This is a genomic window from Bradyrhizobium sp. 35 (genome assembly GCF_023073215.1).
GTDB lineage: Bacteria > Pseudomonadota > Alphaproteobacteria > Rhizobiales > Xanthobacteraceae > Bradyrhizobium > Bradyrhizobium canariense_D.
On the sequence record NZ_JADPJC010000050.1, the window covers coordinates 1 to 421306 of the forward strand.

A 421306-nucleotide genomic window follows, 5' to 3' on the forward strand; every position below is an offset into this window, starting at 1 on the left:
CATCGACGGCCATCCCCATAGCCGCATCGAAGACCTCATGCCGTGGCGATTCCGCAAAACGTCAAGCCAGCCTCAATAGGGTTGCGGCTAAGCGCTTACGCTGCTTTTCCCGATAGTGTTTTTGCATAGGGGAGAACATTCATGCGAAGCTCTCGCGCAATCCTTTATGCCCAACGACTTAGCGAACTCACCTCTCAGCTCTCAGAATTGGAATATATTCGAGGTCTAGTCGAAGAAGCAGAGCGAAGCGCCCGCAGTGTGCCTCCATTACGCTTGACACATCCTGCTTCGCGCCGCCTTCGAACTCGTGAACCAGGCGCCCTGTCTGTCCGCTTCCGTCGCCGCGCGCCACCAAGCTGGAATGCAGGCGCTATCAGCCCCTGACAACGACAACCAAGTCAATCGGACTTTGCTGGAGCCATTCCCCGACGGATGGTGGGCTTCCTCCTAAAACCTCTCCAAGCGCTGACTTACCGCGCCTTGGACGAGAGCCAGGGAACCGCCAGCAATGTGAGGCGGCTCCGCACGTTGATACGCATCGCCGGCCGAGGGTCTAACCGTAGGCGCCGGTGGCTGAGAGACAATTCCGCGCTCCCGCCTGCATGTTAGGAGCGCAAAATGGCCGAAGAATTCAGCACCGAGACACGCCGCCGGCTCGAGCGAGCCAACGAAACCATCGCTCAAAGTCGTCACTTAGCCACGGAACATGGCGCACTCGTCCCTGAGTGCGAACTAAATCTCCGACATAGGCTGCTCAACATAGCCACCCTGCCTACTGATGACCTGGAGCGCCGGGTCCGCGCACCTGAGGGGAGTGGACTGCACCCCCTTGTGGCCCATCAAGTTGCGCCTCGTTCGGAGGAGGTCCGCTCATCGCGCCACAGCAGACTAGGTTGTTCAACTTGAGTTCTTCGCATTTTGACCCATTGCAAAAGCTTCGAGCGTTCGTCTTTACGAACACGTGCTGGGGACCTACTCCATGCCACAGCACGGGATAACCGTTGTGCTCGACATCGCCGGGAATGTCCTCCTTTTAGCCATGAATTGCTTCGGGGTGATTGCGGTGACCCACAGCAGTCGTCAAGCTAATGGCTAGTTTTCTTGATGCAAACTGGCTCACTGTTGGGGACGCTCTTGCAATCCCAATCTGGGCCGAAGCCAGATGCCTGATGAACGGACGGATATCGAACAAGAACGACAGCACAGACACATATCAGAACAACGGCAAAGAGGACGACGAAGACGTCACTGCGCGCGAGCTGCCACCTGAGCCATCTCATCGTTCGCTCCCGGGTTGACTACCATTCTCGCAATTAGCCTCGCCTCGCTAAAGATTCATTCGACCAATTCGGAGAAATTGAGCAATTGGCGCGAGGCCAGCTTTTGGCCCATCGCTTCCTTACGCGGTGTCGCTGCATGTCGGTTCACAAGGGCAGACCGGAAGTTTGCAGCCAGGGGCCAGCGTCGGCGGCTTGTGACCCGTTGCTAACGTGAGCTAGTGAGCCTTCATTGCGCGCAATAGAAAACGAAGGCCCGGGCGTTCGTCATGCTTAAGACAGCGGATCCGTTTGCGGGTCGGTTATCTCGGACTACGCAGCGTGGAGCGCTGCTCATTCCACGCCGCCAGCAGAGGTTTCAGCAGCTCGTCAAGCTGAAGCGTGCTGGGTTGGCGGCCGGACGGGACGGCATTGAAGGATCCATCGGGATTGGACTGCCGTGACGATGAAGATGCCCTGGCCAAAGCCAGGACCACCGCCAGCGAGATTGCGTCTGCCCCCCGCGTGCACGACCCGCGCCGCATCGCAATTGAGGACGAGGCCAGCCGGCAAGTTACCATCATTCCAGTGATCAATCACCACACCAACATAGGAGGATGACTCCGTGGCTGCCGACAAACCGGTCGGCGACAACGCGCAAAGGCGCGGTGAAGAAGCGGTCGCAGACCAAGACCAGGATGGGCGGCGCGACGACCTGGACCAAGCGTGACAGGTCGAGCAGCGAGTTCATGGCCTTGAAGTAGACCAGCAAGAAAACTAGCGCCAGAAAAAGTGATCTCGTTCAGGCTTACCGGAAAACGAGTCCGGCTGCGAGAAAAGCCTTCGGCGACATAGAATGGGCCCCTCCGCCCGACATGGACCCATTCCACAGGAAAAACACGGGGCGATCTTAGCGGCCAGGACATGCCCCGCGTAGTTTCCGGATTACGAACGCGCGTTGTAGTCAGTGGATGCCACGAAAGTTCGGTAATCGCTGTCGAGCTGCTGGGCGCGTTTCGAGATATGCGCATAACCAAACGCGATCCCAAGCTTGTCATCGGGACGTTTTGTCGCTGATGAACTCCAGGCCGGCGTCGGCATAAAGGTCGATCAGGTTGCGGTCGGCAGGGGCGCCGGAAACTCTGCCGAATATGTCGATGCGCGGTCGTCGCTGCCTCATATTTCTTGAGGACGGTGGAGTCGTGCGACTACAGTTCTCGCGAAAGCTGCTCAAAGCTGCTAACGTTTCTTCAAACGTAGACGCTGGTTTATGATTTACGGTAACCTCTTTCGCTCATCGCCATTGCTCTCTCCGGAGATCCAGGTGGCCTGCTGTGCTTTGAGTCCAAAGCCCGTTGCTCTTGCTTGCGTGTAGAATCGGTGGTGGGCGGCCTCACTCTTCCGCCACTCTCAGCTTGAAAGCACCCTAGCCAACGTCCGTTGACACCTTTGCGACTGTTGCAACATTCGCGTGGGCCGGTGCTGACCGAACTCGGTGGCAGCTGTCCGTGAAATCCACCATCAATGTGCTGTCCGTTTCGAGTCCAGTAAGGCGCGCGGAACATCGCCGACATCGTCAAGGTCAGGCGCCTGGCCGTATCCCATGCGTTTCATCTGCTCATGTACCTGCGCCATTTCAGCGTCGCTGAGGCGCGGCGGCTCGCCGATAGCCAACGCATGGACATACATCTTCGCCAGCGTCTCCACCTCCAAGGCGAGCCAAAGCGCCTTTTCAAAGGTCTGGGCCGTCACGATCAAGCCATGATGGCCAAGGAGGCAAGCGTCGCGATCTTCGAGGGCCTTGAGGGCGTAGTCCGATAGTGCCTGCGTGCCGAAACAAGCATATGGCGTACACCGGACATCGTTGCCACCCGCAACTGCGACCATATAGTGGAAGCAGGGAATATCACGTTCGTGAACGGCGAGAATCGTGCTGAAGGTGGAATGCGTATGCAGCACGACGTTGACGTCTTCGCGTGCTCGCAGAATATCGCGATGAAAGCGCCATTCGGATGAAGGCCGATGGTTGCCCTGGTAGTTCGCGGCAAAATCCATCGCGACAATGTCCTCTGGCTGCATCCGATCATAGGGCAGACTGGTAGGCGTGATTAGCATGCCGTTTGGAATCCGGTGCGAAAGATTGCCGGATGTGCCCTGATTGAGACCGTTTCGATTCATCTCCCTGCAGGTATCGACAATGCCTTGGCGGAGATCGGCATGATTACGGTCTGTCATGAAGCGGGCTCCGAGAAAGCGATCCAGGACTGGTAAGCGGTGGAAAGGTCGCGCGGTTCGAACCTATCGTTGCTGAGTGATGTGACGGCTTCAAGGATCACGCTTGAAACCGGCAGCGTACGCGAGAATCGCCGCCACAGCAGCGCAGCGCCAAGCGCCGTTCCGTCGGGAGATCGACTCACCCAGACACTCTGCGAGGATCGCAAAGTCGCAAGACAACGGGCGAAGGGCAGGTTTGCGGCAAAGCCACCATCGATGACTATGCGTTTTGAGCTCTCGAGCGCATCAAGGCAGCGGTTTGCGCTGAACGCTGCGAAGAGCACCGCCAATGCTTGCCATTCGGCAGGCGTTTCGGGGGGCGGCCCGATGACCCGTCCGCGGCGAGCAGCGCCCGGAAACAATCCATCATCGCCGACGAATGAGGGGAGCGCCAGGGTTCCTCTCGACAGCAGGGTGGGCAATGCGGCAAGGACGGCTGCATCAGAAGTAAAATGTTCCCCGCGGATGAGGTCGTATTCGCGGCCGGCCGCGATCAACGTCGAAGGTGCATTCTCCCCATCGACATCGATATTGAGAACCATCGCGCGCGCGCAATCGAGTTTGTCCAGGGGGAGGCCGCGCTGAAAGCCGATCATCCAAGTACCGGTCGATAGGATCGAGGCATCGGCCATGCCGGCGGCCTTGTAGCGAAACAGGTTGGCGTTGGAATCATGCACGCCGCAGAGGATCTCGGTCGATTGCGCCAGGCCAGTGCGCCTGGTTACAGATTCCGAAACCGTCCCTAGCACCTCACCGGCGGGTACGCATTCGGGCAACAGATGGCTCCAACCGCGCTTACGCATAAGAGAAGAAGGCTGACGGTGGATGAGGTCCCAGATATGGCTCTGAGCCGCGAGCTGCGAGATTTCGCTGGCCGCACGTCCACCAAGCCGCAGGGCGAAAAACTGCGCGGTGGTCAGATAGGCTTTTGCGCGAGCGAATTCGACGGGATACGCGCTTTCCTGCCAAAGCAGCTGTTTTCCGAGCCGCATCGCCCCTCCGATTCCGCAAAACACCTCATCGTAACCAGGCGCGATCCGGGCATATGCTTCATCGATTGCGGGCGGAGAGACGGCATCATAGTCCATCATCGGCAGCACTGGCGTATCACCGTCGACGAGAACCGCGCCGCATCCATGCGCAGCCACGATCACGGCGCCAATGGCATGGCGTTGAGACACGTCGGCAAGGGTATCGAGAAACCACTCTTCTAACCCGGCAAGGTCATAGGCGAGGTACGACCCCTGAGCCATAGGCACATTTGGAAGCCCATGTGTTTCGAGCGGCCAGCCGTCGTCGCTCGCCACGACCAGTTTGAGATTGGTCTTGCCGATGTCGAGAACTGCAATAGGGTTCGAGACGATCGAGCGCATCATCGCCGGCTACCGCGGCGCTTTGCCGGCGACATGAGGAACCGCCGCGACGGCAATCAAGATTCCACCCCAGATCGCTAGCGTGAGGAATTGGCTGAGGTTCAGAAGGTTGAATGCCGAGGAGATCACCTGAAGGATGATCAACGCAAGCAATAGCCCGCCGACTTTGCCGAAGCCGCCAAACGGATCGATGCCGCCGAGCACGGCCGCGAGAATGGTGACCAGCAGATAGCTCTCGCCGTATGCCGCGTTGGCCGAATTGAAACGTGCCAACATGACGACCGCCGCCACGCCCGCGAGCAAGCTGGAAAATACATAGAGTTTGAGGAGGACGGCGCGGGTATTGACGCCGGAGTAACGGGTCGCCTTCTCGTTCGAGCCGATCATGTAAACCTTTGCACCGAACGGCGTCGCGTTCAGCATGAGCGCGACGGGCAAGGCGCAGAACGCAAGTACGATCAGAGCAAAGGGTACCCCGAAAACCGTTCCGTTGCCGATAAACACAATCGGCTCCGGGAATCCGGAGATGACGTTACCGCGCGACAGGCCGATCGCGAGACCCTTGCAGAGCGTCATCGTGCCGAGCGTGGCCAGGATCGGCGAAACGCCGAGATAGGCGATGACAAAACCATTGAGGAGGCCGACCAATGCAGCCACTGCAAATCCTGCAGCGATCGCAAAGACCTGAATGCCGACCCAGGCAAGGCCCTGGCTCCCCGGGATGTAGCGCGTCAGCAGGAAGGCGATGGTCAGTCCGGACAGATTGGCGGTTGCGATGATGGAAAGGTTGAGTCCACCAGATAGCAGGGCCAGCATCATCGCCAGTGAGAGGATGCCAAGTTCGGGCATCTGGAAAGCCATGGATTGCAGCGTGTTGACCGAGAAGAACCGATCGCCGATCGTGATCGCGAACACGACCCAGAGTGCGAACAACAGCAGGATGAGGGTGGCGACTGTGCCGCTGCTGGCGAGACCGACCATGCGCCGGCGAAGCGAGAGGGCAGGGGCGTTGCTCATCGGGGCGCGCTCCGGGTTCGCCGCTCGCGCTGCGACCAGGCGGTCGCAGAGACCGAAATGAGAATAACCAAGCCGACGAAGAACGGCGACCAGTAGGACGAAACGCCCAGCAAAATGATTCCATTTTGGAGTACCGCGAGCAGTGTCAGGCCCAAAAACGTGCCGAAGACCGTGCCGACGCCGCCCATCAGGCTGGCGCCGCCGAGCACGACGGCAGCGACCACATCGAGTTCCTTGCCCACCAGCACCGTCGGGGCAACGGACTGCGCGAGTTGTGCCTGAATCAGGGAGGCGATTCCGGCCATGACACCCATGTAGCAATAGACCAGTATATTGAGGCCGAAAATGTGGAAGCCGAGCCGCTGTGCGGCGTCGGTATTGCCTCCCATGGCATAGATTTGCCGGCCGATATTGGTTCGGTTAAGCAGGAGCCAGGTGACGAGAAATGCCAGCACGAGCGCGAGGATCTGCAGATTGACACCGTACGAGCTATCCTTGCCCCATTCGAACTCGAACCAGAATATTCCGGTCGCAAACCAGTCGGGCAACGAATAGATGTATTTGCCGCCGGTGAAGAAGATCAGAAGCCCATAGAAGATGTTCAGCGTCGCGACCGAAACGATGATCGATGGTATTCGAAGTTTCTGGATGAAAATCGCGTTGAGGGCACCGAGCGCACCGCCAATTCCAATCGCGATGGCGAAGACGCCGATCCAGTTCGCCCCGTAAGCATTGGCAAGCGAAAGTGTGACATATTGCGCCACCGACGCGGTCGCGGTGAATGAGATGTCGATTCCGCCGGCGATCAGGACGACCAGCAGCCCGAGCGCTAGGATGCCGACAAATGCATAGGAGGTCAGCAGATCAAACAGATTCTGCATGGTCAGGAATTGGGCGTTCGCGAAGCCCAAGCTGGCGCAGAGCCCAAGGATCACTATCAGCAGCCAGAACTCATGGCTGCGACGAAACCTGCCGAATGATGCCATGTGCGATTCAGGCATTGACGGCCTGCCGAAGCGCATCTTCGGAAGTGGCTGCGGCAGGCACGTCGGTTGTCAAACGACCTTCCCGCATCACCAAGACGCGATGACTATGATAAAGGACCTCGGGGATTTCGTCCGATATCATCAAGACCGCGACGCCGTCGCGGGCCAACCGCCGGATGATTTCGTAAATGCCGTCCTTGGCGCTGATGTCGACGCCCACCGTGGGGCTATCGAGGATAAGCACCCGCGGATTGGTCGCCATCCATTTGGCGAGCACGACCCGCTGCTGGTTGCCCCCGGAGAGCGTCTTCACCGGGTTGGCGGGATTGGAGACCTTGATCCCGAGTTCAGCAACCCACCGAGCGACATGGGTCTGTCGCGCGCGTGCGGCAATCAGGCCGAACGCGCCAGCCAGACGATCCAGCACCGTAAGCGTGACGTTCGCCGTGACGGACTGATTCAGGATGAGACCAAGCGTAAGCCTATCTTCGGATACGTAGGCGATCCCTCGATCGATCGCCTCTGCATTTGTACGGAGGGCGATGGGCCGCCCGTCAAGTGCGATAGTGCCGCGATCGGGCGGCTTCATGCCGAACAGGGATAGCGCCAATTCGGTTCGCCCTGAGCCGAGCAGACCGGTGAGACCCACTACTTCGCCCGCGCGCAACTGCAAGCTTACATCCTCATACTCGCCCTCGCGGCCCAGGCCCTTAACTTCCAGCACAACCGGGCCAGCGGCAAGCTCAGGCGCCTGTATCTGATACTCGAAGGACTTGCCAGTCATCAGCTGGCTGAGTTTCCGCCCATCGATTGTGTCTGCGGCAAAAGTACCGACTTTGGCGCCATCCCGCAGCACCGTTACGCGCTGGGCGATTTCAAGCACCTCATCGAGACGGTGGCTGACGAAAACGACGCAGATGCCGGCACGCTTCAGCTCGCTTACGAGCGCGATCAGGGCGTTCACCTCGTGGCGGGTCAACGATGCCGTCGGCTCATCCATAATCAGGAGTTTGGCATCCGCAGCCAAGGCGCGGCAGATCGCGACCAGCTGGCGTCCGGCAATGCTGAGCTCTGACACTTTCGCGTCCGGGTCGAACGCAACGCCGATCTTTGCCATTGTGGCCTTCGCGGTGGCGCGCATTGAGGCCCAGTTCACCGAATGGAGGCCGCCAAGATGGTGCGCCATCGCGATATTCTCGGCGACGGTGAGGTTGGGGAATAGCGAAAGATCCTGGTAGATGACCTGAATGCCGCAATGCGTGGAGTAGACCGGGTTCAGTTTAGGATATTCCTTGCCGGAAATTGCGATACGGCCGCCAGGCTCCGCTGCCTCGACGCCCGAAATGATCTTGATCAGGGTGGACTTGCCGGAGCCGTTTTCACCGACCAGGCAATGCACCTCGCCGACTTCCAGAGTGAGATCGACGTCGCGGAGCGCGTGCACGCCGCCGAAGCGCTTCGATATGCCGGACATTTCCAGGAAAGTCACCAAAGGTTCGCCTGCAATGGAGTCGTGCGATCACTCGAGTGGTCCCGCATTCCCGACCGGAAGGGCCGGGAATGCAGCGCGACGAGGCGACTAAACCGGTCCGGCCTAGAGCCCTCCGGCGATCAGACCGTCGATGGTTTCCTTGTTGATGCGCATGATCTTGTCCACCTTGATCTGCTTTCCTGCAACGTCGACGGCTGCCTTGCCAAGGCCGGGTACATCGACGCCATCCGTGATCGGCTTGCCATCGAGCACGAGTTTGGCCACCGCGACCATCGCGTAACCCGCATCGGTGGGATTCCACAGAAAACCCTCGCGGATCGTATCATCCGCGATAAGCGACTTCGCCTGGCTTGGCAGCACGGTGCCGACAACGGCGATCTTCTTGCCAAGACGTTGCTGACGCACAGCATTTCCGGCCCCGATTGGTCCGTTCGAACCGAAGCCGAGAATACCACGCAGGTTGGGATAGGCCTTGATCACGTCAAGCGTCGTGCGCTGGCTGGTGTCGATCTCGTCGGCGCCAGGGAAGCGGTCGGCGACGAGCTTCATTTTTGGAAAATTTTTCTGCTGGTAGGCAATCGCGGCATCGGCCCATTTGTTGTGAAGTGGCGTCGTAAGAGTCCCGACATAAACCACATAATCACCTTCGCCGCCCATGTCCTTGGCGAGACGTTCCATCTGCACCTCGCCGAACCGAACGGAGTCGATCAATTCCACATTCCAGTCACGGCCTTCCTGTTCCGGACCCTCATGCGTGATGACCTTGATTCCGGCGGCCTGGGCGCGCTTCAGTACGGGCTCGCAGACTTTTACATCAAGCGGCACCAAGCCGATCACGTTGACCTTCTTGGCAATCAGATCCTCAAGCAGCTTTACTTGCTGTGCCGGATCGACGTTCGCCGGGCCAACCATAGTGGCATTAATGCTGAAATCCTTCGCACCCTTCTGGATTCCCTTTTCAAGTGCGTTGAACCACGGAATTCCCGCGATCTTCACGACCGTGACCATTTCCTTTTGGGCTTGCGCAAAGGCAAAGCCCGGAAAACCGGCACCGGCCAACGCGGCCGTACCACCGATCAGCTTGAGCGTCTGGCGTCTGTCCATTGTTCCCTCCCAGGAAACGATCTTGGATTCCGCACCCTTGACCTGACAGTCGCTGGGTGGGGCAGTCGAGCCTGTTCTTGCTTGGGGGCAGAAAGTGTTGCCTGTCCAACCGCAGGACCTTGAAGGACATTAGAGACCGGCGCTTCAGAACGTGTCAAGCAAGTGACATGTTCGCCAGCCACCGTCGCGGTGCGATACCTGATCTCGCCGTCGAGCTGCTGAGTGAGGAGCTGCGAGCGATCGGCGTTGCTACAGCCATTATCTTAGCGGAGGAGCGCCAGGCCGCCGGACGAAAGCAAGTAGTCCCAGCCTCTGGTTTTCAAAACCCGGCTTCCGCAAGCGGGCTTCGTTCGGCTTCGCGTAGCGATTCACACTTTTCCCTGAGTGTCATTTTTTTCGTCACGCGCGTGGATGCCACCATGAAAGCCCGGCCATCGCCAGCTTCGCCGTTGCACAATCCCTTGCCGCCCACGAACACCCGACTGTCATTGTTACGTTTTCTGCTTCCACAATTGCCGTCGGTTTGGCCGTGCGTTCAGATCGTGTCTCGCGCCGGAGCGTCCGCCCTCGGCTTGTCAGCATCGCAAGCTGCGTGCCATCCTAGCCCGACACGCGCATGGGAAAGTCAATTCCCGGCATGGCTACGCGCCGCGTTAGGGTGGAACACAAACGCTCAGGGAGACACGACATGGTGTGGACGCTTCGTCTGGCGGGGCTGGCTTGCGCCGGCTTGCTGTTGTCATCGGTGAGTGCTCTGGCAGGTCCAAAGGTCGTCTCCGGTCCCGGCGCCGACCCCGCCTGCTTCAAGCCGTGGTCGTCCGAGACCAAATTCTTTCAGTGGCCCAAGAAGGCGGGCCCCTACAGAATCGCGCTGGTCAACGGTTTTGTCGGCAACACCTGGCGCATCCAGATGGTGAAGACTGCCAAGGCTTTCGCCGATCAGCCGGGTATCAAGGAGAACATCAAGGAGTTCAAGGTTGTTTCCACCGGGACCGATGTCGCGGCGCAACTTGGCGCGATGGAGGATTTCATCAACCAAGGCTTCGACGCAATCGTTACCATTGCGGTAGCTCCCGACGGTTTTGATCGCATCATCCGTCTTGCCGACAAGAACAACGTCGTGGTGGTGCCGTTCGACAACGTCCTCGACACCGACAAGGTGATGATGGTCAACGAGGACCAGAAGGAAATGGGCCGCATGTCGGCCAAATGGCTGATCGACGAGAGCGGCAAGAAATCCGGCGACATCCTCGAAGTCCGTGGCCTCCCGGGAAACTCCGTTGACCGCGACCGTCATCTCGGTTTCCGCGAGGTAATAGAATCGCCCGGCAACAGCTTCAAAATCACCGAGGTGGTTGGTAATTGGGACACCGGCACCTCGCAGAAGGTGACTGCAGATGCGTTAGCTGTGCATGGTCATTTCGACGGAGTATTCACCCAAGGCGGATCCGACGGCACCGTGCAGGCACTGATGGCTGCCAAGCATCCCTTTGTGCCGATGTCGGGCGAGGGCGAAAACGAGTACCGCAAACAGATTGCCGATCACGCCAAGGACGGACTAAAGGGAATGTCCTACGGCCAGTCGCCGGCGCTGGTGGCGATCGCGACCAAGGCGGCGATCTCGGCGCTGCAGGGCAACATTATGCCGCAGCTGATCTCGATCCCGATTCCAGTGGCGACCTACAAGGATCTCAAGCCGGGCACGAATTACTGGCCCGAGCTCAATGCCAACTTCTTTGCGCCGAACCAGTTCACACCGTGCGGCGTGAACTTCACTGCACCGGAGATCATGTCGCAGAGCGAGAAGAACACCCAGTGACGGCTCCAGCGATGTCTCTGTCACGGCCCGGCATTCGCCGGGCCGTCGTTGCGTGAAGGCCCGGCCATGCCGGCTGCCGATCCGACGCAATCCGCCTTCCTGGAGCTTGCCGGCATCTCCAAGCGCTATGCCGGCGTTCGCGCGCTTGAAGGCGTCGACTTCGCCTGCGAACGTGGCAAGATTCATGCCGTGCTGGGCGAGAACGGCGCCGGCAAGTCGACCCTGATCAAGATCATTGCCGGTGTGGTGCAGCCCGACAGCGGTCGCATGCGCCTCGCGGGGAGCGAGGTCAGCTTCGCCACGCCGTCGGCGGCGAATGCGGCCGGTGTCGTCTGCATCTTTCAGGAACTATCGCTGATGCCCGACCTCTCGGTCGCGGACAACATCTCCATTGCATCCCCGCCGCGGCGGTTCGGCCTGATCGATGCGAAGGCGCAGCGCCGCCGCGCCGAAGAGCTTTTGTCCGAGATCGGCTGTGAGGACGTCAACCCCCTGAGGCGCGTGCGCGATCTGCCCCTATCGAGGCGCCAGGTGGTCGAGATCGCGAAGGCGCTCGGCAAGCGGCCGCAGTTGCTGATCCTCGACGAGGCGACATCGGCACTGACGAGCGCCGATGTGGAGAAGGTTTATGCGATGCTGGCGCGGCTCAAGGCCGAGGGCGTCGCAATCCTGTACATCTCGCACCGCATGCACGAGGTCGAGGCGCTCGCCGACCGGGCCTCGGTGTTTCGCAACGGCCGCCATATCGAGACCTTCGACAAGGGGAGGCGTTCGACCGCCGATATCATCCAGCTCATGATTGGGCGTGACATCGCGGCCCAGTATCCGCCCAAGCCGGCGCGAAATGCCGCGAAGCCGGTGCTGGCGCTCGAGAACCTGTGCTGGGAGAGGCAGCTCGATCGCATTTCACTGAGCATCGGCGCCGGCGAGATCGTCGGGCTCGGCGGTCTCGACGGGCAGGGCCAGAAATCCCTGTTGCTTGCGCTGTTCGGTGTTTTGCGCGGTGTCACTGGTCGCCTCACGGTGGCAGATCGCGAGGTACGTCCCGGCTCCCCGGCGGCGGCAAAATCGGTCGGCATCGCACTCGTGCCTGAGGACCGCAAGACCGAAGGACTGATGCTGCCGATGTCGATCGCAGACAATCTTGCGATCGCATCGCTCGACGCGCTTTCGACTGGCCCATTCATCGATACCGGGAAGGAACGCACCGCGATCCAGCGAGCCATCGCGAGGCTGCAGATCAAGTTGGACGCCGCGAGTGATGCGGTCTCGACGCTGTCGGGCGGAAACCAGCAGAAGGTCGTGCTCGCCAAATGGCTGATGACCGATCCGCGCATCATCCTGCTCAACGATCCCACGCGCGGAATCGACGTAGGCACCAAGCAGGAGCTCTACCGGCTGATGCGCGAACTCGCCGACCAGGGCGCCGCAATCCTGTTCTACTCAACCGACTATGACGAGCTGATCGGCTGCTGCGACCGCGTCGTCATCATGTATGACGGCCGCATCGTGCGCGAGCTCGAGGGCGACGACCTCACCGAGACCAACATTGTCGCAAGCTCCCTGAATGTCGACACCGATACCGCAGCGAGGGCGGCGCATGCTTGACGATCTCGCGATCAGGATCCGCCAGAACATTGGTCTGGTCACCGCCATCCTGTTGTTCTGTGCTCTCTACATTTTCTACAACGCCGCGCATCCCCGCGGCTTCTCCTCCGCCGTGCTGGTGCAGAATGGCGACGAAATCGTTGCGCTCGCCATGCTGGCGATGGCGCAGACAGTGCCGGTCTTAATGTCGGGCCTTGATCTCTCCGTCGGAGCGGTCATGACCATGGTCGGCTGCTTTGCAAGCTACCTCCTGACCGGCGCGGCAGGTGGTGCGCCGCTGCATCTCGACCTGTTCGGCGTGCATCTCGGCCTCGGCACCTTTCCGGGCGGCGTGAGCGGCATTCTGCTCGGGATCGCCGTGTGCCTTGTGATCGGCGCGGCTGCCGGCTTTATCAATGGTTGCGTCGTCGTCTATGGGCGCATCCAGCCGATCATCGCGACGCTTGCGACCGGCGCGGTCTACATCGGCATCGCGCTTTTCCTGCGTCCGACCCCGGGCGGCAAGATCGATGTTGATCTGAACTGGGCGCTGACTAACTCGCTCGGCGATTTCGCCTCGACCGTGCACATCTTCGACGATGGCGCGGCTGCCTGGTTTGCGCCGTTCGCCTGGATCCCGGTCCCCTTCGTGCTTCTCGTTCTCATTCCGCTGCTGGTATGGGTGCCGTTCCGCCGCTCCGTTCTCGGCCGCGCCGTCTATGCGATCGGCTCCGCCGAGGGCGCAGCTTATATGTCCGGCCTTCCGATCGAGCGCGCCAAGATCGCCGCCTTCACGCTCGCGGGCTTCTTCGCCGGCTGCGGCGGTCTCTTCCTTGCTATCCAGACTTCGTCTGGGAATGCGGACATTCCGCAGGCCGGCGCCTATACGCTCAACTCGATCGCCTCCGTGGTGATCGGCGGCACTTCGCTGCTTGGCGGAACCGGCAGTGCGATCGGGTCGATCTTCGGCGCTATGGTCTTGCGCGTGATTTCCTTCTTCTTCCGCATCTTCGACATTGCCCCTCTTCTGCAGCCGCTGTTCGAGGGCGTGATCCTGCTCGCTGCCGTCAGCATCGGCGCGTTGGGTATGCTGCGCGTCAAGAACACGTTGGAGCTGTTTCGATGACGGCGGCCTCATTCAGCCTCTCGCGCGACGATCGCCCGATCCTGATTGCGGCGGTGTTCATCGTCGTCATTCTCGTCGCGGGTACGGTTTACACATTCGCCCGTTTCGGCAGCGCTCCCCTGTTGTCTCCGGCCTATCTTCTGCAGCAATTGCAGATCGGTGCGTTCCTCGGGATCGTCTCGGCCGGCATGATGATCGTGATCCTGATAGCGCAGATTGATCTGTCGGTGCCCTGGACGCTCGCGGCCGCGGCCATGATGGCGACCTCGGTCGGCGGTCCTCTCGCAATTCCGGTCGGGCTCGGGGTCGGCGTTCTGGTCGGGCTCGTCAACGGCGTCGGGGTCGCGTATCTGCGGGTCCCCTCGATGATCTTTACGCTGGGCGTGAATGCCGTGATGCGCGGCCTGATGGTCGCGCATACTGGCGGCTACGCACCTCAGACCGGGGCGACCGACCTGATGCGGATGCTGGCGGGCGATCGTACGCTCGGCATTCCCAACGCGCTGTTCGTCTGGGCCGGGGTGTCCGTGCTGGTGGTCGTGATCCTGCAGCGCATGTCGCTCGGCCGCTACATCTACGCCATCGGCAACAAGGAGGCGGCGGCCTATCTCGCCGGCGTCAACACGCGCCGCGTCACGGTGGTCTGCTTCGTCCTCTGCGGCCTTGCTGCCGCGCTCGCGGGCGTGCTGCTCGCCGGCTATTCCACCAAGGCCTACCAAGGCATGGGAGACGCCTATCTGCTGCCCTCGATCGCCGCCGTCGTGATTGGAGGCACCAACATCCTCGGCGGCCGCGGCCGCTATCTCGGCACGCTGATCGGCGTCGTCCTGATCGTGCTCCTGAACAGTGTATTGTCGATCATGGAGATGCCGGAGGCGGGCCGCCAAGTGATCTATGGTCTCGTTATCATCTTCATGCTGCTCGTCTACGGGCGGGGCGAACGCGTCACGAGCTAGATGGCCAGCCTAAGGTGGCCCGCCTTCTTTACAAATTGGAAATCATCGTAAATCAAAATTTTAGCGAAACGAACTGCCTTGCTCGACACAGTATCCGCGAGCTCAGAGACCGGCAAGTTCGGATCGCGCGCTATCGAGGAACTTGAATCCGATCTGCAGGGCGACGAGGGCACCGACGGCCGGCGAAAGCGCGGTCAGAACGGCTGAGGATGGCGCCGCACGCCGCCCCGCGCCGCCTTTTCCCTTACACGACCGCGCGCGTATTGAGGAAGATCGAATACAGCGATGTCTGTCCGCAAATGTAGAGACGGTTGCGCTGCGGACCGCCGAAACAGACATTCGCCACGATCTCGCCGATGGGAATGGTGCCGATATGTGTCCCGTCGGCTGCGTAGCAGAACAAGCTCCGTCCCGCCGACGTCCAAACGTTGCCATGGATGTCGCAGCGAAATCCGTCGTAGAGGCCGTCGGGGCAGGTGGAAAACAGCGAGGGCTCAGCGACCTTGTTTCCCTGGACCTTGTAGGACCAGATCGTCGCGGGCAGCCCGTCGACGTGGGTCGCGCCGGTATCGGCGACATAAAGCAGCTTCTCGTCTGGCGAGAACGCCAGCCCGTTCGGCTGCATGCGGTCAGAGACGACGAGGCTGATCTCGCCGCCCGCTGGATCGATCCGATACACGTGGGAGGCGCCAATCTCGGATTTGGTCTGCTGGCCCTCGTAATCGCTGTCGATGCCGTATGTCGGATCCGAAAACCAGATCGAGCCGTCCGATTTCACCACGACATCGTTGGGCGAGTTCAGCCGACGCCCTTCGAACTGCTCGGCAAGCACCGTGATGGAGCCGTCATGCTCGGTCCGGGTGACGCGGCGCATGAAGTGCTCGCAAGTGACGAGCCGCCCCTCGTGATCGGTCGTGTTGCCGTTCGAGTTGAAGCTCGGCGAGCGGAACACCGACACCGATGAATCCGTCTCGTCGAAGCGCATCATCCGGTTGTTCGGAATGTCGGACCAGATCAAATAGCGGCCGGCCGGAAAGTAAGCGGGTCCTTCGGCCCAGCGGCAGCCGCTGGTGAGTTTTTCGAGATTGGCGTGACCAAAGACCAGGCGAGCAAAGCGTGCGTCGTGCGTAACATAGGGGAGCATCGTTCCTCCTCGTTGCCGCAGGCCGTGAAGTGCCCGCGTGCCGGTTCCGCTTTTCTTAGCAACCCGAATGTATGAGCGGAATAGTCTTGTACGAGACCCGTAATCCTCGCGTTGACACCTGACGGCAAATACATACGCTGCGCGTCGCTGCAATGAGACTAGCGCGGATCGAGGCGCGGAGAAGGAAGAGCAATCCACCATGGTTTCGCAATCGGCTTTGCCGCGCCGCACACTTGGCCGGACCGGTCTCGAAGTTTCCATCCTCGGGTTCGGAACCGCACCGTTCGGCGATCTCTTTCTCGAGCTCGACGACCACACTGCAATTGCCGCAGCGAGCCGTGCCTTCGAGCTCGGCATCAATCTGCTCGATACATCGCCGCACTATGGCAACGGCCTGTCGGAGCATCGCTGCGGAACGGCGCTCCGGCGCGTGCCGCGCAAGGATGTGGTGCTTTGCACAAAAACTGGTCGCTGGATGGATCCGTTTCACCAGCCGGAGACTCGGTCCGGATTTATTGGTGGACAGCCGCACCGAGCCGTCGTCGACTATTCCTATGATGGCACCATGCGCTCGGTCGAGCAGTCGCTGTTGCGGCTTGGCACCGACCGGATCGACCTGTTGCTGATCCATGATGTCGAGGTGTGGACCCACGGTAAGGACGCGATCGAGGATCGGTTTCGCGAAGCGATGTCCGGGGCCTATGTAGCGCTGGACAAACTTCGTTCCGAAGGTGTGGTCGCGGGCATCGGGATCGGCGTCAACGAGGCGGAGATGTGCGTGCGCTTTGCGCAGGCCGGGTCCTTCGAGGTGATGCTGCTCGCCGGGCGTTATTCGCTGCTGGAGCAGCCAGCACTCGAGGAGTTCATGCCGCTGGCGCTGAAGCAGGGCATCGCGGTGCTGCTTGGCGGCGTGTTCAATTCGGGGATTCTGGCGACGGGCGCCATCAAGGGCGCCAAGTACAATTATCAAGACGCACCGCCGCAGATCCTTTCGAAGGTTGCTGAGATCCAGCGTATCTGCGCAGCTCATGACGTAGCGCTGCCGACGGCCGCTCTACATTTTGCGCTGGGTCATCCCGCGGTCGCGAGCGTGGTTCTCGGGGCGCATAATGCGCAGGAGGTCGAGCGCAATGTGGCAGCGCTGACCACCACAGTGCCGGGCGCGCTCTGGAGCGATCTCAAGGCCGCGTCCCTGCTGGAATCGGAAGCGCCTGTTCCGAGGTAGACCGGATGAACACGCTTGAATTGGTTCAAGCCGAGGGCTCGGATCACCGGGAAAACAGCTCCCCACCGCTCGAGCTCGCCCCCGTAGGTGCGCGGCACGTGGGACTGGCTCAGTGCCGATTGCGGCGCGGATTGTCGGCCGTGCGTTGAAGTCCGCGATCGATCTGAGCAAGGGAGTCTATGTTGTCCGCTAGGTATGGCCAAGGCGTTCGAAATCTGCGCGGGCGTCGCGGGCCGTGTGGATCAGACCGCCATACCTGTCCGCGATTGGCTTAAACGATCCAGGCAATCGATCATCGATGACGAGATGGTGGCAGTCGTCGAGATGGCCGCCCCGGACCGTCGCATTGCGACCGAACTTGGTGATGTCGGCCACTAGCACGGACGTTCGCGAATTGGCCACAATGGATTGACGCGCCTTGACTTCATCGGCATGGAAATCGAGCAGCGTGCCGTCCTCATCAATCCCCCCGACACCGAATATACCAAAGTCGGCGCGGAAACCCGCGAAGAAGCGCGCAGCCGACTCGCCAATGATATCGCGATCGAGTTGCCGCAGCGTGCCGCCCGCGATGCTGATCTCCACGTCCGGATTGTGCGCGAATGCTGCGGCCACGTTCAGGCTGTTGGTGATCACCCGCAGATCCCGACGGCGGGAGAGCGCCTGCGCGACGTATTCGGGCGTCGTGCCAAGTCCGATCATCAGTGACGTCCCGTCAGGGATGAGGTTGGCGGTCGCGTGCGCGATCCGCCGTTTCGCGCTGGCGTTTAACCTGTGCCTGCTGCCATAGGCGAGGTTCTGGTTCTGGACCGGGAGGCCGACCCCGCCATGCACCCGCCGGAGCAGGCCCTGGTCGCAGAGTGCATTCACGAGGCGGCGAATGGTCTGCTGAGTGACATCGAAACGCACCGCGAGCTGCTCGATGGAGGCGAAGCCTTGCTCGCGCACGATCTCTAGTATGTGGGTCTGACGGGTCGTGGCGGTCCTGAGCATAGGCCCTCCGTTCTCAACGAAAGTATCATTTGAACTCCAAGGACGCAATTTTCTGGTTTCATATGGCGTTACGCTATGTTCAAATGAACATCGTGGTGGCTACGCCGACGAATGCGCGTGGCACGAGGGAGGGCGCATGGACCGGTCTGTCTGCGGTGAGCGGCCTTGCATGGGTCCGTTGCAGCGAGCCGTCGCCAGCGGCGTAGCCGCATCACGGTGAGAGCGAACAGGCCATGTCAGCGATCACGCTGAGTCATGTCTCCAAGTTCTGGGGCGCGATGCGCGCCGTCGATGACGTCAGTCTGACAGCGAACGAGGGCTCGCTACTTGTGCTGCTGGGACCGTCCGGCTGCGGTAAGTCGACCACGCTGCGGCTGATCGCCGGGCTTGAGGATGCTGATGCCGGTACGATCGCCATCGGCGGCGTCGACGTGACCCATCTGACCCCGGCGCAGCGGAATATCTCCATGGTCTTCCAGTCCTATGCGCTGTTTCCGCATTTGAGCGTAGCCGAGAACATCGTCTTCGGACTGCGTGTGCGTCGCGTGTCGCGCGCGGAACGAGACGAGCGGCTCCGGCGTGTGGCCGAGATTGTTGGCCTTGCGCATCTGCTTGAACGCAAGCCGTCGCAGCTATCTGGCGGCCAGCGCCAGCGGGTTGCACTGGGACGAGCCATCATTGCGGAAGCGCGGGTCTGCCTCATGGACGAGCCGCTTTCAAATCTGGACGCCAAGCTGCGGCATGAGATGCGGACGGAGATCCGCGCCCTGCAACAGCGGCTCGGAATGACGATGGTCTACGTGACCCACGATCAGACCGAAGCCATGACGATGGCGGATCGCGTCGTGCTGATGCGCGATGGTCGTATCGAGCAGAATGGCACACCAGAGGAGCTATATAACCGGCCGGCGACGGCATTCACGGCGCGGTTCATCGGCACGCCGCCGATGAACCTGTTGCGCCAGGGTGATCATCTCATCGGCATCCGGCCGGAGCATATCCGCATCGTGTCGGGCGGGGACCGTTTTGCGCGCGTCAGGGCGATCGAGCATCTTGGGGCCGACAGCATCGTTCTGTGCGAGGTCGATGGTCAGCCCATCTCGGTGCGGCTCGAAGGTTTCAGCAAGGTTCGGCCAGGCGAGGATGTCCGGATCGCGTGGGAACCCGGGCTCGAGCATCGGTTCGATTCAAGTTCGGAAACTCGCTTGGAGACCATCGTCACAGAGGGCCAGCGGGCGATATCCGGTCGATAGCAGCGGCTGTTTCAAACGCAGTAACGAAGGAGATTGTCCCATGTTTGCGCGACGAACGATGTTGATGGCAGCGGCGTTTGCCGTACTCTCGATGGCTGCACGCCCGGCCGCCGCGGTGGATCTGACCATGTACTATCCGGTCGCGGTCGGCGGTCCCGTCACCAAGATCATCGACGACATGGTCTCGCGCTTCGAGAAGGACAATCCCGACATCAAGATGATGGCGGTCTATGCCGGCAACTACACGGATACGATGACCAAGGCGATGACCGCCATGAAGGGCGGGCAGCCGCCGCAACTGTCGGTGTTGCTGTCGACCGACGTGTTCACGCTGATGGACGAGAACGCGATCGTGCCGTTTGACGATCTCGTCGGCGACAAGGCCTGGTTCAAGGAGTTCTATCCGGCGTTCATGGCGAACGGGCAGATCGACGGCAAGACCTGGAGCGTGCCGTTCCAGCGTTCGACCATCGTGCTGTACTGGAACAAGGACGCCTTCAAGGAGGCGGGCCTTGATCCCGAGAAGGCGCCGGCGTCCTGGGACGAAATGGTCGAGATGTCGAAGAAGCTGGTCAAGAAGGATGGCGGCAACACGACGCGCTGGGGCATCGAAATTCCCTCGACCGGATATGCCTACTGGATGCTGCAGGCGCTGGCGATCGAGAACGGGCAGAAGATGATGAACGAGCCCGGCAACGAGGTCTATCTGACCGCTCCGAAGACGGTCGCTGCCCTCGAGTACTGGGTCGACCTGTCGCGCAAGCACAACGTCGCCCCGGCCGGCAGCATCGATTGGGCGACGCTGCGCAACGATTTCCTCGAAGGCAAGACGGCGATGATGTGGCACACCACCGGCAATCTGACGGCGGTCAAGGACGCCGCGAAATTCCAGTTCGGTGTGGCCATGCTGCCGGCCAGGGAGCGGCGCGGATCACCGACCGGCGGCGGCAATTTCTACATCTTCAAGAGTGCGTCTCCCGAACAGCAGAAGGCGGCCGTCAAGTTCATTCAATGGATCACGGCTCCGGATCGCGCGGCCGAATGGAGCATGAAGACCGGCTACGTGGCAGTGTCGCCGGCCGCCTACAAGACGCCGACGATGGAGGCCTACGCAAAGGCCTTCCCGCAGGCCACAGTTGCGCGCGATCAGCTGGAGCATGCGGTGCCGGAGCTCTCCGTTCATGAGAACGGCCGCATCTACAAGTTCGTCGGAGATGCCGTGCAGGCCGCAATCACGGGCGCGCAGAAGCCGCAGGAGGCGCTGGCCGCCGCGCAACAGCAGTCCGACCGCGTCTTGCGCGCCTACAAATAGGGACGTGGCGGGATGGCGCGCCACCGCCATCCCGCCGGCTCACAGATGTCCGACTCCATGGTCTCATCGCCAATAGCCCCGCGCCGTGCCCGATCGCAAGCGTGGTGGAACACCGTGAATGCCTGGCTGCTGCTGCTGCCGGCGGCCGTCCTGCTACTCGCATTCACGCACTTTCCGATTCTGGCGACGATCCGGCATTCGCTGTTCGTCACGCGCCGCAATGGCACGGAGGCCTTCGTCGGGCTTGACAGCTATCGGTCCATGGCGGCCGATCCGATCTTCTGGAAGGCGCTGGTCAATAATTTCTGGTTCGCGCTCGGCACGATCCCGACCTCGATTGCCCTGGCCCTGGTGATGGCGATCTGGGTCAATCGCAACATACGCGGCCGCGGCTTTCTGCGACTGGCCTATTTCACGCCGACCGTGCTGCCGTTGATCGCCGTCGCCAATATCTGGCTGTTCTTCTACACGCCGGATTATGGGTTGCTGGATCAGTTGCGCGGCCTTTTCGGTCTCGGTGGCTGGAACTGGCTGGGCGATCCCTCGACGGTGATGAGCTGTCTGATCGTGATGGTGATCTGGAAGGAGGCCGGCTTCTTCATGATCTTCTACCTGGCGGCGCTGCAGCAGCTCTCGCCGGACCTCGAAGAGGCCGCGTCCATCGAAGGCGCGAGCCGGTGGTACACGTTCCGCCGGATCACGTTCCCATTGCTGATGCCGACCACGTTGTTCGTGGCGATCAACGCAGTCATCAACTCCTTCAAGTTGGTGGACCATCTGGTCATCATGACCAAGGGCGGTCCGAACAACGCCAGCACGCTGCTGCTCTACTACATTTATGAAGTTGCCTTCACCTTCCAAGATTCCTCTTACGCGGCAACGCTGACGGTTGTGCTTCTGATGCTGCTAAGCTCGGTTGCGCTGATCAAGTTCGGTTATCTCGATCGCAGGATCCACTATCAATGAGAGGCCGGACACGCCCCATTGAGGCCGTCGCAGCATGGCTCCTGGCTTTGATCTGGCTTGCCCCATTGGCCTATGCCTTTTGGAGCGCGCTGCATCCGGCCGCTTACGCCACGTCGTTCAGCCTGTCCGCGCCCTGGACGCTGGAGAATTTTGCCCGGGCCTGGAACCAGGCGCCGTTCGCTCGGTACTATCTCAACACGGTGGTGCTGGTGACGCTGATCCTGGTTGGTCAGCTCATCCTGTCGACGCTGGCCGCCTATGCCTTTGCGCGCTTCAGGTTCAGGGGCAGCGGCATCGCTTTCGCCCTCGTTCTGCTCCAGCTGATGATCATGCCCGACGTCCTGATCGTCGAGAACTACCGCGCGATCGCCAAGCTGGGACTGCTCGATACGATCCCTGCGATCGCGCTGCCCTATCTCGCGAGCGCCTTCGGCATCTTCCTGCTGCGGCAGACCTTCAAGGGGGTGCCCCAGGAGTTGGTCGAAGCCGCGCGGGTCGAGGGAGCGGGTCCGCTCGGAATCCTGTGGCGGGTCTATGTCCCGCTGGCTCGCCCGACCTATGTCGCCTTTGGCCTCGTCTCCGTCAGCTATCACTGGAACAATTTCCTGTGGCCGTTGATCGTCACGAATTCGGTGGAAGCGCGGCCGCTCACCGTGGGGCTTGCCGTGTTCGGCGCGCCTGAGACCGGCGTGGATTGGTCAGTGATCACGGCGGCAACCGTGATGACGATGGCGCCGCTGCTGATCGCGTTTCTGCTGTTCCAGCGTCAGTTCGTCCAGTCATTCATGCGTGCAGGCATCCGTTAATGAGACTTCTCACCTGGAACATACAGTGCGGAAAGGGCTGCGACGGCGTGACCGATCTGGCAAGGATCGTTGCCGTCGCTCGACAGACGCTCGATGCGGACGTGTTCTGCTTCCAGGAGGTGAGCGCGAACTTCTCGAGATTTGGTGATGGAGCGGATCAGAGCGAACAGCTGGCAGCCCTTTTGCCCGGCTACTCCGCAATATTCCGGCCCGCGATCGAAACTGTCGATCCTGATGGCAACCTCCATCGCTTCGGTAACATGACGCTGTCGAGGTTGCCGGTGCTGCAGATTGCAAACCATCTGCTGCCATGGCCCGCCGCAGCCGCGGTGCGGAGCATGCGCCGTCACGCCCTGGAGGTGACGGTTCAGGCCTCGTTTGGCGTGGTCCGCGTCGTCAACACGCATCTCGAGTTCCATTCGGCCGGCCAGCGCGAGGCACAGATCGCTCGCCTGCTGGATTTGCAGGAGGACGCGTCAATGAGTCCGAAGCAGGCCGGCTCCCGGCACGATGAGCCGTATGAAAGTCAGACCGTCGCGGCGTCGAGCCTGCTGTGTGGTGATTTCAATTTTGACGTTGCCGACCCTCAGCACGCATTGATTGCCCGATCTGGCCGGCCTGGTCTGGCGTATCGGGATGCATGGACCGCCGATCGTCCCGGCCGCGCGCGTGCGCCGACTTGCGGAATCTACGACCGCGCGCAGTGGGCCGAGGGGCCCGACTGCCGCGACTTCATTTTCGTGACGGAAGATTTGACCGGCTACGTTCGCAGCATCGAGGTCAACGAAGCGACGGATGCATCCGATCACCAACCCATTGCAATCGAACTTTCGGAATAGAGGAATAGAGGAATAGAGGAGCTACTAAAAAGCTGTCGTTGCAAGGGGGGCTTCCTCGGTCTACGTCGCGATACGTCTGAACTCGGTCAAACAAGAAAGAATGGCACGCCACGATGAACGCGACGGCGGCTGACCTCAAAGCCGCGCCTGAATTTATGCACTCTGGCAGGTGGGCCAACACGTGATTGATTCAGAAGGCGTCCAATGCCCTTTTACGTTTGGCCGAGATTAGAAAGCGCGAAGGCGGCAAGCAAGCCGACAATAACAAGCACGCCGGCCAGCTTCTGTTCGCCTTCGACAGCTTCCGGCACCTGCCGAGGCGTGCGCGCAGGCATCGAGGAGGACGCGGGCGTCCGGAGACTGGTACGCGAGGCTAGGCGGGCGCCTTCAGAGAATTGAGACGCTTGCGGAGAAATGCCAGCACCACGATCTCGTCGGGAGTGAGCTTGGCGTACTGGCGCTTGAACTTCTGCGCGATCTTGGCATCAATCATCTTCACGAGGTCACCAGACATGTAGGCGTTCAGGACTTCCGGGTGCACGTAGCACTTGCGGCAGATCGCCGGTGTGTTGCCGAGCTGCTTCGAGACGCTTTCGATGGCGGCGACGACGTTGCGCTTCGCCTCGGCCTGGCTATCGTACTTCTTGAATTCGGTCAGGGCCAACGCCGCCAGAACCGTTCCCGCCCAAGTCCGAAAATCCTTGGCACTGAAGTCCTCGCCCGTGATATCCTTGATGTAGGCGTTGACGTCGCCGGAATCGACGGTGCGGGGCTGTCCGTCGTCGTCCAGGTACTTGAAGAGCTCGTGTCCGGGGATCTCCGCGCAGCGCTTCACGATCGCGGCTATCCGCTTGTCCTCGACGCGAAGCTTCCACTGTTTGCCCGATTTGCCCGTAAAGTCGAACCGAAGGACGCCGCGCCCGACCGCGACGTGCTTGCGGCGCATAGTGGTGAGCCCGTAGGACTTGTTTTTCTCGGCATACTCGGCGTTGCCGACCCGGATCAACGTCTTCTCCAGAAGACTGGCGATCGTGGCCAGCACCTTCTCGCGGGGCAGTCCGTCCCGCCTCATGTCGGCGGCGACCCGCTCCCGCAGCGCTGGCAGCGCGGCCGCGAACTGGATGATGTGCTCGTACTTGTTCTGGTCGCGCAACTCGCGCCATTTTGCGTGGTAGCGGTACTGCTTGCGGCCCCGCGCATCGAGCCCGGTTGCCTGGATGTGGCCGTTCGAAGACGGGCAGATCCACACGGATTCGTAGGCCGGCGGGATGCCGATTGATTTGATGCGTCGGATGACGGCGGCATCGGTGATGCGCTTGCCGTCCTTGTCGTAGTAGCTGAAAGTGGTTCCAGTCCGCTTGCGCGTGTACCCCGGCGCGGAGTCGCTGACATACCGGAGGCCTTCTTCCGCGATGGTGGCCGCGACCCCGGCGGTGCGGTCCAGAACCTCTTCTTCGTTGCTGGTTTGTCGGAGCATGGGCCGGTCCCCTCGGAAGCACCCTGGGATCGAGGCTCCACTCATTCTAAAGGGATGAAGACACCGGTTGGTTCCGCTCGGAGGTCGGTGGACGCGAGGTGTGGATCAGTGGCCTCCAGAACAGCGGGACCTCAGATGGAGAGCCGGTCCGGTTCTTTCGACAAGGCGCTGCCGATGACGGCATGGTCTAGCTTCAGACAATCGCCACAAATTTCACCGACACGCTTCCCGCAGTCAATCTTCAGGAAGGCCGCCATGTCCCAGTATTCACTCGATGAATTGCGGCGGCGCTATGTCGTCGAGAAAAGACCCCTCGAGGCCAGCGTCGAGCAGGTCTTACGGGCCGACGCCCGCGCGGGAGCCCGTGCCATCCTGGCTTCCATCGATAAACGGCGCTCCGAAAACAGGTCCGAAGGGCAGCGCCTGCGAAAGATGCTCCGCTTCGAGACCTCTCTCTGGACAAGCGGCCATCATATTGTGGCAGGCGTGGACGAGGCGGGAATGAGCCCTCTCGCCGGGCCAGTCTCCGCCGGCGCCGTGATCCTGAAACCCGGCACGCGGATAATCGGAATTGACGACTCGAAAAAACTCGATGCCGCCGCTCGCGAAGAACTCGCGAAGGAGATCAAGGAAAAGGCAGAGAGTTGGTGCGTGGCATTCGTCGAGGTCGAGGAGATCGACGCGATCAACATCTATTGGGCAGGCATCCAAGCGATGCAGCGTGCGGTCCGGGGGCTAGGGTTGGCGCCGCAGCACTTGCTGATCGACGCGAAGCGGTTGAAGGAAATCGAGATCCCTCAGCAGTCCATCATTAAAGGCGACGCCAAGTCCGCCAGCATCGCCGCCGCCTCCATCCTCGCGAAAGTCGAGCGCGACAGCATAATGCGGACGCTCGATGTGCGTCACCCCGGCTACGGATTCGCGGATCACAAGGGCTACCCGGTGCCGGCTCATTATCAGGCGCTCGCCAGGCTTGGTGCATGCGCAGCTCACCGGAGGTCGTTCGGACCAGTACGCAAGGCCCTCGGACTGCCGCCCCTGCCGCCGTGGCCTTCGGCATCCGAGCGCACCGCTGGTTGAACTCCTGGGGTCCACGTTTCGTCTCGGCGTACTATTTTCGCGGCCATTTCTTTTCGCGAACCACGTCCTTGGCCAATTTGTCCGACCTCAGGCCATAGACTGGCTGGCGCAGCTCGCCCTTGCTGGTCCATTCCGCTAATTTCACTTCCGCGACCAACGAAGGATGCACCCAGGTCGTGACCCGCTCATCCTTTACTTTGGCCGGGGAAGGGCGACTTGGCTGTCTTGAGCCTCACGAGCTTGTTGTGAAGCTCTTCGAGAACTTGGTGGCTGAAGCCGGTGCCGACGTGGCCGTGTACCGCCATGCATCGTCGTCGCGTACCGCCAGCACGAGGGCGCCGAAGAAGGGCCGGGTTCGCCTCGGCGCCGTGAAGCCGGCGATCACTACCTCCTGCCGCTGTGCGGTCTTTACCTCAGCCAATCGGCGGTCCGGCGTCCGGACGCGTACAGGCTGTCGGCGCGCTTGGCCATGACGCCTTCGAGATGTCTCAGATCGGCTTCTCTGCAAAGAATTTTGTGCCGCTGCCCTTGGGGTGCTTGCTGAACGCGGTCAGCTTGTGGCGCGGCAGGAGGGCCTTGAGCCGCTTCTTGCGCTCGAGAAGCGGCAGCGCCCATTCTCGCCTACAGTTCGGCCGACATCGTCAGCCCGCAGGTCCGTCAGGGCGACATTGATGCGTGCACCTATAATCGTCAGCAGGCCAAAGGTCAGCGCGGGGCGAGAACAATAAAGGCAGGGGCGATGAAAGCGCAGCTGCAACATTCGTTTGCGGATGCGCCTGTTCGAAACGTTCAGACGTCACGTTTTCGGACTTGGCTGAAGCATAGGTGCGGCTTGAGGAGTTTGGGGAGGTGTCGGATTGCTCTGCTGCTGAAGCGCCGCGGGGTCGCCGCCCGCATGAGGAACGCACGTACCGATGTTGCTGAGCAGGCGTTTGGCCTGGAGGTCGCGCACCTTCGTGTATTCGCGTCTTCGCTCGATATTCGCGGCGGCCCATCGGTCCCAGACCTCGAAGGCGTCGGTATAATGTTTCCGCATCTGCTCCTCGGCGGCAAGGCAATCGGCGAACTTGTCGAACACCAGGTCGGTGTTGACCGGGGTCATGCCTCCTACCAGGACAACGAGCATCCATTTCATCTTGCCGATCGCCTTTCACACCGGGCGAATTCTCCGCTGACGCGCAGAATTCCGTGCACTGTGGTTAGATGGCCCGACGGCTGCGACCGGCTACAAAACCGTAGACGAAAAGCACGATGATGGCGCCTACCACTGCCCCCACTAGTCCTGCGCCTTCTCCTGGCCGGTACCAGCCGAGAGATTGGCCAAGATAGGTCGCAACGAACGCGCCCACTATTCCCAGGATGGTGGTCAGGATGAAACCCGAGGGCTCGTTGTCGCCGGGCATGATGAACTTCGCGATGACGCCTGCGATGAAACCGATGATGATCGTCCAGATGATGCTCATGTCTCTCCCTCGATCGCTGTGGTGTTATCCCGCCGATGAAGCCGGAAGACGTCCATCAGGCGTGTATTTGTCCACGGCAGTCGGAAGCTCTCGGGACAAACGGTCGAGAATCTCCTGCTGCGACAAGCCGGTCTGCTGCTCCAGTTTTTGAAGGACGTCCGGACCGATAGCCTGCTGGAGTTCGGGCGGGGTGACTTCGCGGTTCGGCCCCTGATTGATCCAGGATTGAGCCACATCGCCTTGCCCGTTCTGCCTGAAGTGCTCGAGCAATTCGCCGATCCCGCCGTTCAGCAGCGAACCCACGCCTCCGGTGCCCGCTAGGCCGCCAAGGCTGCCGAGCATGCCGCTCAGGGAATCCTTGGCACCCGCCGGCTGGCCGGAGGTCGCATTGCGAAACATGTCCGCCAGCTTGTCCCGATTTTGATACCCCGCGATTGCGAGCATACCCAAGAGGGCGGTCATCGATGGCATTCCGCGGCTCATTTTCGGCTCCTGAGTTCAACGATCGGCAACCAACCTACGCTGGGCTGAGAAGTTCCAAGTTTTCCCGAGCCGTGGGTTTTGGAAAGGAGGATCTAGAGAAGCATCTGCAAGAAAACGGGAGCGGGCTCCGGGCGAAAGTCCGGAGCAAACCAGCTCGCGCGACGTGCGCCAAACGGCCGCTTTGCTCATGCGGCGCGACGAAGCCTTCGTGCAGGCGGTCGAGGAAATGAAAATGGAAAAGCCCACCAAGTTGGAGCCGCGATGCTGCGTCGCTCGCGTTCGTTCGGCCTCACGCTCGCAACAGCTTCTTTGAAGGAACTCGCGATTCCTTGAAGCGTCGCACCGCGATGAGTTTCGCGGACGGAGGAGCAGATGGCAGCGAAGAAGAAGACCGCAGGGGGACGCAAACAAGATCGCGCCCGCGTGGCTAACGGCCAAGACTACGAAGTGCGATACGATTCCTCCTGACTTGAACGCGCCAGCTGCCCGACTGGAGCTTCTTAAAGGTCGGCACCGCGTGTGCGCTCCACCCGGATTTCATGTGCGCTAGTGTGCACCGGGAGATCAAACGCGGTACAAACGTGTGCAATTTTGGCTAGTTTGGAGTGCACACGTGTGCAGTTGTTCCTGCTCTAGTCCATTGTAAGGATAGGATAACTACTTGGAATATCGAGAATATCGCTTTTCCGTGGCGCCCATGATGGATTGGACCGACCGGCATTGCCGGGTGTTCCACCGTCACCTGACGAGGCGGGCGCTGCTCTATACGGAGATGCTGACCACTGGCGCCATCATTCATGGTGACCGGAAGCGGCTGCTTGGGTTCGATCTGGTCGAGCACCCGGTCGCGCTTCAACTCGGCGGGTCGGACCCACGCGAGCTGGCGCTGGCGGCGCGGATCGGCGAGGAGTTCGGTTATGACGAAATCAACCTCAACGTCGGCTGCCCCTCCGACCGCGTGAAGGACGGCCGTTTCGGCGCTTGCCTGATGGCAGAGCCTGATCTCGTGGCGAGGTGCGTCGAGGCGATGAAGGGTGCGGTGGCCGTGCCCGTGACCGTGAAGTGCCGCATCGGGATTGACGACCAGGATCCGGAAGTCGCGCTCGACAACCTTGCGCACGCAGTCGTTGACTCCGGCTGCGAGGCGCTGATCGTACATGCCCGGAAAGCATGGCTCAGCGGTTTGTCACCGAAGGAGAATCGCGACATCCCGCCGCTCGACTATGATCGCGTCTATCGCCTCAAGCGCGCGATGCCGGATGTGCCTGTCATCATCAACGGCGGCATCCCCGGTGTCGACGAGGCAAGGGCACATCTCAATCACGTTGACGGCGCGATGCTTGGACGAGCCGCCTATCAGGAGCCTTGGCGGCTGCTCTCGGTCGATACCGACATTTTCGGCCAGGCGGCGCCGCATGCCTCGATGCAGGATGCGCTCGAAGCGATGATGCCCTACATCGAACAGCAGCTCGCGCGCGGCACGAGGCTGCACTCTATGACGAGGCATTTCGTCGGCGCATTCCACGCCGTCCCCGGCGCGCGCGCCTTCCGCCGCCATCTTGCCGAGCAGGGGGTGAAGCCGAGCGCTGGCCTCGAGGTGCTACGCGAAGCGATTGCGCGTGTCGGTGCGCGCGCACCGGCGGAGGCGGCGGCCTAGCCGTAATCGCATGACGAGCCGGATTGCAAGAGTCTAGTCGACTGCCAGGCGCGAGCGGCGGCGACTGGTCTGGAGCTCCGGATACCCGGTGAGCATCAGCCTGTCGGCGCGCACGCCCCAGCTCTCCAGGCGATCGAGGAAGCTCATGCCGAGCAGATTGGTCTTCATCTGCCCGCGCTGCACGACGAGGGCTGGCACCGATTTCTCGACGAGGTGACCGACGGAGAGGCGGTCGATCGTGAGGCGGGCCGCCTTGGTGTGACCGCCCGCGGTTTCGAGATCGACGTCGTATTCGAGCATCTCGAGCGGCAGCCCGATCGCCTTCGCGGTTTCCCAGGTCAGCACCACCGAGGTCGCGCCGGTGTCAATGACCATCGGTGCGGCCACGCCGTTGATCTTCGCGCGCAGCGCGAATTCGCCGCCCTGGCCGCGCGGAATCTGCACGGCGGGCGCGGGCGCTGCGGTCTGCGTGCGAAAGATATGCGAGACCTTGCTGCTCGCGCGCGCGATCTGGTCGGAATCGCCATAGGCGACGACGGCACCGGCCGTGCAGGCGAGCATGATGAGAACGAGCAGGGACCGGATCATTGCGCATCTCCAGATGCGCGCCGACCGATCAGGTGTGTTTCGGCGATCCCGCGATGGGCGGAAGTCCAGCCTGATTCATGCGCGCCGGCAACAGCGCCATGACCGTGAGGCGTTCCGCGCTCTCCATGGCGTGCCAGCGCGCGATCTCCGGCAATGTGCGTCCGCAGCCGAAGCACAGCCTGGTCTTGGGATCGATCATGCAGACGGCCACGCAAGGCGTTTCTTTGCTCATTGGGGCATAGTGGCGGATGGTCGGGCATGTCTGCAAGCACCTCGTTACGAGCCCGTACCTGCGCTCATGATCGGCTTGCGGCGGGGCCGGCGCTTCTCGTCCGCCACCGCGGAACTCTCGGGTTGGAGCGGCGGAGAATCATCCGACATCGGCGCCAGCGCGCTCATCACGCGCTCGGGCGGGAAGGTGACGATCACTTCGGTGCCGATGCGCAGCTTCGATTTCAGCGTGAACGTACCGCCATGCAGGTCGACCAGATTCTTGGCGATCGGCAGGCCGAGACCGGCGCCCTGTTCGGCCGACTTGATGGAATTGGAGCCTTGGCCGAACGAGGCGAGCACGACCGGGATCTCGTCCTCGGGAATCCCGGAGCCGGTGTCCTTCACCGAGAGATATTGTCCGCCTGAGGCCGTCCAGCCGGCCTTGAGCCAGATCTCGCCGCCCTGCGGAGTGAACTTGATCGAGTTGGAGAGCAGATTGAGCACGACCTGGCGGATCGCGCGCTCGTCGGCCCACAGCCGCGGCATTGCCTGCTCGAACACCTCGTGGATGGTGATGCCACGGCTCGAGGCGCGCAGCTTCATCAAATGATGGCAGTCGGCGACGATGCCGACCAGCGAGACCGCTTCCTCGTTGAGCTCGTAGCGGCCAGCCTCGATCCGCGACAGATCGAGGATCTCGTTGATGAGGTTGAGCAGGTGGACGCCGGAATTGTGGATGTCGGCCGAGTACTCCTTGTAGACCGGCACGGCATGCGCGCCGAAAATCTCGCTCTTCATCACTTCCGAGAAGCCGAGGATTGCATTGAGCGGCGTCCGCAGTTCGTGGCTCATCTGCGCCAGAAAGCGCGACTTGGCCACATTGGCGGATTCGGCGCGGTGGCGCGCTTCGTCCGAGATCGCCTTGGCTTGTTCGAGCTCGCCGATCAGCGCGTCCTTCTCGGCCCGCGCCTCGAGCGTGGCGAAGGTCGAAGAGTGCAGGCGGTGAGCCAGCAACACGAAATAGCCTTCGGCGGCGACGGCGAGCGCGGCCAGGATGTAATTATCCAGCGAGCCGGTCATCACGAAGCTCAGCGCCATCGCGACCGCGACCGGTGCGGTGGCGGCGAGGGCGGCGATCGGCAGATTGGCGGCCAGCATGCTTGATACTGCGATCACCAGCAGCATCAGGAACATCATCAGCGTTTCCGTGATCATGTCGAGCACGGGATGGATCAGGATCGCCATCCAGCAAAGGCCATAGAGCAGGTCGAGCACGACGAAACGCGTCTGCCATGCGCGCGTTGCCGCGGGCGAGGCGGGCTCGGCCAGGAAGCGGTGGCAGCTGCGGATCATTGCGGCATGAATGCAAAGCATGCCGGCGGTCCAGGCCGCGGCCGGGATCGGCTGCATCCACAGCCCAAACAGCACGCCTGTCGCGACCACAAGCAGCATCACGACATAGGAGGCCGACAGCCGCGTCTGGGCGTACTGGCGCAGCATTTCGGCATCGAAAGCCGGCCGGGTTCCACTGGTCGACGTCAACTTATCGCGCGCCTCGCGCACCCGCTGTGCCGCAGCCCGGCGATGGCTCGCCGACGGCACGCTCACCGGCTCGGCCGGAAGCTGCACAACCTCGGGCTTTTCAGCGGGTTTACTCATCGCACAACAACAATTCCTGCCCGCGCGGGACGGGCCTTCTGCATTGTCTATCTCTGGCAAGAAATCCTTAAGAGGTGACTTAAGGAGCTAAAGAATTACGTTAACCCGGCGTTAATTTTGGATCCGGCGTGAGCCGCTCAATGCAGCGCCGCGTGCTGCGCGATGTACACCACGGCGCCCGCCAGATAGCCGGCGAGCGCGGGAACGGCGATGCGGCGGGCGTACCAGAGGAACTCGATGCGCTCGAGCCCCATGGCGGCGACGCCTGCGGCCGAGCCGATGATCAGGATCGAGCCGCCGGTTCCGGCGCAATAGGCGATGAACTCCCAGATGAAGCTGTCGGGTGGATAATGCGCGAGGTCGTACATGCCCATCGTCGCGGCGACCAGCGGCACGTTGTCGATGACAGCACTGAGCAGGCCGAGCACGATGACGATGATGTCCTGTCGGCCGATCGCGGTGTCCAGCCATTTGGCCACCATGGAGAGCAGGCCGGCATGTTCGAGGCAGGCGACCGCGAGCAAGATGCCGAGGAAGAATACGATCGAGCCCATGTCGATCCGCGTCAGCGCATTCGCAAGCGTGAGGGGACCGCGGACATGCTCATCCTTTTTGCGATGAACGATCTCGCCGACCAACCACACGATGCCAAGCCCGAGCAGGACGCCCATGAAGGGCGGCAGGTGCGTGACCGTCTTGAAGGCGGGCACCGCGATCAGTACGCCGAGTCCGAGATAGAACATCACGTTCCGCTCGAACGGATCGACGCCCTGCAATCCGTCCTCTTTCGGCGGTGGTGCGATGGTCTTGCCCTTGAGTGAAAAGCTGATGAATGCGAGCGGCACCAGCAGGTTGAGCAAGGAGGGCAGGAACACCGCGCTCATGATTTTCAGGGGCGAAATCTGTCCGCCGATCCACAGCATGGTCGTGGTGACGTCGCCGATCACGGTCCATGCGCCGCCGGCATTTGCGGCGATGACGATGAGGGAGGCGAACAGCAAGCGGTCGTCGCGCTTGGCGATCAGCCGCTGGATCAGCGAGACCATGACGATGGTGGTGGTCAGATTGTCGAGGATTGCACTGAGGAAGAAGGTAACGAAGCCAATCAGCCATATCAGACGGACCTGGCTGGTCGTGCTGATGCGGGAGGTGATGACCTCGAAACCGTCATGGGCGTCGATGACCTCGACGATGGTCATCGCGCCAACCAGGAAGAACACGATCTGCGCGGTGGCAGCGACGGACTCGTCAAGCTGACGGCCGACCAGCGTGTGGTCGCCGGTCGCGAGCGCGTAGATTGTCCAGAGCACGCCCGCGCCGAGTAGCGCAGACGCGCTCTTGTTCACCCCGATAGGATGCTCGAGCGCGATCGCCGCATAGGCGAGGATGAAGATTGCGGCGAGTGCGGTCAGCAAGGCAGGATCACTTCGTGAGGTGTCAGCGATTCAGGCGCGCGAGCAGGCTCGATGTATCCCAGCGCTTGCCGCCCATCTTCTCGACCTCGGCGTAGAACTGGTCGACGAGCGCGGTCACCGGCAGATTGGCGCCATTGCGACGGGCTTCGGCCAGCGAGATCGAGAGATCCTTGCGCATCCATTCGACCGCGAAGCCGAAATCGTATTTGTCCTCGTTCATGGTCTTGTAGCGGTTCTCCATCTGCCAGGACTGCGCGGCGCCCTTGGAGATGGTTTCGATCACGGCGGCGACGTCAAGGCCACTTTTCTTGGCGAAGTGAATACCCTCGGAGAGGCCCTGGACGAGGCCGGCGATGCAGATCTGGTTGACCATTTTGGTCAGCTGGCCGGAGCCGGCGGGCCCCAGCAATTTGCACATCCGCGCATAGGCGCCTGTGATGATCGGCTCGGCGCCGGCATAGGCGTCCTGCGCGCCGCCGCACATCACCGTCAGCACGCCGTTCTCGGCGCCGGCCTGGCCGCCGGACACGGGTGCGTCGATGAACTTGAAGCCGGCCTTGGTCGCGGCCGCATCGAGCTCACGCGCGACCTCGGCGGATGCGGTGGTGTGGTCGACGAAGGTTGCACCCTTCTTCATGCCGGCAAACGCGCCGTCGGCACCGATCGTGACCGCGCGCAGATCGTTATCGTTGCCGACGCAGCACATCACGAAATCCTGGCCCTCGGCCGCGGCCTTCGGGGTCGCCGCGGTCTTGCCGCCGAACTTGTCCGCCCACTCCTTCGCCTTGGCCGCGGTGCGGTTATAGACGGTGACCTCATGGCCCCCTTTTTTCACGAGGTGTCCGGCCATGGGGAAGCCCATCACGCCGAGACCGAGGAAAGCGACTTTAGCCATCTGTAGTACCTTGTCCGTAGTTTGGGTTTTACGGTTCTTGCCGGGCGAGGGCCGTCCGGTTCCGCCATTGCGGCAGATCGGGCGCACCATAAACCCTTGAGGCCGGAGGGCAACGGGTTCGTTTGGCCCCCGCCTGTGTTAGGATGGCGGACCTAAGGACTTCAAAAAAAGGGAGCGAAGGCATGGGCGGCGTAAGCGTGGGCGTGCTCGATCATTTCAATATCCGGACCCGGAATCTGGCCGAAACCGTCCGCTTCTACGAGGACGTGCTGGGCCTGGAAAAAGGCGCCCGGCCGAATTTCGCCTTCCCCGGCGCCTGGATGTACAGCGAGGGAAAGCCGGTGGTGCACCTCGTCGATATTTCTCCGACTGCCGAGCCACAAAAGCCGGATTCCGGCGTTGTCCACCACGTCGCCTTCGCCAGCCGCGGGTTTGACGGCATGAAGCAGCGGCTGGCCTCAAAGGGGATGAAGTTCGACTCCCGCCAAGTGCCCGGCGGTGAGCTCTGGCAGATCTTCGTCCACGACCCCAACGGGGTCATGATCGAGCTCAACTACGAGGCGGCCCTGGAGCAGGGGGCCGCGCCCGCCGAGATGGCTGACGATATCGGCAGGCAGTAGCCTTTTGGGCGTTTCCGCTCTAATGGGGCATCTTGAATTCTAGGAGATGCGCTTTGAGCGTGACGCAGCAACAGGTTCTCGACAGCCTCGCCAGGATCAAGTCGCCCCGCGGGGTCGCGCTCACCAATGCCAATGTGCTGAGCGCGATCAGCGCGGCCGACGGCAAGGTGTTCTTCTCGATCAATGTCGAAGCCGCCGAAGCGCGAGCCTGGGAATCCGTCCGGGCCGAGGCCGAGGCCGCGGTGCGCGCCATTCCCGGCGTCACCACCGTCATGGTGGCGCTGACCGCCGAGCGGAAGGCCGGCGCGGCGCCGCCACCGCCGCCAACTCCCAGCCGCGGCACGCCGGGCGTGCAGCCCGTCCACGCCCACAAGCCGCCGCCGCAGGGCGGCGCCCAATCGCCGATGGCGCGGCAGTCCGAGATTCCGGGCGTCGCGGCCGTGATCGCGGTCGCCTCGGGCAAGGGCGGTGTCGGCAAATCCACCACCGCGCTCAACCTGGCACTCGGTCTGCGCGATCTCGGCCTCAAGGTCGGGCTGCTCGATGCCGACATCTACGGCCCATCGGTGCCGCGGCTGACGGGCCTGCATGAGAAGCCGGAGCTGAACGACGAGCGCAAGATGATTCCGCTCAAGCGCTTTGGCCTGGCCATCATGTCGATCGGCTTCCTGGTGGAGGAAGAGACCGCGATGATCTGGCGCGGGCCGATGGTGATGTCGGCAGTGACGCAGATGCTGCGCGACGTCGTATGGGGCCAGCTCGATGTGCTCGTCGTCGACATGCCGCCAGGCACCGGCGATGCCCAGCTCACGCTGGCGCAGAACGTCCCTTTGAAGGGCGCCGTGATCGTCTCGACCCCGCAGGACCTGTCGCTGATCGACGCAAGGCGGGGGCTTGCGATGTTCAAGAAGGTCAACGTGCCCGTGCTCGGCATCGTCGAGAACATGAGCTATTTCCAGTGCCCGCAATGCGGCACGAAATCCGACATTTTCGGCCATGGCGGCGCGCGCCGCGAGGCCGAGAAGCTCGGGGTACCATTCCTGGGCGAGATCCCCCTGCACATGGCGATTCGCGCCACCTCGGATGCGGGCACGCCCGTGGTGGACAGCGAGCCGGATGGTCCCCATGCGGCGATCTACCGCGCCATTGCGGGACAGGTGCGGGACCAGCTCAAGGGCGTCATCGCCGCGGCCTAAGCGGATCCAAGCCGATCCCTTGAAACCAATACCTTGGGGACATGCGACTTTCGTAGAGCCCTGTCATGCCAATGTCGCGTTTCGAAAGCGGGGCTTCCGTGTTAAAGGCCCACGGCAGTCAAGCCCCTTCGGTTCGACGCGGCCCAAGAACGCGTCGCCGGAATGAGCGGCAGCAAAGAGGAAGTTAGGGGAAACGCCCCAACAAGGAGAGACTGAAGATGAAGCGTCGTGATTTCCTGAAAGTGTCGGCAGCCGGCGCGGCGGCGACCGCCGCGGTGGCCTCGCCGGCGATCGCGCAGTCCTCGCCCGAGATCAAGTGGCGCCTGACGTCGAGCTTCCCGAAGTCGCTCGACACCATCTATGGCGGTGCCGAGCAGATGGCGAAGTACGTCGCCGAGATGACCGACAACAAGTTTCAGATTCAGGTCTTCCAGGCGGGTGAAATCGTCCCGGGCCTGCAGGCGCTGGATGCGACCCAGAAGGGCACCGTCGAGATGTGCCACACGGTGTCGTACTATTACGTCGGCAAAGACCCGACCTTCGCGATTTTCGCGTCGGTGCCTTTCGGGCTGAATGCACGCCAGCAGAATTCCTGGCTGTACCAAGGCGGCGGGAACGAGCTCGCCAACGAGTTCTTCAAGAAGACGAACGTGGTGGGCTTCCCCTGCGGCAACACCGGCACCCAGATGGGCGGCTGGTTCCGCAAGGAGATCAAGACCGTTGCCGACCTGTCGGGCCTGAAGATGCGCATCGGCGGCATTGCCGGCCAGGTGCTTCAGAAGGTCGGCGTGGTGCCGCAGCAGCTCGCCGGCGGCGACATCTATCCGTCGCTCGAGAAGGGCACCATCGACGCGGCCGAATGGGTCGGTCCCTACGATGACGAGAAGCTCGGCTTCGCCAAGGTCGCTAAGTACTACTACTACCCGGGCTTCTGGGAAGGCGGTCCGACCGTTCACGCCTTCGCCAACATCGACAAGTGGAACGAGCTGCCGAAGAACTATCAGGCGATCCTCACCAACGCGACCGTCAACACCAACACCTGGATGGCCGCGCGCTACGACATGGTGAACCCCGGCGCGCTGAAGCGTCTGGTCGCCGGCGGAACGCAGCTTCGCCCGTTCACCAATGAGGTTCTGGAAGCCTGCCTCAAGGCGACCAACGAATTGTGGGGCGAGATCTCGGCCAAGAATCCCGACTTCAAGAAGTCGATCGACGCCATGCAGGCCTACCGCTCCGACGAATATCTGTGGTGGCAGGTCGCCGAATACACCTACGACAGCTTCATGATCCGCTCGCGCACCCGCGGCTGATCTTCGAGCAAGTCGCAAGACGACACGCCCGGTCTCGTTCGCGAGGCCGGGCTTTTCTTTGGGGCGACGCGATCGGAATAGGCGAGCGGATATCGGCGAGCGGCGGTGTCGCCGGGGGACGGGCGGGGCCTCCAACAAAAAATCTGAAAAACAACCCCATGCACAGTAGACGAGGGGTGAGAGGACAAGGCGTTGCGAGTGTAGCCAACAGCTTGATGCGATGGGCTAATTGGCAGGCACGCCCGAGCATCGCGCGGTCGAGGGCAACTTCGTATTTTTGGGCGTCAAAGCGGGCAGGCGCGCGTGCTTCAGCGAGATCGTTTGACTCGTCGGGCAAAACAGTGGCATAAAGGCATTATCGCAAAATCCGAAATGAGCGCCTCGGCGGCTGGCCTGGGGTTGATGATGAGCTTCGATCCCGATGAGGTTCAAAGCGCGCTGCGCAAGGCCTGGTCGTTGGCAACCGCCAGTCAATGGACGGCGAGCAATCCGGCGGCGGGGCAATGCAACGTCACCTCGCTGCTGATCCACGAGCTCTTCGGCGGCGAGTTGCTGAGGACGCCGCTGCCGGCCGGCGACCATTTTTACAATCGCATCGGTGGTCGGCGGTACGACTTTACGGCCAGCCAGTTCGATCAGCCGATTGCTTACAGGGATTTACCTGCAAGCCGTGCCGATGTGGAATTGGGAGCGACAAGCGATGAACTGGCCGAACTCAGAGAGGCTTTTCAGGAGCGTCGTACGAAGTAAAGCCAAGGGCCAATCGCAGACGGGTGACAGGAGTGGGCGCGGGAAATCAGCTCAACATCAATTCGCAAGACGGTCTTTGCTCATGCGCAGGATGACCACCACACCCTCTTCCGACCAGTCAAAAGTTATAGTCCCGCCAAGCTGGGCGGCCATACTTCGGTGCACCAACTGGCTTCCAAAGCCTTCGAGCTTTGTTGGAGCGACAACGGGGGGACCACCCCGCTCCGTCCACTTGACCACGACCTCGTCCTCGTGAGCGTTGCACGATACGTCCAGGGTGCCACTTGAAAGGGACAGCGCACCGTATTTCGCAGAGTTGGTTGCCAGTTCATGCATCACCAAGGCGAGTGCTGTGCTGGAAGCCTCTCCCACGTTCATCTTGGGGACCGAGACACGAATACGAACGCTGGCTCCTTCCTCATCGTACGGCGCAAGCAGAACAGAGATGAGGTCTCCGAGAAGCGTCCCTTCTCTATTTCGTCCCGGTACCGGGCGCACAAGGTCCTGAGCACGTCCAAGAGCCATCAGGCGACTGGTCAGCTCCTGGGCCATATCCCCTTTTGATGCTGCCGAGCGTGAGCTCATTTGCGTCAGCGCCGTTGCGACGGTGAGAAGGTTTTTCAGCCGGTGGCTCATCTCGCCCGCCAGGAGCTCGTTGGCTTCCTCGGCTTGCTTGCGTTGGGTGACGTCCAGGAAAATACCGAACATCGTTCGATCCGCGATGTCGGCATCGTCGCCCTGGCCCCGCGCGGAAATCCAACGGATATCGCTGCCGGTCAGAATACGAAAATCTATCTCGTAAGAGCCTACGACTGCGCGAGTAGCGGCAAATGCCGATCTCACCCTCTCAAGATCGGCGGGGTGGATGTTCTTGGACAGTATCTCGAACGTAATTTTCTGCTCGCCCTTGGGCACCTCCCAAAGGTCGTACGCGGGTTCATCCATGGTGATGGCGTCGGTATCAACGTTCCAGGACCATAGAGCGACACCGGCGGCGCGAGTGGCAGCCCGGAGGTGCTTTTCGTGCCACAAGGGCATCGTCACCTGGCTAGGAACCATTGTGCTTCGTTTTCCCGCTTTATCTGACCAATCGGCACCTCGGCCAACGGGCGATCGACAGATACCATACCCGGTCGAAAAGGTCTCCGTTCGACCGAGAGGGCGGGTTGAAGTGTGGTCCCGCGCCCGAGTTGGCTCAGAAGCGATCCTCCGCAAACGAGCCGTGAGGTTCGCCGACGGCGATCAGCGGCGTTGTTCGTGAGCGATTACGCGTTGCTTCGCGAAACGCCTGGGCCTTCCCGTCCATGGGTCAACACGGCCTCGGCAGCAGCTTCGTCGATGGCCGCCATCACATCAGCGGTTGCGGAATGATGAATCATGTGTCCCGCTCCGTCGATCCGGTGCAATTTGCTCTGCTTGACCTCGCCATGCAGCCTGACCGACTGCTTGATATCGATCAGACGATCGTTCTGGCCCGCGATAATGATCGTCGGCATCTTGAGTTCTGCATAAGTCTTCGAACCTGAGAATGCGGCGGAGATCAACATCGTCGCTTCGGCCGCTGTGGCCCGCATCTGTGATGGGCGCAACGCCATTTCTTTCGGAAAGCCGGCGAACTTGTTCGGGACCGGCCGGGGGCCAAACAGCTTGCGCAACATCGCGGGCCACATCATCCGACCGGCTAGCGGCGAAATCGTGGAGCTGATGACGTCCCCGACCACCGGTAGGGCGGACAGCACCGACGCCGCGCTGTCCGCGCGGGGAGTCGGGAAATAATAGCCCGAGGCCAATACGAGAGCCTGCACGAACGAAGGATGTCTTGTCGCCAGCGCAACCGCAACCGACGCTCCCCATGAATGGCCAAGGACAATCGCTTGAGAGACGCCCAACTGATCGAGGGCCTTCTTGAACAGGTCCGCCTGGGCATCCGGAGTCCAGACGACGTGCCTTGGCCGCGAGCTATGCCCAAAACCGGGACGATCGAACACTATGACCCTGTAGTTCTCGGCTGCGAGATCGATCAATCCACTCGAGACGAAATCCTGGACCATGCTGCCATTGCCGTGAAACAAGACTAGCGGCTTGCCTCTGCCGCGTTCCAAATAGTGCAGGCGAACCCCCTCGACGTCGATGAACCGACCCTGCGGAGGATTATCGCGTTGCGCTTTGTTCGCGAGCCGCCGGTTTATGATTGCGGTAGCCGCAACGAGGGTACCTGCGGCAGCAAACGCGGCGGCGCCTGGATGTCGCGTGATGGCGCCCAAGCAATCGGATAGAAGGGAGCTGGAACGTGTTCGTCGTGCAAGGCGCATGTGCATTACCTTAGGTGGTCTGCACGACGCCCCATCAAATGAGAAATGTTGCAGCTGAGTTGAACGGTTCGCGGGGGTGTTCGTTCCTCGGCAGGGCCGACGGCGGCGGGGCCCAAGGAGGTAAATTTCCGGGCCATCCGCGACCTCATCCGCTCGTGCCCGGACTGGCTTACAGGAACCTGACGGAAGGGAGCGGCCGGCCCGCCGGGTGCTTTTTCGCTGGCCGAGATGCCCCGGATGATGGAAGACAGCGAAGATGCGGCGGAAGCCGTGCGGTGACACCGGAACATCCCGCGGGAAAATGCGATGCGCCTTCTGATCGTCGAGGACAATGCCGAGCTGTCGCGGCTCGTTGCCGGCGGGCTGTCGGCGGCCGGTTATGAGAGCGACATCGTCGGCAGCGTCGCTGAAGCGCGCGAGGCGGTCAGCAGCGTCAGCTATGCCGCGATGATCCTGGACCTCGGACTGCCCGACGGCGATGGCCTGTCGGTGCTGCGCGAGCTGCGCCGGCAGATGGAGCCGTTGCCGGTGCTGGTGCTGACCGCGCGCGGCGGCTTGCAGGATCGCGTCAGCGGCCTGCGCAGCGGCGCCGACGACTATCTCGCCAAACCGTTCGCGATGGAGGAGCTGGTGGCGCGACTGGAGGCGATCCTGCGCCGTCCGGGCCAGTTGCTCGGCCGCTCGCTGCGCCTTGCCAACCTCGTCTATGACACCGAAAGCCGCCAGATCTTCGTCGACGACCAGCCGCGCATCATCTCCGCGCGCGAGACCTCGGTGCTTGAGATCCTGCTGCGTCGGCAGGGGCGGGTGGTACCGAAGAAGAACGTCGAGGACCACATCTTCGGCCTCGACGGCGAGGTCGCCTCCAACGCGGTCGAGGTCTACGTCTCGCGGCTGCGCAAGCAGCTCGCCGAGCATGGCGCCAAGGTCGTGATCCACACCATCCGTGGCGTCGGCTATCTCATGGCCGAGGAGAAATAGCGTGGCCCGGATCGGATCTCACGCCGGATTCCGCGCCGGGATCCATGGGAGGTCGCCGACGTTCAAATCGCTGATCTGGCGCATCGTGTTCCTGCACATCGTGGCGGTCGCGGTGGTCGCGATCTTCCTGCCGCTGGTGCTGTTCTGGCTGCTCAATTCAGAGATCGACCAGCTGCATCGCGATGCCATGCGCGCGCAGGCCGAGGTGTTGGCCGAGCGCATCGTCGCCCAGCCCGACGGGCTGCTGACGTTCAACCTGCCGGACAGTCTCAAGGGCCTTTATTCAGAAGCCTATGGCCGCTACCAGTACGACATTCGCGATGCCGGGGGGAATCTGCTGTTTTCGTCGCGGCGCAAGACCGGCACTGCGGCGGCCGCGCCACCGCCGCTCTCCGAAACGATTTCCGGGGCCGGAGTCACCCGCACCATCGACGGCAAGGTGATACGCATTCGCGTCGCGGAGGACCTCGCGCACCGCGACGTCATCATCGACGACATCGTATCGAACTTCTTCCGGCGGGTCGGATGGATCACCATTCCGATCCTGCTGGTCCTGCTCGGCATCGACATCATCATCTTTCGCCGCGCTGTTGCGCCGCTATGGAAGGCCTCCGAGGAGGCGAGCAATATCGGCCCGGCGCGCACGGACATCCGCCTGCCGACGGAGCAGATTCCGCGCGAGATCATGCCGCTCGTCACCGCCGTCAATCAGGCGCTCGACCGGCTCGAGGACGGCTTTCGGGTGCAGCGGCAGTTCACCGCCGACGCCGCGCACCAATTGCGCACGCCGCTCGCGATCCTGCGCACGCGGATTGAGACGCTCGGCGATGGCGCCGCAAGGCAGGCGCTGCATGCCGACATCGAGGGCATGAGCCGCATCGTCGCGCAGCTGCTGGAGATCGCCGAGCTCGACACGCTGGTGCTCGATCCCGGCGAGACCGCGGATTTGCGCGCGGTCTGCGCCGAGGTGGTCGGTTCGATCGCGCCGCTCGCGATCGCACAGCACAAGGATATCGCGCTGAGGGGCACCGAGGCGCCGGTGCTGATCCACGGCAATTCGGTGATGCTCCAGCGCGCGATCTTCAATCTCGCCGAAAACGCCATCAAGTTCACGGCAATGGACACGTCGGTCGATGTCGATGTGAGCGAGGATGGCGCGGTGCGCGTGCGCGATTGCGGGCCGGGAATCGCGGAAGCCGAGCGCGAATTGATCTTCCACCGCTTCTGGCGCGCCGACCGCCAGCGCAGCGACGGCGCCGGCCTCGGGCTGTCGATCGTGCGCGCCGTGGCGGATGATCACGCTGCGACGGTTGCGGTGGAGAATCTTCCGGGCGGCGGCGCGCAGTTCACGCTGCGGTTCAGGCTGGCGGAGAGTCGGGCGACGTTGATTTGAACGCGGCGCGGCGCTGACGCGCCACTTTCTCCCACATCCGCCTTTGCCAAGGCTTCGGCGGAGCGAGGAGAGAAAGAAGATCGGGCTATTTCAGCTTGCCGGTGGACAGATCCATGATCATGCGTGTGGTCAAATAGAGCCGCGGCACGATGCTGTTGAGCTGCACGTATTCGGCATCGTTGGAATGCGCGCCGAAGCCCGACAGGCCCATGCCTTCGACCACGGCTCCGCTGGTCTTGAGTGCGGCAAACGCCGCGTCGGTGCCGCCGCCGGTCGCCTTCTCGTCGACCTTGAGAGGCAGTCCGATCTCCCCATAGACCGTCTTGCCGTGGGCCGCGACTCGACGTGAGGCGTCGTTGGCCTCCAGCGGCGGACGGCGCACCTCGAATTTCAGCTCGACCTTGGACTCGGGCAGCAGGTGATTCTTGATCTTCGCCTGCAGTGTCTTCTCGAGCTCGTCGAAATCGGCGACCTTAAGTGCACGTGCGTCGGCCTGGGCCGTGGCCTCCGCGGGGATCACGTTGCGGTTGGTGCCGGCCTTGGAGACCGTCCAGTTCAGTTTCAGGCCCTGCTCTGGTTTGGACAGGTCCTTCATCTGCAGCAGCTGGTAGGAGAGTTCGTACAGCGCGTTGACACCGCCCTCGGGCCGTGAGCCTGCATGTGACGACTTGCCCTGCACCGTGAGATAGGCCGAGCCGATGCCGCTGGTGGCCAGCCGCAGCGTGCCGTCGGTACCGCCGCCTTCAAAGGAGAACACCACATCCTGATCCGCAGCGAACCTGGTGATGGTGCTGCGCCAGCCCGGTGAGGAGATCTCCTCGTCGCCATTGGTGAGCACCGTGAGCGTGCCGTAGTCCCGGAAGCTCAGCTTCTGCAGCAACGCCACGGTATGAAGAATGAGCGCGACGCCCTGCTTGTCGTCGGCAATGCCGAGGCCGTAGGCCTTGTCGCCGTCGATGCGGAACGGTTGATCCTTCAGCATGCCCTTCAGGTACACGGTGTCCATGTGGGCGATCAGCATGATCTTCTTGCTGCCGGTGCCCTTGAATACGGCGTGTACGGCCGGGCCGATCTTCTCGGGTGTGTCGTCGAGGCGATAGACGTCGGTGGGTTCGAGGATCTCCACCGTGCCGCCGAGCTGCTTGAGCTGGCCGGCAACGCGCTGGGCGATCTGGTTCAGACCTTCGACATCCTTGCTGCCGGATTCGATGCTGACGAGATCGCGCAGCGTGTCGAGCAGCGGCTGCTGCTCCTTTTGCGCCAGCGCATGGATGTCGGCCACGACATTCGCACTGGGCTCCGCATGCGCCGGCATTGCCGCACATGCCAGCCAGAGCGACGCGATCAACGAACCAACGAGCGATGGAGCAGGGTAGGATCGCGACATGCGTGGCGGCCTTAGGTTGGGGGAATGGCGCGGTATGCCCGTGTTTCCGGCGCTTGTCACGTGCCCGGCGCGCCCGTCATGCCCGGCCGAGGCGGGCGTGATGGGAACGGCCAGGGCCGCGGGCCGTCTAAGCCTAAAGTCGTAGGACCGGATGGCGCGGGAGCTGGGCATTTTCGTCCCTCACATCGTGAGGGATGGAAATCGGACGACACATGTTCCATGCTGGCCTCCAAGCCTCGGCAAGAAGGCCCATCGTCACAATCCATCAGGGTAGGACATCATGAAAAGACGAGATTTCATCAAGGTCACCGGGCTTGGTGCGGCGGGTGTCGCCACGCTCGCCGCTCCAGCGATCGCGCAGACGACGCCCGAGATCAAATGGCGCATGCCGACGAGCTGGCCGAAATCGCTCGACACGCTCTATGGCGGCGCCGAGATGATGGCCAAGATGGTCGCGGAAGCGACCGACAACAAATTCCAGATTCAGACATTTGCCGGCGGCGAGATCGTGCCGGGCCTTCAGGTGCTCGATGCCGTGCAGAACGGCACCTGCGAAATCGGCCACACCGCGTCTTATTATTATTTCGGCAAGGACCCGACCTTCACCTTCGGCTCGGCCGTGCCGTTCGGACCGAACATGCGCATCAACCAGGCTTGGTACATGCTGGGCGGCGGCAGGGAGATTCTCAACGAGTTCTACAAGAAGTACAACGTCGTCTCGCTGCTTGCTGGCAACACCGGCTGTCAGATGGGTGGCTGGTTCCGCAAGGAGGTCAAGACGCCCCAGGACTTCAGCGGGTTGAAATTCCGCATCGGCGGCTTCGCCGGAAAAGTGATGGCCAAACTCGGCGCGGTGCCGCAGCAGATCGCCGGTGGCGACATCTATCCGGCGCTGGAGAAGGGCACCATCGACGCAGCGGAATGGGTCGGGCCCTATGACGACGAGAAGCTCGGCTTCGTGAAAGTCGCGCCGCATTATTACTTCCCGGGCTGGTGGGAAGGCGGGCCGATGCTGCTCGCCTTCGTCAACCAGGACAAGTGGAATGCTCTGCCGAAGCACTATCAGAGCATCCTCGAGCAGGCGGGGCACTACGCCAACAACTGGATGATGGCGAAGTACGACCAGGCCAATCCACCGGCGTTGCGGCGCCTGCTCGCGGCCGGCGCCAAGCTGCATCCGTTCTCGCCCGAGGTCATGCAAGCCTGCTTCAAGGCGGCAAAGGAGCTGCACACCGAAGTCTCGGCTACCAACGCGGACTTCAAGAAGGTCTACGAATCGCTGACCGCGTTCTCGAACAACGGATATCAGTGGTTCCAGGTCGCCGAAGTCGGCTATGACAACTTCATGGCGCGCAACTCGCAGAGCTGATCGCAGAGCGCACGATCGGCCCAAACGAAAAAACCCGGAGCTTTCGCTCCGGGTTCTTTTTTGCAGGCGGGCCGGGCGCTATTGCTTCGGCTGGCCGAAGTCGAGCGGCGGCAGATCGATCTGGGGAATATCGATCTTGATGCTGTTGGGATCGACGGTGGACTGCACGCCCTTGTAGTGCATCACCATCGACGGGAACATGATCACGAGCAGCACCATGATCATCTGGATGACGACGAACGGCACCGCACCCCAATAGATCTGTCCCGTCGTGACCGGCTCCATGCGTTTGCCGGTGACGCGATCGGTATAACGTTCCTTCGGCGCGACCGAGCGCAAATAGAACAGCGCAAATCCGAACGGCGGATGCATGAACGACGTCTGCATGTTGACGCCCAGGATGACGCCGAACCAGATCAGGTCGATGCCGAGATGCTCGGCAGCCGGCCCGAGCAGCGGGATCACGATGAAGGCGAGTTCGAAGAAGTCGAGGAAGAACGCCAGCACGAAGACGAAGGCGTTGACGAAGATCAGGAAGCCGATCTGGCCGCCGGGCAGGGAGGTCAGCAGGTGCTCGACCCAGACGTGGCCGCTGACGCCGTAGAAGGTGAGCGAGAACACGCGTGCCCCGACCAGGATGAAGACGACGAACGCGGACAGCTTCGCCGTCGATTCGGTAGCCTGACGGATCAGGTCCCAGGTCAGCCGCCGCTTCGCGGCTCCGAGAATGAGGGCCCCGGCTGCACCCATCGCACCGCCTTCGGTGGGCGTCGCGACGCCGATGAAGATCGTGCCCAGCACCAGGAAGATCAGGAATAGCGGGGGCACCATGACGAAGGTGGTCTGTTGCGCCATCTTCGAGAGGAAGCGGTAGCCCGTCAGCTTGTCGAGCACCCAGTTCGCGATGGCGACGAAGAACGCGAAGAGAATGCCGAAGAACATGCTGAGCACGACGAAGTCGGCGCCGTGTGTCTCCGAATTCCGCATCATGAACCAGCCGAAGACGCAGCTCGCCAGGAACAGCACGCCGAGCGACTTGAGGCCGCGGTCGCCGCTCTCCTCGCGGAAGCCGATCGCCTCCTTGGGAAGACCAGGCGCCGCCTTCGGGAAAATCATGGTCACGAGGAACGCGTAACCTGCATAGAGGCCGGCGAGCACCAGGCCCGGAATGAATGCGCCCTCGTACATGTCGCCGACCGACTTGCCGAGCTGGTCGGCCATCACGATCAGGACGAGTGAGGGCGGAATGATCTGCGCCAGCGTGCCGGAGGCCGCGATGATGCCGGTCGCCACGCGGCGGTCGTAGCCGTAACGCAGCATGATCGGCAGCGAGATCAGGCCCATCGAGATCACCGAGGCCGCCACGACGCCGGTCGTCGCCGCAAGCAGGGCGCCGACGAAAACCACCGCGTAGGCGAGGCCGCCACGGATGGTGCCGAACAACTGGCCGATGGTGTCGAGCAGATCCTCGGCCATGCCGGAGCGCTCGAGCACCAGTCCCATGAAGGTGAAGAAGGGAATGGCGAGCAGCGTGTCGTTGTTCATGACCCCGTAGACGCGCTCCGGCAGGGCCTGGAGAAAGTCCGGGTGGAATTGGCCGAGCTGAACGCCGATGATGGCGAAGAACAGGCCGACGGCGCCGAGCGAAAATGCTGCCGGGTAGCCGAGCAGCAGCACGATCACGAGCGTCGCGAACATGATGGGCGCCAGATTGGCGATAATAAACGCGGTCATGACTTCCCCCTAAACCGTCGCCAACGGCTACTTCTTTTCGATCGCTTCGACGAGGTGCTCGACCTCGGCCTCCAGTGCGGACACCTGCGACTCGTGTGGGTCCGGGATCATGCCGCGCATGATCGCGATTCGCTTGATCAGCTCGGATATGCCTTGAACGAGCAGGAGGGCGAAGCCGATCATGATCAGCGCTTTTGCCGGCCATTGTGGCAGGCCGCCCGCATTGCCGGATTGCTCGTTGATCTGGAGCGAGCGCAGGAAGAACGGTATTCCGGTCACGATCATGACAACGGTCAGCGGGATCAGGAAGAAGATGTGCCCGATGATGTCGATGATGTTGCGAGCCCGTTTCGGCATCATGCTATTGAAGATGTCGATCCGGATGTGCTCGTTGTCGAGCAGCGTCCAGGACGCGCATAGCAGGAACACGATGCTGAAAAGCACCCATTGCAGCTCGAGCCACGAGTTGGAGGACGTGTCCAATGTCTTTCGGATGATCGCATTCAGCGCCGAGATGACGACGGCGAGCAGGATCAGCCAAGCCAGACGCTTGCCCGTCCAACGTGTGAACGCGTCAATTCCATTGCTCAGCTTCAGGAGCGCTTGCAAGATTGGTCCTCCCCGATTTGCCCCGGCCGTCTTGACTGCGCCGAGTGGGCGCGTTGGCTTGTCTCGCCGCGCAGGCATGAGGCTGCCGCACCAAACCAGCGAGCGTGCCGCCAGTCAATCGGAAGTTTGTTGATAGTTAAGGGGAATAAGCCGCGGCCGGCCAGCCGATGTTAGCCGCCGGTGACGCTCATGTGCCTGGAGACGCTGGGGCGGTCGTGGCGGCGGTCGATAATGAAATCGTGGCCCTTGGGCTTCAGCCCAATGGCGCGGTCGATCGCATCCGCAAGCAGCGAATCGTCGTCCGATGCACGCAGAGGTTTGCGCAAATCGGAGGCATCCTCGTGGCCGAGGCAGGTGTGCAACGTTCCCGTGCAAGTGACGCGCACGCGATTGCAGGATTCGCAGAAATTATGGGTCATCGGGGTGATGAAGCCGAGCTTGCCGCCGGTCTCGGCGACGCTGACATAGCGCGCCGGCCCCCCGGTGCTCTCGGCCAGATCGGTCAGCGTGAACTGCTGGGCAAGGCGCGCGCGCACCAGCGACAGCGGCAGATATTGGTCGATTCGTCCCGATCCGATCTCGCCCATCGGCATGACCTCGATCAGCGTCAGCCCCATGCCCTTGCCGTGGGCCCAGCGCATCAGGTCGGGAAGTTCGTCCTCGTTGAGGTTCTTCAGCGCAACGGCGTTGATCTTGACTGCGAGGCCCGCGGCGCGTGCCGCCTCGACGCCTTCCAGCACCTTGTCGATCTCGCCCCAGCGGGTGATCTCGCGAAACTTCTGCGGGTCGAGCGTGTCGAGCGAAACGTTGATGCGGCGGACGCCGCAATCGGCGAGTTCGCTGGCATGTTTCGCAAGCTGGGTGCCGTTGGTGGTCAGCGTCAGCTCGCTCAGCGCGCCGCTCTTGAGGTGCCGCGACAGCGAGCGCACCAGCGTCATCACGTTACGGCGGACCAGCGGTTCGCCGCCGGTGAGCCGCAGCTTCTTCACACCCTTGGCAATGAAGGCCGAGCAGAGCCGATCGAGTTCCTCCAGCGTCAGCAGGTCCGCCTTGGGCAGGAACGTCATGTCTTCCGACATGCAGTAGAAGCAGCGCAGGTCGCAGCGGTCGGTGACGGAGACGCGCAAATACGAGATGGTCCGTCCGAACGGATCGGTCATCGTGCTCGACAGGGGGCTCGCGGAAAGTCCGTTCATACCAAATGCCTTGTCACTTGCGGCAACGCGAGCAGTTTTGCTTCAGCGGTGTCCTGGAAGCAATCTAAGCATCGAATGCGTCAGAGACAATTGGGGGATGACGGAGGTCAGCGCATGCCCGCGTTAGGATCGGGGAAAGGCGAGCCCGCAGCCGGTGCGGCAGCAGCCGGGGCGACCGCGGCCGCCGCCGGTTTCGGTTTCTTCGGGCGGTGCGGCTTGCGGACCGGTTTTGGCGGAACGGCCGGCTGGAGCTCCGCGAAAATCGGGTTGGGGTCGGTGGTGATCGAGGCGGGCGTGGTGAAGTCGCCGGGATTTCTGATGACATTCACCGGTACGCTCACCGGCTGGTATTTTGGCAGCGCGAAAGCGACCGTGAAGGGGGCGTCGGGAGCGGGAACCGCGACGGAGCAGGGGGTCTTGCAGCCGGCACCCAGTGAGGTCGTGGCGTCAGCACCCGGGGGATTGGATTCGAGCCGGACCTGCACGGTCGGCGGGGCCGATTTGAACATGTCCCAGGACGTCGAAGACATCGAGGAGCAGCCGGCAAGGGTCGCTGCTCCCAAGAGACTGACCCCAGCTAGCGCAATCGCAATGACACGACGCATGACCATCCACTTCTACTGCGACGAACCGCCACATCCCCGGACAAACTTAGGAGTGTCGTTCCGAACGAGCAACCGGCCGGCCGCACATCGTTAGTAGATGGTTAAAGCGGGATTCCGTGGAATAACTAAGCTATCTCAGCTACTTGAGACCTGCCTGCGCGGTCATCAGGCTGCTGGCGGCTGCCGGCAGGTCGCGCATGTGATGGATCAGCCGGTCCGGCTTCAACTCGGCAATCGGGACGTCCGTATAGCCGAAGCTGACCCCGATCACGGGAACTCCGGCGCGCCGGGCCACGCCGACATCGGGTCCGGCGTCGCCGACCATGATGCTGGCTTTCACCTCGCCGCCGGCCCGCGCCACCGTTTCGCGGAAAATGGTCGGATCGGGCTTCTGCACGCCAAAAGTGTCGGCGCCGCAAATCGCAGCGAAGCGCCGGCTCAGGTCGAGCTGGTCCAGCAGGCGCTTCGATAGCCATTCCAGCTTGTTGGTGCAGACCGCGAGGCGATGGCCCTGGGCTGCAAAATGGTCGAGCGCGGCCTCCAGCCCCTCGAAGGGCCGGGATTCGACGGCGATATTGTCGGCGTAATAGGCGATGAAATCGGCCGTCATCCGGTCCATGTCGGCAACCGTGACGCTGCGGCCCTCGGCCTCCAGCCCCCGCTCGATCAGCTTGCGGGCGCCGGCGCCGATCATGTTGCGGGCCGAGGCCATCGGCACGGGCGGCAGCCCTTCGCGGTCGAGCACGTAATTGAGCGCGGTGATCAGGTCGGGCGCCGTATCCACAAGCGTGCCGTCGAGATCGAAGACGATGGTGTGGGAGGGGGTCATGGTCCAGCGCTACCGGCCCGGCCCCGCCCGCGCAAGGGCCGAAGCCATAAGATCACCTTATAAGGTGGGTCCGGAGGCCGGTTCCCCCAGACCCTGTTCTCCGAGGGAAAACGAGGCTACACAGGCCGCCGCGAGCCTATGAGGCAGCACACTCGTAATTCAGGGACGGCGCAACGTGAACATGGACCAGTTGAAGCGGCAGGCAGCGGCGCGCGCCCTCGAGGACGTCCGAGACGGCATGCAGCTCGGGCTTGGGACCGGCTCGACTGCCAAACATTTCGTCGAGCTGCTCGGCGAGCGGGTCCGCGCCGGACTGAAAGTGATCGGCGTGCCGACCTCCGAGACGACGCGCCTCGATGCGCTGCGATGCCGCGTGCCGCTGACCACGCTGGACGAGATCGACCATCTCGACATCACCGTCGACGGCGCCGACGAGATCGATCCCGAACTCAATCTGATCAAGGGCGGCGGCGGTGCGCTGTTGCGCGAGAAGATCGTCGCGGCCGCCTCGGATCGCATGATCGTGATTGCCGACGACACCAAATGGGTCCCGACACTCGGCCGCTTTCCGCTGCCGGTCGAGGTCATCCCGTTCGGGCTCGGCGCAACGCGTCGCGCGATCGAGAAGGCGTTTGCGGAATGCGGCGTTTCCGGGCAGATGGCGGTCCGCAACGGCAAGGACGGCCACGTTTTCGTCACCGATGGCGGCCACTGGATCCTCGATGCCCAGCTCGAAAAGATTGAGGATCCCGCCCGCCTCGCCACGGCGTTGAGCGCGATCCCCGGCGTCGTCGAGCATGGTTTGTTCATCGGCTTGGCCAGCTCGGCTGTCTTGGCGGGTGGCGAGGGAATTCGCGTGATTGAACGGCGAAAGCCGAAAGGAGACTAGGAATGAAGAGCGTTTTGAAATTGTTGCCGGTCGCGACCCTCGCTGTGGGACTGGCCCTCTCGGTCGCCCCGGCCGGGGCCCAGCAGGCGGCTTCGCCGAAATCGTCGCCGACGGCCATCGCGGCCGCCAAGGAGATCCTCGCGATCAAGAACGCCAGTGCGATGTATGCCAACGCCGTGCCCGGCCTGGTCGATAAGACCAGGATCGCGCTGATCCAGCAGAACCTCAACTATCAGAAGGATCTCACCGAGGTCGCCGGGGTCGTCAACCAGCAGCTGGCAGGCCGCGAAAAGGAGATCGGAGAAGGCATGGCGCAGGTCTATGCCAGCGAGTTCACCGAGCAGGAGCTGAAGGATCTCGTCACCTTCTACAAGTCGCCGCTGGGCAAGAAGCTGATCGAAGCCGAGCCGCGCGCGATCGGGCTGAGCATGGCCTTCATGAACTCCTGGGCTCAGAACTTCTCCGAGACCGTGATGGGTGCCTTCCGCGCCGAGATGCGCAAGCGTGGCAAGGAGATCTGACAGTCCCTATCTGATCGGAATCCGGATCATGTTCTGAAAGAGGTCGGAGTGGACAATGGCTGAATTCGACGTCGACCTCTTTGTCATCGGTGGCGGTTCGGGCGGCGTGCGCGCCGCCCGCATCGCGGCCGGCTACGGCGCCCGCGTCATGATCGCGGAAGAGTACCGCATGGGCGGGACCTGCGTGATCCGCGGCTGTGTGCCGAAGAAGCTGTTCGTCATCGGCTCGCATTTCCGCCATGAGATCGAGGACGCCGCCGGCTTTGGCTGGACCGTTCCGTCTGCGACCTTCGACTGGCCGACGCTGATCGCCAACAAGGACAAGGAGATCGCGCGTCTGGAGGCGGCTTACACCGCCAATGTCGAGAAGTCGGGCGCGCAAATCGTCAAGAGCCGCGCGGTGATCGAGGACAAGCACACCGTCCGCCTGCTCGAGAACGACCGGAAGATCACTGCAAAATACATTTTGATCGCCACCGGCGGCGCGCCCAATCACGGCGCTCCGATTCCCGGCATCGAGCACGTGATCTCCTCCAACGAGGCGTTTCACCTGGCCAAGCTGCCGAAGCGGATCGTGATCCAGGGCGGCGGCTACATCGCGCTGGAGTTCGCCGGCATCTTCGCCGGCTTCGGCTCCGACGTCACAGTCATCTATCGCGGCGACAACATTCTTCGCGGCTTCGACGAGGATGTTCGCGCCCATGTCCGCGCCGAGATGGAGAAGCAGGGCATCACCATCCTGACCGGCTGCACGGTGACGAAGGTCAATAGGCACGGCGAGGAATTCACCACGCATCTGTCGAACGGATCGAGCCTTGCCTCCGACCAGGTGATGTTCGCGATCGGCCGCCATCCCGCGGTCGCCAATCTCGGCCTGGAGAAGGCCGGCGTCGCCATCAACCCGCGGAACGGCGGCATCGCGGTCGACCATTTCTCCAAGAGCTCGGTCGACAGCATCTACGCGATCGGCGACGTCACCCATCGCTTCAACCTGACGCCGGTCGCGATCCGCGAGGGCCATGCTTTCGCCGACAGCGTGTTCGGCAAGCGCGAGGTGCAGGTCGATCACGCCAACATCCCGACCGCCGTGTTCTCGCAGCCGGAGGTCGGCACCGTCGGCCTGACCGAGACGGAAGCCCGCGCGCAATTCAGCCATATCGACATTTACAAGACCACGTTCCGGCCCATCAAGGCGACGATGTCGGGCCGCGATACCCGCGTGCTGATGAAGCTCGTCGTCGATGGTTCAACCGACCGTGTGCTCGGCTGTCACATCGTCGGCGATGCCGCAGCCGAGATCACGCAGGCAGTCGCGATTGCGGTGAAGATGAAGGCGACCAAGGCCGATTTCGACGCGACGATCGCGCTGCATCCGACCGCGTCCGAAGAGCTCGTCACCATGCGCACCCCGACCGCCCGCCACGTCCGCCAAGCGGCGGAGTAACTCCGCTCAGCCGTACAGGTATCCGACCGGCTTGCCCTCGGTGCGCAGCGGACGGATGTCCTTCTGCGTGATGATCTGACCGGCGAGGCCGTCGATCTCGTCGCGTTGCGTCGGCGTCCAGCTGCGGAGGTCGTTCATGCCCTTGAGAAGGCCGAGCCGAAGGACCTGCGTGTTCTCACCAACACCGACGAGGCTTGTGGCGTTCTTGCCCGCCGTCACCACATCGCCGGCCGCGAGCTCAAAGGTCTCGCCAGTCTTGTTCCTGAATTCGGCCGTGCCGCGGATCACGCGGTAGATCACGACCTCGCCCTTGGCGAAACATGTGGTGTCCGCCGCTGACGACGTGCTCTTGGACAAGAGCGATTGGCCGCGCGGATCGGTTGCGATGATGTGGCCGGCGACGAGGTGACCGCTCGGAGCCTCGATCCCGATATCGCGCACGTAAACCGGCATGGCCGATTTGATCGGGCTGTCGGTGAGCGGCTTGAACAGCGCATCCAGCGCCAAGGGGTCCTGGAGCCAGAAGCCTGCATCGACCGGGCGATCATGCAGAGAGTGGCTCCATGCCACCCGCGGCGTCTCGGCTTCGTTGATCTGGTCCGGACCGACGATGGTCGGGTTTGGAAACGTCGTCGGGTCAGTGATGAAGGCTTCGAGGAATTTGCCCGAATAGCCCATCGAGATTGGATCCGGCACCACCGTCTGCGGCGTCTTCAGATTCTCTTCGGTCGACAGTCCCGACCAGGTGTAGAACAGCTGTCGGTGCACGATCGCGCTTTGCAGCATCACCGCGCCGGGGCCGACATTATAGAAGCGCCCGTCATAGTCGAACGTGAACGCGCCCGACGTGACCAGCACGAGCTGAAAGCCGCCCGGCGGCAGATGAAGATGGAAGTCGGTAGGGCCGGTGTCGGGCAGATAGATCGGCAGATTGGTCGCGACCTCGTGCAGCAGGAAGGTTTCGTTGTTGGCGTGGAAACCCTCGTTGGCGCGATTGTAGAGGGCCTGCGGCCGGTACGTTGCCTCGAACTTCGCATTCCGGTCGCGATCGATCGCCACGAACTCCTGATCGTTGAGGCGAAGGGGCGCGCCGTCCGGGCGGGTGAGGCCGGTGAATTTGAGATCGCCGGTGGCATGCACGTTCATGGAATTCTCCGATCTGGCCCGCTCACCCTGTCTCGGCGCACGCATCTTGCTGAGAGCAGGGGATCAGGCCTGATGCTGCCTTGCGAATTTTAGGCCAGTCGAGGCGGTGCGCGGCACGCAAGGCTTTGCGACTCGCCGCCACGCGATGAAAAATCGAGGTTGCACTTGAGGTTAGATGACGCGCTTGACCAGCCTGCATGGCCATGTTCGCCCAGTCTGCAATCCTGGTGACGAGACGTGTCTTGTCTAATTTGGCGGCATTCTGGCGCGGATGCGCAGCTGCGCCGATCAGGAGAAGTCGGCGGCCGGGTGGCTGAAGCCGTTCATTCGAAAGCTCGACGGACGGTCCGCTCGGGCTTGCCGTACGGGCTGTCAGCCCACTTCGCCATGTCCACTGCACGCGCCTCGATGAGCTCGCACCAGAGGCAGCTGAGCTCCGCGCGCCCTTTGGCCGAGAGCATCGGAATGAGGCCATGGCCACAGCCAGCGCAACATTTGACGTGATTCATCGTTCTCTCCGCGACCTTACGCATTCAGGACCGACATTGTTGCTCCCGAAGCTTGCGCGGGCGCTATGAAGGCGCGGGAACGCCTGCGGCGGGGGTGCTCGTGCCCGAGATCGTCGCGTCTGCGATCCAGCGCGACACGGCGGCGATGTCTTCCGCATTGTCGCGGAAGGCGCGAAGCTGGAATTCGGCCGAGCTGCCGCGTTCGACGATGGTGCGACAGTGTTCGACCTCGGCCATGCAGTTCAGCGCGGCGGCGTCTTCGGCGATGTGCTCGATCACACGGGAGAGCAGCTCGGAGATCTCGACCGGCCCGTCCTTGGAGGCAAAGATGCAATCGGTGCCGTAGCGCTGGGCGCGCCATTTGTTTTCCACCGCAATTGCGCGTTCGACCGCGGTGACCTCTTTCGAGAGATGAGGTCGCAGGTAGAGATAGCGGGTCAGGCAGCGATAGAGCGAGGCAATGGCAACGGCGTCGTCGACGAAGGTGCAGGTATCGGGCGCACGCAGCTCGAGGGTCGGGTGCTTCATCGAGGGGCGCATGGCCCACCAGATGTGACTTTCATCGGGGATGACGCCCGAGCGCTGCAACGCGCCGACATATTCGTCGTAATCCTGCCGGCTCTCGAATAATTCGGGCAGGCCAGTGCGCGGCAGCTCGGAATAGGCGGCGAGCCGATAGCCCTTCAGTCCGGTCTTGTGTGAATTCCAGAACGGGGAGGAGGCCGACAGGGCGATGAACAAGGGCAGATGCGGCTGCATCGCTCGCATCACCGCCATGCGCTTTTCGGGATCGGGCAACTGGACGTGCACGTGCATGCCGCACATCAGGTTGCGGTGGCCGATGCTGCGCAGATCCTCAATCATCTCCTCGTAGCGTGGCTTCGGGCTCGGCTGCGACATGCGCCAGACCGCGGTCGGGTGCGTGCCGCAGGCCATGATCACGAAGCCGTATTGTGCCGCGACGTTTGCGACTTCGCGACGCAGGAAGCGAAGCTCTTCGCGCGCGTCGGCGACGTCGACATGCACGTTGGTGGCGACCTCGAGCTGCGACTGTAACATCTCCCGCATCGCCTGGCCGCCTGTCGACCAATTCGCAGATTCGAATAGCTCATTGGGGGTCTGGATCGCGACCTCCAGGCTGCGGCGATCGGCGAGGAAGTATTCCTCCTCGATACCGAACGAGTATTCCGCAGCCTTGCCGCGTCCGCCGGCCGAGCGAATGACGAGGTGCTGCCTGTCTTCGGAGGAATCGAGCCGCAGCAGTTTCAAGACGTCTGACGCCAATGTCATCGTGCCACCCGGCCAAGGTATTTACCCGCGGGCGATAATCCTTCTGGCAGGAGCGGGTTCCGCGTCGACCTCACTGGAAATTGCAAGATCGAACGGAACAATTTTCGCGCTCTCGGACGCACGTGCGACCAGCGCGTGATTCGCGGGCACTTCCGTCCAGTCTGTTTCCTTGTCGAACGGCTCGGAGACGACGATGACTTGGCCGCCAGCCTCGCGGAAATAGAGCGTGTTGGCGGCATCGTTGACCGCAACCCGGAAGGCATAGAGATCCCGGCCGTTAGCGAGGGCGCTGGTGAAGCGTAGCCGCTCACGAAGCTCGCCTTCGTTGACGAGGCCGACGAGGGCTCGCAGCACGCGATGCGTTGCGCCGAGCGGATCGGCGTCGAGACCCGCGCCCATCATGGCGAGAAACACGGCTTCCGAATCGGTCGTGCCTGTCCGCGAGGGGTAGTAGGCATCGGGGATCAGCGCCTCGACCTTGCGCCGTAGGCGATTCCAGCTGCCGACGAAACCATTGTGCATGAACATCCACTGGCCGCAGGCAAAGGGATGGCAGTTCTGCCGCGTCACTGCCGTGCCGGTGGCGGCGCGCACATGGGCGAAGAACAGATGCGAGCGCAAATGGCGGCAGAGGTAGCGGAGATTTTCGTCCGACCAAGCGGGGCGTGTTTCACGATAAAGACCAGGCTCCGGATGCTCACCGTACCAGCCGAGACCAAAGCCGTCGCCATTCGAGCCCGCCGTCGACTGGAGCGAGCGGATGCTTTGCGCGATGAGCGAATGCTCGGGCTCGGTGACATAGGGCTCGAAGGACGTGGTCTCGCCCCGGTATGCGATCCAGCGGCACATAGGAATTCCGTCAGGAGATGCTTGCTGAAATGTATCAACCAACCTGACAGGACGATGGTTCCCGACAGCGAGTGTCGGGAACCAAGTGGCTACTAAACCGGAACCGGAATCAATGGCGCAACCTCGCGATCACCAGCGTTCTCGCTCGCTGCGAGACCTTGCGCGACGCCGACACGGTCAGCCTCGGGACGGTTCTGGCTCATCTTGCGCTTGCCTTCGAACCGCACGACGGGAATCCGCACGCCGACGATTCCGCGCAGCTGAGTTGCGATGAAATCTTCGGGGGCATCGGTAACGGCCCACGGCTTTGCACGCGATCCTTCATGCCTATTCGTGAGCCGCGTCACGGCGTCGAGCAGGCGCTCGGGCTCCTGGAAGAATTCGACCGGGCCGTAGGCATGCACCGCGACGTAGTTCCAGGTCGGCACGACCTTTTCGGTTTCCTGCTTGGTCGCGTACCAGGACGGCGTCACATAGGCGTCGGGACCGCTGAAGATCGCCAGCGCATCTCCGATCGGCGGCAGTTTCCATTGCGGGTTGGCTTTCGCCACATGTCCGTACAGCACGCCATGTTCGCCTTCGCTCTCGTCGAGAAGCAGCGGCAGCGGCGTGGCGACGGGGCCTTCGCTGGTGGCCGTGACCAGGCTGGCGAGGCGGGCGCCGCGAATGGTCGCTCGGATGCTCTCGATGTCGTCCTTGAAGGCGGGAGGGATGTACATGTCTATCTCCGGTGTTGCTCTGGAGATAGCCGGAATCTGGCCTGTAAGAAACTGCCAGTTATCGTCTATTTGATCAGTCCAGTTCGGCGACGGCTTGTGCGAGAAGCCTGCAGCCGCGCTCGATCTGTGCCACCTCCAATGCCGAATAGCCCATGACGAGGCCGACCGTCTTCCGCGGTCGGCGAGGTCCGACGAACAGCGCAGAGACGGAATAGATGCCGACGCCCTTTGCACGGGCCGCCTTGATCAACGCGTCCTCTCGCTTCTGCGGCAGGTCGTCGAACCACGCCACGATGTGCAGGCCGGCGGCCGTGCCCTCGATCCGGACGCGGTCCCCCAACCTGCGGCGAAGCGCGTCGAGCAGCGCCCGCTGGCGTTCGGCGTTGCGCCGGCGCACGCGCCTGATGTGGCCGTCATAGGCGCCGCTTTCCAGCATCGACGCGAGAGCGTCCTGTTCGATCAGCGGCGTGTGCCGGTCCATGATCTGCTTGGCGGCGGCGATCAGGGATCGCAGGGCGGAGGGCACCACCAGAAAGCCGATCCGCAAGGTCGGCGAGAGCGTCTTGGAGACGGTGCCGAGATAGATCACATTGCCGCCGCCTTCCAGCGCGTGCAGCGGCGGGATCGGCTTGGTATCGTAGCGATACTCGCTGTCGTAATCGTCCTCGATCACGTAGGCGTCGTTTGCCCTGGCCCAGGCGAGCAATTGGTGCCGGCGGCCGATCGGCATGACGCCGCCGAGCGGATATTGGTGCGACGGCGTGACATAGGCGAGGCGGGCTTCGACGCCATCGAGCCGCGCTGTCTCCAGTCCATCCACGTCGACGGGAATCGGGATCGTCTCGGCGCCCGTCGCTGCGAAAGTATGCCGCGCCATCTGGTAGCCGGGATCCTCCATCACGAAGCGGTCGCCGGCATCGAGCAGCAGGCGCGCGCAGATGTCGAGGCCCTGCTGCGAGCCGTTGACGACGACGATCTGATCGACCTCGCAGCGGACGCTACGCGACCGCCAGAGATAGCCTTGAAGCGCGGTCCGCAGCCGCAGCGCCCCGCAGGGATCGTCATAGGCCAGCCGCTCGGGCTTGCGCGCCATCGCAGCGGTCACGGCCTTTTTCCATGCCAGTACCGGGAAATCCGACGGCGCGAGCTCGCCATAGCGGAAGTTCGCGACCAGCCCGCGCGGCGGCTCGGACCAGCGCGGCGGGTCTTGAAGCAACCGGTTCCCGAAGGCCGACAGCCGCACCTTCCGCGCCGACGGCCGCGACACTACGCGCGTGCGTCCTCGCTCGACGACGGCGCGAGCCACGCGCGGTCGCGCGCCATGGCGTGTTTCGATGAAGCCTTCGGCGGCGAGCTGTTCGTAGGCGATCGTGACGGTCGAGCGCGCCACGCCCATCTCACCGGCCAGCGCGCGGGAGGACGGCAGCACCCCGTCGATCCCGTACACCCGTGCCATGATCTGATCCCGCAGGACTTCGTAGATCTGGCGCGCGCCCATGCGGTCGGCACGGGGCGCGGGATTGGTCTTCATCTGGATCATCCACATTCCGAACCGGCATTCGCCCGAGCGGACGATGTCGGAATGTGGTTCTAATCCCGTTCGCCGAGAGTTTCGTCATAAGCCTTGCCGTAGGGATGAAAATGCTCCCTGCGGCCCTGGTCCCACAGTGCCCTGAGGCCGGGCGCCGCGATGTCCCAATCCGGCCGGCACTTCATGCCGACTGCCCTGAGGTCCTGGCGGAGCTCTTCGACGGTTGGACGGCCGAAGAACCAGTAGCCGTTGTAGATCTTGTGAATGACGAGGCCGGGCTCGAGCACGATCACGTGCGGAATCATCGGATTGTGGACGGGGTCGGTGTATTCGGCGATGTCGAGATCCTTCTGAACGAGGCGCCGCGAATCCGAGAGAAAGGGCCAGTGCGCTCCGACGCCGCTGCGATATTCGCTGGTCTGGGTGATGTTGTCGGTCGTGATCGTGACCATCCGGCAATAGCCCACCTCCATCTCGCGATGGAGTTGCAGCAAGCCTTCGGCCTGGCGACGATCCTTGGGACAAAATCCGCCGCGGCCGAGCACGAGCACCATTGGATCGCCCGCCTGCAGTTCGGAGAGCTTCCGGTGCTTGCCGGTGTGGTCGCTGAGTTCGTAATCCGGGAAGGTTACTCCCGGCATCATGTCAGGTCGCATTGCGCTCTCCCATTTTACAGATCAACCACGACGTCGTTTCGGGGTCGTGAGCAGCAGATCAGGACATTGCCGTCCGCCGGCGGATCGAGCGGATCCGGCGCATAGTCAACCGTCCCCGCGATCAACCCGCTCTCGCAATTGTGGCAGACGCCGGTCCGGCACGACCAGCGCACGGGGACGTCGCACGCCTCGGCCAATTCCAGCAGGCTGGCATAGGATGGTCCCCAGCGGACATTGAGGCCACTCCGGGCGAACGAAACCATCGGGCCGGGGCCGGGGGCACCGATCGGCGGGTGCGCCCGCTTCTGCGGGGAGGACGCTATGCCGGGCGTCAAGGACGGTCCGGCGCCGAACAATTCGGTGTGGATGCGATCCGGTGCGACGCCCAACGTGGTGAGGCCAGCTTTCAGATCGTTCATGAAACCTGCCGGTCCGCACAGATAGAAATCGCCGTCACGCGGCACGCTCAGGGTCTGGAGCAGGCGTGCGTCGAGATGTCCGGCTGTGTCGAACGCCACATTGAGACGATCGTCCGGGTCAGGCGCGCTGTAGCAGACGTGGCTATGGTGACGAGAGAGCCCACCTAGCAATTCGCGCGCCTCGGCGGCGAACGCATGTTCGCGGCCATTGCGAGCGCCGTGCAGCCACCACACGTCCCGCGTCGTCGCTTCGGCGGCGAGCGCGTGAAGCATTGCGAGCAAAGGGGTGACGCCGATGCCGGCGCTCAACAGGATGACGGGGCGTGCATCTTGCCGGAGCGTGAAACTGCCGCGTGGCGCGCCTAGTTGCACGGCAGCGCCGGCCAGCAGCTCGTCGGCAATGTAACGGCTGGCGGCGCCGTGAACTTCGCGCTTGATGCTGACGCGATAGGACGCGGCATCGGCGCCGCTCGACAGCGAATAGCTGCGTGTCATCGCCTGCGCACCGGAGGGCTCGAGCTTGATGACGACGAATTGACCGGGCAGGGCGGCCGCCACGGGATGTCCGTCGGCGGGTTCGAGGATCAGCGACGTCACGTTGCCGCTTTCGGCGATCTTTCGCGCCACGCGAAAGGAGCGGAATCCGCGCCAGGCCGGAGCTGGGCTCGCCGCCGGCCCAAGCCCGGCGTTTCCCGCGGTCTTGTTGTCCTTCTGCTGCTCGAGCAGCGCCTCGAAAGAACGGCGCCAGCCGCGGCTCAGCGCGGGAATCCGCAGCGCGCGCTCCAGGCGTTCGCGCGGATGAGGCGGCAGGTAAAGCAGCGCATTGATCTCGAACACGCTCATGCGCTCGGGTCCCACAGCGATCTGTGTGATCTCGTCACCGGCTTCGACGTCGCCTTCCTCGATCACACGGAAATAGAATCCGGGCCGCCCGTGCCTGACGAGCAGCGCGGCCATGTCCGGCTCGTCCATGCGAATGCCGAGACGGTAGCAGGTGACGCGCGGCTGCGTCACTTCGAACACCGCGGAGCCGATCCTGTAGCGGTCTCCGATGCACACGTTGGTGTCGGCGAGGCCCTCGACCGTAAAGTTCTCGCCGAACTGGCCATGAACGAGGTTCGATCGACCCAGATGCTCCTGCCAGTACCGATAGGATTCATCCTGATAGACGAATACGGCACGATGTTCGCCGCCATGACCGGCCGTATCGCCCTGGCCGTCGCCATCGATGTTGAGCCGGCGCACCCTGCGCGGGCCTGTGACCTGTGCCTTCCAGATGCCGGTGTGGACGGTCCGACCCTGCCAAGCGACGTCGCGCGGCAGGCCGACATTGACCGAAAGCAGACGTGCCATTGCGTGTTCCCGATCTGGCTGCGCGGTTCTGCCGTCATCATTGCATCGGATGGGGTTTTTGGCTCGTTAGTCGTTGTTAGACGTTGCGAGCAAGCCTTGCCACCGGCGACGCTGAGGCCAATTTGAAATGCGTAACGTAAACGCAGTCGGTACAACGGGAGATCACGATGGATGATCAGGGCAAGCTGGCCGCGCTCCAGCGCCATTGGGATGCTTCGGATGCGAACGATTTCGAGGCCGAGCACGACATCTATCGCGAGGACGCGGTGCTCGACTATCCGCAGTCCGGCGAGCGCATCCGCGGTCGCAGGAAGATTCAAGAGAGCCGGTTCGTGCAGCCGAACAAGAAGCGCTTCACGGTTCGGCGGATCGTCGGCAGTAACGATCTCTGGGTGAGCGAATTCGTGCTGACCTATGACGGGGTGCCGTCTTACGTCGTGAGCATCATGGAATTCCGCGACGGCCTCGTGGCGCACGAGACTCAATATTTCGGCGACAGGTTCGAGCCGTCGCCCTCGCGGGCGCATCTTGTCGAGCGGGTGGGGTAGGCTGAGTGCTCCGCACTCCGCTGTCATTCCCCGCGCAGGCGGGGAATCCAGTACGCTGCGGCTTCTCGACAAACTACGGGCGTCTCGGAGTACTGGATCGCCCGCCTGCGCGGGCGATGACAGTAAAAGACATGATCGCAGGTGCGGAGCGCGCAGAACTGCTTAGCCAATGTGGCAACACGGAACCCGATGCGGCGGCTGGTCGCAGTCGCGTCGTCTTGATTCCGACAGCCCCATCTTTATGTGTGAAACGAACAAGAATCCGGGCCCCTCTGGCGAGGAAGTCGACGCTGTCGGCAAAACCTCGTGATGTCGGATGACCTGTCCCGCGCGAATGCGATGGATCGGCCGATCGTCGGGCCTTCTTGAGAGTCTCTCCGACCGAATCGTCCCCATCGCAGCTCCGTGCGGTCTTTCGCAAGATAAGGGAGCAACGATGTCCGACGCCAAGCATTCAAATCCGATCGAAATCGAGATCACCGAGCCATCCAGCCTGAACGAGCAGGCTGCGGTGGCACTGGTGATCGTCGGCGCGCTGGTTGCCGTCGCCGACCGGCAAGTTTCGCCGGTCGAACGCGACGAGGTCGTCCGGTTCATCCGGGATCGCAAGCTGGCGCCGCATATCTCGGACGACCGGCTCTACGCGATGTTCGACGACCTTGCTGAACGACTCGAGGAGCCGGATTTCGCCAATGTGGTGATCGAGAATTTGCGTCCGGTTTCAGACCTGCCGCTGTCGGCTCATTTGATGGAACTGTCGGAGCGCGTCGCGGCCGCGGACGAGGACGTGCATCCCCACGAAGTGCAGGCGATCAAGCTGTTGCGCCTGCTGACGCTGGTGCTGCCGCGCGCAAAGCAGGTGACGCCGGGTGCAGTGCGCGCCGAACACCGCATCGCCGCCGAGGAGTAAGCATGAGCGTAGTTTCGGACGAGGATAAGACAGGGACTGCGGGCGCTAGCGGCCAGATGGCTGGCGGCGACCCGCGCCTCGACAAGCTTGTCCGTCGCCTGCCGCCGCGCATGGGCGACACCGTCACCTATCTGCTCAAGCCATCCAGCCGCTGGGTGAGAATCCCTTCGGGTGCGCTGCTGATTGTCGGCGGCGTGCTCTCCTTCCTGCCGGTGCTCGGTGTCTGGATGCTACCGCTCGGCCTCGCTTTGCTCGCAGAAGACGTGCCCGCGCTGCGCTCCGCGCGCGCCAAGGTTCTGGATTGGGTCGAGCGGAAGAAGCCGCACTGGCTCGATCCGTCCGCACCGAAAAATGACCAATCATGACTGAATTCATCACCACCGAAGCGCTGACCGCGCTGCTTCAGGTCGTCCTGATCGACCTCGTGCTCGCCGGCGACAACGCCGTCGTCATCGGCCTTGCCGCAGCCGGCCTCCCGGCCGAGCAGCGCCGGCGCGCCATCGTCGTCGGCATCATCGCCGCCACCGCCCTGCGCATCGTCTTTGCCGGCGTCGCGACCCAGCTTCTGCAAGTGATCGGGCTATTGCTCGCCGGCGGCGTGCTGCTGCTCTGGGTGTGCTGGAAGATGTGGCGGGAGCTGCGCGAGCAGTCCGCGCATGCGAACGAGCTCGCGTTCAGCCATGGCGGCAGCAGCGCTGCGCCTGCGTCCCGAAAGACCTTCAGGCAGGCGGCGGTGCAGATCGTCGCCGCCGACGTCTCGATGTCGCTCGACAACGTGCTCGCGGTCGCGGGCGCTGCGCGCGAGCATCCCTACATCCTCGCTTTCGGCCTGCTATTGTCGGTCGCGTTGATGGGCGTTGCCGCCGATTTGCTCGGCCGCGTGCTCCAGAAGCAGCGCTGGATCGGCTATGTCGGCCTCGCCATCATCGTTTACGTCGCCTTCGAGATGATCTATCGCGGATCGCTCGAGCTCGCGCCTGTGATCGCGAGTCTCTGAGGCAACGCGCCTGTCCATCATCCGGAGTGATCAATGACGTCCGAACCCAAAGCACCTTCGGCGGATTCCGTGCCGGCGCCGCAAATCGGCCCGTTTGCCCAACTCATCTTTGGCTCGCGCTGGCTGCAGGTCCCGCTTTATGTCGGCCTCATCGTCGCGCAGGCCGTCTATGTGCTGCTGTTCCTGAAGGAGCTCTGGCACCTGGTCGTGCACTCGTTCGACGCCAGCGAGCAGCAGATCATGCTGGTCGTGCTCGGGCTGATCGACGTCGTGATGATCTCGAACCTGCTGGTGATGGTGATCGTCGGCGGTTACGAGACCTTCGTCTCGCGCCTGAACCTCAGCGGTCATCCGGACGAGCCGGAATGGCTCAGCCACGTCAATGCCAGCGTGCTCAAGATCAAGCTTGCGATGGCGATCATCGGCATCTCCTCGATCTCGCTGCTCAGGACCTTCATCGAGGCGGGCAATCTCGGCACGACGCGGAGCAATTTCACCGAGAGCGGCGTGATGTGGCAGGTGCTGATCCACCTGACCTTCATCATCTCCGCGATCGGCATCGCCTGGGTCGACCGCCTCGGCGATAGCGGCCAGCGCAAGGGGGTCGGCCACGGCTGAACGTCAGACCGTCGGCGTTTGATCAGGCGATCTGCGGATGCGCCGCGTTTTCCCGCCGCTCGCGCTCGCCCAGTTCGCGCACCAGCTCCTGGAGGAAGGATTCCGTGTAAGCGGGGAGGGTGCGCTCGGCGCGAACGTAGATGCCGAGATCTGACCACACCGGGCTGCCGGCATTGTCGAGCGGCAGGAAGACGAGCCGGCTGTCGCGCGACAGCCTGCTGATGCCGAGCTGGGTCTGGAAGGCGACGCCGACGCCGCGCGCCGCGAGCTCGCGCATCAGGTCGATCGAGTTGGCCTGGATGGCCGGCTCCGGGGTCTCGGAGAGCTGCGCGATCAGCGGCTGGAGCAGATGATAGATCGACAGCTCCGGCAGCGCGTGGATGACGGGAAAGGCGAGACATTGGGGCAGCGTGACCGTCTTGCCGCGCGCCAGTGGATGCTCGCGCGCGACGACCGCGCCCAGGCGAAACCGTTTCAAGGCGACCTGGCGCAGGTCCGGCGGATGCCGCAGCGCCATGGCGATGCCGATGTCGGCCTCGCCGCGGCTCAGGGCCTCCAGCACGTCCGACGATCCCTTCACCTCGGTGGTGAAGCTGACGCGCCGGGCGCGGCCGCGATGGGAGGCTATCAGGTCGGGCAGCACCGACTCCGTGAGCGACTCGATGCAGGCAATGCTGACGGTGCCGTGCCAAGTCCCCGCCAGGGATGCGACGTCCGAGCGGAAGCGGTCGAGGTCCTGGAGCACGTTCATGACGTGCCGGGCCAACATCTCGCCGACCGTCGTCAGCGTCAGGCCGCGCGCATTGCGCTCGAACAAGGGTGACCCAACCTCCTGTTCAAGCTTGAGAATCTGGCGGCTTACGGCCGACGAGGCAACGTTCAGCATGCGCGCAGCGGCCCGGATCGAGCCGGTGCGGCGGACGGCGTGGAAGTACTGGATGGCTGGTGAGTGAAATCGCATGGGACCCCCGGCCGGACTATAGCCGTTGCCGAAACGGCATCAACGTGTACGAAATTCTGTGCTTTTCGAGCGCGCTCCTCCCACCTAGGTTCGCCGCCGGCTTGGCCGGTCCTGTCGGGCCGCCATGCCATGCGCAACGAGGCGCCAGGGGATCCCGGGTGGACGAGAACATTGTTTGCGAGGTCGCGCCGGACACGCGTCTGGTCGATCGCCGTCGCGCGGCGGCCTATGTCGGCGTGACCGCCGGAACGCTTCGAGCAGCTGGTGCGCGACAGCGTCGTGCCACCGCCGGTCATGGTGGACAACAAGCGGCGCTGGCCGCTCGCGTTGCTCGACGTTGCGAAGGACGCGGTTGTCGCCAGCAGCATGCCGTGCCTGCCGCAGGTGATGGTCGAGATTGCGCAGGACGCGCGTCCCTGCGAACGGGCCCCCGCACCAGCCTCGCACGAACTGCCGGATAAAAACTGGTTCGAGCAGCGCGCGCGGTTCGTTCAGCGCGTGCGCCGGTCGCTGCTGTCGGGCAACGAGATACGGCTCTTGCGCGAGTTCAAGCTGCTCAGGCAGAACCAGATCAGCATGTTCGGCTATTACGGCAGTTTCGAAGCCCTGATGGTGCGCGGCTACATCGTCGAGCTCGCGCGAAAGCCGCCGTCGAGCCGTCCGCTGGTGACGTACCGGCTGACCGCGCAGGGCGAGCGGGTCATGTCGGCGCTCAAGGGCGAGCCGGCGATCTGACCGGCGCGGACAAGGCGATGGCATCCTCCGGCATCATCGCACGGCGTGCATCTCCAGAAATGCCTTCACGCCGGTGACGGTGCCCGTATCCGACGGCACATAACCGGGCAGGGTGGCGATGGCTGCGCGAAAATCGGCGCTGCGGATGATCTCCAGGATGCGCTGCATCGGCCCGGTGTCCAGGAACGCGCGCTTGCAGACGAAGAAATAATCCTCGGTCAGGAGCCGGATGAAATCGAGGCCGAAATGCCGGGCGGCGGCTTCGACGCCGAAGCTCGCATCAGCCATGCCGCTCGCGACATAGGCTGCGACCGCGGCGTGGGTGAATTCGATCTGCTGCGCGCCCTTGATCCTGCTCTCGTCGATGCCGTTTGCCGCAAGCAGTTGGTCGAACAGAAGCCGCGTGCCGGAATCGTGGTCGCGGTTGACGAAGCGGACTTTTGGTCCGGTGAGATCATCGAGCGAAGCGATGCGCAGCGGATTGCCGCGCGCGACCATCAATCCCATTTCGCGTGTGACGAAGCTGATGATGCGATCCTCGCGCGGATCGAGCCATTCGCGCGCAGCCTTGATGCCCTGAGCCCGTAGCGCGCCGTGCGGCAGATGCAGGCCGGAGAGATCGCAGGCGCCCTGCGCCAGCGAGACCAGCGAATGCTGGTTGCTGACATAGCGCAGATCGACGCCGATGCCGGGCTCGCGGTCGAGGAATTCGCGCAGTTTTGCGACCGCAAAACCGTGGCTGGCATGCACGCGGATCACCGACGGGCGCTGCTCGAGGAACGGCTTGATCTCGCTCGCCAGCTCCTGTGCCAGATTCTCAAGCTGAGGTCCGAGCCGAGCCTGCATGCGCTCGCCCGCCCACACCAGCCGCTCGCCGAACGGCGTGAGTTTCGAGCCCTTGCCGCGCTGGGTCTGCACCAGCGGCGTGCCGAAGAACTCCGACCATTGCTCGATCAGATTCCAGACATGGCGATAGGAGAGGTGCGCATCCTTGGCCGCGCTGGTGATCTTCCCGGTTCTCCTGATCTCGTTGAGGACGCCAAGCATGATGACGGCGGTGCGCGGATTGCCCTCCCGGCGAAACCGCCAGACGGCCTCGATCTCGATCTGAAGCATTGGTCCTCCCTATGAACTACATTTCATATGACCGCGGTCCATTTGCAATCCATATCATATTTACTCCCGTCCACAGGCGCCTAGTCTGGTATACCAGAACTGGAGGAATATGATGTCTGTTGCATATGACTTTGCACACTCGCCGGCCACCGAGTTCATGTCCCGGCCACAGCATCTGCTGATCGACGGTCGCCGCGTCCCGGCGAGCTCCGGTCGCACATTCAAGTCGCTCAATCCGGCTACCGGGCAGGTCATCGCCATCGTCGCCGAAGGCAACGAGGCCGATGTCGATCATGCAGTAGCGGCCGCGCGCCGGGCCTTCGAAGGCCCCTGGCGCACGATGCGGGCGTCCGAGCGCGGCCAGATCCTGCTGCGCTGGGCAGACCTGCTCAAGGCTCACGCCGAGGAGATCATCGAACTCGAGTCGATCGATGCGGGCAAGCCGATCGCCGCGACATCGCGGCAGGATTTTCCGGCCGCCGTCGACACGCTGATTTACTACGCCGGTTGGGCCGACAAGATCAGCGGCGACGTCGTGCCCGTGCGCGATGATGCCCTGACCTACACCGTGCGCGAGCCGGTCGGCGTGGTCGCGGCGATCGTGCCCTGGAATTTCCCGCTGATGATCGGGATGTGGAAGCTCGCGCCGGCGCTGGCCTCCGGGTGCACCATCGTGATGAAGCCGGCCGAGCTGACCTCGCTGTCGGCGCTACGCATCGCCGAGCTCGCGCTTGAAGCCGGCCTGCCGGCGGGCGTCTTCAACGTCGTCACTGGCCCCGGCCGCGTCGTCGGCGACGCGCTGGTCAATCACCCTGACGTCGACAAGGTCACCTTCACCGGCTCTCCCGGTGTCGGGCGGGGAATCATGAAGGGCGCCGCAAGCAACTTCAAGCGCGTCTCGCTCGAGCTGGGCGGCAAGTCGGCCAACGTCATTTTCGACGATGCCGATCTCGAAGCTGCATCGAAAGCTGCGGCTTCCGGCATCTTCTTCAATGCCGGCCAGGTCTGCTCGGCCGGCTCCCGCGTGCTGGTGCAGGAGAAGGCCTATGACGAGGTCGTCGAGCGGCTGGCGGCGCGCGCAAAGTCGCTCAGGATCGGCGACCCGCTCGACCGCAAGACGGTGCTCGGTCCCGTCATCTCCGAGAAGCAGATGAAGTCGGTCCTCGATTATGTCGACATCGGCCGGAAGGAGGGCGCGACCCTCGTCACCGGTGGCGAGAAGGTCGGCGATCGCGGCTACTTCATCAGCCCCGCGGTGTTCGCGAATGTCGCGCACGAGATGCGGATCTCGCAGGAAGAGATCTTTGGCCCGGTCGTCAGTGTCATCAGGTTCAAGGACGAGGCCGACGCTTTGCGGATTGCCAACGGCACGGCTTACAGTCTCGCCGCCGGCGTCTGGAGCCGCGACATCGGCAAGCTGCAGCGCTTCGCCAAGCGAGCGCGCGCGGGCACAGTCTGGATGAACACCTATGGCTATACCGACGTGCGGCTGCCCTGGGGCGGCGAGCGCGACTCCGGCCTCGGCCGCGAGCACGGCACCGCCGCGCTCGACAATTTCACCGAGCCCAAGGCGGTCTGGATGAATCTGGCCGTTTGATACCTCCCGAGCGGCCAAGCCTGGAGCCCGCCTGACCACCCGTGCAGGCGGGCTCTTTTTCGAGATCGATAAAATTGTCTGCATTCCGCTCAGCTGCGGCAAACCGTGCGGACAAGAACCGCGCGGCCTTAAACCCCGGCTTTGGAACCGGCGTGCATCCTGCCTGCAACAGGGTGGGGCATCAGCATGTCAGTTCTCAGGGAGGTCGTCGTCGCAATCGCGGGAGTCTACGCACTTCTGTTTGCGTGCGACGCAATGTTCGGGATCGGCGAGGCGCGCTTCGACGACGCCTATTACAGCGCCAGCTTCTATGCGCCGCGGCCGAAGGAGTTTCGTTTCGCCGGCGATACGCCGCCGGCGGTCCGCGTCAGCGAGGCGTTTGCGCAATTCGCGCCGGGCGAAGCCAAGCCGAACAAGCGCTACTCGTCGCTGACCACGATCCTCCGGTAAGCACTGTCTATTCTCCCTGGATCCATTCCGCGACGCCACGCCACAACGTGTCGCGATGTTCGGGGCGGAAGAAGCCGAAATGGCCAATCGCCTTGGCGCCGACGTCGGACGGCTTCACGTTGATTACCTCCGGCTTGATTGCGGTGAATCCGCTCGCAAGCAGCTCGACCGCGGGCCGCGTCGCCCAGGGATCGTCGGAGAAGCAGAGGGTGCGCAACTCGCCCTTGAACCTGGCGAAATTCTCCAGCGCCGGCAGCTTTGAATCGAAGAGATAACGGGGGCTCGAGACCCACTCGGCCCATTGCAGGAAGACGCCCTTGGGCAGATCCTCGCCGATGCCGGCCCAGCCCGGCGCGTAACCGAGCGCGTGGACGAGCGGCACGCCGACAAAATTCATGAAGGCGAAGACGCGGTATTTTTCCGGCGACGTCATCAGCCGCCAGGTCGCCGCCTGCGAGGCCACGAACGCGGCGCGCGAGATGTCCGCGTTGTTCGCGATCAGCCCGAGCGCTGGCCGCCAAAGGAGTGCCCGACATAGGCCAAGGGCAGAGTGTGGTAGCGCTCGCGCATCTAGTGCACTGCGGCGGTGACGTCGAGCGCGGCCCAGTCCGACATCGAGGCCTTGAAGCCGACCAGCGATTTCGGCTGGTTGTAGCCAACCATCGCCGGCAGCCGGGAGTCGCCGATGCCGCGATAGTCGTAGGTCAGGACTGCGCAGCCGCGATGGGCGAGATAGGAGGCAAAGCCGCGATAGATTTTTCGCGGGACGGCCGTCGCCGAATTGACCAACACGGCATGACGTTTGGTGCCGCGGGGCAGGAATAGCGTGCTGGTCAGCGCATACCCGTCGGTCGCCGGGAAGCTGATCTCGTCGATGAAAACGTCGTCCAGTGCCGCGTCCATGGACCGAAGGTATCTGCCAGTTTCCAAGCTGTTTCCCAGCAAATGCGAATTTGGCTTTCCCCGCAAGGCTTTGCAGTGCCAGACGGATTTACAACTGGCGGCCGGTGGCCAGCCTGTGTATAAGGCGACCCTCGCAACCCACAGATCAGGTTGTGCTTTTTGCTTCACGGAGAGATTGCGATGTCCGAGCGGTGGACGCCCGAATCCTGGCGCAGCAAGCCGGTGCTACAGGTGCCCGATTATCCCGACGCCAAGGCCCTGGCCGACGTCGAGGCGCAGCTTGCGACCTTTCCGCCGCTGGTGTTCGCGGGCGAGGCACGCAATCTGAAGAAGGCGCTGGCGCGGGTCGCGGCCGGAGAGGCCTTCCTGCTGCAGGGCGGCGACTGCGCCGAGAGCTTCGCCGAGCACGGTGCTAACAACATTCGCGACTTCTTTCGCGTGCTGCTCCAGATGGCGGTGGTACTGACCTATGCCGGCGCCGTCCCGGTGGTGAAGGTCGGGCGCGTCGCCGGCCAGTTCGCAAAACCCCGGTCCTCGCCGATGGAGAAGATCGACGGTGTCGAGCTGCCGAGCTATCGCGGCGACATCGTCAACGACATCGCCTTCACCAAGCAAGCACGCGTCCCCGATCCGCAGCGCCAACTGATGGCCTATCGCCAGTCGGCCGCGACGCTGAACCTGCTGCGTGCCTTCGCCACCGGCGGTTACGCCAATCTCGGCAGCGTGCATCAGTGGATGCTCGGTTTCCTCAAGGACAGTCCGCAGTCCCGCCGCTACAAGGAATTGGCCGACCGCATCTCCGACGCGCTCAATTTCATGCGCGCCTGCGGCCTCGATCTCGAGGCCCATCCCGAGCTGCGCGCCACCGATTTCTACACCAGCCACGAGGCCCTGCTGCTCGGCTACGAGCAGGCCATGACCCGCGTCGATTCCACCACTGGCGACTGGTACGCGACCTCGGGTCACATGATCTGGATCGGCGACCGCACCCGCCAACTCGACCACGGCCATATCGAATATTTCCGCGGCATCAAGAATCCGATCGGGCTCAAATGCGGCCCGTCGCTCAAGCCCGACGAGCTGCTGAAACTGATCGACGTGCTCAATCCCGACAACGAGCCGGGCCGGTTGACGCTGATCGGCCGCTTCGGCTCCGACAAGATCGGCGAGCACCTGCCGAACATGATCCGCGCCGTGAAGCGCGAGGGCAAAGTGGTGATCTGGTCGTGCGATCCCATGCACGGCAACACCATCACCTCGACGTCGGGTTACAAGACGCGGCCCTTCGATCGCATCCTGTCCGAGGTGAAGTCGTTCTTCGCGATCCACGCCGCGGAAGGCACCCATGCCGGCGGCGTGCATCTGGAGATGACCGGCCAGGACGTCACCGAGTGTCTCGGGGGCGCCCGCGCGATCACCGACGAGGATCTCAACGACCGCTATCACACGGTCTGTGATCCCCGGCTCAATGCCGAGCAATCCATCGACATGGCTTTCCTGGTCGCAGAACTGCTGAAGCAGGAACGCGCCGGCAAGATCAGGCCGATGCCCGCCGCAGCGGGGCTCTAGAACCTTGCTGCGGATCTGGAAGGCCACGATCAATTCCCGTAACGGTCTGGCCTTTGCGTTCCGCTCGGAGCAGGCCGTCCGCGAGGAAATCGTTGCGCTCCTCTTGTCGCTGCCGCTCGCGTGGTTCGTCGGCGCGACCGCGATGCGGGCGGTCGAGCTGATCTGCGCGGTCGCGTTCGTGCTGGTGGTCGAGCTGCTCAATACGGCGATCGAGAAGCTTGCCGACCGGCTGACCATGGATCACGACAAGCAGATCGGACGGGTCAAGGACATGGGCTCGGCCGCGGTCGGTGTCGCGCTGCTGATGGCCGGCGCGTTCTGGATCATCGCCATCATCGAGCGATTGGGATTTCTTTAAAGCGCGTATCGCGCTTTAAACTGTTTTTTCAGCATGATCTTTTCGGAAAACCGCTTCACTCTTTTCCGGATCATGCTCTGATCGGAGCTCCATGACCGAACGTCTCAACGCATTCGCGGTCACGCTCGCCCAGCTCAATCCGACCATGGGCGACATCGAGGGCAATGCCGCGAAAGCGCGCGCGGCGCGCGTGCAGGCAGCCGCCGACGGTGCCGATCTCGTGCTGTTTCCGGAATTGTTCATCGCCGGCTACCCGCCGGAAGATCTCGTGCAGAAGCCTTCCTTTCAGGCCGCCTGCCGCGCTGCGATCGAAGCGCTGGCGCGCGAGACCGCCGATGGCGGGCCGGCGATGCTGATCGGCACGCCCTGGGTCGAGGAGGGCAGGCTCTATAATGCCTGCGCGCTGCTCGATGGCGGCCGTATCGCTGGCCTGCGCTTCAAATGCAATCTACCGAATTACGGCGTGTTCGACGAGAAGCGGCTGTTTTCGCGCGGGCCTGCCGCCGGCCCCGTCACCGTGCGCGGCGTGCGCGTCGGTGTGCCGATCTGCGAGGACATCTGGCTTGAGGAGTCCGAGGACTACGAGAACGTGGTCGAGACGCTGGCCGAGACCGGCGCCGAGATCATCCTCGTGCCGAACGGCTCGCCTTACGCCCGCGACAAGGCCGACGTGCGCTTGTCGGTCGCGGTCGCGCGCGTCACCGAGAGCGGTCTGCCGCTGGTCTATCTCAACCAGGTTTGCGGCCAGGACGAGTTGGTGTTCGACGGCGCCTCCTTTGCGCTCAACGGCGACCTTTCGCTCGCAGCGCAATTGCCGGCGTTCGCGGAGAGCATCACCACACTGCACTTCACGAGAAGCGGCGACGATTGGCGTTGCACCGGGCCGATCGCCGCGCAGCCCGAGGCAGACTACGCCGACTACGCGGCCTGCGTGCTGGGCTTGCGCGACTACGTCGCCAAGAATGGCTTTCCCGGCGTGCTGCTCGGCATTTCCGGCGGCATCGACTCCGCGCTGTGCGCGGCGATCGCGGTCGATGCACTCGGTTCCGATCAGGTGCACGGCGTGATGCTGCCTTATCGCTACACCGCGGCAAGCTCGATTGCGGACGCCGGCGAGCTCGCCGGCCATCTCGGCATCCGTTACGAGGTGCTGCCGATCGCCGAAGCGGTAACCGGGTTCGAGACCATCCTGTCCGGCGTCTTCAAGAATCTGCCGCCCGATGTCACCGAGGAGAATCTCCAGGCCCGCACCCGCGGCACGCTGCTGATGGCGATCTCGAACAAGACCGGCCTGATGGTGGTGACCACAGGCAACAAATCGGAGATGTCGGTCGGCTACGCCACGCTCTATGGCGACATGAACGGCGGCTTCAATCCGATCAAGGACATCTACAAGACGCAGGTGTTTCGGCTGGCAAGCTTGCGTAATTCGTGGAAGCCCGAGGGGGCGCTGGGGCCGGCCGGTGAGGTGATCCCGCCCGACATCATCACGCGTCCGCCGACCGCGGAGCTGCGCGAGAACCAGACCGCCCAGGATTCGTTGCCGGCTTACGACGCGCTTGATGCCATCCTGGAGCGTCTCATCGAGCGCGAAGAGCCGCTCGATATAATCATCGCCGCGGGCTTTGACCGCGAGACGGTCACCCGCATCGACCATCTCCTCAACGTCGCCGAATACAAGCGCCGCCAGGCCGCGCCCGGCGTCAAGGTCACAGCCAGGAATTTCGGCCGCGACCGCCGCTATCCCATCACCAACCGCTTTCGCGACAAAGGCGAGCAGCTCGCCGCTCCGGATGAGACGCTGGTCTCGCGTGGGAGCAAAGCCTCGATCGACGCGTTTGAGGGGTAGGGGGTGCCAGTTCGGGTAGCTTGGAGATTGCATTCCGCTGTCGTCATCCAATGAGGTGATCCATATCTTCTGGCATCCTGCTTGGGCGATCGAATTCGACCATAGAGCATTCATAGGTGTGCTCCGGAGCTGGTGGTGGGCGAAAGCATGGCAGACGAAATCTCCCTTGACATGGATGATCTCCGAGAGGTTGCAGCCTATGCGGCGGCAAATGCCGCGGACGTGCTGGAAATATTCGAGCGGGCGCATCCAGTGGATTTCCGGCCCCGTGACGCAGTCGAAGCAGCGCGGACCTTCGCGAAGGGAGGCAAGCGGGTAAAGACCCTGCGCGATGCAGCCTGGGCAGCGCTGAAGGCAGCAAACGAATCCAAAGGTGCGGCAGCCAGCCAAGCCGCACGCGCGGCGATGAGTGCCTCATCCGCGGCGTATCTTCATCCCCTGGCTCGATCGACCCAGGTCAGGCACATTCTTGGCGCGGCGGCCCACGCCGCACGGGCCCTCGAACTCGAAACGGCTGCGAATCCCGGTGTCGGTGTAGACTATATTGAGCACGCCGCCCGGCGCGCGACGCCTAGATTTGTTCGTGTCTTGGGGCGCTACCCGACAGCGCCGCTTGGCGGCGGCCGGGTCGGGGAACTCTTGCGCGCAATTGATTGGATGATTCGCGAGGCAAACGGTCTCGCCACCCATTTCGCTGTTATCAGCCGCGAAAGCAGATGATCCAGTACGCTGCGCCGGTCGTCGTGAAAACCAGCTGATGCCAGCGTACAGGATGGCCCCCGCTTTCGCGGGGGCATGACAGCGGAGGACGTGACCTACTTCTGCTGCTGCGGCAAGAAGCTTGGTCCGACCGAACGGATCGGCTTGTTCTCGGACGAGGTCGTAGCGGTGCCGGTATCGGCAGGCGGAGTCGCGACAGGTGCAGCCGCCGTGGTCGGCGTCGCACCCTTCTTGCCATTGGCGGCAGGCGTGCCCTTGTTGAGCTGCCGCTGCTGCATTTTCTTGGCGCTCTCCTCGGTGACGATGATGTCACCTTGCTGTTCGGCCGACGCCTTGTCGTCGGCCGATTTGAGCGCGTCCGCCCAGGTCTGGCCCGCGGCCTTGCAGGAGCAGGACGGGTTGAACTCGCTGCGGAATTTGAACGCGGTCGGCAGCGCCGTGTAGGGCTGGCCGCTGGTGGAGACCGCGGAGTTCATGTCTTCACCGGGATTGCGATGGGTGTAGAGCACGGCCTCGGCGGCCGGGCACAGCGCCTTGCAGGTCTTCTCGTCGTCGGGGAAGCGCGCCGGCACGGTCGCAAACGAGACCGGGAAGTAGGCGCCGTCGCAGGTGCGCACGCACACAGTGCGATAGGTGCCTGATTGCGGGCCGAGATCGGACGGCGGCACGCCTTGCGGATTATTGGGGTTGTTGCCGCCGAACAGATTGCTCAGGAAATTGCCGCCGCCTTGCGACTGCGCCGCATTGGCATATTGCGGGCCGCAATTGTTCTGCGCCAGCGCTGCCAGCACCGAGCGGCGCTGGTTGTCACGCTCGGGGCTAAAGCCGCCGGGGCCGCCGCCGCGCAGGCGTTCGAGATTGCCGGTGATCTGGTCCAGATTGGCGCGCATCTGCTGGATCTGGGTGTTGACCGGACCGCATTGCGCCGACTGGCCGCTGAACAGCGAGAAGAAGCCGGAGGAATCGCAACCCATGCGCTTGGCCTGCATGGTGACACGATCGAGCTCGGCCTGCTGCTTGGTCTGAGATTCCTGATAGCGGCGGATCTGGTCTTCGCGCGCGGGATCACCGCCGCCGCCACGATCGAGACCGGCGAGCTGACCTTCCAGGCGCGCGCACATCGGGTTGGGTCCGAGCCCGTTCTGGCCGGGCTGAGGCGGCGGTCCCGGCGGGCCGGCCTGTGCGAACGCGTTATTGGCGAGCGCAACCGTGCTGAAGAGCACGGCACAGGCAAGGATCGAGCGAGCACGGGAGAGAGACAAAAATTCAGGCATATCCGCCATTCTAGCGAGGTCACGGCCACGCGTGATGTGGGGAGGCCGGAGCGCGCCCTCCCATAGCCGCTTCCTGCGGCATCGTCACGTCGTTTCAGAGGCCAGCGATTGGGCCTAAGGTACGCCAGTTCCGAGCGAATTCAGCGCTGGCAGGTGATTGCGACATATTCGTCGCAATGGCCATGGGAGCAGTTTGCGCCGGATTTGGGGACAGAGCCGGTAATTTCGTCGGGATCGACCCGGCGATAGGCCGAAGCCTGGGCAAAATCGCGTGACTGGCAGTAGGTGCGGGCGACCTGCGCGCCGCATTTGTCGCTCTTGGCCAGGCACTGATCGACGCCGTAGCCGTCCGCCTGGTTTGGGATGATGAAGACGCGGGTCTCCGCGAGAGCGCTGGACGCCGCAAGGATGGAGGCGCAGGACATGAGCGCGAGCAATGATCGCATGAAAACACCGGGGCAAAAAATGTGAACTGCCAGTTCCAGAATGGGCTCAAATGGTTAAGGAGATGAACCATCTGCGCGCGGCGGCTGCGCATTGCGGAGATAAGACGGCGTTTTCGCGGCTCTCTTGACGCGGGGCCGCCTCATAGCCCATATGTTCCGTCATGAACGGTCTCCTCGTCATTTGCGCCATTTGCCGCGAGATTACGAGCTAGCGATTCGCTGGCTGGAGCCGTCTTTTCTCAAAACCATTGAGAGCACTGGACGCCCGGCCAACAGCCGACGGGTATCCTTATGGAATTGCGCCTTTACGATACGCTGAGCCGGGAAAAGCGCACCTTCGTGCCGCTCGATGCCAAGAACGTCCGCATGTATGTCTGCGGACCGACGGTCTATGACTTCGCCCATATCGGCAATGCCCGGCCGGTGATCGTGTTCGACGTGCTGTTTCGGCTGCTGCGCCATCTCTACGGTGAGGCGCACGTCAAATATGTCCGCAACATCACCGACGTGGACGACAAGATCAACGACCGCGCCGCGCGGGATTTCCCCGGCCTGCCGCTGAACGAGGCGATCCGGAAAGTCACCGAGCAAACCGGCAAACAGTTTCACGCTGACGTCGACGCGCTCGGCGCGCTGCGGCCGAGCGTCGAGCCGCGCGCCACCGAGCATATCGGCGAGATGCGCGAGATCATCGAACGGCTGGTTGCCGGCGGCTTTGCCTATGTTGCCGAGGATCACGTGCTGTTCTCGCCGCAGGCGATGAACGCGGCCGATGCCGGGTTGCCGCGCTATGGCGCGCTGTCCAATCGTTCGCTGGACGAGATGGTTGCCGGCGCCCGCGTCGATGTCGCGCCCTACAAGAAAGGCAACACCGACTTCGTGCTGTGGAAGCCGTCCAAGCCCGGCGAGCCGTCATGGCCGTCACCCGCCGGCGTCGCCGCGCAGGGGCGCCCGGGCTGGCATGTCGAGTGCTCGGCCATGGCCTGGAAGCATCTCGGCGAGCACTTCGACATCCATGGCGGCGGCATCGATCTCGTGTTTCCGCATCACGAGAACGAGGTCGCGCAGACCTGCTGCGCCTTCCACCGGGAGCGCATGGCGAACTACTGGATGCACAACGGCTTCCTGCAGGTCGAGAGCGAGAAGATGTCGAAATCGCTAGGCAACTTCGTCACGATTCACGAACTGCTCGCGGACTGGCCGGGCGAAGTGCTGCGCCTGAATATGCTCAAGACGCATTACCGCTCGCCGATCGACTGGACGATGAAGTCGCTGGAGGAGAGCGCCAGGACGCTCGACGATTGGTATCGGGGTGCGGCTGACGTCGCATCCGGCAAGCCCGCCCCCTCAGTGGTCGAGCCGCTGCTCGACGACCTCAACACGCCGCTGGCGATCGCGGCGCTGCATGGGCTGCGCGGCAGCGATGTTGGTGCCCTCGCGGGTTCGTTGCGTCTGCTCGGCTTTCTCTCCGAGAGTGCCGCGCAGTGGGAAGGACGCAAGCAGCAGGCGAGCGGCGTCGATGCCAAGGAAGTCGAGCGCCTGATCTCGGAGCGGACGGCGGCGCGTGCGCGCAAGGACTTTGCGGAGTCCGATCGTATCCGCGATCTGCTTGCCGCGATGGGCGTTGCGATCAAGGATTCCAAGGAAGGGACGACGTGGGAGGTCGCACGATGAAGCGACCCGATACGCCTTTTCCGCGGCACTGGTTCTATTACATCGCGCTGAAAATCCTGCTGCTCGGCGCTGCCGTGGCGCTGGCGCTGAAACTCTATGGGATGTGGTGAAGACGATGGCACAAGCACTCCCAAAGCCTGGCTTGCGGCCCTTTCTGCCGGAGGACGTGCCGGTTCTCGCCGCGATCTTCACCGCCAGCATCGAAGAGCTGACCGGCGAGGACTATAGCGAGGCCCAACAACAGGCCTGGATGGCGTCGGCGGAAGACGAAGAGTTCGGCAAGGGGCTCGCCTCCGACCTGACGCTGATCGCAACGCTGGAGGGGTCACCGGTGGGTTTTGCCTCGCTGCAGGGCAAGGATCATATCCGCATGCTCTATGTGCATCCGGCCGTGGCCGGGCAGGGCCTCGCGACCATGCTCGTCGATGCGCTGGAAAAGCTTGCGGGCGGCCGCGGCGCCGACAAGCTGACGGTCGATGCCAGCGACAACGCGCAGGGCTTTTTCGCCAAGCGCGGCTATGTCGCCATGCAGCGCAACAGCATCACTGTCAACGACGAATGGCTGGCCAACACCACCATGCAGAAGACGCTCGGCAGTGGACCCGCGTCGGGAGCGCTGCAATGAGCAAGGAGCGCCTCTATCTGTTCGACACCACGCTGCGCGACGGCGCGCAGACCAACGGCGTCGATTTCACGCTGACCGACAAGCAAATCATCGCCCAGATGCTCGATGAACTCGGCATCGACTATGTCGAGGGCGGCTATCCCGGCGCCAATCCGACCGACACCGAGTTCTTCGGCACCAAGCCGAAGTTTTCGCATGCGCGCTTCACCGCCTTCGGCATGACGCGGCGAGCGGGGCGCTCGGTTTCCAACGATCCCGGTGTGGCCGGGCTGCTGGAGGCCAAGGCCGACGTGATCTGCTTCGTGGCGAAGTCGTCGGCCTATCAGGTGCGCGTTGCCCTGGAGACGACGAAGGAGGAGAACCTCGCCTCGATCCGCGACAGCGTCGCAGCGGCGAAGGCTGCCGGCCGCGAGGTGATGCTCGACTGCGAACACTTCTTCGACGGTTACAAGGAGGATTCCGGTTTCGCGCTCGCCTGCGCGAAAGCTGCTTATGAAGCCGGCGCGCGCTGGGTGGTGCTGTGCGACACCAACGGCGGCACCATGCCCAACGAGGTCGAAGCGATCGTCGCCGAGGTGGCGAAGCACATCCCCGGCGATCATCTCGGCATTCACGCCCATAACGACACCGAGCAGGCGGTGGCGAATTCGCTCGCCGCGGTGCGCGCCGGCGCGCGGCAGATCCAGGGCACGCTGAACGGCCTCGGCGAGCGCTGCGGCAACGCCAATCTCTGCTCGCTGATTCCGACCTTGAAGCTGAAGGCCGAGTTTGCCGACGCCTTCGAGATCGGCGTCACGGCGGAGAAGCTCGCGACCCTGGTCAAGGTGTCGCGCACGCTCGACGACATGCTCAATCGCGTGCCCAACCGGCATGCGGCCTATGTCGGCGAGAGCGCGTTCGTCACCAAGACCGGCATCCATGCCTCCGCCGTGCTGAAGGATCCGCAGACCTACGAGCACGTGTTGCCGGAGCTGGTCGGCAATCATCGCAAGGTGCTGGTGTCCGATCAGGCCGGCCGCTCCAATGTCATCGCCGAGCTCGACCGCGCCGGCATCGCCTACGAGAAGAGCGATCCGAAACTGTCGCGGCTGGTCGAGGAATTGAAGGAGCGCGAGGCGCAGGGCTACGCCTATGAATCCGCCAACGCCTCGTTCGAGCTGCTGGCGCGGCGCACGCTCGGCAAGGTGCCGCATTATTTCGAGGTCGAGCAGTTCGACGTCAATGTCGAGCAGCGTTACAATTCGCATGGCGAACGCGTCACCGTGGCGCTGGCGGTGGTCAAGGTCGACGTCGCCGGCGAGCATCTGATCTCGGCGGCCGAAGGCAACGGTCCCGTCAACGCGCTCGACGTCGCGCTGCGTAAGGACCTCGGCAAGTACCAGAAATATATCGAAGGCCTGACGCTGATCGACTACCGCGTTCGTATCCTCAACGGCGGCACCGGCGCGGTCACGCGCGTCCTGATCGAGAGCGAGGACGAGAACGGCGACAGCTGGACCACGGTCGGGGTGTCCCCCAACATCATCGACGCCTCGTTCCAGGCGCTGATGGATTCGGTGATCTACAAGCTGGTGAAGTCGGGCGCGCCGGCGTAGGGCGGCGGTGCCACAAACGGGATGACGAGCAGGAGAGGGGGCGCGACCCATGATCGATCACATCTCTGTCGGCGTCAGCGATCTCCAACGCTCGGCGACATTTTACGAGGCAACACTCGCCGCGCTCGGTCTCGCTCGCCTCGTCACGCGGCCGCGGACGATCGGCTTCGGCAAGGCCTATCCCGAATTCTGGATCAATCTGCGCGAGGGCATGCCGCACGTGCCGCCGGAGAGCGGCGTCCATATCTGCCTGCGGGCAAAGACGACCGTCGAGGTCGATGCATTTCACGCCGCAGCGCTGTCGGCCGGCGGCGCATCCGACGGCGCGCCGGGTATCCGCCCGCACGATCGCGTGCGTTATTACGCAGCCTTCGTTGTCGACCCCGATGGTAACCGGATCGAGGCGGTGACGTTTCCTGCGGACTAGAGCTTGCGCGCCATTTCCGGTGCGAGCTGCTTTTCCGCATCTTCGATCTGCGCTGCAGCCGATTTCAGCTTCGGCAAAATCTCTTCGATCCGATCGGCCTTGAGGATGTCAACCGAAAGGCCGGCGCGGATGAACTCGGTCTGGCGCATGTGCGACAGCAGCGAGAACAGCGGCTCCCAGAAATTATCGATGTTGGCAAGCAGCACCGGCTTGGCGTGACGTCCCAGCTGCTTCCAGGTCAATTGCTCGACCAACTCCTCCAGCGTGCCGACGCCGCCCGGCAGCGCCACGAAGGCGTCGGAGCGTTCGAACATCAGTCGCTTGCGCTCGTGCATGTCGGGGGTGACGATCATCTCCTGCACGCGCGTCAGCGCGTTTTCCCGCATCCGCAGGAAATCGGGGATGATGCCGGTGACAGTGCCGCCGTGATCGAGGACGGAGGTCGCCACCGAGCCCATCAGGCCGAGCGAGCCGCCGCCATAGACGAGGCGGATGTTGTTCTCGGCGAGCGCCTTGCCGAACGCCTTGGCGCCTTCGGTGAAACGGGGATTGGTTCCTGGGCCGGAGCCGCAATAGACACAGACGGTTTTGATCGTGCTCATTGGTGCCATGATGCATTGCAGCGAAGGGGCGTCAAGCCCAATCGGTGATTCGGGGCTTCCGGAAATCTACCGGTAAACCACGACGAACAATCCAAGATTCGCCATCTGGCGGGGTGCATGGGCATCGGTAAGGCTCTATATGACAAACGAAAATCCTTAATGGCAACGCAGCCCGCATTCGACGGGCTTTTCAGGCTTCTTGATGGACCAAGCTCAATCGCCCGCCGGCGCCAACGTTCCTGATCCCGCCGGGGGGCCGCTGGAGCGGGCCACGCTGATGGGCACGCTGGCGCATCTGTGGCCCTATATCTGGCCGGGCGACCGTTTCGACCTGAAGATGCGCGTGGTCTGGTCGATGGTGCTGCTGCTCGCCGCCAAGCTGATCACGCTGACGGTTCCTTTCAGCTTCAAATGGGCGACCGACGCGCTGACCGGCGCCAACAGTGCGCCAGTTCAGGCCGACAATTGGCACCTCTGGGTGATCGCCTCGCCGCTGCTGCTGACCGCCAGCTACGGCGTGATGCGCATCGTGATGGCGGTGCTGACGCAATGGCGCGACGGCATTTTCGCGCGCGTTGCCATGCACGCGGTGCGCAAGCTCGCCACCATCACTTTCATCCACATGCACGAGTTGTCACTGCGCTTCCACCTGGAGCGCAAGACCGGCGGCCTGACGCGCGTGCTCGAGCGCGGCCGCGAGGGCATCGAGGTCATCGTGCGCATGGTGATCCTGCAGCTGATCCCGACCATCGTCGAGGTCTCGCTGCTGATGGCCGTGCTGCTGTGGCAGTTCGATTGGCGCTACGTGCTTGCGACCCTCGTCACTGTCGCGGTCTACATGTACTACACCTACATCGCGACCGAGTGGCGGATCGGCATCCGCCGCAAGATGAACGATGCCGACACCGAGGCGAACACCAAGGCGATCGACTCGCTGCTCAACTACGAGACCGTCAAATATTTCAGCGCCGAGGCCCGTGAGTCACAGCGCTACGACCGGTCGGTCGCGCGTTACGAGGAGTCGAGCGTCCAGGCCTATACTTCGCTGGCCGTGCTCAACACCGGGCAGGCCGTGATCTTCACGCTGGGGCTGACCGCGACCATGCTGATGTGCGCGATCGGCGTGCGCAACGGCACCAACACGGTCGGCGATTTCGTGCTGGTCAACGCGATGATGATCCAGCTCTACCAGCCCTTGAACTTCATGGGCATGGTTTATCGCGAGATCAAGCAGGCGATCATCGACATCGAGAAGATGTTCAACGTGCTGGGGCGCGAGGCTGAGATCAAGGATGCGCCGGGCGCGAAGCCACTGGTGGTCTCCGCGGGCAATGTGCGTTTCGAGGATGTGCGCTTTGCCTATGAGCCGTCCCGTCCGATCCTCAAGGGCATCAGCTTCGAGGTGCCGGCCGGCAAGACGGTCGCGATCGTCGGCCCGTCAGGTGCGGGCAAGTCGACCATCTCGCGGCTTCTGTTTCGCCTCTACGACATCTCGGGCGGCAAGATCCTGATCGACGGCCAGGACATTCGCGAAGTCACGCAGGCGAGCTTGCGCGCGTCCATCGGCATGGTGCCGCAGGACACCGTGCTGTTCAACGACACCATCCGCTACAACATCCGCTACGGGCGTTGGGACGCCAGCGATGCCGAGGTCGAGCAGGCAGCGCAGCTGGCGCAGATCGATCATTTCATCCGCATGGCGCCGAAAGGCTACGAGACCCAGGTCGGCGAGCGCGGCCTGAAACTGTCCGGCGGCGAAAAACAACGGGTTGCGATCGCGCGCACCGTGTTGAAGGCGCCGCCGATCCTGGTGCTGGACGAGGCGACCTCCGCGCTTGACACCCACACTGAGCACGAAATCCAGGGTGCGCTCGAGCGCGTGGCGAAGAACCGCACTTCGCTGGTGATCGCCCATCGGCTCTCGACCATCGTCGGCGCCGACGAGATCATCGTGCTGGACCAGGGCCGCATCGCCGAGCGCGGCACCCACGCGAAACTGCTTGGGGAGGGGGGACTTTACGCCAGCATGTGGAACAGGCAGCGCGAGGCCGAGGCGGCGCGCGAGAAACTGGCGAGGATGGCCGATTCCGGCGAGGCGCCCAACCGGGAGCCACCGCCGGTCGCCGATGTCCTGACGGCGCCTGCGGTGGCGGAGTGACCTTGTCTCCGGTCCCAACTCTGGCCTAAACAACACCACCGCGCGGGACGACCTGCGCCATCAACCCTGAGCGGCAGATAGCGATGTCCATTCTCGATTCGATCCAGCGTCAGATCCCGCCGATCCACAAGGAGGGATATCCCTTCATCGGCGGCTTTGCGCTGGCAAGCCTCCTCCTGTTCTGGCTGTGGTCGCCGTTGGGGTGGATCGGCACCATCCTGACCGTATGGTGCGCGCTGTTCTTCCGCGACCCCGTGCGCGTGACCCCCGTGCGCGAGGGGCTCGTGGTGTCGCCCGCCGACGGCCGCGTCTCGATGATCACTATGGCGCTGCCGCCGGCCGAGCTCGGCCTCGGCGATCGGCCGCTGCCGCGCGTCTCGGTGTTCATGAGTGTGTTCAACTGCCATGTGAACCGCAGCCCGATCGCGGGCCGGGTGGACCGTATCGCCTACCGGCCCGGCCTGTTCATCAATGCCGAGCTGGACAAGGCGAGCGAGGACAATGAGCGCAACTCGCTGGTGATCACGACGCCGACGGCGCGGATCGGCGTGATCCAGATCGCGGGTCTGGTCGCCAAGCGCATCGTCTGCTTCGTCAAAGAGGGGCAGGCAATCGGCGCCGGTGAGCGCTTCGGTCTGATCCGATTCGGCTCGCGGCTCGACGTCTATCTGCCGCTGGGCACGAAGGCGCTGGTCTCGGAAGGCCAGACCGCGATCGCCGGCGAGACGATTCTGGCGGATCTTGCCGGAGACGACCCGAGCCGCGCCTACCGTGCCAATTAACCAATAAGTCGGTCCTGAGGGGCCTTCCGCCGCAATGGCGGAGGGGAACGCGGCTTGCTATATCTCGCCCCAAGGTGAGGACGAGCCATGACGCCTTATGACTTCAAAGATCCTGATGTGCGCCGCCGGCGGTTCCGCCCGATCCCGGTGCGCATGCTGGTGCCCAACGTCATCACGCTGCTGGCGATCTGCGCCGGCCTGACCTCGATCCGGCTCTCGATCGAGGGGCGGATGTCGCTCGCGGTCTACGCCATCGTGTTCGCGGCGGCACTCGACGGCATCGACGGCCGCATCGCGCGCATGATCAAGGGGCAGTCCAAGTTCGGCGCCGAGCTCGACAGCCTCGCCGACTTCGTCAATTTCGGCGTGGCGCCCGGCCTGATGCTGTATTTCTGGCAGCTGCACGAGCTCGGCAATGCCGGCTGGATCGCCGCCATGGTGTTTGCGATCTCCGGTGGCCTCCGCCTGGCGCGCTTTAATGCCACCATGGACGATCCCAACAAGCCGGCCTTTGCCGCCAACTTCTTCACCGGCGTGCCGGCGCCGGCCGGCGCGATCACGGTGCTGCTGCCGATCTATGTCGCGTTCCTCGATCTCGGCCGGCTGCCTGCGGCGGTGACGGCTGCGTATACGCTGCTGATCGCCTTCCTGATGGTGTCGCGCCTGCCGGTGTTCTCCGGCAAGACCAAGCGCATGCGCGTGCCGCCCGAGCTGGTGCTGCCGGCGTTCGTCGCGGTGGTCGTGTTCATCGCGATCCTGATCGCCTATCCCTGGCACGTGCTGTCCATCGGAACGGTGCTGTATCTGCTCGCTTTGCCGCTCGGCTACAAATCCTATCGCGACCAGGCGCGCGCGATGGAAGCCACCGCGCCGGCTGGAGGCGAGGTCTCCTCGCCGCCTTCGGCGCCGACGCTGGCAAACCTGTCGGAGCCGCCGCGCGAAGACGACCGGCCCGACCGGCTGCACTGAACGGCAAGCGCCAAGCAGCCAAGGCACTGAACAGCGAGACTTGGATATCTGCCATGAGGCGCCCTGAGTTGGGTTGAGGCCCGATCTCGGCTATATCGCCCGGTGCAGGCGGCACCGCACCAACAGCGGCCGCCAATCTGGGAGAGAACGCTGTGACGAATACTGCGACCGGGCCGCTGCCCGCTTCCGTCCTCGAAGCGCTGGGCCGCTATGACACGCCGACGATCTGCAATGCCATGGAGATCGTGGCGCCCGAGCGCCGGCTGATCGGCTACACCACCAAACCACTGGTCTGCCCATTTCCCGATCTGCCCCCGATCGTCGGCTATGCCCGCACGGTCGCGATCCGCTCGGTGCTGAAAAATTCACTACCGCCGGAAGAGCAGTCCAAGCGCCGCATCGCATATTACGAATATGTCGGTACCGGCCACGGTCCGCGCATCTCGGTGATCCAGGACATCGACGGTCCCGACGTCGGCTACGGTGCGTTTTGGGGCGAGGTGCAGAGCAACGTGCACAAGGCGCTCGGCTGCCTCGGCGTCATCACCGACGGTTCGATCCGCGACATTCCGCAATGGGCGCCGGGCTTCCAGGCACTGGCCGGCTCGATCGGCCCGTCGCATGCCTGGGTGCACGCCGAGAGCTTTGGCGGCGAAGTGCGCGTCGCCGGCATGACCGTAAAGTCGGACGATCTGATCCATGCCGACCAGCACGGCGCTGTCGTAATTCCGCACGATATTGCCGCAAAGCTGCCCGAGGCCGCCGAACTCTGCGGCCGCCGCGAGACGCCGATCCTCGAGATCGCCCGCAGCCCCGACTTCTCGTTGGAGAAGTTGAAGGCTGCGCTGAAGCGCTCGGCGGAGATTCACTAACGGCGGGACCGCGATGATCTACGGTTGCGACGCCGCTCGCAGGCTGCCCTGTTCCGTCAGGAACAAGGCGGCCTGATCCGGCTCGCCGAGCACCGCGGCAGCGCATCCGATCAAGGTGAAGCCGCCGGCAAAATCCCACAGGGTGATATCTTCCGCATTGTCCGGCATGTGGATCAGGTGCGCTGCGATCCCGGCGAGGGCCGCCTCGGCAAAGAGCAGCACGCTGAACGCCGGCAGGACGAGCCCGGGTTCGAGCATGTGAAGCGCCAGCACTGCGGGAAGCGCGGTGAGAAGACTGAACAGCGTCACCATTGCGATGCCTTCCGCCATGAGGTGCCGGCCGGGTCCAGAATACCAATTGATCGGTCGCCCCCGATGTGGCGCAGGGCCGCAGCCGAAGGGATCGCGTGCACGGGTGACGGGTGCGCGCGACACCGTATGGTTAGCAAAATGTTGAGATCCGTGTCGGCAGTCGGCAAAAGCCGGCGCCTTTCAGCGCGCTGCGGCCGCCAGGCGCGCCGGCTCAACTTAACCTTTACGCGTCTTTAATCGCGGCTCACTAGGGTTTCCGATGCGGTTCGGGGTTGGGCCGCGCCATCGGCCAGGACGGCCGTTGTTGCGTTCGCGTTGGAGTCTCCCATGGATATCATGACGAGCATCGGGCTCGTGGCGGGCATTGTCGTCATCGCGACGATGATGCTGCTGGGCGGCGATCTCCACATGTTCGTTTCCGAGCATGCGATGATCATCATCTTCGGCGGCTCGACGGCCGCGACCATGATCCGCTTTCCGCTCTCGACGCTGATCCACGGCCTACCGCTCGGCGCCAAGTTTGCCTTCACTATGAGCCGTCTGTCGGCGCACGATCTGGTCGACGAACTCGCCCGCATCGCCGAGATCGCCCGCAAGCAAGGGCCCGTGGGTTTGGAAAAGGTCGAGACCGACGAGCCGTTCCTCGCCAAGGGCATCCGCTACGTCGCCGACGGCTACGACCTGGACTTCATTCGCGACAATCTCGAGCGCGACCGCGATAATTTTTTGATGCATCTGGATGAAGGCAGCAAGATCTACCGCGCCATCGGCGACTGCGCCCCGGCCTTCGGCATGGTCGGCACGCTGATCGGCATGGTGCAGATGTTCGCCAACATGACCGACCCGTCAAAGCTCGGCCCGTTCATGGCGACCGCGCTGCTCGCGACTCTCTACGGCGCGCTGGTCGCCAACCTGTTTTGTACCCCGATCGCCGACAAGCTGCATGGAAAGCTCCTGGACGAAGAGACCAACCGCACGCTGATCATCGACGGCATCCTGATGATCCGCGACTCCAAGAGCCCCACGCTGGTCCGCGAAATGCTGCTGGCCTATCTGCCCGAGAAGCACCGCCACGCTGAAGGCGAGCCGGTGCCGGCCTGAGGCCGCGCGCCGGGATTTGAGATATGGCCAAGAAGAAGCGCGGCGATTCACACGGAGGCGGTCACGGCTGGTTCGTGACCTTCGCCGATCTGATGGGCCTGATGATGAGCTTCTTCGTGATGCTCGTCGCGTTCTCGACCCAGGATGCCAACAAGCTGAAGGTCGTCGCAGGCTCCATGCGCGACGCCTTCGGTGTCCAGACCGAAGCGCGCTATTCCGGCATCGTCGAGTCCGACGGGCTGCCGACCCGCCCTCGGCTGAAGAACGTCGATCACATTCAGCCCGAGGACTCCTCCAACACGCCGACGCCGGACCAGGAGGATCGTGACCGCACGTCGGGCGCCAAGATCAAGGTCGACCGCAATTTTGCGCTGGCGGCGGCCTCGCTGCGCCAAGCGTTGCAGGACATGCCGGAATTGACCGAGATGTCGAAGCACATCATGTTCGAGGAGACCAAGCAGGGCCTCAACCTCGAGATCGTGGACCAGGACGGTCGCTCGATGTTCGCCGACGGCTCCAAAGTCCCCTATGACCGCACCCGCCGCCTGATCGAGAAGCTCGCTGTCCCGCTCAAGGCGACGCCGCTGCGCGTCTCCATCGCCGGCCACACCGCGGCTGGATTCGTGCCGACCCGCAGCGACTACGGCGCCTTCGATCTGTCGGCCGACCGCGCCAATGCCGTGCGTCAGATCCTCGAACGCGAGGGCCTGCCGGCCGCCCATGTCTTCGCCGTCGCCGGCAAGGCGGATACCCAGCCGCTGTTTCCGGACGATCCCTCGCTCGCGGCCAACCGGCGGGTGACCATCACCCTGATGCGCGAAGATCCGCCGCTGCCGCCGAATCTGAAGCCGTAGGGCGCATTCGAGCGAAGTGGACCCTGTTTCGCGCGAAGAAGCGCGACAAAACAAGGATGTAGAGCCAATTCCCCTTCAATCGGGGACTGAAGGCTCAGGGCTCTTGTGCCACCATCTTACCTGAGGCATGTCGTCGCGTGGGCAACGACCGTTGCTGCGCCGTCACAGCATCTGGCCCGGTGCCTGCTATGGTGATGTGCCGATTGACAGGGGCGCCGGAACCGTCAAAAGGCGCCGGATCAATTCTCGGGCAGAAGCGTTCCAGTTTCATATGACGGCGAGCATCACATCGACCGAAGCTCCGGACGGGCCGGTCACCTCGGGTTTCTGGGGCCTGACGCTCGGGAGCATCGGCGTCGTCTTCGGCGACATCGGCACGTCGCCGCTCTACGCATTCCACGAGGCCGTCAGGGGCGCGGCCCATGGCCAGCCGGTCTCGCGGGTCATGGTGCTCGGCGTGCTCTCGCTGATCCTTTGGGCGCTGCTGATCGTCGTCACCGCCAAATACGTGCTGCTGCTGCTGCGCGCCGACAACAACGGGGAGGGCGGCACGCTTTCCCTCATGGCGCTCGGCCAGCGCGCGCTCGGGCGGCGGAGCTGGTTCCTGATGGCGCTCGGCGTCGTCGGCGCCTCCATGTTCATCGGCGATTCCATGATCACGCCGGCGATCTCGGTGTTGTCGGCGGTCGAGGGTCTGAAGCTCGCAACGCCCGCCTTCGAGCACTATGTCGTTCCCCTGACCGTTCTCATCCTGACGCTGCTGTTCGCGGTCCAGAGCAAGGGGACGGCACTGGTCGCCTCAGCCTTCGGGCCGGTGATGGTCGTCTGGTTCACCGTTCTTGCCGTGCTGGGTGCCGTTCACATCGCCGACGATCCGTCGGTGCTGGCAGCGATCAATCCCTATTACGCCCTGCAATTCCTGCTGTCGCACGGCACGATCGGCCTGGTGACACTGGGCGCGGTGTTCCTCGCGGTGACCGGCGGCGAGGCGCTCTACGCAGACCTCGGCCATTTCGGCCGCAAGCCGATCCAGTCGGCCTGGATGTTCTTCGTGCTGCCTGCGCTCCTGATCAACTATTTCGGGCAGGGCGCACTGGTGCTGTCGGATCCCAGCGCGATCGAACACTCCTTCTATCGCATGGTGCCCGAGCATTTCGTGCTGCCGCTGGTCGGACTTGCGACCGCGGCGACCGTGATCGCGAGCCAGGCGGTAATCACGGGGGCCTATTCCCTGGTCTATCAGGCAGTGCAGCTCGGCCTCCTGCCGCGCTTCGAGGTGCGCTTCACCTCGGAAACTCATGCCGGCCAGATCTATCTGCCGCGTGTAAACCGGCTGCTGCTGATCGGTGTGATGCTGCTGGTGCTGTTGTTCCACACCCCCAGCAATCTGGCTTCGGCCTACGGTATTGCGGTCTCCACCACCATGGTTGCTGACGGCATCATGGGCTTCATCGTGATCTGGAAATTGTGGAACTGGCGCGCGGCGACGGCCGCAGCGGTGATCCTGCCCTTCGTCGTGGTCGACATCAGCTTCTTCAGCGCGAATCTTCTGAAGCTGCTCGAAGGCGCCTGGGTGCCGCTGCTGTTCGGCGTGATCATGGCCGGGACAATCTGGACCTGGCGGCGAGGGTCCGGGATCCTGATCCAGAAAACGCGCCGCATCGAGGTGCCGCTGGACGATCTGATCCGGAGCCTGGAAAAGCGGCCGCCGCACATCGTCAAGGGCACCGCGGTGTTCCTGACCAGCGATCCCTCCTTCGTGCCGACCGCGCTGCTGCACAATCTCAAGCACAACAAGGTGCTACACGAGCACAACGTGGTCCTGACCATCGAGACCGCGCATACGCCGCGGGTCGATCTGTCGGAGCGGTTCCGGATGGAGAGGATCAGCGACAAGTTCTTCAAGGTCCGCCTGCGCTTCGGCTACATGGAGCAGCCGAACGTGCCCAAGGCACTCGCGATCGCGCGCAAGCAGGGCTGGCAATTCGACATCATGTCGACCTCATTCTTCGTGTCGCGGCGCTCGCTGAAGGCGTCGGCGCAGTCCGGCATGCCGCTTTGGCAGGACCATTTGTTCATCGCGCTGAGCCGGTCCGCCAACGACGCCACCGACTATTTCCAGATTCCCACCGGACGCGTGGTTGAAGTCGGAACCCAGGTCACCATCTAAACGGCGGCCGGCCAAGCCATGCAAATGTGCATGGCTAAGGTCCAAAATCTGGCTAGGCTATGCCGGCAGCGCAGGCCTATAAGCCCCGCGCCCTTCTGCCGTTGTGCAGTGAAGCATTTTTAGAGGCCACCAGGCTCTCCCATGACAAGTGATATCGCGATTCCCGCCCCGGAAACGGCGGCGGCCAATGGGCATGGCGACGCCCACACCACCGCCGGCTTCGGTGCGCTGACACTCGGCAGCATCGGCGTCGTCTACGGTGATATCGGCACCAGCCCGCTCTACGCGTTCCGCGAGGCGGTGATGGCGGCTTCTGGCGCGGAGGGGGTGCCGACGCCGGCGGCCGTGCTCGGCGTGCTGTCCCTGATCCTGTGGGCGCTCATCGTCGTGGTGACGCTCAAATATGTCGTGATCCTGCTCCGTGCCGACAACAACGGCGAGGGCGGCACGTTGGCGCTGATGGCGCTGGCCCAGCGCGCAGTCGGCACCCGCGGAACAACCATCGTCCTGCTCGGCATCATTTCCGGAGCCCTGTTCTACGGCGACGCCGTGATCACGCCGGCGCTCTCGGTGCTGTCGGCGCTCGAAGGCATGAAGGACGTCACCCTGCACTTCGAGCCCTACATCGTGCCGCTGACCGTGATCATCCTGGTCGGTCTGTTTGCCGTGCAGTCCCGTGGCACCGCTCGCGTCGCCGCCTTCTTCGGCCCGATCATGTGCGTCTGGTTCGCGGTGATCGCGATCGCGGCGATCCACCCGATCATCCAGCAACCGCAGGTGCTGTTCGCGCTGAACCCGCTCTACGCCGTGTCCTTCATGATCCACCACGGCATCATCGGCTTCGTGACGCTCGGCGCGGTGTTCCTGGCGGTCACCGGTGCCGAGGCGCTCTATGCCGACCTCGGCCATTTCGGCAAGCGGCCGATCCAGACTGCCTGGCTGTTCATCGTGGTGCCGTCGCTGGCATTGAACTATCTGGGGCAGGGCGCCCTCGTGCTCGGCGACCCCGGCGCGATCGTGAGCCCGTTCTTCCAGCTCTTTCCGCAAGGTTTTTTCCGCGGCTGCATGGTGGTGCTGGCGACCGCCGCAACGGTTATCGCGAGCCAGGCGGTCATCACCGGTGCCTATTCGCTGACGCGTCAGGCGATCCAGCTCGGTCTGTTGCCGCGGTTTGAAATTCGCCATACGTCCGAAGCCCATTCCGGCCAGATCTTCATCCCGCGCATCAACCAGCTCCTGCTCGTCGCAGTGGTCCTGCTGGTGCTCTTATTCCGCTCCTCCAGCGCGCTGGCCTCGGCCTACGGCATCTCCGTCACCGGGACCATGGTGGTTACGGCGATGATGGGCTTCGTGGTGATCTGGAAGGTATGGCGGTGGTCGCCGTTCACGGCTGCCGCCCTGATCGCGCCGTTCTTGTTTCTCGACCTCACCTTCCTGGCCGCCAATCTGCTCAAGGTGTTCGAGGGCGGCTGGGTGCCGCTGGCGCTCGGCGCGCTCATGATCATCCTGATGTACACGTGGCGGCGCGGCAGCCGGCTGCTGTTCGAGAAGTCGCGCAAGCTCGAATTCCCGCTCGCCGACCTGGTGGCGATGCTGGAGAAGCGGCCGCCGCAGCGCGTGCCCGGCACCGCCGTGTTCCTGACCAGCGACCCCCTGAGCGCGCCGACCGCGCTGATGCATAGTCTGAAGCACTACAAGGTGCTGCACGAGAAGAACGTCATTCTCACCATCGAGACCGCGCAGACCCCGCGCATCGATCCGGCCGAGCGGGTGAAGCTGGAACAGATCTCGCCGACCTTCTCCAAGGTGACGCTGAAGTTCGGCTTCATGGAATCGCCCAACGTGCCGAAGGCGCTGGCGATCGCCCGCAAGCTCGGCTGGCAGTTCGACATCATGTCGACCTCGTTCTTCCTGTCGCGGAGGGCGCTCAAGCCGGCCGCCCATTCGGGCATGCCGCGCTGGCAGGACCGGCTGTTCATCTCGCTCAGCCGTTCCGCCAACGACGCCACCGACTATTTCCAGATCCCCTCCGGCCGCGTCGTCGAGGTCGGCACCCAGGTGACCATCTAAGTGACGTTCTGATCCTCCGTTGGAAGGTCGCGCTTCAAGTCGCTGCGATTTAGCTTTAACTTGCGCAAGGCAGCTCAAGCCTTTGTAGCGCTTGATTTTCGCGGGCCAAGAGGCGAGGTTGCCGGCCGCCGGGATCGCCCCGGCAGCGGCCCGCGACGTTGGAGGATGATGTGGCAAATCAAGTACAGGATCTGACCCCGGACGAGGTCTCCAAGGGTGTTGCGGAAGGGCGCTATCTCCTCGTCGACGTGCGCGAGCCGAACGAGGTCGAGGCCGAGGCTTATCCCTACGGCGTGGTCGTGCCGCTCGCGACCTTCGATCCCAAAGCGATCCCCGATCCGGAGGGTAAGGAGGTCGTGTTCGCCTGCCGCTCGGGCAAGCGTTCGGTGACGGCCTCACTGGCGGCGCAGGCCGCGGGCCTGCCTTACGACAAACATCTGGCCGGCGGCATGCTGGGCTGGAAGGCGGCGGGTCTTCCCAGCAAGGTCGGCGGCTGACCCCGCCGATGTCCAAGAGCTCGTCCCTCAACAAGGTCTTCGCAGACCTTCCCGTCACCATCTTCGAGGCGATGTCGCAGGCTGCGCGCGACAATGCCGCCATCAATCTTGGGCAGGGCTTTCCCGACGATCCCGGGCCCGAGGACATCCGCCGCGCCGCGGCCGAGGCCTCGCTGAACGGCTACAACCAGTACCCGTCGATGATGGGCCTGCCGGAACTCCGTCAGGCGATCGCGACCCATTACGGCCACTGGCACGGCCTCGAGCTCGATCCGATGAGCGAGGTGATGGTGACCTCCGGCGGCACCGAGGCCCTGACCTCGGCCATCCTCGCCGTGGTCCAGCCCGGTGACGAGGTGGTGTGCTTCCAGCCGGTGTACGATTCCTATCTGCCGATTATCCGCCAGGCCGGCGGCATTCCGCGCCTGGTCCGGCTGGAGCCGCCGCATTGGCGGCTGAATGAGGACATGCTGAAAAGTGTCTTCAATTCAAAGACCAAGGCGGTGCTTTTCAACAACCCCCTGAATCCGTCCGCGGTGGTGTTTCCGCGGGAGGACCTCGAGCTGCTGGCGCGCTACTGCCAGGAGTTCGACGTCATCGCGATCTGCGACGAGGTCTGGGAGCACGTCACTTTCGACGAGCACAAGCACATCCCGCTGATCACCATCCCCGGCATGCGCGACCGCACCATCAAGGTCGGCTCGGCCGGCAAGATCTTCTCGTTGACAGGCTGGAAGATCGGCTTCGTGTGCGCCGCGCCGCCGTTGCTGCGCGTTGCCGCCAAGGTGCACCAGTTCCTGACCTTCACCACCGCGCCGAACCTCCAGGCCGCCGTCGCCTACGGCCTCGGCAAGCCCGACGAGTATTTCCTGTCGATGCGCAAGGACCTGACGCGGAGCAGGGACCGCCTCGCCAAGGGCCTGGAGAGCCTCGGCTTCCCCGTGCTGAAGTCGCAGGGCACCTACTTCCTCACCGTCGACCTGTCCCCGCTCGGGCTGAACGAGAGCGACACCGAGTTCTGCTGGCGGATCGTGAAGGACTACAAGGTCGCGGCTATCCCGGTCTCGGCCTTCTACGAGCAGGACCCTGTGACCTCGGTGGTGCGCTTCTGCTTTGCCAAGAAGGACGAGACGCTCGACACCGCACTGGAGCGACTGTCGGACGCGGTGCGCGGGCGCAAGAGGTAGGGAGATGACCAACGTCAGCCGCTGTGGTTTTGGCCTTGCGATCGCCGCCGCGCTGACGTTGCTCTCCGCTCCTGCCGGGGCCGAGGAGCGGGTCGTCAACTTCTACAATTGGTCGAACTACGTGGCGCCCGACGTTCTCGAGGCCTTCACCAGGGAGACCGGCATCAAGGTGGTCTACGACACGTTTGACGCCAACGAGACGCTGGAGACGCGCCTGATGGCCGGCAAATCCGGCTATGACGTCGTGGTGCCCACCGCCTATTTCCTCCAGCGCCAGATCAAGGCCAACATCTTCCAGAAGCTCGACAAGTCGAAGCTGCCGAACCTGGCCAATGACTGGCCGGTGGTGACCGAACGTCTCGCGATCTACGACCCCGGCAACGTCTACGCCGTCAATTACATGTGGGGCACGACCGGCATCGGCTACAACGTCGCCAAGTTGAAGCAGATTCTCGGAGCGGATGCCAAGATTGACAGCTGGGACATCGTGTTCAAGCCGGAGAACCTCGCGAAATTCAAAGACTGCGGCGTCCACATGCTGGATTCCGCCGACGACATCTTTCCGGCGGCGTTGAACTATCTCGGGCTTGATCCGAACTCGACCAAGCAGGCCGACCTCGAAAAGGCCGCCGATGTCGTCACCAAGGTGCGGCCCTCCGTGCGCAAGTTTCATTCGTCCGAATATCTGAGCGCGCTCGCCACCGGCGAGATCTGCTTCGTGGTCGGCTGGTCCGGCGACATCATGCAGGCCCGCGCCCGCGCTGCCGAAGCCAAAAGCGGCATCGAGATCGGCTACGCCATCCCGAAGGAGGGCGCGCAGATGTTCTTCGATAATCTCGCGATCCCCGCGGATGCCAGGAACGTCAGCGAAGCCTACGAGCTGATCAACTATCTCTACCGTCCGGACGTGGCCGCCAGGAATACGGACTTCCTGTCCTACGCCAATGGCAACCTCGCCAGCCAGAAACTGGTCGATCCGAAAATCTTGAGCGACAAGAACATCTATCCGGACGAGGCGACGCTCGCAAAGCTGTTCGTCATCACGGCGCGTGAGCCCGCGACCCAGCGGGTCATCAATAGGCTTTGGACCAGGGTGAAGACGGGGCGGTAAGCACTACTGTCCGCTACCGCCACCTTCGGTGCAGCCACAGCCACTGCTCCGGATGCTCGCGGACCCAGCCTTCCACCACGCTCGTGATCGCCTGCGTGGTGCCCTGGATGTCGATCTTGCCGTCGGCGTCGCGCACCGGGTGGACCTCTTCGGTGATCTCGGCGGTGAAGCGGCCGCCGGGCAGGCGGATGACGCGGACGCCGTGGATCGGGCATTCGACCTGTCGTAACAGGCGCGCCAGCATCGGATTGGCGCGGGTCTTGCGGCCGAAGAAGGTGACCTCGACTCCGCCGGTCAGATACTGGTCGATCAGCATCGCGACGTGCTTGCCGTCCTTGAGCGCCTGGGCAAGCCGCAGCGGCGCGTCGCGCCCCGCCGGGATCAGCGTGCCCATGTTGACCTGTCGCATCTCCTGGATGATGCGGTCGGCGGAGGCGATATTCGGGCGGCGGTAGAGGATCGCTGCATCGAGCCCGTGTGCGACCGCGGCGAGCGCCGGTAATTCCCAATTGGCCAAATGCGCGGCGAAGATCAACGCCGGCTTGCCGTCGTCGCGGATTTGATCGAACAGCTCGATGCTGCGGCTGGGCAGTTCGATCCGACTGTTTTCTGGATGATCGCGGTCGTAATCCCAGACCTGGTCCATATGGGCGAATTCGGCGCCGACGCGACCGAGATTGTCCCAGACGCCCATCAGGATGGCTTCGATTTCCTCGGGCGACTTGTCCGGAAACGCCGCGGTGAGATTGGCGCGGCCGATGCGGTGCTCGCGCAGGCGCGGGCCGATCAGTTTGGTGACGCGTGCGAAAAAGTCCGAGGTCTTGGCTGGATCGAAATAACGCGTGGTGCGCAACATGCCGACGGTGGCAGCGCCGATCAGCCCTCCACCGATCGACTTTGCCGTCTGCCGCGCGCGGGCCTTCGTCCTCGCCGGAAGCAGCGCCATGCGTCCGGTCAGGCCGGTTCGCGGGTCAGGATCAGCGAGGCGTTCTGGCCGCCGAACCCGAACGAGTTCGACATCACCGCGGTGACGCGGGCATCGCGTGCCTTGTTGCCGACGACGTCGAACAGGATCGTGGGATCCGGATTGTCGTAGTTGATCGTCGGCGGGATACGCTGATGCTCCAGCGTCAGCAGCGAGAAGATCGCCTCGACCGCGCCCGCGGCCGAGATGGTGTGGCCGACCATCGACTTGTTGGAGGTGACCGGAATCTTCGAGACGAGCTCGCCGAACACGGCCGATGTCGTATTGTACTCCATCTTGTCGTTCTCGGGCGTCGCGGTGCCGTGCGCGTTGATGTGGTCGATCTGATCCGGCGTCATGCCGGCATCGGCCAGCGTCTTGTTCATGCAGCCGATGATCGGCTTGCCGTCGGGCGAGGAGCGGGTGCGATGGAAGGAATCGGTGAGCTCGCCGCAGCCGGCGATTACGCCGAGTATTTTTGCGCCGCGCGCGGTGGCGGCTTCATAGCTTTCGAGCACCAGCGCACCGGCGCCTTCGGCCATGACAAAACCGTCGCGGTTCTTGGAGAAGGGACGGGAGGCCGCCTGCGGCGGGTCGTTCTGGGTCGAAAGCGCCGAGAGCAGCGAGAAGCGCACCAGCGCCTCCGGATTCACGGTGCCGTCGGTCGCCACGCACAGCGCGGCATCGGTCTCGCCGCGGCGGATCGCCTCGACGCCGAGCTGAATCGAGGTCGCGCCCGAAGCGCAGGCCGTCGACAACGAGATCGGCGAGCCCTTGGTGCCGAAGGTCTCGGCGAGGTAGGCCGCGACCGAACCGAACATGAAGCGGTGGTGATAGGCGCTGTACTTGCCGCCACCGGAGATGCGCAGCAGATCGTCGTAATTGAAGTCGGGTTTGCCGACGGCGCGGCCGAGTTCGCGGCGCTGCGGCCATTCGACTTCGACCGGTGCGACCGCAAGAAAGAGAGGACCCGGGAAATCCGCCTTGGTGCCGATCCCGGCCTGGTCCAGCGCTTCCTGCGTCACCAGTTCCGCCATCCGTTCGGACAGGCCGGTGGAGGAGAACGGATCGACGCTGACGAAATCCACCGTGCCGGCCATCGTGGTTTTGAGGCCGTCGACCGGAAAGCGCGTGATGGTGCGGATGCCGGATTCGCCGGCGACGAGCTTCGCCCAATTGTCGGTCTTGCCGTTGCCGAGCGAGGTCATGATGCCCATGCCGGTGACGACGACGACGGGACGCCCGAGTTTGTCGCGTGGTGCAGTCATGTCGATCCCCGCTTGAGCTGGAGCATGATCCGAAAAAGCGTGACGCGGTTTTCCGAGAAGATCATACCCAAACAATAACCTGCCAAAGCGTAACGCGCTTTAGCTTACTGCCTCGACCAGCGCCATGCCTTCGCCGCGCCAGTGTCCGGCCCCCACCACCACAATCTGGGTGGGCGCTCCCTGCATTTCAATCTCGGTGCCCGTGGAATCGTTCGGCGGAAACAGCGCGCCGCGAGAGATCGACAGCGCGGCGAGCGCGATGCCGAGCGGGAATTGCGTCTCCATGGTGTGGCCGAACATCGTGCCGGTCGAGCGCACCGGGAAATCGGCGTGGCCCTTCAGGAAGGCGCGCTCTTCTGATGTCGCAGGCTCCGCGCCGGTCGCGCCGGATATGATCGCGCCCTTGCCGTCGCGCTTCGGCAACTTTGCCCAAAGCTTCTCCAGCGTCGCGGCCATGTCGCCGGGGGTCTTACGACGGGCAAGGTCGGCAACGACGCTCGACAGCTTTGCGAATGGTTTTGCGCCGCGCGCTTCCGCATGGGCCTTCGATTCCAGCACCAGGAACGCGCCAGCCGAGCCGAGCGCGAAGCCGGCGTGGTCCTTGCGCGCCCACACGGGGGCGAACTTGTCCTTCAGATTGAAGTCGCCGAATTCGTAGAGGACCATCAGGTCCTTGCGCTCGCCATTGTGCGAGCCGCCGATCAGCGCGATGTCGCTCTCGCCGGAGGCGATGCGCGACAATGCAATGCGGGCGGCATCGGCGCCGGCAACCTCTTCACCCATGAAGGTGCGCGAGGTGCCGCCAATGCCGTGCACGATGGCGATGTTGCCGGCGAGCAGGTTGGAGAGCTGGGCCAGGAACAGCGTCGGCCTGAGATCGCTCATCAGCCGCTCATTGAGGAAGCCGGGCGCGTTGGCGCCCTTGGCCTCGGCCGTGAGCACGCCGGTGTCGACGTTGAGATCGCGTTCACCGCCGCCGGCGGCGACCACCATGTCGATCTTCGACAGGATGTCCTTGTTGCCCTTGATCCCGGCGGAGTCGAGCGCAAGCCCGGCCGCATAGGTGCCGATGCGCTGCCAGGCTTCCATCTGGCGCTGGTCGCCCTTCTTGGGGATCTGGCTGTCGAAGGTGACAGGCATCAGGGGGTGCACAATGTAGGGTGCAAAGCCCTTCTCGTCGACATTGATGCGCTTCTCCTGAAGCGCGGCCCAGTTGGCGTCCAGGCCCTCGCCGAGCGAGGTGGCCAGGCCAATGCCGGTGATCCAGACTTCCGTCTGGGCAGGCTTCGAAGCAGTCTCGGTCATGGCAATACGGCCTGTTGCGGAAAGCCGACGCGTTTGGCGACCGCGTCCATGTGGGCGCGCATATCCGCATGGGGAAAGGGAATCTGCGTGAAGGTCAGCGTCGAATTCGCGCGCAGCTTGCCGCCGACCTTGATCTTGGCTTCGGTCACGGCGTAGCCTGAGCCCTGATGGGCCAGGCTCGCCTCGATGCTCATGAGATCGCCGGGGAAGACCGAGCCGCGGACCTTGGCCTCCTTGACGGCAGCCAGGATCGGCATACGCTCGAATTTGAGCACGCCAAGCTGAAGCCAGCCCGAGGCCTGCGCCATCGATTCGATCAGGAGCACGCCGGGCATCAGGGGATAGCCCGGGAAGTGCCCTTCGAAGATGGTGCTCTCCATCGGGACCTGAGCCTCGACAACAATCGTCTTCGCGTCGACGTTGAGGTCGACGACGCGATCTATCATGTGGAAGTATTCGAGTTGCATGACCGCGCGCTTAGGCGCTCGCGCCCTTGGCCGCAACCAGTTCGTCGATGCGGGCGCACAGGTTTTTCAGCACGAAATACTGCTCGGTGGTCGCTTTGCCGTCGTTAACCTCCTGAGTCCACTTTTCCAGCGGCAGCTTGATACCGAACTGCTTGTCGATCGCGAACGCGATGTCCAGGAAATCGAGGCTGTCGATGCCGAGGTCATCGATGGCATGGCTATCCGGCGTGATCGTGTCGCGCGGGATGTCGCAGGTTTCAGCGATGATCGTAGCGACCTGATCGAATGTGGAGGACATCACTAAGCCTTTGATATATTGCAGATGTTTGTCAGATTTTCCAGAGTGGAACGATGGGTGGGCATCGCGCCCCGATGACGCCCTCAACCCCCCTCTGGCCGGGTCGAAAGCCCGTATATCGGAGCGCCGCCCTGAGTTCAATGGAGCCGGACGGGTGTGGGGACCGGGCTGGGGACGCCCCGGCTGAGCCGTTTCGGCCGAAGGAGCGCCAGCGGGCCTACCAGACGTCTTGCTTACCAGATGTCCTGCCTAGATGTGCGGCGTCGTGATCTTGACGCAGTCGCGGCGGCCCATCAGCACGCAATCCTGGGTCCGGCGCAGGTCGGCGATGCTCACCGCGAGCCAGATCCCGATCGCGGTCAGTGCGATGGTGAAGGCCAGCGCCGCGATATTGGCGAGCATGCGACGGCGGAAATCGTCCGGTTCGGTGCGGGGCTCCTCGTAGCGCGACAGGTCGAGCCGCTCGGTAGCGACGCGCAATTGCTGCACGCTAGCGTTGCCGCGGTGGGCCGTCGGGGAAGGCGAGGTGCGCGGCCTGAACTGGAGCACCCGGTGCTCGTCATCCGAGCTTATGGGCCGCTGGGTTGTCATGGTGCAGGGATCACTCCGAAGCAGCGATTTTTAGATAGCATACGTAGTGAACGCGTTGCAGAAAATTTTCTCAACGCGCACGTGCATTGCGCGTTCGCACTATCCTGCAGGACTGCGAACGAAGGACCGTGGAACCGTGGTCGTTCCGGGCCTGCAGAGGGTGCGATGCAATAATATCCACCGAGCCGAATGCATTTGCCGGCGCGGTGCCCATGACATAGTCCAGGGAACCTGACCACGCAGCTGCAACCATGTTAGGGGCCTTTCGACCATGACCAATACGCGCGAACCGAGAGTGCATCCGGTGTCGATCCTGTCGCTGCGGCCGACGCAGATGACGGTCGGGATGCGCGAGGTCAAGGAGAAGCGCAAGCGCTGGCGCGAGCACGACAAGAAGAAGCAGGCCGATCTGCTCGGCAAGCATATGATCCCCGTCGTGCACGGCCCCGACGAGCGCTATTACGTGATCGACCATCATCATCTCGGTCGCGCGCTGCACGACGAGGGCGTCAAGGAGGTGCTGGTCACCATTGTCGGCGACCTCAGGATGGTCGAGCGCGAAGCGTTCTGGGGCGTGATGGACAACAAGCGCTGGGTTTACCCCTACGACGCCAAGGGCGAACGGCGACCATTCCGCGATTTGCCCAAATCCGTCGTCGACCTCAAGGACGATCCTTTCCGGAGCCTTGCCGGCGAACTGCGCCGCATGGGCGGCTTCGCCAAGGACACCACGCCCTTCTCCGAATTCCTGTGGGCCGACTATCTGCGTCGAAAGCTGTCGCGCAAGGCTGTGGATGCCAATTTCGACAAGGCGCTCGAGAAGGCGATGTCCTCAGCCAAGAGCAAGGATGCGATCTATTTGCCCGGCTGGTGTGGGCCAGCGGACGATGATTAGGCGCAACGCTCGCAGCAGCGAGGCATGCGGCTCCGCAAACCGGATCTGATCACAGCCTCTTGAGCGAAACCATCTTCCGTCCGCACGAAGCAGTGCTGAAACCAAGCCGTGCCATCTGTTGGAATTGTCGAGCTCACACAGGAGGCCGAAATGCGCCGTCTGGTTTTCGCCGTTGCCCTGCTCGTGGTCGCTTCAGCCGGGATCTCGGCGTCGTTTGCCGCAGTTCACCATGCCAAGACGTTGACTTTTTCCGAGCGCTTTGCCCCGGCGCTCGAGTTGATGGCGCAGCGCTAGGACAGGTTCACGCCAGTTCAACCAGCAGCGTCGCGATCGATTTTGCGCAACCGCACAAAGGCGGCCCAGGCCCGCGGATAATCCTTGTCCGCGGGATCAATCGTAAGTAGCGCGCGGCATGCTTCCTTGATCTCCTCGGGCGAAGGACGCTTGGCCGGAACCCCGGATGATTTGGCCTCCTCCCAGCGAGCCTCGATGCCTTTCGCAAACGCCAGGGCCTCGGCGCTCGTCCGCTTCTGCGCCGATTTCGCCAGCGGATGGTCCGAGGGGAAGTTCGGCCATGCAGCCGGCGGCTGATCGACACGCCACGTCAGTTCATCTGCTTGTCGCGCCTCCACGCCCGAACCTGAATGCTGTGCTGCTGGCGCCCATCCTGCCCCTGCCGAGGCTGGCGAACCCGATGAGCCGGCTGATCTCCGCGGGACCGCCGAACCTGGCGCGACCGCCGCTGTCTGTGCGGCCAGCTGGCCAAGCTGTTGTTCCATCGTTCCGCCGCTGGACTTGGGGATGACTTTTTCGATGGTCTTGATCATCGACAGCGCGCCTGGCGATATCAGCGTGTTCTGGTCGGCAATTTTGTCGTCGGCCGCGCCCGGGCAGGGCTTGTAAGCAGAGCGCTGCGACGTCATCCGGCCGTCGTCGTCGATACGGGCAAAATCGATCGCGACGGTGTAAACGAACGCGGCCTCGACATACTGCCTCTCCTTGTCCATCGCTTTTACGGAGCCGCATACGTATCTTGCCTGGTCTGCATCGATCGTTCGCAGGCCGTTGAAGTGAGCTGAATTCGGCGCAACGAGGACGCGCAAGACGGCAGCCCGCGCCTTGCCATGCTCCGATTCGAACATGCTCCATATCTCGTTCGCGTTGATGATCTCCGGCTGATAGTTCCATGCGTATCCGGCCGCGAAGAATGCCGTGCCAATACAGGTCGCGATAACAAATGCCCGCACGTTCATGAGAAGCCCCCCAACAGGCACGGCTCATCCGCGTCTCCGGGGACGGAAACTGCGCAAGTTGTGCCAAGGCGTTTGTGCTAGTTGAGGGTGAGATTCTTAATTAAACGTGTGCGATTGCGAAAACACAGAGTTCCCGTCAAGCGGGAACTAATCCGCTGCATTGTGGCGATGCGTTCCTTCCGCGCTCGCGGCGGTCGGTCATTTCTTCGGCAGCCGTCCCATCAGATAGAATTCGTCGTTCGGCCGCATGCCGGTGAAATTCGCCAGCCGGTTCGACAGTGCGAAGAAGGCGGAGATTGCGGCGATGTCCCAGATGTCGTCCTCGCTGAAGCCATGCGGCGCGAGCGCAGTGAAATCGTCCTCGGAAATCCGCTGCGCATCGGCCGAGACCTTCATCGCGAAGTCGAGCATCGCCTTTTGCCGCGGCGTGATGTCGGCCTTGCGGTAGTTCGTGGCGATCTGGTCGGCGATCAGCGGGTTCTTGGCACGGATACGCAGGATCGCGCCATGCGCGATCACGCAATACTGGCACTGATTGGCTGCCGAGGTCGCGACCACGATCATCTCGCGTTCGGCTTTGCTGAGGCCGCCGTCCTTCTCCATCAGTGCGTCGTGGTAGGCGAAGAAGGCGCGGAACTCGTCCGGGCGGTAGGCCAGCGTCAAAAACACGTTCGGCACGAAGCCGCTCTTCTCCTGGACGGCGAGGAGACGCGTGCGGATGTCGTCAGGGAGCGCATCGAGGGCGGGAGCGGCGAAGCGTTGCACAGGCTTTGTCATGGGCATGGATTCCGGCTTGGGGCCGGCAACCTTAGTCGATGCGGGTGCCATGCTCAACGTGACGCCAGGCTCGCAATGCCGGCGCTGGAAAACAAGCGTCGCTTTACCGCAGCGGCTTCTTCAGCAGCGAGAAGCGGTCCGGATCCAACCCCATCGACGGTTGCAGCATCGGGGCTTCGATGCTGGAGAGCGTCTTCGCGGGCGGCGCCGAGAACACCGGATCGTTCGGCACGTCGCGCTGCGAGGTGGCACCGCGCCAGCGCTCGAGCACGGCGCCGACGAAATGCATGTCGTGACCGGAGGTGACGGAGGGCACGCTGCTGATGGTGGCTTCGCCGCGCGGCAATTGATGCGGCGGCACCTCCTTGAAGCGCAGCCGCGTCGGCAGCGCGACACCTTCGCCGAATGCCAGCACTTCTCGGGTGCCGAGCGAGGGAACGAACGAAAGCAGGTTCGCGGCCGCATCCGACACCGCGGCGCGCAGCAGCGCCTGGTCGCGCTCGTTGGCAAGGCGCATCGTGAACAGCGTGTTGCACTGGGAGATGATGGTGGCGTCGAGCTCGGCCGGACGCTGGGTGATGAGGCCGAGATAGACGCCGTATTTGCGGCCTTCCTTGGCGATGCGCGACACCGCCTTGCGGGTCGGCCCGAAGCCGACATTGCGATCGGCCGAGGCGTAGCGGTGAGCCTCCTCACAGACGAACAGCATCGGCGAAACGCCATCGCTCCACAAGCCGAAGTCGAAGGCCATGCGGCAGAGCACCGAGACGACGGAATCGATGACCTCGGCCGGGAAGCCGGCGAGCTGCATCACCGTCATCGGTTTGCCGTTGGCCGGCAGGCGGAACAGATGACTGATCACCTCGGCCATGGTGTCACCGCCGACATTGGCGTTGTCGAACATGAAGGCGTAGCGCGGGTCGTTGCGGACCGCCTCGATGCGGGAGATCAGCTTGTGATAGATGATGCGCGAGGAGCGGTTCTCGAGCTTGCCCATGCGCTCGTCGATCAGCGACATCAGATCGACCAGGCGATAGGGCACCGGCGTATCGACGGTGTAGCCGATCTGCTTGGGATCGATGCGCTTCAGGCCAATGCGGTCGGCGTTCTGGTACTGGGTGTAGACGCCCTTGGCGAGCGGAATGACCTCGGCGAGGACGTCGAGCTCCTCAGGCACGCCGGCGCGGCCGCCGAACAGCACGTCGACGATTTCCTCGAAATTGAACAGCCAGAACGGCAGTTTCAGATTGCGCGGGTTGAGCACCAGCGCGCGGTCGCCGAAGCAGCGGCCATATTCGTTGTGCACATCGAGCAGGAAGATGCGCAGGTTCGGGCGTGCCTTGAGGATCTCGTTGAGCAACAGCGACACACCGGTCGATTTGCCGACGCCGGTCGATCCCAGCACTGCAAAGTGCTTGGAGAGCATTTCCTCGATGTCGACATAGGCGACGACGGAGCTGTCCTGCTGAAGGAAGCCGACATTGATCTGGTCGGAACCGGTGGGCGCGTAGATCGTGCGCAGCTCCTGGCTCGTGATCAGGTCGACCGAATCGCCGATGGTCGGATAGTTGGTGACGCCGCGCTGGAATTTGGCCTTGCCGGTCGCGTTGAGGATTTCGCCCAGCAGGTCGACCGAGGCGATGGCGATCAGATTGTCGTTGCTCGAGAGGTTCTCGCAGGACACCTCGGTGATCATGGCGACGATGACCGAGCTGGCGCAGCGGATACTGACGAAGCGGCCGACGGTGGCCCGAACTTCCGAGACCGGCATGCGGCTTTCAGCCAGCAGCCCGACCCGGGCGAGCGATCCGCGAACCGAAATCACGCGTCCAAAGGATGTCACAATGAATGAACCTGGCAAGAGCAACGGGTTGCCCGGACTATGCACGGCCGTCGCTGGACAAACGGTTAAGCGGCAGGCGCCGGCGCTTCGTTAAATCCGCGACAATTCGGGTGCGAGGTTTGTTCCCAATACATACTCCCTGGCAGTAGCGGCGGAAACTGCTGCTTTTTCCCGGCCGACGGGCGAGAGTGCTTAAGAGAGATTTTACCATTCGGGCAGTCGGTCCGCGGTTCCGGGACGGGTTGGTCATCCCGGATGGCCCGTCATCCGTTCCGGGCGGCGATGTTTGATTTGTTGACGGGACCTAATGATTTGTACATTGGTACAAATAAACCGGCGGCCTTGTGCCGCCCACCGGCGCGTGAGTGGATTGCAGCCTGTGCCAGATCGCGGGATCCGGTCCAGCGGATCGCAAGCCACATCTTGGAGGACACCATGCAGCCCGAACCGATCCTCGATCTCGCTCATCTCGGCCACATGGAGCTGTTGACACCCAAGCCGGACGAGAGCCTGAAATTCTTCGTCGACGTGATGGGCATGACCGTCAGCGGACAAAAGGGCGAGTCGGTCTATTTGCGCGGCTGGGACGATTACGAGCGCTATTCGCTCAAACTGACGGCGTCGAAGACATCGGGCATGGAGCACATGGCGTTACGTGCGCGCAGCCAGCAGGCGCTGGAGCGTCGCGTCGCGGCGCTGAAAGGGTCCGGCTTCGACATCGGCTGGATCGACGGCGACATGGGGCAGGGGCCGACCTTCCGCTGCCGCGATCCCGATGGACACATCGTCGAGCTCTACTACGAGACCGAATGGTATCAGGCGCCGCCCGAGCTGAAGCCCGCACTGAAGAACCAGGCGCAGCGCTTTCCCGCGCGCGGCGTCAATGTCCGCCGCCTCGATCACCTCAATTGCCTCGCCGTGGACATCAAGGCCAACCGGGAGTTCTTCGAGAATTATCTCGGCTGCCGCCTCACCGAGCAGATCGTGCTGAACGACGGCCGCGAAGCGGCGATGTGGCTGACGATGTCGAACAAGAGCTACGATTTCGCCTATTCGCTCGACCATTCCGGCACGGCCGGCCGCTTCCACCATGTCACTTACGCGCTCGACAGCCGCGAAGAGATTCTGCGCGCTGCCGACATCTTCCTGGAGAACGGCATCCACATCGAGACCGGCCCGCACAAGCACGCGATCCAGCAGACCTTCTTCCTCTATGTCTACGAGCCCGGCGGCAACCGCGTCGAAGTCGCCAATGCCGGCGCGCGCCTCATCCTCGCGCCCGACTGGAAGCCGATCGTGTGGACGGAAGACGAACGCAAGAAGGGGCAGGCGTGGGGCCTCAAGACGATCGAGTCGTTTCACACGCACGGCACGCCGCCGGTGCAGCACAAGAAGTAGCGCTCAGTTCGCGGCGGCTCTCACACGCGCAATCGTCTCCTTCACACCGATCCATGCTGGCCTGTCGGGTGCGAACTGCTTGCGCAGGAAGGTGACCAGCTCCTCGACCTGCGCATCGCTCATGCTGTTCTTGAAGGCCGGCATATAGCCGAGATTGCTCGACACCGGCTCGGCGATGCCGTGCAGGATGATTTGCACGAGATTGTCCGATGTGGCGCTGTGCAGGTTGCTGTTGAGGGCGAGCGAGGGGCGGCTGCCGAACAGCGCCAGGCCGCCGACCTCGTGGCAGACGGCGCAGGCGCCCTGATAGAGGCGCGCGCCGGTTGAGGACGCCATCGTGACTTGCGTTGAAGCTTCTAGCTTCAGAGCGATCGCATCCTGCGCTTTCCTATCGGTCGCGGTGTCATTGAACGAGTTGAGATAGACGGCCATGGCGCGGATGTCCTGGTCGGGCAGGGCCGCCAGATCCCTGACGATCGGCGCCATCGGCCCAGCGGCGACGCCATGATATCGCGAGTGGCCCGTGCGCAAATAGGCGAAAAGCTCGTCTTCGTTCCACGGGATCGGCGCTTGCGACAGCGACGTCAGCGGCGGCGCCTCCCAGCCCTCGGCAAAACCGCCGGCGAGATAGGCGTCACGCTGCTCGGCGCCGAGCGTGTTGCGCGGCGAATGGCAGGCGCTGCAATGGCCGAGACCTTCGACGAGATAAGCGCCGCGATTCCAGACCTTGGATTTCGCGGGATCAGGCTTGAACTCTCGCGTCTGGTGGAACAGCGCATTCCATCCGGCAAGTAGCGGGCGGAGATTGAACGGAAAGGCGAGCGTATTCGCAGGCTGCGTCGCGCGCACCGCAGGCTGTGCCATTAGATAGGCATAAAGCGCCTGCATGTCGGCATCGCCAGTCTTCGAAAAGTGCGTGTAGGGGAAGGCGGGATAGAGTTGCCGTCCGTCGCGATGCAGCCCGTCGCGCATCGCGCGCTCGAATGCGGGATAGGACCAGGCGCCGATGCCGGTCTCGACGTCGGGCGTGATGTTGGTCGCGTAGATCGTGCCGAACGGCGTCTCCAGCGCGCGGCCACCGGCGTTGAGCGCACCGCCGATCATGGTGTGGCACTCCGCGCAATTGCCGAGTGCGGCCAGTTGTTGCCCGCGCGCGATCGTCGCTGCGGAATAGACCGATGGGTCTGGCCGCGCGATCGGTGCGATGGCGCGGCCGGGCAAAACAGCCGCACCGATGCCAATCGCCGCGGTGCAGACGGCCGCGACCGTCGCGAAGATGCCGGCGCGTTTGGCGAATGGATTCTCCCAGATACGGGATGGTTGTGGCGCAGCGGGAGCGGGCAGCGCCTGCCGCGTGGCCGGCCCGCCGCTGTGCAATCCATTCAGGATGCGCTCGGGCGTGAACGGCGGCTCGCGAAATCGCACGCCGGTGGCATCGAAAATCGCGTTCGCAATCGCAGCCGCACTCGGGACCGAGGCGGATTCGCCGACGCCGAGCGGCGGCTGGTCCGGCCGCGGCAGCAACAACACGTCGATCTTGGGCACGTCAGGGAAGGGGATGATCGGATAGGCGCCCCATTCCCGCGCCGCGACTGCGCCGCGCTCGAACGAGACCTCCTCCATCAGTGCGCGGCTGGTTGACTGGATGACGTTGCCATGGATCTGGTGGCGCACACCGTCCGGGTTGATCATCAATCCGGAGTCCTGCCCAGCAACCACGCGCGTCACGCTGACCTCGCCGGTCGACTTGTTCACGGCAACGTCGGTGACCCAGGCCGACCAAGCCGCGCCATAGCCGGGGAATTTGCTGTGGACGTAGAGCGCATAGGCAAAGCCGCGCCCATGCACGATCTCGCCGTCTTTCTCTTCGCGCACCGGCCGCGGCGTCCAGCCCGCGCGCTCGGCGACAGCATGGACGAGATCGACGGCGCGCTGGTCCTTCAGGTAACGCAGACGATATTCGACCGGGTCAACCCCGGCCTCGGTCGCGGCCTCGTCGATATAGGATTCATGCGCAAAGGTGTTGGGCAGGGCCGAGACGCCGCGAAACCAGGACGCGCGCACGATCGGTGCCATGTCGTGGGCGACGACGCGCATGTGGCCGTAATCGTAAGGCGGGATCGCGGTGCGGTCGCCCATCTGGAGGACGTCCGGCCTCGGCGATATCCGTCCCGTCAGCAACAGCGCCAACGTCGGCGCGGCATTCGACGGATAGCGCGTAGCGAGATCGTAGGCAGCGACGTCGCCCGCCGCATCCAGGCCGCCATTGACGTCGATGAGCTGCGCGGCGCCTTTGGGCTCCCAGGCGTGTTCCTGCTCGCGCGTCAGCTGTACGCGCACGGGCCGGCCGACCGCGCGCGAGAGCAACAAAGCGTCCGCGGTGACATCGTCGGCGCAGTTGCGGCCGTAGCATCCGGCGGCCTCCAACCTGATGACCTCGATCTCGCTCTCGGGACGCTCGATCAGCAGTGACAGGTCTGCGCGCAGCACGTGCGGGTTCTGCGTGCCCGACCAGACACGGATGTTGCCGTCCTGGAAGTCGGCGACCGCGCAGGACGGGCCGATCGAGGCATGCATCTGATATGGCCAGACGTAAGTGCGCCGCATCGGTTTGGCCGCGCCGGCAATGGCAGCATCGACATCGCCCTTGTCGATCAGCGTGCGCGGCGTGGACGGGTTGGCACGAAGCGCCGTCTCGACGTCGGCGAGATCGGTCAGTTCAGGCGTCGGTCGCCAGCTCACCGCAAGCTGCTCCGCCGCGCGGATCGCGTTCTCCTCGCGCTCCGCGACGATTCCGACGAAATCGCCGATGCGTACGACGGCCATGATGCCGGGAATGTCGCGCACCGAGGATTCATCGACCGAAATCAGGCTGGTGCCGACGAACGGGCCGGCGTCGACGCCGGCATAGGGCGGGCGCACCACGCGGCCGTGCAGCATGCCCGGCATACGGATGTCGTGCACGAACGTCAGCTCGCCCGTGGCCTTGGCGGGCAGGTCGACGCGTGGCATCGATTGGCCGACAATGGCGTAATCGCCGACCGGCTTGACGGCGACGTCGTCGGCAAGCTCGAGACGAATGGTCTCTCCGCCGATCAACTCGCCATAGCTGACGCTGCGATTGTCGTGCCCGCGCACGAGGCCGTCTTCGATCCTGAGATCGGCTGCCGGCAGCTCCAGGCGCTCGGCCGCACGTGCGATCAGGAAGTGACGCGCCTGCGCGGCGGCTTTGCGCAGGGGAACGGCAGTGATCTGAATGGTCTCGCTTGCGATCGTGGCGCCCTGGTTCGGCACCGTTGCGGTGTCGCCGAGCACCACGACGAGGCGGGCAAAGGAGACGTCGAGCTCTTCAGCCACGATCTGGCCAAGCGCCGTGCGGATGCCGGTGCCGAGATCGACATGACCATTGTAGGCTGTGACCGAACCGTCCGCGGTGATGCGGACGAAGGTCTCGGATGTGCACTCGTCCACCGTGCGGACGACGACGAGCGAGCCGGATTGCAGCTCAGCTCCGTTCGGATGCGGGGAGGCCATCAATCACCGGCCTCGGCAAGCTGACCAGACGCACGCATCACGGCGCGCAGGATTTCGATATGCGTGCCGCAGCGACAGAGATTGTAGCGCAGCGCCGCCAGCGCCTCCTGTTCGGTGGGCTGAGGGTTGATCGCAAGCAGCGCCTTGGTCGTCATGATCATGCCGTTGAGACAATAGCCGCATTGCGCGGCCTGCTCGTCGATGAAGGCCTGCTGCACCACATCCGGCTTGTCGCGGGTACCGAGCCCCTCGAGCGTCACGATGTCGCGGCCGGCGCAGCCACTGATCGGAATGACACAGGAGCGCGCCGCCGCGCCATCGATCAGGACAGTGCAGGTGCCGCATTCACCGAGGCCGCATCCGTATTTCGCACCGTTGAGCGCGAGATCGTTGCGCAGCACGTAGAGCAGAGGCGTGGCTCGCGCCGCAGTGATCTCGTGGATTCTGCCGTTCACGGTGATGCGGATCGGTGTCTGCGTCATCCTCGTTCCCAAATCGACTCGTTGAGCGCCGCGGCCAAAGCTTCGCGAAATTCCAAGTCCGCTCAAAATCTACGTTGTGACGATACCGTTTGTACACAAACGTGCAAGCCGGACATGCCGCAGTGCAGCGCGAGTGCCTTCTTTGTGGACATGGCGGATAGGCAAATGAGGTTTTATGCGGCAGGCGTATGTTTTGCGCCGCACCGCCGCTTGACAGTCATCGGGAGGGCGCGCAACATCGTTCGTGTACAAATGATAACTGCACTGTCGGCTGGCTTTGACATGGTGACTGAACCTACGAGCGCCGCCATCGACAAGATCCGCTGCGATGCGTGTCCGGTGATGTGCTACATCAAGCCGGGCGCGGCGGGCGCCTGCGACCGCTATGCCAATCACGAGGGCAAGCTCGTCCGCGTCGATCCGCATGTGATCCTGGAGCGCACCGTGTCGCATGGCGGCAAGCTCGTTCCGTTCAGCCGCACCGAAGATTGGGACGGCAAGATCGTCCACGAGCCTTCCACCTTTGTAACGGCGATCGGCGCGGGGACGACCTATCCCGACTACAAGCCGGCGCCGTTCATCGTCTCGGCGGAGGTCGACGGCGTCGACATGGTGACTGTCGTCACCGAGGGCATCTTCTCGTACTGCGGCATCAAGGTGAAGATCGACACCGACCGTTATCTCGGGCCGGAGACGGCGACCGTCCGTGCACAAGGCGAGGCGGTCGGTCATGTCACCACCAGCGAATACGGTTCGCAGATGCTGTCGCTCGGCGGCGTGCACCATCTGACCGGCGGCTCCAAGAAGGAAGGCCGCGTCACCTGCGACACGCTGATGGACCTCGCAAATTGCAAGGCGGTCGAACTCACCATCGACGGCGGCGCGAGCGTGGTGGTGCAGGCCGGCCAGCCGCCGATCGTCAACGGCATGAAAGAAGAGCGCATGCGCGTCGGCTGCGGCTCGGCGACGATCGGCATGTTCGCCAAGCAATGGCACGGCAAGGTCGACGAGGTCGTCGTGGTCGACGACCATATCACCGGCGTGCTCTCGGAGCACCAGGCCGGCAAGCTGCTCGACATCGCCGACACAGGCATCAAGATGAAGGGGCGCCGCTCGACGCCCGGCCGCTATTTCCAGGTCGCCGATCCCGGCACGGGTTGGGGCGGCACCAATATCTCCGATCCGCTCGCAATCCTGGGACCGTTCGACGCGAAGGAGGCCAGGCCTGGCCTCTCGATGCTGATGGTCTCCACGACCGGCGAGCATTCGTCCTATTACGTGCTCGACGAAGCCTTGAAGCCGGTCGAGACCGAGATGCCGGATGACCTCAAGTTTTCGGTCGAGCGCATTCAGGAGAATTGCGAACCGGCGCTGTGTACGGTGCTGTTCATGGCGGGCGCCGGTGGTTCCTTGCGGGCGGGCGTGACCGACAATCCGGTGCGGCTGACGCGCTCGGTGAAGGACGCGCTGACGCGCGTCACCAGTGGCGGCGCGCCGGTCTATGTTTGGCCGGGCGGCGGCATCACCTACATGGTCGACGTGACGCAGATGCCGGCGGGGGCATTCGGTTACGTGCCGACGCCCGCGCTGGTGGCGCCGATCGAATTCACGATGAAGCTGTCGGACTATGCGGCGCTCGGCGGGCACATGGATTATGTGAAGCCGCTCGCCGAAGTTCAGGGCGGCGACGATGTCCGCCAATTGCCCTGGCAGAACCCGATCCCGGGACCCCGGGCATGACAAGGCTCCCGCAAATCGCGTTGCTGTCTGACGGCCGGCGGCTGCATTTGCAGGATGGACCGATTGACCTGATCGTCGAGGCGAGGGGGGCGGCCGACGCAGTGCGCGAGGCCTATAAGGCTGCGGCCGAACGGTTCACCGGGCTTCTCGACGAGCTCTGCGCGGAACTGCCGGAACTGCGGACCGCTGTCGAGGAGCGGACCTCGTTGAGAGGCGTTGTGGCGCGTCGCATGCACGCCGCGGTGGCGCCCTATGCCGGTGATGGCTTCATCACGCCGATGGCCGCTGTGGCCGGCAGCGTGGCGGAGGAGGTGTTGGGCGCAATGCTGAACGCTGCGGCGCTCGATCGGGCCTATGTCAACAATGGCGGAGACATTGCCCTGCATCTCGGCGAGGGCGAGCATTTTTCGGTCGGCCTGATGGACCGGCCCGATCGCGACGGCGTGATGCGGACAATCAGGGTGGACGCCGATGATCCCGTGCGTGGCATTGCGACCAGCGGACGGCACGGCCGCAGCTTTTCCCTCGGGATTGCCGATGCGGTGACCGTGCTGGCCGGAACGGCGTCGCAAGCCGATGCCGCCGCGACGATCGTTGCGAATGCCGTCGATCTGCCGGGGCATCCCGCCGTCATCCGAAAACCTGCGAACGAACTTCAACCCGACAGCGATCTTGGCGCGCGGCTCGTGACCCGCAACGTTGGTGGATTGTCGCAGAACGAGATCACCACCGCGCTCGAATCTGGCGCGGAATGTGCACGGCAATTATTCGATCGCGGATTGATCGAGGGTGCCGTGTTGCAGCTTTGTGGTGATATGATTGTCATCGGGACCAAGGATATTGAACGGCAACGATCGCGCCCGCTTGTACAAGAGAACGCGGTCCATGCCTGAACTGGGAAGCGGTTTGAGGAAACAATCATGAGCGCGATCATCCGCAAGATCGTCACCGTCGTCGAAGAGACGCAGATGGAGATGGGCCGCCAGGTCTCACCGCCGACGCGGCGTGCGGCGGCGATCGCCGTGATCGAGAATCCGTTTGCTGGAAAGTATGTCGAGGATCTCTCGCCGCTGATCGCGATTGGCGAGGAGCTCGGCGAGCTGCTCTCGAAGCGCGCGGTGGCGGCGCTCGGCATCGACGGGTCCAAGGCGCAGAGCTATGGCAAGGCCGCGGCCGTCGGCGAGAATGGCGAGCTGGAGCATGCAGCCGCCATCCTTCACCCGAAAATGGGCGCGCCGGTGCGTAAAGTGCTGGGCAAAGGCGCTGCGCTGATCCCGTCGTCGAAGAAGCGCAGTGGACCCGGCACGACGCTGGACGTTCCGCTGGGCCACAAGGATGCAGCCTTCGTGCGCAGTCATTTCGATGGCATGGAAGTGCAGATCAACGACGCGCCGCGCGCCAACGAGATCATGGTCGCGGTCGCCGTCACCGACAGTGGCCGTCCTTTGCCGCGCGTCGGCGGGCTGACCGTTGCGGAGATCAAGGGCGAAGACGGACTGCGTTAATCTTTTCAGAAAGTGGAGGTTGGGATGCGAGCAAAGAACTATTTTGTCGGGGCGGCGTTCGCGCTGTTGGCAAGCGGCATGGCTCATTCGGCCCTTGCGCAGGACATCAAGATCGGCGAGATCAACAGCTACTCGCTGCTGCCGGCGTTCACTGAGCCCTATCGCAAGGGCTGGCAGCTCGCGGTCGAAGAGATCAATGCGGCCGGCGGCATCAACGGCAAGAAGCTCATCGTCGTCTCCAAGGACGATGGTGGCAAGCCGGCAGATGCGCAGACCGCGGCCAACGAGCTGGTGTCGAGCGAGGGCGTGGCGATGCTGACGGGTACGTTCCTGTCGAACATCGGTCTTGCGGTCAGCGACTTCGCCAACCAGAAGAAGGTGTTCTTCCTGGCGGCCGAGCCTCTGACGGACGCCATCACCTGGTCGAAAGGCAACAAGTACACGTTCCGACTGCGTCCTTCGAACTACATGCAGGCCGCGATGCTGGTGGAAGCGGCCAGCAAGCTGCCGGCAAAGCGCTGGGCGACGATCGCGCCGAACTATGAATACGGCCAGTCCGCGGTCGCGGTGTTCAAGAAGCTGATGTCGGAGAAGCGGGCCGACATCCAGTGGGTCGATGAGCAGTGGCCGCCGCAGGGCAAGATCGACGCCGGTCCGGTGGTGCAGGCGGTTGCCGCGGCCAATCCCGAAGCGATCCTCAACGTCACCTTCGGCGCCGATCTCGTCAAGCTCGTGCGCGAAGGCAACACCCGCGGCCTGTTCAAGGGACGCGAGGTCGTCTCCTTCCTCACCGGTGAGCCGGAATATCTCGATCCACTCAAGGAGGAGACACCCGAGGGTTGGATCGTCACCGGCTATCCCTGGTACTCGATCAAGACGCCCGAGCACGACGCGTTCCTGAAGGCCTATCAGGCCAAGTACAACGACTATCCGCGCCTCGGCTCGATCGTTGGCTACCAGACCATCAAGTCGGCGGCGGCGATCCTGGCGAAGGCCAATTCGAGCGATCCGGAGAAGCTGATCACTGCGGCGGAAGGACTTTCGATGCCGTCGCCGCTGGGCGAGATCACCTTCCGCAAGATCGATCACCAGTCGACGCTCGGTGCCTATGTCGGCAAGACCGCGCTGAAGGACGGTAAGGGCGTGATGGTGGACTCGTCTTACAAGAAGGGCGCGGACTATCTACCAAGCGATGCCGAAGTCGAGAAGCTGCGTCCGAAGGATTGATCCAAAGTGAGACCGGGGCCTCGTGGTTCGAGACGCGCGGCGCAGCCGCGCTCCTCACCATGAGGGTCCCGGACCTCATCCTGAGGAGGCGCGTAGCGCCGTCTCGAAGGATGAAGCCTAATATTGCGACTTACGCTTAACCCGGACCGCAGATGGCCTTTTACGTCGTACAGTTTCTGACCGGTCTCGCCAGCGCAGCGTCGCTTTTCCTGGTGGCGTCGGGCCTGTCGATCATCTTTGGCGTGACGCGGATCGTGAATTTTGCGCATGGCGCCTTTTACATGATCGGCGCCTATGTCGCCTTCACGCTGACGGAGCGCCTGTCAGGTGCATTCGGCTTCTGGGGCGGCATCGTGGTGGCGGCGTTCGCGGTGGCGCTGATCGGCGTCATCGTCGAGATGGTGCTGCTCCGGCGCATCTATCACGCGCCCGAGCTGTTCCAGCTGCTTGCGACCTTCGGCCTGACCTTGATGGTCGAGGACCTCGTCGTCCTGATCTGGGGCCCAGACGATCTCGTGGGGCGCCGTGCGCCCGGCTTCAAGGGGGCGATCGACTTCTTCGGCCAGAACATTCCGAGCTATGATCTGTTTCTGATCGTGCTCGGACCGGTCGTGCTCGGCATTCTCTGGCTCTTGTTCCAGCGCACGCGCTGGGGCGTTCTGGTGCGCGCAGCGACGCAGGACCGCGACATGGTCGCGGCGCTGGGCGTCAATCAGAAATGGTTGTTCACGAGCGTGTTTGCGGTCGGCGTTTTCCTCGCCGCTCTCGGCGGTGCGCTCCAGATCCCACGCGATGCCGTGCATCATGCGATGGATTTGCGCATCATCGTCGAGGTCTTCGTCGTCGTGGTGATCGGAGGCCTCGGTAGCATCATCGGCGCTTTCGTCGCGGCTGTGCTGGTCTCCGAGCTCAACGCCTTCGGCATCCTGATCTTTCCAAAAATCTCTATCATCCTGGTCTTCCTGGTGATGGCGGTGGTGCTGATCGTGCGGCCCTGGGGCTTGTTCGGCAGGCCCGAGGCGCCGGCCCGCAAGACGCCCGGTCTCACCGTCAATCCCTGGCGACCGCTGACGTCGAATGAGCGGTTGGCTGCGTTTGCAGCGCTCGTCGTTGCGGCGACGCTGCCGCTGTTCGCCGGCAACTATGCGCTCACCGTCGGCTCCGAGATCGCGATCTCGGTGATCTTCGCCGTCAGCCTGCACTTCCTGATGTCGGTCGGCGGGCTCGCGTCCTTTGGCCACGCCGCCTATTTCGGCCTCGGCGCCTACGGCGTCGCTTTCCTCGCCAAGATGGCGGGACTGCCGATGATCGTCTGCCTGTTGCTCGGTCCGCTGCTCGGCTGCATGGGCGCTGCCGTGTTCGGCTTCTTCGCGGTGCAGCTCTCCGGCGTCTATTTTGCGATGCTGACGCTCGCCTTCGCGCAGATCGTCTGGTCGATCGCGTTCCAGTGGGTGAGCGTCACCGGCGGCGACAACGGCATCCTGGGCGTCTGGCCCTCGAGCTGGGCGGCGAGCCCATCGCATTTCTATTGGCTGTCGCTCGGTGTTGCGGCGCTCGTGACGATCGCTTTGCGGGCCATGGTGTTCTCGCCGTTCGGCTATGCGCTGAGGGCGACGCGCGACTCGCTGCTGCGCAGCGAAGCGGTCGGCATCAACACCAAGCGCATCCAGTGGACCGCCTTCGTGATCGCGGGCACGACCGCGGGCATTGGCGGCGCGCTGTTCGCCTACCTCAAGGGCAGCGTCTTTCCGGACAATCTCGGCATCTCGCTCTCGGTCGACGCCCTTGTCATGGTGCTGCTCGGCGGCGTCGAGACGGTGTCGGGCGCGGTGATCGGCGCCATCGTCTACAAGGCCTTGAACATCTGGCTGGTCAGTCAGACCGACCTGTCAAAACTCGTGCTCGGCGGTTTCATCGTTCTGATCGTCGTCGTCTTCCCCAAGGGCATCGTCGGCATGCTGGAGATGCTAGCGCAGCGCCGCAGGAAGACGTCGCCGCCGGGGTCACCCTTGCTTGCCAAACCGATCGAGTCCGCCGAATGAGCGTCGCGCCCCCACTTCTCGCGGTCGAAGGACTGACCAAATCCTATGGCGGCGTCCATGCCGTGCGCGGCGTCTCGTTCTCGCTGCGCGCCGGTGAAATCCTGGCGCTGATCGGACCGAACGGCGCGGGCAAGAGCACCTGTTTCGACATGCTCAATGGCCAGAACAAGCCTGATACCGGCCACGTCCGCCTGCTCGGCGAGGACACAACCGGCAGGAAGCCGCGCGAGATCTGGCGGATGGGCGTGGGGCGCACTTTCCAGATCACCGCGACTTTCGCGACCATGACGGTGCGCGAGAACGTGCAGGTCGCGCTGATTTCGCACGGCAAGCAATTGTACAATCTTTGGGGCTCGGCGCCGAACTTCGACCGCGGCGAAGCCGGGCGACTGCTCGAGCTGGTCGGCATGGGCGGCTATGCGGATCGCCCCTGTGGCGAGCTTGCCTACGGCGACCTCAAGCGGCTTGAGCTCGCCGTCGCGCTCGCCAACCAGCCAAAGCTGCTGCTGATGGACGAGCCGACCGCCGGCATGGCGCCGCGCGAGCGCGTCGATTTGATGCGGCTGACCGCGCAGATCGCTCGGGAAAAATCGATCGGCGTTCTCTTCACCGAGCACGACATGGACGTGGTGTTCGAGCACGCCGACCGCATCATCGTGCTCAACCGCGGCACGCTGATCGCCGAGGGCTCGCCGGCCGAGGTCCGGGGCAATCCGCAGGTGCAGGCGGTCTACCTCGGCGAGGGCCTCCTCTACGATGCCGGGCCTCGCGAGGGAGCATCGGCATGAAGCTCACGGTGCAGGACCTCAATAGTCATTACGGCCCGGCCCATATCCTGTTCGACATCGGCTTCGAAGTCGGCGAGGGGGAAGTCGTGGCATTGCTCGGCCGCAATGGCGCCGGCAAGTCGACGACGTTTCGCTCGATCGTCGGGCTCGTCGCGCAGCGCTCAGGACGGATCATGTTCGAAGGCAAGGATGTCTCGGCGCGTCCGACACATGAGATCGTGCGGGATGGGCTTGGTTACGTGCCGGAGGAGCGGCGTATCTTCACCGATTTGACGGTGGAAGAGAATCTCGAGGTCGGCCGCCAGCCGAAGCGCCCGAACGCGCCGCACTGGACTCGCGACAAGCTGTTTTCGCTGTTCCCTAACCTCGGCGAGATGAAAAATCGCCCGGGCGGCCGCATGAGCGGCGGCGAGCAGCAGATGCTCACCATCGCGCGCACGCTGATGGGCAATCCATCGCTGGTGCTGCTGGATGAGCCCTCGGAAGGCCTGTCGCCGAAAATCGTGGAGCAGATGGTCGAGGCCATCCTGACCATGAAGAAGGAGGGCGTCAGCATCGTCGTCTCCGAGCAGAATCTGCATTTTGCGCGGCTGATCTCCGATCGCGCCTATATCATCGAGCGCGGCCGCATCTGCTTCGGCGGCACCATGGCCGAGCTCGACGCACGTCCGGATATCCGCGACGCGCATCTGTCGTTGTGAAGGCAAAGGGCAAGGGCATCGAGCGGATGGCGAGAAGCGTCGCGGCGAAGAAAAGCGTCAAACCGGCAAAGCCGCCTTATGTGCTCGACGAGCAGGTCGGCTTCATCCTTCGCCAGGTCTGGCAGCGCCACAGCGCGATCTTCTCTCGCGAGATCGGCACCAACATTACGCCGACGCAATGGGCGGCGCTGTCGAAGCTCGCCGAGGCCGGGCCATGCTCGCAGAACCAGCTCGGGCGCCTGACGGCGATGGACGTGGCGACCATCAAGGGCGTGATCGATCGGTTGACGGCGCGCGGCCTCACCGAGACCAGCCAGGATCCGGAGGATGGACGGCGGCTTCTGGTCAGCCTGACGCGCGCGGGCCAGCAATTGGCGGAAAAGGTCGCGCCGAATGCGCTTGCGATCACACGAGAGACGCTGGCGCCGCTCGAGGCAAAGGAGCGCGAGATGCTGATGGCGCTGTTGAACAAGCTGCGGTGAGGCGCGACTAACCTCGGTGAAGGTCTTGTCGAGGTTTTTGACATGAGAGCGGCGACCCGGTTTGCTATGGCTCTGAGCATGAGTGTGATGCTGGCGGGCCAGTCTGCTCCCGCCCTGGCGGCGCAAGCCTATGAGGGGTTCTGGGCGTCAACCAAAAAGGATTGCCGCGACGAGGACAGCGCCAACCGCATGAGCATCGAGGGCGGCAACCGTCTCTATTGGTACGAGACCCGGTGCCGCGCCAGCGAGATCACTGCCGACGGGAAGCTCGCCTGGAAAATGAAGCTCGCCTGCGAAGGCGAGGGTGAGAAGTATCGCTCCAGTCCCCGGGTTTCCATTGCTGCGGACGGCAAGCTGGTGATGGACAACAGCCCGGTCGGGCCGGGCAAGCGCCAGACCTATGTGCGTTGTGAGATAGCGAAACCGCGGTGATCCTGCTACGTCTTCCCCGGCCATTTTGCGCGATAGCGGATTTCGCTGCCATCGGCGAGCCGCCGCCACGTTCCGAACTCCGGCGTATGCGGAGCCGAGGCCGTCAATCCGATCGGGTAGATTCGGCTGGGCTGTCCCTGGATGTTGACGGCGAGTTGCCGGTGCGAGGTTCGGAACGCCAGTTCGACTTCGCCTGCGATGACGGGCTGATCGCCGTCACTATGGAAGCCAGCTGCGTTCAATTCGCCCGGCATGGTGTTGAGGTCCGTCTGCAATTCGATGGTGATATCTTGCGGTGACTTCGGCACGGTTGCGCCGGCCGGAAGGCGAACCTCGAAGACGAGCGCAGGAGTAGCGCCGTTTCGGTTGAGCCAGGGCGTGGCCGTCATGTACGCGACGCCCAGGTAGGTGGCGGCGGCGGCCACGCAAAGCAGGACCACGACACCAAGCGATTTCAGGCTGTTGCGCGCGAGACCGCTATTGCCTGCATCCGTGCCGGAACGCGTCACCAGCCAGCTGGCAAGCACCACGCCAGCGATCGCTCCGATGGGTGAGTAGACGAACAGTGCCAACAGGCCAGACGTGATCGGGTCCGCCCGGTTGCCCAGATCGAGCACTGAAAACAGCACAAAGGTCGCGACATAACCTCCGACCGCACCGGCAACACCGGCGGCAATCCGCGACGAATTCTTCATGTCTCCCTCGGCGTTCCAGCAATGAACTGCCTGCGTTAGACGCAGCAGGCCGACGACTTGTTCAATGCTGTCAAGGGAGCACGGGAGCGGCGAGCCGCTCCGGCTGCGTCACTTCGCCACCACCTCGGGCACCCTGCCGGCCGGCGGGGTGTTGCGGCTGCGCTGGGTGCGCACGATACCGTCAATGATGGTCATGCCGATGCCGGGGAGGTCGCCGAGTTGGACGCTGTCCAAAATGTTCTTGCCGGCCGAGTGCTGCGCCTTGTCCATGATGACGAAATCGGCCGAGCGGCCCACTTCGATCAGGCCGCAATCCAATTCGCGCATCCGCGCCGTGTTGCCGGTGGCCAGGCAAAACGCGACCTCGGCCGGGAGGTCGCCAAGCGATGACAGCATCGACACCATGCGGAGAATGCCGAGCGGCTGCACGCCGGAGCCGGCCGGCGCATCGGTGCCGAGGATGACGCGGTGCAGATCGCCCATCTCGCGCGCAATGCGCAACGTGAACAGCGCCGAGCGCTCGTTGCCATTGTGAACGAGCTCGAGGCCGCGCTTGCAGCCCTCGCAGATGCAGCGGATCTGGTCGTCGGGAAGCGCGGTGTGACCGCCATTGATGTGGCCAACCACGTCGGTGTCTGCCTCAAGCACCACATCCTTGTCGATCAATCCGGAGCCGGGGATCGAAGGACCGCCGGTGTGGATCGTGCTCTGGATGCCATATTTGCGGGCCCAGCCGACCATTTTTCGCGCCGTGGGGCCGTCCTTGACGCCGCCCAGGCCGACTTCGCCGAGCAGCTTGACGCCGGCTGCGGCCAACTCCTTGAAGTCCTCCTCCACCATCTCGCACTCGATCACAGGCGCGCCGGCGTGAACCTTCACGCCGCCAGGCCGCAGATTCCAGAATGCACGCTGCGCGAAGATGGCCATCGCCTTCAACCCCACGACGTCGCGCGGGCGGCCGGGCATATGCACCTCGCCGGCGGAAATCATCGTGGTGACGCCGCCATGCAAATTGCTGTCGATCCAGCCGATCTGGTTCTGGCGCGGCGTCCAGTCGCCCGCAACAGGATGGACATGGCTGTCGATCAGGCCGGGCGCCACCGTGGTGCCGTTGGCCTCGACGATGGTGGTCGCGCCTTCGGTGTTGAGGTCCTTGAAGCGGCCGATCGCGGTGATCTTGCCGTTCTCGGCGACGATGGTGTCGCCGTCCAGGATCGGCTTTTCCAGCGCGCCGGACAGGATCAGGCCGATATTGCGGATCACGAGCTTCGAGGGTCCGGTGGCCTGGGGTGCGTCATGCGCCATGGAATGGGTCCTTGTCCTTAACTGCAACGCTTCCGATCTTGGGCAGCCTTGACCGCGGGATCAAGCCGGATTATTCATTAGTATACAAATGATCGTATACAAACGACGCATAGCTGCCGCCTTGAAAACCGCCACGACGCGCCACGGAAGGGTGAGATGAGCAATTTCAATCAGGAAGCCGTTTTGAGCGTCCACCACTGGACCGACACGCTGTTCTCCTTCAAGACCACCCGCAGCCCGACCTTCCGCTTCCGCAACGGCGAATTCACCATGATCGGGCTCAAGGTCGGCGAGAAGCCGCTGCTGCGGGCCTACAGCGTCGCCAGCGCCAATTACGAGGACACGCTGGAGTTCTTCTCGATCAAGGTCGCGGACGGCCCGCTCACCTCACGGCTCCAGCATCTAAAGGAAGGCGACGAGATCATCGTCAGCCGCAAGGCCACCGGCACGCTGGTGATCGACAATCTGGAGGACGGCCGCAACCTCTACCTCATCGGCACCGGTACGGGTCTTGCGCCGTTCCTGAGCGTGATCAAGGACCCCGAAACCTACGAGCGGTTCGAGAAGGTCGTGCTGCTGCACGGTTGCCGACACGTGAAGGAGCTCGCCTATGGCGAGATGATCACCGAGACGCTGCCCAAGGACGAGCTGATCGGCGAGTACATCCGCAACCAGCTGATCTACTATCCGACCGTGACGCGCGATCCCTTCCGCAATCGCGGGCGCATCACCGATCTCATCACGTCGGGCAAGCTGTTTTCCGACATCGGCCTGCCGGCACTGGAAGCGGCCCACGATCGCGTCATGATCTGCGGCAGCCCGGCGCTGCTGGCGGATACCCGCGTGCTCCTCGGCGAGCGGGGTCTTGTCGAGGGCAATCACGGCGAGCCGGCCCAATTCGTGGTCGAAAAGGCCTTCGCCGAGCGCTGAGCCGGAACCCCCGCGCAAGAAGACCGTATTTTCGCCGCCGCGCGCCCGTTGCGGCGTCGATTCGGCACGCGATACACTGTGGGAACGAATCAGCGGAGTTCCCACATGGTTGCGGACAGCGACAGCAATATCGCCTGGCACCGGGTTCAGTTGAAGAAGAACCGCGCCGAGTTGAAGGCGCTCGAAACCGCGCGCTTCACCATGGGCGAGATCGCGTCTTCGAAGCGGAACGGCCAGACCCAGAAGGCGCTCGGGGAACTCAAGCGCAAGATCGTGCAATCCGAGCGCGTGATCGCCGATCACGACAAGCGCACGCGCCGTCCGCTCACCACCGACCTGCGAAGCCTCAGCAACGGCAGCTGGAGCAATTGGGACGCCTACACCAACCAGCAGCAGCGCAAGATCGGCCCGCGTTCGCCGGGGCGGGGGTAGACTCGACTCTCACGCCTGCAACGAAGCCGAAGCGGAGGTTCCGTATCCCTTGCGCGGGCGGCGTCGTGCACCATCTTGGTGAGACCCCGTCAACCGCTTCGGTGATCACATGGCACCACGCCTCGATTTCACCAGCGAGGCCTTCTTTCGCGATCCGCCCAAGGCGATCGCAACGTTGCGCATGTCCGGTCCTGTGGTCGCGGCGCGATTTCCTCTCGTCGGCGATGTTTGGATCACCACGACCCATGAGGCCACCGCGCAGGTCCTGAAGGACGGCACCGATTTCACGCTGCGCAAGGAGGATGGGGACGTCGCGGGTTTGCGCTGGTGGATGCCGAACTATGTCAGAACCATCGCCAACAACATGCTGACAATGGACGAGCCTGACCACACAAGGCTGCGCAGCATTGTTGACGAGGCCTTCCGCCGCCGCGCGATCGTCGCGATGGAGCCGCGCATCCGCGCCATCGCGGACGGGCTCGCCGACGAGCTGTTCCTGGCAGGAAGCCCGGCCGATCTCGTCCAGCGCTATGCGCGCATCCTGCCGCTCGCGGTGATCTCCGAGCTGCTCGGATTGCCATTGGCCGATCGCCCCCGCTTCATCGCCTGGGCCAATACGATGTCCTCACTTACGAACGTCGCCAGCTTCTTCCGCATGCTGTTCGCGTTCCGCAAGATGCGAGCCTACCTCGAACGGCAGCTGCAGATTGCCCGCGTGCGGGGCGGCGAAGGCCTGATCGCGGAGCTGGTTCAGGTCGAGCGCGAGGGCGGCCAGATCACGCCGGACGAAATGGTGTCGATGGTGTTCCTACTGCTCGCGGCGGGCTCCGAGACCACCACGCATCTCATCAGCGGTTCTGTCTACGAGCTCCTCAGAAATCCCGGCGTCCGCGACTGGCTGGCACAGGACTGGAGCCGCGTCGGGCTTGCGGTGGAGGAATTCCTGCGCTTCGTGTCGCCGGTGCAGTTCTCCAAGCCCCGCTATGTGAGGCGGGATATCGAGCTCGCGGGCGTGCGTCTCAAGAAGGGCGATCGCGTCATGGTGATGCTCGCCGCCGCGAACATGGACCCGGCGATGCATGAGCGCCCCGAGAGCCTCGATCCCGCGCGCAAGCCGAACCGTCACATGTCCTTCGGAACGGGCATCCATTTCTGCCTCGGCCATCAACTCGCGCGCATCGAGGCAGCGTGTGCCCTGGAAGCGTTGTTTGTGCGATGGCCGCGGCTTGGCTTTGCTGTGGACGTGTCTCAGATCCACTGGCGCAAGCGACCGGGCATGCGAGCGATCGCGAACCTCCCTGTCGTGCCCGACGGCCACGCAGCACAGGCGACAGCATCAGCTGGATCGATGTTGGTTCGTTCCCAGCCAGTGGCCTGCTGAGACTTACACCTTGCGGAAAATTTTCTCTGCACTCGTCGGTAGGAACGGCATGCCGTTGCTCTAGTTGTTTTTGCGACATCGAAAGCCGCGACGAGTTCCTCCGGTCGATGTCGCAGATCAACAACAGGAGACAGCATCATGACCGGCAAGATGCCACCTGTTCCCGCCGAGAATCAAAGTCCGAAGGGAACCGGCGACAGCAAGCAAGTGTCCTCGACTGCCCCGCGCGGCCAGCAGCGTGCGCAAAATCCGGACCAGCAAGGGCAGCAGGGCAACATCAAGCAGAACACCACCAACCAAGGCTATCAGCAAGATCGCTGAGGAGCGGACCCTCATGTCGACATCCACCAAGACACCGAACAGCATCCGTCAGGGCGGACCAGGCGCATCGCATGAGAATGCGAAGGCACCGCTCGAAGGAAGAAGCCAGCGGCGGACGACCCGCAGCGCAACCACAGCCGCGTCTCCGGCGGAGGTGGCGAGCACGATTCACACCACAGGCATGACGAGGCCGGAAAAGGCGGAGGCAGGTGAGGCATGACCAACAAGCAACCCAAACTCTACGCACCGACGGAAAAGGATATGCAAAATAACCCCATGATCGGCGGATCGAAGGGCGCAACGATGGCCGGTATCTCGCCTGAGGACCTCGAGGACGCCTTGGGCGAGAACACGATCGAAGGCGACGTCGAGAACGACGTGAACGCCGCTGGCGGCATCGACAAGGACATCGCACGCAGTGGCACGCACCGAAGAGGCCGATAGCTCCGGAGGACGAGCATGCAAGGCAAGAAGACCCACGAGCAACAGGTTCGCATCCTCGAGCGCAAGCCGGATGTTCCAGACGCGCGAGAGCTTGAGCGTGCCCTCGGCCACAATCCGGAGAATACGGCTGTTCACGGGGCGCGACCTGAGGCGCGACAGAGTGAATTCCCGGTGAGCCGAGGCGGCCTCAACCAGGAAAGCGATCACAACAAGCACAATGATTCCGGCCAAAGCGGACACAAGCCGCCGAAACCGACGCCGGCACAGCAGAAGCATTGAGCTGCACGGGCGATCAAAGCAAGAGGAGAAAAAGATGCCAGGTGGTCGTGGCAGCAAGACGCATTTCAGATCGGGCATGCACGGCAAGGGCGACGGAACGGGTGCCATGACGGACGTGCCCAAGGAGAAGATCGGCGACAACATGGTGCTGTCAAACCGCGACAAGGCGCAGCACTCGGACATTCGCGGCATGGACGGCAAGGCGATCCAGACCGAACAATATCAGGACCACTCGGCCAACCGGCTCGACGAGGAGCCGGACACCGACGAGACCTGAGAGCGGCGTTCCTTCCCGCTGAACTCGCGGATCGGCTTTCAGCCGGTCTGCTTTTTTGTCGGCCCGAGATCACGCTCCCAGCCGAACACGGAACGGCCGTCGAGATCGGGCGAGGCCGCACGCTCTCCGGCGATATAGGATTCGACGGATGGCCCATGCGCGGTGCGCTCCAGCCGCCGCGCCTGGTCGTCGAGGCGCTTGATGGCTTGCATCTCTTCCTCGCGCCCGAGCTTTGCGTTCTGAATCGCCCCCTTCAGCACGCGAATGGTTTCGTCATAGACCTTGAGTGGAACAGGGTAGGGATGCCGGTCCTTGCCGCCGTGGGCAAGCGAGAAGCGCGCGGGATCGTTGAAGCGGTAGGGCGCGCCGTGCACGACTTCGGCGACCATCGCCAGCGAACGAACGGTGCGAGCGCCAACGCCGGGAGTCAGCAGCAGCTCCGGAAAGTCGACCGGGCCGCGCTCGGCCGCAGCAGCGAGTGTGCCGTGCAGGCGGCGCGCAAACACGTCCTTCGGCCGCACGTCGTGATGCCCGGGCATGATCAGGTGCGGCAGCGTCGCCTGTGCGGGCGCGGGCGCAGTTCCGGTGAGCCGCTCGAATTCGGAAAGGATACGATCCGGGCCGAGATCGCTCAGAAGCTCGAGCTGCGCGGTGCGCGAGATCTCGGCGCGATGGTCGGTGAGGTTGACGATCTCGCCTTGCCGCGGCCCGTCGATCGCGCTGTGCGGTGCGTCGACAAAACTCTTCAGCGCCTCGGAATGCCAGTGATAGCGGCGGGCCTGCCGCTTGTCGCCGTTCATGCCTTGCTGCACCACGGTCCATTTGGCGTCGGCGGTGACGAAGAAGCCGTGCAGGTAAAGGTCAAAGCCGTCCTGGACCGCGGCGCTGTCAACCTTCGCCACGAGGCGACTCGCACGCGTGAGCTTTGCGCCGTCGAAGCCGATTCGGTCGCCGAGCTGCATCAGCTCGTCCGGGGTCTTGCGCGAGTGCTGGCCACGCCCGCCGCAGACGTAGATTCCGAGCTCGTTCCGGAGCGGTCCCAGCCCGCGCTTCAGCGCGCCAATCACCGACGTCGTGATGCCGGAGGAGTGCCAATCCATCCCCATGACGGCGCCGAACGACTGGAACCAGAACGGGTGCGAGAGCCGCTGGAGGAATGCATCGCGTCCGTAGTGATGCACGATCGCCTGTGTGACGATCGCGCCGAGCGACGACATGCGGGTCGCCAGCCAGGGTGGAACCCGGCCGGTGTGAAGGGGAAGATCGGCGCTGCCGGTCCGTCGAGTCATGATTGACCACAAATAGCGCAGTTCGGCGATGATTGCACCAGAGGGATGCTGCATTGCACCGAGCGGGGGAGCGAACGACGCTGCAACGCGTTGAACGCAAGCGCGGATGCAATGCGGGGACATTAATGGATTGGCAGACCCTTTTGGCCGACATCGACAGGATGTTCGGGTGGATCCCGTCGTGGTTCGTCGGCCTCACTCTAGTCTTGGGCGCGATCCTGATCGCCCTGTCGATCTATCGCCTTTCGGTTTGGCTGTTCAACCGCGCCTTCGGAACCCGCCTCCCGCTCGTGAGCGTGTTCATCGCCCGCACCGCGGGCCCAACTCAGCTGGCCCTCAGTCTTGCCGCCGTAGCGTTGGTGCTGCCGCTCGCGCCGCTGGACGACGCCTTCCGCACGCCGCTGACGCGCCTGTTCGTCGTCGCCTTCATTGCGCTGATCGGCTGGATCTCGATCCGGATCGTGGATATGAGCGCGGCACGGTATCTCCAGAACTTTCGCGACGTCACCGAGAATTTTGTCGCGCGCAAGCACGTCACCCAGGTCCGCGTCTTCAAGCGCGTCACCGATATCATCATCGTCATCATCACGGTGTCGACCGCGCTGATGACATTCGACTCGGTCAGGCAATACGGCGTCAGCCTGTTCGCCTCCGCCGGTGCCGCCGGTATCATCGTTGGTCTTGCCGCCCGGCCGCTGCTGAGCAATCTGATCGCGGGCATGCAGATCGCAATCACCCAGCCGATCCGCATCGAGGATGCCGTCATCATCGAGAACGAGTGGGGCTGGGTCGAGGACATCGCCGCGACCTATGTGGTGATCCGGCTGTGGGACTGGCGCCGCATGGTGGTGCCGCTGTCTTATTTCATCGAAAAGCCATTCCAGAACTGGACCCGCGACACTGCGTCCCTGATCGGCGTGATTGCGTTTCATGTCGATTATCGTGCCGACGTGCCGCGGATCCGGCGCTGGCTGGAAGAAGCAGTGAAGGAGTCCAAGCTCTGGGACGGCGAGGTGGTCAATCTCCAGGTCGTTGACGCGGATGCTCGCACCATCGAGCTCCGCGCCCTCGTCAGCGCCAGGAACGCGCCGCAGTCCTGGGACCTGCGCTGCGAGATGAGGGAGAAGCTCATCGCCTTCATCCGGGACGAGATGCCGGAAGCGCTGCCGCGCGAGCGCGCGATCCTGATCCCGTCGGGAGGAGGCGACGATGACGCCGATTTCGTGCGGCGTCCCGCGCCGCCGGAGAAGATGCGGGCGAGCGCACGCAATTGACCTACTTGCGCGTCGGCCTTCGTGGCGCCGCGCAAGCCTGCCTGGCGCTGGATCGTGTCCAGCGCGCTGGTCCTCATGCGAAGCACCTCACTGCGCGCGGATGTCGGCGGCCTTCAGCACCGGCTCCCATTTGGTCGCCTCGGCATGCATGTAGGCGCCGAAATCCCTCGACGATGAGCCGACCGGGGCCGCGCCGATCTTGCCGAGCGTCGACAGTACGTTCGGGTCCTGCAACGCCGCCTTCAGATCGGTTTCGAGCTTCGCCACGATATCCGGCGGCATTTTTGCCGGGCCAAGAACGCCCCACCAGACGGAGACGTCGTAACCCGGCACACTCGACTCCGCGACGGTCGGAACATTGGGCAGCGCCTTGGAGCGTTCGGCCGAGGTCACCGCGAGCGCGCGCACCGCGCCGCCTTCGATCTGGCTGATGGCCTCCGCAAGCGGATTGATGCTGAGCGGGATGTCGCCGGCGATCACGGCAGTCAGCGCGGGGGCGCCGCCCTTGTAGGGGATCGCGACGATCTTGGTGCCGGACATGTATTTCAGCAGCTCACCGGCAAGGTGCGCCGAGGTGCCGTTGCCGGACATGCCGTAGGAGAGCTTATCCGGCTCCTTCTTCGCCGCGATGAGGAGATCACTGAGCGTCTTATAGGGGCTGTCCTTGGCCACGACGATCGCGAGCGGGGAGGAGGCGACTTCGCTGATCGCGGTGAAATCCTTGAACGTGTCATAGGGCACGCTCGGATAGATGAACTGGTTGAGTGGATGGCCGCTCGCGACGAGGATCAGCGTGTAGCCGTCGGGCGCGGCCTGCGTCAGCGCTTGGGACGCGACGATTCCGCCGGCGCCGGGACGATTGTCGATCACCGGCTGCTGGCCCCAAGTCCCGGCCAGCGCCTGAGCCAAGGTGCGCGCGAGCACGTCGACGGCGCCGCCGGCCGCATAAGGCACCAGGATGTGGACCGGCTTGCTCGGATATTTGTCGGCCTGTGCGGCGGTCCCCGCGAGCAGCAGACCGGCGCCCACCATCAGACCGCTGATGGTCTTGTTGAAACCCAGCATTTCCCAGCACTCCTTTGCACCCAGCGGCGGTCTCTCGGCCTTTCCGGGTGTCATCCATGGTTTTTGTTGACGAGACCTGATCTTTTGTACGATAGTACAAATCACATGATCCGCAACCCCGCCAGCAAGGAAACGGCCCGCAAGCCGAACATGCGCGAGGCGATCCTCGCCGCGGCCGAGGAGCTGTTCGCCACCAACGGCTTCAACGCCGTGTCGGTGCGCGATATCGCACAGGCCGCCGGCGCCAATCCCGGCAGCGTCACCTATCATTTCAAGACCAAGGACGGCCTGCTGCTGGAGATCTACCGGCGCCATTGCGGGCCAATGAATTTGCGCCGTTCCGAGCTGCTCGCGGCCGCCAAGCGCGTGCGCGATCTCCAGGACCGGCTCGAAGCGGTGGTGCGGGCCTATGTCGTGCCGGCCTTCACCTCGGGCAGTGATCTTGCCGGGGGCGGGGCGCGGTTCACGCGGCTGCGCGCGGTGATGTCCGCGGAGGGCAATGAAGTCGCGCGAAAGATCATCGCACAGACTTTTGACGACACCAGCCACGCCTTCATCGATGCTGTTCACGAAAGCCTGCCGCACGTTCCGCGCACCGATATCGTCTGGCGCAGCCACTTCCTGCTTGGCGCACTCTATTATTCGCTGGTGACGCCGGATCGCGTCTCGCGCCTGTCGCGCGGCGAGGCCGACGGCAGCGATGCCGCAAGTGCCATCGAGCAATTGGTGCAAGCCACCGTGGCCGCGTTCCAGGCGCCGGCGCTGGATCAGGCGCCAGCACGGCGACGGCCGGTCGTCAGCAGCAAGACTTGAAGACACGATCTGGTTCGGCGGTTTATCCGATGGCAATGATGTACACGCCGACCATTCCGCCGCCCGATCCGGACACGCGCACGCCGAAGTTCAGACTGCCGAACCTGTCTTGCGATGCGCATTGCCACATCTTCGGGCCCGGCGCGAAATACCCTTACGCGCCGGAGCGTTCCTACACGCCGCCGGATGCGCCGCTCGAGGATTTCCGCGCGCTGCATGCCAAGCTCGGCGTTGGACGTGCCGTCATCGTCAATGCGAGTGTGCATGGCACCGACAACACGGTGGCGCTTGACGCCATCGCGCAGAGCAACGGGGCCTATCGCGCGGTTGCCAATATCGACGACACCATCACCGAGCGCGAGCTTCGCGTGCTGCATGAGGGCGGCTTCCGCGGCTGCCGCTTCAATTTCGTCCGCCATCTCGGCGGGGTCCCGGACAAGCAGGTGTTCGACCGCATCGTCGCGCTGGTCGCACCGCTCGGCTGGCATATTGATCTGCATTTCGATGCGATCGACCTGCCTGAACATGCCGACACGCTGATAAGGCTGCCGCTGAGCTACACCATAGACCATATGGGACGGGTGAAGGCGTCCGAAGGGCTCGACCAGCTGCCGTTCAAGATCCTGGTCGAGCTGATGCAGCGCGACGAGAAATGCTGGGTCAAGATCTGCGGCTCGGAGCGGGTGTCATCGGCCGGTCCGCCGTTCACCGACGCCGTGCCGTTCGCGCGAAAAATTGTCGAGACGGCGCCCGACCGCGTCATCTGGGGCACCGATTGGCCGCATCCCAATGTCAAGGCGATGCCGAACGACGGCGATCTCGTCGACCTGATCCCGCTGTTCGCGCCGGAGCCGGAGTATCAGCAGAAGATCCTCGTCGATAATCCAGCGCGGCTGTTCGAGTTCGACCAATGACGGCGCTCGCGATCGACAAGCCGCACGGCCGCGCCTGGTGGAAGGAGCTCTGGATCCAGGTGCTGATCGCCATGGCGGCCGGAATCGCGCTTGGGATCGTCAATCCCGAGGGGGGCGCCAGGATGCAGCCGCTTGGCGACGCCTTCATCAAGGCGATCCGGATGCTGATCGCGCCGATCATCTTCTGCACGGTCGTCCATGGCATCGCGCATATGGCCGATATGGCCCGTGTCGGGCGCGTCGCCGTCAAGGCGATCGTCTATTTCGAGATCATGACCACGATCGCGCTGATCATCGGTCTCATTGCGGTGAACTTGCTCAAGCCCGGCGTCGGCATGAACATCGATCCCGCCAGCATCAATGCCAGCGCGATCGAGCCCTATGTCAAGCAGACGGGCGTGATCGGCTTTGTACCGTTCCTGATGAACATCGTGCCCGCGACGTTCATCGGCGCCTTTGCCGAGGGCAACATCCTCCAGGTGCTCTTCATCGCCGTACTGTGCGGATTTGCGCTGGTGCAGCTCGGCGAGCGCGCCGCGCCGCTGGTCCATCTCATCGACATCGCCGCCAAGATGGTATTCACCATCGTCGGATTCATGATGTGGGCTGCGCCGATCGGCGCCTTCGGCGCCATCGCCTTCACGGTCGGCAAGTTCGGCGTCGGCTCGCTGGCCTCGCTGGGCAAGCTCCTCGGCGGCTTTTATCTCACCTGCGTGATCTTCATCATCGTGGCGCTCGGCCCGGTCGCGCGTCTGTGTGGCTTCTCGCTGCTCAAGCTGATCCGCTACATCTGGGAAGAGCTCTTGATCTGCATCGCCACGACATCGTCCGAGACGGTGCTGCCGCGGATGCTAACCAAGCTGGAGCAGGCCGGCTGCGAGCGCAGCGTCGTTGGGCTGGTGATCCCGACCGGCTATTCCTTCAATCTCGACGGCACCTGCCTCTACCTTGCCGCCGCCTCGGTGTTCCTGGCACAGGCGACCAACACGCCGTTTGGGCTAGCCGAGCAGATCGAGCTGCTTCTGATCCTGCTCGTGACCTCCAAGGGCGGCGGGAATCGCGGGCGCCGCCTTCGTCGTGCTGGCGGCAACCTTGTCCGCCACCGGCAGCATTCCGGTGACGAGCGTGGCGCTCGTGCTCGGCATCCACCGCCTGATGTCGCAGGGGCTGACGCCAACCAATCTGATCGGGAACGCGGTCGCGACCATCGCGATTGCCAAATGGGAAGGCGCACTCGATGCCGACCGCCTGAGGCGCGTGCTCGACGGCGAGAAATCCGCTGTCGCGGCTTGATAAATTTATGACGTTGACGAACAGAAGAGGGGAGTTTGTCCCATGAAAACAGGTCTCGTGATCACAGCTCATCCGGGCGATTTCGTCTGGCGCGCCGGCGGCGCCATCGCGCTGCATGCGAAGAAGGGCTACCGCATGAAGATCGTCTGCTTGTCTTTCGGCGAGCGCGGCGAGAGCCAGTTCGCCTGGAAGGAGAAGGGTGCGACGCTGGAATCGGTCAAGGCCGGCCGCAAGGACGAGGCGGAGCGGGCGGCCAAGCTGCTCGGCGCCGAGATCGAGTTCTTCGATTGCGGCGACTATCCGCTGAAGCTCGCCGAGGCGCATTTCGACCGCATGGTCGACGTCTACCGCGAGCTCAATCCGAGCTTCGTGCTGACGCATGCGCTGGAGGATCCCTATAATTTCGACCATCCGAACGCGGCGCATTTCGCGCAGGAAACCCGCGTGGTCGCGCAGGCGATGGGCCACAAGCCCGGCGCGCAGTACAAATATTCGGCCCCGCCGGTGTTTTTGTTCGAGCCGCACCAGCCGGAGCAATGCAACTACAAGCCGGACCTGCTCCTCAAGATCGACGAGGTCTGGAAGGAGAAGTACGAGGCGTTCCAGATCCTCGCCGCGCAGAAGCACCTGTGGGGATATTACGAGCGCGTCGCGCTCAACCGCGGCATCCAGGGCAGCCGCAACACCGGCGTGTCCATGACCTATGGCGAGGCCTATCAGCGGCTGTTTCCGACGGTTGCGGAGGAGCTGGCATGAAGCCGGTCGTCGTTCGCAACATCAAGCGTGCCGATCCCGCTGGGATGGCGGAGTACGGCGTCTCGACCGTGCACGAGGCCTATGATCGGCTCGGACTGATGAAGCCGTATCTGCGGCCGGTCTGGGCCGGCGCGGCGATCGCCGGCCCTGCCGTCACCGTGCTGGCGCAGCCCGGCGACAACTGGATGATCCATGTCGCGGTCGAGCAGTGCAGGAAGGGCGACATCCTCGTCGTGGGCTGCACCACCGACAACACCGACGGCATGTTTGGCGAGCTGCTCGCAACCTCGCTGCAGGCGCGCGGCGTGCAGGGATTGATCATCGATGCCGGCTGCCGCGACATCAGGGCACTGCACGAGATGAACTTTCCGGTGTGGTCGCGCGCGGTCTCGGCCAAGGGCACGGTGAAGGCGACGCTCGGCTCGGTCAATGTCCCCGTGGTCTGCGCCGGCGTCAACGTCGATCCCGGCGACATCATCGTGGCCGATGACGACGGCGTCGTGGCGGTGCCGAAGCGCTACGCGGCCGAGGTCGCCGAGAAGGCGAGGAAGCGCAACGCGGACGAAGGCGGCAAACGCAAGCGGCTGGCTTCGGGCGAGCTGGGCCTCGACATGTACAGCATGCGCGAGGCCTTGGCGAAGGCCGGGCTCGTCTATGTCGACAATCCCGAGGACGTCTAAAACAATCAGCGGAGTGGGCCGATGGATCGTCTCAAGCTGAAGGCCGTGCTCGGCAGTCACCCCCATGTCCAGGCGGTGAAGAGCGGCGAGCTCCGCTCCAACCGCTTCGACCTCGACTTCATCGAATACACGCCGACCAACACTGCGTTCAAACCGATGGTGCGCGAGCAAGCGTTCGACGTCTGCGAGATGGCGATCGTCACCTATCTGATGGCAAAGGCGCAAGGCAAGCCCTTGGTGCTGCTGCCTGCCACAATGCTCGGCCGCTTCCAGCATTCCTACGCGCTCTATAGTCCTGCGCAGGGAACCCTCGGGCCGTCCGATCTCGAAGGCAAGCGCGTCGGCATCCGTTCGTTCACGACTACGACCGGCGCCTGGATCAGGGGCATCCTCGCCAACGACTACGGCGTCAACCTCGACAAGATCCGCTGGGTCACGTTCGAAGACCCGCATGTCGCCGAATATGTCGACACCACCGAGCGCGCGCCGAAGCACAAGAAGATACTTCAGATGCTGCTCGACGGCGAGCTCGACGTCGTCCTTGGTGAGGCCTCGAACGATCCCAAGCTGAGGCCGCTGTTCCCCGATCCGGCCGCGGAAGCCGCCATATGGTACGCGCGCCGCGGCGTCGTGCCGGTCAACCATCTCGTGGTCGTGACCGAGCAGCTAGCGAAATCGCGTCCTGACGTAGTTTCGGGCATTTATGATCTCCTCAAGCAAAATAAGGCGCAGGCGGGGCCTGCGGCAACGCCGGACCTGGTTCCGTTCGGAATCGAAGCGAACAGAAGGTCGCTGGAGTTGATCGTCGACTACGCGTTCCAGCAGGCGCTGATCCCGCGCCGCTATGCGGTTGAGGACCTGTTCGACGCAACAACGCGAGGACTGAACTGATGGCGGGCGATCCCAAGCGATGGCAGGTCGGGCTGGTCGGTTATGGCGAGGTCGGCAGGATTCTGGCCGAGGATTTGCGCCAGCAGGACATCAAGGTCACAGCCTTTGACATCAAGCTCGCGGGCGAGCAGGGTGGTTCGCTGCACGAGCATGCTGAAAAAGTCGGTGTGGGGCTCGCAGCCTCGCACGCCGAGCTGACCGCCAAGTCCGATTTCATCATCTCCGCGGTCACCGCGAGCCAGGCCGTGCCGGTGGCAAAGGCCTGCGCGGCCGCGATCAATCAGGGCACCTGGTTCCTGGATTTCAATTCGGCGTCTCCCGCCGCCAAGCAGCGCGCTGCCGCGCTGATTGATGGCGCCGCCGGACGTTATGTCGAGGGCGCGGTTATGACGTCGGTGCCGCCTTATCGCATCAAGGTGCCGCTGCTGCTCGGCGGTCCCGGGGCCAGGGAGCTGGAGCCGCTTTTGAACGCGATGGGTTTTGCGGCCAAGGTTGCGAGCGACAAGCTCGGTGTTTCATCGGCGGTGAAGATGTGTCGCAGCATCATGATCAAGGGGCTGGAGGCCATGGTCATCGAAAGCTTCACCACCGCGCGCTCCCATGGCGTCGAGGATGCGGTGCTGGCTTCACTGGCGGAAACCTTTCCCACGATCGATTGGGAGAAGCAGGGTGCTTATTGCTTCCAGCGTGTGATCGAGCATGGCCGCCGCCGCGCCGAGGAAGTACGCGAGGTCGCCGAGACCGTGCGTGAAGCGGGGCTGACGCCGTGGTCCGCGCAGGGCACCGCCGAGCGGCAGGCCTGGGTGGCGGACCTCGCCGACGAGGGCCTGTTCGGAACGAAGGGTACCAAGGAGTTCGCTCGCAACGCTGACTGGCGCATCGAGGCGGACCGAATCCTGGCGAAGATCAATCGCGAGAAATAGGGCGGCTCCTGCTCAGGACTTCGCCGTGCGAGAGCCAGTGAGTTCGTCGCGGACGTGTTCGATCAACGCCATCAGGTCTTCGGACTTGCGGGCCAGCCGATCGTTCGCGACTTGGGTCCGGAATTCCGCGCGGATCACCCGAATGCACTTGTCGGCGGTGTCGAGCGTCAGGAGCATGCGCGTCAAGTCATCTTGGGTCCGGATGCTCGCCAGATCGAGGTTTGACAGGACATGCCCGATGCCGTCGAGCCGTTTTATAGCGGCATCGCCGGGCGTTCTCGCTCGAATGGTGCGATGGTCGATGCTGCTGAATGCGCTGAACATGTCGATGCTTTCCCGTTGAATGCAGACTTCAGTGCAGGTTCTGCTTTGAACGGCACCGCGGGACTGGCAATACGCTCAGCTATCGGCAATCAGCGCGGATCGACTATCCGGTATTCTACCGGATTCGGAATATGAGAGCGATCGACGGTAACATCTAACGGAAATAACGCGGCAATTCGCCCCGCTTCAATGCAGATATGCGTCCAGAGCGGCTCAGGAGCCGGGGCGGAACACAGTGGGCCGTTGCCGCGCAAAAGTCTGCCGGCCGCTCTTGAAGCCCATTACGACATCCGGCAGCTCGGCGACGGCGAAGCGGCTGTCTTGCGTATCGAGCACGATGAGATCGGCGGGGTTTCCGACCTTGATGCCGTAATCCCCAAGGTTCATCAGCCGCGCCGGCAGCTCGGTCACGAGATCAAGGCAGGTATCGAAGTCGTTCACCGAGGCATGCGCGACGTTGGCGTAGAAATTCGCCATTCGCAGCAGTGAGGCATCGCCGAACGGCGTGAAGGGATTGAGCACGTTGTTGGTCGCGATCGAGCACAGCACGCCGTCGGCGGCGAGCTTGTGGGCGAGCGTCAGCCCGCGTGGCGCGTTGTGGGTCGCTTCGCGCCCCATCAGGTACAGATCGGTTGCCGGCAGCACGGTGACGGCAACGCCAGCCTTGGCCAGCTGCGCGGTGGCGGCCCTCAGCCGCTCCGGTGGCAGTACGGAGAGTTTCGTGGCGTGGCCGATTGCCACGCGCCCCCCATAGTTGCGCCGCTCGGTCTGCCGGCAGACCTCGTCGAGGTGCCACCAGGAGGGATCGAGATCGAAATCGAGATGGAGATCGACGTCCAGGTCGAACGCCTCGGCGAGGTCGAAGATGCGTGCGAGATGGGCGTTCGGGTCGGTGTCCGTGTAGGGGCAGCCGCCGATCACCTCCCCACCATCGCGCAGCGCCTGGATCAGAAGCTCCTCGCTGCCGGGATCGTTGGTGAGGCCTTCCTGCGGAAAGACACAGAGCGACAGGTCGATCGCCCAGGCATAGTCACGCTTCAGCGCCTTCACCGCCTCGAAGCCGCGCAATCCGATGCGGGGATCGATCTCGACGTGGGTTCGCATGCGCGTGGTGCCGTGGACGATAGCACGTTCGAGTACCCGGGCGCCGCGCGCGTAGACGTCCTCGACCGAGAAACCCTTCTTCATCTCGGAGACGGCGCGGATCGCTTCGGAGACGCTGCCGTGATCATGCCCGCAGCGGCCGAGCAGGCAGGCCTTGTCGAGATGGATGTGGCTGTCGACGAAGCCGGGCAGGGCGAGGCGTCCGCCGACATCGACTTCGGCGGCCTCGCAAGCGAGCGTCGGTTCGATGGCGGTGATCCGGCCGCGCGTGACGCCGATGTCCATCGGGTCGGCGGCACCACGCAGCAAGGCGTTGCGAAAGATAAGGTCAAAGGCGGATTGGGCGGTCATGGCTCTTGCGGAAGGAATTTAGTGCATTCGGCCGCGTTTGGCGGCTCCAGATTGTCGGCAGTGTAGCGACGGAAATGTTCAAAATATATGCACGTATTCCCCGAGAGCGGCGTTAGTATTCCGCAAGCCCTGGAGAATGAGCCATGTCCGCTGCCGCAAAAGCCGAAGCCGGTCCGTCGTCCGACGCCGAGATCGTGGAAGCCTATCTCACGGCGTCGATGATCCCCGATCCGGACGCCGCGGCTGCCTATATGGCGCCGGGCACGGTGATCACCTTTACCGGTGGGCGCGAGTTCGATCATCCGCGCGGCCCGACCGCTTTCAACGCCAAGCGCTACCGCTGGGTCAAGAAGAAGATGGACCGTTTCGACGTCTGCCCCGGCGACGGCGAGACCGTGGTCTATAGCGTCGGCACGCTCTACGGCGAATGGATGGATGGGTCCGCGTTCGAGGGCAACCGCTATGTCGACCGCTTCGTGGTGCGGAATGGCCAGATCACCAAGATGGACGTCTGGAACGACAGCGCCGAGCGGATCCTGGTCCAGCGCGGCATCGACGCGTAACAGCCATCTTGGCGCTTGAGCGCCCCGACTCCAGGGGGACAAAAGGCCGGTCCACCATATCGCAAGCCGCGATACCTGATAGATGCAAGCTCGTGTGGCGGCTGCCGCGCGCCTGCGCTATCAACGGTGCGATTGCTGCGCCCGGCATGGGGGCGCAAGCCTCCTCGAGGAGTTCCCGATGCGTTTACCCACCGTTGTCCTGGCCCTCACATGCCTTGCAACTGCCGCCTCCGCCGAAGACCTGTCGGGTACGCTTCAGAAGGTCAAAGAGACCAAGAAGATCACGCTGGGCTACCAGGAGGCCTCGGTCCCGTTCAGCTATCTCGACGGCAACCAGAAGCCGGTCGGCTTTGCCATGGATATCTGCCTCAGGATCGTGGATGCCGTGAAGAAGCAGCTCGGTATGCCCGACATCGCCGTCGACACCCTCGCCGTGACGTCGTCGAACCGGATTCCGCTAATGGTCAACGGGACGCTCGACCTGCATTGCTCGGCGACCACCAACAATGCCGATCGCCAGAAGCAGGTCGCCTTCACCAACACGCACTTCCTCAGCGCAACGCGATTTGCGGCCAAGAAAGCCGCAAAGATCAACACCATCGACGATCTCAAGGGCAGAGCGGTGACGGCGGTGGCCGGCTCGGTCAACCTGACACAGCTCGCCAAGGTCAACACCGAGCGCAATCTGGGCATCAATGTGATGCCGGCCAAGGACCAGGCCGAAGCCTTCCTGCTGCTGGAAACCGATCGCGCCCAGGCCTACGCGCTCGACGACGTGCAGCTCGCGGTGGCGATCGCGCGCTCGAAGGAACCACAGCTCTTCATGATCAGTGAGGAGACGTTCTCGAAGCCCGAGCCTTACGGGATCATGTTGCGGCGAGAGGACGCTCCATTCAAGGCGCTCGCCGATCGCGCGACTGCGGAGCTGTACGCCAGCCAGGAGATCGAGGTCCTCTACAAGAAGTGGCTGGAATCGCCGACTCCGCCGAACGGCCTCAACTACAACGTCCCGATGTCGGGCGCCTTGCGCAACGCCTTCAAGAAGCCGAGCTCCAGCTTCGATCCCGATGTGTACGTGGTGAATTGAGTGAGGGCGCCACGGCGCTGGTTGTAATCGGGCTGCGTGTCAGCGTGCCCTCGCCCCTTGCGGGAGAGGGCAGCTCCGCTGGTTGATGCAGACTCACTGGGGTGAGGGGTTTGTCTCCGCGGAAGCAGACCCCTCATCCGGCGCTTCGCGCCACCTTCTCCCGCAAGGGGAGAAGGAAAGAGAGCGAGCCGCACGAGCGGAATGCTTCGTCCTACGCATTCGAATATTTCTTCAGCTCGAACCGCGCGATCTGGTTCCTGTGCACCTCGTCCGGCCCATCCGCAAGCCGCAGCAAGCGCGCGGTCGCATAGGCCTGGGCTAATCCGAAATCGTTCGACGTGCCGCCGCCGCCGTGGGCCTGGATCGCCCAGTCGATGATCTGGCAGGCCATGTTGGGCACGGCGACCTTGATCATCGCGATCTCCGCTTTCGCCACCTTGTTGCCGACGGTGTCCATCGCGTAGGCGGCGTTGAGCGTCAGCAGCCGCGCCTGCTCGATCATGATCCGGGCTTCTGCAATGCGTTCCTGCGTCACCGTCTGCTCGGAGACCGGCTTGCCGAAGGCGATGCGGCTGCGCACCCTCCGGCACATCTTCTCCAGCGTGCGCTCGGAGAGCCCGATCAGCCGCATGCAATGGTGGATGCGCCCCGGGCCGAGGCGTCCCTGCGCGATCTCGAAGCCGCGGCCCTCGCCGAGCAGCATGTTCTCTTTGGGCACGCGCACATCGGTGAAGACGACCTCAGAGGCACGGTCGGGCACACCATAGAAGCCGAACACGGGCAGGGGGCGCTTGACCTCGACGCCCGCAGTGTCCATCGGCACCAGGATCATGGATTGCTGCTTGTGGCGGTCAGCATTGTCGGGATCGGTCTTGCCCATGAAGATGCAGATCTTGCAGCGCGGGTCGGTCGCATTGGTGGTGTACCATTTGCGGCCGTTGATGACGTAATGGTCGCCCTCGCGAACGATCGAGCTTTCGATGTTGGTCGCATCGGAAGAGGCGACGGCAGGCTCGGTCATGGCGAAGCAGGAGCGGATTTCGCCTGCGAGGAGCGGCTTCAGCCAGCGCTCCTTGTCCTCCTTCGTGCCATAGCGCTCCAGCACCTCCATGTTGCCCGTGTCGGGCGCCGAACAGTTGAAGACTTCGGGTGCGAGATGCGAGCGGCCCATGACCTCGCAGAGCGGGGCATATTCGAGATTGGTCAGGCCGGCACCGTGGCCGGAGTCCGGCAGGAACAGATTCCAGAGGCCTTCGGCACGTGCCAGCGGCTTCAGCTCCTCGACGACCGGATAGACCTTCCAAGGCCCCAGCTCCTCCGCCTCGCGATAAAAGCGTTCCTCGTTCGGATAGATGTGCCGGTCCATGAAACTGTCGAGCCTGCGCTTGAGCTCGACGACTTTGGGCGACATCGGGTAGAGCATCTTTGTCTCCTTGGTCGATGGACAGGCCGGGCGCAATCGGCTCAGGCGACGCGATACCCTTTAAATTTCTCGCGCAACGCTGATTTGAGCACCTTGCCGGTGCCGGTCATCGGGAACTCGTCCATGAACTCAACGGCGTCGGGCATCCACCAGCTCGCGATCTTCGGGCGCATGTGCTCGAGCAGCGTCTTGCCGTCGACGGTCGCGCCCTTCTTGCGGACGACGAGGAGCAGAGGCCGCTCCTGCCATTTCTCATGATTGATCGCGACCACGGCGGCTTGCAGCACATCAGGGTGAGACAGGGCGACGTCCTCGAGCTGGATCGAGGAGATCCATTCGCCGCCGGACTTGATGACGTCCTTGGAGCGATCGGTCAGCGTGACGTGGCCCTGGGGGTCGATCACGGCCATGTCTCCGGTGATCAGCCAGCCGTCGCGGTCCAGGCCTTCTTCGAGTTTCATGTAGCCGGACGCAACCCACGGTCCCCGCGCGCGCAGATGGCCGACGCTCTTGCCGTCGCGCGGCAGCTCGTTGCCGCCGTCATCGACGATGCGCAAGGCGGTGCCGAAACAGGCGCGGCCGGACACCTGGCGGCGGTCGAACTTCTCCTTGTCCTCAAGATGCTCGGAGCCCGGCCGCAAGCCCGGCATCGAGCAGCCCAAGGCTTCGGTCATGCCCCAGGCCTGGACGTAGTCGATGTCATACTCGCGCTTGAGCCTCTCGACCATCGCGCGCGGGGGTGCCGAGCCCGACGACAATGTTGCACGAAGTGTCGAGAACCTGTTGCCGGTCCGCCCGAGCCAGTCGAGCAGGATCAGCCAGAAGCTCGGCACGCCCGCGGACAGCGTCACCTTCTCGCCTTCGAGCAGCTCGTAGAGCTTGTCGGGCTCGTAATTGCGGCCGGGCAGCACCAGCTTCGAGCCGGTATAGGGCGCGGTGAACGGCATGTTCCAGCCGTTGCCGTGGAACAGCGGGGCCATCGGCATCATCACCTCGCGCACGCCTTCCAGGTGCCCGGGCAGGAAGTCGAAATTGCAGGAGACCATGGTCTGCAGGATCGCGGCGCGATGCGAATAGATCACGCCCTTGGGATTGCCTGTCGTGCCCGAGGTGTAGCAGATCGTGGATGCCGATTTTTCGTCGAATTCCGGCCAGGCGAAGCCGGTGTCGTGCTCGTTCTCCAGCAGGTCCTCGTAGCAATGAACGTTGGCAAGCTTGGTCTGCGGCATCCGCTCGCGCGAGCACATCACGACATAGGCTTCGATCGATCTCAGCTGCGGCGCGATCGTCTCCACGATCGGCAGCGTGGCGCGGTCGATGAACAGCAGGCGGTCCTCGGCATGATTGACGATGTAGACGAGTTGTTCGGGAAACAGCCGCGGGTTGATGGTGTGCAGCACATATCCCATGCCCGGCGCGGCGTAGAACATCTCGAAATGCCGGTGCGTATTCCAGGCCAGCGTGCCGACGCGGTCACCGGACATCATGCCGAGCCTCTTGAGCGCCAACGCCATGCGCTTGATGCGCGGGTGGGCGTCGGCATAGGTGTAGCGATGGATGTCGCCTTCGATCTCGCGCGCGACGACCTCAGCCTCGCCGTGATAGTCGGCGGCATACTGGATCAGGCCGCTGATCAGGAGCGGCATGTCCATCATCAATCCCTGCATCGTCTCCTCCGGACCGCCATGTCGTTGCATGACGTACGCTTGTGATGTGCGCTTGAGGTTAGCGGAACGCCACTCCACGTTCCCGCAAAAAGCGAGAGACGCGATTGCATGCGTCACTTTTTCAGGGCTAAGTGATGCTAGCTGCCGGCGAAGCAGTGTCCGCCGGGGGAGGAAACGGATGTCAGCGCAAAGACACAAGACCGGCGCAGCCGGCGAATCTACAATCGACATTGCCGCGCTCCGAGCGCGCTATCGCGACGAGCGCGATCGCCGCCTGCGCGCCGAAGGCAAGGCGCAATATGTCGAAGTGACCGGCGAGTTCGGGCGCTATCTCGACGATCCCTGGGCCAATTCCGGATTTGCCCGCGAGGCCGTCAGCGAACAGACCGAGGTGCTGATCGTGGGCGGCGGCTTCGGCGGCCTTCTGTGCGGCGCGCGACTGCGCGCGGCCGGCATCGATGATTTCCGCGTTGTGGAAAAGGCCGCCGATTTCGGCGGCACCTGGTACTGGAATCGCTACCCCGGTGCGGCCTGCGATACCGAGAGCTACATCTACCTGCCGTTGCTGGAAGAGACCGGCTACATGCCGGTGCGCAAATATGCGCGAGCCCCCGAGATCTACGAGCATTCGCGCCGCATCGGCCGTCATTTCGGCCTCTATGAGCGCGCGCTGTTTCAGACCGTCATCACCCACATGGAATGGCGGGAGCAGGAGGCACGCTGGCTGGTCGAGACAGATCGCGGTGATTGCATCCGCGCGCGCTTCGTCATCCTTGCTGGCGGCCCGCTGAGCCGTCCGAAGCTGCCGGGCATTCCCGGTATCGAAAGCTTCAAGGGACACAGCTTCCACACCAGCCGCTGGGATTACGCCTACACCGGCGGCACGGCCGAAGGTGATCTTAGTGGTCTTGGCGACAAACGCGTCGGTATCATCGGCACCGGGGCCACCGCCGTGCAATGTGTGCCGCATCTCGGCCGCTCGGCCAAGGAGCTCTACGTCTTCCAGCGTACGCCGTCGGCGATCGGCGTGCGCGACGACCGCCCGACGGATCAGAGCTGGGCGCAGGGGCTCAGGCCCGGCTGGCAGCGCGAACGCATGGACAATTTCACCGCCGTGATCTCGGGCGAGCCATTCGAACAGGATCTGGTGCAGGACGGCTGGACCGGCCTGCTCGGCGAGATCCTGCTGGCGCCGCGCCGCCAGCCGCAGCCGGTGACTTCGATCGAGGAGGCGCTCAAGGTCATCGAGCAGGCCGATTATCGCAAGATGGAAGAGATCCGAGCGCGCGTCGATGCGATCGTCAAGGATGAGGCGACGGCTTCGGCGTTGAAACCCTGGTACAAGGCATTCTGCAAACGGCCGTGTTTCCACGACGAATATCTCGACACCTTCAATCGTCCCAACGTGCATCTCGTCGACACCAGGGGACAGGGCGTCGAGCGCATCACCGAGAACGCGGTCGTGGTCGACGGCAGGGCTTATGAGCTCGACTGCCTGATCTATGCCAGCGGCTTCGAGGTCGGCACCGACTACGCCCGCCGCATGGGCTTTGAGGTCTACGGCCGTGACGGCGTGAGCCTGTCGGCGCGCTGGCGCGATGGCGTCAAGACGCTGCACGGCTTCTACAGTCGCGGCTTCCCGAATTGCTTCCTGATCGTCATGGTGCAGGCCGGCCAGAGCGCCAACTTCCCGCACATCATCGACGAGCAGTCGCAGCACATCGCCTATGTGATAGCCGAGGCGCGCAAGCGCAAAGCCCGGACGCTGGAGCCGACGCTCGATGCCGAGAACGCCTGGGTCGAGGAGGTGGTCAAAGCTGCGCTCGGCCGCCAGACCTATCTCGCCGAATGCACGCCCGGCTATTACAACAATGAAGGCGTGTTCGATCCGATCGCGGCGAGAAATAGCCAGTATTGGCGCGGGCCGGTGGCATTCCTGCGGCTGCTGGACAAGTGGCGCCAGGAGGGCAATTTGGATGGACTGGAACTGTCGTATGATCACGCCATGGAGTCGGCGCCTTCGTCCGGGTAAGCTCGGGCATTGGATCACCCAGGGAGAGGACGTCGGACATGATCAGGGGCAGAACTGTAGCTGCGGCGGTTTTTGGGGCGATGACGCTGCTCGGCTGCCTGGCGCCCGCCGCCCACGCCGCGCAATGCGGCAGTTCGTCGGCCGGCTTCGAGGCCTGGAAGCGCGAGTTCAGCGCGGAGGCGCAGGGCAAGGGCGTCGGCCAGACTGCGCTCTCGGCGCTGATGCAGACCAATTACGCCAGTGCCACCATCGCGGCCGACCGTGGCCAGCGCAGCTTCTCGCTGACGCTCGACCAGTTCCTCGCCAAGCGCGGCGCCACCACCATCGTTGCCAAGGGTCGCCAGCTCAAGCAGTCGCAAGCCGCCTTGTTCACCTCGATCCAGCAGCGCTATGGCGTCCCGCCGGGGCCGCTGATCGCGATCTGGGGCATGGAGACCGGGTTCGGCAGCCAGCGCGGCAACCAGAACATGCTCTCTTCGATCGCGACGCTCGCCTATGACTGCCGCCGTCCCGAATTCTTCACTGAGCAGCTCTATGCGGCGCTGAAGCTGATCGATCGCGGCACGCTGTCGGGGGCAACCCGCGGCTCGATGCACGGCGAAGTCGGTCAGACCCAGTTCATGCCCAAGAACATCCTGGCCTACGGCACCGGCAATCTCGAAGTTGCCGCCAATGCGCTGAACTCGACGGCGAATTTCCTCAAGGCCTATGGCTGGCGTGCAGGAGCGGGTTACCAGCCGGGCGAGCCGAATTTCGCTGCCATCGAAGCCTGGAATGCCGCCGGCGTTTATCAGAAAGCGATCGCCCTGATGGGACGGCAGATCGACGAGGGCGGAGGTACGGCCGCCTCGCGCTGACCAGAGCCGCGTTTCGAAGGGGCTCAAGCTTCTTGGTTTTGCCGCGTTTGCTTTATGCGAACCGGCATCCACTTCGCTTGAGAACGCTCCTGCTCAGCAAGGCGTGATGCGCCGGCAAGAGAAAGTTGTTGCCAACTGGAACCGACGGCACGAGGTTTGCTTTGATCGAACAGGGCTGGGCATGAGGAGACTCAACATGGCAACCCAGATCGTGATGGACCAGACTGGCGACACGCGCCACGAGTTTGATCCTGGCAATGCCGAAGCGCTGGCGCGAGCCGAGCGGCGCTTTCGGGAGCTGACCGGAGCGGGCTTCACCGCCGCGCTGCGAACCGGACCTGGCGAAGTCACCCGGATCCGATCGTTTGACCCGACCGCGCAGGAAACGCTGTTCTATCCCCGCCTGGTTGGCGGTTGATCTGAGCTGCTCATGATCGCGGCAGTTTGGCTCCGTGGGCCGGCGCGTGCGCGTCTGCATGCGCTCCGCGAACTCTATCGGCGCTTCTTCGGCGAGAACACGCCGGATGCTCGCGGTCGCCGGCTCCTGGCCGAATGGCTGTCACCGGCGCAGCGCGCCCAATTCGAGCAGCACCGGTATTTCGATGTCGTCGGCGGCGATACCGGCAAGACCTATCGCATCCATTATGGCACCGCCGCCAACGTCCATGAGATCGACGAGGCCGGAAATGCGACGATGGGGTGGTGCTTCGTCCCGTCAGGCTTTCTCGTTCCCGGCGACGTGATGCTCGCACAGAAGATCGCGCTCGAAACCGACGAAAGGGGAGCTCTCGCGCTCGCCAACAGGTTTCCGCCAGCGACGCATTCGGAGCACTTCTACCGGCGGCCGTTCTAGGGCGTGGGCTATCAGTAATGGGTGGAGCGATAGGCATCCACCGCGTGCGCTGCAAAGACGCCGACGCTGCAAAGCGCGAGCAAGGCCGAGATCAGCTCGATCATAGTTCGTCCTCCTGCGGCGGCAGGGCGACGAGGTGCTGACAGCAGGAATAATCCCAGATCAGGTTGAGGAAGAATTGCATCGTGGCCGTCCCTGTATGCTTTTGACAACGAGATAACCGACCATCTGTTTCAGGCGTGTTTCGTCGCATCTGGAAACGGGTTTCTTGGGGAACCCCGGGCTGGTTTGTGCGCTGCGGAGCCGCTACATCCCGCTCTTGCTCAATCCCATTAGCCGCGGGGCGGCGCATCACATTGCGAGGCGAAATCATGGCGCAGGTCGAGTGGTTCGACGATCTCACCATTGGAATGCAGTTCAAATCCCCCGAAGTTCACGTCACCGAGGCCGACATCAAGCGGTTCGCGGCCGAGTTCGATCCGCAGCCGATGCATCTCGACCACGAAGCCGCCAAGCAGACCCTGTTCAGGGGTCTCGCTGCCTCGGGATGGCACACCGCCGCGATTGCCATGAGCCTCGCGATCCAGACCCGTCCCTTCGGCCCGCATCCGCTGATCGGTGCCGGCGTCGACGGGCTGCGCTGGACCATCCCGGTGCGGCCCGGCGACCGCCTGCATCTGGTCGGGGAGGTCATGAGCCTGACGCCATCGAAGTCGAAGCCGCAGGGCATCGCACTGGTGAAATGGACGATGTTCAATCAGAACGGCGAGGAGGTTTACACCTTCACCCCGATCGCGATCGTGCCGCGGCGAACCGCCTGAAGCCCTTGCGGGTCACCGGCAGAGGTGGTCATCTCAGTCCGGGGAACACGCTGGAGGCTGACATGAAACGATATCTTCTCGCCGCCGGGCTCCTGGCAGGCGCCTTGAGCGCAGTCGCTTTGACCGCAGGACCGGTGCAGGCGCAACAATCCAAGGTCGGCGACTGGACCATCGAAAAGCGTATGCAGGACGCGCATTGCAATGCGAGCCGCGGCTACAAGGACAAGGAAGACGAGAACCGGGACTACGTCATCGTCATCACCTATTCCGAGAAGGCGATCGTGATCGTGATGATCTATGACGGTTGGGAGTGGGACAAGGTCGGCGAGATCCTCCGGGCCGATGTCGGCACCGACGACGCCGATATCATGAAGAAGGCGAAGTGGGAGGTCATGGACAAAACTACCGTGCGCGGCATCTTCGAATACGAGCAGTCCATGGTGGACCGGCTGTCCAAGGCCAAGCGTCTCTCGCTCGATTTCGAGGACGATGACGACGACAGCATCGAGATGCAGGTGCCGCGTGCCGGTGAAGCGCTGGCGGCATTGAAATTCTGCGAGGAGAATCGCAAGTAAACTGCCGGAGCCGAATGCGAGGCCGGCGGGATCGGTGGCGACAGGGTTCTGCGGTGCGCGCGCTGCCTGACGCATCGCACGCGTGACTCATCGCACACAGTCCGCGCGCTGTTCGCATTTATCCTAGTCTTTGGCGAAAACGTCCAAGCCGCATCCTGCGGTTGACGTTACGCAAGGACGATGTTCGATATTCCAGCATTTCGTTGCAACGTTTTCTCCCAGTCGAAGGCGGCCATTGAACGGCCCGTCTCCTTCGCCAGTCCCCGGATCGCGATCTTTCTCGCACGCCCGAGCCATACGCAGATTGCGTCGTCCGGCCGATGACAATCCTCCACGCAAATCGATTCTCGTCCCTTGTCGGCGAGATCTACGACGCCGCGGTCGATCCCGCACTGCGCAGCGGGGTGCTGGAACAGGTTTCGCATTTCGTCGGCGGATGTGCCGCGACCATCCTGTCCAGGGACAGAGCCAGGCTCTCGATCGAGATCCACGAGCATTTTGGCACCGAATCCCGCTTCCGCCAGCTTTATCGCGACCGATATGTGGAGCTGGACCCTCTACTCGATCGCCATTTTACGCTCGCGGCGGAGCAGACGATCGGCGTAGCCGACATCATGCCTCAGGCGGATTTTCTGGCAACGAGCTTCTATCGCGAGTGGGTGGAACCGCAAGGAGCGATAGACCTTGCAACCGTTGCCCTCGAGAAGTCGGACACGCGCACCACAATCCTGCAGGTGTTGCGCCACCGGTCGCGCGGAATGGTTGACGAGCCGATGCGTGAGCGCATGCGGCTGCTGGCTCCGCACCTTCAGCGCTCCAGGATCATGGGCCGACAGATCAGGGCACGCTCGCATACCGTGGACGACCTTGCCGAGGTCTTGGATGGGCTGAGCACGGCGATCTGCCTGCTCGACGCAGATGGCCGCGTCGTGCATGCCAACGCAGCATGCCGCGGGCTGTTCGCCGATGCCAGCCTGCTCGCAATGGTCGGCGACCGGATCGTGGCCCGCAACACCCAGACTGATAAAATATTCGCGGCCTGTGCGAAATCGATTCAGGCAGCGAAACTCGTTCCGCTGCCCGCCGCCAGATCGAGCTTGCGACATCAGTTGATGGACAGCACTATCTGCTCCACGCCTTTCCCTTGAAGCGCTGTCGCACTCCATCGCGAGATGCTGCAGCCACGGTGCTGTTCGTTCAGAAGGCATCGGCGGCGACATGGCTCGCGGCTGATGCGATTGCGGCGGCCTTCAGGCTGACACCGTCCGAACTGCGCGTTTTAATGGCCATCATCGAGATTGGCGGTGTTCCCGACATTGCGGCAAAGCTCGGCATCGCCGAAACGACGGTGAAGACGCATCTCGGTCGCCTGTTCGAGAAGACCGGCACCGGCAGGCAGGCCGACTTGGTCAAGATCGCCACCGGCTTTGCCGTTCCATTCGCGCATCGAACGAATGGCGGTGACGACGCCGTGTGATCCATTTCACAAGGCTCGCCGATACGTGCCGCGATCTCAATGCATTGTGATGAGCCGAGCTCCCGTGTCCTCCGAATGCAGGACGCGAGTCATTTGATACTTTCGTATATCGCGATCCAGAAAAGTGAAGAGCAGCAAGCGCCACGAAGAGATGCGACGACGGCGTCAAACGCGAGTGTGAGGAAACGACAGCGCACGGCCGGACCTGCTCGTCGGTTGGAGGATTGCAGTGAGCCAGTTTGATTTTTCCATTATTAATGTTTCGACGAACGAAATTCCCGAAAACGAGCGTATCCCGCTGCTTCGCGATTTCTACTGCCGCGGGGCGTTGAAGGCGGAGGTCGAGGCGAGAGAAGGAAAGCCGGCTACGGCGAGCTTCACGTCCCACGTCTTGCCGGAAGCCCAATTGCTGATCGGAGGATTGTGCGGAGCGCGCGTCAGTCGCACCAAACACCTGGTTGCCGATGGCGACGACAGCCTGGCCCTGATCGTGAATCGATCTGGCGTACTTGGAATATCCGAGCGGGGACACGATCTGAGCCTTCGTGCAGGGGAGGCGGTCCTGACCAGCGCGGAGGACGTCACGACGTTCGAGCGATTGTCGCTGGGCAGCTGCTTCTCCCTACGCGTGCCGAGACGCGTGCTGGCGCCGATGATCGTGGATGTCGATGACGCCGTAATGCGTGTCATGCCGGAGAGCTCGACAGGACTTCGATTGCTGGTCAACTATGCGGAGACACTGGTGCGAGAGAAGGTGTTCGCGACGCCAAATTTGCGCCAGCTCGGGGTCGGGCATCTGCACGATCTTCTGGCAATCGTTCTCGGTGCCACCAACGAGCCCCGGGAGCTGGCCGGGCGGCGCGGCGTGAAGGCGGCACGGCTGCAGAAGGCCAAAGTCTCCATCGCCAACAATTGCTGGCGGCAGGACCTGTCGGTGGCCACAGTCGCCCAGGAGCTCGGCGTGACGCCGCGTTATCTCCAGCGCCTGTTCGAGGCCGACGGCAAGACGTTCTCGTCCTTCGTGATCGAACAACGCGTCAAGCGCGCCCATCGCATGTTGCGGGAACCCGGATACGCCGAGCGGACGGTCAGCTCGATCGCCTACGATGTCGGCTTCGGCGATCTCTCCTATTTTAACCGCTGCTTCCGTCGAACTTATGGCGCCACGCCCAGTGACGTCAGGAGCGGCGAAATGTCGTGACCGCGCACGACTGAATTTCAAGTCAAATGCCGCTTGGAGACAGCACGGGCGGGCGTGCGCCGCCCCCAGTTGGAGTGTTGCATGCGCCGTTTTTTCTTTGACCTTATGATCGGCAATATCGTGAAGATCGATCCGGGCGGCATGGTGTTCGAATGCCCCGAAGCGACATTCGTGGTGGCCAACGAGATGGCAAGCCACCTGTTCGTCTGGCGCGACGATTTGCGCGACCGCGATGCCTGCATCCGGGTCAGAAATGCCGACGGGCGCGAGATCTATCGCGCCGCGGTCTGGTCGGAGAATATGGAGAAGGTCGGCTGGGACGAGATGTGAGCGTCCCGGTGCGGTATCGCGACTCTGCATCAGTAGCACCCGAAACGAATATCCGCTCTTGGCGGCCGACGCCTCATCCGATCGGAGGATGCCGCATGCTGAGGTTGTGGTATGCATGGTGATATTGATCACCCAGGCCATTTATAGCCATGCACGGACCGCGGAAGCTGCCCGACCTCGTCGAGGCCATCTACGATGCCGGACTCGATCCTTCACTGTGGAACAACGTCGTCACCGGCATCCGCGACTTCGTCGGCGGCCAGGCCTGTGGACTGTTTTCCAAGGATTCCATCAGCAAATTCGGCGTCACGCACTATTATTGCGGGGCGGAACCGCACTACATCCAGCTCTACTCCGAGACGCATTCGAAGTTCGATCCGCTGACGGTCTTGCCGCCGCACGGTCAGATCGTCAGCATTCCGGATCTCGTTAATTTCGATGAATACCGGGGCGGACGCTTTTACCAGGAATGGATGCGGCCGCAGGGTTGCAGCGATGCGGCCAACGTGGTGCTCGAGAATTCGAATGCGAGCTGCCCCGTGATGATGACGGTGCTGTCGGGCCGCCGGATGGTGGATCCGGTGATGAAGCAGCGCCTCTCGCTGATCTTGCCGCACGCCAGCCGAGCGTTGCTGATCAACCGCGCCATGACCTCGCAACTGACGCTGGCGACGGCGTTGGCGGAGGTCCTGGACAATTTGGCCTGCGGCATCTTTCTGCTCGATGGATTCTGCCGGGTGGTGCACGCGAATTCCGCGGGGCACGACTTGCTTGCGGCGGACGATCTGGTTCGGTCCGTTGCCGGGCAATTGGTGACCAGCAGTGCGGAGGCCAATCAGACGCTGCGGGAAGCGTTCGCGACCCGCCATGAAATTGCGCTGCTTGCCGCAAAGGGGCACGCGTTTTCGCTGCTTTCGCCTTCGGGCGAGCGCTACGTCGCGCACATCCTGCCGCTGTCGTCCGTCCTGCGGGACGGCAGCGAGCGGGTGGTCGATGCCGTCGGTGCGCTGCTGCTGCGTAAGGTATCGCTCGGCGGACAGTCCTACGGCGAATTGATCGCGCGGACCTTCGACCTTACACCGGCCGAGTTGCGCGTGTTCCTGTCGATCGTCGAGGTTGGCGGCATCCCGGAGACGGCGGTCGCGCTCGGTATCGCGGAAACGACGGCGAAGACGCATCTGCATCGCGTGTTCGCCAAGACGGGCGTTTCGCGTCAGGCCGATCTCGTTAAGCTCGCGGCAGGATTCTCCAATCCGCTTGTGAACTAGACTGTTGAATTTTGCCTTCACGATTGAACCTTTCGCTCCCGCGAAAGACTCACGGAAGCCGCCAGGCATGAAGAACATTTCGCCATCTCCATGTGTCACCATTGGCTCTTCCGATGCCCCGACCTCCAAAACCGTCTGAGTTGATCGAGACGATCTATGACGCGGGTCTCCACCCGGAGTTGTGGAGCGAGGTCGTTGTCAAACTCAATGCCTTCATTGGCAGCCAAGCCTGTGGTCTGATTTCGAAGGACCCGGTCAGCAAATCAGGCGCGACGCATTATTATTGCGGGGTCGATCCGTACTACATTCAGCTCTATGCGGAGACCTACTCCCGATACGACCCGCTTGCTCGGCTTCCGCGCTATGGCGAGGTGCGCAATATCCCTGATCTCGTGGATTTCGACGAATACCGCCGCGGCCGCTTCTACCAGGAATGGCTGCGCCCCCAGGGCTGCGTCGACGTCGCCAACGTGGTGCTGGAGCAGTCGAAGTCGCCGTGTCCGATGCTGATGACCGTGATCCCGGGCAGGGAGATGCTCGGCGCGGAACAGCGGGCGCGAATGCAGTTCCTGGCTCCGCATGCGAGCCGGGCGCTGTTGATCAACCGGACGATCGAGCGGAAGCAGCAGCGCGCGGTCGCGCTTGCCGACGTCGTGGACCGACTGAATGCCGGTGTCATCCTGCTCGATTCGACCTGTCATATCATCCACAGCAATCCGGCCGCGGCGACGATCCTAGACGTCGACGATGTCCTGCGGTCTGTCTCGGGCAGGTTGGTGGCAAGATCTTCCGCTGCTAATTCAGCCTTGCGCGATATTTTCCGTGACACCAGCGAGGTCGCGTTGGCGGCATCTTCGGGACGGAAAATTCCGTTGATGTCGCATGACGGTTCCTACTACGTCGCGCAAATCATCGCGCTGCCATCATTGCTGCGCGACGGGGTGGCCGAGCGCAGTTCGGCAGTGGGAGCCCTGTTCATCTGGAAAGCGGAACTCGACGGCCGCTCGTGTGCCGGCCTCATTGACCGCACCTTCGAGCTCACGCCTGCCGAACTGAGGGTCTTGCAGTCAATCGTCGATGTCGGCGGCGTGCCGGAGACGGCGGTTGCGCTCGGTATCGCCGAGACGACGGTGAAGACGCATCTGCATCGCGTGTTCGCCAAGACCGGCGTTTCTCGTCAGGCCGATCTCGTCAAGCTCGCAGCTGGATTTTCCAATCCGCTCGTGCACTGAGACGCGTTCAAAAACGCAGGCGAGTCGCCGTAGCTCGCAATAGGTTCAATCACAAGCATCATTAGAAAGTTATCGCACGTCGTTCGATCGAATGACGCGATTTTCCGCGTTGTCTTCTACTAGACGTCACACGATCTGTTGTTCGACCTACCAGACATTTTTGTGAAGCAACTCACTGCGAGCGGAAACGAATTCCTCAATCTCTCGTGCAGGGTTGAGAGGAGATTGTCATGCGGACGGCGTCACCAGTTCTGACAGGAAGATTCCGCGATATCGTCGCCCGCATGGGCGCGGTACTCCGCGCGCAGCGGGAAATCGACGCGGAGCGCGTGTTGCGGCGCTATCGCCACCTGCTGGACCAGCCGCACGAAGCGCCGTGTTTGAATGAAATTATTCCCGTTTCCCGTGAAGAGGATATCTTTGAAAATGCCAACGGAGTTGATCCGCGCGAGCGCACGAGCGACCACCCCAAATTCGAACGTGCGTAACGCCAGCATCGTCGCAATCGCGCTGACGGCAGCGCTCGTCGCTCTCCAACTGGTCGGCCTCGCGATGCTGGAGCGATCTCATGCTTACGCGCAGCCGTCGGTTCCACTCGTGCCGACCGTTTGCACCGAGAGCGCCGATGTCCCCGTCTCGCAAATTCCCTACGATTGATCGGAGGGCAAATTGTGCCTGATGTCACGACTCTGATGCTGCTCAGCGTTGCCGTGTTCGCCGGCGCCTTTGTCTCCGGACTCTCGGGATTTGCCTTTTCCGCGGTAGCGGGTGCCATCCTGCTCCGGGTGTTTCAGCCGCTCGAAGCCGTACCGCTGATGATGGCGTGCAGCATCGGCGTGCAGGCCACCAATCTGTGGTCGCTTCGGCGCAATATCCGCTGGGAAGGCAGTCTGCTGCTGATCGTCGGCGGCTTGATCGGCGTTCCCATCGCGGTGTCGCTGCTCCAGAGCACCGATACGCATCTGCTCCGGCGCGGCTTCGGCATTATCGTTGCGCTCTATGCGGCCTACATGCTGCTGCGGCCGACGCTGGTGACGGCCGGCGAGGCGGTCGGGCGGCACTGGGTCGCGTTGATCGGGTTCGGTGGAGGACTGGTCGGCGGACTGACCGCGATGCCGGGCGCGATCCCGACGATCTGGTGCGACATGCGCGGCATGCCCAAGAGCGAGCAGCGCGGCCTGGTGCAGCCGTTCATCGCCGCGATGCAGCTGTTCGCGATCGCGCTGCTGTTCGGACATCAGGATCTGTCGTCAAAGGTCTTCGTCGATCTCGCGGTTAGCCTGCCGGCGCTGTTCGCAGGCTCCGCGCTGGGCGTGATCGCGTTCCACAGGGTCAACGAGACGGTCTTTCGCAAGACCCTGCTCGTTTTGTTGTTGCTGTCGGGGATTTCCCTGATCTAGTGCCCGACGGGTTGCACCGGCGCCGCGCTGGTGTCGCTGCCGTGATGCGTCAGCGGCTTCATGCCAGTGACGGTCCGCAGCAGCACATAGAACACCGGCGTCAGGAACAGGCCGAATACGGTGACGCCGATCATGCCGGAGAACACGGCGACGCCCATGGCGCGCCGCATCTCCGAGCCGGCCCCGGTCGAGAGCACCAGCGGCAGCACGCCCATGATGAACGCCATCGACGTCATCAGGATCGGGCGCAACCGCAGCCGGCTCGCCTCGATTGCGGCCCGGATCGGGGTGCGGCCTGCGAATTCGAGCTCGCGCGCGAATTCGACGATCAGGATCGCGTTCTTGGCCGAGAGTCCCACCAGCACGATCAAGCCGATCTGGGTGAAGACGTTGTTGTCGCCCTTGGAGATCCAGACACCGAACATAGCAGCCAGCAGACCCATCGGCACGATCATGATGATCGAGAGCGGCAAGGTCAGGCTCTCATAGAGCGCGGCCAGCACCAGGAACACCAGGAGGATCGCCAGCGGAAACACCCACAGTCCGGAATTGCCGGCGATGAACTCCTGATAGGTCAGGTCGGTCCATTCGAAGGCAAAGCCGGGCGGCAGCGTCTCCGCCGCGATCCGCGTCGCGACCTCCTGCGCCTGTCCGGAGGAGAAGCCGGGAGCAGCCGCCGCGTTGATATCGGAGGACAGGAAGCCGTTGTAGCGGATCGCCCGCTCGGGTCCCGCGCTCTGGCGAACGCTCAAGAGCGCCGAGAGCGGCACCATGTCGCCCGAGGACGAGCGCACCTTCAACTGCCGGATGTCGTCGGCGCGGGCGCGGAACGGCGCGTCGGCCTGCACCCGGACCGAATAGGTGCGGCCAAACTTGTTGAAGTCGTTGACGTAGTAGGAGCCCAGGTAAATCTGCAGCGTGTTGAACACCTCCGTCACGGGCACGCCCAATTGGAGCGCCTTGGTGCGATCGATGTCGGCGAACAGCTGGGGCACGTTGACCTGGAAGCTCGAGAACACGCCGGCGATCTCCGGCGCCTTCTGCATCGCGGCCATGAACGCCTTGGTCGCCTCGTTCAGCGCCTCATAACCGAGACCGGCACGGTCCTCGATCTGCAGCTTGAAGCCGCCGATGGTGCCAAGGCCGTTGACCGGCGGCGGCGGGAACATGGCGATGAAGGCTTCTTGGATGCCGGCATATTTCTTGTTCAGCTCGGCCGCCAGCGCGGGGCCGCTGAGAGAAGGATCCTTGCGCTCGTCGAACGGCTTGAGCGTGGAGAACACGATGCCGGCATTGGAGGAGTTGGTGAAGCCGGCGATCGACAGGCCCGGAAAGGCGACCGAACTCTCGACACCTGGCTGGGTCAGCGCGATGTCGCTCATCTTGCGGATCACCTCTTCAGTGCGATCGAGCGCTGCGCCGTCGGGCAGCCGCGAGAAGCCGACCAGATACTGTTTGTCCTGGCCCGGCACGAAGCCGCTCGGCACCTGCTGGAACAGAAGCGCGGTCACGCCGATCAACACCACATACAGTCCCATCACTGCGGCCTTGCCTGATATCACCTTGGTGACGGTGCCGCTGTAATTCTCCGACGAGCGTGTGAACACCTTGTTGAAGCCACGGAAGAACCAGCCAAGGCCCTTTTCCATGATGATCGTCAGCCGGTCCTTCGGCTCATTGTGTCCCTTGAGCAGCAGCGCCGACAACGCAGGCGACAGCGTCAGCGAATTGATGGCGGAGATCACGGTCGAGATCGCGATCGTCAGCGCGAACTGCTTGTAGAACTGCCCGGTGAGGCCGGAGATGAAGGCGAGCGGCACGAACACCGCGATCAGCACCATCGCAATCGCGATGATCGGCCCCGACACTTCGCGCATCGCCTGGTAGGTGGCGTCGCGCGGCGACAGCCCTCCCTCGATGTTGCGTTCGACGTTCTCGACTACGACGATGGCGTCGTCGACGACGATGCCGATTGCGAGCACGAGCCCGAACAGGCTGAGCGCGTTGATCGAGAAGCCGAACACGTGCATGACCGCGAATGTGCCGACGATCGACACGGGCACCGCCAGCAGCGGAATGATCGAGGCGCGCCAGGTCTGCAGGAACAGGATCACCACCAGCACCACCAGCGCGATCGCCTCCAGCAGCGTGTGAATGACGGCCTCGATCGAGGAGCGCACGAACTGGGTGGGATCGTAAACGATCTGGTAGGACACGCCTTCCGGCATATTCTTCTTGATCTCGGCCATGGTGGCACGGACATGATCGGAGATCTCCAGCGCGTTGGAGCCGGGCGCCTGGAAGATCGGAATCGCCACTGCCTGCTTGTTGTCGAGTAGCGAGCGCAGGCCGTATTCGGACGCGCCGAGCTCGATGCGGGCGACGTCGCGCAAGCGCACGACTTCGCCACGCGTACCGGTCTTGACCACGATGTCGCCGAATTGCTCTTCGTTCGCAAGCCGCCCTTCCGCGTTGACGGACAGCTGCAGGTCGATGCCCTTGACATTCGGGGAGGAGCCGACCACGCCGGCAGCGGCCTCGACGTTCTGCGCCTGGATCGCCTTGACGATGTCGCTTGCGGTGAGCCCGTGTTCGGCAGCCTTCTGCGGATCGACCCAGACCCGCATCGAATAGTCGCCGGCGCCATAGAGCTGGACGTCGCCGACGCCGTCGATCCGTGCAAGACGGTCCTTGACATTGAGCACGGCGTAATTGCGCAAATACGTCATGTCGTAGCGGCCGGTGGGCGACAACAGATGCACGACCATGGTGAGGTCGGGCGACGACTTCTTGGTGATGATGCCGAGCTGCCGCACCACGGCGGGCAGGCGCGGCTCGGCCTGCTGCACACGGTTCTGCACCAGCTGCGTCGCCTTGTCAGGATCGGTGCCGAGCCGGAATGTCACCGTCAGCGTCATCGCGCCATCGGTGGTCGCCTGGCTTGACATGTACAGCATGCCTTCGACGCCGTTGATCTGCTCTTCGATGGGAGTCGCCACCGTCTCGGCGATCACCTTGGGATTGGCCCCGGGATAGGTCGCGCGCACGAGGACGGAGGGCGGCACGACATCGGGATATTCCGAGATCGGCATCGCGAACAGCGAGATCAGGCCGGCGAGGAAGATCAGGACCGAGAGCACACCGGCAAAAATCGGACGATCGATGAAGAACTTCGAGAGATTCATGGCTTTGCCCCTGCGCGAGAGACGACCCTCCCGCCATTCCCGGGCGCGGGAAAAGCCCGCAAATCCGGAAATCCAGAAGTGATGTCTTGGTAGTTCAACAAATTCGACATTCCGGCTCGCGCTGCCCGCGCGCTCCGGAAGCGGAGAATGCTAGCGTTGCACCACGTCCTGTTTGCTGTGGTTGGAGGCCTGCTGCGGCCCGCGCGCGCCCATCGACGCGATCTCCGTCTTGAGCAGGGCGCCGGGACGCACGCGCTGGAGGCCGTTGACGATAATGCGATCGCCGGTCTTCAGTCCCGTCGTCACGATACGCAACCCGTCGACCGAGCCGCCGAGGGTGATCGGCCGGTAGACCGCGCGGCTGTCGTCGCCGACCGCCATCACGAACTTCTTGTCCTGGTCGGTACCGATCGCGCGCTCGTCGATCATGACCAGCGATTGCTGCTTGGGCTGGCCCATGCGCACGCGGGCGAACTGGCCGGGGATGAGACGCCCGTCCTCGTTTCTGAACACCGCGCGGACACGGATGGTGCCGCTCTGGCCGTTGACCTGGTTGTCGATGAGCTGGATGTGGCCCTTGGCCGAGAGGCCGCCTGAGGTCGTCATCTCCACCGGGATCTGGTCCAAATTGCCGCGCTTGCCGGAGACATCTGCGATCGAGTTCAGCGCCCGCAGCACCACCTCCTCATCCGCATCGAACGACGCGTAGATCGGATTGACCGAGACCAGCGAGGTCAGCACGGGGGAGGCGGTGCCGGCGGCGACGAGATTGCCGACGGTGATTTCGATCTTGCCGACGCGGCCGTCCACGGGTGCACGTACCTCGGTGTAGTCGAGATTAAGCTTTGCGGTCTGGAGCGTCGCCTCGGCTGCCTTCACGTTGGCGATGGCCTCGCGGTTGGCGTTGTCGCGCTGGTCGTAGTCGCGCCGCGTCACCACGGCGTTGCCGACCAGCTGCGCGCCGCGCTCAAGTTCATTCTGCGTGAACACGACGCGCGCTTTCGCAGCTTCGAGCTGGGCCGCGGCCTTGTCGACCTCGGCTGCGTAGGGCGCCGGGTCGATCTTGAACAGGATGTCACCAGCCTTCACCAGCGCGCCTTCGATGAAGTTGGCCGACAGGATCGCGCCGGCCACGCGCGGGCGAAGCTCGACGCGTTGAATGGCCTCGAGCCGACCGGAGAAATCGTCCCACAGCACGGTCTGCTTTGGTTCGATCAGCGCGACCGTGACAGGGACGGCTTGCTCGGCCGCGGCGGTCGCGGTCGCCTGCGCGGCACGAAAGTAATGGCCGGTCGCGATCGAGCCGGCTACGGCGAGAGCGCCCACGATGGCGACGCCGCTCAGAAGGCGGCGGACATGGCCGGGGCGAGTGGTATTTTGGGAGGGGGGCATTTGCGCTCCATATATGTAGTGTTCACTACAGATGTGGAGCTGGATACCGCAGCGCAAGATACTTATGTACCATTCGCTAAGAAAATTGTAGCCGCTTACCGCAAGTATTGGCAAGTGGAAGAGAAAATAAAGCGAGAACAAAGAGATAGGATCCGGCGTTAGGGTCAGGGACGACGCCGATTTCGAGGAGAACAGGCAAATGGGCATGGGACGCCCCCGCGAATTCGACGCCGAAACGGCGTTGGACCAGGCGATGGAAGTGTTTTGGCGCCATGGTTATGAGGGTGCCACGATCGCTCAGTTGACCGAGGCCATGGGGATCAATCCGCCCAGCCTCTACGCCTGTTTTGGCAACAAGGAAGGGCTGCTGAAGGCCGCGCTCGACCGCTATACCAAACTGCGCACCGTCTGGATGGACGAGGTCGTGGCAGCGCCGACTGCCCGCGACGTCGCCGAACGGATGCTGATGGGCATCGCCGACAAGCAGACCGATCCCGCCAACCCGCCCGGTTGCCTGCTCGTGCAGGGCGGCATTGCATGCGGCACCGGATCAGAAAGCGTCCCCTTCGAACTCGCCGCTCGGCGCGCCCAGAACGAGGACCAGCTTCGCGATCGTTTTGTTCGCGCCAAGGCCGAAGGCGATCTCAAGCCGACCTCGGATCCCGCGGCACTCGCGCGCTACGTTTCGGCCGTCTCGGTCGGCATGGGCGTGATGGCGTCCTCAGGCTCCGACCGCGAGGCATTGCAGCAGGTCGCGAGCGTGGCGGTGCAGGCGGTCGAGGCGCAGTCGACTGCAAGAACATGACGAGCGTTGTCGTCTTCGCCTCTATCATCTCACCGATTGCGTGGCAGACAGCGACGGCGGCGGGACGAAGCCGCCGAACGCGCGTTCGATCAGTCCGGCGAGCGCAATCGGTGTGCGGTCCTCGAGATAAGGCCCGATGATCTGGACGCCGATCGGCAGGCCCGATGGCGTGCGCTCGATCGGAACGGCCGTTGCAGGCAGTCCGCAGGTCGAAGCGGGGTCTGCCCAGATGAAGCACGCATCGGCATAGGGATAGAGCTGTCCATCGATATCGAGTTGCCGCGCGTCGAACGGCTCGGACTGGTCCTGGGGAAAGGCCGGTACGGCGGCGGCCGGGTAGATTACTGCGTCGAACTCGCGGAACAGCTCCTGCCATCGTTGTTGCAGCCGCAGGCGCGCCGCGTCGGTCGCCAGCCATTCGCGATGGACCATCGCCCAGCCGCGCGCGCGCTCGGCCTGCAGGCTGCGGTCGTCGGGCGAGAGTTCTGCGGCAACTCCTTGCGCCTCTGCGAGGGCGGCCGGTGTCAGGCGTGGACTTCGCGCTGCGTTCAACAGCTTCATGTAAAGGCGGGCGGATTCGGCGAGATCGGGCAGAGACGCACTCGAGCGCGCGACGCGTGCGCCTGATCGTTCGAGCCGTTCCGACAACCGCCCGATGGCGGAACGCACGGCATCGCCTGTCGGCATCAACGGATGCGTATCGATCACGAGAATCCTGAAACCCCTGAGCTGGTCGTGTCGTGAGGCCGGCAACACAAGACGATAGCCGATCCCGTCGCGCGTCTCGTCGGGGCCGGCGATCACGTCGAGCGCGAGTGCGAGATCCGAGGCAGTGCGCGTCATTGGTCCAACGACGGCGAGATCACCCTGGCCGGCAACGGGCGGTGCCGGCGGAAGGCTGTATCCGCGTAGCGGGACGAGGCCGAGGCTCGGCTTGTGTCCGAACACACCGCAGAAATGCGCGGGCACCCGGATCGAGCCGCCAATATCCGAGCCGATCGACAGCGGTCCGAATCCCGCAGCCAGCGCCGCTCCTGATCCGCCTGAAGAGCCGCCGGGCGATCGGCCGAGATCCCACGGATTGTTCGTCGTACCGTAGATGTCATTGTAGCTCTGGAAATCTCTGAGGCCGATCGGGATATTGGTCTTGCCGATGATGACAGCACCCGCCGCCTTCAACCGCGAGACGACAAGGGCGTCCTCCGCGGGTTGGAAATCTTTGAAATGCGGAAAGCCCCACGTCGTCGGCAGGCCGGCGACGTTGAACGGTTCTTTCAACGTCAAGGGGATGCCGAGCAATGGCTGCCGCTCGCCGCGACCAAGTGCGGTATCGGCGGCGCGCGCGGCGTCTCGTGCGCGATCGAAATCGCGAACGATGACGGCATTGATCTGCCCGTCCAGCGCCTCGATGCGCGCGATCGTATGCTCGATCAACTCGGACGCAGAAAGCTTGCGCGCGTGCAGGGCGCTCAGCAATGTGCTGATCGAGCCGTAGTCCCAGTCAGTGGCGGTCAATCCGGGCGGCATCACGATCTCCATTGTCTTGCATCGCCGCGTCGATGTCGCTCGGCTGCAAATCGATCCGAGTATCGAGCATGCAATTTGGCGGATGGTATGAGGAGGCCACGCAACGGGAACCAGATCTGTCCGCCGGTCGGGGGCCGGAGGCGGCGCCTGGCCATCAGATCGCGGGATACCCACTGCTTGCCGCGGTCTATGCGCGATCGAGGGCTCTGTACGGGCTGCTGCTCACGTGGCATTGGGGGCGGCGAAGCCTGGATACTGACGACCATGTTCGCCCTGACATTCCTTGGGACCTCCGCCAGCGTTCCGTCGGCGGAGCGCAACCATCCGGCTCTCCTGGTGGAGGCCACGGGCAAGCGCGTCCTCATCGATTGCGGCGAGGGCACGCAGCGCCAGTTGCTGCGCAGCGGCGCGGGCTTTCGACGGCTTGACCGCATTCTGCTGACGCATGCCCATCTCGATCACGTGCTCGGTATCCCCGGTCTCTTCTCGACGCTGGGGTTGCGTCAGCAATCGGACGCGATGACCGTCTATGGAGGCCAGGGCACGCTCGACATCGTCATCCGCATGCTTGCCGGCCTGTGGGGCGCGGGCAGGGCGCCGATCCCGGTGGAGTTCGCACCGCTGACCGAAGGACAGGTTATCGACGCCGGCGACTTCACCATCGATTGCTTTCCGGTTCGTCACCGCGACACCGACAGCTTTGGTTTTTGCTTCCAGAGTCCGGCACGCCGCCATCTTGAGCGGGAGCGCCTCGCCGAGCTCGGTGTTCCCGATGGGCCGCTGCGCGGAGAACTGGCCGCGGCACGACCAGTCGTGATCGCCGGCCGCACGATCTATCCCGAAGACGTCATGGGGCCGCCGAGCGGCGGCAGGAAGATTGTGGTCATCGGCGACACCGAAACCACTGACGGGCTGTCCAGGCATGTCGCCGACGCCGATCTGCTGGTGATCGAGGCGACCTTCCTCGATCGCGACGCCGCGACCGCCCGGGACTATGGTCATCTCACCGCGCGCGAGGCGGCTTCATTTGCCGCCGCGAACAACGTCAGGCAACTCGTGCTGAATCACATGTCGGGGCGTTATCGCGACGAAGAGATTCTGGCCGAAGCGACAGCGATTTTTCCAAACACGCGGATCGCCGCCGACTTCGATCGCGTCGTGATTTAGCGGCACCGCTCAAAGAGAGCGCAATCTCTGACGGTCTGTTTGTGAGCTGCTTAACCTGCGGTGGCTGGGGAACTAGGATTCGAACCTAGACAAACAGAGTCAGAGTCTGTTGTGCTACCGTTACACCATTCCCCAACGGAATAGCCGAACAAATTCAATGACTTGTTGATTTGTCCGGCTGTGGCCGATGGCACTTATCGCGCAAATCACGGCTCAAGCGTGGAGGGTTTCTACCCGCTCGGCTGTGGGCTGGCAAGCGCTGCGACGCAGGGATGTTTTGCGGTCCACATGGGACGTGCGGGCCGCGGCATCATGGGCTCCGGCGGAGCGCCGCGGCGGTGCGCGACCGTTTGCCTCATCCGAAAATCACGTTTCCTGGTCGGATCGTCACGCACCGCATCGTCCTTCGGACACACAACCCAAGGAGATCCGTGATGCCCTATGTCGATGGTTTCGTGCTGGCCGTGCCGAAGGACAACATCGAGGCTTACAAGGCGCTGGCGAAAACGGCCTGCGCGATCTGGATGGAGCACGGTGCGCTCGATTATGTCGAATGCATCGGCGACGACGTGCCCTACGGCGAGCTGACTTCGTTTCCGCGCGCGGTGATGGCGAAGGAGGACGAGATCGTGGTGTTCGCCTGGATCGTCTATCGCGACCGGGAGACTCGCGACACCGTCAACAAGAAGGTGATGGCGGACCCGCGGCTGAAGTTGGATGGTATGCCGTTCGACGGCAAGCGCATGATCTACGGCGGCTTCACGACGCTGCTGCGGGCGAGCGACGTGATGGGGTAAGGGCGCTGACCCGGCCCACACGTCGGTGCTTGTCCATGCAGCGTCGTGGCAAGCCGTTTTACTTGCCGGTACGGGGCCAGCATGCCATCCTCTCATCGCCAGGCATAAACAACCGGAAGCGGGCGCTTAGCCGAGCTTCCAAAAAAACTGGTTGGGGAAACCCTTGGGAGGTTTGATTTCATGAGATTGAAGCACGTCACCGGGCTGCTTTGCGCGGCCGCGATGTCCCTTGCGCTCGCTTCAGCCGCGCAGGCCCAGGACAAGGTCGTCAAGATCGGCGCGATCCTGCCGATGTCCGGCGGCACCGCCTCGATCGGGGCGCACGCCAAGGCGGCGCTCGAGGTCGCAATGGACATCATCAACAACGCTCATCCCGAGCTCGGCACTCTGCCGCTGGCCAAGAACGCAGGCCTTGCGGGCCTCGGCGGCGCCAAGATCGAGATCGTGTTCGCCGACAACCAGGGCAACCCGGCGACAGGCCAGAACCAGGCGCTGCGCCTGATCACGGAAGACAAGGTAGCCGCCGTGTTCGGCTCGTATCAGTCCGGCGTCACGCTGACCTCGAGCGCCATCGCCGAAAAATACGGCATTCCCTTTCTGAACTCCGAGTCGGTCGCCGCCAATCTCACCGAGCGCGGCTTCAAATGGTTCTTCCGCACCACGCCGATCGCCACCGACTTCGCCAAGGCCTATGTCGATTTCCTCGCCGACATCAAGGCGCAGGGCGCCAAGACCGATGCAATCGCGCTGGTTCACGACAACACCGAATACGGCACCTCGGTCGCCAACACGATCAGCGCCGCCTTCAAGGAGAAGGGCCAAGTCATCGCAGTTGACGTCGCCTATCCCGTCAATGCGACTGACGTTCAGGGCCAGGTGCTCCAGCTCAAGGAGAAGAAGCCCGACGTGATCATCATGATCAGCTACACGTCGGATGCGATCCTGTTCGCCAAGACCATGCAGTCGCTTGACTACAAGCCGGCGGTTCTTTTGGCCGATGACGCCGGCTATTCCGATCCCTCCTTCATCAAGGCGGTCGGCAAGATATCGCAAGGCGTCTTCAACCGTTCGTCATGGTCGGTGGGGCCGGCCGGCTCACCATCGGCCATCATCGCCGACATGTACAAGAAGAAGAGCGGCGAGGAGATGGACGACACCGTCGGCCGTCAGATGCAGGGCTTCTTCGTGCTGGCCGACGCGATCGACCGCGCCGGCTCGACCGACCCGGCAAAGATCCAGGCCGCGTTGAAGACGACCGATCTGAAGCCCGAGCAATTGATGATGGGTTACAAGGGCGTGAAGTTTGACGACAAGGGCCAGAATATCCTCGCCTCCGGGCTCATCATCCAGCTCCAGGATGGCGAGAACTACACCGCGGTATGGCCGAAGGCCAACGCCGCGAAGGCGCCGGTGCTGCCCTACAAGGGCTGGTGAGATTGAAGGCGGGGCTGCGCGCCCCGCCATTTCCGAAATGATTTGATCAGAGCAACGCTGGCTCATGTCCTTTGTACTCGTGCAGGTGATCGTCGGCGGACTTCTGCTTGGCGCTGTCTATGCCCTGTTTTCCTCAGGCCTCACGCTGGTGTGGGGCATGATGAACATCGTCAATTTCGCGCATGGCGATTTCGTCATGCTCGGCATGTACGTCGCCTATGTCGTCTACACGCTGTTGGGAGGAGGGCCGATCCTCGGCGCGCCGCTGGCAACCCTGGTGCTCGCGACCGTCGGCGTCGTGGTCTATTTCGCCCTGATCCGCGATATCATGAAGGGACCGATGCTGGCGCAGATCCTCGGCACTTTCGGGCTTGCGCTATTGCTGCGTTATTCCGTGTTCTGGTGGTTCGGGGCCAACTTCCTGTCGATGCCTCCGGACATCGTGGGCGGCACTTATGCGTTCGCGGGCCTGCGCATCGAGGCCTCGCGGCTGCTTGCCGGCGTGGTCGCGCTGCTGGTCACGCTCGGGCTGCATCTGCTGCTCACGCGGACCTCGCTCGGCTCGAAAATGCTGGCGGTGGCGGAGGATCAAACAGCGGCCCAGCTCATGGGCATCCGTCCCGATACCATGCAGGCGATCGCCTGGGCGATTGCGGCCGGTGCCACCGGGCTTGCCGGCGCGCTGATTGCGAACTTCTTCTACATCGTGCCGACCGTCGGCGAGACGCTTGGCATCGTCGCCTTCGTCACGGTGTCGCTCGGCGGTTTTGGCAGTGTGCCGGGCGCCCTTGTCGCAGGCCTGCTGATCGGCATGATCGAATCGCTGTCGGGCTATCTGATCGGCGCGATCTACAAGGACATCGTCGTCTATGTCCTGTTCCTGCTCTTCCTCTGGTTCCGGCCGCAAGGCCTGATGGGCAAGACCTGATGGGAAGGCTGTGATGCGGCGCTTGATCTGGCTCTCGGTCGTCGCAGCGTTCGCGATTTGCTATCCGCTGCTGCTGTCCTCGCCGTTCCAGCAGCGTCTGGGCGCGCTGGTGCTGCTTTATGCGATTGCAGCGTCCGCGTGGAATATTGTCGGCGGCTATGCCGGCCAGGTCTCGGTCGGCCACGTCGTCTTTTTCGGCTGCGGTGCTTATGCCGCGATGGGATCCTACGCAAAGTTCGGCCTGTCGCCCCTGTTCGGCATCCCCGGCGGGATCGTGCTCGCCGTGGGCTTGGCCGCGATCATCGGCGTGCCGACGCTGCGTCTGTCGGGCCATTATTTCAGTATGGCGACCATCGCGGTCGCCGAGACGATGCGGCTGATCGTGACCAACACCGACTGGCTCGGTGCGGCCGTCGGGCTCTCAGGGCCGACCGTGCCGCGCAACATCTTCGATCTCTCGTTCCTGTCGTCGCTGCCGTATTACTATCTCTTCCTCGCAATCCTCGTGATCACGCTGTTGATCACCTGGTGGATGACCAACAGCCGCATGGGATTTTACCTGCGCGCGATCAAGGACTCCGAGCGCGCGGCGCGCTCGCTCGGCGCGCCCGCCAGTCGCACCAAGCTCCACGCCTACATGCTGAGTGCGGCGCTGACGAGCGTCGCCGGCGCGCTCTATGCCATGATGTTCGGCTTCGTCGACCCCGAGTCCGGGTTCGGGATCCTGATTTCGGTGAAAATCCTGATCATGGCGGCGCTGGGCGGGGCAGGGCTGTTGTTCGGGCCCCTGGTCGGTGCCGCGATCCTGGTGCCGCTGGAGGAGATCTCGAACAGCTGGCTCGGCGGCAAGGGCGCCGGGCTCACCTTCGTGCTCTATGGCGCGATCATCGTGGTGATCGCGCGCTTCCAGCCCGGCGGTCTGCTCAGCCTGTTCACTCGGCGCAGCAAGCCGACGAAGGACACGGGAGCTGGCCATGCTCCTTGAGGCACGCGAAATTACGAAGGCGTTCGGAAGCTTCAAGGCGGTGGACGATGCCTCCGTGACCTTGGAGCAAGGCGACATCCTCGGCCTGATCGGCCCGAATGGCGCGGGCAAGTCCACCTTCTTCAATTGCCTGACTGGCGATCTCAAGACCACTTCGGGCTGCGTCCTGTTCGAGGGCCGTGACATCACCGACTTCGCGCCGGAGCTGCGCGCCGGGCTTGGGCTCGCTCGAACCTTCCAGGTGCCGCAGACATTTGAGGGCATGACGGTGCTGGAGAACGTCATGATCGGCGCATTCCTGCGCACCTCGCATCGCAAGGACGCCGAGACCAGGGCGCGCGCGGTGCTCGAGCGCGTCGGCATGATCAGGCTTGCGGATGCGCCGGCGCGCTCGCTCGGCACCCCCGGTCGCAAGCGGCTGGAGATCGCGCGGGCGCTGGCAACCGAACCGAAGGTGCTTCTGCTCGACGAAGCCATGGCCGGCCTCAACGCCCATGAGGTGAGGCTCGCCATCGACCTCGTGCGCGACATCCATCGTTCCGGCATCACCCTCGTGATCGTCGAGCACATCATGGAAGTGATCATGTCACTCGCCAGCCGCGTGATGGTGTTCCACCAGGGCAAGGAGATCGCCCGCGGATCGCCGCGCGAGGTCACATCCAACCCGGCGGTGATCGAGGCCTATCTCGGCAAGCGTGCAGCCAAGGCAGCGGCCGGCCACACGCCGGTCGAACTGATGGGCGGGCCGGACCTATGAGCGGGCCGTTGCTGCGGATCGAGCACCTCGAGGTGCGCTACGGCGATCTCATCGGCGTGTCCGACGTCTCGCTGGAGGTTCCTGAAGGCAGCGTCGTGGCGCTACTCGGCTCCAATGGCGGCGGCAAGACCACGACGCTGAACGCGATCGCCGGCCTCATTCCCGTGCATTCCGGATCGATCCGCTTTCGCGGCGAGGATATCGCCGGCGAGAGAGCCTTTGCGATCGTGCGCAAGGGGCTGGCGCTGTCGCCAGAAGGCTGGCGGCTGTTCGTGCAGCAGAGCGTCGAGAACAATTTGATGCTTGGCGCAACGCCGCTGCGCGACAAGTCGCGCCAGGCCACGCTGCTCGAACGTGTCTACGAGATCTTTCCGCGCCTGAAGGAGCGCCGCAACCAGCGTGCCGGCACCATGTCCGGTGGCGAACGGCAGATGCTCGCGGTCGGGCGCGCGCTGATGAGCGACCCGAAGCTGTTGATGCTGGATGAACCTTCGCTCGGTCTCGCGCCGGCGGTGGTCGAGTCCATGTACGAGACCTTCGGCCGCCTGCATCGCGAGGGCCTGACCATTCTGCTCGCCGAGCAGTCGATCGAGCTCGCACTGGAGGTCTCGGATTTCGCCACGGTGCTCCAGGTCGGCAAGAGCGTGCTGTCGGGCACGGCGGCGGCGCTCGCGGAGGATCCGCAGGTGCAGAAGGCTTATCTGGGCGTGGACTGACCGATTTTCCGCCTGAAGGCGCCCGGTATCGGCGGCGTTAGGCTGCAAAATGGATATGCAACAGTGACGGGGAGGCGTCGCTACTTGATCTTGTCGTAGGCCGCCGCGAAATCGCCGAGCGGCATCGGGATCGCGATCGTTTCCTTCGCCATGTTCTGGAAGGAGACCTTGAGCTGCTTGCCCGACCGCAAGGTCGCAAGCAGGTCCGGTGCGATTGGCGTGGAGGCGTAGCAGCCGCGGTTCTCGCAGGTCTGGATCTGGAGATCGACCGTCTTGCCCTCGTCAACCTGGAGCTTGGCGCCGATGGGAAGGTTGAGGCCAAGCGGCAATTGCAGCAGCGCCACCGGTGTGCGGGTGTCGGGCGCGATGCGGATGTTGATCAGAACGATGGTCTGGCCGGTCTTGGTCAGCACCGCGTTCTGCTCCATCGCGCATTCGAGCGGTGCGTCGCGGCTGACGCTGGTGCAGCGCACGACCCAGCCGGGCTGCTGCGCCGCAGCGCCGTCAGCCTGCGGCTGCGTCGGAGCCGGTGCGGGCTGTGCCGCCGGGGCAGACGGAGCTGCGTTCTTCTTGGCGCCTTGCTGGGCATGCGCGGCACCCGCCGACACCAGGAGAGCGGCTGCTAAGGCGACAAGTCTGGATTGCAAGGGCATGGCAAGACCGCGTTGACGTGAACCGAAGGCCTCGCTGTAACGTCGTGAGGCGCGCGGTGCAAGCTGCTACTCGGCAGCTTCCTTAACGGTGCCGTGCTCGACCGTCTCGTCGCCTTCGCCGCCACCCTTGCGGCCCCAGCCCGAGAACCAGTTGTTGAGCTCGTCGAGATAGAGATAGACGACCGGGGTGGTGAACAGCGTCAGCGCCTGGCTGACGATCAGACCGCCGACCATGGCGTAGCCGAGCGGCTGGCGAATCTCGGCGCCGGTGCCGTGGCCGAGCATCAGCGGCACGCCGCCGAGCAGGGCAGCCATCGTCGTCATCATGATCGGACGGAAGCGCAACAGCGCTGCCTGCCGGATCGATTCCGCCGGCGTCTTGTGCTCGTCGCGCTCCGCGGCGATGGCGAAGTCCACCATCATGATGCCGTTCTTCTTCACGATGCCGATCAGCAGAATGACTCCAATCAAAGCAATGAGGCTGAACTCGAAGCCCGCCGCCATCAGGATCGCGAGCGCGCCGACGCCGGCCGAGGGCAGAGTCGACAGAATCGTGATCGGATGGATGTAGCTCTCGTAGAGGATGCCGAGGATCAGATAGACCACGACCAGCGCGGCGAGGATGAGGAGCGGCACGGTGCCGAGCGACTGCTGGAACGCCTGTGCCGTGCCCTGGAAGCTCGAATTGAGCGTCGGCGGCGCGCCGAGGTCCGCCATCGCCTTCTGCACGGCCTCCGTAGCCTGGCCGAGCGCGACGCCCTGGGCGAGGTTGAAGCTGATCGTGATCGCCGGGAACTGGCCCTGGTGGCTGATCGAGAGCGGGCGAACCGGATCGGTGCTCCAGGTCGCGAAGGTCGACAGCGGCACCTGGTCGCCGGTTAGCGGAGACTTCAGGTAGAGCTTGTTCAGGCTCTCGAGGCTGCCCTGCATCTCCGGCAGGATCTCGAGAATCACCTTGTAGGTGTTGAGCTGGGTGAAATACTGCGTGACTTGGCGCTGTCCGAAGGCGTCGTACAGCGTGTCGTCGATCAGCTGCGGCTGGATGCCGTAACGCGCAGCCGTATCGCGGTTGATCTTGAGCTGAACCGTGGTGCCCTGGGTCTGCTGGTCGGTCGCGACGTCGCGCAGTTGCGGCAAGGTCTGCATCTTGGCGAGAATCTTCGGCGCCCAGTCATTGAGCTCGGCGAGATCGGCGTCCTGCAGGGTGAACTCGAACTGCGTACGCGTCGGCCGGCCGCCGAGCCGGACGTCCTGGGCCGCCTGCATGTAGAGGCGGGCGCCGGACACCTTCTCGAGCTTGGGACGCAGCCGCGCGATGATCTGCTGCGCCGAGGCATTGCGGACGCTGAGCGGCTTCAGCGTGATGAACATGTTGCCGTTGTTGCCGGCGCGGCCACTGCCGCCGATGTTCATCGCGATCGTTGCGACGTCGGGGTCGTCCATTACGATTTTGCCGAGCTCGACCTGGCGGCGCTGCATCTCCGCGAACGAGATGTCCTGGGAGGCTTCCGAGGTCGCCGTGATCAGGCCGACGTCCTGTTGCGGGAAGAAGCCTTTCGGGATCAGCACGAACAGATAGACCGACAGGGCAAGGGTGGCGAAGAAGATCGTGAGCGTGGTGCGGCGCCAGCTCAGGGCATGGTCGAGCACCCATTCGTAGCCGCGCAACATTGCATCGAAGCCGCGCTCGCTCCATTGGTAGAACTTGCCGTGGGTGACCTCGCCATGGGCGCGCAGGAAGCGCGAGGCCATCATCGGCGTCAGGGTCAGCGACACGAACATCGAGACGAAGATTGTCATCGCCAGCACGACGGCGAATTCGCGGAACAGGCGTCCGATGATGCCGCCCATCAGCAGCAGTGGAATCAGCACTGCGACCAGCGAGATGCTGATCGACACGATGGTGAAGCCGATTTCCTTGGAGCCCTTGAAGGCCGCCGCCATCGGCGATTCGCCTTCTTCGATGTAGCGCGTAATGTTCTCGAGCATCACGATAGCGTCGTCGACGACGAATCCGACCGCGATGGTGAGCGCCATCAGCGATAGATTGTCGAGCGAATAGCCGACGACCCACATCAAGGCGCACGCGCCCAGCAGCGCCAGCGGCACTGTGATTGTGGGAATGACAGTCGCCCAAAAACTGCGCAGGAAAATGAAGATGACCATGACCACCAGCGCTATGGTCAGCAGCAGCGTGAACTGGACGTCCTCGACCGCGGCGCGGATCGTCGTGGTGCGGTCGCTGATGAGCTCGATCTTGATCGCGGGCGGGATCGCGGCGACGAGGCGAGGCAGGGTGGCCTTGATCCGGTCGACGGTTTCGATAACGTTGGCGCCCGGCTGCTTGAAGATCACCAGGAACACGCCGCGCTTCCCGTTGGCCCAGGCCGCCTGCTTGGCGTCCTCGGCGCCGCTGACCGCTTGGCCGACATCGCGGATTCGCAAGGGACCGCCATTGCGATAAGCGATGATGACGTCGTTCCAGTCCTTGGCCTGCGTGAGCTGGTCGTTGGCGTAGATCGTGTAGGCGCGCTTCGGGCCGTCGATGTTGCCCTTGGGGCTGTCGACCGTGGTGATCGCGATCTGGCTGCGCACGTCCTCCATCGACAGGCCCTTGGCGACGAGTTTGGCCGGGTCGATCTGGATGCGGATAGACGGTTTCTGCTGGCCCCCGATGAAGACCTGCGCGACGCCGGAGAGCTGGCTGATCTGCTGGGCGAGCTGGGCGTCGACCGCGTCGCTGACGCTGGTCAGCGGCAATGTGTCTGAGGTTGCCGACAGCAGCAGGATCGGCGCGTCGGCCGGGTTGACCTTGCGGTAGGTCGGCGGCGACGGCAGGTTCTTCGGCAGCTGACCGCTCGCGGCGTTGATGGCGCCCTGCACGTCGTTGGCGGCGCCGTCGATGCTGCGGTTGAGGTCGAACTGGATGGTGATCGACGCGGTGCCCAGATAGCTCGTCGAGGTCATCTGGGCGATGCCCGGGATCTGGGCGAATTGCCGTTCGAGCGGCTGGGCCACCGACGAAGCCATGGTCTCTGGGCTGCCGCCCGGCAGATTGGCTGTGATCTGGATGGTCGGGAAGTCTACCTGCGGCAGTGGCGCGACCGGCAGCAGGGGATAGGCGACGAGACCGACGAAGAGAATGCCGGCCATCAGCAGCGAGGTGCCGATGGGATAACGGATGAAAGGTGCCGAAATCCCGCCCGCGTTCATTCCTGTCGGACCTTGTTCTGGGCCGGATCCGTACTCGCCACGGTCGTGGAGACGAGGCTCCCGGGCTGGACCTTGAATTGGCCGCCGGTGATCACTTGCTGCCCGGGCGTCAGCCCTTCGTCGACGACGGAACGTCCGTCGATGCTGTAGCTGACCTTGATCTTGTGCACCTCGGCCTTGTTGTCCTGATTGACAGAATAGGCGTAGAGGCCGTTGGTGGAGTGCTGGACCGCATCATCCGGGACAACGGTCGCATCCTTGAGGGTGCGCACCAGCAGGCGCGTTGACACCGACTGCCCGGGCCACAGCGCGTGGTCCTTGTTGTCGAACACCGCCTTGAGCCGGATCGTGCCGCTGCTGGTGTCGACCTGGTTGTTGATGACCGCGAGTTTGCCCTCGGCCAGCGTCTTCTTGCCGTCGGTCGTGAAGGCGATCACCCTGAGCGCGCCGGCCTTCTGGCCCTCGCTGATATAGGGCAGCTGATCCTCTGGCGCGGTGAAGATCACCGAGATCGGCTCGACCTGCGAGATCGTGACGATGCCGGTCTGCGTCGAGGCGTTGACGATGTTGCCGATGTCGACCTGGCGCAGGCCCGCGACGCCGGTGATCGGCGCCTTGACCTGGGTGTAGTCGAGCTGGGTCTGCGCGTTGGAGATCGCAGCATCATCGGCGGCGATCTGTGCGGTGAGCTGGGCGACCGTGGAGCGCTGGGTGTCGACCCGCTGGGCGGTGGCGAATTCGCCGAGCTTCATGGCGCGCTGGAGCTCGAGATTGGCGTTGGCCAGATTTGCCTCGTCCTGGGCCTTCTTGGCCTTGGCCTGGTCGAGTGTGGCTTGATAGGGACGGGGATCGATCGAGGCGAGAAGCTGGCCCTCCTTGACGATCTGGCCTTCGGTGAAGGCGATCTTGTCGATCTGGCCATCCACCCTGGTTCGGACTTGGACGGTGTTGAAGCCCGCAACCGTGCCCAGACCGGTCAGGTAAACCGGAAAGTCCACCTTTTGAACCGGCGAAACGCTCACAGGGACGGCGGACGGGCGCTGCGGCCCCTTTTGTGCGGTCTGGGTTTTTCCGGCGTCGGGCGAGCCGAATTTCTGCCAACCATAGTAACCTGCGGAGGCCACGGCCGCGATGATCAGAATCCAGAGGATCGGCCGGGACTTTTTCATATCGTCTCGTGTCGGCTCTTATGCCCTAAGCTACGAATTATGAGGCAATCATAGGGTTCCAGGAGGCTTGTATAATACACGCCAAGTTCCAGTGTAAACAGCACTATCGGTTGAGAATCCTAAACAATTGGAAAGCTTTGCACGGGTTAGGCAGCTCCGTGTCACTACGGTGTGCCGTGCTGCATTCCCCCTCAGGAACGATCAGCGTGCAAAGTTTGTGCAATGCTCGAAAGCGGTGTGCTCTGGACTGAGCGGCGCCGCGCATGGGCCGCAAGGCGACGGCTGGCAGGGACGGTTCTAATCGTGCGGAGCTCGTTTCGGTTGTCAGGGAAACCGGCATCGGTCATATCGACATGCCACAACGGGAGCGCAGCATGGACGAACTGAACGGCAAGCTGATCGCGTGTCAGATCCTGATCACGGGACTGATCGCACGCGTCGCCAACGAGCAGCGTGATCCCTTGCGCTTTCTCACCGAGTTCCGCGACGAGATCAGAGCCGTCGTCAACGGCGTCAACATCGCAGGCATGGACGACAGCGACCGCGTGCGCGCGGTGGCGCGGAAGACCGTCGATGAATTGTTCTCGTTGATGAAGCCGCCAAGCAGCGATTGACGATGCGCCCGCGACCGCCGATTTAGCAGCATTTTCACGCGCTCTTTAGAACGACTCCAATCTCGATTTAGAACGATTTCAAACGGCAGTTTAGAATCGCTTTGATCTGGACTTATTCAAGCGTTCTCGCGGCTTACTCGCATTGACCCGCAATTTTGCGGCCGATACCAACACTCCAATCGCTCATCGAAGTGAATGGGCGAACTGGAATATGGGGCGTGTTTGGTAATGGGGCAGGTGGTCGCACCGAAGTCGTTGCGTTCGGTCGCAGCATTCGATGAAAAGTTCACGAGCGTTTCCGGCAAGAAGGTCTCCGCTGTCGCCGGCCTGATCGCAGCAGCATCGGTGTCGAGCGGCGCGGAGGCTCAGCAGTCGAACCTGCCGCCGGTGACGGTCGATGCGCCGGTCGCGCGTCCGCGCCCGGTGGCTTCGAAGCCGACGGCGGATCAGGTCCGCGCGCGCAATGCGCTTCGCCGCGCCGCGCAGCGGCAGCAGGCGGCGCAGCAGACCGCTCCCACCACGCCGTCCGGCGAGGTTGACCGCAATCCGTATTCGGATCCGGCGGCGCCATACAAGGTCGACCACGTCCAGGCCTCCGGCAAGTTTCCCGAGCCGATGCTGAACACGCCGAAGACCATCACCGTGCTCAGCAAGGAAGTTCTCGAGGACAAGAACGCCACGACGCTGAAGGAGATCGGGCGCTCCACCGCTGGCGTGACGCTGGGGTCGGGCGAGGGCGGCAACGCGTTTGGCGACCGCTTCTTCATCCGCGGCTTCGATGCGCGCAACGACGTCTTCATCGACGGTATCCGCGATCCCGCGGTCTCAATCCGCGAAAACTTCTTCACCGAGCAGATCGAGATCCTGCGGGGCCCCGCCTCGTCCTACGCCGGCCGCGGCACCGCTGGCGGTGCCATCAACATCGTCACCAAGCAGGCGGGCGACGTTAATTTCAAGCGGATGGATACCGAGTTCGGCACCGACAGAACCAAGCGCGTCACGCTCGACGTCAACCAGGTCGTCGATCCGACCTTCTCCGTGCGCGTGGGCGGCCTGTTCCAGGACGCCAACGTCGCCGGCCGCAACTATATCACCGACGATCGCTGGGGTTCTTTCATCTCGACCAAGTACACCCCGACCAACGACATCAAGATCACGACGAACTATGTCCACACCGATCTTAGCGGCTACCCGGATTTCGGCGTGCCCTTCTACAGGCAGGGCAATGTCCCTGTGACGTCGGCGGGCATTCCGCGCGGAAACTGGTACGGCTTCCTCAATCGCGACTTCCAGACCGCACGGCAGGATTTCGGCACCGGAACGATCGAGTACAAGGTCAACGATGCCATTACGCTGACCAGCAAGGTTCGCGGCGAGCACTCGCTGCTGAACTACATCGGCACCTTGCCGCAGAACCCGAACACGACCAGCCCCAATCCGCTGCTCTGGACCACCACGGCCAGCGCGCAGAGCCGCTTCCAGAACGTCGACGTGTGGGCCAACCAGAACGAGGCCACTTTCAAGCTCGTCACCGGAGGGGTCAAGCACACCGCGGTGTTCGGCGTGGAATACGCCAACGAGAACATCTCGATCGACCGTTACACCGGCCTCTCGTCGGAACTATTCGGCGGCGGCTCGACCAGCAACGGAGCGGTCACGGGGGTCAACCTCTACTCGCCGCAGTACACCTACATTCCCTTCAGCAACACGCCATCGCTGGTTGGAAATCCCACGCGCTATGGTGTCAACACCAGCAGCGTCTACGTCATGGACACTGCGAACTGGCAGGACACCATCATTGTGAATGGCGGCGTGCGCTACGACGGCTATAATATGAGTGCGTCAGTCAACGCGCCCCCCGCCCTAAAAATGAACGCCGATCTTGTCAATTACAATGTCGGCGCGGTCTACAAGCCGATCTCGATCGGCAGCCTTTATGCAGCCTATGCGACCTCGGCCAATCCGTTCGGGTCGGAGCTTGATGCGACCGCGACCGATTACGGTGGTGTTCCGCCCAACACGACCGTTTTGCTCGGACCCGAGCGCAACAAGGCAATCGAGCTCGGCACCAAATGGGAGCTTGCCGACCGTCACCTGCTGGTGACCGGTGCGCTGTTCCAGACGACCAAGGACAATGCGCGCGAGACCGTCAACAGCGTGCTGACTTCGGGCGCCGCCTACAGGATCCAGGGCATCGACATCGAGGCCGAGGGCAAGCTCACCGACCGCTGGAGCATTTTTGGCGGCCTGGTGCTGATGCAGTCGAAGGTCACGCAGAGCGGCGTTGCCTCGAATCTCGGTCTGCAACTCGCCAACATAGCCCACCAATCGTTCAGCATGTTGACCAAGTACAAGTTCGACGGCGGCTGGGAACTCGGCGGCCAGGCGGTGTACCGCTCGAAGGTCTATGGCGGCACGTTCGCGGCCAACACCAACGAGTTGCCGAGCTACTGGCGTTTCGACGCATTCCTCGAGAAGAAGATCGACCAGAACTGGACCATGAAGTTCTACGCCCAGAACCTGACGAACAAGCTCTATTACGACTCGTTCTATCGCAGTGCCGTGCCCTTCGTGGCGGTCGCGCCAGGGCGGGCATTCTACCTCGTGACGACAGCGAAGTTCTGATCATGCTGACGTGCCTTCCTGGCGTTCTGAGCAAGGATGATGTGGCGGATTTCCGCCGCATCATGGACGTCAGCGAATGGGAGGACGGGCGCTCCACCGCCGGCTCGCAGTCGGCGATGGTCAAGCGCAACGAGCAATTGGCGCCGGACAGCGAGGTCGCGCGCAAGCTCGGCAACCGCATCATTTCGGCGCTGACGTCGAGCCCGCGCTTTATCGCGGCCGCGATCCCCCTCCAGATATTCCCGCCGCTGTTCAACCGCTATGCGGCCAGCAGCGGCCACCATTTCGGCCTGCACGTCGACAATGCGATCCGCGGCGACCGCCTGACCGGCCTTCGCATCCGCACAGACCTCTCGGTCACGCTGTTCCTGGCCGAGCCGGAGGAGTACGACGGTGGCGAACTTGTGATCGAGGACAGCTACGGTTCGCACGAAGTCAAGTTGCAAGCCGGGGACTGCGTGCTCTATCCCTCGACCAGCCTCCATCTGGTCACCCCGGTGACGAGGGGAACGCGGGTTGCGTCTTTCTTCTGGCTTCAGAGCATGATACGGGACGATCAAGCCCGGAGCATGATCTTTGACCTCGACACCGCGATACAGGCGCTGGTGGAACGGCTCGGGCGTGACGATCCCGAAACGGTCAAATTGACGGGTATCTATCACAACCTCATTCGCTACTGGGCCGAAGTATGAAGATCATGTCCTTCCAAGCAAGCCTTGCCGCAGCTCTGGTGCTGGCGGCCGCCTGGCTTGCATCCCCTGTTTCCGCCCAGACACAGGCCACGCCCGCGGCACCGGTCCAGTCGACGGCTCAGCCGTCCCCGGTCGGCCCGGCCCCGGTTGTTGCTCCGCCTGCGGCGCCGCAAGCTGCCGCGCCTGCGGCTGCAAAGTCCGATACTGCAGCCGGCATCGCGCCCGCCATGAAGGAATTGTCGCCCTGGGTGATGTTCATGTCGGCGGACATCATCGTGAAGGCGGTGATGATCGGGCTCGCTTTTGCATCGCTGATGACCTGGACGGTGCTGATCGCCAAGTCGATCGAGCTGTCGATCGCCGCGACCAAGCTTCGCTCGGCGCTGAAGAAGATCGCGGAGGCGCGCTCGCTCGCGGAAGCGCAGATGGCGCTCGGCGCCAAGGAGGGCATCCTGCCGTCCTTCCTGGCGGCGGCGCTGCGGGAGGCGCGGATGTCGGCCGGCCTCTCCAGTGACACCGGCATCAAGGAGCGGGCGGCTTCGAGCTTCTCCGAGATCATGCGTGCGGAGGCGCGGCGCATCCGCGTCGGCATGGGCGTGCTCGCGACCATCGGCTCGACCTCGCCCTTCGTCGGCCTGTTCGGCACGGTGTGGGGCATCATGAACAGCTTCATCGGGATATCGAAGTCGCAGACCACGAACCTCGCCGTCGTCGCGCCCGGTATCGCCGAGGCGCTGCTCGCCACCGCGATCGGCCTGGTCGCCGCCATTCCCGCCGTCATCATCTACAATTACTTCTCGCGCGTGACGAAGAGCTATCTCGAACTCGTCAGCCGTGCCTCGGGCGCGGCGGGGCGGTTACTCTCGCGCGATCTCGACCGCAGCCACGGCAGCGTGCATTCGCGCGCGGCGGAGTGAACCATGGGCGTCTCGCTCGCAGACAATGATGACGACGACGATTTCGGCGAGACGCATGAAATCAACGTCACGCCGTTCATCGACGTCATCCTGGTGCTGCTGATCATCTTCATGGTCGCAGCGCCGCTGTCGACCGTCGACCTGCCGATCGATCTGCCGACGTCGAGCGCGACGCCGCAGAAGAAGCCGGACAAGCCGACCTATCTCAGCATCAAGCCCGATTTGACGCTTGCCATCGGGGAGAACCCGGTTCACCGCGCCGAGTTGATCGGCACGCTGGACGGTCTGTCCGACATGAGCAAGGACAAGTATGTCTTCCTGCGCGCCGATCGCTCGGTGCCGTATGGCGAATTGATGGGCGTCATGGAGCTGTTGCGCTCAGGCGGCTATTCGCGGGTGAAGCTGGTTGCGCTGGAAGGCGCTCCGGGAGCGCCTGCGGCAGGCGCCGCTCAGCCTTAGAGGCCCGCGATGTCGGACGAGTCCAGACCAGCCCGGACGCTTTGGATTTTGGCAGCGATGGCGGCGCTCGCGCTCCATCTCGGTGGCGCCGCGCTCGCGCTGGCGCACCTGCGGGCCGATGACGGCGACGATGGCCTCGGCGCGGCCGGCGCGGAGTTCGCTGTCGAGATGGCCTCGCCGAAGGCGCCCGACACCGACCTTCCGCCGGGACCGGATAGTGAAGCGATGCAGGAACAGCAGGCGCTTCCCGAGCAAAAGGCCGAGACCAAGGAAACCGAGCTTCCAAAGGATCAGTCGCAACAGGTCGACGATCCCGATCGGGTCGTCACCGAGAACATCTCGAAGAAGCCGCAGGACGAGGATCCGAAGATTGCGGCGGTCGAAACGCCCGCTGCGGAGGCCTCGCCGAAATCCGTTGCGACGGCGCGGCAGACACTCGATGAGGACGCGCGCGAGGCCGAGAAGGCGCTGGCGCCTGTGCTCGGTATCGGCAAGGACATTCTGAAGCTGACGGCAGACTGGAATCGCAAGATTAGCGCGCACCTTACGGCCCACAAGGTCAATCCGGAGGGCAAGGAGCCCAACAATCAGAAGGTCAAGGTCAGCTTCGCGATCAACCGACGTGGCAATGTGCTTTCAGTCGACGTTGTCGAGTCGTCCGGGGACGCAGCTTACGATGCGGCCGCGATCTCGATTGTCCGCAAATCCGATCCCATCCCGCAGCCGCCTGCCAGCCTGACCGACGACCGGTTCGAGCGCACCGTCGACATCATCTTCACGCCGCCGGACGCAAGGAAAAAGAAGAAGACGGCTCAGCGCCAGTAGAGCCTGATCCCGACATAGACCACGACCAGGCAGGCGAAGATCAGGGCCACCGGGAGCGGCCGCTTCTGGGTTGCGCCCGCGGTCGCGGCCCGGAAGAAACTGGCCTTCTTCGGCTTCGGTTCGGGGCGGCGGAAAGCGGTAACATTGTCCGCCGCCGGTTCAGCCGCCCGGGGGCGGACGTCAGGTGGAGTTCCCGCGCCGCCCATCTCGGCATAGTAGGCCTTGTAGATGGCGCCGATGGTGGCCTCGGTAGCCTCACCCTCGTTCATCTGCGCCCGCAGGTTCTTGTAGCTCAGGAGGAACTCCTGCGCCTCCGGAGGCAGCGCGGACGACCCGTTGAGCTTGGCCATCATCTTCCAGGTGGCAAAATCGGCGCGAGCGCGGGTATCAGCGCGTCGCGCGATCAGCATATCGGCAGCTTTGACCAAGTCGGCCTCGAGCCCTTCGGCTTGTGTTCGGGTGTGCTGTTCAACTACGTATTGCCGGTCAGAATGAGAACAGCCTGAATCACATAACCGGTCAACGTTCGCAGTATTGCTGAAATAACATCAAGATTTAGACCGAACTGCGAGCCTGCCAGCGGTAGCAGGATCAGCAAGCCGATCAGAATCAGCATCCCGAACGGCTCGAGCCGCGCCAGCGGGAGGGCGAGCGGCCGGGGCAGCAGCCCTACCGCGACGCGCCCGCCGTCGAGCGGCGGGATCGGCATCATGTTGAACACCGCCAGCACCGCGTTGATCAGCAGTGCGTTCTTGAGATTGTCGAAGATCCATTGTGCCGAGTTGGCCGGAGCCCAGGGCAGGGCGTGCAGGGCAAGAGCTGCGACCAGCGCCAGCAGGATGTTGGTGGCGGGCCCGGCCAGCGCAACCCACACCATGCCGAGCCTGGGGTCGTTGAGCTTGCGGAAATTCACCGGCACCGGCTTGGCATAGCCAAACAGGAACGGCGAATGCGCGAACAGCAGCATCGCCGGCAATACCACCGTGCCGAACGGGTCGATATGCTTGATGGGGTTGAAGCTGACACGGCCGAGCTGCCATGCGGTGTCGTCACCGAGACGATATGCGACGAAAGCGTGCGCAGCCTCGTGGAAGGTGATGGCGAGCACCAGCGGCAGCACCCACACCGAGAGGTCATACAAGGAAATGTTCACGGCTCGTCCGTCCCGGTTTGCCTGCGGTCTTGCAGCCGACCCAGCCAACCGGTGGTGCAGCAACGCGTCACCTCAACATAGGGTGGGCGGTCCCGAAATGCCACGCCGCAAATGATCGGCGAGACCAGCGGCCGTGACGTGGAGCCTTGGCGCCGGATGAGCTACGTCGGGATCGTCCCGTCATATCGGATCATGCCGTCCTCGATCGTCACCCAGCCCATCTTTTCGCTGACCCAGATGTGCTCGGTGGGCACAAACGCGTTGCGATCGTCGAAGGTCGCCAGCGCAACGCCAGCCAGCGTGCCGTTGCGCCGCCAGGCGAACAGGCGCGTGCCGCAGCGCTTACAGAACACGCGGTCGATGTTCTCGGACGACGCATAGCGCTCGGTGTCGCCCTCGACAGTCAGTGCGCGCTGGTCGAACTGCGCGCGCACGAAGTAGGGCGAGCCCATCGCCTTCTGACAGATGCGACAATGGCAGATGCGGACGTTGAGCGGCTCGCCCTCCGCCTTGAACCGCACCGCGCCGCACAGACATCCGCCTTCTCGGATCATGGCTGCCTCAATAGGTTGCCCGCCCACCCGAGATGTCGAACACGGCGCCGGTCGAGAACGCGCAGTCCTCGGATGCGAGCCAGCTCACCATCGCGGCTAGCTCTTCCACCAGCACAAAGCGCGCTTTCGGGATTTTCGACAGCATGAAGTCGATATGCTGCTGCGTCATCTGGTCGAAGATCGCCGTCTTCGCAGCCGCGGGAGTCACCGCATTGACGAGAATGTCGTGTGCGGCCAATTCCTTGCCGAGCGACTTGGTCAGCGCGATCAGGCCGGCCTTGGACGCCGAATAATGCGAGGCGTTGGGATTGCCTTCCTTGCCGGCGATCGAGGCGATGTTGACGATGCGCCCGTACTTCTGCTTGAGCATCCAAGGCACGATCGCCTTGCAGACGATGAAAGGGCCGTCGAGGTTGATGCGCAGAACTTTCCGCCATTCCTCGAGATCGGTCTCCCAGACCGGCTTGTTGACGCCGGCGATGCCGGCATTGTTGACGAGGATGTCGATCTTGCCGAAGGCGGCCAGCGTCGCGTCGCGGGCCTGCTCGACGGCCGCGGTATCGGTGACGTCGACCTTGAAGACGCAGGTGTTGTCGCCGATTTCCTTTGCCGTCTTCTCGGCCAGGGCTGCATCAAAATCCCAGATCGCGACCTTGGCGCCGGAGGCGACGAAGCGCTGAACAATGGCGCGGCCAAAGCCCTGCGCGCCGCCGGTGACGATGGCGACACGGTTGTTGAGATCGATCTTGTTCATGCCGGGCCTCTGGCGTCAGAGCATGTAGCCGCCGTCGACCACGAGGTCGACACCGGTGGTGAAGGCGCTCTCGTCGCTGCCGAGATAGACCGCCATGGATGCGATCTCGTCGGCGGTGCCGAGCCGGCCCATCTTCTGGCGGGAGACGAACATCTCCTTGCCCTGCGGCCCTTGCGCTGCGGCACGGTCGAGCATCGAAGGCGTCTCGACGGTGCCCGGGCAGATGCTGTTGCAGCGGATGCCCTTGGTGATGAAGTCGAGCGCGACCGCGCGCGTCAGCAGCGACACCGCTGCCTTCGAGGCGCTGTAGACGTAACGGTTGGCCGGCGGCCGCAGCGCCGCGCAGGAGGAGATGTTGACGATGCTGCCGCCGCCGCCCGCGAGCATGTCCGGCAGGAAGGCCCTGATGGTCCGGTGCATCGACTTGACGTTGAGGTCGAACGAGAAATCAAAATCCTCTTCCGAACACTCCAGGATGGTGCCGTGGTGCACGAAGCCGGCCGCGTTGAGCAGGATGTCGACCTTGCCGACGCGCTTGGCGAAGGCGTTAACGTCGGCGGTGCTGCGCACGTCGAGCTTGGCGACCTCGGCGATGCCTTCCTTGGTCAGGCTCGCGATGCCGCTCTCGTTGATGTCGGTGGCGATGACGGTTGCGCCTTCACGCGCGAATGCAATGGCGCATGCGCGCCCGATGCCTGCCGCTGCAGCCGTGATGACGGCGCGCTTTCCCTTGAGGCGGTCTGCCATTTGTATTCTCCTCGATTTTCTCAGTGCCGTAGCCCGGATGAGCGCGCGAGCGCGATATCCGGGAGCGGATGTCCCGGGTGTCGCTCCGCTCACCCGGGCTACGTGTTCCTAACTCAGTGATTATCCCGCGCTACGCCAAATGTGCCGGCGACGTTCTGATAGCGCGTAGCGAGCTCCATGCAGGCACCGGTCGACTGCTGGCCGACGGTGTTGCGATAAAGCTCCTGCCACGGCGTCTGGTTCGGCGGATGCTTGAAGCCGCCATTCGCCGCCAGCTCGGCGTGGCGCTTCTTCACCTCGTCGTCGGAGATGAGAATGTTGGCACTGCCCTTGTTCAGATCGACGCGTACCTTGTCGCCGTTTCTGAGGATCGCGAGCCCGCCATTGGCGGCGGCTTCCGGCGAAGCATTGAGGATCGAAGGGGAGCCCGAGGTGCCCGACTGGCGGCCGTCGCCGATGCAGGGCAGGGACATGATGCCGCGCTTGATCAGCGCCGCAGGGGGCTGCATGTTCACGACCTCGGCGCCGCCGGGATAGCCGATCGGGCCGGTGCCGCGGATGAACAGCACGCAGCGCTCGTCGATCTCGAGTGAGGGATCGTCGATCCGCTCGTGATAGTCCTCGGGACCCTCGAACACGATGGCGCGGCCCTCGAATGCATTGAGATCGGTCGGGTTGCTGAGGTAGCGATCGCGGAACTCCTTGGAGATCACGCTGGTCTTCATGATCGCGGAATCGAACAGATTGCCCTTCAGCACCAGGAACCCGGCGTCCTTCACCAGCGGCTTGTCGTAAGACCAGATCACGTCGTTGTCGGGTTTTGGCGCATTGGCGCAGTTCTCGCCGATGCCGCGGCCGTTGACCGTGACCGCGTCCTCGTGGATGCGCTTGTGCTTCATCAGTTCGCGCACCACGGCCGGCACGCCGCCGGCGCGGTGGAATTCCTCGCCGAGATAGAAGCCGGCCGGCTGCATGTTCACCAGCAGCGGCACGTCGTGGCCGACCTTCTGCCAGTCGTCGATGGAGAGCTCGACGCCGATGTGGCGCGCCAGCGCGTTAATGTGGATCGGTGCGTTGGTCGAGCCGCCGATCGCCGAATTGATCACGATGCAGTTCTCGAACGCCTTGCGGGTCAGGATGTCCGAAGGCTTGAGGTCTTCCCAGACCATGTCGACGATGCGTTTTCCCGTCTCGTAGGCGATCTGGCCGCGCTCGCGATAGGGGGCGGGGATCGCCGCACAGCCCGGCAGCGAGAAGCCGAGCGCTTCCGCGAGCCCGTTCATGGTCGAAGCGGTGCCCATGGTGTTGCAATGGCCGACCGAGGGCGCCGATGACGCCACGATCTCCATGAATTCTTCATAGTCAATCTCGCCGGCGGCGAGGCGCTCGCGCGATTTCCAGACGATGGTGCCGGAGCCGGTGCGCTCGCCATTGTGCCAGCCGTTCAGCATCGGCCCGCCCGACAGCACGATCGCGGGCAGGTTGACGGTCGCCGCCGCCATCATGCAGGCCGGCGTGGTCTTGTCGCAGCCCGTGGTCAGCACCACGCCGTCGAGCGGATAGCCGTAGAGGATTTCGACGAGGCCGAGATAAGCGAGGTTGCGGTCGAGCGCCGCGGTCGGGCGCTTGCCGGTCTCCTGGATCGGATGGGTCGGGAATTCCATCGCAATGCCGCCGGCCTCGCGGATGCCTTCGCGGACGCGATGGGCAAGCTCGATATGGTGGCGGTTGCAGGGGGAGAGGTCGTTGCCGGTCTGCGCGATGCCGATGATCGGTTTGCCGGACTGGAGCTCGGCGCGGGTGAGACCGTAGTTCAAATAGCGCTCCATATAGAGCGCGGTCATGCCCGGATTATGCGGATTGTTGAACCATTCCTGCGAGCGGAGGTGGCGGCGAGCGCCCTTGCCGGCGGGGGCATGCCCATTGGTTGGTTTTTTTGTCATTGGTTCCTCCTGCAATGCAAACGCACTGGCGTCCGTTTTATGGTTTCGGCTTGTGCGATGCCCAACGGCGCGAGCGACGATTTGCCTGCCCGCTGGCGGGTCGTTTCCTCACAAATCCGATACTAGTCATGGCCACTTGGTAACGCTACCATTTTGTTCGCGACGCCCCCGCCTGAAACGGCTGGCCGGTTGTCGGAACGCCGGGCCGACGAGCTTTGCCGCTCGATCACCTTGAAGCCGAGATCGAGCACCGGGTGCTCCGGGCGCCGTCCGTCGATCGCCTCGATCAACATGCTGGCGGCCGTGTTGCCCATCTCGTAGCGGTTGGTGCGCACGCTCGTCAAAGTCGGGACGGCGGAGGCCATGAATTCGAGATCGTTGAAGCCTACGATCGCGATCTGTTCGGGGATCGCGATCTCGCGGCGCCTGCATTCGAACAGCACACCCAGCGCGAGGTCGTCATTGGCGCAGAACACCGCGTCCATGCCGGGCTCCCGCGCCAGGAGATCGGTGAACAGGGCGCCTCCGAGCGTTACCGAGGTCGGAGTCGCCGTGGTGACGACGAGGCGTTGGTCGAACAGTCCGGCGTCTTTCATGGCCGAGACGTATCCGTCGAGCCGGCGCTGCACCCGCGGATCCATCCGTGCGCCGACGAAACCGATCTTGCGGTGACCTTGCGCGAACAGATGCGCAACCGCCGCACGGGCTGCGTCATAGTGCGAAAAGCCGATCATCATGTCGATCGGATTGGGTCCGATCTCCATGATCTGCACGATCGGGCAGTCGGCGGCATCGAGCATTGCGCGCGATTCCGTGGTCTGGTCGATGCCGGTGACGATCAGCCCGGCCGGCTTCTGCGCAAGAAACAGCCGCAGCAGCTTCTCCTCCTGGAGAATACTGTAGCGTGTGTTGGACAACTGGATCGAGTAACGGCTGTTTTCGGAGGCGTCGTAGATGCCGCGTAGCACGTCGGAGAACACGTTATTGGTCAGCGACGGAATCAAGACACCGATCACCTCGGTGCGCTGCGAGGCCAACGCGCGCGCCGCCAGGTTCGGCACATAGCCAAGCTCCCTGGCCGCGCTTTCGACCCGGATCCGTTTGGCCACCGACAGCGCCTCGGGATTGCGGAAGAAGCGGGACGCTGTGATCGGGCTTACGCCGGCGAGCTCGGCGACTTCCGCCAGCCGGATTTTGCCTGACTTGGTGCGGTTTCGACCCATTTGCTGCTCTTAACACACTCACTGTCGCAAACAAAGGAACGTTGACAGCGCTACCAGCACGGACTAACCAAAGACAAATTGCCAAAACCGCGCAAACTGCCGACAATGTCGCCCGCTAAGGTTGGGCTTCGTTCGGTGAAGTCTGAAAAAACAAGACGGTCGCGGCGCGAGATGCGTCGTGGACTTTCGAGGAGGGAGCTAGATGTCGTCTGTGCAAATCCGCGACGTGCGGAAATCGTTCGGCAATTTTGAAGTCCTGCACGGCGTTTCGATTCCGATCGAGGACGGCCAGTTCGTTGTCCTGGTTGGCCCCTCCGGCTGCGGCAAGTCGACGCTTCTGCGCATGCTCGCCGGTCTCGAGAACATCACCTCAGGCACGATCTCGATCGGCGACCGCGTCGTCAACAATGTCCAGCCCAAGGAGCGGGACATTGCGATGGTGTTCCAGAACTACGCGCTCTATCCGCACATGACGGTCGGCGAGAACATGGGCTTCTCGATGAAGCTGCGGGGCGAGAGCACCGAAGAGATCAACAAGCGCGTCAAGCGCGCCGCCGAGATCCTGGCACTGTCGCCGCTGCTCGAACGCTATCCGCGCCAGCTCTCCGGCGGCCAGCGCCAGCGCGTCGCCATGGGCCGCGCCATCGTGCGCGATCCGCAGGTGTTCCTGTTCGACGAGCCCTTGTCGAACCTCGACGCCAAGCTGCGCGTCGCGATGCGCACCGAGATCAAGGAGCTGCACCAGCGGCTGAAGACCACGACGGTCTACGTCACCCACGATCAGATCGAGGCCATGACCATGGCCGATAAAATCGTGGTCATGCATGACGGCATCGTCGAGCAGATGGGTACGCCGCTCGAGCTCTACGACAAGCCCGAGAACCAGTTCGTCGCCGGCTTTATCGGCTCGCCGTCCATGAACTTCCTGAAGGGTCATGTGCGGGTCAACGGCGTTGCGACCTTCGAGGGGCCGAATGGCGTCAAGCTGCCGCTCAGGAACGCGCCGGCGGCGTCCGACGGGCGTCCTGTCGTTTACGGCGTGCGTCCCGAGCATTTCACCATCGCTGACGACGGCGCCGATGCCGAGATCGTCGTGGTCGAGCCGACCGGCTCGGAAACGCAGGTGTTTGCGAAGCTCGGTGGTGAGCAGGTCGTCGCGGTCTTCCGCGAACGTCACCAGTTCAACCCGGGCGACAAGGTCAAGCTGAAGCCCGATCCTTCCGTGATTCATCTGTTCGACGAGGCGACGGGCAAACGCGTATAGCGACGCCAAAGAACTGCCAAGCAGAACTGCCCCAATACAAGACGACCCAATACAAATATAAAATTTAGGGAGAGAACGATGAGCGATTTCGACAGGCGAAGTGTGCTTAAAGTCGGTCTGGGCGGCGCGGCGCTGCTGGCCGGCCCGGGCATTGTCCCGGTACGCGCGGCGGAGTGGACCAACACGCCCGAGCCGAACGCTTCCATCCGCGTCTTGCGCTGGAAGCAGTTCATTCAGGCCGAGTTCGACAAATTCGCCGAGCAGACCAAGGCGTTCTCCGAGAAGACCGGCGTCAAGATCAAGCTCGAGGCCGAGAGCTGGGAGGACATCCGCCCCAAAGCCGCGGTCGCCGCCAATGTCGGCGCCGGTCCCGACCTGATCATCGGAACGCTCGATGATCCCCACAAATTCCCGGAAAAGCTGATCGACATGACTGACGTCGCCGACTATCTCGGCGCGCAGTATGGCGGCTGGTACCCGGTTGCCGAACGCTACGGCAAGAAGGGCAACAGCTGGATCGCCATTCCGCAGGGCGCGACCGGCGGCTGCCTGAACTATCGCGTTAGCCACGTGAAGGCCGCCGGCTTCGATGAATTTCCCAAGGACACTGCCGGCTTCCTCAAGCTCTGCCAGGCTCTGAAGAAGAACAACACGCCGGCCGGCTTCGCGCTCGGCCACGCCACGGGTGACGCCAACGGCTGGTGCCAGTGGGCGCTGTGGGCCTTCGGCGGCAAAGTCGTCAATGAAAAGAACGAGGTCGTGATCGACTCGCCGGAGACGATCGCCGCGCTCGAATACGTCAAGCAGCTCTACGAGACCTTCATCCCCGGCGTGCTGTCGTGGAACGACTCGAACAACAACAAGGCGTTCCTCAACGGCGAGCTCAGCCTGACGCTGAACGGCATCTCGATCTGGACCGTCGGAAAGAACTCGACCGATCCGAAGCAGCAGGAGATCGCCAAGGACATGAACCACGCGCCGATGCCGATCGGTCCGGTCGGCGTGTCGACCGAGCAGCAGAACGTGCTGGTTTATTACGGCTACAAGCACTCGAAGTATCCGAAGGCGGTCAAGGAATACATCAAGTTCATGATGGACAAGGCGAACTACGACGCCTGGGAGGTCTCCTCCAACGGCTACGTGTCGCCGCCGCTTCCGGCCTACAACGACAACCCGGTGTGGACGTCGGATCCGAAGATCACGCCGTATCGCGACTGCCTGAAGCGCTGCCGCGACAACGGCTATGCCGGCGATCTCGGCTATGCCTCGGCCGCGGTGATGGGCGACTTCGTCGTCGTCGACATGTTCGCCGAGGCGGCGTCGGGCTCGGTGACGCCGAAGGCGGCAGCCGCACGCGCAGCCGAGCGCGCCAAGCGCTACTATCAGGTCTGATCAGCTCCAATCTACGCGGCGTCCGGTTCGCCGGACGCCGCGACTTTTCGTCGAGGGGAATCCGACATGGCAGTTATGGCCGAGTCCACTGTCGCGCAGGCCAAGCGCAGCAGCTTGTGGACCAGAGCATTCGAGAGCCGGCATTTCCTCGGCGCGATGTTCATGGTGCCGGCAATCGCCATCCTCATCCTGTTTCTGGCTTACCCGCTGGCGCTGGGCTTCTGGCTCGGCATGACCGATACCAAGATCGGCGGCGCCGGGCGCTACATCGGCTTCCAGAATTTCGTCTCGCTGGCGAAGGACTCAGTGTTCTGGCTTTCGGTGTTCAACACGATCTTCTACACGGTCGCCGCCAGCGCGGTGAAATTCGCCATCGGTCTTTACCTGGCGCTGCTGCTCAACGAGCGGCTGCCGATGAAGTCGATGATTCGGGCGATCGTGCTGTTGCCCTTCGTCGTGCCCACGGTGCTCTCTGCGATTGCGTTCTGGTGGATTTATGACAGCCAGTTCTCGATCATCTCCTGGGTGTTGATTAAGGCCGGCCTGATCACGCGCTATATCGATTTCCTTGGCGATCCCTGGAATGCGCGCTGGTCGGTCGTCGCCGCCAATATCTGGCGCGGCGTGCCTTTCGTGGCGATCACGCTGCTGGCGGGATTACAGACCATCTCGCCCTCGCTCTATGAGGCCGCCAATCTCGACGGCGCCACCAATCTGCAGCGCTTCCGCCACATCACGCTGCCGATGCTGTCGCCGATCATCGCGGTCGTGATGACGTTCTCGGTGCTGATGACCTTCACCGACTTTCAGCTCATCTACACCATCACGCGGGGTGGACCGATCAACTCCACCCATCTGATGGCGACGCTGTCGTTCCAGCGCGCCATCACTGGCGGCAATCTCGGCGAGGGGGCGGCGATCTCGAACGCGATGATTCCGTTCCTGGTCGCGGCGATCCTGCTCAGCTTTTTCGGGCTTCAGCGTTCCCGCTGGCAGCAGGGCGGGAGGGACTGACCATGACCACGGCAGACGACCAAAGCGTCGGAATGGACTATCTCGAGAGCTTCCCGCGGAAGTTTTTTCGGGTCTACCTTCCGCTCGGCCTGATCATCTTCTTCCTGCTGTTCCCGTTCTACTGGATGGCGGTCGCGACGTTCAAGCCGGACGCGGAGATGTACGACTACGAAAAGTACAATCCGTTCTGGATCGTGCATCCGACGCTGGAGCACATCAAGAAGCTGTTCTTCGACACCGACTATCCGCTCTGGATGTGGAACACCGTGATCGTCTCGGTGTCCTCGACCTTCATCTCCCTGTTCGCCAGCGTCTGCGCCGCCTATGCGATCGAACGCCTTCGCTACAAGGGCTCGCGCTATGTCGGCCTTGCGATCTTCCTCGGCTATCTGGTGCCGCCCTCCATTCTGTTCATTCCGCTGGCGGCGATCGTGTTTCAGCTCGGGCTGTTCGACGGCAATTTGGCGCTGATCCTGACCTATCCGACCTTCCTGATCCCGTTCTGCACCTGGCTCCTGATGGGCTATTTCCGCACCATCCCCTATGAGCTGGAGGAGTGTGCGCTGATCGACGGGGCGACGCGGCTGCAGATTCTGATGAAGATCACGCTGCCGCTTTCGCTGCCGGGCGTGATCTCGGCGGGCATCTTCGCCTTCACGTTGTCCTGGAACGAGTTCATTTACGCGCTGACCTTCATCTCCTCGTCCGAAAACAAGACGATCCCGGTCGGCGCGATCACCGAGCTCGTCAATGGCGACGTCTACCACTGGGGGGCCCTGATGGCGGCGGCTCTGACCGGCTCGGTTCCCGTAGTTATCCTTTATTCCTTCTTCGTGGAGTATTATGTGTCGGCGATGACCGGCGCCGTGAAGGAATGATCGCGGGGCCTGCCTCGAGAGCGCGCCAGGACGAATTGCCGAAATCGGCGCGTTCCGGCCAATAAAAAGGAGTAGGCTCTTGCACATTCTGGTTCTGGGCGCCGCCGGCATGGTCGGCCGCAAATTGTGCGAACGGTTGTCGCGCGACGGCCGGCTCGGCAAGAGCGACATCACCAAGCTGACCATGCATGACGTGGTCGAGCCGAAGGCGCCCGAAAGAGCCGGTTTTGCCGTCGAGACCGTGTCGAGCGATTTCGCCGTGCCGGGTGCGGCCGAAAAGCTGATCGCCGGCCGTCCGGACGTGATCTTTCATCTCGCCGCGATCGTCTCGGGCGAAGCCGAGCTCGATTTCGACAAGGGCTACCGCATCAATCTCGACGGCACGCGAATGCTGCTCGATGCCGTCAGGCTTGCAGGCGGCGGCTACAAGCCGCGCGTGGTCTTCACGTCCTCGATCGCGGTGTTCGGCGCGCCGTTCCCCGATGCGATCGGCGACGAGTTCTTCCACACGCCGCTTCTGAGCTACGGTACGCAGAAGGCGATCGGCGAATTACTGCTGGCCGACTATTCCCGCCGCGGCTTCCTCGATGGCATCGGCATCCGCCTGCCGACCATCTGCATCAGGCCCGGCCTGCCCAACAAGGCGGCATCGGGCTTCTTCTCCAACATCCTGCGCGAGCCGCTGGCCGGCAAGGAAGCGGTTCTTCCCGTGTCCGAGGACGTCCGCCACTGGCATGCCACGCCGCGCTCCGCCGTCGGCTTCCTGCTGCATGCCGGCACCATGGACCTCGCCGCGGTGGGGCCGCGCCGTAATTTGACCATGCCGGGCCTGTCGGCGACGGTTGGCGAGCAGATCGCTGCGCTGAAGCGCGTCGCCGGCGACAAGGTCGCCGCCCGCATCAAGCGGGAGCCCGATCCCTTTATCGTCGGCATCGTCGGCGGCTGGCCGCGCAACTTCAATGCAAAGCGGTCGCTCGAGCTCGGCTTCACCACTGCCGAGAAGACTTTCGACGACATCATCCGCATTCACATCGAAGACGAGCTCGGCGGCAATTTCGTCGCCTGATCTCTGACTGAGCGGGTAAAGTGATGGCGAGCGTTGCTTGCATCGGCGAATGCATGGTCGAGCTCCGGCAGGCCCAGGGTGGACAATCCGCCGGACCTTCCAGCGGGCAGGGCGGGGGCCTCTACTCGCGTGGATTCGGCGGCGACACCCTCAACACGGCCGTTTACCTCGCGCGGCTCGAGGTCAAGGTCGATTATTTCACCGCGCTTGGCGACGATGCCCTGAGCGATGAGATGATCGCGGCCTGGACTGCGGAGGGCGTCGGCACGAGGCGCGTCGCGCGGCTGCCGGGCAAGCTGCCCGGCCTCTACATGATCCAGCTGGATGCGAAGGGAGAGCGCCAGTTCTTCCACTGGCGCGACAGTGCGGCGGCGCGCCAGCTGATGAACCTGCCGGAAACGGACGATCTCCTCAACTCGCTGATGAGCTACGACATCGTCTATCTCTCTGCGATCACGCTCTCGATCTACGACGCGGCCGGGCGCGAGCGCCTGTTCGCGGCGATCAAGCGCGCGCGTCTGCTTGGCACCCGCTTCGTGTTCGACACCAATTTTCGCGCGCGGGGATGGCCGGATCGTGAGGTCGCGCGCGAGGTGTTTTCAGCGGCCTTCGCGGCAGCCGACATCGTGCTGACCTCGACCGAGGATCTGCTCGCCCTCTATCCCGGTGAGAGCCACGAGCAGTTGATGGCGCGCATCCCAAGCTCCGAGCTGGTGTTCCGGCTCGCCGAGCCGGTCAGCCTGCTGCGCTTTCCCGGGGGGCCCTATGAGGTCCGCGCGGAGCCCATGACTAAACCCGTGGTCGACACCACCGCGGCCGGCGATAGCTTTGCGGCGGCCTATATCGCGGCACGGCTCGCCGGTTCCGACCCGGTCGAGGCCGCCCAGGCCGGGCACCGCCTCGCCAGCCTCGTCATCTGCTATTCCGGCGCCATCATTCCGGGTTATGCCATGCCGCCGAAGAAACGGCACCGGCCGGCGGCCACGCGTCAAGCGACCAAGTGAAACGAAAGCCAAGATGACCACGACTGCCCAACAGAACCACCTCGCCGCGCTGTTCAAGGCCGCGACTGTCATTCCCGTCCTCACCATCGAGCGTATCCAGGATGCGGTGCCGCTGGCGCGTGCGCTGGTGGCCGGCGGCGTCCGCACGCTGGAGGTGACCATGCGTACCCCTGTTGCGATCGAGGCGGCGAGGGCGATGATGGCCGAGGTGCCCGAGGCGGTGGTCGGCATCGGCACGATTCTCAATCCGGCCGACTTTACCCGTGTCGAGAAGCTCGGCGTTGCGTTCGGCATCAGCCCGGGCTTGACCCCGGACCTCTTGAAGGCCGCCACCCATAGCTCCTTGCCGTTTGCGCCGGGTATCGCCACGGCCTCCGAGCTGATGATGGCGCTGTCCTACGGCTTCGACATTACAAAATTTTTCCCGGCCGAGCAGGCCGGCGGCATCAAGGGGCTGCGCTCGCTGGGTGGGCCGTTCCCGAACGTGCGGTTCTGCCCGACCGGCGGGGTCGGCGAGGCCAATGCAGCAACCTGGCTCGCGGAGCCCAATGTGGTCGCGGTCGGCGGTTCCTGGCTGTGCCCGACGGCGGAGATCAGGGCCGGGAACTGGGCCGGCATAACTGCCATCTGCCAGCGCACCCTCGAGGCCCTTAAACCCGCGTGAAGTCTTGCCATCCCTGAGCTAAGACTTAGGTCAGCAAGAGACCGCCAGGGAGAATGACCATGACCGCCAGCATCGTCGGATGGGCGCATACGCCGTTCGGCAAGTTCGACACCGAGACTGTGGAAAGCCTTGTGGTGAAGGTCGCCAATGAGGCGCTGGCGGATGCCGGCATTTCGGCCGGCGATGTCGACGAGATCGTGCTCGGCCATTTCAACGCCGGCTTCTCGCCCCAGGATTTTACCGCCTCGCTGGTGCTCCAGGCCGACCCGAAGCTGCGCTTCAAGCCGGCGACCCGGGTCGAGAACGCCTGCGCCACCGGCTCCGCCGCCGTCCATCAGGGCGTGCGCGCGATCGCGGCCGGCGCGGCCAGGATTGTCCTCGTTGTCGGGGTCGAACAGATGACGCGCACGCCGGGCCCGGAGATCGGCAAGAACCTGCTCAAGGCGTCCTATCTTCCCGAGGACGGCGACACTGTCGGCGGCTTCGCCGGCGTGTTCGGCAAGATCGCCAGCTCCTATTTCCAGAAATACGGCGACCAGTCCGATGCACTGGCGCTGATCGCGGCCAAGAACCATAAGAACGGCGTCGCCAATCCCTTCGCCCAGATGCGCAAGGACTTTGGCTTCGACTTCTGCCGCGCCGAGAGCGAGAAGAACCCCTACGTCGCCGGCCCCCTGAAGCGCACCGACTGCTCGCTGGTCTCGGACGGTGCCGCTGCCCTGGTGCTGGCCGACGCGGAAACCGCCAAGGGCATGAGCAAGTCGATCGGCTTCCGCGCCACCGCGCACGCCCAGGATTTCCTGCCGATGTCCAAGCGCGACATCCTCCAGTTCGAGGGCTGCACGGTCGCTTGGCAGCGCGCACTGGAGAAGGCGGGCGTTACACTTTCCGATCTCTCCTTCGTCGAGACCCATGACTGCTTCACCGTCGCCGAGCTGATCGAGTACGAAGCGATGGGCTTGACGCCGCGGGGGCAGGGTGCCCGTGCCATCAAGGAAGGCTGGACGCTCAAGGACGGCAAGCTGCCGGTCAATCCGTCCGGTGGCCTGAAAGCCAAGGGCCATCCGATCGGCGCCACCGGCGTCTCCATGCACGTGATGACCGCGATGCAGCTCGCCGGCCAAGCGCCCGAGGGCATGCAGCTCAAGAATGCAAAGCTCGGCGGCATTTTCAACATGGGCGGTGCGGCGGTTGCCAACTACGTCTCCGTGCTGGAGCCGCTGAAGTAAGGCTGCTGCACGGTAGGCAAGGCGTGAAGCGCCGTGCCCACCTTCTTATCTTGCGCTAGATCATGGTGGGCCCGCTGGGGGCCCTTAAAGCTCTTGATCGATTTGCAGGGGATGCATCATGAGCAATGACTACGAAGATTCGCTGTCGATGGACGCACTCAACGATCGCATCGCGATTCTCGAGGACAATATCCGCCAGCTCATCGAGCAGGCCGCGGCCGCCTCGGGTGAGCAGAACGAGTCGCGGATCGCTGACCGCATCAACCAGCAGAATGATGAGCTCGACCGCCTCCTCAAGATTCGCGATTCCCGTCAGAAGAAATAGCCGCCTTTCGCCGCCGGCGCATGCGGCCATACGCCGGCGGCTCTTGCGCATGCGCCGCCACTGCCGTTAGCTGGACCGAGATCGCAGGCCTCACTTGAGGCCGCGCAATCGGGAGCGAACGATGGGGCCGCTGAAGGGCATCAAGGTCGTCGACATGACCACCGTGCTGATGGGCCCCTATGCGACCCAGATGCTCGGCGATTACGGCGCAGACGTCATCAAGGTGGAGTCTCTGGACGGCGACGTCACCCGCCTGATCGGCCCGATGCGGCACGCAGGCATGGGCCCGGTGTTTCTCAACACCAACCGTAGCAAGCGCTCGATCTGCCTTGACCTGAAGAAGCCCGCCGGCCGCGAGGCCGTGCTCCGCTTGCTGAAAGACGCCGACGTTCTCGTCTACAACGTCCGCCCGCAGGCGATGGCGCGGCTTCAACTCGGCTATGACGTTGTTTCCAAAATCAATCCGCGGCTGGTCTATGCCGGCGTGTTCGGCTTCGGCCAGGACGGGCCCTATGCTGCAAAACCGGCCTATGACGATCTGATCCAGGGCGCCACCGCGCTGCCCGCCTTGATGGCGCAGACCGGTGACGGTGTGCCGCGCTATGTGCCGAACGCACTGGTCGATCGCATCGTAGGCTTGACTGCCGTGGGCGCGATCTGCGCCAGCCTCGTGCACCGCGACCGCACCGGCCGCGGCCAGCGCGTCGACATCCCGATGTTCGAGACCATGGCCGGCTTCGTCATGGGCGACCACATGGGCGGATTGACCTATGAGCCCCCGCTCGACAAGGGCGGTTACGCCCGCCACCTCTCGCGCGACCGCCGGCCCTACAAGACATCGGACGGTTATCTCAGCGTCATCGTCTACAACGACAAGCAGTGGGAGAACTTCTTTAAGGCGACGCGACGCGACGACCTGCGCGCCGACGCGATGTTCGCGACATTCGCCGGGCGCGCCGCCAATATCGACGTCGTCTATGCCGAGCTCGCGCGCATCTTCGAGACGCGCAGCACCGCGGAATGGATCGACCTGCTCACCAAGGCCGACGTGCCGGTGATGCCCATGCACGACCTCGCGTCGATGCTGCACGATGAGCATCTGGAGGCGACCGGCTTTTTCCCAGTGGTGAACCATCCAACTGAAGGGCCGATCCGGAGCATGAGGGTGACGGCCACCTGGTCCGAAACCGAAGCCGAACCGGTGCGGCTCGCGCCGCAGCTCAACGAGCACGGCGCGGAAATCCTGCGCGAGATCGGCTATTCCGCCGACGAGATCGACGCCATGGTCCGCGATGGCGTCACCCGTTCGCCGCCCCGGAATGACGATGCACTGGTGCGCCCATGAGCTTCATCACCGGCGTCGGTCTCACGCCTTTCGGCAAGCACGAAGGCTCGTCCTCGCTGGAGCTGATGAGCAAGGCCGCGCAGGCTGCGCTCGACGATGCCGGGCTCAAGCGTGCCGAGATCGACGGCATCCTCTGCGGCTACTCCACCGTCTCGCCGCACATCATGTTGGCGACCGTTTTTGCCGAGCATTTTGGCATCCGCCCCAGTTACGCCCATGCCGTCCAGGTCGGTGGCGCGACCGGGCTCGCGATGACCATGCTCGCCCATCATCTCGTCGAAGCGGGCGTCGCCCGCAATGTGCTCGTCGTGGCCGGCGAGAACCGCCTCACTGGGCAGAGCCGCGACGCCTCGATCCAAGCGCTGGCGCAGGTCGGCCATCCCGACTACGAACTGCCGCTCGGCCCGACCATCCCGGCCTATTACGGCCTCGTCGCTAACAGATACATGCACGAGTACGGCGTGACGGAAGAAGACCTCGCCGAATTCGCGGTGCTGATGCGCACCCACGCCTGCACTCATCCTGGTGCGCAATTCCAGGATCCCATCGAGGTCGCAGACGTCATGGCCTCGAAGCCGGTGGCGATGCCGCTGAAGCTGCTCGATTGCTGCCCGGTGTCCGACGGCGGCGCAGCCTTCGTCATCAGTCGCGAGCGGACCGGAGAGGCCCGCGTGCGCATTCGCGGCTGTGCCCAGGCCCATACCCATCAGCACGTCACTGCAGCCCCCGCCCTGAGCGAGCTCGGCGCCGAGATCTCCATCGCTCGCGCCAGGGAGGTTACCGGCCTTGCCATTTCCGACGTGCGCTACGCGGCGATCTACGACAGCTTTACGATCACGCTCGCGATGCTGCTGGAAGATCTTGGCCTCGCTGGCCGGGGCGAGGCAGCCGCGCGCGTGCGCGCTGGCCATTTCAGCCGCAATGGAGCGATGCCGCTGAACACCCATGGCGGCCTGCTCAGCTACGGTCATTGCGGCGTTGGTGGCGCCATGGCGCATCTGGTGGAAACGCATCTGCAGATGACGGGGCGGGCGGCGAATCGTCAGGTGCGCGACGCCTCGATCGCGCTGCTGCACGGCGACGGCGGCGTGCTGTCGTCTCACGTCAGCATGTTCCTGGAGCGGGTGCGATGAGCGAGCGTCTAGCCGACTGGACCAAGGGCGAACAGGCCGTCATTTATCAGACCTGCACCGCATGCGGCCATGTGCAGTATATTCGTCGCGCCTTCTGCGCGGCCTGCGGCGCGTCCGATCCGCGCGAGCAGTGCGCCAGCGGCAAGGGCAGGGTCTACGCGACGTCGCTGGTCTGCCGCGCCGCCACGCCCGAGACGCGCGCGTACGTGCCCTACAACATCCTGCTGGTCGATTGCGCCGAGGGTTTTCGCATGATGGCGCATGGTGAGAATGATCTCGCCATCGGCGATGAGGTCAGTGCGAGCTTCAAACTGTTCGCCGGCAAGCTGGTGCCGTTCTTCGCCAAAGACAGATAGTGAAATTTAGATGCTCCAATGTGGCCCGGATGGAGCGGACCGAAATCCGGGTTTTCGCCTCACCGATAGACTTTCCCGGATTGCGCGCCCCATCCGGGCTATTGCGGCAACGCGAGCGGTGGGATCCGTCATTCGGGGGCGGTCCTGAGAGACCGAGCCTGGAACGGGAATTCTGGGCCTGGCCTGTGCGAGGGCCACCCCGGAATGACGAAAGCTCTCACCCGACTCTTAACTAGCGCCCGTAGAACAGGATGCTGGCGATGACGAGCATCGCCATCACCGCTAGCATATGCGCGAACGCTTCCGAGGCCGCCCCCTTGGTGGCTTCCTTCATTCCATTTTCTCCCTAGACTTGGGCGTGACTCATCGATGCGCGGTTAGCGCCCAACGGCCAATTGTTTTTACTCGGAACACCCCTTGCGAGTATCCGCCGCGATCAAGTCCCCACGCGGCGAATATCGACTGTGCCAAGGTCGTTCAGCAATGCGGCGGCATTTTGACTCGATGTTGTTGCTCCTGCGGACGCGCAAGAATACAGTTTCGTGGAAATTTCGCCGCTAACGACAAAAAGCATCAAAGGCTTAGGGAAAACTTCAGGAAAATCATGGCCCGCATCAACTACAGCGACCCGTCCAAGGCATCCGACCGCACCCGCGAGATCCTCGACAAGAACCGCAATGCCAACATCTTCCGGATGATGTCGCATTCGCCGAGCTATTTCGAGCAGTACTGCCGGCTCGGCGGCGCCATCCGCCACAAGGGCGAGCTCGATCCGATCGTGCGCGAACTCGCGATCACCCGCACCGGCATTTTGTGCGAGGCGCCGTATGAGATCGTCGCGCACAAGCGCATCGGCAAGAATGTCGGCGTCACCGACGAGCAGAACGAGGCGCTCGAGAACTGGCAGGCCGCGAACTGTTTCAATGAAGTGCAGCGCGCCGCGCTCGCCTTCACCGACGAGATCGTCAAGCTGAACAAGCCGACGGATGCGACCTTCAAGGCGATCTCATCGAAGCTGACGCCGGCCGCACTGGTTGAACTGCAGCTCTCGGTCGGATTCTACATCATGACGTCAAAGTTTCTGGAGACCTTCGAGATCGACCTTCAGCCGGTCACCGAAGTGGTCGGCTGATCGAGCAATTGCTGTGAGGGATGCTCATGACGATCGATGAATATGCCGCCTGGGCTGCAACGATTGCGAAAGTCGATGAGCGTCCGTCGAACGAACGGCTGTCCTATCTCGGGCTCGGCCTCGCCGGCGAGTCCGGCGAAGTCGCCGACCATATCAAGAAGCTGCTCCGCGATGACTGGCTCGACCAGGCGGGCCTCGTCGAAGAGCTCGGCGATGTCATCTATTACTGGGCCTGCCTCTGCGTGGCGACCGGCCAGCAGCCATCGGAGCTGCTCAAGACCAGTGCCGCCAAGATCAAGCGGCGGATCAGCGAGGCGGCGAGCCGCTAGGCCGCTCAGGTGGAGGTCAAGATATCCACTTTGGCGTTGGCGACGATCAGGCGCTCGGCCAGAAGCTGCGCAAGATTGCGCATGATGCGTTCGCTGGCGTGCGGGTGCTGCTTGCGGAAGCGCTCGAACGCTTTCAGAGGCGCCTCGAACGCGGTCGCAGCCATATCCGCGAACACGTCCGCGGAGCGGGTGGTCTCGATCAGGGCCATCTCGCCGAACGCCATGCCGGCGGTGAGTGTTGCGAGCCGCACTCCGTCGGGCAGGGTGACATGCACCGCGCCGCTGCGCAGGAAGAACAGGGAATCGGCTGCGGCGCCAGTGGTGAGGATTTTCGCGCCAGACTGATAGATCCGGATCGTGCAGATTGAGGCGAGGTCGGTCAGCTCTTCCGCGCTGAGGCCTGCGAGCAGAGGCTGCTCGGAAAGCTCGGTGGTCTCGTGAAAATCGATCGAGCCGCCATAGCGGTAGACGATCTGGTCTTCGGCCCATTCGATCGCGGTGTCGAGCACATAGAAGTCGCGGACGTTCTTCAGCTCCGCGGTCCACTCCCGCAGGCTGTCCCATTCTTTGGAGGCGCGCCTGACGCCTGACAGGACGACGGTCACATTCAGCGCCGCCAGCTCCTCGAACGCTTCAGCCACCAGCCGCGCCCCGGCGCGTGTGGTGGAGGTGACGCGGTGGAGATCGAAAATCACGAATTGCGGCCGCGGCCGGCCCGCAAGCCGGCGTGAGACATAGTCGACCGCCGACAGCGACAGCGTGCCGACCAGCTCGATGATCCGCACCTCCTGCTCGAGGGCTGCGAGAATATCGCGCTCCTGCGGGCGGCGCACGCGCCGCGACGGGCTCTTGCCGATGTCGTAATCGGCGATGACGGCGTTGCGTGCGTCGTCGCTGCGGTTGAGCATATGGCAGATCGTAATGCGAGGACAGCGCCTCGCAGACCTTGATGCCGCGCACGCTGTTGCCGTGCTTGTCGAGCCTTGGCGAATAGCTGCCGAGCCCGAGGCGGGCGGGGAGTGCGGCGAGAATTCCGCCGCCGACGCCACTCTTGGCGGGGATGCCGATCCGGTAGATCCATTCGCCGGCATAGTCGTACATGCCCGACGACGTCATCACCGACAGCGTGCGCGAGATCGCGTAAGGCGTCAGCACCTGCTCGCCGGTAACCGGGTTGACGCCACGGTTGGCGAGCGTTGCCGCCATCACAGCGATGTCGCGCGCGGTGACCAGCACCGCGCATTGCCGGAAATAGACGTCGAGTACGGCCGCGACATTGTCCGAGATCACCGCATTGGTCTTGAGGAGATAGCCGATGGCACGGTTGCGGTCGCCGGTCTGGCTTTCGGAAGCGTAGACGGCCTCGTCGACGGCGAGATCGCGGCCGGCAAAACGACTAAGCGCGAGGCGAATTTGCTCGAAGGCATCCGGACCCTTGCTGTCGTGGATCAGCCCGGTGCAGGCGATCGCGCCGGCATTGACCATCGGGTTGAATGGATGATTCTCCGAGTTGAGCCGGATCGAGTTGAAAGGATCGCCGGAGGGCTCGACGCCGATTGCGCTCTCCACCCTGTTTGCGCCGAGCAGGTCCAGCGCCAGCGCGAACACGAACGGCTTTGACATCGACTGGATGGTGAAGGGCGCCCTGGAGTCGCCGACCTCGTAGACATGACCGTCCAGGGTCGCGAGGCTGATGCCGAAACAGGCAGGATCGGCCTTGCCGAGCTCGGGAATGTAGTCGGCGACCGCGCCCGAGGTCTCTGCCGAGAATTCGTTGAGGCAATTGTCCAGAAACCGCAGCAAAGGCGGCTTCGAGCGCGTCCAGGCGGTAGCGAGAGGCGAAAGCGGTTTCATTGCCTCTCTTTGTGCAACGCAATCAGGGCACGCGCAACCCGTCCGGCACCACGGTCTGCCGCCGGACCAGCAGCAGGGCGAGCAAAATCGTGGGGATCAGGATGGCGAGGCCGAGCAGCGTCACCTGCATCTGCGACAGCGGCATGATGCCGCCGCCGGGGGTGGCCACCACGAAACCGCCGATCACCAGCAGCACGCGGATGGGCCACTCCAGCGCACCGGCGCCGCGGAGATCGCCGACGAAGGGCTGGTAGCCCTGGATGCCGCCGCAGATGAACAGCGTGCCGAACGCCGCGAGCGCCATCAAGCCGAGACCGGCCAGATAGGGGCTCGGCCCCTGCAGCACCAGCGCGGGATTGAGCACGAAGAAGAACGGGATGAAATAGATGATGCTGCCGACCCACATCGATTCCCAGCCCGTCTTCATCGCCGGCGAGCCGGCAATACCTGCCGCTGCGAATGATGCAATCGCGACCGGCGGGGTGATCGACGACAGCATGCCCCAGTAGAAAATGAACATGTGCACGGCCATTTTGTTCAGCCCGAGCTTCTCCAGCGCGGGTGCGACCAGGATGGCGAGGAAGATGTAGCAGGCCGTCGTGGTCAGGCCGAGCCCGAGAATCAGGCTAGTCAGGGCGCACATGCCGAGCAGCAGGAACGGATTGTCGCCGGCGATATGCAGCAGGTCGTTGGCGAGGCTCGACACCACGCCGGTCATCGAGAAGGCGCCGATCAGCAGGCCGCACCCGGCGAGGATGCCGACAAGCTCGACGAAGGTGCGGCCGTTGACCTCGAGGAATTTGCCGATGGTCGCGACAGTCCAGCGCGTGTCCTTCGAGAACAGCTGGTTGAGCACAAGAAGCAATGCGGTGGCGTAGAATGGCGCATGGCTCTCGCGCTTGAAGTAGAGCAGCATCACGATCAGGAGGGCGATGACGAAGACGTAGTACCAGCCATCCTTGATTGTATCCATGACCCGCGGCAGCTCCGCGCGCGGAATGCCCTTCAGCCCGTGTCGTGCGGCGTAGGAATCGACCTGCATGAACAGGCCGATATAATAGAGCGCGGCGGGAATGATGGCCGCGATCGCGACATCGGCGTAGCTGACATTGAGGAACTGCGCGATTACGAAGGCGGTCGCGCCCATCACCGGCGGCGCCAGCACCGCGCCGGTCGAGGCACAAGCCTCGATCGCGCCCGCATAGGAGGCGCGAAAGCCGCTCTTCTTCATCACCGGAATGGTCATGGTGCCGGCGGTCAGCACGTTGGAGATGATCGAGCCTGACATCATGCCGAGCAGGCCGCTGGCGAAGATGCACACCTTGGCCGCGCCGCCGCGGAACGTGCCACACAGCGCGAAGGCGAGATTGATGAAGAACTTTCCGGCGCCGGTCATCATCAACGCGGTGCCGAACACCAGGAAGCCGATCACGGTGTCGGCAAACGCCTGGATGGGAATGCCGAGCAGGCTCTCGCCCGACAGCACGTGATAGGCGGTCGCCTGCTCCAGCGTCGACTGCGTGCCGCGGAACGGCCCGAGCCAGCTGGATTCCGCGAACAGCGGATAGACGGTGAAGGGAAGCACGCTCAGTAGCAGGCTCCAGCCGCCGGTGCGGCGCAGCGCCTCCATCAACATCACCCACATCACGAGACCGGCTGCGATCACGCTGTTCGGCGCGCCGCCGAATTCCCAGCCGGCCTCGGCGGCCTTGCGGACGTTCGACATCAACAGCAGCGCGGCGGCAAAGGTCACGACGAAGCAGAGAAGGTCATACCAGGGAATGCGGTCGAGCGGCGCGCGCGGGGTCCCCGGGAAGATCAGGAACGTGAACGGCAGCATCAGGGCGATCAGGAGGTAGAAGTATTCCGTGTTGAGCTGGGTGTAGCCGACGAAGAAGCGCAGCGAGAATTGCTGGTTGATGCAGAGCAGGATGGTCGCGGCGGTCGCGAGGACGAGCAGCCAGCGCCACGCGCCACGCAAGCTTCGCACGCGCGTAACTTCCGCTTCCTGCATGTTGGCGGCGGCGCCATGCGGATCGTCGAACACGATCCGCTTGGCCTCGTCCTGGGAGGGGGTGGAGACTGAAGCAGACGACATGATCGACCCCGGGCGTGGACAATTAACGCTGTGAACTAATCCTCGAACCCGTTCGGCATGTCGGCCTTCGCAAGCGCCGCGGCACGCGCCTTCATCCAGGCGTCGAGGAACGCCTTATCATCTGCAGGCGGATTGGATTTTCCGTAGTCGGTCCACGCGGCGCCAAGCACCTCTTGCCGCTTGATCAGTCCGTTGTTGTGCGCCTCCTGTGCGTCGTTCCATTGCCCGGCCTCCTTCAAAGCCTTCACCGCGCCGGGATGCACCGGCACCACCCAGTTCTTGGTCTGGCGATCGGCCGCAAGCCCGCCGGCGCCGGGCGCGGAGTCCTTGTAGGAATCGTAGTTCACGATCATCGCCTTGGTGATCGCATAGACCTGCTCGGGGGCTTGCGAGGCGTAGGCGACGAAGATCGGATAGGGATAGTTGCCGAGCTCGATCGGCTTGTCCGGCGAGATACCGGCGCCGCAGGTCGCTGTCTGCGGGAAGAAGAACGAGCCGACCTTCTGCATCCGTGCCCAACCTTCCTTGTCCTTGGCGGGCAGCGGCGGCCAGACCAGCCCGCGCGGCGAAGTCTCGGCTTCCTTGGCGGGACCGGTGATGGTGGTGCCGAAGGCCGCATCGGTGTCGTTGTTGATCAAGCCCTTCCACATCGCGCCGTAGCTTGCGAACTCGACGATCTTGACGTCCTTCTGCGTCAGGCCGGCGAAGGCGAGCACCGCGAGCGAGTTCTGGTTCAGTGCCGGCGAGCCGACGACGAAGCCGACGCGCTTTCCCTTGAGGTCCTTCAGCTCCTTCACCCCTGTATCCGCGGCCACGCCGAGCGAACCGCAATTGCAATCAACGCTCGAGAGCAGGATCTGGAGCGGCTGCGGGCCCCATTCCCTGGAGCCGAACTCGAACACGCCCTCCTGCGCGAAATATGTCCCCGATCCCATCGCCGCGGAGACCGCGCGCTTGGCGCGCAGCGGCGCCAGACGCGCGACATCGTTGCCTGCGGGGAGCACGCGCACGTCGGTCGAGTATTTGTCCTTCATCATCTTGCCGACGCCGACCGCGATGTTGAAGCCGGCGGTACCGGTGTCATAGGCGGTGAACGTCAATGTTGCCGGCAGCTTGATGTCGTCGGCGAATGCATAGCGTGTAGACACAAAAGAAAGGCCTGCCACCACGGCAGGCGCGAGCATGATCAGCCCACGACGCATGTTTCCCTCCAATGATCCTCGCGTTTGCCGCGACGATTTCTTTCTTTGTTTGAAACAGGTTTTGTTTGAGAGATCATGTCATCGCGGTCAGGCAATGGCAACGCCGTACCGCGAACGCAGCAATGAGGCTGACAGAATGTCGCGGAAAACGACGGAGAATGCAGTCAGCTTGCGACGATTGCGATCGCCTGTCCTTCGGTAACGACGTCGTCGAGCTTCACCAGAAGCGATGTGATCTCGCCGCTCACAGGCGAAAGCACCGGTATCTCCATCTTCATCGCTTCGACCACCACAATCTCATCGCCATCTGCAACGGTTCCTCCAACTTGCACGGGAGTTGCGCAGACGCGTCCGGCGATCTCCGTGACGATCTTAATTTCTGGCATGCCATCGCCTTTTTGTTGTGGTCGCAAAATGCCTGAGGTAGTTTCTTCTGCAAGCGGAATTTAATTCCGCACAGCGGAACAAGCGGTAGGGATCATGGGACGACGTTCGGAGCGGTTGAGTAGACAAGGTGCGCTCGCTGGCGAAGCCGGTGAGGGTGATGTCATCCAGGTGGTGTCGCGCGCGTTCGACGTGTTGCGATGCTTCGAGGGCCACGAGGCCAGGCTTGGCAATCTGGAAATTTCAAATCGCTGCGGCCTGCCGCGCTCGACCGTGTCGCGGCTCACGCACACGCTGACGCGGATGGGGCAGCTGGTCTATCTGCCGCGCGATCAGAAATATCGCATCGGGCCAAGCGCGGTGGCGATGAGCGCCTCGATGATGAAGGGCGCGCAGCTGCGCAGCATGATTCGCCAGCGGCTCCAGGAAGTCGCTGAGCAACTGCCGGGCACCGTCGGCTTCGTGGTCCCCGATCGCTTCCATCTGGTCTATCTTCAGTTCGCGCGTTCGGCCTCGGCACTCGGGCTGCACGAGGGCACCGGCAGCCGCATCTCGATGGCCTCGACCGCTGCAGGCGCAGCCTACACTGCGGCATTGGCGCCCGAGGTCGGCGATGCCTTCATCGCGGACATGGAGCGGGAAGCTCCCGAGGCTGCGAAAATCCTGCGGCCCCGCATCGAGGCCAACCGGCAGTCGCTGCATGAGCGCGGCTATGTCGTGGCCTGCGGCCTGTGGAGCCCGCATATCAACGGGCTCGCGGTGCCGATCTGGTCGCCGCAATACCAGACCTTCGTCGTCATCACGATCGGTCTTCTGTCGGCGATGTACGACGAAGAGCGCCTGCATGCCGAGGTCGCGCCGCTGATGCTCGCGCTCGGCCGTTCGCTCGGCAGCCTGATGGAGGGCGCGGAAGGCGACGTCTTCAACGCCCGCATCCCGCGTAAACCGGTCGCCATCGCCGTGCACAACAATAACAAGCCGATCAATTCGGAGGGAGTGAATGAACTGGAAGCCGGAACTCGACGAGCTCGCCCGGCGCGAAGCCTTCGCGCGGGAGATGGGCGGCGTTGACAAGGTCAAGCGTCAGCATGACCAGGGCCGACTGACTGTTCGGGAGCGTATCGACAGACTGACCGACAAGGGCAGCTTTCACGAGATCGGCGCCGTCTCCGGCGTCGGTGAATACGATTCCAGCGGCGAGTTGCAGAAATTGACGCCGGCGAACTGCGTGTTCGGCCGCGCGCGCATCGAAGGCCGCACCGTCGTCGTGGTCGGCGACGATTTCACCGTGCGCGGCGGCTCGGCGGACGCGTCCATCTCCGCAAAACCGCTGATGGCGGAGGAGATGGCGCATGATCTCCGCCTGCCCATCGTCCGCATCATCGAAGGCTCCGGCGGCGGCGGCTCGGTCAAGACTATCGAGACCAAGGGCGCGGCGAACTTGCCGGGCGGCATCGGCGGCACACGCTGGTATCGCTTCACCACCGAGAATTTGTCGCGCGTGCCCGTGGTCGCGCTCGGCCTCGGCTCGGTCGCAGGGCTCGGTGCCGCGCGTCTTGCCGCCAGCCACTATTCCATCATGACCCGGAAGTCCGCGATGTTCGTCGCAGGTCCGCCGGTGGTGAAGGCGCTGGGGCAGGACCTCTCGAAGGAAGAGCTCGGCGGCGCCGACATCCAGACCCGCGCCGGCGCGGTCGATCATGCCGTCGACACCGAGGAGGAGGCGTTTGCCTGCGCCCGGCGATTCCTGTCCTATCTGCCGTCGTCGGTCTACGAGCTACCACCGACCTTGCCCTGCACTGACAATCCGGAGCGCACAGAAGAGGCGCTGATGAGCGCGGTGCCACGCAACCGCAAGCAGGTCTACAAGATACGGCCGATCGTCGAACAGGTCGTGGACAAGGGCTCGTTCTTCGAGGTCGCCAAGAATTTCGGCAAGCCGATCATTGTCGGCCTCGCGCGGCTCGAGGGCAGGGCGGTGATGGTGCTTGCCAGCGACAGCTTTCACTATGGCGGCTCCTGGACGGCGGATGCCTGCCAGAAAGTGGTGCGCTGGGTCGACTTCGCCGAGACCTTCCATTTGCCAATTGTCTATCTCATGGACTGTCCCGGCTTCATGATCGGCCTCGATGCGGAGAAGGCGGGCACCATCCGCCATGGCGTTCGCGCTATGGCCGCGGTCAACCAGGCCACGGTGCCCTGGTGCACGGTGATCCTGCGCAACGCCTTCGGCGTCGCCGGCGTGGTGCATCAGCCCGCCGACCGCTTCTCGATCCGCTACGCCTGGCCATCGGCTTATTGGGGCTCGCTCCCGCTCGAAGGCGGCATCGAAGCCGCCTACCGCGCGGATATCGACGCGGCCGAGGACAAGGCGGAGAAACTGAAAGAGATCGAGGACCGCCTCAACAAGCTGCGCTCGCCGTTCCGTTCCGCCGAAAAATTCTGGGTGGAGGAGATCATCGATCCCAGGAAGACGCGGTCGCTGCTGTGCGAGTTCGCGCGGCTGTCGGAGCCATTGCGGAAGCCAGGGCCGCCGGAGAGTTTTTCGATCAGGCCGTAGCCTCAGCCGTCACTGCGAGCTGCTGATGCCGATCTCAGCCTAATTGCAGTTCGGCAAAATTGATCTATCGCAACACGTAGCGTCCGATTGTCTGCAAGCGTCTCGTTTGAAACGAGGGAGAGACGTCATGACAAATGCGGGTAACGCGCTGCTTTGGACAGCCATATTTTTCTGCCTGTCGTTCGCTTCGATTTTTGTAGTCTGGTTTGCCGAGAGGTTGCGCGCGGGCTTCGTAAGGAAGCCGTAAAGCCTCCTGGATTCGCTCCCTCGTCACCTGCTGACCGGACGGCAGATGCCTGCCGCCGGGCGGTGCCCTCGGCGTCGACGGCGTTGTGCTCGCGCTTTGCCGCGGCAGCGATGACGTGACCTCAAAACAATAACGCGCTACGCTTCCCGGGCAAGAACAAGAGGAAGCGCCAATCGTGTACGACTTCATTATCGTGGGCGGCGGCTCGGCGGGGTCCGTGCTGGCCCACCGGCTCTCCGCGAGGAGCGCCAACAAGGTCCTGCTCTGCGAGGCTGGACAGGACACACCGCCCGGAGACGAGCCGGCCGAGATCAAGGACAGCTATCCGGGGACGGCCTATTTCGATCCGCGCTTCCACTGGACCGAGCTCAAGGTCACGACCCAGATCGTCAGTCACAACAACCCCGACGAAGGGCGTCCGCCCCTGCGCAAATACGAGCAGGCTCGCGTGCTTGGCGGCGGCTCCTCGATCAACGGCCAGATGGCCAACCGCGGCGCGCCGACCGATTACGACGAATGGGAAGCGCGCGGCGCCGCGGGGTGGAGCTGGAATGATGTGCTGCCCTTCTTCAAGAAGGTCGAGCGCGACCTCGATTTCGACGGTCCCTACCACGGCAAGGACGGCCGCATCCCGGTCCGCCGAATCCCCAGGGAGCACTGGACGCGGCATTCGCAGGCGTTCGCGCAGGCCTTCCAGCAGGCCGGACATCAGTTCCTGCCCGACCAGAATGGCGAGTTCGTCGACGGGTTTTTCCCGGTGACGCACTCGAACCAGGCCGAGCAACGCGTCTCGGCTGCCATGGGCTATCTCGATCGAGACACGCGCAAGCGCGCCAACCTCACGATCTCCACCAACACGCAAGTCAGGGAGTTGCTATTCGAGGGCACGCATTGCGTCGGCGTGAAGGCGGTGGTCGACGGGCGGGAGCAGGAATTCCGCGCCCGCGAGATCATTCTCTCCAGCGGCGCCATCCATTCGCCGGCCCATCTGTTGCGCGCCGGCATCGGCCCGGTCGGTCACCTCAGGGATATGGGCATTCCCGTGTTGATGGGGCTGCAGGGCGTCGGCCAGCGCCTGATGGATCATCCCTCGATCTCGCTGTCGTCCTTTGTCCGCCGCGGCGCGCGGATGAACGAGCACACCAGGCGCCATATGCAGCTTGGCCTGCGTTACTCGTCCGGGCTCGAAGGCGTACCGAAAGGCGACATGTTCGTCGTGCTGCTCAGCAAATCGGCCTGGCACGCCGTCGGTGAGCAAATCGGATCGCTCCTGACGTTCGTCAACAAGACCTATTCCGAGACCGGACAGGTCAAGCTTGCCTCGCGCGACACGGCAGTCGAGCCGATCGTCGAATTCAACCTGTTGTCCGACCGGCGCGACCTTGATCGCCTGATGAGCGGTTTCCGCAAGATGGCGGCCGTGCAGATGAGCGACGTCGTCAGGGCCGTGACGGACAAGCCGTTCCCGGCCTCCTATACCGATCGCGTGCGCAAGATCGGCGTGGTCAACACCAAGAATTCGGATCTGACCAAGATCGCCGCGGCCCTGATGGACGGGCCGGCGGCGCTGCGCCACTACATGATCGACAATTTCGTGGTCGAGGGCTTCACCTTCGACGACGTCATCAACGATGACGAGGCGCTGGAAGCCTTCGTGCGCAAGGCCACGATCGGCGTGTGGCACGCCTCCTGCTCGTGCCGCATGGGCCGGACCGATGATCCGATGGCGGTGGTCGATCCAGAGGGGCGCGTCAAGGGCGTGCAGGGCCTGCGCGTCGTCGATGCCTCGATCTTCCCGGTGGTGCCGTGCGCCAACACCAATTTTCCGGTCCTGATGTCGGCGGAGAAGATCGCGGCCGCGATGATGCAGTGAGCTGACGCGGCTTTCGGGGCGCGAACTGGCTTGTCGACGCTGGCCGGCTGGGACCGCCAGTCAGACCGCAAAAGCTAAAATAGGGGGCGAGAACGGTTCCGCGGCAGACGGTCTGGCGGACATGCATCTGAAGGCGGAACTTGGAACCCGGCTTGGGCGTTCTTTGCCAAATTTCGCCTTACGGCCGGGGCCGGACCGCTGACCGCGCGTCCATCTCGGGGCCGGAGCGCACTTTTGGCGATGGAGCTTCACGGGGGTTCAATGATCAATTCATCGAGCCGGGCGCAAACCAGCGACCCCGGAGAGTTGCCCAGGATTTCGACCGGCAGTGATGGCCTCGACGATATCCTCTACGGCGGGCTCGATCCCAATCGCATGTACCTCTACGAGGGTCGGCCCGGCTCGGGCAAGACCACGATGGCGCTTCAATTCCTTCTCGAGGGCGCCCGCTCCGGTGAACGCGTGCTCTATATCTCCTTGTCGGAAACCAAGCGTGAGCTGACGCTGGTTGCACAGCGGCACGGCTGGTCGTTGCAAGGAGTCGACATCTTCGAACTGGTGCCGCCTGAGACGACGCTCGATCCGGAGCGCGAGCTCACCGTCTTCCACCCCGCCGAGATGGAGCTGAGCGAAACCACGGGCCTGATATTCAAGGAGGTCGAACGGATCAATCCCGCGCGCGTGGTGCTGGACAGCCTGTCCGAGCTCCGCCTCCTTGCGCAGAACCCGCTGCGGTACCGGCGCCAGGTTCTGGCCCTGAAGCACTTTTTCACCAACCGCAACTGCACGGTCATCCTCCTCGACGATCTCTCGTCCTCCCAGGACGATCTGCAACTCCATTCGATCGCGCATGGCGTCGTGATGCTCGAACAGCTCGCCATTGATTATGGGGCAGAGCGCCGGCGGCTTCGCGTGATCAAGATGCGCGGCATTCGATTTCGCGGCGGTTTCCACGATTTCACGATCGAAGCGGGAGGGGTGCGGATATTCCCCCGTCTGGTGGCGGCGGAACATCACACCTCGTTTATCGGTGAGTTGACGCCCAGCGGCAATGCACACCTCGACCAGCTACTGGGAGGAGGGCTCGAGCGCGGCACCAGTGCGCTGCTCTTGGGCGCCGCCGGTGTCGGCAAGTCGTCTCTCGCGCTGACCTATGCGATCGCGGCGGCAGATCGCGGTGAGCATGCGGTGTTCTTTGCCTTCGATGAAGGTCGCGGTACAGTGGAGGCCCGGGCTCGAACGCTGGGCCTGCCGCTTGAAAGCCATCTGCAATCGGGACTCATCCGATTTAAACAGATCGATCCCGCCGAAATGTCCCCCGGCGAATTCGCCGCCAATGTGCGCAACAGCGTCGAAAAGGACAACGCCCGAATTGTTGTCATCGACAGTCTGAACGGCTACCTCAACGCAATGCCGGATGAGCGATTTCTCATCCTCCAGATGCACGAGCTCTTGAGCTATCTCGGGCAGAAAGGCGTGCTGACCGTCCTTATCCTCGCTCAGCATGGGCTGGTCGGCCCGATGGAAACGGCCCTCGATATCAGTTATTTGAGCGATGCCGTGCTCATGCTGCGCTATTTCGAGGTCGGCGGAACGGTGCGGCGCGCCCTCTCGGTCGTGAAGAAGCGCAGCGGCAATCATGAAAATTCCATCCGCGAGTTTCGTCTTGGCAGTGCCGGCATTACGGTCGGTCCTCCGCTGACCGGATTCAGCGGCATCTTTTCCGGGAATCCGCGTTACTCGGGCACGGAGATACCGGAGGGGCTGTCGGAATGAGCGCCGACCGCGATCATTGCGTCCTCGTGTTTGCTCCGATTGGCCGCGATGGACCGGCATCGGTCGAGCTTCTCCGCAGTTCGAATCTCGTGGCAATCAATTGTCGAGGTCTGCCTGAACTGGTCAACGAGATGTCGGCTGGCGTGGGCGCGGTGCTTCTCGCCGAGGAGGGCTTGTTCGGAAAGGATACCCAGCCGCTGGCACATTGGATCGAGCGGCAGCCGCCCTGGTCCGACCTGCCCTTTGTCATTCTTACCAGCCACCGGGAGCAGCCGGCGGTGGTTGCCTGGCGCCGCAGCATCGTCGAGACACTCCGCAACGTTTCGCTGCTCGAGCGCCCGGTTCAGCCGATCACGCTGACGAGCGCAATTCAATCCGCAATGCGGGCCCGCCGGCGGCAATATGAAATTCGGACCTTGCTGCAGGCGCGCGAGCGGACGGCCCAGGAGCTCGAGAAGCTCGTGGTCGAGCGCACCCGTGCCCTCGAGGAGGCCAACAAGCATCTGCGGGCCGAAATGGAAGAGCGCGCCCGCGTCGAGGAGACCCTTCGTCAGGCCCAGAAGATCGAGGCCATTGGGCAATTGACCGGCGGAGTAGCTCACGATTTCAATAATCTGCTGATGGTGATCTCCGGTGGATTGGACATGCTCGACCGACAGACCGATCCTGATCGGCGGCGTCGGCTGTTGGAAGGAATGGTTCAGGCGGCGCAGCGTGGTGCGGGCCTGACCAGGCAGCTTCTGGCTTTTTCACGGCGGCAGAAGCTCCGGCCCGAGGCCGTCGACATCCCCGCGCAGATCGGCGGCATGCGCGAATTGCTCGATCGGAGCCTGAGAGGCGACGTTCACGTCGAGTTCGATTTTCCGGAGGGGCTTTGGCCGGTTGAGGTCGATCCGGGAGAGCTCGAACTGGTCATTCTCAATCTGGCGGTCAACGCCCGCGATGCGATGCCGAACGGCGGTACGATCGTTGTCCGTGGCGAGAACCTGGCCGGCCTGAACGAGAACGAGATCGCGGGCGATTACGTTCGCCTATCCGTGGTCGACAGGGGTGTTGGAATGAGCCCCGAGATCCTGGCGCGGGTCTTCGAACCGTTCTTCACGACCAAGGATGTCGGGAAAGGCTCGGGCCTGGGGCTTGCTCAGGTCCACGGATTTGCCACGCAATCACGCGGGATGGTTCGAATAAAATCGATTGTCGACGAGGGCACCAGCATCGAGCTCTATTTGCCGCGATCCAGGAATATCCCTTCGGGTGAACGGCACCTCATCGACCTGAACAGGGCGCGGCCCAAGAAGGCCAATCAGGGGCGAATCCTCCTCGTCGAAGACGACGACGAGGTCGCCGCGCTCGTCAGCGAGATGCTTGCGCAGCTCGGTTACCAGGTCACGCGGGCGGCCAGCGCTGCGGCGGCTCTCGGTGCCCTAGCGGACGGCCGCTCCGTCGATCTGGTGTTTTCCGATATCATGATGCCGGGCGGCATGAACGGTGTCGAACTCGCGCGCGAGATCAGAAGAAGGCGAAGCGACATTCCGGTCCTGCTGACGAGCGGATACGCCGAAGCCGCGGTTCACGACGCCGAGCAGGCCGGGATCCGGATCCTATCGAAGCCTTACCACATCGACGAGCTCGCCGCAGCGCTCGGCGCTGCAAAATCGGACTTTGCGATAGCCACAGGAGCGGGTTTGGCGACGACTCGGGGTTGACCAAGCGCGCAACAATCACCGGCCGGGTTTATGGCTCGAGGGGTACCCTGCGCAATTGTGCGCTCGGGCCGGTCGACGCCCATCGCTGAGCGGCGCGTGCACATGCGATCGCGTTTCGGTTGCGACGACACGCGTTCGTTCTCTGCGAGTTATCTATCTCCGCCGCTACGTCTGGGCTATGAGGACTGCAGAAATCGGCCTGCAAATGAAGCCACTTTTGGCCGTTCTTTTAGCCGATTTCAGCCAAACTGTTATTGGTTTCTCATTGCCGGGGCAGGGATCTTCAATTTGGAGCCCTGCAATGTTCAAGGCGGTTCTTTCTGCGTGTCTCTTGGTTGCCCTCAGCTCCGTCGCTTCCGAAGCACGGACTTATCGCATTCATCAAGTACCTGAATGCAACGTCACGATGCCCTGCGACTTCTCATATGCGCAACCGCGCCGTGAGCGGGCTTCCCGGTCCCCACTGAATCCCAGGTCCTCGCTACAAGCCTATCGCGCGACGCAATTGACAGTGACCGACGCGGGCGGCGCCCCGACGACGAGCATCTCCAGCGCCCGCATCGTCGGCAGTCGTCCGGCAGGGTGTCCTTCCTCCTTCTGCGGCTGCGGCGCGGCTCTGCGCGTGTTCGGCCGTTTCGTGCCGGAATTGAATCTTGCGGCCAATTGGCTGCGCTTCCCGCGGACATCACCCGCACCGGGAATGGTCGCAGCGCGACGTGGACATGTATTCGTCCTCGAGCAGCATTTGGAAGGGGACATCTGGATGGCGTACGATGCCAACTCGGGCGGACACGCGACGCGAATGCATGCGCGTTCATTGCGTGGCTATACGATCGTCAACCCGCGCGGGGGGTCCCTCGCCTGAGCGGCCAGCCGACATAATTGCGACACATGAACATCCGCAAGGCGTCTGTTGACGGTTACGGCAGGTTCGCCTTGCTGATTTTCGATCTGCGACGGCTGGTCGCGCTTTATTTTCAGGTACGTCTTCCGCAATCGAGCGGCACCCCGAACCCGGACGACCCGCCTCGTGTCGGGCGGATCGGTGACGCCGCATTTTACGGCGTCACCGGCACCATCAGATACTAAGCCATCGCCGCTTGCGGCTTCGGCTTCGGTTGTCGCGACAGCGTCAGCACGATCAGCGAGGCGAACACGCAGAGCGCGCCGGCGATGAAGAAGGCGGGCAGGTAGCTCTGATAGACCGTCCGCGAGAGACCGGCGCCGAAGGCAGCGGTGCCCGCGCCGAGCTGGTGGCCTGCAAAGATCCAGCCGAACACCAGATTGGCGCGCTCAGGTCCGAATTTCTGCGCGGTCAGGCGCACCGTGGGCGGCACAGTTGCAATCCAGTCGAGCCCGTAGAACATCGCGAAGATCGAGAGCCCATAGAACGAGAAATCGCTGAAGGGGAGGAAGATCAGCGAGAGCCCGCGCAGGCCGTAATACCAGAACAGCAAATAGCGGTTCTCGTAGCGGTCCGAAAGCCATCCCGACATGATGGTGCCGAAGAAGTCGAAGATGCCCATTGCAGCCAGCAAGCCCGCGGCCTGCACCTGCGGGATGCCGAAATCGAGGCACATCGGAATCAGATGCACCTGCACGAGGCCGTTGGTGGATGCGCCGCAGACGAAGAACGTCGCAAACAGGACCCAGAACGCGCCGCTCTTCGAGGCGTCGCGCAGCGTGCCGAGTGCGACGCCGGTGATCGAGCCATGGCTGACGGGCGGCGCGGGCAGGGGTGTGGTGCCCTCGTCGCCGAAAGGGCGCAGGCCCAAATCGCTCGGACGGTCGCGCATCGCGAGCAGGACCGCGAGGGCGGAAACACCAAGCGCGATGCAGACGAAGCCGAGCGCGAGCCGCCAGCCGAAACGTTCGGTGAGGCTTGCCAGCAGCGGCAGGAACACGAGCTGACCGGTGGCGACGCTCGCGGTCATGATGCCGACGACGAGGCCGCGCCGTGCCGCGAACCAGCGCGTCGCGATGGTAGCGCCCAGCACCAGCGCGGTCATGCCGGTGCCGATCCCGATCACGACGCCCCACAGCGCGACGAGCTGCCAGACCTCTGTCATGCCGAGCGAGAGCACCAGCGCCGAGACCACGATGAGCTGCGCGGTCAGCGTGACATTGCGCAGGCCGTAGCGGTTGAGCAGGGCTGCCGCGAACGGCGCCATCAGCCCGAACAGGATGAAGCGAATCGACAACGCCGACGAGATCTCCGCCGTGCTCCAGCCGAATTCCTTCTGAAGCGGAACAATGAACACGCCGGGCGCGCCGACCGTGCCGGCGCTGATCAGCGCGGTGAGGAAGGTCACGCCGACCATCACCCAGCCGTAGTGGATATTGCGGCGGCCGAGTGTTGCCGCGAGCCAGTTCGAGATCATTGGGCCTCAATCTTGATGGGCAGGCGAGAGCCTGCGCAAGTTTTCAGAATGGCACGGGGCGCGTCTGTCGGAAATGACAGAGTTCCCTCATTTCCGGACGTTCACGTCAGTGCGTCAGGCGCTCTACCGCGATCGCAGTAGCTTCGCCGCCGCCGATGCAGAGCGCGGCGACGCCACGCTTGAGGTTTCGCGCCTCGAGCGCATGCAGCAGCGTCACGATCAGCCGTGCGCCGGTGGCGCCGATGGGATGGCCGAGCGCGCAGGCGCCGCCGTTGATGTTGAGCTTGTCGCGGTGAATGCCGAGATCGCGCTGGGCCGCCATCGCCACCACGGCGAAGGCTTCGTTGATCTCGAACAGATCGACATCGCCGGCATTCCAGCCGACTTTGTCCAAGAGCTTGCGGATCGCCGGGATCGGGGCCGTAGTGAACCATTGCGGCTCCTGGCTGTGGGTGGTGTGGCCTTTGATCACGGCGAGAGCCGGCAGGCCGCTGCGATCGGCGAGCGAGCGCTTCGTCAGCACCAGCGCAGCGGCGCCGTCGGCGTTGGCGGAGGAGGCCGCCGGCGTGATGGTGCCGTTGGCGCGGAACGCCGGCTTCAGCCCGGGGATCTTTGCGGGATCGACCTTGAGCGGATGTTCGTCATTGGCGACGATGCGGGGGCCGGCCTTCTCACTCAGCGTGATCGGCGCGATCTCGGCCTTGAACGCACCGCCCTCGACCGCCTTGCGTGCGCGGCTGAGCGTTTCCATCGCAAAGGCGTCCTGGTCCTTGCGGGTGAACTGATAGGCTTCTGCGGTGGCCTCGCCGAAATCGCCCATGGAGCGGCCGGTCTCGTAGGCGTCTTCGAGGCCGTCCATCATCATATGGTCGATGATGCGATCATGGCCGGCGCGATAGCCGCCACGCGCCTTGGCGAGCAGATACGGCGCGTTGCTCATGCTTTCCATGCCGCCGGAGACGACGATCTCGGCCGAGCCGGCGCAAATGATGTCGTGCGCCAGCATGGTCGCTTTCATGCCGGAGCCGCAGACCTTGTTGACAGTAGTCGCGCCGGTGGCATCGGGTAGGCCGGCGGCCCGCGCCGCCTGGCGCGCGGGGGCCTGGCCCTGGCCGGCGGGAAGGACGCAGCCCATGAAAACCTCGTCGATTTTCTCCGGCGCAAGCTTGGCACGCTCCAGTGCCGCGCCGATCACGTGCGATCCGAGCTTGTGCGCGGCCAGCGGCGAAAGCTCGCCCATGAAGCGGCCGAGCGGTGTCCGGACGGCGGAGACGATGACGACGGGATCGGCGGCTTCGGCCATGGGTGAGACTCCGTGAGATGCCAACTATGTAAGATTACGGTCATCATATGATGCGGCGCAAAAAATGCAACTGCGCGGGGCATGAGAAATTGTCGTAGGTCGGATGAGATTTGCTCGTTCGATCGGACGAGGTGGAGAGCGCCTACCGCTTCCGATTCACAAACGCGCCCATCAGCCGCGTCGGCTCGTCCGTCAGGAACGACTCGCCGAAGACTTTGACGCTCAAATTTACCGACTCGGTCAGCGGCAGCTCCTCCCATTGCCGCAGCAATGCCTTCTGCGACCGCAGCGCCTCGGGGCCGCATTCGAGCAGGGCCTTCACGAGGTGCTCGACCTCGGCATCGAGCCCACCCTCCGGCGCGACCTTGTCGACCAACCCCCAGGCCAGCGCCGTCGGCGCGTCGATGTTCTCAGCGGTCATCACCAGCCAGCGCGCGCGGGCCCACCCGATCAGGCGCGGCAGCAGCGCGGCATGGATCACCGAGGGAATGCCGACCCGCACCTCCGGCATGCCGAAATGCGCATCACGGGCGGCGATCCGGAAATCGCAGGCCGCGGCGACTTCGAGCCCGCCGCCGAGGCACCAGCCGGGCATGCGCGCGATCATAGGGGCCGGGAAGGCGCGCACGGCCTCGCAGAGGTCGCGCAGGCGGCTGATGAAGGCCTCGGCGGACTTCTGGTCGAGCTTGGCCATCTCCTTGATGTCGGCGCCGCCGATCATGCTCTTCTCGCTCTGGCCGCGCAGCACCACGACCCGGATGCTGCGGTCGGACGAGAGCTGCTGCAGGCCTTCGCGCACCGCATCGGTGACGGGCGAGCTCAAAATGTTCAGCGAGCCGGCATTGCAGATCGCGACATGAACGACGCCGCGCGCATCGCGCGTCACGCCGCAGTGGTTGTTGAGCATTTCCATGAGAGGATCTCTGAGCTTCGTAGACGTGCGAATACGCCGGTCAGGTCACACTTCCGGGCCGAAACGCATTGCTTGTCAAGCCGGCGGGGAGGGAGTTGCCAGCGCTAAGTCCGCAGCATAGTATGATGAAAATCATACAAAAGAGGCCGCGATGACCGACATCGATCAACTCGACCTGTTTTCGCCTGCGGGCCGGCGGGAGCGGGTGGTTGAATGGCAGGTGCCTGCGCCGGTTGCGAAAGTGGCGATGGGCCTGTCAGGCATGGATGCGATGCTGGGCATCCGCGACGGAAGGCTGCCGCCGCCACCCTTTGCCAAGCTGATCGGCTTCATCATGGCCGTGGTCGAGCCGGGCCGGATCGTCATGGAACTCGAGCCGCGCGAGGATCTCGAAAACACCATAGGCCTCCTGCACGGGGCCACAGCCGCCGCGCTGCTCGACACCGCCATGGGGTGTGCGATCTCGACCCGGCTGGAGCCCGGGCAGGGCTCCGTCACCCTCGATCTGAAAATGACCTTCCTGCGTCCGCTCTCGGTCCGGTCCGGGTTGATCTCCGCCGAAGGCAAGGTGATCAAGCTGGGACGCCAGACCAGCTACGCCGAGGGATTTGTCCGCGACGGTAAGGGGGCGCTTGCGGTGCACGCAACGGCGACCTTTTCCATGATCGGCAACAATTTTACCGGGAATTAATGCGCCGTCCGGCCGATATCCGTGTTATTAGATGACCCCCGACATCCAATGAGATCCGCATGCGCTATTCCCGGGAACACAAGCAGGAAACCCACGACCGCATCGTGAAGAAGGCTTCCGTGCGGCTGCGCGAAAAGGGCGCCCACGGCATCGGTGTCGCCGACCTCATGAAGGAAGCGGGCCTGACCCATGGCGGCTTCTACGCCCATTTCGATTCCCGCGAGGCGCTGGTGATCGAGGCGTTTGGCTACGCTATGGATCGCTCGATGGAGCACTGGCGCAAGCAATCCGATCAGGTCACGCCGGAGAAGCAGCTCAGTCAGATCGTTGAGACCTATCTCTCCGCGGTGCATCGCGACAACCCCGGTCACGGCTGCTCGATCCCCGCGCTCGGCGCCGAGATCGCCCGAGAGAGCCCGAAGACGCGAAAGGCCTTTGCCGGCAAGCTCGACGAGATGATCGAGATGATCACGGACTTCATCCCGAATCTGCCGCGCAAGGCCGCGCGCAAGCAGGCGATCGCGACGCTGGCGACCATGGCCGGCACCATGTTGCTCGCGCGCATTGCCGGCTCGAGCGAGCTGTCGGATGAGGTGCTGAAGACGGGCAAGGACAGCGCGCTGGACGGCGCGCGGCGTGAGCCGAAGGCTGCGGCGGCGAAAAAGGCGAAGCAGAGCTAGGCTTCAGAGCCCCGCAAACAACGCCCGCTCGCGCTCCACAATCTCGGAAATATAATCCGCCACCGCGCGGATGCGTGCGAGGTCCTTGCTGTCGGCGTGCATCAGCATCCAGAAGGTGCGGGTGATCGAGACCTCTTCCGCCAGCACCGCAATCAGCTGCGGATAGTCGGCCGCCATGAAGTGCGGCAGCACCGCAATACCGAAGCCGGCGAGCGTGGCGTTGAGTTGTGCGATCAGATTGGCGCTGCGCAAGCGCGCGGAGATCTTCGGCGAGACCTGCGGCAGATAGTCGAGCTCGGGCGTGAACAAGAGCTCCTCGATATAGCCGACGAATCGATGCTGCGGCAGGACCTCGCGCGAGGTGATTTTCGGGAAGCGGTCGAGATAGGCGGGCGCGGCATAGAGTCCGAGCCGGTAGTCGAGCAGCTTGCGGCCGACGATGCGGCCTTCCTTCGGCATGGTCAGGCTGATGGCGATATCGGCCTCGCGCTTGGAGAGGCTGAACAGCCGCGCGGTGGCCACCAGTTGCAGGTCGAGATCGGGATACCGGTCCGCGAACGGCGCCAGTCGCGGCGCCAGGAAGGCGGTGCCAAAACCGTCCGGCGCGCCGATCCGCACCGTGCCGGTCAGCCGCGCCACGGAGCCACCGACCTGCTCCTGGTTGGCGACGATGGTCGATTCCATCGCTTCCGCGCTGTCGGCGACGCGCTGGCCGGCCTCTGTCAGCAGGTAGCCGGTCTTGCGCCGGTCAAACAGCTTGGCCGAGAGATGCTTCTCCAGCCGGTCGACGCGGCGGATCACGGTGGCATGGTCGACGCCGAGCTGTTTTGCCGCAGCCGAAACCGAGCCGCCCCGCACGATGGCCAGCACGAACCGGAAGTCGTCCCAGTCGATAGCGCCTTGATCCAGCATTTTCGCACATCTATGGTGCATTATCTCAGACTTGAATCCTATAAAATGCAGGTCGATAGGATTTGTCAAAGCGTTCAAGCTCGCCTCAAGGAGACCATTCCATGCGTTCAGTCGGACATTTCATTGGTGGCAAGGAGGTCAAGGGCACCTCGGGCCGCACCGCCGACGTTTTCGAGCCGATGACCGGTGACGTTCAGGCCAAGGTGGCGCTGGCGTCCAAGGCCGAGGTTCGCGCCGCCGTGGAAAACGCCCGCGCCGCGCAGCCGGAATGGGCCGCGACCAACCCGCAGCGCCGCGCTCGCGTCATGATGAAGTTCGTCGAGCTGGTGCAGCGCGACTACGACAAGCTGGCCGAACTGCTTGCCCGCGAGCATGGCAAGACCGTTCCTGACGCCAAGGGTGACATCCAGCGCGGCCTCGAGGTCGCGGAGTTCGCCTGCGGCATTCCGCATCTGATGAAGGGCGAGTACACCGAAGGCGCCGGCCCCGGCATCGACATCTATTCGATGCGCCAGGCGCTCGGCGTCGTCGCCGGCATCACGCCGTTCAATTTCCCGGCGATGATTCCGATGTGGAAGTTCGCTCCTGCGATTGCCTGCGGCAACGCCTTCATCCTGAAGCCGTCGGAGCGCGATCCCGGCGTGCCGATGATGCTTGCCGAACTGATGATCGAGGCGGGCCTGCCGTCCGGCATCCTCAATGTCGTCAACGGCGACAAGGAAGCGGTCGACGCCATCCTCGACGATCCCGACATCAAGGCCGTCGGCTTCGTCGGCTCCACCCCGATCGCGCAATACATCTACGAGCGCGCCGCCCAGACCGGCAAGCGCTGCCAATGTTTTGGCGGCGCCAAGAACCACGCCATCATCATGCCGGATGCCGACATGGACCAGGCAGTCGACGCACTGATCGGCGCCGGCTACGGTTCGGCCGGCGAACGCTGCATGGCCGTGTCAGTCGCGGTTCCGGTCGGCAAGGCCACTGCCGACCGCCTGATGGAAAAGCTGGTCCCGCGCGTCGAGAGTCTCAAGATCGGCACCTCGATCGATCCCTCCGCCGATTACGGTCCGCTGGTGACGCGCGAGGCGGTCGAGAAGGTCAAGGGCTATATCGACATCGGCATCAAGGAAGGCGCGACGCTCGCCGTCGACGGCCGCGGCTTCAAGATGCAGGGCTACGAGAACGGCTTCTATCTCGGCGGTTCGCTGTTCGACAACGTCACCAAGGACATGCGGATCTACAAGGAAGAGATTTTTGGCCCCGTGCTCTCGGTCGTGCGCGCGCACGATTACAAGGAAGCGCTGGCGCTGCCGTCGGAGCATGATTACGGCAACGGCGTTGCGATCTTCACCCGCGACGGCGACGCCGCGCGCGACTTCGCGGCCAAGGTCAACGTCGGCATGGTCGGGATCAACGTGCCGATCCCGGTGCCGATTGCGTATTACACCTTCGGCGGCTGGAAGAAGTCGGGCTTCGGCGATCTCAACCAGCACGGCCCGGATTCGGTCCGCTTCTACACCAAGACCAAGACGGTGACCTCGCGCTGGCCGTCCGGCGTCAAGGAAGGCGCGGAGTTCTCGATCCCGCTGATGAAGTAACCGTCGTTGGAGCGAAGCTAACAGATGCAGTTCGCTCTGAACGAGGATCAGATCGCGGTTCGCGACATGGCGTTGGCGTTTGCGGCGGAAAAGATCGCGCCGCACGCGCTGCGCTGGGACGAGGAGAAGCATTTTCCCGTCGAGGTGATGCGCGAGGCCGCCACGCTCGGCATGGGCGGCATCTACATCCGCGAGGATGTGGGTGGCTCCGCCATGACACGGTTCGACGCGGCGCTGATCTTCGAAGCGCTGGCGACGGGCTGTCCGACCACCTCGGCCTTCATCTCCATCCACAATATGGCGTCGTGGATGATCGATGCCTACGGCAGCGACACCCAGCGCCACAAATGGCTGCCCAAGCTCTGCACCATGGAGCTGATCGCGAGCTACTGCCTGACCGAGCCCGGCGCCGGCTCGGACGCGGCAGCGCTCCGCACCCGTGCCGTGCGCGACGGCGATCATTACGTTCTCAACGGCCAGAAGCAGTTCATCTCCGGCGCCGGCGGGACCGATCTCCTGGTCGCGATGGTGCGCACCGGCGGCGATGGCCCCGGCGGCATCTCGACGCTGGTCATCGACGCCAACACACCGGGCGTCTCGTTCGGCGCCAACGAGCGCAAGATGGGCTGGAACGCGCAGCCGACCCGCGCCGTGATCTTCGAGAACGCCCGCGTGCCGGTCGCCAACCGGCTGAGCGAGGAGGGCGTCGGTTTCAAGATCGCGATGGCAGGCCTCGACGGCGGGCGTCTCAACATCACAGCGTGCTCACTAGGCGGCGCGCAGACCGCGCTCGACAAGGCGCGTTCCTACATGAAAGAGCGCAAGGCTTTTGGAAAACGCCTCGACGAATTCCAGGCATTGCAGTTCCGTCTCGCCGACATGGCGATCGAGCTCGAGGCCGCGCGTACGTTCCTGTGGCGCGCAGCGGCGGCGCTAGACCGCAAGGATCCCGACGCCACGATGCTCTGCGCGATGGCCAAACGCTTTGGCACCGATGCCGGCTTCGAGGTCGCCAACCAGGCGCTTCAGCTGCACGGCGGCTACGGCTATCTCAGCGAATACGGCATCGAGAAGATCGTGCGCGATTTGCGCGTGCACCAGATTCTCGAAGGCACCAACGAAATCATGCGGCTGATCGTGGCGCGCAAATTGATCGAGGGCGCCCGATGAGTGGAGCGGAGGAGGGCGATCTGGTCGCATGGGTCGAAGGCTCGGCCGGATTTATCAGGCTCAACCGCCCCAAGGCGATCAATGCCGTGACGCTGGAGATGTTTCGCGACATCGACAAGGCGCTCGACCGTTTTGAGGCCGATCCCGCCGTTGCCGTGATCGTGCTGGAAGGTGCCGGCGAGCGTGGCTTGTGTGCCGGCGGCGACATCCGTGCGCTCTGGGAAAGTTCGAAGGTCAATGGTGACCTCGGCAAGATCCTGTGGCGGGAAGAGTACATCCTCAACGCCCGGATCAAGAAATTCCCGAAACCTTATGTCGCCTTCATGGACGGCATTGTGATGGGCGGCGGCGTCGGACTCTCGGCGCATGCGAGCCATCGAATCGTGACTGACCGTACGAGGCTTGCGATGCCCGAGGTCGGGCTCGGTTTCTTTCCCGACGTCGGCGGCACTTGGCTGTTGTCACGCTCGCCGGTCGAGATCGGCACTTATTTCGGCCTGACCGGCCAGACCATGAACGGCCCCGATGCGATCCATGCCAGGTTTGCCGACGCGGTGGTACCGGCGGCCAAATGGCCCGAGTTGCGCGACGCGCTGACCAAAGTTCGCCAGGGCGTCACCGCGGCCGATGTCAGCAAGCTCATCAACGGTTTTGCGACCGGGGAGATCGCGGGGCCGGTCGCCGCAAAGGAGCCGGCGATCGACGCACTGTTCGGCTTCGACCGCATGCAAGACATTTTTGCCGCGCTCAAGCGCGACGGTTCCGAGTTCGCGCTGGCGACGTTGAAGACGCTCAACGAAAAATCGCCGCGCGGCATGGTGGTGACGCTCAAGCTGCTGCGGCTCGCGCGCACCGCGTCGAGCCTGGAAGAATGCCTGGTGCGCGAATATCGGGCTGCGCTGGAAGTCTTCCGCAGCGACGACTTTCGCGAAGGCGTGCGCGCCGCCGTGATCGACAAGGACCGCAATCCGACCTGGTCGCCGTCGCGAATCGAGGACGTCACGCCGGACATGCTTGCGCACTATCTCGCCGAGATCGGCGCCGACGAATTGAAGTTCAACTAACAACGTCTTTCAAGCGGAGGAAACCAAGATGGCCACGATCGCATTCATCGGTCTCGGCAACATGGGCGGCCCCATGGCCGCCAATCTGGTCAAGGCCGGCCACAAGGTCGTCGCTTTCGACCTCGCCGAGGCCTCCCGCAACCAGGCCAAGGCCGACGGTGCCGGCATCGCAGAGAGCGCTGCGGGCGCCGTGAAAGGTGCCGATGTGGTCGTCACCATGCTGCCGGCCGGCAAGCATGTGCTCGGCGTGTGGGGCGAGGTCGTTCCCGCGATGACCAAGGGCGCGTTGATCATCGACTCCTCCACCATAGACGTCGAGAGCGCGCGGCAGGCGCATGCGCTCGCGGCCAAGCACGGCGTGCTTTCGGTCGACGCGCCGGTGTCCGGCGGCACCGGCGGAGCCAAGGGTGCGACGCTCACCTTCATGTGCGGCGGCGAGGACAACGCGTTTGCAGCGGCAAAGCCCGTGCTGGAGAACATGGGCAAGAAGATCGTGCATTGCGGCGGTGCCGGCGCGGGCCAGGCGGCAAAAATCTGCAACAACATGATCCTCGGCATTTCCATGATCGCCGTGAGTGAGGCGTTCGCGCTGGCCGAGAAGCTCGGGCTCTCGCACCAGGCGCTGTTCGACGTCGCCTCGACCTCGTCGGGCCAGTGCTGGTCGCTGACGACCTATTGTCCGGTGCCCGGGCCGGTGCCGACCTCGCCCGCCAACAACGACTACAAGCCGGGCTTTGCCTCGGCACTGATGGTGAAGGATCTGACACTGGCGCAGGACGCCGCCAAGGCCGCCGGCGCGGCGACGCCGCTCGGCAAGCATGCGCAGGAAATCTATCAGGCCTTTGACGCAGCCGGCCAGGGCGGGGTGGATTTTTCCGGAATTATCGAGCACGTTAGGGGGCTGGCCGGGAAAGCCTAATGACGACATTTCAGGAAGCGCGCGCGTTTCTGCTTCACAACCGCACGGACTATGAGACAGCGGTCAAGGGCTTCCGCTGGCCGGATCCGGTTCCCTTCAACTGGGCGCTCGACTGGTTCGATGCCGAGCTAGCGGCGAATGCGGACAGCAAGGATCGTCCTGCGCTCTGGATCGTCGATGCCGCGCAGGATCGGCAGACCAAGCTCTCGTTCGGGGCGTTGTCGCGCCGCTCCAACCAGGTCGCCAACTTCCTCCGCGCGCAAGGCTTGAAGCGCGGCGATCATCTCCTGCTGCTGCTCGGCAATGTCGTTCCGCTGTGGGAGACGATGCTGGCCGCGATCAAGCTCGGCGTCGTCGTGATTCCCGCGACGACGCTGCTCACCGCCGACGAGCTGCGCGACCGGCTCGATCGCGGCAAGGCAAAGGCGGTGGTGGCCGCGCAGGACCAGGTTGCGAAGTTCGCAAGTCTTGGCGCCGATGATATCGTCCGCATCGTCGTGGGCGAGGCCTCCGATGGCTGGCTTTCCTATGATGACGCCGCAAGGGCGTCGGAGAGCTTTGCAGCCGACGGCCCGACCAACGCTGACGACCCGATGCTGCTCTATTTCACCTCGGGCACCACGGCAAAGCCGAAGCTGGTGCGGCACAGCCAGCGCAGTTATCCCGTCGGCCATCTCTCGACCATGTATTGGATCGGGTTGAAGCCCGGCGACGTCCATCTCAACATCTCCTCGCCCGGTTGGGCCAAGCACGCCTGGAGCTGTTTCTTTGCGCCGTGGAATGCGGGCGCGACCGTCTTTGTGGTCAACCAGCCGCGCTTCGACGCCAAGGGGCTGCTTGCCACCATTGGCCGCTGCGGCGTCACCACGCTGTGCGCGCCGCCGACGGTGTGGCGGCTGTTCATCCAGGAGAATCTTGCGTCGTTCAAGGTGGCCTTGCGCGAGGTCTGCGGCGCCGGCGAGCCCCTCAATCCTGAAGTGATCGACCAGGTGCAGGCCGCCTGGGGCCTCACCATCCGCGACGGGTACGGCCAGACCGAAACCACGGCGCTGGCCGGCAACTCGCCGGGGCAAAAGATCAAGGTCGGCTCGATGGGCCGGCCGCTGCCGGGCTATCGCGTGCAGGTCAGCGACGCCGATGGTCATCCGGCCAAAGAGGGCGAGGTGGCTCTAGTGCTCGGCGAAAACCGCCCCGCCGGCCTGATGCAGGGCTATCAGGGCGACGACGGTGGGCTGTCCGGCGCCGAAGGCGAGCTTTATCGCAGCGGTGACGTCGTGTTCGAGGATGACGATGGCTATCTCACTTTCGTCGGCCGCTCCGACGACGTATTCAAATCCTCCGACTATCGCATCAGCCCGTTCGAACTCGAGAGCGTGTTGCTCGAGCACGAGCTCGTCGCGGAAGCTGCCGTGGTGCCGAGCCCGGACCCGATCCGGCTCGCGATCCCCAAGGCCTATGTGCTGCTGACATCCGGTGCGGAGCGTTCGCCGGAGACGGCGCTCTCCATCTTCAGGCATCTGCACACGCGCCTTGCACCGTTCAAGCGCATCCGGCGCCTCGAGATCGTCACGGAGCTGCCGAAGACGATCTCGGGAAAGATCCGCCGCGTTCAGCTGAGACGGCTGGAGCGTGACGACGACCGCAATGATGCCCTGCGCGGCCGGGAATTCCGCGAAGAGGACTTTCCGGAGCTGCCGAAAACACGGAGTGAGACCTAAGTGAACGAAGTCTGGAAGAAGCCGCCGATTTCCTTGGACGCCTATCAGGCCATGGTCGGCAAGGAGATCGGCGTGTCGTCGTGGCACCTGGTCGATCAGCCCCGCATCGACACCTATGCCGACGTGATCGAGGATCACCAGTTCATTCACGTCGACCCGGAGCGTGCGAAGAAGGAGACGGCGTTCGGCACCACCATCGCGCACGGCTTCCTGACGATGTCGCTGCTGTCGATTATGTCCTACGAGGTGATGCCCGTTATCGCGGGCACCACGATGGGGGTCAATTACGGTTTTGACAAGCTGCGTTTCATCTCGCCGGTGCGCTCGGGCAAGCGCGTTCGGGGCCGTTTCGTGCTGGCGGAAGCCAAGCTGCGCAAGCCGAATGAATTGCAGTCGCGCACCAACGTCACCGTGGAAATCGAAGGCGAGGACAAGCCCGCGCTGGTCGCGGACTGGCTCGGGTTGATCTATTTCGCCTGAGTGGGCCGTCGCTGCCGGGCTTGACCCGGCAGCCCATCGCTGCTCAAAAGTTGTCCAAATCGGTGCGCTCGAACCCTCTCCCTCGCGAGAGAGGGTGGCGAAATCGAGCGGAGCGAGATGAAGCCGGGTGAGGGGTATCTCTCCACACGCTCATCTGCCGAGACAGATCCCTCATCCGGCGCTTCGCGCCACCTTCTCCCACAAGGGGAGAAGGGAAGACAGCACAAGGAAGCACAATGGCAATCAGGTTCGACGGACGCGTCGCCATCATCACCGGCGCGGGCAATGGTTTGGGGCGCGCGCATGCGCTGGGATTGGCAAGCCGCGGCGCGAAAGTCGTGGTCAACGATTTCGGCGGCGCGCGCGACGGCAGCGGCGGCTCGCTGTCGCCGGCGGAGACCGTTGTCGAGGAGATCCGCAAGGCGGGCGGCACCGCCATGGCCGACGGCGCCGACGTCTCGAATTTCGAGCAGGTCACCGCGATGGTCGAGCGCGCCACCAAGGAGTGGGGCAGCGTGGACCTCTTGTGTGCCAATGCCGGCATTTTGCGCGACAAGTCGTTCGGCAAGATGGAAGCGGCCGATTTCCAGAAGGTGCTCGACGTGCACCTCGTCGGCACCTTCTATTGCTGCAAGGCGGCCTGGGCCGGCATGCGCGATCGCAACTATGGCCGCATCGTCCTGACGACGTCGTCCTCCGGCCTCTACGGCAATTTCGGCCAGGCCAATTACGGAGCGGCCAAGTCCGGCATGGTCGGCCTGATGAACGTGCTGGCGGAAGAAGGCCGCAAGAGCGACATCCGCGTCAACATCATCTCGCCGACGGCAGCGACCCGCATGACGGAAGAGCTGCTGCCGCCGCAGGCGCTGCAGTTGATGAAGCCGAACGCGATCACGCCCGCGGTCGAGTACATGCTGAGCGAGGACGCGCCGACCCGCACCATCATGGGCGCCGGCGCCGGCTCGTTCGCGGTGATCAAGATCGTCGAGAGCGAAGGCATCAACCTGCCGGAGTCCGAGTGGACCCCGGATGCGGTCGCGGCGCATTTCGCCGAGATCAGCGACATGTCAAAGGCGAAGGCGCTGCAGGGAGCTTTCGAGCAGACGCAGAAATACGTGGCGCAAGCCGCTGCGCGCGCCGGGGTAAAACTCTGACAGCGGTCGCCGTCATCGGCGCCGGCCCTGCCGGTCTGATGGCGGCCGAAGTGCTCGTGCAGGGTGGTGCTCGCGTCACCGTCTACGATTCGATGCCGTCCGCTGGCCGCAAATTCCTGATGGCCGGCCGCGGCGGGCTCAATCTCACCCACAGCGAACCGCTGCCTCAGTTCATCACGCGCTACCGCGAGGCGGCGCAGAGGTTGCAGGCTGCGATCGAAGCGTTTCCGCCTGACGCGCTGCGCGCCTGGAGCGAGGCGCTGGGCGAGCCGACTTTTGTCGGCTCCAGCGGGCGTGTGTTTCCGAAGGCCTTCAAGGCCTCGCCCTTGCTGCGGGCCTGGCTGCGGCGCCTCGATGCCGCCGGCGTGCGCTTTGCCTTTCGCCAGCGCTGGATGGGCTGGGACGGGGACGGACGGCTGGTCTTTGACACACCCGGCAGCGGCGCTGCCATCGCCGCGGACGCCACGGTGCTGGCACTCGGCGGCGCCAGCTGGCCGCGATTAGGCTCCGATGGCGGCTGGACGACGATCCTGGCCGACAAAGGCGTTGCGATCTCGCCGCTGCGGCCGGCGAACTGTGGCTTCACCGTCGATTGGTCCGAAATCTTCCGCACGCGCTTCGAGGGCCAACCGCTCAAGGGTATCACGCTGTCCTTCGGCCCACACCGCGCCCGCGGCGAGGCCACGATCACAAGCGGCGGGATCGAGGGCGGGGCGATCTATGCGTTGTCGGCCGAGCTGCGCGAGGCGATCGCAGCGAACGGCGCAGCGGTCCTTCACGTCGCGTTGCGGCCGGATGTCGATCATGGCGAACTCGTCAAGCGCCTGTCCGCCTCGCGCGGCAAGCAATCCTTCTCCAACTTCCTGCGCAAGGCTGCGCAGCTGTCGCCGGTCGCGGGCGGGCTGTTGCAGGAAGTCGCCATCGGTGCCGGCCAGTCGTTGTCGGCGATGTCGGCTGAACAATTGGCGGAGCTCATCAACGCCGTGCCGATCAAGCTCATAGGCGTCGCGCCGATCGCGCGCGCGATCTCCAGCGCCGGCGGGATTTCCTTCGATGAACTCGACTCGGACTTCATGATCCGCAAGCTGCCGGGCGTGTTCGCGGCCGGTGAGATGCTGGACTGGGAGGCGCCGACCGGTGGCTATTTGCTCCAGGCCTCGTTCGCGACGGGAGCTGCGGCGGGCAGGGGTGTGTTGCGACGGCTCGTCCAACTGTCGTCCTGACCATCCGCATCATGACGTCCCGGTCCGGGTTGCGAGATCCGTGAGGAGACCGAGCACGCCGAAGCTTGCCGCCACCGCGCAGACCATCGTCCAGCCGCCAAAACTCCAGGCCAGCGATGCCGCCGCCGCGCCGATGCCACCGCCAATGAAGAACAGCGCGACGAACAGGCCGTTCATGCGACCGCGGGCCTCGGGGCGCAACAGGTTGATGGCGCGGCGGCCCAGCGTCTGATCGGTGGTGATGCCGACGTCGAGCAGGATCGTGCCGAGGCTCAGTACCAGCAGACCGGTGATCTGGGATTCAAGCACGCTCGCCCAGGCACAGAGCGCAAGCGAGCCGATGATGAGCAGATGGGCGGCAAAGAACATCGGCCGCGCCCGGCCCTTGTCGCCCCAGCGTCCCGCGATCGGTGTCGCCGCGGCGCCCGCCACACCGATCAGTGCAAAAGCGGCAACTCCCTTGGCATCAAGATCGAACGGCGCCTCCGGCAGCCGTAGCGCGACCGCCGACCAGAACGCCGTGAAGGAAGCCATGACAAGCGATGCCGTCCAGGCCCGCACGCGCAGCACCGGCTCTTCGCGCAGCAGTCTTGGGAAGGACAAAAGCAATTCGGCGTAGCTCACGCGTCCAGTCGGATGAAGAGTTGGAAGGTAACGGGCGAGTGCGCCGGCAAGCAGGGCCATCAGAGCGGCCGAGACGACGTAGTATGCACGCCAGCTCCAGAGATCTGCAATCAGGCTCGCCGCAGGTCGCGACAACAGGATGCCGATCATCAATCCGCCCATCACCTCGCCGATGGCCTGGCCGCGGCGATCCGGTGCCACCATGGATGCGACCAGCGGAACCATCATCTGGATCGCCGCGCCGCAGGCGCCGAGGATGAAGGTGGCGAGCAGCAGGAGCGAGGGCGTCGGCGCGAGCGCCGTCGCGAGAGCGGCGAGGATCGCGCAGCCGAGTGTGCGGAGGATGACAAGCCGGTTCTCGACCAGATCGACCAGAGGTACGAGCAGCAGCAGGCCGAGTGCGTAGCCCAGCAAGGTCAGCGTGCTGATCAGCCCCGCCTGCCACGCCGGCATGGACATTGACCGGCCGATCAGGCCGAGCAGGATCTGCGGCGCGAACAGATTGGTGACGACGACACCGGCGGTGATCGCGCCGAGCCAGATCAGGGGCCCCTCGGCGAGCTGGTTTAGGGACGCGGGCCTGGCGGTTTCGGAGATAGTCATGGGACCTCGCAGCTGTGGCGCGGGACCCTTTAAGCGGAGCGAGCAATATGCTACAATTCAAATAAGCCGATAAAGAATATGCGGGTTTGTTATGAATACCCATGAGCTCGTCGCTTTCGTCGCCGTAGTCGAGACCGGATCGATTGTCGCAGCTTCGGCGCGTCTCAATCTCACCCAGCCTGGCGTGACCCGACGCATCCAGAATCTCGAGGAGATGTTGGGGGCGCAGCTTCTGGATCGGCTCTCGAAGCCCCTGAAGCCGACGGCAGCGGGGCATGAGGCCTACGAGCAGGGCAGGCGCCTGCTCAGGATGCTGGACGACCTCAAGTCGGGCGTTGCCAGCGACGGAATGGTCCGCGGCGAGTTCAGGCTCGGCCTGACGCCGTTTCTCTCGGAAGCGGGCTTGACCGCACCACTCGATGCGGTGCGCGCCGAATTTCCCGCGCTGGCGGTGCGGGTGGTCTCCGGTTGGTCGCCGAACCAGCTCGAGCGTGTCTGCCGCAACGAGCTCGATGCAGCCGCGATTTGTCTCCCCGACGGTGCAGTGCCGCCCGCCGATCTGGCGGCCGACGATCTCGGCGCGCAGCCCGTCGTCTTCGTCGTCGCACGCGAGATGAAGATCCCGCGCACCGTCGACCTGGAACGGCTGTCCCAACTGTCGTGGGTGATCAACCAGGACGGCTGTGGATTTCGCGATACGCTGAAGCGAAAATTCGATGCCTCGCATCTTCCGTTCAACATCGCCGTCGAGGCGCTGGACAGTGAGCTCCGCCTGTCGCTGGTGTCGCGCGGCCTCGGCGTCGGGCTGGTCACCCCGATCGCCCTCAAGCGCAGCGCATTTCGCGACAGGCTCAAGCCGGTCGCTGCGCGCGACTTCAAACCCGCCGTGCGCGCATGGGTGGTGCATCGCGCCCCCGCCGGTCGGCTGGAGCGGCCGATCAAACTCTTTCGCGATGGATTGGTCCGGGAACTCGAGGCACTGATCGGGGGCTAGCTATCGCAGCTTCCCCCGTGCCGCCACCGGCAGCGTGCCGATGATCTCCTCGCCGCGCACCATCACCACTTCGTCCATCATGTTGACGACGACGCAGACATGATTTGGCACGACCCGCACGACGTCGCCGACGTTAGGCCGGGTGTTGCTGCGGGAGAGGTCGAGGAAGCCGTGCTCCTCGGCGAAGCGTGCGATCTTCGCTTCGGGGTGCTCCAGGATGAGGCCGTGGCCGTCGAGGCCGCCGGTGTCCGTCGTCAGAGTCTTTGAGCCGGCGTCCAGAATCCCGCGCTCAGGCGCGGCGCGGCTGACCACGGTCGAATAGATGTGCAGCGCGCAGTCGTCCCAGGTGGCGACGCCGGCCGCGACCTGCATGCGGTCGTTATAGATGTAGGTGCCGAAGCGATGCTCGGTGCCGCCCTTGAGCTTGCCGAGGTTCTTCAGGTTCGGCGTCCCGCCGGTCGAGACGATTTTTGCATCCAGCCCGTGTGCGCGCACGCCGGCCAGAGCTTCGTCATAGAATTTTTGGGCGTCCGCCCAACCAGTCTCGGTCGGATACAGCATGAAGCCGGCGAATTGCAGGCCCTTGGATGCGGCAATCTCCTGCGCCAGTGCAATCGCCTCGGCGGGCGTCTCGACGCCGGCGCGCTGGCGGCCGGTATCGCATTCGACCACGACCGATAGCGGTCGACCTGAGGCTGCGGCGGCCTTGGGCAGGCCGGCGACGACGGTCGAATTGTCAGCGGCGACCGTCATGTTGGCCTTCGCCTGCAGCGCCCCTAACCGCGCCATCTTCTCTTCGCCGAGCAGGTTGTAGCTGATCAGGATATCGTCGATGCCGGCATTGACCATGATCTCGGCTTCACCGAGCTTCTGGCACGTGATGCCCTTGGCACCGGCCGCGATCTGCATCTTCGCGATGGTGGGGTTCTTGTGCGTCTTGACGTGGGGACGGTTGGCGATCCCGGCGTCGTCGCAAGCCTTCTGAATCCGCGCGATGTTGCGCTCTACCTTGTCCATGTCGATAACGGCGCAGGGCGTGCCGTATTCGCGGGCGATCTTGGCGGCAAGGGTCGTTGTCATGGAAGTCTCTGAGTTGGCGCGCATCCCGTTTGCAAAAGCGGTGCCCACTTTTGCGGAATGCACGCTAGGCCTGTTCAATCTCTTCGCGCCGCACTTCGAGCTCCAGCCATTTGTCCTCGGCCTCGGCCAGTTCCTTTTGCGCCGTCGTCAGAGCGTCGGAGGCCTGGTCGAAGCGCTTGCGATCCTTGCGAAAGAGATCGGGGTCGTCAAGGAAGCGCTGCTGCTTGGCGATCTCGGCCTGCAGCTTGGCGATGGTCTTGGGCAGCGTCTCCAGCGCGTGTTGCTCGTTGAAGGTCAAGCGTCGTCTCGCGACGCCGGACGGCACGGCTGATCGCTGCTCTCTCGTCTCTTCGACGGCCTTCGCGGTCGCGCGCTTCACGTCGGCGCCGCGCTGGGCCAGCATGTCGGTATAGCCGCCGGCATATTCGAGCCAGCGTCCGTTGCCCTCGGGCACGATCACTGACGTCACCACGCGGTCGAGAAAATCGCGATCGTGGCTGATCAGAATCACGGTGCCCTCGTAGTCGCTGAGCATCTCCTCGAGGACGTCGAGGGTCTCCAGGTCGAGGTCGTTGGTCGGCTCGTCCAGCACCAGGAGGTTGGAGGGTTTTGCCAGCGCGCGTGCCAGCATCAGCCGGCCGCGCTCACCGCCCGACAGCACCTCCAGCGGCGTGCGCATCTGTTCCTGGGCGAACAGGAAGTCCTTCATGTAACTGACGACATGCTTCGGCTTGCCGCCAACCATGACATGGTCGCCGCGGCCGCCGGTCAGCGCCTCGGCCAGCGTCGTCTTCGGATCGAGACTTTCACGATGCTGGTCGAGCGTCGCCATCTCGATGTTGGCGCCGAGCCGTATGCTGCCGCTGTCCGGTGCGCTGCCGCCGGTCAGCATCTCGATCAGCGTGGTCTTGCCGGCGCCGTTCGGGCCGACGATGCCGATGCGATCGCCGCGCTGGACGCGGATCGAGAAGCCGTCGACGATCTTTCGCTCGCCATAGGACCGGCTGATATTCTTGGCCTCGATGACGAGCTTGCCGGACTTGTCGGCCTCGGCAGCCGCCAGGTTGGCGTTGCCCGTCGCGCCGCGATGGGTGCGGCGCTGGTCGCGCAGCGCGTGGAGATTGCCGAGTCGCTTGACGTTGCGCTTGCGGCGGCCCGAGACGCCGTAACGCAGCCAGTGCTCCTCGTTGACGATCTTGCGGTCGAGCTTGTGCTGGTCGCGCTCTTCCTCCGCGAGCACCTCGTCGCGCCAAGCCTCGAAGGCACTGAAGCCGCGGTCGATCTGCCGGATCTGGCCGCGGTCGAGCCAGGCGGTGCTGCGCGAGAGATTGCCGAGGAAGCGCCGATCGTGGCTGATGATCACCAGCGCGCAGCGGCGGCTCTCCAGTTCACTCTCCAGCCATTCGATGGTCGGAAGATCCAGATGGTTGGTCGGCTCATCCAGCAGCAGGATGTCGGGCGAGGGCGCCAGCACGCGTGCCAGCGCGGCGCGGCGCGCTTCGCCGCCGGAGACATGCGCCGGATCTTCTTCGCCGCTGAGACCGAGCTGCTCGACCAGATAGCGCGCCTGATAGTGGTCGTCGCCAGCATTGAGGCCGGCCTCGACATAAGCGAGCGTGGTGGAGAAACCGGAGAAATCCGGCTCCTGCGGCAGATAGCGGATGGTGGCGCCGGGCTGCACGAAACGGCTGCCGCCATCCGGTTCGACCAGGCCGGCGGCGATCTTGAGCAGCGTCGATTTGCCGGAACCGTTGCGGCCGATCAGGCAGACGCGCTCGCCGGTCGAAACCGACAGTTCGACGCCCGCCAGGAGCGGCGTGCCGCCAAAGGTCAGCTTGATATCGCGCAGTTGAATCAGCGGTGGCGCCATGCGGTGTCTCAGTCCTGTCTTGTTGCGGCCTGGTCGGCGCGGCGGCGCTGAATGCGGCGGATGGTCTGGTCGAGCGTCGACAGAAACGTCGAGCGGTCGCGCGGTGAATACGATTTCGGACCGCCGGTGACTTCGCCGGCCGAGCGCAAATCGGTCATCAGGTTGCGGACCGCGAGCGTCATCCCGATCGATTCCTCGGTGAACGCCTTGCCGTTGGACGCGATCACATCGGCGCCGGCCTTCACGCAGCGGCTTGCGAGCGGAATATCCGAGGTAATGACGATGTCGCCGGGCCCGGCGCGTTCCGCGATCCAGTCATCGGCTGCGTCCATGCTGGCACCAGCGGCGATCCGCTCGATGAGGGGATCCTGGGGCACGCGGATGAAATTGCCCGCGACCACGCTCACGGGCAGGCCGTGCCTGCCGGCGACGCGATAGATCTCGTCCTTCACCGGACAGGCGTCGGCGTCGACATAGATACGGGTGGTGTTTTGAGGGTTCGTCATGGTCCGTAGATGGGGCTTGCGAAGCGGTTCCGCAGCAGCCGCGTGGTACCCCATTCGGGCCGCAAAGGCGAGGGGATTGACCCCGGTTCCTCAGGGCCTACGATCGGGCCGAAACAACAAGAAATTGGGGAAAGCCAAGCCATGCCGAACCGGCTCGAAACCTATCGCGTCCAGGCCTACAACACGGCCAAGCAATCCGAAAACAAGATGCATGACGATGCAGTGGCGCGCCGTTTCGGGTTTTCCGGTGGGCTGGTCCCCGGCGTCGACGTCTTCGCCTACATGATGCATGTGCCGGTGGCGCGCTGGGGCCGCGATTTCCTGTCGCGCGGGCTGATCGAGGCGCGTTTCATCAAGCCGGTCTATGACGGCGAGACCGCCGACGTCGATGCGACCGAGCACAACGGCCTGCTCACCATCGAGGTGTTCAGCCGCACCGAGCTGTGTGCCACCGGCACGGCGTCGCTGCCGGCGATTGCGACTGCGGTATCGTTGAGCGACTATGTCGAGGTCCCCGCGATTGCCGAGCGCAAACCGGTCAGCCCGGCAACATTCGAGACCGGCAAATGGCTGGGCACGACACCGCGCCGCTGGGCCGGGCAGGATGCCGCCGACTATCTCGCCGACATCCGTGAAACCGATCCGATCTTCGCGGGCGGGGGGCTCGGCCATCCCGGCCTGATTCAGCGCGTCATGAACCGCGTGCTGGTGGACAACACGATCCTCGGCCCCTGGATCCATGTCGGCAGCCGCATGCAATTGCTGTCAGCCGCGCGCGCCGGCGACGAGATCACCGCGCGGGCAAAAGTCACCGCGAACTACGAGAAGAAGGGCCACCGCTTCGTCGAGCTCGACGCGCTGGTGGTCGCCAACGGCACGACGCCGCTGGCGCACTGCCAGCACATCGCGATCTACCAGCCGCGCGAGCAGGCGGCGGCTTAGGCGGCATGTAAGGGGCGCAGCGCGTCCTCACCCTCGCTGTCATTCCCCGCGAAGGCGGGGAATCCAGTACGCCGCAGCCTATCGGTCAATCGCTTCCGTCTCGGAGTACTGGATCGCCCGGTCGAGCCGGGCGATGACAGTCTGCTTGTGGAGGCAGAAGGGCAGCCCTACGCCGCTTTCCCCTTCGCATCCTGGATCGCGCGCCACACGCGTTCCGGCGTCAGCGGCATGTCGATGTGCTTGATGCCGTAGTCGGAGAGCGCGTCGATCACCGCGTTCACGACCGTCGACAGGCTGCCGGCGCAGCCGGCTTCGCCGCAGCCTTTGCTGCCGAGCGGATTGGTCGTGGCCGGCACCGGGTGGTCGCCGACCGTCATGTTCGGAACGTCCTCGGCGCGCGGCAGAGCGTAGTCCATCAGCGAGCCCGTGATCGGCTGGCCGCTCTCGTCGTAGCGGACGTGCTCCATGAGAGCTTGGCCAATGCCCTGGACGACGCCGCCATGGAGCTGGCCTGCGACCAGCAGCGGGTTGATCACCGTGCCGAAATCGTTGACCGCGCTGTAGCGCACGATCTGCACGACGCCGGTCTCAGGGTCGATCTCGACCTCGGCGACATGGCAGCCGTTCGGGAAGGCTGACGGCACCGGTTCGCTGGTGTGATCGACGTCGAGGCTGTCGGGCACGCCCTCCGGCGTCTTGCCGTCGTGCAGGCGCTTGGCGAGCTCCATGATGTCGATGCTGCGGTCGGTGCCGGCGATCGTAAAACTGCCGCCTTCGAATTCGATGTCGGCTTCGGATGCCTCCAGCATGTGCGCGGCGGCGCGCTTGCCCTTTTCGATCACGAGCTTGGCGGCGCCCACGATCGCCATGCCGGTCGCGGTGATCGAGCGCGAGCCACCGGTGCCGTTGCCGGTGTGGACGATGTCGCTGTCGCCCTGCACCAGCTTGACGCTGTCGAAGGGAACGCCGAGCTGCTGGCAGAGGACCTGCGCGAATGCGGATGCATGGCCCTGACCGTAATCGAGCGTCCCGGTGATGAGCTGCACCGAGCCATCGGGATCGAACACGATCTTGCCGAGCTCGACGCCGGGAGGTGCGGTCACCTCCAGATAGGAGCCGACGGCGATGCCGCGCAGCTTGCCGGACTTCTTGCTCTCCTTCTTGCGCTTGGCAAAATTCTCGTGGTCGGAGATTTCGAGGGCCTTGTTGAAGACGGCCTGGAAGTCGCCGCTGTCATAGGTGACGCCGGAGGACGCGGCGAACGGCATCTGGTTCTGCTTGATGAAGTTGCGCTTGCGCAGGGTCAGCCGGTTGATGCCCATCTCGTCCGCGGCGCGGTCGATTAGCCGCTCCATGTAGTAGTTGGCCTCGGGCCGGCCGGCGCCGCGATAGGCGCCCATTAACGTGGTGTTGGTCAGCACCGTCTTGATGTCGACGGCCATCAGCGGCGTGCGATAGACGCTGGAAAAGTTCTTGCTGGTGTTGAGCGAGAGCGGGCTGGGCGCAACGCCGGTGATGTAGGCACCGAGATTGCCGTAGCCCGAGAGCTTGGCGGCGAGGAAATGCCCCTCGGCATCCAGCGCGAGTTCGGCGTGAATTTTCTGCGCACGGCCGTGGCTGTCGGACAAGAAGCTGGTCGAGCGTTCGTCCAGCCATTTCACCGGCCGTCCCAGCGTCTTTGCCGCGTACAGGATGCACATGTATTCGGGGTAATTGATGTTCTTCATGCCGAAGGAGCCGCCGACATTGGCGGTGAGAATGCGCACATTTTCGTTCGGCACTTTCAGGTTCTTGGCGAGATTGGCACGGTTGCCTGCCACCCCCTGCGTGGGCACCTGAAGAGTGTAGCGCTCGGTCTTCTTGTCATAGGAGGCAAGGCCAACGCGTGGCTCCATCGAGACCACGGCGACGCGGGTGTTCTCGATGTCGACCTTGGTCACGTGAGCAGCACTGGCGAAGGCCGCGTTGACCTTGTCGGTGTCGCCATAGTGGTAGTCGAGCGCGACATTGTTCGGGATGTGGTCGTAGAGCTGCGGCGCGCCGGGTTTTGCGGCTTCCTCGGGATCGGTCACCGCCGGCAGCGGCTCGATGTCGAGTTCGACCGCCTCGGCCGCGTCGCGCGCCTGGGCCAGCGTCTCCGCCACCACGAAGGCGACGGGATCGCCGACGAAGCGGACCTTGTCGGTTGCGAGCGGCTGGCGGTTGGTCTGGAGCAGGGGCGAGCCGTCACGGCTCTTCAGCGGCAGGCCGCAGGTGAAGGGGCCGTAGCCGGCCGCATCGAGGTCTTTGCCGGTCCACACCCCGAGCACGCCCGGCATCGCTCTGGCTGCATCGATGTTGATGCCGCGAATGACGCCATGGGCATGGGTCGAGCGAACGATCACGGCATGGGCCTGGCCGGGCAGGTTGAAATCGTCGGTGTAGCGGCCCTTGCCGCGCACCAGGGTATCGTCCTCCTTGCGGCGGACCGGCTGCCCGACGCCATATTTTTGCAGTGCAATAGCGTTTTCGAGCGTGGAGGATTTAGTGTGTTCTTGCATGGAATTGACCTGAAAAGCCGGCAAATGCGCGGTTTGGGGGGCGCCTGGGGTCCGGACCCCTCAAAAATAACCCACCGGCCCGCTCACGACAACGCACGAATGGGCATGGTCCCATGTGATGCGTTGTTGCGCAGGATTGGTGCGCTGCTAATGTTTCAGGCGAAAAAGCAATTCCAGATCGGCCTAACCGGCCGCGGAAAGACAGTTTGTATGAATGACCACACGCGGCTCCGCGACGGCCTTGCGCCGCACGGTGAGCTGGGGTCGATGGCGGCGGCGTTCGCCACTGAACCGGCCGTCGGCGCGCAAGCGCCGGGAACCGGCGTCTACGCGGCGCTCGACCTCGGCACCAACAATTGCAGGCTCCTGATCGCCTGTCCGACCCACGACGGCTTTCGCGTGGTCGATTCCTTCTCGCGCATCATCCGGCTCGGCGAGGGCGTCTCGGCAACCGGGTGCATCAGCGAGGCCGCGATCGAACGCGCCATCGTGGCGCTTGGCATCTGCCGCGACAAGATCAACCTGCGCAAAGCGCGGCGGCTGCGGCTGATCGCCACCGAAGCCTGCCGCGCCGCCTCGAATGCCGAAGGCTTTCGCAGCCGCGTCGCTGCCGAGACCGGGATCGAGCTCGAGGTAATCGACCGCGAGACCGAGGCGGCGCTTGCCGTGCTCGGCTGCTCGCCGCTGGTCGATCCCAGGGGGCGCGGCGCAATCCTGTTCGACATCGGCGGCGGCTCGACCGAGCTGGTACGGATCGAGCGCGACGCCGCAAATCCGGAGCCGCGCATCAAAGCCTGGATGTCGATCCCGTTCGGTGTGGTCACGCTTGCCGAGCAGTTCGGGGGCCGCGACGTGACCCCCGAGATCTACGCCGCGATGGAGCGCGAGGTCGCCCATCACATCGCGCCGTTCGCCGAACAGCATGGCGGCGATCTCACTGATATGCATCTGCTCGGCACGTCAGGCACTGTGACGACGCTCGCCGGCATCCATCTCAACCTCGCGCGCTACGACCGCCGCCGCATCGACAGCGTCTGGATGAACGATACCGACGTCACCGCGACCATCAACAAGCTGCTTGGCATGAGCTACGAGGAGCGCGCCGCGAACAGCTGCATCAGCGTCGAGCGCGCCGATCTCGTCCTGGCCGGCTGCGCCATCCTCGACGCGATCCGCCGCGCCTTTCCGCTGCCGCGCCTGCGCGTCGCCGACCGGGGCTTGCGCGAAGGTATGCTGGTCGAGATGATGCGCGAAGACGGCGCGCTCAGGAGCTGGTGAGATGGCCAAGGACACCACCGGCCGTTTGCACGTCCAGGTCAAGACCCACGGCAAGCGCAAATTGTCGTCGAAGCTCTGGCTGGAGCGGCAGCTCAACGACCCCTATGTGGTGAAGGCGAAGGCGCTGGGCTATCGCTCGCGCGCCGCTTTCAAGCTGCTCGAGATCGATGACAAATACCGGCTGCTGAAGCACGGCATGGCTGTGGTCGATCTCGGTGCGGCGCCGGGCGGCTGGAGCCAGATCGCCGCCAAGCGCGTCGGCTCGGTCGACGGCAAGGGCAAGGTCATCGCGATCGACCTATTGGAAATCCCTGAGATTGCCGGGGTCGAGTTCGCACAGCTCGACTTCATGGACAATGACGCGCCGGACAAGCTCAAGGCCATGCTCGACGGCGGCGCCGACATCGTGATGTCCGACATGGCTGCCAACACCACCGGTCATCGCAAGACCGACCAGCTTCGCATCGTCGGCCTGATCGAAACCGCTGCCGCGTTCGCCTGCGATGTGCTGAGGCCGGGCGGGACCTTCCTGGCGAAGGCGTTCCAGAGTGGCGCCGACGCCGAACTGCTCGCCCAGCTCAAGCGCGATTTCGCAACGGTGCGCCACGTCAAGCCGGCCGCGAGCCGTGCGGATTCCTCGGAGCGCTACGTTCTCGCGACGGGATTTCGGGGCGGGGCGACGCAATAGCGGACGAGAAGAGAGCCTACCCCAGCCGCTGATCCCGCACATCCTGCGTATCCTCGGTCGCCGCCTTGACGGCCGCCTTGGCCGCGCCCTTGCCGGCGCCCTTGCGGCTCGCGATCTCCACGGCTTTGCGGCCGGAAACTTCGTGGCCGGCATCGGCGGGCATCTGCCAGAAGAACCAGCTCGACGCCGCCGAGGTCACGGCGATCACGACGAAGGCCGGCGCAAACACGGTGGCGTCGAGCTCGCTGACGTGGCTGAACCACATCGTCGTCTCCACGGAGGCGGCGCCGACCGCGACGCCGGCCGAGACCGCGAGCTGCTGGTTGACGCTGACGAGCGTGGTGGCGCGGCTCATCTGCGCCTGCTCGACCTCGGCATAGGCCACCGTGTTGATCGCGGTGAACTCGAGCGAACGGAAGAAGCCGCCGACCACCAGGATGATCATGATGATCAGCAGGGGCGTCGTCACGGTGAAGAGGGCACAGGCGGCCAGGAAAACCGCACTGATGATCGCGTTCACCGTCATCAGGTTGCGGAAGCCGAAGGCGCGGATGATGCGCGCGGCCAGCGCCTTCATGCCCATGGCGCCGAGCGAGGAGCCAAACGTGACGAGGCCGGACTTGAACGGCGAGAGGCCGAATCCGATCTGCATCAGCAGTGGCAGCAGGAACGGCAGCGCGCCGATGCCGAGCCGAAACATGAAGCCGCCGAGAACGGCCGCGCGCAGTGTTGGCAGCCTCAGCAGCGTAAAGTCCAGCACCGGCGACCCCGTTCGCCGCGCGTGAAGGACATACAGCGACATCGAGATCGATCCGCCGACGACCAGGGCGGCAACCGTGCTCCATGGCAGCAGATTGAGTCCGGCGACCGACAGCCCGAAGGCGATGCCGGCGAGCCCGAGGCCCGCGAGCACCATGCCGTAGAGGTCGAACGGCTCTCGTTCCTCGCTTTTGATGGGATCGATGAAGCGCAAGGCCATGAAGATGCCGAGCAGCCCGATCGGGATGTTGATCAGGAAGATCCAGTGCCATGACGCGTAGGTGGTGATGAAGCCGCCGAGCGGCGGCCCGATCACGGGGCCGATCAGGGCAGGGACCGTCACCCACGCCATCGCGTTGACCAGCGCGCTCTTGTCGACCGACCGCAGCAGCACGAGGCGCCCGACCGGCGTCATCATTGCCCCGCCCATGCCTTGGAGGATGCGCGCGAACACGAAATCGGTGACCGATGTCGAGAGCGCGCAGCCGACCGAGCCGACCATGAACACGCCGACGGCAATCGCAAACACCAGGCGCGCGCCGAACCGGTCGGCGGTCCAGCCGCTCGCCGGGATGAAGACCGCAAGCGACAGCAGATAGGAAGTGATCGCGAGCTTGAGCGTCAGTGGGCTGGTGCCGATGTCGGCCGCAATCGCGGGCAGCGACGTGGCGATCACCGTCGAGTCCATGTTCTCCATGAAGAGAGCAGTGGCTACGATCAGCGGAATGATGCGTTGCTTGTCGACCATGACGGATTGGTAATGGACATCGGGAACGAAGGGCGAGAATTGCGGCTTATCACCGCCACTGGGCCGCGACCATTGCGGATCGACGCATAGCACCTAAATCCCGCGTGACCCCAAGCGGGTGCGCCCTGCGCCGGAGATCACGATGATCTGCCGTTCGCCAGTACGTGCCGCCGCGAAGGCTATCCGCCGCCGAACTTGCCCAAAAAAGCCTGTGCATGGCTGGCCGGCGGTCCGAATTGCTTTGATTCGTCGCTCGCCCGTGCTATCGACCCGCGTCAACCCCACCGATGGGCTCCGATTCTCCGGCGTTGCCGCAAGGTACGCCGAGGGCGGCGCTCATCCATAGCTATTTGCGGCAGGGCCGCGGAAGGAGTTGGCACATGGCCACGGTGCAACAAGGCATTCGCGAAGCCCTCACGTTCGACGACGTGCTGCTGAAGCCGGGCCTGTCGGACGTCATGCCGGGCGAGGTCGACATCCGCTCCCGCGTCACCCGCGCCATTCCGCTCAACATCCCGATCATGGCCTCCGCCATGGACACGGTCACCGAAGCCCGCATGGCGATCGCCATGGCGCAGGCCGGCGGCATCGGCGTCATCCATCGCAATTTCGATCCCGAAGGGCAGGCTGCCCAGGTGCGGCAGGTCAAGCGCTACGAGTCGGGCATGGTGGTGAACCCGCTCACGATCAGCCCGGACGCCACGCTGGACGACGCGCTCAAGCTGATGAGCGATCACGGCATCTCCGGCATTCCCGTCGTCACCGGTGCGGGCAAGTCCACGCCGGGCAAGCTGGTCGGCATTCTCACCAACCGCGACGTCCGCTTCGCCACCGACCGCCAGCAAAAAATCTCCGAGCTGATGACCCATGAAGGTCTCGTCACGGTGCGCGAGAATGTCAGCCAGGACGAGGCGCGGCGGATGCTGCATCAGCATCGCATCGAGAAGCTGCTTGTGGTCGACGAGCAGTATCGCTGCGTCGGCCTGGTCACCGTGAAGGACATGGAGAAGGCGGTCGCCCATCCGCTGGCCTGCAAGGACGCGCAGGGCCGCCTCCGCGTCGCCGCCGCCACCACGGTCGGCGATAGCGGCTTCGAGCGCACCGAGCGGCTGATCGATGCCGGCGTCGATCTCGTCGTGGTCGACACCGCGCACGGCCATTCCCGTCACGTGCTCCATGCGGTCAACCGCATCAAGCGCCTGTCCAATTCCGTGCAGGTCGTTGCCGGCAACGTCGCGACCTCGGAGGGTGCGCAGGCGCTGATCGATGCGGGCGCGGACTGCATCAAGGTCGGCATCGGCCCGGGCTCGATCTGCACCACGCGCATCGTCGCCGGCGTCGGCGTTCCCCAGCTCACCGCGATCATGGATGCGGTCGAGGCGGCGAAGAAGTCGGACATCCCCGTCATTGCCGACGGCGGCATCAAGTTTTCCGGAGACCTTGCCAAAGCGCTCGCTGCCGGTGCCGACATCGCGATGGTCGGCTCGCTGCTCGCCGGCACCGACGAGACGCCCGGTGAAGTGTTCTTGTGGCAGGGCCGATCCTACAAGGCCTATCGCGGCATGGGCTCGGTCGGCGCGATGGCGCGCGGCTCGGCCGACCGCTACTTCCAGCAGGACATCAAGGACACGCTCAAGCTCGTGCCCGAAGGCATCGAGGGCCAGGTGCCCTACAAGGGCCCGGTCGGCAACGTCATGCACCAGCTCGCCGGCGGCCTGCGCGCCGCGATGGGCTATGTCGGTGCAAAGGACATGAAGGACCTGCACGACAAGGCCCAGTTCGTCCGCATCACCGGCGCGGGCCTGCGCGAAAGCCACGTCCACGACGTCACCATCACGCGCGAGGCGCCGAACTATCCGGGCGGGGGTTAGGCTCGCGGCTGCGCGTTGGAATTGCCCAAATGACCATGCCCCGCGAAGGCGGGGCATCCAGTACGCCGCGGCCTTTCGGCTCTACCACGACCCTCTCGGATTACTGGATCGCCCGCCTTCGCGGGCGATGACAGCGAGAGTGTGCTTTTGTGTTGACGTGCTCCGCTCCCTCCGCTTCCGTTCGCGCCGAAGCATAATCAGGAGGAAGCCATCATGTCCCAAGGCAAACGCATCGTTCTCGCCGCGCGTCCCGTCGGCGAGCCAAAACCGTCCGATTTCCGCATCGAGGAATTCGCTATGCCGACGCCTGCGGCGGGTGAAGTTCTGCTGCGCACGATCTGGCTCTCGCTCGATCCCTATATGCGCGGGCGCATGAGCGACGGTCCATCCTACGCGACGCCGGTCCCCGTCGGTGGTGTGATGGAGGCCGGTACGGTCTGCGAGGTCGCAGCCTCCAACAATCCAAACTTTGCCAAGGGTGACATCGTGCTCTCGCGCGCGGGCTGGCAGACGCACGCGATCTCCGACGGCAAGGGGCTGAACAAGATCGATCCGAAGCTCGCGCCGATCTCGACGGCCGTCGGCGTGCTCGGCATGCCCGGCATGACCGCCTACACGGGCCTACTCGATATCGGCAAGCCGCAGCAAGGCGAGACCGTCGTCGTCGCCGGCGCCTCCGGCGCGGTCGGCTCGGCCGTGGGACAGATCGCGAAGATCAAGGGCGCACGCGCGGTTGGAATCGCCGGCGGCAAGGACAAATGCGATTACGTCGTGAAGGAGCTCGGCTTCGATGCCTGCATCGATCACCGCGATCCCGATCTGGCGACGAAGCTGAAGGACGCCTGCCCGAAGGGTATCGACGTCTATTTTGAGAATGTCGGCGGCGCCGTGTTCGAGGCGGTGTTCCCGCTGCTCAATGCGTTTGCGCGCGTACCCGTCTGCGGCCTCATCGCCCACTACAACGACACTGAAGCGAAGCCGCCGAAATGGGCCGCCAGCATGATGCGCGCGACCCTGACCAAGCGGCTGACCTTCCGCGGCTTCATCGTCTCCGACTTCGCCTCCCGCCATGGCGACTTCCTGCGCGACATGTCCGGCTGGCTCCGCGAGGGCAAGGTCAAGTACAAGGAGTTTGTCACCGAGGGCCTGGAGACCGCGCCCGAAGCCTTCATAGGGCTTCTCAAGGGGGCCAATTTCGGCAAGCAGCTGGTGCGGGTCGGGCCGGACAAAGCTTGATCGGCCGCTCTCGGCCTCCTCGTGGGCGCGGGTATGGTTAACAAAGAGTGACTGATCGGCCACACCCGCCCGCAAAAGCCGCAGGTGTGACCGTCGGTTCATTGACAGGCTCGCGAAGGCATTGAATCATTGCGCATATTTCAGGTGCGATGATGTTAGAGCTTGTTGTTTTCTGCGTAATCCTGCTGGCTGCCGGTTATTGGGCGACCATGTTTGTCATGGGCCGTCGCGACGACGTCATCCATGGCAAGTTCGTCCATACCGAGGACGTGTTCGCGCAATCCGCGATGCCCACACCCACGCCGCCATTCCCCAAGCGCCCGGTCAATGCCGCGCGGCCTGCCAATGTTCTGCCCGCCAATACCGGGGCCAAACCGGTGAACAGCGACGCGCTGCAGTCCTTGCTTGCCGCGATCCAGCAGGATCTCAAAAGCGTCGCTTGAGCCGCGACTGGCGGCGCTAATGCGCACCGCCCATCTGGGCGAGCAGCTCCTCGATATCGATATCGACCTGGGCCGCGGCCCTGACGTGGCGAACCTCGAAGCCGTCGGGCTGGAAGCGGTACTCCACGAGCCCGACCTCCTTGATCGCGATCCGGTCCTGGCGCGCATCGTTGATCTTGAAGCCGGCCGACGGCACCCAGACGTGGCGGGTGTGGCGCCAGGTAAAGTCGCGCCGCTGGTGCACGTGACCGCTGGCGATGAGGCGCAGGTCGACATGTGCAAACATCTCGATCAGCCGCGTGCGGGCCGGCTGCGGCACATAGCGGATCGACGTCTCCGGCGTCTCGGGTTCGTCGGGCCCGTTGAGAAATACCGGCTTGTGTACGAACAGCGCGACCGGCTTGCCGTTCGTGCGCGAAACTTCCGAAGCAAGCCAATCGAACTGCTCGGCCTCGAAGGCGAGCCCTGAGTTCATCACCAGCGAGTTGAGGCCGAGGAAGCACCAGCCCGCGGCCTCGAACGACCAATGGTCCTCGCCGATGATCTCGCGGAATTGCTGACGATGCGCTTCCGCGACCGGCGGCTTCGGCGCAGGGCCGATCGCGGTCGGATTGTCGCCAATGTCGTGATTGCCGGGGATGTAGCGGCAGGCGACGGGCAGGGCATCGTGCAGGCCCTTGGCGAATTCGACATCGTCGCGGCTGGTCGGCCCGTCGAACGAGACGTCGCCGGTGTTGACAACGAGATCGGGCCTATCGGTGTCGATATGCTCGCTGAGCGCCTGGAAGTTGGCGATCAGGCCAGGGAAGCGCCGGCCAAGATGGGTGTCGGAGATCTGTGTCAGGCGAAATTCGGACATGGATCGATCATAGGCCACGCCCGACGTCGGAACGATGACGGCGCGTCCGCGGTCAGCGATCGAACAAAGTTTAAAGCACGCGATAGCGGATTGTGTAGGCGTCCTGCGGCGCGACCGGGCTTGCCAGCGGCGAGGCGATGCGGTCGGCGAGGTGCCAAGGGCCGAACTGAGGGCCGAACTGAGGGCCGAACTGAGCGCCGGACTGAGCGCCGGACTGTTCGGAGCGATGCGGCTCGGCCGGCAGGCGGAGGCGGAATTCGAAGGTGCCCTTGCCGGGCAGGTTCACGACCAGCACGCGGTCCGCAGTGCGGTGGTTGAGCGGTACCGCGCCACGCAGCACGGAGCGGCCATCACCGAGCTCCCGCACGCCCTCGACCAGTGCCAGCGTCTGGTTGCGGTCGGTATGCAGCTCGATCTGGGTGTCGGACGCCGCCGCCAAGGTCTCCTTGGGCATGCGGATCTCGAACTCGACCGCGGGTTTCGAGGGATTGAGGCCGAGATAGGCCAGCGCGGCACGGCGCATGTCGTAGGCGGCAAACGCAAACAGAGCGAGGGCGGCGAGCGCAGCGAGGCCATGCCTGAGGACATCGCGCCAGGTCCGATAGCTCATTCGGAAGTAGACCGTCATTGCCAGCGCCACCGCGAGCGCCGTCGCGATGCCTGCCAGCGCCGACATCAGGATGCCGAACTGGCCGTCGGCGGACTCGGTCAAAGCGCCGGTCAGGCTGCCGAACTGGCTGAAGAGGGTGTTCATGGCGGTCTCTCGCCTTGCGCGCCCCAAAGGGGGAAATCGCTTTAACTGTCGACAGTGGGTCGCCTCATCGGGAACGCCGGTTCAACTCGTTGATTGTCAGGACCAGCGGTGACCGCTAATGGACGCTAGCTGTGGTCTCCGCCGGATGGGAAATCCCGGGAAATTCCGATGTCCATTCAAATGGTTTTGCTGCCGGTCTTCGTGCAGGTCGGTCTCACCTTCGCGCTCCTGATCGCCATGGCGCTGGGACGCCGGCGCGCGCTCGTCTCCGGCGAGACCAAGAGCCGTGACATTGCGCTCGGCGAGCCCAACTGGCCCAAGGGCGCCACACAAATCGCCAATTGCTACCGCAACCAGTTCGAATTGCCGGTGCTGTTCTACGCCCTGATCGCGCTGGCGCTCCCGTTGCGCCATGCCGATCTCTTCATCGTGCTGATGTCCTGGGTGTTCGTGGTGACGCGCTTCGTCCATGCCGGAATCTTCGTTTCCTCCAACAATCTCGGGCGCCGCTCCACGATCTGGCTCGCCGGCGTGCTCGTGCTGCTCGCGATGTGGATCTACTTCGCACTGAAGATGCTCTTGTTGATCTGACGGTTAGCCGTCGGATTTGATCTGAAAGATTCAAATGACTCCCGCTGCCCGGCTGTCCGCAGCCATCGAACTGATCGACACCATCGAGAAGGACCGCGTGCCCGCGGCCAAGGCGCTGAAGGAGTGGGGCACCGCGCACCGCTTCGCCGGATCCGGCGACCGCGCCGCCATTGCCGGCCTCGTCTGGGACGTGCTGCGCCGCTATGCCTCGAGCGCCTACCTGATGGATTCGGATACCGCGCGTGCGCGGCTGATCGGCATGCTTCGCCTCGAGCGCAACATGGATACGGCGACGATGGCCGCGCTGTTCGACGGCAGCCGCTTTGCCCCCGCGCCGTTGACCGAGCCCGAGCAGGCCGCGCTCGCCTCGCGGTCGCTTGAAGGTGCCCCGGCCGCGATCGCCGGTGACTATCCGGAATGGCTGGATCCGTATTTGGCAAAAGCGTTCGGCGACGAACGCGTCGCGGAGGCGGCCGCGATGGCGAGCCGGGCGCCGCTCGACCTGCGCGTCAACACGTTAAAATCCAATCGCGACAAGACGCTGGGGGCGCTTGCTCACCTTCATGCGAAACCGACGCGTTGGTCCGCAACCGGCCTGCGCATCGAGCTTTCGGCCGATGCGCGCAACCCCGGTATCCAGGCCGAAGAGGATTTTATCAAGGGTGCCATTGAAGTGCAGGATGAGGGGTCACAGCTTGCGGCTGCCTTGACCGCGGCAAAACCCGGCGAGCAGGTGATCGATCTCTGTGCGGGGGCCGGCGGCAAGACGCTGGCGCTCGCCGCGATGATGCAGGGCAAGGGCCGGCTGATCGCGACCGACACCGACAAGCGGCAACTTGCGCCCATTCACGAACGCCTGTCGCGCGCCGGCGTCCACAATGCCGATGTGCGCACGCCCAAGGGCGAGGCCGATCCGCTGGCGGAGATCAGCGCGACCGCCGACCTCGTCGTGATCGACGCGCCCTGCACGGGAACCGGAACCTGGCGCCGCAATCCCGATGCCAAATGGCGCATGCGTCCGGGCGCGCTGGAGATCCGCCTGCGGGACCAGACCGCGGTGCTCGATCGCGCGGTTCCGCTGCTCAAGGCCGGCGGCCGCATTGCCTACATCACCTGCTCGGTGCTCTCAGAGGAGAACGGCGACCAGGTGAGGGCGTTCACCGCCCGCCATCCCGACTTCGCTGTGGTGCCGCCCGAGCAGACCGCGAGCGTGCTCTGGGACAAGGCCGAGGAGTTTGCGCAAGCCGCGCTGCAATCGCCGGAAGGCTGGCTGATGACACCGCGGCGGACGGGAACGGACGGGTTCTTCGTCTCGGTCTTGAAGAAGGCATAGCCCACCCCACGACATCGCGGATGACGCGACGCCTGTCTCACCAAACAAGAACCCCGCGAACCGGAACCCGGTCGCGGGGTTTTCTAACTCGACGTTCTGCCGGTACGTCCGTGGTCAGAACGGTGCGCGGGCTTTAGCCGACGCGGAGATTGTCAGCCGAGGACTTGCCGCTGCGACGATCGGCGACAATGTCGAACGAGACCTTCTGACCTTCGTTGAGGGTCGAGAGGCCAGCGCGCTCGACGGCGCTGATGTGCACGAACACGTCCTTGTCGCCGTCATCCGGCTGAATGAAACCAAAGCCCTTTTGATTGTTGAACCACTTCACGGTGCCCATAGCCATGGGAATTTCCTTTGCTTAAGAAGTTAACACGCGGACCGGTACGCACTATTGCGCCCATAGTCCTGATCAGTCGATGTTGGAGAAATCATCTGAAGCGTGCGCGCCCGTCAGCAACGAAGCGAAGCGGCCCAGTCGTTCGGCCAAGTATCGATGATCACAATATAGCGAGATTTTGGGGCCACTTCAAGGCACCACCCGCCGCTCGGGATGTCGCCGAATTTTGCTATTTTGCGGTGCAAATTAACCCTTCCGGGGCGCCTCAATCGACGATAAACAGCGTCGCCCCCGTCGCCGTCGAGGACCGGTGCGCTGCATCGCCGAAATCCGAGACCTGGTAGCTCATCCCCGCCGTGAGCTTGAACTTGCGGCCGTCGCGCAGCTCGCTGTCGAGCTCGCCCTGCAGCACGTACAGCACGTGGCCGCGGTCGCACCAATGGTCGGCGAGATAGCCCGGCGAATATTCGACCATCCGCACCCGGAGATCGCCGATGTCGAGCGTGCGCCACTGGGCTTGCCCGGTCTCGCCGGGATGGACGGTCGGCTCGACCTTGCTCCAGTCGGTGACGGTGAAGGGGGAGGTGGGCAGCTTCATGATGGTGATCCTGGGGCGGCGACGGCAGTGCCGTTACTATCGGATGCTTTCGCGGTAGTCCTCATTTTTACAGTTCTTATTGTTTTCGGCCCTTATTTTTGCCCATGCATCAGCGCGCAATCTGCCGTCACCGGCATCCTGCTTGCGATGATGACCCAGACCAGCAGCGCGGCGGCACTGATTCCCGCGCCGAGCACGCAGACGCCGGACCAGCCGGCCATCGCGTACACCATCGTCGACGCGATCGCGCCAATCGCGCTTCCGACCGAGTAGAACACCATGTAACCGCCCACCAGTCGGCTCGCCGCATCGGGCCGCACGGCGATGATCAGGCTCTGGCTCGTCACGTGCACGGCCTGGAGTCCCAGATCCAGCACGATCACGCCGGCGACGACCAGCCAGAGCGAGCTTTGCAGGCAGGCGATCGGAGCCCAGGCACCCAGCATCAGCAGCAGTGACAGCCCGGTGGTCCGCTGGGCCCATCCGAGATCGGCAAGCCGCCCGGCATTGCGCGCCGCGAGCGCTCCGGCGAACCCGGCGACGCCGAGCAATCCGATCGTGGTATGCGACAGCGCGAAGGGAGGCGCCGAGAGCGGCAGCACGATCGACGTCCAGAACACGTTGAGATTGGCGAAGATCAGAAACGCAAACAACGCGCGCTCGCGCAGTATCGGCTCCTCGACAAACAGCGAGGCGGTTGAGCGCAACAGCGACAGATAAGAGGATCGGGCCAGCGCCGACTGCCGGCCGCGCGGCAGCACGCGCAGGAGCAGCGCCGCCATGGCCAGCATGAGGCCGGCCGAGACCAGGTAGACCATTCGCCAGCCGCCGAAATCGGCCAGGGCGCCCGAGGCGAACCGCGCCAGCAGGATGCCGGCAACGCCGCCGCTCGTGACGGTGCCGATCGCGCGGCCGCGCCCGTCCGGTCTGGCCAGCGTCGCGGCAAAGGCGACGAGGACCTGGACGACGACGGCGAGCATGCCGACTAGCGCCATTCCCACAAGCAGCACGGCGGCATGCGCCGCCGTGCCGACGATGACGAGGCCGATCGCCGACAGCACGGTCTGGCCGACGATCAGGCGGCGGCGATCCCAGAGGTCGCCGAGCGGCACGATTAGGATCAAGCCGAACGCGTAGCCGATCTGGGTAAAGGTCACCACCATCCCGATCGCGGCGGGGTCGATGCCGAGATCGCGCGCCATTGCATCGAGCAGCGGCTGCGCGAAGTAGATATTGGCGACGCTCAGGCCGCAGGTCAGCGCCAGCAGCATCGCCATCCCGTGCGAGAGCCCGCGCCCGGCGTCATCGTCGGCCTTTTCGTCGGCGTTGGTCGGTCCGGCTGTGGCGGCATCGTGGATTGTCATTGTCGTCTCCGGCACGTTCTATCTAGTCTTAAAATAAGACCAGTTGCACACCGTACTGTCCAGTCCTATTTTAAGACCAGTTTGGAGGCGGCGAATGAAGCGGACCGGTTTTGCCGAGGCTGACTGCCCGGTGGCGCGTGCACTGGACGCAGTTGGGGACATTTGGTCGCTTCTGATCGTGCGCGATGCCTTCGACGGGCTGCGTCGATTTGGCGATTTCCAGAACAACCTCGGTATCGCCAAGGGCATGCTCACTGCGCGCCTGCACAGGCTGGTGGAGCTTGGCGTGCTCGAACTGATTCCGGCCTCCGATGGCAGCGCCTATCGGGAATATGCGCTGACCAAGAGGGGGCGCGAGCTGTTTCCAGTCGTGGTCAGCTTGCGCCAATGGGGCGAAGCGAATCTCTACGCGCGCGGCGAAGTCCATTCGGACCTGGTGGACGAGACGGGCCAGCCGGTCGGGAAGCTCGTGCTTCCGTCGCGGGCCGGCCGTCCGCTGGCATGGTCCGATACCAGGGTGAGAAAGGCCGGTCTGCGCAAGCGCTGATTCGCGTCGGCCTTGGTGCGTCCTCGAGCTAGAAGCGCGATCAGGGCACCGGATGATTCGCCGATCCCTGCACGATCTTTCCGGCCGCGTTCACCCGCAGATATTCGCAGATCCGCTTTCCCCGCTCGTTCTCGTAGAACACCACCACGCTATCAGGGCTGACGAACAATTCGATCAGCGAGAAATGCAGATTCGGCAACAGGGCGAGCGCCTTGCCCCAATAGGCGCGCAACGCATCCTTGCCGCGCACGGTGCCGCTTTCATCGAATCCCATCGCGGGGATGCGGTCCGAGGTCATCACGGTGTCCTCGTCATAGAGCGTGAGCACGCGTTCGAGGTCGCGCGCGTTCCAGGCCTCGACCCAGGTGCGGCCGAGCTCTGCAAGCGATGACGGCTGATGATGGTTTGGCATGGCGTTCTCCCTGATCGGCCCTTGGTGAGTGGCGGGCCATATAGGTCAATAATACTTACCTATATCGATTTGTCCATACCCCAAAGAAGAATGTGGGCGCGCGGCCCGCGCGGTTGCGGGAAAAGCCCCCGTCGCGTATCTGCTTGCCATGACAGCAGCACAGACCGACCGCTCCGCGTCGACGCCCTCTGTGGCCTCGGCGCATGACAAGATTCTCATCGTCGACTTCGGCAGCCAGGTGACGCAGCTCATTGCGCGTCGCGTGCGCGAGGACGGCGTCTATTGCGAGATCGTCCCGTTCAACAAGGCCGAACAAGCCTTCAACGAGATGAAGCCGAAGGCGGTGATTCTCTCCGGCGGCCCTGAATCGGTGCATGAGGCCGGCTCGCCCCGCGCCCCGCAAGCGATCTTCGATTCCGGCGTGCCGGTGATGGGCATCTGCTACGGCCAGATGGCCATGGCGGAGCAGCTCGGGGGCACGGTCGAGGGCGGCCATCACCGCGAATTCGGCCGCGCCGATGTCGAGGTGAAAGCGCCGAGCAAGCTGTTCGAGGACGTCTGGTCGCCAGGCGGCAAGAACCAGGTCTGGATGAGCCATGGCGACCGCATCACCAAGATGCCGCCGGGCTTCTCGGTGGCCGGCACCTCGCCGAACGCGCCGTTCGCCATCATCCAGGACGAGACGCGCAAATATTACGGCCTGATGTTCCACCCCGAAGTGGTGCACACACCGGACGGCGCCAAACTCATCCGCAATTTCGTTCGCAAGATCGCAGGCCTGTCCGGTGACTGGACCATGCGCGCCTTCCGCGAGGAGGAGATCGCCAAGATCCGCGCCCAGGTCGGCAAGGGCAGGGTGCTCTGCGGCCTGTCCGGTGGGGTCGATTCCGCGGTCGCGGCCGTGCTGATCCACGAAGCGATCGGCGAGCAGCTCACCTGCGTTTTCGTTGATCACGGCATGCTGCGCCTTGACGAAGCGAAGACGGTCGTCGACCTGTTCCGCCACCACTACAACATCCCGCTCGTGCACGTGGATGCCTCGAAGCAGTTTTTGGGCGAGCTCGAAGGCGTCACCGACCCGGAAGTGAAGCGCAAGACCATCGGTCGCCTCTTCATCGAGGTGTTCGAGGCGGAGGCCAAGAAGATCGGCGGCGCTGACTTCCTGGCGCAAGGCACGCTCTATCCTGACGTGATCGAGAGCGTCTCCTTCACCGGCGGCCCGTCGGTGACGATCAAGTCGCACCACAATGTCGGCGGTCTCCCCGAGCGCATGAACATGAAGCTGGTCGAGCCCCTGCGCGAGCTGTTCAAGGACGAGGTGCGCAAGCTCGGCCGCGAGCTCGGCCTGCCCGAAATCTTCGTCGGCCGCCACCCGTTCCCGGGCCCCGGCCTCGCCATCCGCTGCCCCGGCGAGATCACCCGCGACAAGCTCGCGATCCTGCGCAAGGCGGACGCGGTCTACATCGACCAGATCAGGAAGCACGGTCTCTACGACGACATCTGGCAGGCCTTTGCCGTGCTGCTTCCTGTGAAGACCGTGGGCGTCATGGGCGACGGCCGCACCTACGACTTCGTCGTCGGCCTGCGCGCCGTCACCTCCACCGACGGCATGACCGCGGACTTCTACCAGTTCGACATGAAGTTCTTGGGCGAGACCGCGACGCGCATCATCAACGAGGTGAAGGGCGTGAACCGGGTGGTGTATGACGTGACCAGCAAGCCGCCTGGGACGATTGAGTGGGAGTAGTTTTTAGAGACCGAGGCATGCTGATGCGCGCCGCGTTGAAAGTGGTGATGGCCGCAATATTTGCCATGCCGGCTGCGGTGGCTCTGGCGAAGTCTCCGGACTGCGCGAGTTGGCCCACCAACATGGCCCTCGTGCACCTCAAGAACGCCGGCCTGATTGATATCCCATCAGTGATCGAGGCGCAGACCAAGGCCGTTCGTCTCGCATCCGAAAAGATCGGCAAAGACCTCTACCAGCAGGTTTACGACATCACGTTTCACACCAAGGATGGCAAGACGATCGAGGTCATCACGAAAAACCAGGCATCAAGCGAGGAATGCTCGATGAGCGGCGTCGACATCTACGTGGTCTCGAACAAAATCGGCGGGTCGGCGGAGCTGCCATCTGACGGCAGGACTAAAAAGTGATCCGGTTGCATCGAAAGCTCAAGAACCGAAATTGACCTGCAGCGGATGCGTAGGGCGGATTAGCCGCAAATCTGGCCTCTCTCGCCGAGTCGCGCGCAAGATGGCAGATTACGCTTCGCTAATCCGCCCTACGATCTCTGTCACGGCTTCACGAACCGATAGGCGAAGCGATCGGTCTTGCCCTTGATCGCGGGATCGAACACCTTGATCGTGTGCGGATCGTCCTTGTTCGCGAGCAGGGTGCTTTCCGCGTCCAGCACGAAGCCGGCCGCCTCCACCTCCTTGCGAACGGATGCAGGCTCAAGCCGATGCAGCGATTGGGCCTCGCTCGTGCCCGCCCCGAGCGCGGCGGCGTGGTCGACGATGACGTAGCACCCGCCGGGCTTCAGCCGCTCGTAGACGGCGCGATTGAAGTCGGCCGCCGTCGCGCCCCTGGCCTGGATCAGCGCGGTGTGGAGGTCGTGATAGAACAGGTGCAGCCACAGGACATCCGCTGGTCGCGTGACCTGCGGCATCGCCACGAGGTCCGCTGACACGGCTTCGACGTTGTCTCGGCCCGGCTCCTTCGCAAGCCTCCGCATAAGGCCGAGCGGATCGTTCTTGAAGTGCGCGACTTCGGCCGGCACGAAGCTGTCAACCCGTCCTTCGGGTCCCACGATCTCGGAGAAGACACGGGTCCAGTCGCCGTCGCCTGGGTAAACGTCGATCACGGTGGCGCCCGCATCGATACGTGCGAACCGGATCAACTCGGACAGCTTGGATTGGTCGTACATCTGGATTTCCTTTAGGCTTGGGCATTCGACACGCGCGCGGCTCGTGCCAGTGCCTGCGTGTCGACGTACTCCCGGATGTTCGTCAGTTTGCCGTTGCGAACGGTGATGGCGAAGACCCAGTCGTCCCTAAACGTCTTGTTCGTGGCTTTGATCTTTCCCTTTGCGAATCCGACGACCAGGACCCGGTCTCCTTGCGCCACGAACTCGCGGGGTTCGGTGGACGTTTCGATCGACTTGGATGCCCTCTCGAGCAAATCCGCCCCCCCGTCGTGCCCGCGATGCGTTCCGGCCAGCGGCCAGTCCTCGCCGGGGATGATCCACTCGATGTCTTCGGCGATCAGCGCCAGCAGAGTTTCCCTGTCGCCTCCGCCGATCGCGGCGAAGAAGTCCTTCACGGTCTGGATGTTCTTGTCGGTGCTCATAGTCATTTCTCCATGTCACTCGGATCGGATCGCGCGCGATCCGATCCCGTGTGTCGTATCCCCCAGGGTGGGAACCTCGTGTTCGTCAGTCGAACTTGACCAGATCCTTGAAGATCAGTTGACCCCAGCTGTTTCCACGCGCCTGCAGGAGCAGTCCGCCTTCCGAAAGCCCGCCAAGCTTGATCGGCGCGAAGCCGAGAGTTTCCGCAAGCGTGCCAATCTCCACTGTGGCGTCGTGATCGTCGCTCGCCAGGAACACGACTCTCCTGCCACCATGGAGGGCCGGATCCTGGGCAAGGACGGCAGCACCCAAATGGTTGAAGCCCTTGACCAGTCGACCGCCGGTGAAGGCTTGCGCGAGGGCCTTGGACGAAGGTTGTCCCCCCAGTCTCTCAGGCGGCACGCCGTAGGCGTTGGTCACATCGACGATCGTCTTGCCCTGCCAGGTGGGCAGCGCTTTCGCGACATCCTGGTGGGACTCGAAACGGACCGCCAAAAAGACGATGTCCGCCTTGACGGCGTCCGCCAGCTTTTTGGGAATGATCGAGGGTCCGATCACGGCCGCGGCGGATGTAAAGCTTTCCGGGTCGCGCGTGGTTGCAACGGAGACTTCGATGCCGTTGCGGGCAAACGCGCTGGCCACGGCTTGGCCGATAGGGCCGAAGCCGATGATTGCGTAGCTCATGATGTTTCTCCGAACTTGTGTCGATGGCGCGGTCAGACCTGGGCCATGCCGCCATCGACGGCGAGATCCACGCCGGTGATGTAAGAACTTTCATCGGAGGCGAGGAACGTGACGGCAGCCGCGATTTCCTCCGGCTTGCCCCTGCGACCCATCGGGACCTGTGAAGCAAATTGGCTGGCCGCTTGCTCGGCTTGCTCGCGGGTCAAGCCCGTCGTCGTCTCCAGGGCGGGGGTCTCCGTTGGCCCGGGGCTCATCGTATTGACGCGGATTTTGCGGTCCTTCAGCTCCAGCGTCCAAGCGCGCGAGAAGCTGCGCACCGCCGCCTTGCTCGCGGCGTAGACGCTGAACCCCGGCAACCCCTTCACGTTCGACACCGAAGAGTTCAGGATGATCGAACCGCCGTCCTTAAAGAGGGAGGGCTTTCTGCACCGTAAAGAACAGGCCTTTCACGTTCACATCGAAGGTCTGGTCGAAATGGGCCTTGGTCGCTAGCGCGAGCGGCGCGATTGTCCCCGCGCCTGCGTTCGCGAAGAGAATGTCGATGTGACCATGTTTCTCCTTCACGACGGCATAGAGCCGGTCCAGATCTTCCAGGCGCGACACGTCGCTCACGACCGTCGTCACGTTTCTCTCGATGAAGGCTGCGGCCTCCTTCAGCTCTTTCTCGCGTCGCCCGGTGATCACCACGTGCGCACCTTCGTCCACGAAGCGCTTGGCCGTGGCCAATCCAATGCCGCTGCTGCCGCCGGTGATGACGGCGATCTTGCCTTCTAGTTTTTTCATGATGTTTATCTTTCATTGTGTGTGGGCCAGGCGCGGGACCGCGCCGGGATCAGAGTTGCGCCAGGCCGCCGTCGACGGCGACTTCGCTGGCGGTCATGAAGCTGCTGTCCGAGGAGGCGAGAAAGGCAGCCACCGCCCCGATCTCCGCCGGATCGGCCATGCGCTGCAGCGGAGTCATCGCGGCGAACACCTTCTGTCCCTCTTCGCCCAGCGCTTCCTTCGCGAGTTCGGTCGCGGTCGCTCCGGGCGACAGCACGTTGACCCGGATGCCGCTGCCTTTCAGGTCCTCCGCCCAGGTCCGCGCGAGGTTTCGCACGGCCGCCTTGCTCGCGCTGTAGGCGCTCATGGCCGGGGCGCCCGTCGTGCCGGCGCTCGATCCCGTCAGGATGATCGAACCGCCCCGGCGCATCAGCGGCAGCGCCTTCTGCACCGTGAAAATCGTACCCTTCACATTGGTGTCGAAGGCCTCATCGATGTGCGCGGCGGTGATCTTGCCGAGCGCAAGCTGACTTCCCGCGCCGGCATTGGCGAAGACGATGTCGAGGGTTCCGCGCTCGGCCTTCACCGCCGCGTAGAGGCGGTCGAGGTCGGCTTCATCCGAGACCGAGCCCTTCACCGCGCGGGCATTGGGCCCGAGGGCGGCGACAGCAGCGTCGAGGGCTTGCTGTCGGCGGCCGAAGATGAAGACGAAAGCGCCATCCTCGATGAAGCGCTTTGCCGCGGCGCGGCCGATGCCGGTCGCGCCACCCGTGATGACTGCAACCTTGCCGTCAAGCTTTCCCATAATGTCTCCTGTCGTGGTGTCGGGGCAGCATCTGCCCCCGAGGACCCCGACATAGGTCCGCCGGCCCTAAGCGTTGAGTGCGGAAGCGCGCACATCGGTGGTGCGAAATCGATCCGGCCGGACGACTAACGCCGACGGCGACGATCGGTGTCCGTCGCTCAGAAAGGGCCCTGCTGGCCGGAACCGGCTATGATCACTGCCCATACTGCTGTAGGAGGCATCAGATACGGCTTGAAAGGCGCACCGCGCGGTGCGGGATTGCACCATGATCGACTGGGACGATGTTCGCTATTTTCTAGCCGTCGCGCGGGGAGGCTCGGTGCGGGCGGCCGCCGAGCACCTCGGCGTGAACCACGCGACCGTGCTGCGACGCATCGCCCAGCTCGAGGAACGCCTTGGGGTCCAGATGTTCGAAAAGCTGCCTTCGGGCTACCGGCTGACGGCTGCGGGCGAGGAGGTCCTCGAATTCGCCGACCAGATGGAAGCCTCGTCACACCAGCTGGAGACGCGCGTGTTCGGGCGCGATCAGAGCGTGCGCGGGCGTCTGCGGGTGACGCTGGCGCCGCCGATGGCGACACATTTGCTGATGCCTGATTTCGCCGATTTCGCGCGTCTGCATCCCGATATCGAGATGGATGTCCTGTCGTTCGGCGAACTGGCAAATCTGACCAACCGTGAGGCCGACGTCGCGATCCGCGTCGTCTACGAGCGCAAAACCCTGCCGCAAAATCTTCATGGCATGAAGGGACCGGAGCTGTTCGGCGCCGTCTACATGTCCAGGGATCGACTGGCCGCGTGGCGTGCGGGCGCGCCGGATCCCTTCCGCTGGATCGTCATCAGCATGCACGGCATCCCGGATTGGGCCAGCGCGGGCGAGGTTCGCACCACGGACGTTCCATTCAGGACCAGTGACGCCGGAGCGCAGATCGCTGCTGTCCGGCAAGGGCTGGGGATCACGACACTGCCGTGCTTCGTCGGCGATGCCGACCCGCTGCTGGTGCGGGTGCCGGGGACCGACCTGCACATGTACGGAACGGTCTGGCTCCTCACGCAGGGAGAGACGCGCAAGACCAAGCGCGTGCGGCTGTTCACGGAGTTCGTATCACGCAGGCTCGCCGCGTACGCGCCGCTGCTGGCGGGGCTGTCGGTGGCGCGCGAGTGACGCGGGGCGGGTCGGGGGCGGAAAGCTTGGCCTCGACAGATCAAGGCGTTATCGTGCTTCCGAAACAATCGAGTGGGAGTAGGGTTGTGACTGCTATTGATCCAGCATCGCTGGGTGTTGTTTCCTGGAGAGGCAGCGCCGCTTAGGTCATGGGGTTTGGGGTATTCATCCATCGATTGGACTCGATCTACGACGACAGCCCCGCTGAGCAGTACCAATTTCCCAGTCAATATCTTCATCGCGTTGAAGCCTGCATCGGCGATTGGATAGTATATTACGAACCGAGCAAGGTTGCTGAAACGCGCGGTTACTTTGCAATTGCTCGGGTTCAGCAGGTTCTTCCCGATCCCGGTACTTCCGGGATGTATCTCGCTTTAATGGAACCGGGAAGCTATCTCGATTTTGCCAATTCAGTCCCATTCAACGGACCGACGGGTCCAGTAGAGCGCGGTGTTCTTAACGAACAGGGGCGGATTTCAGGACGCGCTCAGTCCGCAGTCCGCCCAATCTCTCCCGACGATTTCAATAGAATATGCGAGCTTGGTTTCGCGGAGAACGCGCCGCTGCTGCCGCGGCGCGACGGCGACCTTCCATCGCTCGATCTTAATGACCAGCCGCAGGTGCCATTCGCGGTTGAGCAGCAGCGCGACCGTGTTAGCGTAACGATCTCGAAAGTCCTGCGTGATCGAGTTTTCCGCCGCATCGTGCTGCGTGCCTATGAAGAGCGTTGCGCCATCACCGGCCTCAAGCTCATCAATGGAATGGGGCGCGCGGAGGTCGCGGCGGCTCACATACGCTCCGTCGAGGCAAACGGGCCGGACATCATCAGCAATGGCGTTGCTCTTTCGGGCACCGCACATTGGATGTTTGATCGTGGTCTCATCAGCTTCGCGGACGATCTGGAGATATTGATCTCGCGCCAGACAAACGATCTGGAGGGAGTGCAATCGATCATCAACAAGACGGAGCGCGCTCTTGCGCCGCGTCGTGCGTCAGATCGGCCACATCCGCACTTCTTAAAGTGGCACCGCGAGCATTGTTTCAAGCAATAAGCAAAACCATACGGCTCATGCGTTCGTACCCGCCCGCCGCTGAGCCGCAATCAGCATCTCCACAAACGCGGTCACCTTCGGCGGGCGGAAGCGGGCTGCGGGGTAGACCGTGTGGATGCCGCCGGATGGCAGTTGCCATTGCGGCAGGATGTGGATGAGGCGGCCCGCCGCGAGATCGTCGGCCACCAGGAAATCCGGCAGCACCGAAAGGCCGCCGCCGGCGAGCACCGCTGCGAGCACCCCCGGCGTCGTGTCGATGGCGATGCTCGCCTGCAGGCGCACGGCGCATCGATCGAGATCACCGCGCGAGAACTGCCACAGCAACGGCTCGCGCAGCGCCATGTTGGCGATGAACGGTAGCGTCACCAATTCGTCGGGATCGCGCGCGGCGGCGATCCGATCCGCGAATGCGGGAGCGCCGACCAGACATTGCCGGAACGATCCGATCTTGCGCGCCTGCAGGCTGGAATCGACCAGCCACCCCACACGGATCGCCATGTCGATCTGGCCTGAGGCGAGGTCGACCGTCTGATCTTCGAGCGTCAACTCCACGCGGCAGTGGGGATAGCGTGCCGCGTAGGCCGTGACGACGGCGATGACGACGGCGGTGCCGTAGTCGTTGGGCGCCGTGATCCGCAAGGTGCCGGTCGGCGCGGCGGCTGCCTGAGCGAGCTCGTCGAAGGCATCCTCCGCTTCGCGCAGGATCATGACGCAGCGCGAATGAAACATGCGGCCCGCCTCGGTCGGATGAACCCGGCGCGTCGTGCGCACGAGCAGGCTGGTGCCGAGACCGCGCTCCAGCTGCGCCACCTGCTGACTCACCACGGCCTTGGTGATGCCGAGCCGCTCGGCGGCCCGGGTGAAGGATCCGGTGTCCACGACGGCTGCGAAGTAGGCCAGTCGGTTCAGGTTCATGGGCTCTGTCCGGTCAGATTTATTGTCAGTCAATACCATACATTATGTCTGTTTTGTTGATATTTATCTACCAATGTGCGCGTGCCACATTGCGGTTCAAGGAGATCGCCATGTCCGCGCCCATTCAAATCACCTACCTGTTCGATCCGCTCTGCGGCTGGTGCTACGGCGCCGCCACGCTGCTCGAACAGCTCGTGACCTGTCCGGATTTCGCTGTCGAACTTGCGCCGACAGGTCTGTTCGCCGGCGAGGGCGCCCGTCCGATGGACGACGGCTTTGCCGCTTATGCCTGGAGCAACGACCAGCGGATTTCGCGCTTGAGCGGCCAGCCCTTCAGCGAAGCCTATCGCCGCGATGTGCTGGGCGACCGTACGCGCCTGTTCGATTCCGGTCCGGCGACACTGGCGCTCACGGCTGTCGCGCTCACGGCGCCTGATCGGGAGTTCGCGGCGCTGAAGGCCTTCCAGCTCGTCCGCTATGTCGAGGGCCGCGACAGCACGGACATCTCCGTTCTGTCGGATGTGCTGCGCGCGATGAATTTGCCGGAGGTTGCCGCGCGCCTGGCGAGCCCCGACGCCGCGTTGATCGCCGCGTATCGCGCACGCCTCGAGGCCGCGCGTGCCGAGATGCGCCGGTTCGGTGCAAGCGGCGTCCCGGCCCTCATCGTCGGGGCGGGCGATGACCGCCGCCTCGTGCAGGCAAGCGCCCTGTTCGGCAGCCTGAACGTCCTGATCGACGGACTGAAGGCGGCCTGAGCGCAGCGGTCAACACGACCGGACGATCAGTGTGAATTTCCCAATCGCAGACTAGCACCAGGAGACCAACATGCCGACAAGGAGAACCATCATGAAAACCACTCTCGCCGCGGGCGCCGCCGCCGTCTTCGCACCCGCAGGCCTCGGCCATGCCGCGGGCGGGCTCGCCTGGAAGCATTTTCCGGCCGGACAGAACGGCTTCTTCCGGGCGCCCGTTCTGGTGTCCGGGCCAAGCGAAGCCGTGCTGATCGATGGCGGCTTCACGCTGTCCGATGGCAAGGCTGTCGCCGACGCCATCAAGGCCACCGGCAAGAAGCTCACCACCATCTATATCAGCCAGTCGGACCCGGATTATTATTTCAGCCTCGGCGCGATCAAGGCTGTCTTCCCCGAGGCCCGCGTGCTCGCGTCGCCAGCGACATTGGCGGCCATTCACGCCAGCGTCGAAAAGAAGCTTGCCGTCTGGGGGCCGCAACTCAAGGCGAACGGCCCGCAGGTGCTGGCCGATGTGGTCATCCCCGAAGCGTTCGACGGCAAGACGCTCAGCGTCGACGGCGAGACCATCGAGATCGTCAGCGCCGACGGCCTGGCCAACCGGCGCTATCTGTTCGTACCCTCGCTCAACGCGGTGTTCGGCGGCGTGCTGATCTTCTCCGGCGTCCATGTCTGGACCGCCGACACGCCGACCAGGGAGCAGCGCGCCGCCTGGATCGCCAATCTCGAAAAGATCGCGGCGCGCAAGCCGGCGATCGTCGTGCCCGGCCATTTGTCGGCGGATGCGAAGACCGACCTGTCCGGTGTCGAGCACACCATCGCCTACCTCAAGGCGTTCGACGAAGAGTTGGCCAAAACCAAGGATTCGGCGGCGCTCAAGGCGGCGATGGAAGCGCGCTTCCCCGGCCTCGGCATGGGCGTTGCGCTCGACATCGGCGCCAAGCTCGCCACCGGCGAGATGAAGTGGGGTTGAGATGGGGGCGAACCTCGACCTGATCCGCGCCACCTATGAGGGATCATCGTCGGAAGAGAACGGCCGCAACTTGCTGGCCGCTCTCGCTCCCGATGCCGCATGGACCGAAGCGGAAGGGTTTCCATACGCGGGCACCTATGTCGGGGCCGAGGCGATCATATCAGGCGTGTTCCGGCGTCTCGCCATCGAATGGACCGGCTACCGCGCCGATGTTCACACCTATCTCGAAGACGGCGACCGCGTCGCCGCCTTCGGCGTCTACTCCGGGACCTACAAGGCGACGGGCAAGTCCATGCGCGCCAATTTCGCGCATCTCTATCTGGTGAAGGACGGCAAGATCGCCAGCATGACCCAATATGTCGACACCGCGATGGTGCAAAAGGCATTGGAGCCTGCCGGCCGGTAACAGCCGCATCACGTCGGAATGCAGGAGGGGGAGCCCGCGACATGCGGGCTCCGCTTTTTCGTTCCGGCGTCTGCTAGATCTTGATGGAATTGTGCCTGGCCGAGGAAGTCCACCGCGCGCCAGAACGTGGTCATGGATATGACCGCCGGCCCCGTCTATACCGAGGTCCCACGACAGGCCAGAGCGGCGATCGTATGCTCGCAGTCATGGTGTTGAAGATATGACTGCCGACGACCTTGGATTTTTGACGTGAGGAGCCATGGCGGTTTCGGAAGACAACAAATCTCTCGCCCGCTATCTGAGAGATGTTACGCAGGGTTCACCGACGGTTACGAAATATTGGGATGACGCCCACGTCAGTGACGTCGACATCATGATCATCAAGGACGTGCCGGCAGGAGGCGTTTCCACTTATGCCAGCCTCGCGCTCTCTGACGCAAAAACCGGCCTGACGTCTGGCGGCAAGGCCCTGGGCGTCGAGATTCTGCTGGCTCTGGCGACGGCCGAGGGCGCCAACATGATCGCGACTTGCGCTTTCAGCATCAAGAAGGGCGAGATCACACCCTTGCCCGGCGTCGTCATTCCGCGAGCCCTGGAACTGTATGGCGAAGGGCGCGAGATGAAGCACGCCATGCTCATCTCTCCGTTCGTGTGGGACCTGGAAACACAGTCCTTCTCGGCCAAGTCCGTCGCCTAGCTGCAGGTACTGCCTATTTCCGACGCCGAGCGGGACTACGCGCTGGCGAACGGGCCCGAAGCGCTGGAGGATCTGCTCCAGGACCGACAGATCGACGTGTTTGACATCGATCGTCCCAGCGCTCTTTGATACCCTGACCGCCGCTATCTTCGTGGACGCCTGCGCCTCGCCTGGAGGATGCTGAGTTGCAGTCATGCTTGGATTCCGTTTGCGAATGAGATTTCCCTGAAGCCGCAGCCCGGATGGCCGGTGACCGCATCAGCCACGATTGAAGTCCTCGAGATCGCGGATGAAGCGTTCGAAGTCGGGCGCCAGTTCGTGCAGAGGAAGGCAGTTCATCCGTACTGACATCTTGAAGGGGAACGCCCACTTTGTGGGTGAAGGGGGGCCGACAGTCTAACGCGTAGAGGAAGGTGCTTGCAATCGGTGTGGTCTTCCCTGAGGAAACCAGTTGCCGGACGTAGCTCCATCCGGGCTAGCGATCCGTGCCAAACCGCAAGATCGGTCGAGCGTGTCATGGCCGTCAGCGACTAGATGGCGCCGCCACGGAGGAGGGACGATGAAGGCGGCGCTGCAAAACTATCAGGACCGCATGCGACGGGTGCTGGACCATATCGACCGGCATCTCGACGGAGATCTGGACCTGGACGGCTTAAGCGCTGTTGCCGCCTTCTCGAAATTTCATTTCCACCGGCAGTTCTCGGCAACCTTCGGATTATCTGTGCATCGCTATGTCCAGCTGGCCCGCATGAAGCGCGCTTCGCACCAGCTGGCCTATATGGACGCCCTTGATGTCACGGAAGTTGCGATGGATGCCGGTTACGACGCACCGGATGCCTTCGCCCGCGCCTTTCGGCAACGGTTCGGGCAATCTCCGTCGTCGTTCCGGAAGTCTCCCGACTGGGAGCCGTGGCTTGCGGCCTTAGGGCCTCTCGACAATGCGAGGAGCAAGCTCATGCAGAAGACCCTTACCACTGACGACGTGACGATCCGCGATGTGCCCCCGACACCGGTGGCGATCATAGAGCATCGCGGCGACCCGGCGACGCTTCCCGCCACAATCCAGCGCTTCATCGCGTGGCGCAAGGCGGCTCACCTGCACCCCAGCACAAGTCCGACCTTCAATGTCTGGCGTTCCGAGCGGCGGCCTGCATCACCCGCCGATTACAGCGTGGACCTTTGCGTCGGGACCGCACAAGCGATCGTGGCGAACGGCGAAGAAATCAAGGCCAGCGAGATCCCCGGCGGACGCTGCGCGGTGCTGCGCGTCGTCGGCTACACCGACAATCTCGAGCCGGCCGCGCTCTTCCTTTATCGCGACTGGCTTCCCGCCAGCGGCGAAGAAGCGCGCGACTTCCCGATCTATTGCCAGCGGCTGAGCCTGTTCCCGGAGGTGCCGGAGCACGAGACGGTCGCGGACGTTTTCTTGCCGCTGAAGTAGCGTCTGCTGACGGCGGCCTGTCACTCCGATCGCGGAGACCGGCAGGCCGCCATTCGCGGATCAATACCGCCACGATGTGATCCCGCGTTCAACTCGGGAAACGGGTGGCAGCTCGCTGGTGCCTGATGTCTTGTTCGGCTCCTTTTTGACATCAGGAGAGTCTCACGGTGGAACTGGCAAACAAGACGATCATCGTAACCGGCGCCAGCAGCGGTATCGGTGCTGCCGCAGCATCGTTGTTCGCGTCCGAAGGCGCCGATGTGGTGCTCGGGGCGCGTCGCGGCCCCGAGCTGCAGGCCGTTGTTGCAAGCATCAAGAGCGCCGGAGGGCGCGCGACGTTTCTCGCCGGGGATGTTCGGGACACCGGCTATGCAGCCCGCCTTGTCGAGCACGCCGTCAAGACTTTCGGAAAGCTCGACGGCGCTTTCAACAATGCCGGCATTGTCGGCGAGATGACGCCAGTCCCCGAGATGAGCGTCGAAAACTGGACCGATGTGCTTGCGGTGAATCTCACCTCGGCGTTCCTCAGCGCGAAGGCGCAGATCCCGGCACTGCGCAAGCAGGGCGGCGGTTCGATCGTTTTCACCTCGTCCTTCGTTGGCTTCAGCAACGGGGGCCTGCCGGGAATGGCGGCGTACGCAGCCTCAAAGGCAGGACTGATCGGCCTGGCTCAATCACTGGGCGCCGAGCATGCGGCCGAAGGCATTCGCGTCAACGCGCTTCTGCCTGGAGGGACCATCACCCCGGCGGCGGGCGAAGGAAATCCCGACGCCCTGAATTTCATCGCCGGGCTCCACCCGATGAAGCGGATGGCCAGTCCCAAGGAGATCGCGCAGGCGGCGGTTTTTCTCCTGAGCGACCGGGCATCGTTCATGACGGGCAGCCCCATGACGGTTGACGGCGGCATGTCGGTCCGCCTGACCTGACCACGAATCCGCTCGGGCTCGACCGACGGGGCTCTGCGCCGTCGATCGAGCCAATTGATAGCGGGGTGCGCAGTGCGCGAAAGGCCTGCTTCACCCGTGCGCCTCCTGCCAGTGCGGATAGGTGACATAGGCGGTGACGGCGCCTTGCTCATGCGAGCGAATGGTGACCTGCGTGCCCTTGGGCATGTGGACGGTCTCGCCCGGACCGGCGGTCACGGTGCCGGCGTTGCTCGACACCGAGAGCTTCCCTTCGAGCACGATCATGACGTCGTCGACGGCGATTGTCTCGTCGAGGATCTGGTTCGGCGCGTAGCGGCCGTAGCCGATGGTGATCGGCGCGCCGTGACGCTGGTCGATCACGTTGCCGACGAATATGTCCCCATCCTGGCCGGGCGAACGCTCGAGCGTTGCGTCCGAGATGGCAAACTTGCGAACTTGCATGAGATGTCTTCCGTCTTTTCAAAGTGGGCGGGTTGAGGACGATAGAAGCCTCAGGCAAGTGTTTTGTTCAGCGCGCCTTGCGGGACCGTTTGACGCAGATGGTGCGACGTTGGCTGGCGCGCAGGAGACGATTGGTGCCCAGCCCACGGCGACGGTCGCCTCGGCGCAAACACTGGATGTTCGCCACGCGTCTCCATGATACGAAACCCCCGTCGTTCGCTTCCGGAGCCAATGTTCATGTCTGCCACCGCGCCGAGTCAGTCGCCCGCAACCGCCGCCGAAACCGATCCCGAAACACTCGGCTGGATGAACGGCTTCCCGCCGTCTCCGGACCGCACCATCAGCTTCCAGGATGGTTCGTTCCGCAGCTTCCCCGAGCTACGCTGGGCATGGAGCAACATCCGCCAGCTGGTGCCGACCGTGAATGTCTGGCGCGGGGCGGGGCCTGCATCGGTGTTGCCGCGGGAAGACCACGACATCGGTGCGTCGGCCTCGACCACCATGGACAGGCGGCCCATGACGTTCGCGAAGATGCTCGAGGAAACCTACACCGACGGCATCGCCGTGCTGCATCGGGGCAAGCTGATCTATGAGCGCTATTTCGGCGCGTTGAAGCCGCACAAGCCGCATATCGCGATGTCGGTGACGAAGTCGTTCACCGGCTTGCTCGCCGGCATTCTGGTCGCCGAGGGCAAGATCGATCCGCAGGCGCCCGTCACGGACTATGTGCCGGAGCTGAAGGCGAGCGCGTTCGGCGACGCGCGCGTGCACGAGGTCATAGATATGACCACCGGGCTCGAATACACCGAAATCTACACCGACAAGAACTCGCATGTGTGGGGACTGCGGCGCGCCAACGGCATGGCGCCGATTCCACCCGACTATGACGGTGCGACCACCATCTTCGATTTCCTGGTCGGGCAAAAGAAGCAGGGCGAGCACGGCAAGGTCTTTGCCTACAAGACCGTCAACACAGACGTGCTGGCCTGGATCATCCGGCGCGTCAGCGGCATGACGTTGTCCGATCTGCTCTCCGAGCGCATCTGGCAGCCGATGGGCGCGGAGGAAGACGCGCATTACCACGTCGATCGCATCGGCACCGAAAGCGGCGGCGGCGGCCTGTCGACCTGCTTGCGCGATCTCGCCCGATTCGGCGAGACCATGCGCAATCACGGCCGCTCCAACGGCCGGCAGATCGTGCCTTCATCTGTCGTCGAGGACATCGCGCGCGGCGGCGATCCCGAAAAATTCAAGCCGGCTGGCTACACCACGCTAACAGGTGCCTCCTATCGCAATCAATGGTGGGTCACGCACAACGCCCACGGCGCCTATATGGCGCGTGGCGTTCACGGCCAGGGCATCTATATCGATCCCAAGGCCGAGATGGTGATCGCGCGCTACGCCTCGCACCCCGCCGCGGGCAACGCCGCCAACGATCCCGTGACGCTGCCTGCCTACATGGCGCTGGCGAAGGAGCTGATGGCGGGCGGGTGAGGTACGCCTATGGCAGCTCCCGCCAGCGCATCGGCAAAATGCCGTCCTGCCTGAAACTGGCGAGGAAGCGGAACCGGGCGGCTTGCGGATTGGGACGGGCTTCGATCGGTGTGCCCAGGATCTGCACGACGTCGTTCTCGTCATAGGTGGGCCAGGGTGGCAGGCCTGATCCGTTGGGATCGCCGTGCGCTGCGAAATTCACCCAATAGGCCATCATGGTCCGCGCCAGAGCGCGGTCCTCTTCGGCCGGCGGTGCCGAGCTGCCGATCACCTGTTGCGGAGTGAGTGTGCCGAACACGAACGGAATTTCAGTCACGTGCGAGGCGATCGGCGTGTAGTGCGAGGTATAGCTGAAGTGATAGCCGTAGACCGGCGCTCGTCCCCCGCGCCGATGCAGACGCAGCCACTGCCAGCATTGCTCGCCGACCACGATGTCGCCCGTGAGCGCCGCCGCGGAAGTCCTGGCCTCCGCATCGGTCGCCGCGGGATAGACCTTCAAGAAATCGGTCATGCGCTCCTTCCCGAACATCGCCTCGGCCGCGGCGAGAAAGACTTGTGCCGATTGATCGGGGAGTGACTGCGAACGGAAAGGAAATTCCTCGGCCGCATTCCAGCCCGCCAGCAGCGGGATGTGCATCTGTTCGCCGCGCCGGAAGCGCCGCGCGGGCACATCAGGAACGACAAGACCATCGATACTCGGCGAGAAGGCCGTCACGACCGGGCTGGTCCTGAAACTCCACGGCGCGGCTGCATTCAACGAATCGGCCGGCATGCTGCGCAAAGCTGCGATCGACGCGTTGTCCTGCTGCCGGGCAAAAGCGAGACCACGCGCGCGGGCTTCTTCAAAGCCCTGAAGCGGGCCGTGTTTGCCATCCCAGAACGCGCCGCTCTGTCCTATGGCCTTGTGAAACAGTCCGTGCGCGAGCGGCGAGGCGATCAGGATTCCGACGGCCATGGCGCCGGCGGATTCGCCGAACACGGTGACGTTCTCGGGGTCGCCTCCGAAGCCGGCGATGTTGGCCTTGACCCAGCGCAGCGCCGCCAGTTGATCCTGCAGGCCGTAATTGCCTGAAGGCGCCTCCGCGTCGAGATCGGGGTGGGCGAAGAAGCCTAAGATGCCGAGGCGGTAGTTGAAGCTGACGACGACGACACCTTTCGCTGCTAGCGCGTTGCCATCGGTTGCGGGATTCGCCGAGGAGCCGAACTGAAAGCCGCCGCCGTGAATCCACACCATCACGGGCCGGTTCTCATCCGCGTGCTTCGCCGCGGTCCAGATGTTGAGATAGAGGCAATCCTCGTCGCGCGGTCCCGGCCGCGGGTCGTTTTCGAGCGCCGATAGACACCCCGCGCCGAACACAAGCGCATCGCGCGCCATCCCAGGACTCCGGGGGCTGCGGAGCGCACCAACGCAGAGGCCCGACCGGCGGTGCTGCGTAGGGAATGCCTTTGAACGCGATCACGCCGCTTGCATCGCGCGGGCCGCCACGCACGGCCCCCGCTTGCGTGCGGACCACGCGTTGCAGCCCGGCTGCTGTCGTACTCGTGAAACCATGCATGGCCGTTTCTTTCGATAGCGTGGGCGGCGCCCGGACGCCCCCGGGCAGGTTCAGGCGGCACCCTATCGACATTCCTCTTCGCTCGATTTAGATGTTCTGCCAATCAATTTCTAAAAACCGGCAACATGCGGCAGCCGCTCCGTTTTCCATGGCCTGATCTTGATGTGGATGATGTCTCCGCGCCCGTTATCGCCGTGCGCGTCGACGTGATCGGGACCAAGGACGAGGTGCCCGATCACAGGCACCGCAAGGGGCAACTTGTCTTTGCGCTGGGCGGCGCCGTGACGTGCCGCGTTCCCACCGGTCTGTGGATGGTGCCGCCGCATTGCGCGGTGTGGATTCCAGGAGGCATGCAGCACAGCAACCTCGCGACGGAAAACGCCCGGCTGTTTTTCGTCTACATCGAGCCTGAGGTCGTGGACCTGCCGGATCGGTGCTGCACGCTTTCGATCTCCCCACTGCTGCGTGAAGTGATCGTCGAGCTGGCCAATCAGATCGCGGATGACGAGGCGAGGGTGGAGCTTCTGGCGAGCGTCCTGCTGCGCGAGCTTCCCCGCATGCCGGTTCAGCAGCTGCATCTGCCGCTCTCGCCCGAGCCGCGGTTGAAGAAGATTGCCGCGGCGCTGGCGAAAAACCCTTCCGATCGCAGGACGCTGGCCGAATGGGCCGATCGCGTCACGCTGAGCGAGAGCAGCCTCGCGCGTCTCGTGGTCAGGGAGACGGGCTTAAGCTTCGGGCGGTGGCGCCAGCAATTGCACCTGATCGTCGCCTTGCGGGAGCTGACGTCCGGCGCGAGCGTGCAGCAGGTGTCCGCCGATCTCGGCTACGACTCCGTCGCGGCCTTCATCACCATGTTCAAGAAGGCGCTCGGGAAACCACCAGGGAAATATCTGAGCGGTATTTTCCCTGAATATAAGAATTGACTTATATTAGCGTCGACCGATATTAATCCTGGCACGAAACGAAAAGGAGGAGCGCCATGGAGATCGACGTCGTCAGGGTATTAGGGCTGGTTACGCGTTCGGTGAGGAATTTCGAGAAGGACGGGAAGGCAGCCAGTGCGGTGACACTGACGCGGCTTTACGAGACCAGCGTCGACGATCTCTGGGACGCAGTGACCAGCGAGCAACGCATTCCGCGCTGGTTCTTGCCGGTCGAGGGAGATCTCCGGCTCGGCGGAAAATACCAGCTCAAGGGGAATACAGGCGGGACCATCACGGCATGTACGCCGCCGACCCATTTTGCGGCGACCTGGGAATTCGGCGGCGCGATGAGCTGGATCGACGTCAAGCTGACGGCAGAACGAAGCCAGGCGCGGCTGACGCTCGAGCACACCGCGATGATCGAGGATCATTGGAATCAGTTCGGTCCAGGGGCAGTCGGGATCGGCTGGGATCTCGCCATTGCCGGGCTGGAGCGATATGTTGCGACCGGGGCATCGGTCGACCATGAGACGGCCGAGGCATGGATGGGCTCTCCCGCGGGCAAGGAATTCATGACGAGCAGCGGCGAGTATTGGCGCGCAGCGCATGTCGCAAGCGGCGTGGATCCTGCGTCCGCGAAACAGCGGTCGGACCGTACCATCGCTTTCTATCGCGGCGAGACGCCGCCCGACGTGGCGCATCCGGGCACAGGAAGCTGATGCAAATCTTCGAGGTCCTTGCCGACCCCGTCCGCCGTCGCATCCTCGAGCTGCTTGCGCCCGGCGAGATGGCGTCCGGCGAGGTCGTCGAAGTGATCGGAGCGGAGTTCGGGATCACGCAGGCCGCCGTGTCGCAGCACCTCAAGGTGCTGCGCGAGAGCGGCTTCGCGACGGTTCGGGCGGAGGCGCAAAGACGGCTCTATTCGGTCGATGCTGCGGGCCTCCAAGCGGTGGATGCATGGATCGGTCAGTTCCGCAATTTCTGGGAGCCGAAGCTGGATGCGCTGGCGACGGAAATCGCGCGCGGCAAACGCGAGCGTCGTAACGCGCCAATGAGCAAGCGGAGCGGGAAGCGGGCGTGAAGGCATCGCGGCCACGCCTCATGGAGACGTTTCCGTTCTTTGCCCGGCGGGGGATGGGCTTAAGCGGCGGCATCTCGGTGTCGCCCGGGCTGGCGGCCCATCTGAGGCCGTACTGCAGGTTCGCGGCCTGCGCGGCGGCGACAAGCTGTACAAAGCCCCAGACGATTGCGGCGGGCAGCATCGATAGCTCGAAGCTCATCGCCATTGGCTGTCCCCCAATCTGCAAGAAATCAGCGCGATCCCGGGTGCCATCCGGGAGTTTGGGAATCTCGGGATCGAGGTGATCCCAGGCATATCCGCGCGAGCAGAACAGCACGACGGACGGTTTGAACGTGCTGGCATCGTCCAGCGTGCCGACATAGATGCCGATTAAGTCCGGCTTCTCGTCCGGCTTGTTGTAGATGGGCGAGCCGCAGTTCGGACAGAACCCTTTGCGCTTGACCGCTCCGCTGACGGCAGTGCGCTCGATTTCGCGCACCTCGCCTGTCACCGCGACTGCGCTGCGCGCGAACACGAAGATGGAGCTGTGGCCGCTGCCGGTATCGCGCTGACAGTCGCTGCACTGGCATTGGAAGCCGCGGATCGGCGCGGACGCAATGGTGTAACAAACCGCGCCGCAGGCACAACGACCTGAATATGTCATTCGTCTCCCTCCCAACGGGCCGGCGCGATTTCACACAAGCCGGATATTTGCCGGCCCGCTCACTCGCGCGACATCTTCTCGAACCTCTTCACCAGCCGCTCCCGCTTCAGCCGCGACAGGCGCTGGATCCAGAACATGCCGTCGAGCTGGTCGATCTCGTGCTGGTGGCAGACAGCACGCAAGGCTTCCGACTCCTCTTTGTGCATGCTGCCGTCGAGATCCCGATAGCTGATCCGCACGCGGGCGTGGCGCTGGACCTCGTCGTTGACGCCGGGCATCGAGACGCTGCCTTCGCGATGCAGGATCATCTCGGGTGAGGCCCATTCGATCTCCGGATTGACATAGGTCTGTGCACCGTCCCTGGCGTCGAGCTCGAGCACGACGACGCGCAAGGGCACGCCGACATGCGGCGCCGTGATGCCGATGCCGGGCGCGGCGCGCATAGTCTCGAGCAGATCATTTGCAAGCTCGCGGAGCGCATCGTCGAACGCGGTGACGGGGTGAGCCGGCATGGCGAGCCGGCGGTCGGGATAGCGGACGATCGGGCGAATGGTCATGCAAGCTCCTAGCACTCACGGATGGTTGAAGCATCCCGTTCTTGACGCCCTACCAACTGGAAGGTAGCTAGGGACCATGACCCACGTTTCCTCGACAGCCGACGACATCCTGGCCTGCGCGCGCAGCTTGATCATCGCGGGCGGCTACAATGGTTTCAGCTACGCCGACGTGGCCGAGGTGGTCGGTATCCGCAAGCCGAGCATCCACCATCATTTCGCCAGCAAGGTCGATCTGGTCCGCACGCTCGTGTCGCGCTACCGCGCCGAAGCCGAGGCGGGACTGTCCGCGCTCGAGCGCAATGTCCCTGATCCGCGCGACCAGCTCGAAAACTATGTCGCGTACTGGAAGGCGTGCATCAATGATGCGACAGCGCCGTTCTGCGTGTGCGCGCTGCTGGCCAGCGAGCTTCCGATCCTGCCGGAGGAGGTTGCGCTCGAAGTCCGTGCGCACTTCCGCTCCTTGGCTTCCTGGCTGACGGCCGTCATGGAGCGTGGCAAGCGGAAAGGGCAACTCAAACTCTCCGGCACAGCCCGCGTCGAGGCCGAAGGATTCATGGCGACCATTCACGGCGCCATGCTGTCGGCGCGTGCCTATGGCGATCCAAAGATGTTCGGTGTGATTACCACCCCGCTGCTGGACCGGCTGTCCAACAAGCACTGAGAGACATCGGCGAGACGATGACGATAGCCAGCAAGTGGGCTGGATCGAAGACGGTTTCGTTGTGTGTAAGAAAACTACCAACTAGTAGGTATAGGAGAGACTGCGATGGCGCGATATCAATTGAATCCGGTTCATTGCGACCGCGAGCGATGGCTGAAGCAATATTACTTCGTGCGAGCGGCGTTCTCGGTTGCCTGGGTCGCTGCTGCGTTTGCCGCCGGGGCTTCTTCTCCAGTGATCGCCGGCGCCTTGCTCGTCCTCTATCCCGCATGGGACGCCGCTGCCAACTTCGCGGACGCGGTTCGCAGCGGCGGACTCGCTCAAAGCCGCCCGCAGGCTCTGAACGTTGTGGTCAGCCTGGCGACCACCGTCGCGGTGCTTGTGACCTTGCAGATGAGCATGAACCGGGTGCTCGGAATCTTCGGGGCATGGGCGATCCTGTCGGGATTGCTCCAACTCGGAACGGCCATCCAGCGCTGGCGGAGTTTTGGCGCGCAATGGGCCATGGTGCTCAGCGGGGGCCAGTCGGCTCTCGCAGGCGGCTTCTTCATCTTTCAGGCCACGATGCCCGCGATCGCGAATGTCGCGGGCTATGCTGCAGTCGGTGCGCTCTACTTCCTGGTCTCGGCGGTCTGGCTCACGGTCGGCGAGTGGCGGCGTAGCGCGGCTGTTTGAAGCCTTGCCATTCAAGCCTTGTCGCGGACGCTCACCCGTCCGGATAGGGCGTGCCGTCCTTGTGCACGAATCGGCCGTCGGAGTTGGCGCTCATCATGTCGATGTCGGAGCAAATCGTGAGATCGTCGGGCGAGCGAGAGCCGACTTCGAGATAGAGGGCGATGGCGCTCGAACGGTTGATCAAGTGATGGCCGTTGCCGCTGTTTTTCGCGAAAGCGGCGCAGTCACCGGCGCGGAGCACGATCTCGCATTTGTCCTCGATCAGCGTCACTTCGCCTTCGAGGACATAGACGAATTCGTCCTCATGCGAGTGCCAATGCCGCTGGCTCGACCAGTTGCCGGGCGGCAAGCGCATCAGGTTGACGCCGAAATCGGACAAGCCTCCGGCATTGCCGAGCCGCTGCCGGACCCGATCGGCGCAAGGTGCATCGAAGGGCGCGGGGTAGCCGGCGCCCTTGCGGGCGGGTACGGCAGCGATGTCGATTTTCGGCATAAGCATTTCCCTGCAGTTCTCTAGCGTTGCGTGGCCTGGCACATCGCGGAGCGCCAGGCGCGTCGTCGAACCCGGTCACGGATTTCGCCGCATCCGCACGGCCAGTTCCGCACGGCAAGGCCGGATGGCGCGCGAGGAGGCGGACGATCACGTTAGCGACGGGACGAATTCAATAGCGGCGGGATGATGCCATCATGCAGGTGTTTTGCCCGACGAGTCAAACGGCGGGTCTTCCTTCGCACTGCAAAGAGCTGCGCTGTAAGTCCTTGATCCGACAGCGCCCCGCTACTGTGCATGGGGTTGTTTTCGCGTTTTTTGTTTGGCAGGTCACAAAAGCGTGCCGCAAAAACTTGCGTCGGCCTGTCGGCCCACCATGTTCCCATTCGTCTTCCACCCAGACAGATCTGACGGGAGACCAAAATGAACGCTTCCTCCTATCGCTGGGTGATCGTCGCCGCGGGCGGCTTGCTCGGCTGCGTCGCCATCGGCGGCATGTTTTCGCTGCCGGTATTCCTGCAGCCGATCGCAAAGGACACCGGCTGGTCCGTGACCGGCATCTCCAGCGCCATGACGATCGGCTTTCTGGCAATGGCCTGCACCAGCATGGTCTGGGGCACGTTGACGGACCGGTTCGGGCCGCGGCTGGTGGTGCTGACGGGATCGACGGTGCTGACCGTGAGCCTGTTCGCGGCGAGTCACGCCACCTCGCTGCTGGCGTTTCAGTTCGTCTTCGGGCTTCTGGTCGGAGCGTCCTGTGCGGCGATCTTCGCGCCGATGATGGCGACCGTGACCGGCTGGTTCGACACCCATCGCAGCCTCGCGGTCTCGCTGGTGTCGGCCGGCATGGGCATGGCGCCGATGACGATGGCGCCGCTCGCGGCCTGGCTCGTCTCCGGCCATGACTGGCGCACCTCGATGCAGATCGTGGCGCTGGTGGTCGGCGCCAGCATGATCCCGGTCTCGTTCCTGGTGCGCCGCCCGCCGGCGCTCGCGCACGCCGTGGCCGCGCCTGCGGGCGAGGGGGCCGTGCAAGGTGAGATGTCGATGGGAGAGGCGCTGCGCTCGCCGCAATTCCTGATCCTGCTCGCGACCAATTTCTTCTGCTGCGCCACGCATTCCGGTCCGATCATTCACACCGTCTCCTATGCCGTGAGCTGCGGCATCCCGCTGGTCGCGGCGGTGACGATCTACAGTATCGAAGGCTTTGCCGGCCTCGGCGGACGCATCGCCTTCGGCCTGATGGGTGACCGCTTCGGCGCCAAGCGCGTGCTCGTCTCGGGCCTGCTGTTGCAGGCCTTCGGCGCACTCGCCTATGTCTTCGCGCATCAGCTCGCGACGTTCTACGCCGTCGGGGCCGTCTTTGGCTTCATCTATGCCGGCACCATGCCGCTCTACGCGGTGCTGATCCGCGAAAATTTCCCGCTCAAGATGATGGGCACCGTGATCGGCGGCACCGCCATGGCCGGCAGTCTCGGCATGGCCACGGGCCCGCTCGCCGGCGGCCTGATCTACGATGCGTTCTCGAGCTACGCCTGGCTCTATATCGCCTCCTGGGCGATGGGCCTCGGCGCCTTCCTGATGGCGATGAATTTCAAGCCGTTCCCGAAGCCGCAAGCGGAGTTGGCGCCGGCGGCAGCGTAAGCAGGTTCATCGAGGCGCAGCGCTAGAGCTGCGCCTCGATCGCGAGCTTGTCGACGATGGACCACACGTGCCGTATTTTTCCGTCGCGAAATCGATAGAACACGTTTTCGCAAAAGGACACGCGCCTGCCGTTCACATCCAGCCCCAGAAACTTTCCAGCCGGCGTGCAATCGAACTTCAGCCGGGACGCGATGTGGGGCGGATCGCAGACCAGCAGCTCGATGTCGAAATGCAGATCCGGAATTGCGCGAAAATCCTGCTCCAGCATGGCGCGATAGCCGGACAGTCCGAATGGTCGCGCATTGTGGGCGACGTCATCGTGGACGAACTGTCCGAGGGCGGGCCAATCCTGCCGGTTCAGGCAGGCGATGTAGTCGCGGTAGATGTCGGCGAGGTCGGACCTGGTCATGGCGTGCTCCTGCGGCTCCGGCCCTAACGCGGCAACGAGAGAAAAGGCGCCGGCGCTCACAGGCGTTTTTCGAAGAACAGGTCCGGGTAGGGGTCGTCATTGAAGCGGGGGATCTCGCTCCAGCCGCTTCGTCGGTAGAGCTGGCCGGCTTCCGCCAAGGCGCTGTTGGTGTCGAGCCGCAATAGCTTGATGCCGAGCCCGCGCGCGGCGTTCTCGGTCATGTCCATCAGGCGCCGGCCGAGCCGCAATCCGCGCGCCGCCGGTGCGACCCACAGCCGCTTGATCTCGGCATAGCCGTGATCGGTGCCCTTGAGCCCGACGCAGCCGACCGGTAGCGTGTCCGACATCGCGACGATGAACGTGCCGCGCGGGCGGCGCATATCCTTGGCGTCGGGATCGCGCGACAGCGAGACGTCGAACCCCTGCTTGAAGCGGCGGCCGAGCTCGCCATAATATTCGCCGAGGCAATAGCGCGCCTGTTCGCTCCGCGGGTCCATCTCGTCCAGCGTGACGCGCTCGCGCGTCAGCGCGGAAGCAACCAAATCCATCGCCGCCAGCAGCGCCTCGCGTTGCGCATGTTGGGCGAGGAAGCCCTCGGCCTGCGTATTCGACAGCGCCTCGTAGGCCGCGAACTCGCGCCGGCCCGCACGCGTCAACGTCGCGACGCGACGGCGCGCATCGTCCTCATGCGCATTGGTCTCGACCAGCCCTTCGTCCTCGAGGCAGCGGAGGAGGCGGCTCATCAGGCCGGAATCGAGGCCGAGATAGTCGCGAATCTCGGCCACGTCCGAACGTCCATGCCCGATCGCGTTGAGCACGCGCGCCGCCCCCAGTGGCCGCCCGCGTCCCAGGAATGACGTGTCGAGCGCGCCGACAGCGGACGTGACGGCACGATTGAAGCGGCGGACGCGGGAAACAGGGTCGAGCATGATATATCTGACTTTAGTCAGACATATCATCGAAGTCAATCAGTGCACGTTTTCGCTTCACCAGCGAACTGCGCTTCAATCCAGGCCCAGGACCTTGCGGGATTTCCGCGTGAGTTTCGCCGCGATCAGCGCGTGCGCCTGCGCCAGATAGGCCGTGAGCTCGGCGTCCGGCAGCGCGTTGTTGCCGACGAGTTGCACCCATTTGGCGCGCGCCAGATAGGGCGCCGGCCGCGCAAGGCCGTGCTCGATCAGCATGGCATAGGCCATGTTCGAGACCTTGAACATGTAGCCGCCGGAGCGCGCGGCAAAGCCGCCGCCGAGTGCGAACATCTTGCCGCCGACCTTGAACACGGAGGTACCCTCCCACTGCACCACCTTGGTGACGGCGGGCAGGCGCAGGCAGCGGGTTTCGAAAGTTTTGGGAGTCATCGCCTAAGCGATAGCACAGCGTACGCGGCTTGCAACGCCGCAACGATGGAGCGCCTCTGCGTGCCGCACCGCGTCCGCGATACGAGAGGAACGACCCCACTTGTATCGTGCCGTCCGATCCCCCACACTCCACATCACTCAATCAGTCACAGGAATAAGGTCATGGCTCGCATTCGCTGTATCACCGAGATGGGGATGGGCGTCGACGTTCACGGCAGGGACGCCACCAAGGCGGCGAAGCGTGCCGTTTCTGATGCCATCAGGCATTCGAGCCTCGGCTTCTTCCGGATGATCGACAAGACTGCGAACGACATGTTCGTCGACGTCACGATCGCGGTGCCGAATCCCGAAGCCGTCGACAAGGACGCGGTCGCGAAGGAGCTGCCTTACGGCACCGTCACCGTCAACGCGGTGAAGGGCGGGCTGGAGATTCCCTCGGCTGCGGAGCAGGGTAACGACCCCCTCCTCATCGCCAATGCCGCCGTCATCGTCAGCTTCGATAAGGACTAGGCCGGTGTCCGACGGTGACGTGACCCTACTGGATCGCCCGATCTGGAGCGCGCTGACGACCAGCCACAAACATCTGGCCGAGGGTGGCCCGGGAGCGCTGCGCTATCCGGTGGACGTGACGCCTTTTGCCGACATGGTCGACATGTCCGAGACGAGCTTTGCCGAGCTCGGCAATCTCCTGTCGGGCTCGCAGGTCGCCGCGCTGTTCACACCCGAGGCCGTCGACGTTCCCGCCGGTTTCAAGGTCGTGCTGGCCGGACCCTGCGAGCAGATGATCGGCTCCCCGGCCGATAGCCCGCTTCGCGATGCCGAGATCGTCCGGCTGGGTGCAGCCGACGTTCCCGCCATGATGGCATTGACGGAGTTGACGAAGCCCGGTCCATTCGCGCGGCGCACGCACGAACTCGGGACGTTTCTTGGCATCCGCGCCGGCGGCGAATTGGTCGCGATGGCCGGCGAGCGCATGAAGCCGGGCAATTTCGTCGAGATGACGGCCGTCTGCGTCCACCCTGATCATCGGGGGCGGGGCTACGCGCAGGCGCTGCTGGCGGCGGTCGCGCGGCAGATCGAGGCGCGCAGCGAAATTCCGTTCCTGCACGTGTTCTCGAGCAACTCGTCGGCCATCGCGCTGTACCAGCGGCAGGGGATGCGGACTCGGCGCCGCCTGCACGTGACTGCGTTCATGAAGCAGAGATGAGCCGCGCCGTCCGGTCAGGCTTCATATCTGGCGAATTCACGCTATATCGATCCCAACCATCATTGGGGAAACACATGGACGCCAGAACACCTGATTTTTCCGCCACGCGGACAGCAATGCAGAGTTACGTCGATCAGGAGATCATTCCGGGTGCATCCTGGGCGGTGCTGCGGGGCCGCGAGGTCGTCGATCAGCAGTGCGTCGGTTTCGCCGATCGCGAGACCAGCACCGCGCTGCGGCCCGATCACATTTTTCGCGCCTTCTCCAATACCAAGATCTTCGTCACCTGCGCGATCATGCTGTTGGCCGAGGAAGGCCGCATCGGGCTCGATGACGTTGTCGAGAAATTCCTGCCGCAACTCGGCAATCGCAAGGTTCTGAAGCCGGGCGCTTCGAGCCTTGCCGACGTCGAACCGGCGAAGAGCCCGATCACGATCCGGCAGCTTCTGACCCATACCTCCGGCCTCAGCTACGGCATCTTCGATCCCGGCACGGTGCTGTTCAAAAGCTATAACGAGGCACGCGTTCTCAATCCGTTGACGCCGCTGACTGACATGATCGACCGGCTCGCCGATCTGCCGCTGTCCTTTCATCCCGGCGCGTCCTGGGAATATTCGGTTGCGACCGACGTCCTCGGGCGCGTCGTGGAGGTCGTCTCCGGCAAGCCGCTCGACGCCGTGCTCAAGGCGCGCATTTTCGAGCCGCTCGGCATGACCGACACCGGCTTCCACGTGCCGGACGCGCAGCAGGGCAGGCTGGTCGCCCTCTACAACGGCGCGGACGTGCTCGATCCCATGAAGCCCGGCCTCACCCGGGCCGACGACCTGCCTTATCCGCAGGCCTATCGGCGGCAGTTCCCGCGGCTGTCGGGCGGCGGCGGACTGGTCTCGACCTTGCCCGACATGCTCGCATTGATACAGGCGCTGCTTCCCGGCTCGGATGCTCTGCTGAAGCCGGAGACGCTGCGGCAGATGACGACGAACCAGCTGCCCGCCGGCGAGAACATTCGCTTCGCCAATCTCGGCCCGATCCCCGGCAAGGGCTTTGGCCTCGGCGGCGCGGTCACCTTCGCGCCGATGCCGTTCGATCCCCCGAATTCGACCGGCGAATTCCAGTGGGGCGGCCTCGCCGGCACCCATTGGTGGATCTGCCCGCAGGCCAATACCGCCGGTGTGCTGATGACGCAGCGCTACATGGGCTTCTGGAATCCGTTCTTCTTCGAGTTCAAGCGTCTGGCCTATCAGGCCGTCGGAGGCTGATCGCGAAAAAAATTGCAGGTCGCCGCGAATCCTTTCCGGTCGTCGCGCCCTCTCTTGACGGTCGAGGCATTTTGCTTCGGCTCATCTCGGAGGATGTGATGGCATTTTACAGAAAGAACATCGGCGGCCTGCATCAGGCCGTGCGGATCGCCTTAGGCGTCGCGGTGGCGGTCGCGGCATTCGTGTATCTTACCGGCGCTGCGGCGTGGCTGGTTGCGCTCGGCGGCGCCGGCTTCGCACTGACCGGCCTCTTCGGCTATTGTCCGATTTGCGCGATGGCCGGCATCGGAAGAGGAGGCGCGTCGTGAGCGCGGCCGGGATCTCGCCGGACCTGTTCGAGGCCGCGCGCCTCGGCGATCCCCAGGCGATCGCGTCTCTGCTCGAGACGGCGCAACCGAACATCCGCCGCTACGCCCGCGCCACCTGTCGCAGCTCGGCGGACGCCGAGGATGCGACGCAGGAGGCGCTGTGGATCCTGTTTCGCCATGTCGGCACGATCCGCTCGTGGCTGGCGTTTTCGGCCTGGCTGTTCAGTGTGGTCCGCCGCGAATGCCTGCGGCTTGCCCGCAAGGCAGGCCTCGCGCCGGCGATCGACGACGGAGAGGCAGAGGCGCTGCTGCTGTCGCGTCCTGAAGCCGATTTGCGGATCGACATCGCGGCGGCCTTCGAGGCGCTGCCGCCGCACTACCGTGACGTCGCGCTGATGCGCGACGTCAAGGAAATGACCATCGACGAGATCGCCGTCGCGCTCGGCGCGACCCGGCAGACCGTGAAGGCACGTCTGCATCGCGCCCGCGCCCTGATGCGCGAATATCTGACGTGAGCCATGACCGATTATCAAAGACGTGACGACCTGAAATCTATCCCGGCCTTCGTGGCGCTCGCGCCGGTCGAGGCCAACGCGTTCCTTGCGTTCAACCACGCGGTCGAGCGCAAGGACGGATTGATTCCGCCAAAATATCGCGAGCTGATCTCGCTCGCGGTCGCGCTCACCACGCAATGCGCCTATTGCCTCGACGTGCACACTGCGCAGGCGGCGAATGCCGGTGCAACGCGAGAAGAAGTCGCGGAAGCCGCGTTGATTGCGGCCGCGGTTCGCGCCGGCGGCACGCTCGGCCATGCGTTGTTGGCGCAGCGCCTGTTCGAGCGACATCGGGGCGAGGAACTGGGATAGAGGAGCGGGCGGATGTCCCGCAGAGATCAGGAACTTGCCAAACTATCTCGGCCTCGACGGATTTCGCTTCGGCTGGGTCGTCGCCTGGATCGACCAGCGCGGCGATCACGGCTTTGATTATTCGCCGGGTCTTGCGCGGCTGCTCGCGCTGCCGCATGCCGGGGCGATGATCGACATGCCGATCGGATTGAAATGGAGTGGTTATCGCATCTGCGATTTGCGCGCACGCGAGCTGGTCGGTCCCGCCGTGTTTCTCGGCGCCCGCCGCGATCTCTGGACGTTCGCCGATATGGCGGCAGCCAATCGCCACTACTGGGAGCGCGAGGGCAAGGGCAGGGGCGTATCGGCGCAGCTCTGGAACATCAGGGACAAGATCAGGGACGTCGACGCGATCATGACGCCGGCGCGGCAGGCGACCATCGGCGAAGCGCATCCGGAATTGATTTTTTGGAATTTGGCTGGGCGGGTCCGGCTTGCAAAGAAGACATCGGCGGAGGGCCGCGGGCAGCGCATCGCACTCCTGCAGCAGCGCGGCTTCGGGCGCTTGCCGACATGGCTGACTCAACGACATGGCACCGGCATCGGCGGTGACGATCTGATCGACGCCTGTGCCTGCGCGATCGCGGCACGCGACAGCACGCAGCGGTTCGGCGGGGAGGAGACCGATCCGCGGGGCTTGCGGATGGAGATCAATTATTGAGGCCGTCGGGGTGCGAGGAGCCGGGAAAAAGCTGCAATTTATTTGAAGCTTGCAGGAACAGACGACGGCTGGCCCGCGTTCCTCGTGCGAACCGAACACGGAGAAGCTCGTCCGATGAGGGATGTCAGTCAGTTCGCGACCGCGATGCTTGCGCTCGTCTTCACCGGAGCACTGCTCGTCACCGGCCAGCTCTTCATCGAGCAACGCGCACAGCGCGATGTGATGCACGCCACCAACCATTTGCTGCGGCCATTGTGACCTGTACGGGAAAATGACCTGACTACTCGACCTTGCGTCGTTCGTCCGCTCGCCTAGACTAGGCGGCATCTCATGAACGAAGCCGGGGTCCTGATGTCCGATCTGTCCGCCTTTCCCATCACCAAGCGCTGGCCGGCCAAGCACCCGGAGCTGCTCCAGCTTTATTCGCTACCGACGCCGAACGGCGTCAAGGTCTCGATCATGCTGGAAGAGATCGGGCTTCCCTACGAAGTCCATCTCGTCGATTTCGGCAAGGATGACCAGAAGACGCCGGAATTCCTCTCGCTCAATCCGAACGGCAAGATCCCGGCGATCCTCGATCCCGATGGTCCCGGCGGCAGGCCGCTGCCGCTGTTCGAGTCCGGGGCGATCCTGCAATACCTCGCGGAGAAGACCGGCAAGCTGCTGCCGCAGGACGCCGCGCGCCGTTATCAGACCATCCAGTGGCTGCATTTCCAGATGGGCGGCATCGGGCCGATGTTCGGCCAGGTCGGCTTTTTCCACAAATTCGCCGGCAAGGACTTCGAGGACAAGCGGCCGCTCGAGCGCTACGTGGGCGAAGCCAAGCGGCTGCTCGGGGTGATGGAGATGCATCTTGCCGGCCGGCAATGGTTCATGGACGACGATTACACCATCGCGGACATCTCCATGCTCGGCTGGGTGCGCAACCTCATCGGGTTCTACGGCGCCCGCGATCTCGTCGAGTTCAGCCAGTTCAAATCCGTCGCCGCCTGGCTCGACCGCGGGCTGGCGCGTCCGGCGGTCGAGCGCGGGCTGAACATTCCGAAGCGGCCGTGAGATCAGGTTAGCGCCTTTTGGGTCATGTAGAGCGCCATCAGCAAGATGAGGGCGATCATGACCCGGCGCAGCACCGATTTGCTGACGCCATTAGCCGCGCGTGCGCCGAGATCGGTGCCGACCCAGAGGCCGGCAAGGATGCCGATGATGGCAGGCCAGCCGACCATGAGGCCCTTGCTCCAGTAGATCCAGGCCGCCGGAATATTGGTCGGGATGACCGAGAAGACGAGGCTGACGAGCTGGGCCTGATGCTGCGGCACCCGCAGGCCCGCCGCGAGCCCGACGGTGATCGCGAGCCCACCGCCGATGCCCATGAAGCCGGAGGAAAATCCGGCAAGCATGCCGATGAGGAGCAGCGGCAGCCAAGGCAGCTTGTCTCGGTCGCAGGTCTCATTGCTTTTCTCCTCGCGGTCGCGGCGCAGGATCAGGAGAGCGATCAGCGCGACGAGATAGACGACGTAGGTCCATTGCAACACCGAGTCGGAGACTGCGGCCGCAGCGTAGCCGCCGCCGGCACCGCCGAAGAGAAACCCGATGCCGATCCAGACGATCCACAGCAACGGGCTGCGATTGCCGCTCTGCCAGTAGCGGCGAACGCCCGCGAGTCCCGTCGGTGGAACCTGCGTGATCAGCGATGTCCCCTGGGCGACGTGTTGCTCGGCGCCCAGTAGCAGTACGCTGAAAATCACGAGGCCGCCTCCGGGACTCGTGCCCATGAAGCCCGATGTCAGCCCGCCGATGAGGCCGACCCCAATGCCTGCGAGCAGGTCATGGACCCACGACATCGCTCAGCTCCTGGTCCGTCGCTTGACGTCGGCCTTTGTGGTGCGAAATCCATCGATCACGCCGGTCACGGCCGCCATGCAGGCCTCGATGTCAAAATCCTGGCCCCAGCATTTTTGCAGCACAAAACCCTGGAAGATCGCGATCAGCACGCGCGCGATCGCTTCCGCACCGAGATCGCGTTTGATGAGGCCGTCATGCTGGCCCCGCTCGACCAGGGCGACGATCAGGGCGCGGGGCATGTCGATGCCTTCCACGACGCTGGTGCGGACGCGGCGGTTGCGTAGGGCTTCGGCCCAGCCATGGATGCCGACACGGCGGCGCGCTTCGCCGGCGGAGTCGGTGAGCCATTGCGCGTAGACGCCGACCAGCGCGTGAAGTCCTTCGATCGGATCGCCGGATCCTTGCGCGACCGAATTGAGCACGGCCTCGCGCCGATGCCGGTCGTCGGCGAGTGCCTCGATCAGATCGTCCTTGCTCTGGAAGTAGAGATAGACCGCACCGTGGCTCAGCCCCGACCGTTTGACGATGTCGGCCATCCCGGTCTGGTGAAAACCGTCCTCGGCGAAGCAGGCAAGGGCGGCTTCGAGAATCTGCTGCCGCCGGCCTTCACGTTGCTTGTCGCTGATTTTCGGCATTCGCCATCCACAAAAAAATGACAAATCAATCGTTTTAGTCGTTCTGCAGGACAAGCAGCTTCGCAACACTGATTTGATAAAAAACGATCAGTCAGTCATTTTTATGTGAAAGGGTATCGTGGTCAAGCCCGAGGAACCGGGGGCCGGGAAACAGGAGGTAACCTTCAAAGGCGCCCCCGGCGGCCAGGAAACGCCCCTTGAGCGCGCGGTCCTAGAACAGCCGTCCGCCGTTCGGCACGGGCTTGCTCGGCTGCACCAGCACGACCTTGCCGTCGGCATCGGGGAAACCGAGGGTCAGCACCTCCGAGACAACGGGGCCGATCTGGCGCGGCGGGAAATTCACGACCGCAGCCACCTGTTGGCCCACTAGCGTTTCAAGCGGATGATTTTCGGTGATCTGCGCCGAGCTCTTGCGCACGCCGATCGCGGGACCGAAGTCGATCCACAGCCGCCAGGCCGGCTTGCGCGCCTCGGGGAACGGCTTTGCATCGACGATGGTGCCGACGCGGATATCGACCGCGAGAAAAGTGTCGAAGTTGATGGTCGGCGATGCGGTCGCGGCTGGATCGTGGGTGACGTGCATGGAGTGTCCGTTCGAAGAGCTGGCATCGTTTTCGCAATATTGTCGCGCGAACCGGAGTTGCGTACAACGCCTTGGGATCACGATACGACGCATGCGCGAGGAACGCTTTGCCCAACATCATCTACGGCATCAAGAACTGCGACACCATGAAGAAGGCGCGCGCCTGGCTCGACAGCCATGGCGTCGCCTACGCGTTTCACGACTACAAGACGGCGGGCGTGGAGAAGGACAAGCTCAAGCAGTGGAGCGAGAAGGTCGGTTGGGAGACGCTGCTCAACCGCGCCGGCACGACTTTCAAGAAGCTGCCCGATGCCGACAAGGAAGGCCTCTCCGAGAAAAAGGCGCTGGCGTTGATGCTAGCGCAACCATCGATGATCAAGCGGCCGGTGCTTGAAGTCGGCGGCAAGCTGCTGGTCGGCTTCAAGCCGGAGATCTATGCCAAGGAAGTCACGACCAAGGAAGCCGCCGCCAAATCGCGCTGACCGCTAGTTCAGCTCGATGATCTCGGTGGGAACACCTGAGCCCTGCTGGTCCGCGAACTCGACCAGTTCGGCCGGCGCGATGCGGCCCGGGGTGCGATGGAACAGGTCGTGGTCGATCACCGCGCGCAATCTCGGGCGCGGCAGCGCGTCATTTCCGCGCATCAGATTCTTGATCTCGAAGCCGCCGTCCTCGCAGAAGGTCTTGAGCGACGCGATGATGTGACAGACCTTGCCGTCGCTCTGGAACGGCAGCAGCAGGCGCTCATAGGCGACGATGCGGCCGTAGATGTCATCGACGTCGGCAACGCTGTAGACAGGCAGCCCACGCGCCACGCATTCATGATAGACCGGCATCACCAGGGGCGCGAGACGCGGCCCGATATAGTCGTCGAGCAGAACGCCCTTGCCGGTGTGTCCATAGGCGCGCGAGATGCGCGTGCCTTCGCTCTTGATGGTCAGACGCGGTGTCGGCATCGACGCATCCACCGTATAATAGATCAGATCGGAGAGCTCTTCCTCGAGCCGCGCAGGCTGGTACTCCCAGATCGCCGGGGCCGTCTGCTCGCGCGCATAGAGCCGCAGCCACGTGTTCAGGAGATCACGCTGCCTGATCGACTTGACCACGGAAGGAGCCGCGCTTGCAAAATCCAAGACGATATTCCCGGCGAATAGAAATTCCGGACGCATGAAACCCGCGCATGATCCTCGCTGCGGGAAAATTTTCTATGAAGGCTGGCGCATGGAACGAAAGACCGTTAACGACGGCTTGATGACCGGCGCTTTGCGAACCGGGAAGCCGGGCAGGCGCGACATCAAAACATGTCCGACTAAGGGAGCATAAGTCTCCCGGCCGGAGGCCTGACCTGCTCAGCTTTCCGCCTTGCCTAACCCCCGTCACCTCCGGCATATTCCGCGCCCGGAGGCGGCGTTCCGGATGGGCTCCAGGGAGTGGCTCCAAGGGCCTCCGGAAAGCCGAAGCAACAAGGATAGCCACGCGCGTTGTGCGGGCAGGGGGAAAACTGTTTGGCCGATGAGTTCATTCTCGAAACGGAAGGCTTGACCAAGGAGTTCGCGGGCTTCTTCGCCGTCCGCGACGTTGCGCTCAAGGTTCGCCGTGGGAGCATTCACGCGTTGATCGGCCCGAACGGCGCCGGCAAGACGACGTGCTTCAATCTTTTGACCAAGTTCCTCAAACCGTCTGCCGGAAAAATCCTGTACAAGGGGCAGGACATCACCGCGATGGCGCCCGCCGACGTGGCTCGCCTGGGGCTGGTTCGCTCGTTCCAGATCTCGGCGGTATTTCCCCATCTCACCGCGCTGGAAAACGTGCGCGTCGCGCTTCAGCGCCAGCACGGCAGCTCCTTCGATTTCTGGCGCTCCAAGTCCGTCCTCAACCAATTCAACGATCGCGCGCGCGAGCTGTTGAACGATGTCGGCCTCAGCGAGTTTTCCAATACGCCCGCGGTCGAGATGCCCTACGGGCGCAAGCGCGCACTGGAGATCGCAACCACGCTCGCGCTCGACCCGGAGATGATGCTGCTGGACGAGCCGATGGCCGGCATGGGCCACGAGGACATCGACAAGATCGCGGCGTTGATCAAGCGCATCTCCGCGAAATACACCATCCTGATGGTCGAGCATAATCTGAGCGTCGTTGCCAATCTCTCCGACATCATCACCGTGTTGACGCGCGGCCAGGTGCTGGCGCAAGGCCATTACAGCGAGCTCACCAAGGACGAACGCGTCAAGGAAGCCTATCTGGGAGCCGGTCATGGCTGAGACTGCAACGGCGGAAGCTCCCGCAAAGGCCGCGAGCGGCGGCAACCTCCTCCAGGTCCGCAACCTCGAAGCTTGGTACGGCGAGTCCCACATCCTGCACGGGATCAACTTCGACGTGAACGCGGGCGAGGTCGTCACCCTGCTCGGGCGCAACGGCGCCGGCAAGACCACCACGCTGAAGTCGATCATGGGCATCATCGGCAAGCGCACCGGCTCGGTGAAGTTCAATAACCAGGACATCATCCGCACGACCTCGGACAAGATCGCGCGGATGGGAATCGCGTTCTGCCCGGAAGAGCGGGGAATTTTCGCCAGCCTCGATGTCCGCGAGAACCTGCTGCTGCCACCGGTGGTGCGTCCCGGCGGATTGCCGCTCGAGCAGATCTTCGATCTGTTTCCGAACCTGAAGGAACGGCTCAACAGCCAGGGAACCAAACTCTCCGGCGGCGAGCAGCAGATGCTCGCGATCGCGCGCATCCTGCGCACCGGCGCGAACTTCCTGATGCTGGACGAGCCGACGGAGGGTCTCGCGCCCGTCATCATCCAGCAGATCGGCCACACCATTGCGCGGCTCAAGAAGGAGGGTTTTACGATCCTCCTGGTCGAGCAGAACTTCCGGTTCGCATCCACTGTCGCTGACCGCTATTACGTGGTCGAGCACGGCAAGATCATTGACGGATTTTCCAATGCGGAGCTCGCCGCCAACATGGACAAGCTCCACACCTATCTCGGTGTCTAGAACTGCCAACAAGAAGATTCATAGGGAAGTAGCATGATGACAAAGTCGATTGCGTCGTTTCTGCTCGGCACGGCGCTGGCCGTGACCACCGCGGGCGTAGCCTTCGCGCAGGACAAGACCGTCAAGATCGGCGCGCTGTCCGATCAGTCCGGGCTCTATGCCGATCTCGGCGGGCCGGGCTCGACGCTCGCCGCGCAGATGGCCATTGAAGATTCCGGTCTGGCTGCGAAGGGCTGGAAGATCGACATCATCTCGGGTGATCACCAGAACAAGCCCGACATCGGCACCGCGATCGCGCGGCAATGGTTCGACGTCGACAAGGTCGACCTCATCGTCGACGTGCCGAATTCCGGCGTGGCGCTCGCGGTCAACAACGTCATCAAGGAAAAGAACGGCGTCTATATCAACTCGGGCGCGGCGACCTCGGATTTGACCAACGCGCAGTGCTCGCCCAACACGGTGCACTGGACCTACGACACATACATGCTGGCCCACACCACCGGCCAGGCGCTGGTGAAGGCCGGCGGCGACACGTGGTTCTTCCTGACCGCGGACTACGCCTTTGGCGCGGCGCTGGAGCGCGACACCACCGCTGTCGTTACCGCAAATGGCGGCAAGGTGGTCGGCGGCGTCAAGCACCCGCTGAACACGCCGGACTTCTCGTCCTTCCTGCTCCAGGCGCAGGCTTCCAAGGCCAAGATCATCGGCCTTGCCAATGCCGGCGGCGATACCACCAACACGATCAAGCAGGCGGCCGAGTTCGGCATCGTCAAGGGCGGCCAGAAGCTCGCGGCGCTGCTGCTGTTCCTCACCGACGTCAAGGCGATCGGGCTCGAGACCGCACAGGGCCTCAACTTCACCGAGACCTTCTACTGGGACATGAACGACCAGACCCGGGCGTTCTCGAAGCGCTTCGCCGAGAAGATGAAGAACAACGCGCCGCCGACCATGGTGCAGGCCGGCGTCTATGCGGGCGTGCGTCACTATTTCAAGGCACTGGAAGCGCTCGGCGGCAACCCGCATGACGGCGTCAAGGTCGTCGAGAAGATGAAGTCGATGCCGACGGAAGACGATCTGTTCGGCAAGGGCGAGATCCAGCCCAACGGCCGCACCATCCACAATGCCTATCTGTTCGAGGTGAAGAAGCCCTCCGAGTCCAAGGGACCGTGGGACTTCTACAAGCTGGTCGGCACGGTGCCGGGCGACCAGGCCTTCACGCCGCTGTCCGAGAGCAAGTGCGCGCTCTTGAAGAAGTAAGCCAACCGCCCGCAGGCCATCAGGCCTGCGGGCGACTTTCAGGGAACGCCGAAGGGACCAGGTGCGGGATCGATGCAGGCTCTTTACGCTCAGCTACTGGTAGGACTGATCAACGGCTCGTTCTACGCGCTGCTCAGTCTCGGGCTTGCCGTGATCTTCGGCATGCTCAACATCATCAATTTCGCCCATGGCGCACTCTACATGATGGGCGCGTTCGTCGCCTACTTCCTGCTGAACCTCGGCGGCATCAACTACTGGTGGGCGTTGCTGCTTGCGCCTGTTATCGTCGGCATCTTCGGCATGATCCTGGAACGGACCATGCTGCAATGGCTGACCGGGCTGGATCATCTCTACGGCCTGCTGCTGACCTTCGGCATTGCGCTGATCGTGCAGGGCGTGTTTCAGAACTACTTCGGCTCCTCCGGCCTGCCTTACGCCATTCCGGACCAGCTTAAGGGCGGCATGAATCTCGGCTTCATGTTCCTGCCCGTCTATCGCGGCTGGGTCGTCATCTTCTCGCTGGTGGTCTGCATCGCGACCTGGTTCCTGATCGAGAAGACGCGGCTCGGCGCCTATTTGCGCGCCGCCACCGAAAACCCGACGCTCGTGCGCGCCTTCGGCGTCAACGTGCCGCGCATGATCACGCTGACCTACGGCCTCGGTGTCGGCCTTGCAGCGCTCGCCGGCGTGCTGTCGGCGCCGATCAACCAGGTGCGGCCGTTGATGGGCGCCGACCTCATCATCGTGGTGTTCGCGGTGGTCGTGATCGGCGGCATGGGATCGATCATGGGCTCCATCATCACCGGCTTCGCGCTCGGTGTGATCGAAGGCCTGACCAAATATTTCTACCCCGAGGCCTCCAACACCGTCGTGTTCGTGCTGATGGTGCTGGTGCTCTTGGTGAAGCCAACGGGATTGACGGGAAGGGCGGCCTGATATGACAGCCTTGACGGACGACACGCTGCCGGTAACCCCGCGCGCGATCCGCGACGAGATGATCGTGTTCGTGGTGATGGCGCTGCTGCTGGCTTCGGTGCCATTCACGGGGGTCTACCCGTTCTTCGTGATGCAGGCGCTGTGCTTCGCGCTGCTCGCCTGCGCCTTCAACCTGCTGATCGGCTACGGCGGTTTGCTGTCCTTCGGCCATGCGATGTTCCTGGGCACGGCCGGCTATTGCAGCGCGCATGCGCTGAAAGTATGGGCGCTGCCGCCGGAACTCGGCATCCTCGTCGGGGTCGCCGGTGCCTTCGTGCTCTCGCTCATCACGGGCTATATCTCGATCCGCCGCCAGGGCATCTATTTCTCGATGATCACGCTGGCGCTGTCGCAGCTCTTGTACTTCATCTACCTCCAGGCGCCGTTCACCCATGGCGAAGACGGCATCCAGGGCATTCCGCAGGGACGCATGTTCGGCGTCTTCGATCTGACCAAGCCCACCGTGCTCTACTACGTGGTGCTGGTCGGTTTCCTCGCCGGCTTCCTGCTGATCTTCCGCATCATCAACTCGCCGTTCGGCGAAGTCCTCAAGGCGATCCGCGAGAACGAGCCGCGCGCGATCTCGCTGGGTTACCGCACCGATCAGTACAAGTTCCTGGCTTTCGTCCTGTCGGGCACGCTGGCCGGCTTTGCCGGTGCGCTGAAAGTCTTCGTGGCGCAGAATGCCTCGCTCACCGACGTGCACTGGTCGATGTCGGGCGAAGTCGTGCTGATGACGCTGGTCGGCGGACTCGGAACCGTCTTCGGTCCCGTGGTCGGTGCCTTCGTGATCATCGCCATGCAGCAATATTTGGCGGGGTTCGGCCAATGGGTGACCGTGATCCAGGGCTCGATCTTCGTGATCTGCGTGCTCACCTTCCGCCGTGGCGTCATCGGCGAAATAGCGCATTACTTCCGGCGGTCGCTGTAAGTCATTGATATAATAGAAGATGTGTTGACGCGCGAAAGCGGTGGATGATCCAGCTCCACGGGCGTGAGGTGGCACGCGCGTGGATCGAAAATGGTCTATGACAGTTTCATGACGGCCCGCTTGGGCCAGGCCATCATCCAACCGGTAGTCTCTCCCCCATGATGCGATTGTTTCGCGCTTTCCTGCCGAAGGAAGAACGGTTCTTCGACCTGTTCGACCGCCACGCCCAGACCGTGATCCAGGGCTCGATCGCGCTCCAGAGCATGCTCAACGGGGGCGAGGAGACGCCGGTCTATTGCCAGCGCGTCAACCAGTTCGAGAACGATGCCGACAACATCACCCGTGAGGTGCTGACCGCGGTGCGCCGCACCTTCATCACCCCGTTCGACCGCGGCGACATCAAGAACCTGATCACCTCGATGGACGACGCCATCGACCAGATGCAGCAGACCGCCAAGGCCGTGATGCTGTTCGAGGTCCGCAGCTTCGAGCCGCCGATGCGGGAGATCGGCGGGCTTCTGATCGAATGCGCCAATCTGGTCGGCCGCGCGCTGCCGCTGATGCAGAAGATCGGTCAGAACGTGGCCATGCTGACCGCGATCACGGAAGAGCTTGGCAAGCTGGAAGGCCGCGTCGACGATCTCCATGATATCGGGCTGAAGGAACTGTTCCTCAAGCATCGCGGCGGCAACGCGATGGATTTCATCGTCGGCGCAGAGATCTACGACCATCTCGAGAAAGTCGCCGACCGCTTCGACGACGTCGCGAACGAGATCAACAGCATCGTCATCGAGCAAGTTTAGGGCAGGGGCCACGCCGTGGATGTTGCGTTGGGTCTTCCCGTCCTGGTCGGATTGATCGCCGTCGCGCTGCTGTTCGACTTCCTGAACGGCCTGCACGACGCCGCCAATTCGATCGCGACCATCGTCTCGACCCGCGTATTGCGGCCGCAATACGCGGTGTTCTGGGCCGCGTTCTTCAACTTCGTCGCCTTCATGGTGTTCGGGCTGCACGTTGCCCAGACTATCGGCACCGGCATCATCGATCCCGCGATCGTGGATGCTCAGGTGATCTTCGCCGCGCTGGTCGGCGCCATCGTCTGGAACCTGGTGACATGGGCGCTCGGCATCCCATCGTCCTCGTCTCATGCATTGATCGGCGGCTTGTTTGGTGCCGGCGTGGCCAAAGCCGGCCTTTCAGCGGCGGTCTGGAGCGGGTTGTCCAAGACGGTGATCGCCATCGTGCTGTCTCCGCTGGTCGGCTTCCTGCTCGCGATGGTGCTGGTCGCGATCGTCTCCTGGGCCTCGGTGCGCTCCACGCCCTTTGCCGTGGATCGCGCCTTCCGCATCCTGCAATTCGCCTCCGCCTCGCTCTATTCGCTCGGTCATGGTGGTAACGACGCTCAGAAGACCATGGGCATCATCGCCGTGCTGCTCTATTCGCAGGGCCAGCTCGGCGGCGAATTCTTCGTACCCTTCTGGGTGGTGCTCTCGTGCCAGGCCGCGATGGCGATGGGGACGCTGATGGGCGGCTGGCGCATCGTCCGCACCATGGGCCTGCGCATCACTAAGCTGACCCCGATGCAGGGCTTTTGCGCCGAGACCGGCGGTGCCGCGACCCTGTTCATGGCGACCTTTCTCGGTGTTCCGGTCTCGACCACCCACACCATCACCGGCGCCATCGTCGGCGTCGGCGCGGCCCGCCGCCTCTCGGCGGTGCGCTGGAACGTCGCCAGCTCGATCGTCTATGCCTGGGTGATCACGATGCCGGCCTCGGCCATCGTCGCCGCACTGAGCTGGTGGGCGGTCAAGATCTTCGTCAGGTAACCAGCTTCAGTCCGACAATGCCGGCGACGATCAGCCCGATGCTGGCGAGGCGGAACGCGGTGGCCGGCTCGCCGAACAGGATGATGCCGAGCGTCGCGGTGCCGACCGCACCGATGCCGGTCCAGACCGCATAAGCGGTTCCAATCGGCAGCGATTTGAGAGCGAGCCCGAGCAGGATGATGCTGCCGGCCATGGCGCCGAGCGTGAGGATTGACGGAACGAGCCTGGTGAACCCCTCGGTATATTTGAGGCCGATGGCCCAGGAGATCTCCAGCAGACCGGCGACGAACAGGATGCTCCAGGCCATGACGACCCTCCATTCAAGGCAGGGTCGTCCCCGCGACTGGTGTGCTGATAGCAAGGGAAGGCCGTCCCTCCCAACCCAAGCCCGATATGGGGCTGGCCGGAAGCCTCCGCAATCACCAGATCAGGCTTGATCAGGCTCATTTTCCCTGCCAAACGCTGCCGCAATGTCCGACATCGCCACCACAGCCGAATCGACGGCCCGTTCCTCGCTTGCCGCTGAAGTGTCGCGGCGGCGTACCTTTGCGATCATCTCGCATCCGGACGCCGGCAAGACCACGCTGACCGAAAAGCTGCTGCTGTTCGGTGGCGCCATCAATCTGGCCGGCCAGGTCAAGGCCAAGGGCGAGCGGCGCAACACGCGTTCGGACTGGATGAAGATCGAGCGCGAGCGCGGCATCTCGGTCGTGACCTCGGTCATGACCTTCGAGTTCGAGGGCCTCGTGTTCAACCTGCTGGACACGCCGGGCCACGAGGACTTTTCGGAAGACACCTATCGCACGCTCACGGCGGTCGATTCCGCCGTCATGGTGATCGACGCCGCCAAGGGCATCGAGGCGCGCACCCGAAAGCTGTTCGAGGTGTGTCGTCTTCGGGATATCCCGATCATCACCTTCATCAACAAGATGGACCGCGAGAGCCGCGACGTCTTCGAGCTTCTCGACGAGATCGAGAAGACGCTGGCGCTCGATACCACGCCGATGACCTGGCCTGTCGGCCGCGGCCGCGAGTTCCTCGGCACCTATGACGTCGTCAATGGCGGCGTGCGCCTGCTCGAAGGCGGTGGCGCCAAAACTGGCGCGGCGCAGCAGATCGAGATCGCCGAGCTCGCCAAGCTCAATGCCAATCTCGACGTGTCGGCGGTCAAGGACGAGCTCGAACTCGTCACCGCGGCTTCTAAACCGTTCGAGCTCGAAGCGTTTCGCGAGGGCCATCTGACGCCGGTTTATTTCGGCAGCGCGCTGCGCAATTTCGGCGTCGGTGACCTGCTGCAAGGACTCGGCAAGTTCGCGCCCGAGCCGCGCGCGCAGGAGAGCGACCAGCGCAAGGTCGAAGCCACCGACCCGCGCATGAGCGCCTTCGTGTTCAAGATCCAGGCCAACATGGATCCCAACCACCGCGACCGCATCGCTTTCGCCCGCCTCTGCTCCGGAAAGCTGAGCCGCGGCATGAAGGCGAAGCTCGTGCGCACCGGCAAGAGCATGCCGCTGTCCAGCCCGCAATTCTTCTTCGCGCAGGACCGTTCGGTTGCGGACGAGGCTTATGCCGGCGACGTCGTCGGCATTCCCAATCACGGCACGCTGCGCATCGGCGACACGCTGACCGACGGTGAGGATTTCAACTTCGTGGGCGTGCCGAGCTTTGCGCCGGAAATCGTCCGCCGCGTGCGTCTCACCGATGCCATGAAAGCGAAGAAGCTGAAGGAAGCGCTTCAGCAGATGTCGGAAGAGGGCGTGGTGCAGGTATTCCGCCCGCGCGACGGCGCACCGGCGTTGGTTGGCGTCGTTGGCGCACTCCAGCTCGACGTGCTGAAGGCCCGGCTGGATGCGGAATATTCCCTCCCAGTCGAATTCGAGGTCAGCGAGTTCCAACTCGCGCGCTGGGTCTCTTCGGACGACCGCAAGAAGCTCGATACCTTCATCGCCGCCAACACCTCCAGCATCGCCGACGATGTCGACGGGGATCCCGTCTATCTGGCGCGGAACGAGTTCTATCTCGGCTACACAAGGGAACGTGCCGAGGGCATCGAGTTCACCAACGTCAAGGACGTCAAGAAGAAGGGCTAGGGCGTAGCTCCGTCCGCTCCTCACCCTCCGCTGTCATGCCCCGGCTTGACCGGGGCATCCAGTACGCCGCGGCTTCCCGGCTCAATCACAGACGTCCCGGAGTACTGGGTCGCCCGGTCAAGCCGGGCGACGACACCGAGGTTGAACGCGAGCACGTGAACGCCGGCGATCTTGACGTTGTCGGAGGTAATGCCACGTTTTACTCTTGCGGTATTGTGAGATCGCATGATGTGGCGCGGCATCCTTGTTTTTCTCCTGCTGGCGATCTCGATCGTTGCCACCGACGCGCGGCCGCGACAGATCAACCCAATTCCGTTTTCGCACGAGCCATGCAGTGTGCTCGACGGCCGGCCCTGCACGCCATCCTATTGCAGCCCGCTCGAGCCTGGTCCCTGCATTCCCGAGATCGACTATTCCTACGGGCAGAACCTCCAGCTCACGATCCAAAGCGTGCCAGCGGACGCCGATCGCGCCAAATACCAAAAGCCTATTCACGATCTCGATACGATCGGCGATCTCTTCGCCGAGCTGCGCAGCTGCTGGTCACCGCCATCGGACAATGCCCGCGCGGGCATGCAGATCGCCGTGCGTTTCAGCTTCAACAAATCGGGCGGCCTGATCGGCCCGCCGCGCCTGACCTTTGCGACCGCAGGCGTGCCCGCCGAGACGAGAACTACCTATCTTAATGCAATCAATTCATCGTTGAACGCCTGCCTGCCGCTGAAGTTCACCGGCGGTTTTGGCGGTGCCATCGCCGGGCGGCCGATCGCGATCCGGTATGTCGACAATCGCGAGATCGGCAAGTAGCGCATCAGTTGCGACCCGCGGCCAATCGATGATACGCCATGGGCTGGGGCGCTGGTTGAGGGGAGAATCTCGTGGGTCTGCTGGTTATGATCCTGGGGCTTGCGCTGTTTTTTGCGGCGCATGTGTTCACGACGAAACGCGATGCACGCGCGCAGGCCATCGCGAGAGTGGGCGAGGGGACCTACAAGATCCTCTATTCGCTTGCCTCGCTTGCGGGGCTCGCACTGATCATCTGGGGCTTCGCGCATTATCGCGCGACCGGCTGGATCGACGTCTGGTATCCGCCGAAGGCGCTGAAGCACATCACGCTCGCGCTGATGCTGCCCGCGGTCATCCTGGTGGTTGCGTCCTATCTGCGCGGCCGCATTTACGCGACACTGAAGCATCCGATGCTGGCCGGCATCAAGCTGTGGGCGGCGGCGCATCTTCTGGCCAATGGCGATCTCGGCTCCATCATCCTGTTCGGGTCCTTTCTGGGCTGGGCGGTGTATGACCGCATCACGCTGAAGCGTCGCACCGATGGCGGCGGTCCGCCGATTCCGGTCGGCGGCGTCACCAACGATCTGATCGCGGTCGTGGTTGGAATCGTCGCTTATCTGGCGCTGGCTTTTGCGTTCCATCCCGTCGTCATCGGCGTTCCCGTGATGGGCGGCTAGCCGATCAGCACAAGACAGGACCGCATGCCCGTGCGCGGAAGATAACGAAAGTAACAAGCCAAGGGCAATCCGATGGACTGGTCGCATTCTCAGATCCCGCCAATGCGGTTCGAGGCGCGCTTCGGCGATCGGGTGGTACCGGCATTTTGCGATCGGCCGTCGAGCCTGTGGGCGATGATTGCGGACGCCTGCGCCCGCAATCCCGACGGCGAAGCGCTGATCTCAGGCGGTGTCCGGCTGAGCTGGCGGCAGGCCGTCGAGCAGGCTGCGCGGATCGCGGCGGGATTTCGCAAGCTCGGATTGCAGCGCGGCGATCGTGTCGCGATCCTGCTCGGCAACCGCGTCGAATTCCCGCTGCTGCTGTTTGCTGCCGCCCATGAGGGGCTCGTCACGGTGCTGCTCAGCACGCGGCAGCAGAAGCCGGAAATCGCCTATGTGCTCGCCGACTGCGGCGCCAAGATCCTGATCCACGAGGCGGCACTTGCGGAGCGGCTGCCGGACGCACTGGACGTGCCCGATGTGATCGACCGCATCGCCATCGACCACGATCCGGCTCTGTCGGATTTCGCGGTGCTCGTCGACAACGCCCCGGCCGCGGCGCCGGTCGAGACGAGCGAGGAGGACACCGCGATGATCCTCTACACCTCGGGCACGACAGGCAAGCCGAAGGGCGCGATGCTGGCCCATTGCAACATCGTCCATTCCTCGATGATCTTCATGTCCTGCCTGCAATTGACGGCGGCCGACCGTTCGATCGCGGCAGTGCCGCTCGGCCACGTCACCGGCGTGGTCGCCAACATCACGACGATGATCTGCTGCGGTGGCGCGTTGATCATCATGCCGGAGTTCAAAGCCGGCGAATATCTCAAGCTCGCCGCGCGCGAGCGCGTCACCTACACGGTGATGGTGCCGGCGATGTACAATCTGTGCCTGCTCCAGCCCGATTTCGCCAGTTGCGATCTGTCGAGCTGGCGCATCGGCGGCTTCGGCGGCGCACCGATGCCGGTTGCCACCATCGAGAAGCTCAAGGCGATCATTCCCGGCCTCGCGTTGGCGAATTGCTACGGTGCGACCGAGACCACGTCGCCGTCCACGATCATGCCGGGCGAGTTGACGGAAAGCCATATCGACAGCGTCGGCCTGCCGTGTCCGGGTGCGCGCATCCTGGCGATGGACGCGGACGGGCGTGAGCTGCCGCCTGGGGAAATCGGCGAGCTCTGGATCCAGAGTGCGTCCGTCATCAAGGGCTACTGGAACAATCCCAAAGCCACGGCCGAAAGCTTCACCAGCGGGTTCTGGCATTCCGGCGATCTCGGCTCGGTCGATGCGGAGGGATTTGTCCGGGTGTTCGACCGGCAGAAGGACATGATCAATCGGGGTGGCCTCAAGATCTATTCGGCCGAGGTCGAATCGGTGCTGGCCGGCCATCCCGCCGTGGTCGAGAGCGCGATCGTCGCCAAGGCCTGTCCGGTGCTGGGCGAACGCGTCCACGCCGTGGTGGTGGCGCGTGCGCCGGTGGACAGCGAGGCCTTGCGCGCCTGGTGCGCGGAACGGCTGTCCGACTACAAGGTCCCGGAGACCATGGTGATCACCGCGGAGCCGCTGCCGCGCAATGCCAATGGCAAGGTGCTGAAGCGACAGCTGCGGGAGCTGTTGGGAAATTGACCCGGGGAGGCGGTCTCTCGGGCTGTCCCGGGTGGTTAACGCCTTGATCGGGCTCGCTTTGCCTTGCCACCGCCATATCGTTAGGGTACCCCGCCGCCACGTGGGGACGGGATTCCTGACGCGAACGCTTTGGCGCGCGCACCCGGACGGGCATGGGATTAGCATAAGTGTCTGAATTATTTGACGAAGTCGACGAGGAAGTACGTCGCGAACAGCTCAAGAAGCTGTGGGATAAATATTCGATCGTCTTTATCGCACTGATGGTGCTGATCGTCGCCGCCGTGGGTGGCTGGCGCGGTTACCAATATCTTGAAGCCAAGAAGGCTGCCGAGGCCGGTGCTGCCTTCGAGAAGGCCGCTGAGCTGTCCGAGCAGGACAAGCATGCGGAGGCCGAGGCGGCCTTCACCGAGCTCGCTGCCAAGGCTCCATCGGGCTATCGCACCCTGGCGCGGCTGCGTGCTGCGGCCGAGGCGGCGGCCCGCGATCCCAAGGCAGGCGCCAAGCTGTATGACGACATCGCCGCCGACCGCAGTGTAGGCGGCGAGTGGCAGGATCTGGCAAAGATCCGCGCCGCCGGTCTCCTGCTCGACAGCGCCGGCTATGCGGACATGCAGCAGCGGCTGGAAGCCTCGACCGCACCCAAATCGACCTTCCGTCACACCGCCCGCGAGATGCTGGCGCTGTCGGCCTGGCGCAACAACGATGTGACTGCGGCCCGCAAATGGCTCGACGCGATTGCCGAGGACGGCGAAACGCCGCCCGGCCTGCGCTCACGCGCCGAGGCGCTGCAGGCCCTGCTGCCGCCCGTAGCGAAGAGCTGAGCCGAGAGCTGAGACGAGATACCGACATGCGCCGCACGCCACGCTTGATCGCAACCGCCGTCCTGATCGCCTTCACGGGCGTGCTGAGCGGTTGCTCCAGCTTCGATCCGAGCGACATGCTCGACTTCCTCGACACCAAGAAGAAGCTGCCGGGCGACCGCAAGCCGGTGTTCCCGGAAGGCGTGCCCGGCCTCGAGCAAGGCGTTCCGAAGGATATGTACAAGGGCGCCCAGCAACAGCCCGATCCGAACGGACCCGCCGTTGCGGCTCTGCCCACCGAGCCTGCGCCCGAGCCGAAGCCGGCGAAGGGTGCCAAGGCCAAAAAGACCAGGCAGCCGGCCACCGCAGCCGTCGCGCCGGCTGAGGCGCCCGCCGGCGAAGTCGACGGCGAGGCCCAGCCCGAGGCCGCGCCGCCCGCGGCCACGCCGCCGCCCAGGCAGAAGATCGTGCGCAAGCGCACCACCGCGCCGCCGCCCGATCAATCCGTCCAGCAGGCGCAACCGACCCAGACCACCCAGCAGCAAACGCAGGGCGCCTTCCCGGCGCCCATGCCGAGCGGCAGCTTCTCGCGCTGATTTTTTCATTTCATTGACAGGCGCGGCTCCGGCAGCGCACGAATGACCCATGTCCTTTAAGATTGCCATTATCGGCCGACCCAATGTCGGCAAGTCGACGCTGTTCAACCGTCTGGTCGGGCAGAAGCTCGCGCTTGTCGATGACCTCCCCGGCGTCACCCGCGACCGCCGCGAGGGCGAGGCCAGGCTCGGCGATCTCGACTTCACGATCATCGACACCGCCGGCCTCGATGAGGGTGCCAAGGGCTCGCTGACCGCCCGCATGCAGGAGCAGACGGAGGCCGCGATCGCACAGGCCGACGCGCTGTTCTTCGTGATTGATGCCCGCATGGGCCTCACGCCCAACGATCGCGCCTTCGCCGATTTCGCCCGCAAGGCCAACAAGCCGGTGATGCTCGTCGCGAACAAGAGCGAAGGCAAGCACGGCGATGCCGGCGCGATGGAGGCTTTCGCGCTCGGCCTCGGCGATCCCATCCAGATCTCGGCCGAGCATGGCGAGGGCCTGGGTGAGCTCTATGACGCCTTGAGAGAGCTGATGCCGGAGCCCGTCGAGGAGGATGAGGTCGAGGACGACGAGCCGCTGACGGAGGAAGAGGCGGCCACGCGTCCGATCCGGGTCGCGATCGTCGGCCGGCCCAACGCCGGCAAGTCGACGATGATCAATCATCTGCTCGGCGAGGAGCGCCTGCTGACGAGCCCGGAGGCGGGTACCACGCGCGATTCCATCGCGGTCGAGATCAACTGGAAGGGGCGCGAGTTTCGGGTGTTCGACACCGCAGGTCTGCGCCGGCGCTCGCGGATCGAGGAGAAGCTCGAGAAGCTCTCGGTCGCCGACGCACTGCGCGCGGTGCGCTTTGCCGAAGTCGTCGTGATGATGATGGATGCGCAGAACCGCTTCGAGGAGCAGGATCTTCGCATTGCCGACCTGATCGAGCGCGAGGGTCGGGCCGTCGTGCTCGCCGTCAACAAATGGGACCTGATGGAAAGCAAGGGCGGCGGCGCGATCTCGAACCTGCGCCGCGATGCCGATCACTTGCTGCCGCAGATCAAGGGCGTGCCGATCGTCGCCGTCTCCGGCTTGATGGGCGAGGGCATCGATCGATTGATGCAGGCGATCCAGGATGCCTATGCGCTTTGGAACAGGCGTGTGTCGACCGCGGCGCTGAACCGCTGGTTCGAGGAGGCGGTCCAAGCCAATCCGCCGCCGGCCGTGTCCGGACGACGACTCAAGCTGAACTACATCACGCAGACCAAGGCCCGCCCGCCAAGCTTCGTGTTGTTCTGCTCGCGTGCGGACGCGGTACCGCAGTCGTATCTGCGATATCTCACCAATTCGCTGCGTGAGGCCTTCGAGCTGCCGGGCACGCCGGTGCGCATCACCTTGCGCGAGAAGGCCAATCCGTTCGCCCACAAGCGCAAGCGGCCGTCGTGAGCAACGACGCCGGCGAGGCGATGGCGCAGGGCGCAGCGCCAGTCCGGCGCGGTGCGGTCGCCTTCATCTTCGTCACCATCCTGCTCGACATGCTCGCGCTCGGCGTGATCATGCCGATCCTGCCAAAACTGATCGAGAGCTTCGTCGACAACGACACGGCCCATGCGGCCCGCATCTTCGGCCTGTTCGGCACCGCCTGGGCGCTGATGCAGTTCGTATTCTCGCCGGTGCTCGGCGCGCTGTCGGACCGCTTCGGGCGGCGGCCGGTGGTGCTGCTGTCGAATTTCGGGCTCGCGGCAGACTATGTGCTGATGGCGCTGGCGCCGTCGCTGGTCTGGCTGTTCGTCGGCCGCGTCATCTCGGGCATCACCTCGGCCAGCATCTCGACCGCCTTTGCCTATATCGCCGACATCACGCCGCCGGAGCGGCGCGCAGCGGTGTTCGGCAGGATTGGCGCTGCATTCGGCGCCGGCTTCGTGCTGGGCCCGGCGCTGGGCGGCCTGCTCGGCGATATCGATCCGCGCCTGCCGTTCTGGGCCTCGGCGGCCTTGAGCTTCGCCAATGCGCTCTATGGGCTCTTCGTCCTGCCGGAATCGTTGGCGCCGGACAAGCGCGCGCCGTTCCGCTGGAGGAGCGCCAATCCGCTCGGAGCGCTCCGCCTGCTGCGTTCCAACGCGGTGCTCGCCGCGCTGTCCGTCGTCAATTTCATCGCGCAGGTCGCGCATGTCGTGTTGCCCTCGACCTTCGTGCTCTACGCCACTTATCGCTACGGCTGGGATTCGAAAACCGTGGGGCTGACGCTGGCGATGGTCGGCATCTGCGCGATGGTGGTGCAGGGGCTCGCGATCGGCCCGATCGTGCGTGTGCTCGGCGAGCGGAACGCCTTGTTGCTCGGCCTGTGCTGTGGCGCGATTGGCTTCGTGATCTTCGGCGCGGCGCCGACCGGGCCGCTGTTCTGGATCGGCATTCCCGTGATGTCGCTGTGGGGCATTTCGGGCGCCGCCATGCAATCGCTGATGACGCGGCTGGTCGCGCCGGATCAGCAGGGCCAGTTGCAGGGCGCGACCGCGAGCGTGCAGAGCGTGTCGCAGCTCGTCGGCCCGTTCCTGTTCACGCTGACGTTTTCATATTTCATCGGCGCCAGCGCGCCGTGGCAGCTGCCCGGCGCGCCGTTCCTGCTCGCGGCGGTGCTGATGGTGGCGTGCGCGGCGATCGCGGTGCGGGCGCTGGCTGTCGCCAAGGGGCCTTGAAGAGGGCCGTCATGGCCGGGCTTGTCCCGGCCATCCACGTTCTTCGTCCGGTCCAGAACGTAGATGTCCGGGACAAGCCCGGGCATGACGTCGTGGAGGCAGTTGCGCAATTGCTACGCCCTTACTTCTTCACCAGCGGGCACTCGCTGTCCTTGAGCGGCTTGGCCGCGTCTTCCGCCGCGATCGTGGCGATCTGCTTGTAGTAATCCCACGGTCCCTTCGATTCGTCGGGCTTCTTCACCTCGAACAGATAGGCCGGGATGAGACGACGCCCATCCTCGCGCAGCGGACCCTTGCCGAACAGCGGATCGTCGGTCGGAAGCTCCTTCATCTTGGCGACGACCTTGGCGCCGTCATGCGGATTGCTGCCGAGCGCGTCCATCGCCTTGAGATAATGCAGCACCATCGCGTAATTGCCGGCCTGCGTCATGGAGGGCATCGCATTCTTGTTGGCCAGCGCCGAGAATCGCTTCGACCAGGCGCGGGTCTGCTCGTTCATGTCCCAGTAGAAGGATTCCGTGAAGGTCAGGCCCTGGGCGGTCTTCAGACCCAGCGAATGCACGTCGTTGATGAACAGCAGCAGCGCCGCGAGCTTCTGCCCGCCCTGCACAATGCCGAACTCGGCGGCCTGCTTGATCGAGTTCGTGGTGTCGCCGCCGGCATTGGCAAGGCCCACCACCTTGGCCTTGGACGATTGCGCCTGCAGCAGGAAGGACGAGAAGTCCGCGGTATTGATCGGATGCTTGACGCTGCCGAGCACCTTGCCGCCGTTCGCAGTCACGACCGCGGTGGTGTCGCGTTCGAGCGCATGGCCGAAGGCATAATCTGCGGTCAGGAAAAACCAGCTGTCGCCGCCGGCCTTGGTCAGCGCCTTGCCGGTGCCGTTGGCCAACATGTAGGTGTCGTAGGTATAGGAGACCGTGTTCGGCGTGCAGGCCTTGCCGGTCAGGTCGGCGGAGGCCGCGCCGGAATTGAGCAGCACCGAGTTCTTTTCCTTGACCAGGTTGCTGACCGCCAGGGCGACACCGGAATTCGGCGTGTCGGCGATCGCATCGACCTTGTCGTTGTCGATCCATTGCCGGGCAATGTTGACGCCGACGTCCGGCTTGTTCTGATGGTCGCCGCTGATGACGTCGATCTTCCAGCCCTTCTTGAGCAGGCCGGAATCCTCAACGGCCATCTTGATTGCGACCACGGAGTTCGGGCCGCCGATGTCGGCATAGAGGCTCGACATGTCGTTGAGCACGCCGATCTTGACGGTCTTGTCTTGAGCGAAGGCGGATGTGGCAAAACCGAAGGCGGCACAGGCCAGAAGGGCCGCGGAGCGGCGCGCGAACGTCGTCGTCATAAAAGGTTTCCTCCATTGTCAAACATGCGGACGGCTCTCTTAAACGGAGCCTTGTTCCGGCTGATGGCTCTACCGTGTCCCACGGCCGGCGGCAATGCGCCTAAAGCCGGATGACGCTGCGTCGCAGCGTCCTCCCTCGGTTAACTTTTGGGCAAAATGCGTCGAGACGCTATTTCAGCGCGTCCGATGTCAGCTTGAATTTCTGGATCCGCTTTCCGGTGTCGACCTCGGCGGTATAGACGTTACCCTTGGCGTCGATCGCCATGGCATGCACCCAGTGGAATTGTCCGGCATTGCGGCCGTTGTGCCCGAAGCTGCCGACCACGCTGCCGTCCTCGCGCCTGATCACCCTGATCTCGTTGTTCTCACCGTCGGCGCTGAGCAGCCAGGTCTGCTTCGGATCGGGCCAGATCGCGATGTCCCACACCGCGCCGTTGCCGAGCGTGTTCTTCTCAAAGAAGAACTCCTTCACGAAGGTGCCGTCCGTCTTGAACACCTGGATGCGGTTGTTGATGCGATCGCAGACGTAGACAAGCCCGTCATTGGCGAGCTTCACGCAGTGGACGGGATTACCGAATTGCTGCGCAACCGGCGCTTTGGGATCGTAAGGAGCCTGCTTGGTATCGTCAGGCTTGTTGCCGTAGGCGCCCCAGTGCCGCTTGTAGGCGAGCGTGGTCGCATCGAACACGATGACGCGGCGATTGCCGTAGCCATCGGCAACGTAGATTTCGTTGGCGGCCTTGTCGATCGCGGTCTCGGCGGGCTTGCCGAGCTGGGTCGTGTCGCTGCTGCCGAGGCTCGGCGCGATCTTGCCGATCTGGGCGACGAACTTGCCGTCGAGCGTGAATTTCAGGATGGCGTTGTCATTGTCGGCATTGCCGCCGACCCAGACGAAGCCGCGCTCGTCGACCTCGATGCCGTGCTCGCGGCCGACCCATTCATAGCCTTCGCCCGCGCCGCCCCACGATCGCAGCAGATTGCCATCCGTGTCGAATTCGAGCACAGGCGGCGCCGACACGCAGCATTTCGAGCGGGGCGGGGTGAGGCTCGCGCCTTTCTCGTCGTCGGTGAGCGAGCGTGGGCGATGGATCACCCAGATGTGGCCCTGCCAGTCGACGGTGATGCCGCCGACCTGGCCGAGGATCCAGTTGTTCGGCAACGGCTTTGGCCAGGAAGCATCGACCGCGAAGGTCGGGACGTCGCCGGCGGTTGCCGCGCCCGGAAGCGCGAACGCGACGGCCGCGATCAGGACGGAGAGGACGCGAGAGACATTTGCGAGCGCATGCGTAGAGCCTGCGCGATTCCGCCATGGCGCCATGGCAACCTCCCTTTATTGGCCTGCAGCTTGCTGCCGCTTGAGCGCGGGCAGTCAATCGCGGGGAGGCGGTCAAGTCAATCAGGCCGGGAGCGGAAGCTCATCAAGGTCCGGGTCTTGTAGTCGTAGAACTTGCCGGTCTCGGTCCAATCCGGCGCGCACATCGGCACGATCAATTCGGCGACCTGCTCGGCCGTATCGAGCGTCGTTGGGTCTTCGCCCGGCATCAGCGTGGCGCGCATCCGGGTGCGGACGGGGCCCGGATTGAACAGATTGACGCGCAGCTTGGTGTTCGCGGTCTCCTGCGCCCAGGCGCGCGCCAGCGTCTCCAGCGCCGCCTTGGAGGCGGCGTAGGGGCTGACATAGGCGGTCGCCTTGTTGGCGGCGCCGGAAGTGATGAACACCGCGCGACCGGCGTCGGACTGCTTGAGCAGCGGCTCCATGCAACGGATCAGCTGGAAGTTCGCGGCGACGTTGACCGCCATCACGTCGGTGAAGGCCTTCAGCTCGATATGGCCGATCGGTGAGGAGGGCCCAAGCACGCCGGCATTGCCGACCAGGATGTCGAGCTTACCGTACCGCTCATGCAGGCCGGCACCTAGGCGCGCGATGCCGTCGGAATCGGTGAGGTTGAGCGGCACCAGCGTGGCGCTGCCGCCGTCCTTGCGGATCTCGTCGTCGAGCTCTTCCAGCCCGCCCTGCGTGCGCGCGACCGCAACGATATGCGCGCCGGCCCTGGCCAGCGCTTTTGCCGTGGCGAAGCCGATGCCGCGCGAGGCGCCGGTGACGAGAGCGATGCGGTTGGCGAGGGGATTTGTCATTGAAAGGTTCTATCCAGCGTCGTCCTGGCGAAAGCCAGGACCCATACGCCGTGACGTTTATGGCTAGGGAAGATGATTGTCACACCTTCTTCGAACCAGAAAGGCCTGTGGTAATGGGTCCTGGCTTTCGCCAGGACGACGAGCCTAGCTCGCCTCCGCCAGCAACGACAATTGCCGCGGCTGCTGCTCGGTCTGGGTCTGGTCGGTGAGGTGGGTCGGATAAGCCCCGGTGAAGCAATGATCCGAGAATTTCGGATTGGCGGGGTCACGGCCGGGCTCGCCCATGGCGCGGTACATGCCGTCGATCGACAGGAAGGCGAGCGAGTCGGCGCCGATGATCTCGCGCATCTCTTCCAGCGAATGTGTCGCCGCAAGAAGACCACCACGGTCCGGCAGGTCGATTCCGTAATAGTCGGGATAGAGGATCGGCGGCGAAGCGAGGCGGAAGTGCACTTCCTTGGCGCCGGCATCGCGCATCATGCGCACGATCTTCTTCGAGGTGGTGCCGCGCACCAGCGAGTCGTCGATCAGGATGATGCGCTTGCCTTCGATCGCGGCACGGTTGGCCGAATGCTTCATCCGCACGCCGGATTCGCGGATCGCCTGGGTCGGCTGGATGAAAGTGCGGCCGACATAATGGTTGCGGATGATGCCGAGCTCGAACGGGATACCGGAATGCTGGCTGTAGCCGACTGCGGCGGGCACGCCGGAATCCGGCACCGGCACCACGACGTCGACCGGCACGTGGCTCTCGCGCGCAAGCTGGGCACCGAAGGCCTTGCGCACCTCGTAGACCGAGCGGCCGTGGACGATGGAATCCGGACGGGAGAAGTAGATGTACTCGAAGATGCAGGGACGCGGCGCGATCGGCGGGAACGGCTTGTGGATGTCCTGCCCGTTCTCGTCGAACACGATGACCTCGCCGGGCTCGATGTCGCGGACGAAGCGTGCGCCGATGATGTCGAGTGCGCAGGTCTCGGAGGTCAGGATCGGACAACCATCGAGTTCGCCGAGCACCAGCGGACGGATGCCGCGCGGATCGCGCGCGCCGACCAGCTTCTTGTTGGTCAGCGACACCAGCGCATAGGCGCCCTCGATCTCGCGCAGCGCGTCGATATAGCGCTCGATGAAGCGGCTGCGCCTGGAGCGCGCGACCAGGTGCAGGATCACCTCGGTGTCGGTGGTCGACTGCATCATCGCGCCGTTCCTCACGAGCTCGCGGCGCAGCGTCAGGCCGTTGGTGAGATTGCCGTTGTGGGCGACCGCAAGGCCGCCGGCATTCAGTTCGGCGAACAGCGGTTGCACGTTGCGCAGGATGGTCGCGCCGGTGGTGGAATAGCGGACATGGCCGACTGCCATTGTGCCGGGCAGGCGGTCGATCACCTCTCGGCGGGAGAAGGTGTCGCCGACGAGGCCGAGGCGGCGTTCGGAATGAAAGCGGCCGCCGTCATAGGAGACGATGCCGGCGGCTTCCTGGCCGCGGTGCTGAAGGGCATGCAGGCCGAGCGCCGTGATGGCGGCGGCATCGGGGTGGCCGTAGATGCCGAAGACGCCGCATTCCTCGCGCAGCGTATCCCCCTCCAGATCGTCTTGAAGTTCCAGCGCGGCCGGGCCGAGATCAAGTAGGGCGTCCTGGTCAGGATTTCGCATCTCGTCCGAGCCTCTCGTTAGGGCTTAATCAACGCGCCGCGGGTTTCTCGATCAGCTTTTTAAGGCTGTCACGAGCCGGTTTGCTGTATCCGTCGCCACTGCCCGAAGGCTGCTGCTCGGAATCAGTTTGCTCTTCATCTGGTTTGTTTTTCTTGAATCTCTTCAAGATGGTGTTCTCGGGGTCGTCAGGCAAGAGGGCCATCAGCCAATCCCCGGTTCCCTGCAGCACCACGCGGGATTTGGCCCCCGTGACCCAATCCGGGCGCTGCTTGTCCGGCACGAGCCAGGTGAAGAACAGGAAGGCGACCACGACGATCAAAAGTCCGCGCGCCAGCCCGAACAGAAAGCCGAGGGTGCGGTCCAGTGCGCCGATGCGCGAATCCAGGATCATGTCGGAGATCCGGACCGTGATCACGGAGACCACGACCAAAGTGCCCACGAACACGCCGGCAACCACGACCACGCTCGCGACGGTATCGTTGTTGAAATAGGTCTTTGCGGTCGGCAGCAGCTTCGAGAATGAATAAAGCGTGACAATCGCCGCCGTGCCCCAGGCCGCGATCGACAGGATCTCGCGCATGAAGCCGCGAACCATGGCGAGCAGGCCCGAAATCAGCATCACACCGAGCAGGATCAGGTCGAGGATGGTTACTGGCATCGGCTGGTCTGGTCCGCTCGTACTTCAAGGTGCTCAGCGAATCGGTGCTTGGCCGCCGCCCTAAGTGAGGGCGAGACGACGTTCCCGGCAAGGCCGCAACCACGCAATCCCATGCTGCTTTTGTGACGGCTGTATAGCGGCGAGGGCGGGGGACGTCACCACCGGCTAACCCTCTCCACGGCGGAATCTTGCTGGTGTGGCATTTTTCTCTGCCGGTGCGCTCGAGTCGCCCCGCCGGGAGCCGCGTGCGGCGATCTCGGCGACCAATGTCGTTAGGCTGTTGATCGCGTTCAGCGACAAGCCGGCATCGCCGCCGGCTTCGCCCCGGGCCGATTCGGGCAGAACGGCACGCTGGAAGCCGAGTTTTGCCGCTTCTTTCAGCCGGGCCGGGGTCTGCGCTACCGGGCGCACCACGCCGGACAGCGAGATCTCGCCGAAATAGACCGCATCGGAGGGCAACTGCGCATTAACCAGCGAGGACACCAGCGCCGCCGCGGCGGCCAGATCAGCCGCGGGCTCGTGGATGCGCAGGCCGCCCGCGACGTTCAGATAGACGTCGTGGCCGGACAGCTTCACCCCGCAATGGGCTTCCAGCACCGCCAGCACCATCGATAGCCGGCTCGGATCCCAGCCCACCACGGCCCGGCGCGGGGTGCCGAGCGAGGTCGGCGCCACCAGTGCCTGCAATTCGACCAGAACGGGTCTTGTACCCTCGATACCCGCGAAGACTGCGGTGCCGGGCGTGCCGAGATCGCGCTCCGACAAAAACAGCTCGGAAGGATTGGTGACTTCGCGCAGGCCAAGCCCGGTCATCTCGAACACGCCGATCTCGTCGGTCGGCCCGAAACGATTCTTCACGGCGCGCAGGATGCGGAATTGCTGCGAGCCTTCGCCCTCGAACGACAGCACCGCATCGACCATGTGCTCGACCACGCGAGGGCCGGCGATCTGTCCGTCCTTGGTGACATGGCCGACCAGGATGATGGCCGCGCCGGTCCTTTTGGCAAAACGGATCAGGGCCTGCGCCGAGGCGCGCACCTGCGTCACCGTGCCGGGTGCCGATTCCACCGTGTCGGTCCACATGGTCTGGATCGAATCGATCACGATCAGCCGCGGCACCGCGCCCTCAGACAGCGTCGAGACAATGTCCTCGACCGACGTTTCGGCGGCGAGCTGCACCGGCGCATCCGACAGCCCGAGCCGTTCGGCGCGCAACCGCACCTGCGCGACCGCCTCTTCGCCGGAGATGTAGACGACGCGGTGTCCGGCGCGCGCGAGCAGGCTTGTGGCCTGCGTCAGCAGCGTCGACTTGCCGATGCCGGGATCGCCGCCGACCAGCAGCACCGAGCCGCGGACAAAGCCGCCGCCGGTCACGCGATCGAGCTCCGTCATGCCGGAGGACAGGCGCGGGGCGTCCTGGGTTTTTCCGGACAGGCTCTCGAGCGCGAAGGTCCGCCCCTTGCGCTTGGAGCGGATCGACACCGGCACGCTGCCGGTCGTGTCCTCCTCCGCGAGCGTATTCCACTCGCCACAGGACTCGCACTTGCCCTGCCAGCGGTTATAGGCCGCGCCGCAGTTCTGGCAGACGAAGGAAAGTGTGTTCTTGGCCATGGGGACAGCGAGTCCGGGGACAGCGAGTCGGGGGTTTCAGGTTTGCTGATAGCACGGAATGACGGGTCGAGAGAGTGAGTCCGGGCGCTCCCCGAAGCCCGGCTACGGCTGCGCCGCGTTCCAGAGCATGGAGAGGCCGGCCGCGATCATGATTGCGTCCATCACCAAGCGGAACATCTCCGGCTTCAAGCGCAGCACGAAGCGTTTGGCGATGAAGGCGCCGGCCATCAACGACGATCCTGCGACCAGGCCTTTGACGAACACATCGCCGGTCAGCGCGCCGAAACGTTCGAAGGTCAGGGATTTCGCAACATAGAGCCCGAGCGAAGATGCCGCTTCGGTGGCGAGGAAAGCGCCGCGGGACAAGCCGTAGAACAGGAATAGCGGCACGCTGAGCGGCCCGGTGGAGACGACGATGCCGGTGAGATAGCCGATGACGGCCCCACCGATCGCCAGATGCCAGAGATTGGCCTTGAGATCGTGCCGCGCCAGCCAGTGCCGAACCGGCACCATCGCGATCAGGAAGACGCCGATGGCAAGATCGACGGCGTGCGAGGGCAGCGCCAGCAGTGTCCGCGCGCCGAGCACGGCGGCTGGAATGCCCGTGACCGAATAAGCCGCGCAGGCGCGCCAGTCGACCTCGCGCCACCACGCCAGGATTCGTGAGAAGTTGGCCATGACGGCGGCCACCGCCATGATCGGCACCGCCTCCTTTGGCCCATAGGCATAGACCAGCACCGGCATCAGCATGATCGACGAGCCCGTGCCGACGATGCCGGAAATGGTGCCTGCGACGAGGCCGACGATGAGGACGAAGAGGAAAGCCAAAACCGTCTCCACGAATCGGGAGAGTTTAGCCGCGGCCCGCGGCGCGGGCGATCCGCGAGGCGAGAGAACCTTATCTTGCCGAGAGCCCGGCGTTAACCATCGCCGACGGTTCCAGTCTGAGCGAAATCGCTTCGAAGTTTCTTAAATCTTACTGGGTACCTCTCTTGGGCATAGTGACCTGGGGGAAGAAGAGTATGGGTAAGCGAGCCAAACGCGGAAAGGCGCAGACGTTCGCAATCCCGATGGCCGCGAGAGTTGCAGTTGGCGCCGTCGCCGTCGCAGCGTTGGGGTACGGCTTGCTGTCCCGACCGGCGAACGTGCAACCGGCACGAAAGCCGTCCGCGCACGAAGCCCAAGCGTCATCAACTCCGGTTTACGTCTCAGCGCCTGTTCATGCATCAGCTCCGACGCCGGCTTCGGCTCCGCTTACGGCCCCGGCGCCTCTGGTCGAACCGCCCAAAGCGGCTGACGTTCCCGGAGCATTCGTGCGGCAGGTGGTTGACTACGCCAGCCGCCAGACGCCGGGCACCGTGATCATCGATACCAAGAACACATTCCTCTATCTCGTTCTGAACGACGCGCAGGCACTGCGCTATGGCATCGGTGTTGGCCGCGAAGGTTTCACATGGTCCGGTGAGCAGACTGTGGCTCGTAAGGCAGAATGGCCGGATTGGCATCCGCCTGCGGAGATGGTCTCGCGTCAGCCTTATCTGCCGCGGTTCATGGCCGGAGGTCCTGGCAACCCGCTCGGCGCTCGGGCGATGTATCTGGGCGAGACCGAATATCGAATTCACGGCACCAACAAGCCCGATACGATCGGGAAGCGGGTCTCGTCCGGCTGTATCCGACTGACCAATGAGGACGTCGTTGACCTCTATGATCGCGTGAAAGTCGGCGCGAAAGTGATCGTGCTTCCGACGACCGTTGCCCGCCGAGCACCCCAGGGAGCGCCAGCCGACGCCGCGTTCCGGTTACCGGACCCGGCATCACCGCCGAACCGGCCCTCGGCAACTCACGCGCAGATGCCATCATCTGGAGCGAAGATCGCCGAGGCGCAGTAATTCGTCCTCCGTCCTCATCCTGAAACGGAGGACAAGGAGGCAATTCAAGTCGCCTACGAGGTCATCCGGCCCGAAGCTTGTGACAGGCACAACAATTTATGGCTTGTAGGGCGGAGGACAGACCACCACCTCGCCCGGAGAACTTCTCCGGCACGGCTCAGTCACCCCGATTGCGGTATGAGTATAAGCGTAGCTCAGAGCTGCGCCGGTTAGAGCAGCACCAAGGATTGCAATTTGCCATCGCAATTTCATGCCGTCGACGTCCCCGAAGAGGGGCGTCGACGGGCTGCCCCTTCATATCGAAGCCCGAGCTGTCTCCCGTAGGCCCTTCGCATCGCATGACGCGCTGCTGCGATGAAGTCCACGCTCCACCGTGTCGACGACCGCTTCTGAAAACATCCCGCCAGTGTTTGCCCGACGCGTCAAATCAGTGTTTCGGAGCATGCGTAACCCATTGATTTGCCAGCCATCGGCTACTGTGCATGGGGTTGTTTTTCATGTTTTTGTTGAGTTGGCGCGGCAAGTCGGTGCTCGCAGCACATGGGGCAAGTCCGGCTGCGCGCTGCTGACAGCATGTTGGCAGCAGGGTCCGGCTACGACCATCTCCTGACAAAACAAAGAGTGGGTCATGCGGGTCGAGGGAAGCTGTCATTGCGGTGAGAAGGTGTTCGAGGTGACGGAGGCGCCCGCGAGCGTCACCCGTTGCACCTGTTCGCTCTGCGCCAAGCGCGGCGCGTTGTGGGCCTATTACACGCCGGCGCAGTTTCGGCTGCTGTCGCCCGCGGAGAACCTCGCGACCTATCTCTGGGGCAGCCGAACGGTCAAACACCATTTCTGCGCAAGCTGCGGCTGCGGTACCTATTCGGAGTCGCCGGACTGGTCGACCGGCAAGCCCGATTTCGACAATCCGAGGGTCGCCGTCAACGCGCGCCTGTTCGACGAGTTCGATCTCGAGACCGTGCCGGTGACCATGATCGATGGCAAGAATTTATGGTGAGCATGCGCTCTCGCGCATGTCTGCTGCTCGTCCGTGCTCTTGAGGCCCTCTTGAAAAGCTGATCTGTTTCCGGCCCGACAGAAAAAGGGGAGGAAGCCGATGATGCGTCTTTTCGCGCGAGTGATGCTCGCGATGTGTCTGGCCGTTGTAGCCGGCTTCAATGCGCAGGCGCAGACCAGGCCCAAGGTCACGACATCAGGACCGGATTTCCCCAAGGCCGCGCTGTTCGTCGGCAACAGCTTCTTCTATTACAACAACGGCATGCCCGGGCATCTCTCCTTCATGGAGCGGGCTGCGGACCCTGAAAACAAGACGGCCTATCGCAACACCATGGCGACGATCGGCGGTTCCGGCCTCGATTGGCATGACATGGACAACCTGCTGCGGCCGGGTGGCCTCGGCGCCTATTCGTTCGACGAGCAGAACAACGTCGTCTTCAACAAGCCGGGCAGGCAGTACGACGCCGTCGTGATGATGGATTGCAGCCAGTGCCCCATCCATCCGCAATTGAAGGACGCGTTCACGACCTTCGTAAAGAAGGACAGCGAGATCGTCCGCGCCAACGGCATGCGGCCGGTCTTGTTCATGTCCTGGGCTTACGCCGACAAGCCTGAGATGACGGAAGCGTTGGCCGAGGCCTACACAATCGCAGGCAATGCCAATGATGCGCTGGTGATCCCCGCAGGTTTTGCCTTCGCGCGCGTGCGCAAGCTGCAGCCCGAGCTCAATCTGTATGCGCCGGACAAGCGGCACCCGAGCCCCGCAGGCACATATCTGGCGACCTGCGTGACGTTCGCCGCGCTGACCGGCCGCTCGCCGGTCGGCAATTCCTACACGATGGGACTGGACGGCCCGACGGTGGAGCTGCTGCAGAAAGCAGCGTGGGACACGGTGCAGGAGTATTACGGGCGTTGACCTAGCGCAGCACGACCCACGCCGGTGCGTGGTCGCTCGCGCCTTCTTCGCCGCGAACCTTCTTGTCCACGCCGGCTTTTGCCAGGCGTGAGACGAGGGCAGGGCTGAGCAGGACATGGTCGAGCCGCAGGCCCGCATCTCGCGGCCAGCGGTTTCGCTTGTAATCCCAGAAGGTGTAGATGCGCTGCTCGGGGTGCAGTTCGCGGATCGCGTCACACCAGCCTTGTGCCAGCAGCGAGGCAAAGGCCGCACGGCTCTTCGGTTGGATCAAGGCATCCTTGTCCCACGAGCGCGTCGGATAGATGTCGAGCTCATCAGGTGCAACGTTGTAGTCGCCGGCGAGCACCACGGGCAGCTCCTGCTTGAGCAAGGTTCTGGCATGGCGCTTGAGCCGCGCGAACCAGTCGAGCTTGTAGTCGAATTTCGGTCCCGGCTGCGGATTGCCGTTCGGCAGGTAGATGCTGGTGACGATGACACCGCGTACCGCGGCCTCGATGTAGCGGGCTTCGTGATCGGCAGGTTTTCCCGGCAAGCGATCGCGGGTGAGAATGGGCTCGGCATTGCGGGCCAGGATGGCGACGCCGTTCCAGGTCTTCTGTCCACACCACACTGCGCCGTAACCGGCCTTTTCGATCGCGGTCGCCGGAAATTCGCCATCACTTGCCTTCAACTCCTGAAGTGCGACGACATCTGGCTTCGCCGTTCGCATCCATGCCAACAGATTGGGCAGGCGGCGATTGATGTTGTTGATGTTGAATGTCGCGATCTTCATGTAGAGCTACCGGCTCCTGCCTTCCGTTACCGGAGAAACAATGTCCAAGTTGAGCTTTGCCGTCATCGCCGTCGCCGTTGCGTTCTCCGGGGTTGCCTCGGCACAATCATCCGATCCGCGCGGCGCGTGCAAGGCCGACTACGACAAATTCTGCGCCGGCATTGCGCCGGGCGGCGGCATCGTCGCCTGCCTCAACGCCAAGCGCGACAAGCTCAGCGCAACCTGCAAGACGGCGCTGGACAGCAGGAAAAAGAAGTAGGCGGCAAGTCGCTCAGCCCGGCAGCGGCGGCGCGCTTGCGGGCTGTTCGATCGATGGCGGAGCGGGCGTCTGCTGCTCGACCGCCTGCGCGGAAGCCGGCTTGGCCAGCGGCTCCACCACATTTCCGCCCTTGTAGATGCGGGCGTAGCGGCGGCCGAGGCTGGTCAGCACCTCGTAGCCGATCGTTCCGAAATGATGCGCGAGCTCGTCGACGGTGATGCCCTCGCCGAGCAGCGTGACCATGTGGCCGCGCCGCGCCGCATTCGGCGGCAGATCGGTGATATCGATCGCGATCAGGTCCATCGAAACGCGGCCGGCGACCGGACAGCGCTTGCCGGCGACGATGACCTCGGCGCCGCGGGTGCCGTCATTGGAGCTTGCGGCGCGGAAATAGCCGTCGGCATAACCGACCGCGATGATCGCGAGTTTCGTCGGTCGCCGTGCCGTCCAGGTGCCGCCATAGCCGACGCTCTCGCCGCGCTCGACATTGCGGATCTGCACAATGCGGGCCTTGAGATCGACCACCGGCTGCATCGGATTGTCAGCCTCCGGCGTCGGGTTGACGCCGTAAAGCGCGGCGCCCGGCCGCACCATGTCGAACTGGAAGGGCGCGCCGAGGAAGACGCCGGACGAATTGGCGAGCGCCGCCGGCACGCCGGAGAATTCGCTGGCGATGCCGCGGAAGGCCGCGAGTTGCTTGGCATTCACCGGGTTGTTGAGCTGCTCGGCCGAAACCAGATGGCTCATCACCAGCGTAATGCCGTGATCGCCGGCGTTGATGCGGGGGATAATGGCCTGCGCTTCCGCGAGCGTCAGGCCGAGCCGATTCATGCCGGTGTCGATGTGGATGGCGGCGCCACCGGTCCAGCCGGTGCGGCGGCAGAACACGTCCCATTCGGCGAGCTCGTTGAGATCGCCGATCACGGGGCGGCAGTTGATCTGGGCGTAGTGCTCGCCGGTGTTCTGGAAATAGCCGCCGAGCACGTAGATCGCAGGCTCCGGCACCGCCGCGCGCACCTTGCGCGCTTCCCCGATGGTGGCGACGAAGAAGGTCTTGCAGCCGGCCTTGTTCAGGGCACGCGCGACTTGCTCGGCGCCGCAGCCATAGGCGTCTGCCTTGATCACCGCCGAGCATTCGGCCGGCACCGCCGTCTTCTCGAGCTTGCGCCAATTGGCGATGATGGCATCGAGATCGACGGTGAGCACGCCGCCGAAGGTCGCGAGCGCGGCAGCCTGATTGGCCTCCGCGGAGAGAAGGCCGGATTGCGGGATCATTTTCGGGTCGGACGCCATTGTCATGGCGCCGTTTTACGCAAGAGGCCGGTCAGGTTCAACCCAGGGAACTCAGTAGTCGCCGCCGCCGCGGTCCGGCACCTGGCTGTCCGGCGCAAGGTCGCCGAACCGGGTGACCGACGCTTCGAAGGCCAGATCGACGGTGCCGGTCGGGCCGTGGCGCTGCTTGCCGATGATGACTTCGGCCTTGCCGTGCGCAAGATCCATGTCCAGGCGCCATTTTTCGTGCTCGGGTGTGCCCGGGCGCGGCTCCTTGTTTCCGAGGTAATATTCCTCGCGATAGACGAACAGCACGACGTCGGCGTCCTGCTCGATCGAGCCGGATTCGCGCAAATCCGAGAGCTGTGGCCGCTTGTCGTCGCGCGATTCGACCTGGCGCGAGAGCTGCGAAAGGGCAATCACGGGCACGCTGAGTTCCTTGGCGAGCGCCTTCAGACTGGTCGTGATCTCGGTGATTTCCTGCACGCGGTTTTCGCTGCGCTTGCCCGAACCCGACAAGAGCTGGATGTAGTCGATGACGATGAGGTCGAGGCCCTTCTGCCGCTTCAGCCGGCGGGCGCGCGCCATGAGCTGCGCAATCGAGAGACCGCCGGTCTCGTCGACATAGAAGGGCAGCGACTGCAGCTCGATCGAGACCTCGCGGATCTTCTCGAAATCGGCCTCCGAGATGCCGCCGCGGCGGATCGAGGAGGAAGGGATGCCGGTGCGCTCGGCCACAATACGCGTGGCGAGCTGGTCGGCCGACATTTCGCAGGAGAAGAAGCCGATGACGCCGCCATGGGCAGCCTTCATGGTGCCGTCGGCCTGGAGTTCTGGAACATAGGCCCGGGCGACGTTGTAGGCGATGTTGGTCGCTAGCGACGTCTTGCCCATGCCGGGGCGGCCGGCGACGATGATGAGGTCGGAGTGCTGCAACCCGCCCATTTTGGTGTCGAGGTCGCGCAGGCCCGTCGAGATGCCCGACAGCTTTCCGTCGCGCTGGAACGCTTTCGCGGCCAGATCGACCGCAAGCGTCAGCGCCTGCGAGAATTTCTGGAAGCCTCCGTCATAGCGGCCGGATTCGGCGAGTTCGTAGAGGCGGCGCTCGGCGTCCTCGATCTGCGCCCGCGGCGCGAAGTCGACCGGGGCGTCATAGGCGACATTGACCATGTCCTCGCCGATGCCGATCAGGTCGCGTCGCAATGCCAGATCGTAGATGGTGCGCCCATAATCCTGCGCATTGATGATGGTCGTCGCTTCGGCGGCGAGGCGCGCCAGATATTGCCCGATGGTCATGCCGCCGATGTCGGTGTCGGCGGGCAGGAAGGTCTTCAGGGTGACGGGCGTCGCGATCTTGCCCATCCGGATCAGGCTGCTGGCGGTCTCGAAGATGGTCTGGTGCAGCGGCTCGAAATAATGCTTCGGCTCCAGAAAATCGGAGACGCGGTAAAACGCGTCGTTGTTGACCAGGATCGCGCCCAGAAGGCTCTGTTCCGCCTCGATGTTATGCGGCGCGCTCCGATAGGCCGGGGTTCCGGCTTCGGGCGCGAGTTTGAGAACGTTCGAATCAGTCAGGGCCATGGTCGAGCGATAGCAATTTTCTGGGGCGGATGCGGGGCCGGGATAAAGCGCCGCCTCAGCCCAAAGCGGAAGCAAAAGCTCGCCGCTATCAACCGATCATTAAAATGGTGGATGATTGACCGCCGCAGCACGCGCCGCGCTTGACGGATTTCGTGGAACCAGGTCGCGGCCTAGATGCGGTCGTTACGCACCCCGGAAAACGCCGGATGAAGTGAACCTGATGGGGTGCCGGGCAGACACATCGAGACGCGCGGGAATGACCCACGGCCAGGCGCTTTTGGCTCGGTTCAGACCAGCAGGAGGTAGACCAGTGCAACCAGGGCCGCCCCGACGCCGGTAGCGATCAGGGCGTAATCGGTGCGGAGGTCGTCCTGCACGTCGAATGAGGTTTTGGTCTCGTTGCTCATGGCGACGGTCTAAGCCAGGGCTGACGAGACTTATGTGAAGCAGATCACATCTCCCCGGATTCTTTCGGGGGTACAGCCGGAACAGGTTAGCGGGCGGGGGGTTGTCTCCTGATCTGCCACCAGGGAACGAGGCAAGCGATGCGGCCAGAACGGCAGCCCCGGAATTGGCGAAGCGAAGCAGGCAGCCGACTTTGGCTGTCGGGGCTGATCGCGGCCATGGAGCACGCTGAGCGGCCGGAAGTGCGTCGGGAACCGGTCGCCCCTGAAATCCTGAAAGCGCTGCGGATGCAATTGGCCTTAACGGCCTCTTCCCCGTCCGCTCCGGTTTCGACCCTGCGCCACTAGGACTCATTCACCAGCCAGCTTCAGCCTCGGCGTGGCGCCGGCTTCGACGGCCCGCAGTCGGGCTTCTTCACGCGCGATGTAGTTGCGCGTCATCGGCACGACGCCCTGACGGCGGGTGAGTTGAATCTGGAAGTTCATCATATGCTGCTTGCGGAACGTCATCTCGCTGGCTGCTAGATAAAATTCCCACATCAGCGCGAAGCGCTCGTCATACAGCTGCACGGCTTCTTCGCGTCGCGCCATGAAGCGCTCGCGCCATGCCTTCAGGGTTTCGGCGTAATGAAGGCGCAAAATCTCGATGTCGCAGACCAGCAAGCCCGCCCGCTCGATCGCCGGCAGCACCTCCGAGAGGGCGGGGATGTAGCCGCCGGGAAAGATGTATTTGGCGATCCAGGGATTGGTGGAGTCCGGGCCCTGCGAACGGCCGATCGAGTGCAGCAACATGACGCCGTCCTTATCCAGCAGCTCGGCGCAGCGCCGGAAGTAGGTGTCGTAGAAGCGGGCGCCGACATGCTCCAGCATGCCGACTGAGACGATGCGGTCGAACGGACCGGCGATGTCGCGATAGTCCTGAAGCAGGAATTTGGCCGATCCGGTCAGGCCCTTTTCGGCTGCGCGCGCATTGGCGATCTGCAACTGCTCGGTCGACAACGTTATGCCGGTGACGTCAGCACCTGCGATCTCGGCGAGATAGAGCCCAAGTCCGCCCCAGCCCGAACCGATGTCGAGGACGCGCTGGCCGCTCTTGACGAGCAGCTTTGCGGCGACGTGCCGTTTCTTGGCAAGCTGTGCATCGTCGAGCGTGCTCTCCGGCGTCTCGAAATAGGCGCAGCTATATTGCTTGTCGGCGTCGAGGAAGAGCGAATAGAGCCTCGCATCGAGATCGTAATGATGTGCGACGTTGCGGCGGGATCGCGGGCGCGGATTGAACTGCTTCAGGTGCCGCACCAGATAGCGCAGGTGCCACCAGGGTTTTGCCCAGTGCGGCAACAGGTCGGGTTGACCGAGCAGGATCGCGAGAGCATCAGCTATGGTGCCATGCTCGACAATGAACTCGCCGTCCATATAGGCCTCGCCAAGCCCGAGCTCGGGATTGACGAGGATCTTCCGCTCTGCGTCCGCGGTGACGAAGCGGACTGCGACCGGTTCGCCCGAGCCGTCGCCGACGGTGAACTTCGAGCCCTTCGCCGTGGTCACCGTCATCGACCCGCGGCGGATGAATTGAGACAGGAATTGACGCAACAATCGGTCCATCGGCACCCATCCTCTCGAGCGAACCCGAAGAGATGCGACTAACCCGGCCTTTCACACCCTACGCCCGGGCATCTCAGCGGTTCCTATGCGCTTGCATCTAGATCTAGGGAGGTGTCCCGGGCCCGCTATTGCGCTGTGCTCAAAGCGGATATTCCAAAACCGCTTAATCACATCCTTGCGCGCGGTGCCTGCTTCCATTCGCGGCTCAATCGGATAAAAGGTGACCCGCCGCGGCGCCGCCTGCCGGCTGCACCTCTCGGAATTCAATGGAGATGATGGGAATGTCGAGCCGAGCGCTCAGCCTCGCGACGATCTTGCTTCTGATCGGCTTCGGCGCGACCGATACCGTTTTCGCGCAGGCGACGAACCTCGAGGCCGGCAAGGCCCCATCCCAGCTTTTCGCGCAGACCTGTAATGCATGTCACAAGAGCCCGCGCGGCCTTTTGAAAACAGTGGCGCCGGGCTCCTTGCCGGGCTTCCTGCGCCAGCATTACACGACCAGCCCCGACATGGCCGGCGTGCTTGCCTCCTACCTCGTCTCCAACGGGGCCACCGACACCCGCTTCCAGGCGAAGGACGGCCATAAGGACGGCAAGGACAAGAAGGACGGCGCCAAGGATAAGGACAAGGAAGCCAATACCAATCCCGCGCAGTCTCCTGAACATCAGGGCCGCCGGCAACGTTCCCAGGAGTCCGCCAAGCCGGAAGGCGAGGGTGCCGCTCCCGCGGCCGAGGGCGCGCGTCAGAAGCGCGCCGCGCGGCCGGCCGAAGAAGGAACGAAGGAAGGTGCGAAGCCCGAGGGCCAGGCTGTCCCCGAAGGGCGCAAGGCCAAGCGTCTCGGCAAGCGCGGCAAGCCGGGAAGTGATGAGGCGCCGAAGGTCGATGCCGCGGCGCCGACGGCAGACGACAAGAAGAGCGAGCCGAAGGTCGAGTCCAAGCCTGAGACAAAGCCCGAGACTGCGAAGGTGGATTCCGGCGAAGCTAAATCCGAAGGCAGCAAACCCGAAGGCAGCAAACCCGAAGGCAGCAAACCCGAAGGCAGCAAGCCGTCCGACAAGCCCGCCGAGGCCAAGCCGGAAAGCGCCAAGGTGGAGCCGCGCGGCAGCGAAGCTCCGGCGTTGCGGCCCGATCCGGTGCCGCAGGTGACGCCGGCCGCACCGTCCGCCGCGAAGCCCCCCGAGCCAGCTGCGCCCAAGGCGGCGGAAGAGGCTGCTCCCAAGCCCGCCGCGAGCGCCGAACCGCCAGCGAAGTCGCAGGAACCGGCGCCGCCCGCGACCGCTGCGACTCCACCGGCGCCAGCCGAATCGTCCGGTCCGCCGACGCCGCCGATTTCGCGATAGGCGACCACATTTTTAGACATGCGAAGGCCGCGCTCTCGCGCGGCCTTCGTCGTTTTGGCTACAAGCTCAATCTGCTGTCGCCCGCGGTCGGCGAGAAGCGGATCTGCCGGGCGAGGGTGATCAAGTCGGGCCGTCAGGTCTCCGTCGCCGCAGCCGGCGTTTTCTGCGTCAGCGCCGGGGTCGAGACCATACGGCGACGGCGCTCGCGTCGATCGCGATGCTGAGCGAGGATTGTGCCGCCACAACGAAAAACCCGGCCGCCTGAGGCGACCGGGCTTCGAAAGCCTGCGCGAACGCGAGGCTTACTTCTCGGTCTCTTCCGCGGCCGGCGCCGGCTCGGCGTCGTCCTGCAGGGCTTCCGGGTCGAAGAACTCGCCGGCGGCTGCGATCGCTTCGGCCGCAGCATCCCGGTCTTCGTTCCGGCTCGAGATGTCCTCGCCGCGGTTGATGCGCTCGGCCTCGTCCTGGCTGCGCGCCACGGTGACACTGATCTCGACCTCGACCTCGGGGTGGATGGCGACCGTGATGGTGTGCTTGCCGATGGTCTTGATCGGCGCATCGAGCTGAACCTGCGGGCGGGACAGCGAAACGCCGTCGGCTTCGAACGCCACGACGATGTCGCGCACGTTGACCGAGCCGAACAGTTGACCGGCTTCCGAAGCTTGACGGATCACGATGATGTTCTTGCCCTGGATCTTCTCGGCGACCTTGGACGCCTCGCCCTTGGACTCAAGGTTGCGAGCCTCGAGCTCGGCCTTCATGCCGTCGTACTTGGCACGGTTGTCGGCGGTGGCGCGCAGCGCCTTGCCGCGCTTGAGCAGGAAATTGCGGGCATAGCCGTCGCGAACCTTCACGACTTCGCCCATGTGACCGAGCTTGTTGACGCGTTCCAGCAAAATGACTTCCATATTCGTTCTCCTTTGATGTGTTGAGTGAGGTGGAATTTCGAACTTGAACTTTCGGACTTGAACTCAAGAGGTCGGCAGCGGCGGTGGCTGGCGCGTGCGAAGGAAGCGTTCGCGGAGGCCGAACACGGCATCGGCGAGGCCGAGGATCACCATCGCGATGACGGGCCATCCGAACACGACGACGACGGCGTAGGTCGAGCCGAGCCAGAAGGTGCGGCTCTTCAGCGCCAGCGTCAGCGTATGCAGCACGGCAAAGCCGGTCAGCGCGTACCCCATCATCAGCGCAGCCGTCGCGATTTGCGCCGCGATCGCAAGCAGTCCGCCGGTGAAGCAGAAGGCGAGCGCGACGCAGAGCGCCACGAGCGTCATCGGCGGCAGCTCCGCGGTCATCAGGTCCGGCCAGGGGCGCCGCAACCGGCCCGACGTCGCCGTCACCTTGGTGCTGAGCCAGAGGTTGAGGGTCAGCGTCATCATCGCAACGATGGTGGCACCCGCCGGCAAGATACGCACCAGTGCGCCGACGAATTGGTCGGTCTCGCCGGAGCTCTGCGGGTCGGCGGCGCGGAGGAGGCGCATCAAGCCACGGCGCAGCGTGCCGGTGATGGTCTCCGCGTCGGTGCCGATCGTGAGCAGCGCGGCGATCGTGGTCAGTGTGGCGAAGCCCGCGATCCACAGCAGGATACGGCCGACCGGATACCACTCCAGCGCAGGCTCGGTGGGCGGCTCGGCGGCGGGCTCCGGCGCGGCGGCTCCGACCGGCCGGCTGAGCAGGACGAGATGGCCGAGCCACCAGGCCGGCAATGCGACGGTGAGGGCGAAGGCGATGCAATAGGGCAGGCCGAACAGGGCGCCGAGGCCAAGCGCGGCGGCGATGCCGCCCAGGCTCGCGCAAAGCGGTCCCCAGCCGATCGAAGCGACCATCAGCGGCAGCGGTGCGAGATAGAACAGGACGAGCGAGATCAGCGCGCCCGAAATGATCGAGGCGAACATCAGGGCCGACGCAGCGCCGGCGATCAGGGCTATCAGTCCAAAGGCCATCATCAGCTGTCCCGCTCCCTTCGAGCGGTTAGAGGCATCTCGCCCCAACCATCGGCGACCGGACGACCCGGAAGCCTTATGAGAAACTAGGTCGTACGGCCGGCGGCGATGTCGCCGCCGGCCGAATTCGTTTTAGCGAATGACGTAGGGCAACAGGCCCAGGAACCGCGCGCGCTTGATGGCGCGGGCAAGCTCACGCTGCTTCTTCGCGGAAACCGCGGTGATGCGGCTCGGCACGATCTTGCCGCGCTCGGAGACGTAACGCATCAGCAGCTTGGAGTCCTTGTAGTCGATCTTCGGAGCATTCGCGCCCGTGAACGGGCAGCTCTTGCGGCGACGGAAAAACGGGCGGCGTGCACCAGCTTCAGCCATTGTTCTTACTCCCCATCCGTCGTGGTGGTGGTGGTGGTTTCAGCGTCTTCACGCGGACGGCGCGGACCGCGGTCACCGCGGAAGCCGCCGCCTTCACGATCGCCACCACGGAAACCACCCTCGCGGTCGCCACGGAAGCCACCGCCTTCGCGATCGCCACGGAAGCCGCCGCCACGGTCGTCACGCTCGCGGTCACGGTCGGCCTTGCGCATCATCGCGGACGGGCCTTCCTCGAGCTCCTCGACGCGGACGCTGAGATAGCGGATCACGTCTTCGCTGATGCGCTCCTGGCGCTCGATCTCGGCGATCGCCGCGGACGGCGCGTCGATGTTGAGCAGCACGAAATGCGCCTTGCGGTTCTTGTTCATGCGGTAGGTGAGGGAGCGTACGCCCCAATTCTCGGTCTTGGTGACCTTGCCGCCGAGACCTTCGACGATGCCGGTCATCTGCGCAGTCAGCTCTTCGACCTGCTGCGTGCTCGCGTCTTGGCGCGCGAGAAAAACATGCTCATAGAGAGCCATGGAAGTCCTTTCCTCATGTTGGCGCATCGCCCGGCGTCAAGCCCTTAAGAGGCCTTCGGAAAGGACTCTGGGATTAAGCTCAGAAGGCGGAAACACGGGACGACGGGCCGACTGGCCCTGCCACACCAAAATCACAAATGATTTGCTGAGACCGTCCGTTCAGCTCCCGGCCGGGGTCTGCGGATGGGCGCCTTATACGGATTTCGGCTGACTTGGCAAGGTTGCAGGCGCCGTTTCGGCGCGGGGATCGCATGCGGGCGGCCGGATCCGCCGCCGACCATCATACCGGCTTGATTTGTTTGTTTGTATATCATACAAATAAATCAACCGGAGCGAACTCCAATGGCAGAAAAGCCGGCCCACGAGCCCCTCAAGGAGGCAGGCGATCCCAAACACGCCGCCCGCGCCACGCGGTCGGCCGGCCGCAAAATGCGCTCGCTGCTGCTTGATGCCGCGAGCCCGCTGTTTCGGGAGCGGGGGCTGTCGGGTACGGCGATCACCGACATCGCGGCCGCTGCGAACGCGTTCCCGAGCCAGATCACCTATTATTTCCGTACCAAGGAGGCGCTGTTCGTCGAATGCGCCTGCCGCGAGCTGCTGTATCTGGCGCGGGCGACCGAGCAGGCGGCGCTGAAGGCGCGCGCGCCGCGGGATTATACCCACGCGCTGGCCGAGACCGTGACGACGAGCGATTCGGTGGCCTTCTTCGCCGAGGCGCTGACGCTGACGCGGCGGCGCCAGGATCTCGCGCCGCTGGTCGAGCGCACCATCGAGCGCCTGCACAGTGAAGGTGCGCGGGCCTATGCGAGCCAGGTCGCGCGGCACGGCTGGCGCTCCCTGCGCGCGCCCGACGAGAGTTCGCGGCGGTTCTGGGCCGTCGCCATCGGCGTCATCCTTGAGGGCTACGCCATGGGCCGTTCGCCCGAGGCGCTGTGCGCCGAGATGCTGCGCGTGCTGGGCGAACAGGCGAAATCCTCTGATGACACTGCGCGGCTGCGCCTCGTCGACGCGCGCGACGCATCGAGCAATTCGAATGAGGAGGATTAGGCCATGACTGCGCTTCACATGCGTGCCCGCGATTTCCTGACCGACGAGCAACTTGCCGACGTGCGCCGGCGCGTGACCTGGAAAGGCGTCGCGCTGATCGCGCACGCCTGGGCGCTCATCATCGCGGCAATCGCCTTGGTCGCGTGGTGGCCCAATCCGATCACTTATGTGCTCGCCGTTGCCATCATCGGCTCGCGCCAGCTCGGGCTCGCGATCCTCATGCATGACGGCGCGCATGGCTGCCTGTCCCCCGACGAGAAGACCAATCTGACCCTAAGCCAGTGGTTCTGCGCCTATCCTCTGTTTGCGGAGACGCGCAGCTATCGGCGCTATCACCTTCAGCACCATGCGCGCACCCAGCAGGAGGACGATCCCGATCTCGTGCTGTCGGCGCCGTTTCCGATCACGAAGCTGAGCTATCGCCGCAAGTTCATTCGCGACCTCACCGGGCAGACCGGCTACCAGCAGCGCAAGGCGCAATTGCTCAACGCGCTCGGGCCGAAGGACTGGCCATCGCGGCAGCGCGCGGCGCATTTGTGGGAGAAGCTTGGCCCGCAATGTCTGGTCAATGGCGCGATGTTCGCAGCGCTCACGGCGGCCGGCGTGTGGTGGGCCTATCCGCTGCTATGGCTGCTGCCGCTCCTGACCTGGATGATGGTCATCACCCGCATCCGCAACATCGCAGAGCACGCGGTCGTACCTGACAGCAACGATCCCCTGCGCAATACCCGCACCACCTATGCCAATTTCCTCGAGCGCTTGTTCATCGCGCCGTACTACGTGAACTACCACCTCGAACATCATCTCCTGTTCTACGTGCCCTGCTACAATCTGCCGAAGGTGCACCGCTTGCTGAGTGAGAGCCGGCATGCGGGCCGGATGGAGGTGCAACCGAGTTACGCCGCCGTGCTGCGGCTTGCGACCGCGAAGCCGAACCGCGATGACCGGCCGGGGCAATTGGTCAACAGCGCGCGCCGCGCGCAGGCGGGGTCCGAGGTCGATGCCAACCAGACGGCTGGCGGATTCTAGGAACCCGTCACTCCGGTTGAAGGCTGCCAGTCGAAGGCTGATCGAAGTTCCCATCTTGGCTTGACATTCCGGCCCCGGACAGTGTCTACGGCCCCCTTTGGAGCTTGATCCGGAACCATGGCCTAAGGCCGCGCGTCATCGGCTGCCGGTTCTCGCAGAGATCACGCCCGACAAGCAGGGAGCGCCGATGACGGCAGCATTCACATTTCCGGGGCAGGGTTCCCAGGCGGTCGGCATGGGCAAGGCCCTGGCCGATGCCTTTCCGGTGGCGCGCGCCGTGTTCGACGAGGTCGATGCCGCGCTGGGGGAGAAGCTGACGGCGACCATCTGGGATGGTCCGGCTGAAACCCTCCAGCTCACCCAAAACGCCCAGCCGGCCCTGATGGCGGTGTCTATCGCCACCCTGCGGGTGCTGGAGGCCGAAGCCGGGTTTTCCGTGCGGCGGGATGCGGCCTTCGTCGCCGGCCACTCGCTCGGCGAATATTCGGCGCTGGCCGCGGCCGACAGCCTGACGATTTCCGACACGGCGCGGCTGCTTCGCATCCGCGGTCTCGCAATGCAAAAAGCTGTGCCGGTCGGCGTCGGTGCGATGGCCGCTCTGCTCGGCCTCGACTACGAGGCCGCCGTGGCGGTGGCGGAGGAGGCCGCTCAGGGAGAGGTCTGCCAAGCCGCCAACGACAATGGCGGCGGGCAAGTGGTCGTCTCCGGCGACAAGGCTGCGGTCGATCGCGCCGTCGAGATCGCCAAAACCAAGGGCGCTAAGCGAGCAATGCTGCTGCCGGTGTCCGCACCGTTCCATTGCAAACTGATGCAGCCGGCTGCCGACGCAATGGCGGAGGCGCTGGCCGGGGTCACGATCAAGGCGCCGGCCGCCCCGCTGGTGTCGAATGTGCTGGCGAGCGCGATCACCGATCCCGACGAGATCCGCCGGCGCCTGGTCGAGCAGGTCACCGGCACTGTGCGGTGGCGCGAGTCGGTTGCCTATATGGCGGGGCAGGGCGTCACCCGTTTCTTTGAGATCGGTGCCGGCAAGGTGCTGACGGGCCTGGTCAAGCGTATCGCAGACGGTGCCGTCGGCGTTGCGGTCGGCGGTCCCAACGACATTGCTGCTGCCAAAGATGCATTGGCTGCTGCCAAGCAGGCCTGAAGCGCGATAATTCGTCGTCGCGCGCGAGTTCTACAGTTGACGCACGACCCTTTCGGAAAACCGCTGCGCGCGTTTCCGGATCGTGCCTTGGAGGAGTTATCGATGTTCGATCTGACTGGCAAAAAGGCGCTCGTCACCGGCGCAACCGGCGGCATCGGCGGCGCGATCGCGCAGGCGCTGCACGCGCAGGGCGCCACCGTCGCGATATCGGGGACGCGCAAGGAAGTGCTGGATGAGCTTGCAGGCAAGCTCGGCGAGCGCACCCATGTGCTGCCCTGCAATCTCTCCAAAGTCGAGGAGGTCGAAGCGCTGGTGCCCGGTGCGGAGGCGGCGATGGGACAGGTCGACATCCTCGTCGCCAATGCCGGCATCACGCGCGACAATCTCTTCGTGCAGCTCCGTGACGAAGACTGGGAGGAGGTCATCAACATCAATTTGACCTCGACCTTCCGGCTTGCCCGCGCCGCAACCAAATTGATGATGCGCAAGCGCTTCGGCCGCATCATCGCCATCACTTCGGTGGTCGGCGTCACCGGCAACCCGGGGCAGGGCAATTATACTGCGTCGAAGGCAGGCCTGATCGGGATGATCAAGACGCTGGGTGCCGAATACGCCAAGCGCGGCGTCACCGCGAACTGCATCGCTCCCGGCTTCATCAAGACCCCGATGACCGATGCGCTCAACGACAAGCAGCGCGAAACGATTCTGACCAAGGTTCCGGCCAATCGCCTGGGGACGCCAGAGGACATCGCGGCGGCCGCCGTCTACCTGAGTTCGAACGAAGCGGCCTATGTCACCGGCCAAACCATCCACGTCAACGGCGGCATGGCCATGATCTGACGCCTCATGCCGCACCGCCCCTTGGGCAGCCGAATGCGGCAAACGGCCGTTTCCGGAGCGAAATGAGGCTTGTAGTCAACGCAATTGAAGTATGATAACCGGACCTTCAACGGATGGGCAAAGAACGCCATTGCAGGTTTTTGAAACCCTGTATATTGGCGATGCGGAGCCTTGGCCGTCATTCGCCGGGCCTGCATCGGTTAGGATGGGGCCAGATCAAAGTTCGTAAGCGAAGGCAGTCAACGACCACGACGGCTCGTATCGTCCCGGGGGGTCGGGTCTACAGGGAACAACACGAGGTTATGCAATGAGTGAGATTGGCGAGCGGGTTAAGAAGATCGTGGTCGAACACCTTGGTGTTGAACCCGAGAAGGTTGTCGACGCTGCGAGCTTCATCGACGACCTCGGCGCCGACAGTCTGGACACCGTCGAGCTGGTGATGGCGTTCGAAGAGGAATTCGGTTGCGAGATTCCGGACGATGCCGCGGAAACGATTCTCACCGTCGGCGACGCCACCAAGTTTCTCGAGAAGAACGCGAAGAGCTAACGCTCTTCATTTTCGCGGGGACAACATTGAAACCGGACGGACCGCCCAACAGCGGTCAGCCGGTTTCTTGTTATTGGCCGTGAATCTTTCGATGCGGAGTTTTCGGACATGAGGCGGGTTGTCGTTACGGGTCTTGGCATGGTTTCGCCACTCGGCTGCGGAGTCGAGCCGACCTGGAAGCGCATCCTCGACGGCGAAAGCGGCGCACGCAAAATCGAGAGCTTCGATGTCTCCGATCTTCAGACCAAGATCGGCTGCACGGTCGTGCGCGGCGACGGCACCAACGACACTTTCAATCCCGACATCTGGATGGAGCCGAAGGACCAGCGCAAGGTCGACGACTTCATCATCTTCGGCATGGCCGCAGCCGGCCAGGCGCTCGACGATGCCAACTGGCATCCCGAGACCGAAGAGGATAAATGCGCCACCGGCACCATGATTGGATCCGGCATCGGCGGCCTCAACGGTATCGCCGAGACTGCGGTCCTGCTGAAGGAACGCGGGCCGCGCCGGGTCTCGCCGTTCTTCATTCCGGGCCGCCTGATCAATCTCGCCTCCGGTTATGTCTCGATCAAGCATGGGCTGAAGGGGCCGAACCATTCGGTGGTCACGGCCTGCTCGACCGGCGCTCACGCGGTCGGCGATGCCGCCCGCCTGATCGCGCTCGGCGATGCCGACGTCATGGTTGCGGGCGGCGCGGAATCGCCGATCGGCCGCATCGGCATTGCCGGCTTCAACGCCGCGCGTGCGCTCTCGACAGCCTTCAACGAAACGCCTGAGAAGGCCTCGCGTCCCTACGACAAGGACCGGGACGGCTTCGTGATGGGCGAGGGCGCCGGCGTTCTGGTCCTGGAAGAGCTCGAACACGCCGAGCGCCGCGGCGCGAAGATCTATGCCGAGGTGATCGGCTACGGTCTCTCGGGCGATGCCTACCACATCACCTCGCCGTCACCCGACGGCGACGGTGGCTTCCGCAGCATGGCGGCAGCGCTCAAGCGCGCCGGCCTCACCGCGTCCGATCTCGACTACATCAATGCGCACGGCACCTCGACACCGCTCGGTGACGAGATCGAGCTCGGTGCGGTCGAGCGTCTGCTCGGCAATGCCGCTTCCAAGGTCGCGATGTCCTCGACCAAATCGTCGACCGGTCACCTTCTGGGTGCGGCTGGCGCGATCGAGGCGATCTTCGCCATTCTCGCGATTCGCGATAATGTCGTGCCACCGACCATCAACTTGGACAATCCATCGGTCGAGACTGCGATCGATCTCGTGCCGCACAAGGCGAAGAAGCGCGAGGTCAACGTCGCGTTGTCGAATTCTTTCGGTTTTGGCGGTACCAACGCATCGGTGATCTTCCGGCGTCCGGTCCAATAGTTTGTGTTTGCGACGAATCCACCGTTTTGCCGTATTCGGCGATAGTCATACAAGTGGGCGCGTGTACTTGGCCAGACAAGCGATTGTCGGGTCGCATTTGAACCGGCAGGATTCAGGTTGCTTCGATGAGTGAAAGGCCGCCCATTTCGCCCCGGAGCCCGCGGGCAGCGCTCGAGCCCGAGCAGGTCCCGCCGCCGCCGAAGCGATCGGACCGCGCGCGCAATCCGTTCGTGATCGTCGGCAACGCCATCATCACCCTGCTGCTGATTGCAATGATCGGTGCGGGCGGCGTGTACTATTACGGCCGGCAGGTGCTCGAGGCGCCGGGACCGCTGAAGGAAGACAAGATCGTCAACATCCCGCAGCGCGCCGGCAAGCGCGACATCGCCGAGACGCTGAACCGGGAAGGCGTGACCGACGTCAATCCGTGGGCGTTCATTGCCAGCGTCGCTGCGTTGAAGGCGAGCTCGGACCTCAAGCCCGGTGAATACTCGTTCCAGAAGAACGCGTCCTTGCGCGACGTCATTGCCACAATCGTCGAGGGCAAGGTGGTGCAGCATGCCGTGACGATTCCGGAGGGCCTCACCTCCGAGCAGATCGTGGCGCGCCTGTCCGACAACGACATCTTCACCGGCAGCGTGCGTGAGCTGCCGCGCGAAGGCACGCTGCTGCCCGAGACCTACAAGTTCCCGCGCGGCACCCCGCGCGATCAGGTGATCCAGCGCATGCAGCAGGCGCACAAGCGCGTGCTGACCGAGATCTGGGAGCGCCGCAATCAGGACATTCCGGTCAAGAGTCCGGAGCAACTGGTGACGCTGGCCTCGATCGTCGAGAAAGAGACCGGCAAGCCTGACGAGCGCAGCCGTGTCGCCGCGGTGTTCGTCAATCGCCTGAAGCAGAGGATCAAGCTGCAGTCCGATCCCACGATCATCTATGGCCTCGTCGGCGGCAAGGGCACGCTCGGCCGTCCGATCAAGCGCAGCGAGATCACGCAGCCTTCGCCCTACAACACCTATGTCATCGAGGGCCTGCCGCCGGGCCCGATCTCCAACCCCGGCCGCGCCTCGCTCGAGGCTGCCGCCAACCCGGCCCGTACCCGCGACCTCTATTTCGTCGCGGATGGTACCGGCGGGCATTCCTTTACCGAGACCTACGACGCGCACCAGAAGAACGTCGCCAAGCTGCGCGCCATGGAAAAGCAGATCCAGAACGACACGGTCGAGCCGGCCGAGGACGCGCAGCCGCCGGCCGGCGCCGCGCCCGGCGCCGCCGACACGCCGACGGCGACGACGCCCAAGCCGAACCAGCAGAAGAAGCCGCCGGCTGCTCGCCCTGCCAATCCCGCGCCGGCCCGGCAGGGCGCGGTGCAGCCGTCGCCGCCGGTCATCCAGCGCTAATCCCGCGCAGACCTGCCTACGGGTCTTTGCGGATTCCACTTTCCGGCAAAATAGTCTTAAGATTCGCGCGGCCGATGGGCCCGCGAATCCCGTGTTTCTGGAGAATTTGATCTGATGGCGCTGTCGTCCATGACCGGCTTTGCCCGAAGCCACGGCGCTAGCGGGCCGTACACGTTCGAATGGGAATTGAAGTCGGTCAACGCCAAGGGCTTCGACCTCAGGGTGCGGTTGCCGCAGGGGTTTGACGAGCTCGAGGCCCATGCCAAGAAGCGCGCCGGCGAGCTGTTGTCGCGCGGCACCGTCTACGCCAATCTCACCGTCAAGCGCGCCAATGCCGCGGCCTCAGTCCGCGTCAACGAGGACGTGCTCAATGCGGTGCTGAAGGCGGCCGCGCTGATCGCCGGCAAGGTCGACGCGGTGGCGCCGAGCGTCGACGGCCTGCTCGCCATCAAGGGTGTCGTCGAGGTCGCCGAGCCCGAGGGCGACGAGGAGGAGGACAAGGCGGCGCGCGCTGCCGCGGCCGAAGCTTTCGACAGGGCGCTCGACGAACTCGTCGCGATGCGCAAGCGCGAGGGGACTTCGCTCGGTCAGATCCTGACCCAGCGGGTGGACGAGGTCGAGGCTCTGGCCAAGAAGGCCGAGGCCGCGCCGGGCCGCAAGCCGGAGGCGATCAAGGCGAGGCTCGCCGAGCAGATCGCCACGCTGCTCGATACGTCCGATCGTTTCGATTCCGACCGCCTGATGCAGGAAGCGATCCTGATCGCGACCAGGGCCGATATCCGCGAGGAGCTCGATCGGATCGCCTCGCACGTCGCGCAGGCCCGCGAGCTGATCGGCAAGGGCGGCCCGATCGGGCGCAAGCTCGACTTCCTGGCGCAGGAGTTTCACCGCGAGGTCAACACCTGCTGCTCGAAGTCGAACGACATCGAGCTTACCAATACCGGGCTCGCGATGAAGAACGTGGTCGAGCAGTTCCGCGAGCAGGTCCAGAATCTGGAGTGATCGATGACGATGGGCGGTCACGTTACTGACGGAGTCGAGCGGCGCGGATTGATGTTCGTGCTGTCCTCGCCATCGGGCGCGGGCAAGACGACGCTGTCCCGTCTGCTGCTCGACCGGGAGCCCGGTTTGAGGATGTCAGTGTCGGCGACCACGCGTCCGATGCGGCCGGGAGAGGTCGAGGGACGCGACTATTTCTTCGTCGACAAGCGCAGGTTCGAGACGATGGTGGAGCAAGGCGAATTGCTCGAATGGGCCACTGTGTTTGACAATCTCTACGGGACGCCACGAGCGCCGGTGGAGGCGGCACTGTCGGCCGGGCAGGATGTGCTTTTCGATATCGACTGGCAGGGCACACAGCAACTGCACCAGAAAGCCAGCGCCGACGTGGTTCGCGTCTTCATCCTGCCGCCGTCGGCGGCCGATCTCGAGAAGCGGCTGCATTCGCGCGCGCAGGATTCCGACGAGGTGATCCGCAAGCGCATGAGCCGCGCCAGCCACGAGATGAGCCACTGGGCCGAGTACGATTACATCGTGATCAACCACGAAGTCGACGAAGCCTTCGCCGAGGTGCAATCGATTCTGAAGGCCGAACGCCTCAAGCGCGAGCGGCGGATCGGCCTCGTGGGCTTCGTGCGAGGTCTGCAAGGTCAACTTCAAGGCTAGTAGGCTGCGTCAGCCGCGGCCCGTCCTTCGCCAACCGTTCCAGCATCGTCGTGATCACGTCGATGTCGATGGCGTTCTCGACTCCCGCGTCGTCATGGCCGGCCGGCTCTTCGTCATTCACGTCGTTGGCCGCGAGCTGCGGTGCGGCCTCGATCTGGAATTCTCCGTTGAAGATATCGGCCTCGTCGAGCTCTGCGGCCTCGACGTGGACCTGGTCTTGCGCTTGCGGGGCGAGCTCGTCGATCACATCGATCTCGCGATCGATCGCGGCGAGCTGCGCGGTCTTGAGCTGGGTTGACTGCGGACGCAGGGCATCGAAATCCACCGGGCGGGGCTGCCGAGCGTGCGGCGCGCCGGCGGGCGCAGCGTTGAGCCAGGGTGCACGGCCATCGTCGTGATCGTGCGGCTCAAAATTGTCCCAGTTGACGCGGCGCTGGTCGGCGGCCTGGACGCGCATGCGTCCACCGGCGAAGCGGTAGATGACGCTGGCGAGGATGCCGGCAAGCGCCAGCGCGCCGCCGATCACGAGCAGCAGCATCTGGAGCGAGCCGGTCTGCTTGTCGGCGGTGCTGTCTGTCGCCGCCAGAGCCATCGGAGCCGGGGACTTCGCCGGCTTCGCGGTCGGCTGCGCGGCGGCCGCGACAGGTGCAGGCGACGGCTGCTCTGTGCGCGCGGCGGACGCCGTGGAGGCGTCGGGCCAGCGCCCGGCGACGGCGGGCTGCTGTGCGTTGGCGTCAGCGGAGGGGTTCGCAGCTTGCTGCGTCCGCGCCGGTCCCGCCTGTGCAGGCGTCTTCACGGCGGCGATGCTCTGCGGCGTCAGATATTCGGCGCGCGCGTCCTCGACCGAGTGCTGCTGCGGCACGGCTGAATCCGCTGCAGGCGTATCGGGCGCAGTCTGTGCGGTTTGGGTGGCCTTGCCGCCTTCGGCTCGCAGATACCAGCACTGCCGCTTGGTCGCGCGCTCGAGGCGATAATGCCAATGCTGGCCCTGCGGCGCGGCGCCCTTTGGCGAGCCAAGGCAGTCGCTCGCGGCATTTGCCGTGCTCGGTGGCGTCAATGCATTCTGCGACACGGCGGCAAGTGGCGCGCCGGCAATGATGCTGCCTACGAGGGCAGATAAGAATTTTGCGGTGCGGTTGCCCATCCTGGTCTCCCGATTACGCATGACGCAACTCGTTACCTTCCCTTTGTCGTCAAAGACTTGGGTGGCAATGAGCCGCAAATCCGGAGAGGATGTGGCCTGAATCGGGCTTGCGCGGCGTTCGTTCCCCCCGCGAAACCGGACTTGTTCGCTGCTATTGCTTGGTCGAAGTCCAGGTTCCGCCGCAGCCGTCCGAGCGGCGGAAGGAACCGGAGCCGCTGCGGGCAGCGAGGCGGCCCGAGCCGGTAAAGGTCACGCCATCGCCTTGACCGAACGTGCTGACCGCGCCGCTCGCGCTGACGGTACCCGTGACGCCTTGGCCTATGACCTTGCCCGAGGAGACCACGACCGCGCCGGACGTGGTGCCGCCGCAGCCGACGCTGACGACCATCCAGGCGCCGTCGAAACTCCCGCCACCGCCTCCACCACCGCGTCGCGAGGAGCTGCGCGGCTCCTCGGCGGGCTTGCTGCGACGCGCCGAGGGGGCCGGCTCGGCGGAACGATCCGACCGCGAGCCGGACAGCGACTTCTCGTCATTGCCGATCGAGCCGCCGGCGCTGCCGGACTGCGCAACGGCGGACGGTGGAGCGCCGACGGCGGACAGGAAGACGGTCAGGGCAATCGCAGGGATGATGGCGCGCATGAGTAAAAATCCAGAATGAAAAATCGTATCAGCGGCCGGAGCCGTCGGCACAGACGGAACCGATGATGCGGCAAGCTTTGCCAGCCTTGCCGCATTCGTCAAGCGCGGCATCTTTCGCGCGCTGCACGCTGTCGCGCTGGACCAGCGACCAGGATTTGTCGGAGATCGCGAACGCGCCGCAGCGGTTGCCATAGAAAGACAGCTCGATCGGACATTTGGCGCCGGCGCAATTGCCGCGCGCATCCGCCACCGCCGCGCGCCGCGAGGCGTGGCTCCAGGAGATGCCCCATTTGCTGCCGTCGGGGCCGTAGACGATCGAGCCCCATGGCTTCAGGTCCTCCATCTTGCGCATCCGCAGCAGCAGGCCCTCGGTGGCTTCGCCCGTCGGCGCCATGGAAATCCGTTGCTGGAGCTTCGTGATCGCGCGGGTCAATCCGTCAGGGCTGTCAGGATCGAAATTGAGCTCGTAGAGCCGCTCGCTGAGTTCGCTCAGCAGGGCGGCATCGCGCAACGGGACGCGGTCTGGATCGGCGCGCAGCCGATCCGCCGGCAGCGGATCGGGCTGCATCGCTGCGACCTGCGGCGGCGCGGTTTGCGTGGGGGCGACGAAATAGAAGGTGCCGTCGATCGGCGAGGACGACACCCAGGGCTGCTGCGCGCCGGACGTGGCGCGCTTCACCGCGAGGCCGACCTGGTTGAAGGTCTGGAACACGTCGAGGCCCGCGGTCCGGACCGTCGCGGCCAAGGCCTTGGTGTAGGGGCTGTGGCCGTCGCTGCCGTCCTGGGCGACGTTGCCGGGTTGGGTTGCGTAGGAGATCAGCGTGCCCTCGGGCGCGCGCATCTGCGCGAGGCCGCCATCGGAGGCGCGCAGGCCGCGTGAGCCGAAGGGGTTGTTGCGGCAGGCGTCCAGGATCACGAGGTTGAGGCGCGTGCCCGATCCCTGCATCTGGCGCAGCACGAGGTTGACATCGGTCATCTGGAAGTCGACGTCGGCCTCGCGGGTCGGATTGGCGCCGACCGGCACGAGATAGTTGGCGCCCGAGACCTGCACGCCGTGGCCGGCATAATAGAACAGCGCGACGTCGGCGCCCTGCACCTGCCGGCCAAAGCTCTGCACCGCCAGATCCATCGCGCCCTTGTCAAGATCGAGTTGGGCGCGGCCTCCGACCAGCGTAAAGCCGAGCAGGCCAAGCGTGTCCGCCATCAGGCTCGCGTCCTTGGATGGATTGTCGAGCGGCGTGATGTTCTTGTAGGCGGAGTTGCCGACCACGAGCGCGATGCGCTTCTCGGCCGATGCCGGGTGCGTTGCGACGACGAGCAGGGCTGCGACCAGCATCGCCAGCCCCGGGACGCGATTGAAAATCCTCGCGCGCATCAAAATTCCCCAAACAATATCGCCATTCTACCAGCTCGAGGCGCGGGCGAAAAGCGGTGCGACCGTGTGTACAGCGTTGGCCGGTCGCGCCGGGGAGGGCGCACGCTTGCGCGTTCCCGCGGCAGATTCTGCCCGAACCTTGCTGCCGTTCATCGCCCAACTGGAGGCCAAAGGGCGCAGGGAAGGCCGGGCGCCGGCGGCACCCGTTGGTCCGTGCGCTACAGGAATGCACACGGGGTGGACCGATAGGGTAGCCGATCGCCCGGCCTTCCCTGCGCGGATGGTTTTAACGGTGTCCTTCGTGCTCTCCCCGGGGAGCGATGCACTATTGCCCCCGTCGCCTGGCCGATCGCTGATGCGCGCGCCCGGTCGGGCCGCCACATCACCGCGAGGCTTGACGCACAGACCCCGGGCGTCAGGACCACACGACTTCTCCGTCCGCGGACGGTCCGGCCGAAATCATCGAGGGCTTGCGTGTGCTCACCCCCGATGACCGACAAGCCCGCTCTCTAGCGCCGTGTCGTACGCGTCGCGCGAGGACTCACGGTTGCCCGCCCTGTCGTCACGCCGCCCGCGCCGTCGCTGCCGCGTCCACCGCCACCCGGCCCGCATGTCGTGACGGTCGCGAACGCCCCTTTGGCAGGGCCAGGATGACGGGCGTATGCCACAAATCCGAAATTCGGAAAAGCGAAATATTTTTGCGCGGAGGCCTTGACGGGGGTGTTTTGCCCGACGCGTCAGCGCCGGTGGCGAACGACCCAAATCGGGCTTGGAGCCACCTGAAACGCTTGTCATCCGCTGGCAAGAACAATGTCGAAATGCGCGACCAACGCATGCCTCTCAAGGCGTGATGGCGAATTTTGCAGAGTAACGATTAACCTTTCCGGATGCGGGGCCGCATTGAGCCAGCGGTCGGTCACGTTTTCTTCTTCGCCAGCGAAATACAACTGGGTCACCAGGCAATCGAACCGCCCCTCAACGGTGAGATGAATGTGCGGCGGCCTGACGTCGCCCTCTGCTGTCGGATAGCGGCCCGGTTTGACGGTACGAAAGCTGTAGTGCCCGGCCGCATCCGTTGTGAGACGCGCGAAGCCTTTGAAATTGGGATCGAGCGGCGCCGGATTGATATCACTCGGATGACGATATTTCCCCGCCGCGTTGGCTTGCCAGATGTCAATGCGTGCATGCGGCACCGGCGCTCCCGAACGCGTGAGCACGCGTCCGCTGAGATGGATGAGCTGGCCCAGCGCCTCAGCGGTGCTGCCGCTTGGACGCGCCAGATCGGTTGCCAGATCGGGGTGCTCCGAGACCGGGTAGAACGGGCCGACGATCTGCGGCGGCGTGATCGCCAATGCTGCTGCATCGCGGCCACTCGTCTGGGCTTTGGATGGGGTCTGGCTCATCAAGGCAGCTTGATATCCGCATCCTTGACGACCTTGCCCCAGTGGGCGATGTCACTCCGGATTCCCTCACCAAATTCTGCGGCGGTGCCACCCACGGCTACGGCTCCTATCTTGTCGAGCGAAGCGCGGATCTTCGGCTCGAGAAGTACCTTGTTAATTGCCTTGTTGAGCTGCGACGTTACTTCCGCAGCCGTTCCACGCTTCGCTGCAAAGCCGATCCAATCGGCTGTCACCAGATCGGGAAAGCCTGCCTCGATCACAGTGGGAATGTCTCCCAGGGCAGCAATCCTGGTGGGGGCGGTGACGGCAAGCGCTCGCAACTTGCCGGTCGCAATGAGGTCAATAACCGGAAGCGTGGTGACAAACATGTATTGGACGTTGCCGCTGATCAGATCGGTGATTGCTTGGGAAAACTGCTGGTAGGGCACGTGGGTGGCGCGCACGCCCGCCTGCAATGCAAACATTTCGCCGATCAGGTGCGAGGGGGTGCCGAAGCCCGCGGAAGAGAAGTTGAGCTTCCCTGGCTTGCTCTTGAGCAACGCCACCAGACCGGCTAACGAGTCGACCGGCAAGGAAGGCGTTGTAACGAGCACGGTGTAGGATTTCGATATCTTGATCACCGGATCGAAATCCACATCCGCCCGTGTCTCCGCCTTCGGAAGCAGGGCCGGGGTGACCGTCATCGGAAGGCTCATGGTCAGCAGTGTATAGCCGTCCGCCGGACGACCGCTCACGTCGTTCATGGCAATGGTCTGCAGCGCACCGGGGCGATCTTCCACCACAAGTCGCCAGCCTTCATTGGCGGCGAGCTCGTCGGCGATCATGCGGCTGATGATGTCGGGCGGTGTCCCCGCGCCGGCAGGGACTACAACACGTATGAGATTGGACGGATAAGGTTGCGCGGCGACCTGGCCGGGCAGCAACAATCCCGCGAGGCTTCCGAACAGGAAGGTGCGACGGGGTACGTGAATGTTCGACATGGCTGCTCCAAACCTTGGCGGTGGAGGGTAACGCGAATTGCAGCTTGTCCCGCGGATCTATATAAGAAAAGTTCTATTTCTCGATAGTTCTATTCCATTTCGGAAAGGGTCGCATGCTCGATGCATCCCAAATCAGCCGTCGGATCAAGCTGCGGCAACTGAACGTGTTTATCGCCGTCGTGGAATACGGGAGCATGGCGAAGGCGGCCGAGCACCTAGCCATTTCTCAGCCTGTCATATCCAAGATGATCGCAAGCCTGGAGCAAACGATCGGCCTTCCGCTTCTGGAGCGCAGCCGGCTCGGCGTTGAGCCCACGCTTTATGGCAAGGCCTTGCTCAAGCGCAGCATTGCTTTGTGCAACGATTTGCGGAGCGGCGTCGACGAGCTGCAATCGCTCGCTGATCCCGCGGTGGGTGAATTGCGCATTGGCAGCACCGAGCCCGTGATGGCCGGACTACTGCCCGCCATCATTGACCGGCTATCCCGGCAATATCCGAGGCTCGCGCTTCACATCATCGAGGGCGAACCGCCGGAGCTTCAGGATCGTCATCTGCGCAATCACGACATCGACCTCATGATAGGGCGCCTGCCGAGCCCGACACCGGCTGCCGATACCGATGTCGAAGTGCTGTTGCACGAAAGCGGTGTCGTTGTCGCAGGCTTGCACAGTCCGTGGGTGCGGCGGCGCAAGATCCGCCTCGACGAGCTGGTCAACGAGCGTTGGTGCCTGCCGCCGCGCGAAAGCTTTCCGGGCGGCTGGATTGCCAACGCATTTCACGCCTCCGGGCTGGAGGTGCCACGTGCCAGCGTAACCGTGTATTCGATCCTTATGCAGTCGGCGTTGCTCTCGTCGGAACGATTCCTGAGTTTCCTTCCGGCATCGATGTTGCACTTCAGCGCGAAGCGGCTGTCGATGAAGGTTTTACCGGTGGAAATGCCTATTCAGATGTGGCCGATCGGGATCATTGCGATGAAGGGCAGAACGCCGAACCCTGCTCAGCGGCTGCTCGTCGAGTGCGCCCGGGAGGTCGCAAAGCCGCTCGCAGGTAAGCGAAACGCCTCGCCCAATCGGCGAAACTGAAACTGATTGTTCTTCTGCTTCACATCGCGTCGTTCCGCTCCTGCGCGGCCAATGTCGGCTACCGGGGCAAGGCGGTGGCTGCGAGCGCAGCGAACATTCCGGAGTGCTGCCGGGGAACGATTTCTGGAATGCTTGTCTTCGCCGGAAATGACGCCGAGGAGATGGCGCGGTCCAACCGGATCACCTCGGGAAACTTATCCTTCCGGCCGTCGTTTAATTGCGGCTGAGGAGACGCCATGCCGATCAAGGACCAGATCAAAAATCTCGCCAAGAAGTTCGTTGAGGATCACCCCGACGCGGCAACGCTGCGGGCGCTCGTGCGGGCTCGGAAGCCGACAGCCATCCGTTTCGACGACGATGGCATCGTGCCGAATAACCCGCATTTTCCCGTCTTGCTCTATCGCGGTGCGGTGAACCTGAAGACCCGGCGTTTTGCTCCAGAGGTCATCATCGACACGCTGTTCGATCGTCACGGCTGGGGCCGCTCTTGGCGCGATACGGTTTATGACTTTGTCCACTATCATTCGCAGATCCACGAAGTGATGGGCGTGGCACGCGGCACGGCCAGGATCGAGTGCGGCGGGATCAAGGGGCGAATCCTGAGCGTGAAGGCCGGAGATGTTCTGGTCCTTCCCGCAGGCACCGGACACCGACTGATCGAGTCCGGCCGGGACTTCCTGGTCGTCGGAGCGTATCCGCAGGAGGGGACGTATGACGAGTGCACCGACACGCGAGAGCGTCCTGAGGCCAGCAAACGCGTCGCCAAGGTCCGCAAGCCGAAGACCGATCCCGTGCTGGGTGCCGGCGGCCCGTTGCTCAAATCATGGCGGATAAAGCCATCGCGATCGTGAGGCGGGGGATCGCTTTTGCTGTGCCGGTTCGAATGTCGTTCGTTGGAACGCCGCCCGTCTTTGTCAGGTCAGATAATCCGGCGTGAAATCCGCGAGCGCGCGGAGCTCGTCGGGTTGCAACAGCTCGATCTCGCTTCCCTCCCAGGCAATCAATCGGCGCCCTCTCAGCTCCTGGATGGTGCGATTGACGTGGACGATCGACAGTCCGCAGGCATCGGCGACGTGCCGCTGCGTCATCGGCATCTGGAAGCGGCCGTTCTTGACGAGGCCCACGACCTCCAGCCTTGCGGCGAGCTCGCAGATCAGATGGGCCACCTTCGGCAGTGCCGCCTGTGCGCCGAGGCGCGCGATCCATTGTCGCGAAATCGCCGCATCGATCAGCGTCTCGCGCCAGAACGCGCGGGTCAGGTGAATGGAGCCGTCGAGCAGCTGCTTGAGTTGGCTGTGTGCGACGTAGCCGACGAGGGAAGGGCCAAGACCGACGAGGTCCGCATCCATCGGCGAGACCAGCAGCGTGTGGAGGCACGGCATGTCGCCGGGAACGTGGAAGGCGAGGATCTGGCTGCGATCGCCGACGATGCGCGCCTGATAGAGGAAGCCGCTGACGACGAAAACGCAGCGAGAGGTATCTTCACCCTGGCGCAGCAGGGTCTCGCCGTCGGAGACCTGGCGCAGCGTGGACGGCAGAGCCGCGATCTGGCGGCGTTCGTCGTCGGAGAGGCCTTCAATCGCCTGGAGATGTGCGATGAACTTGGGGTGCGGCATGGAGAGGAGGAGGTGTTTCAGTCGTCACCCGGCATCGCGGGCTCGAGCAGGCATCGTGAGAGTTTCGCGATGGTCCAATCGGACACGGGAACCGCCTGGAACTCGCGGATGGCGCGCGCAAGCTCCTGATCCGACATCGGCCGCGCCGGCTCCTTCAGCGTGCCTCGCTGGAAGGCAGCGCTGATACTGTCCAGGTGCTCGCCCGACTCCGATGCGAACAGGTGGCGAATGCGCTTCAGGATCGTCGTAGAGCTCATGCGAATGGCGGGCGCAGTCAGCGATCGAGGGACGGTGGGCTGCGACCAAGTAATGTCGCAGACCGGTAGCAACCTGTGCTTCCGACCCGCGTTCTAGTCCGCTGGATACGGGCCAGATGTATCATTTGATCGAACCGGCAGGATTTTTGGCGGGACCTATGGAAAAAGCGCATGACGTGCTGATCCGGAACTTGGGCGAGCACACCGCGCTCGCCCAGGAGGATGTCGCCGAAATTCGCGGGCTGACCTTTTTGCAGCGCGAGTTCGCGCCGAACGAGGATTTCATCCGTCAGGGCGACGAACCCGAGCATTCGGCGCTGGTCGTCTCCGGCATGATCGCGCGCTACCATTTGCTCGACAGCGGCCGGCGGCAATACCTCGCGTTCCATCTGTCCGGCGACCTGCCGGACTCCCAGGGCTTGTTCATCGACCAGATGGACCATGGCCTCTGCGCCCTCGGGCCTGCCTCGGTGGCCTTCATCCCGCATCGCGAATTGTTCATTGCCTTCCGGCGACGGCCGACCTTCGCGCTGTCGGTTTGGCGCGAGACCCTGCTCGATGCCGCGATCTTTCGCGAGGCCATCACCAACAACAGCGCCCGGCCGATGCACGCGCGCATGGCACACCTGTTCTGCGAGCTGTTCTACCGCGCCCGCGCAGCGGAGCTCGTCCGCGGCAATCGCTGCCGCCTGCCGCTCAGCCTGGCGCAGCTCGGCGAGACCTTGGGTATGGCGATCGCGACGGTGAACCGGACGCTCGCCGACCTCAGGCGGAGCGGGACCATGGACATGCACGACGGCGAGCTCATCGTCATGAAATGGCGCGAATTGCAGCGGCTCGGAGGCTTCAGTCCGACCTATCTGCACTTGAAGCGCCAATCGCCGCCGCATGCGTGAGACCTAAAGCTAACCGTCCGCGGCCGTGCGTCCCATCACCTCGTCAAAGTGCTTCTTCACCCAGTCGTTGCAGGAGCAGGCTCTGGCTTCGAGCGCCGGCGCATCTAGGATCAGGATGGCGCCGCGGCGTGTCGCGAGGATCCGCCTGGCCTTGAACATCTGGATGACGCGGCTGGCATAGCTGCGGGACACGCCGAGCATGCCGGCCAGCTGCTCATGGGTGAGGGGGATCTCGGGGCCGCCGACGTGCTCCTGCGCGGAGATGATCCACTTGGCGGCGCGCTGCTCGATCGAATGCGCGGCATTGCAGGCCGCGGTCTGGAGCAGCTGCGCGAACTGGCAGTCGGCGTAGCGAGAGAAGATTTGCAGAAGCGTGGCCGACCTCTGCTGGGCCTGCTCGAGCACGCGCGGCGGCAGCCGCAGCAGGGTGCCGCCCAGCTTCACGACGATGCGCGAATAGGCCAGCGAGGCGCTGCGGCCGGCGGCAATGCTCACCGCGCCCTCGCGCCCGACCAGCAGGCTTTCGACCTCGCGATCGTCCTCGACCGGCACGGCGAACGACACGAGCGTGGAGCGGCAGGGAAAATGGACCGCCGCCACCTCGTCGCCGGCATGATAAAGGATGTGGCCCGCCTCGAGTTCGACCGGCTGGAGGTGCGGCGCGAGCAGTTCGAAATCCGGGCGGCTGAGCTGCTGGAGAAGATCGTTCTGGGGCCGACCGGTCACATGTCTTGCTCTGGCCGGGAATCGGCACCGGCCAGAACCCTACGTTTCCGTGACGGAGCCGACGGTTCCAAAGTGCACACAAGGCGTTTTTCAGCCGTTGAAAAATGGCCTCCGGCTTGCGGAATTCCAGAAAGTTTTGGCGAGGCATGGGACGAGGCAATGGCGCAGCCGAACCCAGCGGCCTTCAACATTGCGAGCTCTGTGCAGGAGTGCACACAGCAGGGGCGCGGCTCCAGCGTAGCGCGCTCGTCGCGGAGCGCCGCAGCCCGTGCGCTCTGCCCGACGGACCGCCGGCCTATACCTCAACGCCGCCGGGCCGGCGGGCCCGAGGGCGGCCGGGATGTTCATCACCCGAAGTTCGTCACCCGAAGCGTGCTTCGCAATCGTGCGCGGGCCGGCCTTTTTCCGCGTGGGCGCGATAGGCATCGATCGCCCTGTTGGCGAGCATCAGTTGCCGGCGCTCGCCGGTCCTGAGCTGGGCCTCAATGGCGTCGAGCAGGACGTTCGCCGTCTCGTCCGGGGAGCCGAGCTCTCCGCTCTGCTCCAGGAAACTCCAGGCGATGAAGAATGCGTTCTCGACGGTGCAGCGAATGGACATGGCTGCCAACGCGGCGCGGCCGTTGCCGTTCCGCGGGACAGACGAATGCTTTGAATTGGCGCGCGTGCCCGCTACTTCAGCGAGCTGCCGATCGAGGTGAACTTCTTGTTCAGCGTCGCGCCGAGATTGTTGACGACGGCGATGATCGCAAGCGCAATGCCGGCGGCGATCAGGCCGTACTCGATCGCTGTGGCGCCGGACTCGTCGGCGAGGAAGCGGCGGATCGTCTGCATGGTTGCCAGAAATCCAAAAAGAGAGCTGGCGAGGACCGTATTCTGCAGAGAGCGGGTTCCCCAATTTGGAACACGGGTCTGCGTCAGTTTCTAGTTCTTGAGCACGATGCGGCCGACGACCTTGCCGGCGCGAAGCTCGTCGATCCATGTTTGGACGTCGGCCATCGGCTCCTCGCGCATCGGCGTCGGCTTGATCTTGCCGGCGCGGGCGAGCGCCATCAGCTCGTGAGCCTCGGTGAGTGTGCCGACCATGAAGCCCTCGATGGTCATGCGCTTGTAGACCCATTGCACCATCGGCAACGTGAACTGCCCCCCCATCAGGCCGGAGACCACGATCTTGCCGCCGCGCGCGGCGACGGCGACCGCGAAAGCCATGGACTTCTCGTTGCCCGCGAAGTCGACGATCTCGTCGAAGCCGCCATCGGTTTCCTTGAGGATGCGCTTGACCACGTCGGGCTCGGCCGGATCGTAGGCCACCGCCGCGCCGTTCTTCAGCGCGGTTTCGCGCGCGGCACCGCTGAGGTCGGCGACCGTGATCGGCTGCTTGAACATGGCCGCCGCGAAGGAAAGGCCCATCATGCCGACACCGCCGAGGCCGATCAGCAGGAGGTTGCGCTGGCGCGGCCGGTCGACCAGGCGCTTGAGCGCGCCGTAGGCGGTGACGCCGGAGCACATCAGCGTCGCGGCCTGGTTGACGGGCAGGGGATCGTAGTCGAGCAGATATTTCGCGTCGGGCACCAGCACGTGGGTAGCGAAGCCGCCGTCGATGGAGACGCCGAGAAAGCGCTGTCTGGCGCAGAGATTCTCGTCGCCATTGGCGCAGTCGCGACACTGGCCGCAACCGATCCACGGAAACACCGCCTTCTTGCTGCCGACGAGACCGGCGAATACCTCGGGGCCGACTTCCTCGACCACGCCCGCGATCTCGTGGCCGAGCGTGAAGGGCAGCGTCATGCCGCGCGTGGTGTCGAGCTTCTTGCCGCCGCCGAGATCGGCGTAGCCGTCCTGGATGTGCAGATCGGAGTGGCAGAGGCCGCAACGCTCGATCCGCACCAGCACCTCTCGACCTTGCGGCTTCGGCGTCTCGACGATGGTCTCGCACAGCGGCGCATCGAACTTGACGAGGGACTGCCGACGCATCAACGCCATATTTCTTCCTCCGAAATTATCTCTCTGTTTCGCTGCGTATATTGGCCAATTCACGGGCCATGGCAACAAAGCCGGAAATCGGAACGGTCTCCGCGCGCCGCGTCGCATCGACGCCGGCAGCTGCGGCGAGCCGCGCGGGATCGGCGCCGAGCGCCTTCAGGCTTTGCCGCAGCATCTTGCGGCGCTGGCCGAAGGCGGCGGCCGCGACCTGTTCGAGCAGCTTGCGATCGCAGGCGAGAGGCGTTTCGCGCGGGATCAGTCGCACAACGGAAGACGTAACCTTCGGCGGCGGCACGAAGGCGGACGGCGCGATGTCGAACAGGATCTTGGTCTCGCAGCGCCAATTGGCGAGCACGCCGAGTCGGCCGAAGGCCTCTTCGTCCTCGCGCGCCACGATGCGCTCGCCGACCTCGCGCTGGAACATCAGGACCATCATTTCGTACCAGGGCGGCCAGGGTTCGGTGGTGAGCCAGCCGACGAGGAGGTGGGTCGCGATGTTGTAGGGCAGGTTGGCGACGATTTTTGCTCTTTCGCCTGATAGCAGCGGGCGCGGGTCGAAGGTCATGGCGTCGCCATGGACGATCTCGAGACGGCCGGGATAGCGCGCAGCAATATCCTGCAAGGCAGGGATCGCGCGCTCGTCATGCTCGATGGCGATGACGCGTCTGGCGCCGAGCGCGAGCAGGGCGCGCGTCAGCCCGCCCGGGCCGGGGCCGATCTCGATGATGGTGGAATCCTCGAGTGGAGCCGCCGCACGCGCGATGCGCGCGGTGAGATTGAGGTCGAGGAGGAAGTTCTGGCCGAGCGATTTGCGCGCCGACAAGGCGTGCTGGCGAATGACCTCGCGAAGCGGCGGGAGGTCATCGATCGTGCTCATCGGGTTTTCGCAGCCGCCATCCGGCTCGCAAGCCTCAACGCGGCGATCAGGCTTGCCGGATTGGCCTTGCCGGTGCCGGCGATGTCGAAGGCGGTGCCGTGGTCGGGCGAGGTGCGGATGAAGGGCAGTCCGAGCGTGACGTTGACCGCGTCATCGAAGGCCACAGTCTTGATCGGGATCAGCGCCTGGTCGTGGTACATGCAGACGGCGCAGTCATAGCTGTTTCGCGCGGCTTCGTGGAACATGGTGTCGGCGGGGAGCGGTCCCTTCGCCTCGATACCGTCGCCCCGCAACGTCTTGATCGCCGGCGCGATCACGGTCTGCTCCTCGTGGCCGAGCGAGCCGTCCTCGCCCGCGTGCGGATTGAGGCCGGAAATCGCGATGCGCGGATTCGCGATGCCGAAGCGGGATTTGAGTTCGGTCGCGACGATGCGCACGGTCGAGACGATCAGCTCGCTGGTGAGCTGGGCCAGTGCATCGCGCAAGGAGACGTGGATGGTCACGGGCACTACGGCGAGCCGCGGCGACCACAGCATCATCACCGGCTGCGGCGTGGGGCCGTCTTCCGCGGCGAGCTCTGCGAGGAATTCGGTATGGCCGGGATGGCGGAAGCCGGCACGATAGAGCACGCTCTTGGCAATCGGATTGGTGACAACGGCGCCGGCGCGGCCCTCGCGGACATCCGTGACCGCCTGGCGGATCGAGGCGAGCGCGGCCGGCGCGCTCGATGCGTCGGGCTTGCCGGGCGCGGCGCTCGCGGGCTCGCCGGACGCAACCACGGGCAGGGCCTCGGGGAAGGCGGCCTCGGCCTCGCCGGTGGTCACCGAAGCGATCCTGACGGCAGCGCCGAGCGCCTTGGCGCGGCGGGCGATCAGCGCCTCGTCGCCGAGCAGATAGAAGGCGGGCAGGTCCAGTTCGCGGCGCTTGAGCCAGGCTGCGATGGTGATGTCGGGGCCGATGCCGGCAGGCTCTCCCAGCGTCAGGGCGAGGGGCTTGGCAGGCTGCTTGGCCATCAGCGGTTGCGATACTCGATCATCGCCGCCTTGCGGAGCTCCTCGAGATAGGTCTTCTGGGTCTTCTCGTACTTCTCCTGATACATCTTCTCGCGGACCTCGCGCTTCTTCGGCGTGTCGATCATGGTCGGCTTGCGCGAGCACAGCACCACCATCTCGATGCCTGCCTTGGTCGTCTCGGGCGCGGTCAGGTGGCCGATCGGCGTGTCGTCGAGCACCTTACGCAGCGCCTCGGGTAATTCAGCGGTGGTCTTGGTGACGACGTCGCGGATGGTGGCGTTCGGCGTGGAGCGGAACAGCGAATTGGCTTCTTCGCAGCTTCCGACGCGCGAGCGATACTGCTCGGCTTCCTTATGCCGTGTCTCCAGGAACGCCGGCGACGAGCCCCGTGGCACGATCAGCACGATCGGCTGCATCTTGTATTCGGTGCCCTCGATCTGCAGCTTGTCGCCGGTCTGGGCCTGCACGGCCTGCGCGACGTCCTTCTCGCCGACCAGCAGCTTCTCCTTGAAGCGGCCGCGCACGAGGCTGGTCCAGACCATCTCGGCCTTCATGCGGCTCTTCAGGGTTTCGGGGCGGACGCCCTTGACCTCGAGCGACTTGGTGAGCTGGTCCGGCGAGATGCGCATGCGCTGCGCCATGCCCTCGTAGGACTGGTTGATGTCGGAGACGCCGGGGTCGACACCATATTTCTTGCCTTCCTTCATCTTCACCCGGTCGTCGATCAGCTCGTTGATGACGTCCTGGCGGGCCGGTGTCTTCTGCGTCGTCAGCTGGTCGAGCTTGGAGCGCTGCTCGATGTCGAAGTCGGTGATGGGATCGCCGTTGACCATCAAGACGATGTTCTGCGCACGCAACGGCGCGCCGGCCAGCAGCAGGGCGGCGAGGATGAGGAAGAGGCGGAAGACAGGCAATGGGATCGTCATATTTGTCGCTCGCATGTCAGCCGAGGTGAACCTGCGATCGGGAACACGCGGCCGGCACCTTCAAACCGTTCACTGGAGTCCGCCGCCGGAACTGCTGGTGGTCGCTGTGTTCGCCAGCGTGCGCAGGCCGATCTGGAACATGATCGCGTGGTTCAGCACGGGCGGGGTCGAGCCTGCGGAATAGCTATACGCAGTTACATAGTTCAAGCCGAGCACAAAACAATCGTCGACGTAGCCGGCACCGAGCACATACTGGTTGATCTTGTTGGCCTCAAGGTCCCAGCGCGCCGAGCCCGTGACCACCCAATTGGCCGCGAGCTTGATCGAGCCTGACGTCAGGATGCCCTCGCGGCGGGTTAGATAGCCGAGTTCCGGCTGCGCCGCGTAATTGCCGTACAGCATGCTGACTGACCAGCGGTTGAAGTTGGCGCGGCCTTCCGCCTCGAAGCGCTGCACGTTCCAGGTCTGCTCGTCCATGCGCGAGCGAACGCTGAACGTATAGGTGCTGTTGGGCGAATAGGCGGCGCTCGCCACATAGTCGGAGCGCGGCCTTTGCAGGCCGGAATCCACGCCGGTATTGATGGAGTCCTGGACCGCGAAGGAGTTCATGCCGAACAGCTGGTAGGACTGGCCGAACAGCGTCTTGATGGCTCCGCCCCTGTCGAACTGCGTGGTGGACTGCACGCCGACATTGGCGCGGCCGCCGCCCTCGACACGGTCGTAGCCGGAGAACTTGTCGACGCTGAACAGGTTCGAGGCGTCGAACACCATGCTCTGCGCGTCCTCGTTGGGGAGCTTGCCGGCATAGGTCTCGTTCGGCCGGATGATGATCTGCGCGATCGGCTCGATGGTGGTCGAACCCCAGGGCTGAACGTTGATGAAGGGGTAGCGGTATTCGAGGCCCACGGTCGGCATCAGGCGGAGCGCCTGGGTATCGCCGACGGGCAAATAGTTCGACACGCCCGGCTGGTTGGAGACCGAGGAGTTGATCGCGTCGGCGCGGAGAATGGCGAACGGCGTCCAGATTTCACCGAACGGATCGGTGAAGGACTTGCGCCACTGCGCTTCCGCCGTCAGGCGGGTGTAGGTACCCGGGAAGCCGCGCAGCAGGCACTGCGACGGCGTACGCGCGAGCGGATCGGCCGACACCGTCGTGCACAGGCTGTTGGTGTTGGCGAGCGTCGTGATCGGATCGAACACCGCGGTGTCACGCGACAGGTTCACGAAATTGGTCTTGTAGCTGAACTCGCCGCCGAAGACTGGATAGTTCAGCACGTTCGAGTAGTCGATCACGGGGTAGACGACCGGCACCTGGTTCTGGTTGCCCGAGTAACTCAGCCAGTACATCGTGCGCGCGTCGAAGAAGCTGCGATTGCCGACACCGGTCAGGTAAAGCTGCGAGAGTGCATCCGTCGGCAGATACAGGAACGAGCCCAGCGGATCGCGATATTGCGACAACCGATAGTCCGAGAAGAAATAATAGTCGGACATCAGGACACCGTCCCAACCCCAGACCCATTTGTCGTTCAGCGCGAACTGACCCTTGGTGTCGACGGCGCCGCGGAACTGCTTGTCGCCGGGCTGGCCAGCGAGCGCGCTCCGATCGAGCTGGTCGATGCCGTAGACGCGGATCTGATAGGCGCCGTCCATCAGGCGCTGGCGAAATTCGGCCTGGAACAGCACGCCCTGCCTGGACGTGATGCGCGGGTTGAAGGTGGCGTCCATGTCGGGCGCGATCGCCCAGTAGAACGGAACCTCGACGCCGTAGCCGAACGGCGTATTCGACGTGAAGCCCGGCATCAGGAAGCCGGTCTTGCGCTTCACGGTCGGGTCGGGCGTCGAGAAATAGGGCATATAGGCGATCGGCACGCCGAAGAATTCGAGCTGCGCCGTCTCGAAATACAGCATCTTCTCCTGCTGGTCGTGGATGATGCGCGCACCCTTGACCTGCCAGAGCGGCGGCTTCTTCGGATCGTCCTTGCACGGCGCGCAAGCCGTGTAGACGCCGTTCTCGAACACCGTGTAGTTGCCGCTGGAGCGATCGGAGCGGCTCGCCGCCATGCGGGTCTGGTCGGCCGTATCAACGCGCAGCGAATCGACGAAGCCGTCACGGTAGTCGTCGGACAGGTCCAGGATCTCGGCATAGGTGATCTTGCCGTCGGCATCCGTCATACGGATGTTGCCTTCGGCATGGAGCCGCTTGGTCTTCTGGTCGTAGATGACCTTGTCGGCCTCGACGCTGGTGCCGTTGTAGAACAGCTGGACGTTACCGACCGCGGAGACGCGCGAATTGTTGTAGTCGTAATCGACCTCGGTCGCCTGAACCAGCATCTGGTTGTCGTTGACGGCCTTCGGCGGCTTCGCACGCGGCGGCAGCGGATTGTAGGTGAAGCTCTGGGCGGAGGCCGGCGTCACGGCGGCAACGTCCATCACGCCACCGAGCGATGCCACGGCGGCGACAGCAAGCAGGAATCTGCGAATGGACAAGCCACACCCGTTCGCGCGCACCAATGTGCGCCGCGTCAAACGAGACACGGGCCCTCGGTGGACGGCCGTCACTATCCGTCCTCCTGATACAGCAAGGCCAAAAAGCCGGTGAGGCCGCCCACCACCACGGGCAACCACGCCGCAGCGATCGGATGCATCAACTCAGCCTTGCTCAAATCTTCAGTCACTTTCGACAGAACGTAGAGCAGAAAGCCTGCGCCCACGCCACTCAAAACCATCTTCTGCACGCCGCCCATCCGGAAGAAGCGCAACGACACGGAGGCCGCGAGCATCACCATGGCTGCAAGCAAAAACGGCTGTGCCAGAAGCTTCTGATACTGGAGTCGGTATCCGGCTGTCGCGAAGCCCGAGCTTTCGGATGAGCGGATGTAGCTCGGTAGTTGCCAAAAGGACACAGTCTCGGGTGTGGAAAAGCTGTTGCGGACCTGGGCCTCGGTCAGCGTGGTCGGAATCTCCAGGCTGGCCTGATCGACCGGCGGCGAATCCAGCGAGAAGCGGCGGACGCCCTTGAACAGCCAACGGCCGGCCTCGAGCGTCGCCTCGCGCGCCTCGACCCGTTCCTTGAAGTGCTGCTCTGTGTCAAACCGGAACAGCGTGAGTCCGGTGAGCCGGATACCCTGCTGCTCGCTGCGCGCCGCATTGATGATCGTCTCGCCGTCGCTGGTCTTCTGGTTGAGCCAGAAGCCGGAGGCGTCCTGAATGCCGCCGCCGGGCGCCGAGCCGAACAGCTCGGCTTCCATGCGCTTGGACAGCTCGCGCAGATTGGCCGACATCGGATTGTAGGCGACGGTGGCGATCACGCCGATCAGGAGCGCGCTGCCGAGCGCCGGCGAGATGAATTGCCATGCGGAGACGCCGGCGGCGCGCGCGACGACGAGCTCGAGCCGGCGGGAGAGGGCGAGATAGCAGGTCATGGCGCCGATCAGCATGCAGAACGGCGTCAGCTTCTCCAAAAGCTGCGGCACGCGGAACAGCGAGGTCTCGGCCACCATGACTGCGGAGGCGGATGCGAGCCCTGAGGTCTTGCGCACCATCTCGATGTAATCGACCAGCACCAGCAGCAGGAAAATGCCGGCGAACACGCCGAGCGCCGCGACCACGAAACGGCCGGCGAAATAGCGCCCGAGTGTGTTGGTGAGCATGCTCATGCGGTGGCCGGCCGTCCGAACAGCCGCGCAATGCGCGCGTTCGACCTGTTGATGGCCTCCATGAGGCGCGGCGGCGGTTCGACCACAAGGCCGCCAATGATGATCGCCAGCCCGACGCCGATGGCACCAATGACCATGGCATATTGGACCAGCACCGCGCCCGGCGATTTCACCGCCATCACCGAGCAGGCGAAGCCGGCCATGCGCAGGCCGAACACGGCGAGGATCGAGGAGCCGATCGAGAAATTGCGGCTCTGGCGCGTGGTGCGAGGCGCACCCAGAAACGCGAAGGTCAGCACGGCAAAGGCGAAGGGATAGATCGGCGCCAGCAGGCTGTCATGCAGGGCCGAGCGGAACTGGCCGGGAATCTGCTTGTAGACGGGATCGTCCTCGGACGGCGAGAGCAACTCCCAGAGATAACGCTCGCGGATGCCGAGGGTGACGTCGCGGCCCTGGCCCGAGAACTTGGACATGTCGAAGCCGTAGCGGCCGAACGCCACCAGCGCGGGATCGCGCTTGCCGGCCTCGAAGCGTTGGAGATTGCCGGTCTCCAGCACCAGGAACGATCCGGTCTCGTTCTTCACGACTTCGCCGTGCTCGGCGACGATCGAGACCCGCTCGTTCGGATCGCGGCGGTCGTCGATGAAGATGCCGGCGAGGATGCCGCCGGGCTGGCGTTCGCGAATCCGGATCGTCAGGTTCTTGTCGAGCTGGGCGAAGCGGCCGGGCTGCAGGATGTTGGTGAGCACGTCTGCGGTGATCTCGGCGTCCCACTGCTTGATCCGCCGCATGCCGTCGGGAGCGAGATAGGCCGCGATGAAGGCGACCAGCAGCGCCACCACGCAGGTGGCGTAGAAGAACGGATAGAACAGCCGGAATGGCGAGAAGCCGGCGGCATTCATCACGATGATCTCGGAATCGGTCGCGAGCTTGTTCAGCGTATGCGAGATCGCGATCATCAGCGCGATCGGCGAGATGATCAGGACCAGCGCGGGCACGACGAGGCTGGTGATCCCGAGGAAGGTCAGGATGGTCTGACCCTGGCTCGTCATCAGGTCGATGCCGCGCAACGCTTGCGTAATCCAGATCACGCCCGTGAGGCTGACCAGGACCAGCGCAAACGACGCGAGCGTCGTGCGGAAGATATACCTATCGATTGACCCCATGCACTACCGCACGAATCCCACCAAGTCCCCAATGCCGGCCGGAATTCCGCCTGTCCAACCAATCCCCGCAAGAGGATCCCCAAGGTCGGCCAACCATCTCATCCGCCGGCTTACTCTCTCAGTACCATCCCTTTGATCCGTCAACAAAATGGCTGCCCCGTGGCACCCTCAATATATGGTTAATATTTCCCTCGTTGTGGCCCCTCGGCCACGGGGGGTGCTTGGCATCTGCCGGGCCGGTGGCCCATAGTGCGGCACGCTCAGTGAATCGCCGTTCAGCTCCGGCCCGTGGCCGGGACCGCCGATCGGTAAAAAGCGCAATGTTTTAAGGAGTTACTCATGTCCGATGCCATCAAGGTCGGCTTCGTTCCATTGTCTGCCGCCGCCCGTGGCATCATGGTCGTGTTCTGCGACGACAGCCTGAAGCTCGGCCCGGCGACCGCCAAGGCGCTCGGCGGGGCCACCGAACTCGTGAAGCGGGCGGCCACCGCCGCCGCCTTCAAGGGCAAAAGCGGCGCTGCGCTCGACATCCTTGCGCCCGAAGGCGTGAAGGCCACCCGCCTGATCGTGATCGGTGCCGGCAAGGCGGCCGGCCTGAAGGCGAACGACTTCCTCAAATTCGGCGGCGTGGCGGCGAGCAAGCTTCCGGCCGGGGCGGCGGCCATGACCATCATGGCGGAACTTCCAGGCGGCGCCATGACCAGCGAGCAGGCGGTCGCGATCGCCTCGGGCCTGCGGCTGCGCACCTACAAGTTCGACCGCTACAAGACCAGGAAGAAGGATGGCGAGGAGGGCGGCACGCGCGCCGACGTCTCGTTTGCGGTCGGCGACGTGGTCGCCGCGAAGAAGGCGTTTACATCGGCGGCTGCGATCGTGGACGGCGTGATCATTGCGCGCGACCTCGTCAACGAGCCGCCGAACGTGCTTTTTCCCGAGGAGTTCGCGCGCCGCGCAGGCCTGCTCCGCAAGCTCGGCGTCAAGATCGAGGTCCTCGACGTCAAGGCCATGGACAAGCTCGGCATGGGCGCTCTGCTCGGCGTCGGCCAGGGCTCGGCGCGGCCGAGCCGCACCGTGATCATGCGTTGGGACGGCGGCAAGAAAGGTGAGGCGCCGGTTGCCTTCGTCGGCAAGGGCGTCTGCTTCGACACCGGCGGCATTTCGATCAAGCCGGCCGGCAGCATGGAGGACATGAAGGGCGACATGGGAGGGGCTGCCTGCGTCGTCGGCCTGATGCATGCGCTCGCGGCACGCAAGGCCAAGGTCAACGTCGTCGGCGCCATCGGCCTCGTCGAGAACATGCCGGACGGCAACGCGCAGCGCCCAGGCGACATCGTCACCTCGATGTCGGGCCAGACCATCGAGATCATCAACACCGACGCGGAAGGCCGCCTGGTGCTTGCCGATGTGCTCTGGTACGTCGCCAAGAAAACCAAGCCGAAATTCATGGTGGATCTCGCGACGTTGACCGGCGCCATCGTGGTCGCGCTCGGCACCGAGCATGCCGGCATGTTCTCCAACAATGACGAGCTTGCCGAGCGGCTGCTGGCGGCCGGCATCGAGAGCGGCGAGAAGGTCTGGCGCCTGCCGCTTGGCCCCGAATACGACAAGCTGATCGATTCCCAGTTCGCCGACATGAAGAACACCGGCGGCCGCCATGGCGGCTCGATCACCGCGGCACAGTTCCTCCAGCGCTTCGTGGACGGCACGCCCTGGGCGCATCTAGACATCGCTGGGACCGCCATGGGCGCGCCGAAGACCGACATCAATCAGAGCTGGGGAAGCGGTTACGGAGTTCGCTTGCTCGACCGTCTGGTCGCCGACCATTACGAGCGCAAATGACCCGAGATGACTGAAGTCCTTTTCTACCATCTGCAAAACATGACGGTGGAGAACGTGTTGCCGCCGCTTCTCGAGAAATCGCTCGAGCGCGGCTGGCGCGTCGTGGTGCAGTCGAATTCGCCGGAGCGCGCCGATGCGCTCGACGCTCATTTGTGGACCTATCGCGACGATTCCTTCCTGCCGCACGCGACATGGCGGGTGAGCGACGCCGCCGATCAGCCGATCGTGCTGGCGGTCGAGGAGGACAATCCGAACGGTGCCAATGTCCGCTTCCTCGTCGACAACGCCGCGGTGCCGCAGGACGCGCAGGCCTATGAGCGCATGGTGCTGCTGTTCGACGGCGACGATCCGGACGCGCTTGCGTTCGCCCGCAGCGCCTGGACGGATTGCAAGGCGCGGGGATTTGATGTCACTTATTGGCAGGCTGACGAGCGGGGCCGGTGGCAGAAGCGGAATTAGCGGTCGCTCGCAATTAATGATAATTTGCACTTTTCGGGTGATGATGGCTTTTGTCACCTTCGTGCCGCAAAGTGATGTTGCTACAATTGCTTAGGGCCGATCCTTCACTCGGGGATTTTAGTTTATCGTGCGACATCAAAAGCTTCCCAGCTCGCTCATAATTGCGTTGGCGGCCGTAGCCCCGCTGGTTGCGGGCTGTTCGGGCGGGACCGATCTGTTGTCCAGGGATGCCCAGTGGTTCAACACGCCCAGCCGCCTGTTCATCAAAAGCATCTCGATTGAGTCGCCGCCGCTGACCCCCGACAAGCCGGTTGGGGCCGAGGATCTGGTCAGCGCCGACGGGGCTTGTGCCGGCATGGCGCCGCCGCCCGGGCCGGCTGATGCGAATGCGTCGACGACCGCGCCGGCTCCCATGGGCGGCACCGTCGCGCTCGGCCACACCGAATGCGATGTGGTGCGCGGCATCGGCGCGCCCTCGAGCGTCAACCTCTCCGGTGATGCCGCCGGCAGGCGCGTTGCGGTCGTGACCTGGACGACCGGTCCGCGCGCTGGCATCTATACCTTCACGGCCGGTCGCCTGTCCTCGATCGAGGGCACGCCGGAGGCGCCGGTCATGCCGAAGGCGACCAAGCCGAAGCCGAAGAAGAAGTCGGCGTAACACGGGTCGACCTTTTGGCCTGAAGCTGGTTGCGGCTGTCGATGCGATCAGCCGCGCACTCCTATCCCCATCATCAAGCGGCTTTGCATTCCTTGATCGCGGTGGCCGAGGCGTGAACCGTGATCTCTCCCGTTCGCGCTCGCCGGCGATCTTGTTCGCGAGTTTCGACATCGCGGATGCCGACCTTCGCCCAAAGTGCCTTCATTGCCTCGAGCTGCGTTCTTCCGCGCGCGTTGAAAATCACGGGGGCGTTACGCGTGATCCGTGATCAGGCGGTTCGTGATGAGCAAGCCTTCGCATCCGCTGTCGGAAACTGCCCCGAAGCAAAACTGGAGGAAATCTCCAGAATAATCACGCGCGTCTCAAGCAACGGTTCAAGAATGTCATGTGCGCGAATGCTACGCGTCGAAGGGAGGGGCTAGGTCGGAAGGATCATTTGGATGTCCATTACCTCTGTGTTTTCCCCGGTTACGGGGCAACTCATCATTTTCGGCGACAGCGCGAATAACGGCCTCGTGATAAGTCGCGACAAGTCCGGCCGCATCCTGGTTGATAACGGGCACGTGAAAACGGTTGGTGGCGAACCCACGGTCGACAACACCACCGCGATCGACATCTTCGGTCAAGGCGGTGACGACACGATCACCGTCGACGAATGCCACGGACCGATGCCGGCGGTGCACATCTTCGGCGGCGACGGCAATGACAGGATCACGGGCGGCTCGGGAGCCGACCTCCTGTTTGGTCAGGCCGGCAACGATTTGATCAAGGGCGGCGGCGGCAACGATCTGCTGTTCGGCGGAGCGGGTAACGACGTCCTGGACGGCGGCAGCGGCGACAACCAGCTGTTCGGCGAGGCCGGCGACGACGTCATGATCTGGAATCCCGGCGGCGGCACCAACCTGTTCGAAGGTGGTGAGGGCAACGATACGGCTCAGGTCAACGGAAACAACGCCGCCGAGACGTTCACGATCACGGCGAACGGCACCCGCGTGCGGCTCGACGGGACGGGCGCGGCGCCGTTTTCGCTCGACATCGGCACGACTGAAAATCTCGTCTTGCACAGCGGCGGCGGCGACGATGTCATCACCGCGGGCAATGGGCTCGGCAGCCTGATCTCGCTGACGCTCGATGGCGGCGCCGGCAACGACCGGATCATCGGCGGCGACGGCAACGACCTCATCATCGGCGGCAGCGGCGACGACATCGTCAATGGCGGACGCGGCAACGACGTCGCCCAGCTCGGGAGTGGCGACGACACTTTCATCTGGAATCCCGGTGACGGCAGCGACACGGTCGAGGGCGGCTCGGGCAGCGACAAGCTGCTTTTCAATGGCGCCAACATCAACGAGACCATCAACATCTCGGCCAATGGCGGCCGGGTGCGCTTCACCCGCGATGTCGCCAACATCACGATGGATCTCAACAGCGTCGAGCAGATCGAATTCGATGCGCGTGGCGGCGCCGACAACATCACCGTCGGCGACCTCACCCGGACCGGCGTCAAGCAGGTGCTGGTTGATCTCGGAGCCGTTCCGGGAGGGACGCAAGGCGACGGCGCTGCTGATACGGTGACCGTCAACGGCAGCAACGGCAATCAGCACATCGAGGTCACAGCCGCGGGCACAACGGTCACGGTCACGGGGCTGCCGGAGGTCGTGACGATCGCAAATGCAGAGGCCGGCAACGACCGGCTGGTCGTGCAGGCGCTCGGCGGCAACGACGTGATCGATGCATCCACGCTCGGCGCGGCGATCGGGCTGACCATCGACGGCGGTGCGGGCAACGACACCATCACCGGCAGCCAGGGAGCCGACACCCTGATCGGCGGCGACGGCAACGACAAGGTCATCGGCGGCCGCGGCAATGACGTCGCGCTTCTCGGCGCAGGCGACGACATCTTCACGTGGAATCCCGGTGACGGCAGCGACACTGTCGAAGGCGGCACGGGAACCGATACGCTGGTGTTCAACGGCGCCAATGTGGCCGAGACCATGTCGATCTCGGCGAACGGAAGCCGTGCGCTACTCACCCGTGACGTCGGTGCTATCGTCATGGACCTCGTTGGCGTCGAGCACGTGCAGATCGCGGCGGCAGGCGGCGCCGACAACATCACCGTCAACGATCTGACCGGGACAGGAATCACGCAGGTTGCCATCGACCTCAGTGCCGGCCCCGGCGGCCAGAGCGGCGATGGCGCTGCGGACCGCGTGACCGTGAACGGCACGATCGGTGACGACAACATATCGGTCGTGACCTCCGGCGGATCGATCGTGGTCAACGGCCTCGCTGCGCAGGTGATGGTTGCGCACGCGGACACCGGTGACGTGCTCGGCATCAACGGCGGACAAGGCAATGACGTCATCAACGCCTCTACCATCAAGGCGGGACAGTCGTTCAGCCTCAACATCAACGGCGGCGACGGCAATGACACCATCACCGGCAGCGCCGGCAATGACATCGTGAACGGCGGACGCGGCAACGATTTCGCCAATCTCGGCGCGGGCGACGACACCTTCGTCTGGAATCCCGGCGACGGCAGCGACACCGTCGAAGGCGGGAAGGGCTCCGACACGCTGGCATTCAACGGCGCCAATATCAGCGAGACCATCAACATCTCGGCCAATGGCGGTCGGGTGCTGTTCACGCGGGATGTCGCCGCCATTGCGATGGACCTGAACGGGGTCGAACATGTCGACTTCAATGCTCTCGGCGGTGCCGACAACATTACCGTCGGTGACCTCTCCGGCACCGGCGTCAGCCAGGTCGACCTCGATCTCGGCGCCAATGACGGCGCCGCTGATACCGTGACCATCAACGCAACCGGCGGCAACGACGTCATCACGGTGACCGAGCACGACGGCATCATCACGGTGTCGGGGCTTGGCCAGGACATCAACATCACCGATGCCGGCGCGGGCGACAGGATCGTCATCAACGGTCTCGATGGCGACGACGTCATCACGGCTTCCGGCTTGCACGGCGGCATCCAGCTCGTTGCCAATGGCGGCAACGGCGACGACGTGCTGATCGGCAGCCCCGGCAACGACACGCTGGCAGGTGGTGCCGGTGATGACGTGCTGATCGGCGGCGGGGGCCTCGACATTCTGGACGGCGGCACCGGCAACAACGTCGTCATCCAGGGCGGAGCGTTCGCGGCCGCGATGCTGCTCAACCAGGCCATGGCGGCCAGCTTCGTCCCGGCAGGTGAGGGGAACGGCGAGATGCCGCTGCCCGATCCGCACGCGACGCAGAGCCAGGTGCTCGCACCGCCGCAGCACGCCTGACAGTAAGGCCTGATGGGAAGAGCCTCACTAGCGCTCCGACGGAGGTGCGTTCCCTCCCCCCCCTTGCGGGGGAGGGTTAGGGAGAGGGGTAGCCCAGGAAAAGGTGCCGATGGTTGAAGATGCAGTGTTAGCGGCCGAACGTCGGAAAGAATCCCCGTGGGGCACCGCCCTCCCGGTCCCTCCTCCACAAGGGGGGAGGGACCGGATAGAGCGCGGCTGCTGGCCAAGCTCGATTCGACTTCACGCCATTGCGTTCTCGCTGAATCGGCCCGGAGAACGCGCATGATGACGAATGCGGTCTCCACCGACACGGGGCTCGATGCGTTGCTCACGCTGCTGCATCTGCAGGGTGTTGCGGCCGATCGCGAGCAGCTCAGGCACCGGCTGGGCGCGGCAAGCTTCGGCGTAGCGGATATCGTCCGCTGCGCCAGGTCTCTCGGACTTAAAGCGCGAACCTATCGAACGCAGTGGAGCCGGCTGTCGGACACCCCGCTGCCTGCGATCGCAATGCTGCGGGACGGCGGCTTCATGGTCATCGCAAAGGCCTCCGCCGACAAGGTGCTGGTGCAGTCCCCGGAGGCACAGCGCCCGGTGCTGATGGATCGCGACGAGCTGAGCGCGATCTGGGACGGCGGCTTGATCCTGATGGTCCGGCGCGCCGGCCTGTCCGACCTCGGGCGGCACTTCGATATCACCTGGTTCATCGGCGCGATCGGCAAATACCGGCGGCTGCTGGGCGAGGTGCTGGCGGCTTCGTTCTTCCTCCAGCTTTTTGCGCTGGTCTCGCCGCTGTTCTTCCAGGTCGTCATCGACAAGGTGCTGGTGCACCGCTCACTGTCCACGCTCGACGTTCTCGTCATCGGCCTCGTCGTCGTCTCCCTGTTCGACACCGTGCTTGGGATCCTACGCAATTACTTGTTTGCGCACACGACCAACCGCATCGATGTCGAGCTCGGGGCACGGCTGTTCCATCATCTGCTGGCGCTGCCGATGGCCTGGTTTCAGGCCAGGCGCGTCGGAGATTCCGTGGCCCGGGTCCGCGAGCTCGAGAACATCCGCAATTTCATCACCAGCTCGTCACTGACGCTTCTCATCGACCTGGTCTTCACCTCGGTGTTCCTGGCCGTGATGTTCGCCTATTCGGCGCAGATGAGCTTCATCGTGCTGGCATCGTTCCCGTTCTACATCGCGATCTCGGCCGTGGCGACGCCGCTGTTTCGCCGCAGGCTGGACGAGAAATTCCGCCGCGGCGCGGAGAACCAGGCCTTCCTGGTCGAGAGCGTCAGCGGCATCGAAACGCTGAAGGCGATGGCGGTCGAGCCGCAGATGCAGCGCCGCTGGGAAGAGCAGCTCGCCGGCTATGTCTCCGCGAGCTTCGGTGTCACCAGCCTCGGCAACACGGCAAGCCAGCTCGTGCAGCTCGTCAGCAAGGTCGTCACTGCCGCCATTCTCTATGTCGGCGCCAGGCTGGTGATCGGTGACGCATTGACGGTCGGCGAGCTCGTGGCCTTCAACATCTTCGCGGGGCGGGTGTCGGCCCCGGTGCTGCGGCTCGCGCAAGTCTGGCAGGATTTTCATCAGGCGCGGCTGTCGATCGCGCGGCTCGGCGACATCCTCAACAGCGCGGCGGAGCCGGCTTACTCCGCCGCCCGCGCGGGGCTGCCGCCGATCCGGGGCAACATCCGCTTCGAGCACGTGTCTTTCCGCTACCGGCCCGATGGGCCGGAGATCCTGCACGATGTCTCGTTCGATATTCCAGCCGGACAAACCGTCGGCATCGTCGGATCGTCCGGCTCGGGCAAAAGCACCTTCGCCAAGCTGGTGCAGCGGCTCTACGTTCCGCAAGGCGGCCGCGTGCTGGTCGACGGAATGGATCTGATGACGACCGACCCGGCCGGGCTCCGTCGGCAGATCGGAATCGTGCTCCAGGACAACATGCTGTTCAATCGGTCGGTGCGCGACAACGTCGCCCTGGCCGATCCGAGCCTGCCGGTGGACCGCATCATCGATGCGGCGAAGCTGGCGGGCGCGCATGACTTCATTCTGGAGCTCCCCGAGGGCTACGATACGGTGGTCGGCGAGCGCGGCTCGACGCTCTCGGGCGGGCAGCGCCAGCGCATTGCGATTGCCCGCGCACTGGTGGGCAATCCCCGGATCCTGATCTTCGACGAAGCCACCAGCGCGCTCGACTATGAAAGCGAGCGGATCATCCATGACAACATGAAGGAGATCGCGAAAGGCCGTACCGTCCTGATCATCGCGCACCGTCTGTCCACCGTCCGCGGCGCCGATCGCATCTTCACCCTGGAACGCGGCCGTCTGGTCGAGGACGGCACGCATGATGCGCTGATCAAGACCGGCGGCCGCTACGCCGCCCTGCATCGTCTCCAGGGAGGCATTTATGAGGTCGGCTAGCACTGTGCCGGCGGCTCGGCCGGAGCAGACCGTGATCCCGTTCCGGAATGGAAAGGGCCGGCGCGCCGAGGAAGTCGCCTTCCTGCCGGCGGCGCTGGAAATCACGGAGACACCGCCATCGCCGATCGGCCGCGCCATCGCCCTGGCCCTGATGCTGCTTGTCTGCGCGGCGCTGGCCTGGTCGGCCTGGGGCACGATCGACATCGTGGCCTCCGCAACCGGCAAGGTCGTGTCGAGCGGGCGAAGCAAGGTTGTCCAGCCGTTCGAGACCGGCGTAGTGCGCGCCATTCACGTGCAGGACGGGCAATCGGTCAAATCGGGCGACCTGCTGATCGAGCTCGATCCGACGGTGAACGCCGCAGAGCGCGATCGTCTGCACGACGATCTCATGGCCGAACGGCTCAACGTCGCGCGCCTCCGCGCCGCATTGGCGGGCGGCGAAGGGGTATCCGCTGATCTCGTCGTACCAGAGGATGCCGATCCCATGCTGGTTGCGACGCAACGGCAGCTCCTCGCCAATCAGGTCAGCGAGAACAGGGCCAAGCTCGCGGCGCTGGCACGTCAGGAAGCGCAGAAGGAGGCCGAACATCAGACGATTGCGGCGACGATTCACAAGCTTGATGCGTTGCTGCCGATCACCCAGCAGCGTGTCGAGATCCGCAAGACGCTGATGGAGAAGGAGATCGGCTCGAAGCTGACCTACTATGAGACCCTCCAGCTCCAGATCGAGCAGCAGGAGGAGCTTCGCGTCCAGAGCAGCCGCTTGAAGGAGGCCAAGGCGGCCGTCGCCGCGATCCGGGAGACCCGCATCCAAGCCCTGGCCGAGTACAGGAAGAGTCTCTCCGACGAGCTGGCTAAGAGCGAACAGAAAGCCAATGGCGTCGCACGCGATCTGATCAAGGCGCAGCAGAGGACGAGGCTTCAGCAACTGACGTCGCCGGTCGACGGCGTCGTGCAGCAGCTTGCGGTCCACACCGTGGGCGGCGTGGTCACGCCCGCGCAGTCGCTGCTGGTAATCGTGCCGACCGATACGCGGCTCGAGATCGAGGCGATGATCTCCAATCGCGATATCGGATTTGTCGAGGCCGGGCAGGGTGCTGCCATCAAAATCGACACTTTCAATTTCACCCGCTACGGGCTTCTCGCAGGCCAGGTCGTGAGCGTCTCGCAGGACGCCATCATCCGCGACCGGCCGCAGGAGCGCGGGAGCGACCGTCCGCTCGCGACACAACGCGACAGCAGCGAGCCCAGCGGGCAGGAGTTGAGCTACAGCGCCCGCATCTCGCTCGATCGCACCCAGATGCAGGTGGACGACCGCCTCGTCAGCCTGTCGCCGGGAATGGCGGTGACCGTCGAGATCAGGACCGGTTCGCGCACCATCCTGAGCTACCTGCTATCGCCGCTGCAGCGCTACCGGCACGAGATCATGCGCGAGCGCTAGTTCCCGCATGATGCCGACGAAGCTTCGCGAGACGCGCTGAGAACCAATCGGGCTTTTCGGCAGCTACACCATGCCGCGGGCGCGCCACTCCTGATGAAGTCATTTTGGTGTGGCCCCGCAGCCCGGAATGCGTACATAGGAGCAAGCAAAAAATTTGGAGGAAAGCATGCGGCTCATTGCCCTCGTATCGGCTCTGGTCCTGCCGTTTGGCGCGGCGCTCGCCCAGGACTATCCGATCAGGCCCGTCACCATGCTGGTGCCGTTCGCCGCCGGCGGACCTACGGACACGATTGCTCGCCTGACCGCGGCCGGCATGGCGAAATCGCTTGGCCAACAGATCGTCGTCGAGAACGCGCCTGGCGCCGGTGGTACCATCGCCACGACCCGCGCCTCGCGAGCCCAGCCCGACGGATACACGCTGCTGATCCATCATGTCGGCCTCTCGACGGCCGCCACACTGTACCGCAACCTCAGCTATGACACGAAGACGGCCTTTGCGCCGATCGGGCTTGTGACCAATGCGCCGATGACCATCATCGCGCGTCCAGATTTTCCGGCCGACACGCTGAAGGAATTGGTCGCCTACGCCCAACAGCAGGGCGACAAGTTGACCTATGCCAATGCCGGACTCGGCGCGGCGTCGCATCTCTGCGGCATGCTGTTCATGACAGCGATCCAGAAGCAGCTCACCGCGGTGCCCTACAAGGGCAACGGCCCCATCATGAACGACCTTCTCGGCCGGCAGATCGATCTTACCTGCGACCAGGCGACGAATACCACCGGCCCGATCATGTCGAAGCAGGTCAAGGCCTATGCGATCACCACCAAGGAGCGGCTGAAGAGCCTGCCCGATCTGCCGACGGCCGACGAGGCCGGTCTCAAAGGGTTCGAACTTGGCGTCTGGCACGGCATCTATGCCCCCAAGGGCACACCGCCGGCGGTCGTTCAGAAGCTGACCGCGGCGCTCCAGTCCGCCCTTAGGGATTCCACGCTGATCGCCCGGTTCAACGACATCAATACCGAGCCGGTCCCGCAGGAGAAGGCGACGCCGGAGGCGCTGGCCGCGATGCTAGCGAGCGAAGTCGACCGATGGGCTCCGATGATCAAGGCAGCCGGCCAATTCGCGGACTGAGCCATTCCTGCTCAATTCGTCCCGACATCGCTGCGTGAGCGGGCTAAGTCACCACGGTAAAGAACAGTCCATTCAATAGCCAATCACCGGGTAGCAAAATACCGGTACTGTGCATGGGGTTGTTTTTGCGATTTTGATGTCGGGCCGGTCGCGGAGGCGTCAGCCCGCCGCCTCGTCGAACTGCGTGCTCGCCTCTAGCCACTGCTCCTCGGCGCGCGCCAGCGCGTCGGCCGCATTGGCACGTGCCTTCGACAGTTGCGCGGCTTGCTTGGGGTCGCGGGTGAAGATGTCGGGCAGGGCCAGCGCAGTGTCGATCTTGCTGATGATCGCGCTGACGCGGGCGATCTCGGTCTCAGCTTCCGCGATACGTTTCTTCAGCGAGCCGCGATTGTCCGATCTCGGACGCTGCGGCTTCTCGCTCGGCGCGTTGCGCTCTCGCGGGGCGGGCTCGCCATTGCGCGCGGACAGCACCAGGCGGCGATATTCGTCGAGGTCTCCGTCGTAATTAGTCACGGTGCGGTCGGCGACGATCCAGAGTTGATCGGCGCAGGACTCGATCAGATAGCGATCATGCGAAACCATGATGACGGCGCCGGGGAATTCGTTGATGGCTTCCGCAAGCGCGGCGCGGCTGTCGATGTCGAGATGGTTGGTCGGCTCGTCCAGGATGATCATGTTGGGGCCGAAGAAGGTCGCCAGTCCCAGCAGGAGCCGCGCCTTCTCGCCGCCCGACAATTTTCCGACCTTGGTATCGGCCGCCTTGCCGGAAAAGCCGATCGCACCGGCGCGGGCGCGTACTTTGGCTTCCGGCGCCTCGCCCATCAGCTTGCGGACGTGGTCGTAGGTCGAGGCATCCTCGTTCAATTCGTCGAGCTGGTGCTGGGCGAAATAGGCAATCGAGAGCTTGTCGGCGCGGGTCACCTTGCCCGAGAACGGCGCGAGGCGGCCGGCGAGCAGCTTCACGAGAGTCGACTTGCCGTTGCCATTTGAGCCGAGCAGCGCGATGCGGTCGTCATTATCGACGCGCAAGGTGACGCGGTTCAGCACGGGCGTGGTCGGATCGTAGCCGACCACGACGTTGTCGGCGGCGATGATCGGCGGCGACAGGATTTTCTCGGGCGCGGGAAAGCTGATCTCGCGTACGTCCTGGGTGACCAGCGCCGTGATCGGCTTCAGCCGCTCCAGCATTTTCACACGGGACTGCGCCTGGCGGGCTTTCGAGGCCTTGGCCTTGAAACGGTCGACGAAGGCTTGCAGGCGGGCGCGTTCGGCTTCCTGGCGCTTGACCGCTTTGGCATCGAGCATCTCGCGCATGGCGCGCTGCTCCTCGAAGGAGGAGTAGGTGCCCTTGTAAAGGGTGAGCTTGCTGCGATCCAGATGCAGGATCTGGTCGACCGAGCTTTCCAGCAGATCGCGATCATGGCTGATCACGATAACGGTGCGCGGATAATGCGCGAGGTGATCCTCGAGCCACAGCGTGCCTTCGAGGTCGAGATAGTTGGTGGGCTCGTCGAGCAGCAACAGGTCGGGAGCCGCAAACAGCGTTGCGGCGAGCGCAACGCGCATGCGCCAGCCGCCGGAGAATTCGGCGCAGGGGCGGAGCTGGTCGGCGGCGGAGAAGCCGAGACCGGAAAGGATGGCTGCGGCGCGGCTCGGCGCCGAATGCGCGTCGATGTCGACCAGCCGGGTCTGGATCTCGGCGATCTGGTGCGGGTCGGTCGCGCTCTCGGCCTCGGTGAGCAGTGCGTCGCGTTCCAGGTCGGCCTTGAGCACGACCGAGATCAGGCTCTCGGGGCCGTTCGGCGCTTCCTGCGCCAGGCTGCCGACGCGCCAGCGGGGCGGCAGGCTCACCGTGCCGTGCTCGGCGGCGAGCTCGCCGCGGATCACCTTGAACAGGGTCGATTTGCCGGTGCCGTTGCGACCGACCATGCCCACGCGGGATCCGGGCGTGATCTGCACGGAACTCTGGTCAATCAGAAGGCGTCCGGCGAGGCGGATGGAGAGGTCGGTGATCGAGAGCATGCGGCCTTGTCACCGCACCCGCGATCAAACGCAACCCGTTTTTCTGTGTTTGCAAGCCGGTGCTTGTCAACTCAGTGCGAATCGCGCTCGCGCTGCTTCAGCTCATTGAGGAGTTGCTCGAGGTGCGTCGGCAGCCTGGCTTCGGGCCGCAGGCTCTGCTGGAGCCGTTCGCCCACCGCATCGCGGATCGAGCGGCTGGTGCGCCGGTCGATTTGCTCGCTATCGTCGGCGAAAAGGCTAACCATCGCAGAGTTCCGTGTTCTCAAAGAAGCGACACGGTACCAAGTCCTTGGCCCCCAAATGGTTTCGCCACTCGCGGCGATTGCGCGGCATTCTAGCAAAAATTGTGTGAAGCCGCGCAATATCCTCTCCGAATACAAAGCCCCGGCGCCGGGGGACGCCGGGGCTTCGCCTGGAAGGTACCTTGGGGGCTCAGGTATCTTTGGAAAGGTGCTGTCGGGCTCAGAAGCAGCGGTTGATCATCCGCCAGCGGGGTCCCCAGGGGGTCGGGACCAGCCGGCGCACATAGCAGCCGCCATAGCCGTAGGAGACGGGAGCATAGAAGCGCGGTCCACCCCAGCCGTGGCCGTTGTGCCAGCCACCGCCGCCGTGCCAGCCGCCGCCGCCACCATGCCAGTGCGCGGAGGCGGAGGTCGGCGCCAGCGCGGCACCAAGCGCAACCGCGGCGACGGCGGCGAGGGAAAGTTTCCTCAACATGGTGATCTCCTCAAATCTGTTGGCCCGGGGCTATCGCGTCGATGGAAAGGCCGCCGAAACGGTCTGCCTCTGAAAGAGGCTTTGGTTTCGATGGACCCGAGGTTATCCGAGCGAGGCTGAACCAAACCCTGACGAGGCCTTCAGAATGGGTTCATCTGGGTGAAATCATTGTAATCCACGTTGGACTTCCAACCCTGAAAGGGGGACCCACCACGCGTCCGCAATGGATGGGAAGGAGACCACGCTGAAGCTAAGCTTCGCGTCTGCCTTGAGTGCTACGGTCATATAGAGCCTGCCATGGTCGATCCTCAGTCACACCAGGAAGGGGCCTTCGCGTGATCACCGTTTGGGGCGGACAGACCTCGCGATCGATCCGGGTCGTATGGGTGCTGGAGGAGATGGGCCTCCCTACCGCGTGCGGCAGGTGGACATGCTGGCCGCCAAGCAGGACCCCGAGTTCCTGGCGGCCAACCCCGCTGACTACATCCCGGCGATCCAGGACGGCGACGTCGTCATGGTCGAGTCGATCGCGATCATGGAGTACCTGATGGCCCGCTACGGGCCGACGCCGCTGGCGCCCGCGCCGCAGGATCGCACGTTCCCCGCCTACCAGCAATTTCTGCATCTGGGCGAAGCCGGCCTCGCGACCCTGATGATGCCCGTCGTCGTCAGCCGCTTCATCGCGCCCGACGCCGAACGGGAGAACTGGGGCGCGACCTGGTGCCTGCAGTCGTTCCAGAAGCGGCTAAAGCTTGTCAGCCAACGGCTTGCCGACTCGTCCTACCTTGCCGGCGAGGCTTTCACAGCAGCCGACATCTCGGTGACCTACGCCCTGAACCTGGGCCAACGGAACTGCGGGATCACCCTCGGCGACGCCGAACAGGCCTATCTCGCCCGCACCACCGGCCGCGACGCCTACAAGCGTGCCATGGAGCGTTCGCACGAAGGGGTGAACACCTGATTCCCGTTTCGTCCGCGAATCGAGACACGAGAGGTCAGCACTCAACGTCATGGGGTCGAAAGCGGCCCTAAGCCCGACGCCGACCTTCGGACGCCCAGATCGCCGCCATCTACAAGTATCGGTTCAGGTGAACACTCGCCCTCGGCCTGCGGCGAAGCGCCCGCGAGCCCGTTTGGGCGGTCGCTTGCCGTATCGCGAAGGCGCCGATATAAGCCCGGCAACTCCGAACCACTGTTTTCTCTTCAAGGACAACATCATGGCCATCGAACGCACCTTCTCGATCATCAAGCCCGACGCCACCGCGCGCAATCTCACCGGTGCGGTTAACGCCGTGATCGAGAAGGCGGGCCTGCGCATCGTCGCGCAGAAGCGTATCCGCATGACCAAGGAACAGGCCGAGACCTTCTATGCGGTCCACAAGGCGCGCCCCTTCTTCGGTGAGCTCGTGGAGTTCATGACGTCGGGGCCCGTGGTCGTCCAGGTGCTGGAAGGCGAGGGTGCCGTCGCCAAGTATCGCGACGTGATGGGCGCGACCGATCCGTCCAAGGCGGCTGACGGCACCATCCGCAAGCTCTACGCAAAGTCCATCGGCGAGAATTCCGCGCACGGTTCGGATGCGCCGGAGACCGCCGCGATCGAGATCGCGCAGTTCTTCTCGGGCAACGAGATCGTCGGCTGATCCGTCGGCGGATAAGGTAACGAGACGCGGCGAAAGGACTTAGTGTGAACTGGCTCTGGCAGATCTTCGATCCCGCTACGATCGGGGCATTCTTCACCCAGTTCCGCGTTGAGATGGCCGAACCGACCTTTTGGGTCGCGGTCGGCAAGATCATCTGGATCAACATCCTCTTGTCCGGCGACAATGCGCTGGTGATCGCGCTTGCCTGTCGCGGCCTCAAGCCGCGGCATCGGCTGTGGGGCATGATCCTCGGTGCGGGCGCCGCGGTGCTGCTGCGGATCATCTTCACGGGCATCGTCGCGAGCCTGATGGAGTTGCCGTACCTCAAGCTGGTGGGCGGCCTCGCGCTGATCGTGATTGCGGCCAAGCTGCTGGTGCCGGAGCAAGAGGACGAGGACGGCGTCGAGTCGGCGTCGCATCTGTGGCAGGCCGTGCAGATCGTCGTCGTTGCCGACATCGTCATGAGCCTGGACAACGTCATTGCGGTGGCCGCGGCCGCCAATGGCAGCGTGCCCTTGCTGGTGCTCGGTCTTGCCATCAGCGTGCCCTTGATCGTCGCCGGCGCGGCGCTGATCATGGCGCTGCTCGCAAAGCTGCCGGTTCTGGTGTGGGCCGGCGCGGCGCTGCTCGGCTGGATCGCGGGCGAAGTGATCGCGACCGATCCCGGCATCGCGCCGAGGCTGCATGCGCTGTTCGACGGTCCGTTCGGCGCTTCGCTCGACAACATGCTCGGCGCCTTGCGCATCCCGCCGCGATTCGCCCATGGCGGCGGAGGCGGCGAATATCTCTGCGCAGCTCTCGGCGTCGTTGTCGTGCTGGTCGTCGGCTCCATCTGGCGCCGCCGCAGCATGAGCGCGGCCGCGCTCGAGTCCTCCGAACGCCACGTCAAGGCCTCGGCGGAGTAGATCTATCTTTTGAGCATGATCTCTTGGGAAAAGGGCTAGCGTCGGACGATCGAGCCGGTGCGGTTGATCAGGCGGGCGAGCGCGCGGAAGCGGCTGCCGACTCGATCCGCGACGAGATCGCCGAGGCGGTGCTCGAACACCAGCAACAGCTTGCGGCCCATGCTGCGGAAATGCGTCGCGGGCAAGACGCCCGGACGCGCCGCCGAGATCAGATGTGCGACGCGGAAGGCCGCGCCCAGCAGGCGGGCGCGTTCGAGCTGCGCCGGCGTCAGCAGCTCCTGCATGGCGACCGGCGGCTGGTTCTCCTCGCTGAGGCCCGCATAGCGATAGAACACGGACAACCCGACGAAGGCGCGCTCGGTGTGGGTGATCGCGCCGAAATTACCGTTGACGACGAGGCTCAGCGTCTGCTCGCCGCGATGGTCGGGATGCACGCGCCACCCGATGTCGGACAGCAGGCACGCGGCGTGGCGCAGGCGGCGGTCTTCTTCGGTCTCGCGCAGCTTCACCACGCGCGCGAGGCGGTCGGTCCAGGCGATCAGCTCGCGGGCGTGCTTTGCCGAACGCGACAGCAGCTGGTTCAGCTCCTCGGCCGCGCAGATCAGTCCGTCCTTGTTGCGCTCGGACTCCGGCAGCTTCTCGTGCAGCAGGCCCTCGCGCACGCCGAAGGTCGAGAACACGATGGTCTTCGGCTTCGCCACCCGGATGATGTGCTCGAGCACCAGCGCCGCATAGGTGAGGAGCGGACGCCGGGCATCGGCGACGATCTCGATGTCGGCGAGCATGCCGGCGGCCGCAAGCCGGCGGAGACGACGCGAGAAATCGAGCGCCTCGGCCGCCGAAATCGAATAGCCGTGCATCACCTGCAGCGGATAGCCGCTCTGGATGATGTGGATGCGCGCAAGCGCGCGCCAGGTGCCGCCGACCGCGTAGAAGCTGCGGCTGCTCCCCGCCTTGAGCTGCGGCACCCCATCGAGCGCTTCGCGCACGATGCGGTCGGCGCGTTTCAGGGATTTATGCGCGAGGTCCTGCAGCGCGAGGCCGCCGAGCGGCAGCGTCACGCCGCTGCGCACGGTGTTTTTGCGCACGTCGATCAGTTCGAGCGAGCCGCCGCCGAGGTCGCCGACGATGCCGTCAGGATGATGGATGCCGGAGATCACGCCAAGCGCCGACAGCCGCGCCTCGCGCGGGCCCGACAGGATCTCGATCTTCACCGCGCAGATGCGCTCGGCTTTCGCGATGAAGTCGGCGCCGTTGGAGGCATCGCGGCAGGCGGCGGTCGCAATCGCAAACACCCGCCCGACCTGCATGACCCGGCACAGCGCACGGAAGCGCTTGAGCGAGGTCAGCGCCTTGTCGACGGCGTCGGGCGCAAGCAGTCCCGTGCTCTGCACTTCGCGCCCGAGGCCGCACAGCGTCTTCTCGTTGAAGATGGGAATGAGGCTCCGCGTCAGTCCCTCGTAGACGACGAGACGGACCGAGTTGGAGCCGATGTCGATGACCGCGACGCTCGAGCCGCGCTTGCGCGGCCGCTTCACGTCGACGATCCCGGATCAGGATTGATGACGTTCATTACGGCGCGTGAGGCGGCGCGGCGAGGATTCCTTGAGCGACTTACCACGGCCAGACAGACTCGGATTTGTCATGAAGTAGTTGTGGACGTTGAAAGGCTCCTCGCCCTTCGCGGTCTTCATACGCGTTGAGGACCCGTCCGGCAACAATTGCCAGCTCTGTTCATTGTCCTTGAGATTCGCGACCATGATCTGTTCGAGAACCTGCTGATGCACCGTGGGATTCTGCAGCGGACACAGCACCTCGACGCGGCGGTCGAGGTTGCGCGGCATCATGTCGGCTGAGGAGATATACACAGCCGCTTTCGCGCTCGGCAGGCCCTGGCCCATGCCGAAGCAGTAAATTCGGCCGTGTTCGAGGAATCGTCCGATGATCGACTTGACGCGGATGTTCTCCGACAGGCCGGGAATACCGGGCCTGAGGCAGCAGATACCGCGCACCACGAGCTCGACCTGCACGCCGGCCTGGGAGGCCTCGTAGAGCGCGTCGATGATATCGGGGTCGACCAGCGCGTTCATTTTCATCCAGATCGCAGCAGGCCGGCCGTGCCGTGCATGCGCGGTCTCGCCCTGGATGTGCTCGATGATGCGCTTGCGCAAGGTCAGCGGAGACACCGCCATCTTTTCCAGATCGCTCGGCGCAGCGTAGCCGGTGATGAAGTTGAACACGCGCGCGGCGTCGCGGCCGATGGTCGGCTCCGAGGTGAAGTAGGAGAGGTCGGTGTAGATGCGCGCGGTCACCGGGTGGTAATTGCCGGTGCCGGTGTGGACGTAGGTCGTGAGGCTGCCGCCCTCGCGCCGCACCACCATCGAGAGTTTCGCGTGGGTCTTCAGTTCGAGGAAGCCGTAGACGACCTGCACGCCGGCGCGTTCGAGGTCGCGCGCCCAGCGGATGTTGGCCTCCTCGTCGAAGCGGGCCTTCAGCTCGATCAGCGCGGTGACGGATTTGCCGGCTTCGGCGGCTTCCACGAGCGCGCGCACGATCGGCGAGTTGCTGGAGGTGCGGTAGAGCGTCTGCTTGATGGCGACGACGTCGGGGTCGCGCGTCGCCTGCTGGAGAAACTGCACCACGACGTCGAAGGATTCGTAGGGGTGATGGACGACGAGGTCCTTCTGCCGGATCGCAGCGAAGATGTCGCCGCCTTGCTCGCGCACGCGCTCGGGATGGCGCGGCACGTAAGGGGTGAATTCGAGATCGGGCCGGTCAAGGCGGGTGAGCTGCGAGAGCTCGTTCATGGCGAGCACGCCATCGACCAGGAACACCTCGTCGTCGGCGGTCGACAGCGCGTGCTGCACGAAACTGCGCAGCTGCTCCGGCATCTTGGCGTCGATCTCGAGTCGGATCACCGAACCGCGGCGGCGGCGCTTCAGCGCGGTCTCGAACAGGCGGACGAGATCCTCGGCCTCTTCCTCGATTTCGAGTTCGGAGTCGCGGAGGACGCGGAAGGCGCCCTGGCCGTGAAGATTGTAGCCGGGGAACAGGCGGTTGATGAACAGCGCGGTGGCCTGCTCCAGCGAGATCAGCCGGACGACCTTGCCGTCAGCCGGCAGACGGATGAAGCGGTCGATCTTGCCGGGCATGCGGATCAGCGCGTTCATCTGCTTGCCGTCGGCGGCGCGCGTGAGCTGGAGCGCGATGGTGAAGCCGAGGCTCGGAATGAACGGGAAGGGGTGGGCCGGGTCGATCGCGAGCGGCGTCAGCAGCGGGAACACGTTGCTGAGGAAGTAGTCCTCGACCCAGGTTCGTTCCGCCTTGGTGACCTCCTTGCCCTCGACCAGCACGATACCCTCGTCGGCGAGCGTGCCGCGCAGGTCGCGCCAGATTGCCTGCTGGTCGGAGGCAAGCTGCGAGACGGTCCGGTTGATGAGCGCGAGCTGCTCGGACGGGGTCAGACCGTCGGGGCTGCGCTCAGCAATACCCTCGCGCACCTGGGCCTTGATGCCGGCGACGCGGACCATGAAGAACTCGTCGAGGTTATTCGCTGAAATCGACAGGAATCGCACCCTCTCCAGCATGGGGTGGCTGGGATTGACCGATTCCTCCAGGACGCGGCGGTTGAAGTGCAGCCAGGAAAGCTCGCGATTGATGAACCGCTCGGGGCTCGATGCGATCGCCGGCGGGCCTTCGGCTTCCGGGGCTTTTTCTTTAACTTCAACAGCTTGCGCAGAATCCATCCGAAGTCGGTCCATCCAGTTCGCCCCAATTTGCGACTTACGCGCAAAACCCGCGGGAGCATGTGTTAGAGCGATGACGTTTCGATGACATTGATGTTCCGCCGCCCGGCCGCGTCAACCCGCCTTGGTCAGACATCCCGGAGCAGCTCGGCCGCCAGGGCCCGGGTGACGGGGCGGCCGAGGCGCAAGGCCTCGCTGTCCAGCAGGTCCACAGCCCGTCGGGCGGCGGCCGAGGACCGCTCCAGGCGAGTGGCGAGGTAGCTGACCACGCTCTCGTCCACCGCGAGCTGGCGGTCGGCGCAGAACTTGACGATCAGGCCGCGGAAGAGCTGGTCGTCGGGCTGCAGCAGCGAGACAACGGGGACGGCGCGGAGCCGCGAGCGCAGGTCGGCGAGCTCGATCTCGAGAGACGCGGGCACCTCGCGTCCGGTGAAGAGGACGTAGGCGCCGTCCTCGCGGGCCAGATTCATCAGATGGAACAGGGCGCGCTCGTCGAATTCCCTGGCTTTGGGATCCTCGACCACCAGCGCGCCGGTGGCGAGCGCAGCCGGGACGGCCTCGGCGGTCAGCCCATTGGCCGTGGTCGAGCGGGCGCCTGAAGCCTCGGCCCAGATCGCGGCGAGATGGCTCTTGCCGCTTCCTTCCGGGCCGGCCAGCCACATGATTCGGTTCGGCCATTCTGGCCAGGCGTCGATGAGGGCAAGACCGGCGGCGTTGACGGGGCCTTCGAGGAAATTGTCCCGGCTCAGGCTCTCCGCATGCGGAAGCGAAAACGCCAACTGTCGGGGATGAACGCGGCCTGGCACGCTTGCTTTGCTCCGTGCCGGCGTGCCGGCTTCGTTTGACGAGATGCGACCTAATCGAGCGGGAGTTGGCCTTTTACGGGGCCGCTCCCAACTCACTTGGCCTCGATCGTGCTCATGTGCCGCAACCATTCGACAAGATAGAGCGACACGGAGGAGAGCGTGAAGACCGTGACGAGGCCCATCAGGATTATATCATAAGGACCGGGTTTGAAGCCGAAGGCGAGGGCGGCCAGCACCAGCGCCGCGAACGCCACTTGGGCCACAGTGTTGAGCTTGGATACCTTTGAGGGCTTCATCTCCACAGGTCGGTCGAACAGCCACGATATGATCACGGCGGCGACGATCATGATGTCGCGCGAGACCACCAGGATGACGATCCAGCGCGGAATCGCGCCCCAGATGCCGAGCGCCATGTAGATCGAGACCAGCAGCGCCTTGTCGGCGAGCGGGTCGAGCAAGGCGCCGAGCTCGCTCGTCATGTTGAAGCGCTTGGCAAGGAAGCCGTCGACCGCGTCGCTGATACCGGCGATCAGGAATACGGCGAACGCCACCTCCATTTGGCTCGACACGATGGCCCAGACGATGATCGGGACCAGCATGATGCGGCCCAAAGTAATGATGTTCGGTATACTCACACGGCGCTTCCCGGCACCCGGCCTGACCTCGAATTCGGCCCTTTGGAGGCTGAACCGGTTGATATCTCTACATAGTATACGGCGGCGCGCCATGCGAGCCATTGCGCGTCCCCGGAATTCGACGTAACCAGCCGCAAACCCACTGGAAATCGGGCATGACCGACCGCAAAAACGGCCTCACTTACGCCGATTCAGGCGTCGATATCGATGCGGGCAACCGCTTGGTCGACCTGATCAAGCCGATGGTGCGCGCCACCGCACGGCCCGGCGCCGACGCCGAAATCGGCGGATTCGGCGGCCTGTTCGATCTCAAGGCGGCCGGTTTCAAGGATCCCATCCTGGTGGCCGCGACCGATGGCGTCGGCACCAAGGTCAAGATCGCGATCGAGACCGGCCTGCATGGCGGGATCGGCATCGACCTCGTCGCCATGAGTGTCAACGACCTCGTGGTGCAGGGCGCCGAGCCGCTGTTCTTCCTCGACTATTTTGCCTGCGGGAAGCTCGATCCGGAGGCGACCGCGTCGATCGTCGCCGGTGTCGCCGAAGGCTGCCGCGAATCCGGCTGCGCCCTGATCGGTGGCGAGACGGCCGAGATGCCCGGCCTCTACAAAGACGGCGACTACGACCTCGGCGGCTTTGCCGTCGGCGCCGCGGAGCGGGGCACGCTCTTGCCGCGCAAGGACATCGCCGCCGGCGATGCCGTGATCGGGCTCGCTTCGTCGGGCGTGCACTCCAACGGTTTCTCGCTGGTGCGCAAGATCGTGGAACAATCCGGCCTCGGCTTCGGGGCGCAGGCGCCGTTTGCGCCCGTCATGACGCTCGGCGGCGCGTTGCTGACGCCGACGCGTCTCTACGTCAAATCCTGCCTGCGCGCGATCCGCGAGACCGGCGCGGTGAAGGGGCTTGCCCACATCACCGGCGGCGGCTTCACCGACAACATTCCGCGCGTGCTGCCGAAGCATCTCGGCGTCGGTATCGATCTGGCGCGCCTGCCAGTGCTGCCGGTGTTCAAATGGCTGGCCGCGCAGGCCGGCATCGCCGAGCTCGAAATGCTGCGGACCTTCAATTGTGGGATCGGCATGATCGCGATTGTCGAGCCGGACAAGGTCGAAGAGGTCGTGGAGATCTTCACTGACGCCGGTGAGACCGTGGCACAGCTCGGCAGCGTGATCCCGGCCGAGGGCGAGCACCGCGTCGTCTATAACGGCCATCTCGACCTGGCGCTGTAATGACCGGCGCTGTAATGAAACGCCGCGTCGCCATCCTGATTTCCGGCCGTGGCTCCAACATGGCTGCGCTGATCAAGGGCGCGGCCGCGCCGGATTTTCCGGCGGAGATTTCGCTCGTCATCTCGAACAAGGCCGATGCGCTGGGGCTGGAAAGGGCCAAAGCGAGCGGCGTGAAGACGCTGGTGATCGAAAGCAAGCCGTTCGGCAAGGACCGCGCCGGCTTCGAGAAGGTGCTGCAAGCAGCACTCGATCAGCACGGCATCGAGCTGATTTGCCTCGGCGGCTTCATGCGCCTGTTCACGGCCGAATTCACCAAGGCGTGGTACGGGCGGATGCTCAACATTCATCCCTCGCTGCTGCCGTCCTTCCCCGGTCTCGACCCGCACGGCCAGGCCTTGCGCGCCGGCGTCAAGCTGTCCGGCGCGACGGTGCACTTCGTGATCCCCGAGACCGACGCCGGCCCAATCGTGATGCAGGGCGCGGTTCCCGTCAGCGACCACGACACGGCGGACACGCTGTCGGAGCGTATCCTTGAAGTCGAGCACCGCATCTATCCCGCAGCACTGAGCCTGCTCGCGACCGGCAAGGTCCAGATCGAGGGCGATGTGTGCAGGACCGCGGGCAGCGGGCCGTCGGAGAATTTTCTGGTTTCGCCGTTGGTGCGGTGAAGCGCCGTCGCACTCGGAATACTTCTCATTCCAAACAAAAACCCCCGGCAGAGCCGGGGGCAACGTCATGATCTCTTGCGCAGACCGCGAGAGAAATCAGGAAACCTTGAGGTTCTCCGCGGATGCCTTGCCGCGGTTCTCCACGAGATCGTATTCAACCACCTGATTTTCATTGAGGGTCGAGAGTCCGGCGCGCTCGACGGCGGAGATGTGGACGAAGACGTCCTTGTCACTGCCGTTCGGCTTGATGAACCCATAGCCCTTGGTCGGGTTGAACCATTTGACGGTGCCCTTTTGCGGCATCCTCAGTCTCCTCCGCTAGATACAAAAACGACGCGGCCGCTTTTCGCGTGCCACGCCACAAACGGGCTTCCGGTAGTCTGTTCGAGTCTTGAGTCTCAAAGTCGCGAAACGCACAGTCGAGCGGCCAATTCCGATTGTGTCCGATATTGCAACATGAAAATCGCCCGTTAGCAAGCCGCGCGCGAATTTCAAGACTTCGACCCGAGTGCCCGTCCGCAATTTGCGACCTGTGGCCGCGGAACCACAATCGGAAGCAATGCCTTTGCCGGGACGCGCCAGCCGGTTGACCCTCAGTAACAGTTCGGAACAAATCGCGGCACGCGTGCGCCGCTCCTGTTGCTTTTTTGCGCGCCGCCCTTTGCTTCAGGATTTGTCGCCATGTGCTGCATTTCGCAGCCCTCAAAGACACGGCAGGCGATCAGGCTGAACCGCGTCCGCTGGATCGCGGCTGCCGTGGCGTTTGCTCTCATCATGGTACTGTCGACGACATCAGGCTTTGCGCAGAGTCCCACGCCCACGCCGACCCCGACACCCACGCCGTCACCGACGCCGATTCCGATGCCAATTCCGATGCCGACCGCGACCAATTACGACCAGTCGGCCGGCAACAGCTCGCTCAATCTCGGCTCGAATTTCCTGGAGCGGCTCGGAAACCAGGCATCTGGCGGCGTCAACCGGGCGTTTCGGACCAATCCCGGCGGCGGCGGCGCGTCGGCGAGCACGGAAGACCCGCGCTACCGCACCTGGTTCGAGGGTTATGGCATCTCGGTCCGGACGGATGCGCAAGGAGACTTTGTCGGCGACAAGCGCAAGACGTTTGGCGGTGTCGCAGGCTTTGGCGCGCGGCTCGCGCCGGGTGTCAATCTCGGCTTCTCCGTCGACCAGAGCCACACCGATATCGACGTGCCGCTCGCACTTCAGTCCGCCACGCTGGATCTGACGCAACTCGGCTTCAGCGGCTCGGTCGACAAGGGCCCCTGGACCTGGGCCTTCGCGGTGGTGCACGGCTTCGGCAAGGTCCGCTCCAGCCGGGATACTGGCCTGGGACTTGCGACCGCGGGTTATCGCGCCGCAATCGACGGCGCGCTGACCGAGATCAGCTATTACTGGACCAAGGACCAGATGCGCATCGTGCCCAAGGGCGCACTGGAATATGTCCGCGCCACCAGCGTCGCGTTCCAGGAGGTTGGCGGCCTCGATCCACTCAATGTCGGCTCGACGGCGCTCTCGCGCGCGCGCGTCATGATCGGAGCCGAGATCGGGCGCTACTTCATCTTCGACCAGAAGATCCTGGACCTGTCCGCCTACGGCAAGTTCGTCGACAATTTCTATCAGAACCTGGGATCGGTGCAGGTCAGCCTCGGGACCCAGAGCATCGTCGTGCCCGGCATCGGCGAGAGCCGCTACGGTACGGATGCAGGCGCCTCGGCCTCGCTCAGCCTGACCAACACGGCGCGGCTCTACGTCAACTACGACGGCAAGTTCCGCAACGAGCTGACGTCGCACCAGGGCACGGTCGGCTTCGAATATCGGTGGTGAAGCGAAGCCTGCCCGCGTCGGCCAGAGGAGGATCCGGAAAACTGCGAAGCGGTTTTACGAAAGCATCATGCTCGAGCTTTAAGTCGGCATTGCCGCGACATAACCCGTCAATCCAAAGGCCGCGCGCGCGGCCGTCATCATCGGCGCCAGCGCGTTCGGGTGGATGAACTCGTCGCGGAAACAGGGATGGATCTTGGGATCGAAGATTTTCTTCAGCCAATCGACCACGATCTTGTGGCGCTCGGAGGCGCGGAACTCCTTATGATAGGTGAGCCAGAGATCGGCGTGGTGGCTGACGCCGAGATCGACGGCAACCAGCGGGGCGCCGAGCGCGATCGAAACCGTCGGCAGGAATCCGATGCCGGCGCCGCGCTCCACCGCATAGAGCACGCCGACAGAGGAGTTGGTCTTGATCCCGACGATGCCCTCGAGCGACTTCAGTCCGAGCACGCGGGCGTAGGCGCCGTCGTCGACCTGCGGGGCGCTCTGCTTGATGATGCGGTGGTTCTTCAGCTCGGCCAGGGTCGCGGGCACGCCGTAGAGGTTTTCGTACTCCTTGGAGACGAAGGGATAGATGTGCAGGCGGCCGAGCTTGGCGACGATCAGATCGGGATTGGTCGGCGGCTCGAGCTGGATCGCGATATCGGATTCGAGCCGCGCGACGTCGGCCTGTTCCATCGCGCAGCGCAGGTCGACGGTGATCTTGCGATAGGTTTTCTGGAAATCGATCAGTCGCGGCAGAATCCAGAAATTTCCGGGGCCTTCCGTCACCGCGACGCGCACGGTGCCTGACATATCGTTCGACGATCGCGAAGCACGCCGGAACACATTGAAGGCATGACGCTCCATGTGCGCGACGTCGGCGATCATCGCGCTGCCTTCGTCGCTGAGCGTGAGCCCGCTCTGGTCGCGCAGGAACAGCTTGCAGTCGATGCTCTCTTCGAGCCGGTCGATCCTGCGCATCAGGGTGGTGGAGGTGAGCCCGAGCTCCTCGGCGGCGTTGCGGAAGCTTTTATATTTTGCGCAAGCTAAAAACAGTTTCAAATCGTCCCAGGACATGTCCAGGGTTTCTTCACGGTGCTGCATCACCGCAGCACCCCGGTGCAATAACTGCTGCATACGCCTGATCCCCAGCCGCTAAGCTCATCGCCATAACGGGGCACGAAAGCCGCGAACGATAGAGGGGCGACATGAGTATGGAAAGGGGCTCGTTTGCCGCAAGGCATGATTTCGACGCGCTGCCGCTCAGTCCGGATGTCGACGTCCGTCGCGCCAAATTTTCCGAAATCGCCGCGCTTTCGCAGTTGGCGCACCGGCTGGTGCCGGGCGTTCGGATCGGGGCGACTGAGCTTGCAAAATATTTCGCCTTCGATCCCGAGAGCATCCTGACTTTCAGCCGGAAGGGCAACCTTGTCGGCGGCATGGCCTTCCTGTTTCTCAACGATCGCGGGCATGATGCGTTGCTGCTAGACGAGATCTGCCTCACCGCGCCGGAGACGCGCTATCTCGCGTCCGCGAAGGAAGACGTTTCCGCTATCTACATCTGGGCGATCGCGGCGACGGGGCGCGGCGTCGCCGGTCTCGGCAAGGCCGCGGCTCATCTTAGACAGCTAAGGTTTCGCAACGCGGATTGCTATGCGCAGCCGTCAACCGTGGCCGGCCGCGACATCATGAAAGCGACAGGCTTCGAGCCTGTTCCAAGCTTCCAACCCGACCTCTGGTGCTACGAGCGGCCTTGGCATCGGCAGCCGATGCGCATGCCGAGCGCGATCATCCAAGCAAGGAGTTTTGCAGATGCACGGTACTAGGATTCCTCTCGCCAAGCCCGATTCCCGCGCCATCACCATTCGCCTCGCGCGCGATCTCACCGATCTCATGCTGGTCACCTCGATCCGCTCAGCCGTCTATCTCGCCGAGCAGGATTGCCCGTTCGATGAAGAGTTCGACGGCAACGACATGGTTGCCGCGCATTTCATCGGCTATGTCGGCAACGAGCCTGCGGGCTGTCTGCGGGTGCGGTTCTTCGGCGATTTCGCCAAGGTGGAACGGCTTGCGGTGCGGCACCAATACCGGCGGTCGCGCGTCTCGTTCAAGCTGGTACAAGCGAGCGTCGACTATGTGAAGCGCAAGGGCTTTCGCAAGATCTACGGCCAGGCGCAGGACCGGCTGGTCGATTTCTGGGCCCATTTCGGCGCCAAGCCGCTTGGTCACAATCGCAAGATCACATTTTCCGACTTCTCCTACACAGAAATGCTGCTGGAGATCGAACCGGGTCCGGATGCCATTACGCTGGACAGCGATCCTTACGTGATCATCCGCCCCGAGGGCGATTGGGACCGGCCGGGCGTGCTCGACGCCTCGGCAGGACGGGCTGTGACGTCGCCGCTGCGGGACGTCGCGCTCGCTGGCCGTTGAAACTGGTGCAGCTGCGCGCAAAACCATGCTGGTTTCCATCACAGACGATCCGCCGATCCTGGTCTGCGCGGATCTCCAGGTCGAATATCTGACCCCCGGACGTCGCCACGTCATCCTCGACGGCGATGCCGCGACGGCGCGCTGCGTGGAACTGCTGACGTTCTGGCGCGACAATCTCTGGCCGGTGATGCATCTGAAGCGCATCGCGCAGGCGGCCTGGTTCAATCCGGCATCCAAGCTGACCGATTGGATCGCGGAGGCGAAGCCGCGGCCGGGAGAAATGACCTTCGAGCACCCGCTGCCGTCGGCCTACAGTTCGGCGCGGTTTGTGGACTACATGTCCAATATCCGCAATGTCCGTTGCGTGCTCGCGGGCTTTTCCCTGGACGAAACCGTCCTGGCCACCGCTATTGACGGGTTTCACCGCAGTCATCGCTTCCAGGTGGTGGCCGACGCGGTGGCCTGCCGGCAGCCGGGGACTGGCGATGCTGCCGCCTACAAGCATGCGGTAGTGAATGTGATCGGGAATTTTGCTACAATCCAGTCCAGCGCCGAACTGATCAGAACCAGCGGCGCCGTTGCGGTGTAGGCGGCCGCGATCGACGGATGGAGTGGGACATTGTCACGGGGAGATCTGCTCGAGGAGCTGGCAAGCGACCTGTCGCGTGCCGCCGAGGCGGCACGCCGTCTTGGTCTGCCAACGACGGTGTATCTGCTCTCGATGGCGCTGGTGGAGGTGCGGGAGGCCGCTGCCGCCGATAGCGATGGGAATGACGACGGTGCGGCGTGACAGCTGCCCGATGTGCGGCTTTGTGCAACGCAGCTGAGCGCTTCCTGCCGACGAATTGACGTTGCAAGTTTTGCGCGGTGGCAATAGCCAAGGAGCTGGATCATCGAGTGATGACGCTGGCCGCGCCGGCGACGTGACGCTTTCAAGGATTCCTGCAAATGTCCATGCTGCCCAATTCGCAAGAGGCCCGGGATGTGGCCTACCAGCTCCATCCCTACACCAACGCGCGCGCCCATCAGCAGGCCGGTCCCCTGGTGATCGAACGCGGCGAGGGGCCTTACGTGTTCGATGCGTCGGGCAAGCGCTATTTCGAGGCGATGGCAGGCCTGTGGAGCGTCGGACTCGGCTTCAACGAGAAGCGGCTGGTCGACGCCGCGCACAAGCAGATGCTGGCGCTGCCGTTCTATCACACGTTCTCCGCCAAATCGCACGGGCCCTCGATCGATCTCGCCGAGAAGCTGGTCGCGCTCGCGCCTGTTACGATGAGCAAGGTGTTCTTCACCAATTCCGGCTCGGAGGCCAACGACACTGTTCTGAAGTTGATTGCCTATCGTTCCAATGCGCTCGGCCAGCCACAGCGCAAGAAGGTGATCAGCCGGATGCGCGCCTATCACGGCGTCACCATCGCGTCCGCCAGCCTCACCGGGCTGCCGAACAACCACCGCTCTTTCGACTTGCCGCTCCCGAACATCCTGCACACGGGCTCGCCGCATTTCTACAAGGATGGCGCGCCCGGGGAGAGCGAGGAAGCGTTCGCGACGCGGCGGGCCGAGGAACTCGATGCGCTGATCCAGAAGGAAGGCCCGGACACGATCGCTGCGTTCTTCGGCGAGCCGGTGATGGGCGCGGGCGGCGTCATCGTGCCGCCGGCGACCTATTGGGACAAGATTCAGAAGGTGCTGAACAAGTACGACATCCTGTTGGTCGCCGACGAGGTCATCTGCGGCTTCGGCCGCACCGGCAAGATGTTCGGCTGCGAAACCTACGGCATCAAGCCCGACGCCATCGTGGTCTCCAAGCAGATCACCTCGAGCTATTTCCCGCTGTCGGCCATCATGATGAACGATCGCATGTTCGAACCGATCGCCGACGAGAGCAACAAGATCGGCGTGCTCGGCCACGGCTTCACCGCGGGCGGCCATCCGGTGGGCTCGGCGATTGCGCTCGAGAATTTGAAGATCATCGAGGAGCGGGGCCTGGTTGCGCACGCCGCCGAGCTCGGTGGCTACATGCAAGGCAAGCTGCGTGAACTCACCAGCCATCCACTGGTGGGCGAGGTCCGCGGTGTCGGCATGATCGCTGCGATCGAACTGGTGCTGGACAAGGCGCGCAAGACCGCAGCGGCAACGCCGGGCGCCGTCGGCGGCATGGCCAGCCGCATGCTGCAGGAGCGCGGCGTGATCTCGCGCAACATGCTCGATGCCATCGCCATCTGCCCGCCGCTGATCGTCACCAAGGCCCAGATCGACGAGCTGGTCGCGGCGATTTCAGGTGTGCTGGACGACATGAAGCCCGAAGTGGCGAAGCTGACGCCGGCGTAGGGGACGGCGCTTCACGCGTGAGCGTAGCGCTCTATCACACCCCCGATGTCGTCCTGGCCTAGTGCGCAATTGCGCACTAGGCCAGGACGACATCGGGAGGCATCGGGGCTATTCCGCTCGCTGAACCCCGATCACGCGGCCTTTCTCGACCGCCAGCGCCAGCTCGCCGCGCTTCAGTTTCAGGGCGGCCTCGCCGAACAGCTCGCGGCGCCAGCCGCGTAGCGCCGGCACGTCGGCCTCGTCGTCGGCCGCGATCTCCTCGAGATCGTCGACGGTCGCAATCACCTTGCTGGCGACCGCATGGCGCTCCGCGGTCATGCGCAGCAACACCTTCAAAAGCTCGACGATCGCGGCGCCATTGTTATTGTTGCGCGGCTTTTCCAGCTTCGGCAGCGTGGCGTGATCGCGCGCCAGCCCGCGCTCGACAGCGGCGACGATGTCGGCGCCCCATTTGGATTTCTCAAAACCCTTCGGCACGGAGCGCAGGTTTGCGAGCTTCTCGATCGTGTTCGGCGCATGGGTCGCGATGTCGCTGACGGCCTCGTCGCGCAGCACGCGGCCTCGCGGCACGTCGCGGCTCTGCGCCTCCTGCTCGCGCCAGGCGGCGACCTCCATTAGGACCGCAAGGTCCTTGGGCTTGCGCACCCGCGTCTTGAGCCGTTCCCAGGCGCGCTCGGGATGGAAGTCGTAGGTCTTGGGCGAGGTCAGGACTTCCATCTCGATCGAGACCCATTCGCTGCGCCGGCGCTTTTTAAGGTCGGCATCGAGCGCTGCGAACACGTCGCGCAGATGCGTGACGTCGGACACGGCGTAGTGCATCTGCTCCTTGGTCAGCGGCCGGCGCGACCAGTCGGTGAAGCGGTGGGTCTTGTCCGGGCGGTGTCCGGTGACCTTCTCGACCAGCGCGTCGTATGCGATGCTGTCGCCGTAGCCGAGCACCATGGCCGCGACCTGGGTATCGAACACCGGGTGCGGGATGATGCCGGCCTGATGCCAGATGATCTCGATGTCCTGCCGGGCGGCGTGGAACACCTTCAACACGCCCTCGTTGCCCATCAGCTCGAAGAACGGCTTGAGGTCGATGCCCTCGGCCAGGGTGTCGATGACGATTGCTTCCTCGGCGCTGGCCATCTGCACCACGCACAGCAGCGGGTAATAGGTGGTCTCGCGCAGGAACTCGGTATCGACGGTAATGACGGGGTGCTTGGCCAGCCGGCTGCAGGCAGCCGCAAGGTCAGCGGTGGTGGTAATCAAATCCATGAACGGCCCATGACAAGTCCATCAGCCGTTCTGCCGAAAGCGCTGTGATGTCAAGGGGCTCGAAGCGAATTCGAGCCTTGCATTTGGACCGGAATCGCATTTTCCGACGAAATCCTATTCGTAGCGGACCCGCCGGGAGGGTTTGCGCGCGCAGGGCAGTGCCACCACGACCACGCACATGGCGACCAGCGCCAGCCCCAGGAACTCGAAAACCAACAGATCCACGGCAAAATCCCCCAGCAACATTGCTAAACTTGTCGGGGGCGAATTGAGGGTCTGTTAATTCTCGTGGTTACCGGCGGCGGGTCGGGCCGGATGGTGGACGGGGGGTTAACGGCCGCGGCATGCCATGCAGGCGTCACGGCATCCGGCGTCAGGTCATGAGCTTCGGCAGGGCGCCCGCCAAGGCGTCCACGGCGGCGCGAACTTTCGGCGGCATCCGGGACGAGCGTGGCCAGAGCGCGTGACAGTCGTAGAGAAATCCCGGCTGACCGCTCAACAGAGTGACGAGTCTACCGGCGCGCAGGCGTTCGCGGACTAGCCAGTATGGCAGCCAGGCCAGTCCCATCCCCTGTGACGCGGCGTCCGCGATCCCGTCGAGATCGTCGAGCCTGAGCCTTCCCGCCGGCACGATTTCGCTCGGAGGCTGGCCCTCGCGGGGAAACAGCCACGGCCGGACGCGTCCGGAGCGGCGATAGATGATCGCCTGATGCTGGGCAAGATCGTCGAGCGATTTCGGCTTGCCGTTGGCGCGCAAGTACGAGCGCGTGCCGCACACCACCATGCGCTGGCTTGCGATGCGCCGCGTCATCAGGCCGGATTGATCGTGTAGATCGCCGGTCCGGATCGCAAGATCATAGCGGCCCTCGATGATGTCAGCGATCGGGTCGCCGAACGAGAGATCGAGCTCCAGATGGGGATATCGTCGCGCGAGCTTCATCAGCAAGGGGGCGATGCAGTGCCGGCCCAGCAGGGCGGGCATGGTCACGCGGAGCCGGCCACGCGGCTCGGACAATTCATCGGAAGCGACGGCGTCGGCGGCCACGGCTTCAGCGAGCACAGTGCGGCAGCGCTCGTAGTAGGCTTGGCCAGTCTCGGTCAGGCTCTGGCGCCGTGTGGTGCGGTTGAGGAGGCGGACGCCCAGGCGCTCCTCGAGGAAACGAACGTGCTTGCCGACCATTGGCCCCGACATTTCGAGCGCATCGGCGGCAGCGGCGAACGAGCCCACATCCACCGCCTTGACGAAGACGGCCATGCTGGTCAGGCGGTCCATGATTGCAAACTCCTGGTTTCGACTGTTCACCTCTCTGCACGCTTTATCCGGCGTCGCCCAGTTGGCATAGGTCCATTGAATTCAATTATTTTGGAGTGTGTTCATGGCGCGCGTCGTTCGCTTCCGCAGACATGGTGGCCCCGAGGTGCTGCGCATCGAGACCGTCGACGTCGCGCCGCCAGGGAGGCGCGAGGTGCAGATCAGGGTCAAGGCCCTCGGGCTCAATCGCGCGGAAGCGCTCTTGCGGAAGGGGACCTATATCGAGACCGCGACCTTTCCGTCCGGCCTCGGTCTCGAGGCCGCCGGCATCGTCGAGGCGATCGGCGAAGGCGTGAGCGGCTTCTCGCCGGGCGAGGTCGTCAGCATCGTGCCGCCCGTGTCGATGGTGCGATGGCCGGCTTATGGCGAGCTCGTCACGTTTCCGGCGGAGTTCGTCGTTAAGCACCCGCCCGAGCTCGGCTTCGACGCCGCGGCCGCGGTATGGATGCAATATCTGACGGCGTTCGGCGCTCTGGTCGATATTGCTGGGCTGGAGCGAGGGGAGTCCGTAGTCATCACCGCGGCGTCGAGTAGCGTCGGGCTTGCAGCGATTCAGATCGCGAACCGGATCGGTGCGATCCCGATTGCAGTGACGCGAACCTCGATCAAGCGGCAGGCCCTGCGCGATGCTGGCGCCGCCGACGTTATCGCCTCCGTGGAAGAGGACATCCGGTCACGGCTGCAGGACATTGTCGGCTCAAACGGCGTTCGCGTGGTGTTCGACGCGGTCGGCGGTCCCATATTTGGGCCGCTCACCGCCGCGATGTCGCCGGGTGGCGTTCTCATCGAATATGGCGGCCTGAGCCCAGAGCCAACGCCGTTTCCGCTGGTCAACGTCCTGACCAAGAGCCTGACGCTGCGCGGCTATCTCGTGCACGAGATCATCCGCGACCCCGCGCGGCTTGCTAACGCGAAGACCTTCATCCTCGACGGGCTGCGGGACGGTGCATTGCAACCGATCATCGCCAAAACGTTTCAGTTTGAGGAGATCGTCGAAGCGCATCGCTTTCTGGAGTCAAACGAGCAGTTCGGCAAGATCGTGGTAACGATCTGAGCGAATGATCGTCTTGAACAAACGGTTTCGGCACCCCGGCATCTGGATTATGCCTTCGGCTCGTCCACCGTGCGCACCGAGCTTGCCTCACGTCCCGCAGAACGTCTGCAGCACCCGCTGCTCCGGCAGCGGCGGATCGGCGTAGGCTGCATAGCCCGGCTGGCCCTCGAACGGTTTAGCCAGCACCTTCACGAATTCCTCGAACGGCGTGTAGTCGTCATCGTTGACCGCGGCCTGGATCACGGCCTCGACGCGGTGGTTGCGCGGGATGAACATCGGGTTGACGGCGTGCATGGCGGCTTGCCGTTCGGCTGCGGTTTGCGGCTCCAGCGCCGTGCGCTCGTGCCAGCGCCTGGCCCACTCGTCGAACGCCGCGGGGTCCATGAATTGCGCGCGTGCATCGTCAGCAGCCGGATCGCCAGCGGCGTCGCCGAGTTTGCGGAAGGTGAGGGTGAAGTCGGCCTGGTTCTTGGCCATGGCGTCCAGCAGGTCCTGGATCAGCGCGTCGTCGCCGTCGCGCTCCGTGAACAGGCCGATTTTCTTGCGCAGGCCCGCCTGATAGGCGTCGCTGAACGTGTCGGAGAAGGCGCCAAGAATGTCCTGGGCCTCGGCGACCGCCTTTTCCTGATCGTCGGAAAACAGCGGCAGCAGGCATTCGGCAAGCCGGGTCAGATTCCACAGCGCGATGCGCGGCTGGTTGGCATAGGCGTAGCGGCCCATCTCGTCGATCGAGGAAAACACTTGCGACGGATTGTAGGCGTCCATGAAGGCGCACGGACCGTAATCGATGGTCTCGCCTGATATCGATGAGTTGTCGGTGTTCATCACGCCGTGGATGAAGCCGACCAGCAGCCAGCGTGCGACCAGATCGGCCTGGCGTGCGACGACGCCACCGAGCAGCGCGTGATAGGGCCGCTCGGCGCCGAGCACCTCCGGATAGTGCCTGGCGATGACGTGGTCGGCGAGCCGGCGAATGGCATCGGTGTCGCGGCGGACGGCGAAGAACTGAAAGGTGCCGACGCGGATATGGCTCGAGGCGACGCGGGTGAGCACCGCGCCGGGCAGCGCGGTCTCGCGGATGACGTGCTCGCCGGTGACGACGGCAGCGAGTGAGCGCGTGGTGGGGATGCCCAATGCGAACATCGCCTCGCTGACGATGTATTCGCGCAGCACCGGCCCGAGCGCGGCACGGCCGTCGCCGCGGCGGGAGAATGGGGTGGGACCGGAGCCCTTGAGCTGGATGTCGCGGCGGATGCCGTCCTTGTCGATGACCTCGCCGAGCAGGACCGCCCGTCCGTCGCCCAGCTGCGGAACGAATTGCCCGAACTGGTGGCCGGCATAGGCCATGGCGATCGGATCGGCGCCGGCGGGAACCGTCTTGCCGGCCAGGATTTCGGCGCCCTCAGGGGTTTCCAGCACATCAGGATCCAGCCCGAGCTGGACCGCCAGCGGCCGGTTCAGCTTGATCAGCCGGGGCGCTGCCACCGGCGTCGGTGCGACCCGGGCGAAAAAGCTGTCCGGCAGCGCCGAATAGGAGTTCTGGAACGGGAAATGGACTGTCATGGCCTCAAGATAGGCGTGGAACGCCTGATGGCAAAGGCTTGAGCCGAGATTGGGCAAAAATGGCCACTTCCAGCCGAAAACGGGCCGTTCCCTTGGTTGCCGCCCCCGTCGTGCCGAGGTAAACCCTGCCCCAACTTTGAACCTGCCGTTTCGGCGGTTCGATTCGATCCTCCAACATTGAATTTGGGACGACCATGCATCGCTACCGGTCACATACATGCGGCGCGCTCCGCGAGAGCAACATCGGCGAGACGGTCCGCCTTTCAGGCTGGGTCCATCGCGTTCGCGACCATGGCGGCGTGCTGTTCATCGACCTGCGCGACCATTACGGCCTGACCCAGTGCGTGGTCGATCCGGACTCGCCGGCGTTCTCGCAGGCCGAAAAGCTGCGTTCGGAATTCGTGGTGCGGATGGACGGTAAGGCCCGTCGCCGCCCCGAAGGCACCGACAATGACGATCTGCCGACTGGCAAGATCGAGATCTATGTCAGCGAGATCGAGGTGCTGGGCCCGGCCGGCGACCTGCCGCTGCCGGTGTTCGGCGACCAGGAATATCCTGAAGACATCCGCCTGAAGTACCGCTTCCTCGATCTGCGTCGCGAGAAGCTGCACCAGAACATCATGACGCGCGTCGAAATCATCAAGTCGATGCGCCGGCGCATGGAGGGGCAGGGCTTCTTCGAGTTCAACACGCCGATCCTGACCGCGTCCTCGCCGGAGGGCGCGCGCGACTTCCTGGTGCCGTCGCGCATTCATCCCGGCAAGTTCTATGCCCTGCCGCAGGCGCCGCAGCAGTACAAGCAGCTCTTGATGATGTCGGGCTTCGATCGCTACTTCCAGATCGCGCCCTGCTTCCGCGACGAGGATCCACGCGCGGATCGTCTGCCGGGCGAGTTCTACCAGCTCGACGTCGAGATGAGCTTTGTCACGCAGGACGATGTCTTCGCCGCGATGGAGCCTGTCATCACGGGTGTGTTCGAGGAGTTTGCCAAGGGCAAGCCGGTGACCAAGGGCTGGCGCCGGATTCCGTTCGCGGAAGCCTTGCGCAAATACGGCAGCGACAAGCCGGACCTGCGCAACCCGATCGAGATGCAGGACGTCTCCGAACACTTCCGCGGCTCCGGCTTCAAGGTGTTCGCGCGCATGTTGGAGGACCCCAAGAACCAGGTCTGGGCGATCCCGGCGCCAGGTGGCGGCTCGCGCGCCTTCTGCGACCGCATGAACTCCTGGGCGCAGGGCGAAGGTCAGCCCGGCCTCGGCTACATCATGTGGCGCGAGGGCGGCGAAGGTGCCGGTCCGCTTGCCAACAACATCGGTGCTGAGCGCACCGCCGCGATCCGCGCGCAGATCGGCGTGAAGGAAGGCGACGCCGCCTTCTTCGTCGCCGGCGATCCCGACAAGTTCTGGAAATTTTCAGGGTTGGCCCGCAACAAGGTCGGCGAGGAGTTGAACCTCACCGACAAGGAGCGGTTCGAGCTGGCCTGGATCGTCGACTTCCCGATGTACGAGTACAACGACGAGGACAAGAAGGTCGACTTCTCGCACAACCCGTTCTCGATGCCGCAGGGCGGTCTCGATGCCTTGAAGGGCCAGGACCCGCTGACCATCAAGGCGTTCCAGTACGACATCACCTGCAACGGCTACGAGATCGCCTCGGGTGGCATCCGCAACCACGTGCCGGAAGCGATGGTGAAGGCGTTCGAGATCGCCGGCTATGGCGAGCAGGAAGTCGTCGATCGCTTCGGCGGCATGTACCGCGCCTTCCAGTACGGCGCCCCGCCGCATGGCGGCATGGCCGCCGGTGTCGACCGCATCGTCATGCTCTTGTGCGGCACCAACAATCTGCGCGAGGTCTCGCTGTTCCCGATGAACCAGCAGGCCATGGACCTCCTGATGGGCGCACCGTCGGAGCCCAGCCCCAAGCAGCTCCGCGAGCTGCACGTGAAGGTGAGCCTGCCGCAGAAGTGAGGCTGTCTCCACAGCGTCATTGCGAGCGAAGCGAAGCAATCCAGAATCTTTCCGCGGAGGGACTCTGGATTGCTTCGCTTCGCTCGCAATGACGGGGAGGGATTTTCGCCGGTCCAACTGCCATCCCCGCGCGCAGCGTCGTTCCCTACAGCCCCGTCGACGCCTCGATCCTGAACTGCGCAAGCGCGCTCTGTGGGTCGGTTTGCAAGAGCTGCATCAATTGCATCAGCGGTGCCTTGGCGCGCGGGGACAGCATGATGGAAAGCGTCTGGCCCGGCGTCTCGACGAAGCGGGCGATCGCGTCCACGGCCGCGTTCGCATCCGGATTGGCGGAAGCAACTTGCTCGCGTTTAGCCTTGATGCTCTCGACGAGCGCCTGGCGTGCGGTATCGCGGCTGACATTCTGCATGCGCGCGAACTGCGCCGCGACGAGATCGATGACGCCGCTGTCGCGCAATGAGAATTCGAGCGTGCCCGCCTCGATCCGGGCCGCCTAGCCCATGAGCTGGGCCGGATCGGCCGAAAACACCTCGCGTGGTACGTTGCCGAGCGCCATACGCAGTTGCGCTCTTGCGTTGCCTCCGATGTCGAGGGTCGCGGGCGTCAGAGCGAAGCTGTTGGACTGTTCGGTCCAGGCAGCGCCGAGATCGAGGTCGATAGCGAGCTTGTCGATCCCGCTGGCAATCAATGGAAGCTGTTTTGGATCGGATGGATCGGCTGGCGTGACAAATTTGGCAACCACATGCGCCTTGCTCGGGATCGAGCCGACCAGCTGCCCCCAGTCCAGGCTCAGTGTGTCGATCATGACCAGCTTATTGGTGGTCTTGAACGGCGCCGTCACGCCCTTGATCCGCGCCTGCGAGCACGCCGAACAGCCCGAGCATCTGATCCGGCGAGGGCGCCCGCCCGGCAGTGGTGAGGCTTGCTGCCCAGCGCATCAAACTCGCCGTGCTGAAGGACTTCAGCGCAAAGCGCTCCATCTTGAACTGTCCCTGCGGAGACGGCGCGTCGACGCCTTCGACCGCGAACTCGCCGTCGCGAAATCGGATGGCACCAACCGTGGCCGTTCCTTGCGGCGTGCCGACCGACATCTTACCGATTTCGGCCTTACCGATGCGAAGACCCTCATAAACTCCGGCGAGCTTCTCCAGCAGCTCGCGTGCCTGCGCCGGAGTCGCCGGGGCCGATTGATCCCGTGGCAGCGCGGCAAATATCTCGGCCAGCCGGAATTTCGACGGCTGGACGGCGATGTCTTCCATGGTGAACCCATCGACATCCACTCGCATCCCCTGTGCCGATTTGAGCGCATAGGGGCCCGTCGAGACCTGCCGATAGACCCGGCGATAGCTGTCGTCGCTGGCCGTCTGCGGATCGAGCGCGGCGATGATCGCGGTCGCGTCGAAATCGTTGACGATGATGTTCGACGATTCACCCGTCAGCTTGTCCGTCTTGCCGGGTTGCTTCACGTCGACCGAGATCACGGCGCGGTCCGACTTCATCCCGTCGATCTTGCCGTGCTTTAGGTTCTGGATCGCCAGTCCGGAATAGGTGACCTCGCCGCTGCCGGCGGCGCGGGAATCGAAGCTGATCGTGAGGGTCGGAGCCGTGAGCGACGATGCAGCGACACTCGCATATTGGCCGAGCACGTAGCGGTACATATCGACCAGCGAGCTGTCCGCCGGCACCTGACCCGCCTGAACAGGACCGGCATAGTCGCGCATGACCAGGTGCGGGATCTTGTACGCGACCTTCAGCTTGGCAGCGTCGATCTGGTCCAGCGTAACCTCGAGCCCGGTGATGTCGACGGCGTCGGCCGAGATCCTTGTTTCGTCGATCTGGCGAACGCCCGTGCCCTTGATGGCGGCGATCCTGATCTGCGCCTGCGGTGCCTTGCCCGGCGTAACCGCGATGTCCTCGATCGTGATGGTGCGCGTGGGCAGATCGAAGGCGATCTTGCCGTAGCTAGCCTTGCCGCCTTGCTTGCGGATTTGCTCGAACGCGGTCTCCACCTCGGCGGTGACGCGATGTTTTGCGTAGAAGCTGAAGCCCAACCATCCGCCCGCGGCCACCACGGCCACGACGATGAAGTCGATCAGGATTCGCTTCATTCCCAGCTCCAGTTGCTCGCGTTGCAGCACGCAACCTGCCATATTCGCAAAGCAACGCGCGGTCCAGGGAAAGCGAGCGCTATCAGATATTTGACCGCGCGCCCTGTTGATGGGGCCGCAATCGGATGTTGCCACCGGGCCGCCCGACGTGCTTCATCCCGTTTCCATGACCCGGAAATACCACCCGAAGGCGGGCCGGTCAGGACAACGTAGTTTGAGGCCGGTAACGCGAGGCAAGACACCGCATGTCGTCCTATTCTGATGATCTCCACCAGGCGGCGCTGGCCTATCATCGGCTGCCGCGCCCCGGAAAGCTCGAGATCCAGGCGAGCAAGCCGCTCGCCAACCAGCGCGACCTCGCGCTGGCCTATTCCCCCGGCGTCGCCGCCGCCTGCATGGAGATCGCCAAGAACCCCGCGGAAGCGGCGACGCTGACGATACGCTCCAATCTGGTTGCCGTGGTTTCGAACGGCACCGCCGTGCTCGGCCTCGGCAATATCGGCCCGCTGGCCTCGAAGCCGGTGATGGAGGGCAAGGCGGTCCTGTTCAAGAAATTCGCCGGCATTGACGTGTTCGACATCGAGATCGCGGCCGACACCATCGAACGCGTGGTCGAGACCGTGGCCGCGCTCGAGCCGACCTTCGGCGGCATCAATCTCGAGGACATCCGCGGACCGGAATGCTTCGAGATCGAGGCGCAGCTCAAGGAGCGCATGAAGATCCCGGTCTTTCACGACGACCAGCACGGCACCGCGATCATCGTCGCCGCCGCGATCACCAACGGTCTGCGCCTGAACGGCAAGAACCTGTCGGACGTCAAGATCGTGGCATCGGGGGCAGGGGCCGCAGCGCTTGCGACACTGAACCTGCTGGTGTCGATGGGGGCGCAGCGCAAGAACATCTGGGTCTGCGACATCGACGGCCTTGTTCACGAAGGCCGCAACACCACGATGGACCGCTGGAAGGCGGTCTATGCGCAGAAGACCGACAAGCGCACGCTCGCCGACGTCATCGGCGGCGCCGACATCTTTATCGGCCTCTCCGCACCGGGCGTGCTCAAGCCCGAGATGGCCAAGGCGATGGGCGACAAGCCGCTCATCATGGCGCTCGCGAATCCGACGCCGGAGATCATGCCGGAGGAGGCGCGCAAAGCCCGTCCCGACGCCATGATCTGCACTGGCCGCTCCGACTATCCGAACCAGGTCAACAACGTCCTGTGCTTTCCCTTCATCTTCCGTGGCGCGCTCGATGTCGGCGCCACCGCGATCAACGAGGAGATGAAGCACGCCGCCGTCGAGGCCATCGCGCAGCTCGCGCGCGAGGCGCCGTCCGATGCGGTCGCGCAAGGCTTCGATACCGGCGAGACGCAGGGGTTTGGCCCGGGCTCGCTGATCCCGAGTCCCTTTGATCCGAGATTGATCCTGCGCATCGCGCCGGCGGTGGCGAAGGCCGCGATGGAATCGGGCGTTGCGACCCGGCCCATCACCAATTTCGACGAGTACACCGCGTTGCTCGAGCGCTTCGCCTTCCGCTCCGGCCTCGTCATGAAGCCGATGTTCGCCAAGGCCAAGACCCAACCGGTGCGCGTGATCTACGCCGAAGGCGAGGATGAGCGCGTGCTGCGCGCCACCCAGGTGGTGCTGGAAGAGAAGCTGGCGATGCCGATCCTGGTCGGACGTCCGTCGGTGGTCGAGGCCCGCATCGAGCGCTTCGGCCTGTCTATCAAGGCCGGCAGGGACTTCGACCTGGTCAATCCCGAGGACGATCCGCGCTACCGCTCCTACGTGCAGTCCTATGGCGAGGTCGCCGGCCGCCGCGGCGTGACGCCGGATGCGGCGCGCACGGTGGTGCGCACCAACAACACCGTCATCGCGGCGCTCGCGGTGGTGCGCGGAGAGGCGGACGCCATGCTCTGCGGCGTCGAGGGCCGCTACATGAGCCATCTGCGCCATGTTCGCGAGATCGTCGGGTTCACCCCGGGAATCAGCGACTATGCGGCGCTGGCGCTGCTGATCACGAGCAAGGGCGCCTTCTTCATCGCCGACACCCAGGTGCGGCCCAATCCGAGCGCCGAAGAGCTCGCCGAGATCGCCTCGCTCGCGGCGGTCCACGTCCAACGCTTCAACATCAAGCCGAAGATCGCCTTCGTCTCGCATTCGGATTTCGGCAGCTACGACACGGAATCCTCGCGCAAGATGCGCCGGGCGACCCAGCTCCTGAAGGAGAAGCATCCGGAACTCGAGGCCGACGGCGAGATGCAAGGCGACACCGCGCTCTCGGCCGCCGCGCGCAAAATGGTGCTGCCGCACTCCAAGCTCGAGGGCGAAGCCAACATCATGATCATGCCAAGCCTCGACACCGCCAACGTCGCCTATCAGATGATCAAGTCGCTGGCGGACGCGCTCCCCGTCGGGCCGATCCTGATCGGCCCGGCGCGCCCGGCTCACATCCTCACCCCGTCGGTAACGGCGCGCGGCATCCTCAACATGACCGCAGTGGCTGTGGTGGAAGCGCAGGAGCGCGCGTCGCGGCAGCAGCCGACGTTGTTTACGTAGGCCGTGCGTGGCCTTCCCCTCTCCCCTTGTGAGAGAGGGTGGCTCGCCGCGGAGCGGCGAGACGGGTGAGGGGTTGCTTCCGCGCGCACATTTCTCACGGTTGAATTTGCAGAGCGAGACCCCTCATCCGGCACTGCACCTTCTCCCACAAGGTAAGAAGGTGCAGTGCCGGGCCACCAACTTTGAATTGCTCGCAGTTAGCCATTTCCCCGTTTGTAAACCGGCGAATGTATCTTCATAATCGCGAAGTGCTTTCGCGAGAATTCAAAAGCCTGAGCAAAGAGGCCGATCATGCCAGCGTTCGTGACTTTCGGGCGGATCCTGTTCGCCGTGCTGTTCATCTACACGGGTGCGGCAAGACTGTTTGCCATGCAGGCGACCGTTGATTTCATCGCCGCCAAGGTCGTGATGCCCGACATGATCGCGCCTTACGCCAAGCAGATCGAGACGGCGACGGCCATGACCACGCCGCAACTGCTGGCGATCGCAGTCGGCGTGCTCGAGATCATCGCAGGCGTGATGATCGCGCTGAATTTCGGCGCGCGCTTCTTCGCGATGCTGATGATTATCTATGTCGCGGTCGCGACCTTCCTGTTCTACGACTTCTGGAACCAGGTGCCGCCTGACAACGGCAAGATGCTGGTCGACGCGCTCAAGAACCTGTCGATCATCGGCGCCCTGTTCATGATCATGGGCTACGGGCGCGCTACGCGTCCGGCCGAAGCGGCCTACGGGGACGTATAAAGGTTAAGCCACTACGCCCTGCGCCATGGCGTCACCGTCACGTCATGCGCGGCGTCGAGCAGATACGGCGCGCCCGGCTTCATCCCGTGTGAGGCCAGCACCTCCTGAGGCGTGCGCCCCGGTACTTCGACAAAACAGCCCTCGCCGCCGGGCAGCCGAAGGTGCGGGGCTTCCGACAGCCAGAACGTATCGTAGCGATCCATGAACATGTCGAACACGACGGGGCCGCCGATGATTGCGACGGTGCCGGAAGCGACATCGGCGAACGCACAGGCGTCCTCAAAGCTGGCGTGAGCCGGATTCCACAAGTTCGCGTTCGGCATCTCGGGATCGACGGTCAGAGTCTGGATCTTGCGGGTCAGGATCAGGCGCTTGCGCTTGGGTGAATTCGGCTGCTGCTCATGCGAGTGACGGCCGTGCACGATCAGCGCGGCGCGATCGAGCGCCTGCTCGAAGAACAGCTTGTCGCCCTCGAACTTCAGGCTGTCGGGCATGACATGGTCGGCGTCCGCGAGCATGCCGTCCGCGGAGACGATGACGTAGCCTTCGATCCGAAAGGACAAGGGCGCGGCTATTCGGAAACCGTTGTCACGACGCTGTTGACCGGCCGGGTGCTCACCGTCGGCAGCTTGACGTCCTTGAGCAGTTCCTGGTCGTATTCCGGCAGCGTCGAGGCCGGGAACTTGGCGCGCATCGCCACCACCTTGTAACCGCCAGCCTTCAGGCGCTTGAGCAATTCGGGCAGGGCTTCCGCAGTGTGCTTCTGGAAGTCGTGCATCAGGATGATGCCCTTGCCCTTGCTGTCGAGCTTCTTCATGACGGTCTCGATCACCTTCTCGGGCTTCGAGGCCTTGAAGTCGAAGGAGTCGATGTCGCAGGAGAAGATCGCTGTGTTGCGGTTGCCGAGATAGGTGACCATCTCCGGCGGATGCTGGAGCGCCGGGAAGCGGAAGAAAGGCGAGGGCGAAATGCCGCCGAGCGCCCATTTCACCGCGGAAAGACCCTTCTCGATCTCTTCCTTGCGCTGCGCTTCCGTGAGCTTCTTGTTGTTGAGGTTGGCGTGCGACCAGGTGTGGGTGCCCACGGTATGGCCGGCCGCGTAGACCTGCTTCAGGATCTCCGGCTCGTAGGTCGCGTGCTTGCCGATCGAGAAGAAGATGCCGGTGGTGCACTCGTCGGCGAGCGCCTTCAGCACCGCGGGCGTGTTCTTGGGCCAGGGGCCGTCGTCGAAGGTCAGCACTACCTCGTGGTCGCGCAGGAAATCGAGCTCCTTGAAATGCTCGAAGCCGAAGCCAGGACCGCCCGTGGTGTCGATCTCGACGGTGCGGGCGACCCCAAGCGCGCCCGGCGTGTTGCAGGCTGCGCGGGCGGGCTGCGGCGCCTGCTTAGGCGGCGGAGGATTGACGAAGCCCGCCGGCGCGGCGGCTGCTGCAGGAGCGGGTGCGGGAGCTGCAGCGGGCGCAGCCGCAGCCGGTGTTGCCGCCGGTGCGGCCTGCGTCGCGGCGGCGGGCTTTGCAGCCGGGGTCTGCGACCATGCCGCGCCCGTCATCGCCAGAGACATCGCGCTTGCCAATATCAGTCCTGCCGCCACACGCATGGTGTTGTCCTCGAGATTGATCCCGTTGTTCCGCCGCGGCTTTTCGCCTTCGGCAAAACCATCCTGCCCATAACAATCCTAGCCTAGATGGTGGGCCCTCGCCATTGCAACGGCTGTTTGGCGCGCCAGCCCAATTGTGCCCAACCGGGTTGGGGACGCGTGGCGTCAAGTGTCGGCCAGCGCCTTGGCGATCGCCGTCTTGATCCGCGTGTCTGTCGGTTCGACCGCGGATGCAAAGACATCGGCGATATAGCCGTCCCGGCCGATCAGATATTTGTGGAAGTTCCAGCGCGGAACTTCTCGCGGGCGCGCCTCTGCCGCCCATTTGTAGAATGGATGCGCCTTTGCACCGACCACGATGGCCTTGGCCGCGATGGGGAAGGTAACGCCGTATTGGTGGTGGGCGGTTTCCGAGATCTCACTGGTGCCGCCGGGCTCCTGTCCGCCGAAATCGTTGGAGGGCACGCCAATGACGGTGAGGCCGCGTTCGCGAAACTCGCCCCAGATGTCTTGCAGGCCGGCATATTGCGGCGTGTAACCGCAGAGCGAAGCGGTGTTCACCACCAGCAGCGGCCTGCCAGTGAAGGCCGCAAGGCGGATGTCGTCGCCTGACAATGCCGGGAAAGAGAAGGCGTAGGCGGAAATTCGGCTCATGCCGCCATCCGCCAGTGCACGCGTCGCCGGCGCCAGCGTGCCTGCAAAGGCGGCGATGAGTATGGTCCTGCGGTTCATCATAACGGCGTCCCCCGAAATGATCCGGGGCGCATGTTACCCCGTCGGTGCGAGCGGCGTCGTCAACACGGCGTTATCTGCCGCGATGAGGCGCGTTAGTACAGGCGGACGATGAAATCGGTGCCTTCGCCAGTCTCGCCCTGGTTGATGCCCTGGTCGGAGACGATGATCGAGCCGCCCGATGTCAGCATTTCGTTGATCCTCGCGATCGTGTCGGCCGGGATCGAGACGCGGTCCAGGGCCTCGGCTGGACTGTCCGGCGGGACCACAGGCTTTACGGCGACGGGAATCACCGCCGCGCCACGTTGGCGGCCTGTCACGCGGCCGTCATCTTCGCGCGCGGCAGAACGGACCGACACTGGCAAGGACACCACCGACCAATGCAGCGCATTGGAATCGGCCTTGTCGATTTCGGCGGTAAAGACATGCGTGCCGAGCGGCCGATCACTCGCGGCGATTGTGACAGGCACGTCGAACAGCGGCGCAAAGTTCTGCCGCACGTAGAGCTTGGAATCCTTGCGGCTGATGAAGACCGCGATCTGGCCCGCTCGCTTGGGCGCTTCAGGTTTTGCCACGGGCGCCGGATCGGCAACGCGGGTTTCGTCCTTCTTGACGTCGGTCGTGGCCGCCTGCGCTGGCGCCGCGGCCGGTGCATCGGATGTCTTCGCGAGTTCGGACTTCGGCGTCTCCGCGGCGTCGACAGGCTTCGCTTCAGTGTTCGCGGGCTGCGCGGCGTCTCCGGCCTCTGGCTTGGCCGCGTCCGCCGCCTCAGCGGGCTTGGTCTCGGGCTTTGCCGTTGTCTCGGTGTTGTCGGCCGATGCCGGGGCCTCCTCGCGGGCTGGGGCATATCCGGTGGTCACGTCCGACATCACGGTGTGGCCGACCGACGAGCGCAGCTCGGGCACGCCGTCGGCGCTGGCGGTTTTCGTTTCAACCGGCTTTGCTTCGGTGGCCGCGGTATTGGCCGTGCCCTTGTCGGCCTTGTCGCCGGCATTGGTCTGCGGCTCGAGGCTGGCCGCGGGTTGCGGTGGCACGCGCAGCGAGGCAAGCAGCGGATGTGAGAACTTCTGCGGCGACATCTGACCGGGCGAAACGATCACGCGCGCGCCCATCCTGGTCCAGTTCCACATCTTCACCGCGAACGCCATCGGCATGCGGATGCAGCCGTGCGAGGCTGGATAGCCCGGCAGCACGCCGGCATGCATGGCAACGCCCGACCAGGTGATCCGCTGCATGTACGGCATCGGCGCGCCGCTATAGATGTTGGAGTGGTGGAATTTGTGCTTCTGGATGACGCTGAACACACCCATCGGCGTCGAATGGCCCTTCATGCCCGTCGAAACCGGGGATTCCGCGAACACGCCTTTGCTGTCGTAGACCGTGACCTTCTGCCGGTCGATCGAGACGACGATGACGAGAGGACCTTGCGGTTTGGTGCCGGCTTCTTTTTCGGCAACAAGGTCTTTTTTGCCGACCGCACCGCGCTTCTGCGGTTTCTGGCGCGGGACGTCGAGATGGCGCTCCTGGCGCCCGTAGGACCCGTCGGAATAGTCCGTCCAGTAATAAAACGCTGCGTCCGCCTGGCTTGCCGTGCCGATCGCACCCGCCGCCGCCAAAATGGCGACCTGCCAAAGCCGCGTCGGCTTGGCAGAAAAACCGGCCCCGTTCACGCTGTTCATCCTCGAATCCATAATCCAAATCAGATGTTAGTCTCTCAGAGGGGATACGCGTTCACCAGCATGGCGGTTCTGCCATCAGCTACATTTGTCCAAAGCGTAGCAAAAAAGCCTCACGGAGCGGTAAACGGCGGCCGTGTCGGCTTGCCGGTCGTCTTCCTGATCGGTCGCCTCATCCCTACATTGCTGGAAGTTGTTACCGGAGAGGTTCATGTCATCTCGTTTCCCCAGTCTTTCCAGCATCCGCTTGAAAGGCCTCGCTTTATTCCTCATGGCGTTGACCGTGCCGGCAGCGTCCGCCTTCGCCGCCGACGAGCCGGATCTGATCTTTCGCCGCTCGACCGTGTTCAAATGGATGAGCCCGAACGACAAGCTTGCGACCTACGGCCTCGACGATCCTGAAGTCGAGGGCGTGGCCTGTCATTTTACGGTGCCGGAGAAGGGCGGCTTCAAGGGCTGGCTGGGCCTTGCCGAGGAAGTCTCGGACATTTCGCTCGCCTGCCGTCAGGTCGGCCCGATCAAGTTCAAGAACAAGATGGAGCAGGGCGACGACATGTTCCGCCAGCGCCGCTCGCTGTTCTTCAAGAAGATGCAGATCGTGCGCGGCTGTGACGCGAAGCGCAACGTGCTGGTCTACATGGTCTATTCGGACAGGCTGATCGAGGGTTCGCCGAAGAACTCGACCTCGACCGTGCCGGTCATGCCGTGGGGACCGGCGGACGCCAACGTCCAGAAGTGCGGAGAGTTCTTCACTCAGTGACGCTCTTGCGTTCACTCAGTGACGCTCTCGCGTGCACTCAGTGAGGGGTTTGCGTTCACTCGATGATGTCAGCGCGGATGGCACGCGGTTTTGCAAGATGCGAGCCGGTCAGCCGCACGAATGACTGCGGCGTGGCCTCAAAGCCCCGGCTCGATTGTAGCGCCATTTCGCCAGGCGAATGGGCACTGCTGTGAACAGGTCGTTGCTCCCGGCGGTCCGTTCGTTGGTCCGCATCGCGCGTCGTTGCGCGATTCTGCGCGGTCATGATGGCTGTTCCTCACATGAACGCGCTCGGCGATGCTCGGGCGTCCTCGGTCTCGATAGCTTGGGTCGCAGTCGAAGCGCCCCCGGTTCGACAGGACCCAGCCTTCGTTCGGCTTCTCTTCAGCAGAAAAACGTAAAACGCATGTGAAGGGTGTGAGGCGGGATCATGACGGCGCCGGCGTTCCGCGGCGCATCCGAGCTCGCCGGAACCTGCCAGGCTACATTGGGTGACCGCACGACCCATCTGAAAAGATTGAGATTTTCCATGGAATATGTCGTCGCCTCGAGCGGGACGAAACAATTCTCACGGAGACGAAACCATTTTCCGGCTTTGGCGCATCACGCGCGAAACCGCCCATGGTTATCAACCTCACAACGACGACGGCGCACGCCGGCCACCGAATTCGGAGAGAACTTCATGCGCACGCTCAGCCTCATCCTTGCTTTCGGTTTCGTGCTCGCCGGCTCCTCGTTCGCAGGCTCGCCGGACGGCAATGTCCCGGGTATCGGTACTTTCCAGTACAGCGGCTCGCCGATCATGATCCCGGCACCGCAGCCGATCGTGGTTGCCGCGCGCTTCTGATCGCCAACAAGAAAAATCAGCCAATAAAGGCCATCATGCTTGCTCGTTCCTGCGCCGCGGCGTTCATATCCCTTCTGACGATCAGTGCCGTTCAGGCGCAAGTGCGCTCTCCATCCAGATTACCCGATCCCCGTACCGAGTTCGTGAGGCAATGCGCGCCGCGCATGCTCGGACGGTGGGAGCATCCGGAAGAGGTCTGCGGCTGCCTGCATGATCATGCTGCCGCCGTCGTCGAGGATCGCGATCTTCGCGAGGCCCTGCTGCGCGGCATCAGCGAGACCGGGGTGCCGACGATCGAGACCGACTGGGTCCCGGCCGCAAAGCAGACCGAAATCGGCCCGACCTTCACCAAGATCGCCAAGCCGACCCTGCAATGCATGTTCGACCCGGCGAAGTAGCGCTCAGCGCTTTGATTTCGGACCAAATCGCGACACGCAGATGCTCGTCCGTGCGACGCCCTTGTCGGTCATTTTGGCGCCGCGCACTTCCTTGACCTGTCCGGCGGGGCAGGTTCCGTCGTCCACTTGCACGCGCTGGCCGAGCTTGAGATCGACGATGTCTTGCTCGCGTCCGACCGAGCCTGCGCGCGCCGTCGCGGCGAGTGCGATGAAGATCAGGAGCGAAAGGCAAGTCGCGCGGCGTAGCAGCATGGGGTGAGCTCCGGCATCGGTGTCGCAATGTAGGGAGCGGCAGCCGATTCTCATAGTGAACGTTCATCATGCCCGTCGGGCCGGCTTGCGCCTCGCTCGCAAGGCCACTCGCGATTCCCGCGCGAGCCGCTCGGCAGATGCGACGAGCTTCGGAACCGCATGGCCGGAAAATCCCAGCACGAAACCGGGCAGTGGACGTGAGCGTGAATAGGTATCGGCCAACAGCCAGCCTTCGGCGCCGGCGGCCTGCTTGGCTTCTGCCGCCACGAGCGGATCGACCGAGGGATCGAACCGGGCGACAAGATGCAGGCCCTGTGATGGGACCGGCACCGACAGCACCCCGTCGGATGCAGCTTCGAGCGTCCCGGCCAGCGCGTCGCGCGCCTCGCGGTAAAGCTTGCGCACGCGCTTCAGGTTCGCCGCGAACGCGCCGGAATTGAGCATGTCGGCCACCGCACCCTCGATCAGCGTGCCGGGAAAGCGGTCGAGCGCAGCCCGCGCCGCGGTCACATCCGCAATCAAGCGCTCGGGCAGGGCGCAATAGCCGATGCGCAGGCCCGGAAACAACGTCTTGGCGAACGTGCCCATGTAAATCACGCGCTGGAGGTGATCGATGCCGGCCAGCGACATCAGCGGCGCGCCGTCGTAACGGAATTCGCTGTCGTAATCGTCTTCCAGCACGAAGGCGCCGGCCTGCCTGGCCCAGTCCAGCAGCTCGAGCCGCCGCGGCATCGACATCTGCACACCCAGCGGAAACTGGTGCGACGGCGTCACATAGGCTGCGCGCGCGGACGGCGCCGCTGCGCGGCCTTTGGCGACACGCATGCCGTGCGCGTCGACGGGAACGGAGACGGCACGATAGCCGCAATGCGCGATGGTTTTTCGCGCGGCGGGGTAACCTGGGTCCTCGCACCAGACCTGATCTTCGGGCTTCAGGATTGCGCTCAGCAAGATGCGCAGCGCGTGCAGCGTGCCTGACGTCAGCATGATCTGATCGGGATCGCAGCGCAGGCCCCGCGCCGACAACAGATGATCGGCGATCGCCGCACGCAGTTCGCGGCTGCCACGGGGATCGCCATAGTGCAGATGCTCCGCGCCGAAGGCGCGCATGCGACGGCCGACAAAGGCCCGGAAATGCTGCACGGCACGCGCGTCGATATGGGTGCAGCCGAGTGAAAACGCGCCTTGCCCCGGCGTTTCGACGCTGATCTTGGGCCGCTTCGGCTCGGCCGCGCGCGCGGGGATGCGCGCGGCGACGAAGGTGCCGGAGCCGACGGTTGCGTCGGCAAAGCCGTCGGCGATCAGCCGCTCATAGGCGGTGACGACGGCATTGCGCCGAAAGCCGGTCTGTTTGGCCAGCGTGCGCGACGGCGGCAGCGGCTCGCCGGGTTTCACCAGACCGCCGACGATCATCTCGCACAGTGCCTGATACAGCCGGTGCGCCGACGAGGCGCCAGCCGTGATGTGCGGGCCTGCGAGGTCGAGCGGCAGCTCGGCTTTGGCCGGCGAGGGGACAGAATTGGTCGGAATTTTTCGCATGGAATTGGCACTATCGCAGACCAAATCCACGGATACAACTGCTCTGGAATTGTTCAAATCCGACAGGAGCGGCCGTGAGCCAGACCGAGAACCAGAATTCCTATCCGACATCCGCGCGCAATCAGGTGAAGCGCCGTCACGACCGCGGCTTCTACGATCACGACACCGTTCATCGCATCCTGGATTCCTCGATGCTCTGCCACGTCTCCTACGCCATCGACGGCCAGCCCTATTGCACGCCGACTTTCTTCTGGCGCGAAGGGACGAAACTGTACTGGCACGGCTCGAGCGCCAGCCGCATGCTGCGCAACCAGACCCGGGGCGAGCGCGTGTGCCTGACGGTCGCCCATCTCGACAGCCTGGTGCTGGCGCGCTGCGGGTTCAATCACTCGGCCGATTACCGCGCCGTGATGGCATTCGGCACCGCCTATCTCGTCACCGATCCCGAGGAGAAAGAACGCGCGGTGATCGCGATGGTCGACCGCTTCTTCCCGGATCGCACCGCCAGCCTGCGGGCGAGCAACACGCAGGAGATCAAGGCGACCTCCTTTATCGCGATGGAGATCGAGGAAGCCTCCGCGAAAATCCGGGCCAAGGGTGTCGCCGACGACGACGAGGACTATGAATTGCCGATCTATGCCGAGCGCATCCCGGTGCGCACCGTGCTCGGTGCGCCGGAACCTTGCCCGCGGCTGCTCGACGGCGTGAGCCGGCCGGCGACACTGAATGGCTATTCGGAGGGCCGGCTGCTCGAAGACGCATTGCGGGATGCCTATTTTGCAGAGTACCCGAACGGCTGAAATCGGTTAGCTTACGCTCCATCGATGATCTCAATGCCGATTGGAGTTGCCTGATGAATGCCGAAACGCAGCAGAGGATTCTTGACGCCGTTGATGCCGGCTTCGAAGCCCAGCTCGCGACCACACGCGATTTCGTCGCGATCCCCTCGACGCGCGGTGCGGAGGGGCCATGCCAGGACATGATGGGCGACCTCCTGCGCGCGCGCGGCTACGAGGTCGACGACTGGCACATCAATGTCGACGACCTCAAGGATCTGCGCGGCTTCGGGCCCATCGAGCACGATTTTTCGAAGGCGCGCACTGTGGTCGGCACGTACCGGCCCAAAACCGAGGCGGGCAAATCGCTGATCCTCCAGGGCCATTGCGACGTGGTGCCCGCGGGGCCGCTGGAATTGTGGGACACCCCGCCGTTCTCGCCCGTCATCAAGGACGGCAAGATGTTCGGTCGCGGTGCCTGCGACATGAAGTCGGGCACCATCGCAGCGCTCTCCGCGCTCGATGCGATCAGGGCCGCGGGCCTGAGGCCGACGGCGCGGATTCACTTCCAGTCTGTGATCGAGGAGGAGAGCACCGGCGTCGGGGCGCTCTCGACGCTTCAACGAGGCTATCGTGCGGATGCCTGCTTCATTCCTGAGCCGACCGGCGGCAAGATGGTGCGCTCGCAGGTGGGCGTGATCTGGTTCCGCCTGCGCGTGAAGGGCCATCCGACCCATGTCGCCTTCGCCGGCTCCGGCGCGAATGCAATCATGGCGGCCTATCATTTGATCCAGGCGCTGCAAAAACTCGAGATCGAGTGGAACGAGCGCGCGAAAGCCGATCGTCACTTCAAGACGCTGAACCATCCCATCAACTTCAACCCCGGCATCATCAAGGGCGGCGACTGGGCCTCCAGCGTGCCGGCCTGGTGCGACGTCGATTGCCGGATTGCCGTGTTGCCCGGCTGGTCGATCGCCGAGCACCAGAAGGAGATTCTTGCGTGTGTCGCCGCCGCCGCACGCAACCACCGCTTCCTCGCCAACAATCCGCCGGAGATCGAATGGTCGGGCTTTTTGTCGGAAGGCTATGAGCTGACCAATGCCACCGCGCCTGAGGCGGCGTTCGGCAAGGCCTTCAGCACCGTCTATGGCGGCCAAATCGAAGACCTCGTCTTCACCGCGCTTACCGACACCCGCTTCTACGGCCTCAATCACGGCATCCCGAGCCTGTGCTTCGGCGCGAGTGGCGGCGAGATGCACGGCTTCAATGAATATGTCGATCTGGACTCGCTGAAAAAGACGACCAAGGCAATGGCGCTGTTCATCGCGGATTGGTGCGGGGTGGAGCAGGGGTAGCCCTCGTGTCCCGGACAGAGCCAGGACCCACGTCACCGCACATTTGGACCGCGGTTCAGCAGCGCATCGTTTCACGCTGCGCTGCGCCCTGGGGAACGAACCATCTTCCGGCTGCCCAATCCACCGGCGCCCAAATCCTTTAAGCTTAAAGAAAGACTAGGATGCCGCCCGCGCTGGTGGCAGACTGGCGCCTGGTCCACAAGGCCTTGAGTCCGTCGAGGAAGCACGATGCGCGATTGGGATGACGCCTACGCCAATTCGGCCCATATCCCGGGCTCGGACAAGATACCGGCGCTGTGGGCGGAGCGGGCGGCGGCTTATCGCGCCGGGCTGAAGGAGTTTCGCGCTGACATCGCCTATGGCCCCGGTGAGCGCCAGCGCCTCGATCTGATCTTGCCCGACGGCGACAGCAAGGGCCTCGTCGTGTTCGTCCACGGCGGCTACTGGATGCGCTTCGACAAGTCGACATGGACTGATCTCGCCGAAGGCGCGCGCCATCACGGCTGGACGGTGGCACTGCCAAGCTACACGCTGACGCCGGCCGCGCGCATCTCCGACATTACGGCGGAAATCACCACAGCGATTGCCAAGGCGGCCTCGCTGGTCGCGGGCCCGATCCGGCTCGCCGGCCATTCCGCCGGCGGGCATCTCGTTACGCGTATGCTGTGCGACGACAGCCGGCTGGAGCCCGCCGTCTACAACCGCGTCGCCGGCACGCTGTCCATCAGCGGCCTGCATGATCTGCGTCCGCTGCTCAAGACCAGGATGAACGACACCCTGCGCATGACGATGGAGGAGGCGACGCTGGAAAGCGCGGCGCTGCATCTGCCGCGCGGGCCTTCGCCGGTGACCGCCTGGGTCGGTGGCAACGAGCGGCCCGAATTCATCCGCCAGTCCGATCTGATGGCCAACGTCTGGACTGGTTTCGATGTGCCGACGCGTCTTGTCGTCGATCCCGGGCTGAACCATTTCACCGTGATCGACGCCCTCAAGGACCCGTCGTCGCCCACCACCGCGCGCCTGATCGGCCTCGACTGACGAGGCCTTGAAGATCGATCGAAAGGGCCTGCCATGACGTCCAGCCAATACGATCCCGCAAGCGAAGGCGCTGAGACCGATTTCGCCCGGCGCATGTCCTATGGACACTATCTGGCGCTGGACGCGATCCTCGGCGCGCAGCATCCCCTGTCGGAAGCCCATGACGAGATGCTGTTCATCATCCAGCATCAGACCACCGAGCTGTGGATGCGGCTCGCCATCCACGAGCTCAGCGCCGCACGCCGTTCGATCGCGAAGGATGAGGTGCAGCCTGCAATGAAGATGCTGGCACGGATGTCGCGCATCTTCGAGCAGCTCAACGGCGCCTGGGACGTGCTGCGCACCATGACGCCCAGCGAGTATACGCGCTTCCGCTCGCAGCTTGGCCAGTCCTCAGGCTTCCAGTCGCGGCAATACCGGCAGATCGAATTCCTGCTCGGCAACCGCAACCACGCCATGCTCAAGCCGCACGCGCACGATCTGGAAACAACGCAGCTGCTCGAAGCCGAGCTCGCAACGCCAAGCCTCTATGACGAGGTGCTGCGGCTCGCCGACCGCAACGGGCTCAAGATGCCTGCGGCCGTGCTGGCGCGCGATGTTCGCGAGACTCATAGCTTCAATGAAGGTGTGCTGCAGGCTTGGCGTATCGTCTACGAGGCGCCGGAAACGCACTGGATGCTCTACGAGCTCGCCGAGAAGCTGGTCGATTTCGAGGACTATTTCCGGCGCTGGCGCTTCAACCATGTGACGACGGTCGAGCGCGTCATCGGCTTCAAGCGCGGCACCGGTGGCACCGGCGGCGTCAGCTACCTCAAGCGCATGCTGGAGGTCGAGCTGTTTCCGGAACTCTGGCGCGTGCGCACGATCCTGTAGAGAATTCCATGACCAAGCTTCGCGTCTACGACGACACCAAAGCGCTGTTCCATATGCCGGACGGTGTGATCTATCTCGACGGCAATTCGCTCGGCGCGTTGCCGCTTGGCGTTGCCGAGCGCGTCAGCCGCGTCATCACCGCCGAGTGGGGCGATGACTTGATCCGCGCCTGGAATACGGCTGGCTGGTATGCCCAGCCGCGCCATGTCGGCGATCGCATCGCGCGCCTGATCGGTGCGGAAGCCGGCTCCGTCATGGTCGGAGATACGCTGTCGCTCAAGGTCTATCAGGCGCTCGCCGCCGCGCTCGACATGAACGCGTCGCGCAAGGTCGTTCTATCGGACACCGGCAACTTTCCGACCGACCTCTACATGGCCGAAGGCCTGATCGCGACCCTTGGCCGTGGCCATCAATTGCGCCTGGTGGCGCCGGAGGAGATCGAGGCTTCGTTGTCGGAGGAGATCGCGGTGCTCTACATCACCGAGGTCGATTACCGCACCGGACGGCGCCACGACATGGCGAAGCTGACTGCAAGAGCGCATGCGCTCGGCATCGTCACGGTCTGGGACCTCGCGCATTCGGCCGGCGCGCTGCCGGTTGACCTTGCAGGCACCGGCGCGGATTTCGCCGCTGGATGCACCTACAAATACATCAACGCCGGCCCCGGCGCGCCGGCCTTCCTCTACGTTGCGCCGCGCCACGCCGACAGCGTGCGCGCCGCTTTGTCGGGTTGGATGGGGCATGCAAAGCCGTTCGCGTTCGAGCTTGCCTATGCGGCCGCAGGTGGCGTTGAGCGCATGCGCGTGGGAACGCCGCCGGTGCTGGCAATGGCGGCATTGGAAGCTTCGCTCGACATCTGGGATCGCGTCGATATTGCCGAGGTCCGGGCCCGCTCGCTGGCCCTCGGCGATCTCCTGATTGCCGAGGTCGAACGCCGCTGTCCGTCCTTGAAGCTTGTTACGCCGCGCACGCATGAGCGTCGCGGCTCTCAGGTCTCCTTCGCCTACGGCGGCGGCTATGCCGCGATGCAAGCTCTCATCGCCCGCGGCGTCATCGGCGATTTCCGCGCGCCTGACATCATGAGATTTGCCATCACGCCGCTGTATATCGGTGAGGGCGAGATCGTGCGGGCAGCCGAGTTCATCGAAGAAGTGATCGCGGGCGAAATTTGGCGGCGGCCGGAGTATCAGGTGGTGAATGCGGTGACGTGAGGTACGAACGCTGTCTCCCCGTCATTGCTTTGCCGCGAAGAGCAATTCACCCTGTGAGCAGAATGATTTGGGAGGAGATCCGATGACGCCGCTCGATAAACTTAAAGCAATGAAGATGCCGTTTGCCGAACTCAAGGGCGTCGAGTTCGTCGAGGCCGAGAGGGATCGCGTGGTGGCGCGGATGACGGTCAGGCCCGATCTCTGCACGCTTCATCATACCATTCACGGCGGCGCGGTGATGGCGCTGGCCGATTCCGTCGGCGCGGCGGCCACCGTGATCAATCTGCCGGAGGACGCCAAGGGCACGACCACGCTCGAGAGCAAGACCAACTTCATCGGCGGGGCCAAGGAGGGAACCACGGTAATCGCGACCGCCACCCCAATCCACAGAGGCCGGCGGACCCAGGTCTGGACCACCCGGCTGGAGACCGAGGACGGCAAGCTGGTTGCCGTTGTGACGCAGACCCAGCTGGTCCTCGTGTGAATACGGGGGGCTTGATTTTATTAAAGAATTAGTCGCTTCCGATGCCTGAAACTTGGGCAGGTTCCCGTCTTGAAAAGTTTGTTGCGATGCACAATATTGGAGGCCTAGGGATTCGAACGCCTCCTCGAGGGACACCAAGAGGAGTTTTGACTTGTCACTCGCAGCAGATTTTGGACTTGAAATAACCAACCGCCCGAAGTCCGTTCAGGGCTACGTGCGGACCTTGAGCCAGCAGGAAGAATTGCCGCTTTTGCGCGATCACCTGCTGAGGCTCGATGCCGAAAGCCGGCACGACCGCTTCAACGGTTTTCTCGACGACAGTTTTATCGAGCGTTACGCCGCCCGCTGTGCCGAGGACGGCACCGTTATTGTCGCCTATATCGTCGATGGCGTGGTCCGCGGTGCGGCCGAGCTGCATCCGCCCGAGGGCGATTCGCTGCCCGAGGTCGCCTTCAGCGTGGAAGCTTCGGCGCGGCGCCAGAACGTCGGCACCGTGCTGTTCAGCCGCCTGATCGCGGAAGCGCGCTGGAAAGGCTACAAGCGCCTGCGCATCACCACCGGCGCCGAGAATCACCCGATGCGCGCGCTCGCCAGGAAGTTCGGGGCGCATCTGCAATTCCGTCATGGCGAATCGACCGGCACGATCGATCTCGCCAAGGCGCCTGAGGACGAACTCGCTGATCTCGCGGCCTCGCCATTCAGGGCCGGCCGCGCTCTTATCAGCTTCAACTCGACCTGCTGGAAGATCATCTCCAGCATCTACGGCAATCGCGCCGCCTGACCTGAAAAATCCGATTGGAATCAAAAAAGCGGACCGGCAAAACCGGTCCGCTTTTGTATTGTATGTAGGGACTAGGCCGTCAGGTGCCGGTGCGCTTGTCGTTGCCGAAGCGGCGCACGACACGGCGTTCGACCACCACCGAGCGCTGCGCACCCTGTTCGCCGGCGATCACGCGGGTCGAGGTGATGCGGCTGTTGGTGCGAACCTGCTTCTTGACCTCGGCCTGGACGACATCGAGCGGCATGCCCATCAAGGCTGCGGCGATCTCGGCCTGCTGCTCCTGATCATCGGTGATGCCGACGGCGGCGAAGATCGCCTCGTCTAAGGTCGGGGGATCGTGGCGCACGCGCCGCGTGCCATATTTGGTATTCCAGTCTGCGTTCATAACGGCCTCGTTTCGATGCCGGGATACCTAGTGCCGTCTATGTTGCATTGCAATATGAAATCGGTGTGGCATCTCAGCTATGCACCGGTTGGGTGTCAGGGTAGTGACGGGAGACCGGCAACATCCGCAACCCGCTGTTGTGGCCAGCGTTTCAGCGCCGCCTGGCCAGCTTCCGTCAGCCCGTAGATTCCCCGCTCGGTGCGTTCGAACCAGCCATACACATTGTTAAGCATGATCTTGCCGGCATCGGGACAGCGCCGGCGCAATTCGCTCACCCGCCGCGGGCCTGCCGCGAGCTCCGAGGCGCAGGCCAGTGCCTGCTGCCGATAGGCCGTCATGATCGGCGCGCGCGTGCTGCCGCCCAGCGCCGGATCGCCCTGGCGGCGCTGATGCTCTGCGACCAGGCGCGAACGGACCTTCGGCTCCCGGCGTGGGGCTGCCGTCGGCGGCTTCACCAGCACCTCGACCTGACCGCGGTCGGTCACCCCGAGCATGCCGAAGCCGAGGCGGCGACAGAGATTGCGATACCGTGCGTCGGTCTCGCGTCCCTTGCCGCGCGCTGACATCTTTGCCGCAATCCAGACCTCGTCGCCGGCCGGTGCACGATCGACCGCCTGAAGGATCAGCTCGAGATTGAAGGTCAGCTTGAGCTCGCCGATCACCACCACCGGAGGATCGCCGGCGCTGAGGCCCACGAGATCGCAGCCGCCGATCTCGCCCTTGACCGTGAAGCCGAGCTCTTCGAGGAAGCGTTTGACAGGCAGATAGAGCGTGGTTTCCAAAGGAAGCTTCCGAATGTCACGTTCGATCGGAGAATCAGTCTGCGGCAGTTTAGCCCCGGAGTGGACTTAGAGCTCTGCGCCATTTGATCGGGAACAGATGATCCGGCTATCCTGCGGGTGGGACAATCGGGCGCTTCACGAAGATGACCATCAGGAATGGGCTCTATCATATCCGCATCGAAATGCTGGATGCCGTTCAGGGCGGCAACCAAGGCGTCATGGTGATGCGCGACGGCACCATGCGGGGCGGGGACTCATTCTTCTTCGCCTACGGCAGCTACACCTCGGCCAACGGCAAGTGGAAGGGCGAGCTGACCAACGAGGAGCATTCCCCCTCGTTCGACGAGCGCCCGGTGTGGGGCCGCAAGGTCGTGACCATCGGCTTCAGTGGCACTTACAATGGCGAGACCGCGTACGGCGAGGGCATCGCGCTCGCCGGCAAGCAGAGCATCCGTTTCAGAGGCAATCTCCGGCTCTTGGTGCCGGATTGATTACACCCGCCCGCCAACCGGGATCAGCGCGCCGGTGACGCCGCTGGCGGCATCGCTGGCGAGGAACAGAATGACTTCGGCGAGTTCCTGCGGTGTCACCCATTTGGCGAAGTCGGCCTTCGGCATGTCGGCGCGGTTGGCCTTGGTGTCGATGATCGAGGGCAGCACCGCGTTCACGGTCACCTTGCCTTTCCACTCGCTCGCCAGCGCCTCGGTGAGCCGGTGGACGCCGGCTTTCGACGCCGCATAGGGGCCCATGCCGGAGCCGGCCTGAAGCGCGCCCATGGCCCCGATATTGACGATGCGGCCGGCCTTGGACGCGGCCAGATGCGGCAGGGCCGCCTGCGAGGCGTTGAGTGCCGTCAGCACGTTGAGCGCATGCATGCGCTGCCATGTCTTGACGTCGCCGTCGCCGACGGTCTCGAAGGCGAAGCCACCGGCGATGTTAACCAACACGTCGAGCCCGCCAAAGTGTCTCGCCGCTGCCTCGACCGCCGTCTTTGCTTGTGCTGCGTCGGACAGATCGACGCCGCCGATCTCGATGCGCTCAGGCATCGCGGAGATTTGCGATGGCGCATGGTCGATGCCGGCCACGCGCGCGCCGCGTGCCAGCGCGGTCTCGGCGACCACCTTGCCGAGCGCGCCGAGTGCGCCGGTCACGATCAGAACCTTGCCTTGCATCATTGTTCTCCCGGCACGGCCGCTTAAGATTTACGGCCGCCTACGATTGCAGATAGCGCGCCTTCAGTGCGATCCGCTCCGGTGTGCCGAGCTCGAGACCGTCGCGCAAGTAGGTTTCGAGATCGCCATACTCGCTACCGACGGCCTCGAAAGCAGCCGCAAGATACGAGGCCTCGACGTTGCCGATCGCGTCGAGAACATCGGCGGGAAGATCGGAGACGTTTGATGCGTCGCGCTTGTAGTGCTGGTTGGTCAGCAGATAATCCTCGGCAATGACGTCATCAGATACGCCGAGCGCATGCAGGATCAGCGCGCTGGCAAAGCCGGTGCGGTCCTTGCCGGCGGTGCAGTGGATCACGAGCGGCGCGCGGTCCTCCAGGAGATGCCCGAACAGGTTGCGAAAACTGGCCGTGTTGTGGCGTACATAGTTGCGATAGGATTCGCGCATGAGTTCGAGCGCGACCGGCGCGGTCAACCTGCCCCTGCCGAGCTCGGCGCGCAGCGCAGCCACGACTGTCGGCTCGATCGGCAGCGAATGCACGGCGATCTCGTTGACCACGCAGACACCCGCCGCGCGTTCCTCGACGCCGCGAAAATCGAAGGCGCTGCGCACGCCCAACGCGCGGACGATCTCGATATCGGCAGCAGTGAGCTGGCCGAGATGGTTGGAGCGGAAGATCTGCCGCCATCGCGTGATACGGCCATCTGCGGTCGGATAGCCGCCGAGGTCGCGAAAATTGCTGGCGCCTTGCAGGGCGAGATGGCGGGCAGGGAAGTCTTTCATGGAGGTGTCTTGTCAGGCATCTGAAACGGTCTGTGATCACCTGCGCGACCATATAATCCCGCAATCAAATCCGGAATGGAAAAGGGCCGAAACACCGTTGTTTCGACCCTTTTTCGAACTGACCCGGGCATCGAGAGAGCGCGGCGGTATTGAACCGAACGAGGCATCAGCGATCCCATTTCGGCTTGGCTTCATCGACTGCTTCCTGATGGTACCAGCTGCCGCTGCAAATCGTCTCGTTCACAGGGAGCGAGGCGTGGTTGGCGGGAAGGCGGGTCTCACCGTTGCGGCGCCCCCCGAGAGCCGAGCGGCCCCCGACAGGGAATTGGTAGATCTGTGCAGATCCGTGACTCAGTCCATTGTTCATCATTGCATTATCTCCCGAGATCGCAGCGCTGGCCTCCATGGTGCGCCCGACTCGTTGGCTTGTGGTTACTGGAATCCCCATATCGGCCGTGCATTCCGAAATGCAAAGTGCTGAAAAGGAAATCAGCGTTGGCCTATTTTGTAGGCAGACTGCATTCTGCTTCCTCTAAGGCAGCGCTCGGGTGGCTAACGCGTGGGCCGTTGCGAAGGTTGCGGGCGACGGTCGCAGTCTTGGCGAATATTGCCGGACGTTGATGCGCGTTTAGCCGGCAACCTTAGACCCGGGTCGGCCTGCTTCAGAATCGGGCGATTTCCGCGGGATTTTTGCGATGCAGCTTCACGCAAAGGTGCGCCGCTATGACGCATGGCGCAGGGGCCGATCCGCCGGGAGGGAGAGGGGGGCCGGCGGCCATGGAAAACCTCCCGCGCTGCGGCCTTTTGGCACGTTAAATGCTTGGAAAGGGTCGGCCGATGTTGGCCGGGTAAACAATCGTGCGGGGGCCTGCGGCCCCCACCTTTCGCATCATCTACAGAGAGGCTCAATGACCAAGTATAAGCTCGAGTACATCTGGCTCGACGGATATACGCCGACTCCGAACTTGCGCGGCAAAACTCAGATCAAGGAATTCGCGTCGTTCCCGACGCTCGAGCAGCTTCCGCTCTGGGGCTTCGATGGCTCCTCCACCCAGCAGGCTGAAGGCCACAGCTCCGATTGCGTGCTGAAGCCGGTCGCGGTGTTCCCGGATGGCGCCCGCACCAACGGCGTGCTCGTGATGTGCGAAGTCATGATGCCCGACGGCAAGACCCCGCACCCGACCAACAAGCGCGCCACCATCCTTGACGATTCCGGCGCCTGGTTCGGTTTCGAGCAGGAATACTTCTTCTATAAGGACGGCCGTCCGCTCGGCTTCCCGGCCTCGGGGTATCCGGCGCCCCAAGGTCCGTACTACACCGGCGTCGGCTTCTCGAACGTCGGCGACGTCGCCCGCAAGATCGTCGAAGAGCATCTCGACCTCTGCCTGGCTGCCGGCATCAACCATGAAGGCATCAACGCGGAAGTCGCGAAGGGCCAGTGGGAATTCCAGATCTTCGGCAAAGGCTCCAAGAAGGCCGCTGACGAAATGTGGATGGCCCGCTACCTGATGCTGCGCCTGACCGAGAAGTACGGCATCGACATCGAGTTCCACTGCAAGCCGCTCGGCGACACCGACTGGAACGGCTCCGGCATGCACGCCAACTTCTCGACCGAGTACATGCGTACGGTCGGCGGCAAGGAGTACTTCGAGGCGCTGATGGCGGCCTTCGACAAGAACCTGATGGACCACATCGCCGTCTACGGCCCGGACAACGACAAGCGTCTGACCGGCAAGCACGAGACCGCGCCCTGGAACAAGTTCAGCTACGGCATTGCCGATCGCGGTGCTTCGATCCGCGTGCCGCACTCCTTCGTCAACAATGGTTACAAGGGCTATCTGGAAGACCGTCGTCCGAATTCGCAGGGCGACCCATACCAGATCGCTTCGCAGATCCTGAAGACGATCGCCTCCGTGCCGGCCGACAAGAAGGCCGCCGCCTAAGATCCTCCCGGCCCGGGCTGGGGGGCTGGCCCGGGTTGGACTTCGATCCGCCGAAGCCGAAAGGCTTCGGCGGATTTTTCATTCTGATGACAGCCGTTGCGGGGACCCTTCGGACCTCATGGCGGGAAACTTGTCCATCACCGCCGAAAGCGGGATAGAGTGCGTCTGGGTGCGCGCAGGGCCGGGGACGGCTGGTGTTTGAAGGCTTCTACAAGGTGAGATTTCAGCTCGGCGACCGGGTCGGCCGGAGCGTGATGCATGCCGGCAACGGCAAGATGCTCGGCGGCAATTCAGCCTTCGCCCATATCGGCACCTACGTGAAGACCGAAGCCGGCGTCGACGTCGTGATCAACACCGTCCGCCACAACCCCGATCCGAACTATCGCGCCATGGCGGGCACGGACGATGCGACGTTGCTTGCCAAGGGCTGGGCCGACGGCGATCTCTATCGCTTCAAGGGCGAGCTCAAGGAGCTGCCCGGCGTACCCTTTCAGTCGTTGATGACACCGATCACCGAAGACGAGATGCCGATCGCCGGCGGTGTCGGCGAGGCCGGTATCGCCGACGGGCTCTACTCGGTGCATCTGCGCATGCTCGATGGCGTCGACGGCGGTCTCACCGGCGTGATGCTGCTCAACAAGGGCCGCATCCTCGGCGGCGATGCATCGTTCTATTATCTCGGCAGCTACACCGCCGCCAACGGGCGCTGGAAGGGCCAGATCCTCAATCAGGAGCACACGCCGGCCAAGGACGATCCGATCTTCGGCGGCCACGAGGTCGGCATCGGCTTCTCCGGCACCTATGATGCCGAAGAGGCGGTGGTGGAGGCAACGGCGCTCGCCGGCAAGCGCAGCCTGCGCCTGACCGCCGCGCTCAAGCTGATGCACCGCGCCTGATCGTCACGGGAATCGCTGATGGAAACAATTCGCATGCTCTCGACGCTCGGCCTGATGGGCGCGATGCGCAGCCTCTCCTCCGCGTACGAGACCGCGACCGGCGTCCACATCGATGCCGATTTCGCGCCGACGCTGGCGCTGCTCAAACGGTTGCGCGACGGCGAGGCCGCCGATCTCGTCATCCTCACCCGCGAAGGGCTCGACGAGATGATCGGCGAGGGCCGTGTGATCGCCGAGAGCGCTGCCGATCTCGCGCGCTCCTTCGTCGGCATCGCGGTGCGGGCAGGGCAGGCACATCCCGACATCGCCACGGCATCCGCACTGCGCAACACGCTGCTCGCGGCGCGGTCGGTGGCCTATTCGCGACTGGGGGCGAGCGGGGTCTATTTCGCCCGGTTGATCGCGCAGATGGGGATCGCGGAAGAGATCAACGCCAAGGCCACCATCGTCGAGCAGGGCTTTACCGCGGAGCGGCTCGTGAGCGGCGAGGCCGACCTCGCGGTGCAGCAGATCAGCGAGCTGAAGCAGGTCGAAGGCATCGAGGTGGTCGGCCCGATCCCGCACGATCTGCAAACGCCGGCCGTGTTCTCCGCCGGTCGGATGACAAACGCCGAGAACGCCGACGCCGCTGACCGGCTGCTGCGCTATCTGGCATCGCCCGAGGTGGTCCCCGTGCTGCGCCAATCGGGACTCGAGCCTTGAATTTGCCGAGACTGCGACGCAACCTGGCGTCCATGCGGACTTTCCTCGTTGCCATCCTTCTCACGCTTGCGGTGCCGTTGTCGGCGCATGGGCAATCGGCCGACCTCGTGCTGTGCGACCGGGTCGCGGCCGATCCCAGCGATCCCGACAAGCCGGCCGACGTCAGGGGCGCGACCGAGATTGCGGCCTCCGACGTTGCGACCGCCATCAAGTTCTGCAAGCAGGCCGCGTCGTCGTCGCGGCGCGCGATGTTCGCGCTCGGCCGCGCCTATGCGGCCAACCGGCAACCGGCGGACGCGATGGCAGCCTGGCGCAAAGCTGCCGACAAGGGATCGAGTGCGGCGATGGTCGAGCTCGGCGTGGCCTACGGTACCGGCTCCGGCGTCGCCAGGGACGAAGCGCAGGCGCGGAAATTGTTCGAGAAGGCGGCGCAGGCCGGCAATCCCCGCGGCATCAGCAATCTCGCCGCGCTTGGCGGCAGCGGCGGTGCCGCGCCGGCCGATCCGGCACAGGCGCGCGCATTGCTGGGCAAGGCCGCCGAGACCAACGCGGAGGCGCAGTACCAGCTCGGCATGATGCTCTCCGAAGGCACGGGCGGGGCGAAGGACGACGCCGCGGCGCGCGCGCTGTTCGAAAAGGCTGCCGCGCAAAACCATCCCGGCGCGCTGGAGCGGATGGGCGCCTTCGCGCAGGAGGGCCGCGGCGGGCCAAAGGACAAGGACGCCGCGAAATCCTACTACGAGCGCGCCGCAGCGCTCGGCGACGAGGATGCCAAGCAGGCGCTGGAGCGGCTGCGCTGTCCCTATGCGATCAAGGACAAGCAGGGCAAGCTCGTCACCACGCTGTGCTTCTAAAGCCCGATGAACGCGCTGTAGATTTATTTGTGAGCATGATCTTTTCGGGAAACCGCTGCGCATTTTTCCGGATCATGCCGTAGCACCTCGGCCGGCGGGTTCGAAGCCGGCTTTGGTGAGTGCGCAAGGACCGTTCGCGACCGGCCAAACAAAAAAACTCGAAAAACAACCCCATGCACAGTAGCCAAGTGGTTGAAATCACAGGCCTGCAAATGGTGTGAAATCGCCATATGCGGAATTGCCGAAATTGCTTGCGCCGTCGGGCAAAACAGGCGCATGATGGCATCATGGCAGGGCGTGGCTTCGCGAATGGCCCTGCGCGAAAAAGCCCGATGGTCTTGATGCGATGGCAGTGCTAGGTAGCGCGTGCTTTCCTTATGATTTTGCGGGTCACTTGCGTTGCTGGACGGGCTCTACAAGGTTGAATACGGCGTCAACGATGCCTTCGGCCGCAGCATCATGTGCATGCATGATGGCAAGCTGCTGGGCGGAAATTCGGCCTTCGCGCATCTCGGAAGCTATTTCGAGCGCGACGGCGAGATCATCGCCGAAGTCATCACCGAACGGCACAACGACGATCCCAACTACAAGCCGCTGATGGGGGCTGATGTCGCCGCGATCGGCGCGCGCGGCCGACTCGTCGGCAACCAGATCCGTCTCGCGGGCAGCGCGGACACGATGCCGGGCGCCGGTTTCTGGGCCAATCTCACGCGGCTCGATGACGAGGGGCTGCCGCCGCAGGGGACGATCGGTCCAGGCGGGGTGGTGAACGGGCTCTATGCGATCCATCTGCGCGCGCTCGACGGTGTCGATGCCGGGCTCTCCGGCGTCATGCTGCTGATGGACGGCCGCATCCTCGGCGGAGATGCGTTCTTCTACTATCTCGGCTCCTATTCCTCGGCTGACGGCCGCTGGAAGGGCGAGATCCTCAACCAGGAGCACACGCCGGCGAAAGGCGAGAACCCCGTGTTCGGCGGTTATGAGGTCGGGATCGGCTTCTCCGGTACCTGCACGGCGGACAGCGGCGAGCTCGAAGGCATCGCGCTCGCCGGCAAGCGCAGCCTGCGGCTTGCGGCTTCGCTCAAGCTGATGCGAAGGGCGTAGGGCAGGTTACTCAAAGCTTTGGGATCTCCGCTCGAGAGGCTCAACAGGCCTGACGTCCGAGCCGCGGCAATGTCGGCAGGTGACCCCCAAGCGGACATATCGAAATCAAGACAGATCGAAACGGCCGAGACGAGAAGCACTGCGGCTCAGCTAGGGAAGTCCTTTTGTCATCGTAAAGGGATTGAACCCACGTTCCGCAAGGGCAGCCCACGAAGCTGCGCCAAGATGTGACAATCGGAAATAGTTTCGCGGCTTGGTCGGGTCGGTGTCCAACACGAACCCCGTCGGTAACGCGCGGACAGTCGTGGCATAGAACCCACCATCGGGCGACCTCTGGGATTCGATGACAGCGATCAGCGATTCTGCCCTCTTCGTCTTGCCGAGCAATTTCATCAAGAGAGCCATTTGGCTCGTCCCTTCGGTCCACACACCGTCTCGGTCTTCACCGTAAGAAAAGCCTCCGCCGACACTCATTCGCTGTTCGGCGGTCGTCATTGCCGATGCAAATTTCCCGGCCGCTCCGTGAAGCGCTGTTAAAGGCCAGATCTGGGCATCCAGAGCCAAAATCGGATTATGCGTGACACCGTCTTCAGCGGTTCCTGCGGCGAAACAGACGCACCCCGGATCCCACATCGTATTTACAAAGTACTCGGCAACCGTTGCCTTATCGCGCCAGCGCGAATCGCCTGTGCGGATCGCAAGAAGGCCAAACGCGGCGGCGAGGTCAGTATTATGTTCAGTCGATTTCCACGTCCGCACTTCCGGCGTCGGTTCGTGCCCAAACGTACCTCCCGTGAAACCGCCAGTACCGCGCGTATCGGCCCATTGCGCGACCCAAGCGCCAAGCCGCGCTGCACCATCGCGAAACGGGGAGCCGGTGTTCACATCATCAATCGACAGCAACGCCAACATGGCCCATGCCATGTTACCAACATCGCTTCCCACCTGATATCGATCCTCCAACCATTCGTTCCGATTATTGTCCCACCAACCCGGAAGTTTGGCGGAGCCATTCGCCACCACACCCGCGGCGTAAGCGTTTCGGAGCCGTCCATCATGCCAGGTCCGGTCATTATCGACGGCCCAGAGGATCGCCGCGCCCATCCGACTTGCTTTGTCTCGCTCACCGCAACCGACCAACGCGATGACGGCCACCGCATTGTCATAGAGGTATGCGGCGCCATGGAGAGGCCCCGATTCCACGGTCGGATAGCTGGGCAAAAACAACGGCCCTGGCTGCGCCTTATCAATTTGACTAGCGAGGTACCCGCATGCAGACGCTTCCGGTGTTGCCAAAGCCCGTAGTGGAGCGGTGGCTAAAATGATTATGAAGGTCGTTACGATCCATACGAAGGTTTCTATTCGGGCCACTTGGCCGTTCTCCAGGGTGGACGATGATTCTATACCCATCGGCGAAGTCTGGAAGTGGCCCCATCGCAATCGCGCTTGCGGTGCCCGCTCATGTCCGAAGTTAAGGGTAGACCGCCCGCCCTAACTGCCCACGGCCGAAACCGGCGCTATTGACCCACCGCGGACTCCGACGCATCGAGCTCCCCCTGAGGGAGTGGACGGTCGGGTTCCGATACTCGGAACTAATCGGGATCGCAACGGGATTCACATGCCTTAATGAAGCCGCGCACGACCGCTGCTTTAATTCGCGGTTCGGTAGCGAATTTGAGTAATGGGGGCGATCATGCAGGACTTTCAAGCTGAGCTGGCCTCTCGGCTCAACGAACTCTATTGCCGGCTCTCAGAACTGGAAAATCTTCGACTTCAGATCGAAGATGCGGAGCGATGCCATCGGGTTGTGATTGCACCGCCGCCCCTCGCAACTATTTCGCCGTCAAGCTCGAAAAGAGCCTGCACTTCGCTGAGGGAGCGGACGCGCTTTTGACCACCCGTGGCGGACATCGCTGTGTTGAGCTATAAGCGCAGTAGCGAACGTCCTTTTGGCATCATCTGATGGAGCAGCAAGGTCAGTGGCAGGTCGCTGGTAGTGCGCCCGAAGTGTACGAACGGGAGTTGGTCCCGGCTGTGTTTGGGCCATGGGCCCCCGTCCTGATAGACCTCGCTCGGCCGAAGCTGGGCGAACGCGTAGTCGATATTGCTTGCGGCACTGGAATAGTGGCGCGCCTTGCGGCGGTGAAGGTGGGCCCTACCGGGATCGTGACGGGCATCGATCTCAATCCTGGCATGTTGAACGTGGCACGATCGCTCGGGATGGCCGATGACGCTGCCTCGGTTCAATGGCAGGAGGCCAGTGCAGACAAACTGCCGTCCGCTGACAGCGCGTTTGATATTGCGTACTGCCAACTCGGCCTCCAGTTCTTCGCCGACAGACCAGCTGCTTTGCGCGAAATGCGCAGAGTTCTATCTTCAAGGGGAAGGCTCGCCCTCATGGTGTGGTGCGGCATCGATCAAAGTCCCGGGTTTGAATCTTTAGCCAAAATACTGGAGCGCCACGTCGGTCCAGCGGCGGCCACAATCATGCGAGCTCCATTTGGACTCGCCGATGCCGATGAGCTGAGCCGACTTGTCGCTGCTGCGAACTTTCAGGATATCACGGTTCAACGGAGGGTCGGTGCCATCGAGTTTCCATCCGTCGAACGATTTGTATCTAGCTATCTTGCGGGTTCGCCACTGGCCAGTCATGTATCGCAAGCAAGCGAGGTGGCTCGCGAACACCTGGCCGAAGATACCAAGTTGGAGTTGGGAAAATACGTGGGTAGTAGCGGGTTATCGTTCCCGATAGCAGCTCACCTACTCACCGCAACCGCTTGATACGTCCGCTGATGGCATGGCCCTTAGCGGACCGCTGGCCTAGCCGCGCGGCCCCCGAGGGAGTGGATGATCCGCCGGTTTGCACGGGAACTTTTGTGCACTTTTGCACTTATCAGTCCTGCCGCGATGGTCGCGCTGATCAAGCGCTCCATCGAACTCCTCCGTAAGCGCGAAGCCGATACCCTTGCTTCAGAATTCGAATGAACGTGCGAAAGAAGCCTCCGGCTTGGACGGAGGTTTCGGATGGGATTGGACAGCAAAAAGGACGTCCATTTGGACGGCTCAACGAGGCGATCGGTGAGCCGGCTGGAGGTTCTTGAAGGACCATCGGGGCGCCGCG

General features: G+C 63.8%; 411 protein-coding genes, 1 tRNA gene and 14 pseudogenes. 249 read left to right on the forward strand and 177 right to left on the reverse strand.

Annotated features, from left to right (window positions below; all coding sequences use genetic code 11):
* Positions 1-1848 precede the first annotated feature (1848 nt).
* The 8 genes from IVB36_RS08150 to IVB36_RS08185 all read right to left on the reverse strand — a co-directional run bounded on the left by IVB36_RS08150 (position 1849) and on the right by IVB36_RS08185 (position 9502).
* On the reverse strand, positions 1849-2028 hold the full coding sequence (locus IVB36_RS08150) for a hypothetical protein (protein ID WP_143275436.1): 180 nt from the start codon (positions 2026-2028) through the stop codon (positions 1849-1851).
* A gap of 173 nt (positions 2029-2201) precedes the next feature.
* Positions 2202-2357: a carbohydrate porin gene (locus IVB36_RS08155; RefSeq protein ID WP_247369116.1), complete on the reverse strand. Its 156-nt coding sequence runs from the start codon at positions 2355-2357 to the stop codon at positions 2202-2204.
* 420 nt (positions 2358-2777) lie between these two features.
* Entirely contained in the window at positions 2778-3491 is a 714-nt protein-coding gene (locus tag IVB36_RS08160) for a class II aldolase/adducin family protein (RefSeq protein ID WP_026233824.1), read from the reverse strand.
* Entirely contained in the window at positions 3488-4906 is a 1419-nt protein-coding gene (locus tag IVB36_RS08165; protein WP_247391169.1) for an FGGY-family carbohydrate kinase, read from the reverse strand. The genes IVB36_RS08160 and IVB36_RS08165 overlap by 4 nt, the downstream gene beginning before the upstream one ends.
* Before the next feature lie 6 nt (positions 4907-4912).
* Positions 4913-5920, reverse strand: a complete 1008-nt coding sequence (locus IVB36_RS08170) for an ABC transporter permease (protein WP_018459498.1) — start codon at positions 5918-5920, stop codon at positions 4913-4915.
* A complete protein-coding gene (locus tag IVB36_RS08175; RefSeq protein WP_018459499.1) occupies positions 5917-6921 on the reverse strand; it encodes an ABC transporter permease in 1005 nt (334 codons plus the stop codon). Before IVB36_RS08175 ends, IVB36_RS08170 begins: the two co-directional genes overlap by 4 nt.
* Complete coding sequence (locus IVB36_RS08180; RefSeq protein WP_026233826.1) at positions 6914-8398, reverse strand: sugar ABC transporter ATP-binding protein; 1485 nt, start codon at positions 8396-8398, stop codon at positions 6914-6916. The genes IVB36_RS08175 and IVB36_RS08180 overlap by 8 nt, the downstream gene beginning before the upstream one ends.
* Before the next feature lie 102 nt (positions 8399-8500).
* Positions 8501-9502, reverse strand: coding sequence for an autoinducer 2 ABC transporter substrate-binding protein (locus IVB36_RS08185; protein WP_007608730.1), 1002 nt, complete (start codon positions 9500-9502; stop codon positions 8501-8503).
* 688 nt (positions 9503-10190) lie between these two features.
* On the opposite strand from IVB36_RS08185, the gene IVB36_RS08190 reads away from it, so the two are divergent.
* The 4 genes from IVB36_RS08190 to IVB36_RS08205 all read left to right on the forward strand — a co-directional run bounded on the left by IVB36_RS08190 (position 10191) and on the right by IVB36_RS08205 (position 14990).
* A complete protein-coding gene (locus IVB36_RS08190) occupies positions 10191-11321 on the forward strand; it encodes a sugar ABC transporter substrate-binding protein (RefSeq protein ID WP_018459502.1) in 1131 nt (376 codons plus the stop codon).
* Positions 11322-11387: 66 nt separating this feature from the next.
* Complete coding sequence (locus tag IVB36_RS08195; RefSeq protein ID WP_018459503.1) at positions 11388-12929, forward strand: sugar ABC transporter ATP-binding protein; 1542 nt, start codon at positions 11388-11390, stop codon at positions 12927-12929.
* A complete protein-coding gene (locus IVB36_RS08200; RefSeq protein WP_247391172.1) occupies positions 12922-14034 on the forward strand; it encodes an ABC transporter permease in 1113 nt (370 codons plus the stop codon). Before IVB36_RS08195 ends, IVB36_RS08200 begins: the two co-directional genes overlap by 8 nt.
* Positions 14031-14990: an ABC transporter permease gene (locus tag IVB36_RS08205; RefSeq protein ID WP_018459505.1), complete on the forward strand. Its 960-nt coding sequence runs from the start codon at positions 14031-14033 to the stop codon at positions 14988-14990. The genes IVB36_RS08200 and IVB36_RS08205 overlap by 4 nt, the downstream gene beginning before the upstream one ends.
* 244 nt (positions 14991-15234) lie before the next feature.
* On the opposite strand, the gene IVB36_RS08210 is transcribed toward IVB36_RS08205, so the two are convergent.
* A complete protein-coding gene (locus tag IVB36_RS08210) occupies positions 15235-16134 on the reverse strand; it encodes an SMP-30/gluconolactonase/LRE family protein (RefSeq protein WP_247391174.1) in 900 nt (299 codons plus the stop codon).
* A gap of 199 nt (positions 16135-16333) precedes the next feature.
* Between IVB36_RS08210 and IVB36_RS08215 the strand changes: the two genes are divergently transcribed.
* Entirely contained in the window at positions 16334-17359 is a 1026-nt protein-coding gene (locus IVB36_RS08215; protein ID WP_247391175.1) for an aldo/keto reductase, read from the forward strand.
* 189 nt (positions 17360-17548) lie between these two features.
* Here IVB36_RS08215 and IVB36_RS08220 read toward each other — a convergent pair whose 3' ends face one another.
* Complete coding sequence (locus IVB36_RS08220) at positions 17549-18352, reverse strand: DeoR/GlpR family DNA-binding transcription regulator (RefSeq protein WP_204510883.1); 804 nt, start codon at positions 18350-18352, stop codon at positions 17549-17551.
* Between the two features lie 233 nt (positions 18353-18585).
* Between IVB36_RS08220 and IVB36_RS08225 the strand changes: the two genes are divergently transcribed.
* Genes IVB36_RS08225 through IVB36_RS08245 form a run of 5 tightly spaced genes read left to right on the forward strand, consistent with a single transcriptional unit; the run spans position 18586 to position 23528 of the window.
* A complete protein-coding gene (locus tag IVB36_RS08225; RefSeq protein ID WP_247391186.1) occupies positions 18586-19605 on the forward strand; it encodes an ABC transporter ATP-binding protein in 1020 nt (339 codons plus the stop codon).
* 58 nt (positions 19606-19663) lie between these two features.
* Positions 19664-20917 (forward strand): ABC transporter substrate-binding protein, encoded by a 1254-nt coding sequence (locus IVB36_RS08230; RefSeq protein WP_247391433.1) that lies wholly within the window; start codon positions 19664-19666, stop codon positions 20915-20917.
* Between the two features lie 45 nt (positions 20918-20962).
* A complete protein-coding gene (locus IVB36_RS08235) occupies positions 20963-21883 on the forward strand; it encodes a sugar ABC transporter permease (protein ID WP_247391436.1) in 921 nt (306 codons plus the stop codon).
* The gene (locus IVB36_RS08240) at positions 21880-22689 is read left to right on the forward strand and encodes a carbohydrate ABC transporter permease (RefSeq protein WP_085352716.1); all 810 of its coding nucleotides are present in this window, start codon (positions 21880-21882) and stop codon (positions 22687-22689) included. The genes IVB36_RS08235 and IVB36_RS08240 overlap by 4 nt, the downstream gene beginning before the upstream one ends.
* Complete coding sequence (locus tag IVB36_RS08245; protein ID WP_247391188.1) at positions 22689-23528, forward strand: endonuclease/exonuclease/phosphatase family protein; 840 nt, start codon at positions 22689-22691, stop codon at positions 23526-23528. Before IVB36_RS08240 ends, IVB36_RS08245 begins: the two co-directional genes overlap by 1 nt.
* A 373-nt stretch (positions 23529-23901) precedes the next feature.
* On the opposite strand, the gene IVB36_RS08250 is transcribed toward IVB36_RS08245, so the two are convergent.
* Positions 23902-25005, reverse strand: coding sequence for a DNA topoisomerase IB (locus IVB36_RS08250; protein ID WP_247391190.1), 1104 nt, complete (start codon positions 25003-25005; stop codon positions 23902-23904).
* A 131-nt stretch (positions 25006-25136) separates the two neighbouring features.
* Positions 25137-25262, reverse strand: coding sequence for a hypothetical protein (locus IVB36_RS40120; RefSeq protein ID WP_256467241.1), 126 nt, complete (start codon positions 25260-25262; stop codon positions 25137-25139).
* Here IVB36_RS40120 and IVB36_RS08255 point away from each other — a divergent pair.
* The gene (locus IVB36_RS08255; RefSeq protein ID WP_247391191.1) at positions 25261-26085 is read left to right on the forward strand and encodes a ribonuclease HII; all 825 of its coding nucleotides are present in this window, start codon (positions 25261-25263) and stop codon (positions 26083-26085) included. The genes IVB36_RS40120 and IVB36_RS08255 overlap by 2 nt on opposite strands.
* Before the next feature lie 31 nt (positions 26086-26116).
* Here the strand turns inward: IVB36_RS08255 and IVB36_RS08260 are convergent.
* From IVB36_RS08260 to IVB36_RS08275, 4 genes and pseudogenes are all read right to left on the reverse strand, one after another.
* Positions 26117-26690, reverse strand: a pseudogene (locus IVB36_RS08260) (DNA ligase); the annotation flags it as partial.
* A gap of 191 nt (positions 26691-26881) precedes the next feature.
* Entirely contained in the window at positions 26882-27220 is a 339-nt protein-coding gene (locus IVB36_RS08265; protein ID WP_018459400.1) for a hypothetical protein, read from the reverse strand.
* A 64-nt stretch (positions 27221-27284) separates the two neighbouring features.
* Positions 27285-27548, reverse strand: a complete 264-nt coding sequence (locus tag IVB36_RS08270; RefSeq protein ID WP_018459399.1) for a GlsB/YeaQ/YmgE family stress response membrane protein — start codon at positions 27546-27548, stop codon at positions 27285-27287.
* Between the two features lie 24 nt (positions 27549-27572).
* Positions 27573-28031, reverse strand: a complete 459-nt coding sequence (locus tag IVB36_RS08275; protein ID WP_026233798.1) for a YidB family protein — start codon at positions 28029-28031, stop codon at positions 27573-27575.
* 372 nt (positions 28032-28403) lie between these two features.
* On the opposite strand from IVB36_RS08275, the pseudogene IVB36_RS08280 reads away from it, so the two are divergent.
* Positions 28404-28493, forward strand: a pseudogene (locus IVB36_RS08280) (DUF3606 domain-containing protein); the annotation flags it as partial.
* A gap of 199 nt (positions 28494-28692) precedes the next feature.
* Complete coding sequence (gene dusA / locus IVB36_RS08285; RefSeq protein ID WP_256467242.1) at positions 28693-29688, forward strand: tRNA dihydrouridine(20/20a) synthase DusA; 996 nt, start codon at positions 28693-28695, stop codon at positions 29686-29688.
* Positions 29689-29721: 33 nt separating this feature from the next.
* Here dusA and IVB36_RS08290 read toward each other — a convergent pair whose 3' ends face one another.
* The 5 genes from IVB36_RS08290 to IVB36_RS08310 form a co-directional block, all read right to left on the reverse strand.
* A complete protein-coding gene (locus tag IVB36_RS08290; protein WP_085385588.1) occupies positions 29722-30276 on the reverse strand; it encodes a TIGR02281 family clan AA aspartic protease in 555 nt (184 codons plus the stop codon).
* A 28-nt stretch (positions 30277-30304) separates the two neighbouring features.
* Positions 30305-30508: a DUF1289 domain-containing protein gene (locus IVB36_RS08295; protein WP_085385590.1), complete on the reverse strand. Its 204-nt coding sequence runs from the start codon at positions 30506-30508 to the stop codon at positions 30305-30307.
* Between the two features lie 44 nt (positions 30509-30552).
* On the reverse strand, positions 30553-32148 hold the full coding sequence (locus tag IVB36_RS08300) for a HAMP domain-containing sensor histidine kinase (RefSeq protein WP_018459393.1): 1596 nt from the start codon (positions 32146-32148) through the stop codon (positions 30553-30555).
* A gap of 137 nt (positions 32149-32285) precedes the next feature.
* Entirely contained in the window at positions 32286-33563 is a 1278-nt protein-coding gene (nhaD, locus tag IVB36_RS08305) for a sodium:proton antiporter NhaD (protein ID WP_018459392.1), read from the reverse strand.
* A 22-nt stretch (positions 33564-33585) separates the two neighbouring features.
* Positions 33586-34458 (reverse strand): NAD(P)-dependent oxidoreductase, encoded by an 873-nt coding sequence (locus IVB36_RS08310; RefSeq protein ID WP_026233796.1) that lies wholly within the window; start codon positions 34456-34458, stop codon positions 33586-33588.
* Positions 34459-34640: 182 nt separating this feature from the next.
* Here IVB36_RS08310 and IVB36_RS08315 point away from each other — a divergent pair, with 182 nt between their 5' ends.
* The 4 genes from IVB36_RS08315 (at position 34641) to IVB36_RS08330 (ending at position 38334) form a co-directional block, all read left to right on the forward strand.
* Positions 34641-35078 (forward strand): VOC family protein, encoded by a 438-nt coding sequence (locus IVB36_RS08315; RefSeq protein WP_027517244.1) that lies wholly within the window; start codon positions 34641-34643, stop codon positions 35076-35078.
* Positions 35079-35131: 53 nt separating this feature from the next.
* Positions 35132-36274 carry an Mrp/NBP35 family ATP-binding protein gene (locus IVB36_RS08320; RefSeq protein ID WP_247391192.1) on the forward strand — a complete coding sequence of 381 codons (1143 nt, stop codon included), beginning with the start codon at positions 35132-35134 and terminating at the stop codon, positions 36272-36274.
* Between the two features lie 218 nt (positions 36275-36492).
* Positions 36493-37584 carry a TRAP transporter substrate-binding protein gene (locus tag IVB36_RS08325; RefSeq protein WP_018459388.1) on the forward strand — a complete coding sequence of 364 codons (1092 nt, stop codon included), beginning with the start codon at positions 36493-36495 and terminating at the stop codon, positions 37582-37584.
* A gap of 405 nt (positions 37585-37989) precedes the next feature.
* A complete protein-coding gene (locus IVB36_RS08330; RefSeq protein WP_085353024.1) occupies positions 37990-38334 on the forward strand; it encodes a hypothetical protein in 345 nt (114 codons plus the stop codon).
* Positions 38335-38391: 57 nt separating this feature from the next.
* On the opposite strand, the gene IVB36_RS08335 is transcribed toward IVB36_RS08330, so the two are convergent.
* Positions 38392-39372: a sensor histidine kinase gene (locus IVB36_RS08335; RefSeq protein WP_247391440.1), complete on the reverse strand. Its 981-nt coding sequence runs from the start codon at positions 39370-39372 to the stop codon at positions 38392-38394.
* A gap of 227 nt (positions 39373-39599) precedes the next feature.
* On the reverse strand, positions 39600-40646 hold the full coding sequence (locus tag IVB36_RS08340) for an alpha/beta hydrolase (protein ID WP_204510888.1): 1047 nt from the start codon (positions 40644-40646) through the stop codon (positions 39600-39602).
* Positions 40647-40952: 306 nt separating this feature from the next.
* Between IVB36_RS08340 and IVB36_RS08345 the strand changes: the two genes are divergently transcribed.
* Both IVB36_RS08345 and IVB36_RS08350 read left to right on the forward strand, forming a co-directional pair.
* Positions 40953-41627, forward strand: a complete 675-nt coding sequence (locus tag IVB36_RS08345; RefSeq protein ID WP_027569404.1) for a response regulator transcription factor — start codon at positions 40953-40955, stop codon at positions 41625-41627.
* A gap of 1 nt (position 41628) precedes the next feature.
* Entirely contained in the window at positions 41629-43020 is a 1392-nt protein-coding gene (locus IVB36_RS08350; protein WP_247391193.1) for an ATP-binding protein, read from the forward strand.
* 85 nt (positions 43021-43105) lie between these two features.
* Here IVB36_RS08350 and IVB36_RS08355 read toward each other — a convergent pair whose 3' ends face one another.
* Complete coding sequence (locus IVB36_RS08355) at positions 43106-44407, reverse strand: M20/M25/M40 family metallo-hydrolase (protein ID WP_247391194.1); 1302 nt, start codon at positions 44405-44407, stop codon at positions 43106-43108.
* A 280-nt stretch (positions 44408-44687) separates the two neighbouring features.
* Between IVB36_RS08355 and IVB36_RS08360 the strand changes: the two genes are divergently transcribed.
* Complete coding sequence (locus IVB36_RS08360) at positions 44688-45776, forward strand: TRAP transporter substrate-binding protein (RefSeq protein ID WP_085395849.1); 1089 nt, start codon at positions 44688-44690, stop codon at positions 45774-45776.
* Positions 45777-45854: 78 nt separating this feature from the next.
* On the opposite strand, the gene IVB36_RS08365 is transcribed toward IVB36_RS08360, so the two are convergent.
* From IVB36_RS08365 to IVB36_RS08385, 5 genes are all read right to left on the reverse strand, one after another.
* A complete protein-coding gene (locus IVB36_RS08365) occupies positions 45855-47510 on the reverse strand; it encodes a TRAP transporter large permease subunit (protein ID WP_085352727.1) in 1656 nt (551 codons plus the stop codon).
* Between the two features lie 27 nt (positions 47511-47537).
* Positions 47538-48119, reverse strand: coding sequence for a TRAP transporter small permease subunit (locus IVB36_RS08370; protein WP_018459380.1), 582 nt, complete (start codon positions 48117-48119; stop codon positions 47538-47540).
* Between the two features lie 170 nt (positions 48120-48289).
* Positions 48290-49315 (reverse strand): GTP 3',8-cyclase MoaA, encoded by a 1026-nt coding sequence (moaA, locus tag IVB36_RS08375; RefSeq protein ID WP_085352728.1) that lies wholly within the window; start codon positions 49313-49315, stop codon positions 48290-48292.
* Positions 49316-49422: 107 nt separating this feature from the next.
* Positions 49423-49920: a hypothetical protein gene (locus IVB36_RS08380; RefSeq protein ID WP_204510891.1), complete on the reverse strand. Its 498-nt coding sequence runs from the start codon at positions 49918-49920 to the stop codon at positions 49423-49425.
* Between the two features lie 139 nt (positions 49921-50059).
* Positions 50060-50749, reverse strand: a complete 690-nt coding sequence (locus IVB36_RS08385) for an HAD-IA family hydrolase (RefSeq protein ID WP_247391195.1) — start codon at positions 50747-50749, stop codon at positions 50060-50062.
* 175 nt (positions 50750-50924) lie between these two features.
* Here IVB36_RS08385 and rpiA point away from each other — a divergent pair, with 175 nt between their 5' ends.
* Genes rpiA through gor form a run of 3 tightly spaced genes read left to right on the forward strand, consistent with a single transcriptional unit; the run spans position 50925 to position 53603 of the window.
* Entirely contained in the window at positions 50925-51638 is a 714-nt protein-coding gene (gene rpiA, locus IVB36_RS08390) for a ribose-5-phosphate isomerase RpiA (protein WP_247391199.1), read from the forward strand.
* A 2-nt stretch (positions 51639-51640) separates the two neighbouring features.
* Positions 51641-52159: a DUF2059 domain-containing protein gene (locus IVB36_RS08395; RefSeq protein ID WP_247391201.1), complete on the forward strand. Its 519-nt coding sequence runs from the start codon at positions 51641-51643 to the stop codon at positions 52157-52159.
* A 55-nt stretch (positions 52160-52214) separates the two neighbouring features.
* Positions 52215-53603, forward strand: coding sequence for a glutathione-disulfide reductase (gene gor, locus IVB36_RS08400; protein ID WP_247391203.1), 1389 nt, complete (start codon positions 52215-52217; stop codon positions 53601-53603).
* A gap of 6 nt (positions 53604-53609) precedes the next feature.
* On the opposite strand, the gene IVB36_RS08405 is transcribed toward gor, so the two are convergent.
* The 7 genes from IVB36_RS08405 to IVB36_RS08435 form a co-directional block, all read right to left on the reverse strand.
* Complete coding sequence (locus IVB36_RS08405; RefSeq protein ID WP_018459373.1) at positions 53610-54749, reverse strand: hypothetical protein; 1140 nt, start codon at positions 54747-54749, stop codon at positions 53610-53612.
* Between the two features lie 572 nt (positions 54750-55321).
* A complete protein-coding gene (locus IVB36_RS08410) occupies positions 55322-56548 on the reverse strand; it encodes a carboxylate-amine ligase (RefSeq protein WP_143273417.1) in 1227 nt (408 codons plus the stop codon).
* 21 nt (positions 56549-56569) lie between these two features.
* Entirely contained in the window at positions 56570-57397 is an 828-nt protein-coding gene (locus IVB36_RS08415; protein ID WP_085352733.1) for a class II glutamine amidotransferase, read from the reverse strand.
* Between the two features lie 92 nt (positions 57398-57489).
* On the reverse strand, positions 57490-58116 hold the full coding sequence (locus tag IVB36_RS08420; protein ID WP_018459369.1) for an FMN-binding negative transcriptional regulator: 627 nt from the start codon (positions 58114-58116) through the stop codon (positions 57490-57492).
* Between the two features lie 73 nt (positions 58117-58189).
* Entirely contained in the window at positions 58190-59656 is a 1467-nt protein-coding gene (locus IVB36_RS08425; protein ID WP_247391205.1) for a PLP-dependent aminotransferase family protein, read from the reverse strand.
* Between the two features lie 50 nt (positions 59657-59706).
* Positions 59707-60303: a redoxin domain-containing protein gene (locus tag IVB36_RS08430; RefSeq protein ID WP_247391207.1), complete on the reverse strand. Its 597-nt coding sequence runs from the start codon at positions 60301-60303 to the stop codon at positions 59707-59709.
* 14 nt (positions 60304-60317) lie between these two features.
* The gene (locus IVB36_RS08435) at positions 60318-62075 is read right to left on the reverse strand and encodes an MOSC and FAD-binding oxidoreductase domain-containing protein (protein WP_247391209.1); all 1758 of its coding nucleotides are present in this window, start codon (positions 62073-62075) and stop codon (positions 60318-60320) included.
* Between the two features lie 167 nt (positions 62076-62242).
* On the opposite strand from IVB36_RS08435, the gene IVB36_RS08440 reads away from it, so the two are divergent.
* From IVB36_RS08440 to IVB36_RS08460, 5 genes are all read left to right on the forward strand, one after another.
* Positions 62243-62623: a nuclear transport factor 2 family protein gene (locus tag IVB36_RS08440; RefSeq protein WP_018459365.1), complete on the forward strand. Its 381-nt coding sequence runs from the start codon at positions 62243-62245 to the stop codon at positions 62621-62623.
* Positions 62624-63059: 436 nt separating this feature from the next.
* On the forward strand, positions 63060-63533 hold the full coding sequence (locus IVB36_RS08445; RefSeq protein WP_247391211.1) for a TerB family tellurite resistance protein: 474 nt from the start codon (positions 63060-63062) through the stop codon (positions 63531-63533).
* Positions 63534-63535: 2 nt separating this feature from the next.
* The gene (locus tag IVB36_RS08450) at positions 63536-63898 is read left to right on the forward strand and encodes a hypothetical protein (protein ID WP_247391213.1); all 363 of its coding nucleotides are present in this window, start codon (positions 63536-63538) and stop codon (positions 63896-63898) included.
* Positions 63895-64530, forward strand: a complete 636-nt coding sequence (locus tag IVB36_RS08455) for a TerC family protein (RefSeq protein WP_085395854.1) — start codon at positions 63895-63897, stop codon at positions 64528-64530. The genes IVB36_RS08450 and IVB36_RS08455 overlap by 4 nt, the downstream gene beginning before the upstream one ends.
* Positions 64531-64563: 33 nt before the next feature.
* Entirely contained in the window at positions 64564-65148 is a 585-nt protein-coding gene (locus IVB36_RS08460; RefSeq protein WP_085352737.1) for a TIGR00645 family protein, read from the forward strand.
* Between the two features lie 22 nt (positions 65149-65170).
* On the opposite strand, the gene IVB36_RS08465 is transcribed toward IVB36_RS08460, so the two are convergent.
* Positions 65171-66109, reverse strand: a complete 939-nt coding sequence (locus tag IVB36_RS08465; protein WP_085362156.1) for a LysR family transcriptional regulator — start codon at positions 66107-66109, stop codon at positions 65171-65173.
* Positions 66110-66373: 264 nt separating this feature from the next.
* Here IVB36_RS08465 and IVB36_RS08470 point away from each other — a divergent pair, with 264 nt between their 5' ends.
* A complete protein-coding gene (locus IVB36_RS08470; protein WP_247391215.1) occupies positions 66374-66844 on the forward strand; it encodes a hypothetical protein in 471 nt (156 codons plus the stop codon).
* 33 nt (positions 66845-66877) lie between these two features.
* Here IVB36_RS08470 and IVB36_RS08475 read toward each other — a convergent pair whose 3' ends face one another.
* A complete protein-coding gene (locus tag IVB36_RS08475; protein ID WP_085362157.1) occupies positions 66878-67960 on the reverse strand; it encodes a substrate-binding domain-containing protein in 1083 nt (360 codons plus the stop codon).
* A gap of 112 nt (positions 67961-68072) precedes the next feature.
* Between IVB36_RS08475 and IVB36_RS08480 the strand changes: the two genes are divergently transcribed.
* A complete protein-coding gene (locus tag IVB36_RS08480; protein WP_247391217.1) occupies positions 68073-69557 on the forward strand; it encodes an aldehyde dehydrogenase family protein in 1485 nt (494 codons plus the stop codon).
* Positions 69558-69743: 186 nt separating this feature from the next.
* Positions 69744-70007: a hypothetical protein gene (locus IVB36_RS08485; RefSeq protein ID WP_247391219.1), complete on the forward strand. Its 264-nt coding sequence runs from the start codon at positions 69744-69746 to the stop codon at positions 70005-70007.
* A gap of 7 nt (positions 70008-70014) precedes the next feature.
* On the opposite strand, the pseudogene IVB36_RS08490 reads toward IVB36_RS08485, so the two are convergent.
* Positions 70015-70910 (reverse strand): annotated as a pseudogene (locus IVB36_RS08490) (alpha/beta fold hydrolase).
* A gap of 180 nt (positions 70911-71090) precedes the next feature.
* On the opposite strand from IVB36_RS08490, the gene IVB36_RS08495 reads away from it, so the two are divergent.
* From IVB36_RS08495 to IVB36_RS08510, 4 genes are all read left to right on the forward strand, one after another.
* Entirely contained in the window at positions 71091-72479 is a 1389-nt protein-coding gene (locus IVB36_RS08495; RefSeq protein WP_085352741.1) for a 3-deoxy-7-phosphoheptulonate synthase class II, read from the forward strand.
* A 4-nt stretch (positions 72480-72483) separates the two neighbouring features.
* The gene (locus tag IVB36_RS08500) at positions 72484-72837 is read left to right on the forward strand and encodes a diacylglycerol kinase (protein ID WP_018459355.1); all 354 of its coding nucleotides are present in this window, start codon (positions 72484-72486) and stop codon (positions 72835-72837) included.
* A 91-nt stretch (positions 72838-72928) separates the two neighbouring features.
* Positions 72929-74686, forward strand: coding sequence for an NAD+ synthase (locus IVB36_RS08505; RefSeq protein ID WP_247391221.1), 1758 nt, complete (start codon positions 72929-72931; stop codon positions 74684-74686).
* Positions 74687-74833: 147 nt separating this feature from the next.
* A complete protein-coding gene (locus IVB36_RS08510; RefSeq protein ID WP_204510900.1) occupies positions 74834-75406 on the forward strand; it encodes a putative immunity protein in 573 nt (190 codons plus the stop codon).
* A 95-nt stretch (positions 75407-75501) separates the two neighbouring features.
* Here the strand turns inward: IVB36_RS08510 and IVB36_RS08515 are convergent, their stop codons facing one another.
* The gene (locus IVB36_RS08515; RefSeq protein WP_247297624.1) at positions 75502-76689 is read right to left on the reverse strand and encodes a DUF2865 domain-containing protein; all 1188 of its coding nucleotides are present in this window, start codon (positions 76687-76689) and stop codon (positions 75502-75504) included.
* Positions 76690-76820: 131 nt separating this feature from the next.
* Complete coding sequence (locus tag IVB36_RS08520) at positions 76821-77126, reverse strand: hypothetical protein (RefSeq protein WP_026233782.1); 306 nt, start codon at positions 77124-77126, stop codon at positions 76821-76823.
* Between the two features lie 291 nt (positions 77127-77417).
* On the opposite strand from IVB36_RS08520, the gene cysS reads away from it, so the two are divergent.
* The 4 genes from cysS to IVB36_RS08540 all read left to right on the forward strand — a co-directional run bounded on the left by cysS (position 77418) and on the right by IVB36_RS08540 (position 81447).
* Positions 77418-78800: a cysteine--tRNA ligase gene (cysS, locus tag IVB36_RS08525; protein WP_247370848.1), complete on the forward strand. Its 1383-nt coding sequence runs from the start codon at positions 77418-77420 to the stop codon at positions 78798-78800.
* A gap of 115 nt (positions 78801-78915) precedes the next feature.
* Entirely contained in the window at positions 78916-79425 is a 510-nt protein-coding gene (locus IVB36_RS08530) for a GNAT family N-acetyltransferase (RefSeq protein ID WP_085385796.1), read from the forward strand.
* Complete coding sequence (gene cimA / locus IVB36_RS08535) at positions 79422-81020, forward strand: citramalate synthase (RefSeq protein ID WP_085395863.1); 1599 nt, start codon at positions 79422-79424, stop codon at positions 81018-81020. The genes IVB36_RS08530 and cimA overlap by 4 nt, the downstream gene beginning before the upstream one ends.
* Before the next feature lie 49 nt (positions 81021-81069).
* On the forward strand, positions 81070-81447 hold the full coding sequence (locus tag IVB36_RS08540; protein WP_018459348.1) for a VOC family protein: 378 nt from the start codon (positions 81070-81072) through the stop codon (positions 81445-81447).
* On the opposite strand, the gene IVB36_RS08545 is transcribed toward IVB36_RS08540, so the two are convergent.
* Positions 81444-82049: a TIGR00730 family Rossman fold protein gene (locus IVB36_RS08545; protein ID WP_018459347.1), complete on the reverse strand. Its 606-nt coding sequence runs from the start codon at positions 82047-82049 to the stop codon at positions 81444-81446. The genes IVB36_RS08540 and IVB36_RS08545 overlap by 4 nt on opposite strands.
* Positions 82050-82251: 202 nt before the next feature.
* On the opposite strand from IVB36_RS08545, the gene IVB36_RS08550 reads away from it, so the two are divergent.
* From IVB36_RS08550 to IVB36_RS08565, 4 genes are all read left to right on the forward strand, one after another.
* Positions 82252-84207, forward strand: a complete 1956-nt coding sequence (locus IVB36_RS08550) for an ABC transporter ATP-binding protein/permease (RefSeq protein WP_247391224.1) — start codon at positions 82252-82254, stop codon at positions 84205-84207.
* 77 nt (positions 84208-84284) lie between these two features.
* Positions 84285-84989: a phosphatidylserine decarboxylase gene (locus IVB36_RS08555; protein WP_256374445.1), complete on the forward strand. Its 705-nt coding sequence runs from the start codon at positions 84285-84287 to the stop codon at positions 84987-84989.
* A gap of 87 nt (positions 84990-85076) precedes the next feature.
* Positions 85077-85958 (forward strand): phosphatidylcholine/phosphatidylserine synthase, encoded by an 882-nt coding sequence (locus tag IVB36_RS08560; RefSeq protein WP_018459344.1) that lies wholly within the window; start codon positions 85077-85079, stop codon positions 85956-85958.
* A 152-nt stretch (positions 85959-86110) separates the two neighbouring features.
* Positions 86111-86830, forward strand: coding sequence for an RraA family protein (locus IVB36_RS08565; protein WP_018459343.1), 720 nt, complete (start codon positions 86111-86113; stop codon positions 86828-86830).
* Between the two features lie 18 nt (positions 86831-86848).
* Here IVB36_RS08565 and IVB36_RS08570 read toward each other — a convergent pair whose 3' ends face one another.
* On the reverse strand, positions 86849-87142 hold the full coding sequence (locus tag IVB36_RS08570) for a hypothetical protein (protein WP_085353034.1): 294 nt from the start codon (positions 87140-87142) through the stop codon (positions 86849-86851).
* A 327-nt stretch (positions 87143-87469) separates the two neighbouring features.
* Here IVB36_RS08570 and IVB36_RS08575 point away from each other — a divergent pair, with 327 nt between their 5' ends.
* The 7 genes from IVB36_RS08575 (at position 87470) to IVB36_RS08605 (ending at position 96132) form a co-directional block, all read left to right on the forward strand.
* On the forward strand, positions 87470-88243 hold the full coding sequence (locus tag IVB36_RS08575) for a MotA/TolQ/ExbB proton channel family protein (protein ID WP_018459340.1): 774 nt from the start codon (positions 87470-87472) through the stop codon (positions 88241-88243).
* A gap of 23 nt (positions 88244-88266) precedes the next feature.
* Positions 88267-89097: a flagellar motor protein MotB gene (locus IVB36_RS08580; RefSeq protein WP_007592497.1), complete on the forward strand. Its 831-nt coding sequence runs from the start codon at positions 88267-88269 to the stop codon at positions 89095-89097.
* A gap of 271 nt (positions 89098-89368) precedes the next feature.
* The gene (locus IVB36_RS08585) at positions 89369-91267 is read left to right on the forward strand and encodes a potassium transporter Kup (RefSeq protein WP_085385797.1); all 1899 of its coding nucleotides are present in this window, start codon (positions 89369-89371) and stop codon (positions 91265-91267) included.
* Between the two features lie 141 nt (positions 91268-91408).
* Positions 91409-93337: a potassium transporter Kup gene (locus IVB36_RS08590; protein WP_085352750.1), complete on the forward strand. Its 1929-nt coding sequence runs from the start codon at positions 91409-91411 to the stop codon at positions 93335-93337.
* Between the two features lie 170 nt (positions 93338-93507).
* Positions 93508-93834: a rhodanese-like domain-containing protein gene (locus IVB36_RS08595; RefSeq protein ID WP_247391225.1), complete on the forward strand. Its 327-nt coding sequence runs from the start codon at positions 93508-93510 to the stop codon at positions 93832-93834.
* An 8-nt stretch (positions 93835-93842) separates the two neighbouring features.
* The gene (locus IVB36_RS08600; RefSeq protein ID WP_085395866.1) at positions 93843-95021 is read left to right on the forward strand and encodes an aminotransferase; all 1179 of its coding nucleotides are present in this window, start codon (positions 93843-93845) and stop codon (positions 95019-95021) included.
* A gap of 4 nt (positions 95022-95025) precedes the next feature.
* Positions 95026-96132: a polyamine ABC transporter substrate-binding protein gene (locus tag IVB36_RS08605; RefSeq protein WP_247391227.1), complete on the forward strand. Its 1107-nt coding sequence runs from the start codon at positions 95026-95028 to the stop codon at positions 96130-96132.
* A 13-nt stretch (positions 96133-96145) separates the two neighbouring features.
* On the opposite strand, the gene IVB36_RS08610 is transcribed toward IVB36_RS08605, so the two are convergent.
* The 6 genes from IVB36_RS08610 to IVB36_RS08635 form a co-directional block, all read right to left on the reverse strand.
* On the reverse strand, positions 96146-97078 hold the full coding sequence (locus IVB36_RS08610) for a lipid A biosynthesis lauroyl acyltransferase (protein WP_018459334.1): 933 nt from the start codon (positions 97076-97078) through the stop codon (positions 96146-96148).
* Between the two features lie 8 nt (positions 97079-97086).
* Positions 97087-98364 (reverse strand): beta-ketoacyl-ACP synthase, encoded by a 1278-nt coding sequence (locus tag IVB36_RS08615; protein WP_018459333.1) that lies wholly within the window; start codon positions 98362-98364, stop codon positions 97087-97089.
* A gap of 99 nt (positions 98365-98463) precedes the next feature.
* On the reverse strand, positions 98464-99669 hold the full coding sequence (locus tag IVB36_RS08620; RefSeq protein WP_085362160.1) for a beta-ketoacyl-ACP synthase: 1206 nt from the start codon (positions 99667-99669) through the stop codon (positions 98464-98466).
* Positions 99666-100136, reverse strand: coding sequence for a 3-hydroxyacyl-ACP dehydratase FabZ family protein (locus tag IVB36_RS08625; RefSeq protein ID WP_085352753.1), 471 nt, complete (start codon positions 100134-100136; stop codon positions 99666-99668). Before IVB36_RS08625 ends, IVB36_RS08620 begins: the two co-directional genes overlap by 4 nt.
* Before the next feature lie 10 nt (positions 100137-100146).
* Positions 100147-100434 (reverse strand): acyl carrier protein, encoded by a 288-nt coding sequence (locus IVB36_RS08630; RefSeq protein WP_007592476.1) that lies wholly within the window; start codon positions 100432-100434, stop codon positions 100147-100149.
* Positions 100435-100683: 249 nt separating this feature from the next.
* A complete protein-coding gene (locus IVB36_RS08635) occupies positions 100684-101025 on the reverse strand; it encodes a hypothetical protein (protein ID WP_247391229.1) in 342 nt (113 codons plus the stop codon).
* Positions 101026-101296: 271 nt separating this feature from the next.
* On the opposite strand from IVB36_RS08635, the gene IVB36_RS08640 reads away from it, so the two are divergent.
* Together IVB36_RS08640 and IVB36_RS08645 are read left to right on the forward strand one after the other, a co-directional pair.
* The gene (locus IVB36_RS08640; protein WP_063992858.1) at positions 101297-101920 is read left to right on the forward strand and encodes a ParB-like protein; all 624 of its coding nucleotides are present in this window, start codon (positions 101297-101299) and stop codon (positions 101918-101920) included.
* A gap of 150 nt (positions 101921-102070) precedes the next feature.
* On the forward strand, positions 102071-102214 hold the full coding sequence (locus IVB36_RS08645; RefSeq protein ID WP_162847291.1) for a hypothetical protein: 144 nt from the start codon (positions 102071-102073) through the stop codon (positions 102212-102214).
* Between the two features lie 17 nt (positions 102215-102231).
* On the opposite strand, the gene IVB36_RS08650 is transcribed toward IVB36_RS08645, so the two are convergent.
* The 3 genes from IVB36_RS08650 to IVB36_RS08660 form a co-directional block, all read right to left on the reverse strand.
* Positions 102232-103173: a hypothetical protein gene (locus IVB36_RS08650; RefSeq protein WP_204510909.1), complete on the reverse strand. Its 942-nt coding sequence runs from the start codon at positions 103171-103173 to the stop codon at positions 102232-102234.
* A 198-nt stretch (positions 103174-103371) separates the two neighbouring features.
* Entirely contained in the window at positions 103372-103950 is a 579-nt protein-coding gene (locus tag IVB36_RS08655) for a peroxidase-related enzyme (RefSeq protein WP_204510910.1), read from the reverse strand.
* Positions 103951-104053: 103 nt separating this feature from the next.
* A complete protein-coding gene (locus IVB36_RS08660; RefSeq protein WP_204510911.1) occupies positions 104054-105793 on the reverse strand; it encodes an ATP-binding protein in 1740 nt (579 codons plus the stop codon).
* 435 nt (positions 105794-106228) lie between these two features.
* Here IVB36_RS08660 and IVB36_RS08665 point away from each other — a divergent pair, with 435 nt between their 5' ends.
* Positions 106229-107191, forward strand: a complete 963-nt coding sequence (locus tag IVB36_RS08665) for a catechol 2,3-dioxygenase (protein ID WP_085353038.1) — start codon at positions 106229-106231, stop codon at positions 107189-107191.
* A gap of 3 nt (positions 107192-107194) precedes the next feature.
* Here IVB36_RS08665 and IVB36_RS08670 read toward each other — a convergent pair whose 3' ends face one another.
* Together IVB36_RS08670 and IVB36_RS08675 are read right to left on the reverse strand one after the other, a co-directional pair.
* Positions 107195-110725, reverse strand: a complete 3531-nt coding sequence (locus IVB36_RS08670) for a molybdopterin cofactor-binding domain-containing protein (protein WP_247391231.1) — start codon at positions 110723-110725, stop codon at positions 107195-107197.
* Entirely contained in the window at positions 110725-111207 is a 483-nt protein-coding gene (locus IVB36_RS08675) for a (2Fe-2S)-binding protein (RefSeq protein WP_085352758.1), read from the reverse strand. Before IVB36_RS08675 ends, IVB36_RS08670 begins: the two co-directional genes overlap by 1 nt.
* 282 nt (positions 111208-111489) lie before the next feature.
* Here IVB36_RS08675 and IVB36_RS08680 point away from each other — a divergent pair, with 282 nt between their 5' ends.
* From IVB36_RS08680 to IVB36_RS08720, 9 genes are all read left to right on the forward strand, one after another.
* The gene (locus IVB36_RS08680) at positions 111490-112947 is read left to right on the forward strand and encodes a 6-hydroxynicotinate reductase (protein ID WP_247391233.1); all 1458 of its coding nucleotides are present in this window, start codon (positions 111490-111492) and stop codon (positions 112945-112947) included.
* Positions 112944-113840 (forward strand): UPF0280 family protein, encoded by an 897-nt coding sequence (locus IVB36_RS08685; RefSeq protein WP_247391235.1) that lies wholly within the window; start codon positions 112944-112946, stop codon positions 113838-113840. Before IVB36_RS08680 ends, IVB36_RS08685 begins: the two co-directional genes overlap by 4 nt.
* Positions 113841-113867: 27 nt before the next feature.
* Positions 113868-114452: an amino acid synthesis family protein gene (locus tag IVB36_RS08690; RefSeq protein ID WP_085352760.1), complete on the forward strand. Its 585-nt coding sequence runs from the start codon at positions 113868-113870 to the stop codon at positions 114450-114452.
* Between the two features lie 24 nt (positions 114453-114476).
* Complete coding sequence (locus IVB36_RS08695) at positions 114477-115679, forward strand: ABC transporter substrate-binding protein (protein WP_247391243.1); 1203 nt, start codon at positions 114477-114479, stop codon at positions 115677-115679.
* A 152-nt stretch (positions 115680-115831) separates the two neighbouring features.
* Positions 115832-117721 (forward strand): ABC transporter permease, encoded by a 1890-nt coding sequence (locus tag IVB36_RS08700; RefSeq protein ID WP_085352762.1) that lies wholly within the window; start codon positions 115832-115834, stop codon positions 117719-117721.
* The gene (locus IVB36_RS08705) at positions 117718-118509 is read left to right on the forward strand and encodes an ABC transporter ATP-binding protein (protein WP_085352763.1); all 792 of its coding nucleotides are present in this window, start codon (positions 117718-117720) and stop codon (positions 118507-118509) included. Before IVB36_RS08700 ends, IVB36_RS08705 begins: the two co-directional genes overlap by 4 nt.
* Positions 118506-119210: an ABC transporter ATP-binding protein gene (locus IVB36_RS08710; RefSeq protein ID WP_007592446.1), complete on the forward strand. Its 705-nt coding sequence runs from the start codon at positions 118506-118508 to the stop codon at positions 119208-119210. Before IVB36_RS08705 ends, IVB36_RS08710 begins: the two co-directional genes overlap by 4 nt.
* A 26-nt stretch (positions 119211-119236) precedes the next feature.
* Entirely contained in the window at positions 119237-119692 is a 456-nt protein-coding gene (locus tag IVB36_RS08715; RefSeq protein ID WP_007592445.1) for a MarR family transcriptional regulator, read from the forward strand.
* 42 nt (positions 119693-119734) lie between these two features.
* Complete coding sequence (locus IVB36_RS08720; protein WP_018459313.1) at positions 119735-120124, forward strand: hypothetical protein; 390 nt, start codon at positions 119735-119737, stop codon at positions 120122-120124.
* Between the two features lie 5 nt (positions 120125-120129).
* Here the strand turns inward: IVB36_RS08720 and IVB36_RS08725 are convergent, their stop codons facing one another.
* Positions 120130-120819 (reverse strand): hypothetical protein, encoded by a 690-nt coding sequence (locus tag IVB36_RS08725; protein ID WP_247391245.1) that lies wholly within the window; start codon positions 120817-120819, stop codon positions 120130-120132.
* 108 nt (positions 120820-120927) lie between these two features.
* A complete protein-coding gene (locus tag IVB36_RS08730; RefSeq protein WP_018459312.1) occupies positions 120928-122124 on the reverse strand; it encodes an amidohydrolase family protein in 1197 nt (398 codons plus the stop codon).
* Positions 122125-122280: 156 nt separating this feature from the next.
* Between IVB36_RS08730 and IVB36_RS08735 the strand changes: the two genes are divergently transcribed.
* The 8 genes and pseudogenes from IVB36_RS08735 (at position 122281) to IVB36_RS08770 (ending at position 126188) form a co-directional block, all read left to right on the forward strand.
* Entirely contained in the window at positions 122281-123054 is a 774-nt protein-coding gene (locus IVB36_RS08735; protein ID WP_247391246.1) for a ferredoxin--NADP reductase, read from the forward strand.
* A 105-nt stretch (positions 123055-123159) separates the two neighbouring features.
* On the forward strand, positions 123160-123486 hold the full coding sequence (locus IVB36_RS08740; RefSeq protein WP_018459310.1) for a hypothetical protein: 327 nt from the start codon (positions 123160-123162) through the stop codon (positions 123484-123486).
* Between the two features lie 109 nt (positions 123487-123595).
* Positions 123596-124867 carry a cytochrome P450 gene (locus IVB36_RS08745; RefSeq protein ID WP_247391247.1) on the forward strand — a complete coding sequence of 424 codons (1272 nt, stop codon included), beginning with the start codon at positions 123596-123598 and terminating at the stop codon, positions 124865-124867.
* Positions 124868-125005: 138 nt separating this feature from the next.
* Positions 125006-125188: a hypothetical protein gene (locus tag IVB36_RS08750; protein ID WP_018459308.1), complete on the forward strand. Its 183-nt coding sequence runs from the start codon at positions 125006-125008 to the stop codon at positions 125186-125188.
* Between the two features lie 13 nt (positions 125189-125201).
* Positions 125202-125401: pseudogene (locus IVB36_RS08755) on the forward strand (hypothetical protein).
* Between the two features lie 3 nt (positions 125402-125404).
* Positions 125405-125632 carry a hypothetical protein gene (locus IVB36_RS08760; RefSeq protein ID WP_018459306.1) on the forward strand — a complete coding sequence of 76 codons (228 nt, stop codon included), beginning with the start codon at positions 125405-125407 and terminating at the stop codon, positions 125630-125632.
* A 15-nt stretch (positions 125633-125647) separates the two neighbouring features.
* A complete protein-coding gene (locus tag IVB36_RS08765) occupies positions 125648-125911 on the forward strand; it encodes a hypothetical protein (protein ID WP_247391248.1) in 264 nt (87 codons plus the stop codon).
* Positions 125912-125945: 34 nt separating this feature from the next.
* Positions 125946-126188 carry a hypothetical protein gene (locus IVB36_RS08770; protein ID WP_247391249.1) on the forward strand — a complete coding sequence of 81 codons (243 nt, stop codon included), beginning with the start codon at positions 125946-125948 and terminating at the stop codon, positions 126186-126188.
* Between the two features lie 38 nt (positions 126189-126226).
* Here the strand turns inward: IVB36_RS08770 and IVB36_RS08775 are convergent, their stop codons facing one another.
* Positions 126227-127477, reverse strand: coding sequence for a DUF763 domain-containing protein (locus IVB36_RS08775; protein ID WP_247391250.1), 1251 nt, complete (start codon positions 127475-127477; stop codon positions 126227-126229).
* Positions 127478-127602: 125 nt separating this feature from the next.
* On the opposite strand from IVB36_RS08775, the gene IVB36_RS08780 reads away from it, so the two are divergent.
* Positions 127603-128751, forward strand: coding sequence for a mechanosensitive ion channel domain-containing protein (locus IVB36_RS08780; RefSeq protein WP_018459302.1), 1149 nt, complete (start codon positions 127603-127605; stop codon positions 128749-128751).
* An 87-nt stretch (positions 128752-128838) separates the two neighbouring features.
* Here IVB36_RS08780 and IVB36_RS08785 read toward each other — a convergent pair whose 3' ends face one another.
* Positions 128839-129816 carry a tripartite tricarboxylate transporter substrate binding protein gene (locus IVB36_RS08785; RefSeq protein WP_247297598.1) on the reverse strand — a complete coding sequence of 326 codons (978 nt, stop codon included), beginning with the start codon at positions 129814-129816 and terminating at the stop codon, positions 128839-128841.
* A 105-nt stretch (positions 129817-129921) separates the two neighbouring features.
* Between IVB36_RS08785 and IVB36_RS08790 the strand changes: the two genes are divergently transcribed.
* The 7 genes and pseudogenes from IVB36_RS08790 (at position 129922) to IVB36_RS08820 (ending at position 136086) form a co-directional block, all read left to right on the forward strand.
* A complete protein-coding gene (locus IVB36_RS08790) occupies positions 129922-130629 on the forward strand; it encodes a TetR family transcriptional regulator (protein WP_085385611.1) in 708 nt (235 codons plus the stop codon).
* A gap of 29 nt (positions 130630-130658) precedes the next feature.
* A complete protein-coding gene (locus IVB36_RS08795) occupies positions 130659-131543 on the forward strand; it encodes an amidohydrolase family protein (protein ID WP_247297685.1) in 885 nt (294 codons plus the stop codon).
* Positions 131540-132836: pseudogene (gene dctA, locus IVB36_RS08800) on the forward strand (C4-dicarboxylate transporter DctA). The gene IVB36_RS08795 and the pseudogene dctA overlap by 4 nt, the downstream one beginning before the upstream one ends.
* Before the next feature lie 42 nt (positions 132837-132878).
* Positions 132879-133592, forward strand: coding sequence for a PIG-L deacetylase family protein (locus IVB36_RS08805; RefSeq protein WP_085395881.1), 714 nt, complete (start codon positions 132879-132881; stop codon positions 133590-133592).
* Positions 133589-134272, forward strand: a complete 684-nt coding sequence (locus IVB36_RS08810; protein WP_247391251.1) for a 4-carboxy-4-hydroxy-2-oxoadipate aldolase/oxaloacetate decarboxylase — start codon at positions 133589-133591, stop codon at positions 134270-134272. The genes IVB36_RS08805 and IVB36_RS08810 overlap by 4 nt, the downstream gene beginning before the upstream one ends.
* A 21-nt stretch (positions 134273-134293) precedes the next feature.
* Entirely contained in the window at positions 134294-135163 is an 870-nt protein-coding gene (locus IVB36_RS08815; protein ID WP_018459295.1) for an ABC transporter substrate-binding protein, read from the forward strand.
* Positions 135163-136086 (forward strand): NAD(P)-dependent oxidoreductase, encoded by a 924-nt coding sequence (locus IVB36_RS08820; RefSeq protein WP_247391252.1) that lies wholly within the window; start codon positions 135163-135165, stop codon positions 136084-136086. Before IVB36_RS08815 ends, IVB36_RS08820 begins: the two co-directional genes overlap by 1 nt.
* A gap of 12 nt (positions 136087-136098) precedes the next feature.
* Here the strand turns inward: IVB36_RS08820 and IVB36_RS08825 are convergent, their stop codons facing one another.
* Complete coding sequence (locus IVB36_RS08825; protein WP_247391253.1) at positions 136099-136410, reverse strand: hypothetical protein; 312 nt, start codon at positions 136408-136410, stop codon at positions 136099-136101.
* Positions 136411-136623: 213 nt separating this feature from the next.
* Positions 136624-137865, reverse strand: a complete 1242-nt coding sequence (locus tag IVB36_RS08830; RefSeq protein WP_085352768.1) for an amidohydrolase family protein — start codon at positions 137863-137865, stop codon at positions 136624-136626.
* A gap of 143 nt (positions 137866-138008) precedes the next feature.
* Between IVB36_RS08830 and IVB36_RS08835 the strand changes: the two genes are divergently transcribed.
* Entirely contained in the window at positions 138009-138428 is a 420-nt protein-coding gene (locus tag IVB36_RS08835) for a nuclear transport factor 2 family protein (protein WP_018459291.1), read from the forward strand.
* A 178-nt stretch (positions 138429-138606) separates the two neighbouring features.
* Complete coding sequence (locus IVB36_RS08840; protein ID WP_085352769.1) at positions 138607-139515, forward strand: amino acid ABC transporter substrate-binding protein; 909 nt, start codon at positions 138607-138609, stop codon at positions 139513-139515.
* Positions 139516-139726: 211 nt separating this feature from the next.
* On the opposite strand, the gene IVB36_RS08845 is transcribed toward IVB36_RS08840, so the two are convergent.
* Together IVB36_RS08845 and IVB36_RS08850 are read right to left on the reverse strand one after the other, a co-directional pair.
* Positions 139727-140938, reverse strand: coding sequence for an acyl-CoA dehydrogenase family protein (locus IVB36_RS08845; RefSeq protein WP_247391254.1), 1212 nt, complete (start codon positions 140936-140938; stop codon positions 139727-139729).
* 41 nt (positions 140939-140979) lie between these two features.
* Positions 140980-142605 carry a long-chain fatty acid--CoA ligase gene (locus tag IVB36_RS08850; RefSeq protein ID WP_247391441.1) on the reverse strand — a complete coding sequence of 542 codons (1626 nt, stop codon included), beginning with the start codon at positions 142603-142605 and terminating at the stop codon, positions 140980-140982.
* 178 nt (positions 142606-142783) lie between these two features.
* On the opposite strand from IVB36_RS08850, the gene IVB36_RS08855 reads away from it, so the two are divergent.
* The 14 genes and pseudogenes from IVB36_RS08855 to IVB36_RS08920 all read left to right on the forward strand — a co-directional run bounded on the left by IVB36_RS08855 (position 142784) and on the right by IVB36_RS08920 (position 154651).
* The gene (locus IVB36_RS08855) at positions 142784-144637 is read left to right on the forward strand and encodes an NAD(P)/FAD-dependent oxidoreductase (RefSeq protein ID WP_247391255.1); all 1854 of its coding nucleotides are present in this window, start codon (positions 142784-142786) and stop codon (positions 144635-144637) included.
* Positions 144638-144675: 38 nt separating this feature from the next.
* A complete protein-coding gene (locus IVB36_RS08860; RefSeq protein ID WP_247391257.1) occupies positions 144676-145494 on the forward strand; it encodes a lytic murein transglycosylase in 819 nt (272 codons plus the stop codon).
* A gap of 196 nt (positions 145495-145690) precedes the next feature.
* A complete protein-coding gene (locus IVB36_RS08865; RefSeq protein WP_007592399.1) occupies positions 145691-145912 on the forward strand; it encodes a hypothetical protein in 222 nt (73 codons plus the stop codon).
* 12 nt (positions 145913-145924) lie between these two features.
* Positions 145925-146347 carry a hypothetical protein gene (locus IVB36_RS08870; protein ID WP_018459285.1) on the forward strand — a complete coding sequence of 141 codons (423 nt, stop codon included), beginning with the start codon at positions 145925-145927 and terminating at the stop codon, positions 146345-146347.
* Between the two features lie 371 nt (positions 146348-146718).
* On the forward strand, positions 146719-147168 hold the full coding sequence (locus IVB36_RS08875) for a MaoC family dehydratase (RefSeq protein ID WP_018459282.1): 450 nt from the start codon (positions 146719-146721) through the stop codon (positions 147166-147168).
* Positions 147169-147230: 62 nt separating this feature from the next.
* Entirely contained in the window at positions 147231-147743 is a 513-nt protein-coding gene (locus tag IVB36_RS08880; protein ID WP_247391260.1) for a hypothetical protein, read from the forward strand.
* Between the two features lie 320 nt (positions 147744-148063).
* Positions 148064-149220: pseudogene (locus IVB36_RS08885) on the forward strand (LuxR C-terminal-related transcriptional regulator).
* 229 nt (positions 149221-149449) lie between these two features.
* Positions 149450-150421: an AraC family transcriptional regulator gene (locus tag IVB36_RS08890; RefSeq protein WP_247391262.1), complete on the forward strand. Its 972-nt coding sequence runs from the start codon at positions 149450-149452 to the stop codon at positions 150419-150421.
* Positions 150422-150502: 81 nt separating this feature from the next.
* A complete protein-coding gene (locus tag IVB36_RS08895; RefSeq protein WP_247391264.1) occupies positions 150503-150751 on the forward strand; it encodes a hypothetical protein in 249 nt (82 codons plus the stop codon).
* A gap of 149 nt (positions 150752-150900) precedes the next feature.
* The gene (locus IVB36_RS08900) at positions 150901-152019 is read left to right on the forward strand and encodes a helix-turn-helix transcriptional regulator (RefSeq protein ID WP_247391267.1); all 1119 of its coding nucleotides are present in this window, start codon (positions 150901-150903) and stop codon (positions 152017-152019) included.
* A 113-nt stretch (positions 152020-152132) separates the two neighbouring features.
* The gene (locus tag IVB36_RS08905) at positions 152133-153251 is read left to right on the forward strand and encodes a helix-turn-helix transcriptional regulator (protein ID WP_247391269.1); all 1119 of its coding nucleotides are present in this window, start codon (positions 152133-152135) and stop codon (positions 153249-153251) included.
* A gap of 230 nt (positions 153252-153481) precedes the next feature.
* Positions 153482-153739 carry a hypothetical protein gene (locus tag IVB36_RS08910; RefSeq protein WP_085352780.1) on the forward strand — a complete coding sequence of 86 codons (258 nt, stop codon included), beginning with the start codon at positions 153482-153484 and terminating at the stop codon, positions 153737-153739.
* On the forward strand, positions 153732-153908 hold the full coding sequence (locus IVB36_RS08915) for a hypothetical protein (protein ID WP_240543388.1): 177 nt from the start codon (positions 153732-153734) through the stop codon (positions 153906-153908). Before IVB36_RS08910 ends, IVB36_RS08915 begins: the two co-directional genes overlap by 8 nt.
* A 14-nt stretch (positions 153909-153922) precedes the next feature.
* Positions 153923-154651, forward strand: coding sequence for a sulfite exporter TauE/SafE family protein (locus IVB36_RS08920; RefSeq protein WP_247391271.1), 729 nt, complete (start codon positions 153923-153925; stop codon positions 154649-154651).
* Here IVB36_RS08920 and IVB36_RS08925 read toward each other — a convergent pair.
* Both IVB36_RS08925 and IVB36_RS08930 read right to left on the reverse strand, forming a co-directional pair.
* Positions 154648-157836: a multidrug efflux RND transporter permease subunit gene (locus IVB36_RS08925; protein ID WP_085352783.1), complete on the reverse strand. Its 3189-nt coding sequence runs from the start codon at positions 157834-157836 to the stop codon at positions 154648-154650. The genes IVB36_RS08920 and IVB36_RS08925 overlap by 4 nt on opposite strands.
* Positions 157837-157986: 150 nt before the next feature.
* Positions 157987-159228, reverse strand: a complete 1242-nt coding sequence (locus tag IVB36_RS08930; RefSeq protein WP_085352784.1) for an efflux RND transporter periplasmic adaptor subunit — start codon at positions 159226-159228, stop codon at positions 157987-157989.
* Positions 159229-159427: 199 nt separating this feature from the next.
* Between IVB36_RS08930 and IVB36_RS08935 the strand changes: the two genes are divergently transcribed.
* Positions 159428-160033 (forward strand): TetR/AcrR family transcriptional regulator, encoded by a 606-nt coding sequence (locus tag IVB36_RS08935; RefSeq protein WP_018459270.1) that lies wholly within the window; start codon positions 159428-159430, stop codon positions 160031-160033.
* Positions 160034-160057: 24 nt separating this feature from the next.
* On the opposite strand, the gene IVB36_RS08940 is transcribed toward IVB36_RS08935, so the two are convergent.
* Positions 160058-161560 carry an amidase gene (locus IVB36_RS08940; protein ID WP_247391273.1) on the reverse strand — a complete coding sequence of 501 codons (1503 nt, stop codon included), beginning with the start codon at positions 161558-161560 and terminating at the stop codon, positions 160058-160060.
* A gap of 264 nt (positions 161561-161824) precedes the next feature.
* Between IVB36_RS08940 and rnz the strand changes: the two genes are divergently transcribed.
* Entirely contained in the window at positions 161825-162727 is a 903-nt protein-coding gene (gene rnz, locus IVB36_RS08945; RefSeq protein ID WP_085352786.1) for a ribonuclease Z, read from the forward strand.
* 61 nt (positions 162728-162788) lie between these two features.
* Here rnz and IVB36_RS08950 read toward each other — a convergent pair.
* Positions 162789-162862, reverse strand: a tRNA-Gln gene (locus IVB36_RS08950).
* Between the two features lie 299 nt (positions 162863-163161).
* On the opposite strand from IVB36_RS08950, the gene IVB36_RS08955 reads away from it, so the two are divergent.
* From IVB36_RS08955 to IVB36_RS08980, 6 genes are all read left to right on the forward strand, one after another.
* The gene (locus IVB36_RS08955) at positions 163162-163524 is read left to right on the forward strand and encodes a DUF1428 family protein (RefSeq protein ID WP_085385621.1); all 363 of its coding nucleotides are present in this window, start codon (positions 163162-163164) and stop codon (positions 163522-163524) included.
* A 180-nt stretch (positions 163525-163704) separates the two neighbouring features.
* On the forward strand, positions 163705-164958 hold the full coding sequence (locus IVB36_RS08960; protein WP_085352788.1) for an ABC transporter substrate-binding protein: 1254 nt from the start codon (positions 163705-163707) through the stop codon (positions 164956-164958).
* Positions 164959-165022: 64 nt separating this feature from the next.
* Complete coding sequence (locus tag IVB36_RS08965) at positions 165023-165886, forward strand: branched-chain amino acid ABC transporter permease (RefSeq protein WP_018459265.1); 864 nt, start codon at positions 165023-165025, stop codon at positions 165884-165886.
* 13 nt (positions 165887-165899) lie between these two features.
* On the forward strand, positions 165900-166871 hold the full coding sequence (locus IVB36_RS08970) for a branched-chain amino acid ABC transporter permease (RefSeq protein WP_085352789.1): 972 nt from the start codon (positions 165900-165902) through the stop codon (positions 166869-166871).
* The gene (locus tag IVB36_RS08975) at positions 166861-167628 is read left to right on the forward strand and encodes an ABC transporter ATP-binding protein (RefSeq protein ID WP_018459263.1); all 768 of its coding nucleotides are present in this window, start codon (positions 166861-166863) and stop codon (positions 167626-167628) included. Before IVB36_RS08970 ends, IVB36_RS08975 begins: the two co-directional genes overlap by 11 nt.
* On the forward strand, positions 167625-168344 hold the full coding sequence (locus tag IVB36_RS08980) for an ABC transporter ATP-binding protein (protein ID WP_085352790.1): 720 nt from the start codon (positions 167625-167627) through the stop codon (positions 168342-168344). Before IVB36_RS08975 ends, IVB36_RS08980 begins: the two co-directional genes overlap by 4 nt.
* Positions 168345-168424: 80 nt before the next feature.
* On the opposite strand, the gene IVB36_RS08985 is transcribed toward IVB36_RS08980, so the two are convergent.
* The 3 genes from IVB36_RS08985 to IVB36_RS08995 all read right to left on the reverse strand — a co-directional run bounded on the left by IVB36_RS08985 (position 168425) and on the right by IVB36_RS08995 (position 173379).
* Positions 168425-168997, reverse strand: a complete 573-nt coding sequence (locus IVB36_RS08985) for an invasion associated locus B family protein (RefSeq protein ID WP_247297572.1) — start codon at positions 168995-168997, stop codon at positions 168425-168427.
* 66 nt (positions 168998-169063) lie between these two features.
* Positions 169064-172210 carry an efflux RND transporter permease subunit gene (locus tag IVB36_RS08990; protein ID WP_018459260.1) on the reverse strand — a complete coding sequence of 1049 codons (3147 nt, stop codon included), beginning with the start codon at positions 172208-172210 and terminating at the stop codon, positions 169064-169066.
* Positions 172207-173379: an efflux RND transporter periplasmic adaptor subunit gene (locus IVB36_RS08995; RefSeq protein WP_247391275.1), complete on the reverse strand. Its 1173-nt coding sequence runs from the start codon at positions 173377-173379 to the stop codon at positions 172207-172209. Before IVB36_RS08995 ends, IVB36_RS08990 begins: the two co-directional genes overlap by 4 nt.
* A 374-nt stretch (positions 173380-173753) precedes the next feature.
* Between IVB36_RS08995 and IVB36_RS09000 the strand changes: the two genes are divergently transcribed.
* The 6 genes from IVB36_RS09000 (at position 173754) to IVB36_RS09025 (ending at position 179511) form a co-directional block, all read left to right on the forward strand.
* Complete coding sequence (locus IVB36_RS09000) at positions 173754-173993, forward strand: hypothetical protein (protein WP_018459258.1); 240 nt, start codon at positions 173754-173756, stop codon at positions 173991-173993.
* Positions 173994-174221: 228 nt separating this feature from the next.
* Positions 174222-176618 carry a TonB-dependent receptor gene (locus IVB36_RS09005; protein ID WP_231188603.1) on the forward strand — a complete coding sequence of 799 codons (2397 nt, stop codon included), beginning with the start codon at positions 174222-174224 and terminating at the stop codon, positions 176616-176618.
* A 2-nt stretch (positions 176619-176620) separates the two neighbouring features.
* Positions 176621-177310: a Fe2+-dependent dioxygenase gene (locus IVB36_RS09010; RefSeq protein ID WP_247391277.1), complete on the forward strand. Its 690-nt coding sequence runs from the start codon at positions 176621-176623 to the stop codon at positions 177308-177310.
* Positions 177307-178227, forward strand: coding sequence for a tonB-system energizer ExbB (gene exbB, locus IVB36_RS09015; RefSeq protein ID WP_247391287.1), 921 nt, complete (start codon positions 177307-177309; stop codon positions 178225-178227). The genes IVB36_RS09010 and exbB overlap by 4 nt, the downstream gene beginning before the upstream one ends.
* A 3-nt stretch (positions 178228-178230) precedes the next feature.
* Positions 178231-178686, forward strand: coding sequence for a TonB system transport protein ExbD (exbD, locus tag IVB36_RS09020; RefSeq protein WP_018459254.1), 456 nt, complete (start codon positions 178231-178233; stop codon positions 178684-178686).
* 9 nt (positions 178687-178695) lie between these two features.
* Complete coding sequence (locus tag IVB36_RS09025) at positions 178696-179511, forward strand: TonB family protein (RefSeq protein ID WP_247391289.1); 816 nt, start codon at positions 178696-178698, stop codon at positions 179509-179511.
* On the opposite strand, the gene IVB36_RS09030 is transcribed toward IVB36_RS09025, so the two are convergent.
* From IVB36_RS09030 to IVB36_RS09060, 7 genes are all read right to left on the reverse strand, one after another.
* Positions 179499-179921: a hypothetical protein gene (locus IVB36_RS09030; RefSeq protein WP_085352797.1), complete on the reverse strand. Its 423-nt coding sequence runs from the start codon at positions 179919-179921 to the stop codon at positions 179499-179501. The two genes, IVB36_RS09025 and IVB36_RS09030, sit on opposite strands and share 13 nt — an antisense overlap.
* Before the next feature lie 62 nt (positions 179922-179983).
* Entirely contained in the window at positions 179984-180664 is a 681-nt protein-coding gene (locus IVB36_RS09035; protein WP_247391443.1) for a site-2 protease family protein, read from the reverse strand.
* Positions 180665-180825: 161 nt separating this feature from the next.
* Positions 180826-181218: a GFA family protein gene (locus IVB36_RS09040; RefSeq protein WP_247391292.1), complete on the reverse strand. Its 393-nt coding sequence runs from the start codon at positions 181216-181218 to the stop codon at positions 180826-180828.
* Positions 181219-181225: 7 nt separating this feature from the next.
* Positions 181226-181972: an SDR family NAD(P)-dependent oxidoreductase gene (locus IVB36_RS09045; protein ID WP_247391294.1), complete on the reverse strand. Its 747-nt coding sequence runs from the start codon at positions 181970-181972 to the stop codon at positions 181226-181228.
* A gap of 15 nt (positions 181973-181987) precedes the next feature.
* The gene (locus tag IVB36_RS09050; protein ID WP_247297562.1) at positions 181988-182719 is read right to left on the reverse strand and encodes an SDR family oxidoreductase; all 732 of its coding nucleotides are present in this window, start codon (positions 182717-182719) and stop codon (positions 181988-181990) included.
* A 113-nt stretch (positions 182720-182832) separates the two neighbouring features.
* Positions 182833-184662, reverse strand: coding sequence for an IlvD/Edd family dehydratase (locus tag IVB36_RS09055; protein ID WP_247369212.1), 1830 nt, complete (start codon positions 184660-184662; stop codon positions 182833-182835).
* A gap of 122 nt (positions 184663-184784) precedes the next feature.
* Complete coding sequence (locus tag IVB36_RS09060; protein ID WP_247391296.1) at positions 184785-185885, reverse strand: LacI family DNA-binding transcriptional regulator; 1101 nt, start codon at positions 185883-185885, stop codon at positions 184785-184787.
* Positions 185886-186087: 202 nt separating this feature from the next.
* On the opposite strand from IVB36_RS09060, the gene ugpC reads away from it, so the two are divergent.
* From ugpC to IVB36_RS09130, 14 genes are all read left to right on the forward strand, one after another.
* On the forward strand, positions 186088-187149 hold the full coding sequence (gene ugpC / locus IVB36_RS09065; RefSeq protein WP_007592328.1) for a sn-glycerol-3-phosphate ABC transporter ATP-binding protein UgpC: 1062 nt from the start codon (positions 186088-186090) through the stop codon (positions 187147-187149).
* Positions 187150-187227: 78 nt separating this feature from the next.
* Positions 187228-188541 carry an ABC transporter substrate-binding protein gene (locus tag IVB36_RS09070; protein ID WP_018459245.1) on the forward strand — a complete coding sequence of 438 codons (1314 nt, stop codon included), beginning with the start codon at positions 187228-187230 and terminating at the stop codon, positions 188539-188541.
* A gap of 66 nt (positions 188542-188607) precedes the next feature.
* A complete protein-coding gene (locus IVB36_RS09075; RefSeq protein WP_007592324.1) occupies positions 188608-189555 on the forward strand; it encodes a sugar ABC transporter permease in 948 nt (315 codons plus the stop codon).
* Between the two features lie 2 nt (positions 189556-189557).
* Positions 189558-190433 (forward strand): carbohydrate ABC transporter permease, encoded by an 876-nt coding sequence (locus IVB36_RS09080; RefSeq protein ID WP_007592322.1) that lies wholly within the window; start codon positions 189558-189560, stop codon positions 190431-190433.
* A gap of 79 nt (positions 190434-190512) precedes the next feature.
* A complete protein-coding gene (gene denD / locus IVB36_RS09085) occupies positions 190513-191499 on the forward strand; it encodes a D-erythronate dehydrogenase (RefSeq protein WP_018459243.1) in 987 nt (328 codons plus the stop codon).
* A gap of 23 nt (positions 191500-191522) precedes the next feature.
* Positions 191523-192503: a sugar kinase gene (locus tag IVB36_RS09090; RefSeq protein ID WP_247391298.1), complete on the forward strand. Its 981-nt coding sequence runs from the start codon at positions 191523-191525 to the stop codon at positions 192501-192503.
* Positions 192504-192516: 13 nt separating this feature from the next.
* A complete protein-coding gene (gene eda, locus IVB36_RS09095) occupies positions 192517-193167 on the forward strand; it encodes a bifunctional 4-hydroxy-2-oxoglutarate aldolase/2-dehydro-3-deoxy-phosphogluconate aldolase (protein WP_247391300.1) in 651 nt (216 codons plus the stop codon).
* Positions 193168-193226: 59 nt separating this feature from the next.
* The gene (locus IVB36_RS09100; RefSeq protein WP_007609038.1) at positions 193227-194396 is read left to right on the forward strand and encodes an acetyl-CoA acetyltransferase; all 1170 of its coding nucleotides are present in this window, start codon (positions 193227-193229) and stop codon (positions 194394-194396) included.
* Between the two features lie 118 nt (positions 194397-194514).
* Positions 194515-194721, forward strand: coding sequence for a hypothetical protein (locus IVB36_RS09105; protein ID WP_018459240.1), 207 nt, complete (start codon positions 194515-194517; stop codon positions 194719-194721).
* Positions 194722-194842: 121 nt separating this feature from the next.
* Entirely contained in the window at positions 194843-196066 is a 1224-nt protein-coding gene (locus IVB36_RS09110) for a CoA transferase (RefSeq protein WP_018459239.1), read from the forward strand.
* Complete coding sequence (locus IVB36_RS09115; RefSeq protein WP_018459238.1) at positions 196063-197199, forward strand: thiolase family protein; 1137 nt, start codon at positions 196063-196065, stop codon at positions 197197-197199. Before IVB36_RS09110 ends, IVB36_RS09115 begins: the two co-directional genes overlap by 4 nt.
* Complete coding sequence (locus IVB36_RS09120; RefSeq protein WP_018459237.1) at positions 197196-197555, forward strand: OB-fold domain-containing protein; 360 nt, start codon at positions 197196-197198, stop codon at positions 197553-197555. Before IVB36_RS09115 ends, IVB36_RS09120 begins: the two co-directional genes overlap by 4 nt.
* Before the next feature lie 604 nt (positions 197556-198159).
* Positions 198160-198687, forward strand: coding sequence for a carboxymuconolactone decarboxylase family protein (locus IVB36_RS09125; RefSeq protein WP_085352807.1), 528 nt, complete (start codon positions 198160-198162; stop codon positions 198685-198687).
* 26 nt (positions 198688-198713) lie between these two features.
* Positions 198714-199016 (forward strand): nucleoside triphosphate pyrophosphohydrolase family protein, encoded by a 303-nt coding sequence (locus IVB36_RS09130; RefSeq protein ID WP_026233761.1) that lies wholly within the window; start codon positions 198714-198716, stop codon positions 199014-199016.
* Between the two features lie 5 nt (positions 199017-199021).
* Here IVB36_RS09130 and glsA read toward each other — a convergent pair.
* From glsA to IVB36_RS09150, 4 genes and pseudogenes are all read right to left on the reverse strand, one after another.
* Positions 199022-200870, reverse strand: a pseudogene (gene glsA / locus IVB36_RS09135) (glutaminase A).
* A gap of 22 nt (positions 200871-200892) precedes the next feature.
* Positions 200893-202968 carry a TRAP transporter permease gene (locus tag IVB36_RS09140; protein WP_018459233.1) on the reverse strand — a complete coding sequence of 692 codons (2076 nt, stop codon included), beginning with the start codon at positions 202966-202968 and terminating at the stop codon, positions 200893-200895.
* Between the two features lie 35 nt (positions 202969-203003).
* On the reverse strand, positions 203004-204170 hold the full coding sequence (locus tag IVB36_RS09145) for a TAXI family TRAP transporter solute-binding subunit (RefSeq protein WP_018459232.1): 1167 nt from the start codon (positions 204168-204170) through the stop codon (positions 203004-203006).
* 164 nt (positions 204171-204334) lie between these two features.
* Positions 204335-204556, reverse strand: coding sequence for an acetyl-CoA carboxylase biotin carboxyl carrier protein subunit (locus IVB36_RS09150; protein WP_018459231.1), 222 nt, complete (start codon positions 204554-204556; stop codon positions 204335-204337).
* A gap of 94 nt (positions 204557-204650) precedes the next feature.
* Here IVB36_RS09150 and IVB36_RS09155 point away from each other — a divergent pair, with 94 nt between their 5' ends.
* From IVB36_RS09155 to IVB36_RS09185, 7 genes are all read left to right on the forward strand, one after another.
* Entirely contained in the window at positions 204651-205625 is a 975-nt protein-coding gene (locus IVB36_RS09155; RefSeq protein WP_026233760.1) for a helix-turn-helix domain-containing protein, read from the forward strand.
* Positions 205555-207114 carry a carboxyl transferase domain-containing protein gene (locus IVB36_RS09160; RefSeq protein WP_018459229.1) on the forward strand — a complete coding sequence of 520 codons (1560 nt, stop codon included), beginning with the start codon at positions 205555-205557 and terminating at the stop codon, positions 207112-207114. Before IVB36_RS09155 ends, IVB36_RS09160 begins: the two co-directional genes overlap by 71 nt.
* Positions 207115-207536: 422 nt before the next feature.
* Positions 207537-209234 (forward strand): GMC oxidoreductase, encoded by a 1698-nt coding sequence (locus tag IVB36_RS09165; RefSeq protein ID WP_247391302.1) that lies wholly within the window; start codon positions 207537-207539, stop codon positions 209232-209234.
* 261 nt (positions 209235-209495) lie between these two features.
* Complete coding sequence (locus IVB36_RS09170) at positions 209496-211010, forward strand: ATPase domain-containing protein (protein ID WP_018459227.1); 1515 nt, start codon at positions 209496-209498, stop codon at positions 211008-211010.
* Positions 211007-212716, forward strand: a complete 1710-nt coding sequence (locus IVB36_RS09175; protein WP_018459226.1) for a response regulator — start codon at positions 211007-211009, stop codon at positions 212714-212716. Before IVB36_RS09170 ends, IVB36_RS09175 begins: the two co-directional genes overlap by 4 nt.
* 178 nt (positions 212717-212894) lie before the next feature.
* Positions 212895-213581, forward strand: a complete 687-nt coding sequence (locus tag IVB36_RS09180) for a hypothetical protein (RefSeq protein WP_247391303.1) — start codon at positions 212895-212897, stop codon at positions 213579-213581.
* Positions 213582-213607: 26 nt separating this feature from the next.
* Positions 213608-213805, forward strand: a complete 198-nt coding sequence (locus IVB36_RS09185) for a hypothetical protein (RefSeq protein WP_247391304.1) — start codon at positions 213608-213610, stop codon at positions 213803-213805.
* On the opposite strand, the gene IVB36_RS09190 is transcribed toward IVB36_RS09185, so the two are convergent.
* The 3 genes from IVB36_RS09190 to IVB36_RS09200 form a co-directional block, all read right to left on the reverse strand.
* A complete protein-coding gene (locus tag IVB36_RS09190) occupies positions 213802-215097 on the reverse strand; it encodes an MFS transporter (protein WP_247391305.1) in 1296 nt (431 codons plus the stop codon). The two genes, IVB36_RS09185 and IVB36_RS09190, sit on opposite strands and share 4 nt — an antisense overlap.
* Positions 215098-215203: 106 nt before the next feature.
* A complete protein-coding gene (locus IVB36_RS09195) occupies positions 215204-216400 on the reverse strand; it encodes an acetyl-CoA C-acyltransferase (protein ID WP_247391306.1) in 1197 nt (398 codons plus the stop codon).
* A 142-nt stretch (positions 216401-216542) separates the two neighbouring features.
* On the reverse strand, positions 216543-217313 hold the full coding sequence (locus IVB36_RS09200) for an enoyl-CoA hydratase (protein WP_018459221.1): 771 nt from the start codon (positions 217311-217313) through the stop codon (positions 216543-216545).
* A 151-nt stretch (positions 217314-217464) separates the two neighbouring features.
* Here IVB36_RS09200 and IVB36_RS09205 point away from each other — a divergent pair, with 151 nt between their 5' ends.
* Positions 217465-218004, forward strand: a complete 540-nt coding sequence (locus IVB36_RS09205) for a PaaI family thioesterase (protein WP_018459220.1) — start codon at positions 217465-217467, stop codon at positions 218002-218004.
* Between the two features lie 59 nt (positions 218005-218063).
* On the forward strand, positions 218064-218684 hold the full coding sequence (locus IVB36_RS09210) for a TetR/AcrR family transcriptional regulator (RefSeq protein ID WP_018459219.1): 621 nt from the start codon (positions 218064-218066) through the stop codon (positions 218682-218684).
* 3 nt (positions 218685-218687) lie between these two features.
* On the opposite strand, the gene IVB36_RS09215 is transcribed toward IVB36_RS09210, so the two are convergent.
* Positions 218688-219596 (reverse strand): LysR family transcriptional regulator, encoded by a 909-nt coding sequence (locus tag IVB36_RS09215; RefSeq protein WP_018459218.1) that lies wholly within the window; start codon positions 219594-219596, stop codon positions 218688-218690.
* A 101-nt stretch (positions 219597-219697) separates the two neighbouring features.
* On the opposite strand from IVB36_RS09215, the gene IVB36_RS09220 reads away from it, so the two are divergent.
* The 8 genes and pseudogenes from IVB36_RS09220 (at position 219698) to IVB36_RS09255 (ending at position 228922) form a co-directional block, all read left to right on the forward strand.
* Positions 219698-221194 (forward strand): CoA-acylating methylmalonate-semialdehyde dehydrogenase, encoded by a 1497-nt coding sequence (locus tag IVB36_RS09220; RefSeq protein WP_018459217.1) that lies wholly within the window; start codon positions 219698-219700, stop codon positions 221192-221194.
* 24 nt (positions 221195-221218) lie between these two features.
* Positions 221219-222364, forward strand: coding sequence for an isobutyryl-CoA dehydrogenase (locus IVB36_RS09225; protein ID WP_247391307.1), 1146 nt, complete (start codon positions 221219-221221; stop codon positions 222362-222364).
* Complete coding sequence (locus IVB36_RS09230; protein WP_247297537.1) at positions 222361-223428, forward strand: enoyl-CoA hydratase/isomerase family protein; 1068 nt, start codon at positions 222361-222363, stop codon at positions 223426-223428. The genes IVB36_RS09225 and IVB36_RS09230 overlap by 4 nt, the downstream gene beginning before the upstream one ends.
* 13 nt (positions 223429-223441) lie before the next feature.
* Positions 223442-224347 (forward strand): annotated as a pseudogene (mmsB, locus tag IVB36_RS09235) (3-hydroxyisobutyrate dehydrogenase); the annotation flags it as partial.
* Complete coding sequence (locus IVB36_RS09240; RefSeq protein WP_247391309.1) at positions 224347-226065, forward strand: AMP-binding protein; 1719 nt, start codon at positions 224347-224349, stop codon at positions 226063-226065. The pseudogene mmsB and the gene IVB36_RS09240, both read left to right, overlap by 1 nt.
* The gene (locus IVB36_RS09245) at positions 226066-226545 is read left to right on the forward strand and encodes a MaoC family dehydratase (RefSeq protein WP_247297535.1); all 480 of its coding nucleotides are present in this window, start codon (positions 226066-226068) and stop codon (positions 226543-226545) included. It abuts the gene before it with no gap.
* 236 nt (positions 226546-226781) lie between these two features.
* Positions 226782-227699 (forward strand): SDR family NAD(P)-dependent oxidoreductase, encoded by a 918-nt coding sequence (locus IVB36_RS09250; protein WP_247391310.1) that lies wholly within the window; start codon positions 226782-226784, stop codon positions 227697-227699.
* Positions 227696-228922 carry a TIGR03862 family flavoprotein gene (locus tag IVB36_RS09255; RefSeq protein WP_256466579.1) on the forward strand — a complete coding sequence of 409 codons (1227 nt, stop codon included), beginning with the start codon at positions 227696-227698 and terminating at the stop codon, positions 228920-228922. The genes IVB36_RS09250 and IVB36_RS09255 overlap by 4 nt, the downstream gene beginning before the upstream one ends.
* Positions 228923-228931: 9 nt before the next feature.
* Here IVB36_RS09255 and IVB36_RS09260 read toward each other — a convergent pair whose 3' ends face one another.
* The gene (locus IVB36_RS09260) at positions 228932-230149 is read right to left on the reverse strand and encodes an MFS transporter (RefSeq protein ID WP_247391313.1); all 1218 of its coding nucleotides are present in this window, start codon (positions 230147-230149) and stop codon (positions 228932-228934) included.
* Between the two features lie 91 nt (positions 230150-230240).
* On the opposite strand from IVB36_RS09260, the gene IVB36_RS09265 reads away from it, so the two are divergent.
* A complete protein-coding gene (locus IVB36_RS09265) occupies positions 230241-231143 on the forward strand; it encodes a LysR family transcriptional regulator (protein ID WP_247391315.1) in 903 nt (300 codons plus the stop codon).
* Here the strand turns inward: IVB36_RS09265 and IVB36_RS09270 are convergent, their stop codons facing one another.
* From IVB36_RS09270 to IVB36_RS09280, 3 genes are all read right to left on the reverse strand, one after another.
* On the reverse strand, positions 231144-232223 hold the full coding sequence (locus tag IVB36_RS09270; RefSeq protein ID WP_085353048.1) for an alanine racemase: 1080 nt from the start codon (positions 232221-232223) through the stop codon (positions 231144-231146).
* 64 nt (positions 232224-232287) lie between these two features.
* Entirely contained in the window at positions 232288-234093 is a 1806-nt protein-coding gene (locus tag IVB36_RS09275; protein WP_247391318.1) for an ATP-binding cassette domain-containing protein, read from the reverse strand.
* 8 nt (positions 234094-234101) lie between these two features.
* Positions 234102-234599, reverse strand: coding sequence for a YaiI/YqxD family protein (locus tag IVB36_RS09280; protein ID WP_018459205.1), 498 nt, complete (start codon positions 234597-234599; stop codon positions 234102-234104).
* Between the two features lie 141 nt (positions 234600-234740).
* Here IVB36_RS09280 and IVB36_RS09285 point away from each other — a divergent pair, with 141 nt between their 5' ends.
* Complete coding sequence (locus IVB36_RS09285) at positions 234741-235541, forward strand: hypothetical protein (protein WP_085352825.1); 801 nt, start codon at positions 234741-234743, stop codon at positions 235539-235541.
* A 167-nt stretch (positions 235542-235708) separates the two neighbouring features.
* Here the strand turns inward: IVB36_RS09285 and IVB36_RS09290 are convergent, their stop codons facing one another.
* Entirely contained in the window at positions 235709-238081 is a 2373-nt protein-coding gene (locus tag IVB36_RS09290; protein WP_247391321.1) for a xanthine dehydrogenase family protein molybdopterin-binding subunit, read from the reverse strand.
* Positions 238082-238291: 210 nt separating this feature from the next.
* Here IVB36_RS09290 and IVB36_RS09295 point away from each other — a divergent pair, with 210 nt between their 5' ends.
* Positions 238292-239359: a Ppx/GppA phosphatase family protein gene (locus tag IVB36_RS09295; RefSeq protein ID WP_026233757.1), complete on the forward strand. Its 1068-nt coding sequence runs from the start codon at positions 238292-238294 to the stop codon at positions 239357-239359.
* Position 239360: 1 nt separating this feature from the next.
* Positions 239361-240047, forward strand: coding sequence for an RlmE family RNA methyltransferase (locus tag IVB36_RS09300; RefSeq protein WP_204510953.1), 687 nt, complete (start codon positions 239361-239363; stop codon positions 240045-240047).
* 16 nt (positions 240048-240063) lie between these two features.
* On the opposite strand, the gene IVB36_RS09305 is transcribed toward IVB36_RS09300, so the two are convergent.
* Positions 240064-241554: an MFS transporter gene (locus tag IVB36_RS09305; RefSeq protein WP_204510954.1), complete on the reverse strand. Its 1491-nt coding sequence runs from the start codon at positions 241552-241554 to the stop codon at positions 240064-240066.
* A 380-nt stretch (positions 241555-241934) separates the two neighbouring features.
* Between IVB36_RS09305 and guaB the strand changes: the two genes are divergently transcribed.
* The 3 genes from guaB (at position 241935) to IVB36_RS09320 (ending at position 245104) form a co-directional block, all read left to right on the forward strand.
* Complete coding sequence (guaB, locus tag IVB36_RS09310; RefSeq protein ID WP_007609139.1) at positions 241935-243425, forward strand: IMP dehydrogenase; 1491 nt, start codon at positions 241935-241937, stop codon at positions 243423-243425.
* Between the two features lie 213 nt (positions 243426-243638).
* A complete protein-coding gene (locus IVB36_RS09315) occupies positions 243639-244661 on the forward strand; it encodes an NADP-dependent oxidoreductase (protein ID WP_247391323.1) in 1023 nt (340 codons plus the stop codon).
* Between the two features lie 152 nt (positions 244662-244813).
* Complete coding sequence (locus tag IVB36_RS09320) at positions 244814-245104, forward strand: hypothetical protein (protein ID WP_026233756.1); 291 nt, start codon at positions 244814-244816, stop codon at positions 245102-245104.
* Positions 245105-245120: 16 nt separating this feature from the next.
* Here the strand turns inward: IVB36_RS09320 and IVB36_RS09325 are convergent, their stop codons facing one another.
* On the reverse strand, positions 245121-245963 hold the full coding sequence (locus IVB36_RS09325; RefSeq protein ID WP_247391325.1) for a metallophosphoesterase: 843 nt from the start codon (positions 245961-245963) through the stop codon (positions 245121-245123).
* Between the two features lie 70 nt (positions 245964-246033).
* Complete coding sequence (locus IVB36_RS09330) at positions 246034-246717, reverse strand: acriflavin resistance protein (protein ID WP_247391327.1); 684 nt, start codon at positions 246715-246717, stop codon at positions 246034-246036.
* A gap of 168 nt (positions 246718-246885) precedes the next feature.
* Here IVB36_RS09330 and IVB36_RS09335 point away from each other — a divergent pair, with 168 nt between their 5' ends.
* Together IVB36_RS09335 and IVB36_RS09340 are read left to right on the forward strand one after the other, a co-directional pair.
* Positions 246886-247308, forward strand: coding sequence for an MAPEG family protein (locus IVB36_RS09335; RefSeq protein WP_026233755.1), 423 nt, complete (start codon positions 246886-246888; stop codon positions 247306-247308).
* A gap of 34 nt (positions 247309-247342) precedes the next feature.
* Positions 247343-248641, forward strand: a complete 1299-nt coding sequence (locus tag IVB36_RS09340; protein ID WP_247391329.1) for an RsmB/NOP family class I SAM-dependent RNA methyltransferase — start codon at positions 247343-247345, stop codon at positions 248639-248641.
* 133 nt (positions 248642-248774) lie between these two features.
* Here the strand turns inward: IVB36_RS09340 and IVB36_RS09345 are convergent, their stop codons facing one another.
* The 3 genes from IVB36_RS09345 to IVB36_RS09355 all read right to left on the reverse strand — a co-directional run bounded on the left by IVB36_RS09345 (position 248775) and on the right by IVB36_RS09355 (position 250853).
* The gene (locus IVB36_RS09345; protein ID WP_007592195.1) at positions 248775-248984 is read right to left on the reverse strand and encodes a cold-shock protein; all 210 of its coding nucleotides are present in this window, start codon (positions 248982-248984) and stop codon (positions 248775-248777) included.
* A 259-nt stretch (positions 248985-249243) separates the two neighbouring features.
* Entirely contained in the window at positions 249244-249576 is a 333-nt protein-coding gene (locus IVB36_RS09350) for a DHCW motif cupin fold protein (RefSeq protein ID WP_018459194.1), read from the reverse strand.
* A gap of 92 nt (positions 249577-249668) precedes the next feature.
* The gene (locus tag IVB36_RS09355; protein ID WP_247391446.1) at positions 249669-250853 is read right to left on the reverse strand and encodes an MFS transporter; all 1185 of its coding nucleotides are present in this window, start codon (positions 250851-250853) and stop codon (positions 249669-249671) included.
* 181 nt (positions 250854-251034) lie between these two features.
* Between IVB36_RS09355 and IVB36_RS09360 the strand changes: the two genes are divergently transcribed.
* Positions 251035-251487, forward strand: a complete 453-nt coding sequence (locus IVB36_RS09360) for a helix-turn-helix domain-containing protein (protein WP_085395930.1) — start codon at positions 251035-251037, stop codon at positions 251485-251487.
* 40 nt (positions 251488-251527) lie between these two features.
* On the opposite strand, the gene IVB36_RS09365 is transcribed toward IVB36_RS09360, so the two are convergent.
* Positions 251528-251899 carry a nuclear transport factor 2 family protein gene (locus IVB36_RS09365; RefSeq protein WP_085395931.1) on the reverse strand — a complete coding sequence of 124 codons (372 nt, stop codon included), beginning with the start codon at positions 251897-251899 and terminating at the stop codon, positions 251528-251530.
* Positions 251900-252047: 148 nt separating this feature from the next.
* On the opposite strand from IVB36_RS09365, the gene guaA reads away from it, so the two are divergent.
* Positions 252048-253646 carry a glutamine-hydrolyzing GMP synthase gene (gene guaA / locus IVB36_RS09370; RefSeq protein ID WP_247391331.1) on the forward strand — a complete coding sequence of 533 codons (1599 nt, stop codon included), beginning with the start codon at positions 252048-252050 and terminating at the stop codon, positions 253644-253646.
* Between the two features lie 17 nt (positions 253647-253663).
* Entirely contained in the window at positions 253664-254053 is a 390-nt protein-coding gene (locus tag IVB36_RS09375) for a hypothetical protein (protein ID WP_247391333.1), read from the forward strand.
* Between the two features lie 140 nt (positions 254054-254193).
* Here the strand turns inward: IVB36_RS09375 and IVB36_RS09380 are convergent, their stop codons facing one another.
* From IVB36_RS09380 to IVB36_RS09400, 5 genes and pseudogenes are all read right to left on the reverse strand, one after another.
* Complete coding sequence (locus tag IVB36_RS09380) at positions 254194-254826, reverse strand: class I SAM-dependent methyltransferase (protein WP_247391335.1); 633 nt, start codon at positions 254824-254826, stop codon at positions 254194-254196.
* Positions 254827-254837: 11 nt separating this feature from the next.
* Positions 254838-255248, reverse strand: coding sequence for a nuclear transport factor 2 family protein (locus IVB36_RS09385; RefSeq protein ID WP_247391337.1), 411 nt, complete (start codon positions 255246-255248; stop codon positions 254838-254840).
* A gap of 85 nt (positions 255249-255333) precedes the next feature.
* Positions 255334-255933 (reverse strand): NADPH-dependent F420 reductase, encoded by a 600-nt coding sequence (locus IVB36_RS09390; protein ID WP_247391339.1) that lies wholly within the window; start codon positions 255931-255933, stop codon positions 255334-255336.
* Positions 255934-255965: 32 nt separating this feature from the next.
* A pseudogene (locus IVB36_RS09395) lies at positions 255966-256716 on the reverse strand (glucose 1-dehydrogenase).
* Positions 256717-256765: 49 nt separating this feature from the next.
* Entirely contained in the window at positions 256766-257500 is a 735-nt protein-coding gene (locus tag IVB36_RS09400) for an SDR family oxidoreductase (RefSeq protein ID WP_085352864.1), read from the reverse strand.
* A gap of 265 nt (positions 257501-257765) precedes the next feature.
* Here IVB36_RS09400 and IVB36_RS09405 point away from each other — a divergent pair, with 265 nt between their 5' ends.
* Positions 257766-258662, forward strand: a complete 897-nt coding sequence (locus IVB36_RS09405; RefSeq protein WP_018459184.1) for a LysR family transcriptional regulator — start codon at positions 257766-257768, stop codon at positions 258660-258662.
* 149 nt (positions 258663-258811) lie between these two features.
* Positions 258812-259714, forward strand: a complete 903-nt coding sequence (locus tag IVB36_RS09410; RefSeq protein ID WP_085352865.1) for an HNH endonuclease — start codon at positions 258812-258814, stop codon at positions 259712-259714.
* A 15-nt stretch (positions 259715-259729) separates the two neighbouring features.
* On the opposite strand, the gene IVB36_RS09415 is transcribed toward IVB36_RS09410, so the two are convergent.
* Positions 259730-260629 (reverse strand): LysR family transcriptional regulator, encoded by a 900-nt coding sequence (locus IVB36_RS09415; RefSeq protein WP_247391341.1) that lies wholly within the window; start codon positions 260627-260629, stop codon positions 259730-259732.
* A 110-nt stretch (positions 260630-260739) separates the two neighbouring features.
* Between IVB36_RS09415 and IVB36_RS09420 the strand changes: the two genes are divergently transcribed.
* The 6 genes and pseudogenes from IVB36_RS09420 (at position 260740) to IVB36_RS09445 (ending at position 265821) form a co-directional block, all read left to right on the forward strand.
* Complete coding sequence (locus tag IVB36_RS09420) at positions 260740-261384, forward strand: DsbA family protein (RefSeq protein ID WP_247297507.1); 645 nt, start codon at positions 260740-260742, stop codon at positions 261382-261384.
* A 70-nt stretch (positions 261385-261454) separates the two neighbouring features.
* Positions 261455-262351, forward strand: a complete 897-nt coding sequence (locus IVB36_RS09425; protein WP_247391343.1) for an MBL fold metallo-hydrolase — start codon at positions 261455-261457, stop codon at positions 262349-262351.
* 1 nt (position 262352) lies between these two features.
* Positions 262353-262757 (forward strand): nuclear transport factor 2 family protein, encoded by a 405-nt coding sequence (locus IVB36_RS09430; RefSeq protein WP_204510960.1) that lies wholly within the window; start codon positions 262353-262355, stop codon positions 262755-262757.
* 373 nt (positions 262758-263130) lie between these two features.
* Positions 263131-263583: pseudogene (locus tag IVB36_RS09435) on the forward strand (suppressor of fused domain protein).
* A 430-nt stretch (positions 263584-264013) separates the two neighbouring features.
* Positions 264014-264895 carry an AraC family transcriptional regulator gene (locus IVB36_RS09440; RefSeq protein WP_247391345.1) on the forward strand — a complete coding sequence of 294 codons (882 nt, stop codon included), beginning with the start codon at positions 264014-264016 and terminating at the stop codon, positions 264893-264895.
* A gap of 167 nt (positions 264896-265062) precedes the next feature.
* Positions 265063-265821: an SDR family oxidoreductase gene (locus IVB36_RS09445; protein ID WP_085395942.1), complete on the forward strand. Its 759-nt coding sequence runs from the start codon at positions 265063-265065 to the stop codon at positions 265819-265821.
* Positions 265822-265911: 90 nt separating this feature from the next.
* On the opposite strand, the gene IVB36_RS09450 is transcribed toward IVB36_RS09445, so the two are convergent.
* Positions 265912-266262 carry an ethanolamine utilization protein gene (locus tag IVB36_RS09450; RefSeq protein WP_085395943.1) on the reverse strand — a complete coding sequence of 117 codons (351 nt, stop codon included), beginning with the start codon at positions 266260-266262 and terminating at the stop codon, positions 265912-265914.
* A gap of 237 nt (positions 266263-266499) precedes the next feature.
* On the opposite strand from IVB36_RS09450, the gene IVB36_RS09455 reads away from it, so the two are divergent.
* Entirely contained in the window at positions 266500-267756 is a 1257-nt protein-coding gene (locus IVB36_RS09455; RefSeq protein WP_247391347.1) for a serine hydrolase, read from the forward strand.
* Positions 267757-267763: 7 nt separating this feature from the next.
* Here the strand turns inward: IVB36_RS09455 and IVB36_RS09460 are convergent, their stop codons facing one another.
* Both IVB36_RS09460 and IVB36_RS09465 read right to left on the reverse strand, forming a co-directional pair.
* Positions 267764-269131 carry a carboxylesterase family protein gene (locus IVB36_RS09460; RefSeq protein WP_247391349.1) on the reverse strand — a complete coding sequence of 456 codons (1368 nt, stop codon included), beginning with the start codon at positions 269129-269131 and terminating at the stop codon, positions 267764-267766.
* A gap of 43 nt (positions 269132-269174) precedes the next feature.
* Positions 269175-269384, reverse strand: a pseudogene (locus tag IVB36_RS09465) (hypothetical protein); the annotation flags it as partial.
* 53 nt (positions 269385-269437) lie between these two features.
* Here IVB36_RS09465 and IVB36_RS09470 point away from each other — a divergent pair.
* Genes IVB36_RS09470 through IVB36_RS09480 form a run of 3 tightly spaced genes read left to right on the forward strand, consistent with a single transcriptional unit; the run spans position 269438 to position 271316 of the window.
* Positions 269438-270235: a helix-turn-helix transcriptional regulator gene (locus IVB36_RS09470; RefSeq protein ID WP_247391351.1), complete on the forward strand. Its 798-nt coding sequence runs from the start codon at positions 269438-269440 to the stop codon at positions 270233-270235.
* A 56-nt stretch (positions 270236-270291) separates the two neighbouring features.
* Entirely contained in the window at positions 270292-270954 is a 663-nt protein-coding gene (locus tag IVB36_RS09475) for an SRPBCC family protein (protein ID WP_247391353.1), read from the forward strand.
* Positions 270954-271316 carry a metalloregulator ArsR/SmtB family transcription factor gene (locus IVB36_RS09480; RefSeq protein WP_018459176.1) on the forward strand — a complete coding sequence of 121 codons (363 nt, stop codon included), beginning with the start codon at positions 270954-270956 and terminating at the stop codon, positions 271314-271316. The genes IVB36_RS09475 and IVB36_RS09480 overlap by 1 nt, the downstream gene beginning before the upstream one ends.
* A 361-nt stretch (positions 271317-271677) precedes the next feature.
* On the opposite strand, the pseudogene IVB36_RS09485 reads toward IVB36_RS09480, so the two are convergent.
* Together IVB36_RS09485 and IVB36_RS09490 are read right to left on the reverse strand one after the other, a co-directional pair.
* A pseudogene (locus IVB36_RS09485) lies at positions 271678-271959 on the reverse strand (GFA family protein); the annotation flags it as partial.
* A gap of 59 nt (positions 271960-272018) precedes the next feature.
* Positions 272019-272516, reverse strand: a complete 498-nt coding sequence (locus IVB36_RS09490) for a peptide deformylase (protein ID WP_085395946.1) — start codon at positions 272514-272516, stop codon at positions 272019-272021.
* Positions 272517-272592: 76 nt separating this feature from the next.
* On the opposite strand from IVB36_RS09490, the gene IVB36_RS09495 reads away from it, so the two are divergent.
* Positions 272593-273177, forward strand: a complete 585-nt coding sequence (locus tag IVB36_RS09495) for a TetR/AcrR family transcriptional regulator (protein ID WP_085352877.1) — start codon at positions 272593-272595, stop codon at positions 273175-273177.
* Between the two features lie 105 nt (positions 273178-273282).
* A complete protein-coding gene (locus IVB36_RS09500; RefSeq protein ID WP_247391355.1) occupies positions 273283-273852 on the forward strand; it encodes a DUF308 domain-containing protein in 570 nt (189 codons plus the stop codon).
* A 31-nt stretch (positions 273853-273883) separates the two neighbouring features.
* Here IVB36_RS09500 and IVB36_RS09505 read toward each other — a convergent pair whose 3' ends face one another.
* Positions 273884-274345: a cupin domain-containing protein gene (locus tag IVB36_RS09505; protein WP_018459171.1), complete on the reverse strand. Its 462-nt coding sequence runs from the start codon at positions 274343-274345 to the stop codon at positions 273884-273886.
* A gap of 420 nt (positions 274346-274765) precedes the next feature.
* On the opposite strand from IVB36_RS09505, the gene IVB36_RS09510 reads away from it, so the two are divergent.
* Positions 274766-275986, forward strand: coding sequence for an MFS transporter (locus IVB36_RS09510; protein ID WP_247391357.1), 1221 nt, complete (start codon positions 274766-274768; stop codon positions 275984-275986).
* A 22-nt stretch (positions 275987-276008) separates the two neighbouring features.
* Here IVB36_RS09510 and IVB36_RS09515 read toward each other — a convergent pair whose 3' ends face one another.
* From IVB36_RS09515 to IVB36_RS09525, 3 genes are all read right to left on the reverse strand, one after another.
* Complete coding sequence (locus IVB36_RS09515) at positions 276009-276395, reverse strand: ester cyclase (protein WP_204510968.1); 387 nt, start codon at positions 276393-276395, stop codon at positions 276009-276011.
* Between the two features lie 56 nt (positions 276396-276451).
* The gene (locus IVB36_RS09520; RefSeq protein ID WP_204510969.1) at positions 276452-277324 is read right to left on the reverse strand and encodes a bifunctional helix-turn-helix transcriptional regulator/GNAT family N-acetyltransferase; all 873 of its coding nucleotides are present in this window, start codon (positions 277322-277324) and stop codon (positions 276452-276454) included.
* Positions 277325-277399: 75 nt separating this feature from the next.
* Entirely contained in the window at positions 277400-277753 is a 354-nt protein-coding gene (locus tag IVB36_RS09525; RefSeq protein ID WP_085352880.1) for an MmcQ/YjbR family DNA-binding protein, read from the reverse strand.
* Positions 277754-277915: 162 nt separating this feature from the next.
* On the opposite strand from IVB36_RS09525, the gene IVB36_RS09530 reads away from it, so the two are divergent.
* The 9 genes from IVB36_RS09530 (at position 277916) to IVB36_RS09570 (ending at position 283149) form a co-directional block, all read left to right on the forward strand.
* Positions 277916-278263: a Lin0512 family protein gene (locus tag IVB36_RS09530; RefSeq protein WP_247391359.1), complete on the forward strand. Its 348-nt coding sequence runs from the start codon at positions 277916-277918 to the stop codon at positions 278261-278263.
* Between the two features lie 4 nt (positions 278264-278267).
* Positions 278268-278960 carry a GNAT family N-acetyltransferase gene (locus IVB36_RS09535; RefSeq protein ID WP_085384875.1) on the forward strand — a complete coding sequence of 231 codons (693 nt, stop codon included), beginning with the start codon at positions 278268-278270 and terminating at the stop codon, positions 278958-278960.
* 74 nt (positions 278961-279034) lie between these two features.
* The gene (locus IVB36_RS09540; RefSeq protein WP_346731038.1) at positions 279035-280219 is read left to right on the forward strand and encodes a serine hydrolase domain-containing protein; all 1185 of its coding nucleotides are present in this window, start codon (positions 279035-279037) and stop codon (positions 280217-280219) included.
* Between the two features lie 98 nt (positions 280220-280317).
* The gene (locus IVB36_RS09545) at positions 280318-280527 is read left to right on the forward strand and encodes a DUF2892 domain-containing protein (protein WP_247391363.1); all 210 of its coding nucleotides are present in this window, start codon (positions 280318-280320) and stop codon (positions 280525-280527) included.
* Positions 280524-281042 carry a sigma-70 family RNA polymerase sigma factor gene (locus tag IVB36_RS09550; RefSeq protein ID WP_247391365.1) on the forward strand — a complete coding sequence of 173 codons (519 nt, stop codon included), beginning with the start codon at positions 280524-280526 and terminating at the stop codon, positions 281040-281042. The genes IVB36_RS09545 and IVB36_RS09550 overlap by 4 nt, the downstream gene beginning before the upstream one ends.
* A 3-nt stretch (positions 281043-281045) precedes the next feature.
* The gene (locus IVB36_RS09555; protein ID WP_247391367.1) at positions 281046-281393 is read left to right on the forward strand and encodes a carboxymuconolactone decarboxylase family protein; all 348 of its coding nucleotides are present in this window, start codon (positions 281046-281048) and stop codon (positions 281391-281393) included.
* A 34-nt stretch (positions 281394-281427) separates the two neighbouring features.
* Complete coding sequence (locus IVB36_RS09560) at positions 281428-282093, forward strand: DUF429 domain-containing protein (protein WP_247368782.1); 666 nt, start codon at positions 281428-281430, stop codon at positions 282091-282093.
* A gap of 114 nt (positions 282094-282207) precedes the next feature.
* Positions 282208-282351 (forward strand): hypothetical protein, encoded by a 144-nt coding sequence (locus IVB36_RS09565; protein WP_162847292.1) that lies wholly within the window; start codon positions 282208-282210, stop codon positions 282349-282351.
* 93 nt (positions 282352-282444) lie between these two features.
* Positions 282445-283149: a glutathione S-transferase N-terminal domain-containing protein gene (locus tag IVB36_RS09570; RefSeq protein WP_247297681.1), complete on the forward strand. Its 705-nt coding sequence runs from the start codon at positions 282445-282447 to the stop codon at positions 283147-283149.
* A 2-nt stretch (positions 283150-283151) separates the two neighbouring features.
* On the opposite strand, the gene IVB36_RS09575 is transcribed toward IVB36_RS09570, so the two are convergent.
* From IVB36_RS09575 to IVB36_RS09585, 3 genes are all read right to left on the reverse strand, one after another.
* The gene (locus IVB36_RS09575; protein WP_085352886.1) at positions 283152-283934 is read right to left on the reverse strand and encodes a sulfite exporter TauE/SafE family protein; all 783 of its coding nucleotides are present in this window, start codon (positions 283932-283934) and stop codon (positions 283152-283154) included.
* Positions 283935-283937: 3 nt separating this feature from the next.
* On the reverse strand, positions 283938-284570 hold the full coding sequence (locus tag IVB36_RS09580) for a TetR/AcrR family transcriptional regulator (protein ID WP_085362174.1): 633 nt from the start codon (positions 284568-284570) through the stop codon (positions 283938-283940).
* Between the two features lie 211 nt (positions 284571-284781).
* Entirely contained in the window at positions 284782-285153 is a 372-nt protein-coding gene (locus IVB36_RS09585; protein ID WP_247391370.1) for a tRNA-binding protein, read from the reverse strand.
* Between the two features lie 107 nt (positions 285154-285260).
* Here IVB36_RS09585 and IVB36_RS09590 point away from each other — a divergent pair, with 107 nt between their 5' ends.
* Positions 285261-285635, forward strand: coding sequence for an ArsC family reductase (locus IVB36_RS09590; protein WP_018459155.1), 375 nt, complete (start codon positions 285261-285263; stop codon positions 285633-285635).
* Between the two features lie 3 nt (positions 285636-285638).
* On the opposite strand, the gene IVB36_RS09595 is transcribed toward IVB36_RS09590, so the two are convergent.
* Complete coding sequence (locus IVB36_RS09595) at positions 285639-286322, reverse strand: hypothetical protein (protein ID WP_247391372.1); 684 nt, start codon at positions 286320-286322, stop codon at positions 285639-285641.
* 336 nt (positions 286323-286658) lie between these two features.
* Between IVB36_RS09595 and IVB36_RS09600 the strand changes: the two genes are divergently transcribed.
* The 7 genes from IVB36_RS09600 to IVB36_RS09630 all read left to right on the forward strand — a co-directional run bounded on the left by IVB36_RS09600 (position 286659) and on the right by IVB36_RS09630 (position 293142).
* Positions 286659-287414: an ABC transporter ATP-binding protein gene (locus tag IVB36_RS09600; RefSeq protein WP_018459153.1), complete on the forward strand. Its 756-nt coding sequence runs from the start codon at positions 286659-286661 to the stop codon at positions 287412-287414.
* Positions 287407-288153 (forward strand): ABC transporter ATP-binding protein, encoded by a 747-nt coding sequence (locus IVB36_RS09605; protein WP_007609233.1) that lies wholly within the window; start codon positions 287407-287409, stop codon positions 288151-288153. The genes IVB36_RS09600 and IVB36_RS09605 overlap by 8 nt, the downstream gene beginning before the upstream one ends.
* Before the next feature lie 33 nt (positions 288154-288186).
* Positions 288187-289410, forward strand: a complete 1224-nt coding sequence (locus IVB36_RS09610) for an ABC transporter substrate-binding protein (protein ID WP_018459152.1) — start codon at positions 288187-288189, stop codon at positions 289408-289410.
* Between the two features lie 72 nt (positions 289411-289482).
* Entirely contained in the window at positions 289483-290346 is an 864-nt protein-coding gene (locus IVB36_RS09615) for a branched-chain amino acid ABC transporter permease (RefSeq protein ID WP_018459151.1), read from the forward strand.
* A 1-nt stretch (position 290347) separates the two neighbouring features.
* A complete protein-coding gene (locus IVB36_RS09620; protein ID WP_007592084.1) occupies positions 290348-291316 on the forward strand; it encodes a branched-chain amino acid ABC transporter permease in 969 nt (322 codons plus the stop codon).
* A gap of 158 nt (positions 291317-291474) precedes the next feature.
* Positions 291475-292119: a DUF47 domain-containing protein gene (locus IVB36_RS09625; RefSeq protein WP_018459150.1), complete on the forward strand. Its 645-nt coding sequence runs from the start codon at positions 291475-291477 to the stop codon at positions 292117-292119.
* A 15-nt stretch (positions 292120-292134) separates the two neighbouring features.
* Complete coding sequence (locus tag IVB36_RS09630) at positions 292135-293142, forward strand: inorganic phosphate transporter (protein ID WP_085395960.1); 1008 nt, start codon at positions 292135-292137, stop codon at positions 293140-293142.
* Here the strand turns inward: IVB36_RS09630 and sugE are convergent.
* Positions 293135-293449, reverse strand: a complete 315-nt coding sequence (gene sugE / locus IVB36_RS09635) for a quaternary ammonium compound efflux SMR transporter SugE (protein WP_085395961.1) — start codon at positions 293447-293449, stop codon at positions 293135-293137. The two genes, IVB36_RS09630 and sugE, sit on opposite strands and share 8 nt — an antisense overlap.
* Before the next feature lie 163 nt (positions 293450-293612).
* On the opposite strand from sugE, the gene IVB36_RS09640 reads away from it, so the two are divergent.
* On the forward strand, positions 293613-295232 hold the full coding sequence (locus IVB36_RS09640) for a peptide chain release factor 3 (protein WP_085352891.1): 1620 nt from the start codon (positions 293613-293615) through the stop codon (positions 295230-295232).
* Positions 295233-295252: 20 nt separating this feature from the next.
* On the opposite strand, the gene IVB36_RS09645 is transcribed toward IVB36_RS09640, so the two are convergent.
* A complete protein-coding gene (locus tag IVB36_RS09645; RefSeq protein WP_157643098.1) occupies positions 295253-295474 on the reverse strand; it encodes a hypothetical protein in 222 nt (73 codons plus the stop codon).
* Between IVB36_RS09645 and IVB36_RS09650 the strand changes: the two genes are divergently transcribed.
* The 7 genes from IVB36_RS09650 (at position 295461) to IVB36_RS09680 (ending at position 302438) form a co-directional block, all read left to right on the forward strand.
* Positions 295461-296039 carry a hypothetical protein gene (locus IVB36_RS09650; protein WP_247391448.1) on the forward strand — a complete coding sequence of 193 codons (579 nt, stop codon included), beginning with the start codon at positions 295461-295463 and terminating at the stop codon, positions 296037-296039. The genes IVB36_RS09645 and IVB36_RS09650 overlap by 14 nt on opposite strands.
* 71 nt (positions 296040-296110) lie before the next feature.
* Complete coding sequence (locus IVB36_RS09655; protein WP_026233743.1) at positions 296111-296695, forward strand: NnrU family protein; 585 nt, start codon at positions 296111-296113, stop codon at positions 296693-296695.
* Positions 296696-296767: 72 nt separating this feature from the next.
* On the forward strand, positions 296768-298360 hold the full coding sequence (locus tag IVB36_RS09660) for a class I adenylate-forming enzyme family protein (protein ID WP_247391374.1): 1593 nt from the start codon (positions 296768-296770) through the stop codon (positions 298358-298360).
* A 167-nt stretch (positions 298361-298527) separates the two neighbouring features.
* The gene (locus tag IVB36_RS09665) at positions 298528-299181 is read left to right on the forward strand and encodes a tetratricopeptide repeat protein (protein ID WP_018459142.1); all 654 of its coding nucleotides are present in this window, start codon (positions 298528-298530) and stop codon (positions 299179-299181) included.
* A gap of 26 nt (positions 299182-299207) precedes the next feature.
* Positions 299208-299756: a hypothetical protein gene (locus IVB36_RS09670; RefSeq protein WP_247391376.1), complete on the forward strand. Its 549-nt coding sequence runs from the start codon at positions 299208-299210 to the stop codon at positions 299754-299756.
* Between the two features lie 49 nt (positions 299757-299805).
* Positions 299806-301188 carry a ribosome biogenesis GTPase Der gene (der, locus tag IVB36_RS09675; RefSeq protein WP_018459140.1) on the forward strand — a complete coding sequence of 461 codons (1383 nt, stop codon included), beginning with the start codon at positions 299806-299808 and terminating at the stop codon, positions 301186-301188.
* Positions 301185-302438, forward strand: a complete 1254-nt coding sequence (locus IVB36_RS09680; protein WP_018459139.1) for a tetracycline resistance MFS efflux pump — start codon at positions 301185-301187, stop codon at positions 302436-302438. Before der ends, IVB36_RS09680 begins: the two co-directional genes overlap by 4 nt.
* Before the next feature lie 121 nt (positions 302439-302559).
* Here the strand turns inward: IVB36_RS09680 and IVB36_RS09685 are convergent, their stop codons facing one another.
* From IVB36_RS09685 to IVB36_RS09715, 7 genes are all read right to left on the reverse strand, one after another.
* Positions 302560-303786 carry an ABC transporter substrate-binding protein gene (locus IVB36_RS09685; RefSeq protein WP_018459138.1) on the reverse strand — a complete coding sequence of 409 codons (1227 nt, stop codon included), beginning with the start codon at positions 303784-303786 and terminating at the stop codon, positions 302560-302562.
* Positions 303787-303955: 169 nt separating this feature from the next.
* Complete coding sequence (locus IVB36_RS09690; protein ID WP_247297480.1) at positions 303956-305104, reverse strand: hypothetical protein; 1149 nt, start codon at positions 305102-305104, stop codon at positions 303956-303958.
* A 74-nt stretch (positions 305105-305178) separates the two neighbouring features.
* Complete coding sequence (locus tag IVB36_RS09695) at positions 305179-305922, reverse strand: SDR family NAD(P)-dependent oxidoreductase (protein ID WP_247391377.1); 744 nt, start codon at positions 305920-305922, stop codon at positions 305179-305181.
* 144 nt (positions 305923-306066) lie between these two features.
* On the reverse strand, positions 306067-307572 hold the full coding sequence (purF, locus tag IVB36_RS09700; RefSeq protein ID WP_018459135.1) for an amidophosphoribosyltransferase: 1506 nt from the start codon (positions 307570-307572) through the stop codon (positions 306067-306069).
* Between the two features lie 28 nt (positions 307573-307600).
* Positions 307601-308230, reverse strand: a complete 630-nt coding sequence (locus IVB36_RS09705; RefSeq protein ID WP_007592055.1) for a CvpA family protein — start codon at positions 308228-308230, stop codon at positions 307601-307603.
* A 165-nt stretch (positions 308231-308395) separates the two neighbouring features.
* Positions 308396-309841, reverse strand: a complete 1446-nt coding sequence (gene radA, locus IVB36_RS09710) for a DNA repair protein RadA (protein WP_018459134.1) — start codon at positions 309839-309841, stop codon at positions 308396-308398.
* Between the two features lie 102 nt (positions 309842-309943).
* A complete protein-coding gene (locus tag IVB36_RS09715) occupies positions 309944-310669 on the reverse strand; it encodes a sulfite exporter TauE/SafE family protein (protein WP_247391379.1) in 726 nt (241 codons plus the stop codon).
* A 194-nt stretch (positions 310670-310863) separates the two neighbouring features.
* Here IVB36_RS09715 and IVB36_RS09720 point away from each other — a divergent pair, with 194 nt between their 5' ends.
* From IVB36_RS09720 to IVB36_RS09730, 3 genes are all read left to right on the forward strand, one after another.
* Positions 310864-311730, forward strand: a complete 867-nt coding sequence (locus tag IVB36_RS09720; protein ID WP_247391450.1) for a L,D-transpeptidase — start codon at positions 310864-310866, stop codon at positions 311728-311730.
* Between the two features lie 628 nt (positions 311731-312358).
* Positions 312359-312727, forward strand: a complete 369-nt coding sequence (locus IVB36_RS09725; protein WP_247391381.1) for a GFA family protein — start codon at positions 312359-312361, stop codon at positions 312725-312727.
* 99 nt (positions 312728-312826) lie between these two features.
* The gene (locus IVB36_RS09730; RefSeq protein ID WP_018459130.1) at positions 312827-313642 is read left to right on the forward strand and encodes a hypothetical protein; all 816 of its coding nucleotides are present in this window, start codon (positions 312827-312829) and stop codon (positions 313640-313642) included.
* Position 313643: 1 nt separating this feature from the next.
* Here IVB36_RS09730 and IVB36_RS09735 read toward each other — a convergent pair whose 3' ends face one another.
* On the reverse strand, positions 313644-314414 hold the full coding sequence (locus IVB36_RS09735) for an exodeoxyribonuclease III (protein ID WP_018459129.1): 771 nt from the start codon (positions 314412-314414) through the stop codon (positions 313644-313646).
* 40 nt (positions 314415-314454) lie between these two features.
* Here IVB36_RS09735 and IVB36_RS09740 point away from each other — a divergent pair, with 40 nt between their 5' ends.
* The gene (locus tag IVB36_RS09740) at positions 314455-314673 is read left to right on the forward strand and encodes a hypothetical protein (protein ID WP_018459128.1); all 219 of its coding nucleotides are present in this window, start codon (positions 314455-314457) and stop codon (positions 314671-314673) included.
* A 12-nt stretch (positions 314674-314685) separates the two neighbouring features.
* Here IVB36_RS09740 and alr read toward each other — a convergent pair whose 3' ends face one another.
* From alr to IVB36_RS09755, 3 genes are all read right to left on the reverse strand, one after another.
* Positions 314686-315966 carry an alanine racemase gene (gene alr / locus IVB36_RS09745; protein WP_018459127.1) on the reverse strand — a complete coding sequence of 427 codons (1281 nt, stop codon included), beginning with the start codon at positions 315964-315966 and terminating at the stop codon, positions 314686-314688.
* 51 nt (positions 315967-316017) lie between these two features.
* The gene (locus IVB36_RS09750; protein ID WP_018459126.1) at positions 316018-317526 is read right to left on the reverse strand and encodes a replicative DNA helicase; all 1509 of its coding nucleotides are present in this window, start codon (positions 317524-317526) and stop codon (positions 316018-316020) included.
* A 755-nt stretch (positions 317527-318281) separates the two neighbouring features.
* Positions 318282-319532, reverse strand: a complete 1251-nt coding sequence (locus IVB36_RS09755) for a cyclopropane-fatty-acyl-phospholipid synthase family protein (protein ID WP_018459125.1) — start codon at positions 319530-319532, stop codon at positions 318282-318284.
* A 281-nt stretch (positions 319533-319813) separates the two neighbouring features.
* On the opposite strand from IVB36_RS09755, the gene IVB36_RS09760 reads away from it, so the two are divergent.
* Together IVB36_RS09760 and IVB36_RS09765 are read left to right on the forward strand one after the other, a co-directional pair.
* Positions 319814-320872: a hypothetical protein gene (locus IVB36_RS09760; protein WP_247391383.1), complete on the forward strand. Its 1059-nt coding sequence runs from the start codon at positions 319814-319816 to the stop codon at positions 320870-320872.
* A gap of 59 nt (positions 320873-320931) precedes the next feature.
* Positions 320932-321137: pseudogene (locus IVB36_RS09765) on the forward strand (PaaI family thioesterase); the annotation flags it as partial.
* A 37-nt stretch (positions 321138-321174) separates the two neighbouring features.
* Here IVB36_RS09765 and rplI read toward each other — a convergent pair.
* From rplI to rpsF, 4 genes are all read right to left on the reverse strand, one after another.
* Positions 321175-321780: a 50S ribosomal protein L9 gene (rplI, locus tag IVB36_RS09770; RefSeq protein WP_007609316.1), complete on the reverse strand. Its 606-nt coding sequence runs from the start codon at positions 321778-321780 to the stop codon at positions 321175-321177.
* A 63-nt stretch (positions 321781-321843) separates the two neighbouring features.
* On the reverse strand, positions 321844-322821 hold the full coding sequence (locus tag IVB36_RS09775) for a hypothetical protein (protein WP_204510986.1): 978 nt from the start codon (positions 322819-322821) through the stop codon (positions 321844-321846).
* A gap of 129 nt (positions 322822-322950) precedes the next feature.
* Entirely contained in the window at positions 322951-323190 is a 240-nt protein-coding gene (gene rpsR, locus IVB36_RS09780) for a 30S ribosomal protein S18 (RefSeq protein WP_007592020.1), read from the reverse strand.
* 5 nt (positions 323191-323195) lie between these two features.
* The gene (gene rpsF / locus IVB36_RS09785) at positions 323196-323711 is read right to left on the reverse strand and encodes a 30S ribosomal protein S6 (RefSeq protein WP_085352909.1); all 516 of its coding nucleotides are present in this window, start codon (positions 323709-323711) and stop codon (positions 323196-323198) included.
* A gap of 342 nt (positions 323712-324053) precedes the next feature.
* Here rpsF and IVB36_RS09790 point away from each other — a divergent pair, with 342 nt between their 5' ends.
* The 9 genes from IVB36_RS09790 (at position 324054) to gmk (ending at position 332757) form a co-directional block, all read left to right on the forward strand.
* Positions 324054-324758 carry a TetR/AcrR family transcriptional regulator C-terminal domain-containing protein gene (locus tag IVB36_RS09790; RefSeq protein ID WP_247368408.1) on the forward strand — a complete coding sequence of 235 codons (705 nt, stop codon included), beginning with the start codon at positions 324054-324056 and terminating at the stop codon, positions 324756-324758.
* A gap of 3 nt (positions 324759-324761) precedes the next feature.
* A complete protein-coding gene (locus IVB36_RS09795; protein ID WP_247391386.1) occupies positions 324762-325787 on the forward strand; it encodes a fatty acid desaturase family protein in 1026 nt (341 codons plus the stop codon).
* A 187-nt stretch (positions 325788-325974) separates the two neighbouring features.
* Positions 325975-326934, forward strand: a complete 960-nt coding sequence (fabD, locus tag IVB36_RS09800; RefSeq protein WP_026233738.1) for an ACP S-malonyltransferase — start codon at positions 325975-325977, stop codon at positions 326932-326934.
* A gap of 102 nt (positions 326935-327036) precedes the next feature.
* A complete protein-coding gene (gene fabG / locus IVB36_RS09805) occupies positions 327037-327774 on the forward strand; it encodes a 3-oxoacyl-[acyl-carrier-protein] reductase (RefSeq protein WP_026233737.1) in 738 nt (245 codons plus the stop codon).
* A 307-nt stretch (positions 327775-328081) separates the two neighbouring features.
* Positions 328082-328321: an acyl carrier protein gene (locus IVB36_RS09810; RefSeq protein WP_006020277.1), complete on the forward strand. Its 240-nt coding sequence runs from the start codon at positions 328082-328084 to the stop codon at positions 328319-328321.
* Between the two features lie 108 nt (positions 328322-328429).
* A complete protein-coding gene (gene fabF, locus IVB36_RS09815) occupies positions 328430-329695 on the forward strand; it encodes a beta-ketoacyl-ACP synthase II (RefSeq protein ID WP_026233736.1) in 1266 nt (421 codons plus the stop codon).
* A gap of 125 nt (positions 329696-329820) precedes the next feature.
* Positions 329821-331092 carry an endolytic transglycosylase MltG gene (mltG, locus tag IVB36_RS09820; protein WP_247391388.1) on the forward strand — a complete coding sequence of 424 codons (1272 nt, stop codon included), beginning with the start codon at positions 329821-329823 and terminating at the stop codon, positions 331090-331092.
* A 114-nt stretch (positions 331093-331206) separates the two neighbouring features.
* Complete coding sequence (locus IVB36_RS09825; protein WP_247391390.1) at positions 331207-332094, forward strand: YicC/YloC family endoribonuclease; 888 nt, start codon at positions 331207-331209, stop codon at positions 332092-332094.
* Between the two features lie 3 nt (positions 332095-332097).
* Positions 332098-332757, forward strand: coding sequence for a guanylate kinase (gene gmk / locus IVB36_RS09830; protein WP_247391392.1), 660 nt, complete (start codon positions 332098-332100; stop codon positions 332755-332757).
* Here gmk and IVB36_RS09835 read toward each other — a convergent pair.
* From IVB36_RS09835 to IVB36_RS09855, 5 genes are all read right to left on the reverse strand, one after another.
* Positions 332690-333901, reverse strand: a complete 1212-nt coding sequence (locus IVB36_RS09835) for a hypothetical protein (protein ID WP_247391394.1) — start codon at positions 333899-333901, stop codon at positions 332690-332692. The genes gmk and IVB36_RS09835 overlap by 68 nt on opposite strands.
* 151 nt (positions 333902-334052) lie before the next feature.
* On the reverse strand, positions 334053-334541 hold the full coding sequence (locus tag IVB36_RS09840; protein WP_204510992.1) for a hypothetical protein: 489 nt from the start codon (positions 334539-334541) through the stop codon (positions 334053-334055).
* A 28-nt stretch (positions 334542-334569) separates the two neighbouring features.
* Positions 334570-335916, reverse strand: coding sequence for a caspase family protein (locus IVB36_RS09845; protein ID WP_247338060.1), 1347 nt, complete (start codon positions 335914-335916; stop codon positions 334570-334572).
* Between the two features lie 791 nt (positions 335917-336707).
* The gene (locus IVB36_RS09850) at positions 336708-337319 is read right to left on the reverse strand and encodes a protocatechuate 3,4-dioxygenase (RefSeq protein ID WP_247338059.1); all 612 of its coding nucleotides are present in this window, start codon (positions 337317-337319) and stop codon (positions 336708-336710) included.
* Positions 337319-338299 carry a tripartite tricarboxylate transporter substrate-binding protein gene (locus IVB36_RS09855; RefSeq protein WP_247391395.1) on the reverse strand — a complete coding sequence of 327 codons (981 nt, stop codon included), beginning with the start codon at positions 338297-338299 and terminating at the stop codon, positions 337319-337321. Before IVB36_RS09855 ends, IVB36_RS09850 begins: the two co-directional genes overlap by 1 nt.
* A gap of 113 nt (positions 338300-338412) precedes the next feature.
* On the opposite strand from IVB36_RS09855, the gene IVB36_RS09860 reads away from it, so the two are divergent.
* Together IVB36_RS09860 and IVB36_RS09865 are read left to right on the forward strand one after the other, a co-directional pair.
* Positions 338413-339381, forward strand: a complete 969-nt coding sequence (locus IVB36_RS09860) for a LysR family transcriptional regulator (RefSeq protein WP_247338057.1) — start codon at positions 338413-338415, stop codon at positions 339379-339381.
* Positions 339382-339617: 236 nt separating this feature from the next.
* On the forward strand, positions 339618-340232 hold the full coding sequence (locus IVB36_RS09865; RefSeq protein ID WP_247391396.1) for a cupin: 615 nt from the start codon (positions 339618-339620) through the stop codon (positions 340230-340232).
* A gap of 63 nt (positions 340233-340295) precedes the next feature.
* Here the strand turns inward: IVB36_RS09865 and IVB36_RS09870 are convergent, their stop codons facing one another.
* The gene (locus IVB36_RS09870; RefSeq protein WP_018459105.1) at positions 340296-340997 is read right to left on the reverse strand and encodes a Crp/Fnr family transcriptional regulator; all 702 of its coding nucleotides are present in this window, start codon (positions 340995-340997) and stop codon (positions 340296-340298) included.
* Between the two features lie 17 nt (positions 340998-341014).
* Positions 341015-341254, reverse strand: a complete 240-nt coding sequence (locus tag IVB36_RS09875) for a hypothetical protein (protein ID WP_018459104.1) — start codon at positions 341252-341254, stop codon at positions 341015-341017.
* A 158-nt stretch (positions 341255-341412) separates the two neighbouring features.
* Between IVB36_RS09875 and IVB36_RS09880 the strand changes: the two genes are divergently transcribed.
* Positions 341413-342150 (forward strand): Crp/Fnr family transcriptional regulator, encoded by a 738-nt coding sequence (locus IVB36_RS09880; protein WP_247391397.1) that lies wholly within the window; start codon positions 341413-341415, stop codon positions 342148-342150.
* 9 nt (positions 342151-342159) lie between these two features.
* Here the strand turns inward: IVB36_RS09880 and IVB36_RS09885 are convergent, their stop codons facing one another.
* From IVB36_RS09885 to lptF, 10 genes are all read right to left on the reverse strand, one after another.
* Complete coding sequence (locus IVB36_RS09885) at positions 342160-342876, reverse strand: Crp/Fnr family transcriptional regulator (RefSeq protein ID WP_247391398.1); 717 nt, start codon at positions 342874-342876, stop codon at positions 342160-342162.
* 361 nt (positions 342877-343237) lie between these two features.
* Positions 343238-343474, reverse strand: a complete 237-nt coding sequence (locus tag IVB36_RS09890) for a hypothetical protein (RefSeq protein ID WP_018459101.1) — start codon at positions 343472-343474, stop codon at positions 343238-343240.
* A 71-nt stretch (positions 343475-343545) separates the two neighbouring features.
* Complete coding sequence (locus tag IVB36_RS09895) at positions 343546-343707, reverse strand: Flp family type IVb pilin (RefSeq protein ID WP_018459100.1); 162 nt, start codon at positions 343705-343707, stop codon at positions 343546-343548.
* 90 nt (positions 343708-343797) lie between these two features.
* Positions 343798-344856: an alcohol dehydrogenase gene (locus tag IVB36_RS09900; RefSeq protein WP_247391399.1), complete on the reverse strand. Its 1059-nt coding sequence runs from the start codon at positions 344854-344856 to the stop codon at positions 343798-343800.
* A gap of 16 nt (positions 344857-344872) precedes the next feature.
* A complete protein-coding gene (gene rsmA / locus IVB36_RS09905; protein WP_018459098.1) occupies positions 344873-345733 on the reverse strand; it encodes a 16S rRNA (adenine(1518)-N(6)/adenine(1519)-N(6))-dimethyltransferase RsmA in 861 nt (286 codons plus the stop codon).
* Positions 345730-346746 carry a 4-hydroxythreonine-4-phosphate dehydrogenase PdxA gene (gene pdxA / locus IVB36_RS09910; protein WP_085352922.1) on the reverse strand — a complete coding sequence of 339 codons (1017 nt, stop codon included), beginning with the start codon at positions 346744-346746 and terminating at the stop codon, positions 345730-345732. Before pdxA ends, rsmA begins: the two co-directional genes overlap by 4 nt.
* A complete protein-coding gene (locus IVB36_RS09915) occupies positions 346746-347672 on the reverse strand; it encodes a SurA N- domain family protein (RefSeq protein ID WP_026233734.1) in 927 nt (308 codons plus the stop codon). Before IVB36_RS09915 ends, pdxA begins: the two co-directional genes overlap by 1 nt.
* Positions 347673-347741: 69 nt before the next feature.
* Positions 347742-350231 (reverse strand): LPS-assembly protein LptD, encoded by a 2490-nt coding sequence (locus IVB36_RS09920; RefSeq protein ID WP_026233733.1) that lies wholly within the window; start codon positions 350229-350231, stop codon positions 347742-347744.
* Positions 350231-351328: an LPS export ABC transporter permease LptG gene (gene lptG / locus IVB36_RS09925; RefSeq protein ID WP_018459094.1), complete on the reverse strand. Its 1098-nt coding sequence runs from the start codon at positions 351326-351328 to the stop codon at positions 350231-350233. Before lptG ends, IVB36_RS09920 begins: the two co-directional genes overlap by 1 nt.
* Positions 351325-352494, reverse strand: a complete 1170-nt coding sequence (gene lptF / locus IVB36_RS09930; RefSeq protein WP_018459093.1) for an LPS export ABC transporter permease LptF — start codon at positions 352492-352494, stop codon at positions 351325-351327. Before lptF ends, lptG begins: the two co-directional genes overlap by 4 nt.
* Positions 352495-352833: 339 nt before the next feature.
* Between lptF and IVB36_RS09935 the strand changes: the two genes are divergently transcribed.
* The 7 genes from IVB36_RS09935 to IVB36_RS09965 all read left to right on the forward strand — a co-directional run bounded on the left by IVB36_RS09935 (position 352834) and on the right by IVB36_RS09965 (position 363725).
* Positions 352834-354333, forward strand: a complete 1500-nt coding sequence (locus IVB36_RS09935; protein WP_018459092.1) for a leucyl aminopeptidase — start codon at positions 352834-352836, stop codon at positions 354331-354333.
* Between the two features lie 6 nt (positions 354334-354339).
* Positions 354340-354792 (forward strand): DNA polymerase III subunit chi, encoded by a 453-nt coding sequence (locus IVB36_RS09940; protein WP_018459091.1) that lies wholly within the window; start codon positions 354340-354342, stop codon positions 354790-354792.
* 166 nt (positions 354793-354958) lie between these two features.
* A complete protein-coding gene (locus IVB36_RS09945; RefSeq protein ID WP_018459090.1) occupies positions 354959-355450 on the forward strand; it encodes a hypothetical protein in 492 nt (163 codons plus the stop codon).
* A gap of 440 nt (positions 355451-355890) precedes the next feature.
* A complete protein-coding gene (locus IVB36_RS09950) occupies positions 355891-358737 on the forward strand; it encodes a calcium-binding protein (protein ID WP_247391400.1) in 2847 nt (948 codons plus the stop codon).
* Between the two features lie 282 nt (positions 358738-359019).
* Positions 359020-361152, forward strand: coding sequence for a type I secretion system permease/ATPase (locus tag IVB36_RS09955; protein ID WP_018459087.1), 2133 nt, complete (start codon positions 359020-359022; stop codon positions 361150-361152).
* Positions 361139-362593 (forward strand): HlyD family type I secretion periplasmic adaptor subunit, encoded by a 1455-nt coding sequence (locus IVB36_RS09960; RefSeq protein WP_247391402.1) that lies wholly within the window; start codon positions 361139-361141, stop codon positions 362591-362593. Before IVB36_RS09955 ends, IVB36_RS09960 begins: the two co-directional genes overlap by 14 nt.
* A gap of 166 nt (positions 362594-362759) precedes the next feature.
* Complete coding sequence (locus tag IVB36_RS09965) at positions 362760-363725, forward strand: tripartite tricarboxylate transporter substrate-binding protein (RefSeq protein WP_018459085.1); 966 nt, start codon at positions 362760-362762, stop codon at positions 363723-363725.
* Between the two features lie 159 nt (positions 363726-363884).
* On the opposite strand, the gene IVB36_RS09970 is transcribed toward IVB36_RS09965, so the two are convergent.
* The 3 genes from IVB36_RS09970 to IVB36_RS09980 form a co-directional block, all read right to left on the reverse strand.
* Complete coding sequence (locus IVB36_RS09970; protein ID WP_018459084.1) at positions 363885-365747, reverse strand: ABC-F family ATP-binding cassette domain-containing protein; 1863 nt, start codon at positions 365745-365747, stop codon at positions 363885-363887.
* Positions 365748-365818: 71 nt separating this feature from the next.
* Positions 365819-365992: a hypothetical protein gene (locus tag IVB36_RS09975; protein WP_007609361.1), complete on the reverse strand. Its 174-nt coding sequence runs from the start codon at positions 365990-365992 to the stop codon at positions 365819-365821.
* A gap of 217 nt (positions 365993-366209) precedes the next feature.
* Positions 366210-366464, reverse strand: coding sequence for a hypothetical protein (locus tag IVB36_RS09980; protein WP_018459083.1), 255 nt, complete (start codon positions 366462-366464; stop codon positions 366210-366212).
* A gap of 335 nt (positions 366465-366799) precedes the next feature.
* Here IVB36_RS09980 and IVB36_RS09985 point away from each other — a divergent pair.
* From IVB36_RS09985 to IVB36_RS09995, 3 genes and pseudogenes are all read left to right on the forward strand, one after another.
* Positions 366800-367425: pseudogene (locus IVB36_RS09985) on the forward strand (glutathione S-transferase family protein).
* Between the two features lie 256 nt (positions 367426-367681).
* Positions 367682-368104: a nucleoside-diphosphate kinase gene (gene ndk / locus IVB36_RS09990; RefSeq protein ID WP_018456271.1), complete on the forward strand. Its 423-nt coding sequence runs from the start codon at positions 367682-367684 to the stop codon at positions 368102-368104.
* 44 nt (positions 368105-368148) lie between these two features.
* A complete protein-coding gene (locus tag IVB36_RS09995; protein WP_247391404.1) occupies positions 368149-369009 on the forward strand; it encodes a TerC family protein in 861 nt (286 codons plus the stop codon).
* Between the two features lie 35 nt (positions 369010-369044).
* Here the strand turns inward: IVB36_RS09995 and ppx are convergent, their stop codons facing one another.
* The 4 genes from ppx to IVB36_RS10015 all read right to left on the reverse strand — a co-directional run bounded on the left by ppx (position 369045) and on the right by IVB36_RS10015 (position 374196).
* On the reverse strand, positions 369045-370547 hold the full coding sequence (gene ppx, locus IVB36_RS10000) for an exopolyphosphatase (protein ID WP_247391406.1): 1503 nt from the start codon (positions 370545-370547) through the stop codon (positions 369045-369047).
* Between the two features lie 15 nt (positions 370548-370562).
* The gene (locus tag IVB36_RS10005; RefSeq protein ID WP_026233127.1) at positions 370563-372755 is read right to left on the reverse strand and encodes an RNA degradosome polyphosphate kinase; all 2193 of its coding nucleotides are present in this window, start codon (positions 372753-372755) and stop codon (positions 370563-370565) included.
* Positions 372756-372883: 128 nt separating this feature from the next.
* Positions 372884-373561 carry a DnaA/Hda family protein gene (locus IVB36_RS10010; protein WP_247391408.1) on the reverse strand — a complete coding sequence of 226 codons (678 nt, stop codon included), beginning with the start codon at positions 373559-373561 and terminating at the stop codon, positions 372884-372886.
* Between the two features lie 92 nt (positions 373562-373653).
* The gene (locus IVB36_RS10015) at positions 373654-374196 is read right to left on the reverse strand and encodes a CDP-alcohol phosphatidyltransferase family protein (protein ID WP_026233129.1); all 543 of its coding nucleotides are present in this window, start codon (positions 374194-374196) and stop codon (positions 373654-373656) included.
* A gap of 155 nt (positions 374197-374351) precedes the next feature.
* On the opposite strand from IVB36_RS10015, the gene purM reads away from it, so the two are divergent.
* Positions 374352-375425: a phosphoribosylformylglycinamidine cyclo-ligase gene (gene purM, locus IVB36_RS10020; RefSeq protein ID WP_085352944.1), complete on the forward strand. Its 1074-nt coding sequence runs from the start codon at positions 374352-374354 to the stop codon at positions 375423-375425.
* Positions 375426-375439: 14 nt separating this feature from the next.
* Complete coding sequence (gene purN / locus IVB36_RS10025; RefSeq protein WP_247391410.1) at positions 375440-376093, forward strand: phosphoribosylglycinamide formyltransferase; 654 nt, start codon at positions 375440-375442, stop codon at positions 376091-376093.
* Positions 376094-376189: 96 nt separating this feature from the next.
* Here purN and IVB36_RS10030 read toward each other — a convergent pair whose 3' ends face one another.
* Entirely contained in the window at positions 376190-376396 is a 207-nt protein-coding gene (locus IVB36_RS10030; RefSeq protein WP_007591938.1) for a cold-shock protein, read from the reverse strand.
* Positions 376397-376774: 378 nt separating this feature from the next.
* On the opposite strand from IVB36_RS10030, the gene IVB36_RS10035 reads away from it, so the two are divergent.
* A complete protein-coding gene (locus IVB36_RS10035; protein ID WP_247391411.1) occupies positions 376775-377935 on the forward strand; it encodes an autotransporter outer membrane beta-barrel domain-containing protein in 1161 nt (386 codons plus the stop codon).
* A gap of 78 nt (positions 377936-378013) precedes the next feature.
* Here IVB36_RS10035 and IVB36_RS10040 read toward each other — a convergent pair whose 3' ends face one another.
* Entirely contained in the window at positions 378014-379054 is a 1041-nt protein-coding gene (locus tag IVB36_RS10040; protein WP_018456281.1) for a LysR family transcriptional regulator, read from the reverse strand.
* A gap of 71 nt (positions 379055-379125) precedes the next feature.
* On the opposite strand from IVB36_RS10040, the gene IVB36_RS10045 reads away from it, so the two are divergent.
* The 5 genes from IVB36_RS10045 to IVB36_RS10065 all read left to right on the forward strand — a co-directional run bounded on the left by IVB36_RS10045 (position 379126) and on the right by IVB36_RS10065 (position 382681).
* A complete protein-coding gene (locus tag IVB36_RS10045) occupies positions 379126-379743 on the forward strand; it encodes a hypothetical protein (protein ID WP_026233132.1) in 618 nt (205 codons plus the stop codon).
* The gene (locus IVB36_RS10050) at positions 379730-380350 is read left to right on the forward strand and encodes a GNAT family N-acetyltransferase (RefSeq protein WP_018456283.1); all 621 of its coding nucleotides are present in this window, start codon (positions 379730-379732) and stop codon (positions 380348-380350) included. The genes IVB36_RS10045 and IVB36_RS10050 overlap by 14 nt, the downstream gene beginning before the upstream one ends.
* A 25-nt stretch (positions 380351-380375) precedes the next feature.
* Positions 380376-380939 (forward strand): isochorismatase family protein, encoded by a 564-nt coding sequence (locus IVB36_RS10055; protein ID WP_247360631.1) that lies wholly within the window; start codon positions 380376-380378, stop codon positions 380937-380939.
* A gap of 30 nt (positions 380940-380969) precedes the next feature.
* Positions 380970-381140: a hypothetical protein gene (locus IVB36_RS10060; RefSeq protein ID WP_247391413.1), complete on the forward strand. Its 171-nt coding sequence runs from the start codon at positions 380970-380972 to the stop codon at positions 381138-381140.
* Positions 381141-381298: 158 nt separating this feature from the next.
* Positions 381299-382681, forward strand: a complete 1383-nt coding sequence (locus IVB36_RS10065) for an aspartate aminotransferase family protein (protein ID WP_247391415.1) — start codon at positions 381299-381301, stop codon at positions 382679-382681.
* A gap of 108 nt (positions 382682-382789) precedes the next feature.
* On the opposite strand, the gene rnd is transcribed toward IVB36_RS10065, so the two are convergent.
* Both rnd and IVB36_RS10075 read right to left on the reverse strand, forming a co-directional pair.
* The gene (gene rnd, locus IVB36_RS10070; protein ID WP_018456286.1) at positions 382790-383941 is read right to left on the reverse strand and encodes a ribonuclease D; all 1152 of its coding nucleotides are present in this window, start codon (positions 383939-383941) and stop codon (positions 382790-382792) included.
* 373 nt (positions 383942-384314) lie between these two features.
* On the reverse strand, positions 384315-385214 hold the full coding sequence (locus tag IVB36_RS10075; protein ID WP_247391418.1) for a LysR family transcriptional regulator: 900 nt from the start codon (positions 385212-385214) through the stop codon (positions 384315-384317).
* Between the two features lie 103 nt (positions 385215-385317).
* Here IVB36_RS10075 and IVB36_RS10080 point away from each other — a divergent pair, with 103 nt between their 5' ends.
* Entirely contained in the window at positions 385318-386307 is a 990-nt protein-coding gene (locus IVB36_RS10080; protein ID WP_018456289.1) for a zinc-dependent alcohol dehydrogenase family protein, read from the forward strand.
* Positions 386308-386394: 87 nt separating this feature from the next.
* Here the strand turns inward: IVB36_RS10080 and IVB36_RS10085 are convergent, their stop codons facing one another.
* Positions 386395-387870: a protein adenylyltransferase SelO gene (locus IVB36_RS10085; protein ID WP_026233133.1), complete on the reverse strand. Its 1476-nt coding sequence runs from the start codon at positions 387868-387870 to the stop codon at positions 386395-386397.
* A gap of 194 nt (positions 387871-388064) precedes the next feature.
* On the opposite strand from IVB36_RS10085, the gene aspS reads away from it, so the two are divergent.
* Positions 388065-389837, forward strand: a complete 1773-nt coding sequence (aspS, locus tag IVB36_RS10090; RefSeq protein ID WP_085352954.1) for an aspartate--tRNA ligase — start codon at positions 388065-388067, stop codon at positions 389835-389837.
* A gap of 145 nt (positions 389838-389982) precedes the next feature.
* On the opposite strand, the gene IVB36_RS40380 is transcribed toward aspS, so the two are convergent.
* The 3 genes from IVB36_RS40380 to IVB36_RS10095 are packed head-to-tail and all read right to left on the reverse strand — an operon-like array spanning position 389983 to position 391945.
* Positions 389983-390294 carry a hypothetical protein gene (locus tag IVB36_RS40380; RefSeq protein WP_346731039.1) on the reverse strand — a complete coding sequence of 104 codons (312 nt, stop codon included), beginning with the start codon at positions 390292-390294 and terminating at the stop codon, positions 389983-389985.
* 36 nt (positions 390295-390330) lie between these two features.
* Positions 390331-390678: a hypothetical protein gene (locus tag IVB36_RS40385; protein ID WP_346731040.1), complete on the reverse strand. Its 348-nt coding sequence runs from the start codon at positions 390676-390678 to the stop codon at positions 390331-390333.
* Positions 390650-391945, reverse strand: a complete 1296-nt coding sequence (locus IVB36_RS10095; RefSeq protein ID WP_346348233.1) for a hypothetical protein — start codon at positions 391943-391945, stop codon at positions 390650-390652. The genes IVB36_RS40385 and IVB36_RS10095 overlap by 29 nt, the downstream gene beginning before the upstream one ends.
* Positions 391946-392190: 245 nt before the next feature.
* On the opposite strand from IVB36_RS10095, the gene IVB36_RS10100 reads away from it, so the two are divergent.
* Both IVB36_RS10100 and IVB36_RS10105 read left to right on the forward strand, forming a co-directional pair.
* On the forward strand, positions 392191-394500 hold the full coding sequence (locus IVB36_RS10100) for an NADP-dependent malic enzyme (protein ID WP_018456292.1): 2310 nt from the start codon (positions 392191-392193) through the stop codon (positions 394498-394500).
* 291 nt (positions 394501-394791) lie between these two features.
* Complete coding sequence (locus tag IVB36_RS10105) at positions 394792-395244, forward strand: DoxX family membrane protein (protein ID WP_018456294.1); 453 nt, start codon at positions 394792-394794, stop codon at positions 395242-395244.
* 11 nt (positions 395245-395255) lie between these two features.
* On the opposite strand, the gene IVB36_RS10110 is transcribed toward IVB36_RS10105, so the two are convergent.
* The 4 genes from IVB36_RS10110 to IVB36_RS10125 form a co-directional block, all read right to left on the reverse strand.
* On the reverse strand, positions 395256-395807 hold the full coding sequence (locus IVB36_RS10110; RefSeq protein ID WP_247391420.1) for a dihydrofolate reductase: 552 nt from the start codon (positions 395805-395807) through the stop codon (positions 395256-395258).
* 8 nt (positions 395808-395815) lie between these two features.
* Complete coding sequence (locus tag IVB36_RS10115; RefSeq protein WP_018456296.1) at positions 395816-396841, reverse strand: polysaccharide deacetylase family protein; 1026 nt, start codon at positions 396839-396841, stop codon at positions 395816-395818.
* 165 nt (positions 396842-397006) lie between these two features.
* On the reverse strand, positions 397007-397576 hold the full coding sequence (locus IVB36_RS10120) for a glutathione peroxidase (RefSeq protein ID WP_247391422.1): 570 nt from the start codon (positions 397574-397576) through the stop codon (positions 397007-397009).
* 92 nt (positions 397577-397668) lie between these two features.
* Positions 397669-399252 (reverse strand): L,D-transpeptidase family protein, encoded by a 1584-nt coding sequence (locus IVB36_RS10125; RefSeq protein WP_247391424.1) that lies wholly within the window; start codon positions 399250-399252, stop codon positions 397669-397671.
* A 208-nt stretch (positions 399253-399460) separates the two neighbouring features.
* Between IVB36_RS10125 and IVB36_RS10130 the strand changes: the two genes are divergently transcribed.
* Entirely contained in the window at positions 399461-400009 is a 549-nt protein-coding gene (locus IVB36_RS10130) for a CreA family protein (RefSeq protein ID WP_085352963.1), read from the forward strand.
* A 55-nt stretch (positions 400010-400064) separates the two neighbouring features.
* Here the strand turns inward: IVB36_RS10130 and IVB36_RS10135 are convergent, their stop codons facing one another.
* Positions 400065-400274: a hypothetical protein gene (locus IVB36_RS10135; RefSeq protein ID WP_204511014.1), complete on the reverse strand. Its 210-nt coding sequence runs from the start codon at positions 400272-400274 to the stop codon at positions 400065-400067.
* A gap of 417 nt (positions 400275-400691) precedes the next feature.
* Here IVB36_RS10135 and IVB36_RS10140 point away from each other — a divergent pair, with 417 nt between their 5' ends.
* On the forward strand, positions 400692-400856 hold the full coding sequence (locus IVB36_RS10140; RefSeq protein WP_018456302.1) for a hypothetical protein: 165 nt from the start codon (positions 400692-400694) through the stop codon (positions 400854-400856).
* A 35-nt stretch (positions 400857-400891) separates the two neighbouring features.
* Positions 400892-401254 carry a hypothetical protein gene (locus IVB36_RS10145; RefSeq protein ID WP_085352965.1) on the forward strand — a complete coding sequence of 121 codons (363 nt, stop codon included), beginning with the start codon at positions 400892-400894 and terminating at the stop codon, positions 401252-401254.
* 3 nt (positions 401255-401257) lie between these two features.
* On the opposite strand, the gene IVB36_RS10150 is transcribed toward IVB36_RS10145, so the two are convergent.
* A complete protein-coding gene (locus IVB36_RS10150; RefSeq protein ID WP_085352966.1) occupies positions 401258-401506 on the reverse strand; it encodes a DUF6719 family protein in 249 nt (82 codons plus the stop codon).
* A 66-nt stretch (positions 401507-401572) separates the two neighbouring features.
* Positions 401573-403045, reverse strand: a complete 1473-nt coding sequence (locus tag IVB36_RS10155) for a PLP-dependent aminotransferase family protein (protein WP_247391427.1) — start codon at positions 403043-403045, stop codon at positions 401573-401575.
* Between the two features lie 74 nt (positions 403046-403119).
* On the opposite strand from IVB36_RS10155, the gene IVB36_RS10160 reads away from it, so the two are divergent.
* The 7 genes from IVB36_RS10160 (at position 403120) to IVB36_RS10190 (ending at position 409563) form a co-directional block, all read left to right on the forward strand.
* Entirely contained in the window at positions 403120-403845 is a 726-nt protein-coding gene (locus IVB36_RS10160; protein ID WP_085352969.1) for a pyridoxamine 5'-phosphate oxidase family protein, read from the forward strand.
* Between the two features lie 53 nt (positions 403846-403898).
* Positions 403899-405176 carry an ArgE/DapE family deacylase gene (locus IVB36_RS10165; RefSeq protein ID WP_018456309.1) on the forward strand — a complete coding sequence of 426 codons (1278 nt, stop codon included), beginning with the start codon at positions 403899-403901 and terminating at the stop codon, positions 405174-405176.
* Positions 405177-405404: 228 nt separating this feature from the next.
* Entirely contained in the window at positions 405405-406214 is an 810-nt protein-coding gene (locus tag IVB36_RS10170; protein WP_018456310.1) for an alpha/beta hydrolase, read from the forward strand.
* Positions 406215-406247: 33 nt separating this feature from the next.
* Positions 406248-407087 (forward strand): tryptophan 2,3-dioxygenase, encoded by an 840-nt coding sequence (gene kynA, locus IVB36_RS10175; RefSeq protein WP_018456311.1) that lies wholly within the window; start codon positions 406248-406250, stop codon positions 407085-407087.
* A gap of 8 nt (positions 407088-407095) precedes the next feature.
* On the forward strand, positions 407096-408298 hold the full coding sequence (kynU, locus tag IVB36_RS10180) for a kynureninase (RefSeq protein ID WP_018456312.1): 1203 nt from the start codon (positions 407096-407098) through the stop codon (positions 408296-408298).
* 82 nt (positions 408299-408380) lie between these two features.
* On the forward strand, positions 408381-408782 hold the full coding sequence (locus IVB36_RS10185) for a PaaI family thioesterase (RefSeq protein WP_026233137.1): 402 nt from the start codon (positions 408381-408383) through the stop codon (positions 408780-408782).
* Between the two features lie 151 nt (positions 408783-408933).
* Positions 408934-409563, forward strand: a complete 630-nt coding sequence (locus IVB36_RS10190; protein ID WP_026233138.1) for a GNAT family N-acetyltransferase — start codon at positions 408934-408936, stop codon at positions 409561-409563.
* Between the two features lie 79 nt (positions 409564-409642).
* Here IVB36_RS10190 and IVB36_RS10195 read toward each other — a convergent pair whose 3' ends face one another.
* Together IVB36_RS10195 and IVB36_RS10200 are read right to left on the reverse strand one after the other, a co-directional pair.
* Positions 409643-409948 (reverse strand): hypothetical protein, encoded by a 306-nt coding sequence (locus tag IVB36_RS10195; protein WP_007591844.1) that lies wholly within the window; start codon positions 409946-409948, stop codon positions 409643-409645.
* Positions 409949-410043: 95 nt separating this feature from the next.
* Positions 410044-410730: a DUF2161 family putative PD-(D/E)XK-type phosphodiesterase gene (locus tag IVB36_RS10200; RefSeq protein ID WP_018456316.1), complete on the reverse strand. Its 687-nt coding sequence runs from the start codon at positions 410728-410730 to the stop codon at positions 410044-410046.
* A 143-nt stretch (positions 410731-410873) separates the two neighbouring features.
* Between IVB36_RS10200 and IVB36_RS10205 the strand changes: the two genes are divergently transcribed.
* Positions 410874-411221 carry a GrlR family regulatory protein gene (locus IVB36_RS10205; RefSeq protein WP_018456317.1) on the forward strand — a complete coding sequence of 116 codons (348 nt, stop codon included), beginning with the start codon at positions 410874-410876 and terminating at the stop codon, positions 411219-411221.
* On the opposite strand, the gene IVB36_RS10210 is transcribed toward IVB36_RS10205, so the two are convergent.
* The 3 genes from IVB36_RS10210 to IVB36_RS10220 all read right to left on the reverse strand — a co-directional run bounded on the left by IVB36_RS10210 (position 411222) and on the right by IVB36_RS10220 (position 413056).
* The gene (locus IVB36_RS10210; RefSeq protein WP_026233139.1) at positions 411222-411902 is read right to left on the reverse strand and encodes an SDR family oxidoreductase; all 681 of its coding nucleotides are present in this window, start codon (positions 411900-411902) and stop codon (positions 411222-411224) included.
* Between the two features lie 40 nt (positions 411903-411942).
* Complete coding sequence (locus IVB36_RS10215; protein ID WP_247297460.1) at positions 411943-412686, reverse strand: tyrosine-protein phosphatase; 744 nt, start codon at positions 412684-412686, stop codon at positions 411943-411945.
* 166 nt (positions 412687-412852) lie between these two features.
* Positions 412853-413056, reverse strand: coding sequence for a DUF2735 domain-containing protein (locus tag IVB36_RS10220; protein ID WP_007591835.1), 204 nt, complete (start codon positions 413054-413056; stop codon positions 412853-412855).
* A gap of 538 nt (positions 413057-413594) precedes the next feature.
* Between IVB36_RS10220 and IVB36_RS10225 the strand changes: the two genes are divergently transcribed.
* From IVB36_RS10225 to IVB36_RS10245, 5 genes are all read left to right on the forward strand, one after another.
* Positions 413595-414629 (forward strand): glutamine synthetase beta-grasp domain-containing protein, encoded by a 1035-nt coding sequence (locus IVB36_RS10225; RefSeq protein WP_018456321.1) that lies wholly within the window; start codon positions 413595-413597, stop codon positions 414627-414629.
* A 194-nt stretch (positions 414630-414823) separates the two neighbouring features.
* The gene (locus IVB36_RS10230; protein WP_085352980.1) at positions 414824-415525 is read left to right on the forward strand and encodes a GrlR family regulatory protein; all 702 of its coding nucleotides are present in this window, start codon (positions 414824-414826) and stop codon (positions 415523-415525) included.
* A gap of 18 nt (positions 415526-415543) precedes the next feature.
* A complete protein-coding gene (locus tag IVB36_RS10235) occupies positions 415544-416227 on the forward strand; it encodes a substrate-binding domain-containing protein (RefSeq protein WP_085384882.1) in 684 nt (227 codons plus the stop codon).
* 32 nt (positions 416228-416259) lie between these two features.
* Positions 416260-417081: a tetratricopeptide repeat protein gene (locus IVB36_RS10240; protein WP_085352983.1), complete on the forward strand. Its 822-nt coding sequence runs from the start codon at positions 416260-416262 to the stop codon at positions 417079-417081.
* A 399-nt stretch (positions 417082-417480) separates the two neighbouring features.
* On the forward strand, positions 417481-418185 hold the full coding sequence (locus IVB36_RS10245) for a GrlR family regulatory protein (protein ID WP_018456325.1): 705 nt from the start codon (positions 417481-417483) through the stop codon (positions 418183-418185).
* 150 nt (positions 418186-418335) lie between these two features.
* On the opposite strand, the gene IVB36_RS10250 is transcribed toward IVB36_RS10245, so the two are convergent.
* Complete coding sequence (locus IVB36_RS10250) at positions 418336-419556, reverse strand: hypothetical protein (RefSeq protein WP_240543387.1); 1221 nt, start codon at positions 419554-419556, stop codon at positions 418336-418338.
* Positions 419557-420147: 591 nt separating this feature from the next.
* Between IVB36_RS10250 and IVB36_RS10255 the strand changes: the two genes are divergently transcribed.
* A complete protein-coding gene (locus IVB36_RS10255; RefSeq protein ID WP_247391429.1) occupies positions 420148-420966 on the forward strand; it encodes a methyltransferase domain-containing protein in 819 nt (272 codons plus the stop codon).
* Between the two features lie 66 nt (positions 420967-421032).
* Positions 421033-421170: a hypothetical protein gene (locus IVB36_RS10260; protein WP_247391431.1), complete on the forward strand. Its 138-nt coding sequence runs from the start codon at positions 421033-421035 to the stop codon at positions 421168-421170.
* Positions 421171-421306: the final 136 nt, after the last annotated feature.

Coding starts and splice junctions, on each gene's coding strand:
- IVB36_RS09850 (WP_247338059.1), bottom strand. CDS start 337,319: ATGAGCCAGACCCCATCCAAAGCCCAGACGAGTGGCCGCGATGCAGCA.
- IVB36_RS09855 (WP_247391395.1), bottom strand. CDS start 338,299: ATGTCGAACATTCACGTACCCCGTCGCACCTTCCTGTTCGGAAGCCTC.
- IVB36_RS09950 (WP_247391400.1), top strand. CDS start 355,891: ATGTCCATTACCTCTGTGTTTTCCCCGGTTACGGGGCAACTCATCATT.
- IVB36_RS08380 (WP_204510891.1), bottom strand. CDS start 49,920: ATGCGTCGTGTCATTGCGATTGCGCTAGCTGGGGTCAGTCTCTTGGGA.
- IVB36_RS08230 (WP_247391433.1), top strand. CDS start 19,664: ATGTTGATGGCAGCGGCGTTTGCCGTACTCTCGATGGCTGCACGCCCG.
- IVB36_RS09970 (WP_018459084.1), bottom strand. CDS start 365,747: ATGCTCTCGATCACCGACCTCTCCATCCGCCTCGCCGGACGCCTTCTG.
- IVB36_RS08835 (WP_018459291.1), top strand. CDS start 138,009: ATGTCCGCTGCCGCAAAAGCCGAAGCCGGTCCGTCGTCCGACGCCGAG.
- IVB36_RS09290 (WP_247391321.1), bottom strand. CDS start 238,081: ATGCAAGAACACACTAAATCCTCCACGCTCGAAAACGCTATTGCACTG.
- IVB36_RS09040 (WP_247391292.1), bottom strand. CDS start 181,218: ATGATCCGAGAAGGCGGATGTCTGTGCGGCGCGGTGCGGTTCAAGGCG.
- rplI (WP_007609316.1), bottom strand. CDS start 321,780: ATGGAAGTCATTTTGCTGGAACGCGTCAACAAGCTCGGTCACATGGGC.
- IVB36_RS08365 (WP_085352727.1), bottom strand. CDS start 47,510: ATGACCGCGTTTATTATCGCCAATCTGGCGCCCATCATGTTCGCGACG.
- exbB (WP_247391287.1), top strand. CDS start 177,307: ATGAAGATCATGTCCTTCCAAGCAAGCCTTGCCGCAGCTCTGGTGCTG.
- IVB36_RS08575 (WP_018459340.1), top strand. CDS start 87,470: ATGGATATCATGACGAGCATCGGGCTCGTGGCGGGCATTGTCGTCATC.
- IVB36_RS10075 (WP_247391418.1), bottom strand. CDS start 385,214: ATGGACCGCCTGACCAGCATGGCCGTCTTCGTCAAGGCGGTGGATGTG.
- IVB36_RS08830 (WP_085352768.1), bottom strand. CDS start 137,865: ATGACCGCCCAATCCGCCTTTGACCTTATCTTTCGCAACGCCTTGCTG.
- IVB36_RS08495 (WP_085352741.1), top strand. CDS start 71,091: ATGTCCGAGCGGTGGACGCCCGAATCCTGGCGCAGCAAGCCGGTGCTA.
- cysS (WP_247370848.1), top strand. CDS start 77,418: ATGGAATTGCGCCTTTACGATACGCTGAGCCGGGAAAAGCGCACCTTC.
- IVB36_RS08980 (WP_085352790.1), top strand. CDS start 167,625: ATGAGCGGGCCGTTGCTGCGGATCGAGCACCTCGAGGTGCGCTACGGC.
- IVB36_RS10170 (WP_018456310.1), top strand. CDS start 405,405: ATGCGCGATTGGGATGACGCCTACGCCAATTCGGCCCATATCCCGGGC.
- IVB36_RS10105 (WP_018456294.1), top strand. CDS start 394,792: ATGCCAGCGTTCGTGACTTTCGGGCGGATCCTGTTCGCCGTGCTGTTC.
- IVB36_RS08785 (WP_247297598.1), bottom strand. CDS start 129,816: ATGCTGGGTTTCAACAAGACCATCAGCGGTCTGATGGTGGGCGCCGGT.
- IVB36_RS09625 (WP_018459150.1), top strand. CDS start 291,475: ATGATGCGATTGTTTCGCGCTTTCCTGCCGAAGGAAGAACGGTTCTTC.
- IVB36_RS09980 (WP_018459083.1), bottom strand. CDS start 366,464: ATGTTGAGGAAACTTTCCCTCGCCGCCGTCGCCGCGGTTGCGCTTGGT.
- IVB36_RS10225 (WP_018456321.1), top strand. CDS start 413,595: ATGACCAAGTATAAGCTCGAGTACATCTGGCTCGACGGATATACGCCG.
- IVB36_RS08170 (WP_018459498.1), bottom strand. CDS start 5,920: ATGAGCAACGCCCCTGCCCTCTCGCTTCGCCGGCGCATGGTCGGTCTC.
- IVB36_RS09565 (WP_162847292.1), top strand. CDS start 282,208: ATGAGGGATGTCAGTCAGTTCGCGACCGCGATGCTTGCGCTCGTCTTC.
- IVB36_RS09340 (WP_247391329.1), top strand. CDS start 247,343: ATGACTCCCGCTGCCCGGCTGTCCGCAGCCATCGAACTGATCGACACC.
- IVB36_RS09405 (WP_018459184.1), top strand. CDS start 257,766: ATGATCGACTGGGACGATGTTCGCTATTTTCTAGCCGTCGCGCGGGGA.
- IVB36_RS09360 (WP_085395930.1), top strand. CDS start 251,035: ATGAAGCGGACCGGTTTTGCCGAGGCTGACTGCCCGGTGGCGCGTGCA.
- IVB36_RS08310 (WP_026233796.1), bottom strand. CDS start 34,458: ATGGCTAAAGTCGCTTTCCTCGGTCTCGGCGTGATGGGCTTCCCCATG.
- rnd (WP_018456286.1), bottom strand. CDS start 383,941: ATGGATTTGATTACCACCACCGCTGACCTTGCGGCTGCCTGCAGCCGG.
- IVB36_RS08715 (WP_007592445.1), top strand. CDS start 119,237: ATGGCGAGAAGCGTCGCGGCGAAGAAAAGCGTCAAACCGGCAAAGCCG.
- kynA (WP_018456311.1), top strand. CDS start 406,248: ATGACGTCCAGCCAATACGATCCCGCAAGCGAAGGCGCTGAGACCGAT.
- IVB36_RS08845 (WP_247391254.1), bottom strand. CDS start 140,938: ATGCTCTACCCGATGTCGCCCAAAGTCGTCGAGCTCAAGCGCAGGCTC.
- IVB36_RS09555 (WP_247391367.1), top strand. CDS start 281,046: ATGACCGATTATCAAAGACGTGACGACCTGAAATCTATCCCGGCCTTC.
- IVB36_RS09750 (WP_018459126.1), bottom strand. CDS start 317,526: ATGGCCCTGACTGATTCGAACGTTCTCAAACTCGCGCCCGAAGCCGGA.
- IVB36_RS08625 (WP_085352753.1), bottom strand. CDS start 100,136: ATGCAACTCGAATACTTCCACATGATAGATCGCGTCGTCGACCTCAAC.
- IVB36_RS08155 (WP_247369116.1), bottom strand. CDS start 2,357: ATGCCGACGCCGGCCTGGAGTTCATCAGCGACAAAACGTCCCGATGAC.
- IVB36_RS08840 (WP_085352769.1), top strand. CDS start 138,607: ATGCGTTTACCCACCGTTGTCCTGGCCCTCACATGCCTTGCAACTGCC.
- IVB36_RS08680 (WP_247391233.1), top strand. CDS start 111,490: ATGGTGACTGAACCTACGAGCGCCGCCATCGACAAGATCCGCTGCGAT.
- IVB36_RS08985 (WP_247297572.1), bottom strand. CDS start 168,997: ATGCCCTTGCAATCCAGACTTGTCGCCTTAGCAGCCGCTCTCCTGGTG.
- IVB36_RS08160 (WP_026233824.1), bottom strand. CDS start 3,491: ATGACAGACCGTAATCATGCCGATCTCCGCCAAGGCATTGTCGATACC.
- IVB36_RS09580 (WP_085362174.1), bottom strand. CDS start 284,570: ATGCCGAAAATCAGCGACAAGCAACGTGAAGGCCGGCGGCAGCAGATT.
- IVB36_RS09170 (WP_018459227.1), top strand. CDS start 209,496: ATGATCAATTCATCGAGCCGGGCGCAAACCAGCGACCCCGGAGAGTTG.
- IVB36_RS09100 (WP_007609038.1), top strand. CDS start 193,227: ATGACCGCCAGCATCGTCGGATGGGCGCATACGCCGTTCGGCAAGTTC.
- IVB36_RS08475 (WP_085362157.1), bottom strand. CDS start 67,960: ATGCTTCAGATCGAGATCGAGGCCGTCTGGCGGTTTCGCCGGGAGGGC.
- purN (WP_247391410.1), top strand. CDS start 375,440: ATGAAACGCCGCGTCGCCATCCTGATTTCCGGCCGTGGCTCCAACATG.
- IVB36_RS08405 (WP_018459373.1), bottom strand. CDS start 54,749: ATGAACGTGCATGCCACCGGCGATCTCAAATTCACCGGCCTCACCCGC.
- IVB36_RS09045 (WP_247391294.1), bottom strand. CDS start 181,972: ATGAACAAGATCGATCTCAACAACCGTGTCGCCATCGTCACCGGCGGC.
- IVB36_RS08855 (WP_247391255.1), top strand. CDS start 142,784: ATGTCAGCGCAAAGACACAAGACCGGCGCAGCCGGCGAATCTACAATC.
- IVB36_RS08865 (WP_007592399.1), top strand. CDS start 145,691: ATGGCAACCCAGATCGTGATGGACCAGACTGGCGACACGCGCCACGAG.
- IVB36_RS09200 (WP_018459221.1), bottom strand. CDS start 217,313: ATGGAAATGCTCAACAACCACTGCGGCGTGACGCGCGATGCGCGCGGC.
- IVB36_RS09735 (WP_018459129.1), bottom strand. CDS start 314,414: ATGAAGATCGCGACATTCAACATCAACAACATCAATCGCCGCCTGCCC.
- IVB36_RS10150 (WP_085352966.1), bottom strand. CDS start 401,506: ATGCTGCTACGCCGCGCGACTTGCCTTTCGCTCCTGATCTTCATCGCA.
- IVB36_RS09845 (WP_247338060.1), bottom strand. CDS start 335,916: ATGCGCGCGAGGATTTTCAATCGCGTCCCGGGGCTGGCGATGCTGGTC.
- mltG (WP_247391388.1), top strand. CDS start 329,821: ATGAGTGAAAGGCCGCCCATTTCGCCCCGGAGCCCGCGGGCAGCGCTC.
- IVB36_RS08970 (WP_085352789.1), top strand. CDS start 165,900: ATGCGGCGCTTGATCTGGCTCTCGGTCGTCGCAGCGTTCGCGATTTGC.
- IVB36_RS10005 (WP_026233127.1), bottom strand. CDS start 372,755: ATGGATTCTGCGCAAGCTGTTGAAGTTAAAGAAAAAGCCCCGGAAGCC.
- IVB36_RS09055 (WP_247369212.1), bottom strand. CDS start 184,662: ATGACAAAAAAACCAACCAATGGGCATGCCCCCGCCGGCAAGGGCGCT.
- IVB36_RS08695 (WP_247391243.1), top strand. CDS start 114,477: ATGCGAGCAAAGAACTATTTTGTCGGGGCGGCGTTCGCGCTGTTGGCA.
- IVB36_RS08435 (WP_247391209.1), bottom strand. CDS start 62,075: ATGGCACGTCTGCTTTCGGTCAATGTCGGCCTGCCGCGCGACGTCGCT.
- IVB36_RS08935 (WP_018459270.1), top strand. CDS start 159,428: ATGGGCATGGGACGCCCCCGCGAATTCGACGCCGAAACGGCGTTGGAC.
- IVB36_RS09030 (WP_085352797.1), bottom strand. CDS start 179,921: ATGCTGATCGCGCGACGCGCTGATACCCGCGCTCGCGCCGATTTTGCC.
- IVB36_RS09145 (WP_018459232.1), bottom strand. CDS start 204,170: ATGCGTCGTGGGCTGATCATGCTCGCGCCTGCCGTGGTGGCAGGCCTT.
- IVB36_RS09130 (WP_026233761.1), top strand. CDS start 198,714: ATGACGATCGATGAATATGCCGCCTGGGCTGCAACGATTGCGAAAGTC.
- IVB36_RS08235 (WP_247391436.1), top strand. CDS start 20,963: ATGTCCGACTCCATGGTCTCATCGCCAATAGCCCCGCGCCGTGCCCGA.
- IVB36_RS09725 (WP_247391381.1), top strand. CDS start 312,359: ATGCGGGTCGAGGGAAGCTGTCATTGCGGTGAGAAGGTGTTCGAGGTG.
- IVB36_RS09870 (WP_018459105.1), bottom strand. CDS start 340,997: ATGCCGCACCCCAAGTTCATCGCACATCTCCAGGCGATTGAAGGCCTC.
- IVB36_RS09240 (WP_247391309.1), top strand. CDS start 224,347: ATGACGACATTTCAGGAAGCGCGCGCGTTTCTGCTTCACAACCGCACG.
- IVB36_RS09110 (WP_018459239.1), top strand. CDS start 194,843: ATGGGGCCGCTGAAGGGCATCAAGGTCGTCGACATGACCACCGTGCTG.
- IVB36_RS09115 (WP_018459238.1), top strand. CDS start 196,063: ATGAGCTTCATCACCGGCGTCGGTCTCACGCCTTTCGGCAAGCACGAA.
- IVB36_RS09510 (WP_247391357.1), top strand. CDS start 274,766: ATGAACGCTTCCTCCTATCGCTGGGTGATCGTCGCCGCGGGCGGCTTG.
- IVB36_RS09495 (WP_085352877.1), top strand. CDS start 272,593: ATGACCCACGTTTCCTCGACAGCCGACGACATCCTGGCCTGCGCGCGC.
- IVB36_RS08270 (WP_018459399.1), bottom strand. CDS start 27,548: ATGAGCATCATCTGGACGATCATCATCGGTTTCATCGCAGGCGTCATC.
- IVB36_RS08770 (WP_247391249.1), top strand. CDS start 125,946: ATGCCAGGTGGTCGTGGCAGCAAGACGCATTTCAGATCGGGCATGCAC.
- IVB36_RS09730 (WP_018459130.1), top strand. CDS start 312,827: ATGATGCGTCTTTTCGCGCGAGTGATGCTCGCGATGTGTCTGGCCGTT.
- IVB36_RS09080 (WP_007592322.1), top strand. CDS start 189,558: ATGACCACGGCAGACGACCAAAGCGTCGGAATGGACTATCTCGAGAGC.
- IVB36_RS08510 (WP_204510900.1), top strand. CDS start 74,834: ATGGCAGACGAAATCTCCCTTGACATGGATGATCTCCGAGAGGTTGCA.
- cimA (WP_085395863.1), top strand. CDS start 79,422: ATGAGCAAGGAGCGCCTCTATCTGTTCGACACCACGCTGCGCGACGGC.
- aspS (WP_085352954.1), top strand. CDS start 388,065: ATGCATCGCTACCGGTCACATACATGCGGCGCGCTCCGCGAGAGCAAC.
- IVB36_RS08895 (WP_247391264.1), top strand. CDS start 150,503: ATGCGCCGTTTTTTCTTTGACCTTATGATCGGCAATATCGTGAAGATC.
- IVB36_RS09755 (WP_018459125.1), bottom strand. CDS start 319,532: ATGGACCGATTGTTGCGTCAATTCCTGTCTCAATTCATCCGCCGCGGG.
- IVB36_RS09400 (WP_085352864.1), bottom strand. CDS start 257,500: ATGGGAAAGCTTGACGGCAAGGTTGCAGTCATCACGGGTGGCGCGACC.
- IVB36_RS08450 (WP_247391213.1), top strand. CDS start 63,536: ATGAGCGTAGTTTCGGACGAGGATAAGACAGGGACTGCGGGCGCTAGC.
- IVB36_RS08165 (WP_247391169.1), bottom strand. CDS start 4,906: ATGATGCGCTCGATCGTCTCGAACCCTATTGCAGTTCTCGACATCGGC.
- IVB36_RS08220 (WP_204510883.1), bottom strand. CDS start 18,352: ATGCTCAGGACCGCCACGACCCGTCAGACCCACATACTAGAGATCGTG.
- IVB36_RS09440 (WP_247391345.1), top strand. CDS start 264,014: ATGAAGGCGGCGCTGCAAAACTATCAGGACCGCATGCGACGGGTGCTG.
- IVB36_RS09860 (WP_247338057.1), top strand. CDS start 338,413: ATGCTCGATGCATCCCAAATCAGCCGTCGGATCAAGCTGCGGCAACTG.
- IVB36_RS08705 (WP_085352763.1), top strand. CDS start 117,718: ATGAGCGTCGCGCCCCCACTTCTCGCGGTCGAAGGACTGACCAAATCC.
- IVB36_RS10115 (WP_018456296.1), bottom strand. CDS start 396,841: ATGCGTGTGGCGGCAGGACTGATATTGGCAAGCGCGATGTCTCTGGCG.
- IVB36_RS08465 (WP_085362156.1), bottom strand. CDS start 66,109: ATGCGATTTCACTCACCAGCCATCCAGTACTTCCACGCCGTCCGCCGC.
- kynU (WP_018456312.1), top strand. CDS start 407,096: ATGACCAAGCTTCGCGTCTACGACGACACCAAAGCGCTGTTCCATATG.
- eda (WP_247391300.1), top strand. CDS start 192,517: ATGACCACGACTGCCCAACAGAACCACCTCGCCGCGCTGTTCAAGGCC.
- IVB36_RS09620 (WP_007592084.1), top strand. CDS start 290,348: ATGACAGCCTTGACGGACGACACGCTGCCGGTAACCCCGCGCGCGATC.
- rpsR (WP_007592020.1), bottom strand. CDS start 323,190: ATGGCTGAAGCTGGTGCACGCCGCCCGTTTTTCCGTCGCCGCAAGAGC.
- IVB36_RS09230 (WP_247297537.1), top strand. CDS start 222,361: ATGAGTGGAGCGGAGGAGGGCGATCTGGTCGCATGGGTCGAAGGCTCG.
- IVB36_RS09900 (WP_247391399.1), bottom strand. CDS start 344,856: ATGGCGTTGATGCGTCGGCAGTCCCTCGTCAAGTTCGATGCGCCGCTG.
- IVB36_RS08905 (WP_247391269.1), top strand. CDS start 152,133: ATGCCCCGACCTCCAAAACCGTCTGAGTTGATCGAGACGATCTATGAC.
- IVB36_RS08460 (WP_085352737.1), top strand. CDS start 64,564: ATGACGTCCGAACCCAAAGCACCTTCGGCGGATTCCGTGCCGGCGCCG.
- IVB36_RS08345 (WP_027569404.1), top strand. CDS start 40,953: ATGCGCCTTCTGATCGTCGAGGACAATGCCGAGCTGTCGCGGCTCGTT.
- IVB36_RS09125 (WP_085352807.1), top strand. CDS start 198,160: ATGGCCCGCATCAACTACAGCGACCCGTCCAAGGCATCCGACCGCACC.
- IVB36_RS08930 (WP_085352784.1), bottom strand. CDS start 159,228: ATGCCCCCCTCCCAAAATACCACTCGCCCCGGCCATGTCCGCCGCCTT.
- IVB36_RS09220 (WP_018459217.1), top strand. CDS start 219,698: ATGCGTTCAGTCGGACATTTCATTGGTGGCAAGGAGGTCAAGGGCACC.
- IVB36_RS09645 (WP_157643098.1), bottom strand. CDS start 295,474: ATGCCGCGCCACATCATGCGATCTCACAATACCGCAAGAGTAAAACGT.
- alr (WP_018459127.1), bottom strand. CDS start 315,966: ATGGCGTCCGACCCGAAAATGATCCCGCAATCCGGCCTTCTCTCCGCG.
- fabG (WP_026233737.1), top strand. CDS start 327,037: ATGTTCGATCTGACTGGCAAAAAGGCGCTCGTCACCGGCGCAACCGGC.
- IVB36_RS08805 (WP_085395881.1), top strand. CDS start 132,879: ATGAAAACAGGTCTCGTGATCACAGCTCATCCGGGCGATTTCGTCTGG.
- IVB36_RS08440 (WP_018459365.1), top strand. CDS start 62,243: ATGGATGATCAGGGCAAGCTGGCCGCGCTCCAGCGCCATTGGGATGCT.
- IVB36_RS09455 (WP_247391347.1), top strand. CDS start 266,500: ATGTCTGCCACCGCGCCGAGTCAGTCGCCCGCAACCGCCGCCGAAACC.
- IVB36_RS08675 (WP_085352758.1), bottom strand. CDS start 111,207: ATGACGCAGACACCGATCCGCATCACCGTGAACGGCAGAATCCACGAG.
- IVB36_RS09385 (WP_247391337.1), bottom strand. CDS start 255,248: ATGAGCACCGACAAGAACATCCAGACCGTGAAGGACTTCTTCGCCGCG.
- IVB36_RS09320 (WP_026233756.1), top strand. CDS start 244,814: ATGTTAGAGCTTGTTGTTTTCTGCGTAATCCTGCTGGCTGCCGGTTAT.
- IVB36_RS09500 (WP_247391355.1), top strand. CDS start 273,283: ATGGCGCGATATCAATTGAATCCGGTTCATTGCGACCGCGAGCGATGG.
- IVB36_RS08825 (WP_247391253.1), bottom strand. CDS start 136,410: ATGTTCAGCGCATTCAGCAGCATCGACCATCGCACCATTCGAGCGAGA.
- IVB36_RS08940 (WP_247391273.1), bottom strand. CDS start 161,560: ATGCCGCCCGGATTGACCGCCACTGACTGGGACTACGGCTCGATCAGC.
- IVB36_RS09050 (WP_247297562.1), bottom strand. CDS start 182,719: ATGGCAGACCGCCTCAAGGGAAAGCGCGCCGTCATCACGGCTGCAGCG.
- IVB36_RS10195 (WP_007591844.1), bottom strand. CDS start 409,948: ATGAACGCAGACTGGAATACCAAATATGGCACGCGGCGCGTGCGCCAC.
- IVB36_RS08740 (WP_018459310.1), top strand. CDS start 123,160: ATGGTTGCGGACAGCGACAGCAATATCGCCTGGCACCGGGTTCAGTTG.
- IVB36_RS08545 (WP_018459347.1), bottom strand. CDS start 82,049: ATGAGCACGATCAAAACCGTCTGTGTCTATTGCGGCTCCGGCCCAGGA.
- IVB36_RS09380 (WP_247391335.1), bottom strand. CDS start 254,826: ATGTACGACCAATCCAAGCTGTCCGAGTTGATCCGGTTCGCACGTATC.
- IVB36_RS09275 (WP_247391318.1), bottom strand. CDS start 234,093: ATGGCGCCACCGCTGATTCAACTGCGCGATATCAAGCTGACCTTTGGC.
- der (WP_018459140.1), top strand. CDS start 299,806: ATGTCCTTTAAGATTGCCATTATCGGCCGACCCAATGTCGGCAAGTCG.
- IVB36_RS10155 (WP_247391427.1), bottom strand. CDS start 403,045: ATGCGAAAAATTCCGACCAATTCTGTCCCCTCGCCGGCCAAAGCCGAG.
- IVB36_RS09315 (WP_247391323.1), top strand. CDS start 243,639: ATGTCCCAAGGCAAACGCATCGTTCTCGCCGCGCGTCCCGTCGGCGAG.
- radA (WP_018459134.1), bottom strand. CDS start 309,841: ATGGCCAAGAACACACTTTCCTTCGTCTGCCAGAACTGCGGCGCGGCC.
- IVB36_RS09875 (WP_018459104.1), bottom strand. CDS start 341,254: ATGAGCTCTACGACGATCCTGAAGCGCATTCGCCACCTGTTCGCATCG.
- IVB36_RS08195 (WP_018459503.1), top strand. CDS start 11,388: ATGCCGGCTGCCGATCCGACGCAATCCGCCTTCCTGGAGCTTGCCGGC.
- ugpC (WP_007592328.1), top strand. CDS start 186,088: ATGTCGTCTGTGCAAATCCGCGACGTGCGGAAATCGTTCGGCAATTTT.
- IVB36_RS08630 (WP_007592476.1), bottom strand. CDS start 100,434: ATGTCCTCCACATTCGATCAGGTCGCTACGATCATCGCTGAAACCTGC.
- IVB36_RS09060 (WP_247391296.1), bottom strand. CDS start 185,885: ATGGGTCGAAACCGCACCAAGTCAGGCAAAATCCGGCTGGCGGAAGTC.
- IVB36_RS10185 (WP_026233137.1), top strand. CDS start 408,381: ATGACGCCGCTCGATAAACTTAAAGCAATGAAGATGCCGTTTGCCGAA.
- IVB36_RS09160 (WP_018459229.1), top strand. CDS start 205,555: ATGAACTGGAAGCCGGAACTCGACGAGCTCGCCCGGCGCGAAGCCTTC.
- IVB36_RS09460 (WP_247391349.1), bottom strand. CDS start 269,131: ATGGCGCGCGATGCGCTTGTGTTCGGCGCGGGGTGTCTATCGGCGCTC.
- IVB36_RS09305 (WP_204510954.1), bottom strand. CDS start 241,554: ATGGTCGACAAGCAACGCATCATTCCGCTGATCGTAGCCACTGCTCTC.
- lptG (WP_018459094.1), bottom strand. CDS start 351,328: ATGAGCATGCTCACCAACACACTCGGGCGCTATTTCGCCGGCCGTTTC.
- IVB36_RS08635 (WP_247391229.1), bottom strand. CDS start 101,025: ATGACAACCCAGCGGCCCATAAGCTCGGATGACGAGCACCGGGTGCTC.
- pdxA (WP_085352922.1), bottom strand. CDS start 346,746: ATGGCCAAGCAGCCTGCCAAGCCCCTCGCCCTGACGCTGGGAGAGCCT.
- fabD (WP_026233738.1), top strand. CDS start 325,975: ATGACGGCAGCATTCACATTTCCGGGGCAGGGTTCCCAGGCGGTCGGC.
- IVB36_RS09865 (WP_247391396.1), top strand. CDS start 339,618: ATGCCGATCAAGGACCAGATCAAAAATCTCGCCAAGAAGTTCGTTGAG.
- IVB36_RS09825 (WP_247391390.1), top strand. CDS start 331,207: ATGGCGCTGTCGTCCATGACCGGCTTTGCCCGAAGCCACGGCGCTAGC.
- IVB36_RS09880 (WP_247391397.1), top strand. CDS start 341,413: ATGGAAAAAGCGCATGACGTGCTGATCCGGAACTTGGGCGAGCACACC.
- IVB36_RS08730 (WP_018459312.1), bottom strand. CDS start 122,124: ATGGCGCATGACGCACCCCAGGCCACCGGACCCTCGAAGCTCGTGATC.
- IVB36_RS09425 (WP_247391343.1), top strand. CDS start 261,455: ATGCCGACAAGGAGAACCATCATGAAAACCACTCTCGCCGCGGGCGCC.
- IVB36_RS09650 (WP_247391448.1), top strand. CDS start 295,461: ATGTGGCGCGGCATCCTTGTTTTTCTCCTGCTGGCGATCTCGATCGTT.
- IVB36_RS09840 (WP_204510992.1), bottom strand. CDS start 334,541: ATGCGCGCCATCATCCCTGCGATTGCCCTGACCGTCTTCCTGTCCGCC.
- IVB36_RS08610 (WP_018459334.1), bottom strand. CDS start 97,078: ATGGCGCTGCTTCCGGCGAGGACGAAGGCCCGCGCGCGGCAGACGGCA.
- IVB36_RS09325 (WP_247391325.1), bottom strand. CDS start 245,963: ATGTCCGAATTTCGCCTGACACAGATCTCCGACACCCATCTTGGCCGG.
- IVB36_RS08300 (WP_018459393.1), bottom strand. CDS start 32,148: ATGAGTAAACCCGCTGAAAAGCCCGAGGTTGTGCAGCTTCCGGCCGAG.
- IVB36_RS08780 (WP_018459302.1), top strand. CDS start 127,603: ATGGATTGGCAGACCCTTTTGGCCGACATCGACAGGATGTTCGGGTGG.
- IVB36_RS09075 (WP_007592324.1), top strand. CDS start 188,608: ATGGCAGTTATGGCCGAGTCCACTGTCGCGCAGGCCAAGCGCAGCAGC.
- IVB36_RS08585 (WP_085385797.1), top strand. CDS start 89,369: ATGACGGCGAGCATCACATCGACCGAAGCTCCGGACGGGCCGGTCACC.
- IVB36_RS08445 (WP_247391211.1), top strand. CDS start 63,060: ATGTCCGACGCCAAGCATTCAAATCCGATCGAAATCGAGATCACCGAG.
- IVB36_RS08325 (WP_018459388.1), top strand. CDS start 36,493: ATGAAGCGTCGTGATTTCCTGAAAGTGTCGGCAGCCGGCGCGGCGGCG.
- IVB36_RS08790 (WP_085385611.1), top strand. CDS start 129,922: ATGATCCGCAACCCCGCCAGCAAGGAAACGGCCCGCAAGCCGAACATG.
- IVB36_RS09545 (WP_247391363.1), top strand. CDS start 280,318: ATGGCATTTTACAGAAAGAACATCGGCGGCCTGCATCAGGCCGTGCGG.
- IVB36_RS09295 (WP_026233757.1), top strand. CDS start 238,292: ATGAATGACCACACGCGGCTCCGCGACGGCCTTGCGCCGCACGGTGAG.
- IVB36_RS08665 (WP_085353038.1), top strand. CDS start 106,229: ATGCAGCCCGAACCGATCCTCGATCTCGCTCATCTCGGCCACATGGAG.
- IVB36_RS09185 (WP_247391304.1), top strand. CDS start 213,608: ATGAACATCCGCAAGGCGTCTGTTGACGGTTACGGCAGGTTCGCCTTG.
- ndk (WP_018456271.1), top strand. CDS start 367,682: ATGGCCATCGAACGCACCTTCTCGATCATCAAGCCCGACGCCACCGCG.
- IVB36_RS10055 (WP_247360631.1), top strand. CDS start 380,376: ATGCTGGTTTCCATCACAGACGATCCGCCGATCCTGGTCTGCGCGGAT.
- IVB36_RS40120 (WP_256467241.1), bottom strand. CDS start 25,262: ATGGCGGCCTTCCTGAAGATTGACTGCGGGAAGCGTGTCGGTGAAATT.
- IVB36_RS08725 (WP_247391245.1), bottom strand. CDS start 120,819: ATGAAGAATTCGTCGCGGATTGCCGCCGGTGTTGCCGGTGCGGTCGGA.
- IVB36_RS10120 (WP_247391422.1), bottom strand. CDS start 397,576: ATGATGAACCGCAGGACCATACTCATCGCCGCCTTTGCAGGCACGCTG.
- IVB36_RS08210 (WP_247391174.1), bottom strand. CDS start 16,134: ATGCTCCCCTATGTTACGCACGACGCACGCTTTGCTCGCCTGGTCTTT.
- IVB36_RS08815 (WP_018459295.1), top strand. CDS start 134,294: ATGGATCGTCTCAAGCTGAAGGCCGTGCTCGGCAGTCACCCCCATGTC.
- IVB36_RS08955 (WP_085385621.1), top strand. CDS start 163,162: ATGCCCTATGTCGATGGTTTCGTGCTGGCCGTGCCGAAGGACAACATC.
- IVB36_RS08515 (WP_247297624.1), bottom strand. CDS start 76,689: ATGGCGGATATGCCTGAATTTTTGTCTCTCTCCCGTGCTCGCTCGATC.
- IVB36_RS09965 (WP_018459085.1), top strand. CDS start 362,760: ATGCGGCTCATTGCCCTCGTATCGGCTCTGGTCCTGCCGTTTGGCGCG.
- IVB36_RS09695 (WP_247391377.1), bottom strand. CDS start 305,922: ATGACAAATCCCCTCGCCAACCGCATCGCTCTCGTCACCGGCGCCTCG.
- IVB36_RS08615 (WP_018459333.1), bottom strand. CDS start 98,364: ATGACTGCACCACGCGACAAACTCGGGCGTCCCGTCGTCGTCGTCACC.
- IVB36_RS09335 (WP_026233755.1), top strand. CDS start 246,886: ATGTCCATTCAAATGGTTTTGCTGCCGGTCTTCGTGCAGGTCGGTCTC.
- IVB36_RS09180 (WP_247391303.1), top strand. CDS start 212,895: ATGAGGACTGCAGAAATCGGCCTGCAAATGAAGCCACTTTTGGCCGTT.
- IVB36_RS08425 (WP_247391205.1), bottom strand. CDS start 59,656: ATGATCCAGATGAAGACCAATCCCGCGCCCCGTGCCGACCGCATGGGC.
- IVB36_RS09570 (WP_247297681.1), top strand. CDS start 282,445: ATGTCCGATCTGTCCGCCTTTCCCATCACCAAGCGCTGGCCGGCCAAG.
- IVB36_RS09575 (WP_085352886.1), bottom strand. CDS start 283,934: ATGTCGTGGGTCCATGACCTGCTCGCAGGCATTGGGGTCGGCCTCATC.
- IVB36_RS08925 (WP_085352783.1), bottom strand. CDS start 157,836: ATGAATCTCTCGAAGTTCTTCATCGATCGTCCGATTTTTGCCGGTGTG.
- IVB36_RS10130 (WP_085352963.1), top strand. CDS start 399,461: ATGTCATCTCGTTTCCCCAGTCTTTCCAGCATCCGCTTGAAAGGCCTC.
- IVB36_RS08605 (WP_247391227.1), top strand. CDS start 95,026: ATGACCAACGTCAGCCGCTGTGGTTTTGGCCTTGCGATCGCCGCCGCG.
- IVB36_RS08520 (WP_026233782.1), bottom strand. CDS start 77,126: ATGCGATCATTGCTCGCGCTCATGTCCTGCGCCTCCATCCTTGCGGCG.
- IVB36_RS09250 (WP_247391310.1), top strand. CDS start 226,782: ATGGCAATCAGGTTCGACGGACGCGTCGCCATCATCACCGGCGCGGGC.
- IVB36_RS10205 (WP_018456317.1), top strand. CDS start 410,874: ATGACCATCAGGAATGGGCTCTATCATATCCGCATCGAAATGCTGGAT.
- IVB36_RS08650 (WP_204510909.1), bottom strand. CDS start 103,173: ATGAACGTGCGGGCATTTGTTATCGCGACCTGTATTGGCACGGCATTC.
- IVB36_RS09070 (WP_018459245.1), top strand. CDS start 187,228: ATGAGCGATTTCGACAGGCGAAGTGTGCTTAAAGTCGGTCTGGGCGGC.
- IVB36_RS08245 (WP_247391188.1), top strand. CDS start 22,689: ATGAGACTTCTCACCTGGAACATACAGTGCGGAAAGGGCTGCGACGGC.
- IVB36_RS10085 (WP_026233133.1), bottom strand. CDS start 387,870: ATGACAGTCCATTTCCCGTTCCAGAACTCCTATTCGGCGCTGCCGGAC.
- IVB36_RS10140 (WP_018456302.1), top strand. CDS start 400,692: ATGCGCACGCTCAGCCTCATCCTTGCTTTCGGTTTCGTGCTCGCCGGC.
- IVB36_RS09000 (WP_018459258.1), top strand. CDS start 173,754: ATGGACGAACTGAACGGCAAGCTGATCGCGTGTCAGATCCTGATCACG.
- IVB36_RS08505 (WP_247391221.1), top strand. CDS start 72,929: ATGACCGAACGTCTCAACGCATTCGCGGTCACGCTCGCCCAGCTCAAT.
- IVB36_RS09415 (WP_247391341.1), bottom strand. CDS start 260,629: ATGAACCTGAACCGACTGGCCTACTTCGCAGCCGTCGTGGACACCGGA.
- IVB36_RS09190 (WP_247391305.1), bottom strand. CDS start 215,097: ATGATCTCGAACTGGCTCGCGGCAACACTCGGCCGCCGCAATATCCAC.
- IVB36_RS08685 (WP_247391235.1), top strand. CDS start 112,944: ATGACAAGGCTCCCGCAAATCGCGTTGCTGTCTGACGGCCGGCGGCTG.
- IVB36_RS10240 (WP_085352983.1), top strand. CDS start 416,260: ATGCGGACTTTCCTCGTTGCCATCCTTCTCACGCTTGCGGTGCCGTTG.
- IVB36_RS09720 (WP_247391450.1), top strand. CDS start 310,864: ATGGGTAAGCGAGCCAAACGCGGAAAGGCGCAGACGTTCGCAATCCCG.
- IVB36_RS08600 (WP_085395866.1), top strand. CDS start 93,843: ATGTCCAAGAGCTCGTCCCTCAACAAGGTCTTCGCAGACCTTCCCGTC.
- IVB36_RS09350 (WP_018459194.1), bottom strand. CDS start 249,576: ATGAAGCTGCCCACCTCCCCCTTCACCGTCACCGACTGGAGCAAGGTC.
- IVB36_RS08455 (WP_085395854.1), top strand. CDS start 63,895: ATGACTGAATTCATCACCACCGAAGCGCTGACCGCGCTGCTTCAGGTC.
- IVB36_RS09225 (WP_247391307.1), top strand. CDS start 221,219: ATGCAGTTCGCTCTGAACGAGGATCAGATCGCGGTTCGCGACATGGCG.
- IVB36_RS08290 (WP_085385588.1), bottom strand. CDS start 30,276: ATGATCCGGTCCCTGCTCGTTCTCATCATGCTCGCCTGCACGGCCGGT.
- IVB36_RS09810 (WP_006020277.1), top strand. CDS start 328,082: ATGAGTGAGATTGGCGAGCGGGTTAAGAAGATCGTGGTCGAACACCTT.
- IVB36_RS08645 (WP_162847291.1), top strand. CDS start 102,071: ATGCGCCGTCTGGTTTTCGCCGTTGCCCTGCTCGTGGTCGCTTCAGCC.
- IVB36_RS09475 (WP_247391353.1), top strand. CDS start 270,292: ATGGAGATCGACGTCGTCAGGGTATTAGGGCTGGTTACGCGTTCGGTG.
- IVB36_RS09300 (WP_204510953.1), top strand. CDS start 239,361: ATGGCCAAGGACACCACCGGCCGTTTGCACGTCCAGGTCAAGACCCAC.
- IVB36_RS08655 (WP_204510910.1), bottom strand. CDS start 103,950: ATGACAAAGCCTGTGCAACGCTTCGCCGCTCCCGCCCTCGATGCGCTC.
- IVB36_RS10235 (WP_085384882.1), top strand. CDS start 415,544: ATGGAAACAATTCGCATGCTCTCGACGCTCGGCCTGATGGGCGCGATG.
- IVB36_RS08870 (WP_018459285.1), top strand. CDS start 145,925: ATGATCGCGGCAGTTTGGCTCCGTGGGCCGGCGCGTGCGCGTCTGCAT.
- IVB36_RS09890 (WP_018459101.1), bottom strand. CDS start 343,474: ATGTCCATTCGCTGCACCGTCGAGAACGCATTCTTCATCGCCTGGAGT.
- fabF (WP_026233736.1), top strand. CDS start 328,430: ATGAGGCGGGTTGTCGTTACGGGTCTTGGCATGGTTTCGCCACTCGGC.
- IVB36_RS08485 (WP_247391219.1), top strand. CDS start 69,744: ATGTCAGTTCTCAGGGAGGTCGTCGTCGCAATCGCGGGAGTCTACGCA.
- IVB36_RS08240 (WP_085352716.1), top strand. CDS start 21,880: ATGAGAGGCCGGACACGCCCCATTGAGGCCGTCGCAGCATGGCTCCTG.
- IVB36_RS09955 (WP_018459087.1), top strand. CDS start 359,020: ATGATGACGAATGCGGTCTCCACCGACACGGGGCTCGATGCGTTGCTC.
- IVB36_RS09790 (WP_247368408.1), top strand. CDS start 324,054: ATGGCAGAAAAGCCGGCCCACGAGCCCCTCAAGGAGGCAGGCGATCCC.
- IVB36_RS09175 (WP_018459226.1), top strand. CDS start 211,007: ATGAGCGCCGACCGCGATCATTGCGTCCTCGTGTTTGCTCCGATTGGC.
- IVB36_RS10220 (WP_007591835.1), bottom strand. CDS start 413,056: ATGATGAACAATGGACTGAGTCACGGATCTGCACAGATCTACCAATTC.
- IVB36_RS08850 (WP_247391441.1), bottom strand. CDS start 142,605: ATGCAGGGATTGATGATGGACATGCCGCTCCTGATCAGCGGCCTGATC.
- IVB36_RS09365 (WP_085395931.1), bottom strand. CDS start 251,899: ATGCCAAACCATCATCAGCCGTCATCGCTTGCAGAGCTCGGCCGCACC.
- IVB36_RS09150 (WP_018459231.1), bottom strand. CDS start 204,556: ATGCCAGAAATTAAGATCGTCACGGAGATCGCCGGACGCGTCTGCGCA.
- IVB36_RS09005 (WP_231188603.1), top strand. CDS start 174,222: ATGGGGCAGGTGGTCGCACCGAAGTCGTTGCGTTCGGTCGCAGCATTC.
- rnz (WP_085352786.1), top strand. CDS start 161,825: ATGTTCGCCCTGACATTCCTTGGGACCTCCGCCAGCGTTCCGTCGGCG.
- IVB36_RS10035 (WP_247391411.1), top strand. CDS start 376,775: ATGTGCTGCATTTCGCAGCCCTCAAAGACACGGCAGGCGATCAGGCTG.
- IVB36_RS09705 (WP_007592055.1), bottom strand. CDS start 308,230: ATGCCAGTAACCATCCTCGACCTGATCCTGCTCGGTGTGATGCTGATT.
- IVB36_RS09345 (WP_007592195.1), bottom strand. CDS start 248,984: ATGGCTATGGGCACCGTGAAGTGGTTCAACAATCAAAAGGGCTTTGGT.
- IVB36_RS08745 (WP_247391247.1), top strand. CDS start 123,596: ATGGCACCACGCCTCGATTTCACCAGCGAGGCCTTCTTTCGCGATCCG.
- purM (WP_085352944.1), top strand. CDS start 374,352: ATGACCGACCGCAAAAACGGCCTCACTTACGCCGATTCAGGCGTCGAT.
- IVB36_RS09740 (WP_018459128.1), top strand. CDS start 314,455: ATGTCCAAGTTGAGCTTTGCCGTCATCGCCGTCGCCGTTGCGTTCTCC.
- IVB36_RS09330 (WP_247391327.1), bottom strand. CDS start 246,717: ATGAACACCCTCTTCAGCCAGTTCGGCAGCCTGACCGGCGCTTTGACC.
- IVB36_RS08965 (WP_018459265.1), top strand. CDS start 165,023: ATGTCCTTTGTACTCGTGCAGGTGATCGTCGGCGGACTTCTGCTTGGC.
- IVB36_RS08900 (WP_247391267.1), top strand. CDS start 150,901: ATGCACGGACCGCGGAAGCTGCCCGACCTCGTCGAGGCCATCTACGAT.
- IVB36_RS08315 (WP_027517244.1), top strand. CDS start 34,641: ATGGGCGGCGTAAGCGTGGGCGTGCTCGATCATTTCAATATCCGGACC.
- IVB36_RS09280 (WP_018459205.1), bottom strand. CDS start 234,599: ATGACGAACCCTCAAAACACCACCCGTATCTATGTCGACGCCGACGCC.
- IVB36_RS10215 (WP_247297460.1), bottom strand. CDS start 412,686: ATGAAAGACTTCCCTGCCCGCCATCTCGCCCTGCAAGGCGCCAGCAAT.
- IVB36_RS08395 (WP_247391201.1), top strand. CDS start 51,641: ATGAAGAGCGTTTTGAAATTGTTGCCGGTCGCGACCCTCGCTGTGGGA.
- IVB36_RS09530 (WP_247391359.1), top strand. CDS start 277,916: ATGGCTCGCATTCGCTGTATCACCGAGATGGGGATGGGCGTCGACGTT.
- IVB36_RS08430 (WP_247391207.1), bottom strand. CDS start 60,303: ATGCGACCTGACATGATGCCGGGAGTAACCTTCCCGGATTACGAACTC.
- IVB36_RS09480 (WP_018459176.1), top strand. CDS start 270,954: ATGCAAATCTTCGAGGTCCTTGCCGACCCCGTCCGCCGTCGCATCCTC.
- IVB36_RS10135 (WP_204511014.1), bottom strand. CDS start 400,274: ATGACCGCGCAGAATCGCGCAACGACGCGCGATGCGGACCAACGAACG.
- IVB36_RS10260 (WP_247391431.1), top strand. CDS start 421,033: ATGATCCGCCGGTTTGCACGGGAACTTTTGTGCACTTTTGCACTTATC.
- IVB36_RS09215 (WP_018459218.1), bottom strand. CDS start 219,596: ATGCTGGATCAAGGCGCTATCGACTGGGACGACTTCCGGTTCGTGCTG.
- IVB36_RS09090 (WP_247391298.1), top strand. CDS start 191,523: ATGGCGAGCGTTGCTTGCATCGGCGAATGCATGGTCGAGCTCCGGCAG.
- IVB36_RS08175 (WP_018459499.1), bottom strand. CDS start 6,921: ATGCCTGAATCGCACATGGCATCATTCGGCAGGTTTCGTCGCAGCCAT.
- IVB36_RS10045 (WP_026233132.1), top strand. CDS start 379,126: ATGAGTATGGAAAGGGGCTCGTTTGCCGCAAGGCATGATTTCGACGCG.
- IVB36_RS08690 (WP_085352760.1), top strand. CDS start 113,868: ATGAGCGCGATCATCCGCAAGATCGTCACCGTCGTCGAAGAGACGCAG.
- IVB36_RS10080 (WP_018456289.1), top strand. CDS start 385,318: ATGGCGCGCGTCGTTCGCTTCCGCAGACATGGTGGCCCCGAGGTGCTG.
- IVB36_RS08340 (WP_204510888.1), bottom strand. CDS start 40,646: ATGCGCCTTGCACGACGAACACGTTCCAGCTCCCTTCTATCCGATTGC.
- IVB36_RS09140 (WP_018459233.1), bottom strand. CDS start 202,968: ATGTCGTCTGCTTCAGTCTCCACCCCCTCCCAGGACGAGGCCAAGCGG.
- IVB36_RS08995 (WP_247391275.1), bottom strand. CDS start 173,379: ATGAAAAAGTCCCGGCCGATCCTCTGGATTCTGATCATCGCGGCCGTG.
- exbD (WP_018459254.1), top strand. CDS start 178,231: ATGGGCGTCTCGCTCGCAGACAATGATGACGACGACGATTTCGGCGAG.
- IVB36_RS10255 (WP_247391429.1), top strand. CDS start 420,148: ATGGAGCAGCAAGGTCAGTGGCAGGTCGCTGGTAGTGCGCCCGAAGTG.
- IVB36_RS08530 (WP_085385796.1), top strand. CDS start 78,916: ATGGCACAAGCACTCCCAAAGCCTGGCTTGCGGCCCTTTCTGCCGGAG.
- IVB36_RS09105 (WP_018459240.1), top strand. CDS start 194,515: ATGAGCAATGACTACGAAGATTCGCTGTCGATGGACGCACTCAACGAT.
- IVB36_RS09470 (WP_247391351.1), top strand. CDS start 269,438: ATGCGGCAGCCGCTCCGTTTTCCATGGCCTGATCTTGATGTGGATGAT.
- IVB36_RS09010 (WP_247391277.1), top strand. CDS start 176,621: ATGCTGACGTGCCTTCCTGGCGTTCTGAGCAAGGATGATGTGGCGGAT.
- IVB36_RS08700 (WP_085352762.1), top strand. CDS start 115,832: ATGGCCTTTTACGTCGTACAGTTTCTGACCGGTCTCGCCAGCGCAGCG.
- IVB36_RS08415 (WP_085352733.1), bottom strand. CDS start 57,397: ATGTGCCGCTGGATCGCATACCGGGGCGAGACCACGTCCTTCGAGCCC.
- IVB36_RS08265 (WP_018459400.1), bottom strand. CDS start 27,220: ATGAAATGGATGCTCGTTGTCCTGGTAGGAGGCATGACCCCGGTCAAC.
- IVB36_RS08190 (WP_018459502.1), top strand. CDS start 10,191: ATGGTGTGGACGCTTCGTCTGGCGGGGCTGGCTTGCGCCGGCTTGCTG.
- purF (WP_018459135.1), bottom strand. CDS start 307,572: ATGCGAAATCCTGACCAGGACGCCCTACTTGATCTCGGCCCGGCCGCG.
- sugE (WP_085395961.1), bottom strand. CDS start 293,449: ATGGCCTGGAGCATCCTGTTCGTCGCCGGTCTGCTGGAGATCTCCTGG.
- IVB36_RS08775 (WP_247391250.1), bottom strand. CDS start 127,477: ATGACTCGACGGACCGGCAGCGCCGATCTTCCCCTTCACACCGGCCGG.
- IVB36_RS08795 (WP_247297685.1), top strand. CDS start 130,659: ATGGCAATGATGTACACGCCGACCATTCCGCCGCCCGATCCGGACACG.
- IVB36_RS09355 (WP_247391446.1), bottom strand. CDS start 250,853: ATGGCGATGCTGCTGGCGCTGACCTGCGGCCTGAGCGTCGCCAATATC.
- IVB36_RS08670 (WP_247391231.1), bottom strand. CDS start 110,725: ATGGCCTCCCCGCATCCGAACGGAGCTGAGCTGCAATCCGGCTCGCTC.
- IVB36_RS09940 (WP_018459091.1), top strand. CDS start 354,340: ATGACTGAAGTCCTTTTCTACCATCTGCAAAACATGACGGTGGAGAAC.
- IVB36_RS09490 (WP_085395946.1), bottom strand. CDS start 272,516: ATGACCATTCGCCCGATCGTCCGCTATCCCGACCGCCGGCTCGCCATG.
- IVB36_RS10210 (WP_026233139.1), bottom strand. CDS start 411,902: ATGCAAGGCAAGGTTCTGATCGTGACCGGCGCACTCGGCGCGCTCGGC.
- IVB36_RS09120 (WP_018459237.1), top strand. CDS start 197,196: ATGAGCGAGCGTCTAGCCGACTGGACCAAGGGCGAACAGGCCGTCATT.
- IVB36_RS09775 (WP_204510986.1), bottom strand. CDS start 322,821: ATGATGGCCTTTGGACTGATAGCCCTGATCGCCGGCGCTGCGTCGGCC.
- IVB36_RS09375 (WP_247391333.1), top strand. CDS start 253,664: ATGCTGATGCGCGCCGCGTTGAAAGTGGTGATGGCCGCAATATTTGCC.
- IVB36_RS08765 (WP_247391248.1), top strand. CDS start 125,648: ATGCAAGGCAAGAAGACCCACGAGCAACAGGTTCGCATCCTCGAGCGC.
- IVB36_RS09430 (WP_204510960.1), top strand. CDS start 262,353: ATGGGGGCGAACCTCGACCTGATCCGCGCCACCTATGAGGGATCATCG.
- IVB36_RS08975 (WP_018459263.1), top strand. CDS start 166,861: ATGCTCCTTGAGGCACGCGAAATTACGAAGGCGTTCGGAAGCTTCAAG.
- IVB36_RS10050 (WP_018456283.1), top strand. CDS start 379,730: ATGCACGGTACTAGGATTCCTCTCGCCAAGCCCGATTCCCGCGCCATC.
- IVB36_RS08590 (WP_085352750.1), top strand. CDS start 91,409: ATGACAAGTGATATCGCGATTCCCGCCCCGGAAACGGCGGCGGCCAAT.
- IVB36_RS08570 (WP_085353034.1), bottom strand. CDS start 87,142: ATGGTGACGCTGTTCAGTCTTCTCACCGCGCTTCCCGCAGTGCTGGCG.
- IVB36_RS08420 (WP_018459369.1), bottom strand. CDS start 58,116: ATGTACATCCCTCCCGCCTTCAAGGACGACATCGAGAGCATCCGAGCG.
- IVB36_RS09420 (WP_247297507.1), top strand. CDS start 260,740: ATGTCCGCGCCCATTCAAATCACCTACCTGTTCGATCCGCTCTGCGGC.
- IVB36_RS09660 (WP_247391374.1), top strand. CDS start 296,768: ATGGACTGGTCGCATTCTCAGATCCCGCCAATGCGGTTCGAGGCGCGC.
- IVB36_RS09505 (WP_018459171.1), bottom strand. CDS start 274,345: ATGCCGAAAATCGACATCGCTGCCGTACCCGCCCGCAAGGGCGCCGGC.
- guaA (WP_247391331.1), top strand. CDS start 252,048: ATGACAGCAGCACAGACCGACCGCTCCGCGTCGACGCCCTCTGTGGCC.
- IVB36_RS09260 (WP_247391313.1), bottom strand. CDS start 230,149: ATGACTATCTCCGAAACCGCCAGGCCCGCGTCCCTAAACCAGCTCGCC.
- IVB36_RS08295 (WP_085385590.1), bottom strand. CDS start 30,508: ATGAGCAAAGAAACGCCTTGCGTGGCCGTCTGCATGATCGATCCCAAG.
- IVB36_RS08185 (WP_007608730.1), bottom strand. CDS start 9,502: ATGGACAGACGCCAGACGCTCAAGCTGATCGGTGGTACGGCCGCGTTG.
- IVB36_RS10065 (WP_247391415.1), top strand. CDS start 381,299: ATGTCCATGCTGCCCAATTCGCAAGAGGCCCGGGATGTGGCCTACCAG.
- IVB36_RS09520 (WP_204510969.1), bottom strand. CDS start 277,324: ATGCTCGACCCTGTTTCCCGCGTCCGCCGCTTCAATCGTGCCGTCACG.
- IVB36_RS09670 (WP_247391376.1), top strand. CDS start 299,208: ATGCGCCGCACGCCACGCTTGATCGCAACCGCCGTCCTGATCGCCTTC.
- IVB36_RS09895 (WP_018459100.1), bottom strand. CDS start 343,707: ATGCAGACGATCCGCCGCTTCCTCGCCGACGAGTCCGGCGCCACAGCG.
- IVB36_RS09685 (WP_018459138.1), bottom strand. CDS start 303,786: ATGACGACGACGTTCGCGCGCCGCTCCGCGGCCCTTCTGGCCTGTGCC.
- rpsF (WP_085352909.1), bottom strand. CDS start 323,711: ATGGCTCTCTATGAGCATGTTTTTCTCGCGCGCCAAGACGCGAGCACG.
- IVB36_RS09960 (WP_247391402.1), top strand. CDS start 361,139: ATGAGGTCGGCTAGCACTGTGCCGGCGGCTCGGCCGGAGCAGACCGTG.
- IVB36_RS09205 (WP_018459220.1), top strand. CDS start 217,465: ATGACCGACATCGATCAACTCGACCTGTTTTCGCCTGCGGGCCGGCGG.
- IVB36_RS09935 (WP_018459092.1), top strand. CDS start 352,834: ATGTCCGATGCCATCAAGGTCGGCTTCGTTCCATTGTCTGCCGCCGCC.
- IVB36_RS08640 (WP_063992858.1), top strand. CDS start 101,297: ATGACCAATACGCGCGAACCGAGAGTGCATCCGGTGTCGATCCTGTCG.
- guaB (WP_007609139.1), top strand. CDS start 241,935: ATGGCCACGGTGCAACAAGGCATTCGCGAAGCCCTCACGTTCGACGAC.
- IVB36_RS08990 (WP_018459260.1), bottom strand. CDS start 172,210: ATGAACGCGGGCGGGATTTCGGCACCTTTCATCCGTTATCCCATCGGC.
- IVB36_RS09540 (WP_346731038.1), top strand. CDS start 279,035: ATGGACGCCAGAACACCTGATTTTTCCGCCACGCGGACAGCAATGCAG.
- IVB36_RS08875 (WP_018459282.1), top strand. CDS start 146,719: ATGGCGCAGGTCGAGTGGTTCGACGATCTCACCATTGGAATGCAGTTC.
- IVB36_RS09760 (WP_247391383.1), top strand. CDS start 319,814: ATGTCGAGCCGAGCGCTCAGCCTCGCGACGATCTTGCTTCTGATCGGC.
- IVB36_RS09270 (WP_085353048.1), bottom strand. CDS start 232,223: ATGACAACGACCCTTGCCGCCAAGATCGCCCGCGAATACGGCACGCCC.
- IVB36_RS10095 (WP_346348233.1), bottom strand. CDS start 391,945: ATGAAGCGAATCCTGATCGACTTCATCGTCGTGGCCGTGGTGGCCGCG.
- IVB36_RS09795 (WP_247391386.1), top strand. CDS start 324,762: ATGACTGCGCTTCACATGCGTGCCCGCGATTTCCTGACCGACGAGCAA.
- IVB36_RS08550 (WP_247391224.1), top strand. CDS start 82,252: ATGGACCAAGCTCAATCGCCCGCCGGCGCCAACGTTCCTGATCCCGCC.
- IVB36_RS09265 (WP_247391315.1), top strand. CDS start 230,241: ATGAATACCCATGAGCTCGTCGCTTTCGTCGCCGTAGTCGAGACCGGA.
- IVB36_RS09690 (WP_247297480.1), bottom strand. CDS start 305,104: ATGGCGCCATGGCGGAATCGCGCAGGCTCTACGCATGCGCTCGCAAAT.
- IVB36_RS08410 (WP_143273417.1), bottom strand. CDS start 56,548: ATGACATTGGCGTCAGACGTCTTGAAACTGCTGCGGCTCGATTCCTCC.
- IVB36_RS10145 (WP_085352965.1), top strand. CDS start 400,892: ATGCTTGCTCGTTCCTGCGCCGCGGCGTTCATATCCCTTCTGACGATC.
- IVB36_RS10125 (WP_247391424.1), bottom strand. CDS start 399,252: ATGAACAGCGTGAACGGGGCCGGTTTTTCTGCCAAGCCGACGCGGCTT.
- IVB36_RS09210 (WP_018459219.1), top strand. CDS start 218,064: ATGCGCTATTCCCGGGAACACAAGCAGGAAACCCACGACCGCATCGTG.
- IVB36_RS08480 (WP_247391217.1), top strand. CDS start 68,073: ATGTCTGTTGCATATGACTTTGCACACTCGCCGGCCACCGAGTTCATG.
- IVB36_RS08910 (WP_085352780.1), top strand. CDS start 153,482: ATGCGGACGGCGTCACCAGTTCTGACAGGAAGATTCCGCGATATCGTC.
- IVB36_RS08710 (WP_007592446.1), top strand. CDS start 118,506: ATGAAGCTCACGGTGCAGGACCTCAATAGTCATTACGGCCCGGCCCAT.
- IVB36_RS08960 (WP_085352788.1), top strand. CDS start 163,705: ATGAGATTGAAGCACGTCACCGGGCTGCTTTGCGCGGCCGCGATGTCC.
- IVB36_RS08860 (WP_247391257.1), top strand. CDS start 144,676: ATGATCAGGGGCAGAACTGTAGCTGCGGCGGTTTTTGGGGCGATGACG.
- IVB36_RS08735 (WP_247391246.1), top strand. CDS start 122,281: ATGAGCAATTTCAATCAGGAAGCCGTTTTGAGCGTCCACCACTGGACC.
- IVB36_RS09390 (WP_247391339.1), bottom strand. CDS start 255,933: ATGAGCTACGCAATCATCGGCTTCGGCCCTATCGGCCAAGCCGTGGCC.
- IVB36_RS08335 (WP_247391440.1), bottom strand. CDS start 39,372: ATGCCCTTGTGGCACGAAAAGCACCTCCGGGCTGCCACTCGCGCCGCC.
- IVB36_RS08720 (WP_018459313.1), top strand. CDS start 119,735: ATGAGAGCGGCGACCCGGTTTGCTATGGCTCTGAGCATGAGTGTGATG.
- gor (WP_247391203.1), top strand. CDS start 52,215: ATGGCTGAATTCGACGTCGACCTCTTTGTCATCGGTGGCGGTTCGGGC.
- IVB36_RS08580 (WP_007592497.1), top strand. CDS start 88,267: ATGGCCAAGAAGAAGCGCGGCGATTCACACGGAGGCGGTCACGGCTGG.
- IVB36_RS08750 (WP_018459308.1), top strand. CDS start 125,006: ATGACCGGCAAGATGCCACCTGTTCCCGCCGAGAATCAAAGTCCGAAG.
- IVB36_RS08250 (WP_247391190.1), bottom strand. CDS start 25,005: ATGCTCCGACAAACCAGCAACGAAGAAGAGGTTCTGGACCGCACCGCC.
- IVB36_RS08205 (WP_018459505.1), top strand. CDS start 14,031: ATGACGGCGGCCTCATTCAGCCTCTCGCGCGACGATCGCCCGATCCTG.
- IVB36_RS09025 (WP_247391289.1), top strand. CDS start 178,696: ATGTCGGACGAGTCCAGACCAGCCCGGACGCTTTGGATTTTGGCAGCG.
- moaA (WP_085352728.1), bottom strand. CDS start 49,315: ATGAACGGACTTTCCGCGAGCCCCCTGTCGAGCACGATGACCGATCCG.
- lptF (WP_018459093.1), bottom strand. CDS start 352,494: ATGGGGTCAATCGATAGGTATATCTTCCGCACGACGCTCGCGTCGTTT.
- IVB36_RS08385 (WP_247391195.1), bottom strand. CDS start 50,749: ATGACCCCCTCCCACACCATCGTCTTCGATCTCGACGGCACGCTTGTG.
- IVB36_RS08330 (WP_085353024.1), top strand. CDS start 37,990: ATGAGCTTCGATCCCGATGAGGTTCAAAGCGCGCTGCGCAAGGCCTGG.
- IVB36_RS08275 (WP_026233798.1), bottom strand. CDS start 28,031: ATGAGCCGCGGAATGCCATCGATGACCGCCCTCTTGGGTATGCTCGCA.
- IVB36_RS09585 (WP_247391370.1), bottom strand. CDS start 285,153: ATGCACGTCACCCACGATCCAGCCGCGACCGCATCGCCGACCATCAAC.
- IVB36_RS08820 (WP_247391252.1), top strand. CDS start 135,163: ATGGCGGGCGATCCCAAGCGATGGCAGGTCGGGCTGGTCGGTTATGGC.
- IVB36_RS09975 (WP_007609361.1), bottom strand. CDS start 365,992: ATGGTTAGCCTTTTCGCCGACGATAGCGAGCAAATCGACCGGCGCACC.
- IVB36_RS09605 (WP_007609233.1), top strand. CDS start 287,407: ATGGCTGAGACTGCAACGGCGGAAGCTCCCGCAAAGGCCGCGAGCGGC.
- IVB36_RS09610 (WP_018459152.1), top strand. CDS start 288,187: ATGATGACAAAGTCGATTGCGTCGTTTCTGCTCGGCACGGCGCTGGCC.
- IVB36_RS10030 (WP_007591938.1), bottom strand. CDS start 376,396: ATGCCGCAAAAGGGCACCGTCAAATGGTTCAACCCGACCAAGGGCTAT.
- IVB36_RS08200 (WP_247391172.1), top strand. CDS start 12,922: ATGCTTGACGATCTCGCGATCAGGATCCGCCAGAACATTGGTCTGGTC.
- IVB36_RS09195 (WP_247391306.1), bottom strand. CDS start 216,400: ATGGCCGAAGCCGCCGATCCCGTCGTCATCGTCTCCGCCGTCCGGACA.
- IVB36_RS09450 (WP_085395943.1), bottom strand. CDS start 266,262: ATGCAAGTTCGCAAGTTTGCCATCTCGGACGCAACGCTCGAGCGTTCG.
- rsmA (WP_018459098.1), bottom strand. CDS start 345,733: ATGAGCACGATCGATGACCTCCCGCCGCTTCGCGAGGTCATTCGCCAG.
- IVB36_RS09835 (WP_247391394.1), bottom strand. CDS start 333,901: ATGGGCAACCGCACCGCAAAATTCTTATCTGCCCTCGTAGGCAGCATC.
- IVB36_RS08810 (WP_247391251.1), top strand. CDS start 133,589: ATGAAGCCGGTCGTCGTTCGCAACATCAAGCGTGCCGATCCCGCTGGG.
- IVB36_RS08225 (WP_247391186.1), top strand. CDS start 18,586: ATGTCAGCGATCACGCTGAGTCATGTCTCCAAGTTCTGGGGCGCGATG.
- IVB36_RS08760 (WP_018459306.1), top strand. CDS start 125,405: ATGACCAACAAGCAACCCAAACTCTACGCACCGACGGAAAAGGATATG.
- IVB36_RS10165 (WP_018456309.1), top strand. CDS start 403,899: ATGAATGCCGAAACGCAGCAGAGGATTCTTGACGCCGTTGATGCCGGC.
- IVB36_RS09615 (WP_018459151.1), top strand. CDS start 289,483: ATGCAGGCTCTTTACGCTCAGCTACTGGTAGGACTGATCAACGGCTCG.
- IVB36_RS08880 (WP_247391260.1), top strand. CDS start 147,231: ATGAAACGATATCTTCTCGCCGCCGGGCTCCTGGCAGGCGCCTTGAGC.
- gmk (WP_247391392.1), top strand. CDS start 332,098: ATGACGATGGGCGGTCACGTTACTGACGGAGTCGAGCGGCGCGGATTG.
- IVB36_RS08360 (WP_085395849.1), top strand. CDS start 44,688: ATGAAAAGACGAGATTTCATCAAGGTCACCGGGCTTGGTGCGGCGGGT.
- IVB36_RS09155 (WP_026233760.1), top strand. CDS start 204,651: ATGGGACGACGTTCGGAGCGGTTGAGTAGACAAGGTGCGCTCGCTGGC.
- IVB36_RS08540 (WP_018459348.1), top strand. CDS start 81,070: ATGATCGATCACATCTCTGTCGGCGTCAGCGATCTCCAACGCTCGGCG.
- IVB36_RS10100 (WP_018456292.1), top strand. CDS start 392,191: ATGTCGTCCTATTCTGATGATCTCCACCAGGCGGCGCTGGCCTATCAT.
- IVB36_RS08255 (WP_247391191.1), top strand. CDS start 25,261: ATGTCCCAGTATTCACTCGATGAATTGCGGCGGCGCTATGTCGTCGAG.
- IVB36_RS09595 (WP_247391372.1), bottom strand. CDS start 286,322: ATGCGTCCGGAATTTCTATTCGCCGGGAATATCGTCTTGGATTTTGCA.
- IVB36_RS09410 (WP_085352865.1), top strand. CDS start 258,812: ATGGGGTTTGGGGTATTCATCCATCGATTGGACTCGATCTACGACGAC.
- IVB36_RS09515 (WP_204510968.1), bottom strand. CDS start 276,395: ATGACCAGGTCCGACCTCGCCGACATCTACCGCGACTACATCGCCTGC.
- IVB36_RS09640 (WP_085352891.1), top strand. CDS start 293,613: ATGTCCGACATCGCCACCACAGCCGAATCGACGGCCCGTTCCTCGCTT.
- IVB36_RS08560 (WP_018459344.1), top strand. CDS start 85,077: ATGACGCCTTATGACTTCAAAGATCCTGATGTGCGCCGCCGGCGGTTC.
- IVB36_RS09915 (WP_026233734.1), bottom strand. CDS start 347,672: ATGACGATCCCATTGCCTGTCTTCCGCCTCTTCCTCATCCTCGCCGCC.
- IVB36_RS08620 (WP_085362160.1), bottom strand. CDS start 99,669: ATGACCGAGACTGCTTCGAAGCCTGCCCAGACGGAAGTCTGGATCACC.
- IVB36_RS10040 (WP_018456281.1), bottom strand. CDS start 379,054: ATGCAGCAGTTATTGCACCGGGGTGCTGCGGTGATGCAGCACCGTGAA.
- IVB36_RS08355 (WP_247391194.1), bottom strand. CDS start 44,407: ATGTCGCGATCCTACCCTGCTCCATCGCTCGTTGGTTCGTTGATCGCG.
- IVB36_RS09525 (WP_085352880.1), bottom strand. CDS start 277,753: ATGACTCCCAAAACTTTCGAAACCCGCTGCCTGCGCCTGCCCGCCGTC.
- IVB36_RS08215 (WP_247391175.1), top strand. CDS start 16,334: ATGGTTTCGCAATCGGCTTTGCCGCGCCGCACACTTGGCCGGACCGGT.
- IVB36_RS09285 (WP_085352825.1), top strand. CDS start 234,741: ATGCCGAACCGGCTCGAAACCTATCGCGTCCAGGCCTACAACACGGCC.